478 protein-coding genes, 9 tRNA genes and 2 pseudogenes (2 of these 489 only partly in view) are annotated in these 453428 nt (G+C 68.7%); 298 read left to right on the top strand and 191 right to left on the bottom strand.

Annotated features, from left to right (window positions below; genetic code table 11):
• On the top strand, window positions 1-74 hold the final stretch of the coding sequence (locus LX88_RS02440; protein ID WP_258946230.1) for a helix-turn-helix domain-containing protein. Its footprint begins 775 nt before the window's first position; only the last 74 of its 849 coding nucleotides appear in the window; its start codon lies off the left edge, out of view; its stop codon occupies window positions 72-74.
• Window positions 1-225, top strand: the 3' portion of a protein-coding gene (locus LX88_RS02435) for a DUF397 domain-containing protein (protein WP_307789464.1). 12 nt of this gene lie to the left of the window's left edge; 225 of the gene's 237 nt are visible here — the last part of the coding sequence; its start codon lies beyond the left edge, outside the window; it ends in the stop codon at window positions 223-225. The genes LX88_RS02440 and LX88_RS02435 overlap by 86 nt, the downstream gene beginning before the upstream one ends.
• The gene (locus tag LX88_RS02430; RefSeq protein WP_258946228.1) at window positions 222-761 is read left to right on the top strand and encodes a GrpB family protein; all 540 of its coding nucleotides are present in this window, start codon (window positions 222-224) and stop codon (window positions 759-761) included. The genes LX88_RS02435 and LX88_RS02430 overlap by 4 nt, the downstream gene beginning before the upstream one ends.
• Here the strand turns inward: LX88_RS02430 and LX88_RS02425 are convergent.
• A complete protein-coding gene (locus LX88_RS02425; protein WP_258946227.1) occupies window positions 733-1965 on the bottom strand; it encodes an isochorismate synthase in 1233 nt (410 codons plus the stop codon). The genes LX88_RS02430 and LX88_RS02425 overlap by 29 nt on opposite strands.
• Before the next feature lie 78 nt (window positions 1966-2043).
• Here LX88_RS02425 and LX88_RS02420 point away from each other — a divergent pair, with 78 nt between their 5' ends.
• The 7 genes from LX88_RS02420 to LX88_RS02390 all read left to right on the top strand — a co-directional run bounded on the left by LX88_RS02420 (window position 2044) and on the right by LX88_RS02390 (window position 6844).
• On the top strand, window positions 2044-2475 hold the full coding sequence (locus LX88_RS02420; protein ID WP_258946226.1) for a DUF3592 domain-containing protein: 432 nt from the start codon (window positions 2044-2046) through the stop codon (window positions 2473-2475).
• 9 nt (window positions 2476-2484) lie between these two features.
• Window positions 2485-3423, top strand: a complete 939-nt coding sequence (paaA, locus tag LX88_RS02415) for a 1,2-phenylacetyl-CoA epoxidase subunit PaaA (protein WP_258946225.1) — start codon at window positions 2485-2487, stop codon at window positions 3421-3423.
• A complete protein-coding gene (gene paaB, locus LX88_RS02410; RefSeq protein WP_090065945.1) occupies window positions 3420-3704 on the top strand; it encodes a 1,2-phenylacetyl-CoA epoxidase subunit PaaB in 285 nt (94 codons plus the stop codon). The genes paaA and paaB overlap by 4 nt, the downstream gene beginning before the upstream one ends.
• Window positions 3701-4585 carry a 1,2-phenylacetyl-CoA epoxidase subunit PaaC gene (paaC, locus tag LX88_RS02405; protein ID WP_090065944.1) on the top strand — a complete coding sequence of 295 codons (885 nt, stop codon included), beginning with the start codon at window positions 3701-3703 and terminating at the stop codon, window positions 4583-4585. The genes paaB and paaC overlap by 4 nt, the downstream gene beginning before the upstream one ends.
• The gene (paaD, locus tag LX88_RS02400) at window positions 4582-5073 is read left to right on the top strand and encodes a 1,2-phenylacetyl-CoA epoxidase subunit PaaD (RefSeq protein ID WP_258946224.1); all 492 of its coding nucleotides are present in this window, start codon (window positions 4582-4584) and stop codon (window positions 5071-5073) included. The genes paaC and paaD overlap by 4 nt, the downstream gene beginning before the upstream one ends.
• Window position 5074: 1 nt before the next feature.
• Window positions 5075-6133: a 1,2-phenylacetyl-CoA epoxidase subunit PaaE gene (gene paaE / locus LX88_RS02395; protein ID WP_258946223.1), complete on the top strand. Its 1059-nt coding sequence runs from the start codon at window positions 5075-5077 to the stop codon at window positions 6131-6133.
• Window positions 6134-6223: 90 nt separating this feature from the next.
• Window positions 6224-6844 (top strand): hypothetical protein, encoded by a 621-nt coding sequence (locus LX88_RS02390; RefSeq protein ID WP_258946222.1) that lies wholly within the window; start codon window positions 6224-6226, stop codon window positions 6842-6844.
• Here the strand turns inward: LX88_RS02390 and LX88_RS02385 are convergent.
• Complete coding sequence (locus tag LX88_RS02385) at window positions 6829-7665, bottom strand: inositol monophosphatase family protein (RefSeq protein WP_258946221.1); 837 nt, start codon at window positions 7663-7665, stop codon at window positions 6829-6831. The genes LX88_RS02390 and LX88_RS02385 overlap by 16 nt on opposite strands.
• A gap of 144 nt (window positions 7666-7809) precedes the next feature.
• Here LX88_RS02385 and LX88_RS02380 point away from each other — a divergent pair, with 144 nt between their 5' ends.
• From LX88_RS02380 to LX88_RS02370, 3 genes are read left to right on the top strand one after another with little or no spacing between them, the layout of a single operon-like run.
• A complete protein-coding gene (locus tag LX88_RS02380; RefSeq protein WP_258946220.1) occupies window positions 7810-8883 on the top strand; it encodes a glycosyltransferase family 4 protein in 1074 nt (357 codons plus the stop codon).
• Window positions 8880-9977 (top strand): glycosyltransferase, encoded by a 1098-nt coding sequence (locus LX88_RS02375; protein ID WP_258946219.1) that lies wholly within the window; start codon window positions 8880-8882, stop codon window positions 9975-9977. The genes LX88_RS02380 and LX88_RS02375 overlap by 4 nt, the downstream gene beginning before the upstream one ends.
• 35 nt (window positions 9978-10012) lie before the next feature.
• Entirely contained in the window at window positions 10013-10729 is a 717-nt protein-coding gene (locus tag LX88_RS02370) for a demethylmenaquinone methyltransferase (RefSeq protein ID WP_258946218.1), read from the top strand.
• Between the two features lie 70 nt (window positions 10730-10799).
• Here the strand turns inward: LX88_RS02370 and LX88_RS02365 are convergent, their stop codons facing one another.
• Window positions 10800-11762 (bottom strand): hypothetical protein, encoded by a 963-nt coding sequence (locus tag LX88_RS02365; RefSeq protein WP_258946217.1) that lies wholly within the window; start codon window positions 11760-11762, stop codon window positions 10800-10802.
• 218 nt (window positions 11763-11980) lie between these two features.
• Between LX88_RS02365 and LX88_RS02360 the strand changes: the two genes are divergently transcribed.
• The 16 genes from LX88_RS02360 to LX88_RS02285 all read left to right on the top strand — a co-directional run bounded on the left by LX88_RS02360 (window position 11981) and on the right by LX88_RS02285 (window position 30149).
• Window positions 11981-13246, top strand: a complete 1266-nt coding sequence (locus LX88_RS02360; protein ID WP_258946216.1) for a geranylgeranyl reductase family protein — start codon at window positions 11981-11983, stop codon at window positions 13244-13246.
• 265 nt (window positions 13247-13511) lie between these two features.
• Window positions 13512-13877, top strand: coding sequence for an NADH-quinone oxidoreductase subunit A (locus LX88_RS02355; protein WP_030478224.1), 366 nt, complete (start codon window positions 13512-13514; stop codon window positions 13875-13877).
• Window positions 13878-13884: 7 nt separating this feature from the next.
• On the top strand, window positions 13885-14436 hold the full coding sequence (locus tag LX88_RS02350; protein ID WP_030478225.1) for a NuoB/complex I 20 kDa subunit family protein: 552 nt from the start codon (window positions 13885-13887) through the stop codon (window positions 14434-14436).
• Window positions 14433-15182, top strand: coding sequence for an NADH-quinone oxidoreductase subunit C (locus tag LX88_RS02345; RefSeq protein ID WP_258946215.1), 750 nt, complete (start codon window positions 14433-14435; stop codon window positions 15180-15182). The genes LX88_RS02350 and LX88_RS02345 overlap by 4 nt, the downstream gene beginning before the upstream one ends.
• Window positions 15179-16576 (top strand): NADH-quinone oxidoreductase subunit D, encoded by a 1398-nt coding sequence (locus LX88_RS02340; protein WP_258946214.1) that lies wholly within the window; start codon window positions 15179-15181, stop codon window positions 16574-16576. Before LX88_RS02345 ends, LX88_RS02340 begins: the two co-directional genes overlap by 4 nt.
• Window positions 16573-17289 carry an NADH-quinone oxidoreductase subunit NuoE gene (gene nuoE / locus LX88_RS02335; protein WP_258946213.1) on the top strand — a complete coding sequence of 239 codons (717 nt, stop codon included), beginning with the start codon at window positions 16573-16575 and terminating at the stop codon, window positions 17287-17289. Before LX88_RS02340 ends, nuoE begins: the two co-directional genes overlap by 4 nt.
• An 8-nt stretch (window positions 17290-17297) precedes the next feature.
• Window positions 17298-18578, top strand: coding sequence for an NADH-quinone oxidoreductase subunit NuoF (gene nuoF, locus LX88_RS02330; RefSeq protein WP_258946212.1), 1281 nt, complete (start codon window positions 17298-17300; stop codon window positions 18576-18578).
• A complete protein-coding gene (locus tag LX88_RS02325) occupies window positions 18575-21037 on the top strand; it encodes an NADH-quinone oxidoreductase subunit G (protein WP_258946211.1) in 2463 nt (820 codons plus the stop codon). The genes nuoF and LX88_RS02325 overlap by 4 nt, the downstream gene beginning before the upstream one ends.
• Before the next feature lie 23 nt (window positions 21038-21060).
• Window positions 21061-22356 (top strand): NADH-quinone oxidoreductase subunit NuoH, encoded by a 1296-nt coding sequence (nuoH, locus tag LX88_RS02320; protein ID WP_258947587.1) that lies wholly within the window; start codon window positions 21061-21063, stop codon window positions 22354-22356.
• Window positions 22357-22358: 2 nt separating this feature from the next.
• Window positions 22359-22874 carry an NADH-quinone oxidoreductase subunit NuoI gene (gene nuoI / locus LX88_RS02315; RefSeq protein ID WP_258946210.1) on the top strand — a complete coding sequence of 172 codons (516 nt, stop codon included), beginning with the start codon at window positions 22359-22361 and terminating at the stop codon, window positions 22872-22874.
• Between the two features lie 5 nt (window positions 22875-22879).
• Window positions 22880-23722: an NADH-quinone oxidoreductase subunit J gene (locus LX88_RS02310; RefSeq protein WP_258947586.1), complete on the top strand. Its 843-nt coding sequence runs from the start codon at window positions 22880-22882 to the stop codon at window positions 23720-23722.
• Window positions 23719-24018, top strand: coding sequence for an NADH-quinone oxidoreductase subunit NuoK (nuoK, locus tag LX88_RS02305; protein WP_030473209.1), 300 nt, complete (start codon window positions 23719-23721; stop codon window positions 24016-24018). The genes LX88_RS02310 and nuoK overlap by 4 nt, the downstream gene beginning before the upstream one ends.
• A gap of 10 nt (window positions 24019-24028) precedes the next feature.
• Entirely contained in the window at window positions 24029-25966 is a 1938-nt protein-coding gene (gene nuoL, locus LX88_RS02300) for an NADH-quinone oxidoreductase subunit L (protein WP_258946209.1), read from the top strand.
• Entirely contained in the window at window positions 25963-27549 is a 1587-nt protein-coding gene (locus LX88_RS02295) for an NADH-quinone oxidoreductase subunit M (protein WP_258946208.1), read from the top strand. Before nuoL ends, LX88_RS02295 begins: the two co-directional genes overlap by 4 nt.
• A 1-nt stretch (window position 27550) precedes the next feature.
• Window positions 27551-29128: an NADH-quinone oxidoreductase subunit NuoN gene (gene nuoN / locus LX88_RS02290; RefSeq protein ID WP_258946207.1), complete on the top strand. Its 1578-nt coding sequence runs from the start codon at window positions 27551-27553 to the stop codon at window positions 29126-29128.
• A 55-nt stretch (window positions 29129-29183) separates the two neighbouring features.
• On the top strand, window positions 29184-30149 hold the full coding sequence (locus tag LX88_RS02285) for a polyprenyl synthetase family protein (protein ID WP_258947585.1): 966 nt from the start codon (window positions 29184-29186) through the stop codon (window positions 30147-30149).
• On the opposite strand, the gene rarD is transcribed toward LX88_RS02285, so the two are convergent.
• Complete coding sequence (rarD, locus tag LX88_RS02280) at window positions 30146-31105, bottom strand: EamA family transporter RarD (protein ID WP_258946206.1); 960 nt, start codon at window positions 31103-31105, stop codon at window positions 30146-30148. The two genes, LX88_RS02285 and rarD, sit on opposite strands and share 4 nt — an antisense overlap.
• Before the next feature lie 143 nt (window positions 31106-31248).
• On the opposite strand from rarD, the gene LX88_RS02275 reads away from it, so the two are divergent.
• Window positions 31249-33366 (top strand): sunset domain-containing protein, encoded by a 2118-nt coding sequence (locus tag LX88_RS02275; protein WP_258946205.1) that lies wholly within the window; start codon window positions 31249-31251, stop codon window positions 33364-33366.
• A gap of 66 nt (window positions 33367-33432) precedes the next feature.
• Here the strand turns inward: LX88_RS02275 and LX88_RS02270 are convergent, their stop codons facing one another.
• From LX88_RS02270 to LX88_RS02255, 4 genes are all read right to left on the bottom strand, one after another.
• Entirely contained in the window at window positions 33433-34482 is a 1050-nt protein-coding gene (locus LX88_RS02270; protein ID WP_090065923.1) for a thiamine pyrophosphate-dependent enzyme, read from the bottom strand.
• A 76-nt stretch (window positions 34483-34558) separates the two neighbouring features.
• On the bottom strand, window positions 34559-36397 hold the full coding sequence (locus LX88_RS02265; RefSeq protein WP_258946204.1) for a 2-oxoacid:acceptor oxidoreductase subunit alpha: 1839 nt from the start codon (window positions 36395-36397) through the stop codon (window positions 34559-34561).
• A gap of 211 nt (window positions 36398-36608) precedes the next feature.
• Window positions 36609-37349, bottom strand: a complete 741-nt coding sequence (locus tag LX88_RS02260; RefSeq protein ID WP_258946203.1) for an enoyl-CoA hydratase — start codon at window positions 37347-37349, stop codon at window positions 36609-36611.
• A 172-nt stretch (window positions 37350-37521) separates the two neighbouring features.
• A complete protein-coding gene (locus LX88_RS02255; RefSeq protein WP_177224552.1) occupies window positions 37522-37971 on the bottom strand; it encodes an Lrp/AsnC family transcriptional regulator in 450 nt (149 codons plus the stop codon).
• 138 nt (window positions 37972-38109) lie between these two features.
• On the opposite strand from LX88_RS02255, the gene ddaH reads away from it, so the two are divergent.
• Window positions 38110-38922 (top strand): dimethylargininase, encoded by an 813-nt coding sequence (ddaH, locus tag LX88_RS02250; RefSeq protein ID WP_258947584.1) that lies wholly within the window; start codon window positions 38110-38112, stop codon window positions 38920-38922.
• Between the two features lie 128 nt (window positions 38923-39050).
• Here ddaH and LX88_RS02245 read toward each other — a convergent pair whose 3' ends face one another.
• A complete protein-coding gene (locus LX88_RS02245; protein ID WP_258946202.1) occupies window positions 39051-39824 on the bottom strand; it encodes a class I SAM-dependent methyltransferase in 774 nt (257 codons plus the stop codon).
• 305 nt (window positions 39825-40129) lie between these two features.
• On the opposite strand from LX88_RS02245, the gene LX88_RS02240 reads away from it, so the two are divergent.
• From LX88_RS02240 to merT, 3 genes are read left to right on the top strand one after another with little or no spacing between them, the layout of a single operon-like run.
• Window positions 40130-40489 (top strand): hypothetical protein, encoded by a 360-nt coding sequence (locus tag LX88_RS02240; protein WP_258946201.1) that lies wholly within the window; start codon window positions 40130-40132, stop codon window positions 40487-40489.
• A complete protein-coding gene (locus LX88_RS02235) occupies window positions 40486-40926 on the top strand; it encodes a MerR family transcriptional regulator (RefSeq protein WP_258946200.1) in 441 nt (146 codons plus the stop codon). The genes LX88_RS02240 and LX88_RS02235 overlap by 4 nt, the downstream gene beginning before the upstream one ends.
• Window positions 40923-41204, top strand: a complete 282-nt coding sequence (gene merT / locus LX88_RS02230; RefSeq protein WP_258946199.1) for a mercuric ion transporter MerT — start codon at window positions 40923-40925, stop codon at window positions 41202-41204. Before LX88_RS02235 ends, merT begins: the two co-directional genes overlap by 4 nt.
• 157 nt (window positions 41205-41361) lie before the next feature.
• On the opposite strand, the gene LX88_RS02225 is transcribed toward merT, so the two are convergent.
• Together LX88_RS02225 and LX88_RS02220 are read right to left on the bottom strand one after the other, a co-directional pair.
• Window positions 41362-41739 (bottom strand): MerR family transcriptional regulator, encoded by a 378-nt coding sequence (locus LX88_RS02225; protein ID WP_258946198.1) that lies wholly within the window; start codon window positions 41737-41739, stop codon window positions 41362-41364.
• A gap of 794 nt (window positions 41740-42533) precedes the next feature.
• A complete protein-coding gene (locus LX88_RS02220) occupies window positions 42534-43484 on the bottom strand; it encodes a GNAT family N-acetyltransferase (RefSeq protein WP_258946197.1) in 951 nt (316 codons plus the stop codon).
• A gap of 98 nt (window positions 43485-43582) precedes the next feature.
• Between LX88_RS02220 and LX88_RS02215 the strand changes: the two genes are divergently transcribed.
• The 3 genes and pseudogenes from LX88_RS02215 to LX88_RS02205 all read left to right on the top strand — a co-directional run bounded on the left by LX88_RS02215 (window position 43583) and on the right by LX88_RS02205 (window position 45540).
• Complete coding sequence (locus LX88_RS02215; protein WP_258946196.1) at window positions 43583-43960, top strand: hypothetical protein; 378 nt, start codon at window positions 43583-43585, stop codon at window positions 43958-43960.
• 931 nt (window positions 43961-44891) lie between these two features.
• Window positions 44892-45242: pseudogene (locus tag LX88_RS44525) on the top strand (transglycosylase SLT domain-containing protein); the annotation flags it as partial.
• Between the two features lie 148 nt (window positions 45243-45390).
• Window positions 45391-45540, top strand: a complete 150-nt coding sequence (locus LX88_RS02205) for a hypothetical protein (RefSeq protein ID WP_176929933.1) — start codon at window positions 45391-45393, stop codon at window positions 45538-45540.
• Window positions 45541-45623: 83 nt separating this feature from the next.
• Here the strand turns inward: LX88_RS02205 and LX88_RS02200 are convergent, their stop codons facing one another.
• Window positions 45624-46568 carry a LysR family transcriptional regulator gene (locus LX88_RS02200; protein WP_307789459.1) on the bottom strand — a complete coding sequence of 315 codons (945 nt, stop codon included), beginning with the start codon at window positions 46566-46568 and terminating at the stop codon, window positions 45624-45626.
• A gap of 311 nt (window positions 46569-46879) precedes the next feature.
• On the opposite strand from LX88_RS02200, the gene LX88_RS02195 reads away from it, so the two are divergent.
• Genes LX88_RS02195 through htpX form a run of 4 tightly spaced genes read left to right on the top strand, consistent with a single transcriptional unit; the run spans window position 46880 to window position 49166 of the window.
• Window positions 46880-47290: an NADH-quinone oxidoreductase subunit B gene (locus tag LX88_RS02195; protein WP_177224550.1), complete on the top strand. Its 411-nt coding sequence runs from the start codon at window positions 46880-46882 to the stop codon at window positions 47288-47290.
• The gene (locus LX88_RS02190) at window positions 47287-47829 is read left to right on the top strand and encodes an NADH-quinone oxidoreductase subunit C (protein WP_258946194.1); all 543 of its coding nucleotides are present in this window, start codon (window positions 47287-47289) and stop codon (window positions 47827-47829) included. Before LX88_RS02195 ends, LX88_RS02190 begins: the two co-directional genes overlap by 4 nt.
• A complete protein-coding gene (locus LX88_RS02185) occupies window positions 47826-48278 on the top strand; it encodes a 4Fe-4S binding protein (protein WP_258946193.1) in 453 nt (150 codons plus the stop codon). Before LX88_RS02190 ends, LX88_RS02185 begins: the two co-directional genes overlap by 4 nt.
• A gap of 18 nt (window positions 48279-48296) precedes the next feature.
• Window positions 48297-49166, top strand: coding sequence for a zinc metalloprotease HtpX (htpX, locus tag LX88_RS02180; RefSeq protein ID WP_258946192.1), 870 nt, complete (start codon window positions 48297-48299; stop codon window positions 49164-49166).
• Here the strand turns inward: htpX and rfbA are convergent.
• Together rfbA and LX88_RS02170 are read right to left on the bottom strand one after the other, a co-directional pair.
• Window positions 49163-50035, bottom strand: a complete 873-nt coding sequence (rfbA, locus tag LX88_RS02175; RefSeq protein WP_258946191.1) for a glucose-1-phosphate thymidylyltransferase RfbA — start codon at window positions 50033-50035, stop codon at window positions 49163-49165. The two genes, htpX and rfbA, sit on opposite strands and share 4 nt — an antisense overlap.
• Window positions 50032-50523 (bottom strand): YajQ family cyclic di-GMP-binding protein, encoded by a 492-nt coding sequence (locus LX88_RS02170; RefSeq protein WP_258946190.1) that lies wholly within the window; start codon window positions 50521-50523, stop codon window positions 50032-50034. Before LX88_RS02170 ends, rfbA begins: the two co-directional genes overlap by 4 nt.
• 119 nt (window positions 50524-50642) lie before the next feature.
• Here LX88_RS02170 and LX88_RS02165 point away from each other — a divergent pair.
• The 3 genes from LX88_RS02165 to LX88_RS02155 all read left to right on the top strand — a co-directional run bounded on the left by LX88_RS02165 (window position 50643) and on the right by LX88_RS02155 (window position 52300).
• Window positions 50643-50723: transfer RNA gene (locus tag LX88_RS02165), tRNA-Tyr, on the top strand.
• Between the two features lie 90 nt (window positions 50724-50813).
• On the top strand, window positions 50814-51479 hold the full coding sequence (locus LX88_RS02160) for a protein phosphatase 2C domain-containing protein (RefSeq protein WP_258946189.1): 666 nt from the start codon (window positions 50814-50816) through the stop codon (window positions 51477-51479).
• Window positions 51476-52300, top strand: a complete 825-nt coding sequence (locus LX88_RS02155) for a hypothetical protein (RefSeq protein WP_258946188.1) — start codon at window positions 51476-51478, stop codon at window positions 52298-52300. The genes LX88_RS02160 and LX88_RS02155 overlap by 4 nt, the downstream gene beginning before the upstream one ends.
• Here LX88_RS02155 and LX88_RS02150 read toward each other — a convergent pair.
• Window positions 52290-52643 (bottom strand): winged helix-turn-helix transcriptional regulator, encoded by a 354-nt coding sequence (locus tag LX88_RS02150; protein WP_258946187.1) that lies wholly within the window; start codon window positions 52641-52643, stop codon window positions 52290-52292. The two genes, LX88_RS02155 and LX88_RS02150, sit on opposite strands and share 11 nt — an antisense overlap.
• Before the next feature lie 83 nt (window positions 52644-52726).
• On the opposite strand from LX88_RS02150, the gene LX88_RS02145 reads away from it, so the two are divergent.
• The 3 genes from LX88_RS02145 to LX88_RS02135 all read left to right on the top strand — a co-directional run bounded on the left by LX88_RS02145 (window position 52727) and on the right by LX88_RS02135 (window position 54782).
• Complete coding sequence (locus LX88_RS02145; protein ID WP_258946186.1) at window positions 52727-53545, top strand: NAD(P)-dependent oxidoreductase; 819 nt, start codon at window positions 52727-52729, stop codon at window positions 53543-53545.
• Window positions 53542-54276 (top strand): SDR family NAD(P)-dependent oxidoreductase, encoded by a 735-nt coding sequence (locus LX88_RS02140; protein WP_258946185.1) that lies wholly within the window; start codon window positions 53542-53544, stop codon window positions 54274-54276. Before LX88_RS02145 ends, LX88_RS02140 begins: the two co-directional genes overlap by 4 nt.
• Window positions 54277-54356: 80 nt before the next feature.
• Window positions 54357-54782 (top strand): carboxymuconolactone decarboxylase family protein, encoded by a 426-nt coding sequence (locus tag LX88_RS02135; RefSeq protein WP_258946184.1) that lies wholly within the window; start codon window positions 54357-54359, stop codon window positions 54780-54782.
• A 111-nt stretch (window positions 54783-54893) separates the two neighbouring features.
• On the opposite strand, the gene LX88_RS02130 is transcribed toward LX88_RS02135, so the two are convergent.
• Together LX88_RS02130 and LX88_RS02125 are read right to left on the bottom strand one after the other, a co-directional pair.
• Complete coding sequence (locus LX88_RS02130) at window positions 54894-55103, bottom strand: hypothetical protein (RefSeq protein ID WP_245983140.1); 210 nt, start codon at window positions 55101-55103, stop codon at window positions 54894-54896.
• Between the two features lie 140 nt (window positions 55104-55243).
• Window positions 55244-56062, bottom strand: coding sequence for a GNAT family N-acetyltransferase (locus LX88_RS02125; RefSeq protein WP_258946183.1), 819 nt, complete (start codon window positions 56060-56062; stop codon window positions 55244-55246).
• Between the two features lie 30 nt (window positions 56063-56092).
• Here LX88_RS02125 and LX88_RS02120 point away from each other — a divergent pair, with 30 nt between their 5' ends.
• The 12 genes from LX88_RS02120 (at window position 56093) to rplA (ending at window position 63958) form a co-directional block, all read left to right on the top strand.
• Complete coding sequence (locus LX88_RS02120) at window positions 56093-56845, top strand: PhzF family phenazine biosynthesis protein (protein ID WP_258946182.1); 753 nt, start codon at window positions 56093-56095, stop codon at window positions 56843-56845.
• A 157-nt stretch (window positions 56846-57002) separates the two neighbouring features.
• Complete coding sequence (locus LX88_RS02115; protein ID WP_258946181.1) at window positions 57003-59609, top strand: EAL domain-containing protein; 2607 nt, start codon at window positions 57003-57005, stop codon at window positions 59607-59609.
• A 73-nt stretch (window positions 59610-59682) separates the two neighbouring features.
• Window positions 59683-59758 (top strand) — tRNA-Thr (locus tag LX88_RS02110).
• Window positions 59759-59800: 42 nt separating this feature from the next.
• A tRNA-Met gene (locus LX88_RS02105) sits at window positions 59801-59873 on the top strand.
• A gap of 76 nt (window positions 59874-59949) precedes the next feature.
• Window positions 59950-60114 (top strand): 50S ribosomal protein L33, encoded by a 165-nt coding sequence (gene rpmG, locus LX88_RS02100; protein WP_015105301.1) that lies wholly within the window; start codon window positions 59950-59952, stop codon window positions 60112-60114.
• Between the two features lie 71 nt (window positions 60115-60185).
• On the top strand, window positions 60186-60635 hold the full coding sequence (locus LX88_RS02095; RefSeq protein ID WP_090065898.1) for a MaoC family dehydratase N-terminal domain-containing protein: 450 nt from the start codon (window positions 60186-60188) through the stop codon (window positions 60633-60635).
• A complete protein-coding gene (locus tag LX88_RS02090) occupies window positions 60632-61039 on the top strand; it encodes a MaoC/PaaZ C-terminal domain-containing protein (RefSeq protein WP_258946180.1) in 408 nt (135 codons plus the stop codon). The genes LX88_RS02095 and LX88_RS02090 overlap by 4 nt, the downstream gene beginning before the upstream one ends.
• Before the next feature lie 236 nt (window positions 61040-61275).
• Window positions 61276-61348 (top strand) — tRNA-Trp (locus LX88_RS02085).
• 37 nt (window positions 61349-61385) lie between these two features.
• On the top strand, window positions 61386-61799 hold the full coding sequence (secE, locus tag LX88_RS02080) for a preprotein translocase subunit SecE (RefSeq protein ID WP_114773715.1): 414 nt from the start codon (window positions 61386-61388) through the stop codon (window positions 61797-61799).
• A 40-nt stretch (window positions 61800-61839) separates the two neighbouring features.
• The gene (nusG, locus tag LX88_RS02075) at window positions 61840-62646 is read left to right on the top strand and encodes a transcription termination/antitermination protein NusG (RefSeq protein ID WP_258946179.1); all 807 of its coding nucleotides are present in this window, start codon (window positions 61840-61842) and stop codon (window positions 62644-62646) included.
• Window positions 62647-62733: 87 nt separating this feature from the next.
• The gene (rplK, locus tag LX88_RS02070; protein WP_030478269.1) at window positions 62734-63168 is read left to right on the top strand and encodes a 50S ribosomal protein L11; all 435 of its coding nucleotides are present in this window, start codon (window positions 62734-62736) and stop codon (window positions 63166-63168) included.
• 79 nt (window positions 63169-63247) lie between these two features.
• Complete coding sequence (rplA, locus tag LX88_RS02065) at window positions 63248-63958, top strand: 50S ribosomal protein L1 (RefSeq protein ID WP_090065894.1); 711 nt, start codon at window positions 63248-63250, stop codon at window positions 63956-63958.
• A gap of 62 nt (window positions 63959-64020) precedes the next feature.
• Here rplA and LX88_RS02060 read toward each other — a convergent pair whose 3' ends face one another.
• Complete coding sequence (locus tag LX88_RS02060; protein WP_258946178.1) at window positions 64021-65001, bottom strand: GlxA family transcriptional regulator; 981 nt, start codon at window positions 64999-65001, stop codon at window positions 64021-64023.
• 84 nt (window positions 65002-65085) lie between these two features.
• On the opposite strand from LX88_RS02060, the gene LX88_RS02055 reads away from it, so the two are divergent.
• Window positions 65086-65964, top strand: coding sequence for an NAD(P)-dependent oxidoreductase (locus LX88_RS02055; protein ID WP_258946177.1), 879 nt, complete (start codon window positions 65086-65088; stop codon window positions 65962-65964).
• Here the strand turns inward: LX88_RS02055 and LX88_RS02050 are convergent.
• Both LX88_RS02050 and LX88_RS02045 read right to left on the bottom strand, forming a co-directional pair.
• Entirely contained in the window at window positions 65944-66714 is a 771-nt protein-coding gene (locus tag LX88_RS02050) for a methyltransferase domain-containing protein (protein WP_258946176.1), read from the bottom strand. The genes LX88_RS02055 and LX88_RS02050 overlap by 21 nt on opposite strands.
• A gap of 9 nt (window positions 66715-66723) precedes the next feature.
• A complete protein-coding gene (locus LX88_RS02045) occupies window positions 66724-67464 on the bottom strand; it encodes a hypothetical protein (protein ID WP_258946175.1) in 741 nt (246 codons plus the stop codon).
• A 246-nt stretch (window positions 67465-67710) separates the two neighbouring features.
• Between LX88_RS02045 and rplJ the strand changes: the two genes are divergently transcribed.
• The 15 genes from rplJ to LX88_RS01970 all read left to right on the top strand — a co-directional run bounded on the left by rplJ (window position 67711) and on the right by LX88_RS01970 (window position 88263).
• Window positions 67711-68265, top strand: coding sequence for a 50S ribosomal protein L10 (gene rplJ, locus LX88_RS02040; protein ID WP_258946174.1), 555 nt, complete (start codon window positions 67711-67713; stop codon window positions 68263-68265).
• A gap of 55 nt (window positions 68266-68320) precedes the next feature.
• The gene (gene rplL, locus LX88_RS02035; protein ID WP_258946173.1) at window positions 68321-68704 is read left to right on the top strand and encodes a 50S ribosomal protein L7/L12; all 384 of its coding nucleotides are present in this window, start codon (window positions 68321-68323) and stop codon (window positions 68702-68704) included.
• A gap of 584 nt (window positions 68705-69288) precedes the next feature.
• Complete coding sequence (locus LX88_RS02030) at window positions 69289-70356, top strand: ABC transporter ATP-binding protein (RefSeq protein WP_258947583.1); 1068 nt, start codon at window positions 69289-69291, stop codon at window positions 70354-70356.
• On the top strand, window positions 70353-71138 hold the full coding sequence (locus LX88_RS02025) for an MlaE family ABC transporter permease (RefSeq protein WP_090065887.1): 786 nt from the start codon (window positions 70353-70355) through the stop codon (window positions 71136-71138). Before LX88_RS02030 ends, LX88_RS02025 begins: the two co-directional genes overlap by 4 nt.
• Entirely contained in the window at window positions 71138-71947 is an 810-nt protein-coding gene (locus LX88_RS02020; RefSeq protein ID WP_093606336.1) for an MlaE family ABC transporter permease, read from the top strand. Before LX88_RS02025 ends, LX88_RS02020 begins: the two co-directional genes overlap by 1 nt.
• A complete protein-coding gene (locus LX88_RS02015; protein WP_258946172.1) occupies window positions 71944-73260 on the top strand; it encodes an MCE family protein in 1317 nt (438 codons plus the stop codon). Before LX88_RS02020 ends, LX88_RS02015 begins: the two co-directional genes overlap by 4 nt.
• The gene (locus LX88_RS02010; protein WP_258946171.1) at window positions 73257-74288 is read left to right on the top strand and encodes an MCE family protein; all 1032 of its coding nucleotides are present in this window, start codon (window positions 73257-73259) and stop codon (window positions 74286-74288) included. Before LX88_RS02015 ends, LX88_RS02010 begins: the two co-directional genes overlap by 4 nt.
• Window positions 74285-75286 carry an MCE family protein gene (locus LX88_RS02005; protein WP_258946170.1) on the top strand — a complete coding sequence of 334 codons (1002 nt, stop codon included), beginning with the start codon at window positions 74285-74287 and terminating at the stop codon, window positions 75284-75286. The genes LX88_RS02010 and LX88_RS02005 overlap by 4 nt, the downstream gene beginning before the upstream one ends.
• Entirely contained in the window at window positions 75283-76449 is a 1167-nt protein-coding gene (locus LX88_RS02000; RefSeq protein WP_258946169.1) for an MCE family protein, read from the top strand. The genes LX88_RS02005 and LX88_RS02000 overlap by 4 nt, the downstream gene beginning before the upstream one ends.
• A complete protein-coding gene (locus tag LX88_RS01995) occupies window positions 76446-77603 on the top strand; it encodes an MCE family protein (protein ID WP_258946168.1) in 1158 nt (385 codons plus the stop codon). The genes LX88_RS02000 and LX88_RS01995 overlap by 4 nt, the downstream gene beginning before the upstream one ends.
• Window positions 77600-78829: an MCE family protein gene (locus tag LX88_RS01990; RefSeq protein ID WP_258946167.1), complete on the top strand. Its 1230-nt coding sequence runs from the start codon at window positions 77600-77602 to the stop codon at window positions 78827-78829. The genes LX88_RS01995 and LX88_RS01990 overlap by 4 nt, the downstream gene beginning before the upstream one ends.
• Window positions 78829-79344 carry an Rv1363c family protein gene (locus LX88_RS01985; protein ID WP_258946166.1) on the top strand — a complete coding sequence of 172 codons (516 nt, stop codon included), beginning with the start codon at window positions 78829-78831 and terminating at the stop codon, window positions 79342-79344. Before LX88_RS01990 ends, LX88_RS01985 begins: the two co-directional genes overlap by 1 nt.
• A 30-nt stretch (window positions 79345-79374) precedes the next feature.
• The gene (locus tag LX88_RS01980) at window positions 79375-80208 is read left to right on the top strand and encodes a hypothetical protein (protein ID WP_258946165.1); all 834 of its coding nucleotides are present in this window, start codon (window positions 79375-79377) and stop codon (window positions 80206-80208) included.
• 572 nt (window positions 80209-80780) lie between these two features.
• Window positions 80781-84266: a DNA-directed RNA polymerase subunit beta gene (gene rpoB / locus LX88_RS01975; protein ID WP_090065879.1), complete on the top strand. Its 3486-nt coding sequence runs from the start codon at window positions 80781-80783 to the stop codon at window positions 84264-84266.
• A 100-nt stretch (window positions 84267-84366) separates the two neighbouring features.
• A complete protein-coding gene (locus LX88_RS01970) occupies window positions 84367-88263 on the top strand; it encodes a DNA-directed RNA polymerase subunit beta' (RefSeq protein WP_090065878.1) in 3897 nt (1298 codons plus the stop codon).
• Window positions 88264-88691: 428 nt separating this feature from the next.
• Here LX88_RS01970 and LX88_RS01965 read toward each other — a convergent pair whose 3' ends face one another.
• Both LX88_RS01965 and LX88_RS01960 read right to left on the bottom strand, forming a co-directional pair.
• Window positions 88692-88973, bottom strand: coding sequence for a DUF4287 domain-containing protein (locus LX88_RS01965; protein ID WP_258946164.1), 282 nt, complete (start codon window positions 88971-88973; stop codon window positions 88692-88694).
• 39 nt (window positions 88974-89012) lie between these two features.
• Complete coding sequence (locus LX88_RS01960) at window positions 89013-90113, bottom strand: DUF418 domain-containing protein (protein WP_258946163.1); 1101 nt, start codon at window positions 90111-90113, stop codon at window positions 89013-89015.
• 147 nt (window positions 90114-90260) lie between these two features.
• On the opposite strand from LX88_RS01960, the gene LX88_RS01955 reads away from it, so the two are divergent.
• Window positions 90261-90836 carry a TetR/AcrR family transcriptional regulator gene (locus LX88_RS01955; RefSeq protein ID WP_258946162.1) on the top strand — a complete coding sequence of 192 codons (576 nt, stop codon included), beginning with the start codon at window positions 90261-90263 and terminating at the stop codon, window positions 90834-90836.
• Here LX88_RS01955 and LX88_RS43460 read toward each other — a convergent pair.
• From LX88_RS43460 to LX88_RS01925, 6 genes are all read right to left on the bottom strand, one after another.
• Window positions 90833-91270 carry a hypothetical protein gene (locus LX88_RS43460; RefSeq protein ID WP_090065876.1) on the bottom strand — a complete coding sequence of 146 codons (438 nt, stop codon included), beginning with the start codon at window positions 91268-91270 and terminating at the stop codon, window positions 90833-90835. The genes LX88_RS01955 and LX88_RS43460 overlap by 4 nt on opposite strands.
• A complete protein-coding gene (locus LX88_RS01945) occupies window positions 91267-91713 on the bottom strand; it encodes a hypothetical protein (RefSeq protein ID WP_258946161.1) in 447 nt (148 codons plus the stop codon). The genes LX88_RS43460 and LX88_RS01945 overlap by 4 nt, the downstream gene beginning before the upstream one ends.
• Before the next feature lie 90 nt (window positions 91714-91803).
• Entirely contained in the window at window positions 91804-92118 is a 315-nt protein-coding gene (locus LX88_RS01940) for a TFIIB-type zinc ribbon-containing protein (RefSeq protein WP_258946160.1), read from the bottom strand.
• Window positions 92119-92158: 40 nt separating this feature from the next.
• On the bottom strand, window positions 92159-92983 hold the full coding sequence (locus LX88_RS01935) for a phosphotransferase family protein (RefSeq protein WP_258946159.1): 825 nt from the start codon (window positions 92981-92983) through the stop codon (window positions 92159-92161).
• Window positions 92984-93025: 42 nt separating this feature from the next.
• Window positions 93026-93475 (bottom strand): LppU/SCO3897 family protein, encoded by a 450-nt coding sequence (locus tag LX88_RS01930; protein ID WP_258946158.1) that lies wholly within the window; start codon window positions 93473-93475, stop codon window positions 93026-93028.
• Window positions 93472-93990 (bottom strand): hypothetical protein, encoded by a 519-nt coding sequence (locus LX88_RS01925; RefSeq protein WP_258946157.1) that lies wholly within the window; start codon window positions 93988-93990, stop codon window positions 93472-93474. Before LX88_RS01925 ends, LX88_RS01930 begins: the two co-directional genes overlap by 4 nt.
• Window positions 93991-94292: 302 nt before the next feature.
• Here LX88_RS01925 and rpsL point away from each other — a divergent pair, with 302 nt between their 5' ends.
• From rpsL to truA, 37 genes are all read left to right on the top strand, one after another.
• On the top strand, window positions 94293-94667 hold the full coding sequence (rpsL, locus tag LX88_RS01920; protein ID WP_030473471.1) for a 30S ribosomal protein S12: 375 nt from the start codon (window positions 94293-94295) through the stop codon (window positions 94665-94667).
• Window positions 94667-95137, top strand: coding sequence for a 30S ribosomal protein S7 (gene rpsG, locus LX88_RS01915; RefSeq protein WP_030478293.1), 471 nt, complete (start codon window positions 94667-94669; stop codon window positions 95135-95137). Before rpsL ends, rpsG begins: the two co-directional genes overlap by 1 nt.
• A gap of 77 nt (window positions 95138-95214) precedes the next feature.
• The gene (fusA, locus tag LX88_RS01910; RefSeq protein ID WP_258946156.1) at window positions 95215-97317 is read left to right on the top strand and encodes an elongation factor G; all 2103 of its coding nucleotides are present in this window, start codon (window positions 95215-95217) and stop codon (window positions 97315-97317) included.
• 147 nt (window positions 97318-97464) lie between these two features.
• Window positions 97465-98658 carry an elongation factor Tu gene (gene tuf, locus LX88_RS01905; RefSeq protein WP_030478295.1) on the top strand — a complete coding sequence of 398 codons (1194 nt, stop codon included), beginning with the start codon at window positions 97465-97467 and terminating at the stop codon, window positions 98656-98658.
• Between the two features lie 587 nt (window positions 98659-99245).
• On the top strand, window positions 99246-99551 hold the full coding sequence (gene rpsJ, locus LX88_RS01900) for a 30S ribosomal protein S10 (RefSeq protein ID WP_003938093.1): 306 nt from the start codon (window positions 99246-99248) through the stop codon (window positions 99549-99551).
• Between the two features lie 27 nt (window positions 99552-99578).
• On the top strand, window positions 99579-100229 hold the full coding sequence (rplC, locus tag LX88_RS01895; protein ID WP_030478296.1) for a 50S ribosomal protein L3: 651 nt from the start codon (window positions 99579-99581) through the stop codon (window positions 100227-100229).
• Complete coding sequence (gene rplD / locus LX88_RS01890; RefSeq protein WP_372511156.1) at window positions 100229-100915, top strand: 50S ribosomal protein L4; 687 nt, start codon at window positions 100229-100231, stop codon at window positions 100913-100915. Before rplC ends, rplD begins: the two co-directional genes overlap by 1 nt.
• Complete coding sequence (gene rplW, locus LX88_RS01885; protein WP_090065868.1) at window positions 100912-101211, top strand: 50S ribosomal protein L23; 300 nt, start codon at window positions 100912-100914, stop codon at window positions 101209-101211. Before rplD ends, rplW begins: the two co-directional genes overlap by 4 nt.
• A 19-nt stretch (window positions 101212-101230) precedes the next feature.
• Window positions 101231-102064: a 50S ribosomal protein L2 gene (rplB, locus tag LX88_RS01880; protein ID WP_030478299.1), complete on the top strand. Its 834-nt coding sequence runs from the start codon at window positions 101231-101233 to the stop codon at window positions 102062-102064.
• An 18-nt stretch (window positions 102065-102082) separates the two neighbouring features.
• A complete protein-coding gene (gene rpsS, locus LX88_RS01875) occupies window positions 102083-102364 on the top strand; it encodes a 30S ribosomal protein S19 (RefSeq protein WP_030478300.1) in 282 nt (93 codons plus the stop codon).
• Window positions 102365-102398: 34 nt separating this feature from the next.
• Window positions 102399-102797 (top strand): 50S ribosomal protein L22, encoded by a 399-nt coding sequence (rplV, locus tag LX88_RS01870; protein ID WP_030478301.1) that lies wholly within the window; start codon window positions 102399-102401, stop codon window positions 102795-102797.
• The gene (gene rpsC, locus LX88_RS01865) at window positions 102797-103630 is read left to right on the top strand and encodes a 30S ribosomal protein S3 (protein ID WP_258946155.1); all 834 of its coding nucleotides are present in this window, start codon (window positions 102797-102799) and stop codon (window positions 103628-103630) included. The genes rplV and rpsC overlap by 1 nt, the downstream gene beginning before the upstream one ends.
• 3 nt (window positions 103631-103633) lie before the next feature.
• Window positions 103634-104053: a 50S ribosomal protein L16 gene (rplP, locus tag LX88_RS01860; protein WP_030478303.1), complete on the top strand. Its 420-nt coding sequence runs from the start codon at window positions 103634-103636 to the stop codon at window positions 104051-104053.
• A complete protein-coding gene (gene rpmC, locus LX88_RS01855; RefSeq protein WP_258946154.1) occupies window positions 104053-104295 on the top strand; it encodes a 50S ribosomal protein L29 in 243 nt (80 codons plus the stop codon). Before rplP ends, rpmC begins: the two co-directional genes overlap by 1 nt.
• A complete protein-coding gene (gene rpsQ, locus LX88_RS01850) occupies window positions 104292-104573 on the top strand; it encodes a 30S ribosomal protein S17 (RefSeq protein ID WP_053733143.1) in 282 nt (93 codons plus the stop codon). The genes rpmC and rpsQ overlap by 4 nt, the downstream gene beginning before the upstream one ends.
• An 85-nt stretch (window positions 104574-104658) precedes the next feature.
• A complete protein-coding gene (gene rplN, locus LX88_RS01845) occupies window positions 104659-105027 on the top strand; it encodes a 50S ribosomal protein L14 (protein WP_030478306.1) in 369 nt (122 codons plus the stop codon).
• Between the two features lie 2 nt (window positions 105028-105029).
• On the top strand, window positions 105030-105344 hold the full coding sequence (gene rplX, locus LX88_RS01840) for a 50S ribosomal protein L24 (protein WP_090065866.1): 315 nt from the start codon (window positions 105030-105032) through the stop codon (window positions 105342-105344).
• Window positions 105345-105346: 2 nt separating this feature from the next.
• Window positions 105347-105910: a 50S ribosomal protein L5 gene (rplE, locus tag LX88_RS01835; protein ID WP_090065865.1), complete on the top strand. Its 564-nt coding sequence runs from the start codon at window positions 105347-105349 to the stop codon at window positions 105908-105910.
• A 4-nt stretch (window positions 105911-105914) separates the two neighbouring features.
• Window positions 105915-106100, top strand: coding sequence for a type Z 30S ribosomal protein S14 (locus LX88_RS01830; protein ID WP_030473455.1), 186 nt, complete (start codon window positions 105915-105917; stop codon window positions 106098-106100).
• A gap of 126 nt (window positions 106101-106226) precedes the next feature.
• Entirely contained in the window at window positions 106227-106625 is a 399-nt protein-coding gene (rpsH, locus tag LX88_RS01825) for a 30S ribosomal protein S8 (protein WP_030478309.1), read from the top strand.
• A 12-nt stretch (window positions 106626-106637) separates the two neighbouring features.
• On the top strand, window positions 106638-107177 hold the full coding sequence (gene rplF / locus LX88_RS01820; RefSeq protein WP_045309814.1) for a 50S ribosomal protein L6: 540 nt from the start codon (window positions 106638-106640) through the stop codon (window positions 107175-107177).
• 1 nt (window position 107178) lies between these two features.
• A complete protein-coding gene (rplR, locus tag LX88_RS01815) occupies window positions 107179-107580 on the top strand; it encodes a 50S ribosomal protein L18 (protein WP_030478311.1) in 402 nt (133 codons plus the stop codon).
• A gap of 34 nt (window positions 107581-107614) precedes the next feature.
• Window positions 107615-108223 carry a 30S ribosomal protein S5 gene (gene rpsE, locus LX88_RS01810; protein WP_053733140.1) on the top strand — a complete coding sequence of 203 codons (609 nt, stop codon included), beginning with the start codon at window positions 107615-107617 and terminating at the stop codon, window positions 108221-108223.
• A gap of 2 nt (window positions 108224-108225) precedes the next feature.
• Window positions 108226-108411, top strand: a complete 186-nt coding sequence (gene rpmD / locus LX88_RS01805) for a 50S ribosomal protein L30 (protein WP_030478313.1) — start codon at window positions 108226-108228, stop codon at window positions 108409-108411.
• Window positions 108408-108851: a 50S ribosomal protein L15 gene (rplO, locus tag LX88_RS01800; protein WP_030478314.1), complete on the top strand. Its 444-nt coding sequence runs from the start codon at window positions 108408-108410 to the stop codon at window positions 108849-108851. Before rpmD ends, rplO begins: the two co-directional genes overlap by 4 nt.
• Before the next feature lie 662 nt (window positions 108852-109513).
• Entirely contained in the window at window positions 109514-110824 is a 1311-nt protein-coding gene (gene secY / locus LX88_RS01795; protein ID WP_090074434.1) for a preprotein translocase subunit SecY, read from the top strand.
• Window positions 110825-111373, top strand: coding sequence for an adenylate kinase (locus tag LX88_RS01790; RefSeq protein WP_090074342.1), 549 nt, complete (start codon window positions 110825-110827; stop codon window positions 111371-111373).
• A 59-nt stretch (window positions 111374-111432) separates the two neighbouring features.
• Window positions 111433-112209: a type I methionyl aminopeptidase gene (map, locus tag LX88_RS01785; protein WP_090015408.1), complete on the top strand. Its 777-nt coding sequence runs from the start codon at window positions 111433-111435 to the stop codon at window positions 112207-112209.
• A 213-nt stretch (window positions 112210-112422) separates the two neighbouring features.
• Window positions 112423-113004 (top strand): hypothetical protein, encoded by a 582-nt coding sequence (locus LX88_RS01780; protein WP_258946153.1) that lies wholly within the window; start codon window positions 112423-112425, stop codon window positions 113002-113004.
• Between the two features lie 121 nt (window positions 113005-113125).
• Window positions 113126-113347: a translation initiation factor IF-1 gene (gene infA / locus LX88_RS01775; RefSeq protein ID WP_005166804.1), complete on the top strand. Its 222-nt coding sequence runs from the start codon at window positions 113126-113128 to the stop codon at window positions 113345-113347.
• Between the two features lie 25 nt (window positions 113348-113372).
• Window positions 113373-113486, top strand: a complete 114-nt coding sequence (gene rpmJ / locus LX88_RS01770) for a 50S ribosomal protein L36 (RefSeq protein WP_010148647.1) — start codon at window positions 113373-113375, stop codon at window positions 113484-113486.
• 216 nt (window positions 113487-113702) lie between these two features.
• Entirely contained in the window at window positions 113703-114083 is a 381-nt protein-coding gene (gene rpsM, locus LX88_RS01765) for a 30S ribosomal protein S13 (protein WP_030478319.1), read from the top strand.
• 37 nt (window positions 114084-114120) lie between these two features.
• The gene (gene rpsK / locus LX88_RS01760) at window positions 114121-114528 is read left to right on the top strand and encodes a 30S ribosomal protein S11 (RefSeq protein ID WP_030478320.1); all 408 of its coding nucleotides are present in this window, start codon (window positions 114121-114123) and stop codon (window positions 114526-114528) included.
• Window positions 114529-114551: 23 nt separating this feature from the next.
• Window positions 114552-115157 carry a 30S ribosomal protein S4 gene (gene rpsD, locus LX88_RS01755; protein ID WP_090074346.1) on the top strand — a complete coding sequence of 202 codons (606 nt, stop codon included), beginning with the start codon at window positions 114552-114554 and terminating at the stop codon, window positions 115155-115157.
• 152 nt (window positions 115158-115309) lie between these two features.
• Complete coding sequence (locus LX88_RS01750; protein WP_030478322.1) at window positions 115310-116368, top strand: DNA-directed RNA polymerase subunit alpha; 1059 nt, start codon at window positions 115310-115312, stop codon at window positions 116366-116368.
• A 51-nt stretch (window positions 116369-116419) separates the two neighbouring features.
• On the top strand, window positions 116420-116992 hold the full coding sequence (gene rplQ / locus LX88_RS01745; RefSeq protein WP_030478323.1) for a 50S ribosomal protein L17: 573 nt from the start codon (window positions 116420-116422) through the stop codon (window positions 116990-116992).
• A gap of 56 nt (window positions 116993-117048) precedes the next feature.
• Window positions 117049-117843, top strand: a complete 795-nt coding sequence (gene truA / locus LX88_RS01740) for a tRNA pseudouridine(38-40) synthase TruA (RefSeq protein WP_258946152.1) — start codon at window positions 117049-117051, stop codon at window positions 117841-117843.
• A gap of 708 nt (window positions 117844-118551) precedes the next feature.
• Here truA and LX88_RS01735 read toward each other — a convergent pair.
• The 3 genes from LX88_RS01735 to eccE all read right to left on the bottom strand — a co-directional run bounded on the left by LX88_RS01735 (window position 118552) and on the right by eccE (window position 122300).
• Window positions 118552-120114: a S8 family peptidase gene (locus tag LX88_RS01735; RefSeq protein ID WP_258946151.1), complete on the bottom strand. Its 1563-nt coding sequence runs from the start codon at window positions 120112-120114 to the stop codon at window positions 118552-118554.
• Window positions 120115-120369: 255 nt separating this feature from the next.
• On the bottom strand, window positions 120370-121098 hold the full coding sequence (locus tag LX88_RS01730) for a hypothetical protein (protein ID WP_090074353.1): 729 nt from the start codon (window positions 121096-121098) through the stop codon (window positions 120370-120372).
• Complete coding sequence (eccE, locus tag LX88_RS01725; RefSeq protein WP_245983148.1) at window positions 121095-122300, bottom strand: type VII secretion protein EccE; 1206 nt, start codon at window positions 122298-122300, stop codon at window positions 121095-121097. The genes LX88_RS01730 and eccE overlap by 4 nt, the downstream gene beginning before the upstream one ends.
• A gap of 270 nt (window positions 122301-122570) precedes the next feature.
• Between eccE and eccB the strand changes: the two genes are divergently transcribed.
• The 3 genes from eccB to LX88_RS01710 all read left to right on the top strand — a co-directional run bounded on the left by eccB (window position 122571) and on the right by LX88_RS01710 (window position 125658).
• Window positions 122571-124187, top strand: coding sequence for a type VII secretion protein EccB (eccB, locus tag LX88_RS01720; RefSeq protein ID WP_258946150.1), 1617 nt, complete (start codon window positions 122571-122573; stop codon window positions 124185-124187).
• Window positions 124188-124258: 71 nt separating this feature from the next.
• Window positions 124259-124588, top strand: a complete 330-nt coding sequence (locus tag LX88_RS01715; RefSeq protein ID WP_258946149.1) for a type VII secretion target — start codon at window positions 124259-124261, stop codon at window positions 124586-124588.
• Entirely contained in the window at window positions 124588-125658 is a 1071-nt protein-coding gene (locus LX88_RS01710; protein WP_258946148.1) for a WXG100 family type VII secretion target, read from the top strand. The genes LX88_RS01715 and LX88_RS01710 overlap by 1 nt, the downstream gene beginning before the upstream one ends.
• Before the next feature lie 72 nt (window positions 125659-125730).
• Here the strand turns inward: LX88_RS01710 and mycP are convergent, their stop codons facing one another.
• Both mycP and eccD read right to left on the bottom strand, forming a co-directional pair.
• A complete protein-coding gene (gene mycP / locus LX88_RS01705; protein ID WP_258946147.1) occupies window positions 125731-127143 on the bottom strand; it encodes a type VII secretion-associated serine protease mycosin in 1413 nt (470 codons plus the stop codon).
• Window positions 127140-128543 carry a type VII secretion integral membrane protein EccD gene (gene eccD, locus LX88_RS01700; RefSeq protein WP_258946146.1) on the bottom strand — a complete coding sequence of 468 codons (1404 nt, stop codon included), beginning with the start codon at window positions 128541-128543 and terminating at the stop codon, window positions 127140-127142. Before eccD ends, mycP begins: the two co-directional genes overlap by 4 nt.
• Before the next feature lie 230 nt (window positions 128544-128773).
• On the opposite strand from eccD, the gene eccCa reads away from it, so the two are divergent.
• The 13 genes from eccCa to LX88_RS01635 all read left to right on the top strand — a co-directional run bounded on the left by eccCa (window position 128774) and on the right by LX88_RS01635 (window position 146111).
• A complete protein-coding gene (gene eccCa / locus LX88_RS01695; protein WP_258946145.1) occupies window positions 128774-132799 on the top strand; it encodes a type VII secretion protein EccCa in 4026 nt (1341 codons plus the stop codon).
• A 708-nt stretch (window positions 132800-133507) separates the two neighbouring features.
• A complete protein-coding gene (locus LX88_RS01690) occupies window positions 133508-136171 on the top strand; it encodes an AfsR/SARP family transcriptional regulator (RefSeq protein ID WP_258946144.1) in 2664 nt (887 codons plus the stop codon).
• Window positions 136172-136278: 107 nt separating this feature from the next.
• A complete protein-coding gene (locus LX88_RS01685) occupies window positions 136279-138093 on the top strand; it encodes a type VII secretion-associated protein (RefSeq protein ID WP_258946143.1) in 1815 nt (604 codons plus the stop codon).
• A gap of 22 nt (window positions 138094-138115) precedes the next feature.
• The gene (locus tag LX88_RS01680) at window positions 138116-138502 is read left to right on the top strand and encodes a hypothetical protein (protein ID WP_258946142.1); all 387 of its coding nucleotides are present in this window, start codon (window positions 138116-138118) and stop codon (window positions 138500-138502) included.
• 145 nt (window positions 138503-138647) lie between these two features.
• Window positions 138648-138956, top strand: coding sequence for a WXG100 family type VII secretion target (locus LX88_RS01675; protein ID WP_258946141.1), 309 nt, complete (start codon window positions 138648-138650; stop codon window positions 138954-138956).
• A 71-nt stretch (window positions 138957-139027) separates the two neighbouring features.
• Window positions 139028-139312 (top strand): WXG100 family type VII secretion target, encoded by a 285-nt coding sequence (locus LX88_RS01670; RefSeq protein ID WP_258946140.1) that lies wholly within the window; start codon window positions 139028-139030, stop codon window positions 139310-139312.
• Between the two features lie 255 nt (window positions 139313-139567).
• A complete protein-coding gene (gene rplM, locus LX88_RS01665) occupies window positions 139568-140011 on the top strand; it encodes a 50S ribosomal protein L13 (RefSeq protein ID WP_030478339.1) in 444 nt (147 codons plus the stop codon).
• 26 nt (window positions 140012-140037) lie between these two features.
• Window positions 140038-140646: a 30S ribosomal protein S9 gene (gene rpsI / locus LX88_RS44145; RefSeq protein WP_258946139.1), complete on the top strand. Its 609-nt coding sequence runs from the start codon at window positions 140038-140040 to the stop codon at window positions 140644-140646.
• Window positions 140647-140838: 192 nt separating this feature from the next.
• On the top strand, window positions 140839-142173 hold the full coding sequence (gene glmM / locus LX88_RS01655; RefSeq protein WP_258946138.1) for a phosphoglucosamine mutase: 1335 nt from the start codon (window positions 140839-140841) through the stop codon (window positions 142171-142173).
• Between the two features lie 19 nt (window positions 142174-142192).
• Window positions 142193-142459 carry a hypothetical protein gene (locus tag LX88_RS01650; RefSeq protein ID WP_258946137.1) on the top strand — a complete coding sequence of 89 codons (267 nt, stop codon included), beginning with the start codon at window positions 142193-142195 and terminating at the stop codon, window positions 142457-142459.
• A gap of 173 nt (window positions 142460-142632) precedes the next feature.
• Window positions 142633-142926 carry a hypothetical protein gene (locus LX88_RS01645; protein ID WP_090074386.1) on the top strand — a complete coding sequence of 98 codons (294 nt, stop codon included), beginning with the start codon at window positions 142633-142635 and terminating at the stop codon, window positions 142924-142926.
• A 6-nt stretch (window positions 142927-142932) separates the two neighbouring features.
• Window positions 142933-145677: a hypothetical protein gene (locus LX88_RS01640; RefSeq protein ID WP_258947668.1), complete on the top strand. Its 2745-nt coding sequence runs from the start codon at window positions 142933-142935 to the stop codon at window positions 145675-145677.
• 8 nt (window positions 145678-145685) lie between these two features.
• Window positions 145686-146111: a hypothetical protein gene (locus tag LX88_RS01635; RefSeq protein WP_258946136.1), complete on the top strand. Its 426-nt coding sequence runs from the start codon at window positions 145686-145688 to the stop codon at window positions 146109-146111.
• Window positions 146112-146186: 75 nt separating this feature from the next.
• On the opposite strand, the gene LX88_RS01630 is transcribed toward LX88_RS01635, so the two are convergent.
• On the bottom strand, window positions 146187-147023 hold the full coding sequence (locus LX88_RS01630; protein ID WP_258946135.1) for a dienelactone hydrolase family protein: 837 nt from the start codon (window positions 147021-147023) through the stop codon (window positions 146187-146189).
• Window positions 147024-147157: 134 nt separating this feature from the next.
• Here LX88_RS01630 and glmS point away from each other — a divergent pair, with 134 nt between their 5' ends.
• The 9 genes from glmS to tsaD all read left to right on the top strand — a co-directional run bounded on the left by glmS (window position 147158) and on the right by tsaD (window position 155799).
• Window positions 147158-149017, top strand: coding sequence for a glutamine--fructose-6-phosphate transaminase (isomerizing) (glmS, locus tag LX88_RS01625; protein ID WP_258946134.1), 1860 nt, complete (start codon window positions 147158-147160; stop codon window positions 149015-149017).
• Entirely contained in the window at window positions 149018-150403 is a 1386-nt protein-coding gene (locus LX88_RS01620) for an NAD(P)H-hydrate dehydratase (RefSeq protein WP_258946133.1), read from the top strand.
• Between the two features lie 37 nt (window positions 150404-150440).
• On the top strand, window positions 150441-151526 hold the full coding sequence (gene alr / locus LX88_RS01615) for an alanine racemase (RefSeq protein WP_258946132.1): 1086 nt from the start codon (window positions 150441-150443) through the stop codon (window positions 151524-151526).
• A complete protein-coding gene (locus tag LX88_RS01610) occupies window positions 151523-152620 on the top strand; it encodes an alpha/beta fold hydrolase (protein ID WP_258946131.1) in 1098 nt (365 codons plus the stop codon). The genes alr and LX88_RS01610 overlap by 4 nt, the downstream gene beginning before the upstream one ends.
• On the top strand, window positions 152617-153078 hold the full coding sequence (gene tsaE, locus LX88_RS01605) for a tRNA (adenosine(37)-N6)-threonylcarbamoyltransferase complex ATPase subunit type 1 TsaE (RefSeq protein WP_258946130.1): 462 nt from the start codon (window positions 152617-152619) through the stop codon (window positions 153076-153078). The genes LX88_RS01610 and tsaE overlap by 4 nt, the downstream gene beginning before the upstream one ends.
• A 63-nt stretch (window positions 153079-153141) precedes the next feature.
• A complete protein-coding gene (locus tag LX88_RS01600) occupies window positions 153142-153459 on the top strand; it encodes a hypothetical protein (RefSeq protein ID WP_258946129.1) in 318 nt (105 codons plus the stop codon).
• Window positions 153460-153615: 156 nt separating this feature from the next.
• Window positions 153616-154296: a tRNA (adenosine(37)-N6)-threonylcarbamoyltransferase complex dimerization subunit type 1 TsaB gene (tsaB, locus tag LX88_RS01595; protein ID WP_258946128.1), complete on the top strand. Its 681-nt coding sequence runs from the start codon at window positions 153616-153618 to the stop codon at window positions 154294-154296.
• Complete coding sequence (gene rimI / locus LX88_RS01590) at window positions 154293-154751, top strand: ribosomal protein S18-alanine N-acetyltransferase (RefSeq protein ID WP_258946127.1); 459 nt, start codon at window positions 154293-154295, stop codon at window positions 154749-154751. Before tsaB ends, rimI begins: the two co-directional genes overlap by 4 nt.
• Window positions 154744-155799 (top strand): tRNA (adenosine(37)-N6)-threonylcarbamoyltransferase complex transferase subunit TsaD, encoded by a 1056-nt coding sequence (tsaD, locus tag LX88_RS01585; protein WP_258946126.1) that lies wholly within the window; start codon window positions 154744-154746, stop codon window positions 155797-155799. The genes rimI and tsaD overlap by 8 nt, the downstream gene beginning before the upstream one ends.
• On the opposite strand, the gene LX88_RS01580 is transcribed toward tsaD, so the two are convergent.
• Window positions 155800-157305 (bottom strand): alkaline phosphatase D family protein, encoded by a 1506-nt coding sequence (locus LX88_RS01580; RefSeq protein WP_258946125.1) that lies wholly within the window; start codon window positions 157303-157305, stop codon window positions 155800-155802.
• 175 nt (window positions 157306-157480) lie between these two features.
• Between LX88_RS01580 and groES the strand changes: the two genes are divergently transcribed.
• Window positions 157481-157774 (top strand): co-chaperone GroES, encoded by a 294-nt coding sequence (gene groES / locus LX88_RS01575; protein ID WP_053737364.1) that lies wholly within the window; start codon window positions 157481-157483, stop codon window positions 157772-157774.
• 84 nt (window positions 157775-157858) lie between these two features.
• The gene (gene groL / locus LX88_RS01570) at window positions 157859-159484 is read left to right on the top strand and encodes a chaperonin GroEL (RefSeq protein ID WP_258946124.1); all 1626 of its coding nucleotides are present in this window, start codon (window positions 157859-157861) and stop codon (window positions 159482-159484) included.
• 72 nt (window positions 159485-159556) lie between these two features.
• On the opposite strand, the gene LX88_RS01565 is transcribed toward groL, so the two are convergent.
• A complete protein-coding gene (locus tag LX88_RS01565; RefSeq protein ID WP_258946123.1) occupies window positions 159557-159853 on the bottom strand; it encodes a WhiB family transcriptional regulator in 297 nt (98 codons plus the stop codon).
• A 180-nt stretch (window positions 159854-160033) separates the two neighbouring features.
• Between LX88_RS01565 and LX88_RS44520 the strand changes: the two genes are divergently transcribed.
• The 5 genes from LX88_RS44520 (at window position 160034) to LX88_RS01540 (ending at window position 164676) form a co-directional block, all read left to right on the top strand.
• Complete coding sequence (locus LX88_RS44520; protein WP_258947581.1) at window positions 160034-160972, top strand: MerR family transcriptional regulator; 939 nt, start codon at window positions 160034-160036, stop codon at window positions 160970-160972.
• Window positions 160973-161329: 357 nt separating this feature from the next.
• Entirely contained in the window at window positions 161330-162226 is an 897-nt protein-coding gene (locus LX88_RS01555) for a hypothetical protein (protein ID WP_258946122.1), read from the top strand.
• A gap of 81 nt (window positions 162227-162307) precedes the next feature.
• Window positions 162308-162904 (top strand): response regulator transcription factor, encoded by a 597-nt coding sequence (locus LX88_RS01550; protein ID WP_030471988.1) that lies wholly within the window; start codon window positions 162308-162310, stop codon window positions 162902-162904.
• A 308-nt stretch (window positions 162905-163212) separates the two neighbouring features.
• Window positions 163213-163785: a sigma-70 family RNA polymerase sigma factor gene (locus LX88_RS01545; RefSeq protein ID WP_090067129.1), complete on the top strand. Its 573-nt coding sequence runs from the start codon at window positions 163213-163215 to the stop codon at window positions 163783-163785.
• The gene (locus tag LX88_RS01540; protein WP_258946121.1) at window positions 163786-164676 is read left to right on the top strand and encodes an anti-sigma-D factor RsdA; all 891 of its coding nucleotides are present in this window, start codon (window positions 163786-163788) and stop codon (window positions 164674-164676) included.
• 120 nt (window positions 164677-164796) lie between these two features.
• On the opposite strand, the gene LX88_RS01535 is transcribed toward LX88_RS01540, so the two are convergent.
• Window positions 164797-165180, bottom strand: a complete 384-nt coding sequence (locus tag LX88_RS01535; protein ID WP_258946120.1) for a DUF5319 domain-containing protein — start codon at window positions 165178-165180, stop codon at window positions 164797-164799.
• A gap of 142 nt (window positions 165181-165322) precedes the next feature.
• Here LX88_RS01535 and guaB point away from each other — a divergent pair, with 142 nt between their 5' ends.
• From guaB to LX88_RS01490, 9 genes are all read left to right on the top strand, one after another.
• Window positions 165323-166834, top strand: a complete 1512-nt coding sequence (guaB, locus tag LX88_RS01530) for an IMP dehydrogenase (protein WP_258946119.1) — start codon at window positions 165323-165325, stop codon at window positions 166832-166834.
• 57 nt (window positions 166835-166891) lie between these two features.
• Window positions 166892-168025, top strand: coding sequence for a GuaB3 family IMP dehydrogenase-related protein (locus LX88_RS01525; RefSeq protein WP_258946118.1), 1134 nt, complete (start codon window positions 166892-166894; stop codon window positions 168023-168025).
• Window positions 168026-168123: 98 nt separating this feature from the next.
• A complete protein-coding gene (locus LX88_RS01520; RefSeq protein ID WP_258946117.1) occupies window positions 168124-168348 on the top strand; it encodes a hypothetical protein in 225 nt (74 codons plus the stop codon).
• Between the two features lie 74 nt (window positions 168349-168422).
• Window positions 168423-168734, top strand: a complete 312-nt coding sequence (locus LX88_RS01515; protein ID WP_258947580.1) for a type II toxin-antitoxin system Phd/YefM family antitoxin — start codon at window positions 168423-168425, stop codon at window positions 168732-168734.
• Window positions 168727-169266: a type II toxin-antitoxin system RelE family toxin gene (locus tag LX88_RS01510; protein WP_258946116.1), complete on the top strand. Its 540-nt coding sequence runs from the start codon at window positions 168727-168729 to the stop codon at window positions 169264-169266. Before LX88_RS01515 ends, LX88_RS01510 begins: the two co-directional genes overlap by 8 nt.
• 33 nt (window positions 169267-169299) lie before the next feature.
• Window positions 169300-170976: an FAD-dependent oxidoreductase gene (locus LX88_RS01505; protein WP_258946115.1), complete on the top strand. Its 1677-nt coding sequence runs from the start codon at window positions 169300-169302 to the stop codon at window positions 170974-170976.
• A gap of 12 nt (window positions 170977-170988) precedes the next feature.
• Complete coding sequence (locus tag LX88_RS01500; RefSeq protein WP_258946114.1) at window positions 170989-171960, top strand: MBL fold metallo-hydrolase; 972 nt, start codon at window positions 170989-170991, stop codon at window positions 171958-171960.
• The gene (locus tag LX88_RS01495) at window positions 171957-173210 is read left to right on the top strand and encodes an FAD-dependent monooxygenase (protein ID WP_258946113.1); all 1254 of its coding nucleotides are present in this window, start codon (window positions 171957-171959) and stop codon (window positions 173208-173210) included. Before LX88_RS01500 ends, LX88_RS01495 begins: the two co-directional genes overlap by 4 nt.
• 95 nt (window positions 173211-173305) lie before the next feature.
• A complete protein-coding gene (locus tag LX88_RS01490; RefSeq protein WP_258946112.1) occupies window positions 173306-174625 on the top strand; it encodes an FAD-binding oxidoreductase in 1320 nt (439 codons plus the stop codon).
• On the opposite strand, the gene LX88_RS01485 is transcribed toward LX88_RS01490, so the two are convergent.
• Window positions 174622-176067: an aldehyde dehydrogenase family protein gene (locus LX88_RS01485; protein WP_258946111.1), complete on the bottom strand. Its 1446-nt coding sequence runs from the start codon at window positions 176065-176067 to the stop codon at window positions 174622-174624. The two genes, LX88_RS01490 and LX88_RS01485, sit on opposite strands and share 4 nt — an antisense overlap.
• Window positions 176068-176077: 10 nt before the next feature.
• Window positions 176078-176812 (bottom strand): aminoglycoside phosphotransferase family protein, encoded by a 735-nt coding sequence (locus LX88_RS01480; RefSeq protein WP_258946110.1) that lies wholly within the window; start codon window positions 176810-176812, stop codon window positions 176078-176080.
• A 19-nt stretch (window positions 176813-176831) separates the two neighbouring features.
• On the opposite strand from LX88_RS01480, the gene guaA reads away from it, so the two are divergent.
• Window positions 176832-178391, top strand: coding sequence for a glutamine-hydrolyzing GMP synthase (gene guaA / locus LX88_RS01475; protein ID WP_258946109.1), 1560 nt, complete (start codon window positions 176832-176834; stop codon window positions 178389-178391).
• A gap of 55 nt (window positions 178392-178446) precedes the next feature.
• Here guaA and LX88_RS01470 read toward each other — a convergent pair whose 3' ends face one another.
• The gene (locus LX88_RS01470) at window positions 178447-178638 is read right to left on the bottom strand and encodes a hypothetical protein (RefSeq protein WP_258946108.1); all 192 of its coding nucleotides are present in this window, start codon (window positions 178636-178638) and stop codon (window positions 178447-178449) included.
• Window positions 178631-179815 (bottom strand): PspC domain-containing protein, encoded by a 1185-nt coding sequence (locus LX88_RS01465; RefSeq protein ID WP_258946107.1) that lies wholly within the window; start codon window positions 179813-179815, stop codon window positions 178631-178633. The genes LX88_RS01470 and LX88_RS01465 overlap by 8 nt, the downstream gene beginning before the upstream one ends.
• A 90-nt stretch (window positions 179816-179905) precedes the next feature.
• On the opposite strand from LX88_RS01465, the gene LX88_RS01460 reads away from it, so the two are divergent.
• Genes LX88_RS01460 through LX88_RS01450 form a run of 3 tightly spaced genes read left to right on the top strand, consistent with a single transcriptional unit; the run spans window position 179906 to window position 182351 of the window.
• Window positions 179906-181117, top strand: a complete 1212-nt coding sequence (locus tag LX88_RS01460; RefSeq protein WP_258946106.1) for a PspC domain-containing protein — start codon at window positions 179906-179908, stop codon at window positions 181115-181117.
• The gene (locus LX88_RS01455; protein WP_090067146.1) at window positions 181114-181764 is read left to right on the top strand and encodes a response regulator; all 651 of its coding nucleotides are present in this window, start codon (window positions 181114-181116) and stop codon (window positions 181762-181764) included. The genes LX88_RS01460 and LX88_RS01455 overlap by 4 nt, the downstream gene beginning before the upstream one ends.
• A 5-nt stretch (window positions 181765-181769) precedes the next feature.
• A complete protein-coding gene (locus LX88_RS01450) occupies window positions 181770-182351 on the top strand; it encodes a phosphatase PAP2 family protein (RefSeq protein ID WP_307789443.1) in 582 nt (193 codons plus the stop codon).
• Here LX88_RS01450 and LX88_RS01445 read toward each other — a convergent pair.
• The 3 genes from LX88_RS01445 to LX88_RS01435 form a co-directional block, all read right to left on the bottom strand.
• The gene (locus tag LX88_RS01445) at window positions 182344-183648 is read right to left on the bottom strand and encodes a serine/threonine-protein kinase (protein WP_258946105.1); all 1305 of its coding nucleotides are present in this window, start codon (window positions 183646-183648) and stop codon (window positions 182344-182346) included. The genes LX88_RS01450 and LX88_RS01445 overlap by 8 nt on opposite strands.
• A 677-nt stretch (window positions 183649-184325) precedes the next feature.
• The gene (locus tag LX88_RS01440) at window positions 184326-184745 is read right to left on the bottom strand and encodes an SsgA family sporulation/cell division regulator (RefSeq protein ID WP_258946104.1); all 420 of its coding nucleotides are present in this window, start codon (window positions 184743-184745) and stop codon (window positions 184326-184328) included.
• Window positions 184746-184865: 120 nt separating this feature from the next.
• Window positions 184866-185792 (bottom strand): DMT family transporter, encoded by a 927-nt coding sequence (locus LX88_RS01435; protein ID WP_258946103.1) that lies wholly within the window; start codon window positions 185790-185792, stop codon window positions 184866-184868.
• Between the two features lie 81 nt (window positions 185793-185873).
• On the opposite strand from LX88_RS01435, the gene LX88_RS01430 reads away from it, so the two are divergent.
• Entirely contained in the window at window positions 185874-186776 is a 903-nt protein-coding gene (locus tag LX88_RS01430) for a LysR family transcriptional regulator (protein ID WP_258946102.1), read from the top strand.
• Window positions 186777-186791: 15 nt separating this feature from the next.
• Here LX88_RS01430 and LX88_RS01425 read toward each other — a convergent pair whose 3' ends face one another.
• The 6 genes from LX88_RS01425 to LX88_RS01400 all read right to left on the bottom strand — a co-directional run bounded on the left by LX88_RS01425 (window position 186792) and on the right by LX88_RS01400 (window position 193372).
• Window positions 186792-188429: a serine/threonine-protein kinase gene (locus LX88_RS01425; protein WP_258946101.1), complete on the bottom strand. Its 1638-nt coding sequence runs from the start codon at window positions 188427-188429 to the stop codon at window positions 186792-186794.
• Window positions 188430-188549: 120 nt separating this feature from the next.
• Window positions 188550-189881: a serine/threonine-protein kinase gene (locus LX88_RS01420; RefSeq protein WP_258946100.1), complete on the bottom strand. Its 1332-nt coding sequence runs from the start codon at window positions 189879-189881 to the stop codon at window positions 188550-188552.
• A gap of 147 nt (window positions 189882-190028) precedes the next feature.
• Window positions 190029-190871, bottom strand: coding sequence for a hypothetical protein (locus LX88_RS01415; RefSeq protein WP_258946099.1), 843 nt, complete (start codon window positions 190869-190871; stop codon window positions 190029-190031).
• A gap of 205 nt (window positions 190872-191076) precedes the next feature.
• Window positions 191077-191904, bottom strand: a complete 828-nt coding sequence (locus tag LX88_RS01410; protein ID WP_258946098.1) for a hypothetical protein — start codon at window positions 191902-191904, stop codon at window positions 191077-191079.
• 187 nt (window positions 191905-192091) lie between these two features.
• The gene (locus LX88_RS01405) at window positions 192092-192940 is read right to left on the bottom strand and encodes a hypothetical protein (protein WP_258946097.1); all 849 of its coding nucleotides are present in this window, start codon (window positions 192938-192940) and stop codon (window positions 192092-192094) included.
• Between the two features lie 105 nt (window positions 192941-193045).
• A complete protein-coding gene (locus LX88_RS01400) occupies window positions 193046-193372 on the bottom strand; it encodes a hypothetical protein (protein WP_258946096.1) in 327 nt (108 codons plus the stop codon).
• 71 nt (window positions 193373-193443) lie between these two features.
• On the opposite strand from LX88_RS01400, the gene LX88_RS01395 reads away from it, so the two are divergent.
• On the top strand, window positions 193444-194496 hold the full coding sequence (locus tag LX88_RS01395; RefSeq protein ID WP_258946095.1) for an arginase family protein: 1053 nt from the start codon (window positions 193444-193446) through the stop codon (window positions 194494-194496).
• A gap of 21 nt (window positions 194497-194517) precedes the next feature.
• On the opposite strand, the gene LX88_RS01390 is transcribed toward LX88_RS01395, so the two are convergent.
• Window positions 194518-194778, bottom strand: a complete 261-nt coding sequence (locus LX88_RS01390; protein ID WP_258946094.1) for a chorismate mutase — start codon at window positions 194776-194778, stop codon at window positions 194518-194520.
• A 327-nt stretch (window positions 194779-195105) separates the two neighbouring features.
• Between LX88_RS01390 and LX88_RS01385 the strand changes: the two genes are divergently transcribed.
• The 3 genes from LX88_RS01385 (at window position 195106) to LX88_RS01375 (ending at window position 198907) form a co-directional block, all read left to right on the top strand.
• Entirely contained in the window at window positions 195106-195582 is a 477-nt protein-coding gene (locus LX88_RS01385) for a hypothetical protein (RefSeq protein WP_258946093.1), read from the top strand.
• Between the two features lie 73 nt (window positions 195583-195655).
• The gene (gene pcrA, locus LX88_RS01380) at window positions 195656-197971 is read left to right on the top strand and encodes a DNA helicase PcrA (RefSeq protein WP_258946092.1); all 2316 of its coding nucleotides are present in this window, start codon (window positions 195656-195658) and stop codon (window positions 197969-197971) included.
• Window positions 197972-198718: 747 nt separating this feature from the next.
• Window positions 198719-198907: a hypothetical protein gene (locus LX88_RS01375; protein ID WP_258946091.1), complete on the top strand. Its 189-nt coding sequence runs from the start codon at window positions 198719-198721 to the stop codon at window positions 198905-198907.
• Window positions 198908-199195: 288 nt separating this feature from the next.
• Here the strand turns inward: LX88_RS01375 and LX88_RS01370 are convergent, their stop codons facing one another.
• Together LX88_RS01370 and LX88_RS01365 are read right to left on the bottom strand one after the other, a co-directional pair.
• Window positions 199196-199984 (bottom strand): M23 family metallopeptidase, encoded by a 789-nt coding sequence (locus LX88_RS01370; protein ID WP_258946090.1) that lies wholly within the window; start codon window positions 199982-199984, stop codon window positions 199196-199198.
• 208 nt (window positions 199985-200192) lie between these two features.
• Entirely contained in the window at window positions 200193-201173 is a 981-nt protein-coding gene (locus LX88_RS01365) for an esterase/lipase family protein (RefSeq protein ID WP_258946089.1), read from the bottom strand.
• Between the two features lie 125 nt (window positions 201174-201298).
• On the opposite strand from LX88_RS01365, the gene LX88_RS01360 reads away from it, so the two are divergent.
• The 7 genes from LX88_RS01360 to purH all read left to right on the top strand — a co-directional run bounded on the left by LX88_RS01360 (window position 201299) and on the right by purH (window position 210108).
• Window positions 201299-202978 carry a hypothetical protein gene (locus tag LX88_RS01360; protein ID WP_258946088.1) on the top strand — a complete coding sequence of 560 codons (1680 nt, stop codon included), beginning with the start codon at window positions 201299-201301 and terminating at the stop codon, window positions 202976-202978.
• 208 nt (window positions 202979-203186) lie between these two features.
• Window positions 203187-204353, top strand: coding sequence for an ADP-forming succinate--CoA ligase subunit beta (sucC, locus tag LX88_RS01355; RefSeq protein WP_090067162.1), 1167 nt, complete (start codon window positions 203187-203189; stop codon window positions 204351-204353).
• Window positions 204354-204358: 5 nt separating this feature from the next.
• Window positions 204359-205246 carry a succinate--CoA ligase subunit alpha gene (sucD, locus tag LX88_RS01350; protein ID WP_090005237.1) on the top strand — a complete coding sequence of 296 codons (888 nt, stop codon included), beginning with the start codon at window positions 204359-204361 and terminating at the stop codon, window positions 205244-205246.
• 257 nt (window positions 205247-205503) lie between these two features.
• Entirely contained in the window at window positions 205504-206223 is a 720-nt protein-coding gene (locus LX88_RS01345; RefSeq protein WP_258946087.1) for a DUF5336 domain-containing protein, read from the top strand.
• A 118-nt stretch (window positions 206224-206341) separates the two neighbouring features.
• The gene (locus tag LX88_RS01340) at window positions 206342-207865 is read left to right on the top strand and encodes a cell division protein PerM (protein ID WP_258946086.1); all 1524 of its coding nucleotides are present in this window, start codon (window positions 206342-206344) and stop codon (window positions 207863-207865) included.
• 45 nt (window positions 207866-207910) lie between these two features.
• Window positions 207911-208528, top strand: a complete 618-nt coding sequence (purN, locus tag LX88_RS01335; protein WP_090067166.1) for a phosphoribosylglycinamide formyltransferase — start codon at window positions 207911-207913, stop codon at window positions 208526-208528.
• Window positions 208525-210108, top strand: a complete 1584-nt coding sequence (purH, locus tag LX88_RS01330) for a bifunctional phosphoribosylaminoimidazolecarboxamide formyltransferase/IMP cyclohydrolase (RefSeq protein ID WP_090067167.1) — start codon at window positions 208525-208527, stop codon at window positions 210106-210108. The genes purN and purH overlap by 4 nt, the downstream gene beginning before the upstream one ends.
• A gap of 75 nt (window positions 210109-210183) precedes the next feature.
• Here the strand turns inward: purH and LX88_RS01325 are convergent, their stop codons facing one another.
• Window positions 210184-210915, bottom strand: coding sequence for a hypothetical protein (locus tag LX88_RS01325; protein ID WP_258946085.1), 732 nt, complete (start codon window positions 210913-210915; stop codon window positions 210184-210186).
• Window positions 210916-211139: 224 nt separating this feature from the next.
• Between LX88_RS01325 and imuA' the strand changes: the two genes are divergently transcribed.
• From imuA' to LX88_RS01310, 3 genes are read left to right on the top strand one after another with little or no spacing between them, the layout of a single operon-like run.
• On the top strand, window positions 211140-211934 hold the full coding sequence (gene imuA' / locus LX88_RS01320) for a DnaE2-dependent mutagenesis accessory factor ImuA' (protein WP_258946084.1): 795 nt from the start codon (window positions 211140-211142) through the stop codon (window positions 211932-211934).
• Entirely contained in the window at window positions 211931-213433 is a 1503-nt protein-coding gene (locus tag LX88_RS01315; protein WP_258946083.1) for a DNA polymerase Y family protein, read from the top strand. The genes imuA' and LX88_RS01315 overlap by 4 nt, the downstream gene beginning before the upstream one ends.
• Before the next feature lie 60 nt (window positions 213434-213493).
• On the top strand, window positions 213494-216781 hold the full coding sequence (locus tag LX88_RS01310; RefSeq protein ID WP_258946082.1) for an error-prone DNA polymerase: 3288 nt from the start codon (window positions 213494-213496) through the stop codon (window positions 216779-216781).
• 13 nt (window positions 216782-216794) lie between these two features.
• Here LX88_RS01310 and LX88_RS01305 read toward each other — a convergent pair whose 3' ends face one another.
• The 7 genes from LX88_RS01305 to LX88_RS01275 all read right to left on the bottom strand — a co-directional run bounded on the left by LX88_RS01305 (window position 216795) and on the right by LX88_RS01275 (window position 218843).
• Window positions 216795-217466, bottom strand: a complete 672-nt coding sequence (locus tag LX88_RS01305) for an SUKH-4 family immunity protein (protein ID WP_258946081.1) — start codon at window positions 217464-217466, stop codon at window positions 216795-216797.
• A gap of 15 nt (window positions 217467-217481) precedes the next feature.
• Window positions 217482-217553, bottom strand: a tRNA-Asn gene (locus tag LX88_RS01300).
• Between the two features lie 16 nt (window positions 217554-217569).
• A tRNA-Ser gene (locus LX88_RS01295) sits at window positions 217570-217658 on the bottom strand.
• An 8-nt stretch (window positions 217659-217666) separates the two neighbouring features.
• Window positions 217667-217751 (bottom strand) — tRNA-Ser (locus tag LX88_RS01290).
• An 11-nt stretch (window positions 217752-217762) separates the two neighbouring features.
• Window positions 217763-217834, bottom strand: a tRNA-Phe gene (locus LX88_RS01285).
• Between the two features lie 103 nt (window positions 217835-217937).
• Window positions 217938-218009: transfer RNA gene (locus LX88_RS01280), tRNA-Arg, on the bottom strand.
• Window positions 218010-218279: 270 nt separating this feature from the next.
• On the bottom strand, window positions 218280-218843 hold the full coding sequence (locus LX88_RS01275; protein WP_258946080.1) for a dihydrofolate reductase family protein: 564 nt from the start codon (window positions 218841-218843) through the stop codon (window positions 218280-218282).
• Between the two features lie 77 nt (window positions 218844-218920).
• Here LX88_RS01275 and LX88_RS01270 point away from each other — a divergent pair, with 77 nt between their 5' ends.
• Window positions 218921-219490, top strand: a complete 570-nt coding sequence (locus LX88_RS01270; RefSeq protein WP_258946079.1) for a TetR/AcrR family transcriptional regulator — start codon at window positions 218921-218923, stop codon at window positions 219488-219490.
• On the opposite strand, the gene LX88_RS01265 is transcribed toward LX88_RS01270, so the two are convergent.
• The 3 genes from LX88_RS01265 to LX88_RS01255 are packed head-to-tail and all read right to left on the bottom strand — an operon-like array spanning window position 219480 to window position 221552.
• On the bottom strand, window positions 219480-219773 hold the full coding sequence (locus LX88_RS01265) for a DUF3017 domain-containing protein (RefSeq protein WP_112262406.1): 294 nt from the start codon (window positions 219771-219773) through the stop codon (window positions 219480-219482). The two genes, LX88_RS01270 and LX88_RS01265, sit on opposite strands and share 11 nt — an antisense overlap.
• Before the next feature lie 13 nt (window positions 219774-219786).
• Window positions 219787-220635 (bottom strand): bifunctional methylenetetrahydrofolate dehydrogenase/methenyltetrahydrofolate cyclohydrolase, encoded by an 849-nt coding sequence (locus LX88_RS01260; protein ID WP_090067172.1) that lies wholly within the window; start codon window positions 220633-220635, stop codon window positions 219787-219789.
• Window positions 220632-221552 (bottom strand): DMT family transporter, encoded by a 921-nt coding sequence (locus LX88_RS01255; protein ID WP_258946078.1) that lies wholly within the window; start codon window positions 221550-221552, stop codon window positions 220632-220634. Before LX88_RS01255 ends, LX88_RS01260 begins: the two co-directional genes overlap by 4 nt.
• 138 nt (window positions 221553-221690) lie before the next feature.
• On the opposite strand from LX88_RS01255, the gene LX88_RS01250 reads away from it, so the two are divergent.
• A complete protein-coding gene (locus LX88_RS01250; RefSeq protein ID WP_258946077.1) occupies window positions 221691-224489 on the top strand; it encodes a TNT domain-containing protein in 2799 nt (932 codons plus the stop codon).
• A gap of 84 nt (window positions 224490-224573) precedes the next feature.
• Window positions 224574-224873: a hypothetical protein gene (locus LX88_RS01245; protein WP_258946076.1), complete on the top strand. Its 300-nt coding sequence runs from the start codon at window positions 224574-224576 to the stop codon at window positions 224871-224873.
• Here the strand turns inward: LX88_RS01245 and LX88_RS01240 are convergent.
• Window positions 224859-225470: a pentapeptide repeat-containing protein gene (locus tag LX88_RS01240; RefSeq protein ID WP_258946075.1), complete on the bottom strand. Its 612-nt coding sequence runs from the start codon at window positions 225468-225470 to the stop codon at window positions 224859-224861. The two genes, LX88_RS01245 and LX88_RS01240, sit on opposite strands and share 15 nt — an antisense overlap.
• Window positions 225471-225565: 95 nt before the next feature.
• Here LX88_RS01240 and LX88_RS01235 point away from each other — a divergent pair, with 95 nt between their 5' ends.
• The gene (locus tag LX88_RS01235; protein ID WP_090067175.1) at window positions 225566-226546 is read left to right on the top strand and encodes a malate dehydrogenase; all 981 of its coding nucleotides are present in this window, start codon (window positions 225566-225568) and stop codon (window positions 226544-226546) included.
• A 24-nt stretch (window positions 226547-226570) separates the two neighbouring features.
• Window positions 226571-227386: an inositol monophosphatase family protein gene (locus LX88_RS01230; RefSeq protein ID WP_258946074.1), complete on the top strand. Its 816-nt coding sequence runs from the start codon at window positions 226571-226573 to the stop codon at window positions 227384-227386.
• Here LX88_RS01230 and LX88_RS01225 read toward each other — a convergent pair.
• The 10 genes from LX88_RS01225 to LX88_RS01180 all read right to left on the bottom strand — a co-directional run bounded on the left by LX88_RS01225 (window position 227383) and on the right by LX88_RS01180 (window position 236132).
• Window positions 227383-227574 (bottom strand): DUF1918 domain-containing protein, encoded by a 192-nt coding sequence (locus LX88_RS01225; RefSeq protein WP_090067176.1) that lies wholly within the window; start codon window positions 227572-227574, stop codon window positions 227383-227385. The two genes, LX88_RS01230 and LX88_RS01225, sit on opposite strands and share 4 nt — an antisense overlap.
• Window positions 227575-227671: 97 nt before the next feature.
• Entirely contained in the window at window positions 227672-228019 is a 348-nt protein-coding gene (locus tag LX88_RS01220) for a DUF8711 family protein (protein ID WP_258946073.1), read from the bottom strand.
• 45 nt (window positions 228020-228064) lie between these two features.
• Window positions 228065-229036, bottom strand: coding sequence for an ABC transporter ATP-binding protein (locus LX88_RS01215; protein WP_258946072.1), 972 nt, complete (start codon window positions 229034-229036; stop codon window positions 228065-228067).
• Complete coding sequence (locus LX88_RS01210; protein WP_258946071.1) at window positions 229033-229830, bottom strand: ABC transporter permease; 798 nt, start codon at window positions 229828-229830, stop codon at window positions 229033-229035. The genes LX88_RS01215 and LX88_RS01210 overlap by 4 nt, the downstream gene beginning before the upstream one ends.
• Window positions 229823-230533 (bottom strand): ABC transporter permease, encoded by a 711-nt coding sequence (locus tag LX88_RS01205; protein ID WP_258946070.1) that lies wholly within the window; start codon window positions 230531-230533, stop codon window positions 229823-229825. Before LX88_RS01205 ends, LX88_RS01210 begins: the two co-directional genes overlap by 8 nt.
• 112 nt (window positions 230534-230645) lie before the next feature.
• Entirely contained in the window at window positions 230646-232019 is a 1374-nt protein-coding gene (locus LX88_RS01200) for a serine/threonine-protein kinase (protein ID WP_258946069.1), read from the bottom strand.
• A 38-nt stretch (window positions 232020-232057) separates the two neighbouring features.
• Window positions 232058-232984, bottom strand: a complete 927-nt coding sequence (locus LX88_RS01195; RefSeq protein ID WP_258946068.1) for a hypothetical protein — start codon at window positions 232982-232984, stop codon at window positions 232058-232060.
• Between the two features lie 85 nt (window positions 232985-233069).
• Window positions 233070-233636, bottom strand: a complete 567-nt coding sequence (locus tag LX88_RS01190) for an HhH-GPD-type base excision DNA repair protein (RefSeq protein ID WP_258946067.1) — start codon at window positions 233634-233636, stop codon at window positions 233070-233072.
• Between the two features lie 34 nt (window positions 233637-233670).
• Window positions 233671-234831: a toll/interleukin-1 receptor domain-containing protein gene (locus LX88_RS01185; protein WP_258946066.1), complete on the bottom strand. Its 1161-nt coding sequence runs from the start codon at window positions 234829-234831 to the stop codon at window positions 233671-233673.
• A 185-nt stretch (window positions 234832-235016) separates the two neighbouring features.
• Window positions 235017-236132, bottom strand: coding sequence for a J domain-containing protein (locus LX88_RS01180; RefSeq protein WP_258946065.1), 1116 nt, complete (start codon window positions 236130-236132; stop codon window positions 235017-235019).
• Window positions 236133-236238: 106 nt separating this feature from the next.
• Between LX88_RS01180 and LX88_RS01175 the strand changes: the two are divergent.
• The 3 genes and pseudogenes from LX88_RS01175 to LX88_RS01165 all read left to right on the top strand — a co-directional run bounded on the left by LX88_RS01175 (window position 236239) and on the right by LX88_RS01165 (window position 237099).
• A pseudogene (locus LX88_RS01175) lies at window positions 236239-236315 on the top strand.
• Window positions 236316-236446: 131 nt separating this feature from the next.
• Window positions 236447-236818 carry an MmcQ/YjbR family DNA-binding protein gene (locus LX88_RS01170; RefSeq protein WP_258946064.1) on the top strand — a complete coding sequence of 124 codons (372 nt, stop codon included), beginning with the start codon at window positions 236447-236449 and terminating at the stop codon, window positions 236816-236818.
• 20 nt (window positions 236819-236838) lie between these two features.
• Complete coding sequence (locus LX88_RS01165) at window positions 236839-237099, top strand: metallothionein (protein ID WP_090005260.1); 261 nt, start codon at window positions 236839-236841, stop codon at window positions 237097-237099.
• A gap of 119 nt (window positions 237100-237218) precedes the next feature.
• Here LX88_RS01165 and LX88_RS01160 read toward each other — a convergent pair whose 3' ends face one another.
• Window positions 237219-237863 (bottom strand): TetR/AcrR family transcriptional regulator, encoded by a 645-nt coding sequence (locus LX88_RS01160; protein ID WP_258946063.1) that lies wholly within the window; start codon window positions 237861-237863, stop codon window positions 237219-237221.
• A 60-nt stretch (window positions 237864-237923) separates the two neighbouring features.
• Here LX88_RS01160 and LX88_RS01155 point away from each other — a divergent pair, with 60 nt between their 5' ends.
• Window positions 237924-238259 carry a nitroreductase/quinone reductase family protein gene (locus LX88_RS01155; protein WP_258946062.1) on the top strand — a complete coding sequence of 112 codons (336 nt, stop codon included), beginning with the start codon at window positions 237924-237926 and terminating at the stop codon, window positions 238257-238259.
• A 5-nt stretch (window positions 238260-238264) separates the two neighbouring features.
• Here LX88_RS01155 and LX88_RS01150 read toward each other — a convergent pair whose 3' ends face one another.
• Genes LX88_RS01150 through LX88_RS01140 form a run of 3 tightly spaced genes read right to left on the bottom strand, consistent with a single transcriptional unit; the run spans window position 238265 to window position 240375 of the window.
• Window positions 238265-238840, bottom strand: a complete 576-nt coding sequence (locus tag LX88_RS01150; RefSeq protein WP_258946061.1) for an ABC transporter permease — start codon at window positions 238838-238840, stop codon at window positions 238265-238267.
• 30 nt (window positions 238841-238870) lie between these two features.
• Window positions 238871-239329: a TetR/AcrR family transcriptional regulator gene (locus LX88_RS01145; RefSeq protein WP_258946060.1), complete on the bottom strand. Its 459-nt coding sequence runs from the start codon at window positions 239327-239329 to the stop codon at window positions 238871-238873.
• On the bottom strand, window positions 239326-240375 hold the full coding sequence (locus LX88_RS01140) for a medium chain dehydrogenase/reductase family protein (protein ID WP_258946059.1): 1050 nt from the start codon (window positions 240373-240375) through the stop codon (window positions 239326-239328). Before LX88_RS01140 ends, LX88_RS01145 begins: the two co-directional genes overlap by 4 nt.
• A 105-nt stretch (window positions 240376-240480) precedes the next feature.
• Here LX88_RS01140 and LX88_RS01135 point away from each other — a divergent pair, with 105 nt between their 5' ends.
• Window positions 240481-241107, top strand: a complete 627-nt coding sequence (locus LX88_RS01135) for a TetR/AcrR family transcriptional regulator (RefSeq protein WP_258946058.1) — start codon at window positions 240481-240483, stop codon at window positions 241105-241107.
• Here the strand turns inward: LX88_RS01135 and LX88_RS01130 are convergent, their stop codons facing one another.
• The 4 genes from LX88_RS01130 to LX88_RS01115 form a co-directional block, all read right to left on the bottom strand.
• Entirely contained in the window at window positions 241108-242052 is a 945-nt protein-coding gene (locus tag LX88_RS01130) for a ribose-phosphate diphosphokinase (RefSeq protein WP_258946057.1), read from the bottom strand.
• A gap of 10 nt (window positions 242053-242062) precedes the next feature.
• Window positions 242063-242545 (bottom strand): hypothetical protein, encoded by a 483-nt coding sequence (locus LX88_RS01125; protein WP_258946056.1) that lies wholly within the window; start codon window positions 242543-242545, stop codon window positions 242063-242065.
• Entirely contained in the window at window positions 242542-244050 is a 1509-nt protein-coding gene (locus tag LX88_RS01120) for a PHP domain-containing protein (RefSeq protein WP_258946055.1), read from the bottom strand. The genes LX88_RS01125 and LX88_RS01120 overlap by 4 nt, the downstream gene beginning before the upstream one ends.
• A gap of 89 nt (window positions 244051-244139) precedes the next feature.
• The gene (locus LX88_RS01115; protein WP_258946054.1) at window positions 244140-244946 is read right to left on the bottom strand and encodes a metal-dependent hydrolase; all 807 of its coding nucleotides are present in this window, start codon (window positions 244944-244946) and stop codon (window positions 244140-244142) included.
• A 272-nt stretch (window positions 244947-245218) separates the two neighbouring features.
• On the opposite strand from LX88_RS01115, the gene LX88_RS01110 reads away from it, so the two are divergent.
• From LX88_RS01110 to yhjD, 11 genes are all read left to right on the top strand, one after another.
• On the top strand, window positions 245219-246442 hold the full coding sequence (locus LX88_RS01110; RefSeq protein ID WP_090067195.1) for an NADP-dependent isocitrate dehydrogenase: 1224 nt from the start codon (window positions 245219-245221) through the stop codon (window positions 246440-246442).
• Between the two features lie 199 nt (window positions 246443-246641).
• A complete protein-coding gene (locus LX88_RS01105) occupies window positions 246642-246929 on the top strand; it encodes an SH3 domain-containing protein (protein WP_258946053.1) in 288 nt (95 codons plus the stop codon).
• A 10-nt stretch (window positions 246930-246939) separates the two neighbouring features.
• Window positions 246940-247158, top strand: a complete 219-nt coding sequence (locus LX88_RS01100; protein WP_258946052.1) for a hypothetical protein — start codon at window positions 246940-246942, stop codon at window positions 247156-247158.
• Window positions 247159-247169: 11 nt separating this feature from the next.
• A complete protein-coding gene (locus LX88_RS01095; protein WP_258946051.1) occupies window positions 247170-247964 on the top strand; it encodes an exodeoxyribonuclease III in 795 nt (264 codons plus the stop codon).
• 47 nt (window positions 247965-248011) lie between these two features.
• On the top strand, window positions 248012-248320 hold the full coding sequence (locus tag LX88_RS01090; RefSeq protein ID WP_258946050.1) for a nucleotidyltransferase family protein: 309 nt from the start codon (window positions 248012-248014) through the stop codon (window positions 248318-248320).
• Window positions 248321-248447: 127 nt separating this feature from the next.
• Entirely contained in the window at window positions 248448-248678 is a 231-nt protein-coding gene (locus LX88_RS01085; protein WP_308203432.1) for a HepT-like ribonuclease domain-containing protein, read from the top strand.
• 108 nt (window positions 248679-248786) lie between these two features.
• The gene (locus tag LX88_RS01080) at window positions 248787-250445 is read left to right on the top strand and encodes a TIGR03767 family metallophosphoesterase (protein ID WP_258946048.1); all 1659 of its coding nucleotides are present in this window, start codon (window positions 248787-248789) and stop codon (window positions 250443-250445) included.
• A gap of 61 nt (window positions 250446-250506) precedes the next feature.
• Window positions 250507-253029, top strand: a complete 2523-nt coding sequence (locus LX88_RS01075) for a bifunctional FO biosynthesis protein CofGH (protein ID WP_258946047.1) — start codon at window positions 250507-250509, stop codon at window positions 253027-253029.
• Between the two features lie 123 nt (window positions 253030-253152).
• Window positions 253153-253344 carry a hypothetical protein gene (locus LX88_RS01070; RefSeq protein WP_143086787.1) on the top strand — a complete coding sequence of 64 codons (192 nt, stop codon included), beginning with the start codon at window positions 253153-253155 and terminating at the stop codon, window positions 253342-253344.
• Window positions 253345-253371: 27 nt separating this feature from the next.
• Window positions 253372-254397: a tryptophan--tRNA ligase gene (gene trpS / locus LX88_RS01065; protein WP_258946046.1), complete on the top strand. Its 1026-nt coding sequence runs from the start codon at window positions 253372-253374 to the stop codon at window positions 254395-254397.
• 24 nt (window positions 254398-254421) lie between these two features.
• Complete coding sequence (gene yhjD, locus LX88_RS01060) at window positions 254422-255408, top strand: inner membrane protein YhjD (RefSeq protein WP_258946045.1); 987 nt, start codon at window positions 254422-254424, stop codon at window positions 255406-255408.
• Window positions 255409-255472: 64 nt separating this feature from the next.
• On the opposite strand, the gene LX88_RS01055 is transcribed toward yhjD, so the two are convergent.
• Window positions 255473-256738, bottom strand: a complete 1266-nt coding sequence (locus LX88_RS01055; protein WP_258946044.1) for a D-alanyl-D-alanine carboxypeptidase family protein — start codon at window positions 256736-256738, stop codon at window positions 255473-255475.
• Between the two features lie 61 nt (window positions 256739-256799).
• Between LX88_RS01055 and LX88_RS01050 the strand changes: the two genes are divergently transcribed.
• On the top strand, window positions 256800-257027 hold the full coding sequence (locus LX88_RS01050; RefSeq protein WP_258946043.1) for an SCO4848 family membrane protein: 228 nt from the start codon (window positions 256800-256802) through the stop codon (window positions 257025-257027).
• A gap of 9 nt (window positions 257028-257036) precedes the next feature.
• On the top strand, window positions 257037-257387 hold the full coding sequence (locus LX88_RS01045) for a hypothetical protein (RefSeq protein WP_090067205.1): 351 nt from the start codon (window positions 257037-257039) through the stop codon (window positions 257385-257387).
• A gap of 97 nt (window positions 257388-257484) precedes the next feature.
• Here LX88_RS01045 and LX88_RS44140 read toward each other — a convergent pair whose 3' ends face one another.
• Window positions 257485-258003: a hypothetical protein gene (locus LX88_RS44140; RefSeq protein ID WP_258946042.1), complete on the bottom strand. Its 519-nt coding sequence runs from the start codon at window positions 258001-258003 to the stop codon at window positions 257485-257487.
• Between LX88_RS44140 and LX88_RS44135 the strand changes: the two genes are divergently transcribed.
• The gene (locus LX88_RS44135; RefSeq protein WP_258946041.1) at window positions 257984-258142 is read left to right on the top strand and encodes an LPXTG cell wall anchor domain-containing protein; all 159 of its coding nucleotides are present in this window, start codon (window positions 257984-257986) and stop codon (window positions 258140-258142) included. The genes LX88_RS44140 and LX88_RS44135 overlap by 20 nt on opposite strands.
• Before the next feature lie 1159 nt (window positions 258143-259301).
• On the opposite strand, the gene LX88_RS01030 is transcribed toward LX88_RS44135, so the two are convergent.
• Genes LX88_RS01030 through sdhC form a run of 4 tightly spaced genes read right to left on the bottom strand, consistent with a single transcriptional unit; the run spans window position 259302 to window position 262693 of the window.
• Window positions 259302-260084, bottom strand: a complete 783-nt coding sequence (locus LX88_RS01030) for a succinate dehydrogenase iron-sulfur subunit (RefSeq protein ID WP_030478467.1) — start codon at window positions 260082-260084, stop codon at window positions 259302-259304.
• Window positions 260084-261838 (bottom strand): succinate dehydrogenase flavoprotein subunit, encoded by a 1755-nt coding sequence (gene sdhA / locus LX88_RS01025; RefSeq protein WP_258946040.1) that lies wholly within the window; start codon window positions 261836-261838, stop codon window positions 260084-260086. Before sdhA ends, LX88_RS01030 begins: the two co-directional genes overlap by 1 nt.
• A 22-nt stretch (window positions 261839-261860) precedes the next feature.
• The gene (locus LX88_RS01020) at window positions 261861-262268 is read right to left on the bottom strand and encodes a succinate dehydrogenase hydrophobic membrane anchor subunit (RefSeq protein WP_177224585.1); all 408 of its coding nucleotides are present in this window, start codon (window positions 262266-262268) and stop codon (window positions 261861-261863) included.
• Between the two features lie 2 nt (window positions 262269-262270).
• A complete protein-coding gene (sdhC, locus tag LX88_RS01015; protein ID WP_090067209.1) occupies window positions 262271-262693 on the bottom strand; it encodes a succinate dehydrogenase, cytochrome b556 subunit in 423 nt (140 codons plus the stop codon).
• A 517-nt stretch (window positions 262694-263210) separates the two neighbouring features.
• Here sdhC and LX88_RS01010 point away from each other — a divergent pair.
• From LX88_RS01010 to LX88_RS00985, 6 genes are all read left to right on the top strand, one after another.
• The gene (locus LX88_RS01010; RefSeq protein WP_090067210.1) at window positions 263211-264344 is read left to right on the top strand and encodes a BMP family lipoprotein; all 1134 of its coding nucleotides are present in this window, start codon (window positions 263211-263213) and stop codon (window positions 264342-264344) included.
• Window positions 264345-264425: 81 nt separating this feature from the next.
• A complete protein-coding gene (locus tag LX88_RS01005) occupies window positions 264426-266006 on the top strand; it encodes an ABC transporter ATP-binding protein (RefSeq protein WP_258946039.1) in 1581 nt (526 codons plus the stop codon).
• On the top strand, window positions 266006-267079 hold the full coding sequence (locus tag LX88_RS01000; RefSeq protein WP_258946038.1) for an ABC transporter permease: 1074 nt from the start codon (window positions 266006-266008) through the stop codon (window positions 267077-267079). The genes LX88_RS01005 and LX88_RS01000 overlap by 1 nt, the downstream gene beginning before the upstream one ends.
• On the top strand, window positions 267076-268329 hold the full coding sequence (locus tag LX88_RS00995) for an ABC transporter permease (protein WP_258946037.1): 1254 nt from the start codon (window positions 267076-267078) through the stop codon (window positions 268327-268329). Before LX88_RS01000 ends, LX88_RS00995 begins: the two co-directional genes overlap by 4 nt.
• Window positions 268322-268711, top strand: a complete 390-nt coding sequence (locus LX88_RS00990; RefSeq protein WP_258946036.1) for a cytidine deaminase — start codon at window positions 268322-268324, stop codon at window positions 268709-268711. The genes LX88_RS00995 and LX88_RS00990 overlap by 8 nt, the downstream gene beginning before the upstream one ends.
• The gene (locus LX88_RS00985; protein ID WP_258946035.1) at window positions 268708-269982 is read left to right on the top strand and encodes a thymidine phosphorylase; all 1275 of its coding nucleotides are present in this window, start codon (window positions 268708-268710) and stop codon (window positions 269980-269982) included. Before LX88_RS00990 ends, LX88_RS00985 begins: the two co-directional genes overlap by 4 nt.
• Here LX88_RS00985 and LX88_RS00980 read toward each other — a convergent pair.
• Window positions 269979-271430 carry a serine/threonine-protein kinase gene (locus LX88_RS00980; protein WP_258946034.1) on the bottom strand — a complete coding sequence of 484 codons (1452 nt, stop codon included), beginning with the start codon at window positions 271428-271430 and terminating at the stop codon, window positions 269979-269981. The two genes, LX88_RS00985 and LX88_RS00980, sit on opposite strands and share 4 nt — an antisense overlap.
• Window positions 271431-271622: 192 nt before the next feature.
• Window positions 271623-273068, bottom strand: coding sequence for a hypothetical protein (locus LX88_RS00975; protein ID WP_258946033.1), 1446 nt, complete (start codon window positions 273066-273068; stop codon window positions 271623-271625).
• Between the two features lie 479 nt (window positions 273069-273547).
• On the opposite strand from LX88_RS00975, the gene LX88_RS00970 reads away from it, so the two are divergent.
• Entirely contained in the window at window positions 273548-274642 is a 1095-nt protein-coding gene (locus LX88_RS00970) for an adenosine deaminase (protein ID WP_258946032.1), read from the top strand.
• Here the strand turns inward: LX88_RS00970 and LX88_RS00965 are convergent.
• The 5 genes from LX88_RS00965 to LX88_RS00945 all read right to left on the bottom strand — a co-directional run bounded on the left by LX88_RS00965 (window position 274632) and on the right by LX88_RS00945 (window position 277817).
• Entirely contained in the window at window positions 274632-275243 is a 612-nt protein-coding gene (locus tag LX88_RS00965; RefSeq protein WP_258946031.1) for a dTDP-glucose 4,6-dehydratase, read from the bottom strand. The genes LX88_RS00970 and LX88_RS00965 overlap by 11 nt on opposite strands.
• A 167-nt stretch (window positions 275244-275410) precedes the next feature.
• The gene (locus LX88_RS00960; protein ID WP_258946030.1) at window positions 275411-276625 is read right to left on the bottom strand and encodes a SatS C-terminal domain-containing protein; all 1215 of its coding nucleotides are present in this window, start codon (window positions 276623-276625) and stop codon (window positions 275411-275413) included.
• A gap of 54 nt (window positions 276626-276679) precedes the next feature.
• On the bottom strand, window positions 276680-277117 hold the full coding sequence (locus LX88_RS00955; protein WP_258946029.1) for a YbaB/EbfC family nucleoid-associated protein: 438 nt from the start codon (window positions 277115-277117) through the stop codon (window positions 276680-276682).
• On the bottom strand, window positions 277114-277467 hold the full coding sequence (locus LX88_RS00950) for a YbaB/EbfC family nucleoid-associated protein (RefSeq protein WP_258946028.1): 354 nt from the start codon (window positions 277465-277467) through the stop codon (window positions 277114-277116). Before LX88_RS00950 ends, LX88_RS00955 begins: the two co-directional genes overlap by 4 nt.
• A 5-nt stretch (window positions 277468-277472) precedes the next feature.
• Complete coding sequence (locus LX88_RS00945) at window positions 277473-277817, bottom strand: LmrA/YxaF family transcription factor (RefSeq protein ID WP_372511241.1); 345 nt, start codon at window positions 277815-277817, stop codon at window positions 277473-277475.
• Between LX88_RS00945 and LX88_RS00940 the strand changes: the two genes are divergently transcribed.
• Window positions 277753-278127, top strand: a complete 375-nt coding sequence (locus LX88_RS00940) for a tautomerase family protein (protein WP_258946026.1) — start codon at window positions 277753-277755, stop codon at window positions 278125-278127. The genes LX88_RS00945 and LX88_RS00940 overlap by 65 nt on opposite strands.
• A 7-nt stretch (window positions 278128-278134) precedes the next feature.
• Here the strand turns inward: LX88_RS00940 and LX88_RS00935 are convergent, their stop codons facing one another.
• Entirely contained in the window at window positions 278135-279316 is a 1182-nt protein-coding gene (locus tag LX88_RS00935; RefSeq protein WP_258946025.1) for a C40 family peptidase, read from the bottom strand.
• Window positions 279313-279639 (bottom strand): type VII secretion target, encoded by a 327-nt coding sequence (locus LX88_RS00930; RefSeq protein ID WP_258946024.1) that lies wholly within the window; start codon window positions 279637-279639, stop codon window positions 279313-279315. Before LX88_RS00930 ends, LX88_RS00935 begins: the two co-directional genes overlap by 4 nt.
• A 92-nt stretch (window positions 279640-279731) precedes the next feature.
• On the opposite strand from LX88_RS00930, the gene LX88_RS00925 reads away from it, so the two are divergent.
• On the top strand, window positions 279732-280268 hold the full coding sequence (locus tag LX88_RS00925) for an SMI1/KNR4 family protein (protein ID WP_258946023.1): 537 nt from the start codon (window positions 279732-279734) through the stop codon (window positions 280266-280268).
• A 244-nt stretch (window positions 280269-280512) separates the two neighbouring features.
• Here LX88_RS00925 and LX88_RS00920 read toward each other — a convergent pair whose 3' ends face one another.
• The 3 genes from LX88_RS00920 to LX88_RS00910 all read right to left on the bottom strand — a co-directional run bounded on the left by LX88_RS00920 (window position 280513) and on the right by LX88_RS00910 (window position 283969).
• Window positions 280513-281031 (bottom strand): VanZ family protein, encoded by a 519-nt coding sequence (locus tag LX88_RS00920; RefSeq protein ID WP_258946022.1) that lies wholly within the window; start codon window positions 281029-281031, stop codon window positions 280513-280515.
• A gap of 77 nt (window positions 281032-281108) precedes the next feature.
• Entirely contained in the window at window positions 281109-283286 is a 2178-nt protein-coding gene (locus tag LX88_RS00915) for an FtsX-like permease family protein (RefSeq protein ID WP_258946021.1), read from the bottom strand.
• Entirely contained in the window at window positions 283283-283969 is a 687-nt protein-coding gene (locus tag LX88_RS00910; RefSeq protein ID WP_258946020.1) for an ABC transporter ATP-binding protein, read from the bottom strand. Before LX88_RS00910 ends, LX88_RS00915 begins: the two co-directional genes overlap by 4 nt.
• 109 nt (window positions 283970-284078) lie before the next feature.
• Here LX88_RS00910 and LX88_RS00905 point away from each other — a divergent pair, with 109 nt between their 5' ends.
• From LX88_RS00905 to LX88_RS00895, 3 genes are read left to right on the top strand one after another with little or no spacing between them, the layout of a single operon-like run.
• The gene (locus LX88_RS00905; RefSeq protein WP_258946019.1) at window positions 284079-285209 is read left to right on the top strand and encodes a sensor histidine kinase; all 1131 of its coding nucleotides are present in this window, start codon (window positions 284079-284081) and stop codon (window positions 285207-285209) included.
• Window positions 285206-285832: a response regulator transcription factor gene (locus LX88_RS00900; protein ID WP_090067231.1), complete on the top strand. Its 627-nt coding sequence runs from the start codon at window positions 285206-285208 to the stop codon at window positions 285830-285832. The genes LX88_RS00905 and LX88_RS00900 overlap by 4 nt, the downstream gene beginning before the upstream one ends.
• The gene (locus tag LX88_RS00895) at window positions 285829-286044 is read left to right on the top strand and encodes a helix-hairpin-helix domain-containing protein (RefSeq protein WP_258946018.1); all 216 of its coding nucleotides are present in this window, start codon (window positions 285829-285831) and stop codon (window positions 286042-286044) included. Before LX88_RS00900 ends, LX88_RS00895 begins: the two co-directional genes overlap by 4 nt.
• A gap of 59 nt (window positions 286045-286103) precedes the next feature.
• Here LX88_RS00895 and LX88_RS00890 read toward each other — a convergent pair whose 3' ends face one another.
• From LX88_RS00890 to LX88_RS00845, 10 genes are all read right to left on the bottom strand, one after another.
• Window positions 286104-286967: an aldehyde dehydrogenase family protein gene (locus LX88_RS00890; RefSeq protein ID WP_090067232.1), complete on the bottom strand. Its 864-nt coding sequence runs from the start codon at window positions 286965-286967 to the stop codon at window positions 286104-286106.
• The gene (locus LX88_RS00885; protein WP_258946017.1) at window positions 286960-288387 is read right to left on the bottom strand and encodes an aldehyde dehydrogenase family protein; all 1428 of its coding nucleotides are present in this window, start codon (window positions 288385-288387) and stop codon (window positions 286960-286962) included. The genes LX88_RS00890 and LX88_RS00885 overlap by 8 nt, the downstream gene beginning before the upstream one ends.
• Window positions 288388-288391: 4 nt before the next feature.
• The gene (deoC, locus tag LX88_RS00880) at window positions 288392-289348 is read right to left on the bottom strand and encodes a deoxyribose-phosphate aldolase (RefSeq protein WP_258946016.1); all 957 of its coding nucleotides are present in this window, start codon (window positions 289346-289348) and stop codon (window positions 288392-288394) included.
• A 10-nt stretch (window positions 289349-289358) separates the two neighbouring features.
• Window positions 289359-291521, bottom strand: a complete 2163-nt coding sequence (locus LX88_RS00875; protein ID WP_258946015.1) for a bifunctional polysaccharide deacetylase/glycosyltransferase family 2 protein — start codon at window positions 291519-291521, stop codon at window positions 289359-289361.
• Window positions 291518-291859, bottom strand: a complete 342-nt coding sequence (locus LX88_RS00870; protein WP_258946014.1) for a hypothetical protein — start codon at window positions 291857-291859, stop codon at window positions 291518-291520. The genes LX88_RS00875 and LX88_RS00870 overlap by 4 nt, the downstream gene beginning before the upstream one ends.
• Before the next feature lie 130 nt (window positions 291860-291989).
• Complete coding sequence (locus tag LX88_RS00865) at window positions 291990-292304, bottom strand: hypothetical protein (protein WP_258946013.1); 315 nt, start codon at window positions 292302-292304, stop codon at window positions 291990-291992.
• On the bottom strand, window positions 292304-292948 hold the full coding sequence (locus tag LX88_RS00860; protein ID WP_372511150.1) for a DUF1707 SHOCT-like domain-containing protein: 645 nt from the start codon (window positions 292946-292948) through the stop codon (window positions 292304-292306). Before LX88_RS00860 ends, LX88_RS00865 begins: the two co-directional genes overlap by 1 nt.
• 19 nt (window positions 292949-292967) lie before the next feature.
• Window positions 292968-293165 (bottom strand): hypothetical protein, encoded by a 198-nt coding sequence (locus LX88_RS00855; protein WP_258946012.1) that lies wholly within the window; start codon window positions 293163-293165, stop codon window positions 292968-292970.
• A gap of 126 nt (window positions 293166-293291) precedes the next feature.
• On the bottom strand, window positions 293292-294284 hold the full coding sequence (locus LX88_RS00850) for a Gfo/Idh/MocA family protein (RefSeq protein ID WP_258946011.1): 993 nt from the start codon (window positions 294282-294284) through the stop codon (window positions 293292-293294).
• A 34-nt stretch (window positions 294285-294318) separates the two neighbouring features.
• A complete protein-coding gene (locus tag LX88_RS00845; RefSeq protein WP_258946010.1) occupies window positions 294319-294930 on the bottom strand; it encodes a maleylpyruvate isomerase N-terminal domain-containing protein in 612 nt (203 codons plus the stop codon).
• 33 nt (window positions 294931-294963) lie between these two features.
• Between LX88_RS00845 and upp the strand changes: the two genes are divergently transcribed.
• Window positions 294964-295587: a uracil phosphoribosyltransferase gene (gene upp / locus LX88_RS00840; RefSeq protein ID WP_090067472.1), complete on the top strand. Its 624-nt coding sequence runs from the start codon at window positions 294964-294966 to the stop codon at window positions 295585-295587.
• Window positions 295588-295683: 96 nt separating this feature from the next.
• Window positions 295684-296982, top strand: coding sequence for a glycoside hydrolase family 18 protein (locus tag LX88_RS00835; RefSeq protein ID WP_258946009.1), 1299 nt, complete (start codon window positions 295684-295686; stop codon window positions 296980-296982).
• Window positions 296983-297073: 91 nt separating this feature from the next.
• On the opposite strand, the gene LX88_RS00830 is transcribed toward LX88_RS00835, so the two are convergent.
• Window positions 297074-297673 (bottom strand): TetR/AcrR family transcriptional regulator, encoded by a 600-nt coding sequence (locus LX88_RS00830; protein ID WP_258946008.1) that lies wholly within the window; start codon window positions 297671-297673, stop codon window positions 297074-297076.
• A 55-nt stretch (window positions 297674-297728) separates the two neighbouring features.
• Between LX88_RS00830 and LX88_RS00825 the strand changes: the two genes are divergently transcribed.
• The 4 genes from LX88_RS00825 to LX88_RS00810 are packed head-to-tail and all read left to right on the top strand — an operon-like array spanning window position 297729 to window position 299728.
• Entirely contained in the window at window positions 297729-297935 is a 207-nt protein-coding gene (locus LX88_RS00825; RefSeq protein WP_030478506.1) for a YlcI/YnfO family protein, read from the top strand.
• Window positions 297936-297967: 32 nt separating this feature from the next.
• A complete protein-coding gene (locus LX88_RS00820; protein ID WP_258946007.1) occupies window positions 297968-298354 on the top strand; it encodes a type II toxin-antitoxin system death-on-curing family toxin in 387 nt (128 codons plus the stop codon).
• Between the two features lie 34 nt (window positions 298355-298388).
• On the top strand, window positions 298389-298766 hold the full coding sequence (locus LX88_RS00815; protein WP_258946006.1) for a MerR family transcriptional regulator: 378 nt from the start codon (window positions 298389-298391) through the stop codon (window positions 298764-298766).
• 47 nt (window positions 298767-298813) lie between these two features.
• Window positions 298814-299728 carry an aldo/keto reductase gene (locus LX88_RS00810; RefSeq protein WP_090067473.1) on the top strand — a complete coding sequence of 305 codons (915 nt, stop codon included), beginning with the start codon at window positions 298814-298816 and terminating at the stop codon, window positions 299726-299728.
• 70 nt (window positions 299729-299798) lie between these two features.
• Here LX88_RS00810 and LX88_RS00805 read toward each other — a convergent pair whose 3' ends face one another.
• Both LX88_RS00805 and LX88_RS00800 read right to left on the bottom strand, forming a co-directional pair.
• A complete protein-coding gene (locus LX88_RS00805) occupies window positions 299799-300251 on the bottom strand; it encodes a flavodoxin family protein (protein WP_258946005.1) in 453 nt (150 codons plus the stop codon).
• Window positions 300251-300715: a hypothetical protein gene (locus tag LX88_RS00800; RefSeq protein WP_258946004.1), complete on the bottom strand. Its 465-nt coding sequence runs from the start codon at window positions 300713-300715 to the stop codon at window positions 300251-300253. Before LX88_RS00800 ends, LX88_RS00805 begins: the two co-directional genes overlap by 1 nt.
• Before the next feature lie 20 nt (window positions 300716-300735).
• On the opposite strand from LX88_RS00800, the gene LX88_RS00795 reads away from it, so the two are divergent.
• Both LX88_RS00795 and LX88_RS00790 read left to right on the top strand, forming a co-directional pair.
• On the top strand, window positions 300736-301362 hold the full coding sequence (locus LX88_RS00795) for a class I SAM-dependent methyltransferase (protein ID WP_258946003.1): 627 nt from the start codon (window positions 300736-300738) through the stop codon (window positions 301360-301362).
• 21 nt (window positions 301363-301383) lie between these two features.
• Window positions 301384-301728, top strand: a complete 345-nt coding sequence (locus tag LX88_RS00790) for a hypothetical protein (protein ID WP_245982700.1) — start codon at window positions 301384-301386, stop codon at window positions 301726-301728.
• Here the strand turns inward: LX88_RS00790 and LX88_RS00785 are convergent.
• Genes LX88_RS00785 through LX88_RS00775 form a run of 3 tightly spaced genes read right to left on the bottom strand, consistent with a single transcriptional unit; the run spans window position 301721 to window position 305794 of the window.
• Window positions 301721-303322: a phospho-sugar mutase gene (locus LX88_RS00785; protein WP_258946002.1), complete on the bottom strand. Its 1602-nt coding sequence runs from the start codon at window positions 303320-303322 to the stop codon at window positions 301721-301723. The genes LX88_RS00790 and LX88_RS00785 overlap by 8 nt on opposite strands.
• Complete coding sequence (locus tag LX88_RS00780; RefSeq protein ID WP_258946001.1) at window positions 303319-304110, bottom strand: purine-nucleoside phosphorylase; 792 nt, start codon at window positions 304108-304110, stop codon at window positions 303319-303321. The genes LX88_RS00785 and LX88_RS00780 overlap by 4 nt, the downstream gene beginning before the upstream one ends.
• 46 nt (window positions 304111-304156) lie before the next feature.
• Entirely contained in the window at window positions 304157-305794 is a 1638-nt protein-coding gene (locus LX88_RS00775; RefSeq protein ID WP_258946000.1) for a serine/threonine-protein kinase, read from the bottom strand.
• Between the two features lie 90 nt (window positions 305795-305884).
• Here LX88_RS00775 and LX88_RS00770 point away from each other — a divergent pair, with 90 nt between their 5' ends.
• The 6 genes from LX88_RS00770 to LX88_RS00745 all read left to right on the top strand — a co-directional run bounded on the left by LX88_RS00770 (window position 305885) and on the right by LX88_RS00745 (window position 313799).
• The gene (locus LX88_RS00770) at window positions 305885-307681 is read left to right on the top strand and encodes a methylmalonyl-CoA mutase family protein (protein ID WP_258945999.1); all 1797 of its coding nucleotides are present in this window, start codon (window positions 305885-305887) and stop codon (window positions 307679-307681) included.
• A complete protein-coding gene (gene scpA / locus LX88_RS00765; protein WP_258945998.1) occupies window positions 307678-309813 on the top strand; it encodes a methylmalonyl-CoA mutase in 2136 nt (711 codons plus the stop codon). Before LX88_RS00770 ends, scpA begins: the two co-directional genes overlap by 4 nt.
• Window positions 309806-310798, top strand: a complete 993-nt coding sequence (gene meaB / locus LX88_RS00760; protein WP_258945997.1) for a methylmalonyl Co-A mutase-associated GTPase MeaB — start codon at window positions 309806-309808, stop codon at window positions 310796-310798. The genes scpA and meaB overlap by 8 nt, the downstream gene beginning before the upstream one ends.
• A gap of 56 nt (window positions 310799-310854) precedes the next feature.
• On the top strand, window positions 310855-311148 hold the full coding sequence (locus tag LX88_RS00755) for a hypothetical protein (protein ID WP_258945996.1): 294 nt from the start codon (window positions 310855-310857) through the stop codon (window positions 311146-311148).
• Between the two features lie 204 nt (window positions 311149-311352).
• On the top strand, window positions 311353-312525 hold the full coding sequence (locus LX88_RS00750) for a M20 family metallopeptidase (protein ID WP_258945995.1): 1173 nt from the start codon (window positions 311353-311355) through the stop codon (window positions 312523-312525).
• Complete coding sequence (locus LX88_RS00745) at window positions 312522-313799, top strand: M20 family metallopeptidase (protein WP_090067253.1); 1278 nt, start codon at window positions 312522-312524, stop codon at window positions 313797-313799. The genes LX88_RS00750 and LX88_RS00745 overlap by 4 nt, the downstream gene beginning before the upstream one ends.
• A 91-nt stretch (window positions 313800-313890) precedes the next feature.
• On the opposite strand, the gene LX88_RS00740 is transcribed toward LX88_RS00745, so the two are convergent.
• The gene (locus LX88_RS00740) at window positions 313891-315600 is read right to left on the bottom strand and encodes a glycerol-3-phosphate dehydrogenase/oxidase (protein WP_258947577.1); all 1710 of its coding nucleotides are present in this window, start codon (window positions 315598-315600) and stop codon (window positions 313891-313893) included.
• A 284-nt stretch (window positions 315601-315884) separates the two neighbouring features.
• Between LX88_RS00740 and LX88_RS00735 the strand changes: the two genes are divergently transcribed.
• Together LX88_RS00735 and glpK are read left to right on the top strand one after the other, a co-directional pair.
• Complete coding sequence (locus LX88_RS00735) at window positions 315885-316628, top strand: MIP/aquaporin family protein (protein WP_090067254.1); 744 nt, start codon at window positions 315885-315887, stop codon at window positions 316626-316628.
• Between the two features lie 13 nt (window positions 316629-316641).
• Complete coding sequence (glpK, locus tag LX88_RS00730) at window positions 316642-318150, top strand: glycerol kinase GlpK (protein WP_258945994.1); 1509 nt, start codon at window positions 316642-316644, stop codon at window positions 318148-318150.
• Window positions 318151-318206: 56 nt separating this feature from the next.
• Here glpK and LX88_RS00725 read toward each other — a convergent pair whose 3' ends face one another.
• The 4 genes from LX88_RS00725 to LX88_RS00710 form a co-directional block, all read right to left on the bottom strand.
• Window positions 318207-318743, bottom strand: a complete 537-nt coding sequence (locus LX88_RS00725; protein WP_258945993.1) for a sortase domain-containing protein — start codon at window positions 318741-318743, stop codon at window positions 318207-318209.
• A gap of 70 nt (window positions 318744-318813) precedes the next feature.
• Window positions 318814-319539, bottom strand: a complete 726-nt coding sequence (locus LX88_RS00720; RefSeq protein WP_258945992.1) for a hypothetical protein — start codon at window positions 319537-319539, stop codon at window positions 318814-318816.
• A gap of 14 nt (window positions 319540-319553) precedes the next feature.
• Window positions 319554-320141: a class F sortase gene (locus tag LX88_RS00715; protein WP_258945991.1), complete on the bottom strand. Its 588-nt coding sequence runs from the start codon at window positions 320139-320141 to the stop codon at window positions 319554-319556.
• A gap of 44 nt (window positions 320142-320185) precedes the next feature.
• Window positions 320186-321589 carry an NAD(P)H-quinone dehydrogenase gene (locus LX88_RS00710; protein ID WP_090067476.1) on the bottom strand — a complete coding sequence of 468 codons (1404 nt, stop codon included), beginning with the start codon at window positions 321587-321589 and terminating at the stop codon, window positions 320186-320188.
• 108 nt (window positions 321590-321697) lie between these two features.
• Here LX88_RS00710 and LX88_RS00705 point away from each other — a divergent pair, with 108 nt between their 5' ends.
• Entirely contained in the window at window positions 321698-322147 is a 450-nt protein-coding gene (locus LX88_RS00705; protein WP_030478530.1) for a gamma-glutamylcyclotransferase family protein, read from the top strand.
• A gap of 142 nt (window positions 322148-322289) precedes the next feature.
• On the opposite strand, the gene LX88_RS00700 is transcribed toward LX88_RS00705, so the two are convergent.
• The 8 genes from LX88_RS00700 to LX88_RS00665 all read right to left on the bottom strand — a co-directional run bounded on the left by LX88_RS00700 (window position 322290) and on the right by LX88_RS00665 (window position 328775).
• On the bottom strand, window positions 322290-323096 hold the full coding sequence (locus tag LX88_RS00700) for an ESX secretion-associated protein EspG (RefSeq protein WP_258945990.1): 807 nt from the start codon (window positions 323094-323096) through the stop codon (window positions 322290-322292).
• A complete protein-coding gene (locus tag LX88_RS00695; RefSeq protein WP_258945989.1) occupies window positions 323096-324322 on the bottom strand; it encodes a PPE domain-containing protein in 1227 nt (408 codons plus the stop codon). The genes LX88_RS00700 and LX88_RS00695 overlap by 1 nt, the downstream gene beginning before the upstream one ends.
• 2 nt (window positions 324323-324324) lie before the next feature.
• Window positions 324325-324630 (bottom strand): transcriptional regulator, encoded by a 306-nt coding sequence (locus LX88_RS00690; protein ID WP_245982699.1) that lies wholly within the window; start codon window positions 324628-324630, stop codon window positions 324325-324327.
• A 157-nt stretch (window positions 324631-324787) separates the two neighbouring features.
• Window positions 324788-325372, bottom strand: a complete 585-nt coding sequence (locus tag LX88_RS00685; RefSeq protein ID WP_258945988.1) for a DUF3558 domain-containing protein — start codon at window positions 325370-325372, stop codon at window positions 324788-324790.
• A gap of 6 nt (window positions 325373-325378) precedes the next feature.
• A complete protein-coding gene (locus LX88_RS00680; RefSeq protein WP_258945987.1) occupies window positions 325379-325945 on the bottom strand; it encodes a GNAT family N-acetyltransferase in 567 nt (188 codons plus the stop codon).
• 10 nt (window positions 325946-325955) lie between these two features.
• The gene (locus LX88_RS00675; RefSeq protein WP_258945986.1) at window positions 325956-326621 is read right to left on the bottom strand and encodes an HAD family hydrolase; all 666 of its coding nucleotides are present in this window, start codon (window positions 326619-326621) and stop codon (window positions 325956-325958) included.
• Window positions 326591-326977: a DUF1707 SHOCT-like domain-containing protein gene (locus LX88_RS00670; RefSeq protein WP_258945985.1), complete on the bottom strand. Its 387-nt coding sequence runs from the start codon at window positions 326975-326977 to the stop codon at window positions 326591-326593. The genes LX88_RS00675 and LX88_RS00670 overlap by 31 nt, the downstream gene beginning before the upstream one ends.
• Window positions 326978-327008: 31 nt before the next feature.
• A complete protein-coding gene (locus LX88_RS00665; RefSeq protein ID WP_258945984.1) occupies window positions 327009-328775 on the bottom strand; it encodes an acetyl/propionyl/methylcrotonyl-CoA carboxylase subunit alpha in 1767 nt (588 codons plus the stop codon).
• Window positions 328776-328926: 151 nt separating this feature from the next.
• Here LX88_RS00665 and LX88_RS00660 point away from each other — a divergent pair, with 151 nt between their 5' ends.
• Window positions 328927-329565 (top strand): hypothetical protein, encoded by a 639-nt coding sequence (locus LX88_RS00660; RefSeq protein ID WP_258945983.1) that lies wholly within the window; start codon window positions 328927-328929, stop codon window positions 329563-329565.
• Here LX88_RS00660 and LX88_RS00655 read toward each other — a convergent pair.
• The 3 genes from LX88_RS00655 to LX88_RS00645 all read right to left on the bottom strand — a co-directional run bounded on the left by LX88_RS00655 (window position 329562) and on the right by LX88_RS00645 (window position 333013).
• Window positions 329562-330848, bottom strand: a complete 1287-nt coding sequence (locus LX88_RS00655) for a dicarboxylate/amino acid:cation symporter (RefSeq protein WP_258945982.1) — start codon at window positions 330846-330848, stop codon at window positions 329562-329564. The two genes, LX88_RS00660 and LX88_RS00655, sit on opposite strands and share 4 nt — an antisense overlap.
• 181 nt (window positions 330849-331029) lie before the next feature.
• Entirely contained in the window at window positions 331030-331629 is a 600-nt protein-coding gene (locus tag LX88_RS00650; RefSeq protein ID WP_258945981.1) for a Maf family protein, read from the bottom strand.
• Window positions 331589-333013 carry an MFS transporter gene (locus LX88_RS00645; RefSeq protein WP_258945980.1) on the bottom strand — a complete coding sequence of 475 codons (1425 nt, stop codon included), beginning with the start codon at window positions 333011-333013 and terminating at the stop codon, window positions 331589-331591. The genes LX88_RS00650 and LX88_RS00645 overlap by 41 nt, the downstream gene beginning before the upstream one ends.
• Before the next feature lie 77 nt (window positions 333014-333090).
• Between LX88_RS00645 and LX88_RS00640 the strand changes: the two genes are divergently transcribed.
• Window positions 333091-333477, top strand: a complete 387-nt coding sequence (locus tag LX88_RS00640; RefSeq protein ID WP_258945979.1) for a hypothetical protein — start codon at window positions 333091-333093, stop codon at window positions 333475-333477.
• Window positions 333478-333536: 59 nt separating this feature from the next.
• Here the strand turns inward: LX88_RS00640 and LX88_RS00635 are convergent, their stop codons facing one another.
• Complete coding sequence (locus LX88_RS00635) at window positions 333537-333767, bottom strand: acyl-CoA carboxylase subunit epsilon (RefSeq protein ID WP_258945978.1); 231 nt, start codon at window positions 333765-333767, stop codon at window positions 333537-333539.
• Entirely contained in the window at window positions 333764-335410 is a 1647-nt protein-coding gene (locus tag LX88_RS00630; protein ID WP_258945977.1) for an acyl-CoA carboxylase subunit beta, read from the bottom strand. Before LX88_RS00630 ends, LX88_RS00635 begins: the two co-directional genes overlap by 4 nt.
• Window positions 335411-335527: 117 nt before the next feature.
• Here LX88_RS00630 and LX88_RS00625 point away from each other — a divergent pair, with 117 nt between their 5' ends.
• From LX88_RS00625 to LX88_RS00615, 3 genes are read left to right on the top strand one after another with little or no spacing between them, the layout of a single operon-like run.
• Window positions 335528-336331: a biotin--[acetyl-CoA-carboxylase] ligase gene (locus LX88_RS00625; RefSeq protein ID WP_258945976.1), complete on the top strand. Its 804-nt coding sequence runs from the start codon at window positions 335528-335530 to the stop codon at window positions 336329-336331.
• Window positions 336332-336344: 13 nt separating this feature from the next.
• Entirely contained in the window at window positions 336345-336869 is a 525-nt protein-coding gene (locus tag LX88_RS00620; protein ID WP_258945975.1) for a PH domain-containing protein, read from the top strand.
• Window positions 336856-337785: a hydroxymethylglutaryl-CoA lyase gene (locus tag LX88_RS00615; protein WP_258945974.1), complete on the top strand. Its 930-nt coding sequence runs from the start codon at window positions 336856-336858 to the stop codon at window positions 337783-337785. The genes LX88_RS00620 and LX88_RS00615 overlap by 14 nt, the downstream gene beginning before the upstream one ends.
• Window position 337786: 1 nt before the next feature.
• Here the strand turns inward: LX88_RS00615 and LX88_RS00610 are convergent, their stop codons facing one another.
• A complete protein-coding gene (locus LX88_RS00610) occupies window positions 337787-338224 on the bottom strand; it encodes a MaoC family dehydratase (RefSeq protein ID WP_258945973.1) in 438 nt (145 codons plus the stop codon).
• 97 nt (window positions 338225-338321) lie between these two features.
• Between LX88_RS00610 and LX88_RS00605 the strand changes: the two genes are divergently transcribed.
• The 4 genes from LX88_RS00605 to LX88_RS00590 are packed head-to-tail and all read left to right on the top strand — an operon-like array spanning window position 338322 to window position 341956.
• Entirely contained in the window at window positions 338322-338807 is a 486-nt protein-coding gene (locus tag LX88_RS00605) for a YbaB/EbfC family nucleoid-associated protein (protein ID WP_258945972.1), read from the top strand.
• On the top strand, window positions 338804-339118 hold the full coding sequence (locus LX88_RS00600) for a WXG100 family type VII secretion target (RefSeq protein ID WP_258945971.1): 315 nt from the start codon (window positions 338804-338806) through the stop codon (window positions 339116-339118). The genes LX88_RS00605 and LX88_RS00600 overlap by 4 nt, the downstream gene beginning before the upstream one ends.
• Before the next feature lies 1 nt (window position 339119).
• Window positions 339120-341699, top strand: a complete 2580-nt coding sequence (locus LX88_RS00595) for a TNT domain-containing protein (RefSeq protein WP_258945970.1) — start codon at window positions 339120-339122, stop codon at window positions 341697-341699.
• The gene (locus tag LX88_RS00590) at window positions 341696-341956 is read left to right on the top strand and encodes a hypothetical protein (RefSeq protein WP_258945969.1); all 261 of its coding nucleotides are present in this window, start codon (window positions 341696-341698) and stop codon (window positions 341954-341956) included. The genes LX88_RS00595 and LX88_RS00590 overlap by 4 nt, the downstream gene beginning before the upstream one ends.
• On the opposite strand, the gene hisN is transcribed toward LX88_RS00590, so the two are convergent.
• On the bottom strand, window positions 341937-342716 hold the full coding sequence (gene hisN / locus LX88_RS00585) for a histidinol-phosphatase (RefSeq protein WP_258945968.1): 780 nt from the start codon (window positions 342714-342716) through the stop codon (window positions 341937-341939). The genes LX88_RS00590 and hisN overlap by 20 nt on opposite strands.
• 32 nt (window positions 342717-342748) lie before the next feature.
• Here hisN and LX88_RS00580 point away from each other — a divergent pair, with 32 nt between their 5' ends.
• Together LX88_RS00580 and LX88_RS00575 are read left to right on the top strand one after the other, a co-directional pair.
• Window positions 342749-343423, top strand: coding sequence for a response regulator transcription factor (locus LX88_RS00580; RefSeq protein WP_090067280.1), 675 nt, complete (start codon window positions 342749-342751; stop codon window positions 343421-343423).
• Entirely contained in the window at window positions 343423-344697 is a 1275-nt protein-coding gene (locus LX88_RS00575) for an ATP-binding protein (protein ID WP_258945967.1), read from the top strand. Before LX88_RS00580 ends, LX88_RS00575 begins: the two co-directional genes overlap by 1 nt.
• On the opposite strand, the gene LX88_RS00570 is transcribed toward LX88_RS00575, so the two are convergent.
• The 3 genes from LX88_RS00570 to LX88_RS00560 all read right to left on the bottom strand — a co-directional run bounded on the left by LX88_RS00570 (window position 344694) and on the right by LX88_RS00560 (window position 348105).
• Window positions 344694-345227, bottom strand: coding sequence for a GtrA family protein (locus LX88_RS00570; protein WP_258945966.1), 534 nt, complete (start codon window positions 345225-345227; stop codon window positions 344694-344696). The genes LX88_RS00575 and LX88_RS00570 overlap by 4 nt on opposite strands.
• Window positions 345157-345756 (bottom strand): GtrA family protein, encoded by a 600-nt coding sequence (locus LX88_RS00565; RefSeq protein ID WP_372511240.1) that lies wholly within the window; start codon window positions 345754-345756, stop codon window positions 345157-345159. The genes LX88_RS00570 and LX88_RS00565 overlap by 71 nt, the downstream gene beginning before the upstream one ends.
• 111 nt (window positions 345757-345867) lie before the next feature.
• Window positions 345868-348105 carry a sigma-70 family RNA polymerase sigma factor gene (locus tag LX88_RS00560; protein WP_258945965.1) on the bottom strand — a complete coding sequence of 746 codons (2238 nt, stop codon included), beginning with the start codon at window positions 348103-348105 and terminating at the stop codon, window positions 345868-345870.
• Between the two features lie 141 nt (window positions 348106-348246).
• Here LX88_RS00560 and LX88_RS00555 point away from each other — a divergent pair, with 141 nt between their 5' ends.
• From LX88_RS00555 to LX88_RS00525, 7 genes are all read left to right on the top strand, one after another.
• Window positions 348247-349014: a GGDEF domain-containing protein gene (locus LX88_RS00555; RefSeq protein ID WP_258945964.1), complete on the top strand. Its 768-nt coding sequence runs from the start codon at window positions 348247-348249 to the stop codon at window positions 349012-349014.
• Window positions 349015-349181: 167 nt separating this feature from the next.
• Window positions 349182-349562: a GntR family transcriptional regulator gene (locus LX88_RS00550; RefSeq protein ID WP_090067285.1), complete on the top strand. Its 381-nt coding sequence runs from the start codon at window positions 349182-349184 to the stop codon at window positions 349560-349562.
• The gene (locus tag LX88_RS00545) at window positions 349559-350353 is read left to right on the top strand and encodes an ATP-binding cassette domain-containing protein (protein ID WP_258945963.1); all 795 of its coding nucleotides are present in this window, start codon (window positions 349559-349561) and stop codon (window positions 350351-350353) included. Before LX88_RS00550 ends, LX88_RS00545 begins: the two co-directional genes overlap by 4 nt.
• Window positions 350350-351498, top strand: a complete 1149-nt coding sequence (locus tag LX88_RS00540) for an ABC-2 membrane transporter-related protein (RefSeq protein ID WP_258945962.1) — start codon at window positions 350350-350352, stop codon at window positions 351496-351498. The genes LX88_RS00545 and LX88_RS00540 overlap by 4 nt, the downstream gene beginning before the upstream one ends.
• A gap of 62 nt (window positions 351499-351560) precedes the next feature.
• A complete protein-coding gene (locus LX88_RS00535) occupies window positions 351561-352748 on the top strand; it encodes a 5-(carboxyamino)imidazole ribonucleotide synthase (RefSeq protein WP_258945961.1) in 1188 nt (395 codons plus the stop codon).
• Complete coding sequence (gene purE, locus LX88_RS00530) at window positions 352745-353233, top strand: 5-(carboxyamino)imidazole ribonucleotide mutase (protein WP_256334572.1); 489 nt, start codon at window positions 352745-352747, stop codon at window positions 353231-353233. The genes LX88_RS00535 and purE overlap by 4 nt, the downstream gene beginning before the upstream one ends.
• 79 nt (window positions 353234-353312) lie before the next feature.
• Complete coding sequence (locus tag LX88_RS00525; RefSeq protein WP_090067289.1) at window positions 353313-354476, top strand: acyl-CoA dehydrogenase; 1164 nt, start codon at window positions 353313-353315, stop codon at window positions 354474-354476.
• Between the two features lie 101 nt (window positions 354477-354577).
• On the opposite strand, the gene LX88_RS00520 is transcribed toward LX88_RS00525, so the two are convergent.
• The 4 genes from LX88_RS00520 to LX88_RS00505 form a co-directional block, all read right to left on the bottom strand.
• On the bottom strand, window positions 354578-355069 hold the full coding sequence (locus tag LX88_RS00520) for a macro domain-containing protein (RefSeq protein WP_258945960.1): 492 nt from the start codon (window positions 355067-355069) through the stop codon (window positions 354578-354580).
• A gap of 28 nt (window positions 355070-355097) precedes the next feature.
• Window positions 355098-355454, bottom strand: a complete 357-nt coding sequence (locus LX88_RS00515; protein WP_258945959.1) for a hypothetical protein — start codon at window positions 355452-355454, stop codon at window positions 355098-355100.
• Window positions 355455-355555: 101 nt separating this feature from the next.
• Entirely contained in the window at window positions 355556-356035 is a 480-nt protein-coding gene (locus LX88_RS00510; protein ID WP_258945958.1) for an SRPBCC family protein, read from the bottom strand.
• On the bottom strand, window positions 356032-356358 hold the full coding sequence (locus LX88_RS00505) for an ArsR/SmtB family transcription factor (RefSeq protein ID WP_258945957.1): 327 nt from the start codon (window positions 356356-356358) through the stop codon (window positions 356032-356034). The genes LX88_RS00510 and LX88_RS00505 overlap by 4 nt, the downstream gene beginning before the upstream one ends.
• A gap of 313 nt (window positions 356359-356671) precedes the next feature.
• Here LX88_RS00505 and LX88_RS00500 point away from each other — a divergent pair, with 313 nt between their 5' ends.
• The 3 genes from LX88_RS00500 to LX88_RS00490 all read left to right on the top strand — a co-directional run bounded on the left by LX88_RS00500 (window position 356672) and on the right by LX88_RS00490 (window position 359234).
• A complete protein-coding gene (locus tag LX88_RS00500; RefSeq protein ID WP_258945956.1) occupies window positions 356672-357604 on the top strand; it encodes a trypsin-like serine peptidase in 933 nt (310 codons plus the stop codon).
• An 86-nt stretch (window positions 357605-357690) separates the two neighbouring features.
• Window positions 357691-358452 carry an META domain-containing protein gene (locus LX88_RS00495; protein WP_258945955.1) on the top strand — a complete coding sequence of 254 codons (762 nt, stop codon included), beginning with the start codon at window positions 357691-357693 and terminating at the stop codon, window positions 358450-358452.
• An 8-nt stretch (window positions 358453-358460) separates the two neighbouring features.
• A complete protein-coding gene (locus tag LX88_RS00490) occupies window positions 358461-359234 on the top strand; it encodes an META domain-containing protein (RefSeq protein ID WP_258945954.1) in 774 nt (257 codons plus the stop codon).
• Between the two features lie 46 nt (window positions 359235-359280).
• Here LX88_RS00490 and LX88_RS00485 read toward each other — a convergent pair whose 3' ends face one another.
• Window positions 359281-359541 carry a hypothetical protein gene (locus tag LX88_RS00485; protein WP_258945953.1) on the bottom strand — a complete coding sequence of 87 codons (261 nt, stop codon included), beginning with the start codon at window positions 359539-359541 and terminating at the stop codon, window positions 359281-359283.
• Window positions 359542-359545: 4 nt separating this feature from the next.
• The gene (locus tag LX88_RS00480) at window positions 359546-363739 is read right to left on the bottom strand and encodes a hypothetical protein (protein WP_258945952.1); all 4194 of its coding nucleotides are present in this window, start codon (window positions 363737-363739) and stop codon (window positions 359546-359548) included.
• A 324-nt stretch (window positions 363740-364063) separates the two neighbouring features.
• Here LX88_RS00480 and LX88_RS00475 point away from each other — a divergent pair, with 324 nt between their 5' ends.
• Window positions 364064-364480: a DoxX family protein gene (locus LX88_RS00475; protein WP_258945951.1), complete on the top strand. Its 417-nt coding sequence runs from the start codon at window positions 364064-364066 to the stop codon at window positions 364478-364480.
• On the opposite strand, the gene LX88_RS00470 is transcribed toward LX88_RS00475, so the two are convergent.
• From LX88_RS00470 to LX88_RS00460, 3 genes are all read right to left on the bottom strand, one after another.
• The gene (locus LX88_RS00470; RefSeq protein WP_258945950.1) at window positions 364461-365147 is read right to left on the bottom strand and encodes a TIGR03089 family protein; all 687 of its coding nucleotides are present in this window, start codon (window positions 365145-365147) and stop codon (window positions 364461-364463) included. The genes LX88_RS00475 and LX88_RS00470 overlap by 20 nt on opposite strands.
• A 9-nt stretch (window positions 365148-365156) precedes the next feature.
• Entirely contained in the window at window positions 365157-366347 is a 1191-nt protein-coding gene (locus LX88_RS00465) for an LCP family protein (protein WP_258945949.1), read from the bottom strand.
• 69 nt (window positions 366348-366416) lie between these two features.
• Window positions 366417-367886 carry an LCP family protein gene (locus LX88_RS00460; protein ID WP_258945948.1) on the bottom strand — a complete coding sequence of 490 codons (1470 nt, stop codon included), beginning with the start codon at window positions 367884-367886 and terminating at the stop codon, window positions 366417-366419.
• A gap of 195 nt (window positions 367887-368081) precedes the next feature.
• Between LX88_RS00460 and rfbB the strand changes: the two genes are divergently transcribed.
• Window positions 368082-369068 (top strand): dTDP-glucose 4,6-dehydratase, encoded by a 987-nt coding sequence (rfbB, locus tag LX88_RS00455; protein ID WP_258945947.1) that lies wholly within the window; start codon window positions 368082-368084, stop codon window positions 369066-369068.
• Between the two features lie 4 nt (window positions 369069-369072).
• On the top strand, window positions 369073-369921 hold the full coding sequence (gene rfbD, locus LX88_RS00450; protein ID WP_258945946.1) for a dTDP-4-dehydrorhamnose reductase: 849 nt from the start codon (window positions 369073-369075) through the stop codon (window positions 369919-369921).
• Between the two features lie 237 nt (window positions 369922-370158).
• Here the strand turns inward: rfbD and LX88_RS00445 are convergent, their stop codons facing one another.
• From LX88_RS00445 to LX88_RS00430, 4 genes are all read right to left on the bottom strand, one after another.
• The gene (locus LX88_RS00445) at window positions 370159-371250 is read right to left on the bottom strand and encodes a glycosyltransferase family 4 protein (protein WP_258945945.1); all 1092 of its coding nucleotides are present in this window, start codon (window positions 371248-371250) and stop codon (window positions 370159-370161) included.
• Window positions 371251-373737: a glycosyltransferase gene (locus LX88_RS00440; RefSeq protein ID WP_258945944.1), complete on the bottom strand. Its 2487-nt coding sequence runs from the start codon at window positions 373735-373737 to the stop codon at window positions 371251-371253.
• A 3-nt stretch (window positions 373738-373740) separates the two neighbouring features.
• Window positions 373741-374292 carry a hypothetical protein gene (locus LX88_RS00435; RefSeq protein WP_258945943.1) on the bottom strand — a complete coding sequence of 184 codons (552 nt, stop codon included), beginning with the start codon at window positions 374290-374292 and terminating at the stop codon, window positions 373741-373743.
• Between the two features lie 61 nt (window positions 374293-374353).
• A complete protein-coding gene (locus LX88_RS00430) occupies window positions 374354-375256 on the bottom strand; it encodes a glycosyltransferase family 2 protein (protein WP_258945942.1) in 903 nt (300 codons plus the stop codon).
• Window positions 375257-375276: 20 nt separating this feature from the next.
• On the opposite strand from LX88_RS00430, the gene LX88_RS00425 reads away from it, so the two are divergent.
• The 3 genes from LX88_RS00425 to LX88_RS00415 all read left to right on the top strand — a co-directional run bounded on the left by LX88_RS00425 (window position 375277) and on the right by LX88_RS00415 (window position 378332).
• Window positions 375277-376248 (top strand): glycosyltransferase family 4 protein, encoded by a 972-nt coding sequence (locus LX88_RS00425; protein WP_258945941.1) that lies wholly within the window; start codon window positions 375277-375279, stop codon window positions 376246-376248.
• Window positions 376249-376328: 80 nt separating this feature from the next.
• Complete coding sequence (locus tag LX88_RS00420) at window positions 376329-377456, top strand: glycosyltransferase family 4 protein (RefSeq protein ID WP_258947575.1); 1128 nt, start codon at window positions 376329-376331, stop codon at window positions 377454-377456.
• A 12-nt stretch (window positions 377457-377468) separates the two neighbouring features.
• On the top strand, window positions 377469-378332 hold the full coding sequence (locus LX88_RS00415) for a glycosyltransferase family 2 protein (RefSeq protein ID WP_258945940.1): 864 nt from the start codon (window positions 377469-377471) through the stop codon (window positions 378330-378332).
• Window positions 378333-378776: 444 nt separating this feature from the next.
• Here LX88_RS00415 and LX88_RS00410 read toward each other — a convergent pair whose 3' ends face one another.
• Window positions 378777-379163: a hypothetical protein gene (locus LX88_RS00410; protein WP_258945939.1), complete on the bottom strand. Its 387-nt coding sequence runs from the start codon at window positions 379161-379163 to the stop codon at window positions 378777-378779.
• 101 nt (window positions 379164-379264) lie between these two features.
• Here LX88_RS00410 and manB point away from each other — a divergent pair, with 101 nt between their 5' ends.
• Entirely contained in the window at window positions 379265-380332 is a 1068-nt protein-coding gene (manB, locus tag LX88_RS00405) for a mannose-1-phosphate guanylyltransferase (RefSeq protein WP_258945938.1), read from the top strand.
• Window positions 380325-381206, top strand: a complete 882-nt coding sequence (locus LX88_RS00400) for a DNA-3-methyladenine glycosylase family protein (protein ID WP_090067311.1) — start codon at window positions 380325-380327, stop codon at window positions 381204-381206. Before manB ends, LX88_RS00400 begins: the two co-directional genes overlap by 8 nt.
• An 83-nt stretch (window positions 381207-381289) precedes the next feature.
• Here LX88_RS00400 and LX88_RS00395 read toward each other — a convergent pair whose 3' ends face one another.
• From LX88_RS00395 to LX88_RS00380, 4 genes are read right to left on the bottom strand one after another with little or no spacing between them, the layout of a single operon-like run.
• On the bottom strand, window positions 381290-381817 hold the full coding sequence (locus LX88_RS00395) for an NUDIX hydrolase (protein WP_030476532.1): 528 nt from the start codon (window positions 381815-381817) through the stop codon (window positions 381290-381292).
• Window positions 381814-383136 carry a coenzyme F420-0:L-glutamate ligase gene (locus LX88_RS00390; protein ID WP_258945937.1) on the bottom strand — a complete coding sequence of 441 codons (1323 nt, stop codon included), beginning with the start codon at window positions 383134-383136 and terminating at the stop codon, window positions 381814-381816. Before LX88_RS00390 ends, LX88_RS00395 begins: the two co-directional genes overlap by 4 nt.
• Window positions 383129-384082: a 2-phospho-L-lactate transferase gene (gene cofD, locus LX88_RS00385; protein WP_258945936.1), complete on the bottom strand. Its 954-nt coding sequence runs from the start codon at window positions 384080-384082 to the stop codon at window positions 383129-383131. The genes LX88_RS00390 and cofD overlap by 8 nt, the downstream gene beginning before the upstream one ends.
• Window positions 384083-384115: 33 nt before the next feature.
• The gene (locus LX88_RS00380; protein WP_090067315.1) at window positions 384116-384871 is read right to left on the bottom strand and encodes a site-2 protease family protein; all 756 of its coding nucleotides are present in this window, start codon (window positions 384869-384871) and stop codon (window positions 384116-384118) included.
• A 245-nt stretch (window positions 384872-385116) separates the two neighbouring features.
• Between LX88_RS00380 and LX88_RS00375 the strand changes: the two genes are divergently transcribed.
• On the top strand, window positions 385117-385422 hold the full coding sequence (locus tag LX88_RS00375; RefSeq protein ID WP_051784712.1) for a WhiB family transcriptional regulator: 306 nt from the start codon (window positions 385117-385119) through the stop codon (window positions 385420-385422).
• A gap of 39 nt (window positions 385423-385461) precedes the next feature.
• Window positions 385462-388635 (top strand): glycosyltransferase family 2 protein, encoded by a 3174-nt coding sequence (locus LX88_RS00370; protein WP_258945935.1) that lies wholly within the window; start codon window positions 385462-385464, stop codon window positions 388633-388635.
• A 47-nt stretch (window positions 388636-388682) separates the two neighbouring features.
• Here LX88_RS00370 and LX88_RS00365 read toward each other — a convergent pair whose 3' ends face one another.
• Window positions 388683-389126 (bottom strand): metallopeptidase family protein, encoded by a 444-nt coding sequence (locus LX88_RS00365; protein WP_090067484.1) that lies wholly within the window; start codon window positions 389124-389126, stop codon window positions 388683-388685.
• Window positions 389127-389219: 93 nt separating this feature from the next.
• Here LX88_RS00365 and LX88_RS00360 point away from each other — a divergent pair, with 93 nt between their 5' ends.
• The 8 genes from LX88_RS00360 (at window position 389220) to LX88_RS00325 (ending at window position 396723) form a co-directional block, all read left to right on the top strand.
• Complete coding sequence (locus LX88_RS00360; protein ID WP_189154299.1) at window positions 389220-389579, top strand: DUF3499 domain-containing protein; 360 nt, start codon at window positions 389220-389222, stop codon at window positions 389577-389579.
• 82 nt (window positions 389580-389661) lie between these two features.
• Window positions 389662-391014 (top strand): phosphomannomutase/phosphoglucomutase, encoded by a 1353-nt coding sequence (locus tag LX88_RS00355; RefSeq protein ID WP_258945934.1) that lies wholly within the window; start codon window positions 389662-389664, stop codon window positions 391012-391014.
• 10 nt (window positions 391015-391024) lie between these two features.
• Window positions 391025-391225, top strand: a complete 201-nt coding sequence (locus LX88_RS00350; protein ID WP_030476541.1) for a Trm112 family protein — start codon at window positions 391025-391027, stop codon at window positions 391223-391225.
• A gap of 5 nt (window positions 391226-391230) precedes the next feature.
• Window positions 391231-392295, top strand: coding sequence for a hypothetical protein (locus tag LX88_RS00345; protein ID WP_258945933.1), 1065 nt, complete (start codon window positions 391231-391233; stop codon window positions 392293-392295).
• A 19-nt stretch (window positions 392296-392314) separates the two neighbouring features.
• Complete coding sequence (gene manA, locus LX88_RS00340; RefSeq protein ID WP_258945932.1) at window positions 392315-393529, top strand: mannose-6-phosphate isomerase, class I; 1215 nt, start codon at window positions 392315-392317, stop codon at window positions 393527-393529.
• A 43-nt stretch (window positions 393530-393572) separates the two neighbouring features.
• The gene (locus LX88_RS00335; RefSeq protein WP_258945931.1) at window positions 393573-394496 is read left to right on the top strand and encodes a cation diffusion facilitator family transporter; all 924 of its coding nucleotides are present in this window, start codon (window positions 393573-393575) and stop codon (window positions 394494-394496) included.
• A gap of 210 nt (window positions 394497-394706) precedes the next feature.
• A complete protein-coding gene (locus LX88_RS00330) occupies window positions 394707-396242 on the top strand; it encodes an amino acid permease (RefSeq protein ID WP_258945930.1) in 1536 nt (511 codons plus the stop codon).
• A gap of 25 nt (window positions 396243-396267) precedes the next feature.
• Window positions 396268-396723 carry a MarR family winged helix-turn-helix transcriptional regulator gene (locus LX88_RS00325; protein ID WP_258945929.1) on the top strand — a complete coding sequence of 152 codons (456 nt, stop codon included), beginning with the start codon at window positions 396268-396270 and terminating at the stop codon, window positions 396721-396723.
• On the opposite strand, the gene LX88_RS00320 is transcribed toward LX88_RS00325, so the two are convergent.
• Window positions 396720-397325, bottom strand: a complete 606-nt coding sequence (locus tag LX88_RS00320) for a hypothetical protein (RefSeq protein ID WP_258945928.1) — start codon at window positions 397323-397325, stop codon at window positions 396720-396722. The genes LX88_RS00325 and LX88_RS00320 overlap by 4 nt on opposite strands.
• Before the next feature lie 17 nt (window positions 397326-397342).
• Here LX88_RS00320 and LX88_RS00315 point away from each other — a divergent pair, with 17 nt between their 5' ends.
• Window positions 397343-398578: a glutamate mutase L gene (locus LX88_RS00315; protein WP_258945927.1), complete on the top strand. Its 1236-nt coding sequence runs from the start codon at window positions 397343-397345 to the stop codon at window positions 398576-398578.
• A gap of 64 nt (window positions 398579-398642) precedes the next feature.
• Here the strand turns inward: LX88_RS00315 and LX88_RS00310 are convergent, their stop codons facing one another.
• From LX88_RS00310 to LX88_RS00300, 3 genes are all read right to left on the bottom strand, one after another.
• Entirely contained in the window at window positions 398643-398870 is a 228-nt protein-coding gene (locus LX88_RS00310; RefSeq protein ID WP_258945926.1) for a hypothetical protein, read from the bottom strand.
• 88 nt (window positions 398871-398958) lie between these two features.
• Window positions 398959-399177, bottom strand: coding sequence for a helix-turn-helix domain-containing protein (locus LX88_RS00305; protein WP_030476549.1), 219 nt, complete (start codon window positions 399175-399177; stop codon window positions 398959-398961).
• Entirely contained in the window at window positions 399177-399656 is a 480-nt protein-coding gene (locus LX88_RS00300) for a DUF2975 domain-containing protein (RefSeq protein ID WP_090067324.1), read from the bottom strand. The genes LX88_RS00305 and LX88_RS00300 overlap by 1 nt, the downstream gene beginning before the upstream one ends.
• A 77-nt stretch (window positions 399657-399733) precedes the next feature.
• Here LX88_RS00300 and LX88_RS00295 point away from each other — a divergent pair, with 77 nt between their 5' ends.
• A complete protein-coding gene (locus LX88_RS00295; protein WP_258945925.1) occupies window positions 399734-400312 on the top strand; it encodes a TetR/AcrR family transcriptional regulator in 579 nt (192 codons plus the stop codon).
• On the opposite strand, the gene LX88_RS00290 is transcribed toward LX88_RS00295, so the two are convergent.
• The 3 genes from LX88_RS00290 to LX88_RS00280 are packed head-to-tail and all read right to left on the bottom strand — an operon-like array spanning window position 400305 to window position 403582.
• Complete coding sequence (locus LX88_RS00290) at window positions 400305-400829, bottom strand: GNAT family N-acetyltransferase (protein ID WP_258947574.1); 525 nt, start codon at window positions 400827-400829, stop codon at window positions 400305-400307. The two genes, LX88_RS00295 and LX88_RS00290, sit on opposite strands and share 8 nt — an antisense overlap.
• 2 nt (window positions 400830-400831) lie before the next feature.
• On the bottom strand, window positions 400832-401371 hold the full coding sequence (locus LX88_RS00285) for a hypothetical protein (protein WP_258945924.1): 540 nt from the start codon (window positions 401369-401371) through the stop codon (window positions 400832-400834).
• 9 nt (window positions 401372-401380) lie between these two features.
• Window positions 401381-403582, bottom strand: a complete 2202-nt coding sequence (locus LX88_RS00280; protein ID WP_258945923.1) for a hypothetical protein — start codon at window positions 403580-403582, stop codon at window positions 401381-401383.
• Between the two features lie 302 nt (window positions 403583-403884).
• Here LX88_RS00280 and ahcY point away from each other — a divergent pair, with 302 nt between their 5' ends.
• The 4 genes from ahcY (at window position 403885) to LX88_RS00260 (ending at window position 407109) form a co-directional block, all read left to right on the top strand.
• Window positions 403885-405348 (top strand): adenosylhomocysteinase, encoded by a 1464-nt coding sequence (ahcY, locus tag LX88_RS00275; RefSeq protein ID WP_258945922.1) that lies wholly within the window; start codon window positions 403885-403887, stop codon window positions 405346-405348.
• Between the two features lie 67 nt (window positions 405349-405415).
• Window positions 405416-406024: a DUF1851 domain-containing protein gene (locus tag LX88_RS00270; protein WP_258945921.1), complete on the top strand. Its 609-nt coding sequence runs from the start codon at window positions 405416-405418 to the stop codon at window positions 406022-406024.
• Window positions 406025-406034: 10 nt separating this feature from the next.
• Window positions 406035-406496, top strand: a complete 462-nt coding sequence (locus tag LX88_RS00265) for a hypothetical protein (RefSeq protein WP_258945920.1) — start codon at window positions 406035-406037, stop codon at window positions 406494-406496.
• Window positions 406497-406683: 187 nt separating this feature from the next.
• A complete protein-coding gene (locus LX88_RS00260; protein WP_258945919.1) occupies window positions 406684-407109 on the top strand; it encodes an Imm1 family immunity protein in 426 nt (141 codons plus the stop codon).
• A gap of 195 nt (window positions 407110-407304) precedes the next feature.
• Here LX88_RS00260 and LX88_RS00255 read toward each other — a convergent pair whose 3' ends face one another.
• Genes LX88_RS00255 through LX88_RS44130 form a run of 4 tightly spaced genes read right to left on the bottom strand, consistent with a single transcriptional unit; the run spans window position 407305 to window position 409575 of the window.
• Window positions 407305-407739, bottom strand: coding sequence for an Imm1 family immunity protein (locus tag LX88_RS00255; RefSeq protein ID WP_258945918.1), 435 nt, complete (start codon window positions 407737-407739; stop codon window positions 407305-407307).
• Window positions 407727-408449, bottom strand: coding sequence for a DddA-like double-stranded DNA deaminase toxin (locus tag LX88_RS00250; RefSeq protein ID WP_258945917.1), 723 nt, complete (start codon window positions 408447-408449; stop codon window positions 407727-407729). The genes LX88_RS00255 and LX88_RS00250 overlap by 13 nt, the downstream gene beginning before the upstream one ends.
• Window positions 408450-408461: 12 nt before the next feature.
• Window positions 408462-408644, bottom strand: coding sequence for a DUF397 domain-containing protein (locus LX88_RS00245; RefSeq protein ID WP_258945916.1), 183 nt, complete (start codon window positions 408642-408644; stop codon window positions 408462-408464).
• Entirely contained in the window at window positions 408619-409575 is a 957-nt protein-coding gene (locus tag LX88_RS44130) for a DUF5753 domain-containing protein (RefSeq protein WP_258945915.1), read from the bottom strand. Before LX88_RS44130 ends, LX88_RS00245 begins: the two co-directional genes overlap by 26 nt.
• Here LX88_RS44130 and LX88_RS00235 point away from each other — a divergent pair.
• Window positions 409559-411601 carry a TerD family protein gene (locus tag LX88_RS00235; protein ID WP_258945914.1) on the top strand — a complete coding sequence of 681 codons (2043 nt, stop codon included), beginning with the start codon at window positions 409559-409561 and terminating at the stop codon, window positions 411599-411601. The two genes, LX88_RS44130 and LX88_RS00235, sit on opposite strands and share 17 nt — an antisense overlap.
• A gap of 408 nt (window positions 411602-412009) precedes the next feature.
• On the opposite strand, the gene LX88_RS00230 is transcribed toward LX88_RS00235, so the two are convergent.
• A complete protein-coding gene (locus LX88_RS00230; protein ID WP_090067336.1) occupies window positions 412010-412978 on the bottom strand; it encodes a hypothetical protein in 969 nt (322 codons plus the stop codon).
• Between the two features lie 142 nt (window positions 412979-413120).
• Between LX88_RS00230 and LX88_RS00225 the strand changes: the two genes are divergently transcribed.
• The 5 genes from LX88_RS00225 to LX88_RS00205 all read left to right on the top strand — a co-directional run bounded on the left by LX88_RS00225 (window position 413121) and on the right by LX88_RS00205 (window position 419033).
• Window positions 413121-413765 carry a dTMP kinase gene (locus tag LX88_RS00225; protein ID WP_258945913.1) on the top strand — a complete coding sequence of 215 codons (645 nt, stop codon included), beginning with the start codon at window positions 413121-413123 and terminating at the stop codon, window positions 413763-413765.
• A 76-nt stretch (window positions 413766-413841) separates the two neighbouring features.
• Window positions 413842-414672: an SAM-dependent methyltransferase gene (locus tag LX88_RS00220; protein ID WP_258945912.1), complete on the top strand. Its 831-nt coding sequence runs from the start codon at window positions 413842-413844 to the stop codon at window positions 414670-414672.
• Between the two features lie 185 nt (window positions 414673-414857).
• Entirely contained in the window at window positions 414858-415535 is a 678-nt protein-coding gene (gene mtrA / locus LX88_RS00215; protein WP_030471262.1) for an MtrAB system response regulator MtrA, read from the top strand.
• 10 nt (window positions 415536-415545) lie between these two features.
• Window positions 415546-417300, top strand: coding sequence for an MtrAB system histidine kinase MtrB (gene mtrB, locus LX88_RS00210; protein WP_258945911.1), 1755 nt, complete (start codon window positions 415546-415548; stop codon window positions 417298-417300).
• Complete coding sequence (locus LX88_RS00205; RefSeq protein WP_258945910.1) at window positions 417297-419033, top strand: LpqB family beta-propeller domain-containing protein; 1737 nt, start codon at window positions 417297-417299, stop codon at window positions 419031-419033. The genes mtrB and LX88_RS00205 overlap by 4 nt, the downstream gene beginning before the upstream one ends.
• A gap of 231 nt (window positions 419034-419264) precedes the next feature.
• Here the strand turns inward: LX88_RS00205 and LX88_RS00200 are convergent, their stop codons facing one another.
• On the bottom strand, window positions 419265-419882 hold the full coding sequence (locus tag LX88_RS00200) for a ComF family protein (protein ID WP_258945909.1): 618 nt from the start codon (window positions 419880-419882) through the stop codon (window positions 419265-419267).
• A gap of 970 nt (window positions 419883-420852) precedes the next feature.
• Here LX88_RS00200 and hpf point away from each other — a divergent pair.
• Window positions 420853-421518: a ribosome hibernation-promoting factor, HPF/YfiA family gene (hpf, locus tag LX88_RS00195; protein ID WP_258945908.1), complete on the top strand. Its 666-nt coding sequence runs from the start codon at window positions 420853-420855 to the stop codon at window positions 421516-421518.
• Between the two features lie 364 nt (window positions 421519-421882).
• The gene (secA, locus tag LX88_RS00190) at window positions 421883-424828 is read left to right on the top strand and encodes a preprotein translocase subunit SecA (RefSeq protein WP_258945907.1); all 2946 of its coding nucleotides are present in this window, start codon (window positions 421883-421885) and stop codon (window positions 424826-424828) included.
• Between the two features lie 507 nt (window positions 424829-425335).
• Here the strand turns inward: secA and LX88_RS00185 are convergent.
• On the bottom strand, window positions 425336-425743 hold the full coding sequence (locus LX88_RS00185; RefSeq protein ID WP_258945906.1) for an Rv3235 family protein: 408 nt from the start codon (window positions 425741-425743) through the stop codon (window positions 425336-425338).
• A 69-nt stretch (window positions 425744-425812) separates the two neighbouring features.
• Between LX88_RS00185 and LX88_RS00180 the strand changes: the two genes are divergently transcribed.
• A complete protein-coding gene (locus LX88_RS00180; protein WP_258945905.1) occupies window positions 425813-426223 on the top strand; it encodes an HAD-IA family hydrolase in 411 nt (136 codons plus the stop codon).
• 84 nt (window positions 426224-426307) lie between these two features.
• A complete protein-coding gene (locus tag LX88_RS00175) occupies window positions 426308-426607 on the top strand; it encodes a hypothetical protein (protein ID WP_258945904.1) in 300 nt (99 codons plus the stop codon).
• On the opposite strand, the gene LX88_RS00170 is transcribed toward LX88_RS00175, so the two are convergent.
• A complete protein-coding gene (locus LX88_RS00170; RefSeq protein WP_258945903.1) occupies window positions 426608-427354 on the bottom strand; it encodes a TrmH family RNA methyltransferase in 747 nt (248 codons plus the stop codon).
• Window positions 427355-427459: 105 nt separating this feature from the next.
• On the opposite strand from LX88_RS00170, the gene LX88_RS00165 reads away from it, so the two are divergent.
• The 3 genes from LX88_RS00165 to LX88_RS00155 are packed head-to-tail and all read left to right on the top strand — an operon-like array spanning window position 427460 to window position 430014.
• On the top strand, window positions 427460-428125 hold the full coding sequence (locus LX88_RS00165; RefSeq protein WP_258945902.1) for a phosphotransferase: 666 nt from the start codon (window positions 427460-427462) through the stop codon (window positions 428123-428125).
• Window positions 428126-428134: 9 nt separating this feature from the next.
• A complete protein-coding gene (locus tag LX88_RS00160; protein WP_258945901.1) occupies window positions 428135-429526 on the top strand; it encodes a WS/DGAT/MGAT family O-acyltransferase in 1392 nt (463 codons plus the stop codon).
• A complete protein-coding gene (locus tag LX88_RS00155) occupies window positions 429523-430014 on the top strand; it encodes a DUF6912 family protein (protein ID WP_258945900.1) in 492 nt (163 codons plus the stop codon). Before LX88_RS00160 ends, LX88_RS00155 begins: the two co-directional genes overlap by 4 nt.
• On the opposite strand, the gene LX88_RS00150 is transcribed toward LX88_RS00155, so the two are convergent.
• Both LX88_RS00150 and LX88_RS00145 read right to left on the bottom strand, forming a co-directional pair.
• Window positions 430011-430835: a GNAT family N-acetyltransferase gene (locus LX88_RS00150; protein WP_258945899.1), complete on the bottom strand. Its 825-nt coding sequence runs from the start codon at window positions 430833-430835 to the stop codon at window positions 430011-430013. The two genes, LX88_RS00155 and LX88_RS00150, sit on opposite strands and share 4 nt — an antisense overlap.
• Window positions 430836-430837: 2 nt before the next feature.
• Window positions 430838-431224 (bottom strand): VOC family protein, encoded by a 387-nt coding sequence (locus tag LX88_RS00145; protein WP_170176182.1) that lies wholly within the window; start codon window positions 431222-431224, stop codon window positions 430838-430840.
• A gap of 36 nt (window positions 431225-431260) precedes the next feature.
• Here LX88_RS00145 and pruA point away from each other — a divergent pair, with 36 nt between their 5' ends.
• Window positions 431261-432889 (top strand): L-glutamate gamma-semialdehyde dehydrogenase, encoded by a 1629-nt coding sequence (pruA, locus tag LX88_RS00140; RefSeq protein ID WP_258945898.1) that lies wholly within the window; start codon window positions 431261-431263, stop codon window positions 432887-432889.
• On the opposite strand, the gene LX88_RS00135 is transcribed toward pruA, so the two are convergent.
• From LX88_RS00135 to aroA, 4 genes are read right to left on the bottom strand one after another with little or no spacing between them, the layout of a single operon-like run.
• Window positions 432890-433417 carry a DUF3558 family protein gene (locus LX88_RS00135; protein ID WP_258945897.1) on the bottom strand — a complete coding sequence of 176 codons (528 nt, stop codon included), beginning with the start codon at window positions 433415-433417 and terminating at the stop codon, window positions 432890-432892.
• Window positions 433414-433869 carry a hypothetical protein gene (locus LX88_RS00130; RefSeq protein WP_258945896.1) on the bottom strand — a complete coding sequence of 152 codons (456 nt, stop codon included), beginning with the start codon at window positions 433867-433869 and terminating at the stop codon, window positions 433414-433416. The genes LX88_RS00135 and LX88_RS00130 overlap by 4 nt, the downstream gene beginning before the upstream one ends.
• On the bottom strand, window positions 433866-434870 hold the full coding sequence (gene rsgA / locus LX88_RS00125) for a ribosome small subunit-dependent GTPase A (RefSeq protein ID WP_258945895.1): 1005 nt from the start codon (window positions 434868-434870) through the stop codon (window positions 433866-433868). The genes LX88_RS00130 and rsgA overlap by 4 nt, the downstream gene beginning before the upstream one ends.
• Before the next feature lie 2 nt (window positions 434871-434872).
• Entirely contained in the window at window positions 434873-436141 is a 1269-nt protein-coding gene (gene aroA / locus LX88_RS00120; protein WP_258945894.1) for a 3-phosphoshikimate 1-carboxyvinyltransferase, read from the bottom strand.
• Window positions 436142-436225: 84 nt separating this feature from the next.
• On the opposite strand from aroA, the gene LX88_RS00115 reads away from it, so the two are divergent.
• From LX88_RS00115 to LX88_RS00100, 4 genes are all read left to right on the top strand, one after another.
• A complete protein-coding gene (locus LX88_RS00115; protein WP_258945893.1) occupies window positions 436226-436954 on the top strand; it encodes an SOS response-associated peptidase in 729 nt (242 codons plus the stop codon).
• Window positions 436951-437562, top strand: a complete 612-nt coding sequence (locus LX88_RS00110) for an alpha/beta hydrolase family protein (RefSeq protein ID WP_258945892.1) — start codon at window positions 436951-436953, stop codon at window positions 437560-437562. The genes LX88_RS00115 and LX88_RS00110 overlap by 4 nt, the downstream gene beginning before the upstream one ends.
• A 10-nt stretch (window positions 437563-437572) precedes the next feature.
• Complete coding sequence (locus LX88_RS00105) at window positions 437573-438115, top strand: DinB family protein (RefSeq protein ID WP_258945891.1); 543 nt, start codon at window positions 437573-437575, stop codon at window positions 438113-438115.
• 129 nt (window positions 438116-438244) lie between these two features.
• Window positions 438245-438736, top strand: coding sequence for a hypothetical protein (locus tag LX88_RS00100; protein ID WP_258945890.1), 492 nt, complete (start codon window positions 438245-438247; stop codon window positions 438734-438736).
• Between the two features lie 75 nt (window positions 438737-438811).
• Here the strand turns inward: LX88_RS00100 and ybaK are convergent, their stop codons facing one another.
• On the bottom strand, window positions 438812-439288 hold the full coding sequence (gene ybaK, locus LX88_RS00095; protein ID WP_258945889.1) for a Cys-tRNA(Pro) deacylase: 477 nt from the start codon (window positions 439286-439288) through the stop codon (window positions 438812-438814).
• A 50-nt stretch (window positions 439289-439338) separates the two neighbouring features.
• On the opposite strand from ybaK, the gene LX88_RS00090 reads away from it, so the two are divergent.
• Together LX88_RS00090 and rsrA are read left to right on the top strand one after the other, a co-directional pair.
• A complete protein-coding gene (locus LX88_RS00090; protein WP_245982674.1) occupies window positions 439339-440013 on the top strand; it encodes a sigma-70 family RNA polymerase sigma factor in 675 nt (224 codons plus the stop codon).
• The gene (gene rsrA / locus LX88_RS00085; RefSeq protein WP_090067361.1) at window positions 440010-440270 is read left to right on the top strand and encodes a mycothiol system anti-sigma-R factor; all 261 of its coding nucleotides are present in this window, start codon (window positions 440010-440012) and stop codon (window positions 440268-440270) included. The genes LX88_RS00090 and rsrA overlap by 4 nt, the downstream gene beginning before the upstream one ends.
• A 72-nt stretch (window positions 440271-440342) precedes the next feature.
• Here rsrA and LX88_RS44515 read toward each other — a convergent pair whose 3' ends face one another.
• Complete coding sequence (locus LX88_RS44515) at window positions 440343-440417, bottom strand: 50S ribosomal protein bL37 (RefSeq protein WP_369809028.1); 75 nt, start codon at window positions 440415-440417, stop codon at window positions 440343-440345.
• Window positions 440418-440472: 55 nt separating this feature from the next.
• On the opposite strand from LX88_RS44515, the gene LX88_RS00080 reads away from it, so the two are divergent.
• Window positions 440473-441951: a PAS domain-containing sensor histidine kinase gene (locus LX88_RS00080; protein ID WP_258947573.1), complete on the top strand. Its 1479-nt coding sequence runs from the start codon at window positions 440473-440475 to the stop codon at window positions 441949-441951.
• A gap of 153 nt (window positions 441952-442104) precedes the next feature.
• Here LX88_RS00080 and LX88_RS00075 read toward each other — a convergent pair whose 3' ends face one another.
• Both LX88_RS00075 and LX88_RS00070 read right to left on the bottom strand, forming a co-directional pair.
• Window positions 442105-442359 carry a WhiB family transcriptional regulator gene (locus tag LX88_RS00075; protein WP_015104912.1) on the bottom strand — a complete coding sequence of 85 codons (255 nt, stop codon included), beginning with the start codon at window positions 442357-442359 and terminating at the stop codon, window positions 442105-442107.
• A gap of 248 nt (window positions 442360-442607) precedes the next feature.
• Window positions 442608-443543, bottom strand: a complete 936-nt coding sequence (locus LX88_RS00070) for a diacylglycerol/lipid kinase family protein (RefSeq protein WP_258945888.1) — start codon at window positions 443541-443543, stop codon at window positions 442608-442610.
• Window positions 443544-443794: 251 nt separating this feature from the next.
• On the opposite strand from LX88_RS00070, the gene LX88_RS00065 reads away from it, so the two are divergent.
• The 3 genes from LX88_RS00065 to LX88_RS00055 all read left to right on the top strand — a co-directional run bounded on the left by LX88_RS00065 (window position 443795) and on the right by LX88_RS00055 (window position 445965).
• A complete protein-coding gene (locus LX88_RS00065; RefSeq protein WP_258945887.1) occupies window positions 443795-444214 on the top strand; it encodes a hypothetical protein in 420 nt (139 codons plus the stop codon).
• An 82-nt stretch (window positions 444215-444296) separates the two neighbouring features.
• On the top strand, window positions 444297-445007 hold the full coding sequence (locus tag LX88_RS00060; RefSeq protein ID WP_258945886.1) for a S1 family peptidase: 711 nt from the start codon (window positions 444297-444299) through the stop codon (window positions 445005-445007).
• Window positions 445008-445149: 142 nt separating this feature from the next.
• A complete protein-coding gene (locus LX88_RS00055) occupies window positions 445150-445965 on the top strand; it encodes an SAM-dependent methyltransferase (RefSeq protein WP_258945885.1) in 816 nt (271 codons plus the stop codon).
• Between the two features lie 77 nt (window positions 445966-446042).
• On the opposite strand, the gene LX88_RS00050 is transcribed toward LX88_RS00055, so the two are convergent.
• The 3 genes from LX88_RS00050 to LX88_RS00040 form a co-directional block, all read right to left on the bottom strand.
• Window positions 446043-446468 (bottom strand): DUF5684 domain-containing protein, encoded by a 426-nt coding sequence (locus LX88_RS00050; RefSeq protein WP_258945884.1) that lies wholly within the window; start codon window positions 446466-446468, stop codon window positions 446043-446045.
• Window positions 446469-446592: 124 nt separating this feature from the next.
• Window positions 446593-447066, bottom strand: a complete 474-nt coding sequence (locus tag LX88_RS00045; protein WP_258945883.1) for a GNAT family N-acetyltransferase — start codon at window positions 447064-447066, stop codon at window positions 446593-446595.
• The gene (locus LX88_RS00040) at window positions 447066-447662 is read right to left on the bottom strand and encodes a histidine phosphatase family protein (RefSeq protein WP_090067366.1); all 597 of its coding nucleotides are present in this window, start codon (window positions 447660-447662) and stop codon (window positions 447066-447068) included. Before LX88_RS00040 ends, LX88_RS00045 begins: the two co-directional genes overlap by 1 nt.
• Window positions 447663-447730: 68 nt before the next feature.
• Between LX88_RS00040 and LX88_RS00035 the strand changes: the two genes are divergently transcribed.
• From LX88_RS00035 to LX88_RS00025, 3 genes are all read left to right on the top strand, one after another.
• Complete coding sequence (locus LX88_RS00035; RefSeq protein WP_258945882.1) at window positions 447731-447895, top strand: hypothetical protein; 165 nt, start codon at window positions 447731-447733, stop codon at window positions 447893-447895.
• A gap of 125 nt (window positions 447896-448020) precedes the next feature.
• On the top strand, window positions 448021-448176 hold the full coding sequence (locus tag LX88_RS00030; protein ID WP_258945881.1) for a hypothetical protein: 156 nt from the start codon (window positions 448021-448023) through the stop codon (window positions 448174-448176).
• 121 nt (window positions 448177-448297) lie between these two features.
• Window positions 448298-450958, top strand: coding sequence for an alpha/beta hydrolase family protein (locus LX88_RS00025; RefSeq protein ID WP_258945880.1), 2661 nt, complete (start codon window positions 448298-448300; stop codon window positions 450956-450958).
• Window positions 450959-451138: 180 nt separating this feature from the next.
• Here the strand turns inward: LX88_RS00025 and LX88_RS00020 are convergent, their stop codons facing one another.
• From LX88_RS00020 to LX88_RS00005, 4 genes are all read right to left on the bottom strand, one after another.
• Window positions 451139-451639, bottom strand: a complete 501-nt coding sequence (locus LX88_RS00020) for a GNAT family N-acetyltransferase (protein ID WP_258945879.1) — start codon at window positions 451637-451639, stop codon at window positions 451139-451141.
• A complete protein-coding gene (locus LX88_RS00015) occupies window positions 451636-451905 on the bottom strand; it encodes a type II toxin-antitoxin system TacA family antitoxin (protein ID WP_258945878.1) in 270 nt (89 codons plus the stop codon). The genes LX88_RS00020 and LX88_RS00015 overlap by 4 nt, the downstream gene beginning before the upstream one ends.
• A gap of 336 nt (window positions 451906-452241) precedes the next feature.
• A complete protein-coding gene (locus LX88_RS00010) occupies window positions 452242-452568 on the bottom strand; it encodes a tyrosine-type recombinase/integrase (RefSeq protein ID WP_258945877.1) in 327 nt (108 codons plus the stop codon).
• Window positions 452569-452668: 100 nt separating this feature from the next.
• The gene (locus LX88_RS00005) at window positions 452669-452995 is read right to left on the bottom strand and encodes a hypothetical protein (protein WP_258945876.1); all 327 of its coding nucleotides are present in this window, start codon (window positions 452993-452995) and stop codon (window positions 452669-452671) included.
• Window positions 452996-453428: the final 433 nt, after the last annotated feature.

Here is a 453428-nt window from a genome sequence, read left to right as displayed (position 1 = left end):
CGCGGAGGAAGCTGGCGGAGTACGTCAACCTGCCGCGAGAGGATCTCGATGCCCCAGGACCGCGCTTGGCGTAAGAGCAGCTACAGCAACGGCACGCCGGAAGGTGAGTGTGTCGAGGTCTCACTCGCCCAGGATGCACGAGTTCGTGACTCGAAGAACGAGGCCGGTGAGGTGCTGACCTTCAGCACCTCCGCCTGGCGTGCGTTTCTCGACAAGGTCCAGTGAAAGAGGAAGCGCCGGCCTGGGCGTACGAGCGGGCAGAGGTGCGCCCGCACGATCCCCGATGGGCTGTCCGCGCACAGACCGAGGCAGCCGGGCTGACCGAGTTGCTCGCGCCCTGGCTGGTCGACGGCATCGAACACGTCGGATCGACCGCCGTCCCAGGCCTGGCCGCCAAACCGGTCATCGACCTGATGGCCTCGATGACCGGCCTCGACACCGAAGCGACCGAACTCCTCGTCGCCCACGGCTGGGCCTACGTGCCCCCAGAACTCGACAACCGCCCGTGGCGCCGCTTCTTCGTCAAACCAGACCAGGCAGGTCAACGACGAGAAGCCCACCTGCACCTGATCCAGGCAGGCCACGAACGGTGGACCGACCAGATCCGCTTTCGCGACGCCCTGAGAAAAAACCCCGAACTAGCGCACGAGTACGAAGCCCTGAAACGCCAACTAGCCGACCAAACCGGTCACGACCGTGAGGCGTACACGGAGGGCAAGGCGGAGTTCGTGGCTAAAGCCCTTCAAGGGCCTCACGCATAGGCCGCATCTTGGCGTGCGCTTCCTGCACCTCGATGTCGGGATCCGAGTCGGCGACCAGCCCGCAGCCGGCGAACAGCCGAGCCGTAGACCCGGAGAGCTGCGCACACCGCAGTGCGATCCCGAGCTCACCGTCGCCGTTCCCGTCGATCCACCCGACGGGCCCGGCGTACCGCCCGCGGTCCATCCCCTCCAGCTGGGAGATCAGCCAGGTCGCGTCCAGCCGTGGCGTACCGCCGACGGCGGCGGTCGGGTGCACGGCCTCGCCGAGGTGCAGCAACGAGGTGGAGGACTCGAGGGTTCCGATCACATCGGAAGACAGGTGCGAGACGTTGGGCAGCCGCAGCACGGAAGGCCCCTCGACCGACATGGTCGCGCAGAACGGCCGAAGAGTGTCCGCGAGAGAGCGGACCGCGTAGTCGTGCTCTTCGAGGTTCTTCTCCGACGACATCAGTGCCGCGGCCAGTTCCTCGTCCGAGATGCCGTCGTGCGGCCAGGTCGTGCCGGCCAGCACCCGCGAGTCCACGACGGAGCCGGTCCTGCGCAGCAGCAGTTCGGGGGTCGCGCCTACCAGGCCGTCGACGGCGTAGGCCCAGCACTCCGGGTAGCGCCGCGCGAGGCCCTGCAGCACGAACCGCTGGTCCAGCGGCTTGTCCGTCAGCGCCACGAGGTCGTGTGCCAGCACCACCTTGTCCAGGTCGCCCGCGCGCATCCGCACGACGGCCTCGCGCACGGCTTCGCGGTACTGCGTGACCGGCAGCTGTCCGTTCGCGTAACGCACTGAGGATGGGCGCGAGAGAGGTTCGACGTATGGCGCCGGGTCTGAGGCGCCGATCGTGGTGACCCATTGCTCGCCGTTGCGCCGGCCGACGACGACCTCGGGCACGATCAGCACCGAGTTGCCCGGTGCGTCGGCGAAGGCCATCGAGACGAACGCCACGGGGCCGCTGCCCGGCACGCCCAGTTCGTCGTCCACGTCGAGGTGTGCGCAGAACTCCTGCCACCACTTGTCGGCCTGCTCGAACCGGTCCGGGCCGCTGACCTCCAGACGAGCTGCCTCACCCCAGCCGACCAGGCCGGACCCATCGCGTACCCAGGCCAGGGCGTGCTCCGGGGTCGGCAGCAGTCCGAGCAGGTCACCGGCGGTGTCCCGCTTCGACCGGACGCGGATTCGCTGCCGTTCTCGCGATGTCGGTGCTGAGGTCACGCTTCGACTGTATGGACATCAACCTGAAAGCGCGGCATCCGCCCGGCTCTAGACTTCTCAGTTGTGGTGGAGGACGCAGTGACCAAGACGCCCCGCGGTGTACGCGTCCGCCGTGCGGTCTGCAAAGCATTGTTCGTCGTCGGTGGGGTGATCACGCTCGTGTGCGTGCTTCTGCCCATTGCCTGCTGGCGTGACGACGTGGCCATCGAGCGGTCGATGGGGCAGGCGGTCGCGCAGGTCGACTCCGTGTCCTTCAACCGGACCGTTGTGCGCTACGCCACACCGGACGGGCGCGTGATCATCCCGTCGCAGGGCGTGCTGTACCCGGCGGGGCTCAACGTCGGGGACAACGTGCGGGTCGAGTACGACCAGACGAACCCCGAACTCACGCGCGTCGCCGGCCGGACGGCGGTGCTCAGCCTGCTTCCCGTCGGAACCTTCCTCGTGTCCGTCTGGATCGTCATCGCAGCGGTTGTGACAGTTCTACGCAGATTCGGCACTCGGGTGTAACATCGAGGCATGGCGGATGACCTGGAGCTGCGCTTCGAGCGCACTGTGCAGTCCGAATCGCGCATCGAGCCGCGCGACTGGATGCCCGACGGCTACCGCAAGACCCTGATCAGGCAGATCGCCCAGCACGCGCACTCCGAGATCATCGGGATGCAGCCGGAGGGCAACTGGATCAGCCGCGCGCCCTCGCTGCGGCGCAAGGCGATCCTGCTGGCCAAGGTGCAGGACGAAGCTGGACACGGCCTTTACCTGTACTCGGCGACCGAGACGCTCGGCGCCGACCGCGAGGACCTGACGACCAAGCTCATCGAGGGCCGCCAGAAGTACTCCTCGATCTTCAACTACCCGACGCTCACGTTCGCCGACGTCGGCGTGATCGGCTGGCTGGTCGACGGCGCCGCGATCTGCAACCAGGTGCCGCTGTGCCGCACGTCCTACGGGCCGTACGCGCGCGCCATGATCCGCATCTGCAAGGAAGAGTCGTTCCACCAGCGCCAGGGCTACGAGCTCCTGATGACGATGATGCGCGGCACCCAGCAGCAGCGCGACATGGTCCAGGACTCGGTGAACCGCTGGTGGTGGCCGGCGCTGATGATGTTCGGCCCGCCGGACGCCGAGTCCACGAACACCGAGCAGTCCATGGCGTGGCGGATCAAGCGCGACACCAACGACGAGCTGCGGCAGAAGTTCGTGAACATGAGCATGCCGCAGGCCGAGGCGCTCGGCGTGACGTTCCCGGACCCCGAGCTCGAGTGGAACGCCGACCGCGGCGAGTACGACTTCGGTCAGCCCGACTGGGACGAGTTCTGGCAGGTCGTCAAGGGTGGCGGCGTCTGCAACGAGCAGCGCATCGCCCACCGCCGCAAGGCGCACGAGGACGGTGCGTGGGTCCGTGAAGCCGCGGCCGCGCACGCCGCGAAGCACGCACGTAAGGAAGGTGCCGCGTGAGCACGTCTTGGCCGCTGTGGGAAGTGTTCGTGCGCGGCAAGCGCGGGCTGAACCACGTGCACGTCGGTTCGCTGCACGCGCCGGACGCCGAGATGGCGCTGCGCAACGCCCGTGACGTCTACACGCGTCGCAACGAGGGCGTGTCGATCTGGGTGGTGCCCGCGACGGAGATCACCGCCTCCTCGCCGGACGAGAAGGACCCGTTCTTCGCGCCCGCGGGGGACAAGGTCTACCGGCACCCGACGTTCTACGCGATCCCCGAGGACGTGCCGCACCTATGAGCTTCGACAATGCCTACGAGTCCTTGCTGGGCGGCGAGGACGCGCACTGGGCGTTCGGGACGGGCTTCTCGGAGGCCCTCTCCGGCGTCAACCGCGAGTTCCCCGCGGGCGTCGACCGCGAGGCCCTCGCCGCGTACTGCCTGATGCTCGGCGACGACGCGTTGATCTTCTCGCAGCGCCTCTCGGAGTGGTGCTCGCGCGCTCCGGAGCTGGAAGAGGACATCGCACTCGCCAACATCGCGCTGGACCTGCTCGGCCAGGCCCGCATGCTGCTGACGCGCGCCGGTGAGGTGCTCGGCCGTGACGAGGACGCCCTGGCGTACCTGCGCGACGAACGCGAGTTCCGCAACGTCCACCTGGCCGAGATCGACTGCGGTCCCGGCCCCGGTGGCGACTTCGCGGCGACGATCGCGCGCCTGCTGGTGTTCTCGTCGTGGCGTCTCGCGCTGTTCTCGCGCCTGCGCGGCTCGGCCGACCCGGTCCTCGCCGCGATCGCCGAGAAGGGCCTCAAAGAGCTCGCCTACCACCGCGACCACGCAGCCCAGTGGACCGTTCGCCTCGGTGACGGCACCGACGAGTCGCACCGCCGCATGCAGGCTGGACTTGAGCGCGTGTGGCCGTTCGTGGACGAGCTGTTCGCGACGCACGCGGTCGAGGTCGCGCTGGCCGGTGTCGCGGTCGATCCCGCGTCGCTGCGGTCCGAAGTGGACGGTGTGCTGGAGGCGGTGCTGAGTGCCGCCGGTCTCACGCGTCCCACCGACACCCGTGCCGCCCGTGTGGCGGGCATGGCGGGCCGCGACGGCGTGCACACCGAGGCCATGGGCTACCTGCTCGCCGAGATGCAGCACCTGCACCGCTCGCTGCCGGGAGCGGTCTGGTGACGACGGCACTGGAGGTCGCGTCGGCCGTGCGGGACCCGGAGCTCCCGGTCCTCACGCTCGCCGACCTCGGCGTGCTGCGCGACGTCCGCGAAGAGGACGGTCGCGTCGTCGTCACCATCACCCCGACCTACTCCGGCTGCCCCGCGATCGACGAGATGGGTGCTGACCTGCGCCGATCGTTGGTCGGCGCAGGCTACTCGGACGTCGAGGTGCGCCTGTCGCTGTCCCCGGCCTGGACCACGGACTGGATCAGCGACGAAGGCCGTTCGAAGCTGGCCGCCGCCGGCATCGCGCCGCCGTCCCGCATCGGTCCGGCGGTCGCGGGTCCGGTGCCGCTGAACCTCGTGCCGCCGTCACGCCAGGTCGCGTGCCCGCAGTGCGGTTCGCTCAACACCTCGGAGATTTCTCGGTTCGGCTCGACCGCGTGCAAGGCCCTGCGCCGCTGTCACGCCTGCGCCGAACCGTTCGAGCACGTCAAGGAGATCTGAGTTGTCGTCGCCCAAAATTGGAAAGCGAGGGGCCGCCTTCCACAAGCTGACCGTCGCCCGCGTCGACCGCCTCTGCGACGACGCCGTGGCCGTCACCTTCGACGTGCCCGGTGACCTCTCGGACGAGTTCGCCTTCGCGGCCGGCCAGTACCTGACCCTGCGCCAAGGCGACGAACGCCGTTCGTACTCGATCTGCGCGCCGGCGGGTTCAGCTCCGCGAATCGGCGTGCGCCGCGTCGACGGCGGTCAGTTCTCCACCTGGCTCGTGGACCGCGTGGCCCCCGGTGACGTGCTCGAAGTCCTGCCGCCGCTGGGCAAGTTCACGCCGTCCGGCACGGGCACGCACCACGGCCTGGTCGTCGCGGGCTCCGGCATCACCCCGGCGCTGTCGATCGCCGCCACGGTCCTGGCCACCGGTGCCCGCGTGACGCTGATGTACGGCAACCGCAGCACCAACACGGTGATGTTCGCCGATGAACTGGCCGACCTGAAGGACCGCTACCCGGCCACGTTCCAGCTGATCCACGTCCTGTCCCGCGAACCGCGCGACGTCGAGCTGTTCACCGGCCGCCTGACCGCAGCGAAGCTGACGGCCCTGTTCGGCAGCGTTGTGCCGTTCGACGCCATCGACGAGTGGTGGCTGTGCGGCCCCTACGAGATGGTGCAGGACGCCACGGCCGTGCTGCGGGATCGCGGCGTGCCCACCGACCGCGTGCACCACGAACTCTTCTACGTGGACGAGCCGCCGCCCCCTCCGCGCCGTGCGGAGGCCGTCATCGACGCCGCCGCCTCGGTCACGGTCGTGCTGGACGGCAAGTCGACCACGCTGCCGTTGCCCGCCGGCGAACCGATCCTGGACGCCGCCCAGCGCGTCCGCGCCGACCTGCCGTTCGCCTGCAAGGGCGGGGTGTGCGGCACGTGCCGGGCTCTGGTGACCGAGGGCAGTGTCGAGATGCGGCGCAACTACGCGCTCGACGAGTCCGAGGTGGCGGCCGGGTTCGTGCTGACCTGTCAGGCGCTGCCGACCAGCGAGTGCGTGACGGTGGACTTCGACGCCTGATCGGGGCACGAGGTTCCGGACCTGACAGAACAGCTTCGTCACCTCAGGAAATGCCCGCACCACCTGTCCGGGCATGGCACCATCGAGGACATGGGAGTCGTCGTCCGCTCAGCGCTCTGGGGTGCCACCATCGGCACCCTGCTGATGGGCGCCCTCATCATGGTCATCGAGTTGACGTCGCAGGATGACAAACCCTCCTCGGCGTTCATCACGTTCCTCGCGCTCCTCATGGTCTCTTTCATGATGGGCGCGATTCCCGGCGCGGTCGTCGGTACCGTCGTCGGCCTCGTCCGGCGCTCCGTGCAGCGTCCACAGCAGATGCCGCGGCCGATGCACCCGCCGATGCCGCAGCAGCCCTACGACATGTGGTCCGACCTGGTCGAACGGTGCGCCGCGTCCACGCGCAGGGTCGCGGCGGCGATCCAGACCGTGCCGAACTCACCGGCCAAGGACTGGCTGTGGAAGATCAGCGGGCAGCTGACCAAGGAGCTCGACGACGTGCGCGGCATCGCGCAGCTCGGGCGGGCGCTCGGTTCGGTAGACCGGCAGCACCCGGTCTACCAGCGGTTGCTCAAGGCCTCGCACGACTTCCACCAGTTCGAGAACGAGGTCGGGCGCGTGGCGCTGCAGATGTTCGACCACCCCGGGCTCGACGAGGCGCGCACGCACCTCGAAATGCTCGAAAGGCAGCTCCCTCAGCTCTCGGCCTGAAGCGCCGACTGCCACCATCCCAGGACCTCGTCCGCCGCTTCAGGAGCCGCGACGAGCAGTCCGTCCACGGGTAGTTGGGCGCCCTCGCCGCGTCGGTCGAGCACGACCGCACCCGACTCCACGGCCAATGACACCGCTCCAGCGACATCCCACTCGTGGTAGCCGTGCAGCACAGCGGCTGCGACGTGACCCAACGCCACCTGTGCGACGGCGAGCGCTTTCGAGCCGAGAACGCGCACACCCGTGCCGGCTATCGCTGCCGTGGAGATGAACTCACCCATGCCCGGCCACGGGCCGGAACGGGTCATCTCGGTGCACACGACGAGGGAGTCGCCTTGTCGTTCGGTCAGGCGGACCGGCGTGCCGTTCGCGCGCATGCCACGGCCGCGTGCGGCGGCGTAGATCTGCGAGCGGTACGGGTCGGCGACGACGCCGACGACGGGTCCCCAGCGGTCCACCAGCGCGAGGCTGTAGGCACACCAGGGCATGCCCGCCGTGTAGTTCGCGGTGCCGTCGACGGGGTCGACGACCCAGCGGAACTCCGAGTCGCTCGGGGCGTCCCCGTCGTCGGAGTTCTCGCAGAAGACGGGGATGTCGGGGAACTCGGCGGTGAGCACGCGCCGGGTGTGGCGTTCCAGGGTGCGGTCGGTGTCGGTGACCCAGTCGAACGGCGACTCGCCGGAGTCGGGACGCACGCCGCGGCCGGCGGTGGCCATGATGAGGTCCGAGGCGTCGTTCGCCAGGCGACCGGCCACTTCCAGCGCGATGGACACCAGGCCGGGCTCTACCGGGTGCGCGGGGCGGGACGACAAGACGGTCATGCTGGCCTAGTTTCACCGCGCCGGATGTCCGGCAGCCCAAGCGGAGATGACGAATCGACGATCACCTGGCCACGACGTGAGGTGTTCCGTCCGCGTCAAATCTGAGGTCACGCGGACTTCATGCGGGCACCTCATGGTGTCCCTGTGCGCGTAGCGATCGTGACCGAGAGCTTCCTGCCCCAGGTGAACGGTGTCACCAACTCGGTGCTCCGGGTCCTGGAGCACCTGCGCCGCAACGGACATCAGGCGATGGTCGTTGCGCCGGGCGCGGGTGCCGACGAGCACCACGGCACGCCCGTCGTCAGAGTCTCCGCCGTCGACGTGCCCATGGTGACGAGTCTCCCCATCGGTGTGCCGAGCCCGAGAGTGCTCCACGCCCTCGCCGACTTCCAGCCCGACGTGGTGCACCTCGCGTCGCCGTTCGTGCTCGGCGCGTACGGCCTCAGAGCCGCGCGCAAGCTCGACGTGCCGACCGTCGCCGTCTACCAGACCGACGTGGCCGGTTTCGCGGGCAACTACGGCCTGGGTCTCACGAAACGCGCCGCGTGGCGCTGGACCAGACGCCTGCACTCGCTCGCCGACCGCACGCTCGCCCCGTCGAGCTCGGCGGTGGAGGCGCTGGAACGGCACGGCGTCCCGCGCGTGCACCGGTGGGGCAGGGGCGTGGACATCGACCTCTTCCACCCGCGTCCGCGGCACAACGACGAGCTGACCATCGGTTACGTCGGCCGCCTCGCGCCGGAGAAGCAGGTCAGCCGGCTCAAGGAGCTGCACGACCTGCCGGGCGTGAAGCTGCGGATCGTCGGCGACGGACCAGACCGCGAGCAGCTCGAAAAGGACATGCCGGACGCGGAGTTCCTGGGCTTCCGCACCGGGCAGGAGCTCGCGGAGGCCTACGCGTCGTTGGACGTCTTCATCCACACGGGCCCGCACGAGACGTTCTGCCAGGCCGTGCAGGAGGCGCTGGCAACGGGCCTCCCGGTGCTGGCCCCGAACGCGGGCGGCCCGCGTGACCTGGTCAGGCACGGCCGCACCGGGTACCTCTTCGAACACGACATCGCCCAGTACGTGGACCTGCTGCGAGACCCGGTGCTGCGCAGGCGGTTCGGTCTCGCGGCCCGCAAGTCGGTGCTCACCCGCACCTGGCCCGCCATCTGCGACCAGCTGATGGGCCACTACGCGGCAGTCATCGGACTCACCCACCAGGCGGCCGCTTGAGAATCGTCCAGCTCGCCAACTTCTACGGCCCCAAGTCGGGCGGCCTCCGCACGGCGCTGCACCACCTCGGCACCGGCTACGCGCAGGAGGGCCACGAGGTGGTGCTCGTCGTACCGGGCGACCACCACGCCGACGAGGGACTGCCCGGTGGCGTGCGCCGGATCACCCTGCCCGCGGTGAAGGTCCCGTACACCGGCGGCTACCGGGTGGTGGACCCGTGGCGGGTCAAGTCGTTGGTGGAACACCTCAGGCCCGACCGCCTGGAGGTCTCCGACCGGCTCACCCTGCGCGGCATGGGCGCGTGGGCGACCGAACGAGGCATCCCGAACGTCGTGATCTCCCACGAACGCCTGGACCGCCTGCTCGGGTTCGTGCTGCCCGCGACCCCGGCCGAACGCGGCGCCGACTGGGCGAACCGCCGCATGGCCGCCTCCTACGACACCGTCGTCTGCACGACGGCCTTCGCCCGCGAGGAGTTCGACCGCATCGGTGCCACCAACGTCACGCAGGTACCGCTGGGCGTCGACCTGGCCACCTTCACCCCCACACGCCACTCCGCCTCGTTGCGACAGGACCTGTTGCGAGGTAGCAAAAACCTGCTGATCCACTGTGGACGGCTGTCGCCGGAGAAGCACGTCGAGCGTTCCGTCGACACCCTGGCCGAACTACACGACCAGGGCCACTCCGCACGCCTGGTGATCGCCGGCGACGGCCCGCGCCGCTCGTTCCTGGAGAAGCGCGCGGCGGGCCTGCCGGTGACGTTCCTGGGCTTCGTGAACTCACGCCTGGACGTGGCCTCCCTGCTCGCCTCGGCGGACCTGTCGCTGGCACCGGGCCCGCACGAGACGTTCGGCCTGGTCGCCCTGGAGGCCCTGGCCAGCGGCACCCCGGTCGTCGTCAGCCGCAGCAGCGCCCTGAAGGAGATCGTCCAGCCGTCCTGCGGCGCGGCCGTCTCCGACGACGCGCCCGCCTTCGCCTCAGCTGTTCGGCACCTGCTGGCATCGGGTTCCCGGGAGGCTGCTCGTGCCCGCGCGGAGGAATACCCGTGGCACGCGGCGGTGGACGGCATGCTCAGCGCCCTGAAGGTGCCCTGAAGAAGATCTCAGCGGCGCTGACTTAGTCTCTAGTCATGTCGCGAGCCGGCCTGGACAAGAACCCCCGCGAGGTAGCCGAGATGTTCGACGGCGTGGCCAAGGGCTACGACCGCACGAACTCGGTCATGACGCTGGGCTTCGACCGCCGCTGGCGGGAGTGGAGCAGGCGAGTCCTCGACGCCCGCCCGAACGAGAAGGTCCTCGACCTCGCCGCGGGCACCGCGGTCTCGACCGTCGAGTACGCCGCGTCCGGTGCCTGGTGCGTCGCCGCGGACTTCTCCGTGGGCATGCTCGCCTCAGGCGCCCACCGCCGAGTCCCGAAGGTGGCCGCCGACGCCCTGCGTCTGCCCTTCAAGGACAACTCCTTCGACGCCGTCACGGTGTCCTTCGGCATCCGCAACTTCAACGACACCGTCGTGGCCCTCCGCGAAATGGCGCGCGTCACCAAGCCGGGCGGCCGCATGGTCATCTGCGAGGTCTCGACGCCGGTCTGGAAACCGTTCCGCGTCGTCTACATGCGCTACCTGCTCAAACTGCTGCCGCTCATCGCGAAGTTCGTGTCTTCCAACCCCGCCGCCTACTCCTACCTGTCGGAGTCCATGGCGACCTGGCCGGACCAGCGCACGCTCGGCGAGCTCATCTCGCAGGCGGGCTGGGAGGACGTGGCCTGGTTCAACCTGACCGGCGGCATGGTGGCCCTGCACCGCGCGACCAAGCCGAAGCCGAAGGCCGAAGAGCCAGCCGAGTCGTAGTTGCTCTGCCTCTGCCTCACGCGGGGCCCTCCCGTACCGACATGCAGTACGAAAGCGCCCCGCGTGCCGCTCAAACAGGCCGCCACAGCGTCGCGCTGACGTTCGGACGTGGACGCTGCGCAGCCACGTTGTAGGCGCCACGCAGCTCTGCCAGGACCTTCGCGGGCTCTTTCTTCAGACGCGAGGGAACCGTGTGCACGGTCATCACGCCGTTGGCGAGCAGCGCGGAATGTTGAGCCATCGTGTGCGCGTAGTCCTTCGGGGAAAGGTGAAACTCCATCGAGTCGATCTGCCATGCCAGCCCGACTTCCTCCCACCACGCGTCGACGATGGCCAGCTGGCATCCGGTAGCTGACCTGATCAGGACGTTCCATGTGGGCGCGGGCAGAGCGGTGTGCCTGATCAACGAACGTGACCACGCTTCCGCCGCGGACCGGACGCCGTCGCTGATCTCCTCCAACACACGCCGAGGCAGAGCCGTGCCGCCCAACCGGAGATCCCGCAACTCGGCCGCGACGTCCTCGGCGGAGCAGAGCTGTTTCTGCACGGCGTCCGCGATGAAGGCTCGAACCACGTCGAGACGGGACTCCCGCCGGGCTGCGTCGATGAGTGCGCGGTTGAGGGTGGCCACCGGAAAACCGTTGATCATGCTGCCCGTCCAAGGACGATTCGTGCGTTCGACGAGCATGGAACCCTGGCTGGTGACCCGGCGCCCGTGAGGGACCAGGACATGGATTCGCTGATCGTCCGGAGTACGCCGGACGCCATGGAGCCGCAAGGCCTCCAACCCGGTCAGGAACGTAAGCGGACCTGCTCTCAGCAGAGCACCCCGAACCAGTTGGCTGCGGCTCGGTGATCCGCCGGTGAGCAGGTACACGCCGAGGAACAGACGTGTCCAGCCGCCCCCTGGGCGGCACTTGTGGGCCAGGGTGCTGCCGCTGAAGCCGAGGCCCAGCAGGTCACGACGGGTCGCGACCCCGTCTTCGAACCAGTCGCTCAGCACCGCGTAATCGATGGACCGCTTCTTCACCATCTGACCAATCATCGATACACGGCGGCACAGCTCAAGCGGCATTGATCAACATGTGGACAACTCGCGATCTTGAAAGGCACGCGGGGCGCTTTCGTACTGTCATGCGGTACGAGAGGGCCCCGCGTGTTGAAGCGGCGGGAGCGGCTGGCAGCTGGTCTCAGCAACGTCCGGTTAGAGTCGCCAGCAGAAGCTGTGACCGGTACACGCAGGGAGTCTGGATGAGCAGGCGCGGGATCAACGAGGACGCCGACGTCATCGTGGTGGGTGCTGGACCGGCGGGCTCGACCGCTGCCACCTACCTCGCCAGGGCGGGCCTCGACGTCCTCCTCCTGGAGAAGAGCACCTTCCCCCGGGAGAAGGTCTGCGGCGACGGCCTCACGCCCCGGGGCGTCAAGCAGCTCATCGACCTGGGCATCGACACCCGCGAGAGCAACGGCTGGCTGCACAACAAGGGTCTGCGCGTCGTGGGCGGCGGCGTGACGATGGAGCTGGACTGGCCGGACCTGGCCACGTTCCCGAACTACGGTGTCGTGCGTCCTCGCCTGGACTTCGACGAGATGCTCGCGAACGCCGCGAAGGCGGCCGGTGCGCGCATGCACGAGCACACGACGGTCACGAAGGCCATCGTCGAGAACGGCCGGGTCGTGGGCGTGGAGGCGAAGCAGGGACCGGAAAAGAACCCGGTCACCTACAAGGCCCCCATCGTCGTCGGGTGTGACGGTGTGTCAGCGCGTCTGGCACTGAGCATCGGCCTGCAGAAGGACGACGACAAGCCGATGGGCGTGGCGGTGCGCCGCTACTACAACAGCCCGCGCACCAAGGACGACTACCTCGAGTCGCACCTCGAGCTGTGGGCGCCGGACGGGCAGTTGCTGCCCGGTTACGGCTGGATCTTCGGCATGGGCGACGGCAGCGTGAACGTCGGCCTGGGCATTCTCAGCACGTCGAAGGCCTACGGCACCACCGACTACCGGCAGTTGCTGCGCAGCTGGCTGGACGGCACGCCGGAGGAGTGGGGCTTCCGCGAGGAGAACGCGACGAGCCGGATCGGCGGCGCGGCGCTGCCCATGGGGCTCAACCGCAAGCCGCACTACCGGGCGGGCATGCTGCTCGTCGGCGACGCCGGCGGCATGGTCAACCCGTTCAACGGCGAGGGCATCGGTTACGCCATGGAGTCGGCGAAGATCGCCTCCGAGTCGGTCGTGCAGGCGCTCGCGCGCACCGGCGTCAACCGTGAACGGGCGCTGCACGGCTACCCGGTCCGCATCGAGGAGGCGCTCGGCAGTTACTACCGGCTCGGGAACGTCTTCTCGAAGCTCATCGGTAACCCGGCGATCATGCGGACCGCAACGAAGTACGGAATGCCGCGGAAACGCCTGATGAAACTCGTGCTCAAGCTCCTGGCGGGCCTCTACGACCCCAAGGACGGCGACTCAATGGACCGCCTGATCGTGGCCGCCACGAAGCTCGCTCCCAGCGCGTAAATTACTCCGAATAGGTGACGGCACCGGCTCAATACGAGCCGGTGCCGTTTCGCATGTGTCGGGCAAGTTAAACGCGCAGGTCAGACCCTGTGATCTAGGTCATTTACAGGCGTTCTACACTGGCGAGCGAGCTTGTGAATCACTTCACAACAGTGTGATCAAGCTTGTGAACTGTTTCACAAGCGTTTGTTAGGTTCGCCTAACAAACGTGCTGCAGAACAACACCCTTAGGGTGCGGGCGACCGCGAGGAAAGGACGACGGAGCGTGCTTGACCCTTACCTCCCCCTCGTATTGATGTTCGCGCTCGCCGGGGCGTTCGCACTGTTCTCGGTGACCGCGGCTCCCTACATCGGACCGCGCCGCTACAACAAGGCGAAGCTCGACGCGTACGAGTGCGGCATCGAGCCGAGCCCGCAGCCGGTGGTCGGTGGTGGGCGCATGCCCGTCGCCTACTACCTGACGGCGATGCTGTTCATCTTGTTCGACATCGAAATGGTCTTCCTCTACCCGTTCGCCGTAGCGGCCGACAAGCTCGGCCTGTTCGGGCTGGTGGAGATCGTCCTGTTCGTCGCCACGGTCGGCTTCGCGTACGTCTACGTGTGGCGTCGCGGCGGCCTCGACTGGAACTGAGGAAGTCATGGGTCTCGAGGAGAAGCTCCCGAACGGCATCCTGCTGGTCAGCGTCGAGAAGCTGGTCAACTGGACCCGCAAGTCCTCGCTCTGGCCTGCCACCTTCGGCCTGGCCTGCTGCGCCATCGAGATGATGACGACGGGTGGTCCGCGTTACGACCTGGCCCGCTTCGGCATGGAGGTCTTCCGGGCCTCACCGCGCCAGGCGGACCTGATGATCGTGGCCGGCCGCGTCACCAACAAGATGGCGCCGGTGCTGCGGCAGATCTACGACCAGATGCCCGAGCCGCGCTGGGTGCTGGCCATGGGCGTGTGCGCCAGCACTGGCGGCATGTTCAACAACTACGCGGTGGTGCAGGGCGTCGACCACGTCGTGCCCGTCGACATGTACCTGCCGGGCTGCCCGCCGCGGCCGGAGATGCTGATCGACGCGATCCTCAAGATCCACGCCAAGATCATGGACGAGCCGCTGGGCGCCGTGCGCGCCAAGGCACTCGCCGACTCGGGCTACCGCACCGATCTCATCCCGTCGTCCGAGCGTTTTGCGAGGAAGAAGTGACCGAGCCAGGGGGAGAGCACTCCAGCGTCAACCGCGCTGGAGAGGACCTCGAGAAGACCAACCCGACCGAGGCGAAGGCGAAAGCGCCGATCCTCGCGGGCAAGGAGCGCCAGGGCCTCTTCGGCGTCACCGGCTCCGGTGACACGTCCGGCTTCGGTGGCCTGCGCCTGCCCGCCCACGTGGCTGCTCCGTCGGAGCGCCCGTTCGGTGGCTGGTTCGACGAGGTCGCGGACGAGCTGTTCTCCGCGATCGCGGAGAAGGGCCTGCCCGCCGACACGGTGCAGCAGGTGACGGTCGACCGCGGCGAGATCACCTTCTACCTCAGGCCGGAGACGCTGCTGGAGGTCGCGCGGATCCTGCGCGACACGCCGTCCCTGCGCTTCGAGCTCTGCAGCTCCGTCTCCGGTGTGGACTACGGCGCCGACGTGCCGCAGCGCCTGCACTCGGTCACGCACCTCACGTCGATGACGTACCGCCGCCGCATCCGGCTGGAAGTCGCCGTCGACGTCGAGCACCCGCACGTGCCGAGCCTCGTCGAGGTCTACCCGACGGCGGACTGGCAGGAGCGCGAGGCCTGGGACATGTTCGGGATCATCTACGACGGTCACCCCGGACTGACCCGCATCCTCATGCCGGACGACTGGGACGGACACCCCCAGCGCAAGGACTACCCGCTGGGCGGCATCCCGGTGGAGTACAAGGGCGCGGAGATTCCTCCGCCGGACCAGAGGCGGTCCTACTCATGACCGAGCGGCTTTCCGACGTCACCACCGGCACCGACACCAGTGCGACCGGCAGCGACAGCACGGACGACGTCAACACCCGCACCGAGACTCCCGAGATCGCGGACTCCCGGAAGACCACCGAGGGCACCGTCTACACGGTGACCGGCGGCGACTGGGACGAGGTGCTCGCGGACGCGGTCCACGACGAGCGCATCGTCATGAACCTCGGCCCGCAGCACCCCTCGACCCACGGCGTGCTCCGCCTGATCCTGGAGCTCGAGGGCGAGACGGTCACCCACGCCCGCAGCGTGATCGGCTACCTGCACACCGGTATCGAGAAGAACGTCGAGTACCGGAACTGGGTCCAGGGCGTCACCTTCGTGACGCGCATGGACTACCTGGCGCCTCTGCACAACGAGGCCGCGTACTGCATGGCCGTCGAGAAGCTGCTCGGCGTCACGGTGCCGGACAAGGCGCAGGCGGTCCGCGTGCTGCTGATGGAGCTCAACCGCATCAGCTCGCACCTCGTCGCGCTCGCCACCGGCGGCATGGAGCTCGGCGCCCTCACCGGTATGACCTCCGGCTTCCGCGAGCGTGAGGAGACCCTGCACCTGCTGGAGCACCTCACCGGTCTGCGGATGAACCACGCGTTCATCCGTCCCGGCGGCCTCGCGCAGGACCTGCCGGCCGACGCGGTCGAGAAGATCACCGCGTACGTCAAGGTCATGGAGAAGCGGCTCCCGGACTACGACAAGCTGCTCACCGGCCAGCCGATCTGGCGCAACCGCCTCGCGGGCGTGGGCTACCTGCCCGTCGACGCCTGCCTCGCGCTCGGCATCACCGGCCCGATCCTGCGCTCCGCCGGCCTGGCCTGGGACCTGCGCAAGATCGAGCCGTACTGCGGCTACGAGAACTACCAGTTCGACGTGCCGACCTCGAACGCCGCGGACAGCTTCGCGCGGTACCTGCTGCGCCTGGAAGAGATGCACCAGTCGCTGCGGATCATCAAGCAGGTCGTGAAGAGCCTGCCGACCGGTCCGGTGATGGTCGAGGACGCGAAGATCGCGTGGCCCGCGCAGCTCACGATCGGCAGCGACGGCATGGGCAACTCGCTCGAGCACGTCCGCAAGATCATGGGCCAGTCCATGGAGTCCCTGATCCACCACTTCAAGCTGGTGACCGAGGGCTTCAAGGTTCCGGCGGGCCAGGTGTACGTGCCGATCGAGTCGCCGCGCGGCGAGCTCGGCTACCACATCGTCTCCGACGGCGGCACGAGGCCGATGCGCGTGCACGTCCGCGAACCAAGCTTCGTGAACCTCCAGTCGATGCCCGCGATGTGCGAGGGCGGCATGGTCGCCGACGTGATCGCGTCCGTCGCCTCGATCGACCCCGTGATGGGTGGTTGCGACCGATGACTCAGGCACAGGAAACCGCTTTCGACCAGTCCACTGTGGACAAGGCGCAGGCGATCGTCGCCCGTTACCCGCAGGCCCGCAGCGCGCTGCTGCCGATGCTGCACCTGGTGCAGTCGGTCGAGGGCTACGTCTCCCAGGACGGCATCCGGTTCTGCGCCGGACAGCTCGACCTGAGCGAGGCCGAGGTCAGCGCGGTCGCGACGTTCTACACGATGTACAAGCGCCGCCCGTGCGGTGAGCACCTGGTCAGCGTCTGCACGAACACGCTGTGCGCGGCCCTGGGCGGCGACGAGATCTACTCGACGCTCAAGAGCCACCTCGGCGTGGGCCACGACGAGACCGCGGGTGAGCCGGGCACGCCGGGCTCGATCACGCTGGAGCACGCCGAGTGCCTCGCCGCGTGCGACCTCGGCCCGGTGCTGCAGGTGAACTACGAGTTCTACGACAACCAGACGCCGGACAAGGCCCTGGGACTCGTGAAGGCGTTGCAGTCGGGGGAGAAGCCCGCCCCGACGCGCGGCGCCCCGCTCACCGACTTCAAGCAGGCCGAGCTCCAGCTCGCCGGGTTCTTCGAGGGGCGCGACGCCGACCTCGACGGCCCGTCGGCGGCGCCGGAGACGCTGGCCGGTGCGCAGATCGCCAAGGAACGCGGCTGGGACGCGCCGAACACGCCGTCCAACGCCGAGTTCCCTGCCCTGCCGGAAAAGAAGTAGGGAAGACAATGGTTGACCCGCTGACTCCTGTTCTCACCAAGCGCTGGACCGAGCCCAAGTCCTGGACCATCGAGACCTACGAGCGCACCGGTGGCTACACCGCCCTGCCCAAGGCGCTGAAGGCCCACCCGGACCAGCTCATCCAGCAGTGCAAGGACTCCGGACTGCGCGGCCGCGGCGGCGCGGGGTTCCCCACCGGCATGAAGTGGGGCTTCATCCCGCAGGGCGACGGCAAGCCGCACTACCTCGTCATCAACGCCGACGAGGGTGAGCCCGGCACCTGCAAGGACATCCCGCTGATGATGGCGGACCCGCACTCGCTGATCGAGGGCGTGATCATCACGTCGTTCGCGATCCGCGCGAACTTCGCGGCGATCTACGTCCGCGGCGAGGTCCTGCACTGCATCCGCCGACTCAACGCGGCGGTGCGCGAGGCGTACGCCAAGGGCTACCTGGGCAAGAACATCCTGGGCAGCGGGTTCGACCTCGACGTGGTGATCCACGCCGGCGCCGGCGCGTACATCTGCGGCGAGGAGACCGCGCTGCTCGACTCGCTGGAGGGCCGTCGTGGCCAGCCGCGGCTCAAGCCGCCGTTCCCCGCGACCTCGGGCCTCTACGCGTCGCCCACCGTGGTGAACAACGTCGAGACCATCGCGTCGGTTCCCTTCATCGTCAACGGTGGCGCCGACTGGTTCCGCGAGATGGGTCGCGACCGCTCACCCGGTCCGAAGATCTACTCGCTGTCCGGCCACGTCACGCGGCCCGGCCAGTACGAGGCGCCGATGGGCACCACGCTCCGGCAGCTGCTGGACATGGCCGGGGGCATGAAGGACGGCATCCCGCTCAAGTTCTGGACGCCGGGTGGTTCGTCCACGCCGATGTTCACGGCGGAGCACCTCGACGTGCCGCTGGACTTCGAGGGCGCCGCCGAGGCCGGTTCGATGCTGGGCACCACCGCCCTGCAGATCTTCAACGAGACCGTGTCCGTGCCGTGGGCCGTCATGAAGTGGACGGAGTTCTACAAGCACGAGTCGTGCGGCAAGTGCACGCCGTGCCGCGAGGGCACGTACTGGCTCGTGCAGATCCTGCAGCGGATGGTGGCCGGCAACGGGACGGCGAGCGACATCGACACGTTGCTCGACGTCTGCGACAACATCCTCGGCCGCTCGTTCTGCGCGCTCGGTGACGGTGCCGTCAGCCCGATCACCAGTGGCATCAAGTACTTCAAGGACGAGTTCCTCGCACTGTGCGACCAGAACTCCAAGGTCCTGGCTGGAGCGAACGCATGACCATCGCGCCTGACAAGCCCGCCGCCGAGCTCGTCGTCCCCGAAGGACACGTGAAGCTCGTCATCGACGGCGTCGAGATCGTCGCGCCCAAGGGCGAGCTGCTGATCCGCACGGCCGAGCGCCTCGGCACGGTCATCCCGCGCTTCTGCGACCACCCGCTGCTGGAGCCCGCGGGCGCCTGCCGCCAGTGCCTCGTCGAGGTCGAGATGGGCGGCCGGCCGATGCCGAAGCCGCAGGCCTCCTGCACGATGACGGTCGCGGACGGCATGGTCGTGAAGACCCAGCTGACCTCGCCGGTCGCGGACAAGGCCCAGCAGGGTGTGATGGAGTTGCTGCTCATCAACCACCCACTGGACTGCCCGGTCTGCGACAAGGGCGGTGAGTGCCCGCTGCAGAACCAGGCGATCGCCCACGGCCGCAGCGACTCCCGCTTCCACGAGCACAAGCGGACGTTCCCGAAGCCGATCAACATCTCGACGCAGGTGCTGCTCGACCGCGAACGCTGCGTGCTCTGCCAGCGCTGCACCCGGTTCTCCGCGCAGATCGCCGGCGACCCGTTCATCGAACTGCTCGAGCGCGGCTCGCAGCAGCAGATCGGTGTGGCGCAGGACAGGCCGTTCCAGTCGTACTTCTCGGGCAACACCATCCAGATCTGCCCGGTCGGTGCCCTGACGAGCGCCGCCTACCGCTTCCGCGCCCGGCCGTTCGACCTCGTGTCGACGCCGAGCATCTGCGAGCACTGCTCGTCGGGTTGCGCCGAGCGCACCGACTGGCGGCGCGGCAAGGTGCAGCGCAAGCTCGCCGGCGACGACCCGCAGGTCAACGAGGAGTGGATCTGCGACAAGGGCCGGTTCGCCTTCCGCTACGCCACGACCGGCGACCGCATCAGGCGGCCGCTGGTGCGCGACGCGGCGTCCGGTGAGCTGCGCGAGTCGTCCTGGACCGAGGCGCTGCAGGTCGCGGCGGCCGGTCTCGCGGCGGCGCGTGACGCGAACGGCGTCGGTGTCCTCACCGGTGGCCGGCTGACCGTCGAGGACGCCTACGCGTACTCGAAGTTCGCCCGAATCGCGTTGCACACCAACGACATCGACTTCCGCGCCCGGCCGCACAGCGCCGAGGAGCTGGAGTTCCTGTCCGGCACCACGGTGTTCACGAACCCGGACAACGGCGTCACCTTCCAGGGCATCGAGTCCGCACCGGCCGCGCTGCTGGTCGCGTTCGAGCCCGAGGAGGAGGCGCCGATCGTCTTCCTGCGCCTGCGCAAGGCCGCTCGCAAGGGCACCACGAAGGTCTTCCACCTCGGCCAGTTCACGACCCCGGCCGTGGAGAAGACGTTCGGCACGCTGCTCGCCTGCGTGCCCGGTGCCGAGGCGAACGCCATCAACGCGTTGCCGGAGCACGCTTCCGACGTCGTCGAGCTGCTGTCCAAGCCAGGCGCGGTGATCCTGGTCGGCGAACGTGCCGCCGTGATCCCCGGCGCGTTCACCGCGGTCGCACGCCTGGCCGAGCGCACGGGTGCCAAGGTCGCGTGGATTCCCCGCCGTGCCGGTGAGCGCGGCGCGCTCGCGGTCGGTGCCACGCCGAACCTGCTGCCCGGCGGTCGCCACGTCGCGAACGCCGCTGCGCGCACCGAGGTCGAGCGCACCTGGGGCGTCGAGGAGGGCTCGCTCCCCGCGACGCCCGGCCGCGACACCACGGGCATCCTCGAAGCCGCCGCGAACGGTGAGCTGTCCGGCCTGCTGGTCGGCGGCGTCGACCCGTTCGACCTGCCCGACCCGCGGCTCGCGGAGAAGGCGTTGGCGGGGGCCGGTTTCATCGTGAGCCTGGAGCTGCGTCCGAGCGCGGTCACCGCGCACGCCGACGTCGTGCTCCCGATCGCCCCGGCGGTCGAGAAGGCCGGCAGCTACCTCAACTGGGAGGGCCGCCGCCGCGAGTTCGGCGCGACGCTCGAGAGCCCCGGTTCGATGTCGGACTGCCGCGTGCTCGACACCCTCGCGGTGGAGATGGACGCGGACCTGTTCACGCAGACGCCCGCCGCCTCGGCCTCCGACCTGGCTCGTCTGGGCGAGGGCACGCCGAGCGGTTCCTCGCTCAACGTCGCCGCGCCGCTGCAGATCGCGGCCGGCCCCGGCCAGGCCGTGCTCGCCACGTGGCACCGCCTGATCGGCAACGGCTCCCTGCAGGTGGACGAGCCGCACCTCGCCGGTACGGCACGCCCGGTCGTCGCGAAGGTCGCCGAGGTCACCGCGCAGCAGTTCGGACTGGAGACCGGCGGCTACGTGACGGTCTCCACCGAGCGTGGCGCGATCACGCTCCCGGTCGAGACCGACGACCTGCCCGAGGGCGTCATCTGGCTGCCCACCAACTCGGGTGACGTGACCGTCCGGGCCACTCTCGGCGCGGGCCACGGCTCGATCGTCTCCGTCAGCGGAGGATCTTCCTTTGGGGTGAAGTCATGACCCAGCAGTTCGTCGCAGCGGAGATCGGCGAGACCGCCAAGCTCCTCGCGGACGACCCGTTCTGGCTGATCTTGATCAAGGTCGTCGCGATCTTCGCGTTCCTCGTGGTCATGACTCTGTTCATGATCAACTGGGAGCGCAAGGTCGTGGGGCGGATGCAGCAGCGTCCCGGCCCCAACCGCGTGGGCCCGAACGGCTGGCTGCAGTCGCTCGCGGACGGTCTCAAGCTCGCGTTCAAGGAAGACATCCGCCCGGTCCTCGCGGACAAGTGGGTCTTCTTCCTCGCGCCGGTGATCTCGTGCATCCCCGCGTTCCTCGCGTTCTCGGTGATCCCGCTCGCGGGCGAGGTCAGCCTGTTCGGCGAGCAGACCGCGCTGCAGCTCGTCGACCTCCCGGTCGGTGTGCTGGTGGTGCTCGCCTGCTCCTCGATCGGCGTCTACGGCATCGTGCTGTCCGGCTGGGCCTCCGGCTCGCCCTACCCGCTGCTGAGCTCGCTGCGCGCCGCGGCACAGGTGATCTCCTACGAGATCGCGATGGGCCTGTCGATCGTCGCGGTGATCATGTTCACCGGCTCGATGTCGACCGGTGACATCGTCGGCGCGCAGGCGACCACCGTGCTCGGGTTCGCGCCCGGCTGGTTCGGCCTCCTGCTGTTCCCCAGCTTCGCGATCTACGTCGTGTCGATGGTCGGCGAGACCAACCGCGCCCCGTTCGACCTCCCCGAGGCCGAGTCGGAGCTCGTCGGTGGTTTCCACACGGAGTACAGCTCGCTGAAGTTCGCGCTGTTCTTCCTCGCCGAGTACGTGAACATGGTGACCGTCTCGGCGCTCGCGACCACGCTCTTCCTCGGCGGCTACCACGCCCCGTGGAGCGGCGAGTTCATGAACACCGGCTGGTGGGGCCTGCTCTGGTTCGTCATCAAGACGCTGAGCTTCCTCTTCCTCTTCATCTGGCTGCGCGGCACTCTTCCCCGCCTGCGCTACGACCAGTTCATGAAGCTGGGCTGGAAGGTGCTGGTCCCGACCAGCCTCGTCTGGATCATGGCCGTCGCGGTCATCCGCACCGGCGCGATCCAGCAGCTCTCCACGGCGCAGCGGCTCATCGCGCTGGGCGTGGTCGTCGGCCTCGTGCTGCTGGTCTCGTTCCTGCTGCCGGACAAGAAGGTCCAGGACACCAAGGGCGTTCCGCTCGCGGGTTCCGGCTTCCCCGTGCCGCCGCTCGACCTCGTCGTTCCCAAGGCCGCGCCCAAGCGCAAGGTCAAGGTCGCCAACATCCCCGCGGACAAGGCAGCCGTCACCACCGGTAAGGAGGCTGAGTAGGGATGTTCGAGTCCCTGAAAGGCTTCGGAGTCACCTTCGGCACCATGTTCAAGAAGGTGGTGACGGAGGAGTACCCCGAGGTCAAGAAGGTGACCGCGCCGCGGTTCCACGGCCGTCACCAGCTGAACCGGCACCCGGACGGTCTGGAGAAGTGCGTCGGCTGCGAGCTGTGCGCGTGGGCCTGCCCGGCGGACGCGATCTTCGTCGAGGGCGGCGACAACACCGAAGAGGCACGCTTCTCGCCCGGTGAGCGCTTCGGTGCCGACTACCAGATCAACTACCTGCGCTGCATCGGCTGCGGCCTGTGCATCGAGGCGTGCCCGACCCGTTCGCTCACGATGACGAACGAGTACGAGCTCGCCGACGACAACCGCCAGGACCTGATCTTCACCAAGGAGGACCTGCTCGCCCCGCTGCTCCCCGGCATGGAGCAGCCGCCGCACCCGATGCGGTTGGGCGACAACGAGCAGGACTACTACGTCAACGGGCCTCAGCTGGCGAAGGAGGCTCAGCAGTGAGCCTCCTGACGTTCCTCGCGCAGCAGCAGCCCGAACCGGTGCAGCGCGTGGTCGACACCGTGACCACCGGCGAGGCGATCACGTTCTGGGTGCTCGGCCCGCTCGCGCTGGCCGGTGCGCTCGGCATGCTCTTCGCGCGCAACGCCGTGCACTCCGCGCTGTGGCTCGTCGTGACGATGCTCAGCCTCGGTGTGCTGTACATGGTCCAGCAGGCGCCGTTCCTCGGCTTCGTGCAGATCATCGTCTACACCGGCGCGATCATGATGCTGTTCCTGTTCGTGCTGATGATGGTCGGCCGCGACAGCTCGGACTCCGTCGTCGAAGTCATCCGCGGCCAGCGGCTCGCGGCCGCGTTGCTCGGCATCGGGTTCGCCGTGATCCTGGTCGGTTCGGTCGGCCGCGCGCTGACCGGTGTCGACGCCCGCGGCCTCGCCGAGGCGAACACCACGAACGGCGGCAACGTCGGCAACATCGGCCAGAAGCTCTTCACGGACTACCTGTTCGCGTTCGAGCTCACGTCGGCGCTGCTGATCACCGCCGCCCTCGGCGCGATGATCCTGGCCTTCGTCGGCCGCGACGGGAAGCCCTCCAAGAAGACGCAGAAGGAACTCGTCGAGGAGCGCTTCCAGAGCGGCAAGCGGGTCGGCTCGCTGCCCGGCCCCGGCGTCTTCGCCACCGCCAACTCGGTGGCCACCCCCGCACTGCTGCCCGACGGCAGCGTGGCGGAGGAGTCGCTGTTCGACGTCATCGAGGCGACCGACAAGGCCACGCTCTCGGGCGACGTCGCCGACGTGGCCGGCACCGGGCACCAGCCGGACTCGCACGCGCTCAAGGGAAGTGAGTCGTGACTCCCACGTACTACCTGCTGCTGTCGGCACTGCTGTTCAGCATCGGCGCCGTCGGCGTTCTGGTGCGCCGCAACGCCATCGTGGTCTTCATGTGCGTCGAGCTCATGCTCAACGCGGTCAACCTGAGCCTGGTGACGTTCGCGCGGATCAACGGCTCGCTCGACGGTCAGGTGATGGCGTTCTTCGTGATGGTCGTCGCCGCGGCGGAGGTCGTCGTCGGCCTCGCGATCATCATGTCCATCTTCCGGACGCGTCGCTCGGCCTCGGTCGACGACTCGAACCTGCTGAAGTACTGAGGGGTCACCGGTGACGGAACCTGTTGTCGCCAGCGGGGTCGCGAGCTTCGCCTGGTTGTTGCTCGCGCTGCCCGCGTTCGGTGCGGCGGTGCTGTTGGTCAGTGGCAGGCGCGCCGACAAGTGGGGCCACCTGCTCGGCAGCGCCACGCTGCTGGCGTCGTTCGGCTACGCGCTCGCGCTGTTCTTCTCGACGCTCGGTGTCTCCGACCCCGAGGGGCGGGTGCAGAACCTGCACCTGTGGGACTGGATCGACGTCAACGCGCTGACCGTCGAGTTCGGACTGCGGATCGACCCGCTGTCGCTGACGTTCGTGCTGCTGATCACCGGTGTGGGCTCGCTGATCCACATCTACTCGATCGGGTACATGGCGCACGAGGAAGGCAGGCGGAAGTTCTTCGCCTACCTCAACCTCTTCGTCTCGGCGATGCTCCTGCTGGTGCTGGGCAACGGCTTCGTGACCCTGTACTTCGGCTGGGAGGGCGTCGGTCTCGCCTCGTACCTGCTGATCGGCTGGTACCAGTACAAGCCGGAAGCGGCATCGGCGGCCAAGAAGGCCTTCCTGATGAACCGCGTCGGTGACCTGGGCCTCGCCATCGCGATCTTCCTGATGTTCAACAAGCTCGGGACGACGCAGTACACCGAGGTCTTCAGCCGCGTCAGCGAGTTCTCCTCGGCCGAGGTCCTCGCGATCACGCTGCTGCTGCTCCTGGGCGCCTGCGGCAAGTCCGGTCAGTTCCCGCTCCAGGCCTGGTTGCCGGACGCGATGGCCGGCCCGACACCGGTGTCCGCCCTGATCCACGCGGCGACCATGGTCACCGCGGGCGTGTACCTGATCGCCCGCTCCAACCCGCTCTACAACCTGAGCGAGGACGGCCGCCTGGTCGTCATGATCATCGGTGCCGTCACGCTGCTGATCGGCTGCATCATCGGTTGCGCCTACGACGACTTCAAGAAGGTCCTGGCGTACTCGACGGTCTCGCAGATCGGTTACATGATCCTCGCGGTGGGCCTCGGCCCGATCGGGTACGCGCTGGGCATCATGCACCTGCTGACGCACGGCTTCTTCAAGGCCGGGCTCTTCCTCGGTGCCGGTTCGGTCATGCACGGCATGAACGACGAGGGCAACATCCGCCGGATGGGCGGGCTCTACAAGTTCCTGCCGATCACCTTCGTCACCTGGACGCTCGGCTACCTCGCGCTGATCGGCATCCCGCCGTTCGCGGGCTACTTCTCGAAGGACGCCATCATCGCGGCGGCGTTCACGGGCGAGGGCTGGCGGCCGTACGTCTTCGGCGGGGTGGCGCTGCTCGGTGCCGCGCTGACCGCGTTCTACATGACGCGCCTGCTGATCCTCGTCTTCCTGGGCAAGCCCCGCTGGAAGGAACTGAAGTCCGAGGACGGCCGCGAGTACCACCCGCACGAGTCCCCGCTGACGATGACCGTCCCGATGATCATCCTCGCGGTCGGCTCGATCGGTGGCGGCTGGTTCCTCTCCTCCGGCGGGCGTCTGGCCGGCTGGCTGGAGCCCTCGCTGGGCGAGCTGAAGGAAGAGCACGGCGTCATCTCGCACGGCATGGTCGGGATCCTGACCGTCGTGCTCGCGCTGCTGGGCGCCGGACTCGCGTTCCTGCTCTTCGGCCGCCGCAAGCAGCCGGTCGAGCGGCCGGCGCGGGTGGCCTGGCCGGTGCGCGCGGCCCGTGCGGACCTCTACGGCAACGCACTGAACGAGGCCCTCTTCGCGCGGCCGGGCACCTGGCTCACCCGCGCGCTGGTGTTCCTCGACCTGAAGGGCGTCGACGGTGCCGTCAACGGCACCGCGGCGCTGCTCGGCGGTAGCTCCGGCCGGTTGCGCAGGCTGCAGACCGGGTTCGTCCGCTCCTACGCACTGTCCATGCTGCTGGGCTCGATCTTCGTGCTCGGGGCGCTCCTGGTGGTGAGGTTCTCGTGACCTGGGTTCTGATCGCACTGCTGGTGGTGCCGCTGGTCGGCGCCCTGGTGGTGGCGTTCCTGCGCAAGGACGACAAGAAGGCCAAGCTCGTCGCGCTGGCGTTCTCGCTCGTCGAGCTCGTGCTCGCCGGTCTGCTGTGGTTCGCCTACGACCCGGACGGCGACCGCATCCAGCTCGCCTCGGGCGTGGACTGGATCCCGGCGTTCGGCGTGCGGCTGCAGTTCGGCATCGACGGCATCGCGCTGGTGATGATCGCGGTCATCGCGCTGCTGATCCCGCTGGTGATCGGTGCCGGCTGGACGGAGAAGCTGCCCGCCGGCCGTTCGCAGGGCGGGTACCTCTCGCTGATTCTCATCCAGGAGGCCGTGACGGTCGGGGTGTTCGCCGCCACCGACGTCTTCCTGTTCTACGTGCTCTTCGAAGTCATGCTGATCCCGATGTACTTCCTGATCGGCGGCTACGGCGGCGCGCGCAGGCAGTACGCGGCGGTCAAGTTCTTCCTCTACTCGTTCCTCGGCGGCCTGATCATGCTGGCCTCCGCCATCGGCGCGTACGCGATGGCGTCGGACGAGCTGGGCAAGGGCACGTTCGACTGGGCGACGCTGGTGAAGGTGGTCAGCGACGCCGACTCGACGACGCAGACCTGGCTGTTCCTCGGCTTCTTCCTGGCGTTCGCGATCAAGGCGCCGCTCGTGCCGTTCCACACCTGGCTGCCCGACGCCGCCGCCGAGGCGCCCATCGGCGTCACGGTGATCGTCGTCGGCATCCTGGACAAGGTCGGCACGTTCGGCATGCTGCGCTACCTGCTGCCGATGTTCCCGGAGGCGTCGAAGAACCTGGCGCCGTACGTGCTCGTGCTCGCGGTGGCCGGTGTCCTTTATGGATCGCTGCTCGCCACGGGCCAGCGGGACATGAAGCGGTTCCTGGCCTACGTCTCGATCGCCCACTTCGGCTTCATCGCGCTCGGCATCTTCTCGTTCACGTCGCAGGCAGGCGTGGGCTCGGTGTCGTACATGCTCAACCACTCGATCTCGACCGGCATGCTGATCCTCGTGGTCGGCATGGTGATCGCGCGCGGTGGTTCGTCGCTGATCTCCGACTACGGCGGCATGTCGAAGGTGGCGCCGCTGCTCTCGGGCATGCTGCTGCTGGCGGGTCTGACCACGCTGTCGCTGCCGGGCACGAACTCGTTCGTCTCGGAGTTCCTGGTGCTGATCGGTTCGTTCCCGACGCGGCCGGTGTTCACGATCATCGCGACGGTCGGCATGGTGCTCGCGGCGCTCTACGTGCTGTGGCTCTACCAGCGGATCATGACCGGCCCGCTGCGCGGTGACGCGCTGATCGGTGCGGCCGCCGGACAGCGTTCAGATTCCCCTTCGGGGAGCGTCGGCACCCTGGAGAAGAAGACGGCCATCGGCGACCTCTCGAAGCGCGAGATCGCCGTGCTGGCACCGCTCGTTGTCATCGTGCTGGCGCTCGGGTTCTACCCGCAGCCGGTGCTCGACGTCATCACCCCGACTGTGGGGGCGACGCTGACCGAGGTCGGCGTGACCGACCCGGTCACCGTGCAGGAAGGCAAGTGACGTGAACCTTCTCGTCGCTCAGGCGCAACAGATCGAGGCGCCGGAGATCCATTACGGCGCCATCGCGCCGCTGCTGATCGTGCTCGGTGCAGCGTGCATCAGCGTGCTGCTGGAAGCGTTGCTGCCCAAGCACCAGCGGTGGGCCGTGCAGCTCGTGCTCACGCTCCTGACCCTGGTCGGTGCCGTCGGCTCGCTGATCCTCTACGCGACGTCGGAGCGTCCCGAGCAGGGCGTGGCGACGCTGGCGGGGGCGATCGCGGTCGACTCGCCGTCGCTGTTCCTGTGGGTCACGTTGCTGGTGCTGGGCTTCGGCTCGGTGCTGTTGATCGCCGACCGCTCGGTGGAGCCGGGTGGCGCGTTCGTGGCGCAGGCCGCGATCCGTCCCGGCACCGTGCAGGACCGCGCGCAGGCGACGAAGACCGGCATGCAGACCGAGGTCTTCCCGCTCACGCTGTTCGCGCTCGGCGGCATGATGACGTTCGTCGCGGCGAACGACCTGCTGACGATGTTCATCGCGCTGGAAGTCCTGTCGCTGCCGCTGTACCTGCTGTGCGGCCTGGCTCGCCGCCGTCGCCTGCTCTCGCAGGAAGCGGCCGTGAAGTACTTCCTGCTCGGTGCTTTCGCCTCCGCGTTCTTCCTCTACGGCGTGGCTCTGCTGTACGGCTACGCGGGTTCGGTGAAGCTCTCGGCCATCGCGACCGCCGCCGGCGGAACGGACCGTTCCGACACGCTGCTGTTCGCGGGCTTCGGCCTGCTGGTGGTGGGCCTGCTGTTCAAGGCCGCCGTCGGCCCGTTCCACGCGTGGACCCCGGACGTGTACCAGGGCGCGCCGACTCCGATCACGGCGTTCATGGCCGCGTGCACCAAGGTCGCCGCGTTCGGCGGCATCCTGCGCGTGCTCACGGTGGCGTTCGAGAACACGCAGTGGGAATGGCGTGGCGTGCTCTACGGCGTCGCGGTCGTCTCGATGGTGATCGGCGCGATCCTCGGCCTCACCCAGACCGACGTGAAGCGCATGATCGCGTACTCCTCGGTGGCGCACGCGGGCTTCCTGCTGATCGGCTCGATCGCGCTGACCCCCGAGGGCGACAACCCCGGTGTGAGCGCGACCATGTTCTACCTGCTGGCGTACGGCTTCACCACGATCGCCGCGTTCGGCATCGTGTCGCTGGTCCGCAACTCGGACGGCGAGGCGACGCACCTGTCGCAGTGGGCGGGTCTCGCGAAGCGGTCGCCGATCGTGGCGGCCACCTTCACGTTCCTGTTGCTGGCCCTGGCGGGCATTCCGCTGACGTCCGGCTTCATCGGCAAGTTCGTCGTGTTCAGCGCGGCGATCGAGGCCGGCCTGACGCCGCTCGTGGTGATCGCACTGGTGGCCTCGGCCGTCGCGGCGTTCTTCTACCTGCGGGTGATCGTGCTGATGTACTTCAGCGACCCGGCCCCGGACGGCCCGACCGTGACGGTGCCCGGCGCGTTCACCACGATCGCGATCACGTTGGGCGCGGTGGTGACCTTGGTGCTCGGTCTGTGGCCCACGTTCGTGCTCGATTGGGCGGGTACCGGCTCCTTCCTCAGCTAGGTGTACGTAGTCTGCTGGTGTGACCAGTAGCGAGCATGAGGGACCGGGGTTCGCGTTGGTGGACCCCGTGCTCACCGAGGTAGTCCAGGACGGCCTGGCCGAGGTGGAGCGCATCCTGCACGACGTCGTGCAGAGCGAGTTCCACCCGGTCACGGAAACCTCGCTTCACCTTGTGGAGGCGGGCGGGAAGCGCATCCGCCCGCTCTTCACACTGCTCGCATCGCAGTTCGGCGCCGACTGGGACCGGGAAAAGGTCATCAAGGCGGCCGCTGTGGTCGAGCTCACCCACCTCGCGACGCTCTACCACGACGACGTCATGGACGAGGCGACCATGCGGCGCGGAGCGGTCTCCGCGAACGTCAAGTGGGACAACAGCATCGCGATCCTGACCGGCGACTTCCTCTTCGCCCACGCGTCCCGCCTCACCGCCGACCTGGGCACGGACGCGGCGCGGATCATCGCGGAGACCTTCTCGGTCCTGGTGACCGGTCAGATGCGCGAGACCGTCGGCCCGAAGCCCGGCGAGGACGCGATCTCCCACTACCTCAAGGTGATCGAGGAGAAGACGGGCGTCCTGATCGCCACCGCGGCCAGGTTCGGCGGCATGTTCTCCGACGCGACCGACGAGCAGACGGACGCGCTGCGCCGCTACGCCGAGGTGATCGGGGCGGCGTTCCAGATCTCCGACGACGTCATCGACATCGCGTCGCCGTCCGTCGAGTCGGGCAAGACCCCCGGCACCGACCTGCGCGAGGGCGTGAAGACGCTGCCGATGCTCTACGCGCTGGCGGATCCGTCCGAGACGCGCCTGGCCGAGCTGCTGGCGGCACCGATCTCCGACGACGAGCTGGTGGACGAGGCCCTGCTCCTGCTGCGCAAGTCCTCCGGCATGGACAAGGCCCGCGAGACCCTCGACGACTACGCGGACCGGGCCCGCACGGAACTCGGCAAGCTGCCGGAGTGCGCCGCGCGTGACGCCCTCGAAGAGCTCGCCACGTACGTCGTAGAACGCTCCCGCTAACTGCTTGCTGACCGCACGCGGGGACCTTTCGTACCGTCATGGAGTACGAAAGGTCCCCGCGTGCAGTTCTTCAGCGCGTCGAACGTGAAGATCGCCACGGCCAGCCACACCAGTGCGAACCCGATCCACCTGCTGGCCGGCATCGGTTCGTGCACGACGAACACGCCCCACGCGAACTGCAGCACCGGCGCGAGGTACTGCAGCATGCCCATCGTGATCAGCGGAATCCGCTGCGCGCCCGCCCCGAACAGCACCAGCGGGATCGCCGTGACGATGCCGGTGCTCAGGATCAGCAGGGTGTGGCCGCTGCCTTCGGTGGTGAAGGTGTTCGCGCTGCCGAGGACGAGCAGGTAGACCACCGCGAACGGGACGATCACGACGCTCTCCGCGGTGAGGCTGGTGATGGCGTCCAGCGGCACCTTCTTCTTCAGCAGCCCGTAGACGCCGAACGAGCAGGCCAGGATCAGCGAGATGATCGGCAGCCTGCCGTAGTCGACGGTGAGCACGATCACAGCGACGATGACCACAGTGATCGCTACGGTCTGCGGCAGCCGCACGCGTTCCTTCAGGAAGATCATTCCGAGCGCCACGCTCACCAGTGGCGTGATGAAGTAGCCGAGCGCCGCTTCGACGACGTGGTGGCTGTTGACCGCGTAGATGTAGGTGCCCCAGTTCACCGTGATCAACACGGCCGCTGCGGTAACGATCAGCCAGCCTTTTCCTGATAGTTCGAGGAAAGGCCGCCACCGTCGGAGGATCATGACGACGATGGCGAGCGTGACGAACGACCAGACGATCCGGTGTGCGAGCACCTCGACCGGCTGGGCGGGTACGAGGAGTGGCCAGTACGCCGGGAACAAGCCCCAGAGGACGTAGGCGAGTGCGCCGTACGTGAGCCCTCGCCCCTGGGTGTGAACTTCTGGCGAAGTGATGGCCGAGGTTGTCAGAGGGGGCACAAAATCCCACTCTACGCTGGGCTTTCCACCCGTTATTTGCGCTGAACGGCGTAGTGACGGAGCATCATCAAAGGCACTGTAGTTTGGCCGTGCTCACCCTTCCGAGTGAGTGGGGTCGGTGTGGTCGTAGAAGGGGCTTACCCGTGAACATCTTCGGGCAGGTCTGGCTGTGGAGCCTGCTGTCCTTCGTTGCGGGAGTACTGCTCACCTGGTTGGTGATGGTGCGCCCCGCACGCAAGCAGATTGCCGACCTGGATGATCAACTTCTCGATGCGCGCCGGAGCTCCGCACCGGTAGCGGCGGCTGTTCCCGTCGACGACTTCGTGGTCGACGAGTGGGACGCGCCGCCGCCGCGATCGCTGAGCGACGACGTGCTGACGCCGCCCACGGCGGTGCCGGCACTACCGCCCGCTCCCGCGCCGTACCAGGAGCCGCCCGCGTACTTCGGTGAGCCCGTGCCGGCTCCCGCTCCGCCGCCGCTGCACGTTCCGCCGCTGCCGGTCGTCGAGGAGCCCGAGCAGACGCCTCACGAGCGGGCCCCATACGAGCAGGCGCCGTACGAGCAGGAGTCGTTCGAGCAGGAGTCGCCCGAGACGACCACCTTCGAGGTCCAGCACGAGCCGGAGCCCGAGGAGGAGCCGGCCGCGCAGGTCCGCCAGTACCTCGAGCCCGAAGAGGCGCAGCGCCGCTTCGAGGAGCAGCTGGCCGAGCAGAAGGCACTCGCCGACGCCGAGGACGACCGTCCCCGTTCGTTGTTCGAGCGACTCGAGCCGGGAGAGGTCCCCGCCGAGACCCCGGCCGAGCAGACGACGGTGCTGTCGCAGTCCGGGCTGCAGGCCGCGGACTTCGACGACGAGCCCGAGCTCCCGGCCGAGCAGACGTCGTACGTGCCCACGGTCGTGCCGGTCGCCGAGCCCGGTGCGCCGGCCCGCGTGCCGACCGCGGGGCCGGAGGTCGACGAGCAGGCCGACGACTTCATCTACCAGCCGCGCGAGGCCTGGTCGCAGGACGAGCCGGAGACCTACCTCGACGAGGCCTCCGAGCAGGAGGACGAGCCCGCAGGCACCCGCTCCGAGCAGACGACGTTCATCGCCGTCGAGGAGAGCAGCTGGCCCGACAGCGACCTCACCGGCGAGTACCCCGGCCTGCGCGACGAGATCTCCGGCCAGCTGGACGGGTTCACCGAACCGCGGCCCGAGGTGGAGCCGGAGTCCCCGGCCGAGCAGACCGGGCTGATCGAGCCGATCGTCGAGCCGGTGGACCTGGACGCGCCGAGCGTGCGCAACGGTGTCTTCGAGTCGACGCTGGCCGAGGAGCAGTACGCCGAGCCCGAGCAGGAGTCCGAAGAGGAGCCTGAGCAGGAGCCCGCGCACGAGCAGCACGAGCAGCACGAGCAGCACGAGCCCGAGCGGGTCTTCGAGGAGTTCGTCGCGCCCGAGTACACCGGGTCGTTCTCACAGCCGTTCATGGCACCCGGTTCCCCGCCGCCCGCGCCGTTCTCGGCGTTCGAGCCGCGGGTGGAGTCCGAGGAGCCCCCGGAGCGTTCGGTCCGCGCCGTCGGTGCCGCGTTCTCCCACGGCACCGAGGCCCCCGCCGCACCGGCCGCACCGGTCGCTCCGCCCGCGCCTGCTCCGGTCGCCGAACAGCGGCGTTCGCTGTTCGAGCCGCTGCTGGACGCCGACGAGCCGTTGCCGGCGCTCGGCCAGACCCGCAAGCTCCCGGACAGCAGCAACGACCAGCCGTTCGTGCCGAAGTTCGTGCCGAGCGACGAGCCGCTGCTCGCCGCCCCGCCCGAGCCGGAACCGGAGCCCGTCGACCTGCCGCAGCGCCACACCGAAGCGGGTCTGCCGATCCGTGAGGCCCGGCGCACCACGCCGCAGCGTCAGCAGAGCTTCCCCGCGTTCTCGGCGTTCGAGCAGCCGAAGCAGGAGGCCCCGCCCACGCCGTCGCTCCCGCAGCGCCCGCGTCCGGTCGGCTTCTCGCCGTCCACTGGCGGCCGCCCGAACGGAACGCCCGCGGCCCCGGCACCGGCGCGGTTCCAGCAGCCGGAGGGCTTCAACCCGCGCTCGCCGTTCGGCCCCGGCTCGGTGCTGCCGAAGTCGGACGGCCACGCGCCGGCCGCGGACTTCTCGGTCAAGGCCACGCTCACCGGCCGTCGTTACTACAACGAGGGCTCCGCGAACTTCGTGGAGACGCGCGCGGACGTGTGGTTCCGCACCGAGGCCGACGCGGAGAAGGCCGGGTTCCGCCCGGCTCCGTGAGCTCGCACCCAAGGCGACGAAAAGGCCCCCACCGCGTTCGGTGGGGGCCTTTCTGCGGTTCCGGGTCTAGCCGACCACGGTCCAAGTGTCCTTGCCGTGCAAGAGCTTGCTCAGGTCTGCGGCCTTGCTGGCCTTGGCCTCGTCGACCTGCGCGCGCACTCCGTCGTCGTACGTCGTGCGGTCTGCACGGCGGAACACGCCTGTGACGGTGTGCGTGAGGTCCTGCGTCGACAGCCGCGAGAGCGCGAACGACAGGTTCAGGTCCGACGCGTCGTGCACGACGATGTCGCTCGCGTCCACGTCCGCGGACTTGGCGACCGCCAGCCCGAAGCCCTCGCGCACCACGCAGTACTCGCCCTCACGACCGAACCGGATCGGCTCGCCGTCGACGACGTGGATGATCCGCCGCTGTGCCTCGTCCGCGTCCTTCAGCACGTCGAACGCGCCGTCGTTGAAGATGGGGCAGTTCTGGTAGATCTCCACGAGCGCCGAGCCGCGGTGTTCCGCCGCCTGGCGCAGCACCGAGGTGAGACCGGCCTTGTCCGAGTCGAGCGCCCGGCCCACGAAGGAGGCCTCCGCGCCCAGTGCCAGCGACACCGGGTTGAACGGGTGGTCGACCGAGCCGATCGGCGTCGACTTGGTGACCTTGCCCGGCTCCGAGGTCGGCGAGTACTGGCCCTTGGTGAGGCCGTAGATCCTGTTGTTGAACAGCAGGATCTTGAGGTTCACGTTGCGCCGCAACGTGTGGATCAGGTGGTTGCCGCCGATGGACAGCGCGTCGCCGTCACCGGTCACCACCCACACGCTCAGGTCCGGCCGCGCCACGGCGAGTCCCGTGGCGATGGCCGGCGCACGGCCGTGGATGGAGTGCATGCCGTACGTGTTCATGTAGTACGGGAAGCGGGACGAGCACCCGATGCCCGAGACGAACACGATGTTCTCGCGCTTGAGACCCAGCGACGGCAGGAACGACTGCATGGTGTTGAGCACGATGTAGTCGCCACAGCCGGGGCACCAGCGGACCTCCTGGTCCGACTTGTAGTCCCTGGCCGTCTGCTTCTCGTCAGTCGTGGGAACCCCGGTCAGGCCGGGAAGTCCGATGTCGATGGCAGTCATCGAGCCTCCTCGCTACGCTCGTCGGTGCGCTGACTGCAAGGCAGTACTGTGCCCATTGGTTCGCTCGCAAGCTCACTCACGCCGACACCCCCTTGATCACGTCAGCGAGCACGTCCTGCAGCTCCTCCGCCTTGAAGGGCAGGCCCTGCACCTTGGTGTAGGACACGGCGTCCACCAGGTACTTCGCCCTCAGCAGCAACGCCAGCTGGCCCAGGTTCATTTCCGGCACGATGACCTTCTCGTACGACTTCAGCACGTCACCCAGGTTCTTGGGGAACGGGTTGAGGTGCCGCAGGTGCGCGTGCGCGACCGGGAGGCCGAGCTTGCGGACCCGGCGTGCCGCCGCGCCGATCGGGCCGTAGGACGAGCCCCAGCCGACGACCAGCACCTTCGCGTTGCCGTCCGGGTCCTCGACCACGACGTCCGGCACCTCGATGCCGTCGATCTTGGCCTGGCGCAGGCGAACCATCTTGTCGTGGTTCTCCGGGTCGTACGAGATGTTGCCGGTGATGTCCTGCTTCTCCAGACCGCCGATGCGGTGCTGCAGACCAGGGGTGCCGGGCACGGCCCACGGACGTGCCAGCGTCTCCGGGTCACGGGAGTACGGCTGGAAGTTCTCCGGGTCCGTCGCGAACTCGACCGTCAGGTCGGGCAGCGTCTCGACGTCCGGGATCATCCACGGCTCGGAGCCGTTCGCGATCGCGCCGTCGCTCAGGAACAGCACCGGGGTGCGGTACTTCAGCGCGATCCTGGTCGCGTCGACCACCGCGTCGAAGCAGTCCGAGGGGGACTGCGGCGCCACGATCGGCACCGGCGACTCGCCGTTGCGGCCGAACATCGCCTGCAGCAGGTCGGCCTGCTCGGTCTTCGTCGGCAGACCGGTGGACGGGCCACCGCGCTGCACGTCGATCACGAGCAGCGGCAGTTCGGTCATCACGCCGAGACCGATGGTCTCGGACTTCAGCGCGATACCGGGGCCGGACGTCGACGTCACGCCGATCGCGCCGCCGTAGGACGCGCCGAGGGCGATGCCGATGCCCGCGATCTCGTCCTCGGCCTGCACCGTGGTGATGTCGAAGTTCTTGTGCTTGCTCAGCTCGTGCAGGATGTCCGACGCTGGCGTGATCGGGTACGTGCCGAGCACGATGGGCAGCTTCGAGAGCTGGCCCGCCGCGACGATGCCGTACGCCGTCGCCGTGTTGCCGGTGATCTGGCGATAGGTGCCGACGTTGAGCTTCGCGGGCGCCACCTCGTAGGTGACGGCGAAGGCCTCGGTCGTCTCGCCGTAGTAGAAGCCGGCGCGGAACGCCAGGACGTTGGCCTCGGCGATGTCCGGCTTCTTCGCGAACTTCTCGCGCAGGAACCGTTCCGTGCCCTCGGTCGGCCGGTGGTACATCCACGACAGCAGGCCGAGCGCGAACATGTTCTTCGCGCGTTCGGCGTCCTTCTTGCCGAGGCCGGTCTCCTCGAGGGCACCGATGGTCAGCGTCGCCATGGCGACCTTGTGGACCTGGAACCTCTCGAGAGAGTCGTCCTCGAGCGGGTTCGAGTCGTACCCGACCTTCGTCAGGTTCCGCTTCGAGAACTCGTCGGTGTTGACGATGAGGATGCCGCCGTCCGGCAGGTCGACGACGTTCGCCTTGAGCGCGGCCGGGTTCATCGCGACGAGAACGTCGGGACGGTCACCGGGCGTCAGGATGTCGTAGTCGGCGAAGTGCAGCTGGAACGACGACACACCGGGCAGGGTCCCCTGTGGTGCGCGGATCTCGGCGGGGAAGTTGGGCTGCGTGGCGAGGTCGTTGCCGAACGCCGCCGCTTCCGACGTGAACCGGTCTCCGGTGAGCTGCATACCGTCACCGGAGTCGCCGGCGAAGCGGATCACAACGCGATCCAGCTTGCGGGTCTCAGTGCTCATTCCTACGCCGATACCTCTCTCCAAGGGTGGCCGTGCCCCACCACGAGGGTAGTCGCCAGGACCGCCTGCGAGACGGACCGTGTACCACCAGGCGAGACGAACTGTCCCATCTGCCGCACCGGGTCCTTAACTCAACGGTAAGCACAGCGCCACCAGCGGATACCCGAATGCGGTAGACGTCACCCTCGATACCTGTTACCCAAGGTAACACTTACCGCCCGCTGATCCGAGCCTTCATCGCGGCAAGCCTCGCAGCGAACTCTGGAGTGTCGATCGAAGCGACCTGTGGGATCAGCTCGAGCGCGACCGCTTCCTCGTGGTCGTGCATTGCATCGGTCGCCCGCATCGTCGCCTTGATGGTCCGGACGAGTTCCGCCGGCGCCTCGGCCGAGGCCTTCGCCAGCTCTTTCGCCACTGCCAGCGGGTCTTCGGCCCTGGCGTAGGCGAGTCCGTGCGCGACGGCCTGGTCGGCGTCGAGGATCTGCCCGAACAACGTCATCGCCGTGGCGGTCTGCGGGCTGGTGATCCGCTGCAACATCCACGTCATGCCGCCGCCGGGGTGGATGCCGAGCTGCAGGAACCGCGCGTCGAACCGCGCCTTCGGCCCGGCGATCCGGACGTCCGCGGCCAGCGCGAGGTTGAGCCCCGCTCCGACCGCGGCACCGTTGACCGCGGCGATCGTGGGGATCTTCGCGTTGGCCACGGCGAGAAAGCCCTTGTAGATCCGCCTCAGCCCCTCGTCCTTGGAGTTGCCGAGCTGCGTGAGGTCCGCGCCCGCGCAGAACGCCGGCGGGGCACCCGTGATGACCAGCGCGTTGGCTTCCCGTTCCGCTTCCCCGACCTTGTCCGCGAGCTCCTGCGACAGGTCGACGGTCAGTGCGTTGCGCCGCTCCGGATCGTTGATCGTGATCACGGCGACGGAATCGTGGTGCTCCAGCAGAACCTCAGCCATGCCCGCACCCTAGGGCGTGTCCCGTGAGTCTCGTCCGCGACAGTCGCGGCCGAGGGCCCCGGAGGCGGCACCGCCGCAACGCCCGAATACGCCCGGTATGAGGGCGTCGCGGCGGCACCGCCTCCGGGTCTCTCGACCGTGACTCTCATCGAACGGACTCACGGGACACGCCCTAGGGCGCGATCGGCCGGTCCAGCAGCCGGGACAGCACAACCGTCGACACGGTCCGGTCGATGATCTCGACGGCCCTGAGCCGCTCCAGCGCGGTCTCCAGGTGGTGGATGTCCGCGGCCCGCAGGTGCACGATCGCGTCCGCCGCTCCAGACACCGTGTAAGCCGCACTGACCTCGGCCATCGGCTCCAGCCGGTGCTGGATGTCGTGCGGCGCGACGTTCCCCTTGCAGTGCACCTCGACGAACGCCTCGGTGCCCCACCCCAGCGCCTCCGGGTCCACCACCGCCGTGAACCCCCGCAACACCCCCGTGTCCAGCAGTTTGTCGACCCGCCGCTTCACCGCGGGCGCACTCAGCCCCACCTCCTTGCCGATCTCCGCGTAGCTGGAGCGCGCGTTGGCCATGAGGCACGAAATGATTCGATGGTCGATGCTGTCCACACGCAACATTCTGCCCTAGTTAACGCAATGTCGCGGCGTTGTTCGATGGTCTAACCGCCGTTTACATTTCGATCCATGACCGTATCCATCTCCGGGCCCGGCGAGCCGATCACGCTCGACATCGCCGCACCCCTCGCGCCGACGCGCATGCCGACGACCCGTCGGTACCTGATGTGCCCGCCGACGTACTTCACGGTGGAGTACGCCATCAACCCGTGGATGGATCCCACCCAGCCCACCAGCACAACGCTGGCAGTGGAGCAGTGGACAGCGCTCAAGGAGACCTACGAACGCCTGGGCCACGACGTACAGGTGATCGAGCCGGTACCGGGCCTGCCGGACATGGTCTTCTCAGCGAACAGCGGCACCGTCATCGACGGCCGAGTCCTCGGCTCCCGCTTCAGGGCCGCCCAACGCTCAGCCGAAGCCGACCACTTCCGCCGCTGGTTCCTGTCGTCGGGCTACAAGTCCGTGGTCATGCCCACCGCCGTGAACGAGGCAGAGGGCGACTTCACCTGGACCGGCTCCCTGCTGCTGGCCGGCACGGGCTTCCGCACGGACCCCGGCGCGCACGGCGAGGCACAGGAGGTCCTGGGCGTCCCGGTCGTCTCCCTGCAACTGGTCGACCCGCGCTTCTACCACCTCGACGTGGCGCTGTTCATGCTCGACGACCAGTCCCCGTCCCCTCTGGTCGCCTACTACCCGGAGGCCTTCTCACCCGGCTCCCAGCGCGTCCTGCGCCGCCTCTTCCCGGACGCCGTCATCGCCAACGACGCCGACGCTGTCTGCCTTGGGCTCAACGCGGTGTCCGACGGCAAGCACGTCGTCATGCCGGTCGAGGCCACGCATCTGGCCGAGCAGGTGGCGCGGCGCGGGTTCGAGCCCGTGTTCGTGGACATCTCGGAGCTGCGCAAGTCGGGCGGCGGCCCGAAGTGCTGCACGATGGAACTCCGGGGCTGATCGGTCGCTCTTCGCAGTTCTCGATCTGCGCTGGTCGAAGGCTCAAAATGGGTCCTCACCAGCGCAGACTCATGTTCTGACTCTGTGTGGCTCCGTCACTGTCCGGCCAGGGACTGAGAGTCCGGTGGTCATACCTTGCTCGCGACCACCATGTAGTTCTCGGCCCCAAGATCGAAGGTGCTCAGTTCCGTTCGGAGCCCGACCCGGTGCAACTCGACTTCGAGTTCCTCGTACCGGTAGGGCCAGCAGGACAGCAGTTCCGAGCGGACAAGAACCAACCCGGTCGCATCAACCTGCGCGATCGCAATCTCGATGTGGTGCTCCTCCTCCCAATGCTGCGCGATCTCCCAGCGGTAGACCACGACGGCATCGCGACCGTTCCGGCGGACGAGTCGGTCACTGATCTCCAGCCGGGAACCTCTGGCCCTCACGAGTTCCCAAGTGCGGGATGTGAGCACCAAGCGTCCGCCGGGGCGCAGAAGCCGTGACATCGACTCCAGGGCAGCACCCCTGCCTGTCGCGCCCGCGGCATGGTGAAGCGAGTTGCCAACGCAGAACACCATGTCGAACGTGTTGTCCTGGAAATGGTCGGGCAACTCTTCCCAGTTCGCCCGTACGGCCCGGACGGATGCCCCGAACTCCTCAGACAACTGTGCAGTCCGACGAACCATCGCCTCGCTGGCGTCAGTTGCGACAACCTGCATGCCACGACCGGCGAGGCCAACCGCCAACTGTCCGGTTCCGCACGAACAGTCGAGGATGTGGGCGTTCGGCGGCAGGAGGTTGAGGACGTCGTCGAACGACGCAGCGAACTCGGCCGGAGGCAACTTCGCATCCGAGATGAGCCATTCGTACACCTCGGCAAGCACGTCATAGCCTGTCACAACCACTACCTCCGTCACGCGGCAGACTCACGGCAGGAAGTCAGTCCATCAGCGGAGCAAGCCGGGCACCAATGAATTTCGCAAGGATGGCTCCAACGGTGTTCGTGGTAGCCAAGTCAATCTTGATGGTGAGCCTTTCGCGTGGCAGCGAACCAATACAAGCCAATCGCGCAACTTCTGACCGATCCTGGGCTAAAGACGATCAAGCCGTGGCAGTTTGAGGCTGACTGAATCGTTCGAATGTACTTGAAGAGCCCATATCAGGATTTCCAGTGCTGATCAGGCTTGCATCCTGTACCTGGGTACGGGCTTATCGTCGGAACATGGCCACCACAGAGACCGAGACGGACCGGGCCTGGGCACCGCAGGCCTGCACATTGCCCACCGCCCGGCAGCCGTTGCGGATCGCGGAGTTCGGCGCCCTCTTCGCGACCGCTCTGACCGGCGTTCACAGGGCGGGCGGAACGAGCTTGCGGCTGGAACTTGAGGCCGGCGCTGAAGTGGAGGCGACGGCGCGGGACCTCATCGCGGGGGAGAGCCGGTGCTGTTCGTTCTTCGCCTTCACGTTCAGCCACGCCGAGGACGTGCTCCACCTCGACGTCGAGGTTCCTCCCGCCCACGCCGACGTGCTTGACGGACTCGAAGCCCACGCCCGCAGCCGCATGTCAGGCGCAGACACGTGACAGGTCTGCTGCGCACGGGCCGAGTTGCCGAGGCTGCCGGGGTGAACATCCAGACCCTGCGCTACTACGAGCGCCGCGGCCTGCTGGCCGAACCGGCGCGATCGCTGGGCGGTCACCGGATGTATCCGGCCGAAGCCGTGACGACGCTGCGGGTGATCAAGGCTGCTCAACGACTCGGCTTCACCCTCGAGGAGGTCGCCGACCTGCTCGACGCCGGCCGTCATCGTCATGGAGCCGCGGCCGACTCCGGATTGCAGTCCCGTGCCCGCGCCAAACTCGAAGAGATCGAGGCGCGCATCTCCGACCTGAACACGATCCGCACGGCGCTGCACGGCGCGCTGGACGCCGGCTGCGACGACCTGGTGGCGTGTGCGGCCAGCTCGTGTTGCCCACTGCCGTTCGCCGAACTGGCCGACCCCGATGGAGAGCGTCGATGACCACGCACCACTCAAGCGAACCCGCTACGGCTCCAGCGCGCAGCAGCAAGGCCATCGGCGGATTCGCCGTTGCGGCGTGTGCCGCTTGCTGCGCCTTCCCGCTACTCGTCGCCGCGGGGTTGATCACTGGCGGGGGAGCAGCGCTGCTGACGAACGTCTTCGTCGCGTTGGCCGCGGTGGCGGCCGTCGTCGCGGGTGGTCTGTGGTTCCGCCACCACCGCCGAGCTGCATCCGCGAACGGCGGCAGCGGCTGTGCGGGCGGCAACTGCTCCTGCTGAGCTCCGATGCGCCCAAACGTCGCGCGGTGGAACTCCGGGCGGATCGTCCGCGGGCTTGATCTGCGCTCGGTGAAGGCTGAACCAGCCTTCGCCAGCGCAGACCAGTCGCGTGGGACGCTCCGCCGAGATCTCGCGTCGCGTCCCGATCTCGAACGACTCACACGCTTTGCAGCGGCGGATACGGATCGTCGGATGCTGGTGGGGGCGTGAGCTTGGCGTTGAGCGCCTGAGCTTCCTGCAACTGGTCTTCCAGGGTGACGATGCGGCACGCCGCATCCAGTCCCGTGCCCTGGTCGACCAGTGTGCGCACGCGGGCGGCCAAGCGCAGTTGGTGGCGGCTGTACCGGCGGTGCCCGCCGGCCGAGCGCTGGGGCTCGATGAGATTCGCCTCGTCGAGGCTGCGCAGGAAGTTCGCCGTCGTGCCGAGCAGTTCCGCGGCCCGGCCCATCGTGTAGGCGGGGTAGTGCTCGTCGTCGAACTTCTCGGCGGTGGTCTGCGGTTCGTTGTCCGCGGATTCGTTCTTCTCTGGGGTCATCGCGCCTCCACATCACGAGGGGCCCCGGTGCAGTAGCACCGGGGCCCCAAGGGTTGTTGGGTTTCACTTCCACCTAGCCGACCGTGAGATCGGCATCCTCTGTCCGCATGCCCCGTACTGCGAGCGGGCGCTGCGGGGATCGCGTGTGCGTAACCGAAGACCACCTTCCAATCTGATGGAACCGCGGTACCCGTCCGGCGGAGTTCAGCCGAAGGCGGGCGATCCGATGGTGTGCAACCCTTCCCTTCTCCTCTGAGTACTGACTTTTCTTCTCTCACGTGGCTGTCGGCACCGGACCTCTTGCACATGCCGGAATCACCTCACCGACTGCCCCTGGTCACCTGCCAGAACCCCTTCCACTGATCGGCTCCGGCACATCTGACCGTCTTGCACTTGCGACTTGCACTTTCAACTTCGGAACTGCAACTTCGACTTGCACTTGCGACTTCAACTTCGGAACTGCGACTTGCACTTGCTGATCACGCGGTTGTCGGCTCCGGGTTCTTGCACTGCGTCCGGTCTTGTCCGCCGACTTCCCTTGGTCGCTTGCCTCGAGCCCTAGAACGACGAGCTCTGGCACGCCTGACCGTCTTGCACTTTCTTCACGGGTAGTTCGTCATCTCCCGTGTCATGTTCTCTCTCGTCCAACGAGGAGAAGACTACACACGCCAGGCGGACAATGTCTACTCCCGTCACCATAGATTTGCTCGATCGAGTGACGCAGCTGTGCTGACCTGGTCCGATTCGATCAGTCCGTCCGGCAGTGAGAGGCGTCCCGTGACTGATCCTGACGCTCAGCCCTCCAGTTCCCACCGCACGAAGCGCATCGTCGAGGTGAAGCCGGCCCGCTCGAAGATGCCGAACGCCCCAGTGGCGTTCTCCGAGTCCACGCTCAGCAGCGCGCGGTCATAACCCTGGTCAACAGCGGCCCTAAGCGCGTGGCTGAGCAGAGCGCTCGCAACGCCGCGGTTCCGATAGCCGGGCAACGTGCCGATGACCATGAAGTGCGCGTCACGAACCCCGGTGGCCTCAGTGTCGGCCTCCCAGTTCATCGTCACCAGCAGACCCGCTGCCACCCCGCCGGCTTCGCGCAGCAGGAAGCTGGCCAAGGGCTGGAACGTCTGGTTGGTGATCTTGTTCTTCCAGAGCTCCACCGGCATCGGCGTCGCGCCCCAGTTCGCGCGGTACGCCTCGTTGCGCACGTGCCGGAACTCCTCGTCGGCCGCCTCCGACCACGGCTCGATCCGCGGGTCGTCGGACGGCTCGACGTCGAGGAGCGCGTGCTCCATGCGCTGGAAGTAGCGGACCGGGGTGAATCCGGCGGCGCTGAGCAGTTCGGCCAGGCCGGAGATGTGCTCGGCCTTGTGGACGTTGATCGCGAGCCGCAGCGCCGGGTGGTGCAGTGCGTGCAGGACGCGGGCCGACTCGATGCCCGCCCGCACCAGCCGGGTGCCGATGCCCTGGCGCCGGTACGAAGGGTGGACGCCGCCGTCCAGGGAGACGCGGTGGACCTCTGTGGCGGTCGGCCGGTACTGGATCTTCATGTAGCCGGCCATCACGTCGCCGTCGAAGACCGCGAGGCTGCCGCGTTCCAGATCCGCGTACGGGTCGACCAGCTCGGTGAGGGTGTCCTCCGCCGTGTAGTTCTCGCCGATCTTGTCGACGGCTTCGATGGCGTTGAGGAGGTCGGCTGACGTCTGGGCGTCGTCTCGGGTGAGGGGACGCCACGTGAGGCCTTCGATCATCCGCCGAACGTATTCAGGCACGCGCGGGCTGTCGCTCCGGTTTTCGGCCGCACAACGTGGCATGCCCGAGAACGCCGTGACCGCAGTAACTTCGGCGGGTGCCCGACATCCTCGTGATCGGCTTCGATCCCCACACCATCCCAGGCTTCGACCCCGCCCCGGTCGCCGCCGCCATTGAGCAGGCCAGCAGGGCGTTCGCCGGGCTGGGCCTCGCCGAGGACCTGTTCCTCATCGACTTCGCGGAGCTGGACGGCCGCGCCCAGGCCAAGCTCGTCGAGAAGCTCGGGAACAAGCAGTACGACGCGGTCCTGGTCGGCGGCGGCGTCCGCAAGGGACCCGGCCTGCTGGAGCTCTTCCAGGTCGTCGTCAACGAGGTGCACTGGCGTCAGCCGCACGCCGCGATCGCCTTCAACGACAGTCCCGGCGACAGCCCGGACTGGGTCCTCAAGGCGCTCGAGCAGAAGCGCAAGTGTTAACCCACGACATCGGGTGAACCGGACGGGCGGCCTCTCCGTACCCCTTGTCAGACCCAGAAAACGCTGTCCAGCGATCAAGTCCTCGCAGGTCAGCAGCCCGCACCCCGATATCACCACGAAGCGTGACGGCATCACTCGATCGCGTGGTCGTGGACGTAACCCCTAACGAGAGCCGAACTAGCAGCGAACTCACAGACAGCTCCGTCAGTTCGTCAGGAGGCAACGATGAACTTACGCACGACTCACACGGCTTGTTGACTGTCTGTCAGCAACGGCTAGCCCAGCTCATCGGAAACGTGACGAGAGTCACCCAACGGGCGCTCAAGCTTGCCTGTGCTCGTGACGCGAGGTTACGTTCTCGCCCGCCGATAACGGTTTGGTCACTGGCAGGACACAGGACCCGCAGTACCTGGGGTCCGAAGTCCGGCTCGGAATCCCCCGCCGAGACAGCCCGGTGGCCAAGCTCCCCGACGCAGGAGGCTCTCCCTTGGCCCGGCACAGCAAGGCCGATGGCCGAACCGTGTACACGGTCGTGCCCAGACAAGAAGTCAAGCCCGGCGCTCACCGCGTCGAGGACGACAAGGTTCCGCTTGCCCACCGTGTGAGCGCGATCGTCGTCGCCGCAGGTGTCGCCGCCGGCACCGCGGCCATCGCCAACGCCGCGACCAGCGGTTCCCCGACCGACCTCGCTGCGGGTGCGGCCGAGCTGGGCGCTCTCCCCGACCAGCAGGTCAAGACCATCCAGACGGTTCACGACGTGAACCCCGGCAGCCAGGTCGGCCGTCTGCTGCAGTTCCAGCAGATGTACGCGCAGCAGACGTTCGAGCAGGCCACGAAGGTCGCCGCGGACGCGCACGCCCAGCGCGAGGCAGCTGCCAAGGCCGAGGCCGAGCGTCAGATCGAGATGCGCAAGCCCGCCAAGCAGCGCGAGGTCGAGGGCTGGATCAAGGACGCCATCAAGGTCCTGCAGGCCAACGGCACCAACATCGACAACGGCTCCATGGACGAGATCTACACGATCATCATGAAGGAGTCGAACGGCAACCCCAACGCCGTCAACAACTGGGACTCCAACGCGATGCGCGGCACGCCGTCCAAGGGCCTGATGCAGTGCATCGACCCGACGTTCCGCGCGTACAAGCTGGCCGGCTACGACAACATCCTCGCGCCGGTCGACAACATCATCGCGGGCGTTCGCTACACCTACGCGCGCTACGGCGGCTTCCACAACCACCCGGGTCTGGTCAACATGAACCTGGGTGGCGGCTACCTGGGGTACTAAAGAGGCCGAACTCGTCGTGTCGGGGTGCGGGAAACCTATCGGCGGACGATGCTGTCAAACAGGTTCACCCACAAGCATGGCGGCCCTAGCGGGCACACGCCCGGTAGTGCTCCCATCGAACGCGATCCCCGAACGCAGGGAGTGGCCGATGAACGAGCAACAGGCACGCGACGACGAGCTGGAGAAGATCCGCTCGGAGGCGACGAGTTGGCTGGCCAAGATGGCCAAAGCCCAGCATCGTCCCAGTGTCGAGCAACGCAGGCCTGAGCACGACGCCATGACACCCGCGAAGAAGTAGTCAGGAAAACGACGGAAGCGCCCCGGTCGACGACCGGGGCGCTTCCGTTTTCGCGCGCGAGGGCAGTGGCGGCGCCAGGCGTTTCACAGGGGCGGAGCCTCCCGCTCGAACGCGGCCCACAGCAGCTTCAGCGGGTGGTCCGCCGGGTGCTTCGCCAACGCGTCGGTGCGCGCGAACACACCCACGAGCCGTTCCAGCGAGTCGTCGGCGAGCTGGACCACGCGCAGGCCGCTTCCCTCGCGCAGTTCGTTGTTCGCCGCCACCACCCCGAGGCCGGACGTCACGATCATCGCGCCCTTGACGAGGTTCGAGCGGAGCAGGGAGATGCCGTACTGGATCTCGTCGATCTCCGCGGCGATGTCGAGGCCCTGCCGGTAGTCGGGGCCGAACCAGCCGCGCAGGAACTCCGCGATCAGCCCGGCGCCCGGCACGACCAATGGCACCGACCGCAACGCGGGCACGCGCACGCGGTCTCCTACGACCGTCTCCGGAAGGTTCGTCAGCAGGGCGAGGCCACCCCGCCGCCACTGGATCACCTCGAACTCGGGGCGCTCCCAGCCCTGGCCCGCCCGCGTCACGACGCTGCCGCAGACGACGTCGACCTCCTGCGTCTCCAGCTTCGTCCAGATGTCCTTGGTGCGGATGTGCACGACCTTGAGGTCGACGTCGCGCTCCTGGAACTCGTCCGCCACGTGGTGCCACGCCTTCGCGAGCGTGTCCAGCATGTATCGCGTCGTGCCCACGGTGACGGTCGTGCCGAGCTTGCGGCGGCACTCGTGAATTCCGTCGAGCCACTCCGCGAGCGTCTCCCGCGCCAATTCGACGATCGACTCACCAGTCGGCGTGAACAGCACGTCTCTTCCGCGGCCCTGCTTCACCACTAGAGCTTCGCCGCACAGTTCCAGGAAGTTCCTGTTCAACGTGTCGAGCTGCTTCTGCACGCTCGACTGCTCTCGTCCCAATGCCCTGGCCGCGCGTAGGGCCGAACGGGTCTCATGCACCGTGAGCAGGGTCCTGAGCTGGTCCATCGTGGTATCCAGTAGTGCACCGGGCATGTGCAGCAAACGGTGCAGCGAGGTGCTGGTGGGAAGCACCAACTGGGACGAGCCGGACATCGGGACCCTCTCTTGTGTTCTGCCGATCAGTTGAACTGAACTTGACCGCATTTCGCCGACAAATTATCCGCAGATCCTGTCGGCAAATCCCTGGACACTTATCTCGCGGTGTACAAAACTATCTGCGGCGACCACGCGTGGGAGCCGATTCCGGGGGGAATCATTGGGGGGTGGGGGTCCGCAGGCGTCAGCCGGCGGGCCCCCAAGTATTACGCTCAGCCGTTGTGACGGCTTCCGCTCGCCTGGAATGGGGCACCACCTACCAGGTCACCGTGCTCGAACTCGGACTCGCCTGCTGTGGGGTCGAAGTGATGGCAGCTCTCGACCGCCTGCCCGACCTCGGCGTCACGCCGGTCGACGGCGCGGGTGAGGCGCACGTCCTCGTCGTCTCCGGCACGGTCACGGACGTCATGTTGCCCGCTGTGCTCCGCAGTTACGAGGCCATGCCCGAACCCCGCTACGTGATCTCCGTGGGCGCCTGCAGCAACACCGGCGGCCCGTACTGGGATTCCTACAGCGTCACCAAGGGGATCGACCAGGCCCTGCCGGTCCACGTCGCCGTGCCCGGTTGCCCACCACGGCCCGAAGCGCTACTCGAGGGCCTGAAGGCGCTGCACGGGCTGGTGAACGCATGACGACCCCGAAGACGGCGTTCGGCCAGACCGTCCACCACGTGGAGCCGGCCGACTGGCTCGCCACGGCCACGGCCCACCACGCCGACGGCTACGTCATGTTCGACTGGCTCGGCGTCGAGGACGCGGGCCGGCCGGGTGCCGCGGGTCAGCGCCACGCGGTGTTCCTGCACGTCATCGACCCGCGAACGCGCGAGGGCGTGATGCTGCGGACCGAACTGGGCCCCGAGGAGGCGTTGCCGGGCATCGGCCACCTCTGGAAGGGCGCGCAGTGGCACCAGCGCGAAGCCAGCGAGATGTTCGGGGTGGTGTTCGGCGTCACCGCGGACGGCGAGCCCGAGCACCTGTTGCTGCCCGACAGTTTCCAGGGCCACCCGCTGCGCAAGGACTTCGTGCTCGCCTCCCGCGTCGTGCGCCCGTGGCCCGGCGCGCTGGAGCCCGGCGAGGACAACACGAGCGCCCCGAGCCGCCGCCGCACCGCACCACCTGGAGTGCCGGACCCGTCCTGGGGCCCGCGCCGCGAAGAGGAGCCGCAGTCGTGACGAACCTTCCACCGCGTACAAGGGGCGTCATCGCGCTGCTGGAGGCCAACTGCACGGTCTGCATGATCTGCGCGCGCGAGTGTCCTGACTGGTGCATCCACATCACGTCGCACACCGAGGTCGAAGAGCAGCCCGGCAGCGCCCGCCCGCGCAGCCGCAACGTGCTCGACCGGTTCGCGATCGACTACGGCCAGTGTCTCTACTGCGGCATCTGCGTCGAGGTCTGCCCGTTCGACGCCTTGCACTGGGCGCCGGAGTTCGGTTATCCGGGAACGGGTTCGATCGACGGCGAGGGTGCCGTCGCGGAGCTCGTCCACGAACGGGACGTGCTGTCCACGTGGGTCGAGAAGGTGCCGCCGCCACCGCCGCTGGACCCGGCCGCGGAGGCCGCGCCTGAAACGGCGACAGGAACCGGAAGGCGGCCTGGTTCGTTGAGGGGTAGGACGTAAAACCCGGAGGCGAAAACCGTGCACAAGCACTTCAACGGGTTGAAGACGGCCGTGCTGCTCGGCGGGATGAGCGCGCTGATCGTTCTGGTCAGCAGCCTGTTCGGCCGGACGGCACTGGTCATCGGCCTGGTGTTGGCCTTGGGCGTGAACGCCTACGCGTACTTCAACTCGGACAAGCTCGCCCTGCGCGCGATGCGGGCGGTACCCGTGTCGCAAGTGGAGCAACCAGTGCTCTACGCCATCGTGCGTGAGCTGTCGCAGAAGGCGCGCCAGCCCATGCCCAGGCTCTTCCTGAGCCCGACGATCGCGCCGAACGCGTTCGCGACGGGCCGCAACCCGCGCAACGCCGCCGTGTGCTGCACCACGGGCATCCTCGACCTGCTCGACGAACGCGAGCTGCGTGCCGTGCTCGGCCACGAGCTCGCGCACGTCTACAACCGCGACATCCTGATCAGCTGCGTGGCCGGCGCACTGGCCGGCGTGATCACGATGCTCGCCAACCTGGCCCTGTTCGCCGGGATCTTCGGCGGCGGCGACTCCGACGACGACGGCCCCGGCCCGCTCGGCCTGTTGCTGATCGCACTGCTCGGCCCGATCGCGGCGACCGTCGTGCGCCTGGCCGTGAGCCGCTCGCGCGAGTTCCAGGCAGACCAGGCGGGCTCGGAGCTCACCGGCGACCCGCTGGCGCTGGCCTCGGCGCTGCGCAAGATCGACCTGGGGACGCGGGCGGCGCCGCTCGCACCGGAGCCGGGGGTGGTGTCGCAGAGCCACCTGATGATCGCGAACCCGTTCCGCTCGGGGGAACAGTTCTCGAAGTGGTTCTCGACCCACCCGCCGATCGCCGACCGCATCCGCAGGCTCGAGGAAATGGCGCGCAGGGCTGGTTAGATCCCTGCCTTCGCCACGGCCATGAGGTACTCGCCGTACCCGGACTTGCCGAGCTTCTCGCCGAGCGCGTAGCACTCCTGCGCGGAGATGAAGCCCATGCGCAGCGCGATCTCCTCGGGACACGCGATGCGCACGCCGGTCCGGTGCTCCAGCACCTGCACGAACTGCCCCGCCTCGAGCAGCGAGTCGTGCGTGCCGGTGTCGAGCCACGCGAACCCGCGGCTCAGGTCCACGAGCTGCGCCCGCCCCTCGCGCAGGTAGGCGAGGTTGACGTCGGTGATCTCCAGCTCGCCACGAGGCGACGGCTTGAGCTGCCGCGCGATGTCGACCACACCGTTGTCGTAGAAGTAGAGCCCGGTGATCGCCCGGTTCGACTTCGGCTTCGCGGGCTTCTCCTCGATGGACAACAGCCTGCCCGTCGCGTCGACCTCGCCCACGCCGTACCGCTCGGGGTCCTTCACCTGGTAGCCGAACAGCACACAGCCGTCCAAAGAGGACGCGTGGTGCTGCAGCGTGGTGGAGAAACCCTGGCCGTAGAAGATGTTGTCGCCCAGCACCAGCGCCACGTCGTCGTCACCGACGAAGTCCGCGCCGATGAGGAACGCCTCCGCGAGCCCGTTCGGCGCGGCCTGCTCCGCGTAGGAGAAGGCCATGCCCCACTGGGACCCGTCCCCGAGCAACCGCCGGAACAGCGGTAAGTCGGTCGGCGTGCTGATGATCAGCACCTCGCGGATGCCGGCCAGCATGAGCACCGACAGCGGGTAGTAGATCATCGGCTTGTCGTACACCGGCAGCAACTGCTTGGAGACGGCCTGCGTGATCGGGTGCAGGCGCGACCCACTGCCACCGGCGAGGACGATGCCCTTCACCGGTAGTTGGTGAACTGGAGTGCGATGCCGAAGTCAGCACCCTTCAGCAGTGCGATGACGTCCTGCAGGTGGTCCTTCTTCTTGCCGGACACCCGCAACTGGTCGCCCTGGATCTGCGCCTGAACGCCCTTGGGTGCCTCGTCGCGGATCTTCTTGGCGATCTCCTTGGCCTTCTCGGACGTGATGCCCTGCACGAGATTTCCCGTGACCTTGAACACCTTGCCGGAGATGGCGGGCTCACCCACCTCGAACGCCTTCATCGAGATGTTGCGCTTGACCAGCTTCTCCTGGAAGACGTCGATCGCCGCCTTGCAGCGCTCCTCGGTCTCGGAGGTGAAGGTGATCGCCTCCTCGCCGGCCCAGGCCACTGTGGTGTTGGTCCCGCGGAAGTCGAAGCGGGTACTCAGCTCCTTCGAGGCCTGGTTGAGCGCGTTGTCGACCTCCTGCCGGTCCACCTTGCTCACCACGTCGAACGACGGGTCCGCCACGACTTCACTCCTCAACGATCTCGGGATCACAGCCAGCGTCGATGCTACTGGGGGACCCCGATTTGGGGCCTCCCGAAGGGGTTATGTATTGTTCTGCCCGCACCGTTACGGCGGTGTGGGGCGGGTTGCCCGAGCGGCCAATGGGAGCGGACTGTAAATCCGTCGCGAAAGCTACAGAGGTTCGAATCCTCTACCCGCCACGCAAGACTGATGGGCCTCTGACCGGACAGGTCAGGGGCCCATCGTCGTACCGTCGTAACGGGCCGAGGGGGATCTCAGTGCGTACGCAGATGGCAACGGAAGCCGGCAGGACGACGGCGCCGAGCGAAGACCGGGCGTTGGTCGGCCCGAACCTGCTCGCGGTGCTCGACGGCGTGACGGCGCAGCCCGAGACCGGGTGCGAGCACGGCGTCGGGTGGTTCGCCGACCAGCTCTCCGGCGAGATCCTGCGGTTCGCCCACCTCGAGCCGGGCGTGGCGCTCGCGAAGGCCGTCGAACAGGCCGCTGAGCTGCACTCCGGCACCTGCGACCTCGATCATCCGCACTCGCCCAGCGTGGCGATCGCGATGGTGCAGACGAAGGACGACGTGCTGCGGTACCTGGTGCTCGGGGACGCCACGGTCGTGGTCGACACCAAGGATGAGCTGCTCGTGGTGAGTGACACGGAGACGAAGCGCACGGCCGGTGCGAAGGTCGCTGATGTCGCGCACGCGTTGACGGGGGAGGTGCCGCTGCAGGACGTACGGCGCGTCGCGATCCTGTCCGACGGGGCCGCTCGGGCGGTCGACCTGTTCAATCTCTTCGATTGGCGTCAGGCGCTCGAACTGATGGCGGCGAACGGGCCGGACGACCTCATCCGCAAAATGCGCGCGGTCGAAAAGGAAGACGTCAAGGCCGTTGATTGGCCGCGCACGAAGATTTCCGACGACGCGACTGTCGTGTACTTCGACCGGTGACGGTCGGGCTCTTCGCGCTCGACGCCGTCGTGCGCACCGCGTCGATCGTCCGGATCTCCGAGATCGAGTGGTACGGCGAGATCGTCGTCGACCTCACACAGCCGGACGTGCTCGACAGCCTGCGCGTGGCCATGGCGGTCAGCTCGTTGCCGGGCTACGTATGTGCGTGCAGGGGGCAGGTGCGGTTCGAGTTCTTCGACGCGCAGGGGGAGCGCCTCACGGTTGCCGTGATGCACCACGGGGTCTCGCTCGCCTGGAGGTGGGACAGCGGTCACGGGGAGCTCGAGGACGGCGCGGCACTGTTGCGCTGGCTGGGAGAACACGGCTTGCCCGGTCCGTTGTCGGGCGTTGACGAACGGCCGGAACGGATCGAGTGGATCGCCGCGATGCCTCCTGCGCTGGAGGAGATGGCAGCGGACCTCGTTTGCCACTTCCCGATGCCCGCGGAGTCCAAGCACGTGATCAGGGCGCGCGAACTGATGCGGAGCGTCGACTCCGTGACCGGCGTGCTGCAGTTGCTGGCGTGGTGTGCGGCCGGCATGGGCAACCGGACGAGGACGCCGCCGTACGAGGACGTTCCCGGGTTGATCTTGCAGACCGTGCCGATCGCGGAGATCGTCGCCGCGCTGCAGGATCCGCAGGCCGACGAACGGCACGACGCGGGTGCGGCTCGGATCCTGCTGGCCGGGCGGACCCGCATCAAGCAACGGATGGACGTGGCTCGCCTGCCCGGACCTCTCAGGATCCGTGTGCGGGAGGCGGCCAAGGCCCGCGGTCACGTCCTGCCGGACTGGGCGGAGCGCCTGTTGCTCAATGCCTAGGCGCGGGTTCGACGCCTCGGCGGCGCGCGATCGCCCGCATGTTCTCCTCGCCCCAGTCGCCCAGCGCGTCCAACGCCTCGTTCAGCCTCACTCCCAGCGGCGTCAGCGAGTACTCGACGCGCGGCGGCACCTCGTGGAACACCTCGCGGTGCACGATCTCGTCGGCCTCCATCTCGCGCAGCACCTGGATCAGCATCTTCTCGCTGATGCCGGACACTGACCTGCGCAGTTCGCCGGTGCGCACGGGGCCGTGGTGCAGCGCCCAGAGGATCAGGGCCTTCCAGCGGCCGCCGATCACGTCGATCGCCGCGTCGAGACCGCACGCGTACTGTCGTGGCTTCATGCTGGATCCTTACCAAAAAGTGGGTACCTGACAAAATAGTAGGTACTTGTCGATCTGCCAGTGTCAGAACGAGCATTCACGGCATGGGGATCAAGAAAACCGTGAGCGTGCTCGGCCTCGGCCGGATGGGCAGCGCGCTGGCGAAGGCCCTGGTCGGCCAGGGCTACGAAGTGACCGTGTGGAACCGCACGCCCAAGGAACTGCCGAACACCAGAAGCGTTGCCATGCCGGAAGAGGCGTTCGAGAGCGACGTCGTCGTGACCTGCCTGTCCACGTACGACGTTCAGGAACCGTTGCTCACCAACGACATCAAGACGCTCGTCAACCTCACGTCCGGCACGCCGGACCAGGCCCGTGCCACCGCGCGGTGGGCCAAGGACAACGGCGTCGAGTACGTCGACGGTGTGATCATGGCTGTGCCGCAGCAGGTCGGGACCCCGCAGGCGAAGATCTTCTTCAGCGGCAGCGAGAACCACCACGTGCTGCACGCGTTCGGCGAGCCGGTGTACGTCGGTGAGGACGCTGGGCTCGCCGCGCTCTACGACCTGGCCCTGCTCGGCATCATGTGGACGACCTTCGGCGGCTACCTGCAGGCGGTCGCGTTGCTGGGCACCGAGGGCATCGAGCCGGCCCGGTTCACGCCGATGGTCGCGGACTGGCTGAACGAGCTCGGCCACATGCTGCCCGAGATGGGCGAGCAGACGCAGACCAGGCAGTACGAGACCGACGTGTCCGCGTTGGACATCAACGTATCCGGACTGCGCCTGCTCACCGAGGCCAACCGCGAGCAGGGGCTCGACACCACCATCCCGCAGGCCCTGCACGGCCTGTTCGAACGCGCCCAGCGCAACGGCCACGGCGCGCACAGCATCGCAAGTGTCATCGAGGAGATCCGGAAGTGAAGTACCTGGGGAAGAAGGCCGTCGTCACCGGCGGCACGCACGGCATGGGCCGGGCGACGGTCGACAAGCTGATCGAGGGCGGCGCCGAGGTGCTGCTCACGGGGCGCAGCACCGAGAAGGCCGAGGGCGTCAAGGCGCACGCCGTCGCGTCGGACGCGGCGAACCTCGACGACATCGTCGAGCTCGGAACCGAAGTGCGGGAACGGTTGCAGGAGATCGACCTGCTCTTCATCAACGTCGGCTACTCGACGCTGACCCCGTTCCCCGACGCCACCGAGCGCGACTACGACCGCACGTTCGACATCAACACCAAGGGCGCGTTCTTCACCGCGCAGCAGCTGGCTCCACTCATCAAGGAGGGTGGCGCGATCGTCTTCACGACCAGCGTCGCCACGGAGCAGGGCGCGGAGGGGCTGACCCTCTACGCGGCGGCCAAGGCGGCCGTGCGGTCCTTCGCACGGGGGTTCGCCGCGGAACTCGCCCCGCGCGGGATCAGGGTCAACGTCGTCAGTCCTGGCTTCATCGACACCCCGTCCATGGGCGTCGTCGGTGCGTCGCCTGAGGTGCTGCAGGAGTTCAAGGACGTGGGCGACCGCATCACGCCGCTCAAGCGCCACGGCACGATGGACGAGGTCGCGGCCGCGGTGCTCTTCCTGGGGTTCGACGCCACCTTCACGACCGGTGCCGAACTCGCCGTCGACGGCGGACTGGGCCAGGGGATCAACGTCTAGAGAAAAATCTTCGGCCGGCCTGTCACACCTTCGTCGCCTGCCGTGTCGACCAAGCAGGAAGACGACGAAGGAGAACGAAGATGAGGATCGCCAACCCGATCATGTCCGTGCCCGGCGCGATGAAGGCCCTGCTGGACCTGTCGGCGGCAGCGGGGAGCACGGGGATCGACGGGGACTACGTCGAGTTGATCTGCCTGCGCGTCAGCATCATGAACGGCTGCGGCACGTGCATCGACTACCACACCAAGCTGTTGCGCCAGGCGAACGTGGCGGACGAGAAGGTCTACGCCGTCGCGGGGTGGCGGGACGTGCCGTACTACACCGACGCCGAGAAGGCCGGGTTCGCGCTCGCCGAGCAGATCACGCGCGTGCACGTGAGCGACGACGTGTGGGACGAGGCGGCGAAGCACTACACCGAGGAGCAGCTCGCGGGTCTCGTGATCGCCATCGGCGCGATCAACCTGTGGAACCGCATGAACGTGGCCACGGGGCAGAAGGTGGCCTGAGCAAAGGTGAAGCCGGCGCGCAAGAGCTTCCTCTCTCTTGCGTGCCGGCCTCAGCGCGGAGCCTACCCCATGTCGAACAGATGTTCGATCATTGGGCGATCAACACGCGGATCAGATCGCGGCGAGTGCCGCCCGGCCGTCGTCGGTCAGTTCCGCGCAGACGCGAAGGCCGAAGCTCGTTGGCTGCGTGGGGCGCAGCAGTCCCGCGTGCACGAGGTCGTGCGTCGCCATGCGGTCGCAACAGGGCAGTCCGTCGACGTACAGGTCGGGCTCCGTGCCGCCTGTCACCTCGGCGCGTCCTGCGGCGACAGCCGTCAGCATCGCTCTCGCTCTACCGCTGAGTTCCATCTCGACCCCCCAGGTGTGGCGTCCGAATCGCTTACCCCTTTGTCGAGATAGAGGCCGGATTCGTTCCACAAGTACGGGTTCGTTCGGGTTCTTCGCTTGTGTGAACAGGTAGATCATGTCTCATTAGGCCGTTCGGGTTGCGCCGACACGCCGTGCGAAGAGCGCAGCGCGGGACGGCGCGCCCACAGCGTCCACCGCGGCCGATAACCCTGCGAGTACCAGAACGGCGTCGAGCGCGGGTTCGGCAACGCGTGGTGGAGCAGCGTCGACGCCACTCCGGCCGCGTCCAGAACGCCGTGCGCGTGAGCCGCGAGAGCGCTACCCGCACCTGTACCGCGCACATCGGGCCGCACGCCGAGATGACCGAGGTAGGCGAACGGCCGCGCCGACGCGTACTTCTCCATCCACCCCGCGTCCTGCGGCATGTCGACGTAGATCATGCCGACGGGCGTGTCGTCGCTGATCGCCAGCCAAATCGTCTCGTGGTCGCGGTCGAGCACCTCGGCCAGCGCCGTGCGCAGGTGCTCGGCGGTGTTCGGGCGCTCGGTCACCAGACCGAACTGCGCGTCGTACCGGACCGTGTGCAGGTTCAGTTCGACGGCGACGTCCAGATCGGCATGCGTGGCGGCGCGGATGCCCACTCCGGACGGCCGCGGCGCGGGCGAACGGCCGGCGAGGCGTTCGGCGACCACCGTGAGCGGCGCGAACCCCCGGCTGATCAACGTCCGCGCGCCGCCTGTCTCGTGGCTGGGCAGCTGCACGATCGCCGCGGTCTCCGGGTCGTCCAGGCCGGTGAGGCGGGTGTCCCACTCGTCGAGCAACGCGGGCAGGTCGCAGCCCGGCTGCCAGGTCAGGCCGTGCGTGCGCAGGGGTCCCCAGGTGAGGAGCAGGGAGTCCGGGTCGGTCTCGCGGTAGGAAAAGATCTCGCTCACGTCCCATCTGACCATGGCAGGGTCGGACGTGTGGAGATCTACGTCGTGGATTCGTTCACCAGCACGCCCTTCGCGGGCAACCCCGCGGGAGTCGTGCTCCTCACCGAACCGCGCGACGACGCCTGGATGCAGCGCGTCGCCGCCGAGATGAAGCACGCCGAAACGGCCTTCGTCACGCCGGACAACCACCTCCGCTGGTTCACGCCGGAGGTCGAGGTGGACCTCTGCGGGCACGCCACCCTCGCCGCCGCGCACGTGCTGGGCGGGGAGCAGGCGTTCACCACGCGTAGTGGGGTGCTCACATGCGCAAATGACGATGGGTGGATCCGGATGGACTTCCCGGCGGACCCCCCAGAGTTGACTGACCCGCCAATCGGTCTAGCGGAAGCGCTGCCACATGCGACGATCAAGTCCGTGTCGCGCGGGCGGTTCGACTTCCTGATCGAGTTGGAAAGCGCGGCGGAAGTCCGGTCCTTGCGACCTGACGTCCAAGGACTGGCACAAATCCAGTCACGCGGAGTAATCGTAACGGCCGTCGGAGACGGCGACGCGGACATCGTCAGCCGGTGCTTCTACCCGTCCGTCGGCATCCCGGAGGACCCCGTCACCGGATCGGCCCACTGCACCCTTGCGTCCTATTGGGTGCCGCGGCTTCAACGCGCTGACCTGCTGGCGGAGCAGGCGTCGCCGCGCGGGGGGTTCGTCAGGACGACCCTCGCCCAAGATCGCGTGCTGCTCTCGGGGCAGGCCGTGACGGTGCTCCAGGGGCGCTTGAACGTGTAGCCACGTCTGGGTGAATCAAAGTCACTAGGGGTGCTCGACCTGCCATTTCGTCCCCCGAGCGGGGTACATTGGTGCCCCTGGAGGGGTCCTGATCGCGAAGTGCGGGACCCCTCAGTCACGCCTAGAGGTCCCCCACCCAGGCCGACGAGGAGGCTGGATGTCCGACCGAGCGTCGGCCCCCGTGTCGGACTCGGCCGCCTGGTCGGCCAAGTCGACCAACCGCGCGTTCAGCGCGTTCGCCGTCACCCTTCTGGTGGCCGGCGTCGCCTGCGCGGGCATGGTCGCGGCCTGGCTCCCGGAGAGGGAGACCACCTCCCTCTTCTGGATCGGCCCGCTCCTCGTCGTCGGCTTCCTGCTGGCGGAACAGCTCGCGATCAACGTCGACGTCCGCAGCGGCGTCGCGTGGACGATCTCCTTCACCGAGATCCCGCTGGTCCTGGGCCTGCTCGTGGCCCCGTTCGAGATCGTGCTCGCCGCGCACGTGGTCGCCGGCGTGGGCACGTTGCTCGGCAGGCGGATCCTCGACAGGGCCGTCTACAACGCGGGCCTCATGTTCATGGAGATCTCCGTGGCGTTCGCCGCCGCCGAGGCCGTGAACCGGATGATCGGCGCCGGTGGCCCGTTCTGGGCGGGCGCGTTCATCGGAACGATCACCGTGCCGCTCCTCGCGAGCGTGCTGGGCCTCTGCGCGCTGCGCCTCATGGGCAAGTCGATGCGCGTGGGCAACAGCGTCCGTCTCGTGCTGCAGACGCTGGTCGTCGCGCTGCTGAACACCTCGGCCGGCCTCGTCGGCTACCAGATCGTCGCCACCACGCCGTGGGGCGCCGCCCTGATCATCCTGGTGCTCGCGGGCATCGTGGCCACCTACTTCGCCTACTCCGGGCTGCTGCGCGAACAGCGCGACCTGGAGGCGTTGAGCGAGGTCAGCCTCCGCGTCGCGAGGTCGGGACAACACGGCACCGGCCCGCGCCAGCCCGACGACGACCTCACCTCGGGCGTCGAAGAGGACGAGTGGCAGCTCATCGCGGAACGCATCCGCGAGCAGCTCAACGCCAACAGGGTCGTGCTGCGCCTGCGCACCGATCCGCAGGAAGCCATGATCACCCTCGTCGCCGGCGAACCGCTGCCCGAGGAGATGACCGCGACGGACCCTCGTGCCGTGCGCGAAGACCCGGTGCTTCAGCTGCCGGGCACGCACGTCCGCTACTACCGCGTGGCCGATGCGACCGAGGACGTCACCGAGGCCCTGCTGCGCCGCGACGCGCAGGAAGCCCTGGTCGTCCCGTTGCGCGGCGCGACCCAGCTGCTCGGTGCCGTCGAGGCGCACGACCGGCTGTCGCGCTGGCGCGGTTTCGGCAAGGCGGACATCCAGCTGCTGCGCACGCTGGCCTCGCACCTCGCGACGGCCGTCGACAACCGCCGCCTGCTCGCCCGCCTGCGCCACGACGCCTACCACGACCCGCTGACCGGTCTGCTGAACCGGGCGGGCTTCCGCGAGGCGTGCGGTGAGCCGTTGCACGAGTCCCAAAGGGGAGTGGTGCTGCGCATCGACCTCGACATCCTGTCGACGGTCTCCGACGCGCTGGGCCAGGCCTGGGGCAACCGGATGGTCGTCGCCGCCGGGCGCCGGCTGCGCGACGCTCTCGGAGCGGACGTGCCGCTGGCACGCCTGGAGGGTGGCGCGTTCGCCGCGTACCTCGACGACGAGCGCGCTCAGACCGCCCACGAGACCGCGGAACGGTTGCGGGCGGGGCTTTCCGTGCCGTACCCGGTCGACCGCCTGACCGTCGAGGCCTCCGCGGTCGTGGGGTACGCGTCCAAGGCGGACTCCGAGACCGAGGACCCGGACCCCGACGTGTTGCTGCAGCGGGCCGATGTCGCCGTGCGCGCCACGTCCGAGGGCACACCCGTGAAGGCCTACGCGCCGTCGATGGGCCACCTGTTCCTGCGCCGCTTCCAGCTCGTGACGCAGTTCCGCCAGGCCGTCGAGACCGGGCAGATCTCGGTGCACTACCAGCCGAAGGTCGCCCTGCCCTCACGTCAGGTCGTGGGCGCGGAAGCGTTGGTGCGCTGGACACATCCGGAGTTCGGCCGCGTCGACCCCGACGAGTTCGTGCCGGCTGTGGAGGCCACCGGTCTCGTGGACGTGCTGACGGACTTCGTGATGGACCGCGCTCTGGAACGCGTGCGCCGCTGGCTCGACCGCGGCCTGCGGATGTCCATCGCGGTGAACCTCTCCGTGCGGACGCTCGGAGACGAGGACTTCCCGAACCGCGTCGAGGCCGCCCTGGAGCGCCACGACGTGCCGTCGGGGCTGCTGACCTTCGAGCTCACCGAGTCGGGCGTCATGGCCGATCCCGAGCGCGCTCTGCCGGTGCTGCGGCGCCTGCACGCGATCGGCGTCGTGCTGGCGGTCGACGACTTCGGCACCGGTTACTCGTCGCTGGCGTACCTGCGCCAGCTGCCGGTGGACGAGGTGAAGATCGACAAGTCGTTCGTGCTCGGGATGGGCACGGACCTCGGCGACATGGCCGTGGTCCGGTCGATCGTGGAGCTCGGCCACTCGCTCGGTCTCGTGGTCGTCGCGGAAGGCGTCGAGGACGACGCCGCGCGCGACCAGTTGGTCGGGATGGGCTGCGATGTCGCGCAGGGCTACCTGATCTCCCGGCCGCTGTCCGAAGATCGCTTCGAGGCCTGGCTGCGCGCACGAACGGTGCAGGTCAGGGGTGCTCGCGATGAGACGGTGCTCACCTTGGTCCACTAAGAGGACCCCCGGATTTCGTTCTTGGTTGAGGCGTGTTGTAGAGTTGTCCTCGCTCGGCAAGAACGAAGAGCAAGCCCCTTTAGCTCAGTCGGCAGAGCGTCTCCATGGTAAGGAGAAGGTCTACGGTTCGATTCCGTAAAGGGGCTCCACTACTGGCCGCAGTGCTGAGCGCTGCGGCTGTAGTTGTGTAAAGCGGTGTAGCTCAGTTGGTAGAGCAAGCGGCTCATAATCGCTGTGTCGCCGGTTCAAGTCCGGCCACCGCTACTTCACAAGATCCCCGCCAGGCGGTAAGCCCGCACTGGGTGTTCGGGGCACGTGTGCTCTCAGGAAGGCAAGGACCGTGGCTGCAACCGACGTACGCCCGAAGATCACCCTCGCGTGCGAGGAGTGCAAGCACCGGAACTACATCACCAGGAAGAACCGGCGCAACGACCCGGACCGCCTGGAGATCAAGAAGTTCTGCCCGAACTGCAAGACGCACCGCGCGCACAAGGAAACCCGCTGAGCGCGTAGCAACTCTTCGACGAGGCCCGTCCCACACCGTGGGGCGGGCCTCGTCGCATATAGGCTCCTCCGGTGCCTCTCGACCCCGCTTTCATCGGACGTAGTTATCCGCCGTCGCAGCCGTACGACGTGAGCCGCGAGAAGATCCGCGAGTTCGCTGAGGCGATCGGCGCGACCAGCCCGGCCTACCTCGATGCCGAAGCGGCGAAGGCGTTGGGGCACAGGGACGTCATCGCGCCGCCGACGTTCGCGATCGTCGTGTCGATGAAGACCAACGAGACGGTCATGTTCGACCCGGAGCTGCAGCTCGACTACAGCCGCGTCGTGCACGGCGACCAGAACTTCACCCACCACCGGCCCATCACCGCGGGCGACCAGCTCGTGTGCGTGGCGCACGTCGACGCCATCACGTCCCGCATGGGCAACGACATGGTGACCGTGCGGACGGAGATCACCACGGTGGACGGCGAGCCCGTCACCACCGCCAAGTCGATGCTCGTCGTGAGGGGAGAAGACGCATGACGTACGAGGTTGGCACCGAACTGCCGGCGCTGTCCGTGCGCCTCAAGCGCTCCGACCTGGTGCGCTACGCGGGCGCCTCGCTGGACTTCAACCCCATCCACTGGAACGAGAAGACGGCCGAGGACGTCGGCCTGCCGGACGTGATCGCGCACGGCATGCTGACCATGGCCGTGGCCTCGCGGATCGTCGCGGAGTGGATCGGCGACCCCGGTGCGATCGTCGAGTACGGCTGCCGTTTCGGGCGGCCCGTCGTGGTGCCCAACGACGACGAGGGCGCGCTCGTCGAGGTGACCGCGAAGGTCACCAAGGCCTTCGACGACGGAACTGTGAAGGTCAACATCAACGCGGCTTTTGACGGCAAGTCGGTGTTGACGGGTGCCTTCGCCCGCGTGCGGGTCAGCTGATCTTGTGATCAAGAACACCACCGGGCGATCCGGTCCGGTGGTGTTTGCCGTGTTCACGGGAGATTCGGGCCGGGACGGCATCGCAGTTGCACGACCCTGATTCGTCTTCCCGGCTCGCATATGGGTAGGCTGTGCGACAGGCCGCTCGGCAAGTGCTTGAGCGGTCTGGTTGGAATGGACGGGGCAGGTTCCCGTACACTTCCTGCTTGGCCAGGGGATCCCATTCGGGATCTCAAAGGGGTGTAGCTCAACTGGCAGAGCAGCGGTCTCCAAAACCGCAGGTTGCAGGTTCAAGTCCTGTCGCCCCTGCTGTCGAAGCGCGTCATGGGTGGAGTGGAGGCACGGCATGGTCGAGGGCCGCGAGCAGGACCAGCCGGAGGAGCGCGAAGGCGCTGTCCGGCCGTCCACTGCTGCGGCGCGACGTGAGCGTCGTGCCTCCTCCCGCCCGGCCGCCCGCAAGGACGGCAGCAGCGCTGAGTCGAAGAAGAGCGTCTCCAAGTCCGACGAGTCGGACGAGGACGCGAAGAAGGGTCGCCCGACCAAGACCCGTGAAGGACAGGAGAAGCGTCCCTCGCTGATCGGGCGGGGCTTCCGCTACATCCGCGAGGTCATCGGCGAACTCCGCAAGGTGATCTGGCCGACGCGCAAGCAGCTCGTCACCTACACCGGCGTCGTGCTGGTGTTCGTGGTCTTCATGGTTGCGCTGGTGTGGGCTCTCGACCTCGGCTTCGGCGCGGCTGTTTTCGAGTTGTTCGGCTGAGCCGGACAGCTGCCGCTGCAATCAGGAAGCGAGATCCACAGTGACCTCCGATAACGGCGTCGACGCCCAGGAGAAGACCGACCTCATCGACGACGAGGTGTCCGAGGACATCGCGGCCGACGAGACGGTCGAGTCGGAGGCTGTGGACTCCGAGGACGCAGGCACCGCGGACGAGTCCGAAGAGGACTCCGAGGACGCCGACGTGCTCGCGATCGACGAGACGCCGATCGACGAAGAGCCCGAGGACCCCGCCGAAGAGCTGCGTCAGGCCCTGCGCCGCGCGCCCGGCGACTGGTACGTCGTGCACTCGTACGCCGGTTACGAGAACAAGGTCAAGGCGAACCTCGAGACTCGTATCCACACGCTCGACATGGAGGACTACATCTTCCAGGTCGAGGTGCCGACCGAAGAGGTCACCGAGATCAAGAACGGCCAGCGCAAGCTGGTGCAGCGCAAGGTGCTGCCCGGCTACATCCTGGTCCGCATGGAGCTCACCGACGCGTCCTGGAGCGCCGTCCGCAACACGCCGGGCGTGACCGGGTTCGTCGGAGCCACCTCGAAGCCCTCGCCCCTCACGATCGACGAGGTGCTGAAGTTCCTGCTCCCGCAGCAGGAGCAGAAGCCGGCCGAGGGCAAGAAGACCGCTTCCACCACCGTGTCGAAGCCGACCATCGAGGTCGACTTCGAGGTCGGCGAGTCGGTCACGGTCATGGACGGCCCGTTCGCCACGCTGCCCGCCACGATCAGCGAGGTCAACGCGGACGGCCAGAAGCTGAAGGTCCTGGTGTCGATCTTCGGCCGGGAGACGCCGGTCGAGCTGTCGTTCAGCCAGGTCTCCAAGATCTGAGCGGTTTTCCCTGACCGGAAGACCGATCGGCCACGCTGCGGCTGGCAGAGCCGCGCGCGGACACTGCAATAACAGGAAGTACGGACAATGCCTCCCAAGAAGAAGAAGCTGTCAGCGATCATCAAGCTGCAGATCAAGGCTGGTGCCGCCAACCCGGCGCCTCCCGTTGGTCCCGCGCTGGGTCAGCACGGCGTCAACATCATGGAGTTCTGCAAGGCCTACAACGCCGCGACCGAGTCGCAGCGCGGTCAGGTCGTGCCGGTTGAGATCTCCGTGTACGAAGACCGCTCGTTCGACTTCAAGCTGAAGACTCCTCCGGCCGCGCGACTCATCCTCGCCGCCGCTGGTGTCGACAAGGGCAGCGGCGAGCCGCACCGCGTCAAGGTCGCCAAGGTGACCATGGAGCAGGTGCGCAGCATCGCGCAGGTCAAGATGGTCGACCTGAACGCGAACGACATCGACCAGGCGGCGAAGATCATCGCCGGCACCGCCCGTTCCATGGGCATCACGGTCGAAGGCTGACCACACCCTCTTTCTAGCAAGCGTGGGAGAGCCGAGCGCGGCTCATTCACCACGAACTGATCCACGGTAAGGACAGAGCATGAAGCGCAGCAAGGCCTACAAGGCCTCCGCAGAGCTGGTGGACCGGGAGCGGCTGTACTCGCCGCTGGAGGCCACCAAGCTCGCCAAGGAAACGTCCAAGGTGAAGCTCGACGCCACCGTCGAGGTCGCGATTCGCCTCGGCGTCGACCCTCGCAAGGCCGACCAGATGGTCCGCGGCACCGTGAATCTGCCGCACGGTACGGGCAAGACCGCCCGCGTGATCGTCTTCGCAACCGGTGACAAGGCCGCTGAGGCCGAGGCCGCCGGTGCGGACGCTGTCGGCTCCGAGGACCTGATCGAGCGCATCCAGGGTGGCTGGCTCGACTTCGACGCCGCGATCGCGACCCCCGACCAGATGGCCAAGGTCGGTCGCATCGCCCGCATCCTCGGCCCGCGTGGCCTGATGCCGAACCCGAAGACCGGCACCGTGACCCCCGACGTCACGAAGGCCGTCAACGAGATCAAGGGCGGAAAGATCAACTTCCGCGTTGACAAGCAGGCCAACCTGCACTTCGTCATCGGCAAGGTCTCGTTCGACTCCGAGAAGCTGGTCGAGAACTACGCCGCCGCGCTGGACGAGATCATGCGCGTCAAGCCGTCCGCGGCCAAGGGCCGGTACGTCAAGAAGGTCACCGTCTCCACGACGATGGGCCCTGGCATCCCGGTCGACCCGAACCGCACCCGCAACATGCTGGTGGACGAGGCCTGAGCCTCGCGGTTCGCAGCTAGCTCCTGACAAGGCCCCCGGTTCGCCGGGGGCCTTGTCGCATGTCAGGCCTGGTGCCGCGGGAACGTCTGCCGGTAGTCGCTCGGCGATCTCCCCACCTGCTTCAGGAAGTGGTGGCGGAGGTTGTTCGCCGTGCCGATGCCGCTCAGGGCCGCGATCTTCTCCACGGACAGGTCGGTGGACTCCAGCAACGCCTGCGCCCGCGTGATGCGTTCGTTGAGCAGCCATTGCAGCGGTGTCGTGCCGGTGGTGGCGTGGAGCTTGCGGTAGAAGGTTCGCGGGCTCATCGCGGCCTGGCGTGCCAGGACCTCGATGGTCAGCGGTTCGTCCAGGCGAGCGCGGGCCCAGTCGAGCACCGGCGTCAGGCCCTGTTCGTCGCTGGCGGGGACCGAGAGGTCGACGTACTGGCCCAGGTGGCCGGGCCGGTGGCCGGGGACGATCATGCGGCGGGCGAGCTGGTTGGCGACGTGGGCGCCCAGGTCGCGGCGGACCAGGTGCAGGCAGAGGTCTAGTCCGGCGCTCATGCCGGCGCTGGTCAGCACGTCGCCCTCGTCGATGTAGAGCTGCGAGGCGTCGACCTGGACCTCCGGGTAGCGCTCGGCCAGCAGCGCGGTGTGCATCCAGTGCGCGGTGGCCTTCTTCCCGTCGAGCAGGCCGGCTTCGGCCAGTGCGTACGCGCCGACGCACGCCGACACGATCCGTGCGCCGTTGTCGTGCGCCCTGCGCAGCGCGGAGACCAGCTCGGGTGGCACAGGCGCGTTGTCCTCGAAGACCTCGTCCGGCACCCACGACACGATGACGGTGTCCGCGTTCACGATGTCTTCCAGCCTGTGAGCGCTGTTCAGGGTGAAGCCAGGCGTGGTGTCGCGGCTGCGGTTTCCGGTGCCGCACAACCACAACTCGTACCAGGGGTCGGCGAGGTCGGGCTGCGGCGTGCCGAAGACGGCGGCGGGAATACCCAGCTCGTAGAGGTCCGCGACGCCGAAGTCGCTGGGAACGACCAGGGCGACTGATCCAGCGCTCATGCGATCCAGCCTATGGCAGGAATTTGGCGAAAGGGGTCATTCCGGTCACTGGTCGAGTTGATCACGTGCGGCGAGGGTGGAGGCATGACATCTGAAGCGATCACCGTGCTGGGTCTCGGCAACCTCGGCCGCGCGCTGGCGGAGGCGTTCCTGCGGGAGGGTCACCCCGTCACGGTCTGGAACCGTTCTGCCGCAAAGGCTTCCGAACTCAAGGTGCCCGGTGCCGTCGTGGCAGGGACCGCGGCGGAGGCGGTCGCGGCCAGCGGGCTCGTGGTCGTGGCCGTGCTCGACCACCAAGCGGCACAAGAGGTTCTCAGTGGCGCGGACGTGCGCGGCCGGGCATTGGTCGACATCACCTCCGGCACTCCCGACGAGGCTCGTGAACTCGCTGACTGGGCCGCAGCGAACGGAGCCGAGTACCTGCACGGCGCGGTGTACGCGGTGCCCCAGACGATCGGCACCGACGCGTCGTCCATCATCTACAGCGGCTCCTCGACCGTGCACGAACGTTGGCAGAAGCAGTTGGCGCTGCTGGGAAAGGTCACGTTCCTGGGTGCCGACGCCGGCCGCGCGTCCGGGTACGACGTGGCGATCCTCGCCGGGATGTACGGCCTCATCGGCGGCTTCCTGCACGCGGCGGCACTGGCGCGGGCCAACGCGATCAAGACCACCGAGCTCACGCCGATGTTGTTGTCCTGGCTGACGGACCTCCACCCCGCACTCTCCACGTTCGCCGCGGAGATCGACGGCGAGCGCTACGACAACGCGGAGTCGAGCCTGGCGATGAACCAGACGGGGCTGGGCATGCTCATCCGGGCCACCACGGCGCAGGGCGTTCCGTTCGCGGCGCTCGACTCGTTCAAGGCGCTCGTCGACCAGCAGGTCGACGCCGGGCGCGGGGAGGAGAGCCTCGCCCGCGCCGTCGAGTCGCTGGGCGTTGTGTCACAACGGTTTGCGGGCTGACAGCAGGAAGATCGTCACCGAGGCCTGGAAGCCGCCGGCGCGCAGTTCGGCCAGCCAGCGCTCGCCGTCCGCGCGTTCGATCGCGCCCGCGCGGATCGCCCGTTCCGTGTTGCGGGTGAGGGCGAGCGTGTAGTCCGCCCTGGCGAAGTCGCGCAGCACCGTCGTCGCCGCGCGGACGTCCTCGACCTCGAAGCCCGCTTCCCGCGCGAGGCGGCCGAGCCGGCGGCCGATCGTGGCGTTGCGGACGATGGCCGAGCAGACGAACCGGTTGAACGCCCTGTTCATCTCCAGGTCGCCGTCGACGATCAGGGCGTCCCAGTCGGGTTCGGCGATGCGCAGCAGGCCGCCGGGCTTCAGCACCCGGTGGAGCTCGGCGAGGACGCCGGACGGGTTCTCGACGTGCTGCAACGCGCGGTCCATGCGAGCGCGGTCGGCGGTGCCGTCGTCCACGGGGAGCGCGTGGGCGTCCCCCTGGCGGACGTCCACCTGCGGGTAGTAGTCGAGGAGGCTCCGCGCCGCCGCCACCATCGCCGGATCCACGTCGACGCCGATGACGCGGCCGGACGTCGTGACCGCGTCGGCCATCACCGGCAGGTCCATGCCGGGGCCGCAGCCGACGTCGAGGACCGTGTCGCCGGGCCTCAGGCCGAGGGAGACGAGGAGCTGGTGCTTGTAGTCACGGCCCAGTTCTGCGGCGTCCGCCATGTACTCGACCTTGTCGGGGCTGGGCACCCCCAGTGCGTTTGCCATGCACCCCAATCAACCACAGGTGCTGGGCGACCAGTCGGTGATGACCCAGCCCGCGCCGACCTTCTCCACGACGAACGTGCCCAGGCGCGGGCCGCCCTCGACGGTCAGCGCGCAGGAGTCGATGGTGACCTTGGCGGTCGTAGGGGTCTTGAGCATGTCCGGCGGGAACATCACCTGCTGGTACCTGTCGACGCTCGTGACCTTGGCCTTCAGGTCGGTGACCGCACCAGCGCAATCGCTTGCGCCGTAGGCGTTCGCGAACTTCTGACGGGTGTCGTCGCGCAGGATGAGCGTGCAGGCGCGGGTCGTGTCGGCGAACGACACGTGCTTGTAGAACATGCCGACGGTGCCCTGCAGCCCGGCCGGTGCGGACAGACCCTGTGCCGCGCCGGTCACGCCGCCGCTGTCCTGCGCGATGTCGCCGGGGTCGTCCACGCCGAAGAAGTGGTTGTAGGCCCATACCGCCGAGAAGACGACGAGCAGGAAGAACAGCGCGCGCCAGAAGATGCCACTGCCGAGCACGAGGAGCCACCAGCGCTTGCCGCCGGGTTGCTGCGGAGCCTGCGGCGCCTGGCCCGTCGCCTCCTGGTAGCGCTGGAACTCCTGGAAGCGCTGGAACTCCTGGAACTGCCGCAGCTGCTCCGGGTCCACCGGCGGGGCGGGCGGCTGCGGGGCAGGCTGTTGCGGAGCTGGCGGTTGCGGGGCTGGCGGCTGGCGGGGCGCGAGGTCCTTGCCGGGCTCGTCGGTCACACGTCACATCATGCCGATTTGGAGCGGCAGTACACAGTCGAGTACTGTTTTGGATGGTTCTACCGAAGACCGCAGGTTGTCTCCGCGAGGAGAACGAAGGCCCCGTTGCAACACGGGCGGCCCGCGCAGGGAGGACGAGGCTCAGTTCTACGTGACGCCCCGTGCTGCTTGTGCGCGAGGGCGTTTCTGTTGTTTCGGGACCTTCTCCAGGCCGGCGGTCTAACCCAGCCCAGAGAGGAGGCGATCATGGCGAAGCCCACGAAGGTTACGGCGGTCGCTGAGCTCGCGGATTCGTTCCGCACCAGCTCGGCAGCGGTTGTCACTGAGTACCGTGGCCTCTCCATGGCGCAGCTCACGACGCTGCGTCGCGCTCTCGGCGCGGGCACCAAGTACACCGTCGCGAAGAACACGCTGGTCAAGCTGGCCGCTGCGGACGCCGGCGTGGAGGGCCTCGAGGCTCTTCTGTCCGGTCCGACCGCCATCGCATTCGTCGAGGGCGAGCCCGTCGACGCCGCCAAGGCGATCCGCGACTTCGCGAAGGACAACAAGGCCCTGATCATCAAGGGCGGCTACATGGATGGCCGCCCGCTCTCGGTTGAAGAGGTTGCCGCTATCGCGGACCTCGAAAGCCGTGAGGTGCTGCTCGCGAAGCTCGCGGGCGCGATGAAGGGCAACCTGGCCAAGGCCGCGGGTCTGTTCAACGCCCCGGCTTCCCAGGTCGCTCGCCTGGCTGCTGCCCTGCAGGAGAAGAAGGCTGCCGCGGCTCCCGCCGCCGAAGCCGACGCTCCCGCCGAAAGCTGATCACCCAAAGACACACCCGACGCTTTCGCGCGGGACATAGAAAGGAACGCCGATCATGGCGAAGCTCAGCACCGACGAGCTGCTCGACGCTTTCAAGGAGATGACCCTCCTGGAGCTGTCCGAGTTCGTGAAGCAGTTCGAGACGACCTTCGAGGTCACCGCCGCGGCGCCCGTCGCCGTTGCCGCTGCGGGCCCCGCGGCCGCCGCCGAAGAGGCCGAGGAGCAGACGGACTTCAACGTCGTCCTCGAGTCCGCCGGCGAGAAGAAGATCCAGGTCATCAAGGTCGTCCGCGAGGTCGTCTCTGGTCTGGGCCTGAAGGAGGCCAAGGAGCTCGTCGAGTCGGCTCCGAAGGCGATCCTCGAGGGCGTTGCCAAGGACGTCGCCGAGGCGGCCAAGGAGAAGCTCGAGGCTGCGGGCGCCAAGATCACCGTCAAGTGATCCTTGCCCCCTCGGGGGCTGGCGTTTTGCCTTGTAGTGCTTGAACGGGCGTGCATCCCCCTTGGGGGTGTGCGCCCGTTTTTGTTGTTTCTGATCTTGTCGGACCCTGTGAGTACGTTGAGATGTAGGGGTTCCCGGATCGGGGGGACGCCTGCGTCAGCGTGGTCGCCTTGCGGGCGGCCTTGCGGTTGCGTGCGTTTTCCTGGGGCGCTGCCCCCAGACCCCCGGCAATCTGATCGGGGGGTGGCGCCGTGGGCGGGTTGATGACACGCCTGTTGCGTTGGGCGGCTGCCGGGTGCGTTGTGACGGGACCCCACCGCCCTGACCGCGCGGTAAGGACAGCTCGCCTTCGGCTTCGCGTGTGGGCTGGCTGTGCTGTGTGTTTGGAGTCACATCGGTCTCGAAAGTGCCGGTTGGCAGGCAGTGGTCTAGGCGGTCGTGACCGTTTTGCGAGGTCACCCTGCGTGCTGTTATCTGAACGCAACCGCCGTTAGGCCAACTGGTGAGTAACCTGCCGCGAACGAACTCGTTGCCCAGGTGTGACGCCGATCGCTGCGGTGTCCTGGGCGTGTGCGGAGGTGCGGATGGGCGTCGAGGTGGTCGTCGAGGGTTTGACCAAGTCCTTCGGCAAGCAGACCATCTGGCAGGACGTCACGCTCACGTTGCCGCCGGGTGAGGTCAGCGTGATGCTCGGGCCGTCCGGTACCGGCAAGAGCGTGTTCCTGAAGTCGCTGGTGGGGTTGCTCAAGCCTGAGCAGGGCAAGATCGTCATCAACGGAACGGATCTTGTTCGGTGTTCTGAGCACCGGTTGTACGAGATTCGGAAGATGTTCGGCGTGCTGTTCCAGGACGGTGCGTTGTTCGGGTCCATGAACCTGTACGACAACATCGCCTTTCCGTTGCGGGAGCACACTCGGAAGACCGAGGCCGAGGTTCGGCGGATCGTCCTCGAGAAGATGGAGATGGTCGGTCTCGTCGGGGCTGAGAAGAAGTTGCCCGGTGAGATCTCCGGCGGTATGCGCAAGCGGGCTGGTCTTGCCCGTGCGCTGGTGCTCGACCCCGAGATCATTCTGTGCGACGAACCCGACTCCGGGCTGGACCCGGTGCGCACCGCGTACCTGAGTCAGTTGTTGATCGATCTCAACGCCCAGATCGACGCGACGATCCTGATCGTCACGCACAACATCAACATTGCTCGTACCGTGCCGGACAACCTGGGGATGTTGTTCCGGCGCGAGCTCGTCATGTTCGGGCCGCGCGAGGTGCTGCTGACCAGTGACGAGCCTGTTGTCGAGCAGTTCCTCAACGGGCGGCGGCTCGGGCCCATCGGCATGTCCGAGGAGAAGGACACGGCCACGATGGCGGCCGAGCAGGCTCATGCGGACGCCGGGCATTCGGATGGGTCCACGTCCGAGGACGTCCGGGGGATCATCCCGCAGATCGAGCCGACGCCGGGGTTGCCGTTCCGGGACGCCGTGCGGCGGCGCAAGGACCGGGTCATGACGATCATCCACCAGCTGCCGCACCAGGCTCAGCAAGGAATCATCGAGAGTCTCACCGCTGAGGAGCAGTTGCGGTACGGCGTGCATGCCGGTGCTCCCGCGGTGGCGCCTTTGCCCAGCCCGTGGCCTCGGCAGGGTGGTGTTCTGTGACCACTCAGGCCTCCTTCCCCGGTGCCGGCGCGCTGCGGGAGACCGGGAAGCTGTGCCAGCTCGGGATCGACGTCGTGCGGACCACGTTCCGGCGGCCGTTCCAGCTGCGGGAGTTCATCCAGCAGAGCTGGTTCATCGTCAGCGTGACGGTGCTGCCCACGGCGCTGGTGTCCATCCCGTTCGGCGCGGTCATCGCGTTGCAGCTCGGGTCGCTGACCCGTCAGATCGGCGCGCAGTCGTTCACGGGTGCGGCCAGCGTGCTCGCGATCATCCAGCAGGCCAGTCCGATCGTGACGGCGCTGCTGATCGCCGGAGCCGGTGGCTCGGCCATCTGTGCGGATCTCGGGTCGCGGAAGATCCGCGAGGAGATCGACGCCATGGAAGTGCTCGGTGTGTCGCCGATCCATCGGCTCGTGGTGCCTCGGGTGCTGGCGGCGATGCTCGTGTCCGTGCTGCTCAACGGCATGGTGAGCGTCGTCGGCGTGATGGGCGGCTACTTCTTCAACGTGATCATGCAGGACGGCACGCCCGGCGCCTACCTCGCGAGCTTCTCCGCGCTGGCGCAGCTGCCCGACCTGTGGATCAGCGAGTTGAAGGCGCTGATCTTCGGGTTCATCGCGGGCATCGTCGCCGCCTACCGCGGCCTCAACCCGGCCGGTGGGCCCAAGGGCGTGGGTGACGCGGTGAACCAGGCCGTGGTCATCACGTTCCTGCTGCTGTTCTTCGTCAACTTCGTCCTCACCACGATCTACCTGCAGGTCGTGCCCGCGAAGGGGAGCTGATGGCGAACAAGGTGCTGTCCACCCTGGACGGTTTCGGCGACCAGCTGTCGTTCTACATCAAGGCGCTGGCCTGGACGCCCCGCGCGCTCAAGCGGTACTCCAAGGAGACGATGCGGCTGCTGGCCGAGGTCAGCTTCGGGTCGGGGGCGCTCGCGGTCATCGGCGGCACGATCGGCGTCATGGTCGGGCTGAGCGTGTTCACCGGGACCGTGGTCGGCCTTCAGGGCTTCACGGCGTTGAACCAGATCGGCACGTCGGCCTTCGCCGGGTTCGTGTCGGCCTACTTCAACACCCGTGAGATCGCGCCGCTCGTGGCCGGGCTGGCGTTGTCGGCGACGGTCGGGTCCGGGTTCACGGCGCAGCTGGGTGCCATGCGGATCTCCGAGGAGATCGACGCGCTGGAGGTCATGGGCATCCCCAGCCTGCCGTTCCTGGTCACCACGCGGATCATCGCCGGGTTCGTCGCGATCATCCCGCTGTACGTGATCGGCCTGCTGACGAGTTACCTGGCGGCCAGAACGATCACCGTGGAGTTCTACGGGCAGTCGGCGGGCACATATGACCACTACTTCAACCTGTTCCTACCGCCGATCGACGTGCTCTGGTCGTTCGGCAAGGTGCTGGTCTTCGCGGTCGTGATCATCATGACCCACTGCTACTACGGCTACCGCGCGTCCGGCGGACCTGCCGGCGTCGGGGTCGCGGTCGGACGTGCGGTGCGGACCGCGATCGTCACGACGGCGCTGCTCGACTTCTTCCTGAGCCTCGCGATCTGGGGCGCGACGACGACGGTGAGGATCGCCGGATGAAGAAACGCGTGCTGGGCATCGCCTTTCTTCTCGCGATCGCCATGTTCCTGTCGCTCACGGTGGCGCTCTACAAGGACGCCTTCAGCGACTACGTGAAGGTCACGCTCAAGACCGACCACATCGGCAACCAGCTGATGACCGCGAGCGACGTCAAGGTGCGCGGGCTGATCGTCGGGTCGGTGAAGGCCATCCGCACCAGCGGGGACGGCGCCGAGCTGGAGCTCGCGCTCGAGCCGGACAAGGTCGAGCAGATCCCGGCCAACGTCAGCGCGCGGCTGCTGCCCAAGACGTTGTTCGGCGAGCGGTACGTGAACCTGGTGCTGCCGCAGCAGAAGAGTGCGGCCATCACCCAGGGCGCGGTCATCGAGCAGGACCGGACGAGCAGCGCGATCGAGCTCGAACGCGTGCTCGACAACCTGATGCCGGTGCTGCAGGCGATCCAGCCGGAGAAGCTCGCCACGACGCTCACCGCGTTGTCGCAGGCGCTCGACGGACGGGGCAAGCCGCTCGGCGAGACCCTGGTGTCGCTGGACTCCTATCTCGGTGAGCTCAACCCGCAGCTGCCCGCGCTGAAGGAGAACATCTCCAAGCTCGCGGACGTCGCGAACGTCTACTCCGACGCCGCGCCGGACCTGTTGCAGGCGCTCAACGACATGACCACGACGACCAAGACCGTCGTCGACCAGCGCGAGAACCTGCTCGCGCTCTACGGCTCGCTGACCACGACGTCGCAGGACGTCACCAGCTTCGTCACGGTCAACAAGAACAACATCATCTCGCTCGCCGACACCAGCCGCCCGACGCTGGAGCTGCTCGCCGAGTACGCGCCCGAGTACCCGTGCCTGCTCAAGGGGCTCACGGAGTTCGAGCCGGTCATCAGCAAGGCGTTCGGCGAGGGCACCGACGAGCCGGGCCTGCACATCACGCTGGAGATCACGCAGAACCGCGGCAAGTACAAGCCGAACCTCGACGAGCCCGAGTACCGGGACAAGCGCGGACCCCGCTGCTACGACCTGATCCCGCGGCCGAACCCGTTCCCGCAGTACCCGCCGGAGGGTCCGGTGCAGGACGGGTCGAGCTCGCCGCCGCCCGCGCGCGTCGCGAACGACGGGGTGCTGCCGCCCGCCACCGCGGGCAACGTGACCGTGCCGCAGTCCGCTGACGTGCTGCGGCTCGCCAACTCGCCGGAGGAGGCCAGGTTGATCGCGGCACTCTTCGGACCGCGCGTCGGCGTGGATCCGCAGGACATGCCCGGCTGGTCGAGCCTGCTGCTCGGGCCCCTGGTCCGCGGAACGGAGGTGACCGTCAAGTGAAGGGACTGCTGGCCCCGCTGCTCAAGCTGATCGCCTTCGCGGTGGTCACGATCCTCGCCACGTCGTTGCTCGCGGTCACCATCGCCAACGTGAACCTGGCCAGTGCCACCGAGTACAAGGCCCAGTTCACCGACGTCACCGCGCTGAACGAGGGTGATGACATCCGCATCGCCGGTGTCCGCGTCGGGCAGGTCGACGGGATCAAGGTCGTCGACCGCAAGACCGCCGAGGTGGAGTTCTCCATCGACGGCGACCGCAAGCTGCCGGAGGCGGTGACGGCGACGATCAAGTACCGCAACCTGGTGGGGCAGCGGTACATCGCGCTGGAGTCCGGCACCGGTGACACGTTGGCGGTGCTGGCCGAGGGCGGCACGATCCCGTTGGAACGCACGAAGGCCGCGCTCGACCTGACCGTGCTGTTCAACGGCTTCAAGCCGCTCTTCCAGGCCCTGTCGCCGGACGACGTGAACAAGCTGTCGTTCGAGATCATCCAGGTGCTGCAGGGAGAAGGCAGCACGATCGACAGCCTGCTCCAGCACACGGCCTCGCTGACCAGCACTTTGGCCAGCAAGGACAAGGTGATCGGCGAGGTCGTCGACAACCTCAACACCGCGCTGGAGACCGTGAACTCGCGCGACGAGGACTTCAACAACCTCGTGATCACGTTGCAGACGCTGGTCTCCGGCCTCGCGCAGGACCGCCAGCCGATCGGTGAGGCGATCACCGCGCTCGGCGACCTGACCCAGGCCACCTCCGGCCTGCTGGAGCAGGGCCGCGAGCCGCTCAAGAACGACATCGCGCAGCTCGGCATCGTCTCGAAGACGCTGGGCGACAACGAGGTGCTCGTCGACCGCATGTTGCAGCGCCTGCCCAGCAAGCTGGAGACGATCACGCGGACCGCGACCTACGGTTCGTGGTTCAACTTCTACCTGTGCGAGGCCAGCGGCCAGATCGCCGTGCCGCCGGTCATCAACGACCCGATCCCGATCACGGCGTTGCCGGTGACACAGCAGAGGTGCCGCCGATGAGGACGAGCAACCCGATCAGGACCGGCGCGGTCAGCCTGACGCTGATCGCCCTGCTGCTGCTGGCCGCGTTCTACTCCGACGACCTGCCGATCGTCGGCGGCGGCACGAGCTACGCCGCGGACTTCAGCGAGGCCGCGGGACTGGTGCCGGGCAACGAGGTCCGCGTCGCCGGCGTGAAGGTCGGCAAGGTCACCAAGGTCAGGCTCAACGGCGACCGGGTGCGGGTGACGTTCAAGGTCAAGGACGCCTGGGTGGGCGACCGGTCGACCGCGATGATCCGCATCAAGACGTTGCTGGGGCAGAAGTTCCTGGCGCTGGACCCGCAAGGCACCCAGCCGTTGTCGCCCGGCGACCCGATCCCCAAGGAACGCACGCTCGCGCCGTACGACGTGAACGAGGCGTTCAACGGGCTCGCGACGACCGTCGGCCAGATCGACACCAAGCAGCTCGCGGACAGCTTCACCGTCCTCTCGGACACCTTCAAGAACTCGCCGGAGCACGTCCGGGGCGCGCTGGACGGCCTGTCCGCGTTGTCGAAGACGATCTCCTCGCGCGACGAGCAGCTGGCGAAGCTGCTGGACAACACGCGGCAGCTGACAAAGACGCTGGCCGACCGCAACGCCGAGTTCGAGAAGCTGCTGTCGGACGGCAACCTGCTGCTCGGCGAGCTGCGGAAGCGCCGCGAGGCGATCAGCGCCCTGCTGACCGGCACGCGGAACCTGTCCCGTGAGCTCAGCGGCCTGGTGAACGACAACCAGAGCCAGCTCAAGCCGGCGCTGGAACAGCTCGGCAGGGTCACCACGATCCTGGAGCGCAACCAGGAGAACCTCGACCGCAGCCTTGCGCTGATGGCGCCGTTCTACCGGGTGTTCGCGAACACCCTGGGCAACGGTCGTTGGTTCGACACCTACATCTGCGGTCTGCTGCCGCCCTCGGTGAACCTCGGCGTCGTCGGGTTCAACGAGGAAGGCTGCCTGCCTCCGGGAGTGCAGCGATGACTACAGCAGCTCACAGCAAGGTCGGCCGTTTCATCGCGGTCGCGTGCGTGCTCGCGCTCGTCGTGACGGCCGGGCTCTGGTGGGTCTTCAACGGGATGAACGGACGCAAGGTCACCGCGCACTTCGCGGCGGCCGTCGGCGTCTACCCCGGCGGTGACGTGCGCATCCTCGGCGTGAAGGTCGGCACGATCGACGAGGTCACGCCCGAGGGCAAGACCGTGAAGGTCGTGTTCACCGTCGACCGCGACGTGCGGGTGCCGGAGAACGCGCAGGCCGTCGTGGTCTCGCCGAGCGTGGTCAGCGACCGGTACGTGCAGCTCGCGCCCGCCTACACCGGTGGTCCGACGCTGGGCGAGGACGCCGTGATCCCGCGCGAGCGCACCGCGACGCCGGTCGAGCTGGACGAGCTGTACTCCTCGCTCGACAAGCTCACGACCGCGCTGGGTCCCAACGGCGCGAACGCCGACGGGGCGTTGGCGGACCTGCTGAACTCGGCCGCTCGCAACCTGGAAGGCAACGGCCAGGCGCTCAACGACACGTTGAAGAACCTCGGCCAGGCCACCCGGACGCTGTCGGGGTCCAAGGAGGACCTGTTCGCCACGGTCGACAACCTGCAGAAGTTCACCGCGATGCTGGCCGCGAACGACAGCCAGGTCCGCGACTTCAACAGGCAGCTCGCGGACGTGTCGAAGATGCTGGCCGACGAACGCGGCGACCTCGGCGCGGCGCTGTCGGAGCTCGCGACCGCGCTGGGTCTGGTGCAGGGGTTCATCAAGGACAACCGCGAGGTGCTCAAGTCCAACGTGGACAAGCTCGCCTCGATCACGCAGGTGCTGGTGAACCAGCGGGCCGCGCTGGCGGAGACGCTCGACGTCGCCCCGCTGGCCCTGGGCAACCTGCAGAACTCCTACAACGCGGCGTCCGGGACGCTCGACGTTCGCGCGAACATCAACGAGCTGAACCAGCCGCCGATCGTGCTGATCTGCAAGCTGATCCAGCAGGCGACGCCGAACAACGTGCCGCCGATCCTCGCGCAGACCTGCAAGCAGCTGGAGCCGATCCTGACCGGCGTGGTGCCGTTGAAGCCGCCGGCCGAGATCATCAGCGACCTCAACGCGGGCAAGCTGCCGTTGCCCCTGCCGCTCGCGGGGGTGCCCCGGTGAGGAAGCTGGTCGTAGGGCTGACGGCGCTGTTGCTGGTCTCGGGCTGCGGCTCGGGCGGGTTCGACGGCGTCTACAACATGCCGCTGCCGGGCGGCGCCGACGTCGGTGATCACCCGTACCGGGTCAAGGCGCAGTTCAAGGACGTCCTCGACCTGGTGCCGCAGGCCGGCGTGAAGGTCAACGACGTGCCGGTCGGGCGGGTCGAGAAGATCGACCTGGGCCCGGACGGCTGGACCGCCGAAGTGACGCTGCTGGTCAACGGTGACGTGCAGCTGCCGGCGAACGCCTTCGCGAAGCTGCGCCAGTCCGCGTTGCTGGGCGAGAAGTTCGTCGAGCTCGGCAAGCCTCCCAAGAATGATCGAACACAGGCTGCGGAGGGCAGGCTCGCCGACAACGCCGTGATCCCGTTGGACAGGACCAACCGCAACCCCGAGGTCGAAGAGGTCTTCGGAGCGTTGTCGATGTTGCTCAACGGCGGTGGTGTCGCGCAGCTGCAGAACATCACCAAGGAGCTCAACGCGGCGATGGAGGGCAACGAGAAGGAGATCCGCTCGTTGCTGGGCAACCTCAACACGTTCGTCGGGGAGCTGGACAAGCACAAGTCGGAGATCGTCCGCGCGCTCGACTCGATGAACCGGCTGGCGGGGACCCTGGCGCAGCAGCGCGACAAGATCGCGATCGCGCTGACGGACCTGGAGCCCGGCCTGAAGGTGCTGGCCGAGCAGCGCACGCAGCTCGTGACGTTGCTGCAGTCGCTGGACAAGCTCTCCGACGTCGCCACGGACACGATCAACAGGAGCCGTGACGACATCGTGGCGGACCTGAAGGCCTTGCAGCCGACGCTGACGAAGCTCGTCGAGTCTGGGCAGAACCTGCCGAAGTCGCTGGAGCTGCTGCTGACCTACCCGTTCCCGGACGAGGCTGTCGACGGCATCAAGGGCGACTACACCAACGCGTTCATCGACCTCGACCTGAACCTCGGCACGGTGCTCGACAACCTCGGCAGGTCGCGGCAGTCGCCGATCGACTCGCTGATCCCGTCGCAGGGCACGCCGCTGCCGATGCCGAACATCCCGCTGCCGAACCTCGGGCAGGGCACCGGGTCCGGGCTGGGCGACCTGCTCGGCGGGCTGCTGGGAGGTGGTCGCAAGTGATCCTGCGGTCGACGAAGCTCAAGATCGGCGCGTTCGCGCTGGTCGCGCTGCTGGGCATCTCGTACGTCAGCGCTACCTACATCGGTCTGTTCAAGTCGGCGTCGAAGGTCGTGACGATGCAGCTCGCCGACTCGGGCGGCATCTTCACCAACGCTGAGGTGACCTATCGCGGCGTGACGATCGGGCGGGTCGGGCAGCTGCGGCTGACGTCCGACGGCATCGAGGTCGACCTGGAACTGGACGCCGACGCGCCGCGCGTGCCCTCGGCGACCGAGGCCGTCGTGGCCAACCGGTCGGCCGTGGGGGAGCAGTACGTGGACCTGCGGCCGAAGAGCGACGGCGGGCCGTACCTGGAGGCCGGGTCGGTCATCCCGCGTTCGGCGACCCGCACGCCTCCGCCGGTCGACGGGCTGCTGTCCAACTTGGACGCCTTCGCCTCCTCGGTGCCGACGGACTCCCTGAGGACCGTGGTCGACGAGCTGCACACGGCGTTCAGCGGGACCGGTGGCGACCTGCAGGTGCTGATCGACAACACCGCGGCGTTCACGGCGGCCGCCAAGGAGCACCTGCCGCAGACGACGCAGCTGCTGCAGGACGGGCGGATCGTGCTGGCCACGCAGGCCGCTTCCGGTGGCGCCATCCGGTCGTTCAGCGGGGACCTGCGGTTGCTCGCCGAGCAGCTCAAGGCCTCCGACGGCGACCTGCGGCGGTTGATCGTGGCCGTGCCGCCGGCGTCCGAGCAGGTGTCGGCGCTGCTCAAGGAGAGCGGGCCGAACCTCGGGGTGGTCTTCGCGAACCTGCTGACCACGTCGAACATCCTCGTGACCAGGCGCGACGGTCTGGAGCAGATCGCGGTGACGTACCCCATCGCCGTCGGCGGCGGGTTCTCCGTGGCGCCGGGTGACGGGTCGGCGCACTTCGGGCTGGCCCTGAACGTGTTCGACCCGATGCCGTGCACCGTCGGATACGAGGGCACGACGATTCGTCCCGGTGGCGACACCTCTGCCGCGCCGCTGAACACACAGGCGTACTGCGCTCTCGCGCGCGGGTCGGCGACCTCGGTGCGAGGCTCGCAGAATGCGCCATATGGTGGAACGCCGACCACGCCGGTCGGCAACGCGACGACGCAGCCGGGTCAGGAGCCGGCGGGGCAGACCGCCGCGCCGGAGGTGCCGTTGCTGACGTCGCTGGGCCAGCTGCTGGGCTTGCCGGAGGGGAAGAAGTAGTGCGGATCTTCACGGCCAGAATGATTTTGGGTGCCGCCGCCGTCCTGGCGGTGCTGACGTTCGGCTTCGCCGCGTACTCGGGCGTGGCCTGGTACTCGGCGTCGCACTCGTCCGAGTCGGCGTTCGCCTCGGTGCGCGACGAGGCACTGCGGTCCGGCCAGGTCGGCGTCACGAACTTCCTGACCCTCGACTACAAGAAGGTCGACGAGGACCTGCAGCGCTGGCTCAACTCGTCGACCGGCGACCTGCGCGCGGAGATCGACAAGGACAAGGACTCGCGCAAGAAGCAGCTGGTCGACGCCAAGTCCGTGACGACGTCGAAGGTGCTGGACGCCGCGATCACCGAGCTGGACGACCGCGCCGGCAGCGCGTCGATGATCGCCGTGGTCGAGAGCACCGTGACGCCCGACGGCGGCCAGAAGGTCACCAAGATCAACCGGTACCTGACCAAGCTCACCCGCACCGAGGACGGCTGGAAGCTGAGCCAGCTGGGCCCGCTGCGGTCAAGCGTCTGATCCGGCCAGAGCTGATTGGAACGAGTGCACGTGCCCCCACCCCGCCGCCGCCCCATCCCCACGCCGCCCGCCGGAGGCCGTCCCAAGGTCGCCGGCCTGAACCGGCGCGCGTCCGCCGAGCCCGCGGCGGAGCCTGCCGTGGAGCCCGCCGCCGAGGCCGTGGTCGAGGACGTGACGCCGGAGGCCGTGCTCGAACAGACAGACCTCAAGGCGCCGGACGCGGTCGAGTGGACGCCGCCCCCCGTCAAGGAGCCGGCCGCGCGGACGAAGCCCGCCGCTGAGGAACCCGCCTCCGCCGACGAGGCCGAGCCGGTCACCGGCAGGACCGGCCTGAAGGACGGCTGGGCGCTTCCGGTGGCGTTGCTCCTGGTCGCGGTGCTGCTGGGCGGCCTGGGCACGTTCTTCCTGGTGAAGTCGCGCTCGGTGTCCTACGACGCCGCCCTGGTCGACTCGGCCACCACCTCGGAGGTCAACGGCCAGGTCCGCGAGGCCGTGGAGAAGTCGTTCTCGTACAACTTCGCCGACGTCGAGTCGACCGAGAAGGCCGCCAGGGAACTGCTCACCGGCAAGGCCCTGTGCCAGTACAACGCCGTGTTCGGCCCCGTGAAGGAGGTCGCGCCGCAGCAGAAGCTCGTCGTGACCGTCCGCGTGGTGTCATCAGCCGTGTCGTCGCTCAAGGACGACCACGCCACCGTGCTCGTGTTCGCCGACCAGGTCACCACCCGCACCACCGACAACCAGTCGGGCGGCGGCACCGCCATGCTCCGCGTCAGTGCGGTCGACGACGGTGGCCGGTGGAAGATCGACAACATGGAGATGTTCGGGGCCACGGTGGAGCAGAACCGCCAACTCCAGGGCTGCTGACCGCACGCGGGGACCTTCCGTACCGACATGCGGTACGGAAGGTCCCCGCGTGCCGTTCGCAACGGGGGCAAGGGTGGTCGTTTGGCCCGGCCCGGTGTCGGGTACCTGATCTCCGTCCCCTAAGATCAACTTCGCTGCGAGGACGTCACAGGAGCCCCAGATGCACCGTGGACACGTACTCCGCCAGCCCCGACACGCGTGATCTCGATCACACAAATCTCGTGGCCCTCTGTAAGTCCACTTGAGGCCGTCAACTTCCCACCAAAACGGCCGCACACGTGTTTGTGCAGGTCAAATGAGTGACTGCAAGTAAACAGCGCTCCATCCAGAGGGTGGATCGAGCCGCAACATCTTGACTGCGCGCTCATGCAGGGTCACTCTGTCGGTGAGCAAGAGGAGGGTCCTTCCAGGTGCCTCTCGACAGTCGCCGTGCGTGTGGCTAGACTGCCCCTTTGCGCTGCCCATTTTCCGCTTGCCCTTCGCCGAGAGCGTGGATTAGTCGAGCAGCGCCGCACCCTTGACAGCCGTGCTAGTTCGCTCTAGCCAGCTATTTGTCCCTGGAAGGACGCATCTTGGCGATCTCTCGCGCGACCAAGGCCACTGCTGCGACCAACTCCACGTCGGGGATCCCTGGAGCGCCGAAGCGGGTTTCGTTCGCGAAGATTAACGAGCCGCTTTCGACGCCCAACCTGCTTGACCTGCAGATCCAGTCCTTTGAGTGGCTGACCGGCGACGAGGCGTGGTTCCAGCGCCGCGTCGACGCCGGCGACGAGACCCCGACGGGCGGCCTCGAAGAGGTCCTCAACGAGATCTCGCCGATCGAGGACTTCTCCGGCTCCATGTCACTGTCCTTCTCCGACCCGCGCTTCGACGAGGTCAAGGCCTCGACCGAAGAGTGCAAGGACAAGGACATGACGTACGCGGCACCGTTGTTCGTCACGGCGGAGTTCACCAACCACACCACTGGCGAGATCAAGAGCCAGACGGTGTTCATGGGTGACTTCCCGATGATGACGAACAAGGGCACGTTCATCATCAACGGCACCGAGCGCGTGGTGGTCTCCCAGCTCGTGCGCTCGCCCGGTGTGTACTACGACACCGCGGTCGACAAGACGACCGACAAGGACGTCTTCAGCGTCAAGATCATCCCGTCCCGGGGTGCCTGGCTGGAGTTCGACGTCGACAAGCGCGACACCGTCGGTGTCCGCATCGACCGGAAGCGTCGCCAGCCGGTGACGGTGCTGTTGAAGGCTCTGGGCTGGAGCACGGAGCAGATTCGCGAGCGGTTCGCGTTCAGCGAGACGTTGCTGACCACGCTCGAGAAGGACCACACCGCGGGTACCGACGAGGCGTTGCTCGACATCTACCGCAAGCTGCGTCCGGGCGAGCCGCCGACGAAGGAGTCGGCGCAGGCCCTGCTGGAGAACCTGTTCTTCAAGGACAAGCGCTACGACCTGGCGAAGGTTGGCCGTTACAAGGTCAACAAGAAGCTGGGCCTGGACACCGAGATCAACACCGGTGTCCTCACCGAGGACGACATCGTCACGACGATCGAGTACCTCGTCCGGCTGCACGCCGGTGAGACGATGATGGACGCCGCCGCCGGTGGCGACGTGCCCGTCGAGGTCGACGACATCGACCACTTCGGCAACCGTCGTCTGCGCACCGTGGGCGAGCTGATCCAGAACCAGATCCGCGTCGGCCTGTCCCGCATGGAGCGCGTCGTCCGCGAGCGCATGACCACGCAGGACGTCGAGGCCATCACGCCGCAGACCCTGATCAACATCCGTCCCGTCGTGGCGGCGATCAAGGAGTTCTTCGGCACCTCGCAGCTGTCGCAGTTCATGGACCAGACCAACCCGCTCGCGGGTCTGACCCACAAGCGCCGCCTGTCGGCACTGGGGCCCGGCGGTCTGTCCCGTGAGCGCGCCGGCATGGAGGTCCGCGACGTCCACCCGTCGCACTACGGCCGCATGTGCCCGATCGAGACGCCGGAAGGCCCGAACATCGGCCTGATCGGTTCGCTCTCGAGCTACGCCCGGGTCAACCCGTTCGGTTTCATCGAGACCCCGTACCGCAAGGTCACGGACGGCCGGGTCACCGACCAGATCGACTACCTGACCGCGGACGAGGAAGACCGCTTCGTCAAGGCGCAGGCGAACTCGCCGGTCGACGACGAGGGCAACTTCACCGACGACCGCGTCCTGGTCCGCAAGAAGGGCGGCGAGGTCGAGTTCATCGACCCGACCGACGTCGACTACATGGACGTCTCGCCGCGCCAGATGGTGTCGGCCGCGACCGCCATGATCCCGTTCCTCGAGCACGACGACGCGAACCGCGCCCTGATGGGTGCGAACATGCAGCGTCAGGCCGTCCCGCTGCTCCGCTCCGAGTCGCCGCTCGTCGGCACCGGCATGGAGCTGCGTGCCGCGGTCGACGCCGGTGACGTCGTCGTCGCGAAGAAGACGGGTGTGGTCGAGGAGGTCTCCGCCGACTACATCACCGTCATGGCCGACGACGGTGCGCGCAACACCTACGCGCTGCACAAGTTCCGTCGCTCGAACCAGGGCACCTGCATCAACCAGAAGCCCATCGTGAACGAGGGCGACCGGATCGAGGCGGGTCAGGTCCTGGCCGACGGTCCTTGCACCGAGAACGCCGAGATGGCGCTCGGCAAGAACCTGCTCGTGGCGATCATGCCGTGGGAAGGCCACAACTACGAGGACGCGATCATCCTGTCGCAGCGCCTCGTGCAGGACGACGTTCTCACCTCGATCCACATCGAGGAGCACGAGATCGACGCCCGCGACACGAAGCTCGGCGCCGAGGAGATCACCCGGGACATCCCGAACGTCTCCGAAGAGGTCCTGGCCGACCTGGACGAGCGCGGCATCATCCGCATCGGTGCCGAGGTCCAGCCCGGCGACATCCTCGTCGGCAAGGTCACGCCCAAGGGCGAGACCGAGCTGACGCCCGAGGAGCGCCTGCTCCGCGCGATCTTCGGTGAGAAGGCGCGCGAGGTTCGCGACACGTCGCTGAAGGTGCCGCACGGTGAGTACGGCAAGGTCATCGGCATCCGCGTCTTCTCGCGTGAGGACGACGACGAGCTGCCTCCGGGCGTGAACGAGCTCGTCCGCGTCTACGTGGCCCAGAAGCGCAAGATCCAGGACGGCGACAAGCTCGCCGGCCGCCACGGCAACAAGGGCGTCATCGGCAAGATCCTCCCCGCGGAGGACATGCCGTTCCTCGAGGACGGCACGCCGGTCGACATCATCCTGAACACCCACGGTGTGCCGCGGCGTATGAACATCGGCCAGGTGCTGGAGACCCACCTCGGGTGGATCGCCAAGCAGGGCTGGAGCATCAACGGGGACCCGGACTGGGCGAAGAACCTGTCCGAGGACCTGATGGATGTCGAGCCCGGCACCAAGACCGCGACCCCCGTGTTCGACGGCGCGAAGGAAGAGGAGATCACGGGTCTGCTCGGCTCGACGATCCCGAACCGCGACGGCGAGCGCATGGTCAAGGAGAACGGGAAGGCGCAGCTCTTCGACGGCCGCTCCGGCGAGCCGTACCCGTTCCCCGTGTCGGTCGGCTACATGTACATCCTGAAGCTGCTGCACCTGGTGGACGACAAGATCCACGCGCGTTCGACCGGTCCGTACTCGATGATCACGCAGCAGCCGCTGGGTGGTAAGGCGCAGTTCGGTGGTCAGCGCTTCGGTGAGATGGAGTGCTGGGCGATGCAGGCGTACGGCGCCGCATACACCCTGCAGGAACTCCTCACCATCAAGTCCGACGACGTGCTCGGTCGCGTGAAGGTCTACGAGGCCATCGTCAAGGGCGAGAACATCCCGGAACCCGGTATCCCGGAGTCCTTCAAGGTGCTGCTCAAGGAGCTGCAGTCGCTCTGCCTCAACGTCGAGGTCCTGTCTTCGGACGGTGCCGCGATCGAGATGCGCGACGGCGACGACGAAGACCTGGAGCGCGCGGCCGCGAACCTCGGCATCAACCTGTCGAGGTCCGAGTCGCCCTCCGTGGACGACGTCGTCAACTAGTCACCTCGCCGGCAGGTGTTGGGGATGCCTCCCGCGTCCCCTTCACCCGCCCTCAGACCAGCTCCTTTGCCACCGATCTAAAAAGGGGAAGAGAGTAGACGTGCTCGACGTCAACTTCTTCGATGAGCTCCGCATCGGACTCGCGACGGCGGACGACATCCGCCAGTGGTCCTTCGGCGAGGTCAAGAAGCCCGAGACCATCAACTACCGCACGCTCAAGCCTGAGAAGGACGGCTTGTTCTGCGAGAAGATCTTCGGTCCCACCAGGGACTGGGAGTGCTACTGCGGCAAGTACAAGCGCGTGCGCTTCAAGGGCATCATCTGTGAGCGCTGCGGCGTCGAGGTGACCCGTGCGAAGGTGCGTCGTGAGCGCATGGGCCACATCGAGCTCGCCGCTCCGGTCACGCACATCTGGTACTTCAAGGGCGTCCCCAGCCGGTTGGGCTACTTGCTCGACCTGGCCCCCAAGGACCTCGAGAAGATCATCTACTTCGCCGCCTACGTCATCGTGGGCGTGAACGCCGAGCTGCGCCACAACGACCTGCCGACGCTCGAGAGCGAGATGCAGGTCGAGCGCAAGCGCGTCGAGAACCGTCGTGACGCCGACGTGGAGGCCCGCGCCCAGAAGCTCGAGGCCGACCTGGCCGAGCTCGAGGCCGAGGGTGCCAAGTCCGACGTGCGCCGCAAGGTCAAGGAGGGTGGCGAACGTGAGATGCGCCAGCTCCGCGACCGCGCCCAGCGCGAGCTGGACCGCCTCGACGAGATCTGGTCCACGTTCACCAAGCTGGACAAGGCCCAGCTGATCGCGGACGAGCTGCTCTACCGCGAGCTCTACGACCGCTACGGCGACTACTTCACCGGTGCCATGGGCGCGGAGGCCATCCAGAAGCTCCTGGGTGACTACGACGTCGACGCCGAGTCCGAGATCCTGCGCGAGACCATCCGCAGCGGCAAGGGCCAGAAGAAGCTGCGTGCGCTCAAGCGCCTCAAGGTCGTTGCCGCCTTCCAGGCGACCCGCAACAACCCGCAGGGCATGGTCCTGGACTGCGTCCCGGTCATCCCGCCGGACCTGCGCCCGATGGTGCAGCTCGACGGTGGCCGTTTCGCGACGTCCGACCTGAACGACCTGTACCGCCGCGTCATCAACCGCAACAACCGGTTGAAGCGACTGATCGACCTCGGCGCGCCCGAGATCATCGTCAACAACGAGAAGCGGATGCTGCAGGAGGCCGTCGACGCGCTGTTCGACAACGGCCGCCGCGGCCGCCCGGTCACCGGTCCCGGTAACCGCCCGCTGAAGTCGCTGTCCGACCTGCTCAAGGGCAAGCAGGGCCGGTTCCGCCAGAACCTGCTCGGCAAGCGCGTCGACTACTCCGGCCGTTCGGTCATCGTGGTCGGCCCGCAGCTCAAGCTGCACCAGTGCGGTCTGCCCAAGCAGATGGCCCTGGAGCTCTTCAAGCCGTTCGTGATGAAGCGGCTCGTCGACCTCAACCACGCCCAGAACATCAAGTCCGCCAAGCGGATGGTCGAGCGTGCGCGCCCGGCCGTGTGGGACGTGCTGGAAGAGGTCATCACCGAGCACCCGGTGCTGCTCAACCGCGCACCTACGCTGCACCGCCTCGGCATCCAGGCCTTCGAGCCCCAGCTGGTCGAGGGCAAGGCCATCCAGCTGCACCCGCTGGTCTGTGAAGCGTTCAACGCCGACTTCGACGGTGACCAGATGGCAGTCCACCTGCCGCTGTCCGCCGAGGCGCAGGCCGAGGCCCGCGTCCTGATGCTGTCGTCGAACAACATCCTGTCCCCGGCGTCCGGCAAGCCGCTGGCCATGCCGCGTCTGGACATGGTGACGGGCCTGTACCACCTGACCCGTCACAAGGTCGGCGACATCGGCGAGGGTCACTCGTACTCGTCGCCCGCCGAGGCGCTGATGGCGTTCGACCGCAAGGTCCTGGGCCTGCAGTCGATGGTGAAGATCCGCGTCTCCGACAAGAACCCGCCCAAGGGCCAGGAGCCCGAAGGCTGGGAGCCCGGTCAGCCGTGGCTCGCGGAGACCACGCTGGGTCGCGTGCTGTTCAACGAGATCCTGCCGCAGGACTACGCCTTCATCAACGAGGTCATGCCCAAGAAGCGGCAGGCCATCATCATCAACGACCTCGCCGAGCGGTACCCGATGGTCACCGTCGCCCGGACGCTGGACAAGCTGAAGGACGCCGGTTTCCACTGGGCCACCCGTTCCGGTGTGACCGTCGCGATCTCGGACGTTCTCGTGCCCGCGGCGAAGCAGGACATCCTCGAGGAGCACGAGCGCCTCGCGGACGCCGTCGAGAAGCGCTACCAGCGCGGACAGCTCTCGCACGACGAGCGCAACTCCGAGCTGGTCAAGGTGTGGACCAAGGCCACCGAGCAGGTCCACGAGATCATGGAAGACAACTTCCCCGAGGACAACTCGATCCGCGTCATCGTGCAGTCCGGCGCCGCCGGCAACATGACGCAGGTCCGTTCACTCGCGGGTATGCGTGGTCTCGTCACCAACCCGAAGGGTGAGTACATCCCGCGTCCGATCAAGAACTCGTTCCGCGAGGGCTTGTCGGTGCTGGAGTACTTCATCGCGACGCACGGTGCCCGCAAGGGTCTGGCCGACACCGCACTGCGCACCGCCGACTCGGGTTACCTGACCCGTCGTCTGGTGGACGTCTCGCAGGACGTCATCATCCGCGAGGTCGACTGCGGTACCACCCGTGGCGTGCAGATGACCGTCGGCGAGCAGCTGGGCGACAAGGTCGGCATGCACGAGTTCGCGCAGACCTCGGTCTACGCCCGCACGGTGGCGGACGACATCACCGACGCCCAGGGCAACCTGGTCCTGAACCGCGGCGACGACCTCGGCGACCCGGCACTCGTGTCGCTGGTCGAGGCCGGCATCCTCCGCGTGAAGGTGCGTTCGGTGCTGACCTGCGAGTCCCCGGTCGGTGTGTGCGCGTCCTGCTACGGCCGCTCGATGGCGACCGGCCAGCTGGTCGACGTCGGCGAGGCCGTCGGCATCGTCGCCGCCCAGTCGATCGGTGAGCCCGGCACGCAGCTGACGATGCGTACGTTCCACCAGGGCGGTGTGGCCGGTGACGACATCACGACCGGTCTGCCCCGTGTCCAGGAGCTCTTCGAGGCCCGCGTCCCGAAGGGCAAGGCGCCGATCGCCGATGTGGACGGTCGCGTCCGCATCGAGGACGGCGACCGCTTCTGGAAGATCACGCTGATCCCGGACGACGGCTCCGAGGAGATCGTGTTCGAGAAGCTGTCCAAGCGTCAGCGTCTCGCCAACACGGCCACCGGCCCGCTGCAGGACGGCGACCACGTGTCCGTCGGCCAGCAGCTGCTGGAAGGTACGCCGGACCCGCACGAGGTCCTGCGTGTCATGGGCCCGCGCGAAGCGCAGCTGCACCTCGTGGGCGAAGTCCAGAAGGTGTACCGCGCCCAGGGTGTGGCGATCCACGACAAGCACATCGAGGTCATCGTCCGGCAGATGCTCCGCCGGGTCACGATCATCGACTCCGGCGCGACCGAGTTCCTGCCCGGTTCGCTGGTCGAGCGTGCGGACTTCGAGTCGGGCAACCGCGCCGTCGTCGCCGAGGGTGGCGAGCCGGCCGCTGGTCGTCCGGTGCTGATGGGTATCACGAAGGCCTCGCTGGCGACCGACTCCTGGTTGTCCGCGGCGTCGTTCCAGGAGACCACTCGTGTGCTGACCGACGCTGCCATCAACGGGCGCTCGGACAAGCTCATCGGTCTCAAGGAGAACGTGATCATCGGTAAGTTGATCCCGGCTGGTACCGGTATCAACCGCTACCGCAACATCCAGGTCCAGCCGACCGAGGAGGCTCGCGCTGCTGCTTACGCGATTCCTTCTTACGACGACGGGTACTACACGCCTGACGTCTTCGGTACTGGGACTGGTGCCGCGGTGCCGCTGGATGACTACGACTTCGGGCGGGATTACCGCTAGTTCGTAGCTTGTAGTTCGGAACGGCCCCTGGAGCTTTGGCTCTGGGGGCTGTTTTGTGTTCGCTGGGGTGCGGGTGGCGGCCTTGCGGGTGGTCACCGTGCGGGCGGCCGGCTTGCGTTGCGTGCTTCCTGTGGGGGCTCTGCCCCCAGACCCCCGGCAATCTGATCGGGGGAGGGCGCCCTCAGCGGGTTGATGGCACGCCTGCTGGTTTGGGCGGCTGCCTGTTGTTTTGTTTGGTTGCGTTGGGCCCGCTCGGTAAGGACGGCTCGCCTTCGGCTTCGCCAGCGATATGGCTGTCCAGCCCGTCCCGGCTCCGTCCGCGTCCTGGCGCCGGGGCTTCCGTTTGGCTTGCGGGAGTGTCAGACCTGCTCTGTACGTTGGGTCGCGGGGGACGCTGAGTCCGCGGGGACCCCTGCTTTGGCCTGCCGTCAGCGGTTGGCGATGCCGTCCAGGTGGAGCGTTGTCGAGGCGTCTCGGTGGCTGCCTGTGGTGCCCACGTGCTTCTCGGTGATCTGCGCGCCGTTTTTCAGCACGTGGTAGAGCGCCATGCCGTGGCCTCGGCCCAGGTCGTAGTCGGTCTTCAGCCACTCCAGGACCACGCCTGCCTTCGTGGTGCCGTCGAAGCCGCGTTCTGCGGCTGCCGTCAGCAGTTCGGCCGGGGTTTTGCCGGTCTTCTTCTCCGCGCCGTCGAGGTAGGCCTGGAAGGACATCGTGGTCTCCGTTCGTCGTGATGACCAAAGCCTAGACAACTATTGCTGTACGGACAAGATTTGTTTTCGGCAAGATCGGTAGGTGAGTCTGCGGAGGAGGGTCTCGGCTGGGCCGGGGCGGTTGGCGTGGTGCAGGGCGTTGGCCAGCAGGACGGTGGCCAGCCAGGTGCAGAGCGCGATGCCAGAGGCTGCTGCTGTTCCCAGTTCTGTGCCTTGGCCGCCCGTGTATGGGGCGAAGATCGCTACGAACACCACGGACTGCAGCAGGTAGCAGGTCAGGGAGCGTTGTCCGCAGGCTGCCAGGGCTGTCAGCACTGGGCCTTGGGTGGTGGTGCGGGCTGCGATCACGCCCGTCAGTGCTGCGTAGCCGAGGCCTCCTGCCAGGCCGGTCAGGCCGTGCAGGGTGTAGGCCGGGACGGACAGGGTGGCGGGAACGCCTGTCCAGACCTGGGCGTCCAGCAATGCCAGCGGCAGGCCGCCCAGGGCGGCGGTGCTGATGCCGGCGGCCGCTGTGGCGCGCAGTGTTCGGAGGTGCCGGTTCGGGCTGGTCAGCAGGTGGCGGCGGGCTGCCCAGGTGCCGACCAGGAACGGGACGATCAGTTCGATCAGCAGGAACGGTGTGAGGGTGGACCACTGGGTCAGGCGGTCGGTCAGGGCTGTGATCGGGTCGGTGGCGGAGGTCATGCCTGACGGGCCGCCGAAGGTGGCTATCTGCAGGCCGGTCAGGGTGATCGCGGTGGCGTGGACGAGCAGCCATCCGGTGGCGAGCATGACCAATGAGCGGTCGCGCCAGCGCAGTGTGCTGGTCAGCAGGAGGCCGGCCAAGCCGTAGGCGGCGAGGATGTCGCCGAAGAACAGCAGTAGGGCGTGGCAGGCGCCGAACGCCAGCAGCCAGCGGCTTCGTCTGCGCAACAAGCTGCGAGTTCGGTGCCAGTCGCTGGTTTGTTTGCCGGCGATCTGTGTGAGGCCGTAGCCGAACAGTGCGGCGAACATCGGCATGGCGCGGCCGTCCACGAAGGTGACCTGCAGGCCGGTGACCAGCAGGTCCCAGGGGCTGCCGTCGGTTGCGTAGGCGCGGAAGCCCGTCGGGTGGCCGGACAGGTACATGTGGGCGTGGGCCAGTGCGATCAGCAGGAGCATCGCGCCTCGTGCCAGATCGGGTGCCAGTGCGCGACCCGGCTCGGGTGCGGCGGAGGATGTGGACATTGAGGACCCCAGTTGGATACGGCTGCGTAGCTTATTGGGGCGTTAAGATACGGCACCGTAGCTTGCAAGGGAAGGTGGCGCGTGACGTCGGAGCGGCGGCGCGGGGAAGTGCTGGTTCGCGCCATTCACGAAGCGGCCCTGGCCGAGCTGGTCGAGGTCGGTCTTGGACAGGTCAGCATGGAGGGTGTTGCGCGTCGGGCCGCCACGGCGAAGACCGTGCTCTACCGGCGGTGGGCCTCGACCCACGAGTTGCTGCTCGATGCGTTGGCGCAGGCGCATCCGGTGGAGGTTCCGGCGCCGGGCGCGGACGACCTGCGTGCTGATCTCATCGGCGCACTCACGTTGCTGACGGACTGGATGCGGACTCCGGCGGCGGCTGCCGTGTCGGCGATCCTGGCTGAGCGGGACCGGCATCCGGAGTTGGTGGAAGCCCTGTACCGCCGGGTGTTCGACCCGAGGGGTGCCACGTTCACCACGACGGTGCTGCGGCACTACGCCGACAGCGGGCGGGTGGATCCTCGGCGGTTGACGTTCGTGACCACGCAGATCGGTGAGGCGTTGGTGTTCAAGCTGTCCATCGACCTCGGGCGCGTGCCGGACGCCAGTGAAGTGGCGGCGATCGTGGACGAGGCGATCCTGCCCGCGCTCGGGCTCTAGCGGCGGCGGGCTCGGGCCAGGGCTCGGGCGCGGATGACCAGGTCGTCCACCAGGTGCTCGTCCACCAGGGGTGGGATGCCGGACTCGTCGGTGCAGCAGCGCGGTTTGGTGCGCTTCTCCGAGAGGCGGGGGCGGACGCCTGCCATCTCGTAGAGGGCTTCGTAGAGGTCCAGGCCCGGGTCGTCGTCGTGTGGACCCACCAGGAGTACCCACACGACTTCGGGGGAGGGGAAGGCGACCACTGCCCGGTCGGCGCCTCTGAGGTGCTTCACGCACAGGCGGGGTAGGGGTTCCGGGCCCGTCACGCGGTAGCCCAGGGCCGCGCAGCCCGAGTGGGCGAGTTCGTCCAGGAAGCGTTCGTAGGCGACGCGGGCTCGGCCGCGCAGGCCGTTCGCCTGGGCGTGCGCGGTGGGGGTCTCGACTACCTGGATCAAGCTGAGCGGACCACGCGTCCCTTGCCGCTGCGCATCTCGTCGAGGGACGAGGCGAGGTCGGAGCGGTCCAGCAGTGACTGGTCGCTCAGGCGGCGGTGGACCTCGTCGATGAGACCGCGGGTCTTGCCGGCGCGGCGGAGGTCGGACACCAGGTGGAGGACCTCGTGCAGGCGCACGGTGTCGAGCAGCATGCGCGGTTCCTGGCTGTGGATGGCGAGCACGCCTTCGCGAGCCCAGGCCTTCACGGTCTTCTCGGTGAGGTCGAGCAGTTCGCCTGCCACCACGGGACGGACCGGCGGGGCTTGGCGAAGGGTCTTGGCCACCACGCCGTCGAGGCGGCGACGGCGTTCGTCGCCCTCCGACAGGGATGACGCGACGGCTTCGAGCTCTTCGATCGTGTCGAAGAGGTCTCGGATGTGGGCGGCCTCGGTCGCGACGGACATGGCAACTCCTCCCGTTGACTACCGATTATCCACCTGTTTCTCGGTAGTCGTCAACGGCCCCGAACCAGAGATCCGGGGCCGTCGCGCACATCAGGAGGAGAAGAAGAGACCACCGAGGCCGCGGTGCTTGCGGTGGCCGTAGCCGCCGCCGTAGCCCGCGTGACCGCCGTGGTGGTGGTGGACCTGCTGCGGCGCGGCACCCCAGGCGGGCTGGGCCGGCTGCGGGTAGGCAGCGGGCGGCGGCGCTGCGACGGGCGGAGGGGCCTGCATCTGGGCCTCGAGGCGCGTGATCGACTCGAGCTCGCCGTAGTCGAGGAAGACCCCGCGGCAGCCGTCGCACTGCTCGATGTGAACGCCCATGCGGTCGAACGTGCGCATGTTCGCATGACACTTGGGACACTGCATCGTGGTGAGCCTCCTGCGGTGGGACCGGACAAAAACGATATTAGCCGCGGTCACTGCTCTCGTGCGTCGCGACGATCCGACGACAGGCTTCAACCAGCGGTTCCACTGCCTGCAACCCGGACATGAGTGCCCGAGCCGCCATCTGCACAACGTACGCCTGAGCCGGGATGTTGAGTGCTTCCCATTCAGATGTCGGCAGAGCCACGCCACCCGTTTCACGGTAGGTGTTGAGGAACCGCGCCCACAGGTCGTCGGGCAGCACCCCCGCGGCGAACAAAGCCGCAGGTCGCGCCAAGTCCCAGACCGGATCGCCGACCCCCAGGTCGTCCACGTCGATGAGCCGCCAGGCACCCCGGTGCACCAACTGCCCGAGATGCCAATCGCCGTGGATCAACGCACGGCCATTCATGTCCAACGGCGGCAAGACTTCGTAAGCGCGCAACACCACGTCTGCATGCGGCACGTCCGGCGGCAACGCTTCAATAGCGCGCACAATCCGTTCCGGCGTACCGGCCACGGGCCCTCGCACGGGCAATGCGTGCAGCTTCGCCAGCAGTGCCGCGCTCTCCTCCCACGGCGCGCCGTCGGGATCCGCCTGACTCACCGGCGTCCCGTACGGCCACAGCGTCACCGGCCGGTCGTCCACGAACTGCAACGGCTTCAACGGCGGCAGCATCAACTCGGGATGCGCCGCCGCGATCTCCAGCCGTTGCTCGAGAGCCTCGACGTCGGTGTCCGCGGGCAACGCCTTGGCCACCACGTCGCCGACACGCACCACCACGACCTCGCCGCGGTCACCGCCGAGCACCTCGGGGTCGGCGGAAGAGCCGGTCAGCGAGGCCATCGCCCTGATCAGGTCGTCCACGCGCACAGTGAATCAGGCCTGCACGTGCGCAAGGCCGTGGCCTCAGCGAGCGATGCAGATAGTCCTCACCGGCTGCGGGTACGTCTTGGCGTCGTCAGCGCCGCACAGCGCCCTGTCCGACTTGCCGTCGACGACCTTCGTGACCTTGCGCGTCCCGGTCTCGCACACCACCCGTTCGAAGTACTGGTTGACCGCCTTGAGGCAGTCGCCCTCCTGCACGTTGAGGACGTAGCAGAGCCGCGTCTTGCCGTTCGTCCTCGACCGCCCGGACGACTCGGTCAGGTAGTCGCCGGCCGGGCACATCGTGCGGCGCTCACGCGAAGACACGCGGTACATGGCCTCTTGGGACGAACAGTCCACTTCGGCCATCTCGACGTTAGTGTTGCCGAGGTCGACCGGTTTCGCGCACTCGCCGACGCCGGCCTGCTCGTGCCAGCCGGAGCAGCCGGACAGCACGAGGACCAGAGCAGCGAGCAGAGTGGCGGTTCTCACGGCTTCTTCATGCAGATGGTGCGGGCCGGTTCGGAGAACGTGAGCGAGATCTCCGGGTTCTTGCACTTCGACTTGTCGGACACGTCCTGGTGGTTTTCCTCGACCTTGAGCGCGCCGGGCTGTTCGCAGTCGCCGCGGACGAAGACCGGCTGGCTCGTGTTGCGGAACTGCTTGGACACGAAGCACACCCCAGCGTTCAAGGCCGGCAGGTAGCAGGTCTTCTCGTCGCCCCTGGCCACCGCCGTGTAGTCGCCGGGCGGGCAGGCCGATTCGATCGCGCCGACCTCGAACTCCCTGCCCGTCGATCTCGAGCTCCGCCCGGCGCCACTGCACCTGACCTCCTCGAACGTCAGGTCGGCTGCGGCGTGGTCGACCTGCTTGACGCACTCTCCGACCTGGGGGTTCGGTGCGAGTTCGAGCCAGCCGAAGTAGGCGAGCGGCACGACGAGCACCAGGCCGAAGAAGATGGCGACAGCACGGTAGTACCACTTCTCGAAGCCGCGTTCCTGTGACAACGCCGTTCCCCCTGGAAAGATCTTGACGGAGCACGCCATGTCTAGCGCAGGGCCGGATGCGGTACCCCCGTTTTGACCCAGGTAGACGTGGGCGGGTATCTTTGCTACCTGTGCCCGACCCATGTCGGGCCGCTCCGCGTGCCCGTGAGGCCGCGGTGACCTCCACTCGCAGGGGCAGTTGAACTGTTGCCTGTGGACCTTGGGAGCGGGCGACACGCCCGACCTCGGGTGCAGAGAGGGATCAAGAAACACGAGGGTGGACCGGAAGGCGAACCCTCAAAGACGGAAGAAGCAGCCGGCGAATGCCAACGATCCAGCAGCTGGTCCGCAAGGGCCGCCAGGACAAGGTGGCCAAGCAGAAGACGGCGGCCCTCAAGGGCTCGCCGCAGCGGCGCGGTGTGTGCACCCGCGTTTACACCACCACCCCCAAGAAGCCGAACTCCGCACTGCGCAAGGTCGCTCGCGTCAAGCTGACCAGCGGTATCGAGGTCACGGCCTACATCCCCGGTGAGGGTCACAACCTCCAGGAGCACTCGATGGTGCTCGTGCGCGGCGGTCGTGTGAAGGACCTGCCGGGTGTTCGCTACAAGATCATCCGTGGCTCTCTCGACACGCAGGGTGTCAAGAACCGCAAGCAGGCTCGCAGCCGCTACGGCGCGAAGAAGGAGAAGAGCTAATGCCCCGCAAGGGACCGGCCCCGAAGCGGCCGCTTATCTCTGACCCGGTGTACAGCTCGCCGCTCGTGACCCAGCTCATCAACAAGGTGCTGGTCGACGGTAAGCGCTCCGTGGCCGAGAAGATCGTCTACGAAGCCCTCGAAGGTGCTCGCGAGAAGACCGGTACCGACCCGGTCGTCACGCTGAAGCGCGCCCTGGACAACGTGAAGCCGTCGCTGGAGGTCAAGAGCCGCCGCGTCGGTGGTGCGACCTACCAGGTGCCGATCGAGGTCAAGCCGGGCCGTTCGACCACGCTGGCGCTGCGCTGGCTGATCACCTTCTCCCGGCAGCGCCGTGAGAAGACGATGGTCGAGCGTCTGATGAACGAGCTGCTCGATGCGAGCAACGGCCTCGGTGCGAGCGTCAAGCGCCGTGAGGACACGCACAAGATGGCCGAGTCCAACAAGGCCTTCGCCCACTACCGCTGGTGATCTGACGCCCGGTCTCGGTGAGACCGGGCTCTCCCAGCCCTAGTGAGCGCCACAAGCTCAAGACAGGGGAAAGACCCGTGGCACAGGACGTGCTCACTGATCTTGCCAAGGTCCGCAACATCGGGATCATGGCCCACATCGACGCGGGCAAGACCACGACGACTGAGCGGATCCTCTTCTACACGGGGATCAGCTACAAGATCGGCGAGGTGCACGACGGCGCTGCCGTGATGGACTGGATGGAGCAGGAGCAGGAGCGCGGCATCACGATCACGTCGGCCGCGACGACCTGCTTCTGGAAAGACCACCAGATCAACCTGATCGACACGCCTGGCCACGTCGACTTCACCGTCGAGGTCGAGCGCAACCTGCGCGTCCTCGACGGCGCCGTTGCCGTCTTCGACGGCAAGGAGGGCGTCGAGCCGCAGTCCGAGCAGGTCTGGCGGCAGGCGACCAAGTACGACGTCCCGCGCATCTGCTTCGTCAACAAGATGGACAAGCTCGGCGCGGACTTCTACTTCACGATCAAGACGATCCAGGACCGGCTCGGCGCCAAGCCGCTGCCGCTCCAGATCCCGATCGGCTCCGAGAGCGAGTTCATCGGTGTCGTCGACCTGATCGAGATGCGCGCGCTCACGTGGCGTGGCGAGGTCTCGAAGGGTGAGGACTACGCGATCGAGGAGATCCCCGCGGATCTGCTCGAGAAGGCCCAGGAGTTCCGCGAGCAGCTGCTCGAGGCCGTCGCCGAGACCGACGACGACCTGACCGAGAAGTTCTTCGACCAGGGCGACCTGTCCGTCGAGGAGATCAAGGCCGGCCTCCGCAAGATCGTCGCCGCGGGTTCCGCGTACCCGATCCTGTGTGGCTCCGCGTTCAAGAACAAGGGCGTCCAGCCCATGCTCGACGCGGTCATCGACTACCTGCCGTCGCCGCTCGACCTCCCGCCGGTCGAGGGCACGCTGCAGGACGGCGAGACCGTCGTGAAGCGCAGCCCGTCCACGGACGAGCCGTTCTCCTCGCTGGCCTTCAAGATCGCCGTGCACCCGTTCTTCGGCAAGCTGACCTACATCCGGGTCTACTCGGGCAAGGTCGCTGCGGGCACCCAGGTCATCAACGCGACCAAGGACCGCAAGGAGCGCATCGGGAAGATCTTCCAGATGCACGCCAACAAGGAGAACCCGGTCACCGAGGCCATCGCGGGCCACATCTACGCCGTGATCGGTCTCAAGGACACCACGACCGGTGAGACCTTGTGCGACCCGCAGCACCCGATCGTGCTCGAGTCGATGACCTTCCCCGAGCCCGTCATCCAGGTGGCCATCGAGCCCAAGACGAAGGCGGACCAGGAGAAGCTCGGCACCGCGATCCAGAAGCTGGCCGAGGAGGACCCGACGTTCCGGGTCAACCTCGACCAGGAGACGGGCCAGACCATCATCGCCGGCATGGGCGAGCTCCACCTGGACATCCTGGTGGACCGCATGCGCCGCGAGTTCAAGGTCGAGGCCAACATCGGCAAGCCTCAGGTGGCGTACCGGGAGACCATCCGCCGTGCGGTGGAGAAGTACTCCTACACCCACAAGAAGCAGACCGGTGGCTCCGGCCAGTTCGCGAAGGTGCTCGTCACCGTCGAGCCGCTGGAGAAGAAGGAAGACGGCGCGCTCTACGAGTTCGTCAACGCCGTCACCGGTGGTCGCATCCCGCGTGAGTACATCCCGTCGGTCGACGCGGGTGCACAGGACGCGCTGCAGTACGGCGTGCTGGCGGGCTACCCGCTGGTCGGCGTGAAGGTGACGCTGCTCGACGGCGCCTACCACGAGGTCGACTCCTCGGAAATGGCGTTCAAGATCGCTGGTTCGATGGCCCTCAAGGAAGCCGCCCGTCAGGCGTCTCCCGCGATCCTCGAGCCGCTGATGGCCGTCGAGGTCACGACGCCCGAGGAGTACATGGGCGACGTGATCGGCGACCTGAACTCCCGCCGTGGCCAGATCCAGGCCATGGAGGAGCGCAGCGGTATCCGTGTCGTCAAGGCACTGGTCCCGCTGTCGGAAATGTTCGGGTACGTGGGTGACCTGCGGTCGAAGACCCAGGGTCGCGCCAACTACTCGATGGTGTTCGACTCCTACGCAGAGGTTCCCGCGAACGTCTCGAAGGAGATCATCGCGAAGGCGACCGGGGAATAGTCCCCAACCGGAGCACCGCAGTTCCACCGCGGGCTCTCCGGGGGTGAATCCCTGGGGTCCGCATTTTCCGACCCTGACGTGTAGTCCGGCGGGTGGCCACCAGATACCCGCCGGACCAGCAAAAAAGAAGTCCAGGAGGACAATCCAGTGGCCAAGGCGAAGTTCGAGCGGACGAAGCCGCACGTCAACATCGGCACCATCGGTCACATCGACCATGGCAAGACCACGCTGACCGCGGCGATCTCCAAGGTTCTGCACGACGCGTTCCCCGATGTCAACGCCTCGTTCGCGTTCGACCAGATCGACAAGGCGCCGGAAGAGAAGCAGCGCGGCATCACGATCTCGATCGCGCACATCGAGTACCAGACGGAGAACCGTCACTACGCGCACGTCGACTGCCCCGGGCACGCCGACTACATCAAGAACATGATCACCGGTGCGGCGCAGATGGACGGCGCCATCCTCGTGGTCGCGGCGACCGACGGTCCCATGCCGCAGACGAAGGAGCACGTCCTCCTGGCCCGCCAGGTCGGCGTTCCCTACATCGTTGTCGCCCTGAACAAGGCCGACATGGTGGACGACGAGGAGATCCTGGAGCTCGTCGAGCTCGAGGTCCGCGAGCTGCTCTCCGAGTACGAGTTCCCGGGCGACGACCTGCCGGTCGTGCGCGTTTCGGCGCTGAAGGCGCTGGAGGGCGACGAGACCTGGGGCAAGTCCGTTCTCGAGCTCATGGCCGCCGTTGACTCGGCGATCCCGGAGCCGGAGCGCGACACCGAGAAGCCGTTCCTCATGCCCGTCGAGGACGTCTTCACGATCACCGGCCGCGGCACCGTGGTGACCGGTCGTATCGAGCGCGGCATCATCAACGTGAACTCCGAGATCGAGATCGTCGGAATCAAGGAGACGTCGAAGAAGACGACCGTCACCTCGATCGAGATGTTCAAGAAGTTCCTCGACGAGGGCCGCGCCGGCGACAACGCCGCGCTGCTGCTCCGTGGCATCAAGCGCGAGGAGGTGGAGCGCGGCATGGTCATCGTCAAGCCGGGCACCACGACCCCGCACACCGAGTTCACCGCGCAGGTCTACATCCTGTCGAAGGACGAGGGTGGCCGCCACACGCCGTTCTTCAACAACTACCGTCCCCAGTTCTACTTCCGGACGACGGACGTGACCGGCGTTGTGACGCTGCCCGAGGGCACCGAGATGGTCATGCCGGGTGACACCACCGGTATGGACGTCAAGCTGATCCAGCCGATCGCCATGGACGAGGGCCTCCGCTTCGCGATCCGCGAGGGTGGCCGCACCGTCGGCGCCGGCTCGGTCACCAAGATCCTCAAGTGATCTAGCTCCACCAGTTCGGCGTGAAGCCGGGCCAGCGATCTTCGTTGGCCCGGCTTTCGTCGTCAAGAAAGAAATTGTGCGGCAGCTCACGTCGGGCTGTCGCCGGCGCGCGGGTGAAGAGCCGTCGTCGGGAACCCGTTGCCGGACAATGAAACCGGCGCGGCCGTCGCTCCACATGCGACGGACGGCAGCGGCTCGCAGGCCAAGATCCGCACGTGATCTGGGTCCAAGTCACCCGCCCCGATTTGGAGTGCCCCACGCTCGTGTGGCATTCTTTACGGGTTGCTCGATGAAGGCCGGGTCGCATCCGTGCGTCCCCGAGTCCTTCTAACCGAGCGTCCGCGCCCTGTTAGTGAACGCCTCCTTGCGGAGATGGGCATCAGGGTGCATGGGCTGTGTGGTAGGCCCAATCCCACCGGGGAGACCTTGAGTGGGACCGGTATGCGCACCGGGCGCGACACGCCCGACCGCGTGGACCGGGCACCATGACACTTCAACAGGGGCGGAGCGCGCCAAGAGGCTGTAAAAGGCCTCATCCGAGGCACCGCCCGCAGCGGTTACGAGAAGCAGAGGAACGGCAAGCCATTATGGCGGGACAAAAGATCCGCATCCGGCTCAAGGCCTACGACCACGAAGCGATCGACGCGTCTGCGCGCAAGATCGTGGAGACCGTGACGCGCACCGGCGCTCGGGTCGTCGGGCCTGTGCCGCTGCCCACTGAGAAGAACGTGTACTGCGTCATCCGCTCGCCGCACAAGTACAAGGACTCGCGCGAGCACTTCGAGATGCGCACGCACAAGCGGTTGATCGACATCCTCGACCCGACGCCGAAGACGGTTGACGCGCTCATGCGCATCGACCTGCCGGCCAGCGTCGACGTCAACATCCAGTAAGCGTTGGGCGCGGAGAGTAACGAACCAATGTCTGACAGGCAGATGAAGGGCATCCTGGGCACCAAGCTCGGCATGACTCAGGTCTTCGACGAGAACAACCGGGTTGTCCCGGTGACCGTCGTCAGGGCTGAGCCCAATGTCGTGACCCAGGTTCGCACCGAAGAGAAGGACGGCTACACCGCCGTCCAGCTGGCGGCCGGCGCGATTGACCCGCGCAAGGTCAACAAGCCCGTCGCGGGCCACTTCGCCAAGGCCGGGGTCACGCCCCGTCGCCACCTGGTGGAGCTGCGCACGGCGGACGCCAGCGAGTACACGGTCGGCCAGGAGATCACCGCTGAGGTGTTCGAGGCCGGCGCTGTTGTCGACATCACCGGCACCAGCAAGGGCAAGGGCACCGCAGGTGTCATGAAGCGCCACAACTTCAAGGGCCTCGGCTCCAGCCACGGCACCCAGCGCAAGCACCGCTCGCCGGGTTCCATCGGTGGCTGTGCCACGCCTGGTCGCGTCTTCAAGGGTCTGCGCATGGCTGGCCGCATGGGCCACGAGCGCGTCACGACCCAGAACCTGAAGGTGCACAAGATCGACGTGGAGAACGGGCTGCTGCTCATCAAGGGCGCGGTTCCCGGACCCAAGGGCGGTCTCGTGTTCGTCAAGACTGCTGCGAAGGGCGGTGCCTGATGTCGACTGTTGAGATCCGCACCCCGGACGGCAAGACCGCCGGCTCCGTCGAGCTGCCGGCTTCCGTCTTCGACGCGCAGGCCAACGTCGCGCTGCTCCACCAGGTCGTCGTGGCCCAGCAGGCCGCCGCGCGCCAGGGCACGCACTCGACGAAGACCCGCGGCGAGGTGTCCGGCGGTGGCAAGAAGCCTTACCGCCAGAAGGGCACCGGCCGTGCCCGCCAGGGTTCGACCCGTTCGCCGCAGTTCGTCGGCGGTGGCGTCGTCCACGGCCCGCAGCCGCGCGACTACTCGCAGCGGACGCCCAAGAAGATGAAGGCCGCCGCTCTGCGTGGCGCCCTCTCCGACCGGGCTCGCGCCAACCAGGTCCACGTCGTGTCCGGCCTGGTGGACGGGGACACCCCGTCGACCAAGACCGCGCGCAAGGTCCTGGAGTCGGTCACCCAGGCTCGTCGCGTTCTCGTGGTGCTCAACCGCACCGACGAGGTCGCGTGGGTCAGCGTGCGGAACCTTCAGCACGTGCACGTGATCGCGCCCGACCAGCTCAACACCTACGACGTGCTCGTCAATGACGACGTGGTGTTCACCAAGGACTCGCTCGACGTGTTCCTCGCCAGCAAGGCCCAGCAGGGTTCTGGCTCGGCCGAGGCCACGGCGACCGTCGTGGACGAGGAGGGTTCCAAGTGATCCCCGACCACAGGGACATCTTGCTCGCGCCGGTGATCTCCGAGAAGTCCTACGGGCTGCTCGAAGAGAACAAGTACACCTTCTTGGTGGCGCCGGGTTCGAACAAGACCCAGATCAAGATTGCCGTGGAGAAGGTCTTCGGCGTCAAGGTCGTCAGCGTCAACACCATCAACCGCCAGGGCAAGCGCAAGCGGACCAAGAGCGGTTTCGGCAAGCGCAAGGACACGAAGCGCGCGATCGTCACGCTGTCGGCTGACAGCAAGTCGATCGAGATCTTCGGCGGCCCTGCCGCCTGATGACGAGGACTGCGTAGAGATGGGCATTCGCAAGTACAAGCCGACGACGCCTGGTCGTCGCGGTGCGAGCGTCTCCGACTTCGCCGAGATCACTCGGTCGACTCCGGAGAAGTCGCTGATCCGCCCGCTGCACAAGCTGGGTGGACGCAACGCGTCGGGCAAGATCACCACGCGTCACAAGGGCGGCGGTCACAAGCGGGCTTACCGCCTGATCGACTTCCGTCGCAACGACAAGGACGGCGTGCCGGCCAAGGTCGCTCACATCGAGTACGACCCCAACCGCACCGCGCGCATCGCGCTGCTGCACTACGCAGACGGCGAGAAGCGCTACATCATCGCCCCGGAGAAGCTCAAGCAGGGTGACACGGTTGAGAACGGCCCCAAGGCCGACATCAAGCCGGGTAACAACCTGCCGCTGCGCAACATCCCGGTCGGTTCCGTGATCCACGCGATCGAGCTCCGCCCCGGTGGCGGCGCGAAGATGGCTCGCTCGGCTGGTGCCTCGGTCCAGCTCGTGGCGAAGGACGGTCCGTACGCCCAGCTGCGGTTGCCCTCGGGCGAAATCCGCAACGTGGACGTGCGCTGCCGCGCCACGCTCGGCGAGGTCGGCAACAAGGACCACCAGAACATCAACTGGGGCAAGGCCGGCCGCATGCGGTGGAAGGGCAAGAAGCCCACCGTCCGCGGTGTCGCCATGAACCCCGTTGACCACCCGCATGGTGGTGGTGAGGGTAAGACCTCCGGTGGTCGCCACCCGGTGAACCCGGCTGGTAAGCCCGAGGGTCGTACCCGCCGCCGTAAGCCAAGCGACAAGCTCATCGTCCGGCGTCGTCGCACCGGTAAGAAGCGCTGAGCAGGGAGGGAGTGAAGGATGCCTCGCAGCCTTAAGAAGGGTCCCTTCGTCGACGACCACCTGCTCAAGAAGGTGGACGTTCAGAACGAAGCGGGCAAGAAGACCGTCATCAAGACGTGGTCCCGCCGCTCCACGATCATCCCGGACATGCTGGGTCACACCATCGCGGTGCACGACGGCCGCAAGCACGTCCCGGTGTTCGTGACCGAGGCGATGGTCGGGCACAAGCTGGGCGAGTTCGCCCCGACCCGCACCTTCAAGGGCCACATCAAGGACGACCGGAAGTCTCGTCGCCGCTAGGCGTCGAACTGAGAAGAGCAAGGGAAAAGCAGCGATGAACGCCCGTAAGGACGCTGAGGCGCAGGAGTTTCCGCGCGCCGTGGCTCGGGCTCGCTACGTCCGCGACACCCCCATGAAGGTCCGTCGCGTCGTCGAGCTCATCAAGGGTCGTAACGCAAGCGAGGCCCTGGCCGTGCTCCAGTTCGCGCCCCAGGCCGCTTCTGAGCCGGTCGCGAAGGTGCTCGCCAGCGCCATGGCCAATGCCGAGAACAACATGTCCCTGGACCCCTCGACCCTCTGGGTTGCGGTGGCCTACGTGGACGAGGGTCCGACCCTCAAGCGTTTCCGCCCGCGTGCCCAGGGCCGCGCGTACCGGATCCGCAAGCGGACGAGCCACATCACCATCGAGGTGGAGTCTCGTCCCAAGAAGACCAGCGTGAAGGGAACGCGGTAGTGGGCCAGAAGATCAACCCGCACGGCTTCCGGCTGGGGATCACCACCGACTGGAAGTCCCGCTGGTACGCAGACAAGCAGTACGCCGAGTACGTGGCGGAGGACGTCAAGATCCGCCGCCTGCTCAGCAAGGGCATGGAGCGTGCCGGCATCTCCAAGGTGGAGATCGAACGGACCCGTGACCGGGTGCGCGTCGACATCCACACCGCCCGGCCGGGCATCGTCATCGGCCGTCGTGGTGCCGAGGCGGACCGCATCCGCGGTGAGCTGGAGAAGCTCACCAAGAAGCAGGTCCAGCTGAACATCCTCGAGGTCAAGAGCCCCGAGTCGGACGCGCAGCTCGTGGCACAGGGTGTCGCCGAGCAGCTGTCCAACCGCGTCGCCTTCCGGCGCGCGATGCGCAAGGCCATTCAGTCGGCCATGCGTTCGCCGCAGGTCAAGGGCATTCGCGTGCAGTGCGGCGGTCGCCTCGGCGGCGCCGAGATGTCCCGCTCGGAGCACTACCGCGACGGCCGCGTGCCGCTGCACACGCTCCGCGCCAACATCGACTACGGCTTCTTCGAGGCCCGCACCACGTTCGGCCGTATCGGCGTGAAGGTGTGGATCTACAAGGGCGACATCGTCGGTGGAATCTCGGCCAAGCGCGCGCTCGACGCGGCCCCGGCTCAGGCCGACCGCGGCGCCCCGCGCCGCGACCGTGCTGAGCGTCCGAACCGGGCCCGTCGCTCCGGTGCCAGCGGCACCACCGCGACGAGCACCGAGGCCGGCCGTGCCGCAGCTGGCGCTTCGGCGTCGGCCGAGGCCCCGGCTTCTGCAGAGAAGACGGAGAGCTGAGCCATGCTCATCCCTCGTAGGGTCAAGCACCGCAAGCAGCACCACCCGAAGCGGTCGGGCGCTGCCAAGGGCGGTACGAAGGTCACCTTCGGTGAGTACGGCATCCAGGCTCTCGAGCCTGCCTACGTCACCAACAGGCAGATCGAGTCCGCTCGTATCGCCATCACGCGCCACATCCGTCGTGGCGGCAAGGTCTGGATCAACATCTTCCCGGACCGTCCGCTGACGAAGAAGCCGGCCGAGACCCGCATGGGTTCCGGTAAGGGTTCGCCGGAGTGGTGGGTGGCCAACGTCAAGCCGGGTCGCGTCATGTTCGAGATGGCCTTCCCGAACGAGCAGGTGGCCCGCGAGGCTCTTCGCCGCGCGATCCACAAGCTCCCGATGAAGTGCCGCATCGTTACGCGTGAGGGTGGTGAGTTCTGATGGCAGCGGGTGCTATCGCTTCCGAGCTGCGTGAGCTCACCGAGGAAGAGCTCGTGCTGCGTCTGAAGGAATCGAAGGAAGAGCTGTTCAACCTTCGTTTCCAGATGGCCACGGGCCAGCTCGACAACAACCGGCGTCTGCGCACGGTCCGGCATGACATTGCCCGGATCTACACCGTGATGCGGGAGCGGGAGCTCGGGCTCTCCGTTACGCCGGATTCCACTGGTGAGGGTGCGGCATGACCGAAAGCAACGAAGTCCAGACCGAGAAGCGCAACGACCGCAAGGTCCGTGAGGGCCTCGTCGTGTCCGACAAGATGGACAAGACGATCGTGGTCGCGCTCGAGGACCGCAAGAAGCACCCGCGTTACTCCAAGATCATGCGCTCCACCACCAAGGTGAAGGTGCACGACGAGGAGAACGCGGCGGGCATCGGCGACCGAGTCCTGCTCATGGAGACCCGGCCCCTGTCGGCGACCAAGCGGTGGCGTCTCGTGCAGATCCTCGAGAAGGCCAAGTAGTCCCCAAAAGGGATTAGACACTGTAGACAGACCGAGCCCGTCGGGTCGGAAATCCGGCGGGCCAGGAATGGTCAGGAGCAAGTAAGTGATTCAGCAGGAGTCGCGACTTCGTGTCGCCGACAACACTGGTGCAAAGGAAATCCTTTGCATCCGTGTTCTCGGTGGTTCGGGTCGCCGCTACGCGGGCATCGGCGACATCATCGTCGCGACCGTCAAGGACGCGATCCCCGGTGCCGGTGTGAAGAAGGGTGACGTCGTCAAGGCCGTCATCGTCCGCACCGTCAAGGAGCGCCGTCGTCCGGATGGCTCGTACATCCGCTTCGACGAGAACGCCGCCGTGCTCATCAAAAACGACAACGAGCCCCGCGGTACCCGCATCTTCGGCCCGGTCGGTCGTGAGCTGCGCGACAAGAAGTTCATGAAGATCATCTCGCTGGCTCCGGAGGTGCTCTGACCATGAAGGTGAAAAAGGGCGACACGGTCGTCGTCATCGCCGGCAAGGACAAGGGCGCGAAGGGCAAGGTCATCCAGGCCTACCCGGAGAACGGCAAGGTCCTGGTCGAGGGCGTCAACCGGATCAAGAAGCACACCAAGATCACGCAGACCCAGCGGGGCGCGCAGTCTGGTGGCATCGTGACCCAGGAAGCTCCGATCAACGTCTCCAACGTGATGGTGGTCGACTCGGACGGCAAGCCGACCCGTGTTGGTTACCGGACGAACGACGAGGGCAAGCGGGTCCGCATTTCCCGTCGTAACGGGAAGGACATCTGATCATGACTACCGCAGAGAAGATCATCCCGCGGCTCAAGACGCGCTACCGCGACGAGGTGAAGGCCGAACTGCAGAAGCAGTTCGACTTCTCCAACGTCATGCAGATCCCGGGCGTCGTGAAGGTCGTCGTCAACATGGGTGTCGGCGACGCCGCCCGTGACGGCAAGCTGATCGAGGGTGCCGTCAGGGACCTGTCGATCATCACCGGCCAGCGTCCCGAGGTCCGCCGGGCCCGCAAGTCCATCGCGCAGTTCAAGCTGCGTGAAGGCATGCCGATCGGCGCGCGCGTCACGCTGCGCGGCGACCGCATGTGGGAGTTCCTCGACCGTCTGCTGACGATCGCGCTGCCCCGTATCCGCGACTTCCGCGGCCTCTCGGGCAAGCAGTTCGACGGCAACGGCAACTACACGTTCGGTCTGAACGAGCAGTCGATGTTCCACGAGATCGACCCGGACGCTATCGACCGGCCTCGCGGCATGGACATCACCGTCGTCACCACCGCCACGAACGACGAGGAGGGCCGGGCGCTGCTGAAGCACCTGGGCTTCCCGTTCAAGGAGAACTGACTCGATGGCCAAGAAGGCGTTGATCAACAAGGCCGCGAAGAAGCCGAAGTTCAAGGTCCGGGGTTACACCCGGTGCCAGCGTTGCGGCCGCCCCCACGCGGTGTTCCGCAAGTTCGGCCTCTGCCGGATCTGCCTGCGCGAGATGGCTCACCGCGGTGAGCTGCCTGGCGTGAGCAAGTCCAGCTGGTAATTCCAAAAGCTTCATTACTTCGCTGTAGGCCCGCACACGACCGTCCTGTCCTCTCCCCGCCGGGGGAGAGGGCGGGTCTGGACCCTGAGCCGGTGAACCGCAGCGAGAAAGGTTGACCAGGTCACCATGACGATGACCGATCCCATCGCAGACATGCTCACTCGTCTGCGGAACGCGAACTCGGCTTACCACGACAAGGTCGTGATGCCGCACTCCAAGATCAAGGCGAACATCGCCGAGATCCTCAAGCGCGAGGGCTACATCGCCTCGTACCGCGACGAGGACGGCGAGGTGGCCAAGAACCTGGTCGTCGAGCTGAAGTACGGCCCGAACCGTGAGCGCAGCATCGCCGGCCTCCGCCGCGTGTCCAAGCCCGGTCTGCGTGTGTACGCGAAGTCCACTGGCCTGCCCCGAGTTCTCGGTGGCCTCGGCGTGGCGATCATTTCGACCTCTGGCGGTCTCATGACCGACCGTCAGGCCAACAAGGCAGGCGTGGGCGGAGAAGTCCTCGCCTACGTTTGGTAAGGGGGAGTAGACATGTCGCGCATCGGTAAGCAGCCGATCATTGTCCCCTCCGGGGTCGACGTGAACATCGCCGGTCAGGACGTCAGCATCAAGGGCCCCAAGGGTCTCCTGACGCTCACGCTCGCTGAGCCGATCATCGTCGAGAAGGCCGAAGACGGCACTCTCGAGGTCAAGCGCCCGAACGACGAGCGGCGCAACCGCGCGCTCCACGGCCTGTCGCGCACTCTCGTGCACAACATGGTCGTCGGCGTGACCCAGGGTTACGAAAAGAAGATGGAAATCCACGGCGTCGGTTACCGCGTCGCGCTCAAGGGCTCTGAGCTCGAGTTCGCGCTCGGTTACTCGCACCCCGTCAAGGTGGAGGCCCCCGCGGGCATCACCTTCGCGGTCGAGACCCCGACCCGTTTCTCCGTCTCGGGTATCGACAAGCAGCTGGTCGGTGAGGTTGCCGCCAACATCCGCAAGCTGCGCAAGCCCGACCCGTACAAGGGTAAGGGCGTCCGGTACTCGGGCGAGAAGATCCGTCGCAAGGTCGGAAAGACGGGTAAGTGACATGAGCGAGTCGACTGTTACGAAGCGCAAGCCGGTGGGCAAGGACATCTCCACCAGGCGTCGTGTTGCGAAGGCCCGTCGCCACTTCCGCCTCCGCAAGAAGGTCAACGGCACCGCCGAGCGTCCGCGCCTGGCCGTGCACCGTTCGTCGAAGCACATCACCGTGCAGATCATCGACGACCTGAAGGGCCACACGATCGCGGCTGCTTCCTCCATGGAAGCCGACGTCCGTGCCCTGGACGGCGACAAGAAGGCCCGTGCGGCCAAGGTCGGCCAGCTGGCCGCGGCCCGCGCCAAGGACGCCGGCGTCACGGCGGTCGTGTTCGACCGCGGTGGCAACGCGTACCACGGCAGGATCGCTGCTCTGGCGGATGCCGCTCGCGAGGCGGGGCTGGAGTTCTGACAATGATCATTTCTGGAATTGAGAGGGACGCCTGATGCCAGGACGTACGCGTCGCGAAGGCGGCGGGGGCGAGCGCGGAGAGCGCCGCGACCGTCGTGACGGCGGCCGCGGCGGCGCGGCCCAGGAGAAGACCCCCCACCTCGAGCGCGTGGTTGCGATCAACCGCGTCTCCAAGGTGGTCAAGGGTGGTCGTCGCTTCAGCTTCACCGCGCTCGTCGTGGTGGGTGACGGCGACGGCATGGTCGGCGTCGGTTACGGCAAGGCCAAGGAAGTTCCCGCGGCCATCGCCAAGGGTGTCGAGGAAGCGAAGAAGAACTTCTTCCGCGTGCCTCGCATCGCCGGCACCATCCCCCACCCGATCCAGGGTGAGAAGGCCGCTGGTGTGGTCCTGCTGCGTCCGGCCTCGGCCGGTACCGGTGTCATCGCGGGTGGCGCTGTCCGCGCCGTCCTCGAGTGCGCCGGCGTGCACGACGTGCTGTCGAAGTCGCTCGGCTCCGACAACGCGATCAACATCGTGCACGCGACCGTGGCGGCCCTCAAGGGCCTGCAGCGTCCGGAAGAGGTCGCGGCTCGTCGTGGCCTGCCCCTCGAGGACGTCGCCCCCGCCGGCATGATCCGCGCTCGCGCGGGCCAGGGGGTCTGATCATGGCTCAGCTCAAGATCACCCAGGTGAAGAGCACCATCGGTACCAAGCACAACCACCGCGAGTCGATGCGCACCCTCGGGCTGCGCAAGATCCGCCAGTCGGTCGTGCGTGAGGACACCCCCCAGGTTCTCGGCTTGATCAACGCCGTGCGTCACCTGGTGGTTGTCGAGGAGGTCCAGTCGTGACCATCAAGATTCACGATCTGCGTCCGGCCCCCGGCGCCAAGACCGCCAAGACCCGCGTCGGTCGTGGTGAGGGCTCCAAGGGCAAGACCGCCGGCCGCGGTACGAAGGGCACGGGCGCTCGCAAGAACGTCTCGCCGCGCTTCGAAGGTGGCCAGATGCCGCTGCACATGCGGCTCCCGAAGCTCAAGGGCTTCAAGAACCCGTTCCGCACCGAGTACCAGGTCGTGAACGTCTCCTCGATCGCTGCCTCCTTCCCGGAGGGCGGCTCGGTGGACGTTCCCGCACTGGTGCTGGCCGGGCTGGTCCGCAAGGGCTCGCTCGTCAAGGTGCTGGGTGACGGCGACGTCAGCGTGAAGCTGGACGTCACGGCTGACAAGTTCTCCAAGACCGCTGTGGAGAAGTTGGCGGCTGCTGGTGGGTCTTCCACCGTGGCTTCCTGATTGCCGCTGGTAGATGTCTGAAGGGCCCTGAGGCTTTGCCTCGGGGCCCTTTGGCGTCTCCGGGGGTTGGGACGCGGGTTTGTGCTGTGGGGCGGCGAGTGGGCGGGTGGTCACCTTGCAGGCGGCCTTGCGGTTGCGTCCGTTTTCCTGGGGCTCTGCCCCCAGACCTCCGGCAATCTGATCGGGGGTGGCGCCGTGGGTGGGTTGATGGCACGCCTGTTGCGTTGGGCGGCTGCCTGTTGCGTTGAGGGTGCGTTGTGACGGGACCCCACCGCCCTGACCGCGCGGTAAGGACAGCTCGCCTTCGGCATCGCGTGCGGGGGACGGCTCGCCTTCGGCTTCGCGGTGGTTGGGTCGGGTTCGCTTTGCGGGTATTTCCTGAGGAACTTTTGGGCTGTCGCTGACGTTCGCGGACGGCGTAATCGCTGGTCCTAGCACGGATTTACTGGGGCTGCTACCCCGGATGGCCTAGTGGATCGGTCAGAGATCAACGAGTTGGAACCTGTGATTGGCCACTGGGTACGGGCTGGTCCTGGAGGGCTGTTAGAGTCGCGGGCTGAACCCGGATGTCCTCCGGGTTGCTTGGTCGTGGCTACCTGACTCGGCCTGCCAACTACCGCATGTGCCGGTCCCTGGGGGTCGGCAACGCTCAGGAGGTTCGCGTGCTCGGCGCATTCCGCTCGGCTCTCGCGACGCCGGATCTACGCAAGAAGATCCTGTTCACGCTCGGGATCATCATTGTGTATCGGCTTGGCGCGACCATGCCCGCGCCGGGCGTTTCCTTCAAGAACGTGCGCGCGTGTGCTGAACAGCTTGAAGGTCAGAACATCTACTCGCTGATCAACCTGTTCAGCGGTGGTGCGTTGCTCAACCTGTCCGTGTTCGCGCTGGGCATCATGCCCTACATCACCGCGAGCATCATCATTCAGCTGCTCACCGTGGTCATCCCGCGGTTCGAGCAGTTGAAGAAGGAAGGCCAGGCTGGTCAGGGCAAGCTGACGCAGTACACGCGTTACCTGACGATCGGGCTCGCGATCCTGCAGTCCACCGGTCTCGTCGCCCTCGCGGTGCGCGGGCAGCTGTTCGGTGAGTGCGACCAGGACGTCATCCCGAACAAGGACAGCATCTTCACGCTGATCGTGCTGGTCATCACCATGACCGCCGGTACCTCGGTCATCATGTGGCTGGGTGAGCTGATCACCGAGAAGGGCATCGGCAACGGCATGTCGTTGCTGATCTTCACCGGTATCGCCGCCCGCATCCCGGCCGAGGGCAAGAACATCCTCGACAAGAGCGGCCTCACCTTCGCGCTCGTCGTCGTGGCAGCCCTGATCATCATCGCGAGCGTCATCTACGTCGAGCAGGCTCAGCGTCGCATTCCGGTGCAGTACGCCAAGCGCATGATCGGCCGCCGCATGTACGGCGGTACGTCGACGTACCTGCCCCTCAAGGTGAACCAGGCCGGCGTCATCCCGGTCATCTTCGCCTCTTCGCTGCTGTACCTGCCGGACCTGATCGTGCGCCTCACCCAGGGCACCTCCACCGAGCAGAACTGGTTCTCGACGTTCGTCCAGACCTACCTGGTCAAGCAGTCGAGCTGGGTGCACATCGCCTCGTACTTCCTGCTGATCGTCTTCTTCACGTACTTCTACGTCGGCATCACGTTCAACCCGGACGAGCGTGCTGACGAGATGAAGAAGTTCGGTGGCTTCATCCCCGGCATCCGTCCCGGTCGTCCCACCGCCGAGTACCTCAAGTTCGTCCTGGGCCGCATCACGCTTCCCGGTTCGCTCTACCTCGGCATCGTGGCGATCCTGCCGAACCTGTTCCTGGACCTGACCGGTGACGGCCAGAACCAGAACTTCCCGTTCGGCGGCACCGCGGTTCTGATCATGGTCGGTGTCGGCCTCGACACCGTGAAGCAGATCGAGAGCCAGCTCATGCAGCGCAATTACGAAGGGTTCCTCCGCTAGATGCGACTCGTTCTCGTTGGCCCGCCCGGTGCGGGCAAGGGCACCCAGGCCGAAGTTCTGAGCCGCAAGCTCGGCGTGCCGCACATCTCGACGGGCGACCTCTTCCGGTCACACATCAGCAACCAGACCGAGCTCGGGCTGGAGGTGCAGAGCATCCTCGACGAGGGCGCTCTCGTGCCGGACTCCATCACGAACGAGATGGTGCGCAAGCGCTTGGCCGAGTCCGACGCCGCGGACGGGTTCCTGCTCGACGGGTTCCCCCGCAACGTCGCCCAGGCCGACAAGCTGGGTGAGTTCCTCGCTGTCGGTGGCCACTCGCTCGACGCGGTGCTGGAGTTCCGGGTCGACGAGGACGTCGTGGTGGAGCGGTTGCTCGCACGCGGCCGCACGGACGACAAGGAAGACGTCATCCGGCACCGCCAGCAGGTGTACCGCAACGAGACCGCGCCGCTGCTGAGCTACTACGCGGAGAAGGTCATCTCCATCGACGCGGTAGGCGAGATCGACGAGATCAGCGAACGGGCACTCGCCGCGCTGAACGAGAAGTGACCGGCGGGCTGGTCGACAGGCTCCGTTCCGTCGTCACACGTGCAACAGATCGTGAAGGCATGAGCAAGATCGAGATCAAGACCCGCGGCCAGCTGGAGGCCATGCGCGCCTCCGGCCTGGTCGTGGCACGGGCGTTGCAGAACGTCGTGGACGCGGTGAAGCCCGGGGTCTCCACGTGGGACCTCGACGAGATCGCCGAGCAGACCATCCGCGACGCCGGCGCCGTTCCGTCCTTCAAGGGCTACCACGGCTTCCCGGCGAGCATCTGCGCCTCGGTGAACGAGCAGATCGTCCACGGCATCCCCAGCAAGACGCAGGTGCTGGCCGAGGGCGACCTGATCTCCATCGACTGCGGCGCGATCCTCGACGACTGGCACGGCGACTCGGCCGTGACGGTCGGCGTCGGCGAGCTGTCCCCCGCGGACCACAAGCTGTCCGAGGCGACCAGGCTGTCGATGCTCGCGGGCATCGAGGCCGCGCTGCCCGGCGGCCGGCTGACGGACATCTCGTTCGCCATCGAGTCCTCCGCCATCGAGTCGGGGGAGCGCGACGGCATCGAGTACGGCGTCGTGGCGGACTACGGCGGCCACGGCATCGGCTCCAAGATGCACATGGAGCCGTTCCTGCCGAACTTCGGCAAGCCCGGCAAGGGCCCCAGGCTCAAGGTCGGCATGGCCATCGCGATCGAGCCGATGCTCACGCTCGGCACGGACGACTCCCAGGAGCTGGAGGACGGCTGGACCGTCGTCACGCTCGATGGCACGCGTGCCGCCCACTGGGAGCACAGCGTCGCGATCACCGAGGACGGTCCCTGGGTGCTCACCGCGCCCGAGTAAGGCCAAGTGCCCCAACGTTTTCGGACGTAGCCCCGTTCACCCTCCGGTGAACGGGGCTATTTCGTTTGTCAGGGCCGATACGGTCGAGGTTGACGAACGAGTCCAATGCTTGGGGGCATTGTGGGGGTAACCCGTTTCGTCCTGTCCGCCCTTCTGATTCCACTTGCAGGCTGCGCTGCCACCAAGCCGGCCACCGATTTCACCTACCAGGACGTGCCGGCGGAGCGCATCGCCGCCCGGATCTTCCTGGCCGACGCCATCGCGGCGGCGGAGGGCTGCCGACCGCCGTTCTCCGACGTCATCGTGCGGCGTCCGAACTTCGTCAGTCCGCCCGAACCCGTCGACGGCGGGTGCGGGGGCGGTGTCCGTGCCGCCGCGTCGTGGGAGTACGTCGACGCAGTGAGTCGCATCACGGTGCTGCACGACGTCGTCGTGCGGGAGTGGGACGTCCTGCTCCGGTCCGGGCCGGAGGCCGCCGAGACGCGGGCCGCCGGGGCGACGTTGCTGCACTGCCTCGACCGCGCCGGGTTCACCCAGCGCGGGCCCGGCGACCCGAGCCTGGAGAGCTACGGCGTCAGATCGGGCGACGCCGCGCTCAACAACGCAGCTCAGCGGTGTTCCGACGAGACCGGGTACGGGTCGAGGGCCGCTGCTCAGCGCCTGCGGACGTTGCGGTCGGTGCTCGGCAGGCACGAGTCCGAGATCAACGACATCGCGCGCCTGAAGCCCGTTCTCGAACGGGGTGCGCAGCCGGCCACGGGCTCTGAGCGGACCCGATTTGGGTTGCCGCAGTGAGCTGCGTACACTGGTCAGGTGGCGCATCAGTTGCGCCGGTTCAGTCGTGCCCTCCGAGGTCAGATCGAGCCGGAGTGGCGCGCGTCCAAAGTTAATATCACCGTCACGAAACGCGGAGGACATGGGCAAGAAGGACGGGGCCATTGAGGTCGAGGGCCGCGTAGTCGAGCCGCTCCCCAACGCGATGTTCAGGGTCGAGTTGGAGAACGGTCACAAGGTACTCGCGCACATCAGCGGCAAGATGCGACAGCACTACATCCGCATCCTCCCTGAGGACCGGGTCGTCGTGGAGCTCTCGCCCTACGACCTGTCCCGCGGGCGCATCGTCTACCGCTACAAGTGACCTCCAGTAGCAGGAGATCTCAGGCGTGAAGGTTCAGCCGAGCGTCAAGAAGATCTGCGACAAGTGCAAGGTGATCCGCCGTCACGGCCGGGTCATGGTGATCTGCGAGAACCTGCGCCACAAGCAGCGCCAGGGCTGAGCAGTTCCACTCGCGCTCGTCGGGATCCTTCGATGACGCAGTAACCAGAAACTCCTCGCACCTACCGCACGGGCTCCATGCGTGCGGACACCCCCGGATTCCAGGCCGGGGCCGGGACACCGGCTGTGAGAGCAGCCGGAACGACAGACAGCGAGTCAGTCACCGGAATTGGGCGAGGAGCAGACCTGGAAGTAATCGACAGGAGTTAACCGCCACATGGCACGACTCGCTGGCGTCGACCTCCCCCGCGAAAAGCGGATGGAGATCGCGCTCACCTACATCTTCGGCATCGGTCGTACGCGCTCCAAGGAGCTGCTCACCGCCACGGAGATCTCCCCGGACCTCCGGGTGAAGGATCTGACGGACGACGACCTCGCCAAGCTGCGGGACCACATCGAGACGAACTACAAGGTCGAGGGTGACCTTCGCCGTGAGGTCGCGGCCGACATCCGTCGCAAGATGGAGATCGGTTGCTACGAGGGTCTTCGGCACCGTCGCGGCCTGCCCGTTCGTGGGCAGCGCACGAAGACGAACGCCCGTACCCGCAAGGGTCCGAAGAAGACCGTGGCCGGCAAGAAGAAGGCCGGCAAGAAGTAAGACCTCGCGTCTGCTGCCCTCAACTTAGGAGTTCGTTTTGCCACCCAAGTCCCGTACGGGCGCCGGGGTCAAGAAGATCCGGCGCAAGGAAAAGAAGAACGTCTCGCACGGCCAGGCGCACATCAAGAGCACGTTCAACAACACCATCGTGTCCATCACGGACCCGCTGGGCAACGTGATCAGCTGGGCGTCCGCCGGCCACGTGGGCTTCAAGGGCTCGCGCAAGTCCACGCCGTTCGCGGCGCAGATGGCTGCCGAGAACGCCGCCCGCAAGGCCGCCGAGCACGGCATGCGCAAGGTGGACGTGTTCGTCAAGGGTCCCGGCTCCGGCCGTGAGACCGCGATCCGTTCACTGCAGGCCGCCGGTCTCGAGGTCGGCACCATCCAGGACGTGACCCCGCAGCCCCACAACGGCTGCCGCCCGCCCAAGCGGCGCCGGGTCTGAGGCACGGGGAGGAGTAAGAACTAATGGCTCGTTATACGGGACCCGCGACGCGCATCTCGCGTCGTCTGAAGGTTGACCTCGTTGGTGGGGACCAGGCCTTCGAGCGCCGTCCGTACCCGCCCGGCCAGCACGGTCGTGGCCGGGTCAAGGAGTCCGAGTACCTGCTGCAGCTCCAGGAGAAGCAGAAGGCTCGTTACACCTACGGCGTGCTCGAGAAGCAGTTCGTCCGTTACTACAAGGAAGCGGTTCGTCGCCCCGGCAAGACCGGCGAGAACCTGCTCCAGATCCTCGAGGCCCGCCTCGACAACGTGGTGTACCGCGCGGGCCTCGCCCGCACGCGTCGCCAGGCTCGCCAGCTGGTCAGCCACGGTCACTTCCTGGTCAACGGCCACAAGGTGAACATCCCGAGCTACCAGGTGTCGAAGTTCGACATCATCGACGTGAAGCCGAAGTCCATGCCGACGCTGCCTTTCGAGGCTGCTCGCGCGTCCTTCGGTGACCGCCCGATTCCCGCTTGGCTGCAGGTCGTGTCCTCGAACCTGCGCATCCTCGTGCACCAGCTGCCCGAGCGCGCGCAGATCGACACGCCTGTCACCGAGCAGCTCATCGTCGAGCTCTACTCGAAGTGATCCTCTCCGAGCCACCGTCTCTCGTGGACGGTGGCTCGGGTCGGGTCCCGCATCGGCGCGAAGGGTGTGCCGAGTGCGTTTGCCGGTCCTCGTGGCTGGCTGTTGTTGACGGCGTCAAATAGCGGGCGTCGTTGTCGGAAAGGTAGAACCCAGTGCTGATTTCCCAGCGCCCCTCGCTCGCCGAGGAAGCGGTCTCCGAGACCCGTTCACGGTTCGTCATCGAACCGCTGGAGCCGGGCTTCGGTTACACGCTCGGCAACTCGATCCGCCGCACGCTGCTCTCGTCGATCCCCGGTGCTGCTGTCACGAGCATCCGCATCGACGGCGTGCTGCACGAGTTCACCACGGTTCCCGGGGTGAAGGAGGACGTCACCGACGTCATCCTGAACCTGAAGGAGCTCGTCGTCTCGTCCGAGGAGGACGAGCCGGTGACCATGTACCTGCGCAAGCAGGGCCCCGGTGTGGTGACCGCGGGCGACATCGTGCCTCCGGCCGGTGTCACCGTGCACAACCCCGACCTGCACATCGCCACCCTGAACGGCAAGGGCAAGCTGGAGATCGAGCTCGTCGTCGAGCGCGGTCGCGGCTACGTCCCGGCTGTCCAGAACAAGCAGGCGGGCGCCGAGATCGGCCGCATCCCCGTCGACTCGATCTACTCGCCGGTTCTCAAGGTGACGTACAAGGTCGAGGCCACTCGTGTCGAGCAGCGTACGGACTTCGACAAGCTGATCCTCGACGTGGAGAGCAAGCCCTCGATCACCCCGAGGGACGCTGTTGCCTCCGCGGGCAAGACCCTGGTTGAGCTGTTCGGCCTCGCTCGCGAGCTGAACATCGACGCCGAGGGCATCGAGATCGGCCCGTCGCCGGCCGAGGCTGACACCATCGCCGCGTTCGCGATGCCTATCGAGGATCTGGACCTCACGGTCCGTTCCTACAACTGCTTGAAGCGGGAAGGCATCCACACCGTCGGCGAGCTCGTGTCGCGCAGCGAAGCGGACCTGCTGGACATCCGCAACTTCGGTGCGAAGTCGATCGACGAGGTCAAGATGAAGCTCGTCGGTCTCGGCCTCGCGCTGAAGGACTCGCCTCCTGGGTTCGACCCGTCCGCGGCTGCTGCCGACTACCACCCCGGTGACACGGGCTGGGGCGCCGGTACCGGCCTGGACCCGCACGACGACGGTCAGGACTACGCGGAGACCGAGCAGCTCTGACGCTCTGATTCAGAGCTAGAGGATCTCTTTTAGTAACTACAGGAGCAAGCGATGCCCACCCCTACCAAGGGCCCCCGGCTCGGTGGGTCTCCGGCGCACGAGCGGCTGCTGCTCGCCAACCTGGCGACGGCGTTGTTCCAGCACGGCCGGATCAAGACCACTGAGACGAAGGCGAAGCGGCTGCGTCCGTACGCCGAGAAGATCATTTCCAAGGCCAAGGCCGGCGACCTGCACAACCGTCGCGAGATCATGAAGCTGATCCGCGACAAGGACGTCGTGCACAAGCTGATCGCCGAGATCGGTCCGTTCTTCAGCGACCGTTCCGGTGGCTACACCCGCATCACCAAGACGCTGGCGCGCAAGGGCGACAACGCCCCCATGGCCATCATCGAGCTGGTGCAGCAGAAGCTCGTCTCCACCGAGGCCGAGGCTGCGCGCAAGACCAAGTTCGCCAAGGACGAGAAGCCGGCCGCCGAGGTCGTCGACCAGGACGCTGACGCGCCCGAGTCCGCGACGAAGGACGCCGCCGACGAGCCCGCCGAGGGCGCTGTCGAGGTTGACGGCGAGCCGTCGGCCGAGGACGTCAAGGCAGAAGAGGCCAAGGACAAGAAGGACGAGTCCTGAGCAGTTCTCCTGCTGACGAGCCCGTCGTTCCCCATGGGGACGGCGGGCTCGTTCGTGTGCGGTTCGACCTGGGATACGACGGCACCGAGTTCTCCGGGTGGGCGCGGCAGCCTTCCCGGCGAACCGTCTGCGGCGTTCTCGAGGACACGCTGTCGATGGTGCTGCGGGAGGACGTCTCGCTGACCGTGGCCGGGCGCACCGATGCCGGCGTGCACGCCTCCGGGCAGGTCGCTCACGCTGACCTGCCTTCCGTCGTTGACGTTGCCGGGCTGCCCAAGCGGCTGGCGCGGGCGTTGCCTTCGGACGTCCGGGTTTTTTCTGCCCGGGTGGTGCCTGCTGCCTTTGACGCCCGGTTCTCCGCGATGCGGCGGCACTACGAGTACCGCGTTACCGACGCTGCCTTTGGGGCGCATCCGTTGCGGCGGTTGGACACCCTGGCCTGGCCTCGTCCGCTGGACGTTTCCGCGATGAATGAGGCTGCGCGGCTTTTGTTGGGAGAGCACGACTTTTGTGCGTTCTGCAAGCGGCGTGAGGGGGCTACCACCATCCGGGAGCTGCAGCGGCTTGAGCTGGTGCGGTCTTCGGATGATGGGGTGGTCACGGCGTTTGTGTCTGCTGATGCGTTCTGCCACTCGATGGTTCGGTCGCTCATTGGGGCGTTGCTGGCTGTTGGGGAGGGGCGGAAGGGTGTCGAGTGGCCTTCGTCCTTGTTGTCGCTTAGTGGGCGGGCTAGCGGGGTTACCGTGGCTCCTGCTCATGGGTTGTGCTTGGTTCGGGTGGATTTTCCTGGGGATGGGGAGCTTGCCGCTCGGGCTGAGGCGACTCGGCGGGTTCGTACGTTGGAGCGTTGAGCTCCTTGCGCTGTCTTCCTGGGGCTCCGCCCCAGACCCCGCCAATCTGATCCAAAGCCGGGGGTCTACGCCGTGCGCGGGTTGATGGCACGCCTGTTGCGTTGGGCGGAGTCGCGTTGCGTAGAGGGGCGCGTTGGTGGGTGGCTTCGTCACGAGCCAAGGGCAAGTGCTGTGGCACGACTCGTGACGAAGCAACCCCACCCAGACCGTTCGGTAAGGACGGCTCGCCTTCGGCTTCGCGGGAGTGCCAGACCTCGTCGCTAGTGGTGTGACCCGGAAGGTTGGCGAGGTAATCCACGCCCAGCAGGGCGCCACGATGCACCCGTCTGACCGCGCATTCCCCCGGCAACCTTCCAGGCCGCACCACTAGTGCCCTACGCCGGAAGTCCGCCGCTGAAGTCCCTGCCGTTCGTGCCGCACGCGGGGCGCTTTCGTGCGCTCCACGCGCACGAAAGCGCCCCGCGTGCGGTTGATGACGGCGTGGCCGAGGCCCCGCGACGTTGATGAGGGGAGCTTTTCCAAACCTGAGGTTGATGAAAGCTCCCCTCATCAACCTTCATACTTTGATGACGAATTTCCGGCGCAGGACACTAGATTGGGTCGCGGGGGCTCTGAGATCGAGGGGGGCCTCTGCGTCAGCCTGCTTTTCCTCCGGGAAGGGAGGAGCCCCCGGCGGGGGGACCGGGGGCTCCTTGGTGGTGCGGCTGGCTAGATGTCGAGCGTCCACGAGTCGATGTGGCCCGTGTCCTGGCGGTAGAGGTCGCGGACTCGCAGCTGCCAGGTGCCGTTGGCGTCTTCTGCGGAGACGTTCACGGCGTAGGTGGCGTTGAGGTCGTCAGCGCTGTCTGAGCCGTTGCTGACCTTCAGGACCTTCACCGTGCCCGAGGGGGCGATCAGGGCCACTTCCAGGTCGCCTCGGTAGGTGTGCTTGATGGCGACCTTCACGGAGCCGGTGGTGCTGGCCTTGCCGTTGCAGTCGGCGACCGTGATCGCGGACTTCACCTCGCTGGCGTCCGGGATTGCGGTGTCGGTGTCGTTGGTCGCCGCGGGGCACTGGCCCGGCGGGTTGCCGGGGGCCGTGCCGGTGATCTGGAGGAGCTTGTTCGGGGAGCCGGTGCCGGGGCTCGTGACCACGTCGGAGCTGGCATTGTCCACCAAGGCGTCGCGGACCTGCTGCGGGGTTGCCGTCGGGGACGAGCCCAGGTAGACCGCTGCCGCGCCTACGACGTGCGGGGTGGCCATCGAGGTGCCGCTGATGGTGTTGGTGGCCTCGTCGTTCGTGAGCCAGGCGCTCGTGATGTCGCGGCCCGGGGCGAAGATGTCGAGGCAGCTGCCGAGGTTCGAGAACGAGCTGCGGGCGTCGGTGCGGTCCGTGGAGCCGACGGTGATGGCTTCCGGGGTGCGGGCCGGGGACGTGTTGCAGGCGTTGCCGCCGTTGTCGTTGCCCGCTGCCAGGCCGTAGGTGACGCCTGCTGCGATGGAGCGCGCCACGGCGTCGTCGACGGTCTGGTTGGCTCCGCCGCCGAGGGACATGTTGGCCACCGCCGGCTTGCGGGCCGGGTTGGCCTGGACGTCCGCGGTGACCCAGTCGATGCCTGCGATGACGCCTGCGAAGGTGCCGCTGCCGGAGCAGTTGAGGACTCGGACGCCTACCAGCTTCACGTCCTTGGCGACGCCGTACTTCGTGCCGCCGACGGTGCCCGCGACGTGGGTTCCGTGGCCGTTGCAGTCCGAGGAGTCCGCGTCGTTGTCGACGGTGTCGGTGCCGGACACCGCCCGGCCGCCGAAGTCGGTGTGGGTGTTCCGGATGCCGGTGTCGATGATGTACGCGGTGACGCCGGCGCCCTTGTTCGGGTAGGTGTAGCTGTTGTCCAGCGGGAGCGTGCGCTGGTCGATGCGGTCGAGGCCCCACGACGGGGTCGGGGTCTGCGTGTCGGAGATGCGGACCTCGCCGTCCTGTTCGACGTAGGCGACGGCCGGATCTGCTGCCAGGCGCTTGGCCTGGGTTTCGGACATCTGCGCCGAGAAACCGCGCAAAGCGGACTTGTACGAGTGCTTCACCTTCGCGCCGTACTTAGCACTGAGGTTGTCCACACTTGCTGTGCTCATGTCCTTCAGCACGACGATGTAGTTGTCCTTGACCGCGTTGGACGCACCGAGGTTGCGAATCTCCCCCTCGGGCGCAGCGGTGGCGGAGACGGACGACAGGACGAGCGCAGTGCCCGCCACCAGTCCGATTCCAGCCGCTCGTCTGGCCCACGATTCTCCCATAGCAGCAAGCTCCCTCGTCGCAGGGTTGTGCAGGTGAGAGTTTTCTTAGTGGCGCGGACTGATTTCGCACAAGAAGGTCCACGAAATTGCCTTCGAATGCCGAATCAACAGATTTGATCAGCCCTGTGAATTAGTTGGTTCCGCTGATCTCTTTACAAAACAATTGCGCCCCGAACGGTTGTCCGTTCGGGGCGCAAGTTTCGCCTATTTCGCCGAGCGTCTCAATCGGCTTGGAGCAGCCGATCGAGTGCTCTCTCAATCGCCCCTGCGGACGGCTCCGAGGATCTGCTGTTCGGCCGGGGTCGTGTAGAGGCGCAGGTGCGCCCACATGTCCTGGCCCATCGCGATGACCTGATCGTCCTTGAGCTGGGTGAGCTGCCCGAACATCTGCGGGCGCAGGCGCCACATCTGCCCGGCGAGCTGCGCCTGACCCATCGGGAGGCGCTGCAGGAGCACGAGGTCCGCGTTGTTCGCCGTGGACGACGCCTGCGGGTGCAGGTACGGCAGCACGTACATCGTGGTCTGCCACGGCGCGCGCGGCGGGAACAGCTCCTGCGGGACGTGGCCGCCGTCGTGGATCACGAGCAGCGGCATGTCCTCGGTCGGGCGCGGGAGGTCCGCCGGGGACAGCCGGCGCAACTGCACCAGCTGAGACGGACGGCCGTCCGGGCCCTGGCCCGCGGCACGCACGACCGGCTGCCACGCCTGCGGGCGGCCCGTCGCGATGATGATCCACGCTCCGGTCGCCATGGCGCGCAACGCGATCTGGCGGGCCAGGTACAGGCCACCGACGACGACCATGCGGGTCGGCGTCGGGCGCAGCACGGACACGCTGAGCGGCTCGCCCTTCGTGCCCTGGCCGAGCATCATGCCGCCGCGGTCGCCGCTGGGGCTGACCAGGTCGAGCATGTTCGGCGACACCAGGAACTCCGGTGCCACCGCGCCGCGGCCGCGGGTGTCGAGCAGACGGGACGACGAGCTCATGCCACACCTCCCAGCGGCAGCGTCGCGGCGAGGCCCGCGAGCTGCATGCCCCGCAACGGGGTCAGCGTGATGTCGAGCTTGTCGCCCAGCTTGGACAGCTGGTCCTCGGCGCGGTCCAGCTCGCTCGGCGTGCGGGCGCTCACGCGCACCAGGCCGCGCAGCGAGACCTGACCGTCCTCACGGGACGGCGAGATGGACATCGCGAGCGTCGACGAGAGAGCGCGCACACCGGTCAGCGAGTTCAGGTTGCCCTTGAGGCCCTTGGACGGCCAGCCGGTGATCGCGTAGCTCGCGTGACCGACGCCACCCGCGGTGACGCCCTTCCACTTCTCGCGCAGCGACACGGGATTCGTGTTGCCGACGGCCGCGGTGAGCTCGGCCGACGAGATCGCCGCGCGCAGCAGCTCGTCCGAGTCGAGCGGGCGGATCGTGACGCCTGCGGACTCCAGGGCGTTGCGGACGCGGGACAACGCTCCGATCAGCGCCCGGTGTGCGCCGACGACGCCGCCGCCGCGCTCCCGGATCGCCTCGCCGCAGCGGCGCGGGTCCAGCCGGACCGTGATCCACGTGGTGCGCCGGGCCGCCGCGGGCAGCGGGCCGAGCACCTCCATGTACGAGCTGACGGCCGGCGAGTTCGGCGGGAGTGCCGCGCTGCCGGGGTAGCAGTGCCAGATCACGGTGATCGCGTCGAGCACGACGCCGCGGTCCTCCAGGCACGGTGTGAGCGCTCCCAGGGGCAGCGACGGGGCCGAGCCGACCGCGGAGATCAGCGGCGGCGTCGGGTCGACGAGCAGCACCGCGGTCCACACGCCGTCGTGCCACGACAGCGCGAGCGGGCGGCGTTCGTGGTCGACGCCCTTCGCGATCACCAGGTCCGGGATCGCGAGGCGCAGCAACGCGACGCGCGGGTCCTCCGGGCCGAGCACCTGCATCTCGTCGTCACCGGGCTTGGACTCCTGCGACTCCGCGCGCTTCGCGGTGCGGCTGTGCGACCGGAAGTTGTAGCGCATGCGGACGCCGATCCACTGCGTGAGCCAGCGGCCACGCGAGCGGGTGAAGGCCAGGATCAGTGCGACGAGGAGCACACCGCCGGCGATCGAGACGGAGACGACGTTGAGTGCCTCGCCCTGTTTCACGCCCATGATGGTCAGCACGAGGAGGGCGATGGCGAGACCGACCTCGATCGTGACTACGTTCGACACGGGCAACGAGCCGAGGCTCACGCCTGCGGCTCTGCGACGGACACGCCCGACCGGACGCGGAGGCGCAGGTGCCTGCTGGCCAGGACCCCCAGGTCCCTGCGGCCGAGCCATCCCTGGGTTGGGCCGGGGCGGATGTGGAGTGGTCACGGACATCCGTTGTGGTCTCTTTCCCCTCGATGGTCGGTGGGCTTGGCGAACCGGCCCACGGAGCAACCTGCGTCCGGCTATCCTGCCGAACCGTACCGCGACTGGGAGAGCAGCGAGCCGAGAATGGCATCAACACCCACGACCAAGGCACAGGTCCAGGCCTACCAATTCGTCCTGAAGCGGATGCAGTCAGCTCTTGTCCGCAGAGACGCGGTGATGCTGCATGACCCTATGAGCATCCACTCGCGTGCTACAGCGGTGGGTGTGGTGCTGGGCGTCCTCGGTCTGATCGTGTTCCTCGTGATCGGGCTCTTCAGCCCGGCGCCGAGGCTCGACGACCAGACGCAGATCGCCATCAGCAAGGAGACCGGCCAGGTCTACGTCGTCGACAGCTCGCCGCGGCGGCTGATCCCGATGACGAACCTGGCGTCGGCCCGGCTGCTCTGGCTCTCGCGCAACAGCCCCGACGCGCAGCAGGGCCAGGGCGGTGGCGACGCACCGGCCGGCACGGCCGGCGCACCGGCGGAAGCGGCCGGCGGCACCCCCAAGCTCGTGGCCGAGAAGGCGTTGGCGAACCTGCCGCGAGGCAGGCTCACCGGTCTGCCTGACGCGCCGGACGTGCTGCCGAAGCCGGACCTCCGCATCGACGCGCAGTGGTCGGTCTGCGACACCCTCCAGCTGGACAAGTTCCGCGAGGACCAGGCGGCGGAGAACCAGATCAAGACCTCCGTGATCGCGGGCGTGAGCGGCGGCAACCCGGAGCTGGGCGGCGAGGCCGTGCTGGTCCAGCAGCGCACGGGCGCGAAGAAGGCGTACCTGATCTACAAGACGCCCCAGTCCCTGCGGGACATCTCGTCGTCGACGGTCCGCGCCGAGGTGGACCTGAAGAACGACAAGGCGCTCAACGCCCTCAAGCTGAAGAACAAGAAGCCCCGAGCGATCAGCACGGCGTTGCTGAACGCGATCCCCGAGGTCGCTCCGCTGGCCGCACCGGTCATGCCGAACCAGGGCAAGCAGGCGACGTACGTCACCGAGACCAAGGTCAACATCGGTGAGGTCGTCCAGGTCGAGCGGCAGAACGGCTTCGAGTCCATGGTCGCGCTGGAGGACGGCTTCCAGACCGTCGACGAGACCGTCGGCGACCTGCTGCGCTGGGCCTACTCGAACAACCGGCAGGCCATCAAGCTCTCGCCGAGCGCGATCGCGGACCACCGCGACCCGAAGAGCCCGCTCAAGCTCGACTCGTACCCGGACAAGATCCCGACGACGCTCGAGGCGAACGCCAACAACGTCGTCGTGTGCCTCGGCTGGAAGGCCGAGAACTTCACCGCGGACAACAGGGCCGAGCACACCTCGGTGACGATCGGTTCCGTGCTGCCGGGCCCGAAGGACATGACCCCGGCCGAGCTCGGTTCGCCGGGTGCGGGTGGCGAGATCATCGACCAGTTCCTGATGCTGCCGGGCAAGGCCGCCGTCGTGCGGGCGAGCCAGGGCAAGAACGACTTCGGGACCGGTCCGGTGCAGATCGTCACGGGTCGCGGTGTCCGCTACGGCGTCCCGGACGCGGCCACGGCGGCGGCTCTGGGACTCGACGGGACGTTCCCGCCGGCACCGAACCAGATCCTGAGCCTGCTGCCGATGGGGCCGCAGCTCAACAAGAACGACGCGAACCGCAGCTACGACTCGATCCCGGCGCCCAAGGGGACGATCAAGGATCCGCAGGCGGTTCAGCAGAAGTAGCGGAACCGCTCCGGGTGCACCACCGTCGAATGCGGACGAAGTGCACCCGGAGTGTCGTTAGGGGACTAGTCGTGGCCGGTCGTATCAGCGTCGACGCCGAGTGGTTGGAGAAGTACGCCGACCGCATCGACGGGACGACGGATGACCTGAGGCGGGTGCGGGACGCCATGAAGGTGTCCCCGTTGCGCCCCCAGTCGTTCGGCGAGATCGGCAGAACGGCCGGCACGGCCCAGGGCTACGCGCGTGCGGCCGAACTGCTCAACTCGCAGCTCGCCCGCGCCTGTGACGCGCTCGAGTCGGCCTCCAAGGGCTTGCACGCCGTCGCGAAGCAGTACGGGCACACCGACGAGGAGAGCTTGCAGGCCATCAAGAAGGCCGACCGGCGGTACGGGGAGCTGTGATGGCCAAGGACGGCAAGCAGATCGCGGCCGAGGTCGGTCCCGAGCTCGACTACCTCTCGCAGGTCAGCCGCAAGCTCGGGGTCGTGGACCTCGTGCACGACTTCTTCGACCCGCTGGTGGGCGACTGGAACGACCTGCGCGAGGAAGCCGAACGCTGGCGCAAGGCCGCGAAGGTGACCGAGGCGGTCAACACCCACGTCTCGGCGCCGCTGGGCGGGGTCGACGCGCGGTGGGAGGGCAAGGACGCCGACGCGTTCCTCGACCACATGCGCAAGGTGGGGCTCGCGGGCGGCGACATGTCCGACGCGATGAACGCCATGGCGGACGCGCTGGAGGAGACCGCGGACGGCGTTCGCGTCATCGTGCAGGACATGGCCCACGTGCTGGCCGACGCCGCCGACCCGGTGTCCGGCACGGCCACGCTGCCGACGGACGGCGACCAGCGCGCGATCAGGCACATCGAGGAGCTCAAGGATCCCGTCCGCGAACTGCACGAGTCCGCGCGGCAGGTGCTGGAGGCGTTCCTGAAGCTGTGCGACGGGGTGTCCGGTGAGGACGGCGGTTTCGGTGCCGTGCACATGGAGCACAAGTACCCCGAGCAGAACTGGACCTACACGGCGCCCGCCAAGCCCGAGACCAAGGTGCCCGAACCGGCCCATGCCGCGGCCACGGCCGCCGCGGGCACGGGTGCCGCGCCGGGCGGCTCGTCCGGTGGCGGTGGCGGCGGGGTGGGTGGCGGAGTCGGCGGTGGGGTCGGCTCGGTCGGCGCGCCTGCCGCGGCCCAGCAGCAGATGCAGTTCGGAGGCGCCACAGGCGTCGCTGAGCAGGTTCCACTGGCGGACAAGGGTGGCGGGGCCGCTCAGGCCGCCGCGGCCGCCGGTGGCCGTTCTGGGGCCCCGGCCGGCGGCATGATGGGCGGCGGCATGGCGCCGATGATGGGTGGCATGGGCGGCGGCCAGCAGGGCGGCGACAAGGAGCACAAGCCGAAGCAACGGCTCACCGGCTCGATCGACGACCTGCTCGGCAAACCCAAGAAGGCCGCGCCGAAGACCATCGGTGACGACGACTGAGACTCTTCCCGTACAACGGAAATGGCCCCGCCGGTGAAATCCGGCGGGGCCATTTCCGTTGTCCTCGGAAAGCTAGACGGGCTGTCTGCGCTTGCGGTTGAGCGAGTTGCGGACGACCAGCGTCAGCATCAGCAGCGCGCCACCGACACCGATGCCGCTCAGGGCGACGATGATCGGCGGCCAGTCGAGCCCCTGCGGCGGGGTGACGCTGGTGTTCATCTCCTTCGGGTCCGAGGCCTTGAACCCGGCTGCCTCCGCGGGCAGCACCGCCGTCAGCGCGGCGACCGGGTTGACCATGCCGAAGCCGACCTTGTTGTCCTTGCCGGACACGTTGCCGGGGTGCAGGGCGGTGACCTTGAGGCGCTCCATCACCTGGCGCGCCTTGAGGTTCGGGAACCGCTCGCGCACCAGCGCCGTGATGCCCGCGACGTACGGGGACGCGAAGCTGGTGCCCTTGATGTCCTGCACGCCCTGCGCGGTGACGTTCGCGTTCGTCAGGCCGGTGCCCTTGGGGTCGACGGAGATGATCTCCTCGCCCGGCGCGGCGATGCTGACCCACGGACCCCAGACGCTGAACGACGAGACCTCGCCCGAGCGCGCGATCGACCCGACCGACAGCACGTCGTCGGCGAACCACGCCGGCGACGAGACCGAGTTGACGTTGGAGGAGTCCAGGTTGTTGTTCTGCGCGCCGCAGCCGACGCCCTGGTCGCTGAGGTTGCCGGCCGCCGTCACGATCACGACGTCCTTGACGTCCACCGCGTACCTGATGGCGGCCTGCAGGTTCCGGTCGTCCGCGCTGAACCCCTTGGGAGAGCTGCAGTTCGTCAGCGAGATGTTGACGACCTTGGCGCCCCTGTCCGCCGCGCGGACGATGGCCTGCGCCAGCGTGCCGACCTTTCCGGCGGAGGAGCGCTTCTCCGGGTTGGCCGCGTTGCCCTTGAACTCGAAGCGGTCGCTGGTCTGGCGGATCGCCAGGATCGTCGCTTCCGGTGCGGCGCCGATGAAGTCGCCCTCGGTCTTGGCCGCGGCGGCGACGCCGGCTACCTCGGTGCCGTGGCCGTCGCAGTCGTCGAGACCGTTCTGGTTGGAGACGTAGTCACCGCCACCCTCGACCCTGCCGCCGAAGCGCGGGTTGCGCGGGTCGACACCGGTGTCGATGATCGCGATCTTGACGCCCTTGCCCGTGGCGAACCTGTGCGCCTGGTCCAGGTTCAGGTAGACCTGGCCCCAGGGCATGTACTCGATCAGTTCGCTCTTGGTGTCGGACTCCACACACCCCTTGGAGGTGCGCTCGTACGGCACGTCCGCCTTGCCCTCGTCCCTGGGCGGCGGCGTGCCCGCGGGCAGGTCCGGCGGCACCGAGTTCGGGCGTGCGGTCGCGGGCGTGGAGGACGGCTGAGCGGAGGCCTGTGGCAGCGTCCCCGTCAGCAGCAGCATTCCGGCGGTCGCGGCCGCCGCGGTGCGCCTGATGCCGGTCCTCATAGCGTGATCAGACCTCGGAACACCTGGTACATGTCCATGACCGCGAGCGCCAGCGGCAGCACGGAGGCGATCAGGATCGCCTCGATGATGTCGACGGTGCGGCGCAACGGCGGCGAGAACTTCTGGCCGGGGAAGATCACACCGAGCACCAGTGCGAGCACGCCCAGCAGCAGCAGCGCGCCGAAGACGAACGCGATGCGGTTGAAGGAGGACGACGAGATCAGCCAGCCGATCAGGATGCCCGCGCTGGCGAACATGCCGGTCGACAGCAGGGCGACGGCCTGCGCGCCGTTGGCGTACGCACGGCCGCGCATCATCAGCACGATCGCGACGACCACGCCGTAGATCGGGCCCCAGACCGTGTCGGCGCCCGCGGCGACGATGGCGGCGAGTGCCGCGACCACACCGGTGCCGATGATCATGCCCGTCAGGTACTCGTGCGCGACGGCCGTGCGACGCTCGATGACCGCGTACTCCGGGAAGCCGCTGTCCTCCTTGAGGTCCTCGGCGTTCGTCGGCACGACGGGCGGCGGGATCTTGGCCAGCTGCAGCGTGAGCCTCGGCAGCATCGACAGCGCGGCGAGCGCCACGGCACCGGTCGCGGCGGCCACACCGGACAGCGGGTGCTCGACGAACGTCGCGACGAGGAACGCCAGCGCCACGAGGGTGCCGCCGGTCGCCGCGGCGATGAACACCGTGATGCCCTGGCCGATGAGCAGGATGCCGCCCCACGCGAAGATCATCATCAGCGCGGACGCGAGCAACATCTTCGGGTTGAAACCAACGCCGGGCACGGCGTGGTAGCCCGCGACGAACGCCAGCGGCAGCGAACCGCACGCGGCGATCAGCACACCGGTCGACGCCGCGCTGTACGCCCGCGAGATGGTCGCGCCGGCCGCCAGCATGGCGATCGCGCCGACACCACCGGCGATCGCGGCCGCGAGACCGCTGCCGGAACCGCCCTGCGTGATCGGGCCGGACAGGAACAACGCCACCGCGGACCCGATCAGCGCGAGCGCGCCGGCGAGGTGGCCGAACCGCTGCGCGGTCTCCTTGGTCCACGGCCGGAAGGAGTCCGGATCGGACTCCGCGATCGCGTCGACGACGTCGTCGTACAACGGCGGCGGCGGATTCTCGTTGCGGCGCCGCAACTGCAGCAGCTCGCCGTCGACGACGCCGAGCGAAGCCAGCGTGCGCGCCGGGTCGAGCGGGTTGTCGCCGAGCTTGGCGAGGCACCAGCCACCGTGCCGCACACCGCCGTCCGGAGTGGCCTCTCTCGCCATGTCCAGCAACATGGGCAGGAGATCGGCCACCGCCACGTCGGCAGGCAGCGCGACGTCGATACGCGTTCGAGGTGCCACCACCGTGACACGGCTGAACACCGTCGTACCGGTCGCCACCAGGGCCCCCTAAGTCAGATCAACGCTTGCAAACGATGTGCCCGACCCTATTGGTCCACCTGGACGGTTGGCGGGCGGCCCTAGTATGGCCGCACCGACGCCTCTTGCACGTGTGGTTCGCAGAACACGTTCGACTGGGTTTTTTTCCGACCCACCTTCGTGACGCGCGCGGATGCGCAATAGTGTCGGTTGCTACTGGTGGCGTAACGAGTCGAAGAGGTGCCTGTCAGTTGAGCACGCTGCAGTTCAAGCGAACGGCACGCCTTGCTGCTCCCCGGCCTCCGGGCGGTGAGGTCCACCTCGAACCGCCACCCGAGGTCCCCCGGATCATCCCCGGCAACATCATGATGAAGGCGATGCCCGTCGTCATGATCGTGGCGTCGATGGGCATGATGGGCATGATGCTCGTGTTCATGCCGCGGCAGCCCGCGGCGATGATCATGCCGGGCATGATGATGATCTCGACCATCGGCATGATGGCGAGCGGCATGGGCTCGGGCAAGGGCCAGAAGAAAGCCGAGATGAACGAGGACCGCAAGGACTACCTGCGGTACCTCGGCCAGATGCGCGACCGCGCCCGCGAGGCCGCCGACGAGCAGCGCGCCGAGCGCGAGTGGGTGCACCCCGACCCGCAGATGCTGTGGTCCCTCGCCACCACCAGGCGCATGTGGGAACGCCGTCAGAACGACCCGGACTTCTGCCACCTGCGCGCGGGACGGGGCTCGCAGCGCCTCGCGACCCGCCTGGTGCCGCCGCAGACCGGTCCCGTCGAGGAGCTCGAGCCGATCGCGACGCTGGCGCTGCGCCGTTTCGTGCGCGCCCACTCGCTCGTGCCCGACCTCCCGATCTCCATCGCACTGCGCGGTTTCGCCGCGGTCGGCCTGCTCGGTGAGATCGAGGACCGCCGCGACCTCGCGCGCGCCCTCATCGCCCAGCTCGTCACGTTCCACGCCCCGGACGACCTGCTGATCGCGGTCGTCAGCGCGGGCCGCACGAAGCAGTTGTGGGAGTGGGTGAAGTGGCTGCCGCACGCGCAGCACCCCACCGACATCGACGGCATCGGCCAGCGCCGCATGATGGCGAACTCGCTCGCCGAGGTCGAGGCGATGCTGGACGAGAACCTGCGCGACCGGCAGCGGTTCACCCGCAACGCCCCGCCACCGCCCGACCAGCCGCACATCGTGATCGTCATCGACGACGGCGACATCAGCCGCGAAGAGATGATCATCCTCGAGGAGGGTCTGGTCGGCGTCACGCTGCTGGACCTGAGCGAGTGCCTGGGCAACCTGACGGCGCGACGCGGTCTGCGGCTCGTCGTCGAGAACAACCAGCTGGGTGCCCGGTCCGCGAGCGGTGTCGAGTGGTTCGGCGCACCGGACCGCCTGTCCGTCGTGGAGTCCGAGGCGCTGGCCCGCAGGCTCTCGCCGTACCGCATGGGCGCCGCCGGTGAAGCCGGTGGCGACAGCGGCGAGGACCCGTTGGCGATGAGCAACAACCCGCCGATCCTCGAGTTCATGGGCATTCCCGGCGACCCGATCACGTTCGACGTGCAGCAGGCGTGGCGGCCGCGGCCCAAGCGCGACCGCTACCGCATCCCGTTCGGCATCGGCGAGCACGGCCAGGCGGTCGAGCTCGACATCAAGGAAGCCGCCGAGGACGGCATGGGCCCGCACGGCCTGTGCATCGGTGCGACCGGTTCCGGCAAGTCGGAGTTCCTCCGCACGCTGGTGCTCGGTCTGCTGGCCTCGCACTCGTCGACGGCGCTCAACATGATCCTCGTCGACTTCAAGGGTGGTGCGACGTTCCTCGGTCTGGACAAGGCACCGCACGTCGCAGCCACGATCACCAACCTCGCCGGCGACCTCAGCCTGGTCGACCGCATGAAGGACGCCATCGAGGGCGAGGTGTCGCGTCGTCAGGAGGTCCTGGCGAAGGGCAACTACAAGAACGTCTGGGACTACGAGAAGGCCCGTGAGAACGGTGCCCAGCTCGACCCGCTGCCCGCGCTGTTCATCTGCATCGACGAGTTCTCCGAGATGCTGACGGCGAAGCCGGACTTCATCGACATCTTCCTCCAGATCGGTCGTGTCGGCCGGTCGCTGCAGATGCACATGCTCCTCGCGTCGCAGCGGCTCGAGGAAGGCAAGCTGCGAGGTCTGGACACGTTCCTCTCGTACCGGATCGGCCTCAAGACGTTCAACGCGGCGGAGTCCCGTGCGGCGATCGGTGTGCCGGACGCCTACGAGCTGCCGCCGATCCCGGGCTCGGGTTACCTGAGCGTGCAGGGCACGCCGCTCACCAGGTTCAAGGCGCTCTACGTCTCGGGCACCTACCGGCCGGCGGGCATGCAGTCCGCCGGTGAGTCGGTGGCCGTGCGCAGTGACAAGCGCCCGCGCTTCTTCGTGCCGGACTTCATCGAGATCCCGAAGGAGCCGGAGCGCCCGCTCGAGCCGGTGAAGGTCGCGGAGCCGGTCAAGGAGGACGCGAACGAGCCGACCCAGCTCGAGCTCATCGTCGACCGCCTCGTCGGTCAGGGCCCGCCCGCGCACGAGGTGTGGCTGCCGCCGCTCAACGAGCCGCCGACGATGGACACGATGCTGCCGCCGCTCGACGTGACGCCGGACCGCGGTCTCACGTCGCCGGGCTACCCGGCCAACAGCACGCTGCAGATCCCGGTCGGCATCGTCGACAAGCCGTTCGAGCAGCGCCGCGACCTGCTGTGGGCGGACTTCTCCGGTGCGGCGGGCCACGGCGCGGTCGTCGGTGGCCCGCAGTCCGGCAAGTCGATGATGCTCAGGACGATCATCGCGTCGATGGCGCTCACCCACACGCCCGAGGAGGTGCAGTTCTACTGCATCGACCTCGGTGGTGGTTCGCTCGCCGCGATGGAGGACCTGCCGCACGTCGGTGGCTTCGCCGGTCGTCTCGACGTCGACAAGGTCCGCCGCATGGTGGCCGAGCTCCAGACGCTGATCGCCGAGCGCGAGCTCCGCTGGCGCGACGCACGCATCGAGCTGGCCGAGTTCCGCAACCGCAAGCGTCGCGGTGAGATCAAGGACGACGCGTTCGGTGACGCGTTCCTGATCATCGACGGCTGGATGAACTTCCGCCAGGAGTTCGAGATGGTCGAGCCGCAGATCCAGGCGCTCGCCGCCCAGGGTCTGTCCTACGGCGTGCACGTGATCCTCGGCGCGAGCCGGTGGGCGGAGATCCGGCCCGCGATGAAGGACCTCCTCGGCACGCGCTTCGAGCTGCGGCTCGGTGACCCGAGCGAGTCCGAGGTCGACCGCAAGGTGGCGGTCAACGTGCCGCCGGGCCGTCCTGGCCGCGGTATCACCATGGACGGCGCCACCGGACGCCGGCTGCACTACCTGGTCGGCCTGCCGCGCATCGACACCTTGCAGGACGCGAACAGCGTCACGGCGGGTGTCGCGGACCTCGCGAACAAGCTCACGGCGGCCTGGCAGGGCCCGCGCGCCCCGCAGGTCCGGATGCTGCCCGACCTGCTCGACCACGGGCAGTTCATGGCCCACGTCCAGCAGACCTTCCCCAACCGCGGGCACCTCGTCCCGGTCGGTGTCAACGAGGACGAGCTCGCGCCGGTCTACCTGGACTTCGACGCGGACCCGCACTTCATGGCGCTGGCGGACGGCGAGTCGGGCAAGACGAACATCCTGCGCACGATCGTCCGCGGCATCATGCAGAGCTACACCTCGTCCGAGGCGTTGATCCTGCTCGCGGACTACCGCCGCACGATGCTCGGCTTCATCGACACCGACCACCTGCTCACCTACGCGGTGTCGGGCCCGCAGTTCACCCAGAACGTGCAGGAGGTCCGCGGTTCGCTCGCGGGCCGCATGCCCGGCCCGGACGTCACGCAGGAGCAGCTCAAGAACCGTTCCTGGTGGAAGGGCCCGGAGGTCTTCGTCATCGTCGACGACTACGACCTGGTCGCTCCGCAGGGTGCTCAGAACCCCATGCAGCCGCTGGCCGAGTTCATCCCGCAGGCCAAGGACGTCGGTCTGCACATCGTCGTCGTCCGCCGCATGGGTGGTGCGTCCCGCGCGATGTACGACCCGGTCATGGGCAAGCTGAAGGAGATCTCGGCGCCGATCTTCGTCGGTTCCGGTTCGAAGGAGGAGGGCAACATCGTCGGCAACCTCAAGCCGTCGCAGCAGCCTCCCGGCCGGGGCACCCTGGTGACCCGCAAGCACGGTCAGCAGCGCATGCAGTTCGCCTGGATCTCGCCGGACTAGGACTCGTCACAACGGTCTTCGTGGGTGGTCTCGCCGCAACGGCGGGGCCACCCACGAGTCGTTTCGGGGGAACGCCGCGCGAACGGCAAAGGCCCGCGGCCGAAGCCGCGGGCCTTTCCGGTAGCAGGGGTACTACCTGCCCACACGCCGCCGGATCGGGAACGCCGGTGCGGTCAAGAGGGAGGCGACCACACCGGCGTTCCGGATCCCGTTCTTCCGAGTCATCCCCCAGGCTGACTCCTCCGAACCGGCTGCAGAGAACTGTGCCGCACACCGCTCACGCGCCGCTCACGTCTGGATGACATGTCTTCCCCCGGCAATGAGAAAGGCCCGCAGCCGAAGCCGCGGGCCTTCGCCGGACAGCAGGGGACCGTCCGGTTCCCCCCATGACCGGAGTTCCACCCTGACCACACCACTGGGAGGGGCTGTCAGGGGAGATCGGCGATCGTGACGCCCCCAGGACTTCAACGTCGCTCTCGTCGCTCCGGCTGAGGGCCACTTTGCCCGGTCGCGCTCACACTTCGGTCACACGTCGTCTGACTGGCCGCGGACCGAGCTCGCAGCACTCCCGGAACTGATGAGCGGTGCTGGTGGCCCCCCAGGAACTTCGCCACCAGCACCGCTGAGGAGAACTCTGCCCGAGGCCGCTCACACTTCGCTCACACAGTGATCACGGCGCCTACACTGCCTGTGATCTGGGGGTGTTGCGTGCGCGCTGAGTACCGTGTGCTGGGGCCGCTGGAGGTGCTGCTCGACGGTGAACCGGTAGCAGTCCCCTCCGGGCAATGTCACCTGTTGCTGGCCGCGTTGTTGTTGCGCCCTAACCAGTTGGTGCTGGTGGACGAGCTGGTCGACCGGCTGTGGGACGGCGCCCCGCCGAACGCCGACCGTGCGCACAAGACGCTGCACATGGTCGTGCGGCGGTTGCGGGTCGCGCTGGGCGAGGCCGACTGCGTGCAGACCCGGACCGGTGGCTACGTCGCCGTGGTCGAACCGGACCAGCTGGACCTGCTGCGGTTCCGCGCCCTCGCGGGTTCGGGTGACTTCGGTGCGGCCGCGGCGTTGTGGCGTGGGGCGGTTCTCGGCAACGTCGCGTCGGACGTCCTGCACCGCGAGGACGTGCCGCGGCTGGTCGACGAGCGGCTCACGGTGCTGGAGCGGCGCATCGACGCCGATCTGGACAGCGGGCTCTCCGGTGAGCTGGTGGCGGAACTGAGGTCGCTGGTCGCCGATCACCCGTTGCGGGAGCCGTTCTGGTCGCACCTGATGCTCGCGCTGTACCGGTCGGGCAACCAGGCCGAGGCGCTGAACGCGTACCAGGACCTGCGGAACAGGCTCGCGGAGGAACTGGGCGTCGATCCGTGTCCCGCGCTGCAGGAGCTGCACCAGCAGATCCTGCGAGCCGAGGTGGCACCCGGCAAGCGCGTGCAGGTGCCACGTCAGCTCCCGCACGGTGTGCGGAACTTCGTGGGCCGTGAGGACGAACTCGGGGAACTCGGCACGGCGACAGGCGTCACCGTGGTGCACGGCGTCGGTGGCGTCGGCAAGACCGCGCTGGTGCTGCACTGGGCTCGCGACGTTCGTGATGACTACCCGGACGGCGACCTCTACGTGAACCTGCGCGGGTTCGATCCCGAGGTTCAGCCGGTCGATCCCGCTGTCGTGGCGGAGACGTTGCTGGCCGGGCTCGGCGTGGACGAGGTCCCGGCCGGCGCGGACGCCCGGTTCGCGTTGCTGCGCACCACCTTGGTCGACCGGAGGCTGTTGCTCCTGCTCGACAACGCCGCGTCGGCGCGCCAGGTCCTCCCCCTCCTGCCCGCGGCGACCGGGGTGCGGGTGTTGATCACCAGCCGCAACCAGCTCCGCGCGCTCGTCTCACAGCACGACGCGACCGCGATCGGCCTGCGGGAGCTGGACTTCGACGCGGCGCGGTCGTTGCTCGCGGTCGTGCTCGGTGAACGGCGGCTCGATGCCGAACCGGAGGCCGCTCACGAGATCGTCGAACGCTGTGCCGGACTGCCGCTGGCGCTGCGCGTGTTCGCCGAACGGGTGGCGCGCTTCCCGGACGTGCCGCTGCGGGAGTTCGTGGCCGAGCTGCGCAACGAGCGGCTCGACGCGTTCAGCGACTTCTACGACGTGGACGTCCGTGCGGTGTTCTCGTGGTCGTACCGGGCGTTGGATGACGAGTCGGCGCGGATGTTCCGGCTGTTGCCGGTGCACCCCGGCCAGGACTTCGACGTGAGCGCTGCCGCCGCGCTGGCCGGGGTGTCGGTGGCGCAGGCCAGGCGGCTGCTGGAGAGGCTGGTCGCCGACGCCCTCGTGCAGACGCGTTCACCTGGGCGTTACAGCCTGCACGACCTGCTGCGCGCCTATGCGGCCGAGCTGTGCGGTGACGACGAAGCAGCCGCGCTGAGGGTCGCCGAGTGGTACGTCCACACCCTTGAGAACGCCGCTCTGGTGGAGAACCCGATCGCGTTGGTGAGGGCCGGTGAGGTCACGTCGGGCGTGGTGCCGCGGGGGTTCTCCTCGCGGTCCGACGCGCTGGCGTGGGTGCGGGAGGACTGGGACAACCTCCGTGCGGTGCTGCACGCGGCCGTGGCACGCGGGTGGAACCGGCTCGCGCTGCTGATCCCGACGCACTTGGAGAGGTTCCTGGTCTACAACCGGTCGCGCTGGTCGGAAGGGATCGAGATGCTGGAGGCGGTCCAGACCTTCGGGACTGCCCGCGAGCAAGGGTTCCTGCTGCTCAAGCTGGCTGCTCACTACTCGGACCTCGAACGCCTGGACGACTCGCTGGTCTGCTTCGAGGAGGGACTGCGGTTCGTCCGCGAGTCGGGGGAACGGACCGCGGAGGCGGCTGGTCTGATCAACATGGCCGCGCTCCAGCGCAAGCTCGGTCAGATGGAGGAGGCCCTCGGCACCTCGTCCATGGCGGCCGAGATCGGTGTCGAGCTCGGGAACGGGTACATGGAGAGCGCTGCGCTCTCCAACATCGGCTTCCTGCTGAACGCGCTCGGCCGCCACGAGGAGGCTCTCGTCGTGGCCGAACGCGCCATCGTCGTCGTGACCGAGTTGGACGACGAGCACGAGTACGTGCTCGCGCGGATGCAGGTGGTGCGGGGCAGGGCACTCGCCGGGCTTGGACGGCATGCCGAAGTCGTGGCCGTGCTCGGCCCCGCAGCCAAGGCCCTGGCCGAGTTCGCCGACTCCGACAGCGAATCTGTGGCTCTGCAGGACCTGGGTAGCGCCCTGATCGAGCTCGACCGGCGTGCGGAAGCCGCCGTGGCGTGGCGACGTGCAGTGGATCTCTTGCGTGAACTGGACGAGGACCAGGCTGAGGCACTCGCGGCCAGGCTGGCCGAGTTGGAGTAGTCGGAACGCCCCGGTGCTCGACCTGGTCTGGAATGACCGACTTCGCCATCCGTGTCGTCCACGTCAGTCGCATCGGGTAAGCATGTGCGCGGAAGAGGGGAAGGTGCATGAGCCTGCACGTCGCGGTCGACTTCGGCACGTCGAGCACCTGTGTGGCGATCTCCGCGAACGGGCGGGAGCCGCAGGTCGTCGTGTTCGACGGCCAGCCGCTCGTGCCGTCCGCCGTGTTCGCGGCCGCCGACGGCACGTTGTTCGTCGGCCAGGAGGCCGAACGCCAGGCGGCGGTCGATCCCTCGCGCTACGAGCCGCACCCGAAGCGCCGTGTCGACGAGGGGGAGTTGTTGCTCGGCACCACCGTGCTGCCCGTTGTGGACGTTGTGCGGGCGGTGCTGGCACGAGCTGTGGGAGAAGCACGGCGCGTTGGTGGCGGAGCGCCTGTCGACCTTCTCGTCCTCACCCACCCCGCGGACTGGGGTTCCGTCCGCACCCGCGTCCTGCTGCAGGCGGCCCGCGGGCTCGGCCGCGAGGTGGTGCTGGTGCCCGAACCCGTCGCCGCCGCCGTCTTCCACTCCGCGAGCCACTCCATTCCGGACGGTGCCGCTCTCGCCGTGCTCGACCTCGGTGGCGGCACGGTCGACGCGAGCGTGGTGGCGCGGGCGGGCAAGAGCTTCCGGGTGCTGTCCGCGAAGGGCGACCCGAGCTTCGGCGGCGCGGACATCGACCAGGCGTTGCTCGACCACGTCGGCGGGCTGGTCGGGGCCAAGGACCCCGAGGCGTGGCGGCAGCTCGTCGAGGGCCGCGAGATGGCAGACCGGCGCAAGCGGCGGGTGCTGCGGCAGGACGTGCGCGGCGCCAAGGAGACGTTGTCCCGGCACGCCTACACCGACGTGCCGATGCCGCCGCCGTTCCCCGACGCGCACCTGACGCGCTCGGACCTGGAGCAGCTGATCGCCGCGCCGATCAGCCGGGCGGCCGCGCTGGCCGGTGCGGCGGTCCGCGACGCCGGTCTCGCGCCCCATCAGCTGGCCGGGGTGTTCCTGGTCGGCGGGTCCAGCCGGATCCCGCTGGTCGCGAGGATGGTCCACGAGCAGATCCGCGTGGTGCCGACGAGCATCGACCAGCCGGAGACGGTGGTGGCCAGGGGCGCGCTGAGGGCGGTCAGCCTCGACCCGGAACGGACCGGCGGTGTGGCCAAGGCGCCTCAGCCGAAGGGCCCGCCGGGTGAGGTGACTCACAACCTGCGGGTCGGCGACGAGGCCACCCGGAAGATCACCCGCCGGATCACGCCACCGCCGTCCGGGCAGTTCCCCGTCTCGTTCCCCACGGCCTCGCCACCGCCGCCGCGGAAGAAGAGCAAGGCGCCTCTGTTCATCGCCATCGGTGTCGTGGTCGTGCTCGCGGCGGCCGGCGTCGGCGGCTACTACTGGTTCAAGCCCAGGGGGACGCAGGAACAGCCTGCTCCGCAGGGCGACCGGATCGCCGTCTACGACTACAGCTTCGCCCGGCCGGACGGGTGGGAGCAGACGGGCGGCGCCGCACCCGTTCGTCAGGTGCTTTTGCAACCGGTCGACCGCAAGAATTCCGATGGCAAACAACCGGAAGCGCGCATTGCTGTGCAGGAGCAAATACTCGAGTACGACAGTGACGCGGATCGTCCTCGCGCGCTGAGTGAGTTGAAGAACACCTTTGAACAACGCAAGGAGAAAGGCGATGAGGTCGCCGGCTTCTCCGAAGAGACCACATTTGCGGGCAAGTCTGTTGTTCACTATCGCGAAGTGGTCGGGGCGACCGGTGTCGACTGGTACATCCAGTTCGCTGGCAAGCACCAGGTGAGCGTCGGGTGCCAGGCGGTGGAAGCCGCAAAAGGCCAGGTCAACGCCGCCTGCGAGCAGATCCTCCGCTCGCTCGTCATCAAGTCGTAGCCGCACTGCCAGGGAGTCGCCGATGTCCGCCACCGAAGTCCTCGCCCGGTTCCGCGCCGAGGTCGGAGCAGCGGTCACCCGCGCCCGCCGCGCGTCGGGTGAGATCGGTGAACGCAACGCCAAGCTGCGGGAACGCACGCGTGACCTGGCGGCATCGGCTCGTGAACGCAAGGTCGAGCCTGGTGGTCAAGCCACCCCTGCCGACGTCCGGGAGGCTGCCAAGGGGTTCCGCACCGACCGCGGGCTGGCCGTCGAACAGGTGCCGGACGCCGCCGAACTGACCGCGCCCGTTCCAGTTGAGACGGAACAGGTGACTCTGGGTTCCGCGGCCGTCGCCGGTCCGAGCGGCCAGCTTCCCCGTGTGGGTGACGATGACGAGGACTTTTCGCAGTCGCGAATCCTCTATTGAACCTTCTCGCGCCTGTGGCCCGTTTACTAGAGCAACTACTTGGAACCATCTCGGGACAGGACGGAACCGACGTGGCAGGGTGCTCGTCGGAAGAGGCGTACGAAACAGGCGTTACGACCTATCCGCCAAACTAAGGGGATCTGCAATGTCGGGTTTTCTCGCAACTCCGGACGAGATCGCGACTCTGGCCAAGGACGTCAACAACGCCAAGGCTGAGTTCGACGGCATCCTCCGCTCGGTTGGCTCGACGTGCGAGTCGCTGCGGAGCTCCTGGGACGGTCCTGCGGCCGTGGCGTTCAGCCAGCTGATGCTGCGTTACCAGGAGAGCCAGACCAAGCTGCAGCAGGCGCTCGAGGTCATCGGCGAAGGCCTCGCCGGCACCGCGCAGGACATGGACGTGCGTGAAGAGGAGCAGGGCTCGGGGCTGGGCAGCATCGCCAACCGCCTCGGCTGATCTTCCGGTTCTCGCTGGGCAAGCACCTCTTCATCCACAGACTTCTTCAGTACTTAAGGGGATAAAACGAAATGGCGATCAAGGTCACTTTCGCTGAGCTGCAGAACGCTTCGTCGCAGATCTCCAGCGCGGAGCGCAAGATCACCGGTGAGCTGGAGGCCCTGGAGGGTCGCGTCAAGAACGTGCTCGCCGGCTACGACGGTGAGAGCTCCGCGGCCTACAACGAGGCCCAGCGCATGTGGGACACCGCCGCCGCCGACCTGGCGCAGGTGCTCTCCTCCATCGGTGTCGCCGTCCAGCAGGCCGCCGAGGCCTACCAGCAGGGTGAGCAGAAGAACGCCGCCCGCTGGAGCTGAGCCCACTGGCTAGTCGCAACACCTCGTGAGCCCCGGAACCACGTGGTCCGGGGCTCACGTACGTTCAGGGGAAGGCGCTTAAGAGGGGCCGTTTTGGTCCCGGCGCCTCCCATCCGGTATCTTCTGTCGTTGTTGTGCGGTAGCTGGCGCCCATGTGTGCCGCGCCTGTTCCGGAACCACCGCTTGGTTCGTCCAAGATCGGTCTGGGGCAACCGCCGCAGTGACCCCAGACGCAAGTGACGACGAGGTAGATCCGTGCGCACGTACAGCCCGAAGCCCGGTGAGGTGACCCGCACCTGGCATGTGATCGACGCCCAGGACGTGGTGCTCGGCCGGCTCGCCACCCAGGCCGCGACGCTGCTGCGCGGCAAGCACAAGCCGACTTATGCGCCTCACGTTGACACTGGTGACTTCGTTGTCATCATCAACGCTGACAAGGTCGCCCTGACCGGCGCGAAGCGCGACCAGGCGTTCCAGTACCGCCACTCCGGCTTCCCCGGTGGTCTGCGCAAGCAGTCCTTCGGCGAGGTCCTGGACACGCGTCCGGACCGCCTGGTGGAGAAGGCGATCAAGGGCATGCTGCCCAAGAACCGCCTTGGCCGTCAGATCGCGAACAAGCTCAAGGTCTACGCAGGCGCGAGCCACCCGCACGAGGCGCAGCAGCCGCAGGCCTTCGAGATCAAGAAGATCGCCCAGTGAGCGACGAGAACACCGAGGAAGTTCCTGTGACCACCCCTGAGAACGAGACCCCTGAGGTCGAGACCCCCGAGGTCGAGGCCGAGGTTGTCGAGGCCGAGGTCGTCGACGCTCCTGAGGCCGATGAGGCTCCCGAGGCTGTTGAGGCCGACGCCGACGCCGACGCCCCCGTGGCTGACGCTGACGACGCCGACGAGGCCGAGGTCGAAGAGACCTCCGCGCCGGTGGTCGCACTCTCGCTGAACGGCGCCGCGCACCTCGCGCAGACCGTCGGCCGCCGCAAGGAGGCCGTCGTCCGCGTCCGCCTCGTGCCCGGCACCGGCAAGTTCACGCTGAACGGCAAGACCCTCGAGGCCTACTTCCCGAACAAGGTGCACCAGCAGCTCATCAGGGAGCCGCTCGTCACCACGGAGAAGCCCGAGACCTTCGACGTGATCGGCAACCTGCACGGCGGCGGCATCACCGGCCAGGCCGGTGCGCTGCGTCTCGCCATCGCGCGTGCGCTGATCGCCATCGACGCCGAGGACCGTCCGGTCCTCAAGAAGGCCGGCTTCCTCACCCGTGACCCGCGGGTCAAGGAGCGCAAGAAGTACGGTCTGAAGAAGGCCCGCAAGGCGCCTCAGTACTCCAAGCGTTGATGCCCCACCGCGGGGCGAGCCGTGTCTGCGTTCGTCAGATCACTGCTCTTCCGCGGTGAGTGCGGGGACACCCGCACTCCGAGCGTCATCCAGCTATACCTGCGGGAGCAGCAGTTCACCACGAACTGCTGCTCCCGCAGTGTTTTCCGGGTCCTTTTCCCGCCGCCTCGCAGTGTCCAATTCGGAGGATTCATGGCCCGCCTGTTCGGCACCGACGGTGTGCGCGGTCTCGCGAACGCCGATCTCACCCCTGAGCTCGCGATGTCCGTCGCCGCCGCGGCGGCGCGCGTGCTCGCCGAGCACGACCGCACCCACCGTCCGGTCGCCGTCGTCGGCCGCGACCCCAGGGCGAGCAGTGAGATGCTCGATGCCGCCGTCACGGCGGGGCTCACCTCGGCCGGTGCGGACGTGCTGCGCGTCGGCGCTCTGCCCACCCCCGCCGTCGCGCACCTGGTCGCCGCGCTCGGCGCCGACATCGGCGTGATGATCTCGGCGTCGCACAACGCGATGCCGGACAACGGGATCAAGCTCTTCGCCGCCGGTGGCCACAAGCTCCCCGACTCGGTCGAGGACGAGATCGAGCAGCACATGGGCTCCGGTTTCGACCGTCCCACCGGGGCCGCGATCGGCCGGGTGCGTGACGTTCCCGACGCCGAGATCCAGTACGTCGAGCACCTGCTCAAGGTCACACCGCACCGCCTCGACGGCCTCAAGGTCGTGGTGGACTGCGCGAACGGTGCCGCGTCGGTGGCCGCACCGGACGCGTACCGCCGCGCCGGAGCCGAGGTCATCGCGATCAACGCGAACCCGGACGGCCTCAACATCAACGACGGGTGTGGTTCCACTCACATCGACGTCGTGGCCGCCGCGGTCCGCGAGCACGGTGCCGACCTCGGCATCGCGCACGACGGCGACGCCGACCGCTGCCTCGCCGTCGACGCCGTGGGCAACCCGGTCGACGGCGACCAGATCCTCGCGGTCCTCGCGATCGCCATGCGCGACGCGGGCGAGCTGTTCGAGGACACGCTCGTCGCGACCGTGATGAGCAACCTGGGCCTGCACATCGCCATGCGGGAGTCGTCGATCCGCCTGCGCACCACCGCCGTCGGCGACCGCTACGTGCTGCAGGACCTCAAGGCCGGCGGGTTCTCGCTCGGTGGCGAGCAGTCGGGCCACGTCGTGCTGCCCGCGCACGCCACCACCGGCGACGGCCTGCTCACCGCGCTGCGCCTGATGGCCCGCATGGCCGAGACCGGCAAGTCGCTCGCCGACCTCGCGTCGGTGATGCGCCGCCTGCCGCAGGTCCTGATCAACGTGAAGGTCACCGACAAGGCGGCCGTCGCCAAGGCCACGTCGGTCAGCGAGGCCGTCGCCGCCGTCGAGGCCGAGCTCGGCGACACCGGCCGCGTGCTGCTGCGCCCGTCCGGCACCGAGCAGCTCGTGCGGGTGATGGTCGAGGCCACGAGCCACGAACAGGCCCAGACTGCCGCGCAGCGCCTGGCCGGTGTGGTTTCCTCGGTGCACTGAGGACCGTAGGGGGCTGGGGATGACCATGTTGATGTTGCTCGTACTCCTGGTGCTGCTGGGAGGTGTGACGGCGGTCGTCATCGCCGTTGTCGCGGCTTCGAAGCGCAAACCGGTCGCCCAGCCCCCGTTCCCACCCGGTCACGGGTATCCGCAGCAGCACCCGTACCCCCAGCAGCAGGGCTTTCCGCAGCAGGTTCAGCAGCCGTACCCGCCTCAGGGGTACCCGCAGCCGCAGCAGCCCCACTCGCAGCAGGGTCCGCCCCCGCCCCCGCCGAACGGCTGGTGACCGGCGCCTCCCACTGATCAGTGGTGATCATCAGCGCCTTGCGCCGAATGGCTGTTTACTAAGGCAACCGACATCGTGGAGCTCCGGTCACCGTGTGATCCGAGCTGGCACTGTATGGCGGAACCCGATGAGACCGAATTGCGTCAGATCGGGGACAAAGGGGAGGCGAGCGGATGTCCGGGTTCGGCGTGCAGTCCGGCGATTTGACCAAGACGGCGGGGACGTACGAGGCAGAGGGATCAGCCCTGATCCAGATGAAGGCCGCGGCCGTGCCGGGTGTGGGAGCCGGGCAGGTCGGCCGCAAGTTCCAGGGCGTCGCCGCCGAGTACAAGGCCTGCTTCGACCTCTTCGGCCAGGACTTGGAGAAGTTCGGCCAGGAGGCGACCGGCATCGCCACCCGCCTGAAGGACGTCGCCAAGACGTACGAGTCGAACGAGGCGCAGACCTCGAGCCAGTTCAAGGGGTAACGAGTCGTGGCGGATCAGACCGAGATCAAGAAGCTCCTCGACGACCCGAACGTCACTCCGGAGACCAAGAAGCAGCTCGTGCGCGCCCTCGCCGGCGCCGGCGCTCCCCAGGAAGAGGTCGAGCGCTACGGCAAGGCGAACGGTGTCGACGTCCCGGACGACCCGAGCACGGGCGACCACGTGGTGGGTGTGCTGCTCGCGGCGCCGACGTTCGGCCTGCTCGAAAGCAACAACATGCGCAAGGAGGCCGTGCACTCGGCCTTCACCATGGATGGCAAGGACGCGGACGAGCTCGTCAAGAAGGCGGGCGAGGAACGCGAGCTCGGCGCCACCCAGAAGGTGCTGAACGAGCAGGGTGACGTGCCGAACAGCAACGTCCTGCTCGACGCCGGCGCCCCCGGACTGCGGTTCTTCGAGAAGTTCGTCCCGATCTACCCGAAGGCCGCGCAGGCGTGCGGTCACGGTGGTGCCGCGCCGGACCTCCAGGGTGAGATCTACCGCAAGTACGACGAGGTCCGCGACATCGACTTCGCGAAGTTCCGCGAAGACGCGCACAAGCTCACCGAGAACGTCAAGAAGGCGGACGCGCACGACAACGCGCTGGGCGCCGCCTGGAACGGGCTCGGTTCCTGGGAGGGTGCCGCCTCGAAGGCCGCGGGCGAGTACAGGGCCAAGTTCGCCGGCGCCTCGAAGACGTTCGTGCAGCAGGCGGGCACGGCTCCCGGCGCGATCACCGCCGGCGTGACGAACATGCAGAAGCACGTCAAGGACTTCGCGCAGCAGATCCACGACCAGTACTCGGAGAAGTGCGGCGGTCTGACGGTCGAGGAGGCCGAGACCGCGATCCGCCAGGCCAACGGCGACATCTTCGAGAACGACGCGGGCATCCTCGACGGACTCTCCGGCCTGCCCGGCTGGGTCGTCGGCGGTGTCGTGGGCGCTCTCACCGGCGGCATCCTGTCGGGCGTCCTCGCGGGTCTCGGCTGGGACTCCTGGGTCAAGGGCCGGCGGGAATCCATCATCAACGAGGCCAAGCAGAAGCTGAAGGCGCTCTGCGAGGAGTTCGACGGCAAGAAGAAGGCGTTCGACGGCTACTGCCAGGCCGTGCAGGCGGGTGTCGACGCCGACTACAAGGCCATGTTCACGGCCCTGAAGAACGCGTTCAAGGACACGTTCGGCCCGATCGGCGACGCCCCGGCGTTCTCCGACCAGGGCGGCGGCCGCCAGAAGGTCAACGACGGCGGCGGCGGTGGCGGCGGCAGCCCGAGTGGCGGTGGCAGCCCGAGCGGTGGCGGCAGCCCGAGCGGTGGCGGTGGCGGCGGCACGCCGGAGATCCCGAAGCCGGAGAACCCGCTCGACAAGGACGGCGACGGCAAGCCCGACGTCCCCGGTGACACCGACGGTGACGGCAAGCCCGACGACCTCGACGGCGACGGCAAGCCCGACGAGCCCAAGCCCGAGGAGAAGCTCGAGACCGTCACGGTCACGGCCGGCGACAACACGATCAAGGTCACGGAGCCCGACTCGAACGGGCACGTGAAGATGACGATCGACACGCCGAAGGGCGAGCCGAAGACCTACGACCTCGACTTCAGCAAGAACCCCGAGGCCGCCAAGGCCCTGATGGGGCAGAACGGCACGCAGGCCATCACCGCCATGGCCAACCAGCTCACCGCCTCGAACCCGACGGCGGGCGGGCAGACTCCCGCCGCCGGTGGCGCCCCCGCACCCGGTGGCACCCCGGCGCCCGGCGGCGGAGCGGCTCCGGCCGCGGGTCCGCTCGGTTCGGAGTCGAACCCGATCCCGGTCGAGGTCGGTGCGGACGGCAAGATCCACATCGAGCAGGACGGCGTCAACTTCACCGCCGAGGTCAACGCCGACACCGGCGAGATCAACCTGACCGCGGACGACGGCGACGGCACCCCGGACAAGATCGGCGTGAGCTTCGGCGAGGACGAGAACCCCGCCGCGCAGACCCCCGGTTCCGAGTCCGGTCCCGGCGGTGGCGGCTCCGACGGCGCCAGGCTGGAGGACGGCCTGCGCACCCCGGAGAGCGACTTCCCGGAGCCCGTCACGACGCTGCCGGCCGAGGCTGTCACGACGTTGCCCGCCGAAGCTGTCACGACGTTGCCCGCCGAGGCCGGGTTCCAGCCGATGCCGGCGCCCGCCGGTGAGCAGGTCTGGAGTGCGCCGGGAGAGGCCGCGCCGAACGTGGCAGAGCGCTTCCAGGACTCGGCGGCCCGCAGCTACATCGAGGACAACGGCATCATGCCGAGCCTCGGCGAGCCCAGGGTCTCCGCGGAGAACCCGCAGTTCGCCCAGGCCTCGGACAGCACGACGACGTCCGGCGTCTCGTTCACGGGTGGCGGCAGCGAGTCCGTGCTCGGCAGCTCGAACGCCGACAGCGCGTGGAGCAGCCCGAACGCGGGTGACAGCAACGGCGGCTCGTTCACCACGAACCCCTCCGAAGCGGCTCAGCCGGGCGCGGCGAACCTGCCGTCCATGCAGGACGGCAGTGGCCAGGCGCCGAGCGGTGCCGCCTCCGGCGGCATGATGGGTGGCGGCGGCATGATGGGCGGTGGCATGCCCGGCGGAGGGGCAGGCGGCCAGCAGGGCGGCGACTCCGAGCGCGGGGCCAGCCAGTGGCGCACCACGGGCACGTTGTTCGACGACGACAACAGCAACCCGCTGAGCGCCATGCAGACCACGCTGGGTGAAGACCGAGGAGAGGCCGCCAACCCATGGCGATGATCGGGGAAGTGGATCCGCGCGTCCAGGCGTTGTTCGACGAGAACATCGCCAAGACCCGCCGTGCCACCGCCGAGGTCTCGGCGGAGCTCAAGGCGAGCCAGGACAAGGTGGCCGCCGACATCGCGGCTCGCGAGGAAAAGCACAAGCAGGACGTCGCGGCCGCTCAGAAGAGCGCCCAGAACCTCGTCGAGCAGGGCGAACGGCAGCAGTCGCGCAAGCCGCAGTGGGACCGTCCCGAACGCGGCGCCGGTGAACTGGCGTTCGGCCCGGAGGACGACGACGGCTACGCGCCGCCGCCGCAGGCGCCCACTCCGCCGCCGCTTCCGCCCGTGGTTCCGGCCCCGGTCGTGCCACCGCCTCCGCCGGCCCGTCCGCGGCGCGCGGCGCCGGTGGACGACGATGACGACCTGAGCGGCCAGACCTGGTTGAGCTGACAGTTCGCCAGTCTCAGGTGAACGCACGCGGGGACCTTTCGTACTCACATGCAGTACGAAAGGTCCCCGCGTGCGTTAAACAGCGTGTTGGCGGGGCAGGGCTTCCCGCTGGAACACGAGGTTCGCGTTCTTCAGGTCGCTGTCGAGCAGGTCGTCGTAGGCCCGGTCGCCGGTCAGCACGCGCAGCATGAACGCCGTCACGAACGCGCGGCCGAGCTTCTGCGCCCCGCGCTCGGCGCTGCCGTCCAGCATGAGCTCGCTCCAGTGCCGGCCCTCGGTGAAGCCGAGGTGCGAGGCCTTGGGCAGCAGCCGCAGTTGCACGGGGCCGCCCCACGCGGACGCGATCGCCTCAGCGTGGCCGACGGGTGGTGCGATGCGGTCCTCGCCCGCCGCGAGGTGCAGGCCGGGCGCGCGGACCTCGCGGGCCGCGTCCAGTGCCGAGGGACGCGTCTCCGTTGCGGCCAAAGTCACAACGGCCCGGACCCTGTCCGCCGTGGACGCTGCCAGCACGGCCGCGCCGCCGCCCATCGAGTGTCCGGCCAGTGCGAGCCGGGCCGGGTCGACGCTGATCTCGCCGGTGCCGAGCCGCACTCCGGTGCAGATGTCCAAAGTGGTCAGCAGGTTCGCCGCCAGCACCCGTGACGACAGCAGCGGGCCGCGCTCCACGGCCGGTGCCGCGGCGACCACGCCCCAGGAGGCCAGGTGCCGCAAAAGGCCGTGGTAGCGCCGTACGGGCTGCATCCAGCCGTGTCCGAACGCGAGGGCGGGCAGACCGAGGCCGGACTCGGGCGTGAAGATCACGCCCGGCAGGCCGACGAGCGCGAGGTCGCCGCGCAGCACGGGGTGCGGGCCGGGCCTGCTGAGCTGCTCGAGGGCCTGTTTCGCGGTCAGCGTGATCACGCGGCGAGCCATGTGGTGAACCGTAGTCGATCCTGTCGTCCGCACCACACCTGAGATTGGTCTACACCACACGTGGGTTTGACCAGCGCAAACAGAGCGCTCTCACTCATTAGGGTTAGCGGCGTGGTCTAGCTAGTCTGTTTCCCGTGTGCGGAATCGTGGGATACGTGGGTCACCAGTCGGCGCTCGACGTCGTGCTGGACGGGCTGAGGCGCCTCGAATACCGGGGTTACGACTCAGCGGGCGTCGCGGTCGTGACAGGCGACGACCTCGCCGTCGAACGCAAGGCCGGACGGCTGCAGAACCTGGAGACGAGGCTCGACGAGGTGGGTCGCGAGAACTTCGCGGGCACCGTCGGCATGGGCCACACCCGGTGGGCGACGCACGGTGCGCCGATCGACAAGAACTCGCACCCGCACCGCGACACGACCAACCGTGTCGCCGTGGTGCACAACGGCATCATCGAGAACTTCCTCGCGCTGCGCGCCGAACTCGAGGGCCTCGGCGTCGAGATGGCGTCCGACACGGACACCGAGACGGTCGCGCACCTCGTGGCGTTCGCCTACGCCGAGGGCGACACGAAGGGCGACCTGCCCGCCAGCGTGCGCAAGATCGCCCGCCGGCTCGAGGGCGCTTTCACGCTCGTGATCACGCACGCCGACGAGCCCGACCAGGTCGTCGCCGCGCGCCGCAACTCGCCGCTGGTCGTCGGCGTGGGCGAGAACGAGTACTTCGTCGCGAGCGACGTGGCCGCGTTCATCGCGCACACCAAGGAAGCCGTCGAGCTGGGCCAGGACCAGATGGTCGTGCTGAGCCGCTCCGGCTACGAGGTCACCGACTTCGACGGCGAGGTCGCCGAGGCCAAGCCGTTCACGGTCAACTGGGACCTCAGCGCCGCCGAGAAGGGCGGCCACGAGTACTTCATGCTCAAGGAGATCGAGGAGCAGCCGGAGGCGCTGGCGAACACGCTGCGCGGCCACTTCGCGAACGGCCGGATCGTCCTCGACGAGCAGCGCCTCTCCGACCAGGACCTGCGCGACGTCGACAAGGTCTTCGTCATCGCCTGCGGCAGCGCGTACCACTCCGGCCTCGTCGCGAAGTACGCGATCGAGCACTGGACCCGCCTGCCCGTCGAGGTCGAGCTGGCCTCCGAGTTCCGCTACCGCGACCCGGTGCTCGACCGCGACACGCTCGTCGTCGCCGTCTCGCAGTCCGGCGAGACCGCGGACACGCTGGAGGCAGTGCGTCACGCACGCGCGCAGAAGGCCCGCGTCCTGGCCGTCTGCAACACCAACGGCGCGCAGATCCCACGCGAGTCCGACGCCGTGCTCTACACGCACGCCGGGCCGGAGATCGGTGTCGCGTCGACGAAGGCGTTCCTCGCCCAGATCGCCGCGAACTACCTGGTGGGCCTGGCCCTGGCACAGGCGCGCGGCACCAAGTACCCGGACGAGGTCGCCCGCGAGTTCCACGAGCTGGAGGCCATGCCCGAGGCCGTGCGGCGCGTGCTCGGCACGGCCGAGCAGGTCCGTGCACTGGGCCGTGAGCTCGCCGACTCGAAGGCGGTGCTGTTCCTCGGCCGTCACGTCGGCTACCCGGTGGCCCTGGAAGGCGCGCTCAAGCTCAAGGAGCTCGCCTACATGCACGCCGAGGGCTTCGCGGCCGGCGAGCTCAAGCACGGTCCGATCGCGCTGATCGAGGAGAACCTCCCGGTCGTCGTGGTCATGCCGTCACCGAAGGGCCGTGCCGTCCTGCACTCGAAGCTGGTGTCGAACATCAGCGAGATCCAGGCCCGCGGCGCCCGCACGATCGTGATCGCGGAGGAGGGCGACGAGACCGTGCGCCCGTTCGCCGACCACCTGATCGAGATCCCGGCCGTCCCGACGCTGCTGCAGCCGCTCATCTCGACGGTGCCGCTGCAGATCCTCGCGGCCGAGATCGCGTCCGCCCGCGGCTACGACGTGGACAAGCCTCGCAACCTGGCGAAGTCCGTTACCGTCGAGTGAGTGAGAGGCGTCTGGCACACCGAACGCGTCAAGTCCGCTGAAGAGGAGCTCATGGCGGTCGTCCCGCCGGGCTCACTGATGCGCAAGGCCGCGTTCGGTGTGGCCACCCACGCCCTCAGGCTCCTGCAGGGCCGCCGCCGGGTGACGTTGCTCGTGGGTGCGGGCAACAACGGCGGCGACGCCCTGTGGGCCGGCTACTTCCTGCGCCGACGCGGGGCCGCGGTGTCCGCCGTGCTCCTGTCTCCGGAGAAGGCCCACGCCGAAGGCCTCGCCGCGTTCCGTCGAGCGGGCGGCCGGATCGTCGCCGACGTCGGCACCCCTGATCTCGTGATCGACGGCATCGTCGGCCTGTCCGCGCGCGGCCCGTTGCGCCCGGCCGCCGCCGCTCTGGTCGAGAGCGTCGAGGTCCCGGTCCTCGCGGTGGACCTGCCGTCCGGCATCGACCCGGACACCGGCGAGATCTCCGGCCCGCACGTGAAGGCGCACACCACCGTCACGTTCGGCTGCCTGAAGCCGGTGCACGCGCTGGCGGACTGCGGTGACGTGCACCTGGTCGACATCGGCCTGCGGCCGGTCGACCCCGACTTCGTGCTGCTCGACCGCGCGGACGTCGCCTGGCCGGTGCCGGGCCCGTCCGACGACAAGTACACCCAGGGCGTCACGGGAGTGGCGGCCGGCAGCACCACCTATCCCGGTGCCGCGGTGCTGTCGACCGGCGCCGCCGTGCTCGCGACCTCGGGCATGGTCCGCTACGCCGGTCCGGCCGCCGACGCCATCCGCGCCCGCTGGCCCGAGGCGATCTGCACCGGCTCGATCACCGACGCCGGCCGCGTCCAGGCCTGGGTCGCCGGCCCCGGCATGGGCACCGGCAGCTCGTCCGCGGACGTCCTGCGGTCGGTGCTCGACGCCGGTGTGCCGGTGATCGCCGACGCGGACGCCATCACGCTGCTCGCCTCGGCCCCGTCGCTCTGGGACGCCCGCGACCCCGACGCCGCCCTCGTGCTGACCCCGCACGACCGCGAGTTCGAACGCCTGGCCGGCCCGGTCGGCGCGGATCGCGTCGCGGCGGCCAGGAAGGCCGCGCAGCGGTTCAACGCCGTGGTGCTGCTCAAGGGCCATCGGACCGTCGTGGCGGCGCCGGACGGACGGGCGCTGGTCAACTCGGCGACGTCGTCCTGGCCGGCGACGGCAGGGTCGGGCGACGTCCTGTCCGGCATCATCGGCGCCCTGCTGGCCGCAGGCCTGGACCCGTTCCTGGCAGCGGGTTACGCGGCGTACGCGCACGTGCTGGCGGCCGAACTGGGAGCGGACGGGGCGCCGTTGCCCGCCTCAGGTCTGATGGAAGCGATCCCGGCGGCGATCCGCGCGCTGCGAGTTGCGCCATAGTCCCTGTTCCCGGCTGTCATGGCACGATGAACAGGTTATGGCCCGTTCAGAAGTTGTCGTCGACCTAGGCGCGCTGCGGCACAACGTCGCCCTGCTCGCCGGTCTCGCCCCTGCCTCCGAGACGATGGCCGTCGTCAAGGCGGACGGCTACGGCCATGGAGCGGTGCAGGTCGCCCGCGCCGCCCTCGAAGCCGGTGCCACCTGGCTCGGTTCGTGCTCGACGCAGGAAGCCCTCGCGTTGCGTTCGGCGGGCATCCAGGCCCCGGTCCTGGCCTGGCTCGACACCCCGGACGAGGACCTGGCGGCCGGTCTCGCGGCCGACGTGGACATGTCCGTGTCGTCGCTGTCCGGCCTGCGCCGGATCGAGCAGGCAGCGCTGGAGGCCGACGCACGGCCGCGGCTCCACCTCAAGATCGACACCGGGCTGAGCCGCAACGGCTGCCAGCCCCACGACTGGCCCGAGCTCGTCGAGGCCGCGAAGCAGCACGAGGTCGTCGCCATCTGGTCGCACCTCGCGTCCGCGGACGAGATCGGCGACCCGTCCATCGACCTGCAGGCCAAGCGGTTCGACGACGCCTACGAGGTCGCGAAGGCCGCCGGTCTCGACCCGAAACGGCACATCGCCAACTCGGCGGCCCTGCTGACCAGGCCCGACCTGCACTTCGACATCGTCAGGCCCGGCATCGCCGTATACGGGCTGAACCCCGTGCCGACCGATCACGACCTGAGGCCGGCCATGAGCTACCGGTCGCACGTGGCGCTCACGAAACGTATCCCCGCAGGTGAGTCGGTCTCCTACGGGATGACATGGACAGCGCGGACGGACACGACGCTGGCACTGGTGCCGGCCGGGTATGCGGACGGTGTCCCGAGGGCGCTCTCCGGCCGGATGGAGGTGCTCCTGGACGGGAGGCGCCGCCCGGTGGCCGGCCGTGTCTGCATGGACCAGATCGTCGTGGACTGCGGGGACGACGAGATCGCGGAGGGTGCCGAGGTCGTCCTGTTCGGCGACGGGAGCCGCGGGGAGCCGACGGCGACGGAGTGGGCGGAGCTGACCGGGACGATCGACTACGAGATCGTCTGCGGGATGTACCGGCCGCGGGTGCGGAGGATCTACACGTGAAGCCGGTGTGGAAGGTCGTCGGGTGGGTCGGTGGTGCGGTCGGCGCCGTCGTCGCCGGTGCGGCCGTGGCGCAGACCGCGAAGGTCTCGCACCAGCGCAAGAACGCGACGGACAGCCTCGCCGACGAGCCGTTAGGCCAGCTGAGGCCCGATCGCGAGTCGACGGTGGCAGCCGAGGACGGCGTGCCGATCTCCGTCGAGGAGGTCGACCCGGCGGACGGCGGCGAGCCGGACATCACCGTCGTGCTGGTGCACGGGTTCGCGCTGGACCGCCGCTGCTTCCACTTCCAGCGCCGCGACCTCGCCGAGCTGATCGATCCCCGCGTCCACCAGGTGCTCTACGACCAGCGCGGCCACGGCCGCTCCGGGAAGTCCTCCGCCGAGAACAGCACGATCGACCAGCTCGCGCTCGACCTCGACTCGGTGATCCGCGCGGTCGTGCCGGAAGGTCCGCTGGTGCTCGTCGGCCACTCCATGGGCGGCATGACGATCATGGCGCTGGCCGAGAAGCACCCCGAGCTCTTCGAGGACCGGGTGCGCGGCATCGCGTTGATCGGCACCGCGGCCGGCGCCGTGGGCGGCGCGGGGCTGCCGAAGTCCGTGCTGTCGCGGTACAACCCGGTGACGCTCGGCGTGGGCAGGCTCGCGGGCATCCAGCCGGGTTTCGTCGAGTGGGTCCGCAAGGGCACGAAAACCCTGACGTGGAGTGGCATCCGCGCACTGGCGTTCGGCGACCGCAAGGTCGCACCGTCCCTTGTGGACCTCATGGAGCAGATGATCAACGGGACGACGGTGAAGGTCCTCACCGAGTTCCTGGAGACCCTCGGCACGCACGACCGCTACAAGGCGCTGGCCGGCCTGAGGCACTGCGAGGTGCTGATCCTGAGCGGTGACGCGGACAAACTCACGCCGTTCTCGCACGCCGAGCGGATGGCCGAGGAGATGCCGCACGCCACCCTGGTGCGGGCCCCCGGTGCCGGGCACATGGTGATGATGGAGCAGGCTGATCTCGTCAACGACCACCTGGTCGCGCTCGTCGAACGCTGCGCGGCCGATCGCGGAGAGAGTCGGAAGAAGTGGTGGCGCCGAGCGTGAAGACCGTCGAACTGCCCCTGGTGGAGGACACCGAGGAGTTCGGCCGCAAGCTGGGTGAAGTGGTGCGGGCGGGCGACCTGCTGCTGCTCGCCGGGCCGTTGGGAGCGGGGAAGACGGCGCTGGTGCGCGGCCTCGCGCGCGGCCTCGGCGTGCAGGGCCGGGTGTCCTCGCCGACGTTCGTCGTGGCCCGCGTGCACGAGCCCGCCGAGAACGGCAGGGGAGTGCGGCTGGTGCACGTCGACGCGTACCGGCTCGGGGGCCACCTGGACGAGCTGGACGACCTCGACCTGGACACGGACCTCGTCGACGCCGTGGTCGCCGTCGAGTGGGGTGAGGGCGTCGCGGAACGCCTGAACGAAGATCATCTGCTGATCCGCCTCGAACGCGGGATCGACGACGTTCGCACAGCTCAGCTGATCCCGCAGGGCGACTGGAGCTCGCGTCCCCTGCCGGTGTGACGTTGTTCGGCTCTTGGGGTGACGTCCGTTGAGGACGCGACGCCGCCGGCCGATGCACGCTGCATGATCAAGAAGACGCTCTTCGCGACCGCCGTCTTCGGCGGTGCCGTGCTGGCCGCCGCGATCCCGGCGTCCGCTGGTCAGCACGACGAACCCGGCGACCACCTGTGCGCCGCGCCGTGGCAGTGGAACGGGCCGCTCTCGCTGCTGCACGAGAGTCACGCCCCTGGCTACGTCGCGTGCACCCGCGTCGGGGGCGGTTCGCGCGTCAGCGTGCTCGACGCCTGCGACACGCCCTGGAGCTGGAACGGCCCGCTGGAGATCTTCACGGTCGACCGCCCACCGTCCTACGCCGCCTGCGACGGCGACCCGGCTGGCTGACAGCCCCGCGGCGTCGTGGGGGATGGCCGAACGAGCCCATCGGCCATCCCCCACGACGGTCCTCTCCGGACAGCTCCCGTCCGGGCCGCCCGCGACCGCCATCCCGGCCAGAGGCCACGGGATGACCGACACGACCTCGTACTACCCTGGACAACCGTGCTAGTGCTCGCCGTCGACACGGCCACCCCCGCAGTCACCGCCGGTGTGGTCGAACTCGTGCCCGACTCCCTGCCGCGCCTGCTCGCGAAGCGGGTGACGCTCAACGCCAAGGCGCACGGCGAGCTGCTCACCCCGCACATCAGCGACGCGCTCGCCGAAGCCGGCAAGACCTTCGCCGACCTCGACGCGATCGTCGTCGGTGCAGGTCCCGGGCCGTTCACCGGCCTGCGGGTCGGCCTCGCCACCGCCGCCGCGCTCGGCCAGGCGCTCAACCGGCCGGTCTACCCGGTCGCCACCCCGGACGCCCTCGCCAAGGACGCCGCCAGCGGCCACCCGCTGCTCGTCGCGACCGACGCGCGGCGCAAGGAGGTCTACTGGGCCGCCTACGACGCCGCCGGTCGCCGCACGGACGGCCCGCACGTCGAGCGCCCGCAGGACCTGGCCGAGAAGCTGCCGAAGATGGGCGTCCACCAGGCCACGGGTGAGGGTGCCGAGATCTACGCCGACGTCCTCGGCTTGGAGCTGCTCCAAGCGAAGCACCCGAGCCCGGAGGGCCTGGTCGCCGCCGCGGCCGCCGAGGTGCTCGCCCAGGCCCGCCCGGCCGCGCTCACCCCGCTCTACCTGCGCCGTCCCGACGCCGTCGAGCCCACCGGGCGCAAGAGGGTGACCAGGGCATGACCACCGGCACCGTCACGCTCGCGCCGCTGCGGCACGCCGACGTGCCCAGGTGCCACGAGATCGAGCTGGCGCTGTTCCCCGGCGACGACCCGTGGAGCGAGAACGCGTTCCGCAGCGAGCTCGACAACGGCAACTACTACATCGGCGCGTACTCCGACGACGAGCTGATCGGGTACGCCGGGCTCGGCGCCGGAGAGCACGAGGCCAGCGTGCACACGATCGCCGTCGTCGGGCACTGGCAGGGCAGGGGCGTCGGCAAGATGCTGTTGAGGGACCTGCTGGCCCGCGTCGACGAGATCGGCGTGCCGGTCTACCTCGAGGTCCGCACGGACAACGAGCCCGCGATCACGATGTACAAGGCGCACGGCTTCGAACAACTCGGCCTGCGCCGCCGCTACTACCAGCCGTCGGGTGCCGACGCGTACACGATGGGAAGGCCTGCTCAAAGTGTCTGATCGCTTGATTCTGGGCATCGAGAGCTCGTGCGACGAGACGGGCTTCGGCATCGTCCGCCTCGGTCCGGACGGCTCGCTCGAACTGCTCGCCGACGAGGTCGCGTCCAGCGTCGAGGAGCACGCCCGCTTCGGCGGCGTCGTGCCAGAGGTCGCCTCGCGCGCCCACCTCGAAGCGCTGGTCCCGACCATGCGCCGCGCGCTCGACACCGCGAAGGTAGAGCTCTCCCAGATCCACTCCATCGCCGTCACCGCCGGACCGGGCCTGGCCGGCGCGCTGCTGGTCGGCGTGTCCGCCGCGAAGGCGTACGCGGCCGCGCTCGGCAAGCCGCTCTACGGCGTGAACCACCTCGCGGGTCACGTCGCCGCGGACACGCTGCAGCACGGCCCGTTGCCGCAGCGCTGCCTCGCGCTGCTGGTATCCGGCGGCCACTCGCAGCTGCTGCTGATCGAGGGCGGCCTGGCGAACTCGATCACCGAGATCGGGTCCACCGTCGACGACGCGGCCGGTGAGGCGTACGACAAGGTCGCGCGGCTGCTCGACCTGCCGTACCCCGGCGGTCCGCCCATCGACAAGCTCGCCAAGCAGGGCAACGGCTGCGCGATCGCGTTCCCGCGCGGCCTCACCGGCCCGCGCGACGCGAAGTACGACTTCTCGTTCTCCGGCCTGAAGACCTCGGTCGCCCGCTGGGTCGAGCGCGCCGAGCGCGCCGGCGAGGAGATCCCGCTGGCCGACGTCGCCGCGTCGTTCCAGGAGGCCGTCGCGGACGTGCTGACCGCCAAGGCGATCCGCGCCGCGAAGGACCTGGACGTCGGCACGCTGGTCATCTCCGGTGGCGTCGCGGCGAACTCCCGCCTGAGCGGGCTCGCCGCCGAGCGTTGCGCCGAGGCCGGCATCGAGCTGCGCGTGCCGCGGCCTCGGCTGTGCACCGACAACGGCGCGATGATCGCCGCGCTCGGCGCCCACCTCGTCGCGGCGGGTGCCAAGCCGTCCCGGATGGACATCTCGACCACACCGGGCCTGCCGGTCAGCACCGTCCAGATCGTCTGATCAGGTGCTGTGGAGGCCCGGCACCCGGTCCTCCACGGCGAACGACGCCTTGGTGCGCACGGGCGATCCGGGCCTCGTCACGTAGTCGAGACCGCGGAAGTCCGTGCGCAGCTCATCGGGCGTGAACCTGGTGAGCGTGTAACCGCGGCGGTTGTTGAAGTACTTCACGTGCGGGTTCTCGCGCAGCCACAGCGGTGTCTCGGCGTACTCCTCCGAGCCGTCGCCACCGGCCGTGATCGAGGTGGTGACGAGTTCGGTCGCGAGCGTCTTCGACGACGGGTCGTTCCAGCGCTCCTTGACCTCCGCACCCCACGCCGCGTGCACGTCCCCGGTCAGCACGATCGGGTTCCGGACGTCCGCGAACCTCGCCACGACCCGGTCCCGGTCAGCGACGTAACCGTCCCACGCGTCCAGAAGGAACTTGTCGACCTCGCCGGGGATGTAGTCGTACTGCGAGAAGAACACCTGCTGCCCGAGCACGTCCCAGCGCGCCCGCGAGCCGCGGAAGCCGTCGAACAGCCAGTCCTCCTGCGCGGCGCCGAGCATGGTGCGCTCGGGCTCCAGCCGTTCGGGACAGAGCTGCAGCCCGTCCCCGCAGGCCTGGTCGGTCCGGTACTGGCGGGTGTCGAGCAGGTGGAACGTCGCGAGCGCACCCCACCCGATCCGCCGGTACAGCCTCGGTGACCTGCGCAGGGGCATGTTCTCGTAGTAGGCCTGGATGGCCGCGGCCCTGCGCGCGGGGAAGTCCGGCTGGGGCTTGTCCGGCAGCATCCCCGCCCAGTTGTTGTCGATCTCGTGGTCGTCCCAGATCACCGACCAAGGCGCCACGGCGTGTGCCTGCTGCAGGTCGCGATCGGTCTTGTACTGCGCCTGCCGCCGCCGATAGCCCGCGAGCGTCGTCGTGGTCGGGCCCTCGACCTGCCGGACGTTGCCGCTCGGGGCGACGTGGATGCCGCTCTCGTACTCGTAGGTGTAGTCGCCGAGGTGCAGCACCAGGTCGGGCTCGTCCTCCGCGAGCCTGCGATAGGCCGTGAAGTAGCCGTGCTCGTACTGCGCGCACGACGCGAAGGCCATCGTCAGCGGTACCTGCAACGAGCCGGGAGAGGGTGCCGTGCGCGTGCGGCCCGTCCGCGAGAGGTGGTTGAGGGCCTTGAAGCGGTAGAAGTACTCGCGGCCGGGCTCCAGCCCGACGAGCTCCACGTGGACGCTGTGCGCCTCTTCCGGTCGAGCCGTGGTGGAGCCGCGCTGCACGATTCGGGTGAATCGTTCGTCCGCGGCGACCTGCCACGCCACCTCGATCGGGCGGGCCGGCATGCCTCCCAGACCGTCTTCCGCGAGCGGTTCGACGGCCAGCCGCGTCCACAGGACCACCCCGTCGGGTGCCGGGTCGCCCGAGGCCACACCGAGTGTGAAAGGGTCGCTCGGCCGGGCGGATGCGGTGACCGAGAACGCTGTGACTCCGGCCACGCCTGCGAGCAGCAGCGTTCGGCGCGTCAACGAGGACATGCCCTGAATACGGCTCCCGGATGGTGATCGGTTCGGGGGTCTCGTTGAAGGCTTGGCACTCTCATGGGTAGAGTGCCAATTGCACGGCACCAGCACCGCCCCGACCCCCGCGACGGCGGGGTGGCAGGAGCCGTTAAACAAACGAACCTGCCAACGACCCGTGGAGGTCATCCCGGTGAGCGTGAACATCAAGCCGCTTGAGGACAAGATCGTCGTTCAGGCCTCCGAGGCTGAGACGACGACCGCCTCCGGCCTCGTGATCCCGGACACCGCGAAGGAGAAGCCCCAGGAGGGCAAGGTCCTCGCGGTGGGCCCCGGCCGCATCGACGACAAGGGCAACCGCGTCCCGGTGGACGTCGCTGTCGGCGACGTCGTCATCTACTCGAAGTACGGCGGCACCGAGGTCAAGTACAACGGCGAGGAGTACTTGATCCTCTCCGCTCGCGACGTGCTGGCCGTCGTCAACTAAGACGCTCGGCTGTCATGCCTGACGCCCCGGCGCCCCATCCGGGGCTTCCGGGGCGTTTCGCTACCCAGAGAGGCTTTGAGTTAAATGCCCAAGCAGATCAGCTTCGACGAGGACGCTCGTCGGGCACTCGAGCGCGGCGTCAACAAGCTCGCGGACACGGTCAAGGTCACCCTTGGGCCGCGCGGGCGCCACGTCGTCCTCGACAAGAAGTTCGGTGGCCCGACGGTCACCAACGACGGTGTCACCATCGCTCGCGAGATCGAGCTGGACGACCCGTTCGAGAACCTCGGCGCCCAGCTCGCCAAGTCGGTCGCCACCAAGACCAACGACGTCGCGGGTGACGGCACCACCACCGCCACCGTGCTGGCGCAGGCGCTGGTCAAGGAAGGCCTGCGCAACATCGCCGCGGGTGCGAACCCGACCGCGCTCGGCCGTGGCATCCAGGCCGCCTCCGACGCCGTCGTGGACGCGCTCAAGGCCAAGGCCACCCCGGTCAAGGGCCGCGAGAACATCGCGCAGGTCGGCACCGTCTCCTCGCGTGACGAGTCCATCGGCGCCCTGCTCGGCGAGGCCATCGAGCGCGTCGGCGAAGACGGTGTCATCACCGTCGAGGAGTCGTCCACGCTCGCGACCGAGCTGGTCATCACCGAAGGCGTGCAGTTCGACAAGGGCTACGTGTCGACGCACTTCTCGACCGACCTCGAGGCACAGGAGGCCGTCTACGAAGACGTCCGCATCCTGCTGCACCGCGAGAAGATCTCGGCCCTGGCCGACGTCCTCCCGATCCTCGAGAAGGTCGCGGAGTCCGGCAAGCCGCTCCTGATCGTCGCCGAGGACGTCGAGGGCGAGGCCCTGTCGACGCTGGTGGTCAACGCCGTCCGCAAGACCCTGAAGGTCGTCGCCGTGAAGGCGCCGTTCTTCGGTGACCGCCGCAAGGCGTTCCTGGACGACCTCGCGGTCGTCACCGGTGGCGAGGTCATCTCCACGGAGATCGGCCTCAAGCTGTCCGAGACCACGCTCGAGCAGCTGGGCTCCGCCCGCCGCGTCGTCGTGACCAAGGACGACACCACGATCGTGGACGGCGGCGGCACCAAGGCCGACATCGCCGGCCGCGCGGAGCAGCTGCGCCGCGAGATCGAGAACACGGACTCCGACTGGGACCGCGAGAAGCTCCAGGAGCGCCTCGCGAAGCTCTCCGGCGGCATCGCCGTGATCAAGGTCGGCGCCGCCACCGAGACCGAGCTCAAGGAGCGCAAGCACCGCATCGAGGACGCGGTCGCCGCTACCAAGGCCGCGGTCGAGGAGGGCATCGTCCCCGGCGGTGGCTCCGCTCTCGTGCACGGCGCGAAGGTGCTCGAAGGCGGCCTCGGCCTGTCCGGCGACGAGGCCACGGGTGTCGCGCTCGTCGCGAAGGCCCTGTCCGCGCCGCTGTTCTGGATCGCCGCGAACGCCGGCCTCGAAGGCGCCGTCGTGGTGAACAAGGTCCGCGAGGGCGAGTGGGGCTTCGGCATCAACGCGGCCTCGCTGGAGTTCGGTGACCTGCTCGAGCAGGGCATCATCGACCCGGTCAAGGTCACGCGTTCCGCCGTGGCGAACGCCGCGTCCATCGCGCGCATGGTGCTCACGACCGAGAGCGCCATCGTCGAGAAGAAGGCGGACGAGCCCGCTTCCGCCGGTGGCCACGGCCACGGGCACGGGCACGGCCACTGAGCAAGCCGAGTTCTTCGGACTCGAACAAAGCCGGGTCGGCACCATTCGTTGGTGCCGACCCGGCTTTTCTGTTCAGACTATTGCCAGTTGTCGTTTTCGTGCCTTGATGATGTGGTCGCGCTCCGATTCCGAGAGCCCGCCCCAGATCCCATACGGTTCCTGCACCGCCAGCGCGTGTTGGCGGCACAGCTCCAGCACCGGGCAGGCGAGGCAGACAGCTTTCGCGCGAGCTTCCCGGCGAGATCTCGCCGGGCCCCGTTCACCATCGGGGTGGAAGAAGAACGCGCTGTCCATGCCCCGGCACGAACCGCGCATCTGCCAGTCCCACAGATCTGCGTTGGGACCGGGGAGCCTTCGGGTGTCCGCCATCGAGACCGCCTCCGTGACGACTGCTCCATTCGGCTTAACGATGATCCACCGTAGAACCGCGTCAAAACTTGTTCAAGAGGCTGAAGACCCTTATCAACTGATGGGTGACGGCACGCGTGTTCGATCACTCACCGCCCGGAGTTGCCGCCCGGATGAGGTGAACGGAACATGGCTCTCGTGATGACACCGCCGGATCAAACCTCTGCCGGGAGTCACACGAGTGAGCCCCTTCTCTCAGTGGCCGCGGTGGCCAGGCGACTCGGCGTGGCTCCTGCCACCCTCCGCACCTGGGACCGCCGCTATGGGCTGGGCCCGACCGGCCACACCACGGGCCGGCACCGCAAGTACGGGCCACCCGACGTGGCCCGTCTCGAATTGATGCAACGCGCTCTTCTGCGTGGCGCGTCGTCCGCCGAAGCAGCCCGTTTCGCGCTCGACTCGAAATCGTCGATGACACACGGAGTGGTTCCCGTCGCACCATCGGGTGGACGTGGGCTGAAAATGCCCGGAGCGTCTCGATTGGCGCGTGGACTGGGCCGCGCCGCGGTCGCGATGGACTCCATCGCGGTCCAGGGGATGCTGGCCGACTCGCTGGCCTCCGACGGCGTGATCGCCACCTGGAACGAGGTGGTGCGCCCCGTGCTGACGGCCGTCGCCGCGCGCTGGCAGCTCTCCGGGACCGGCGTCGAGGTCGAGCACCTGCTGAACGAGTGCGTGCTCGCGGCGTTCGTGCGCGCCACACCACTCGTCACGCTCGCGCGCAACCACCGGCCCGTGCTCCTGGCGTGCATGCCGGAGGAGAGGCACAACCTCCCTCTCTACCCACTGGCCGCGGAACTGGCACAGCGCGGCGTCGTCGTCCGGCAGTTGGGGGCGGCGCTGCCGATGGACGCCCTGGCCGCCGCCGTACGCCGTACCGCCCCCTCCGCGGTGGTGCTTTGGGCGCAGTTGCCGCGCTACGCCGATCCGGGGGTGATCTCCGCGCTGCCGCGGACCCGGCAGCAGGTGCGGGTGTTCGTGGGAGGGCCGGGGTGGACGCGGGGTGTGGTGACGGCGCCGGCGGAGCGGGTGGCGGACCTGGCCGCCGCTGTCGACGCGGTCGAGGCCGCCGTCACCTGACGCTTCGGCCGGGTGACGAGACGAACCGTCTCGTCACGTCTCGGGACCTTGCCCGCGCTGGCGTCACGGCTCGCGGACTCCGCACTCCCTCCACGGACTCCGCACCCACCCACTGCCGAGACGAACCGTCTCGTCTCGTCTCGTGCACCCTCATGGAACTTCGAAGTATCCGCGTCCCGCCCGCCACCGCCCCGCCCACCACCGAGCCGCCCACCACCGAGCCGCCTACCACCGAGCCGCCTACCACCGCCCCGCCCACCACCGAGCCGCCCACCACCGAGCCGCCTACCACCGAGCCGCCTACCACCGAGCCGCCCACCACCGAGCCGCCCACCGCCTGGCGGCACACTCCTCACCGTGACCGAAGACGAGCTGCGCCGAGCCGCGTTCGGCGACTCACCCGACCTCGACGTGTGGCCCGCTCTCGCGGCGCCAAGCCCCAGGACCAGGTGGCTCGCCGCGGTCGTACTGGGTGGCCAGGGCCACTACGCGGCCGCCGCCACCGTGCTGGACGAGCTCCGACACGACCCCGACCAGGTGATCGCGTCCCTGTCCCTCTCGACTCGCGCGTCGCACCACCGTCAGCTAGGGGCCCACCACCTCGCCCGCGCCCTCGACGGCGCAGCCCTCGCGCGCGTCCAGCCGGCAGGCGGGAACGACCCCGACGGGATCGACGCCGCGGGCGCCCGGACGGACGCTCTACTCGGCCTCGCCGCCGATTCGCTCGGTGCTCAACGCCTGAACGAGGCCCGCAGGTTGCTCGCACGAGTTGAGACGCGGTCGTGGCGGAGTGAGGTCCGCAAGGGCTGGGTAGCCGCTGAGATCGAGCTGGCGGACGGTCGCGCGCACGCCGCCGTCGCACCCGCGGAGGCGGCGTACGGCGTAGCGACGAGCAGAAAGGCCCTACGGCACGAGCTCAAGTCGGCACTCGTTCTGGGCGCTTCATTGGTCGTGTGGGGGACCCCCGACGGCCTGAATCGCGGGGTTGAACTGGTTGAGTGTGAGCTAAATCACAGCGTTGCGAAGGGACTTCATCCGTTGATCTGGCCGAGCGCTCTTCTTCTGGTGGGTCGTGCCACCACTGTGGGCGCAGTCGCCATCGACCAGGCGACGGAGGCTCTGAGCTGCGTGTTACGCAGAGCTGATCCCGTCAGCCGACAGGTGGCCCTTGATTCCCCGTGGGTGCCGACCGGGCTGCTCCGTTCCGGGGAACCCCCGAACGCAGACCCTCGGACGAACTTCTTGACGGATTAAGCACCGGATCGTGTCAAGGTTGGGCCGCCAGCGTCCGATAGGGGAGATGGAACGTCACTCGGCTGCAGGAAAGGAGTCCCCGTGACCACGGTCCTTATTTGCGACGACCGGCGCAGTGTGCGTGAGGGTCTCACCCGCGTGATGTCGGCTGTCCCAGGGGTCAGCCGCATCGACTGCGTAGCGCACGGTGACGAGTTGTTGGCTCGCTTTTCAAGGCAGCCGGTCGACGTCGTCCTGGTGGGAACCCAGCGCGCCGTCCCGACCGGGGTTGAAGCAACCCGTCGGCTCGTCTCCGCGAACCCGCAGGCAAACGTCATCGTCTTCGGCGCACCCGACGACGCCGGGAGCATCGCCGCGGCGATCGCCGGCGGTGCCCGTGGCTACCTGAGGTGGGACGCGTCGCGTCCTGAGCTTGTGGCAGCCCTCGCGCACACGCTCGCCAGCACCTCGGTGCCGGCGCCTCGTCAGCCCTCCGACCCCGGCGTGCAGCTCACGGAGCGTGAGCTCCAGGTGCTGCGGGGCATGAGCCAGGGCAAGAGCAACGGCCAGATCGGCCGCGAGCTCTACCTGTCGGAGGACACGGTGAAGACGCACGCTCGTCGTCTCTTCCGCAAGCTCGGTGTTCGTGACCGCGCTCAGGCGGTCGCGCACGGCTTCCGGCGAGGCCTCGTCCAGTAGTAGCTCTTGCCGCACCGGCCCCGCGTCCTCATATGCCGCATGTGGGGAAGCGGGGCCGGTGGCGTGAGACGGCTCACCCGTGCAAGTGGTGGTCCCTCAGGTCGCGCGTTTAGCCCAGCCCGGTGACAATGTCGCCGGGCTGTAATCCGTTCGGGCGTGTCCACTGTTCACTCGGGGTGTCCATACCCCACCTATGAACAGAACGCTTGAAGACCGGTACGGTGAAGCTGCTGCAACGGGTCGCTGTGAGTGACTCGTGCTGTTTCATGTCGGTACGCCAACAAGTAACACCAGGGCTGTTGTCTGCGATGACCAACTTGGGGGACGGACTGGACGCCGAAGTGGGCGCGGCCGTCGACGGCGACCGCCAGGCGATCGAACGCCTGCTGGCCTCCATTCGTCCTCTTGTGGTGCGGTACTGCCGCGCCAGAGTTGGTAGGCAGGAGCGAAGCTTCGCTTCGGCGGACGATGTGGCCCAGGAGGTGTGTCTCGCGGTGCTCACGGCATTGCCCAGCTACCGCGATCAGGGTCGGCCCTTCCTCGCGTTCGTGTACGGGATCGCGGCGCACAAGGTGGCCGACGCACATCGGTCTGCCGCCAGGAACCGGTCCGAGCCCGTTCCCGAAGTCCCCGACTCGCCGGAGACCGAAGCAGGTCCTGAGCAGCGGGCGATGCAGGGAGAGCTCTCCGGCCGGATGGCTGTGTTGCTGCGTGTCCTGCCGGAGAAGCAGCGGGAGATCCTGTTGTTGAGGGTGGTGGTCGGGCTCTCCGCCGAGGAAACAGCCGAGGCGGTCGGTTCGACGCCGGGTGCGGTCCGGGTGGCGCAACACCGTGCGCTGGCTCGGCTCCGCAAATCGCTGGCAGCGGAGGAGGTGGTCTGAGTGGCCGACGAACACGGAAAGGACGACGAGGAAGTGCGCGGACAGGACGATAGAGCCCCGCACGAACCCGTCGCAGATGATCTTTCGGCTGTACAGGCCGATGACAGGTTGCTGGACGCACTGGGGTCGGCGACCCCTGGCGTGGCCGGCTCCCTGGGAGACGACGACCTGAACGCGTTGCTGCTCGCATGGCGCAACGAGGTGGAGACGGAGCCGTTCGGCGAGCTCGTCGACACCGACACCGCCATCGCCACGATCCAGGCTGCCCGCCCGCAGCCGGTGAGCAGGCACCGCTTCCTGATCCCGCTGGCGAGTGCCGCGGCGGTCCTGGCCATCGCCTTCACCGGCGTGAGCCTCGTCGCCCGCGACGCCCAGCCCGGCGACGCTCTCTGGGGTCTCACGCGAGTCCTCTACTCCGAGCACGCGAAGTCGATCGAAGCCGCGGCCATCATCAGCGGCGACCTCGACGCGGCACGGCTGGCGTTGCGCGAGGGCAAGGTCAACGAGGCGCGCGAGAAGCTGAACAAGATCGGCGAGAGCCTCGAGTCGGTCTCCACGGCCGATGGCAAGCAGCAGCTCGAGGAGAAGCACAAGGAGCTCGAAAAGGAGCTCGACACCAACACCTCGACCGCGCCGCCCACCTCGACGCTCCCGCCGGTGACGCAGCCGAGCCAGTCGTCGCAGCCGTCGGCCACGCCGTCGACGCCGACGACCGAGCCGTCGACCACCCAGCCGTCCACGCCTCCGTCGTCGGAGACGCCAGCGCCGCCGACGTCGAACGGCGAGGAGAACCCGCCTCCGCCTCCGCCGCCTCCTGGCGAGGACCCGGGGTCGACCGGTACGAACGGCGAGTCCACCGGGCAGTCGGTCGAGAGCACCGGCTCCAACTGAGACGCAGTGTGAACGGCCCCTGATCTTTCGAGGTCAGGGGCCGTTCACATGCTCATGCGTTCACACGTCAGGTGGAATGTGACCGGCGGGTGCGTCCGACCTCACAACCGTGCCGCCAGGTCAGCGGGCCGACTCGGAGGCCGTCACTCCGTCCGCGTACCCGCGGCAGTACTCCCAGCTCACGTAGGCGCCGGGATTCGGGTCGAAGGCGGGCTCGTGCGGCCTCATGCGGCCGTCGGCCAGCAGCTGCTCCAGTGAGGCTCGCAACAGTGCCCAGTCGTGGTAGTGCGGTTCCTGGCACTCACCGCAGTCCACGACGATGCCCCGGACGCCTCTGTGTTCCAGCAGCGCTTGGTAGACGGCGAGGTCGGCCAGGTCGCTGACCAGCTCTGTTCGCTCGTCTTCGTCCATCGGGGCATGGTCGTGGTCGGGCTCGCCCAGAGAGAGCGCGGGGTCTTCTGGGTCGCCTTCGAAGGGGTCTGGTGGCAACGCGTCGTGCGGCACGACCCCGCACGGTACCCGCCGTACCCCCACGGGCGTCCAGATACCATGGGTCGCACCGCCTCCGCCTGCGGAAACTGGACACGCAGGACCCCAAAAGGGCAGGCAGAGCGCAGACCGCACGACGGAAGGCATGTCACCCGCTATGACCAGCGAGCTCAACGCTGATGGAGTCCCGAGCAAGTTCGCCATGCTGGGACTGACCTTCGACGACGTGCTCCTGCTGCCTGCCGAGTCGGACGTCGTCCCGAGTGGCGTCGACACGAGCACCAGGATCTCGCGCAACATCACCCTGAAGATTCCGCTGGCCAGCGCCGCGATGGACACGGTCACCGAGGGCCGGATGGCCATCTCGATGGCACGTCAGGGCGGCATCGGTGTGCTGCACCGCAACCTGAGCATCGAGGACCAGGCCCGTCAGGCCGAGACCGTCAAGCGGTCCGAGGCCGGCATGGTCACCGATCCGGTCACGTGCTCGCCCGAGGCCACGCTGGCCGAGGTGGACGCGTTGTGCGCCCGCTACCGCATCTCCGGCGTGCCGGTGACCGACGAGAACAACAAGCTCGTCGGCATCATCACGAACCGCGACATGCGGTTCGAGCTCGACCACTCCAAGCGCGTGATCGAGGTCATGACCAAGGGCCCGCTGGTCACGGCCCAGGTCGGCGTGTCCGCGGAGGCCGCGCTCGGCCTGCTGCGCCGCCACAAGGTCGAGAAGCTGCCGATCGTCGACGGTGACGGCAAGCTCAAGGGCCTGATCACGGTCAAGGACTTCGTCAAGACCGAGCAGTACCCGATGGCCACCAAGGACCCGGACGGCCGCCTGCTGTGCGCCGCTGCCGTCGGTGTGGGCGAGGACTCGTTCGTGCGCGCGATGACGCTCGCCGAGGCAGGCGTCGACGTGCTCATGGTCGACACGGCGCACGGGCACTCGCGTGGCGTGCTGGAGATGGTCGCCCGCATCAAGAAGGAGCTCGGCGACTCGGCGGACGTCGTCGGCGGCAACGTCGCGACGCGCGCCGGTGCCCAGGCCCTGGTCGACGCGGGTGCGGACGGCGTGAAGGTCGGTGTCGGTCCCGGCTCGATCTGCACCACGCGCGTCGTCGCCGGTGTCGGTGTGCCGCAGATCTCCGCGATCTACGAGGCCTCGCTGGCCTGCAACCCGGCCGGCGTGCCGGTGATCGGTGACGGTGGCATCCAGTACTCCGGCGACATCGCCAAGGCCATCGCGGCCGGCGCGTCCGCCGTGATGCTCGGCTCGCTGCTCGCGGGCACCCAGGAGGCGCCCGGCGACCTGATCCTGGTCAACGGCAAGCAGTTCAAGACCTACCGCGGCATGGGCTCGCTCGCCGCCATGCAGTCCCGCGGCGAGAACAAGTCGTTCTCGAAGGACCGCTACTTCCAGGACGACGTCCTCAACGAGGACAAGCTCGTCCCCGAGGGCATCGAGGGCCGCACGCCGTTCCGCGGCCCGCTGTCGCAGGTCGTGCACCAGCTCAACGGTGGTCTGCGCGCGGCCATGGGTTACACGGGCTCCCACACGATCGCCGAACTGCAGCAGCAGCAGCTCGTGCGCATCACCGCGGCGGGCCTGAAGGAAAGCCACCCGCACGACATCACGATGACCGTCGAAGCCCCGAACTACACCACCCGTTAGAGTCCCGCGGGCGGTTTCGCCGGTCCGCTGTTCAAGAGCTTTGGAGAGGAACAACTGGTGCGCGATCTGGTCGAGATCGGCATGGGCCGGACCGCGAGGCGGGCCTACGAGCTGGACGACATCGAGATCATCCCGTCGCGTCGGACGAGGTCGTCGAAGGACGTCTCCACGACGTGGCAGATCGATGCCTACCGCTTCGACATCCCGCTGATCACCCACCCGACCGACGCCATCGTGTCGCCGGGCACGGCGGTCGCGGTCGGCGAGCTCGGTGGCCTCGGTGTGCTGAACGCAGAGGGCCTCTGGGCCCGCCACAGCGACGTGGACGAGGCGTTGTTCCGCCTGGTCCAGGCGACCGAGGACAGCGAGGACCCGGCCGCCGCGGTGAAGGTGCTGCAGGAGCTGCACGCCGCCCCGCTGCGAATGGACCTGATCGCCTCGGCGGTCAAGCAGGTCCGCGACTCGGGTGTCACGGTCGCGGTCCGCGTCAGCCCGCAGCGTGCCGCGGAGCTCACGCCGGACCTGCTGGCCGCGGGTGTCGAGATCCTGGTCGTGCAGGGCACGATCATCTCGGCCGAGCACGTGAGCCGCGGTGGTGAGCCGCTGAACCTGAAGTCGTTCATCGCGGACCTCGACATCCCGGTGATCGCCGGCGGTGTCGGCGACTACCGCACCGCCATGCACCTCATGCGCACCGGCGCGGCGGGCGTGATCGTCGGCTACGGCTACGCCCCCGGCGTCACGACCACCGACTCGGTGCTGGGCATCGGCGTGCCGATGGCCACCGCGATCGCCGACGCCGCGGCCGCGCGCCGCGACTACCTCGACGAGACCGGCGGCCGCTACGTGCACGTCATCGCCGACGGCGGCGTCACGACCTCGGGCGACGTGGCGAAGTCCATCGCCTGCGGTGCCGACGCCGTGATGCTCGGCGAGCCGCTGGCCGCCGCGACCGAGGCACCGGGCCAGGGCCTGTACTGGACGGCGGCGTCCGCGCACCCGTCCGTGCCGCGCAGCCTCGTCGCCGACGCGGTGGACCAGGAGCTCGACCTGCGCAAGCTGCTGTTCGGCCCGTCCGCCGACCCGCGCGGCGTGACGAACCTGTTCGGCGCCCTGAAGAGGGCGATGGCCAAGACCGGCTACTCCGACCTCAAGGAGTTCCAGAAGGTCGGCCTGACGATCCGGGGCTGAGCCTGATCGACGTCGAGGGGCGCGTTCCTGCGGGGACGCGCCCCTCTGCTTTGCCGGGATCTTGCAACCGAACGACTACTCCGCGCGTCCTTGTGAGCGTGGATTTGGATGCCTTGTTCGGCGACGGCAAGAACAGTGATGTGGACACGATCGCCCCGGACGCCGAGGTCCAAGAGTTCGAGATCGAGGAAGCGCCCGAGGAGGACGAGGGCGTCGGAGGCATCGGCTGGAAGATGCTGACCCTGTTCGTCTGCGGCGGGCTGGTGATCACCGGCCTGGCCGTGGCGTTCATGGTCTGGGTCATCGAGGGCCTGATCCTCTGAGTCGACGGGTGCGCCTGCCCGCGCACCCTCGACCTTCTATCCAGTTTTTCTGTGTAGTTCTGCGCGTGACCGCAATGCACGAGGCTCGCGAACTGACAGTCACGGAGGCTGCCAAACGTGGCGTCGCCGGCCTGGTCGCCGATGCCGAGCAGGGTGGTCCCGTGGTCGTCACGCGGCACAGCCGGCCGGTGGCCGCTGTCGTCCCGATGAGTCGCCTGGTTGAGATCGACGAAGCGGCGGCGGATCTGAGGGATCTGGCGCTCGTGCTCGCCCGCTCGGCTGCCGACTCCGGTCGGCGCACGTCCTTCGACGACGTACTGGCGGCGTTCGGGCACACCCGTGAGTCGCTGGCAGCGGTGGAGGACGACGACTCGCTCGATGGCTGAAGTTCTGTTCACCGACGCGGCCATCGATGACCTGCGTCGCCTGGGGCCGGACGTTGTGCCCAGGATCCTCAAGAGAATCCAGATCCTGCTCGACGACCCGGAGACCGGGCACCCGCTCGGCGGCGAGTTGACCGGATTTCGCAAGTTGGTGGTGGGGCGTAACCACTGGCGGATCGTCTACCGAGTCACCACCGGTGGCGCCGTCGAGGTCTGTGAAGTCTGGTGTGTGGGCGTTCGCTCGGATGCCGAGGTCTACGCCGAGGCGTCGGCGAGAGTCGCGTCGATCGCCGACGAGGGCTCCACGCTGCTCAAGCTGGCCGACGTCATCCGCAGACTCGGACGCCTCGCGGGCCACGTGGTCGTGGAGGAAGCCCCGTCGCGGGAGCCGGTCCCCGACTGGCTGGCCCAGCGTCTCGTGCACACCGCCGGAATCCCTCCGGTGCAGGTAGCCGCCTTGAGTCTGGAGCAGGCGGTCGACCTCTGGACCGATTTCATGACCGCATCCGGCCCGTCTGAACCGATAGGGGACTAGGCGTTACCGGAAGTAACGCCTACTCTCCGATCCATGGGTGAACTCGCCGGTAACTTCGATGTCGTCATCGTCGGCTCCGGGTTCGGTGGCAGCGTGGCCGCGCTCCGCCTGACCGAGAAGGGCTACCGCGTCGCCGTCCTGGAGGCGGGGCGCCGGTTCGCCGACGACGAGTTCGCCAAGACCAGCTGGAACCTCCGCAAGTACCTGTGGGCGCCGCAGCTCAGGTGCTTCGGCATCCAGCGCATCCACACGCTGCGCAACGTCATGGTGCTCGCCGGCGCGGGTGTCGGCGGTGGCAGCCTCGTGTACGCGAACACGCTGTACCGGCCGCTCAAGCCGTTCTACGAGGACCGGCAGTGGGCGCACATCACCGACTGGCAGGACGAGCTGGACCCGTTCTACGACCAGGCGAGCCGGATGCTGGGTGTCGTCACGAACCCCACGACGACCCCGAGCGACGTCGTCATGCAGAAGGTCGCGAAGGACATGGGCGTCGAGGACAGCTACCACGCGACGCCCGTCGGGGTGTTCTTCGGCGAGCCGGGGAAGAAGGCGGCCGACCCCTACTTCGGGGGTGCCGGGCCGGAGCGCACCGGCTGCACCGAGTGCGGCAGCTGCATGTCGGGCTGCCGGGTCGGGGCCAAGAACACGCTGGTCAAGAACTACCTCTACCTCGCGGAGAAGCTCGGCGCCCAGGTCTTCCCGCTGACCACGGTCACGCAGCTCAAGGAAGCCGGCGGCACCTGGACCGTCGGCACGAAGACGACCGGCGGGAAGGCGACCAGGACGTTCACGGCGGACCAGGTCGTGATCGCCGCCGGCACGTGGGGCACCCAGCAGCTCCTGCACCAGGCGAAGGCGAGCACCCTGCCGAAGATCTCTCCCAAGCTCGGCGAGCTCACCCGCACCAACTCCGAGTCGATCATCGGCGCCGCCCGCTACACGGTCGACCCGGACATCGACTACACGCAGGGCGTCGCGATCACGAGCTCCATCCACCCCGACGAGATCACGCACATCGAGCCCGTCCGGTACGGCAAGGGCAGCAACGCCATGGGCATGCTGCAGACCCTCGCCACGGACGGCGCGCTGAGCACGCCGCGGTGGCTGCAGTTCATCAAGCAGGCGTTCCGGCACCCGCTGCGGCTGCTCCGGCTGCTGAGCGTGCACCGGTGGAGCGAGCGGACCGTGATCCTGCTGGTCATGCAGAGTCTCGACAACTCCATCACCACGTTCCTCAAGCGCGGCAAGCTCACCAGCAAGCAGGGCCACGGTGAGCCGAACCCGGCGTTCATCCCGGCCGGTCACGAGGCGAACCTGCTGGCCGCCAAGCACATCGACGGCATGGCCGGCGGCACGTGGGGCGAGCTGTTCAACATCCCGCTGACCGCGCACTTCATCGGCGGCTGCGCGATCGCGAGCGGCGAGGAGCAGGGCGTGATCGACCCGTACCACCGGGTCTTCAACTACCCCGGACTGTCCGTTGTGGACGGTTCGGCGATCAGTGCGAACCTCGGCGTCAACCCGAGTCTGACGATCACCGCGCAGGCCGAGCGGGCGTTCTCGCTGTGGCCGAACAAGGGCGAGCAGGACCAGCGGCCCGCGCAGGACCAGCCCTACCGCAGGATCAACCCGACGAAGCCGAAGAACCCGGCGGTTCCCGATCAAGCTCCAGCCGCTTTGCGGTTGCCGATCGTGAAGGCGTCCTGACACGGTGGAGGCATGGCCACCAAGCCTCCGAAGAAGCCGTTCGCGTCCAGCGCCGACCTCGCCCCCAAGGACGAGGTCTTCGTCGAACTCGCCGAGGGCGTCTACACCCTGACCGCCGAAGGTGACCCCAACGTCGCGGCCATCGAGGCCGAGGACTTCCTGATCTGCTTCGAGGCGCGCGCCACTCCGGCGGCCGCCAGGAGGTGGCTCGCACAGCTCCGCAAGCACACCAGGAAGCCCGTCCGGTACCTCGTGCTCAGCCACTACCACGCCGTGCGCACGCTCGGGGCCAGCGCGTTCGAGGCCCAGGAGATCGTCGCGCACGAGATGACGCGCGTGCTGATCGCCGAACGCGGGCAGCAGGACTGGGCGAGCGAGTTCGGTCGCATGCCGCGGCTCTTCGAACAGCCGGAGGAGATCCCCGGCCTGACGTGGCCGACGCTGACGTTCTCCGACCGCATGACGATCCCGCTCGGCGGCGAGCGCGGCGACCTGGTGCTGCAGTTCCTCGGGCGCGGGCACACGGCCGGCGACATCGTGGCATGGCTGCCGCAGCAACGCATCCTGTTCGCGGGTGACCTGGTCGAGTCGCAGGCCGCGCTCTACACCGGTGACGCGTTCCACGACGAGTGGGCGACGTCCACTTTGGACGAGATCGAGGACCTGGGCGCCGAGGTCCTCGTCGGCGGGCGCGGCAAGGTCGCGCGCGACCGCATCGAGGTCGAGGCCGCGATCAACCAGAGCAGGCACTTCCTCGACGAACTGCGCCGCACGGTCGGCGGCGTCCACGCCGAGGGCGGCACGCTCAAGCAGGCCTTCGAACTGGCACACGCGACGCTCGTGGCCCGCTACGGGCGCTGGCCGATCTTCGAGCACTGCCTGCCGTTCGACGTGAAGCGCTACTGGGACGAGTGCGACGGCAAGGACTGGCCGGAGATCTGGACCGCCGAACGCGACCGAGCCGTCTGGGACGCCCTGCAATGACGGTCCTGGTGGTCGGTGCCGGACCGGTGGGGCTGGCGTCGGCGCTGTTCCTCGCGAGAGCCGGTGTACCGAGCGTCGTCCTGGAGAAGGAGCCGAGGCGCGCGCGGACGGGCAGCCGTTCGATCTGCGTCCAGCGGGACGTCCTGGAGGTCCTCGAACGGATCGGCGTCGGGCAGGCCGTCGCCGACGCGGGCGTCACCTGGTACACCGGCCGCACCTACCACCGCGACCGCGAGGTGCTCACCCTGACCTTCCCTCAGGCCAAGGGTTTCCCGCCGTTCGTGAACACGCCGCAGACCGTCGTCGAACAGCTGCTGGAGGAACGGGTCCGCGCCGAACCGCTGGTCGAGCTCCGCTACGGGCACGCCCTCGAAGCCCTCACCCAGGACGAGGAGGGAGTGTCCACACAGGATGGAATCAGGGCCACCCACTGCATCGCGGCGGACGGCGTGCACTCCACGGTGCGACAGCTCCTGAACATCCCGTTCGAGGGCTTCTCGTTCGACGACAGGTTCATCATCGCCGACGTCCGCGTCGACCTGGACTTCGAGACACCCGAACGTCGCTTCTACTTCGACCCGCCGTGGAATCCCGGACGTCAGGTCCTCCTGCACCCGCAACCGGACGGTGTCTGGAGGATCGACTGGCAGGTCGCCGAGGACGTCGAGCTCACCGACGCCCACGTCCGCGTGATCGTCGGTGCCAAGCCGTACGAGGTCGTCTGGCAGTCCACCTACCGCTTCCACCAGCGCCGAGCCGCGAAACTCCGCGACGACAGGGTTCTGCTGGCCGGCGACGCGGCGCACGTCATGAGCCCGTTCGGCGCCCGCGGCCTGAACTCCGGCATCTGCGACGCCGACAACGCGGCCTGGAAGATCGCTGCCGACCGGAGAGGTGAGGCCGGCCCGCACCTGCTCGACTCCTACGACGCCGAACGCGGCGCCGCCGCGGACGAGAACCTCCGCATCACCGGCGACACCATGCGGTTCCTCGTACCGCGCACTCCCGGGGAACGGGCACACCGGCAGCAGGCGCTCGAATCCGGCGAGGGCATCGACTCGGGCAGGCTCTTCACCCCGTTCTCCTACGAGAACTCCCCGCTGACGACCGACGGCGGCGAGCTGATCCCGGACTCCCGCACGGCGGGGCCGGGCTTCACCGCGGAGGACGGACGGCTGATCAGGCCGGACGGGCACGTCGCCGCACACCGTTGCGACGAACAGGTGAAACAACGCGCGCTCGGCTGGTAGGGCAACCCACGATGCGAACCGGACGTGTCCACGTCATGCGGGTGAACAGGCGAACTTTCTTGCAGGGGACCGCACTCGGCGTCGCGAGCTTGGGGATGGGCACCGCGACCGCCGCAGCCGCCGGTACCGACTGGGCGAGGCTGCGCAGGAGGCTGGGCGACCGGCTCGTGCTGCCAGGGGATCCGGGGTACGACGCGCTCCGCGTGCCGTGGAACACGATCTACGCGCACCGCAGGCCGGCCGCGATCGCGAGGTGCGTCCGGCCCGAGGACGTGCAGGCGTGCCTGGAGTTCGCGTCGCACGAACGCATCCCGGTCGCCGCACGCAGCGGAAAGCACAGCTACGCCGCCTACTCGCTGCCCGAGAACGGCCTGGTCGTCGACCTCGCCGCGATGTCGGCGGTGACCGTCGCCGGCACTCGCGCACGGGTCGGCGCGGGCGCGCAACTGCTGCCCGTCTACGAGGCGGTCGGCGCCGCCGGCCAGGCCCTGCCCGCGGGTACGTGCCGTTCGGTCGGCATCGGCGGGCTCGCGCTCGGCGGCGGCATCAGCGTGCTCGGCCGCAAGTACGGCCTCACCAGCGACCGCCTGCTCAGCGCCAGGATCGTCACGCCGGACGGGTGCCTGCGCACCGCCTCCGCGCACGAGGAACCCGACCTGTACTGGGCGTTGCGCGGCGGTGGTGGCGGCAACTTCGGCATCGTCACGGAGTTCACCTTCCGCACCGCTCCCGCGCCCGGCCTGACCGTGTTCAAGCTCGTCTACCCGGCGGGGGCGGCGGCGGACGCGCTGGACGCGTGGCAGGAGTGGATGGTTCAGGCGCCCGACGAACTCTGGTCGAACTGCACGGTCGACGCGGACCCGGCGGCTGCCACGAACATCGGCGGTGCGTACGTCGGCCCGAAGAAGGACCTGGAGCCGTTGCTGGACAGGATGCCGGCCGCGACGCGCACGGTCCAGGAGATGAGCTACCTGGAGACGATGCGCTACTACGCGGGCAATCCCGGGCCTGGCTTCCGGTTCGCGGCGTCGTCGCGCATGCTCCGCGACCACGTACCCGGCGAGCGGGTCACGGGCCTGATGCACGGGCAGAGCGACGGCGCGATCCTGTTCGACTCGTTCGGCGGCGCGCTCGGCAGGGTCGCGCCGGACGCCACGGCGTTCCCGCACCGCGATGCGAGGGCCAGCGCCCAGATCTTCATGGACGCCGAGAACCGGACGGAGGCGGAGGCCCGCCAGGTGCTCGCAACCGTGCGCGACGGGCTCGGCGCGGGCAACACCGGGTACGTGAACTACATCGACCCGGAGATGCCCGACTGGCCGACCGCCTACTACGGCCGCAACCTCGCGCGACTCAGGAAAGTCGCGCGACGTTACGACCCGGACCGCGTGCTGGCGTTCCCGCAGGGGCTCTAGAGCTGGATCCCGGTCAGCACGGTCACCCGTTCCTCGGTGAAGTCCTCCATCGCCGACCGGACGCCCTCGCGCCCGGTGCCCGACCCCTTCACGCCGCCGTACGGCATCTGGTCGGCGCGGTAGGACGGCACGTCACCGATGATCACGCCACCGACCTCGAGCTCGGCCGCGGCCTCGAACGCCACCTGCACGTCACGGGTGAACACCCCGGCCTGCAGGCCGTACCTGCTGTCGTTGGCCTGCGCGAACGCGTCCTCGACGCCGTCCGCGACGGACACCACGAGCACCGGCCCGAAGATCTCCTCGGTCCACACCTTGGCGGTCTTCGGCACGTCCGCGAGCACCGTCGGCTCGACCGTCGCCCCGGTCCGCTTGCCGCCCAGCAGCACCTTCGCGCCGACGTCGGTGGCCATGTTGACCCATTCCTCGACGCGCCGGGCGTTGTCCTCGTCGATCAACGGCCCGACCTCGACCTCGGGGTCGTGCGGGTCGCCGGTCTTCAGCGCGGCAACGGCTTCCACGAGCTTGGGCACGAACTCCCCGGCCTTCGACCGGTCCACGATCACGCGCTGCACGGCGATGCACGACTGCCCGGCCTGGTAGTTGCCGAACGTCGCGATGCGCTGCGCCGCGTGGTCCAGATCAGTCCAGTCAGGACAGATGATGGCGGCCGCGTTGGAACCCAGCTCCATCACGACGTGCTTGCGCGGCACGGCTTCCATCAACGACCAGCCGACCTTCGTCGACCCGGTGAACGAGATGACCGGCAGCCGCTCGTCCTTCACCAGGGCGTCCATGTCCTTGCCTCGCACGGGAAGGATCGAGAACGCGCCTTCGGGCAGATCGGTCTCGGCCAGGACCTCGCCCAGCAGCAACGAGCTCAGCGGCGTCGCCGAGGCGGGCTTCACGATCACCGGCGCACCCACCGCGAGCGCCGGCGCGACCTTGTGCGCCACCAGGTTCAGCGGGAAGTTGAACGGCGCCACGGCCAGCACGGGCCCGCGCGGCACGTGCCGGACGATCGCCATCCGGCCCACGCCACCGGCGTCGGTGTCGAGCCGCTGCAACCCACCGGTGAACCGGCGCGCCTCCTCCGCGGCGAAGCGGAACGTGTTGACCGCGCGCTGCACCTCGACCTCGGCCCACTTCAGCGGTTTGCCGTTCTCGGCGGTGATCGTCTCGGCGATCTCCTCAGCGCGTTCGGCCAGCGTCCGCGACACCTGCAGCAGCGCCTCCGCCCGCACGTGCGCCGGTGTTCGCCGGAACTCCTTCGCGACGGACGCCGCCGCCGCGACCGCGCGTTCCACCTGATCTCTGCCCGGCACGGCCACCGAGGCGACCGCGGTGCCGTCGAACGGGTGGAAGACCTCTAGCGCCTGCTCGCCCTGCTCGGGGCGGCCGGCGACCCAGCACGGCCTGGGTTGCGGCGTGAACGCGTCCATGAGAACCACGTTAAGCCCTATTGGCCTGCACGTACTCGATGAGCTTCAAGTAGTGGTCGTCATGCCGTTCGGCCCGTTGGAGCACGAATGCCGGATGCTTCCGAATCGTCTGGATCATGTCGTCCAGCCGGATCAGCACGTGCTCGGCCACGTACTCGATTCCGTACGTCTCGCAGAACAGCAGGGTGCGCCGTTCGCGGTCGTCCGGCAGGGCCAGCACGAACTGGATGATCGCCCAGCTGACGTCCCACCAGCGCGGGCCTGGGTGCGCGCCGTCCCAGTCGAACACGCCAGTGGGGCGCCCGTCCGCGAACACGATGTTGTACGGCGCGAAATCACCGTGCAGCACCACTTCCACCGGCTCCCTGGCCGCGAACTGCCACCCGTCCAGGCCGATCCCGAGACGAGACGTCTCGTCTCGTTTCAGCTCGGCGAGACGAGACGTCTCGTCTCGGCAATCTGCCACGAGACGAGACGTCTCGTCGTGCAGCCGCCGCAGCAACCGGGCCGACTCGATCAACGTCGTGTCGCCCGAAGGGGGCACGTGGCCAACGTCACCGGGCAGGTAGCTGAGCAGTTCGTGCTCGGCGTCGAGCCCGAGGGGAACCGGCGCGATCCCCAGAGGCGCCAAGCGTCGCAGCAACTCGTGCACCCGAGGAGCCCACGGCCCGGCCGGCCGTCGCACCGCGTCACCCACCCTGAACACCTGGTTCAGCCCGCCACCGGTCAGCAGTTCACCGTCCACGCATGAGATCCTTGGCGGCGTGTCCGACACCAGCAACCGCCCTGTTCTCGTCGTCGACTTCGGCGCCCAGTACGCGCAGCTGATCGCCCGCCGCGTCCGCGAGGCCCAGGTCTACTCCGAGGTCGTTCCGCACACCGCGACCGTCAGCGAGATCCTCGACAAGAACCCGCTGGCCATCGTTCTGTCCGGTGGCCCGTCGAGCGTCTACGCGGAGAACGCGCCGCAGGTCGACCCGAAGCTGTTCGAGACCGGGGTCCCGGTCTTCGGCATCTGTTACGGCTTCCAGGCGATGGCGCGCGCACTTGGCGGCGCAGTTGAACAGACCGGCACCCGCGAGTACGGCCGCACCGACCTGAGCGTGCCGGCCGAGGGCGGGTCGCTGCACCAGGAACTCCCCGCGAGCCACCCGGTCTGGATGAGCCACGGCGACGCCGTCACCAAGGCGCCCGAGGGCTTCGCCGTCACCGCGACCAGCGAGGGCGCGCCCGTCGCCGCGTTCGAGGACACCGAGCGCCGCTTCGCCGGTGTGCAGTACCACCCGGAGGTGCACCACTCTCCGCACGGCCAGGAGGTGCTGCGCCGGTTCCTGCACGAGATCGCGGGCATCCGCCCGCAGTGGACCACGTCGTCCATCGTGGACGAGCAGGTCACGCGGATCCGCGAGCAGATCGGTGACGGCAAGGCGATCTGCGGCCTGTCCGGCGGCGTCGACTCCGCCGTCGCGGCCGCCCTGGTCCAGCGCGCCATCGGCGACCGCCTCACGTGCGTCTTCGTCGACCACGGCCTGCTGCGCTCCGGCGAGCGCGCCCAGGTCGAGCGCGACTACGTGGCCGCCACGGGCATCCGCCTGGTGACGGTCGACGCGCGCGAGCGGTTCCTCAACGCCCTGGCCGGCGTCACGGACCCGGAGGAGAAGCGCAAGATCATCGGCCGCGAGTTCATCCGCGTGTTCGAGCAGGCCGAGCGCGACCTCAAGGCCGAGGGCGACTACAAGTTCCTGGTCCAGGGCACGCTCTACCCGGACGTCGTCGAGTCCGGCGGCGGCGCGGGCACCGCGAACATCAAGTCGCACCACAACGTCGGCGGCCTGCCGGACGACCTGCAGTTCGAACTGGTCGAGCCGCTGCGCGCGCTGTTCAAGGACGAGGTCCGCCGCGTCGGCACCGAGCTCGGCCTGCCCGAGACGATCGTGCAGCGCCAGCCGTTCCCAGGCCCCGGCCTCGGCATCCGCATCATCGGCGAGGTCACCCAGGACCGCCTCGACACGCTGCGCCAGGCCGACGCCATCGCACGCGAGGAACTCACCCTGGCCGGTCTCGACCGGCAGATCTGGCAGTGCCCGGTCGTGCTGCTCGCCGACGTCCGCAGCGTCGGCGTCCAGGGCGACGGCCGCACCTACGGCCACCCGATCGTGCTGCGCCCGGTGTCGTCCGAGGACGCGATGACCGCGGACTGGACGCGCCTGCCGTACGAGGTGCTGGAGCGGATCTCGACCCGGATCACCAACGAGGTGGCGGAGGTCAACCGCGTGGTGCTGGACGTGACGTCCAAGCCGCCGGGCACCATCGAGTGGGAGTGACGTGAAGAAAGGCCCCGGGAGACCGGGGCCTTTCTCGTAAGTCAGCGCTCTTGCGTCAGTGGCTCTTGCGCCGCAGCGAGTTCGTCAGCAGCACCAGGCCGACCACGATGGCCGTCCCCCCGAGCGCCCACCGGAAGTCGAACTGGAACGACCCGTTGCTCAGCACGTAGGCCGCCACCAGCCCGCCGCCGATCCCGAAGACCAGCGTCACGGGGTCGATCCGCCTGCGCATTCCCTGCTCAGCCACGGAGCACCTTCACCTCTCCGACGCTCGCCTGCACGTCGAGCTCGATCTTCAGGCCGCCCTCGCCGTTCTCGCCGAGGTCCTTGCCGCTGACGTCCACGCTGCTGCCCTCCGCCCGCTTGCCGAGGCAGTCGAGGTCGCCGATGGACGAGGCCTCGCACCGGTACGTCACGTCCGCGTTCCTCGGCACGTGCACCTCCACCTCGCCGAGCTCCACCTCGATCGCGGTGCGCACCTCGCCGGCGTCCGGGAGTTGCCGCAGGTCGAGCGTGACGCTGCCGACGCTGGTCTCGTACCGGTCGCGGACGTCGCCGACGGACTTGGGCGTCTCGTTGAAGCTGCTCAGCTTGCTGGGGCTGCCGTCGAAGTCGACGGCGGTCAGGCCGAAGCCGACCACGGACAGCGGGACGAGCAGCCAGACCAGGCTGCGGCCGCCGCCGGTGAACGAACCGATCAGCAGGCCCGCCGCCAGCACCGCGATCAGCAGGCCGATGGTGTGCGCCACGGTGAACCACGGCACCCAGGCACCCGCGATCACGGAGCCGGCGACCACCAGCGTCGCCACGCCCAGCGTCATCAGCCCGATGCGCGGCTTGCGCGGCCGGTGCGTCGGCGGCTGGGGCGTCGGGACGGGGGTGGGTTCGGGCAGGTCCCAGGCGAACGGTGCGGCGCCCAGCGGGTCCCAGGCCGGCGCTCCCGGTGCCGGTGGCACCGGTGCGGGCTCGGTCAGCGTGGCGGCCGGCTGCAGGTGCCCGCGGTTCTTCTGCAGCAGGTAGACGCACGCGATCGTCGCGGCCAGCGTCACGAAGACCTCGAACCCGCTGTTGCTCCCGAAGGTGAACGCCAGCGCGGGGAACATCAGGATGCCCAGCAGCACCGTCTGGCCGTGCGACATCGAGCTGGAGCCCTTGTTGACCAGCGACTCCAGGGGTGAGACCGAGTCCCCCTCCTCGGGCAGCAGCAACCAACCGGCGAGGTACACCGGCACGCCGACGCCGCCCGCCAAGGCGAGCGCGACGAACGCGATCCGGACGATCACCGGGTCGATCTGGTAGCGCAGGGCGATACCGGTGGCCACACCACCGGCTTTGCGACCTGCACGGGGCCGCACCGGACGGTGGGCCCAGAACTCTCTGAGCGTGTCCGCCACGCCCTGCATTGCCTTCTCAGTCCCGCTCACGACGACAACAGTGCGCTGTCACGCCTGGAACCACATCAGGGACCAGCCCTGATTCGCGGAACCGGGGTCATCCCTGATGAACAAGCAGCCATGACGTGTGACGATCAGCCGGTGAGTGCACGCATTGAGCCGATGCGCCGTCGACGCACCGGCCGGGTGGTCGCGGGCGTCGCGAGCGGACTGGCCGACCATCTCGGCGCACCCGTCTTCTGGGTGCGCGCGATCTTCGCCGTGCTCGGCGCGTTCAGCGGGGCCGGGATCATCGCCTACGCGTTGCTCTGGATGTTCGTCCCGCAGTCGGCGGTGGCGGAACCGGAGACCGACAAGGACCGCAAGGAGTGGCAGCAGGCCGTGGGCCTCGCCGCCCTCGGCGTCGGCGTCGCGGTGTTCACCGGCCTGCTCGGGGGAGCGTGGAGCGGGTGGATCACCGGGCCGATCGCCGTGGCGCTGATCGGTGCCGCGGTCGTGTGGCGTGAGGCGGACGAGGCCCAGCGACGCCGCTGGAGGGACGGGGCCTTCTCGCAGGGGAAGACGGGCATCGTGCGGACGGTCGCGGGAAGCGCGCTGGTCGTGGCGGGGGTCGCCGCGTTCCTCGTGGTGAACGACTCCGTCCAGAACCTCTCGACCGTCGTGCTCTCCGTGCTGGCGACGCTGATCGGTGTCGCGGTGCTGACCGTGCCGCTGTGGGTGCGCCTGGTGCGTGATCTCGACTCGGAACGCCGTGCGCGCATCCGCACCGAGGAACGCGCCGAGATCGCCGCCCACCTGCACGACTCGGTGCTGCAGACGCTGGCGCTGATCCAGAAGCAGTCCGAGTCGCCGCGTGAGGTCAAGCGCCTGGCCCGCAGCCAGGAACGCGAGCTGCGCAGCTGGCTCTACGGCCGTGAGCTGGGCGAACTGCCGCACTCCATCAGTGTCGCGATCGCTCAGGCGTGCGCGGAGGTGGAGGACGACTTCGCCATCGCCGTCTCCCAGGTCGTGGTCGGCGACTGCGAGCTGGAGGACGGGATGTTCGCTCTCGTCCAGGCGTCGAAGGAGGCGATGGTCAACGCGGCCAAGCACGCGGGGGTGGCCGAGGTCAGCGTCTACGCCGAGGTGGAGCCGGAGAAGGTCACGGTGTTCGTGCGCGACCGCGGCAAGGGATTCGACCCCGACGCGGTTCCGGAGGACCGCCATGGCCTCGCGGGCAGCATCCGGGGGAGAATGACCAGGCACGGCGGGGAGGTGCGACTGCGCACGGCTCCGGGAGAGGGGACCGAGGTGCAGCTCGAGATGCCGAGGAAGCTGGAGGCCAGGACATGAGCGTCAGGGTGTTCCTGGTGGACGACCACGCGTTGTTCCGCGCGGGGGTCAAGGCGGAGCTCGACACGATCACCGACGAGGTGGACGTGGTCGGCGAGGCGGGCAGCGTCGGCGAGGCGGTGGCGGGCATCGCTCACCACAAGCCGGACGTCGTGCTGCTGGACGTGCACATGCCCGACGGTGGCGGCGCCGAGGTGCTGCGGCAGATCAGGACCAAGATCCCCGAGGTCACGTTCCTCGCCCTGTCGGTCTCCGACGCGGCCGAGGACGTCATCAACGTCATCCGCGCCGGCGCGCGCGGGTACGTGACGAAGACGATCTCCAGCCAGGAGCTGGTCAGGGCCGTCGTGCGGGTCTCGGAGGGCGACGCGGTGTTCTCGCCGCGCCTGGCCGGGTTCGTGCTGGACGCGTTCGCCGACCGGCCGGGTGCCGCGCCGATCAGCGACCCCGAGCTCGACCTGCTGACGCCGCGCGAACGTGACGTCCTGCGGCTCCTCGCGCGTGGCTACGCCTACAAGGAGATCGCGTCGGAGCTGTTCATCAGCGTGAAGACGGTGGAGACGCACGTGTCGAGCGTCCTGCGGAAGACGCAGCTGTCCAACCGGTACGAGCTCTCCCGCTGGGCCACCGATCGCAGATTGGTCTGACGGATTTGATCAAGAAGGTCGCCCGCGGTGCCACCGAGGTGCTGGCGCCGTGGGTCTGGGTGATCTTGCTGCCGTTCGGCGTCGCGGCGGCCACGGAAAGCTTGTGGAAGACGCTGCTGTGGGGGTTCGTGGTCGCGTTGACGGCGTCCGTCATCCCGATGGCCGTCATCGTGCGCGGCGCACGCAAAGGCCAGTGGGAAGGCCACCACGTCACGAACCGCGAGGGCAGGCTCGTCCCGCTGGTCACGGCGGGAGCGTCGCTGGCGGCCGGCACGGTGATCATGTTGCTGGGCGACGCGCCGCGGAACATGCTCGCGCTGGCGGGCAGCATGTTCGCCTCGCTGATCGTCAGCATGGCGATCACGTTCGGGGCGAAGTGGAAGATCTCGCTGCACGCCGCCGTGGCCTGGGCCGCCGTCGTGACGCTGGCGGTCGTCTACGGCCCGTGGTGGCTGCTTCTGGCGCTGCCCGCGGCGTTCGTGGCGTGGTCGCGCGTCGAGCTCGGCGACCACACGACGGCACAGGTGACGGCCGGGTCCGTGATGGGCGTGGTCGTCGGCGGCGGGAGCTTCTGGCTGCTCAGCTGATCTGCGTGGTGCTGGTGATCCGCATCTCGTTGTTGACGGCGGCGACCTCGGCCTCGTAGACGCCGTTCTTCTGCTCGCCCTGGTCGGTCTGCAGTGCCAGGTCGAAGGTCACCACCCAGTTCGGGCCGTGCGATCGGACGGGCACGCTGGACAGGGTGCACCTGACGGAGGAGTAGCCCTTCCACCGCGCCACGTACTTCTCCTGCGGCTCGGTCGCCCGTTCGTAGAGGTTGCGCCACGCCACGTCGGGGTGAGCGGGGAGCTGGCCGTAGTGGTCCAGCACGAACCCGGCCGCCTCGTTCGCGGTGAAGTAGCGGGGTTGTTGCTGCCGTTGCGGCTGGAAGTCCGACTGGTGGACCGGGGTGGTGCCCCCGCCCTGGGTGCCGTTCCAGTACGCGGCGGCCGCGCCACCACCGATCGCCAGCACCGCGATGACGGCCAGGATCACCAGGATCCGCCTGTTCGGCGCCCTGCGCCCGCTCTTCTGCGGCTGCTTCGGGATCTCCAGCGGCTGCGACGGCTGCGGCTCGGCGGCCAGCAGATCCGCGGCCTCCTGCGCCGTGGGCCGGTCCTTCGGGTCCTGGGAGAGCAGCCGCATGAGTGACGGGGTGAGCTCACCGGCGTTCTTGGGATCGCGGAGCTGCCCGCTGGCGGCGCGGTAGATGAGGCCGAAGCTGTTGTCGCTCGGCCCGAACACCGACTCGCCCTCGATGGCCGTGTAGATCATGGCGCCGAGGGAGAACACGTCGGACGCCTCGTCGGGCTGCTCGCCGCGCGCCACCTCGGGTGCGAGGAAGGCGGGGGTGCCCGAGATCATGCCGGTGTCGGTCATCGTGCCGTCGCCGGTCGCCTTGGAGATGCCGAAGTCGGTGAGCTTGACCGTGTCGTCGTGGCCGATCAGGACGTTGCCGGGCTTGACGTCGCGGTGGACCAGTCCGGCGGCGTGAGCGGCGGCCAGCGCCGAGGCGACCTTGGCGCCGATGCTCGCGGCCTGGGCCGGCTCGAGCGGCCCGCGCTCGGCGATCAGCGCCGAGAGGCTGAGCGACGGCAGGTACTCCATGACGATCCACGGCTCTTCGTCGTCGCTGCCCACGACGTCGAACACCGCGATCGCGTGCTGGTGGTGCAGCCGGGCGGCGTTGCGCGCCTCCCGCATCGCCCGCTGGTGATCACCGGTGATGAGCTCCTTGACCGCCACCTCGCGGGCCAGCACCTCGTCCCGTGCCCGCCAGACCACCCCCATCGCACCGCTGCCGATGCGCTCGAGCAGCGTGTAGCGGCCCCCGATGGTTGTCACACCCTGAGACTAATCAATCGCGCAGACGTGCATCCGGCGTTCCCCCGTAGCCAGGTGGTGCAAATCGCGCCGGGCTGCTTCTGCAGCCGCTGGCGGCACGTTAGTTCCGTGGGGCCGATTTGTGCCGCGCGAGGACATGCAGGCGTTTGTCGTCGAAACGCTCGAAGCCGCGAACTCCCTGGGCGCTCCGGCGCCCGTGTCGCGGCTGAACGGTCAATGGCGGCGCACCGCCGAGGTTCACGCTGATCCGCGACTGGTCGCGATCCTCACCAGAATGACGGCGAGGACTTCGGTGACGTTCTCGCTCCGGGAGCCTTCACCGCGTGAGCACGGACCCAGGACCCGCTGTGCGGACCACTCGTCACGAGCAGCTCAAGGGCAGCCTTTCGTGCGGGGCGCAGGCGGTGTCATGCCGCGCCGGTATATCGAAGTCACCGGTGGGGACCGTGTCTGGTACCTGCTCGACGTGGAGGAGCACCTGGTGTGGATCGACTACGCCGGTGCGCATCCCAAGGCGACCGGACAGCCCGTCGTGATCTCGCCGCCGCTGCCCACGACGTCGCATCACCGCTGGTCCCGGTTGGTCTCCGGTGACGAGCTGGTCGGCCACGCTGCCCCGCGTCGCCGGCACCTCGTCCCGCGCCCGTACGACCACCCCGGACCATCACCCAGGGGGACTAGTCGATCGTCGAGACGAGCTTCTGCAGCTCGCGGTCGAAGTCGATCCACAGGTCCTCCTCGCCCGGCTGGACGACGTCGTAGGAGCTGTCCAGGAACTCCGCCACGTCCTCGGCGACGGCGCTGAGGATGGCGAACCCGGTCGGCGCGTTCAGCTCGACCAGGACGCGCTCCGGGTCGTCGGAGGCGGGACGGACCAGGATGTCGCCCTCACCGGACGGCGTCAGCAGGCCGTCGGCCAGCAGGTCGCGGGCGAACATCCACTCGACGCGGCCGGAGCCCGTGAAGAAGACGACGGCGACCGCGTAGGGGTCTTCCGGGTCGTAGACGAGCTCGGCCTCGACCGGCGCGGGGGGCGCGCCGGGTGCCAGTAGCTGAAAAGTCGTCCGGGTGGTGACCTTCAGGTTGTCGTTGTTCATGTCGATGTCCTTTCCGGGCTGGTTTCCGTGTCCGCTCACAAGAGGAGACGGCCGAGCAGCCTGATAAGGACGCGATTCGTCTCGGAACCATCCTAACGGGGGAGACGTGCGTCTCACCCCTCAGCGTTTGACCAGGTCGCGTGTCTCGTTTGGTGAGACGGTCTGACCTGCCGGGACGGGCCTCCTCCGGGTCAGCGCGATGCCCACCAGCACCACCAGCATGCCGATCACGATCCTCGCGTTGAGTTGCTCCCCGAGGAAGATCGCTCCAAGGAGTACCGACACCACCGGCAGAAGGTAACCGACGGTAGTCGCCGTCGTGGCGCCCTCATCGGCGATGACGCGGTAGTTGAGGATGAATGCCACGCCGGTGCCGAAGACGCCGAGGATCATGACGGCGACGATGCCGACCCAGTGCAGGTGCAGCGGCTCCAGGCCGCCGAACGGCGTCGCCAGCAGCAGCATCCCCATCGCGGTGGTCAGCTGCATGGCGGCGAGCTGCGTCGAGGTCGCGCCCGTGTTGACCAGGTAGCGGCCGGCGTAGGAGTAGCCGATGGCGTAGCTCGCGGCGCCGATGAGGCACAGCACCGCACCCCAGCTCGCGATGCTGTTGGCCGACTGCCACGGCGCGAAGATCACCAGCACGCCCGCGAAGCCGAGCGCGAGGCCGAGCAGGCGGACGAAGTTGCTGATCTTCTCCGAGCCGAGCGCGAGGCCGATGGCCAGCGCGAACAGCGGCGTCGTGGAGTTGAGCACTCCGGAGACACCCGAGTCGACGGTCTGGCCGCCGAACGCGAACAGCGTGAACGGGACGGCGCTGCCGAACAGGGCCACGAAGAGCATGTGCCCCCAGATCTTCCGGTCCCGCGGCAGGCTCATCTTCGCCAGCGCCAGCACGACGAACAGCACGACCGCCCCGAAGAACGTCCGCACGAGCGAGATCTGCAGGGGCGCGAGACTGCCGAGCGCGAGCTTCATCCACAGGAAGCTGGATCCCCACAGCAGGGCGAGCACGCCCATCCTGATCAACGTTCCGCGTTGGTTCACGCATCAACCATGCGCCTGCCAACACGTGAAAACAATTTAATAGTTGTGGGCAACCTTTAAGCACCGCTGTAAGGTCGGGCCATGCTGGACGTGCGACGAATGCAGGTGCTCAGGGCCGTCGTGAGCACGGGTTCCATCACCGCGGCGGCGACGAACCTCGGCTACACCCCGTCCGCCATCTCACAGCAGGTCGCCGGCCTGGAGAAGCAGGCGGGCATGCCGTTGCTGGAACGCGTCGGCAGGGGCATCCGGCCGACCGCGGCGGGTCGCCTGCTCACCGAGCACGCCGGCCGCCTCGCCGAACAGCTGGCCGAGGCCGAGAGCGCACTCACGGCGTTGCGCAACGGCTGCGCCGGCGTCCTGCGCGTCCGCTACTTCGCCACGGCCGGAGCGGCGCTCGTGCCACCCGCGGTGGCGGCGTTCCGGGCCGAGCGGTCGGGAGTGGAGCTCGACCTGAAGCTCACCGAGCCGGCCGACCCCTTCGTGGAGCTGGCGGCAGGCCGTGCGGACGTGGCGATCACCGTCCTCGAACCCGACGCGCCCGCCCCGGAGGGCATGGTCGCGCGGCACCTGCTCGCCGACCCGTTGTACGCCGTGCTCCCGCGAGGCCACGCCCTGGCCCGCAAACGCGTGATCGACCTCGGTGACCTGGCCGACGAGCCGTGGATCGACGCGGAGTGCGGCTCCAGCGGTCTGTGCGCGAACTTCGTGCAGAACGCCTGCGCGGGTGCCGGTTTCTCGCCGAAGGTGGCCGTGGAGAGCGACGACTACGCGACCGCGCAGGGATTCGTGGCGGCCGGGCTGGGTGTCACGATCATTCCCAGGCTCGGACTGGGATACGCACATCCCGGCGTTGTCGTGCGCAAGGTGCGCAATCCCGAACCCGTCCGGCACATTTACGTCGTGTACCGCGAGGACGCCGCGTCGAACCCCGCCGTGCTGACTCTCGCCGAAGCCCTGGAGAAGGCCGCAAGGGCCTCCTGACCAGGGCTGTCGCGATCAGTAGGAGCCGAGCGACTTGTCGCTGTGCAGGAGGAAGTTCGGGCTCTTCCACTCGAAGGAGATGCCCCGGCGTTCGGAGGTCGTCCCGCCGTTCTTCTTCGTGTACTCGACGTCGACTTCCCAGTAGAAGCCTTCTTTTTCGGTGGCATTGACGATCTTGGCGTCCTTGATGCCCGACCAGAAGGTCTGGAAACCGCTGTAGCCGCCGGAGAAGCTGCCCTGGAAGTTGCCGTTGCCGAGCTTCCAGGCTTCTTCCGGGGACTTGGGCGCGGTGTCGAAGTACTCCTGGAGGAACGCCTTCATGTCGTCGGGCTGGGGGGAGCTGGTCCACTGACCGGCTTTGCCCGCCGACTTCGGCGGCGTCGACTGCTTGGTCGGGTTGTTGCCCTGAGTCTGCTGCGTCGAGGTGTTCGCGCCCGCGTTGTTGTTGGTGCCGTTGTCGCCACCGTTGGAGATCATGCTCGCGAACATGATGCCGATCACCGCCGCCGCCACGATGGCGAGCGCCGTGTAGATCGTCGACTTCTTGCTCTTCGACGACGACGAGGCAGCTGCCGCCCTCGGACGCTGCGAGTACTGCGGCGCCGCGGCCGGGCGGTGGTTCGACGGGGGCTGCTGCGCGGACACCGTGCGCGCCGGCGGCGTGTGCATGTCCACCCGCGTCGCGTTGGGCGACGGCGGGGCCTGCTGGTGCCCGTGCGGCGGCGTGAGGGCCCGCGTGGCGGCCTGCTGCTGCGGTTGCTGCACCGGCGCACCGCGCCACGACGGCGGGTGGGTCGGCGCGACCACGGCAGGGGTGAAGGCAGGAGCGGCCTGGCCGTTCGCGACGGCGGCGAGCGCGTCGCGGGCCTCGGCCATGGTCGGGCGGTCTTCCGGCTCCGCGCGCAGCAGGCGCATCAGCAGCGCGGTCAGCGGGCCGGCGTTGCGCGGCGGGTTGACCTTGCCGGACGCGACCTTGTGCAGCAGCGCGATGGTGTTCTCGCTCAGACCGAACGGCGGTTCGCCCTCGATCGCGGCGTAGAGCGTCGAGCCCAGGGAGAACACGTCGGACGGCGAGCCCGGGTCGTAGCCCTTGGCCACCTCGGGTGCGAGGTAGGCGGGGGTGCCCGCGAGCATGCCCGTCGCGGTGACCGTGACGTCACCTGTCGCGCGGGAGATGCCGAAGTCGGTGATCTTCACGGTGCCGTCGTCGCCGAGCAGGATGTTGCCGGGCTTGATGTCGCGGTGCACGATGCCCGCGTTGTGCGCGGCGGCCAGCGCGGACGCGACCTGCATGCCGATCGACGCCACGTCCCGCGGAGGGAGCGTGCCGCGTTCGGAGAGCACCGCGGACAGGCTCTTCGACGGCAGGTACTCCATGATCAGCCACGGCTGGCTGTCGTCCTCGGCCACGTCGTAGACGGCGACCGCGTGGGGGTGTTGCAGGCGCGCGGCGATACGGCCCTCGCGCATGGCACGTCTCTTGGCCTCGTCCGTGTCAGCTTCGGCTAGTCCGGGCTGCAGGAGGAGTTGCTTGACCGCGACTGTGCGGTGCAGGCGTTCGTCATGTGCCGTCCAGACGACGCCCATGGCGCCGCTGCCGATCCGCTGGCTCAATCGGTAGCGACCAGCGACCAATCGGCCATCGTCGGTCACAGTTGCTCCCCGCTGTGCGGTCACTTGCTCTCTGTTCAACGGCTGATCACACCTTCGGGTTCAGATCACCCCATCAGGTGTGCGTACCCACCTTACGAGATTTCTACGGTGTAACGACGCTTAGCCCGCAGGAGGCGGCGGCGGCACTGTCGTGGTTGTCACGACGGGAACCGAGGACGACGGCTTCGGAGCAGTCGTCGTGGTGGTCGTCGTAGTCGTAGTGGTCGTCGTCGTGGTCGTGGTGGTGGTCGTCGTAGTGCTAGACGTCGTTTGCTGTGTTGTCGTTGCCTCAGGCGTGGTTGTGGTCACCTCGGGCAACGAACTCGTCGGTTCCACCGTCTGCGACGAGCTCGACGGCGGCGCTGACGGGGTCTGCTGCTGCTTGTTGAACACCCCGAGCGCCACCATCAAACCGCCGATGACCAGCAGCAACGCCAGCACGACGGCGGCGATCACCAGAGGCTTGTTGTTCTCCTGGTTCCTGACAGGAGCCATCGGCGGAGCGGTCCGCGGTGGCGCGGTCCGAGCCACCGGCCGGACCACTCGGGTCCGGTCGGGCTCCACGATCGTCGTCGGGTCGGGCCCCTCAGTCACCGCCAGGCCGCTGAACGACGGTGAACGGCCGTGCGCGACCGCGTTGAGCACCTCGCGCGCCTGCGTCATGGTGGGCCGGTCGTCCGGCTCGAAATTCAGGAGGTACAGCAGCGTGTCGGACAGCGGGTGGTCGACGGTCGGCGGGTTGATCCGCCCGGCCGCGTCGGCGTGCAGCACACCGAGAGTGTTGTCGCTCACTCCGTAGGGCGGCTCGCCCTCCATCGCGGCGAACAGCGTCGAACCGAGCGAGTAGACGTCCGAGGCCGGCGTCGGGTCCTGGCCCCGCGCGATCTCCGGCGCGAGGTACGCGGGCGTGCCGGCGATCAGGCCGGTCTTGGTGACCGTGATGTCGTCGGACGCGCGCGAGATGCCGAAGTCGGTGATCTTGACGACGCCGTTGTCGGCGATCAGCACGTTGCCCGGCTTCACGTCGCGGTGCACGATCCCCGCGGCGTGGGCCGCGGCCAGCGCCGCCGCGCACTGGGCGCCGATGCTGGCGACCTCGACCGGGTCCATCGGCCCGCCCTCGGCGAGCGCGTCGGCCAGGCTGTAGGACGGCAGGTACTCCATGACCAGGCACGGGACGCCGTCTTCCTCGACGACGTCGTACACGGCGATGGCGTTCGGGTGGTGCAGCTTGGCGGCGATCCGGCCCTCGCGCATGGCGCGCTGGATGGCCTCGTCCTGCTCGGTCTCGTCGAGACCGGGCGCGAGCAGCAGCTGCTTGATCGCGACCTCACGGCCGAGGCGTTCGTCGTGGGCGCGCCAGACGATGCCCATCGCGCCGGAGCCGATGCGGTCGAGGAAGCGGTAGCGGTCGGCGATCAAACGGCCGTCCGAGGTGCCGGACGTCGTCACAAGCCCACCTCAGGGGTGCTCGAAGGCGTGACTGCGGCTGTGGCAGCAGATCCCACGCTCGTGCTCCTCGTGCGGTAGTCAGCGGTCGTCCGGAATTGCCCGCACAGGGTACCTGTCGAGGCCCGCCGCTGAGCTACCTGTCGTACATCAGTTCGCAGGGGCGAAGAAGTCGAAACCGCCGACGGTGTCGCCCACGGTGTTCAGCACCGGGTCGAGGATGCCGAGGTCCACGCTCACGTCGACGGGGTTGGACGGCGGCGGCAGCGGGTTCTCCGAGCTGGGCGGAGGCGTGCTGTTGCTCGGCGGGGTGGCCGTGGACGAGCTCGGCGGCGGAGGAGGCGTCTCGCTCGACGGCGGGGTGCTCGGCGTGCTGGTCGACGTCGACGGCGTGGTCGAGGTCTCGGAGGTGGGCTGCTGCGTCGGCTGCTGGGTCGGCGTCTGGGCCTGCTGCGTCGGACGCTGCTGCTGGGTCTGGACGTACGGGGCGACGCGCGTGGTCGGGTTCGCCGACGTCGGGTCGGCCTGCTGCGTCTCGGTGGCGTCGGCCTGCTGGGTCTTGTTCGACGGCAGCTTCACCACGCCTTCGGTGCCGGCGCTCGCGCCACGGGCCTGGGCGCGCTCGTCGAACCGCACCTCGGCGAGCGGGCGCTCGTCCGGCGAGGACAGCCACGAGGAGGCGGCGAACGCCACGGAACCGCAGATGATGACGCCACCGCTGGCGGCGGCGGCCAGCTTGCCGACGGTGAACCCGCCTCGCTGGGTGTCGTCGGAGCGGCCCTCGCGGCGCAGCAGTTCGGTGATGTGCAGCTCCTTCATGGGCTGCTTCTTCTTGCTGCCGGGTGCCTTGACCGACTTGAACTTGATCGTCGGCTCGAACGCCTCGGGGGTGATGTCGTCGGTGATCACCGGGATCTCCACGGTTTCCGCCTCGCGGCGGGCGATCAGCTCGGCGACGGACAGCTGGCCGGTCGACTCGGCCGTTCCGTTCAACCGCCGACGATGGTCCTCAATCGACACCGCTCGTTCACCCTTCCAAGTTCGCGTACGCGCACTGGCGGGATCATGGATACCGAATCGTGACCCAAGATGTAACCCCTATGGGGGAATTTTCACGGCCCAAACCCTGGTTTCGCGACGAGCGGTCACCGTTCGACTGCGAACGGCGAGCCAGTTGGGTGCGGCCTAACTGCCCGGCCTAACTGCGCTGCGCCGAAAGGACCTCGGTGGCGACGATCCGCGGCTGGGTCGTGCTGGTCAGCCAGAAGAGCTGCTCGACGCGCAGCCAGCCGCCGTCCATCTCCTGCATGGAGACGACCGCGAGCACCGATCCGTCCGGCCGCACCGACGTCTGATCGACGCTCACCGTCTTGATCTTCCCCCAGGACCGGGCGAACTCCGCGGGGTTCGCGCCGACCAGCTCCGGAGAGAGCAGCTTGGCCGCCGAGGCAGGCTTGGTCGCGAGCAGCTCGTAGAACTTCTTCACCACGTCGACCTGCGGCAGCGGGCCCACCGAGACCTCCGGCGTGGACGGCTCGGTGGTCCCGGCGGCGGTCTGCAGCAGCAGTGCGGACGGCTGCGGCATGGGCATCACGGCGGTGGAGGTGGTCTGCAGCGGCGGGCGCTCGTGCGGCAGCTGGGCCGACAGGACGTCGGGACGCAGCGCGCTCGACCCCGACAGCGCGACGGGCCGTTCGGACATCGGGACGCCGACGTTCGCCGGGCGCTTGCCCGCGAGGATCGCCGCACCCGCGATGGACGAGACGAGCACGGCCACTCCGGTCAGCAGTCCGGCGACCCTGGCGACGTGGCTTGACTTCGTGCGCCGGCGGCGGTTCGGGACGACCGGGATCACGGTCGTCGCCGCTGTCATGTTCTCGGTGGGACCGAGCAGGGAGGTGACGAGAGCGTCGGTGGCTGCTTCCTCGCTCGACAGGATGCGCATCGGCGCCGGTGCCGGCTGCTGCTTGATCAGCTCGGCCACGCTGATCGAGCCGGCGCGGTTGTGCCGCCGTCCTGTCGTCACCGCGGGACGCTGCACTGCTCTGGTCCTCCGTACTGTCCGTGTTCAGCTGAAGACGTACCGTGGCCTCACGTGGTGACGCCAGTTTCTTGGTGGACTTCACTCGTCCGTGGCGGCCAGTGGTGATCAGGATTCACTCGATGGTGCTACCTACTACGTTCGGTAGCTCCGGGCATGACCTTGAGGCGCTTCAGTCGCCGAACTTCAACCGTTCACCGTTGATCAACGGCAGGTCGCCGGCCGTGAAGGTGAGCTCGCGCTTCTCGGTGCTGACCGAGCCGTCCTTCTTCGTCACCTGCAGCAGGCTCACGGTGAGGCCCTTGCTCGGGTCGACCAGGATCTCCTTGACCTCGATCAGCGAGATGTCGGCCACCCTGCCCTCGAGCAACGCGCCGGCGTTCGAGCGCACGGTGTCGGTGGTCATGGCGAGCGCCGTGTCGGCGTTCGTCGCCATCGCCTTGTAGAAGCTCTCGGTCTGCTCGGCGATCTTCCCGCCGTCGACGACCGGGGCCTGGGAGACCGGCACGGTCGTGATGACCGGCGGGGCCGTCCCGGACGGCTTGGGGTTCGTGGCGGACGCCTGGCCGCTCGTGCGCGGCACGCTGCTCGCCCCCGTGCCCGGCGCGGGAGCGACCTTGCCGGTGGGTGCCGCGGACAGCGTGGAGCGGCCGGTGGCCGAGGGGCTCGTGCCGCCCGTGGGCAGCGCGGCGATCGTCGGCACGTCCGACGGGTAGCCGGGCAGCCCGACCGTCTCGACCTCGCCGCCACCGCCGACCAGCTTGGCCGCGGCGAAGCTCAGGCCGACCAGCACGAGCACCGACGAGACGACGGCGAACCAGGCCGCGCGCTTCCAGGTGCGCGGCGGCGTGACCGAGGCGGGCACCAGTCCGATGTTGAACTTGCGCAGGCCGTCCGTGTCCTGCAGCGGGTCGATCTGGTGGCGGCGGGGCAGCGGGATGCGGTCGCCCCCGGCGACGGGCCTCGCGTTCAGCGGCTGCGGCCCGTCGTCGAGACGATGTTTGCCCGGCAGTTCGTCCATCCCCGACACCCCTCTGCGACGCAATCAGGGTAGGGCTGTCCGGCGGTGCCGAAGCAACCAAATGGGGGTGTTCAGGACGAGTGACACTCTTTTGTGTGAATTCGCTCAGCGCGGCGGAAGTTGAGCTTGACCGCTGTTGAGCTGCTTGCGCGTGTTCTGCACGCCGTTGAGCGCGGCCAGGCCGCTGCCGCCCGCGATGAGCGAGCCGATGACGTCGGCGCTCAGCGAGTCGCCGTTGGTGATCAGCAAGCCGATCACCGCGCCCGCGGTCGTGATGATCGCGGTCTTCCAGCGGCTGCGGACGAACTGCGAGACAGGTGCTCCGGAGAGGCCCTTCTTGTTCGCGGCCGAACCGAGCAAGCCCAGGTAAGCGTCGTGCGCCAAGGCGGCGAGCAGGCCGGCGATGGCGATCAGTGCGGCGATGAGGCCCATGCCTCCAGTGTGCCCCGAGAATTTTTCGGTGGACCATCCGTGATCGCCCTGATATCCGATTCGGTGTGGACATGTTCTGGCACGACGACTGCCTCGAGCACGACGCCGGTGAGGGCCTGTGGGAGCTGCCGGGCTCCTGGCCGTGGCTCGACGTGCCCGAACCGCACCCGGAGACGGCGGCGCGGCTGCGTACGTTCCGGCACGCGCTGACGCACGGTCCCGTGGCGCCGCACTTGAAGTGGCACGAGGGCCGGCATGCATCCGTCGATGAGCTCCTGCGCGTGCACACAGCGGGGTACTTGGACTCGTTGCGCGTATCGGAGCGTGTGGCGCTGGAGGTGAACACGGTCGTAGGCCCGGAGACGTGGCGTGCGGCGTCCGCGGCGGCAGGGACCGCGTTGGCGGCATTGGAGTCCGGTGCACCGCTGGCGTACGCGCTGGTGCGGCCGCCGGGGCACCACGCGCAGCCGGACATGGCGGACGGCTACTGCTTCGTGAACAACGCGGCCCTGGTGGCGGAAACCGCGCGACGGCAAGGAATGCGCGTCGCGGTCCTGGACTGGGACGTGCACCACGGCAACGGCACGCAGGAGGTGTTCTACGACCGGCCGGACGTGCTGACCATCTCGGTGCACATGCGGCACGGCGCGTGGGGCACCAACCACCCGCAGACGGGCGCGCCATCAGAAGTGGGTGCCAACGGCAGGAACGTCAACATCGAGCTGTCACTCGGTGCGGGCGACACGACATACATGCGCGCGCTCGACGAGATCGCTTTCCCGCTGCTGCGCGAGTTCGAGCCGGACCTGCTGGTGTGCGCGTCCGGGTTCGACGGATCGGCGTTCGACCCCAACGGGCGCCACAACCTCACGGCGGACGGGTACCGCGAGATCGGGCGGCGGGTGGCGTCGTTCGGACCGCGGGTCGTGCTCACCCAGGAGGGCGGCTACCTGCGCGGCTACTCGGCGCTGTGCCTGCACGCGCTGGTCGAGGGACTGCTGCGGCTGCCGGAACCGTTGCTCGAGGACCCGCTGGCGTACGTGCCGGACGACAGCCGGCTCGCGGACGCGGACCTCGAACGGGTCAGGGCCGCCCTGAAGCCTTTTTGGCCCGGCGTGCTCTGACGCCGGGCCCCGTCCGACCTGCTACCTGCCGAGCGGGCCGCGGCCCATCTTGAGCAGGATCATCGCGAGGTCCTTGCCCTCCGGGCCGAGCGGCCGGTAGCGGTTGAGCACGTCGATCTCGCGGTTGTGCACGATCTTCGTGCCGCCGGCCGCCATCCGGGCCGCGCCGATGATCTTGGAAATTTCGACGCGTCGTTGCACCATGCGGAGGATCTCCGCGTCGAGGTGGTCGATCTCCTCGCGCAGCTCGTTGATGTCGGGTTCGGTGGTGGTGTCCATCATCAGTGACCTCTCGAGAACTTCGAGTCCTGGCCCGGAAGCAGCGAAGCCCCGGGGTCCGAGGACTCCGGGGCTTCGTGGTGGCTTTTCAGCGCTAAGCGACCACGGGAGCCGGAGTCCGGGTCCCGTAGAAAAACTCGAAGAACGTCGCGCGCATGGATTCAGTGTTGCACAGAACCTCCCTGGCCCGCCAAGTCCGCGCGGCGAGCGGGCTCACCAGGTGGGATCGCAAGTTCCTGCTTCTGCTCTAGCCACGCGGCCGCGACTCGGACATAGAGTCGGGCCGTACCTGTTTCAAGACCTGGGGGTCATGTGAAGTACGTACTCGGGATGACGGCTGCCCTGGCGCTGTCCCTCACGATCGTTCCGGCCGCGTCCGCGGAACCTGGCTTCGCCACCGTCGGGCTCACGAAGGTATCGGGCTGGTCCGGTCCCGCGGGCGGCACCTGGGTCACCAGGGGCGGGATCACCGCCCGGCAGAAGTTCGACCTCGACATCACCAACGTCGTGGGCCACGACGAACAGGGCCTGTCCGTCTTCATCTCGTTCCCGACCGACCGGCTCGAGGTCACGGGCCACGAGGGCGACGGCTGGACCTGCTGGGACGTCGACGGAGGTCCCGGCGCCGAAGGCGTCCAGTGCACGCAGGATCACCTGATCGTGCACGAGGAGGCGTGGCCGACGCTCACGGTCGAGACCAAGGCCGCCACGATCTGGACGCAGGACAGCATCGACGTGTACGCCGAGGCAGGCGGCCATGAAGCGGTGCACGCCGGGCAGAACTTCATGATCGACACCAGCACCTGATAGTTCCTGTTCGTCGAACACATGGTCGGGCGGTACCGGATTCGTCGGTGCCGCCCGGTACCGTGGATGGACGATGAGCGCCTTGTTCGACTTGCCTTCAAGTCCCCCCGTTTCCCGCGCGGGCCACCTGCTCGACGACCTGAACCCCGCGCAGCGCCGTGCCGTCGAGCACGCCGGTTCACCGCTGCTCGTGGTGGCGGGCGCCGGCTCCGGCAAGACGCGCGTCCTCACCCGCCGCATCGCGTACCTGCTCGCGGCGCGCGACGTGCACCCCGGCGAGATCATGGCCATCACGTTCACGAACAAGGCCGCCGCCGAGATGAAGGAGCGCGTCGCCGACATCGTGGGCGCCCGCGCCCGCTCGATGTGGGTGTCGACGTTCCACTCGATGTGCGTGCGCGTGATGCGCAGGGACGCGAAGGTCCTGGGCATGTCGTCGAACTTCTCGATCTACGACAGCGACGACTCGCGCCGCCTCATCACGCTCGTCGCCAGAGACCTGGACCTGGACCCGAAGAAGTACGCGGCCCGCACCCTCGCCGTGCACATCTCGAACCTCAAGAACGAGCTCGTCGACCCGGAGACCGCAGCCGCCCAGGCCACGAACGACCTGGAACGCCGAGTGGCCGAGGTCTACACCGTCTACCAGCGCCGCCTGGGCGAGTCGAACTCGCTCGACTTCGACGACCTCATCATGAGGACCGTCGAACTCCTGCAGCGCTTCCCGGACGTGGCAGAGCACTACCGCCGCCGCTTCCGCCACGTCCTGGTCGACGAGTACCAGGACACGAACCACGCGCAGTACACCCTCGTGCGCGAACTGGTCGGCAAGGCGGGCGGCGAGATCCCCCCGGCCGAACTCTGCGTGGTGGGCGACGCGGACCAGTCAATCTACGCCTTCCGCGGCGCCACGATCCGCAACATCGTGGAGTTCGAGCGCGACTACCCGGACGCCACCACGATCCTGCTGGAGCAGAACTACCGCTCCACCCAGAACATCCTGACGGCCGCGAACGCGGTGATCTCCCGCAACCCGAACCGCCGCGACAAGTCGCTCTGGTCCGACCTCGGCGAGGGCGAGAAGATCGTCGGCTACGTCGCGGACAACGAACACGACGAAGCGGCGTTCGTGGCCAACGAGATCGACCGCCTGGTCGACGGCGGCGAGGTCAACAACTCCGAGATCGCCGTCTTCTACCGCACCAACAACCAGTCGCGGGTCTTCGAGGAGATCTTCATCCGCCTGGGCCTCCCGTACCGGGTGGTGGGCGGCGTCCGCTTCTACGAGCGCAGGGAAGTCCGCGACGCCCTCGCCTACCTGCGCACCCTGGCCAACCCGGACGACACGGTCTCACTGCGCCGAATCCTGAACGTCCCGAAACGAGGCATCGGCGACCGGGCGGAAGCCTGCGTCTCGGCCTACGCGGAACGCGAGCGAATCAGCTTCGCCGCGGCCCTCCGCGAAGCGGTGAACGACCGGGTCCCACTGCTGAACGCGCGCTCCCGCAACGCAATCGCGGGCTTCGTCGAAATGATGGACCAGCTCGGCGAGATGGTCGCCCGCGAGGACGACGTGGCCGACATCCTCGAGTCGGTCCTCGACAAGACCGGCTACCGCACCGAACTGGAAGCCAGCGAAGACCCGCAGGACCACACGAGGATCGAAAACCTCAACGAACTGGTCACCGTGGCCAGGGAGTTCACCGAACTGGAACTCCCAGAGGGCGCGGACCCGGTCCCGTCCCTACCGGCGTTCCTGGAACGGGTCTCCCTGGTGGCAGACGCGGACTCGATTCCGGACGCGGACTCGGACGGCGTGGTCACCCTCATGACCATCCACACGGCGAAGGGCCTCGAATACCCGGTCGTCTTCAGCACGGGCTGGGAAGACGGCGTCTTCCCGCACATGCGAGCCCTCGGCGACCCAGCCGAACTGGCAGAAGAACGCCGCCTCGCCTACGTGGGCATCACCAGGGCCCAACGCCGCCTCTACCTCTCCAGGGCCCTCGTGAGGTCAGCCTGGGGCCAGCCCTCGGCAAACCCGGCCTCCCGCTTCCTGGGCGAAATCCCAGAAGACCTGCTGGACTGGCGCCGAGTAGAACCTTCCCGCTCAGGCCCGGCAGCAGCGACAACCTGGGGCCGCTCAGCCTCGAGCGGCGGCATAGCCTCCCGAGGCCTGTCCCGCCCAGCGCCAGGCAAAACGGGCTGGAAGGACGCCCCAGCCCTGAAGCTGGACGTGGGCGACCGAGTAACCCACGACAAGTACGGCCTGGGCCGAGTAGTAGCAGTGGACGGCGCGGGCCTGCGAGCCACAGCAACGATCGACTTCGGCGGCGCAGGCACAGTCCGCCTGATGCTCATCGGCAGCGTCCCAATGACAAAGCTCTAACGCACAGCCACACATCCCGCTCGCGATGCCGAAGGCGAGCCGTCCTTACCGTGCGGTCCGGGTGGGGTGGCTTCGTCACGAGTCGTGCCACACCCCTCCTGGCATGTGGCCCGCTCTTGGCTCGGCTCGTGACGAAGCCAGCCCACCAACGCGCCCTCAAAGCAACGCGCCTCCGCCCAACGCAACAGGCGTGCCATCTACCCGCGCACGGCGTGGACCCCGGCTTTGGATCAGATTGGCGGGGTCTGGGGCGGAGTTCTAGGAACCAGACTTACGGAACGCCCAAGTCCCACCAAACCCGCCCAAAAATTTCTCCAGAAGAATCTCAAAAACAGCGCAACGGCAAGCCAGGACGTACGTCTATGTGGGTGTCGCAAGCAGCACAGCCAGGGAACGTTCGGGGCGGTCCAAGGCACAACGAGCAGCCTGCAGACACAGGGGAGCGAAGGGACGGCGGGGGCCTAACTTCGCGGCGAAGTGCGGCCGGACCGAACGGGAGAGCGGTCCGGCCGCACTGTCTTCTCAGGACTCAGAGCCGGGCACAGCCCCAACACAGTCCAGACACAGTCCCAAGGCGCACCGGCAAACCGGGGAGATCGACCCGGCGAACCCGAAGATCAACGCAGGTCAGCCCCACAACGTCCAAAAATTGTCAGACCCCCGGAGCATCATCGACCGCATGAGGCCACAACCCCAGCGGGAGAGCTCGAATTGGATCACGTACTGGCTGGCGCCCTGCACGAACGTGTGTTCGCAATCCTCAAGCAGCTGGAATCCCCGGAGACGCTCAGGCTGGTCGAAGCCTGGCGCACGCTGCTGCACCACCACGCACCGACGGAGAGCGGGGCCTGCAAGGCCTGCGGCCCACGCTGGCGCAAACACATGTGCTCGGTCTGGCGCACAGCGGCGGCCTACTTCGCCCGCCCGAACCTGTAGGGCTGTAACGCCCAGAGCCACAACTCCGAAAGCCGTGACACGCCCTCAAGGAGCGGTCCATCCGGCAAGGGGCGCGAGTACAGCGGCACGACTACGGCGCGACTGGAGCGACGCTAGAGGCTCCTGGGCCACACGAGCCTCCTGAGCCGTTCCGAACACCCTGACCCACACCACGAGGTGGGCCAGCCGCGAACAAGCGTCAGAAAGCTGCTGAGCCGTAGTTCCAGAAGTCTCGAACCAGGAGATCCGAAGACCCCGTAGTTCCAGCCGCCGAAAGACCCGGGTGGATCAGACCGTCACGCCGCGAGCGTTCAGCCAGGTCAGCGGGTTGACCTTCTGGCCGTCCGGGTTCCAGACCTCGAAGTGCAGGTGAGGTCCGGTGGAGAAGCCGCGGTTGCCCATGCGGGCGATCTGCTGCCCGGCCTTGACCTGCTGGCCTTCGCGGACGCCGATCGTGTCCATGTGGCCGTAGACGGTGATGGTGCCGTCGGAGTGCTGCACGCGGACCCAGAGGCCGAAGCCGGACGCGGGGCCCGCTTCGATGATCACGCCGTCAGCGGCGGAGACGATCGGGGTGCCGATGGGGCCGGCGATGTCGATGCCGAGGTGCATGGTGCCCCAGCGGCCGCCGTAGCCGGAGGTGAACTCGCCGGCGGCGGGGCGGACGAACTTCGGGCGCTTCTTCTCGGCCTCGACGACCTCGCGCTCGGTGCTGAGCTGCTGGCTGCGCAGGAGCTTGGCGGCCTCGGCGGAACCCTCCGTCGTGGTCTTGGAGACCGCGAGGATCTGCGGTGCGGAGGCGGTGTCGCCGCCCATGCCGTCGAAGGTGGCGGCGCCGTCGGCGTGGTTCGCGAGCTGGACGTCCTTGCTGTCGTCCGCTGCGGCCTGGCCGATCTGGCCTGCGCCTGCCGCTGCGAACGCGCCTACTGCGACGGCGGCGACGACGATGCGTCCGCGAAGCGCCGAGGGTGGCGGGGGGAGCCGGTGAGAGCTGACCGGGCGCGTGGTGGCGCGGTCGACTGCCTCTTCAAGCGCAGCACTGCGTTCATGGCCGCCGGGGGAGCGGTGGTGACTCAAAGCTTGCCCTTCCGCCTTCGGGGAGCCTGATCGGGTGGACGGCCGGGCGGGGGATCCCGGTGAGTCAGAATTCGGGGTTCTGACTCGGTGTCCTTCTGTGATCAGACCGTGACAACGGACCGGGGGACGATAACGGCGGGAAGCCTCGGAGGGCAAACCCCAGTTCGTTATGTCCCCCCAATGGGCGGCAACCTGCGGGTTTTATCTGTCAACTGTGACCATCGGTGATCTGAGACGGCCGACACGCCTCACCGCCAGCGGCGATGGGGTGAGTTGACAAGTCATCCGATCGGGTGATGGCCGTCACAACTACGTGAAGGGTCCTCGTGTCAACCGGCAAAGAAAGGTGACCTGAATCACGTATCTGGTGCTCTTCTACGACCAACGAAGGGTGCTCCAGCCGGGCGTTGCGCTGCGGAACGATGACTTGGTCCATCTCGGACCAGACGACGACGAAGCGTGTGCGGCACGGCCGGCAGGGCTCGGCGAGTTCGGTGAGCAGTTCGGAGCCGGGCCGCAACTGCCGGGTCAGAGGCGTCGGCAGTAAGTAGGCGGCAAGGGTGCCGTTGTGCGGCGTACCCAGAGTGACGAGTGAACGAACGCGTGAGTCGCCATGCAGCCGTTGCACGTAATACCTGGCGATGAGCCCGCCCAGCGAATGGCCGACCACATGCACCTGATCGGAGCCGGTCTGCTCGCAGATGCGCTCGATGTGCGCTCCGAGCAGGGCGGCGGAACGGCGGACGTCTCCGGTCAACGCCGTCAGCACGCTGTAGTTGATCGCGTGAACTACCCCGAAGCCCCGCCTTCGCAGCGCCCCCGACAGCACCGCGAAGGCGGAACGGTTGTCCCCGATGCCATGCACCAACACGATCGGGGTGCCCGCCGCGTCCATGGCCGAAACCACCAGCCCGCGCTGGCGGGGCGGCAGCCCGTCGGTGCGGTAGTGCCGGTACTGGCCGTCCGGCCGCAGCTGTTCGGTGATCGCGCCCCACGGGTAGAGCACCGCGTGGGCCGTCAGCCAGGCCGCTTCCATCGCGACCCCGCGCATGCCGCCGGGTGTGGCCATCGCCCGCAGCGCGACCTTCACTTCCTCCGCGACGTCCCGGGCGGTGTGGACGCCCCAGCCGGCGCGGTCGAGAGCCGCGTCAGTCAGACGCGTGATCCACGACCGGCCGCTCTCGCTCATGTGAGCGACGGTAAGTGATGAAGTCACGCGCTAGGAGTACCCGCCGACTGTTTTCCACATGCGAACGAATTTCGTCTTAGTAGGGGACACGTGACCACACACAGGTCTTGCTAGGTTCGCCCGCGATGACTCGCACCGAGCTCGAGAACCAGACCCCCGCGGCCGCCAGGCTGCGCACGTCGTGGGCCCTCGCCGCGGCAGGCTCCCTCCTCCTCGCCCTCGGGCCGCTGCTCGGCGTGGTCGACGGGGCCGAACCCGCCTTCACGTCGTGGCCGCTGCTCGCACTGCTGGCGCTGTTGCCGCCGGCCGTGGCGGGCGTGCTGCTGATGCGCGGCCGTCCGTTCGTGGCGGCGGGGCTGCTCTCGGCGGCCGGCGTCTTCGCGGTCGGCCGGCTGCTGAGCGACTTCCAGATCGTGCTCGACGCGATGGACGTGGCGCGGCCCGAGCTGTTCCGGCCGGACACGCTGGTCGCCGTGACGCCCTCGACCGGCGTGTGGCTGCTGATCGCCGGGCACGTGCTGGTGATCGCCGGCGGCGCGCTCTCGGCGGGTCGCGCCGGCATGCCCGCCGACGAGTCGGAGCCCCCGACGCTGGTCGCCTTCCCCGTGCTCATCGCCGCGATCGCCGCGATCGGCCTGCTGGGCAAGCCGTTCACCTCGATCGACCCGTTCCAGCTGGACCGCGGGCCGTGGGAACTGCCGGTGCTCGGGCTGATCGGCGGACTGCTGGTCGCGGTGGCCGCGCCGCTCGCGACCGCGCTCGCGGCCAGTTCGCCCGACCCGGACACCCGCCAGGGCGGAACCATCGGTGTCTCGTTGTCCCTCCTCGCCGTCGTGGTGCCCCCTCTGGCCGTGGGCACCGTCGCGTCGGGCCTGAGCATCAGCGCGGGATCGGTCACCGCGTTCACCGCCGCTCTTCTCCTGCCCGCCGTGCCTCTCCTGGGCCGGACGGTGCGACTGCTGCGCGGCAAGCGCGACGAGACGCACGACCCCGAGCTGCCTTCCACCCGCCGCCTGCACGTGACCGCCGGTGTCTTCGCCGTCCTCGCCGCGGTCGCGATGCTGGTCGGCGCGCTCCTGCCGCAGCTCGTCCTCACCGCCGGCGGTGAGGCACCCGGCCTGGCGTCCGTGAACCTGCTGTGGGTGGCCGGACTCGCGTTCGGCGTCCTCGGACTCCTCTTGTTCGTGCCGGCCGCGGCCGCGGTGGTGCGCCCGGCACTGCTGGGCGGTTACCTCGCCATGCAGCTCGCCGCCGCGGGCATGACCGAGGTGGTGGTGGCGGCGAGCCAGGTGGGCGTCGCGCAACCGGGCGCCGGTTTCTGGCTGATGGTCGTCGAGGCCCCGCTCGGCCTGCTGGCACTCGCCTGCACGGGCCTCGCGGGTGCGATCGATCGGGAGAACGCGGGTGAGGTCGAGAAGGAGCAGGTGCCGGTGGCCGAACTCGGCGCGGTGCTGCTCGCGGGACTGTTCGCGGTCGGCGCCTTCGTGATGCCGACCATGCGCGGCGACAAGTACGTCTCGCCCACCCTGGTCCCGGACAGCGACCCCGCGGTCTCCTGGGCGCTGCTGATCTCCCTCACGCTGCTGATCATGACCCTCGTGCTGGTGTTCAGGTCGAGGCCCGCTCGCGGTGCCGCCACGCTCGCCGGTGCGGCGCTGCTGCTCGGCGTCCGCGCACTGGAGCTGCCGCTGACCGGCGACCGCGTCGAGGGCGCGGTGGCCGCACCCGGCACCTGGCTCGCGCTGGCGTCCGTTGCGGCACTGCTGGTCGCGGCCGGCTTGATGGGAGCTCGTTCGGCCCGCTGAAATGTGTCCTTGAACTCGCGTTTTCCTGCGGCGCGCGCGTGTGCGTGATCGACCTCACCGCAGTTGAGACCGACCTCACCGGTGGTGACGTGCGAGCGGTAGCCGCAGGTCGATAGTGTCTGGGCCCAGCCGCGTCAAGTGGGTTCGCTTGGCCCCTTGAGGACCACCCAGGCGCGGTGTTCCGACACCGACGTCGCAGGAGACCCGAGTGGACCTGTACGAGTACCAGGCGAAGGACCTCTTCGCCGCCCACGGCGTCCCGGTACTGCCGGGCGATGTGGCTACCAACCCCGAAGACGCCAAGGCCATCGCCGCGAAGTTCGGCCAGGCCGTTGTCGTCAAGGCCCAGGTCAAGACCGGCGGCCGCGGCAAGGCCGGTGGTGTGAAGCTCGCTTCCACCCCCGAGGAGACCGAGGAGAAGGCCAAGGCCATCCTCGGCCTCGACATCAAGGGGCACATCGTTCACCGCGTTCTGGTGACGCCCGCCTCCGACATCGCGGAGGAGTACTACTTCTCCTTCCTGCTCGACCGCGCCAACCGCACCTTCCTCGCCATGGCGAGCGTCGAGGGCGGCATGGACATCGAGGAGGTCGCCGCGACCAAGCCCGAGGCCCTCGCGAAGATCGCCATCGACGCCATCAAGGGCGTCGACGTGGCCAAGGCCACGGAGATCGCCGACGCGGCGAACTTCCCGGCCGAGGTCAAGGACCAGGTCGTCGACACGATCGTCAAGCTGTGGGAGACCTTCGTCTCGGAGGACGCCACGCTCGTCGAGGTCAACCCGCTGGTCCGCGACCCGCAGGGCAAGATCGTCGCGCTCGACGGCAAGGTCACGCTCGACGAGAACGCCGACTTCCGCCACCCGGCCCACGCCGAGCTGGTCGACAAGGCGGCTGAGAACCCCCTCGAGGCGAAGGCCAAGGAGAAGGGCCTCAACTACGTCAAGCTCGACGGCGAGGTGGGCATCATCGGCAACGGTGCCGGTCTCGTGATGTCGACGCTGGACGTCGTCGCGTACGCCGGTGAGCAGTACGGCGTGAAGCCCGCGAACTTCCTCGACATCGGTGGCGGCGCGTCCGCCGAGGTCATGGCCAACGGCCTGGACGTCATCCTCGGCGACGAGGCCGTCCGCTCGGTCTTCGTGAACGTCTTCGGTGGCATCACCGCTTGCGACGCCGTCGCCAACGGCATCGTGAAGGCGCTGGAGATCCTCGGCGACTCGGCCACCAAGCCGCTCGTCGTCCGCCTCGACGGCAACAACGTGGAGGAGGGCCGCGCGATTCTCGCCGAGGCCAACCACCCGCTGGTGACCGTTGTCGACACGATGGACAACGCGGCCGCCAAGGCCGCCGAGCTCGCGGCTGCGGGGGTCTGAGTCAGATGGCTATCTTCCTCAACGAGAACAGCAAGGTCATCGTCCAGGGCATGACCGGTGCCGAAGGCACCAAGCACACCAAGCGCATGCTCGCGTCCGGCACGAACATCGTCGGTGGCGTGAACCCGCGCAAGGCGGGCGAGAAGGTCGACTTCGACGGCACCGTCCTCCCGGTCTTCGGCACCGTCAAGGAGGCCATGGAGGCCACCGGTGCGAACGTGACCGTGATCTTCGTCCCGCCGGCCTTCTCGAAGGCCGCCGTGGTCGAGGCGATCGACGCCGAGATCGAGCTGGCCGTCGTCATCACCGAGGGCATCCCGGTGCACGACACCGCCTACTTCTGGGCGCACGCCGTCGCGACGGGCCACAAGACCCGCATCATCGGCCCGAACTGCCCCGGCATCATCAGCCCCGGCAAGTCGAACGCCGGCATCATCCCCGCGAACATCGCGGGCAGCGGCAAGATCGGTCTGGTGTCGAAGTCCGGCACGCTGACCTACCAGATGATGCACGAGCTGCGGGACTTCGGTTTCTCCACCGCGATCGGCATCGGCGGCGACCCGATCATCGGCACCACGCACATCGACGCCCTGGAGGCCTTCGAGGCCGACGAGGAGACCGTCGCGATCGTGATGATCGGTGAGATCGGTGGCGACGCCGAGGAGCGTGCGGCCGCGTACATCAAGGAGAACGTGACCAAGCCGGTCGTCGGCTACGTCGCGGGCTTCACCGCCCCCGAGGGCAAGACCATGGGCCACGCCGGCGCCATCGTCTCGGGCTCGGCGGGCACCGCGCAGGCGAAGAAGGAGGCCCTCGAGGCCGCCGGCGTCAAGGTCGGCAAGACGCCGTCCGAGACGGCTGACCTGATGCGCGAGATCATGCAGGGTCTCTGACCCTCGGCTCGGTGGCCGAAACCGGCGAAGCCCGTTTCGGTCACCGAACGAACTCTTGCTTCTAGGAGTGTCACAGCACGCGGGGACCTTTCGTACCGACATTGAGTACGAAAGGTCCCCGCGTGCGTTCGTGGGCAGAGTAGTTTTGGAGGCTGGACGTAGCTCGGATGGCGGAACCGGCATGCGCCGGTCACCGTCTGAGCAACGCATCAGTTAGCGTCTCGCGACGCACCCTGGTTTGAGGAGGAGACCTCGACATGTCCGTGCCTTACGGCGCACCCCAACAGCAGCCGCCGGGTCCGGCACAGCACCAGGCTCCGCCGCCGGCCCACGGGGCCCCCGGCGCCAACAACATCAACCTGGCCCTGATCCTCCCGCTGGCCGCGGCGGGTCTCGGCCTCGTGGCGTACCTCGTCGCGTTCGCGGACGACGTCAGCGGCAACGTGACGTACCTGCTCGCCGCGGGCCTGCTCGCCGGCCTCTCGGTGCTCCCCAGCACCCCGAAGGGCTTCGTGCCGGTCGCCGCGGTCCTGGCGGCCGTGCAGACGCTGCTGCAGTTGCAGGGCATCATCAAGTCGCCGTCCGTGCAGGGCCTCGACATCGTGCTGCTCATCGTCGCGCTGCTCGAGACGGCCGCGGTCGTGCTCGCGTTCCTGCTCGCCGAGGGCATCGTCAAGTTCGAGCCGAAGCCGGCGAACCCGTACGCGGGCCAGCCCCAGGGGCAGCCGGGTGGCTGGAACCCGCAGTCCGGCGCGTTCCCGCAGCAGGGTCAGCACCCGCAGCACGGTGCACCCCAGCAGCAGCAGGCCCCGCAGCAACAGCCGCAGTTCGGTCAGCAGCAGCAGCAGTTCGGCCAGCAGCCGCAGCAGCCCGCGCAGCCGGGGCAGCCGCCGCAGCAGACGAGCTTCATGCCGCAGCCGGGCCAGTTCGGCTCGCCGGGCACGCCGCCCGGCGGCTTCGGCGGACCGCAGCAGTAAGGTCCGCACACCGTTCGACCTCAGGGGTGGTGCCGGTTCTCCGGTGCCACCCCTGTCGTATGACCCGGCGTGCCTGCCCTGAATGGCCCAGCCGGCCTGACACAGTGGAGAAGTGCCCGTGCTGCAACGCGATGTGACCCGCGAGGTCAACACCGTGCGCCCACCGGAATTCTCGCGGTCCGAACGCATGCGCGTGCTCGTCGCGGCCGCGGTCGGATCGGTGGTCGTCGGATACGCCGCGGTCGCCGCTGTCCTCGCGCTGGTCTCCGCGACGGCCACGTACGCCGACTTCTCCACGTCAGGAGTGCTCAGCGCCGCCGCGCCCGCCTGGCTGGCGGCGCACCACGTGCCGTTGCGCTTCGACTCGGGCCAGCTCGGCGTGCTGCCGTTGCTGCCCACCGCGTTGCTGATGCTGCTGGTCGGCCGCACCGCGGCGGGCACCGCGGACCGCCTCGGCCTCTACGAACCGCTGCAGGCCCGCGGTGTCGTGCTCAGCATCGCCGGATCACACGCGCTCGTCGGCGGCACGATCGCGCTGGTGATGGGCGACGGGGTCGTGCGTGCCACACCGGCCGTGGCGTTCTTCGGCTGCGCGGCGGTGTCCGGTCTTGCGGCCACCCTCGGTGTCGCCCGCCGCTGTGGCCTGTACGAGGTGGTGTTCGACAAGCTCGACCCGGTGGCGCTGCACGGGCTGCGCGCCGGTTTCATGGCGTTGTTCGCGCTGGTCAGCGTCGGTTCGCTAGCGGTTGCGGCCGGTCTCGCGGCTTCGTGGCCGCGCACCAGCGAGCTCTTCGCGGGGGCCGGTCCGTCGTTCGGCGTCGGCCTCGGCGTGTTCCTGCTGTGCCTCGCCTACCTGCCGAACGCGATCATCGCGGGCTTCTCGTACGTCGCGGGTGCCGGGTTCTCGATGGGCGGGGTCGAGGTCTCGCCGCTGCGGTTCGTCGGTGGTCAGGTGCCGCCGGTGCCGCTGCTGGCGGCCATGCCGGAGAACGAGTTCGTGTGGAGCCCCGGCGTGCTGGCGGGCGGCGCGGTGCTCGGCGTGCTGGTCGGCTGGACCTGCCGCAAGGTGTCCGAACGGCCGAGCTCACGGCTGCGCGCGGTGCTGGTGGCCGCGATCACGGCGGGGGTGGGCAGTCTTGTGCTCGCCGCGACGGCCGGCGGACGGCTGGCCGGCGGCGCGTTCGACCCCGTGACGGTGCCGGCGGGCCTGCTCGCGCTGCTCGTGGCGCTGTGGGTGCTGGTGCCGGGTGCGCTGGTGGCGTGGCTCGCCGGCAGCCGCAAGAAGGCCGTGGCGGTGGACGCCGCCGCCGAGTTCGTCGAGCCGGACTACGACGAGGAGACCGCCGACCCGGACGTCGTGTTCGAGGACACGGAGCTCACCGACCAGTTCGAGCAGCTCGAGGTCGTGGACGGCGACGAGTTCGAGGTCGACGAGGACCTCGAGGACGACGACCACTACGACGAGGACGAGTACGCGGAAGAAGAGCCCGAGGACGTCGAAGACGTTGAGGGCGAAGAGGAAGACGACGCCGAACCGGAAGCGGAAGAGGACCTCGGCGAAGAAGAGGACCTTGATGCGGAGTTCGACGAAATGCTCGGCATGGAGGCCGAGGAGGACCTGGACGGCAAGCCGGGACGGTGACGTCATAGGCTGCTCCTGAGCTGCTGCAACGACCAGGAGTAGACGCTGAGCACCGAACTTCGGCTTCCCACACCGGCGCGCGTCGTCGTACTCGTCTCCGGTTCCGGAACCCTCATGCAGGCGTTGCTGGACGCCGACCTCCCGATCGAGGTGGTCGCCGTCGGCGCCGACCGCGAGAACATCGAGGGCCTCAAGCGCGCCGAGCGCGCGGGGGTGCCCTGCTTCGCAGTGAAGCTGCGCGACCACGCCGACCGCACGGCCTGGGACGCGGCGCTGACCGAGGCGGTCGCGTCGTACGAGCCCGACCTGGTCGTGTCCGCCGGCTTCATGAAGATCATCGGCGAGCAGTTCCTCGCCCGCTTCGGCGGCCGGATGATCAACACCCACCCCGCGCTGCTGCCGGCCTTCCCCGGCGCGCACGGCGTGCGGGACGCACTGGCCTACGGCGTGCACGTCACCGGTTCGACGGTGCACCTGGTCGACGCGGGCGTCGACACGGGCCCGATCCTCGCGCAGGAGGCCGTGGTCGTCGAACCCGGCGACACCGAGGACACCCTGCACGAACGCATCAAGGTCGTCGAACGCCGGCTGCTCGTCGAGACAGTCGGCCGACTCGCCCGTGAGGGCTGCACCGTGAACGGACGAAAGGTGAGCATTCCGTGACGACTCCTGGGAGCACTCCCGCCGAGAGGCGACCGGTCCGCCGGGCCCTGATCGGGGTCTCCGACAAGGCCGGCCTGCTGGAGCTGGCCACCGGCCTGCACGCGGCCGGAGTCGAGATCGTGTCCACCGGCGGCACCGCGAAGGTGCTGGCGGACGCGGGCGTCCCCGTGACGCCGGTCGAGCAGGTCACCGGGTTCCCCGAGTGCCTCGACGGCCGCGTGAAGACGCTGCACCCGCGCGTGCACGCCGGTCTGCTGGCCGACCTGCGCAAGGACTCGCACGTCCAGCAGCTGCGCGAGATGGACATCGCGCCGTTCGACCTGCTGGTCGTGAACCTGTACCCGTTCACGCAGACCGTCGCCTCGGGTGCCTCCCCCGACGACTGCGTCGAGCAGATCGACATCGGCGGCCCCGCGATGGTCCGCGCCTCGGCGAAGAACCACGCGAACGTGGCGGTCGTCGTCGACCCGGCCCGTTACGACTGGGTGCTGGAGAACGTCCGCGAGGGCGGCTTCACCCTGGCCGACCGCCAGCGCCTGGCCGCCGACGCGTTCCGCCACACCGCGTCCTACGACGTGGCCGTGGCTTCGTGGATGGGCAACGCCCTGGCGCCGGACGACGAGGGCAGCGGCTTCCCCGGCTGGGTCGGCGCGACCTGGAACCGGTCGAACGTGCTGCGCTACGGCGAGAACCCGCACCAGAGCGCCGCGATCTACACGCAGGGCGACGGCCGCACCGGCCTGGCGTCGGCGAAGCAGTTGCACGGCAAGGAGATGTCGTACAACAACTACCTCGACGGCGACGCCGCCTGGCGTGCCGCGTGGGACCACGAGCTGCCGTGCGTCGCGATCATCAAGCACGCCAACCCGTGCGGCATCGCGGTGTCCGAGCTGAGCATCGCGGACGCGCACCGCAAGGCGCACGAGTGCGACCCGCTCAGCGCGTTCGGCGGTGTCATCGCGTCGAACCGCGAGGTCACCGTGGAGATGGCCGAGTTCGTCTCGGAGATCTTCACCGAGGTCGTCATCGCCCCGTCCTATGAGGACGGTGCGGTCGAGGTGCTGCAGCGCAAGAAGAACGTGCGCATCCTCGTGGCCGAGCCCCCCGCCCGCGGTGGCGCCGAGATGCGCCCGGTGTCCGGCGGCCTGCTGCTGCAGCAGCGCGACGCCGTCGACGCCTCCGGCGACTCGCCCGAGAACTGGACGCTCGCGTGCGGCAAGCCCGCGGACGAGAAGACGCTGGCGGACCTCGAGTTCGCGTGGCGTGCGATCCGCGCGGTGAAGTCGAACGCGATCCTGCTGGCGAACGACGGTGCCACCGTCGGTGTCGGCATGGGCCAGGTCAACCGGGTCGACTCGTCGCACCTCGCGGTGAAGCGCGCCGGTGAGCGGGCCCAGGGCGCGGTCGGTGCCTCCGACGCGTTCTTCCCGTTCCCGGACGGCCTCGAGGTGCTGCTGGAGGCCGGCGTCCGCGCGGTCGTGCAGCCCGGCGGTTCGGTGCGCGACCCCGAGGTCATCGCGAAGGCCGAGCAGGCGGGCGTCACGCTCTACCTGACGGGCACGCGCCACTTCGCTCACTGACCGTAACCGCACGCGGGGACCTTTCGTACTCTCATGCAGTACGAAAGGTCCCCGCGTGCGGTGAAACTGGAGCGGTCAGAACTTCGCGACCATCTCCTCGGCGATGCCCCTCGCGGCGGCTTCGAGCTCCGCGACGTCGGGCCTGGTGTTGCTGAAGAGCCCCGCGTCCCAGCCCAGGTGGTCTACCTCGACGATCGCGTCGTCCTTGCGGACGATGATCGAGATCTCGGTGAACGCGGAGTCGGTCTCCACCAGCACGACCGCGGCCTTGTCGCCGAGCCCTTCGAGGGGCTTCATCTGAGGTGTGCCCTCCTTGTTCAGCATGTGCTGCGCCACGATCCGGTCGAAGTCGGCTTCCGCCTGCTCCTGCTCGCCGGAGACGTGGACGTCGGTGCTGCGGTGGCCCTTGCCGTCGACGCCCTTGGTCTGGTTCCACGAGCAGCTCGTGCGCGTGCCGTCCGGCAGTTCCGTCTCGCGTGAGCCCAGGCCGTTCGGGTTCGTCGTGCGCGCCTTGGCGAGCGCGGCCTCGGAGACGTTGCCGCACACCGGGGGCAGCTTGTCGGCACGCCTGCTGGTGCCGCTGTCCTTGTTGATGTTGAGGTACAGCACGAGCCCGGTGATGAGGCCGGCGAGCACCAGCACGCCGGCGAGGATGCCGAGGACCAGTGGCGCCTTGCTCTTCTTGGGTGGCTGCGGCGGACCCCAGCCCGGTGGTGGTTGCTGCCAGCCCTGTTGTGGAGGTGGCTGCTGCCAGCCCTGGTGCCGTGGCGGTTGCTGCTGCCAGCCGTGCGGAGGTGGTTGAGTCACGATTTCCCCAGTTCGCGGTACGTCGTCGGCCACCGTAGAGGACCTTCTGGACCCGTGTGGCCGTGTCCACCAAAAGGGTGACGCCGTGGGATTGACACAAGGGTGCGTCCACGCGCTACGATCATCTCGTTCGTTCGAACAAGCGTTCGAATAAGCAAGTCGCCGAACTTCCCTCGGCGGCCGTGCACAGGGGTGCGCACGGTCCGTGATGGGAGGTGGGTGGAGTGTCCAGGTCGGCAACGGCGTCGTTGGCCGCGCTCGGGGTGAACCCGGCCAGCGAGTTGACCAGCACCACCACCGACCACAGCACGGGGCGGGTCCTGCCGGTTCGCGGGGAACTGGCGGGCCTGCTCCCGTGGGGCGGCTTGCGGCGGGGCAGCACGGTGTCGGTGGGCGGATCGACATCGTTGCTGCTCGCCCTTCTCGCGGGTGCGACCGCCGACGGCTGCTGGGCCGCCGTGGTCGGCCTGCCCCAGATCGGGGTGCTGGCCGCGGCCGAACTGGGCGTGGCGGTGCAGCGCCTGGCGTTGATCCCACGTCCGGGCTCCGACCCGGGCCCGGTCATCGCGGCCCTGCTCGACGGCATGGACCTGGTGGCCGTCGCCTGTCCACTACCTCCCTCGCTGGCCCGCCGCCTCACGGCCCGCGCCCGCCAGCGCCGCGCCGTGCTCATCGCCTTCGGCGCCTGGCCCTCGGCCGACGTGGCGCTGACCGCGGAGTCCGTGAGCTGGAACGCCCTGGACGACGGCGCGGAAACGTTGCGGCGCCAGCAGATCACCGTGCGCAGCGGCGGCAGGGGCTCGGCCGGGAAGGCCAAGCACGCGCTGCTGACGTTCGGTGCGGAAGAGATCGAGCTCCCGCTGGTGGCCGGTGGACCGGCCCGTTCCGACGAGCCGGCTGATGCCGGTCCGGACCGGGCCGACGAACTGGCCGCCAAGCGGGCGGACAGTGCCGCCGTCAGGCGGACGGAGGCGGTCGAGCGCCTGGTCAGGCTGGCGCGGAAGGGCCCGCCGGCATGAAGGACACGCGTCTGCTCGCGGTCTGGTGCCCCGACTGGCCCGTCATCGCCGCCTGCGCCGCCACCGGCACCGCACCGCACGTGCCGGTGGCGGTGGTCGACGGCAACGAGATCGTGTCCACCTCGGCCGTGGCGCGCAAAGAGGGGATCCGGCGGGCCATGCGCAGGCGCGCGGCCGAGGCGATGTGCCCGGAGCTGATCACCTTCGAGCACGACCCGCAGCGCGACGCCCGGTTCTTCGAGCCGGTGGCGGAGGCCGTCGAGGAACTCGCGCCCGGCATCGAGGTCGTGCAGCCGGGGCTGGTCGCGGTGCCGGCACAGGGCCCGGTCGGCTACTTCGGGACCGCGGAACAGGCGGCCGAGCGGATCGTCGACCACGTCGCGAGCCGTACCGGGACGGAAGCCCAGGTCGGTGTGGCCGACAGCCTCTTCGCGGCCACGAAAGCGGCGCACCGCAACGTGATCGTGCCGCCGGAGCGGACCGCGGAGTTCCTCCGGCCGTTGGGCGTGCACGAGCTCGACGCCCCGGAGCTGGTCGACCTGCTCAGGAGGCTCGGGCTGAAGACGCTCGGCGCGTTCGCGGAGGTGCCGGAGAACGCGGTGGCGTCCCGGTTCGGCGGGCCGGCGACGAGGCAGCACCGGCTGGCGCGCGGGTTGCCGGAACGCCCGCTCGACAAGCGCAGGCCCGCACCGGAGCTGGCGGTCACCGAGACCTTCGACGAACCGGTCGAGCGGATCGACGCGGCCGCGTTCGCCGCGAAGGTCCTCTCGGAACGGCTGCACGAGAACCTCGCGGTCCGCGGTCTCGCGTGCACGCGGCTCGGCATCCACGCCCGCACCGAGAACGACGAGGAGCTGGGCCGGGTGTGGCGGGCCGCGGAACCGTTGACACCGAGGGGGATCGCGGACCGGGTGCGCTGGCAGCTCGACGGCTGGCTCACCCGTGAACGCCTCACCTCCGGCATCCGCACGCTCACCCTCGAACCGGTCGAGGTCGTCAACGGCACCGCGCTCCAGCTCGGGTTGTGGGGCCACGACGACGAACGCGCGGTGCGGGCGCTGCTGCACGTCCAGGGGCTGCTCGGCCCGGACGGCGTGCTCACCGGCGTGATCGACGGCGGCAGGGGACCGGGGGAGCAGGTCAAGCTCGTGCCGTGGGGTGACGAGCGGATCCCGTCGGCGAACCCGGACCACCCGTGGCCCGGCCGGCTGACCAGGGCGCCCGCGACGCTCGCCGACGACCCCGCGGAGCTCAGGGACTCCGAAGGTGCCGAGGTCGGTGTGACCGGCAGGCTCGAGCTCACCGCGAGGCCGAAGGCCCTGACCGTCAGGGGGAGAACGCGCGAGATCACCGCGTGGGCCGGGCCGTGGCCGGTCGACGAGCGGTGGTGGGCGCCGGACCCGCACCGGGCCGCGCGCATCCAGGTGCAGACGGACGACCAGGCGTTCCTGCTGATCCGCAGGGACCAGAGGTGGTTTCTGGAAGGGGTGTACGACTGATGCACGACGAGTACTGGGACCTGCTGGAGATCCTGATCCCGTTGCCGCGCAAGGAAGCCGATGGGCTGGAATAACCCACCGGTCCGCTGGCGGGAGCTGGAGCGGGCGCTGTCCGGCAAGCCCTACGAGCAGAAGCCCGACGGCGGTGACGGTCCGGGATGGGGAAGACACCGCGACCGGTACACCGCCCCACCGGGTTTCGCGCTGCACGCGGACGAGATGGCGGTCACCCGCAAGCGCGTCCCGTACGCGGAGCTGCACTGCCACTCCAACTTCAGCTGGCTCGACGGCGCGAGCCACCCCGAGGAACTGGTCGAGGAGGCGCAGCGGCTCAAGCTCGACGCCATCGCGATCACCGACCACGACGGCATGTACGGCGTCGTGCGGTTCGCCGAGGCGGCCAAGGAACTCGGCATGCACACGGTGTTCGGTGCCGAGCTGAGCATCGGGCTGAGCAGGCCCGCCAACGGCGAACCGGATCCCGAGGGCGACCACCTGCTTCTGCTGGCACGCCAGCAGCCCGGCTATCACGCGCTGTGCCGCACGCTCACCACCGGGCACCTCGACGGTAACGCCGAGAAGGGTAAACCGGTCTACGACGTCGACCAGATCGTCGCCGACACCAAGGGCGACGTCGTGGTGCTCACGGGCTGCCGCAAGGGAACCGTGCGCCGGGCGCTGGTGCGAGAGGGCCCGGAGGCGGCGTTCGAGGAGATCGTCAGGCTCACCGACCTGTTCGGCAAGGGACGCGTCTACGTCGAGCTCACCGACCACGGCCTGCCCGAGGACAGCCGGCGCAACGACATCCTCAACGCGATGGCGCAGCAGTTGCAACTCCCTGTCGTGGCAACGAATGCGGTGCACTACGCGACCCCGAGCCGTGGCAGGCTCGCCGCCGCGATGGCGGCCGTGCGCGCACGAAGCAGCCTCGACGACATGGCGGGCTGGCTGCCGCCGTCGCCCGCCGCGTTCCTGCGCAGCGGCGAGGAGATGTTCCACCGGTTCCGCCGCTTCCCCGGTGCCGTGCACAACGCCGCGTTGCTCGGCATGCAGCTGGCGTTCGACCTGCGGCTGGTCGCGCCGAAGCTGCCGCCGTTCGACGTGCCGCGCGGCCACACCGAGATCACCTGGCTGCGCCGGCTCACCTACGAGGGCGCGCGGCGGCGGTACCCCGACGGCGACGAGAAGGCGTTCCGGCAGATCGAGCACGAGCTGAAGGTCATCGAGCAGCTCGGCTTCCCCGGCTACTTCCTCGTCGTGCACGACATCGTGGACTTCTGCAAGCGCAACGACATCCTCTGCCAGGGCAGGGGCAGCGCGGCGAACTCCGCGGTGTGCTTCGCGCTCGGCATCACGAACGTCGACGCGGTCCGCTTCGACCTGCTCTTCGAACGGTTCCTCGCCCCCGCCCGCGACGGCCCGCCCGACATCGACGTCGACATCGAGTCCGACCGGCGCGAGGAGGTCATCCAGCACGTCTACTCCAAGTACGGCCGCAGGCACGCGGCGCAGGTCGCGAACGTCATCACCTACCGCGCCCGTTCCGCGGTGCGCGACATGGCCCGCGCGCTCGGCCACTCGCCGGGCCAGCAGGACGCGTGGAGCAAGCAGATAGACAGGTGGGGGCCGCTCGGCACCACCACCGACGACTGCGACATCCCGCGCGACGTGCTGGAACTGTCCGCACAGCTGGAGAACTTCCCGCGCCACCTCGGCATCCACTCCGGCGGCATGGTGATCTGCGACCGCGCCGTCAGCGAGGTGTGCCCGGTGGAGAAGGCGCGCATGGACAAGCGCACGGTCCTGCAGTGGGACAAGGACGACTGCGCGTCCATCGGCCTGGTGAAGTTCGACCTGCTCGGCCTCGGCATGCTCTCCGCGCTGCACTACGCCATCGACCTCGTCCGCGACCACGAGGGCGTCGACGTCGACATGGGTCAGCTCAACCTCAACGACCAGCGCGTCTACGAGATGTTGCAGAAGGCCGACTCGGTCGGTGTCTTCCAGGTGGAGAGCCGCGCGCAGATGGCGACGTTGCCGCGCCTGAAGCCGCGCGAGTTCTACGACCTGGTCGTCGAGGTCGCGCTGATCAGGCCGGGCCCGATCCAGGGCGGCTCGGTGCACCCGTACATCCGGCGCCGCAACAAGCAGGAGGAGTGGGACTACGACCACCCGTTGCTGGAGAACGCGCTGAAGAAGACCTACGGCGTGCCGTTGTTCCAGGAACAGCTCATGCAGATCGCGGTCGACGTGGCCGGCTTCACCGCCGCCGAGGCCGACGAACTGCGCCGCGCGATGGGCGCCAAGCGTTCGACCGCCCGAATGGAACGCCTGCGCGACCGCTTCTACGAGGGCTGCGCCGCCCAGGACATCACCGAGGAGCTGGCCGGCCGCATCTACGCGAAGCTGCTGGCGTTCGCCAACTTCGGCTTCCCCGAGTCGCACGCCCTGTCGTTCGCGCACCTGGTGTTCGTGAGCGCGTGGTTCAAGCTCTACTACCCGGCGGCGTTCTGCGCGGCCCTGCTCAGGGCCCAGCCGATGGGTTTCTACTCACCGCAGTCGCTGGTGATCGACGCCCGCCGCCACGGCGTGACGGTGCACGGCCCGTGCGTGAACCGCTCGCTTCCCTGGGCGGGCCTGGAACCGTTCGAGGGCAAGAACGCCGTCCGCATCGGCCTGTCCGCCGTACGCGGCATCGGCGACGCGGACGCCGGACGAATCGTTGCCGCACAACCGTTCCGGGACATGGAGGACTTCGGCACCCGAGTGCAGCTCACCGCGGCCCAGGTGGAAGCCCTCGCCACGGCGGGCGCCTTCTCCTGCTTCGGCCTGGAACGCCGCGAGGCGCTCTGGGCGGCGGGCGCGGTGGCCGCGATCCGGTCAGACCGCCTGCCCGGCACCGTGGTCGGCGTCGACGCACCCGCGTTGCCGGGCATGGACGACGTCGAACTGGCGGTGGCGGACGTCTGGGCCACGGGCCTGTCCCCGGACAGCTTCCCCACCCAGTTCGTCAGGTCCACTTTGGACTCGATGGGCGCACTGCCGGTGGACGCGCTCAGCTCCGTCGAACCCGGCACGCGAGTGCTGATCGGCGGCGCGGTGACACATCGGCAACGGCCGGCGACGGCGGGCGGCGTCACGTTCCTCAACATCGAGGACGAGACGGGGATGGTGAACGTCGTGTGCTCGCCGGGGCTGTGGGCCCGGTACCGGCGGGTGGCGCGCAGCAGCGGGGCGATGCTGGTGCGGGGGACCGTCGAGTCGGCCGACGGCGTGATCAGCCTGCTGGCGGACCGGTTGCAGCACCTGGACCTGCGCATCCCGTCGAAGTCACGGGACTTCCGCTGAGTTCCCCTGGAGATCAGTGGCCTGGATCGGTGATGGTCTCGTACCAGAGCGAGCCGGGGAAGACGGCTCGGAGCTGGTCGTCGATCCGCTCCACCTGTTGCAGGACGATCCACTCGCACTCCCGGAGGCCGGCCCAGAACGCTTCCACTTCCTCGTGTGGTGCGTCAAAGGCAGGCTCTTCCAGCGTTCTCATGACCTGCACCGCCGCGCGCCACCGCCAGCAGACCTGGACCAGTTGGGCCACCGACGAATTGATGAAGTTCACCGAGGGGTGGTGCAGGTGAGGGCGGTACGGTCGCAGGTCGCGATGGATGTCCTCGACAGTCATCGGTCTCTTCCTGATCGCCAGAACTCTGCCGTCGCCTGCCACCGCGCCCATCCGCGGGGTGCCCTCCCGCGATCCCCATCCGCCCAGCAGGTAGAGCCGGTCCTCGGGCGTGATCAGGAGGCTTTCGAACGGGCCCGCGACGTTGGGCACGAGCACCGGTTCGGTCTCGGCTTGGAAGTCGGGTGTCTCGACCCCGTCGTTCGGCAGCCCCCACCGCGACAGGGCGTCGAGATCGCGTTCCGGCAGCCGCCACTCGCGCAGCACCTGCTCGGAAGGGCACGTCCGCGCGCTGACGTCGACGATCGAGTCCAGTGGTGCCGTCAGCACCTCGACGAGCCGCTCTGCCCCCGGAGACATGGGGGTGGAGCGTAGTTCCCCTGCCAGGATTCGAACCTGGTCCTCCCGCGTAACAGTCGGGCGTGCCGCCGCCAGCACTTCAGAGGACACGAACTGGGTGGAGCGGAGGATGCAGGACTCGAACCTGCGCAGCGCTCGCGCGCTGACCACTGTTTTCGAGACAGCTGCCTTACCGGGCTCGGCCAATCCTCCTCAGGACGCGGAGGGCGCGCGGATCGAACGCGCGCCAGACATCGCTGGACCTCGGATCAGCAATCCGGTGCCTTACCACTCGGCCAGCCCTCCTTCGTCCTGCGTGGCTCCCCAGGGAGTCGAACCCTGACCACCGGGTCTTCACCCCGGTGCTCTGCCAGTTGAGCTAAAGAGCCTTGCGCGTCCCGGAGGACGCCTTTCCGTCGGATGCCCGCGAGTCGAACGCGGTGTGTCCTCATCCCAAATGAGGTGGGTTGCCGTCTCCCTCGCACCCGTGAGCACCCCTGCCAGGAGTCGAACCTGAATCTCGGCGTTCGTAGCGCCGCACTCTCTCCATTGAGCTACAAGGGCAAGAATTAAAAATGCACGACAAACAAAGAGAGCCGCCCTTGTCGGTTTCCCGATGGGCGGCTCCCTGAGTGGCCTTGGTACCTCATGCCACTACAAGGAGCTCACCTGCGAAAACGGTCGCGAGGAGCTGGGACGTCGTGATGAGCGCACGCACGCGACGAGGCTGCTAAAGCTCTCGCCTCGCATCTCCTGGCTGCTCATGACGATCCCCTTCGGCTTGGTGTGTGGCACAAGTATTACGGCGGGCGCTGCCCGCCGTCAATCATTTTCTTAAACGCGGTCGTAACTCATGAACGAAACTCCGCTCTCGAACAGTCGCGCATCGGTGCGCTGGAACTTCGTGATGTCGGCTTTCCCGTCGAACAGCGGGATGCCGCGCCCGAACGCCACGGGGTGGATCTTGAGCAGCAACCGGTCGACCTCGGGCAGCAGTTCGGCGGCCAGCTTGCCGCCGCCGCACAGCCAGATGTCGAGGCCGTCCTCGGCCTTCATCGACCGGACGCGGCCGACGACGTCCTCGCGGATCACCTCGACGTCGTCCGGGGTGCCGGTCACCCGGGTGGACACGACGAACTGGCGCAGGTGTGCGTAGGGCGAGGCCAGACCACCGGGGACCTGGTAGGTGTTGCGGCCCATCAGGACGGTGTCGAAGTGCTGGTTCGGCGCGTCCGCCAGGCCGAACGGCTCGCGGAGCTGGGTCGGCAGCGTCTCCGGGTAGTGCGCGTTGATGCCGGCCATGTGGTCGCCTTCGAAGAGGAACCCGTCGAAGGTCCCGTCCTCGGCCGCGATGAACCCGTCGAGCGTGACGGCGACGTAGTAAACGAGCTTTCGCAAAGCAAGACCCCCTGGTGGATGTCGTTCAACCACGACAACTGTAGTACTATGTTTGTAGTGGTTGTCAAGGAGGCGGCGTGGTCCGGAACGAGGCAAGGCGCACGGCACTGCTGGACGCGGCGATCGACGTCCTGGCACAGGAGGGCGCGCGGGGGCTGACCTACCGCGCGATCGACGCGAAGGCCGGGGTGCCGGCGGGTACGGCGTCGAACTACTTCGCGAACCGCGACGAGCTGATGCCGGCGGTGATGACGCGGGTGCACGAGAGGCTCATGCCGTCCGGCGAGTCCGTCGCGGAGTCGCTCGCGTTGCCGCGCGACAGGTCGCTGACGGTGAAGTTCATGCACGACATCATCAAGCGGGCGGACGCGGACAAGGCCTGCTACCTCGCGATGATGGAGCTGCGGCTCGAGGCCACGAGGAGGCCGGAGATCCGGGAGGCGCTCACGAGGACGATCGCCGGCAACATCGAGGACAACGTCGCGTTCAACGAGGAGTCGAAGCTGCCGGGCGACCGGATGACCGTCGTCTCGCTGTACTTCGCGATGACGGGGCTGATCTACGAACGGCTGACGCTGCCGGACGTGGTGGCCACCATGGACCTCGACGAGCTCGTCGAGGTCATGGTGAACCGCGCTATCGGCTGAGCGGGCCGCCGGTGATCGTCAGTGCGACGGCGATCACCACGATGCCCAGCGTCGAGTAGAGGAACGCGTCCATGCCGCGGCCGCGGATCTTGATCAGACCCGCCTGCTCGTCGGTCACGAGGATCCGCAGCACGGCCGCGACCAGCAACGACACTCCGAGCAGCACCGCGCCCTGCCGCCAGTGGTACTGGAAGATCCGCACCAGCCCGAGCACACCGACTCCCAGCACCAGCGCGAACGGCAGGTGCTTCCCGGGGCCCGAGCGCCAGCGCTGTTCCGGCATGAGCGCCTCGGCGTCAGACCGCTGCATTGGCGCGCTCGGCTGCTTCGACGGTGTTGGTCAGCAGCATCGCGACGGTCATCGGGCCCGCGCCACCGGGGATCGGGGCGAGCCAGCCGGCGACCTCGCGGACCTCGGGGGCCACGTCGCCGACGAGGCCGGCCTCGGTGCGGGTGATGCCGACGTCGACCACGGCCGCGCCCGGCTTGACCATGTCCGCGGTGATCAGGCCCGGGCTGCCGGCGCCGGCGATCACGATGTCCGCCCGGCGCACCTCCGCCGCGAGGTCCTTGGTGCCGGTGTGGCACAGCGTCACGGTGGCGTTCTCGGAACGGCGGGTCAGCAGCAGGCCGATCGGGCGGCCCACGGTGACGCCGCGGCCGATCACGGTGACGTTCGCGCCTGCGATCGGCACCTCGTAGCGGCGCAGCAGTTCCACGATGCCGCGCGGCGTGGCGGGCAGCGCCGCCTCCTCGCCGAGCACCAGCTTGCCGAGGTTGACCGGGTGCAGGCCGTCGCCGTCCTTGGCCGGGTCGATGCGCTCCAGGATCGCGTTCGCGTTGAGGTGCTTGGGCAGCGGCAGCTGAACGATGTACGCGGTGACCTCGGGGTTCGCGTTCAGCTCGTCGATGACGGCTTCCAGCTCCTGCTGCGTGATCGACTCGGGCAGGTCGCGCCGGATCGACTTGATGCCGACCTTCTCGCACGCCCTGTGCTTGCCCTTGACGTACGAGTGCGAGCCGGGGTCGTCGCCGACCAGCACGGTGGCCAGGCCCACGGAGCCGGGCAGCGCGGCGACCCGCGCCTTCAGGTCCTCGAACAGCGCGTTCCGGGTTTCGTTGCCGTTGAGCAGCGTCGCAGTCACGTCCTCATCTTCCCATTGGGCAGGGCCGCGACGCCCACCGACACCAGCGTCAGCACCACGCCGATCACCGTCGGCAACGCGAGGTGCCCGCTCACCGCGTCGAGCAGCACGGCCCCGATGAGCTGACCGCACACGCCGCACAGCCCGACCATCAGCACGCCGATGAACCGCACCGACGTGATCGCGCCACCCACGCCGACGATGCCCAGCAACCCGCCGAGGTACAGCCACCAGGCAGAGGGGAACGCGCCGGGTACTCCGCTCCACGTCACGGCATTGACCAGCGACAACGCGACCGTGCCGACGGTGAAGTTCACCAGGATCGTCGCCATCGAGTTGGCCGCGGCCTCGCGCACCAGCCCGTTCACCGCCTGCTGCCAGCCCATCAGCAGGCCCGCGATCAGCGGCAGCACCGCGAGCCACAACGCGCCGGGCGACGTGAACTGGTGCGACACGGCGACGGTGACCGCGATAACACCGACGGCCGCTCCGACGACACGTGTTCTTGTAATCGGCTTCGACTCACCGGGACCGACCCCGAGGTTGTCCATGACCATGCTGCTCACGACCTGCCCGATCACGACCGCGACCGTGAACACCGCCACACCGATGGTCGCGACCGCCAGTCCCTGGGAGCCCACGAGCACCGCGCCGCTGATGCCGCCGATGCATTCCCACCAGCGGATGCGGCGCCGGCGCAGCGCCTCCCGCAGTCGCAGCAGGCCGTCCCTCCCGGACTGTCGCGTCAGGACGACCGCGAGCAGCACGAACCACCCTCCGGCGAAGGAGATCAACGCCGCCAGCAGGCCGTTGCCCAGCGACTGGGCGAGCGATCCGTTGACGCGCGCCTGGACCGCGATCGCCACTCCGCCCGCCGCCGCCAGCAGACCGCCGGTCACCTGCGCGGACCGCGTCACAAGGCCTCCAGATAGGTCAAAGGTGTTCTTGATCAGCTTTAACCTTGCACGTCCACCGCGTTATGGTCGGGCCTCCACCGTTCGGCGCAGTGGCGGGGGACGTGTGCGATCCGGCGAGTTGCGGGGGAAGATGTTGGCGTGTCCGAGCCGAAGCCGTTGAACCCTACCGAGCAGGACGCTCTGGTTAAGCAGATCGGCCTGACTCTGATGCGGGCCGCACCAGAGGACTGGCGCAGTGTGACCGCGCAGTACCGCGCCACGGGCCGGTACTTCGAACTGGAGGCCGAACTCAAGCTGCAGGACGGCTCCAAGCGCGGGTGGCAGGTGCCCCAGGAGGTGGCCTCGCTGTTCGCGCGGCTGCGAGCCGGCATGCACCGCGAGGGCCGGGGCAGCTGGACCAACGCCAGGTACCAGCTCGACCACCCCTCCAGCTACAACCTCGACTTCGACCGCGCGGAGCCGAGCTGGCAGACCCCGCCGCCCCAGCAGGCGTACACCGACGAGATGCGGTTCTTCCCGCGTGTCGAGGAGAACATCCCGGACTGGTTGCGCCGCAGGATGAACCCGCCGACACCGGTGTTCCGCACGGCACGGGTGTTCGACGGCGCCGGACCGAACGGTCGTCCGTCGGTCAACCGCCCGCCGGTGCCGGAGCCCGAGGTCGCGCCGCTGCTCGCGTACCTGTCGAACGCGCCGGTCGCCGTGGCCGGTCGCGGCTTCGACAACGACGTGCTGCACCCGGACGCGCCGCCGGTCGTGCCGTCCGGGTTCCAGACGGACGGTGTGTGGATCTGGCCCGCCGGGGTCTCCTACTACCTGCGCAAGTACGGCGTCCCGCCCGAGCCGGAGCTGGTCGAACGGGCGCGCGCCGCCGGGTTCGGCCTGCCAGAGGTCAGCGAGGAGTCGAGGCTCGGCGCCGCCGCGAACCTGGGCGCTCCCGCCGCGCCTCCCGGCACCGTCGTGCCGACGCCGGTCGAACCCGAACCGGAGCCGGAGCCCGCACCCGAGGTGGACGCGACGCAGTTCGTCGCGGCCCCGAAGTTCGAGCCTGCGAAGTTCGAGCCTGCGAAGTTCGAGCCTGCGAAGTTCGACGCCCCGAAGTCGGAGGCCCCGAAGTTCGAGGGCGACGACGAGCCGGAGGAGTACGACTTCGAGCCGATGTACCCCGAGCCGGTCGCGGCCGAGGTGACGACCGAGCAGCCGCAGGTCGCACCGGAGCCCGTGGCCGACCTGGGCGAGACGCTCGCGGTGGCCGTCCCGCCGCTGGCCGGTGACGGCCCTCCCTACCGGGTCGTCTTCGACTCGGACGGCGTGCCGGACACGATCGACGAGAGGACCCTGCGCGACACGTACGGCGCGGGCATGGACCTCTTCGCCCCGCACCCGAGCGAGCTCGCGGAAGAGCCGGAGCCCGTGCGGCAGCCGGCACCGGAGATCGTCCGGCAGCCGGTGCGCGAGCCCGTCCGGGACGTCGATCCGGAGCCTGTCGACGAGTTCGTCGCCGAGGAACCGAACGAAACGGCCGCCCTGGACGAACACGAGGACGTGGACGTCGCCGAGGCCCCCGAGATCCCCACCGCAGGGCCGGACGAGCCCGTGCTCCTCACGCACCAGCGCGACGCGGAGCTCACGGACCACCTGGACGCCGAGACCGAGGAACGTCCGCGCGACGTCATGCAGGACACGATGGCGTGGAGCCCGGTCCTCGACGAGCCGCTGGAGAGCGCGTCCGAGGTCACCGAGGAGCACCCGGTCGTCGCCGTGGCCGACGACGAGCCGGACCTCGCCGAAGACGAGATCGAGTTGACGACGTCGTTCGAGGCGGCGGTCGACCCGGAGTTCGACGACCGCTTCGACGTGCGGCTCGACTCGCACTTCGAGCCTGAGCCGGTCGCAGTCGCGGAGCCCGAGGTCCTGCCCCTGGCACCCGTGCCCAAGCCGACGCGCTCGGAGGAGACCACCCAGTTCGACGCGGCGCTGTTCAAGGACCCCGAGCCGGAACCGGAGCCCGAGCCCGAACCGGAGCCGGAACCGGAACCGGTCAGGCCGCCGCGGCAGGTCACGCCGGAGGAGGACCGCGAACTGGCGGGCACCCGCCGCGCGCTGGACGACCTCAAGGTGCCGCACGGCGTGTTCCGGATCGGTGGCGAGCCCGCCGACCGCACGTGGTCGCTGCGCCTCGACGGTGACAGCTGGGAGGTCAGCTGGTTCGACCACGGCCCCAAGAACCCGGTGCGGTTCGAGAAGGTCGAGGACGCGTCGGCGTACCTGGTGGGCAGGCTGGTGCTGGGCAACTTCCGCACGATCCCCCCGCGGGCACCCCAGCCACCCCAGCCGCCGCAGCGGCCGATGACCAACGGCTTCCGCGAGGAGCCGCGCCGTCCCGTCCCGCCGCAGCGCCCGCCGCTGCCCCCGCAGCAACCGCAGCCGGCCCCGGCGCAGGTGCAGCAGGTCCCGTCCGCGCCGATGCCGGCACCGGCCGCAGCCCCGACGCAGGTGCAGCCGGTCCCGCCGCCACCCGCACCACAGCAGGCCCCGGCCCCCTCGCCGGTCGCCGCCGCCGTGGCGCAGGAGGAACCGTCGAAGCGGAAGTTCCCGATCTCACCGCTCGCGGGCGAGCCGCCGCTGACGTTGTTCCGCCACAAGCAGATGTTCGAACTGCCGGCGGGCACCGAGATCGACCGCTACGGCGACCAGAGCGGCAACCTCGTCTACGTGGCGGGCACACCGTTCCCGGAACGCAGCCTCGTGCCGTCGTGGATCAACCGCCCGTACCGCGTGTACCGGTTGCGCCGCCCGCTCGAGGTGCTGACCGGCGTGGCCGTGCCGTGGTTCGAGCAGCCGGGCGGCGGCACCGCCTACCTGCTGCCGAAGGCCGTCGAGGAGATGGTCGCGGAGGGCGTTCTGGTGGAGATCACGGGATCAGCCGACAACTGACCGCTTGGTGCTGAGGTGGCCGGGATCCGTGCGATCCCGGCCACAGCCATGTGAGCGGCGCTTGGTCTGGAGACGATGATGCAGATGCCGTCCGACGACGAGATCCTCGACGCGTTCGGGGTGATCCCCGAAACCGAGGACGAGCCGTGGATCAAGGTCGTCCGGGTCGAGGACGTGCTGCTCTCGTTCGACGAGCTCGCCGCTTCCGTGCGGGTGCGGTGGTTTCAGGACGGCGAACCCGTGGTCGACCTCTACCGCGAGGGCGCGAGCCGGGTGCTCGTGCGCTCGGGCCGAGGCGAGTCGCACGCCGTTGTGGAGTTCGCGGACGGGGAACTCGCTGTGCGCATCCATCCGTCCGTGCGCATCACTTCACGACACAACTAGTCCGTAGGCGGCCGCGAAAGCGATCGCCTGCTCGACGTCGATCAGGGCTCCGGCGAGCTTGGCTTGCCGGAGCCCGTTCGCGTCCAGCTTCGCCCCGCGCAGGTCGGCGCCCTCCAGCTTGGCGTCGAGCAGCCGGGCGCCCATCAGGTCCGCCTGGCTCAGGTCGGTGTTGCGCAGGTCGGTCTCGCTGAGGTTCGTCTCGCGGAACCGCTGACCGCCCAGCTTCAGGTCGTGCAGCGGCGCCCTCACGAACGACGCGAGCGTGAAGTCGACCTCGGTGAAGGTGATCGGCCGCAGCACGCAGTCGACGAAGTTCGAACCCATGAGGCTGCACGAGGAGAAGCTCGACCGGGTCAGGACCGTGCGGTCGAAGGTGCACTGCCGGAACGCCGTCGCGGTGTGCTTCGACTCGCCGAGATCCGTTCGGGTGAAGTCACACCGGGTGAAGGTGCACCCCGCCGTGACGAGCTCGCGGAGGTCGGCCTCGGTGAAGTCGCAGTCGGTGAAAGACCGCTTCTCCCAGTGTTGTCCGTGCAGGTTCGCGTCGGCGTAGTCGGCGTTGATCTCGGGCGCGACCTCTTCCGGCAGGTTGTCCACTCTCACACTCTGCCACCGGCCACGTGTTGGTAACGTGCGGGACGCCGGGCGACCTGCCCGACGTCAACGAGGACGATCGTCATTCGGGAAGGCTCATGACCCGCACGCCCGTGAACGTCACTGTCACCGGTGCAGCCGGCCAGATCGGCTACGCACTGCTCTTCCGCATCGCTTCCGGCCACCTGCTCGGCCCGGACACCCCGGTCAACCTGCGGCTGCTGGAGATCACCCCCGCGCTGAAGGCCGCCGAGGGCACCGCGATGGAGCTGGACGACTGCGCCTTCCCGCTGCTCAAGGGAATCACGATCACCGACGACGCGAAGACCGCGTTCGACGGCGTGAACGTGGCCCTGCTCGTCGGCGCCCGCCCCCGCACCAAGGGCATGGAGCGCGGCGACCTCCTCGAGGCCAACGGTGGCATCTTCAAGCCGCAGGGCGAGGCGATCAACGCCGGTGCCGCTGACGACGTGAAGGTCCTCGTGGTCGGCAACCCGGCCAACACCAACGCCCTCATCGCCCAGCAGCACGCGCCGGACGTCCCGCGCGAGCGCTTCACCGCGATGACGCGCCTGGACCACAACCGCGCGCTGTCGCAGCTCGCCAAGAAGCTGGGCGTCGCGGTCACCGACATCCAGAACATGACGATCTGGGGCAACCACTCGGCCACCCAGTACCCGGACCTGTTCCACGCCAAGGTGGGCGACAAGACCGCCGCCGAGGCCGTGAACGACCAGGCGTGGCTGGAGAACGACTTCATCCCGACCGTCGCCAAGCGCGGCGCGGCGATCATCGAGGCCCGTGGCGCGTCTTCGGCCGCCTCGGCCGCGAACGCCGCCATCGACCACGTCTACGACTGGGTCAACGGCACCGAGTGGACCTCGATGGCCATCCCGTCGGACGGCTCGTACGGCGTGCCCGAGGGCATCATCTCGTCGTTCCCGGTCCGCACCTCGGGCGGTTCCTACGAGATCATCCAGGGCCTGGAGATCGACGAGTTCTCGCGCGGCCGCATCGACGCCTCGGTCGCCGAGCTGGTCGAGGAGCGCGACGCGGTCAAGGGCCTCGGCCTGATCTGAGTCTTTCGTGGCAGTGTGGGGAACGTGCTGATCCCATGGGACGTTCCCCAGCCACAGCTCTCCGATGACGTGCACCCTGCGCTCGCTGATGCCGCCCGTGCGGCGTCGGCGGCGTACGGGCGTGCCCGATCTCTGCACACGCGCCTCGAGCTCCGCGAAGAAGTGGCGGACGGCGCCGACGGAACACCGACGATGCGCGTCGACCGCATCGTCGAGGACGCGATCCTGGAGTCGATCCACCGCAGTCGCGTGAACCTGCTCTCCGAGGAAGCCGGGTTCGTCGACAACGGCTCCTCGACCACCCTCGTCATCGACCCGGTCGACGGGTCCGCGAACGCCGCGTTCGGCGTTCCCCTCTCCTGCTTCGCCGGTGCGCTCGTCGAAGACGGCACGGCCAAAGAAGCTCTGACGACGTGGTTCGACACGGGCCGTGCGTGGCATGCGCGCGCAGGAGTGCCGACGTCGTTCCGCACCACCGGACGCACGACGTTGAAGGGCGCGTCGGTGTGCCTGATGCGCCCCAAGACGGGCACTCAGGACGCGTGGCTGCGCATCGCGAACAGCGCCGACCGCATCCGTGTGCTGTGCACGACCTGCCTGGAGACCATGCTCGTCGCGGAAGGAACGGTCGACGCCTTCATCGATCCGGGAAGCGACACGCACCGGATCATGGACCTCGCGACGGCGCTGGTCACCGTGCCCGCCGCAGGCGGCGTGCTGGTCGACCTGCACGGGCGGCCGTTCCACTTCGAACCCGACCTCACCCACCGGTGGTCAGGCGTGGCGGCAGCGACTCCTCAGCTCGCCGAGGAGTTGATCGCGACGGTTCTCAACGGTTAGACGGTGCCCCGGGGCTCGACGACGCAGTCGGGGCCGGGGAACACCAGGCCCTCGTGGCCGTCGTTGAAGCGGACGAGGTACGGCGGATGGCCGTCGCTCCCGCGCACTTCGAGGATCTCGCCGAGGCGCTCCTCCAGGCCGATGGAACGGCTGTGGACGTGGAGCCTGTCACCCACTGTTGCTTGCATGGTGCTGCAACACCTCCGGTGTGCGGCGTGAGGCTTGGCACGATGAACGCGTCAAAGCCTAAGCCGCCACCGGAGGTGCGCAACAGGGCTCAAGTGCTCATCCGCCGCAGGCCGAGGAGACCTTCGCGGCGAGATCGGCCTTCTGCTGCACCCAGTCCGCCGCGGAGTTGACGTTCTGCATGCCGTTGGCGGCCTCTTCGAGAGCCTTCTTCACCTGCTCGTCCGGCGCGGAGCTCGCGAGGGTCTCGAGCTCCTTCGCCTTGGCCTGGGTCTCCTCCAGCGCCTTCTGCGGGTCGCTCATGTCCGGCGAGAAGCCCACGAGCGAGATCGCGTCGGCGCACAGCTTCACCTTGTCCGCGGTGTTGCTGACGCCCTGGATCGCGTCGCATGCCGTCAAGCTGCCCAGCGCGATGACAGCCGCGGCAAGCGGTCCAATTAGGCGCATTCGCTCTCCTTGTGCCCGAAGTGTCCGGTTCGATTACTGATGACTCTACCGACGTACGTCTTGATCGAGTTGCCGTTGGTACAGCTTCCGGATCACGTCGTCGATTTCCGGCTCCACGACGGCGAGGTCGTGGACCTCCACCTGCCGCACCACCTGGGTGATCAACTGCGCCGCCGTCGTCTCCGCTCTCCTGAACGTGAGGTGGTGCCGCAGCCCGTTGGCCTCGCTGCGCACCGCCGTCACTCCAGGGACGTCCGGTGCCGGACCCGGTTCCCTGAGGTCGATGACGAGCTCGCGGTCGGGGGTGACCTCGGCGCGCAGCTCCTCCAGCGGACCGTCGGCGAGCACCCGGCCGTGGTCGATCACCATCAGCCGCGGGCAGAGGCGTTCGATGTCGTCCAGGTCGTGCGTGGTGAGCAGGAGCGTCGTGCCGCGGCGGGTGTTGATGTCCGCGAGGAACTCCCTGAGGCGTTCCTTGGACTCCAGGTCCAGGCCGATCGTCGGCTCGTCCAGCACCAGGAGCTCCGGGGCGTGCAGCAGCGCGGCGGTGATCTCGCCGCGCATCCGTTGCCCCAGCGAGAGCTGCCGCACGGGCGTGCTCAGGAACTCCCGCAGGCCAAGGAGTTCGACGCATTCCTCGAGCCGCTTGCGGTAGTCCTCCGCCGACACGCGGTAGATGGACTTCAGCAGGTCGAAGCTGTCCTGGAGCGGCAGGTCCCACCAGAGCTGGCTGCGCTGGCCGAACACGACACCGATGCGCTTCGCGAGATCGCGCCGCTGCTTCGACGGGTCGACGCCGCCCACCGTGATGTGGCCGCTGGTCGGCACCAGGATCCCGGTCAGCATCTTGATCGTCGTGGACTTGCCGGCGCCGTTCGGCCCGACGTAGCCGACCGCCTCACCCGCGGCGACGTCGAACGTGACGCCGTCGACCGCCGTGACGGTCTTGTAGTTGCGGCGCAGGCCTTTGGACGTGGCTACCTTGAACTCCCTGCGGAGCTCCCTGACCTCGATCATGATCCCGTTCCCCGGTAGTGCCTGACCGCGAACCGCCACGCGAACCCGGCGACGGCCGCCGCCAGCGCCGCGACGAGCGGTGATGCCCAGCCGACCCAGCCCGGCAGGCCGAGCGGGTCCTGCTTCCCGAGCAGCGCGAGGCTCGGGTAGTACGCCACGAACGCCCCCGGCACGATGAACGCCATCACCCAGCGCAGCGGGGCGGAGTAGACGTTGACCGGGTACGACGTGAAGGTGTTGCTGCCGTAGGTGAAGGCGTTGGCGAACTCGCGGCCCTCCACGATCCAGAAGCACACCGAGCACGTCACGACCCAGATCGCGCCGAAGATGACCGCGCCGGCCAGCGGTGTGACGATGGTCAGCGCGACCTTCGCGGGCGTCCAGGCCACGCCGACGTGCGTCAGCGCGTAGACCATCACGGCGATCGCACCGACGATGCGCCCGACCCTGCGCAGGCGGACGTCCGACACCATGATCTGCGGCAGCGTGCCGAGCGGCCGCATCAGCAGCACGTCGAAGGTGCCGGTGCGGATGTACGTCGGCAGGTTGTCGAGCTGTCCGGCGAAGAGGTCGGCGATGCCGAACGCGATGCCCGCGAACGCGTACATCAGCAGCACCTCGTCCCGGGTGAACCCGCCGAGCGCGCTGACGTGACCGAACAGCACGAGGATGACGACCAGTTCGATCCACTGGGCCAGCACCTGCGTGACGAGGTCGAGCGCGAACGACGCGCGGTAGGACATCTGGCTTCGCAGTCGCGCGCCGATGAGCCTCGGGTAGATGACGTCAGCCACCCTGCACCACCACCCTGCGCACCGCGCGTTGCAGGACCAGGTGACCGGCCACGAGCAACGCCACGGCCCAGAACACCTGGTAGAGCAAGGTTCGTACCGGATCGCCGTGCCCGAGGAACACGTCGATCGGTGCCTGCATCAACGCGGGGAACGGGGTCATCCACAGCGCGTCCCGTGCCCACTCGGGGAAGAACGCGATCGGCACGGTGAGCCCGCACAGCAGGCCGGACGCGACGTTCCAGAACCCGAACAGCCCCCGGTTGTCGAGCAGCCAGAACGCGCTGAGGTCGATGAGGAACCGGCACGCGAAGCAGATGACCAGCGCGATGACCGCGCTGACCAGGAACAGCGGCCACTGCATCAGGCTGGCCGGCAACTGGAAGGGGAACAGCAGCATGCCGAACACCACCGGCGGCGCGAGCCTGCTCAGGAACGCGTAACCGCCGCGGCCGAGGTCCTGCGCGAGCAGTGCGCTCTGCAGGTGCCACGGCCGGTACAGGTCGACGACGACGTCACCGGATCGCACGCGCTCGGCGAGCTCGTTGGTCCCCCACAACAGGATGAACCCGAGCAGCCCCTGCCCGATCCAGACGTACGTGTTGGTGGCAGCGATGCCGTACTCCGCGATCTCACCGTTCGCCGCCTTGAGAGCGGCGACGAGAACGGCGGCCCGCAGCAGGCCGAAGACCACGTTCGCGGTCATCCCGGCCAGCATCGCTTGTCGGTAGGTCGAGTACCTTCGGAATCCAGCAATGATCAAATCGGCGTGAACACGCACGTCGGTCAACGTTAGTGACCGTCGCAAGTGGATTTGTTCAACTGCCGAACGCGCTGGTGACGACCTCGCCGGCCGCCGGCTGCGAGCCCAGGCAGAGGAAGTAGTTGCGGCTGCCGTCCTTGAAGCCCACGGCCGTCATCTCCCAGCCCGAGGTGTCGACGGTAGGCCGCGAGTTCGCCTTCATCACCGCGGGCGTGCAGACGTCCTTCAGCTCGGGCGAGGCCATCAGTTCGTCGGAGTCGACCGCCGGGATCTCCCCGGAGAGCCAGCCGCCGGAGAACGCCTCCCAGTAGTGCAGGTCCGCACAGCTGCCGACCTTCCGGGCGACCGCGGGCATGCCGCCGATGTTCGTGATGCCGCGGAAGCAGGTCGACTTGTCGACGCAGAACCCGGCGTCGCACTTCTTGAGGTACGGCGGGATGTCCTCGGCACCGCCCGGCTGGGTCGTCGACGGTCCGGCGCCCTGGGCGGTCGTCTGCTCCTTGTCGAAGGGGTTCCACACGACCAGGCCCACCACGACCGCGACGACGACCGCTACCGCGCCGGCGACCAGCGGCCACGCCTTGCGCTTGGGCGGGGGAGGGACCGGCACGGTCGGCATCCGCATCGGGTCGATCAGCTCGTCCCGCAGCTGCGTGGCGCTGGGCGTGCGCAGGTTCGCGTCCGGGTGCAGAGCCCTCGCCAGCGCCTCGTGCAACGCGGGCGGCACCCCCGGCACCGCGGGCACGGGCCGGCGCAGGATCTCGCCGAGCTGGTCGAAACTGGTGATCGGCCACGGCACCGGACGCGGCGGCTTGCCGGCGAGCAACGTGTAGAGCGTCGCCGCGAGCGAGTAGACGTCGGCCTGCGGCGTCGGCTCGGCCATCGCGAACGCCTCGGGCGGCGCGTAGCTGGGGCTCAGGGCGTCCCTGGTGACCGTGCTGCCGCCCTGCGCGTCGAGCAGCGCCGCGAGCCCGAAGTCGGCGAGCTTCGGCGTGCCGTACCGGTCGAGGAGGATGTTGCCAGGCTTGATGTCCCGGTGCAGCACGCCTTCCTGATGCGCCGCGGCGAGTGCGTCGGCGAGCTTGATGCCGAGGTCGCGCACCTGCTCGGGGTGCAACGGACCCTGCTGGTCGAGCCGGTCGGCGAGCGACCCGCCCGTGCACAGCTCCATGACGATGTACGGCGTGCCGCGGCCGGTGATGTTCGCGTCGTGCACCCCGACGACGTGCGGATGACCCGACAGCTTGGCCGCCGCCTGCGCCTCGCGGAGGAACCGCCTCCGGTCCCGTTCGTCGACCAGGACCCGGTTGTCGATCTTCACGGCGACGTCGCGACCGAGTTGTGCCTGGTGGGCGGTGTAGACGGTGGCGAACCCGCCCGCGCCCAACGGTCTCAGGTCGGTCAGGCCGGGAATGTGGGGTGCGGTCACGCGCGGCAGCTTAGTTCCGCACCCCGACATTCCTGGTGCTAGGCCGTGCAGTTCAGCACGCCACTCCTGAGCGCGTGACTGCTCGTGTTGTCGTCGTCCGCCCAGAGAACGGCCTTCTTGCCGTTGGTGCAGTTCGGCGAGATCGCGAACCCTTCGAGGTTCACGTTCGGCAGCGTCGAGGGCCGGTTGTAGGTCGCTGTGACCTTGAACTTGCCACTGCTGATGGCGAGCGTCGTCGTCCGCCCGCTGCAGTGGTTGTCGCAGAGGCTCCACAGCTTGCCGCCGTCGAACTCCAGGTCCATCACCTGGCTCTGCCCGCTCGCGAACCTGCTCAGCAACTTGGCGCTGGACCCCTGCAAGGCGTACACGAACACCTCACCGGTGGCCTCCAGCCCGACGAAGAACAACCCGCTGCCGTGACCGGGGTAGTCGGCGGGGTCGTAGGTCTTGCCGCTGTCGTCCTTGAAGCCGTTCTGCACTAGGAACGAGTCCGGCACCCACGAGATGGCCTCGGGCCCGTCGTTGGGGCCGACCTCGGGCATGCCGCCGAGCTCCCACTCGGCCACCGCGTTGCTCCCGGCGCCGTACTCGAGGATCTTCGGCGCGCTCACGTCACCGTCGTCGTTGTCGCGCTCGACAGCCACGAAGAGCCCGTCCGGCGTGCTCACGACCCCTTCGGCATCGGGATCACCCTGCCCGTCCGCGAACTTGAGCGACCGCTTCTGGTCGACCTTCCAAGTGCTCCCGCTCGGCACCAGCCGGTACAGCGTCGAGGGCCCGTTCTTGACCGCCCACACGACACCGGAACTCTCGAACGACACCCCGCTCAGGTTCTTGCCGAAGACGTTCGTCCCGTCCGCGTACTTCGTGGCGGAGTCACCCGGCCACGACGTCGCCGCCCCCGCCGGAAGACCGGTCAACCCGAGCACGAGGACCGTGAACACGCCGATCACCTTGATGCGCAACGCAAACGCCCCTTCTCCCACGAGGCGGCACACCTCGTGCGGACTGGCGGCGTACGTACAGTGCACCAGACGATCAACAGCCGTGCTACTTCTTGGCGGCGGCCTTCGCGGCCTTCTTGAAGTCGCGGACCTCCAGCAACGAAGCCTGATCACGCACGTCAGCGACGCTACGGCGGCTTCCTTCGTCCCCGTAGTGACCGGCCGCCGCACGCCACCCCTCGGGCGTGACGCCGAACTGTTTGCCCAGAAGTGCAAGGAAGATCTTGGCCTTCTGCTCCCCGAACCCGGGCAACGCCTTGAGTCGCTTCAACACCGCGGCCCCGTCCCCGTCGGCCCAGATCCGCGTGACGTCACCGTCGTAGGTTTCGACGACGAACTGCGACAACGCCTGCACCCGCTTGGCCATCGAACCGGGGAAGCGGTGCACGGCGGGCGGCGTGGCCATGACGGTGGCGAAGGCCTCGGGGTCGGCCTCGGCGATGCGGCGCACGTCCAGACCGCCCATGCGGTCGGCGAGGACCTTGGGGCCGGAGAACGCCTTCTCCATCGGGATCTGCTGGTCCAGCATCATTCCTGTGAGCAGGGCGAACATGTCCGACGCGAGGAGTGCGTCCGCGTCGGGGTTCTGTGCGAGGCACACCGTGCGGGTCATGGCGGCAATCCTGACACGCGTCCTGACTGATGGCTCAGTCGTGTGGCGAGGGTTCTTCCATGAGTGTCGCTACATCAGGATGGTCGTGCTTGATCGCATCGATCTTCTTCAGCCACATCCGCATCACATCGCGACCGTCCGCGATCAGCGTGAGCGCCTTGCGAAGGTTTCGCAGCGGTCGACGAAGACTGCGCGAGTTTTTCTCCGCCGGTTCGACGTTCTGAACCATCACCTCCAGTAGGCCGAGTCCTTCCTCGCTGTTGTCTGCCAGGTACTTCATCGATTGCAGGAAAGTTGCTACTTCGCTGGCGGTGACATCATTTGAACTAAGTTCTTCCGGTATCTTTTCAAGAAGTGCGCTGACTCCGCGGTCGACGTCTTGAAGAAACTTGCTGAACTGTCCGCCGAGGATCTCGAGGTCGCTGGTGGGGGGTTCGATTTCCTCTGCTAGCTCTTGAAATATCGCAATGCGTGCGGTCATTCCGCGGCCCTGCTTGTTGCCCTCCTCGATCTTTGCTGTCGCCTTGTTCATCGATTCGGTGATCAGCGTGATGTCTTCCCCGATGGCGGTGAGGTTAGCGGCCCACTGAGGCAGTGCTTCTTCGGCCATCGCCACTAGGTCGACGAAGCCAGGTGCGTCGTCGTCGTCATCGGTGTCTGTTCCATTCGGAACTGCGGTTGAGGCCGCCGTCTCCGCTGCGCTGTTGGCGTCGGCAAGTCTTGCTGCGAGGTTTGCAACTGTTCTTCTGTAATCGGGTGAGTCGACGGCGGCGAACCGGAGATCAGTCCAGTCTTCCCACTGAAATGATCTCGCCATGCTGATGTAAGGGTCCGCTGGTTCGTCTTCTCGAAAGGCTGCGATGTCCACGTAAAGGATTGGCAGTACGAGGTCCTTGACGCCTAGGTCCGTTGCTCGCCTCGCGAAGAAGTCAAGCTCTCTTCGGCACTCTTTGCTTTGAAAGTATCGAGGGGTGAGAATCGCGATGAAGAATGCGACGGAGGAGAGAGTCGCATCGATTTTCGGCCTCCATTCGTCTCCCCATTCGAGGTTGTCGCGATCGAGGAAGAGATCGATGGAGTCGCCAGTGATCATCTCATATTGCGCGACGACGTCTCTTGCGAGCTGTGTAATTCGCCCGCTTTCGGCTGTGTCGTCGGCATGAGCGTACGACCAGAATCCACCGATGGGTGCCATGTGGACGTTCCTTTCGAGGAGATGCCCCTGACGTCGGTGTCAAGCTCGCCGTTGTTGCGGCATGAGAGGAAGGATCACCCGAACGGGTTAGTTCGGCAGAGATCAAGAGATGATTGAGCTGAGCGAACGATCATGGCCGACACAGCAAGGAGACGTGCCGAGGTTTCGGCTGCACTAAGCAGGGGTCAGGCGCCGGCGACGCGGACTTCCGAGACGACCTGGCGCACGAGGATGCGCAACGCCTCGCGGTCGACCGTGGCCGGGTCGTCGGCCAGCCAGTCACCGATCTCGTTGACGAACTGCTCGGGGGTCATCGGCGGTACCTCGAAGTCGAGGTCGTCGTCGCACGTGACCTCGCCGGCGCGGCTCGGGTAGACGAGCAGGGCGCCGCGCACCTCGAGCCACGGCAGGAGCTTGGCGAAGCGTTCGACGCCCTCGATCAGCTGGGTGCCGCCGCCGCGGAACGGGTGGCCGTTGCGCCAGAGTTCGCCGTCCTCGTCGCAGTAGTAGTGGCCGGGGAGCCACGACTTCGACTCGATGAGGACCAGGCGGCGGCCGCAGAGCAGGGCGTGGTCGATGTCGGTGAAGACCGAACCCGGCCAGGCGAGGCCGTGGAAGATGCGCACGCCCGGTAGCTGGGTCATGTACTCCGTGAGCAGTCCGGCGGTCAGCCGTTCGCGTCTGTTTTCACCCGGACGGCCGAAGATGGTGTTCCCGTCGTACTCACCGGCGAACGCCCGTTCGGCCCTCGCGACGGTCATGTAGCGGCGCACCAACCGGAACGCCCCGTAACCGGCGCCCGCCACGAGCGGCAGCCAGACGGCGAGCAGCAGTGGCGACAACGTCATCGTCAACGGGATGAGCAGGACGAACCAGCCGCCGATCGCGGCCGCCGCCGGGGCGTGGCCGAGGCCGGTGGCGGGGACGTAGCGGACGCGCGCGCCGAGGTCGATGCGGTGCCACCACTCGGTCGAACCGAGGTCGACGCGGGGGCGCGGCGCCCTGTAGTTCGGGTCGTCGCCGAAGTCGCGCAGCCTGCCCGTGTGGCCTGTTCTGCGAGGTCGTGGCCTTGTCTGCGGCCTCACCACGGAGGGTGTCCGGGGGGCCGGGCGGTCGTAGTCGGCGCGCCGGACCGGGTCCTTCAGTGTCTCGTAGGCCTCCTGGAGCAGGCGGAAGCCGCCAGACGTCCCACCCGCGTCGGGGTGCATGACCTTGGCGAGAGAGCGGTAGGCCGACTTGATCTCCGAGGCGCTGGCGCCCCGGTCGACACCGAGCAACTCGTAGTAGTCGATCCCTGGCACGACACCGTCCAGTTCGGGGTTGGTCCGTGAACCTTATTGGGTCCAACACTTTCGCAGGGCATACGGCCCGGACTTCCCCGGCTAGTGTGGGAGACGCGGTGGCGATGGGGCCTGTAGCGCAGTGGTCGACGCGCCCTCCTGAACGGAGGAGGGAGAACGCCGGTTCGAATCCGGCCGGTCCCGCTCTCAGGGGATCTCCGTTCGCGGAGAAGGCGAACTGCGCCGTTCGCACGACAAACCCCGAGTCCTATGTGGACGATTGGTCGAACTCCAGGGTGCTGGCACGACGGCGTGAGGTGGCGCAGGATGTCCTGGTGGATGCGCTCGAACACCTGCGCCGGCTCTGCCTCGCGCTGCCAGAGGTGACGGAACGCCTGAGCCACGGCGAACCCACTTGGTTCATCCGCGGCAAGAAGACCTTCGTGACGTCGGCCGACCACCACCACGACGACCGCACGGCGTTCTGGTGCGCGGCGGGCCCTGGGGTACAGGAAACGCTCGTCGCGCAGGACCCCGAGAAGTACTTCCGCCCGCCCTACGTCGGCCATCGCGGCTGGCTCGGCGTGTACCTGGACGTCCCGCTCGACTGGGGCGTCGTCGCCGATCTCGTCGAGGACGCCTATCGGGTGACTGCCCCGAAGACGCTGGTCGCGCAACTCGGCGCTTCGAGTTGCCGACCTGACTGACCTGTCGCAATGTTCCGCGCATGGCGACTTGTGACGTCTGTGGCAACGAGTACTGGATGGCCTTCGAGGTGCGCACCGTCGGCGGCGGTGTGCACACGTTCGACAGCTTCGAGTGCGCGATCCAACGGCTCGCGCCGCGCTGCGAGCACTGCGACTGCCGCGTGATCGGGCACGGCGTGGAGGTGGAGGGCAAGTTCTTCTGCTGCGCCCACTGCGCGCGCAAGGGCTCGGCCGACCTGGGCGCGATGATCCGCGACACCGTCGGCGCGCATCCCGGTTAGGCGGTGTCTGACAATTTCGTTCGGTGAGAGGCGCGGGCGAGCGATCCGCGGACGGTGTCGCCGCGACGGCCTCATACCGGGCGTCGCGGCGGCGCCGTCCGCGGATCCCTCGGCCGCCACTATCGCCCGACGGAATTGTCAGGCACCGCCTGACCCAGGACGAGGTCCAGGCTGAGTGGCACGGGCGGCGGCAGGGCGTCCGTGCCCGCCCGGAACGACTCCAGCAGGTACGCGACCAGGCGCTGGGACGCCGCCACCGCGACCTCCGCCGGCAGGCTCGACAGCCCGCCGTTGGCCACGAGCACCAGCGTCAGGTCGTGCGGCGAGAAGTCGGCCCGCAGGTGCCCGCTGTCCTTCGCCCGCTGCACGAGTGCGACGAAGCCGAGCCACGTCCGGTCTCGGACTTCGGAGTGCAGGTCGGGGAACGAGGCCATGAACGCGGCGGTGAAGCCCCGGTCGCACGCCTGCAGCAGGCAGACCTTCTCGATCACCATGCGCAGTCCGAGCCACGGGTCCGGGTCCTGCAGCGCGTCGTCCATGACGCCCTGGCAGACGGCGAACTGCTCGGAGAAGGCCTCCACGACCAGCGACTCCTTGGTCGGGAAGCGCCGGTACAGGGTGGCGACGCCGACGCCGGCCCTGCGTGCGATCGCGGCCATCGGCACCTCGAGCCCGCGCTCGGCGAACAGGTCGCGGGCTACGGCGAGCACTCGCGCCCGGTTCTCCCGCGCGTCGGCGCGCATCTGAGACGGTTCAGCGGCCACTTCTTCTCACTTCGCCTCAAGCGGACGGGGGTCTCCACTTAGCAGGCTACGTTGGATCTCATGAGGGTTCAGGGACCGATGGTGCGCAGGGTCAACAAGTGGATCGTCGGACTGCGCGACGCCCCGCTCGTGGGGAAGCTCGTGCGCGAGGGGCTCACGGTGGTGACGTACACGGGCAGGCGGTCCGGTCGCACGATCAGCACTCCCGTTGGCTACCGGCGCAAAGGCGATGTCGTCGAGATCCGCGTGATGATGCCCGACGCGAAGGTGTGGTGGCGCAACTTCGACGGCGAGGGCGGTCCGTTGACGCTCGAGCTCGACGGCACGGAGAAGACCGGACACGCTACTTCGCACCGTGACGACAAGGGCCGCGTCACGGTGCGAGTGCAGCTGTAGAAGCCTTACGCGGCAAGGCGTCGGCGCTCCAGGAACGCCGCCACCAGGTAGGCGCCGCCACCCAGCACGGCCAGCGTGCCGAAGAAACCGGCTCCGGGGACGAACAGCGTCGCGGCGGCGACGAGCATGAGCCAGGTGCCCAGGTTGTAGTGCAGGGCGTTGCCGCGGATCGCGCCCTCGGCGATGTAGATCAGGCCGACGACGATGGTCGAGCCGGCGGGCCACAGCACGGTCTGCAGTTCCGGCTTGTCGAACACCGTGCTCAGGCCGGTGACCGCTAACGCCAGCGCGGTGAAACCGGTGATCCAGGCCGTGCCGACCAGCTTCTCGGCTCGTCGGCGCGCTTCCGAGGCTGCTTTCTGGGCACGCAGCGACGCGGTCATGGCGAGGACCGTGCCGGCGACGAGACCGGTGGCGAGCAGTGCGATCGGCAGCCACGCCGGCATCAGGACCGCGCCGGACCTGGAGAGCAGCGCGGCGCCGTGACCGAAGACGTAGCCGAACGCGAAACCCAGGTAGGCGGCGCGGTTGTCGACCTCGGTGGACGCGACGGTGGTGGCGCGCAGAGCGGTGGCGTTCATGGTGGGGGACTCCCGTGAAGTCGGACGAGTTCAGATGAGTGAAGTGATCAGACGTGGTGCGATGACGACGAACTGGGGCGAGCGGCGGATCGAGGCGCGCTGGTCGGCGAGGCCGTGCAGGCCCAGCCAGAACGTCATGGCGCGATCGGGGTCCGGGAGGACCCGCGTGAACAGCCGCAATGCCTGTGAGGAGAGGTCGGCCGCACCGAACATCACGCGGTAGCGGCGGGGGTGCAGAACGGCGAAATCCAGGTACGCGATGCCGGCCGCGTAGGCGTCGGGCGCGTCGAGGACGGCGACCTCGAGTGCGCGGAAGGTCTCGTGGCACACGGCCAGCAAGATCGACGGCACGTCGGGGAACTGCTGGTAGATCGACGAGGTGGGCACGTCCGCCTCGCGGGACACTGCCCGCAGCGTCACGGCGTGCTCCCGGTCGACCAGGGCGGTCGCCGCCGCCACGATCAGCTGGCGGCAACCCGGCCTGCTCACGGCTCCGGGACGATGACGACCTTGCCCAGCACGGTGCGCGACTCGGCCAGTGCCAGCGCGGCGCCTGCCTCCGGCAACGGGATGCGCGCGGCGATCTGCGGCTTCAGCACACCGGCCTTGACCAGCTCCAGCACCTGCGTGAGGTCCTCGGCCAGGCGGGCGCGGAACGAGGCGGGACGGAAGCGCTTGCCCGCCCAGAAGTTGTAGAAGCCCGCGCGCTTGCCGTTGGGCAGTGCGTTCCACACCATCAGCTGCCCGAAGAGCTTGAGCACCGGCAACATCCCGCTGCCCGGCTCGTCCTTGGTCGCGGCCGAACCGTAGTTGACCAGCGCGCCGCCGCGGTGCAGCAGTCGCCACGACTCGTCCAGCGCGGGACCGCCGACGTGGTCGAACACGGCGTCCACACCTTCGGGCGCCAGCTCGCGGATGCGGGCGTACATGTTCGGGTCGCGGTAGTCGACGGGGATCGCGCCGAGTTCGCGCACCGCGTCGTGGTGGCGGGGGGAGGCCGTGCCGATGACCTTGATGCCGGCGTGGCGGGCGAGCTGCACCAGCGTCGAGCCGACACCGCCGTTCGCACCAAGCACGACGATCGTGTCGCCGCGCTTGACCTTCGCCGTGCGGTACATCATCTGCCACGCCGTGACGCCGTTGACCACGACGGTCTCGGCTGCGGCCGCGTCCACGCCGTCGGGCACGGGCACCAGGTCGGCGGCCTCGACGATCAGGTGGCTGGCCCACCCGCCGACCTTGGTGACCACGGCGAACCGGTGTCCTCGCAGGTCGCGGTCGACGCCGGGGCCGGTCCCGACCACGGTGCCGACGACGTCGTAACCGGGCACGAACGGGAACGCGGGCTGGTCGTAGTACTTGCCCAGGCGCATCTGCTGCTCGGCGAACGAGACGCCCGTGGCGTCCATCCGCAGGACGACCTGGCCCTGGCTCGGCGCGGGCAGGTCGCGGACCTGGACGTGCAGGCCGTCGGGCTCGACCACACCGGGCAGGACGATCTCGGTGGCGCGGGTGGTGGTGGTCGTGGCGTTCATCGTGGCTCCTCGGTCTCGGCTGTGCTTACGTCCATAAGCTAACGGCCGTAAGTCTGACAACGCAAGCCCTAACGACCATAAACTTTCAGGTGTATGGTTACGGCCGTGACGAACACGGAACCGCGCAGGCGCAATCGCAGGGGCGAAGGCGGGAAACTGCGGGACGAGATCATCGCGGCGGCCCTCGCGCTGCTGGACGAGGGCGGCGACGAACGCGCGGTCACGCTGCGCTCGGTCGCCCGCAGGGCGGGGATCGCGGCACCGTCGATCTACCCGCACTTCGCGGACCAGCCGTCGATCATGCTGGCCGTGGTGCAGCAGGAGATGGACGCGCTCGCGACCGTCCTGCGCGAGGCCGTCGACAACGCGGGTCCGGACGCACGCGCACGGCTCTTCGCGCTGTGCAACGCCTACCTGGACTTCGCGAAGCTGCACCCGCAGCGCTACCGGATCATGTTCGGCGGCCTGTGGACGCCGTCGGTCGAGGACACCTCGATCACCGACGCCGACCTCGACTCACTCGGCGCGGGGGCGTTCACGCTGCTCGCCGACGTGCTCGGCGCGTGCGTCGAAGAGGGGATCGCCCACGGCAGCGACGACCTGTTCGGCGACGCGGTGGCGTTGTGGCTGGGGCTGCACGGCCTCGCGCACCAGCGGGCCGTGGTGCGCAAGATGCCCGGACCCGCCGACGTCGGTGACCGGCTGATCAGGGCACTCGCGCACCTGAAGTGACTACGGGGCCTCGAAGAGGGTCGACACCGACTCGCCGACGTTGATCCGCCGCATCGCCTCGGCCATCGCCGGCGCGATCGACAGCACCTTCAGCTTCGGCACGGCCTTCTCCGCCGGGATCGGCACGGTGTTGGTCGCGACGACCTCCAGCACGTCGTCGAACGCCTGCAGCCGGTCCAGCGCGCCGGCCGAGAACAGCCCGTGCGTGCAGGCGACCCGGATCGACCCGGCGCCGCGCTCCCGCAGCTTGTCCAGCAACTCGATCACCGTCGAGCCCTTGGCGATCTCGTCGTCCAGCACGATCACGTCCCGGCCCGCGACCTCGCCGATCACGGTCTGGATCTGCACCTTGTCGTCGGCGAAGCGCTGCTTGGCGCCGGCCGCGACCGGCAGGCCCAGGATCCGGGCGAAGTGCGCGGCTTCCTTGGCGTTCCCGAGGTCCGGCGACACCACGACGGTGTTCGAGAGGTCGTACTGGGAGAAGTGCGCGGCGAGTTCGCGCAGGGCGTGCAGGTGGTCGACGGGCACCGAGAAGAAGCCGTGCACCTGCGGCGAGTGCAACGTCATCGCCAGCACCCTGGAGGCGCCGGCGGCGACCATCAGATCGGCGACCAGGCGGCCGCCGATCGAGATCCGGGGTGCGTCCTTCTTGTCCGAACGCGCGTACGCGTAGTGCGGCAGGACGACGGTCGTGCGCGCGGCCGAAGCGCCACGGGCGGCGTCGAGCATCAGCAGGAGTTCAACGAGATGTTCCTGCACCGGTGGCACCAGTGGCTGGATCAGGAACACGTCCCGCTCACGGCAGTTCGCCTGCAGCTGCACTTCCAGGCAGTCGTTGGCGAACCGCGTCAGACGGCTGGGGGAGAGCTCGACACCGAGGTGACCGCAGATCTCGGCGGCGAGGGAGGGATGGGCAGAACCACTGAAGACAGCGATGTCACGCACATCCGCAAAACTAGTCGACGACCAGCACCAACTTGCCGTCGCGGAAGAACGGCGTCAGGTTCCCGCGCGTGTCGACCGTGTGTGTCCCGCGCGGGAAAACGGCCTCTATGGCCGTGAACGCGATGATGTCCGACACCCCGTGACGGCCGCGCAACGACCGTTGGCCCTGGTATCGCAGAGCGCGCCCCTCGCGGCGGTACTGGTGGGCCTCGGCAGCAGTGGAGGCGCCTGCTCGAAGCGCCTCCGGGCCTACCAGACGTCCTGAGGACGCACCGCGTACAGCGACGCCGAAACCCTGCGCGACCAGTGAGTTCACCACTGCGTCGGACGGGGGGACCGGCAGGAGGAAGGACATCGCGTAGTGGGCGTCGACCTCGTGCACCGCGACCGTTCGGGCCGTGGTCAGCACTGTGTCGTGCAGCTCCAGCGCGATCTTCTCCGCTTCCCAGCGGTTTTCATAGCCGGCGTCGATGCCGACGAAGGTGCTGGTCACCTGACCTCCACGAAGATCGGGTTGGTGTAGCACCACAGGTCCTCCCACGGGTTCGCGGCTCCGGGTGTGTCCGCCTCGGGTTCGAACGCGCCGCGGTTGCCGTCGGTTCCGCGCAACCGGAGGTAGAAAGGCTCCCGGACGTTGCGGAACGTGTGCGTGAAGACCGCATAGTGCCAGCGCGGCTCGTAGGATCGCTCGACCTTCACATGTGGCGTGGCCAACGTTTCAGATGATGATCGTCCGGTTACCGCACCTTTGATGAGGTCCAAACGGCGCAACCTGGGGATGAATCCGGCGCTGTTCGGCCGGGTCGCCAGACGTGCCTTGACCAGCACGCTCACGTCCGAGCCGCGCCGGACGCGCAGCCGGCCGCCCATGGTGCGCGTTCCGCCGGATGCCCAAACGTCGAATCGAAGATCATCGACGAGGCCGCCGTGCGAGACCCACGCCCGGCCTGCCCGCAGACCTTCCATCACGGCGCCGCGCGTGCGGCGGGTCGCACCGACGACGGTCCGGGAGAACTCACCGGGGAAGAAGTCGACGTAGGGCGGCGAGACCTGCGGCGGACCGGAGTCGACGGGGTCGAGGTGCTTGCCCGTGAGGTCGAACTGGCCGCCCGGCTCCGGCACGCGAACGATCGTGTCGCGCGAGTTGAAGTGCGAGTCGGAGTTCGACGTGATCCACCAGCCCAGGCCCTCGGCGAGCAGCGAGTCCCAGACACCGCCGACCTTCGCCGTCATCCAGTCGAAGCCGCCGTAGGTCCGGTAGGCCTCGGGCGGGTAGGGCGCGTACGAGTTCGAGCCGGGGCTGTTCGAGTACCCGCCGCGGTGCCCGCCCGGACCGCGCAGCGGGTCGCCGTCCCCCTGCGCTCCGGGCGCGGCCTCCATGCCGACAACGATGTCGGGGGCCAGGTCACGCATGGCGCGCAACTCGTGGGGCGCCACCCGGCCGTTGCGCATCGGGTGGTTCACGAACACCAGCGCGGACTTCATCGTGCCGTTGCGGATCTTGGTCTGCAGGAACCGGATCGCGTCGAGCGCCTTCTTCTCGTTGGCCGGACTGGACGCCTCGGCGCCGTTCAGCCGCCAGTCGAACTGCCGCTCGAAGTCGCGCAGCACCCCGGCCTCGTCGTGGCAGTCCTCGAAGAACAACGTCGCGTGCTCGGCGCCGGGGACGTTCCACTCCATCCCGTGCCACAGCAGCAGTTGCGGGAACTTCCGCCGTGCGCGCAGGAGATCGGCCGCCGTCGCCTCCACCGAGTGCGCCTCGTGCGACGCGTGGCCGTGGTCGGTGATCACGAGCCAGTCCGTGCCGTGCCGCAACGCACCGCGGATCTGCTGCTCGACGGTGTACATGCCGTCGTACGAGTACTGCGTGTGCGCGTGGTGATCGCCGGAAAGCCACTGGTAGCGGGTGGTCGCCGAGGCGGTGCCGGTGCCCAGCGCTCCCGCCACACCCAGCACGCCCGCCCCCTGCAGGAAGCGTCTGCGGGCTACTTCGGACATGGCTGAACCTCCACGCGACGGGTCGGGGTCCGTGGAGGCTAGGCCGATCGGATGAGGCGCAGGTGGACGCCGGATTACCGGCGGTGGAACTAGACCGGAAGGAGGTCCACCCAGTCCAGGAACGGCAGTGCGCCCGTTCCCTGCAACGCGGCGAGCCCCAGCCAGATCGACAGGACCGTCACGATCGGCCCGACGACGGCCATCTCCACCACGCCGCCGGTCTTCATCCGCATGATCTTCGGCGGCGCCACCGGGTACCACGTCTTGCCGAAGATCGGGATCGGCCACAGGATCGGGCAGCCCTGCTCGGTGATCGCGTCACCGACGTAGTGCGCGAAGCACCCGATGCCGACCGCGATCCCGCACGCCGCGGCGGACGCGTCCGACTGCGAGGTCCACGCGATCATCGCCCAGGTGATCCCCGCCGACACCACGGTGATCAGCAGAGCGTCCTGCTTGGGGCACCAGTCGTTCATGATGCCGCGCACCGCGAGACCGGCGAACACGAACATGAGCACCGGCAGTGCCCACTTCTGGCTGTTCTGGACGACCGCGGCCGTGAAGACGGCGGAGAACAGGGCGAAGACGAGCGTGTGGGTGAGACCGCGATGTCCGCCGTCCCGCTTGGAGTCGCGCTTCAGGCGCGTCGTCCGGTAGACGAAGCCGCTCAACGCGTTGATGCCCGCGGACAGCCCGCTGCTCAGTGCTCCGAACGTGCGCGAGATGGTCGAACCGGGGTGGTCGAGGTCGGGCAGGAGTGCCGCGCCAGTGGCGAGAACCGCGCCAACGGCCCAGCTCTGCGGCGAGAGCTGGCCGATCGGGTGACTTGACGCGAGTGCGGTGACAGCGCTCCAGGCGAGCAGTCCACTCATCGCATGTGTTGGCCCAGTTGACACTTACGCCCCTTCTGGTGATCACCCGTCCGTGCTGACAGTAGTCGTGGCTTGAACGCCGCCGGAGCGGAACTCGTTCAACGGCGAAGAAGATCGACTCCTGCCTGGTGGGGCCCTCTCTCGTGGTGACCAGTGCGCGAGAGGACTACGGTTCACACCAACGGCGCAGTGCTTGGCGCCAGTTGAATCGATGTAACCAGGGTCGCAGGCACAGGGCGGCGTTTTACCAGTACGCTTGTCCTGCTTGCATCGTCGCGAGAGGAGCGCCCAGGATTATGGGCAAGATCAAGGTTCAGGGCACCGTCGTCGAGCTTGACGGCGACGAGATGACCCGGATCATCTGGCAGTTCATCAAGGACAAGCTGATCCACCCGTACCTGGACGTCACTCTGGAGTACTACGACCTGGGCATCGAGCACCGGGACGCCACCGACGACCAGGTCACGATCGACGCCGCCAACGCCATCAAGAAGCACGGCGTCGGCGTCAAGTGCGCCACGATCACGCCGGACGAGGCGCGCGTCGAGGAGTTCGGCCTCAAGAAGATGTGGGTCTCGCCCAACGGCACGATCCGCAACATCCTCGGCGGTGTCGTCTTCCGCGAGCCGATCATCATCTCCAACGTCCCGCGGCTGGTCCCGGGCTGGACGAAGCCGATCATCATCGGCCGTCACGCCCACGGCGACCAGTACAAGGCCACCAACTTCAAGGTGCCCGGCGCCGGCAAGCTCACGATCACGTTCCAGCCGGAGGACGGCTCGGACCCGATCGAGCACGTCGTCACCGAGTTCCCGGCGGAGGGCGGTGTGGCGATGGGCATGTACAACTACAACAAGTCCATCGAGGACTTCGCCCGCGCCTCGTTCTCCTACGGCCTGCAGCGGGGCTACCCCGTCTACATGTCGACGAAGAACACGATCTTGAAGGCCTACGACGGCGCCTTCAAGGACATCTTCGAGCGCGTGTTCAACGAGGAGTTCAAGGCTGAGTTCGACGCCAAGGGCCTCACCTACGAGCACCGCCTCATCGACGACATGGTCGCAGCGGCCATGAAGTGGGAGGGCGGCTACGTCTGGGCGTGCAAGAACTACGACGGTGACGTCCAGTCCGACACGGTCGCGCAGGGCTTCGGCTCGCTCGGCCTCATGACGTCGGTCCTGATGACGCCGGACGGCAAGACGGTCGAGGCCGAGGCTGCGCACGGCACCGTGACGCGTCACTTCCGCCAGCACCAGGCCGGCAAGCCGACCTCCACGAACCCCATCGCGTCGATCTACGCGTGGACCCGTGGCCTCATGCACCGCGGCAAGCTGGACGGCACCCCCGAGGTGATCCGCTTCGCCGAGGCGCTCGAGGAGGTCGTGATCGAGACCGTCGAGTCCGGTCAGATGACCAAGGACCTGGCCCTGCTGATCAGCAAGGACCAGGCGTGGCTGACCACCGAGGACTTCCTCGCCGCGCTCGACGAGAACCTCAAGAAGAAGATGGCGTCGTTCTGATCGCCTGATTCGAGCACGTGAGAAGGCCACCCCGGTCACACCGGGGTGGCCTTCTGCGTTGCCCGTCACCCGGTCGGTTCCTCTTGCGGGTGGTTGCCGCGCAGAGCCGTCCACACAGGTCTCGCAGCCGATATATCTGCTGTTCCAAGGGCTTTGTGCGGGTGGAGGCAGTGCGATGTTCGGTGTACCGGTTCGGGGAATGATCGTCATCGGGGTGCTCGGGGTCGCCGGCGTGATGTACGCCGTCAACGGCGGCAAACCGATCGACAGCGACAAGGGGACCGGGATCTGCAAGATCACGGTGACCGCCGACATCCTCAACGTCCGCTCGGGACCCGGCGACATGCAGCCGATCGTCTCGACCATGCCGCGCGACGCGGTGACCAGCGCCCAGTCCCGCGTCGAGAACGGCTACCGGATGCTGAGCGACCGCCGCTGGGTGAGCCAGTCGTTCGTCGCCCTGACCAGCGATTCGACCTGCAAGTAAACTCGCGTGCATGCTGCGGAACATGTTTCGTTGGGGCAGAGGCAAGAGCGTCACGCAGTGCTCCTGCGAGCCGGAGTGGCAGGGCCTCTACACCGAGGTCTACGGCGAACGTCAGCTGGCACTGCCCCGTGACGAGATGGCCACCCTCGTCGGCTACCTCGACCTGACGGCGCACTGCGCCCGCTGCGACGCCGAGTACCCGAAGCCCTGGGGCCTGGCCTCCCAGTAGGCTCCTCCGTCGTGCTCACGGTCTCCACGGTCAACGTCAACGGTCTGCGCGCCGCCGCGAAGAAGGGCTACCTCGAGTGGCTGGCTTCCACCTCCGCGGACGTGGTGTGCCTGCAGGAAGTCCGCGCCGAGCCGTCCGAACTGGCGCCGGACGTCCACTCACCTCTGGGCTGGCACGGCGTGTACGCACCTTCCTCGTTGAAGGGCCGTGCGGGCGTGGGTGTGTTGTCTCGTCTGGAGCCTTCATCGATCCGTGTGGGCTTCGGCACCGCCGAGTTCGAGACGAGCGGCCGCTACGTGGAGATCGAACTGCCCGGCGTCGTCGTCGCGTCCCTGTACCTGCCGTCCGGCGACGTCGGCACGGCGAAGCAGGACGAGAAGGACCGCTTCATGGCGGCCTTCCTGCCGTACCTGGTGTCGCTGCGGGAGAAGGCGGCTGTCTCGGGCCGTGAGGTGCTCGTGTGCGGCGACTGGAACATCGCGCACCAGCAGGCGGACCTGAAGAACTGGAAGACGAACCAGAAGGAGTCCGGCTTCCTGCCGTACGAGCGGGAGTGGATGACTTCCGTGTTCGCGTCGGGCTACAACGACGTGATGCGCGCGCTGCACCCTGATGTGGCCGGGCCGTACTCGTGGTGGTCGTATCGGGGGAAGGCCTTCGACAACGACTCCGGGTGGCGGATCGACTACCAGGTCGCCACGGACGGGCTGGCGGCTCGGGCCACTTCGGCCGTGGTGGAGCGGGCGGCGACGTACGCGGAGCGCTGGTCGGACCACGCGCCCGTCACCGTCGTTTACTCCGACTGACCCGAAGCCCGAGATCAGGCACAATCGTGTCTGAGGAGGTGACGAGGGTGCACGAGGTCGTGGCAGCCAGGCTGACGGAGATCGAAGAACTGTGCCGAACGCTGGGTGTTCGACGTCTCGACGTGTTCGGATCGGCGGTCAGTGGTTCGTTCGACGTGAGAACCAGCGATGTGGACCTTCTCGTCGACTTCGACGCAGGCGACGATTTCGATCACTTCGGTACCTACTTCGCCTTGAAGGAAGGACTGGAGCGGATCCTCGGCAGGCCTGTCGACCTGGTGGTCGACAGCAGTATCCGCAACCCCTACTTCCGCGAGCAGGTCATGGAAAGCAAGGAAACCCTGTATGCGGCGTGACCCCCGCGCGTACCTGTGGGATGCCCTTCGCGCTGCGGAGTTGCTGGCCGAGTTCAGCAGGGGCAAGTCGTACACGGACTACCTTGCTGACGCGATGTTGCGATCCGCTGTCGAGCGGTAGTTCGAGATCATCGGTGAGGCGCTGAACAACCTGTCGAAGGTCTCTCCCGAGCTTGCTGCCGCGGTACCCGACCTGCCTCGCATCGTGGCCTTCCGCAACATCCTGATCCACGGCTACGCGAGTGTGGACGACGCGCTCGTGTGGCAGGTGCTCACCGACAAGCTTCCACAGCTCGAGGAGCGGCTGCACCAGTTGCTCGCGGGGCTCGATCAGGGCCCGTCGCACTACTCCGACTGACCCAGCCCGAACAGCCTTTATCGCTCTTGTCACCCACCTGACGGCTCGATTCAACCCGCCCGTCCCCTGAACATGAACACGATTCACCATCGATGAGTCGGGGGCGGCATGACAGGGTTCAACCGGCGGTCTTTCCTCCTGGCGATGGGCGTGGGCGCCGCAGGCGTGCCACTCCTGGACCGCCAAGCGTTTGCGTCGACCGCGGGCACCACGCTCGACACCACGGCCACACCGATCGGCACCAGCGGTTACCGCAGGCTCGCGGCAGGCCCGGGCTGGCCGACGGTCGTGCGCGGCGACCTGGTCCTGGCCAAACCCGACCGGGAGGCCAGGCGCACAGCCCTCGCCAGCTTCGTGCAGTTCAGCGACATGCACATCTGCGACGCGCAGAGCCCGCTCCGGTTCGAGTACCTGCACCCGATCATGGGTTCCAGTGCGCACCGGCCGCAGGAGGCGCTGACGACGCAGGGCTCGACGAGCCTCGTGCGGCGGGTCAACGCCGTCAAGAACGGTCCGCTGACCGGCAGGCCCTTCGACTTCCTCATGACGACCGGGGACAACACCGACAACCACGAGAACATCGAGCTCGACTGGTACCTCACGGTCCTCAACGGCGGTCGCATCACGCCGAACACCGGCGACGCCAGGTACGAGGGCGTGCAGAACGCGGGCATCAGCACGTTCTGGCAGCCGGACCTCAGCGGTGCCGACGACTACAAGGCAAAGGGATTCCCCCAACTGCAGGGTCTGCTCGACGCGGCGGTGCGCGAGTTCACGAGCCCTGGCCTGGACATCCCCTGGTACTCCACGATCGGCAACCACGACGACAGCGTGGTCGGCGCGCTGCCGGACGGGCTGCTCGACAGCTGGTACACCGGCCGCAAGAAGATCGTCGGATTCGGTGACCCCGTGCAGAACGCGAAGGTCGCGCAGGCGTTCAACGACCCCAAGGCCATCCCGGAAGCGATGGCCATCCTCGCGAGCGGCGGCGTCGTCCGGACCGTGACGCCGGACAGTCGGAGGAGGTTGTTCAGCACCGGTGAGTTCGTGCGCAAGCATCTGCCGACGGGCGGACACGGGTACACGGACGCCAACGCGGACGGCGTGGACGTCTTCTACTCGTTTCGGATGGCGCCCGGTGTCACCGGCATCAGCATGGACACCACGAACCTCGCCGGGTTCTCCACGGGCTCCATCGGGCTGCACCAGCTCAACTGGATCGAGAAGACCCTCAGGCGCAACAGTTCGCTCTACTACGACTGGCTCGGCCTGCCGCAACGGCAGAACGTCACCGACGAGCTGTTCGTGCTCTTCAGCCACCACACGAGCACGACGATGGGCAACGTGCTGCCGGACAAGCGCCGGCCGCTCGACCCGCGTGTGAACGGCGACGCGCTCGTGAACCTCCTGCACCGCTTTCCGAACGTGCTGGCGTGGGTCAACGGCCACACGCACCGCAACGTGATCACCCCGCACCGGCACGCCACGGCGAGCAGGAGCTTCTGGGAGATCAACACCGCCGCGCACGTCGACTACCCGCAGCACGCCCGCGTGATCGAGGTGGCGGACAACGGTGACGGCACGTTGTCGCTGTTCACGACGTTGCTCGAAGCGGATGCGCCCTACCAGGTCGACTATGACGACCGCAGTGACACGGCCCTCGCCAGCCTGTGCCGGGAGATCACCTACAACGACATCCACTCGCGGACGGACCCTCTAGGCACGCCGCTCGACCGGAACGCGGAACTGCTCGTCGCGGTGCGCTGAGTGGGATGTCCCACAGCCAGTCGCACCTGATCAGGAATTTCGGCGGCCTAAGGTCGTTGACGTGGCAGTGGACATCTCGCTAATCCCACCGCAGCCTCGTCCGAGTGCGGCGGCCATGCGGCGTGCGTTGCGCAGGGCCGCTGACGGTGCCGTGCTCGACGCGACGGAAGCCGCCGTGTTGCTGCACGCGCGCGAGGACAACCTGGACTCGTTGCTGACGGCGGCGGGCAAGGTGCGGGACGCGCACCTGCTCGCCGAGGGACGTGCCGGGATCGTCACGTACAGCCGGTCGGTGTTCATCCCGCTGACGAGGCTGTGCCGGGACCGGTGCCACTACTGCACGTTCGCGACCGTGCCGCACAAGCTGCCCGCCGCGTTCCTCGAACGCGACGAGGTGCTGGCGATCGCCCGCGCCGGCGCCGCGCAGGGGTGCAAGGAAGCCCTCTTCACGCTCGGCGACCGGCCGGAGGACCGCTGGCCCGCCGCGAAGGAGTGGCTGGACGCGCGCGGCTACGAGTCCACTTTGGACTACGTGCGGGCCAGTGCCATCGCGGTGCTGGAGGAGACCGGCCTGCTGCCGCACCTCAACCCCGGCGTGCTGAGCTGGGAGGAGCTGACGCGGCTGCGCCCCGTCGCGTCCAGCATGGGCATGATGCTCGAGACCACGGCCGAACGGCTGTGGAGCGAGAAGGGCGGCCCGCACTACGGCAGCCCCGACAAGGAACCCGCCGTCCGGCTGCGCGTCCTCACCGACGCCGGCCGCGTGAACGTCCCGTTCACCACCGGGATCCTGATCGGCATCGGCGAGACCGTCGCCGAGCGCGCCGAGTCGTTGCTCGCGATGCGCCAGGTCGCGAAGCAGTACGGGCACATCCAGGAAGTCATCATCCAGAACTTCCGCGCCAAGCCGGACACGGCGATGCGAGGCATGCCCGACGCCGACCTGACCGAGCTCGCGGCGACGATCGCCGTTGCGCGCCTTGTGATGCCGTCGACCGTGAGCGTGCAGGCGCCGCCGAACCTCGTCGGCGGCGAGTTCGGCCTCATGCTGCGCGCGGGTGTCGACGACTGGGGCGGCGTCTCGCCGGTCACGCCCGACCACGTGAACCCCGAGAAGCCGTGGCCGCAGGTCGACCAGCTCGCGGAGATCACCCGCGAGGCCGGTTTCTCCTTGCAGGAACGGCTGAACGTCTACCCGCGCTACGTCCGCGCGGCGGCGGGGCAGTGGATCGACACCCGGCTCACCGCGCACGTTTCCGCGCTGGCGCTGGAAAACGGCCTCGCGAACCCGGACGCCCCCGTGGCCGGCCGCGAGTGGCAGGAGCCGGACGGCGGGCTCGACACGTTCGGCCGCGCGGACCTCAACACCGCGATCGACACGGAGGGCCGCACGAGCGACCGCCGCGGCGACTTCGACGAGGTCTACGGCGACTGGGACGAGCTGAAGGTTCCTGTTGTCCCGCAACGGCTTCCCGACGACGTCCAACGTGGACTGAAGATCGCCGCGAACGACCCGGCGGCGTTGCTCGGCGACACCGAGGCCGCGATGGCGCTGCTGACGGCGGACGGCGACGCGCTGGAGGAGATGACCCGCCTCGCCGACGAGCTGCGGCGCGAGGTGGTCGGCGACGACGTCACGTACGTGGTCAACCGGAACATCAACTTCTCCAACGTCTGCTACGTCGGCTGCCGCTTCTGCGCCTTCGCCCAGCGTGAACGCGACGCGGACGCTTTCAGGTTGAGCGCCGAAGAGGTCGCCGACCGCGCGCAGGAGGCGTGGGACGACGGCGCCACCGAGGTCTGCATGCAGGGTGGCATCGACCCCAAGCTGCCGGTGACGTACTACGCCGACGTCGTGCGCGCGATCAAGAAGCGGCTGCCCGGGATGCACGTCCACGCGTTCAGCCCGATGGAGATCGTCTCCGCCGCGGCCAAGGCGGGCGTGAGCATCCGTGAGTGGCTCACGGAGCTGAAGGAAGCCGGCCTCGACACGATCCCCGGCACGGCGGCCGAGATCCTCGACGACGACGTGCGCTGGGTGCTGACCAAGGGCAAGCTGCCGACCGCGACCTGGCTCGACGTCGTCGGCACCGCCCATGAGCTCGGCATTCGTTCGTCGAGCACGATGATGTACGGCCACGTGGACCACCCCGGTCACTGGCTCACGCACTTCCGGGTGCTGGCCGACCTGCAGGACCGGACCGGCGGGCTGACCGAGTTCGTCGCGCTGCCGTTCGTGCACCGCAACGCCCCGATCTACCTGGCGGGAGTCGCCCGTCCCGGTCCGTCCCGCCGCGACAACCGCGCCGTGCACGCGTTCGCACGGCTGGCGCTGCACGGACGCGTCGACAACATCCAGTGCTCCTGGGTGAAGCTCGGCGACGAGGGCACCGCGGAGATCCTCAACGGCGGCGCGAACGACATCGGCGGCACGTTGATGGAGGAGACCATCAGCCGCATGGCGGGATCCGAGCACGGATCGGCGCGCACTGTGAGTGAGCTTCAGACCCTGGCTTCACTAGCAGGGCGTAACGCGCGTCAGCGGACTACGACATATGGGCGAGTGCGATCCGATCATCCATGACCGATAGTCTGATTCGGCGCATAGACGCTACCGGCCATCGGTAGCTTGGCGGCCAATCAGTCAGCGAGGTTCACCCGTTCCGGGGTGAACCTGTGCCTTGGGGAGGCTCGGCAAGTGCACGGCATGAGTCTGGTTCTGAGCGCGGCGGTCGAAGGCAGCATGACCGGTACCGCAGCTGGTCCCGTGGGTCTGATCGCGGTCACCGCGGGTGTGGGCGGTCTGCTGTACGGCCTGGTGAAGCGGCGCAAGCCGGCTCCCGTCGTGGCGGCCAACCAGCGCATCGACCTGGTCCAGCAGGACACCGCGCACCACTGATCCACCTGGTCTGAGAAGATTTCGTCCGTGTCCACGGAGAACGCGCCTGCAGAGCCCGTAAAGCGCCCCCGCGTCCTGTCCGGCATCCAGCCGACGGCCGGGTCGTTCCACCTCGGCAACTACCTGGGTGCGGTGCGGCAGTGGGTGGCCCTGCAGGAGGCGCACGACGCGTTCTACTGCGTCGTCGACCTGCACGCGATCACCGTGGAGCAGAACCCGAAGGAACTGCGCCAGAACACGCGCGTCTCGGCCGCCCAGCTGCTCGCGCTGGGCATCGACCCGGACCGGGCGACCCTGTTCGTGCAGTCGCACGTCCCGGAGCACGCCCAGCTCGGCTGGGTCATGCAGTGCCTGACCGGCTTCGGCGAGGCGTCGCGGATGACGCAGTTCAAGGACAAGTCCGCACGCCAGGAGCAGTCCGTCGGCGTGGGCCTGTTCACGTACCCGATCCTGCAGGCCGCGGACATCCTGCTGTACCAGGCGCACTACGTGCCGGTCGGCGAGGACCAGCGCCAGCACCTGGAGCTGACGCGCGACCTCGCGACGCGCTTCAACTCGCGCCACGGCAAGACGTTCCGGCTGCCAGAGGCGTACATCGTCAAGGACACGGCCAAGATCTTCGACCTGCAGGACCCGACGGCGAAGATGAGCAAGTCGGTGCCCGGTGGCGTCGTCGAGCTGCTGGAAGACCCGAAGCGCTCGGCCAAGAAGATCCGTTCCGCCGTCACCGACACGGGCCGTGAGATCGTCTTCGACGTCGAGAACAAGCCGGGTGTCTCGAACCTGCTGACGATCTACTCGGCCCTGACCGGCCGCACGGTCGAGTCGCTGGTCGCCGACTACGACGGCAAGGGCTACGGCGACCTGAAGAAGGACCTCGGCGAGGTCTTCACCGAGTGGGTCACGCCGGTGCAGGAACGCGTCCGCATGTACCTCGACGACGTGGCGTCGCTGGACAAGATCCTGGCCCGCGGCGCCGAGCGCGCCCGTGAGGTCGCCTCCGTCACGTTGCGCCGTACGTACGACAAGATCGGCTTTGTTCTGCCTGAGTAGTGCACTTGCACTAGCGTTTTGCGTGTGGACAAGTGGCGGCGGAAGTACGCGTGGTTCGACCACATCATGCGAGCGTATGAGCGCTTCACCGAGAGGTACGGCACGCACTACGCCGCCGCGGTGACGTATTTCAGCGTGCTGTCGCTGGTGCCGATCCTGATGATCGGGTTCGCGATCGCCGGTTTCGTGCTGCAGTCGCAGCCGGACCTGCTGGCCTCGCTGCGAGCGAACATCGCCGAGGCCGTACCGGACCCGCAGCTGCGTGAACAGGTCAACGAGTCCGTGAACAGCGCCCTGGACTCCAAGGGCATCGTCGGCATCATCGGCCTGCTCGGCGCCGCCTACTCCGGTCTCGGCTGGATGAGCAACCTCCGCGACGCCCTGACCGCGCAGTGGGGTCACGCGAAGGAGAACCTGCCGTTCCTCGGCACGCTGTGGCGCGACCTGCTGTCGTTGCTCGGCCTGGGGCTCGCGATCGTGCTGTCGTTCGGCATCACGGCGGTGGGGACCGGGTTCGCCGAGCTGGTCCTGAGGTGGATGGGGCTCGAGAACGCCGGCTGGGCGCACGTCCTGCTGCGGATCGGCACGATCGTCCTGTCGCTGCTCGCGAACTGGCTCGTGTTCCTGTGGGTGCTCTCGCGGTTGCCGCGCAAGCCCGTCGGGTGGCGCAGCGCGATCAAAGGCGCGTTCGCCGGAGCGGTCGGGTTCGAGGTGCTGAAGCAGACGGCGACGATCTTCCTGTCGTTCACGACCAAGTCTCCGACCTCGGCCGCGTTCGGGTCCGTCATCGGTGTGCTGGTGTTCGCGAACCTGGTAGCGCAGTTCATCCTGTTCATCACGGCCTGGACGGCCACCGCCAGGGAGAACCTCGAGCCCGAGGTCGTGAAGGCCCCGCCGCCCGCGGTGATCTCTCCGGTGGTGGAGATGCGGTCCGGCCCCTCGCCATCGCTGATGCTGGGTGCCGGTGCGGTTGTCGGCGCGGTGCTCGGTCTCCGGTGGCGCCGCAAGTAGCGTTCAGCGTTCAGAACGTGAACGGCCCCAGCGCGGGTGCGCTGGGGCCGTCGTCTTCGGTGCCTCAGAAGCCCTGTGCCGCCTGCGCGGCCTGCCGGCGGGCCCTGGCCGCCTTGGCGCGCTTGCTGCGGATGAAGAGCACGAGACCGGCCAGCAGGCCGAGGCCCGCCACGGCCGTGATCGGGAGGCCGACGGTGCCGAACGCGGTGGGCGTGGGGCGGCCCGTGCGCGAGTCGACGGCGGCTGCGTCGTCCTGGGTGTCGGTGCTCTGCGTGGGAACGACGTTCTGCTTCGGCTGCGGGGCGCCGTCGACGAGCTTGCCCACGCCGCCGGGGCCCATGGCGAAGCCGTAGTCGAGCATCTTCGCGGCCTGGGCGTCGATGCGCGTGGGGGTCTGCTGACCGCGCAGCAGCACGACGACGAGACGGCGGCCGTTGCGTTCCGCGGCGCCCACGTAGGTGTGCTGCGAGTCGTCGGTGAAGCCGGTCTTGCCGCCGAGCGCGCCCTGGTAGTTCTGGAGCAGGCGGTTGTCGTTCTGCAGCATGATCGTGCCGCCGTTGCGGCCGGGGAACTGCGACTGCTGCAGCTTGATGGCCTGCGCGAACTCGTCGTACTTCATCGCGCCGCGGAAGATCAGGCCGACGTCGTAGGCCGAGGTGCTGGTGCCGGGCGCGTCGAGGCCGGACGGGGTCACGGCGCGGGTGTCGAGGGCGCCGAGCTCCTTGGCCATCGCGTTCATCTTGCGCAGGGCGTTCGGCACGCCGCCGAGCTGACGGGCCAGCGTGTGCGCCACGTCGTTGCCCGAGGTGAGCAGCAGGCCGTGCAGCAGCTGGCGGACCGTGTACTGGCCGCCGTCCTTCAGCCCGACGCAGGTGCATTCCTGCTGGGTGTCTTCAGCGCTGGCGGTGACGACGAGGTCGCCCCGCAGTTCCTTGGCGACGACCATCGCGAGCAGCACCTTCATGATGCTGGCGGGGCGCTGGCGGCCGTGCGGGTCGTACGCGGCGATGACAGCACCGCTGTCGATGTCCGCGAGCAGCCACGAAGCCGCGGTGATGCCGCTGGGAGGTTGCGCCGAGTTCGGCGGCAGGATCAGGCCGCACTCGCCCAGCCGATCACCGCCGATGGGCTTCTCCGGCACCTCGAGCGCGGCAGGGGCCTTCTGGCCCGGCGCCGGCTGCTCGGAAGTGTCCACCGGTGGCGGCGGGGTCTCGCGGTTCGCGCACTGTGCCGAGCCGGCGGCCTGTTGTGCGGTGCCGGTCGGTGCGGCGAACGCGGCTGTGGCCGTTGCTAGGACCAGGGCGACGATGAGCCGTTTTGGGAAGGGCACACGTTCAGGCTATCCACCCCCGTTTAGCCGCGTGCACGCACCACGTCTGATACTGGTGAACGTGAAGCTCTCGCGCCCGATGTCACTCTTCCTGGTGGCTTTCGGAGTGTGGTCGTGGGTGATCTGGCCCACGTTCCTGAAGAACATCTGGAAGGACCCACGTTCGTTTAGCGACGGACCTACCGCCTTCTTCACTGTGCACCTGGTGCTCGTGATCGCCTCGCTCGTGTTCGGCACCGTCATCGGCGTGCTGGGCCTGCGGGGATTCCTGGCCACTCGACGTCGATAGGGAAAAGCTGTGGAGTTCGTACGCCTGCTGCTGGTGTTCCTGCACCTGCTCGGCATGGGCATGCTGGTCGCGATGATCATGTTGCAGGCCAGGGCCGGCAAGGACGCGCCGGTCAACAAGGGATGGCTGCACGGCGCGGCCTTGCAGCTGCTCACCGGCGTCGCGCTGGTCGGCATCGACCCGCTCGTCGACGCCGTGAAGTACGACCACGTCAAGATCGGCGTCAAGCTGCTGGTCGTCGTGGCCATCGCCGTCGTCGTGGCGATCAACGTCAACAAGCCCAAGGCCCCGTCCTGGCTGCTGCCGACGGCCGCCTCGCTCGTCGTGCTGAACATCGGTGTCGCGGTCTTCTGGACCTGATCGGGGGATGTCGCCCGCACTGGCGGGTGACGTAGGGGTGCTTTTCGCACCAGGTGTTGTACCTGCGCGCAACCATCCCTGGCATGTCACGTATCGCCTATATCGGTGTGCTCACCGCCGGGGCAGTGTTGACGGTCGTCTCACTGCACGGTGCCGCCCCGGAGGCCTCGGCCTCCGGGGATGGCCAGGTGTGCGCCGCTGCGTGGTGCCCGAAGGAACGTCCGGATTGGCGCGCGCCGTCGCCGAGAGGTGAAGAGCCTCCGACGTCGACCACGACGACCCCGACTACGACGACCACCACCCCGTGCACGACCACCTCGACCACCACGACGACGCCGCCGGTGACCACCACCACGACGGAGTCCACGACCACGACGACGACCCCGCCGACGTCGACCTCGACCACGACGTCGACCACGGACTCGACGACGTCGTCCACGACGACGCCATCGACCTCCACCTCGACCACGGACTCGACGACGTCGTCCACGACGACGCCGCCGACCTCCACGACGACGTCCGGTACCACCACGACGCCGCCGGTGACGACGACCACCACGTCGAAGATCACCACTCCGCCCGTGACGACGCCCCCGGTGACCACCACCTCGGTCACGCCCGTGGTCCACCAGGACAACCGCCTGGCCAACACCGGCGCCTCGACCACGTGGATGCTGCTGCTCGGCGTCCTGCTCCTGGTCGGCGGCACGGCTCTGATGCTGCTCGACCGCGCCAGGCGACTCACCCGGCGCTGACCCCCGAAAACTGTCGGTGCTCTTCGTCACACTGATGGCGTGCGAATCAAACACCTGCGCGAACGCAGCGATCTCGGCGTCATCAGTGCCGGCACCCTGAAGTCACTGAGTGTCACCAATCCGTGGCGGAGGTGCGCCTCGGGCGGGCCGTGGCAGCGCATGTACCCAGGAGTGGTGCTGCTGCACAACGGCCCGCCCACCCCGGACCAACAGCTGACCGCGGCCCTTCTGCGCGCAGGCCCAGGAACCGTGGTCACCGGCGCAGAAGCCTGCCGCCGCCACGGCCTGCCCGCCCGCGAAATCCACCTGCTGGTGCCAGGCACGGCACGAGGCAGCGGCACGCTGATCCTGGAACGAGCCGCGCCCGTCCCCGCCGCAACCGACGTGGGCGGCTTCCCAGTGGTGTCCGCGGCCAGAGCCGTGGTGGACGCCTGCCGCTTCATGCGCTCCCAGGACGAGGCCACCGCCCTCATCGCCGCCGCCATCCAACGAGGCCGCTGCACACCGGCAGACCTCCAAGCAGAGGCCCGCACGAACCGCTTCGGCACAAAGCTCGTCCGAACCGTCCTCAAAGACCTGGGCCGCGCGGAATCGGTGGCGGAACGGGACGCTCGCCGTCTGTCCCGCAAAATCCGCCTGACCACACCGCACTGGAACGCCACGATCGCGGGCACTGATGGGCTGATCATCGGCAGGCCCGACGCCTGGTACGACGACGTCGGCCTGGCCTGGGAGATCGACTCTCGCGCGTTCCACTACGGCCCGCGCGGTGGCCCGCGAACTCAATGCAGCACACAAGGCAGCCGCCGCCAGACCACGCCCACCGGTGCACGTCGTGGAGGTGACCTGAGAGCGCACCCGCGCGCAGTTTCAGTCACGACCCGCGCAACCCCTCCGCAGGCGACCTCCGCACGGCGGGTGACCCCTCCGCTGGAACGGGAACCAGCCACCACAAACGGACCCGCGCAGTGCCAACCGGCTCCCGCCAACGCACTGCCTGCGCCCACCCTCGCAAGGCGAGCTCTCGCACGGGAACGCGACCAACCCCGCTGGAACAGGAGCAGGCGAACGCAAGCCGACCCGCCCGCGAGGAATCCCCCCGCCAGACAACAAAAGCGCCGCGCCCCCAACGGGAACGCGGCGCCTAGAAACCCAAAACTCAGACGCGCTTGAACAGCAGCGCGCGCTTCACTTCCTGGATCGCCTTGGTCACCTGAATGCCACGGGGGCAAGCATCGGTGCAGTTGAACGTCGTCCGGCAGCGCCAAACGCCGTCGATGTCGTTGAGGATGTCCAACCGCTCCTCAGCACCCTCGTCCCGGGAGTCGAAGATGAACCGGTGTGCGTTCACGATCGCCGCCGGGCCGAAGTACGAGCCCTCGGTCCAGTAGACCGGGCAGGAGGTGGTGCAGCAGGCGCACAGGATGCACTTCGTCGTGTCGTCGAACCGTTCGCGGTCGGCGGCGGACTGGATGCGCTCGCGCGTCGGCTCGTTGCCGTAGGTCACGAGGTACGGCTTGACCGCGCGGAACGCCTCGAAGAAGGGTTCCATGTCGACGAGCAGGTCCTTGTGCACCGGCAGGCCCTTGATGGGCTCGATGGTGATCGTGGTGTGCTTGTCGCCCTTTTCGAGAAGGTCCTTCAGCAGCACCTTGCACGCCAGGCGGTTCACGCCGTTGATGCGCATGGCGTCCGAGCCGCAGATGCCGTGGGCGCAGGAACGCCGGAAGGTCAGCGTGCCATCGACGTACCACTTGATGTGGTGCAGCAGGTTCAGCACGCGGTCCGACGGGAGCGCCGGGATGTCGAACGAGTCCCAGCGCGGCTCGTCGTCGATCTCCGGGTTGAACCGGCGGATCTTGACGGTGACCGTGACAGCGCCGTCCGGAACGGGCGGCTGGGAGCCGCGCGAGCCTGCAGTGGTTTCAGCGGTGGCGGTCATCAGTACTTGCGCTCCATCGGCTTGTACCGGGTAAAGGTCACGGGCTTGTAGTCCATGCGGATGTCGGCCGAGAGACCGTCGCCCTGCTTGTAGAACATGCTGTGGCGCATGAAGTTCGTGTCGTCGCGGTTCGGGTAGTCCTCGCGGGCATGGCCGCCGCGGGACTCCTTGCGCGCGAGCGCGCCGTGCACGAGGACCTCGGCCAGCTCGAGCAGGAAGCCGAGCTCGACGGCCTCGAGCAGGTCCGTGTTGAAGCGCTTGCCCTTGTCCTGGACGGAGATGTGGGCGTAACGCTCCTTGAGGGCCTGCACGTCGTGCAGCGCCGTCTTCAGCGTGTCCTCGGTGCGGTACACGGACGCGTTGGCGTCCATGGTGGCCTGCAGCTCGGTGCGGATGTCCGCCACGCGCTCCTGGCCGTGCTCCGACAACGCCAGCGCGACCTGGGCCTCGACGGACGCGGCCGGGTTCTCCGGCAGGTCGACGTGGGACTCACGCGACAGCGCGTACTCCGCGGCGGCGATGCCCGCGCGGCGGCCGAAGACGTTGATGTCCAGCAGCGAGTTCGTGCCGAGGCGGTTCGCGCCGTGCACGGACACGCAGGCGCACTCACCCGCGGCGTAGAGGCCGGGAACGACGTTGTCGTTGTCCCGCAGCACTTCGCCGTGGATGTTCGTCGGGATGCCACCCATCGCGTAGTGCGCGGTCGGGTACACCGGGACGGGCTCGACGACCGGGTCGACCGCGAGGTACGTGCGGGCGAACTCGGTGATGTCCGGCAGCTTCGTCTCCAGGACCTCGGCACCGAGGTGCGTGCAGTCCAGGAGGACGTAGTCCTTGTTCGGGCCGGCGCCACGGCCTTCCAGCACCTCGAGGGCCATCGAACGGGCCACGATGTCGCGCGGCGCCAGGTCCTTGATGGTCGGGGCGTAGCGCTCCATGAACCGCTCGCCCGAGGCGTTGCGCAGGATCGCGCCCTCACCTCGCGCGCCCTCGGTCAGCAGGATGCCGAGACCGGCGAGGCCGGTCGGGTGGAACTGGTAGAACTCCATGTCCTCCAGGGGCAGGCCCTTGCGGAAGACGATGCCCATGCCGTCGCCGGTCAGCGTGTGGGCGTTCGACGTGGTCTTGAAGACCTTGCCGAAACCACCCGTCGCGAACACGACGGACTTGGCCTGGAAGACGTGGATCTCGCCGGTCGCGAGCTCGTAGGCGACGGCACCGGTGCAGACCGGGCCGTTCTCCGTCTCGGTCAGGCAGATGTCGAGCACGTAGAACTCGTTGAAGAACTCGATGCCGTGCTTGACGCAGTTCTGGTAGAGCGTCTGCAGGATCATGTGGCCGGTGCGGTCCGCGGCGTAGCAGGCGCGGCGCACGGCGGCTTCACCGTGGTTGCGCGTGTGGCCGCCGAACCGGCGCTGGTCGATCTTGCCCTCGGGCGTGCGGTTGAACGGCAGGCCCATCTTCTCGAGGTCGAGAACGGCGTCGATCGCCTCCTTCGCCATGATCTCGGCGGCGTCCTGGTCGACCAGGTAGTCGCCGCCCTTGATCGTGTCGAAGGTGTGCCACTCCCAGTTGTCCTCCTCGACGTTGGCGAGGGCGGCGCACATGCCGCCCTGGGCCGCGCCGGTGTGCGAACGCGTGGGGTAGAGCTTGGTGAGCACCGCGGTGCGGGCGCGCTGGCCGGACTCGATCGCCGCGCGCATTCCGGCACCACCAGCGCCGATGATGACTACGTCGTACTTGTGGAACTGCATTGTGGTGGGCTCCCCGCGCGGGTCAGTTCGAGATGTTCGGGTCGAAGGTGAAGATCACGAACGTGCCGAGGGCGATGATCAGCACCATCGAGACGTAGAGCAGCATCTTCAACCAGAACCGGGTGGCGTCCTTGCGGGCGTAGTCGTTGATGATCGTCCGGACGCCGTTGCCGCCGTGGATCTGCGCGAGCCAGAGCATCGCGAGGTCCCAGAACTGCCAGAACGGCGATGCCCACCGGCCGGCCACGAAGCCGAAGTTGATGCGGTGGATGCCGCCGTCGAGGATGTTCATGATGAACAGGTGACCCAGCACCAGGATCACGAGCAGCAGCCCGGACAGGCGCATGAACAGCCAGCTGTAGAGCTCACCGTTGCCGCGGCGGGCCGCGGGGCGACGCGGCGAGCGGGGCTTGTCGAGTGCGAGCGACATGGTCAGTGGCCCCCAACCAGCTCGGAGATCGTGCGCACCAGCATGAAGTAGGCGCCGGGGATCATCACGGCGATCCACACGCCGAGCACGACCCACAGCATCGGGCGCTGGTACTTGGCGCCCTTCTCCCAGAAGTCCACGAGCATGACCCGGATGCCGTTGAGCGCGTGGTAGAGAACCGCGCCGACCAGACCGACCTCGAAGAGGTTGACGATCGGGTTCTTGTAGGTCTCGATCACCGCGTCGTACGCGTTCGGGGACACCCGCACGAGGGCGGTGTCGAGCACGTGGGTGAAGAGGAAGAAGAACGTGAGAACACCGGTGATCCGGTGGGCGACCCAGGACCACATGCCCAGATCACCGCGGTAGAGCGTCCCACCCCCTCGGGTGGTGCCCGACCGCTCGGGTGCGCCTGCGCTGGTCATGCGCCGCGGCCTCCAACGTCAGTGGTGGTGTGGTCGGCGAACATTTCTCTCTTCCCGACCATGACCGGAAAATCCTAGTCCCGCACGTTGGACCGATCCCAGCAGGCGCACCCGCTCTGTGATCGATGAGACACGCTGTCGATCGCCCAAGCGGTCTTTATCGATCCCGAAATGCGGTCCACGCCACATTCGAAGCCACGCGGGGCGCTTTCGTACTGCATGTCGGTACGGGAGGGCCCCGCGTGCCGGAAGGGACCGCGGGCGGACTCGGCGAGCGCAACTGCTCCAACCGGACGAAGATCGGTGTGGGGAAGTGGCAGAAGGGGACGTTTTGCCACGCCTTGAACACGAGTGATCACCACTCGTACGGCCAAAGCGTCGAATGCGTAACCGATAGGGGTCTTTGTAGGTGCTGACGGCAACGGGGTTGGTTACTAAGAGGTACGGTGCCGCCTCTAGGACCCAACAACGTCGTTGGGGAGGAACCTCAGGGAGGAGACGAGCCGTGCGTCGTCGTATGCGTGGTGTCGCGGTCGCCGCGATCGCGTTGACCAGCGTGATGACTATGGCCGCCTGCGCGAAGGACTCGGGTGGCGGGAGCAACAACGCGGGTACCGGTACAGGTGCCGCCTGCGAGTTCGCCGAGGCCCCGAGCGCGCCTGCTACCTCGAACACCAGCGCCGCCAACGGTGACAAGGTGGACGCGAGTGCGCTGAAGATCGGTCTGGCCTACGACATCGGTGGCCGTGGCGACGCGTCGTTCAACGACTCCGCCGCCGCCGGTCTGGACAAGGCCATCTCGGACATGGGCGTGAAGAAGGAGAACACGCGCGAGCTCTCCGCCGCCCCGAACGAGGACGAGTCCGCCAAGCAGACCCGTCTGCGCCAGCTGGCGTCCGAGGGCTTCAGCCCGATCATCGGTGTCGGCTTCGCCTACGCCGAGTCGATGAAGCTCGTCGCCGCGGAGTTCCCGAACGTCAAGTTCGGCCTGGTCGACGGGTCCGTCGAGGGCGCTGCCAACGTCACGCCGCTGCTGTTCGCCGAGCAGGAGGGTTCCTTCCTGGCCGGCGTCATCGCCGCGTACCAGAGCAAGAAGTGCCACGTGGGCTTCGTCGGCGGCGTCGAGATCCCGCTGATCCAGAAGTTCGAGGCCGGCTACGCCCAGGGTGCCAAGGCCGCCGCGCCGAAGATCCAGGTCGAGAAGAAGTACATCACGCCGGCCGGTGACTTCACGGGCTTCCAGGACGCCCCGAAGGGCCAGGAAGCCGCCAAGGGCCAGATCGACAAGGGCGCCGACGTGATCTACCAGGCCGCCGGTGCCTCCGGTAAGGGCATCTTCTCGGCTGCCAAGCAGGGTGGCGTGCTGGCCATCGGCGTCGACTCCGACCAGTACAACCAGGCGACCGTCGCCGACACCAAGGACGTCATCGTGTCGTCCATGCTCAAGCGCGTCGACGTCGCGGTCTACGACTTCGTCAAGGCCGTCGCCAAGAACGACATCGCCTCGCTGCCGAAGGTCTTCGACCTGAAGGTGAACGGTGTCGGCTACTCCACGTCGGGTGGCAAGATCGACGCGAAGCTGCAGGGAATCCTCGAGGGCTACAAGGCCCAGATCATCGAGGGCAAGATCAAGGTCGCGGACAAGCCGTAGTCCGAAAGCCGCACGCACACCGGGCCCTGTGAGGATTTCGCCCTCACAGGGCCTGGTGCGTGGTAGGAGGAGCACTCGACGATGAGCAGTTCCACGTCCGTTGGGACGGGCGAACACCCCGCGGTGGTGCTCACAGGCATCACCAAGCGATTCCCAGGTGTGGTCGCCAACAGCGACGTCCACCTGACCGTCCGCCGTGGCGAGGTCCACGCCCTGTGCGGTGAGAACGGCGCGGGCAAGTCCACCCTGATGAAGATCCTCTACGGCATGCAGCCGCCGGACGAGGGCACCATCGAGGTGAACGGCGAGCAGGTGCGGTTCCGCACCCCGTCCGACGCCATCAAGGCCGGCATCGGCATGGTGCACCAGCACTTCATGCTGGCCGACAACCTCACCGTCCAGGAGAACGTCGTCCTGGGTGCCGAGGCTCTGCACGGCATCGGTCAGAAGGCCCGCAGGCGCATCATCGAGCTCTCCGGCAAGACCGGGCTCAACGTCGACCCCGGCGTCCTGGTCGAGCAGCTCGGCGTCGCGGACCGCCAGCGCGTCGAGATCCTCAAGGTGCTCTACCGCGGTGCCAAGGTGATCATCCTGGACGAGCCGACCGCCGTGCTCGTGCCGCAGGAGGTCAACGAGCTCTTCGACACCGTCCGCGGCATGCAGGAGCAGGGCTACACGTTCCTGTTCATCTCGCACAAGCTCGACGAGGTCCGCGCGATCGCGGACTCCGTCACGGTGATCCGCCGCGGCACGACCGTGGGCAGCGCGGACCCGAAGACCGTCAGCTCCAGGCAGCTCGCCGAGATGATGGTCGGCAGCGAGCTCCCCAGCCCCGAGACCCGCGAGTCCACCGTCACCGACACGGTCGTGCTGGACGTCAAGGGCCTCAGGCTGATGACGCCCGACGGCTCACGGCCGATCCTCGACGACATCGACATGGTGGTCCGCTCCGGCGAGGTCGTCGGCATCGCCGGTGTCGAGGGCAACGGCCAGACCGAGCTCGTCGAGACGATCATGGGCATGCGCAAGGCCGGCAGCGGCACGATCACGTTGCAGGACCAGGACCTCACCAAGCTCGGGACGCTGGCCCGGCGCGAGGCGGGCATCGGGTACGTGCCCGAGGACCGCCACCGCCACGGCCTGCTGCTCACGCAACCCCTCTGGTACAACCGGATCCTCGGCTACCAGACCCGCAGGCCGACCGCCAAGGGCATCTGGCTCGACACCGACGGCGCGAAGAAGGACACCGAGCGGATCGTCGCGGACTTCGACGTCCGCACGCCCGGCATCGACGTGCCCGCAGCCGCGCTGTCCGGTGGCAACCAGCAGAAGCTCGTCGTCGGCCGCGAACTGTCCGGCGACCCGGTGCTGCTGATCGCGTCGCACCCGACCCGCGGTGTGGACGTCGGCGCGCAGGCGTTGATCTGGGACGAGATCAAGCGCGCCCGCGCCGCCGGTCTCGCCGTGCTGCTGATCTCCGCCGACCTGGACGAGCTCATCGGCCTGTCGGACACGATCAAGGTCATGCTGCGCGGACGCCTGGTGGCCGACGCCGACCCGAGCACCGTCACGCCCGAGGACCTCGGCAGTGCGATGACGGGCGCGGGCAGCACGAGCGCAGCGGTCCAGGAGACCGCTGTCGTCGAGGAAGGCGAGAACTGATGGGACACCTGCGCGGCAAACTCCTGCCGCCCGCGTTGGCGATCGTCTTCTCACTGCTGTTGTGCGGAGTCGCGCTCATCATCTCCGGCGCGAACCCGCTCAGCGCGTTCGGTGCGATGGTGTCGCAGGTCGGCAAGGGCACGACGCTCGTCGACATCCTCAACTCGACGGGCATCTACTACATCGCGGCGCTCGCGGTGGCGATCGGGTTCCAGATGAACCTGTTCAACATCGGTGTCGAGGGCCAGTACCGCGTCGCGGCCGTCGTGGCGGCCGTGGTCGGCGGCTCGATCGCGCTGCCCACCGGCATCCACACGATGGTGATCATCATCGCGGCCGCGCTCGCCGGTGCCGCCTGGGCCTCGATCCCCGCGATCCTCAAGGTGACGCGAGGCGTCAACGAGGTCATCTCGACGATCATGATGAACGGCCTGGCGATCGGCCTGTCCGCCTACCTGATCCGCCGCGACGTCTTCGGTGAGCTGCGGGGCAACAACATCCGCACCCCGGAGATCCCGGAGAGCGGCTGGATGCCCGGCATCTCGTTCGGCGGCTCCGGCACCATGTTCGGCTTCATCTTCGTGGCCATCGCCCTCGGCATCGGCTACTGGATCATGATGAACAAGACGCGCTTCGGCTTCGAGCTGCGCGCGTCCGGCGAGTCGTCCACGGCCGCGTCGGCCGGTGGCGTCAACGCCAAGAAGATGATCCTGGTCTCGATGCTGCTCTCGGGCGCCATCGCGGGCCTGATCTCGCTGCCGGAACTGCTCGGCCGCGACCACACGTTCAGCCTGAACTTCACCGCCGGCATCGGCTTCTCGGGCATCGCGATCGCGCTGCTCGGCCGCAACCACCCCGGCGGCATCGCGTTCGGCGCTCTGCTCTGGGCGTTCCTCGACAAGTCGGGCCTCGCGCTCGACAACGTCGGTGTGCCCAGGGAGATCGTCACCATCATGCAGGGCTCGATCGTCCTGTCGGTCGTCGTCGCCTACGAGGTGGTGCGCCGCTTCGAGCTCGCCTCGGAGCAGCGTCGCGTCGGCCGTGAGCTCGGAACTGTCGGAGGTGCGGCGTGATCTCGACGTTGGAGGAGAAGCCGCACATCCCGGCGGCGCCTCGCAAGCGCAAGGTGCCCGGCTGGGCCGTGGCGATGCTCGGTGTGGCGGGTGCGATCGCGTTGCTCTCGATCACCTCGTACCAGACGAACTTCCCGCAGCTGACGTCGTCGGGCACGACCCAGACGGCGGTCCGGCTCGCGCTGCCGATCCTGCTCGCCGGTCTCGGCGGCCTGTGGGCGGAACGCGCCGGCGTGGTCAACATCGGCCTCGAAGGCATGATGATCATGGGCACCTGGGGCGCGGCGTGGGCCGGCTACCAGTGGGGCCCGTGGGCCGCTCTCGTCGCGGCCGTCGTGTTCGGTTCGCTGGGTGGCCTGCTGCACGCGATCGCCACCGTCACGTTCGGCGTGAACCACATCGTCTCCGGTGTGGCGATCAACCTGCTCGGTGCCGGCCTGACGAAGTACCTGTCGACGCTGATCTTCCTGCCGCTGTCGAACAACCCGCGGCAGTCGCCGCCGGTCCAGTCGTTCGACACGTTCTCGGCGGCGGGCCTCGGTGACTGGCTCGGCGAGCTCGAAGCCGACCAGCGCCTGTTCATCTCGGACGTCGCGGGCATCCTGCGCGGCCTCGTCACCGGTGTCTCGCCGCTGACGATGATCGCGATCCTGCTGCTGCCGCTGTCGTACTGGCTGCTCTGGCGCACCCGCTTCGGCCTGCGCCTGCGCTCGGTCGGCGAGAACCCGCACGCGGCGGACTCGCTGGGCGTGAAGGTGTACTTCCACAAGTACGTCGCCGTGATCGTCTCCGGTGGTCTGGCCGGTCTGGGCGGCGCCGCGCTGGTGCTCAACCCCGGCCAGCTGTCCTACCTGGAGGGCCAGACCGGCGGCCGCGGTTACATCGGCCTCGCCGCGATGATCTTCGGCAACTGGCGGCCCGGTGGCCTGCTGGGTGGTGCGGCGCTGTTCGGCTACGCCGACGGCCTGCAGCTGCGCTCGGGTGGCGAGACGGTGCTGGCGCTGGTCTACGGCGTCGTGCTGCTGCTCGGCGTGATCGTGGTGTGGCAGCTCTTCCGCCGCAAGTGGTTCTCCGCGGCCGCGGCCATCGCGGTCGCCGTGCTGATGTACCTGCTGTACATCAGCCTCGACGAGATCCCCAGCGAGTTCGTGTCCTACGCGCCGCACATGGTGACGCTGGCCGTGCTCGCCGTGGCATCGCAACGGTTGCGAATGCCGGCCGCCGACGGTCTGGTGTACCGCCGTGGCTGACGTCGACTGGGACCTGCTGCGGGCACGGGCGGTGGAGGCGGCGTCGTTCGCCCACTGCCCGTACTCGGGGCTGCAGGTCGGTTCCGCGGCGTTGTGCGACGACGGCCGCATCGTGACGGGTTGCAACGTCGAGAACGCCTCGTACGGCGTGGGTCTCTGCGCCGAGTGCGCGATGGCCGGTCAGCTGCAGCTCACGGGCGGCGGCCGGTTCGTCGCGGTGGCCTGTCGTTCCGGTGCCGGCGAGCTGCTGATGCCGTGCGGCCGGTGCCGTCAGGTGCTCTACGAGCTCGGCGGCCGTGACTGCCTGGTCGACACGCCGTCCGGGATCCTGCCGATGTCGTCGGTGCTGCCGGACGCGTTCGGACCGGAGGACCTGCCATGAGCTTCTCGGCGGTGGACGTCATCCGCGCCAAGCGCGACGGCGCGGTGCTGTCGGACGCGCAGATCGACTGGGTCATCGACGCGTACACGCGCGGTGCCGTCGCGGACGAGCAGATGTCCGCGCTGGCGATGGCGATCTTCTTCAACGGCATGACGGCGGCGGAGACCGCGCGCTGGACGCAGGCGATGATCTCGTCCGGCGAGCGGCTGTCGTTGCACGTCGACCGGCCGACCGTGGACAAGCACTCGACGGGCGGTGTCGGCGACAAGATCACGCTGCCGCTGGCACCTCTCGTCGCCGCCTGCGGTGCTGCCGTGCCGCAGCTGTCCGGTCGCGGTCTCGGCCACACCGGCGGCACCCTGGACAAGCTGGAGTCGATCCCGGGGTGGCGGGCCGCACTGTCCACTTCGGAGATCCTTTCGCAGCTGTCCTCGGTGGGTGCCGTCGTTTGTGCTGCCACCGAAGGACTTGCTCCGGCCGACCGCAAGCTCTACGCGTTGCGGGACGTCACCGGAACCGTCGAGGCGATTCCGCTGATCGCGTCCTCGATCATGTCGAAGAAGATCGCCGAGGGCGCCGAGTCGCTGGTCCTCGACGTGAAGGTCGGCTCCGGCGCGTTCATGAAGGACCTGGCCAACGCGCGTGCCCTGGCCGAGGCCCTGGTGGCCATCGGCGTCGAGCACGGCGTGCGGATCTCGGCCCTGCTGACCGACATGTCCGTGCCGCTGGGACGCGCGGTCGGTAACGCGGTCGAGGTCGCCGAGTCCGTCGACGTGCTGCGCGGCGGCGGACCAGCCGACGTCGTCGAACTGACGGTGGCTTTGGCATCCGAGATGCTGTCGCTGGCGGGGATTTCCGCCGATCCGGCGAAGGTGCTGGCGTCCGGTGAGGCGTACGAGGTGTGGGCGCGGATGATCCGGGCCCAGGGCGGCGATCCCGATGCCGCCCTGCCCGTCGCGTCGCACAAGCACGTGGTCGAGGCGCCCGCCTCCGGCGTTCTGTCCACTTTGGACGCTTATGGCGTCGGGGTGGCGGCGTGGCGGCTCGGCGCCGGTCGTGCCCGCAAGGAGGATCCGGTGCAGTTCGGTGCCGGTGTGCTCTGCCTGGCCAAGCCGGGGGACCCCGTCGAGGCCGGGCAGCCGTTGCTGGAGCTGTACACCGACACCCCGGACGCGGTCGACGGAGCCCTGCAGGCGCTGGAAGGCGCCTACGAGGTTCGTGACTCCGCGCCGGAGCGTTCGCCGCTGGTGATCGACACCATTCGCGGCTAGCCGACGAGCGAGCCCGCCAGGGGCGACCTGTCCTGCTTCCACAGCACGCACAGGACCTCCTGGCGGCCCGGCGCGGTGGCGTCGTCGTAGGCCTCCCACTCCTTCTGGGTGGGGACGAGCCCGGTGAAGCCGATGGGCTCCTTGATGTTCGGCTCGATGGCCTTGAACTGCTCGGTGCAGTAGTTCTTGGTGAAGTCGGCGAGCCACTGCGTGCCGGGGTAGGCGATGTCCTTCGGCTTGTCCCACAACGGGGTAGCGGCCGAGAAGAGCTGGATGCCGTGCGGCCCGTTGCACGGCACGTCCGTCCGCACCGGCGACCCCTGCGTGAGGAAGTCCTTGGCGCATTGCGTGCCGGAGAGGTTCCACTCGGGCACGTCACCGCCGCGCCCGAAGGTGGCGATGCGCCGTGACGGCAGCGGCGCGCCCACCGGCAACGACGCCGCCTCGGTCCACTCCGTGGAGTTCTCCGAGGGCTGGTTGGTGCCGGTGTTCTGGCCCGCGTTGGACTGCTCGGGCTTGAAGGCCTGGTAACCGGCGAACGCGGCACCCGCGAGCACCGCGACACCCACGGCCACGGCGGCGACCTTGACGGCCGTGCTCTTGCCCTTCTTGTTCTGCGGCAACGGAACCGGAGGGCCACCCTGCACGATCGCCGTCAACATGTGACGCGCCTGAGGCGCCGTCAGCCGACGAGCCAGGTCCACCGTCAGGAAGCCGCGGATCACGTCGGCCAGCGCGGGCGAGGCCCGCCGCAGCACCGGCGGCTCGTTCATGACCGCGTGCAACGTAGACGCGGTGGACGTCCGCTCGAACGGGCTGACACCTTCGACCGCGTGCGCCATCGTGACGCCGAGCGCCCACAGGTCCGACGCCGGCGACGCCTCCCAGCCGCTGAGCCGGTCCGGCGACATGTACGCGGGCGAGCCGACGATGCCGCCGTTGTGCGTGAGCCGCGGGTCGTCCATCGCCTGCGCGATGCCGAAGTCCGTGAGCTTCACGCCCCCGTCCGGACGCACCATGATGTTGCTGGGCTTGACGTCCCGGTGCACGATGCCGGCCTGGTGCGCGGCCTCCAGCGCACCGAGCACCTGCAACGCGACGCCCGCCATCCAGGTCGAGTCCCGCGGCCCGTGCTTCTGCACGATGCTGGCGAGGTCGAGCGCGTCGACCAGCTCCATCGCGAGGTAGGTGCGGTCGTTCTCGCGGACGATGTCGTAGACCGTGACCACGGCGGGGTGGTTCAGCCGGCCGGCGGTCCGCGCCTCGCGGAGCATGCGCTCCTCCAGCACGGTGCGCTCCGCGGCTGCCATGCCCTGCGGCGGGTGCAGCTCCTTGAGCGCGACCGCACGGCCGAGCACCTGGTCCTGGGCACGCCACACGACACCCATCGCACCTCGGCCGAGCTCGACGAGCAGTGCGTAGCGGTTGGCGACGAGTCGCTGTTGCACGGACTTCCCTTCCGGACGCCCCTGGCAGCCCTTTTGGTCACCCCCCAGATGGCGGCGAGCATAACCACGGCCTGTGTGAGCGCTCTCTTCATGGTCACGTGTGTCGCCTCGCGCAGGTTCACCTCAAAACGCGGAACGGCCCCGGAGCAGCAGCTCCGGGGCCGTTCGTCAGGGCAGGTGGTTCAGGGGCGATCAGGCGCCTTCGGCCGCCAGGTCGTCGTCGTCCATGTCCTTGCCGCCGTTCGCCGGCTTGGGGCCGCCGTTCTTGCGGGTGCGGCGCTGCGGGCGCGGCAGGGCGGTGGGCGGCGGGGGAGGCGTGGGCGAGCCGCCGCCGAGGATGAGCTCGGCGAAGGTGGCCATGGCCTCGTCCAGCTGGCCCCCGATGCGCAGTTCCGACTCCTGGTTCGACTTGCGGACCAGGGACTGCAGCGCGTCGGCGTCCGGGCGGGCGCCGACGGTCTCGGCGACCTTGGACAGGCCCGCGTCGACGGAGCCGCCGAGCTCGGAGATGCGGGTGGCGAAGCCGTCCTCGACCTTGTCGAGGCGGTCCGTCATGGTGTCGAGCTTCGAGGTGACCTGCTCCAGGCGGCCGGCGAGGGCCTCCAGGCGGTCCGCCGAGTCGACCTGGTCGCGGGACTGCTCGATCGCCGCGTACAGGGCGGTGCGGGCCTCGTCGAGCTTGCCGCCCACGACCTCGCGGGTGTCGGCGACGGCCGTCGCGAGCTCGGTGCGGGTCTCGGCGAGCGAGCCGGCGAGCGAGTCGCGCGTCTCGGCCAGGGAACCGGCGAGGGAGTCGCGGGTCTCCGCCACGACGCCGGCCAGTTCGCCGCGGGTCTCCGCCACGGCGCCGGACAGCTCGGTACGGGTCTCGGCCAGCGACGCGGCCAGCTTGTCGTGGTTGCCGGTGACGGTGGACGTGAGCTTGTCGCGGCTGTCTGCGATCGCTCCGGCCAGCTCCCCGCGGCTTTCGGCGATGGCGGTGACCAGCTCGGTGCGGGCGGCGACGAGGGCGTCGCGCTGCTCGTCGGCGCGGCCGTGCACGCTCGAGAACGACTCGGCGAGGATCTTCTGCAGGGCCTCGCGGGTGCCGTCGAGGTGCTCGTGCACGCCTTCGTCGACCTCGTCGAGACGGCCGCGCAGCGCGGCTTCGAGGGCCTCGATGCGCTCGCGCAGCGGGTTGGTGACGGCGGCCGGGATCGCGTCGACCTTGCCGTCCTGCTTGTCCAGGTGGCCGTCGAGGTCGTCGATGCGCTTGTGGATGCTGGAGAGCTTGTCCTCCAGGCCGTCCATGCGGCCGGCGACGCCTTCGAAGCGGCCGGCGACGCCGTCGAGGCGGCCGTCCAGCTGGGCGAAGGGCTTGGCGAGCTTGTCCACCAGGGCGTCGACCGCGCGACCGATGTCGGCGACGGCGTTGTCCTGGGCCTCCAGCTTGGCGAGGGCCTCGTCCAGGCGCTCAGCGAGAACGCTGACCTCGGTGCGGTCCGGCAGCTCCGACAGGCGCTTGCGAACCGAACCCAGCGACTCCAGAGGCGACATCCGGGCGTGGATCTCGTCCAGCGCGTCGAAGATCTGCTGCTGCTCGCTCTCACGGATCTCCGCGGCGCGCGTGAGCATGTTGCGCATCCGATCGAAGGACATCGTGGAGTTGTTGTTCTCTGTCACGGCTGAGTGCCTTCGTCCAGGGGAGGGGGAGACCACGGGAGCCTATCCGCGTCACGGGACGTCGCTGTACCACCCCCGCCAGAAAAAGGCCGGGTACGGACGGGCAACTAACCCGATCAGGTTACCTGACTACTCTGAACGCCAAGTGATCGGTCGAAAGCGGGCAGTAGCCACCGATGATGTTCCTACCTTGGGGTGACTCAAGCCTCGCGTTGGTTGCAGAAAGTTGCTGATCACGGATCTGCAACGACGTTGACCCAGCAAATGATCATATCGAGGGCAAGATCATTTCGGCGACGTGGAAGCGGCGTGTCGTCATGTTGCACTCGGTGGTGAGGACCGGCGGTGGGGCGCGGGCCGCATCCCGCCCACTCGAGGTGAAGCCCCGATCGCCATGAGCGGGGTGCGCGGGCGAGCACCGGTTCGTGCCGCGGCGCCTGGAGTAACGTGTAGCGATGAGTACGCCGCTTACCTTGGAGACCATCCGCAGCGCGCCGAAGGTGCTGCTGCACGACCACCTCGACGGTGGCCTCCGCCCGCAGACGGTGATCGAACTCGCCGATGCCTCCGGCTACCAGGGCCTGCCCACCACAGACGCGGGAGTCCTCGGCGGCTGGTTCCGCGACAACGCCAACTCCGGCTCCCTCGTGCGCTACCTCGAAGGTTTCGCCCACACGTGCGGTGTCATGCAGGACGAGGCGTCTCTCGTCCGCGTCGCCGCCGAGGCCGTGGAGGACCTGGCCGCGGACGGCGTCGTGTACGCCGAGATCCGCTACGCCCCGGAGCTGAACACCGACAAGGGCCTCTCGCTGGAGCAGGTCGTCGAGGCCGTCCAGGAGGGCTTCCGCGTCGGCGAGCAGCGCGTCGCCGCGACCGGCCGCAAGATCCGCGTCGGCACCCTGCTGTGCGCCATGCGCCAGAACGAGGGCTGGCTGCGCATCGCCGAGCTCGCCGTCCGCTACCGCGACCTGGGCGTCGTCGGCTTCGACATCGCGGGCCCCGAGGCCGGGTTCCCTCCCACCAGGGGCATCGACACGTTCGAGTACCTGCGCCGGCAGAACGCGCACTTCACCATCCACGCCGGTGAGGCGTTCGGCCTGCCGTCCATCTGGGAGGCGCTGCAGCACTGCGGCGCCGAACGGCTCGGCCACGGCGTGCGGATCGTCGACGACATCAAGGTCTCCGACAACGACGCCGCCGGCGCCGAGTTGGGACGGCTGGCCGCCTACGTCCGCGACCGCCGCATCCCGCTCGAGATGTGCCCGACCTCGAACCTGCAGACCGGTGCCGCGCCGACGCTCGCCGAGCACCCGATCGGCCTGCTCGCGAAGCTGCGGTTCCGCGTCACCGTCAACACCGACAACCGCCTGATGAGCGACTGCTCGCTCTCCAGCGAGTTCGCCGCGCTGGCCGAGACGTTCGGCTACGGCTGGGCGGACCTGCAGTGGTTCACGATCAACGCCATGAAGTCGGCGTTCATCGGGTTCGACGAGCGGCTGGCGATCATCAACCAGCTGGTCAAGCCGGGTTACGCCTCGCTCACCGGGTGAGCTGTCGCGGGGCCCAGGCGCTCTCGTCGATCGTGCTGAGCCCCAGCAGCGGCTCCCACCACGCGCGGTTGGCCGCGTACCAGCGGATGGTGTCCCGGACGCCGGCCTCGAAGCCGATCTCCGGGCGCCATCCGAGCTCGCGGCCGATCCGCGAGGAGTCCAGCAGGTAGCGGCGGTCGTGGCCGGGCCGGTCGGCGACGACGGACTTCCGCGACGCCGGCAGCCTGAGCTCGTCCAGCACGAGATCGGCGATCTGGTCGACGCTCGCCTCGACGCCGGTGCCCACGTGGTAGGTCCGGCCGACGACGCCGTCCCGCAGCACGGCGTCGATCGCGCGGCAGTGGTCCAGCACGTGGATCGACTCCCTGCGGTTGTCGCTCGACGCGTAGACGGGCAGTTGCTCGCCGTTCAACGCGCGCGTCGTGAACAGCGGCAGGACGTTCTCGGGGAACTGGTTCGGGCCGTAGTCGTTGGCGCAGTTGGTGATCGTCACCGGCAGGTCGAACGTCTCGAAGTACGAGCGCACGGCGTGGTCCGCGCCGGCCTTCGACGCGTTGTAGGGAGCGCTTGAACCTGCCGCGCCGGTGCGGCCGGGGATCAATCTCGTTCAAGGACGTCGACGTCTTCTTCGACGCGGACTGCGCGACAGGGCTGCCCAGCTCAGCGCTGGGGCAACTACCCGTTCGGCGCGGTGAGCTACCGAGTCCGTTAGGCGGCAACAAAAAAGAGGGCCACCCGAGCGGGTGGCCCTCTTTCGCGTCAACGGACTCAGTTGGTGTTGAGCCGGTCCTCGAACGTGGCCTGCAGCGTGCGGAACGACGCCACCTCGGCGTCGTACGGCGCCGACGGCGCGAGGCGCGTCGGGTCCGGCGACACGACGAACGACACGAGCCAGCCCAGCGACTCGGACGAGGCGAGCGCGTCCTTCACGGACTCGTCGTCGGCCCACTCGGCCGCGTCCTCGAACAGTTCGACGGCGAGGTCGAGCTGCTGCGGGTCGAGGGCGTCGGGGCCCTCTTCCATGTCCTCGGCGATGCCGGTCAGCACGTAGACGTTGTCGTCGTCCACCTCGACGTCGAGCTCGCCCGCGGTGGCCTTGACCTTGATGTCGTTCCAGGTCTCGACCTCGGCCAGGTCGTGCTCGTCGTTCTCGGCGACGAAGCGGCTCAGGGCGCGCGGCGAGCTGAAGACCTCGATCTTGCCGCGGCGGCCCAGGAACACCGGGTCGTCGCCGAGGTAGCAGCGCAGCGTGTAGAACTCGCCGGCCGACGTGATGATCTTGATCGGGTCGACGCCGACCTCGGCCCAGAAACCGGTGGGCTCGGCCTTGTCCTCGTCCTCGGACTCGCCGGGGGCGTCGACGGCGGCGGCGGCCGTCGCGGCCTCCAGCGCGGCGAGCTCCTCCTGGGCGACCGCGAGCTCCTTCTCGGGGACCTCCGGCGTGTTCACCACGCTGTCGATCGCGTCGAGGACCTCGTCCCACTTCTCGGAGACGACCTCGGACAGCTCGCCCCACAGCTTGCCGCCGTCACGGCCGCTGAACGGCAGCGTGCCCTGCGGCAGCAGCGAGAAGCCCTCGGCGCTGTCGAGCACCTCGTGGACCTTCTCCAGGTCGCAGACCTCCGCGAGGGCGCGCACGATCGCGATGACGTCGGCGAGCTCACCGATCGTCCAGGTGTCCGGGTCCTCCGCGACGAGCTCGGGGACGCCGACGAGGTCGAACTGGTGGTTGTCGTCCGGCGAGAGGTCCGCGACGCCCAGCGACGGCACGACCGGCCACGCGGGGTGGTCCGTCAGGTCGTGCTCCTCGGCGGTGCGCACGAACGCGGCGAGGTGCGCGGCGTCGGGGAAGACGAACAGGTCCTCCTCGTCGCCGAGGAACGCCTCCCACTCCTCGCCCTTCTCGCGCCAGCGGGGTGCCCACAGGGTGACGACGTCACCCTGCGTCAGCCCCAGCTCGATGGGGACGATGTCCTGCGCCATCCTGACCTCCCGGTCACGCCTGCCTGATGCCGTCGACGAGCCTAACGGTGCTGATCACCGGAGCCACGAGGGGTTCTCGAAGAACGCGTCTTCGTCCGGGTCCTCGACGCGCGGTGCCCTCTGCCTGCGCTCCGGTGGTGCCTGCTCAGCAGGGGCTTTGGGTGGCACGACGGGGTTCCAGGTCGACCGGAAGGGTGAGTCGCCGGCGATGGACTCGACGTCGATCGCCATTCCGTCACCCAGTGCCAGTGCCATCTTGTTGAAGCTGGTCTGCACGGCCGCGTTCGTCGCGAGCTGGACGGTCTCGGTGACGACCTGGCCGACCGCCTGCGCGCCCTGGCCCAGCAGCGCCGGGTGCAGGTGCAGAGCCTTGATCTCGCCCTTCGGCGTCGCCGTGACCATGCACAGCCCGTTCGGGTGCTCGGTGGTGGCGGTGAGGACGCCGAGCTCGCGCTGGAGCTGCTCGGTGGCCCGCATGCGGTCCTCGTTCACCGCTGCCACCCGAAGTCGTCGTCGTCCTGACCGCGTTCGACGCCCAGCGCGGTGAGTTCGCGCGGGTCGACCACTCGGTCCAGCGTCTGGTGCAGGCGGGTGTTCGCGTTGCGCTGGGCCTTGTCGGCGATGCGCATGATCTCGGCGGCGAGCCCCTGCGGGCCCATCCGCAACGCCGCCGGGCTCACCGTGATCTGCCGGGGTGGACCGCCGGGCGTGGCGACGACCGCCACCGCGTTGTCGGGAGAGGACGCCCGTCCTGTGATGGGACCACTGCGCGTGACGTGCTCCGACACGGCCTGCTCGACATCGCGCACCTTCCGCGCGGCGCGCTGGACGTCGTCGTCCACTCCGATCACCCCCTGTTGTGGACAGTGTGCCGCATTTCAGGATCTTCGGTGGCGGCTTGTAGCAAGGCCGTGAGTTCGGCGGCGACGTCGTCGAGGGGGTCGATGGAGCGCTGGGCGCGGCACATCGCGACGGCGCCCTCCGCCGCCGAAACGCAGAGGTGGGCGAGGCTGCGCGCACGGCCCGAGGCCACGCCGTGCTCTTCGAGCGAGGCCGCGAGCTGACCGGACCACGTCCTGAACGCGTCCGCCGCGGCCATGAGCGCCTGCGGGCTGGCGTTCTCCTCGATGGACACCGCGAGCACGGGACAACCGGCCTGGAAACCGGACTCGGTGACGACCTGCCGCCACAGTGCGAAGAACTTCCGCTCGGTCGCCTGGACCTACCTGCACGAACTGCCCGCGGGCGCGCAGACGACGGCCGAGGACGACGCGCCGCGGTTCCGGGTGGACGTCCGGGTGCCGGTGGGTGCGCTGTCCGACCGGCGCAAGGCCGGCCTCGTCTGGGAGGCGACGGCGCTGGTGCTCGCCGCCGCCGGACTGGGTGAGGCCGACGCCATGCGGGTGTGGGTGCTGATCCACGAGCAGCCCGAGGGCACCTGGGGTGCCGGCGGGCAGATCGTGAAGTTCGCCGAACTCAAGGCCCTGGCGGCTCAGGGCTAGCCGAGCATCACCCGGTGGGGCGGTAGAAGCCGTAGAACGACATGCCGCTGTTCGTCGTGCGGATCGGCTGCACCTGCACCGGGTCACCGGCCTCGACCATCTGGCCGTTGCCGATCACCATCGCCACGTGCCCGTCCCACACCACCAGGTCACCGGGCAGCAGCTGGTCCGCCGGCACCGAGGCGCCCATCGCCTGCGACGAGGCCGGACGCGGGATGTCGAACCCGGCGCCGCCGTACGCCCACTGCGTGAGGCCGGAGCAGTCGGTGCCCTGGGGCGGGTTCGCGCCGCCCCACACGTACGGGGTGCCCAGGGCGGACAACGCGTTGCGCACGGCCTTGGCCGCGGTCTCGTTCGGCGCCTCTGCGCTGCTGCCGTCCGGCAGGTTCACGCCGACGCCCTCACCGGGCTGCGGCGGGATCGCTACGGGCAGGCGCGGGCCGGAACCGCCACCACCTCCACCACCGCCTGATCCTCCGCCGCCACCGCCGCCCGAACCACCGCCACCGCCACCGCTGCCACCGCCAGAACCGTTGCCGGAGTTCGAGCTGGGAGCGGATTCCTGCTTCTTGGTGTCGGAGGCGCCGGCCGTCGAGGTCGTGCTCTCGTCGCCGCCGAGCGGGTCGCCGAGCTTCGCCAGCGCGCCGGCGTCCGGCTTCTGCAGGGCGTTGAGCTGCCCGACGAGCTGCGTGAGCTGGTCGCGCACCTTCTGCAGTTCGGCGGTGGTCTTGCCCTGGTAAGCGGAGGCCATCCCGGCGAGGTCGGCGACGGCCGCCAGCACCACGCCCGGCCCGGCCACGAGCGACAGGGCCAGCGCGGCGGCGAGCTTCGGGGTCGCCTTGGACGTGAACTCGTCGATGAGGCCCTGGATCGCGGTGCGCCCGCCGGTCACCGCCGTCACGCCGGTCGAGGCCGCGGTCTTGATCGCGGAAGCGTTCGAGGACAACAGGTTCGTGGCCGAGGCGAAGGTGGAGACACGGGCGGTGAAGGCGTTCGCCCTGTCGCCGGACCACGTGTTCAGCACCGCGGTCGAGGCCGAGGCGTGCCGCGTGCCGAAGTCCGTCATCGCGGTCTGGGCGCGGCCGAAGGCGTCACCCGCACGAGTCGCGCCGCCGGTGTCACCGTCGAGCTTCGCGAGGTCTTCCTTCATGGGCGCGATGAACTGGCTCAGCAGCCCCTCGACGCTCATGCCCGCGCCGCCTTGTTGAGCGCCGCCTTGTTCGCGTCTTCCTGCGCGACGTAGGCATCGCGTGCCTTCGAGACCGCCGTGCCGAGGCCCGCGAGTCCGGTCGACGCTGCCTTCAGCGCGTCGAGCTGTGCCTGCGCGGCCGCCTGGAACGCGGCGTTGAGCCCGACCTCGTTGCCCAGCTTGCCGAAGCAGTCGCCCGGCAGGCTGGTGGTGCCGTTCAACGTGCCCGTGCCGACCGTGCCGACCTCGCTCGCCAGACCGCTCACGGCCGACGCGTATCCGGTCAAGGCGTCGAAGTCGACCTTGAGGCCTTGTTCCGCCATCTGAAAGCTCTTCCCCCAGTAGTGAACCGTTCGCCTTGATCCTGCCCCGATGGGCGGTACCTCGCCCGTCGTTCCGCCAAGATCATGGATCGGTGGGTGTGATCGAGCACTGGAACCGGATCCTGGCATGGCTGGCGGAGCACGCTCCGGCCACCCGCGCCGTGTTGCGTCCGAGGTATGACGCGCTACCGGATCTTCGGGTTCCGATCGATCTACAGCTGTGGTGGAGCGTCTACGGCGGCACCGAGGAAGGCCTCTTCGCCGAGATCCTGCCGCCCTTCTACACGCCGCTGGGCGCGGACGGCGCGTTCGTGCTCAGGGAGACCCACGTGAGCAAGCCCGTGGACGCCTCCGAGGCGGGCGCCCCGACCAGTGGGTTCCACCCCGAGTGGCTCCCCATCGCGTTCGACGGCACCGGCGACGTGCTCGCGGTGGACCTGCGCCCCGGCGTGCTGCGCGGCTGCGTGGTCGAGTGGGACCAGGAGCGCAACGAGATGGTCAAGCCGGAGTGGACGTCGATCCTGGAGATGTTCGACCAGGTGGCGACGGCCCTGGAGACGCGCGGCGCGGTCGGGCACTGCCTGCCGGAGGTCAACACGGCGGGCGAGCTGGGCTGGCGGACGACCTAGGTGTGATGTCCCAGGAGGCTGGCCAGCCGGCGGCCAGGGCCCGGCGGCGCGCGTCACCTCACGCCGCCGGGTGAACATGGGGTCAGACGTAGTTCGTCATCCCTAGAGCCTGGCCTTCGGCGCTACCGCTCGCTTGCACCGCGACGCCCACGTCGAGCACAGCGGTGATGATGGCGATCGTTCGTCCGGCACGCATGCGGCTCAGCATCCACACGGCCCTTGCAGGTTTTCTGGAATCCGCAGGTCAGCGTGCGCTGGCGAGCTCCCGCTGCGGTACGACGGTCTTCACGCGGGCGTAGACCTTCACGGCGGTCAGCGCGCCGAGCCAGCCGAGCGCGGTGCCGGTGGTGTTGGTGATCAGGTCGTCGACGTCGAAGATCCGGTTCGCCCACAACAGCTGCGAGCCCTCGATCAGCAGCGAGACGCCGTAGCCGATCAGCGCGGCCTGGCCGATCGTGCGCCTGCCCCAGAACATCAGCATCGCGCCGAGCGGCACGAACAGCAGCACGTTCAGCGTCATCTGGTCGAACGCGATCTGCCCGTCGCGGAACGTGTCGGCGATCCACTGGAACGGGACCAGCTGCACGGACTGGCGCGGCGCGACGGTCTGCATCGGCAGGAACGTCGCCGCGAACAGCATGCTCGCGTAGACGGTGACGGTGGTGCTGCGGAAAGTCAGCTGACGGAACAACAGCTGCGGGAGCAGGAAGACGACGGACAGGAAAACGCCCCATTGGATGCTCGCGAGCTGTGCATTGGTCATGAATCAAAGGTATGAAAATGGCCCTCATCGCACATCGCGCTGAGGGCCAGTTCCACTCTCGTACTTCCGGCCGAGTGCTACTCCGCCGCGTAATCCCTCGGGCTGATGCCGCGTAGTACCGGACCGCACGCCAGCGCCGCTACCAGCGCGACCACGATGCCGACGCCCACCGGGGCGATGACCCACGGCGTGATCGGCATTTCTCCGTGACCCACCAGTCCACGCGCCAAGGTGAGCAATCCGAGGCCCACGACAATTCCCGCACCGCATGCCGCGATTGTGACGGCGAACACCGGAAGCATCACTTCTCGGCGCAATGCGTGAGCCAGGACGCGAATTGGTGTGCCGGCCGCGATCAACGCACCGAAAGTGCGCCTGCGGTCGATCACCGACCCGGCCGCGGACACCGCAGCGCCGATGCCGCCGAGCACCGCCGCGATGGAGAGCCCGATGATCGTGGCCCGCTGCAGGTCCGCCATCAGCGTGTCGCCGAAGAGGCCCCGCTGCTCGCCGTCCACCAGCCGCACGCCCGGCAGCGTGCCGATCAGCGCGGTGTGCACGGCGTCGCGGTTCTCCGGCGTCGTAGGCACCCCGACCATCGACACCTCGCCCGTGAGCGACGGCAGCAGGCCGCGGTCGATGACCGCGCTCACCCGGCCGTTGCCCTCGAACGGCCGCGTCTCGTAGTTTGTCGGCAGCTGCGCGGTCATCGTGTCCTCGCTGCCGCTCGACTCGAACTCGTTGCCCTGCAACGGTCCTGGCGCGTAGACGGCGGGTCCCGTCTGGCAGCGGAGGCCGGACAGCACCTTCGCGACGTCGGCGCAGTCACCGACGACGACGTACGTGCCGCGGTCGCCACTCCTGATCGAGCCGTCGAGCATCGTGACGATCGGCCCTGAGAGCGCCAGGCGCAACGGCGTGACGTCGTGCGTCACCTGCTCGGCCACGATCGCGTTCTCCAGCCACGTCGAGTCGCGGTACGGGACCTGGCTCTCCAGCCCCGGCAGCATCGTGAGCGCCATCGAGCCGGTGAACACGGCGATCACCACGCCCGCCGAGCCGCGGAACGCCGCCACCGGATCGCCGGCGAGCCTGCGTCCGGCCAGCAACGTCGACGGCCTGCGCCACCGCCCGACGAAGAACCTGCCGACCCACGCGGTCAGCACGGGTCCCGCCAGCACGAGCGCGAGCGCCACCGCGCCCAGGCCGAGGAGCACGACGGTGAACTGGCCGTCGCCGCCGGCCTGCTGCGCGTACATGACGCCGAGGAAGAACACACCCAGCGCGCCGGCGATCGTCAGCAGCCGCCACGACCTGACCCCGCGCTTCGCCTCCGCCGCGAGCGGCTGGTTCACCACGCGCCGCAGCCCGGTGATCGCGGCCCCGATGACGAGCAGCGGCGCGAGCACGGCCACCGCCGCCACGACCGCGGGTTCCGGCACGAAGTCACCGGGGTACCAGGTGCCGCCCTCCCACGGGACCTTCGCGGTGAGGTGGCTGAACGGCTGTGCCAGCACCACGCCCAGCACGCTGCCGACGACCGCACCGATCGCGGTCTCGACGGCGGTCATCACCACGACCTGCCGAGGGCTGGCGCCGGCGAGCCTGAGCGCGGCGAGGCGCCGTTCCCGTTTCGCCGCGGTCAGCCTGGCGGCCGAGGCGACCAGCACCAGGCACGGCACGACCAGCACCACGAGCCCGACGCGCGTGAGCAGGTAGAGCATGCCGTGGTAGTCGTCGCGGTACGAGCCGGCGCCACCGCGCAGATCGGCCGCGGGCCAGCCGTTCCCGACCTTCTCGTGGCCGACGATCGCGACCAGCTCGCCGGGGAACTTGAGCGCTTCCGGCCCCAGTTCGGCGATCTGCCTGCCGGGGAAGCGGTTGCCGAGCTTCTCCGGCGAGGTGGCGCGCACGAGGTCCGCGAGCGCGGGCGACAGCAGCACCTCGCCCGCTTCCGGGAACCTGGCGATGCCCGCCGCGACCGGCACGGCGCCCTGTTCGGTACGGGCGACGTCGAACCGTTCGATCAGCTTGCCGTCGTAGGAGTCCTGGTTCGTGGCAACGGAAATGGCGCCTTCGTCGTTCTGGCTGATGCCGTCGCGCCACGCCGTGCGGTCGGCGCGCGCCTGCAGGCCGTTCGGTGCGGCGAGGAGCCACAGCACCAGCGACACCGCGATCATCACGCCGAGCGCGACGAGCACGGTCGCGACCTGGCTGCGGCGGTCCCTGCGCAGCACCGCGAGAGCGATCCTCACGCGGACACCCCCGTGGTGGTCCTCTGGGCGATGCGCCCGTCCTGGATCTCGACGACGCGCAGCGCCCGGTCCGCGATCGCCTTGTCGTGCGTGACGATGACGACGGCCGCGCCGGTCTCCTCCGCGGCCTGCAGGAGCGCGGTCATCATCTCCTGGCCGGTGCGCGTGTCGAGGGCGCCGGTCGGCTCGTCCGCGAAGATCACCCGAGGCTTGTGGGCGAGGGCCCGTGCGATCGCGACGCGCTGCGCCTGCCCGCCCGAGAGCTGGCTCGGCAGCCGCTTCTCCAAGCCCTGCAAGCCGAGCCGCGAGAGCCACAGCCTGGCCGCACCGAGCGACTCCTCCCGCGACCCGCCGGCGAGCAGCATCGGCAGTGCCGCGTTCTCCTCGGCGGTCAGTTCGGCCACCAGCATCCCCGACTGGAAGACGAACCCGAACGCCGTGCGCCGCAACGCGCTGCGGCCCGTCTCGTTCAGTTCGCCGATCGCCCGACCGTCGAGGAACACCTCGCCGCCGTCGGCGCGCAGGATGCCGGACAGCACGTGCAACAGCGTCGTCTTGCCGGACCCGGACGGACCGACGACCGCCAGCACGTCCCCGGCCTTGATGTCGATGTCCACCCCGGCGAGCGCGTGCACGTCGCCGTAGGTCTTGACCAGGCCCCGAGCGGCCAGAACCGAATTCATGCTTCTCAAGGTGCCGTGCGGCGAGCTGTAAAACCTCAGCCTTGACGACACACCGGATCAGCCGGATGACCGAGGCCGTAGAGGTCTGGTGGTCCTACCGTTGTCTTCCGTGGACAGTCACCGGGGCCAATGGCCGATCGCCGCCGTTCTCGCCTTGCTGATGGTGGGCGAGCTTCTGATCATGGGCGAGCCCGGCAGGGCCGGGGCGCTGGTGTGGCTGCTGACGGTGCCGGTGTGCATCGCGGCCGTGACCTCGTTCAAGTCGAGGGCCTTCACCATCCCGGTGGCGGTCGTGTCGATCTTCGTCTCGTCGTTCGTCATCGCGTACTTCCAGGTGAACGTGCCGACGATCCTCAGCCCCCTGACCATCGCCGAGACCGCCGCGTGCCTGGTCATCACCGCTGTCGTCGTCCGGGAGGAACCCCGCCGCGCCGCCACGTGGTCGGTCGGCTCGCTGGTCGCCGTGAGCCTCTTCGCCGCCATCGTCCGGGACAACTGGCTCTCGGGCAGCAACTACAACGAGATGCTCGGCTCGCTCGTCCTGGGCTTCACGGCCGTCGGCACCGGCCTGTACTTCCGCGCCCGCGACACGGAGAGCGGCCGCCTCATCGCCGCCGCCGTCACCGACGCGCAGAAGGAAGAACGCATCGCCCTCGCCCGCGAGCTCCACGACGTCGTCGCCCACCACGTGACGGGCATGCTCGTGCAGGCCCAGGCCGCGCTGGAGGTCTCCGACGACGACCCGCACGCCGCCCACCGGCTGCTGCCCGGCATCGTCCGTTCGGGCACCGAGGCACTGGGGGCGATGCGCCGCCTCGTCGGCACGCTGCGCCAGGGCGAGAACGAGGCGGCCACCACCGACCTCGCCGCCGACGTCATCGCGGCCGTCGAACGCACCCGCGAGCTCGGTTTCGAGACCCGCCTGCGCATCGACCTGCCCGACGTCGTGCCCCCCGAGCTCGGCCGCTCGGTGTTGCGCCTGGTCCAGGAGTCGCTCACCAACGTGCACAAACACGCCGTCTCGCCCACCATGATCGACGTGGAGATCTCGCGGACGTCCGGCGGGGCGTTGCGCGTGATCGTGGCCGACGACGGTCAGCTGCACGAGCTGAACCAGGGTGGCTACGGTCTCGTAGGCATGCGTGAGAGGGTCGACCTGCTCGGCGGCCTGTTCTCGGCGGGCCCGCGTGAGAACGGCTGGCAGGTGCTCGCCGAGCTACCCCTGGAAGGGAACAAGTGATCTCGGTCCTCATCGCCGACGACCAGGAGATGGTTCGCGTCGGGTTTCGGATGATCCTGGAGAAGCAGCCGGACATCACCGTCGTCGCGGACGTTCCCGACGGGATCGCGGCCGTCACCGCCGCCCGCGAGCACAACCCCGACGTGGCGCTGCTGGACATCCGCATGCCGGGGCTGGACGGGCTCGAGGTGACCAAGAAGCTGTCGCCGACCACGAAGGTCGTCGTGGTGACGACGTTCGACCTGGACGAGTACGTCCACACGGCACTGGAGAACGGGGCGTCCGGGTTCCTGACCAAGGACGCCGGTCCGGCGCTGCTGGTGGAGGCCGTTCGCGCCGCCGCCGCCGGGAACGCGCTGATCTCGCCTCAGGTCACCGTGCGGATGCTGGAGCACTTCGCCCGGCCTGCCCAGCGGCCTGATCTGTCGTTGCTCACGGCTCGCGAGCAGGACGTGGTGCGGGAGGTGGCACGAGGGCTCAGCAACCAGGAGATCGCGTCCGCGCTGTTCCTGTCGCTGTCCACGGTGAAGACGCATCTGGCTTCCGTGCAGACCAAGCTGAACGTGCGCAACCGCGTGGGAATCGCTTCGTGGGCGTGGCGGGCCGGGCTGGTGAACTCGTGAGCGAGCAGCCGGGATCCGAGTTCCCGCGCGCCATCGGCAAGGTCGCCAACCGCGAGCTGGTCGCGAACGGCTACACGACGTACGACTCGCTGACGAAGGTGCCGGCGAAGGCGCTGCTGCAGATCCACGGCGTCGGGCCGAAGGCCGTCAGGATCCTGGGGGAGGAGCTGGCGGCGCAGGGCAAGGCCTACGCCGCCGACACCGCTTGTTGATGAGGGGAGCTTTCATAAACCTGAGGTTCATGAAAGCTCCCCTCATCAACTTCACGGCACTAGACACCCATCGGGTGCCAGACCGTCTTCGTCTCCAGGAACGCGCGCAGGCGGGACATGTCCGGCGTGACCGCGAAGTCCTCGCTGGGCTTGTTGCGCAGCACGCGCTTCACGGTGCCCGCCGCCGCCCGCTCCAGGTCCGCGCGGATCGACTCCGGCGCACCGGTCAGGTCCAGCGCGTTCACGTCGCCGTGCGAGGCCAGCCACGGCGCGATCTCCGCGGTGCGGCCGGTGATGATGTTGACCACGCCACCGGGCACGTCACTCGTGGCCAGCACCTCGGACAGCGTGATGGCGGGGAGCGGGCGGTCCTGCGAGGTGATGACCACGCAGGTGTTGCCCGACGCGATCACCGGTGCGATCACCGAGATCAGGCCCAGCAACGACGACTGCTGCGGGGCCAGCACGGCGACCACGCCCGTCGGTTCCGGGGTGGAGAACGAGAAGTACGGGCCCGCCACCGGGTTCGAGGAACCCAGCACGGCCGCGATCTTGTCGGTCCAGCCCGCGTACCAGACCCAGCGGTCGATGGCGGTGTCCACGAGGGACTGCGCCTTCTTCGCCGCGACGCCCTCCGAGGTGGCGACCTCCGCGATGAACTGCTCGCGGCGGCCTTCGAGGACCTCGGCCACGCGGTACAGGACCTGGCCCCGGTTGTAGGCCGTGGTGCCGGACCAGCCCGCGAAGGCCTTGCGGGCGGCGGAGACCGCGTCCCGCGCGTCCTTGCGGGAGCCGTGGGCGGCGTTCGCGAGGAACGTGCCCTTCGCGTCCGTCACCGGGTAGCTGCGACCCGACTCGGAGCGCGGGAACTTGCCGCCGATGTAGAGCTTGTAGGTCTTCGCGACCGTGATGCGATCAGACATCGAGGTAGGCCTCCAGACCGGTGCGGCCGCCCTCACGGCCGAAGCCCGACTCCTGGTAACCGCCGAACGGGGCGGTCGGGTCGAAGCGGTTGAACGTGTTGGACCAGACGACGCCGGCGCGCATGCGTTGTGCCATCCAGAGAATGCGCGAGCCCTTCTCGGTCCAGACACCGGCGGACAGGCCGTACGGCGTGTTGTTCGCCTTGGCCACGGCCTCTTCCGGCGTGCGGAAGGTCAGGACGGACAGGACCGGGCCGAAGATCTCCTCGCGGGCGATGCGCATCGCCTGCGACACCCCGGAGAAGACGGTCGGGGCGAAGAAGAAACCCTTGTCCGGCAACGGGCACTCCGACGTCCAGCGGGTCGCGCCCTCGGCCTCGCCCGACTCGGTCAGCTCCTTGATCTTGGTGAGCTGCTCGCGCGAGTTGATCGCGCCGACGTCGGTGTTCTTGTCCAGCGGGTCGCCGACCCTGAGCGTGCTGACGCGCGCGTGCAGCTTCTCGACCAGCTCGTCGGCGATGGACTCCTGCACGAGGAGGCGGGACCCGGCGCAGCAGACGTGGCCCTGGTTGAAGAAGATGCCGTTGACGATGCCCTCGACGGCCTGGTCGAGCGGGGCGTCGTCGAACACGATGTTCGCGGCCTTGCCGCCCAGTTCCAGCGTGAGCTTCTTCGACGTGCCCGCGAGCTGCCCCTGGATGACCTTGCCGACGTCGGTCGAGCCGGTGAAGGCGACCTTGTCGACGTCTTCATGGCCCACGAGCGCGGCACCGACGTCACCGGCACCGGGGATGATGTTGACGACACCCGGCGGCAGGTCGCACTGCTGGATGATGTCCGCGAGCACCAGCGCCGTGAGCGGCGTGGTCTCGGCGGGCTTGAGCACGACGGTGTTGCCGCACGCCAGCGCCGGCGCGATCTTCCACGCCGCCATCAGCAGCGGGAAGTTCCACGGGATCACCTGGCCCGCGACGCCCAGCGGCTTCGGGTCCGGCCCGTAGCCCGCGTAGCCGAGCTTGTCCGCCCAGCCCGCGTGGTAGAAGAAGTGCGAGGCCGCCGTCGGGATGTCGACGTCGCGCGACTCCTTGATCGGCTTGCCGTTGTCGAGCGACTCCAGCACCGCGAGCTCACGGCCGCGTTCCTGGATCTGCCGCGCGATCCGGTAGATGTACTTGGCCCGCTCGGACCCGGGCATCTTCGACCACACGCGGTCGTAGGCCCTGCGCGCGGCCTTGACCGCGGTGTCCACATCGGACTCGCTCGCCGTCGAGACCTCCGCGAGCACCTCCTCGGTGGCGGGGTTGATGGTCTTGAGCGGCTCGCCGGAGCCCTCGACGAACTTGCCGTCGACGAACATCCGGTAGTTCGGCTTGAGGTTCGCGATGTCCCGCGACTCGGGCGCGGGGGCGTATTCCCACATGTCTTCAGTCCACCGTCACGTAGTCCGGGCCGCTGTAGTGGCCGTCCAACTGGGTCCGACGCTGCATGAGCAGGTCGTTGAGCAACGTCGACGCGCCGAACCGGAACAGGTTCGGGTCGAGCCACTCCGGACCGGCCACCTCGTGCACGGCCACCAGGTACTTGATCGCGTCCTTGGTCGTGCGGATGCCACCGGCGGGCTTGACCCCGCGCAGTTCACCGGTCTGTTCCTTCCAGTCCCGCACGGCCTGCAGCATCACGTGCGTCACCGGCAGCGTCGCGGCGGGCTGCACCTTGCCGGTCGACGTCTTGATGAAGTCGCCACCGGCCAGCAGCGCGAGCCACGACGCGCGGCGCACGTTGTCGTACGTCACGAGCTCGCCGGTCTCGAGGATGACCTTGAGGTGCGCGTCGCCGCAGGCTTCCTTGATCTTGACGATCTCCTCGAACACCTGCCCGTACCGGCCGCTGAGGAACGCGCCGCGGTCGATCACCATGTCGACCTCGGCCGCGCCCTGCTCGACGGCGAACCGCGTGTCGGCCAGCTTGATGTCCATCGTGCTGCGGCCACTGGGGAACGCGGTCGCGACGCTGGCGACGTTGATGCCCGTGCCCACCAGGTCGTCGGCAGCCGTCTTCACCATGTCCGGGTACACGCAGACAGCGGCGACCTTCGGCACGTCGGGCCGGTCGGGGTCGGGCCTGCGGGCCTTCGCGGCGAGCGAGCGCACCTTGCCGTGCGTGTCCGCGCCTTCGAGCGTGGTGAGGTCGACCATGCTGATCGCCAGGTCGATGGCGTGCAGCTTGGAGGCCTTCTTGATGCTCCGCGTGCCGAGGCCCGCGGCTCGTTGCTCGACGCCGACCTGGTCGACGCCGGGGAGCCCGTGCAGGAAACGCCGCAGCGACGATTCGTCGCGCACGGCGTCAGCCAGGGCCGACGGCAGTGTCGTTGGAGCAGCCATGTCCTGGAGTCTAAGCGGAATGGGACGCCCGTCCTAAGTGAGGCGATTTCCGCAGGTCAACACGGTTGAGCGGCACAGTTCGCTCGTCGATTTCCGGTGCGTCCTGGGCGGCGCTGCCCGTGCGCTTGAGCTTCTGCCACGGCAGCACCGCACCGGCCAGCGCGGTGATCACCGACTGGATCACGACCAGGTACATGAGCTGCCGGTAGACGATCGGCTGGAGCGCGACGGCCCACAGCGGCCGCAGCCGTTCGCCGTCGAGCCGGAACGCGATCACCGCGGGGATCAGCTGCAGCACCAGGAACCCGAGCCACGCGAGCGCGCCGGCCACCGGATCGGTCCACAGGCTCAGCACCGCGAACACGTCGATCGCGGGCGCGAGCATCGGCAGCGCCACCTGGTAGAGGAAGAGGTAGGGCAGCGCGCGGCGGCCGAGTTTGCCGCCGAGGCCGCGTTCGAAGATCGCGCCGCGGTGCTTCCACATCGCCTGCAACGTGCCGTAGCACCAGCGATAACGCTGCCGCCACAGCTGCCCGAGGCTGGCCGGTGCCTCCGTCCACGCCCGTGCGGACTCTTCGTAGACCGCCGACCACCCGGCCCGTTCCAGCGCCATCGTCAGGTCGGTGTCCTCGGCCAGCGTGTCCTCCGGGACGCCGCCGACCTCGCGCAACGCCTCCACCCGGAAGCCGCCGACCGCGCCCGGCACCGTCGGCATGCACTGCATGACGTCGTACATCCGCCGGTCGAGGTTGAAGCCGATCACGTACTCGATGTGCTGCCAGCGCCCGAGCAGGCCGGACCTGTTGCCCACCTTGGCGTTGCCCGAGACCGCACCCACCTCGTGGTCGGCGAAGGGCTGTACGAGGTTCGCGACGGTCTCCGGTTCCAGCACCGTGTCGCCGTCGACCATCACGACGAGCTCGGTGCGGGTGTGCCGCAGACCGGTGTTGAGCGCCGCCGCCTTGCCGGCGTTGCGCTGGCGCACCAGCGAGACGTTGGGCAGCCGCAGGCTCTCGACCACCTCGGACGTGCGGTCGGTCGAGCCGTCGTCGATCACGATCACGTGCACGGGCCAGGTGCTGGACAGGATCGTGCGGACGGTCGCCTCGACGCCGGCCTCCTCGTTGTACGCGGGGACCAGAACGGTCACCATCTGCGGCCGCAACCGCGGCGCGTGCTTGCCGGGCTTTCGCCGCGCGTGGATCGCGGTCGTCACCAGCAGCACCGCCGCGCGGGCGAGCGCCAGCACGCTGGAGATCACGACGAGCCACGTCAGCAGTTCCGTGACGAACCGCGAGAACCGCACGGCGAGGGACACGGCGGTGCCCTCGGCGCGTTCGGTCGCCGTCGCCGGACGGGTGGCCTGCGGCACGCCGAACGCGTCACGGGCGGTCTGGAACGCGAACCCGCGCTCCTTCAGGCTCGGGATCAGCTTCTCCAGCGCCGCAACGGTTTGCGACCGGTCCCCACCGCCGTCGTGCATCAGCACCACGGCGCCCTTGTCGTCCTTCGGCGTGGAGTTCGCGGCGATGGCGTCCGCGCCGGGTGTGCGCCAGTCCTCGCTGTCGAGGTCGGAGAGCAGCACGAGGTTGCCGGCCGCCGTGATCCGCTCGATGCCGGCCAGGTCCTCGTCGTCGACCGCGTCCGGCCGGTTCGAGTACGGCGGCCGCACGAGCCGGCTGAACTCGCCGGTGCCGCTCGCCACGACGAGCCCGGTCTGCCCCAGTTCGACGCGGGCGCGGGTGTCGCCGACCTTGCCCAGGTCGACGTGGGTGAAGGTGTGCAGCCCCACCTCGTGACCCTCGGCGTGGACGCGTTCCAGCACGTCCTGGTGCTGCGCGGCGTTCGCGCCCGTCACGAAGAAGGTGGCCTTGACCTCGTTGCGCCGCAGCACGTCGAGGACCTTCGGCGTCCACTCGGGGTCGGGGCCGTCGTCGAACGTCAGCACCACCGTGCGGTCCGGCGTCGTGCGCGAGCTGAGCCCGGAGCCCGTGTCCCCGACCAGCGGACCGCCCTGGTGCACGGTCTCCGGCACCGTCCCGGAGGGTCCCGCCGTCGGCTGGGCGCCCTGACCGACGCGGCCGACCACGAACGTGTCCAGCAACAACGCGCCGAGCAGCACCACCATGCCCAACGCCAGCAGCACCCAGTGGGCGCGCGGCTGAGGCCTCACGGCTTGCCCTGACCGGGCTCGCTCGGCCGGTTCGACGCACCAGGCGGATCGGTCCGCTTGTTGGCGTTCTCGACCGTGGTGGTCGTCGTGGTGGTGGTGCTTGCCACGGGACGTGCCGTGGTGGTGACCGGTGGCGTGGTGGTGGTTTCGTTGCGTGGCAACGATGTTGCATCGGGTGACGAAGCGGGGGTGTCCGTCGTGGTGATGACGGCGGGCTCCGCGGCCTCGGGGATGGGCAGCAGGGTCGTCGGGTTCACCGGGCCACCGGCGAGCGCGATGACGAGAAGTACCAGGTAGGCCAGCACGCCGACGGCGACTGCGCCCATGGCGATGCGCATCACCTTGCGGCGGCGGCCACTCGGATCAACGAACACGGGTCTGTCAGAGGGAGTCGTCATGACCTTCGCGGGGGAGAGGCGAGCGGACGCCGGAGGTTAACCGGCTACGCCGCCCAGCGGAAGTCGTTCTTCAGAGCAGCAGTTCAGGCCGGTCGATGATGACGATCTCCCCGGCCCTGCCGCGTTCCTCGTAGAACTCCGCGACCTCGTTCAGGTCGTCGATCGGTTCGTGCAGCCAGGACCAGTCGCCCGGCAGCTTCGCCAACTCGTCACGCACGATCTTGAGCACGTGGTCGAGGCGGTTGACGTCGCGCCGGTGCCGGAAGTCGGCCTGTTCGCTGGAGATGATCACGGTCCAGCGGTGGGTGGCCCGTTCGCCGTCCATCTTGAGCCAGATGCGCGCACCGGCCATCTCCGCCAGTTCGACGAACTCCGCCAGCAACATCAGTCGAGCAGTTCCCGCAGGATGCTGGACTTCTTCCTCTTCGGGCCCTTCACCTCGACGCCACCCATGATCGCGAGCCCCGTGATCCGCACGGTAGGCGCGCCGGGGATGTGGCGGCGGCTCGGCACCCGTTCCTCGAACGCGCCCATGAACCCGAACCCGTCGACCTTGACGTTGATGTCGTCGGGCACCCGGATCTCCACGCCGCCCCAGAACGCGAAGCAGCTGATCGTCACCTCCGCCTCGGCGAAGTTGGCGTGCGTCAGGTCGATCTCGATGCCGCCCATGATCGCGACGGCGTTGTGCATCCGGGGGACGACCCAGCCGCCCTTGCGGTTGACGCCCGACCAGAAGGCCACCGACACCGCGCTGCCCGGCTCGCCGCCGATGCGGTCGCTCACGGCCGGGTGGTACTGCGGGAGGGCGGGGGTCTGCGGCAGGCCGCTCAGCACCAGGTCCGCGGTGATGGGGATGAGCTCGCCGTACGTCTTCGCGGCGTAGACGGCCCCGAGCCGCTCGTCCAGCTCGTGGATGTCGAGGCGGCCTTCGGCGGTCGCCTTGTGCAGCACCTGCGCGATCCGTTCCCGGTCCGCGTCCGAGGCACGCATATGGCTCTGGTCAGCGGGTACCAGCTCGTCGCTCACCCGATCGAGTCTAAAGCTCTCACTTGCGGTTCGGTGCGAACTTCACAGTGATCGCGAAGGCCACCACCAGGAGTGCGGCGAGCGCCGTCGCGAGGGCCGGGTTGAAGCTCCACATCAGTGGCAGCACACCGATCAACACGGCGAGTGATCCCGAAACACCCAGGATGACCAGCGGGGATTCACACCACTGCTGGACGGGTCGCTGTTCGATCGTCACCGTTCGTACCTCCGCGTCTCAACTGGCTATAGAGACTTTTCGGAGTCACCCGGCTGGATCTGTACTCCCGGATCGGGTTGTGCAGCCCCCTGATCAGGTGGTCATCGGAACCGGTTCGTGACCTCGTCAGGGAGTCGGCCGGCGCAGCGGCAGCCCGGCCGCCCGGTAGATCGAGTCGATCACCGTCATGTTCTTCACCGCGTCGTCCGCGGTCGTCGGGAACGGCTTGCCGTGCAGCACGGCGCCGGTGAACGCGTCGAGCTGGTAGGCGTAGGTCGGGCGCTTGCCGAACGTCTCCGTCGACTTCTTGTCCTTGAGCCTCAACGACAAGCGGTGCGCCAGGTGCGGGCCGAGCGGGTTGAAGACGCTCAACGTGCCGTTCTCGCCGATCGCCTTCATCGACAGCTTGAGCGCCGTCGACGACCACAGCGAGGCGTGCACGGAACCCGTGTGGCCGGAGGGGAAGCGCAGCGAGGCACGCATCGCGCGGTCGATGGAAGGCCCGCGCAGCAACGCTTTCGCCGACCGCACCTCGGGTTCTTCGCCGCCCAGCAGGCGTGCCATGTGCACGGCGTAGCAGCCGGCGTCCATCATCGCGCCGCCCGCGAGCGAGTAGTCGTAACGGATGTCGGAGAACATCGGCAGCGGGAAGCAGACCGAGGCCTCGACGTGCCGCAACGGGCCGAGCACGCCGGACCGCGCGATCTCGGCGACGCGGATCGCCAGCGGGTGGTAGCGGTAGTGGAACGCCTCCATCACCACCAGGCCGGACGCGCCGGCGGCCTCGGCCACGGTCGCGGCTTCGTCGGCGTTCGCGGTGAACGGCTTCTCGCACAGCACGTGCTTGCCCGCCTCCAGCGCGGCCAGCGTCCACTTGCCGTGCAGGCCGTTGGGCAGCGGGTTGTAGACGGCGTCGACCGCCGGATCGGCCAGGAGGTCTTCGTACGAGTCGTGCACGCGTGCGATGCCGTGCTTGTCGGCGAACGCCTTGGCCTTGGCGGCCGAGCGCGCGGCGACCGCCACGACCTCGGCGACCGTCGAGGAGCGGGCCGGGCGGACGACGGCGGACGGCGCGATCCTGGCCGCGCCCAGCACTCCGATGCGCACGTGGTCTGTCACGCGGCCGACCCTACACCTCTTCAGTTAACAGTGTTTACTCCACCAGGTCGGTCTTTCGTGCCGGGAAGAACGGGATCTTGTCGATCGGCGACGGGTCCGACCAGTTCCACGACTCCATCTGGCGGCGCGAGCGACGGCCGAAGAACGCGCGCCACAGCTCGTAGCCGTCGACCTCCAGCGTGATCGGGCCGTTGCCGAGGTCGCCGAACCCGGTCTTCACGGTCACGTCGGTCAGCCTGCGCGGCGTCATCCACACCAGCGTCGGCTGCCACACGGCGTCCGGCAGGCGTTCGCGGCCGAGCGCCGCGCGCAGGTCGGCCTCGTGCGTGATGGCGTCCACCGCCAGCTGGAACGGGATGCGCGGCATCTCGCCGATCTTGTCGCCGAAGACGTTCCACTGCTCCAGCAGCTCTTCCACCGGGACGTTCTCGCGCTCGGCGACGTGCCGCGCCGTCCACTCGTCCGACGGCGCTCCCTCCATGCGGCCGCTGACCAGATCCGACGCCGCGCCGGACAGGTGTGCGACCACCTGGTGCACGGTCCACTCAGGACAGGCGGGGACGGTTCGCCCCAGCTCCTCGGCGCTCAGGCCCATCGTCAGGCCGACGACGCGCTGCCGTGCCTCGCGGTAGATCTCTTCGAACACCCCTAGCTCCTCCCAGCGGTTACGGTGTCGAGCATGGACGTCCTGGTCGTCGATCATCCACTCGCCAAGGCGAGACTCACAACGATGCGTGACGCGCGCACGGACAATGCCGCATTCCGTGCCGCGCTGCAGGAACTGACCGTGATGCTGGTCTACGAAGCGACGCGCGAGGCGCCGCTGAAGGAAGACCGCACGCACACCCCGGTAGCTCGTACCACCGGCTACAAGCTCGCAAACCCGCCGCTGCTCGTTCCCGTGCTGCGGGCCGGGCTGGGCATGGCGGACCAGGCGCACAAGCTGATCCCGGACGCCCAGATGGGGTTCGTGGGCTTGGCGCGCGACGAGGAGACGTTGCAGCCGACGCCGTACATGGAGTCGTTGCCGGAGAACCTCGCCGGACGCCCGGTGTTCGTGCTCGACCCGATGCTCGCCACCGGCGGTTCGATGGAGTACACGATCCGCCTGCTGACCCAGCGCGGCGCGACCGACGTGACGGCGATCTGCGTGCTCGCGGCGCCCGAGGGGATCAACCACCTCGAGGACTCGAAGCTCCCGTGCCGTCTCGTCACGGCCTCGGTCGACGAGCGGTTGAACGACTCCGGTTTCATCGTGCCCGGGCTGGGCGATGCCGGTGACCGTCTGTACGGGGCGGTTTAGGACATACCTCCGATCGGACGTAGCAGTGGTCTAGACCTCAGGCCTATCGTGCTGTGGACCACACATGCCGCTGCCGCGATCCGAACAAGGAGACTCATGTCCAGACGGAGATGGGGTGTCGCCGCTCTTGCGGTCGGCGCCCTGTCAGCGTCGCTGGCTTCTGCGCCTGCGAACGCCGATGTCGCGACCAATGGGCACCACGGCTACTCGAAGACCCGCACCGTCGGGTACTTCATCCAGTGGGGCGTGTACGACCGGAACTTCCGGGTCAAGAACCTCGTGGACAGCGGGGCCGCCGCGCGGCTCACGCACCTGAACTACGCCTTCGGTTTCCTCGACGAGGCGGGCAAGTGCGTCAGCGCCGACCCGTGGGCCGACTGGCAGATGCCGCACACCGCGGAGCAGTCCGTGAGCGGCAAGGCGGACGAGGCCGGCCAGGTCCTGGCGGGCAACCTGAACCAGCTCAAGCAGCTCAAGGCCCGCTACCCCAAGCTGAGGATCAACATCTCGCTGGGCGGCTGGACGGGGTCGCGCTACTTCTCGAACGCCGCGCTGACGGCCGAGTCGCGTGCCGCGCACGTCAAGTCGTGCACCGACATGTGGATCAAGGGCAACCTGCCAGGCCTGCCGGAAGGTGCCGCGAAGGGCGTCTTCGACGGCATCGACCTCGACTGGGAGTGGCCCGGCAGCAACGGCAACATGGCTCCGCCCAACGTCGTGCGCCCCGAGGACAAGCAGAACTTCACCAAGCTGCTCGCCGAGTACCGCAGGCAGATGGGCTGGAACCGCGACCTGACCGCGTTCCTGCCGGCCGACCCCAAGCAGGTCGACGCGGGGTTCGAGGTCTCGAAGGTGTTCTGCTACCTCACTTTCGGCACCCTGCAGGGCTACGACTACCACGGTGCCTGGGACGCCCCGGCGAACCAGCAGTCCGCGCTGCGGGTGCCCAAGGATGACCCGTCGGAGTTCGAGTTCAGCACCGAGGTGACGGTCGACGCGTGGCTTTCGCGCGGTGCCCCGCGGTCCAAGGCCGTGCTCGGCGTGCCGTTCTACGGCCGCGGCTGGGACGGCGTCGCCCCCGGCACGCGCAACGGCCTGTTCGGCACCGGTGTGCCGGCGCCCGCCAAGTACGAGGCCGGTTACGAGGACTTCCACCGCATCAAGGCGAAGCTCTCCGAGCCCGGCAACACCTACAAGATCTACCGCGACGAGAAGGCCGGCTTCGCGTGGATCTACGACGGCAAGACCTGGTGGACCTACGACGACGCGACCGAGATGAAGCGGAAGGCTCGCTACATCAACGACCGCAGGCTCGGCGGCGCGATGATCTGGTCGCTCGACGGCGACACCGCCAACGGCGAACTGATCAAGGCGCTCGACGGAGCACTCAAGTAGGGCCGCACCACCGAGACGGACTGTCCTAACCGGACAGTTCAGCGGGTCCGGGGAGGTTTCGCGGCGGCCGCCTCCCCGGATTCCGTGGTGTTCAAAGAGATTTCCCGGTTTCCGTGCGCCAGCCCCTGCCGTGTGCGCGCAACGCCAGTTCGTAGGTGGCGGCCGCGTCGACGCCGGGCGGCAGGTTCCCGTTGAGCTCCAGGCTCACCAGGCCGTGCGCGATGCCCCACATGGACATCGCGATCTGCTCCGGGTCCTGCGCGAGGTAGACCCCCTGCTCCACCGCGCGCCGCACCGCGTTGATCACCGGCGCGAACGTCCTGCCCGCCGCGCGGCTCATCTCCGACGTGTGCTCGACGACCTTCGAGTAGAGCACCGAGTAGAACTGAGGGTCCTGCAGCGCGCTGCGCCGGTACGCGAGCCCGATCTGCAGCAGGTCTTCCGCGGGGTCGTCCGTGACCGGGACCGCCGCGAGGCTCGTCCCGAACTGCGTGAAGGCCTCCTCGTAGAGCGCCTCGAGCAGTGCTGGTTTTCCGCCGAAGAGGGAATAGACCGCCGTCGTCGAGGTGTTGACGTCGGTGGCGATCTTGCGCAGGCTCACCGCGGCGGGGCCCTCGGTGCTGAGCAACTCGCCCGCCCGTTCGAGCAGCCGCCGTCGCAGAGCGTCGTCGTGGGTCTTGGGCCTGGGCATCACGCAATCCTAACGGCCGCTGGCCTGAGTGGTATCAGGTTGATACCGTCGCTCCATGGCGATGACCTTGCGGTTGACCGAGGAGGAGAACCTGCGGCTCGCCGAACTGGCGCAGTCCGAGGGGCGCTCCAAGCAGGAGGTCGTGCGGCTGGCGATCGCGGACCGTTACCAGCGCATGCAGCAGGAGGAGAAGCTCGGCGAGGTGCTCGGGCGAGTCCTGCCCAAGTACCGAGGTCTTTTGGATAGGCTCGGATCTTCCTGAAACCGTCAGACCTCTGTGATCAACTGGATGCCGTGATCTCCTACCTCGACGCCGGGGACCTCTTAGTGCTGGCCACGGCCGTGACCGGTGGCGATCTCCTCGTCAGGGACATCGGCCTGCTGGACACGGCGGCCTACCGTCCCCGTGCGACCGTGCTCGGCGTGGAGGCTTACGACACGCTGTGGCTGAAGTCCTCCGCCCTGCTCGACTCGATCGTCCGCACCCGCCCTCTCGTCGAGGGCAACTGGCGGCTCGCCTGGGTCGCCGCCGTCACGATGTGCGACATCAACGGCTACTGGATCGACGCCGCCGAGGACGATGCGCTCGACCTGGTCCGCTCCCTCGGCCGCGACAAGATCGACCTGCGGGAGATGGCCGATCACCTCGAAACGTGGGGCATCTCGAAGGATTCCGCTTGACCTAGAGTGCACTCCAGGTCTTAGCGTCGAGTCCGTGAGTTACTCGATAGCCCAAGCCGCGCAGCGCAGTGGGTTGTCCATCGACACCTTGCGCTACTACGAACGAATCGGGCTCGTCGACCCGCCCACACGGGACTCGGGCGGGCGTCGCAGCTACTCGGAGGAAGACCTCGGCTGGCTGGCCTTCGTGACGCGCCTGCGCACGACCGGCATGCCGATCCGCATGATGCGCGAGTTCGCGCAGCTCAGGCACCACGGCGACCTGACGGCAGGCCGTCGCAAGCAGATCCTCGTCGAGCATCGCAGCGACGTCCGCGCCCGCATCGCGGAGCTGCAGACGTGCCTGGAGGTGCTCGACTACAAGATCGACCACTACGCGGTGGTCGAGCGTGACTTGGAGGCGACGGCGTGAGCCGTTCATTGGGATCGTTGCAGGTCGGGCCGCAGGGCCTCGGCTGCATGGGGATGTCGGAGTTCTACGGCGCCGGCGACGAGGCGGAGTCGGTCGCGGTGATCCACCGGGCCCTGGAGCTCGGCGTCACGCTGCTCGACACGGCCGACATGTACGGGCCGCACCTGAACGAGGAGCTGGTGGGCCGCGCGATCGCGGGCCGCCGTTCCGACGTCGTGCTGGCCACGAAGTTCGGCATCGTGCGTGAAGGCGAACGTCGTGGCGTGCGTGGCGACCGCGAGTACGTGCGGTCCTCGGTCGAGGGTTCTCTGAAGAGGCTCGGCACCGACGTGATCGACCTGTACTACCTGCACCGGGTGCCGGCGGACACGCCCATCGAGGAGACCGTCGGCGCGATGGCCGAGCTGGTCACCGAGGGCAAGGTGCGGTTCCTCGGCCTGTCCGAGGCGGGCGCTCAGACGCTGCGGCGCGCCCACGCCGTGCATCCGATCACCGCTCTGCAGAGCGAGTGGTCGCTGTGGTCGCGCGACATCGAGGCCGAGATCGTGCCCACCGCCCGTGAGCTGGGCATCGGCCTCGTGCCGTACTCCCCGCTGGGCCGTGGCGTGCTGACCGGCCGCTTCGCGTCGTCCGCGGACTTCGGCGAGGGCGACTTCCGGTCCGTGAACCCGCGCTTCTCCGGCGCGAACCTCGACGCGAACCTGAAGATGGTCGCCGAGCTCCGCGCCCTGGCCGAGGCACGCGGCGTGACCGCCGGTCAGCTCGCGCTGGCCTGGGTCCAGCACCGCGGCGCGGACGTCGTGCCGATCCCCGGGACCAAGCGGATCAAGTACCTGGAGGAGAACGTCGCGGCGGCTGCCCTGGAACTGTCGGAAGCCGATCTGGCCGCCATCGAGGCCGCTGTGCCGGCGTCCGCCGTGGCCGGGGACCGGTATCCCGACATGAGCTCGATCGGCCGTTAGAACATACGTTCGAATGCATCCCCAGGGTTGTCCACAGGTTGGGGACAACAGGCTGTGGACAACCCCGGGTTCATGTGGACAACTGGGCCGCGACCGTGGCCCCGAGCTCCCAGCACGCCTCCAGGTCCGCCTTCGACGGCTCGCCGGTGACGACCACGTGCTGTGCCGCCTTCTCCCAGCCCAACCCGGTCGTGGCGGTCTCCACGCTGCGCACCGCGCCGGTCGTGTCGTTGTTGCCGTGCACATAAAGCCCGAACGGCCTGCCGCGCGTGGAGTCGAGACACGGGTAGTAGACGGTGTCGAAGAAGTGCTTCAGCGCACCGCTCATGTAACCGAGGTTCGCGGGCGTGCCCAGCAGGTAGCCGTCGGCCTCCAGGACATCCACAGCGGTTGTGGACAACGCGGCTCGGCGGACCACCTCGACGCCCTCGATCTCGGGGGTGGAGGCGCCGTCGACCACGGCCTCGAACATCGCCTGGAGGGCGGGCGACGGCGTGTGGTGGACGAGCAGCAGGCGTGCCATCACCAGTCCATCTCGTAGTTCTGCTTGTTCGGCGAAGTGATCTCAACGCCGAGTGCGACCAGGTCCTCGGTGGTCACGGTCCACACCGACGAGTCCACCATGCCGAGCACCTCCTCGACGATGCCGAGGTGCGCCTTGGCGGACATCTGGTTCAGCGCGTGTATCTCGTCCACCTTGTCGAGGACGCCGCCGCCCTCCAACCGGCGGAAGAGCAGGCCGCCCTCGCCGAAATCCATCGGTCCGGTGATGGCCGCGTTCGACCGGACCGTGTTGTTCAGCAACATCTTCATCGCCGGGTCGGCCTTCAAGTCGATGCCGAACGCCTTGAGCAGGCCGTCGCGCAACTGGATCTGGTGCTGCTTCATGTCCTTGCTGAAGCCACCGCGGAACATGTCGAGGCCGCGCCTGCTGTCCGGGTGTGCGTCGAGCACGGCCTGCGCGAGATCACGCCGCGTGTAGTCCATGGGCGGCAACATAGATGACCATGACCCGCGCCTCCTACGACATTGTCGCCGCGAACTACGCCCAGCTCATCCCGGACGCGCACGACGGCCGCCCGCTCGACGCCGGGTTCATGCGCGCGTTCGCCGAGCTCACCGGGGGCCCGGTGGGCGACATCGGCTGCGGTACCGGCCGCATCACGCAACACCTGCACGAACTGGGCCTCGACGCGTTCGGCATCGACCTGTCCGACGGCATGCTCGAACAGGCAAGGAAGCTGTACCCGCACCTCACGTTCACCCAGGGCGACATGACGAGGCTGGACCTCGCGGACGACAGCCTCGGCGGCGCCGTCGTCTGGTACTCCACGGTCCACATGCCGGCGAGCGAGGTGCCGTGGCGGGAGTTGCACCGGGTCGTCGCACCCGGCGGGTACCTGCTGCACGCCTTCAAACTGGGTGACCGGAAGGGGCACCTCACCCACGCGTACGGCCACGACGTCGACCTCCCCGTCCACTGGCACGACATCGACGAGACCGTGACGAACGCGACCGAGGCCGGGTTCAACGAAGTGGCACGGCTGCAACGTCAGAAGGGTGTGGACGAAGGCGGTCCGCAGGGGTTCCTGTTGCTGAACAAACGGAACCCCGCAGCCGGAAGCGCGTCTTGAAGGGTGTACACAGGAGGGACCATGAAGACCACCGCCCTAATGCACACCAGTCCTCGTCAGCGCCGCATCACCTGGGGTTTCGGCCTCGCGGTCGGCATCGGGATGATCGGGTTCGGGCCTCTGTTCGCGTCGTTGTGGCCGGGGTTCGACCACAGCCCGTGGGACATCAACACGATGTTGCTCGGACTCGGCGTGGGGCTCTGCACGATCTCGTACATCTTCGGGCGCATCGCCGTCGCGGCGGTCACCGAGGGGCGCCGCAACGCGGTCGCCCCGCCGACCAGAAGGGCCTACTTCGTGGCCGGCGGGGGTTTCGTCCTCGCCGCGCTCGCCTTGACGGTCGCGTTGATGACGTCAGCTAGCTGACGAGTCCCGTCACCCGTTCCCGCAGTGCGGCCAACCGGGCCCGGCCTGCCGCACGGGCGGACTCCAGTCCGTCCGTGACCGGCTCGACGACCTCCAGGTACGCCTTGAGCTTCGGCTCGGTGCCGGACGGGCGGACGATCACGCGCACACCGTCCGCCGTCCAGCGCAGCACGTCCGCGCCGGGCAGCAGGTCCTCGGACGCGAAGTCCACCGGAGGGTCGGCGCGCAGCCGCGCCATCGTCGCGCCGATCAGGCTCAGATCGGTGTACCGCAGGGAGACCTGGTCGGTCAGGTGCAGGCCGTGGTCCGCCGCGAGCTGGTCCAGCGCGTCCAGCAACGTGCGGCCGGACGCCTTCAGGGCGGCGGCCAGGTCAGCGGCGACGACGGCGGCCGAGATGCCGTCCTTGTCGGCGACGTGCGTGGGGTCGACGCAGTTGCCCAGCGCTTCCTCGTAGGCGAACACCAGGCCCTCACCCGCGCGCGCCAGCCACTTGAAGCCCGTCAGCGTCTCCGCGTACCGGGCGCCGTGCGAGGCTGCGATCGACTTCAGCAGCGACGACGACACGATCGTCGTCGCCACCAACGGATCCGTGGAGTCGGTGGTCGACAGCACGAGCGAGCCGAGCAGCACGCCCGTCTCGTCGCCGCGCAACATCCGCCACGTCCCGCCGTCGTCGACGCCCAGCGCACACCGGTCCGCGTCCGGGTCCAGCGCGATGGCCAGGTCCGCGTTCACCGACGCCGCAAGGGCGAGCAGCTCGTCGGACGCGCCCGGCTCCTCCGGGTTCGGGAACACCACGGTCGGGAAGTCCGGGTCCGGTACCGCCTGCGACCGCACCACGTGCACGTCGGTGAAACCCGCGCGCCGCAACGCTTCCACGGCGAACGCGCCACCCACGCCGTGCATCGGCGTCAGCGCGATCTTCAGCGAACGGGAGTTCCCGCGCGGCAACGACGAGACCCGCTCCAGGTACGCGTCGACGTCGGCGTCCGAGACCGTGGTGTACGTGGCGTTCCGCGGCACGGAGACCGCGGCCGGCACCGCCTCGATCGCCTTCTCGATCTCGCCGTCCGAGGGCGGCACGATCTGCGAACCACCGGTCAGGTACAGCTTGTACCCGTTGTCCGCGGGCGGGTTGTGCGACGCGGTGATCTGGATCCCCGCCACCGCGCCATGTGCGCGCACCAGGTATGCCAGCACCGGCGTGGGCAGCGGACCCGGCAGCACCCGCACGTCGAAGCCGGCCGCCGCCATCACCTCGGCGGCGGCGGTGGCGAACTCCTCCGAGCCGTGCCGCGCGTCCCGTCCGACGAACACCAGGCCCGGTGCGCCGAGCCACGACGCCAGACCGGCCGTCGTGCGGACGACCGTGGCCACGTTCATGCCGTTCGTGCCCGCCCGCACCGGCCCGCGCAGTCCGGCGGTGCCGAACGTCAGCGGGCCGGCCATGCGGTCCTGGAGGTCCTCCACCGCGGCCGGGTCGCCGCCCATCGCCCGCGCCAGCACGCCCTGCAACTCGGCGCGGGTCGCGTCGGACGGGTCGTCGGCGATCCACCGGAACGTCGCGTCACGCAGTGCCGGCGTCAGGCTCATGCCCGGTCCACCAGCTCACGCAGCAGCGTGCCCATGCGCTGAGCGGCGGCGGCGCCGGCCTCCAGCACCTCCTGGTGGTTCAGCGGCTCACCGGTGATGCCCGCCGCGAGGTTCGTGACCAGCGACAGGCCGAACACCTCGACGCCCTCGGCGCGCGCGGCGATCGCCTCGTGCACGGTCGACATGCCGACCAGGTCCGCGCCCATCGTGCGCAGCATCCGGATCTCGGCGGGCGTCTCGAAGTGCGGGCCGGGAAGCCCCGCGTACACGCCCTCCTCCAGCGACGGGTCGATCTCCTGCGCGACCTTGCGCAGCCGCGGTGAGTACAGGTCCGTGAGGTCGACGAACCGCGCGCCGACCAGCGGCGACACCGCCGTCAGGTTCAGGTGGTCGGAGATCAGCACCGGCTGCCCGACGGCCATGCCCTGCCGCAGGCCACCGGCCGCGTTGGTCAGCACGACCGAGGACACGCCCGCGGCGGCGACGGCGCGCACGGCGTGCACGACCTTCTGGACGCCCTTGCCCTCGTAGCCGTGGGTGCGGCCGAGCACGACCAGGACCTTCTTGCCGCCGACGTCGACGGAACGGATGGTGCCGCCGTGGCCGAGCGCGGTCGGCGCCTCGAAGCCCGTCAGCTCGCCCACTCCGATCTCGGTGACCGGCTCGCCGATCACGTCGGCGGCGGGTCGCCAGCCGGAGCCGAGCACGATGGCGATGTCGTGCTTCGTGTTGCCGGTGCGGCTCTGGATCTCTTCCGCGGCCTTGCCGGCCAGCTCTTCTGGAGTCACCGCGAGAGCTTAAGCCGTGTCCAGGAGGTCTGTCCGGGGAGACGGCTCACACCGGGGCGAACGTCGAGGCGATCGCGTCGAACAGCCGCACGCGCGCCTCGTCCTCCTGCTCGGTCGGCACCACGACCTCGACCACCCACAGGTCGTTGCCGTACGGCAGCACGCGCGAGAAGTGCGACCTCCGCAGCGCGTTGGGCTCGTCCCCCTCGACCGTCCGGTAGATGAACTGGACGCTGGCCTCGCTGTGCGGTCCGGCCAGGTCCGGCGTCGGCACCATCTCGCCGCCGAAGAACCTGCCGGGCCAGCGCCCCTGCACCCCGGCGACGTACATCTTGATGTCGCGCTTCGGGTAGTACTCGGGGAACCGCTGCACCGTCACCTCGTACGCGCCGCTCCCGGACACGAAGTGCACCATCGCCGAGGCCGGCAGCCGCTGGTCGGCGGACCGCTGCTCGGCGTAGGCCGACCAGCTCTGCTCGACGTGCAGCGTGAACTTGCCGCCCTGGTCACCGTTCGCCAGCACGGCCGACGCGGTGCGGGGCTGCAGCGTCGCCGACGTGGGCAGGGTCGGCAGGGTGGGCAGCGTCTGCTCGGTCGGCGGCAGCAGCGAGGCACCCGCGACGAACCTGATCAGCGCGAAGCCCCCGCCGGACCCCGCCACGAACAGCAGCACGGCCACGACCAGCACCAACGCCGAGGTCAACCGGCCTCGTCGCGGCGGGGGACCGAGCGGCTTGGTGACGAGGAACGGCAGCGGGCCGGGGTCGTCGGCCAGCGGCGCATCCGGTTCGATCTTGGGCTTGGGCCGCACGACGATCGGCGGCTGCACCGCGGCGCGGACCTCGAACGCGTCCGTGCCGGGCTCCGGCAGCAGCTGGTAGACCTGCTTGCGGACGTCGACGAGCGACAGGCGCTCGGCCGGCTCCTTGCGCATCAACCCGCTGATCACCGGCGCGAGCCGACCGGCACCGGCCGGTACCGGCACGTCGCCGTTGATCACCGCGTTGATCGTCTGCATGACGTTCTTGCCCACGTACGGCGGCTCGCCGGCCATCGCCGCCCACATCGTCGCGCCCAGCGACCACCTGTCCGCGGCCGCCGACACGTCACCACCCTGCGCCACCTCGGGCGCGATGTAGGCGGGGGTGCCGAGCGTGATGCCGCGCGCGGTCATCGTGGCCTCGGCGACGTTGCGGGCGATGCCGAAGTCGGTGAGCTTGACCCGCCCGTCGTCGGCGATGAGCACGTTGCCGGGCTTCACGTCCCGATGCGTGATGCCGGCCCGGTGCGCCGACTCCAGCGCCGCCGCGATCGCGTCCAGCACCGCCGCGCCCTGCTTCTCGGTGAGGCAGCCCTGCTCCTGCAGCACCTCGCCGAGACTGCGCGACGGCACCAGCTCCATCACCACGTACGGGTCGCCGTCGTGCTGGACGACGTCGTAGAGCGTCACGAGGTTCGGGTGGGACAGCGCGGCGACGGCACGTGCCTCGCGCATGGTCCGTTCGCGCAGTTGCGCGGCCTCCACGTCGGGCATGCCCGGGGTGTGCAGGATGCCCTTCACGGCGACCTGCCTGCCCAGCACCTCGTCGCGGGCGGCCCACACCGTGCCCATGGAGCCTTGACCGAGCACGTGCAGCAACTGATACCGCTCCGCGATCAGGCGCTTCAGGTCAGCCTTTTCCACGTCTCGATTGTTCCTGACACACTGACTGCATCGTTAACGGCGGTGAACCTCACATAGCCGTGCACGTACCGGTCGGTAAAACTGCAACGCATGATGGAGTTGGCCTTGCCCGCCGAATTCCGCCCGAACGAGTTCCCCGCCGCGTCGAGGGAGCAATGGCGTGAGCTGGTCGACGCCGTCCTCTCCAAGACCGGCGCGAGCTTCGACTCGCTGGTCACGAAGACGTACGACGGCATCGAGCTCCAGCCGCTCTACACCCTCGACGACGCCCTGGAGCCGTACGCGCTCGCCCCGGTGAAGCAGGGCTGGGACATCCGCCAGCGCCACGCCGTCCCGGACCCGGTCGCGCTCATGAACGACCTGGAGGGCGGCGTCACCTCGCTGTGGCTCGCCGTGCCGGCCTCGTCGCTGGAGCGCCTGCTGGACGGCGTCTACCTCGACCTCGCGCCGATCGTGCTCGACGGTTCCGTCGAGGCCGCACGCGCGATGCTGCGGATCTACGACCAGGCGCCGTTGCTGGCCGCCGACGTGCGCGGCAACCTGGCCCTGACACCTTCGGGTGAAGCTCTCGACGTCATCAAGCAGGCGCGCGCGCAGTTCCCGGGCCTGCGGACCGTCGTGGTGGACGCGCTGCCGTTCCACGACGCCGGTGGCTCCGACTCCGAGGAACTGGGCGCCTCCCTCGCCCTGGCGGTCTCGTACCTGCGAGCGCTGACCGGTGCCGGTCTGCCGGACGCGGAGGCGTTCGAGCAGCTGGAGTTCCGGTACGCCGCGACGGCTGACCAGTTCATGACGATCGCCAAGCTGCGAGCCGCTCGCCGGCTGTGGGCGCGGGTCGCCGAGGTGTCCGGCGTCGAGACCGTGCAGGTCCAGCACGCCGTGACGTCGTCCGCGATGATGACCCGCCGCGACCCGTGGGTGAACATGCTGCGCACGACGGTGGCATGCCTGTCCGCCGGTCTCGGCGGGGCCGACTCGGTGACCGTGCAGCCGTTCGACGCGGCCATCGGCCTGCCGGACGAGTTCGCCCGGCGCGTCGCGCGCAACACGCAGAACCTGCTGCTGGAGGAGTCGCACCTCGGCGAGGTGATCGACCCGGCCTCCGGGTCCTGGTACGTCGAGAAGCTGACGGACGCCCTCGCCGTCGAGGCCTGGGCCTGGTTCCAGGAGATCGAACGGGCCGGCGGGATCGGCTCGGCTGGGTCGCTGGTGGCCTCACGGATCGCCGCCACGTGGGCGGCCCGGTCGGCCCGGCTCGCGGATCGCAGCGACCCGATCACGGGGGTGAGCGAGTTTCCGAACCTCGGCGAGAAGCCGGTCGTCCGCGATCCCGCTCCCGACGTCGACGCTGCCTCCGGAATCGATTCCGACTCGCAGGCCCCCAGGGGGGACGCGCCCCCCATCCCAATCTTCTCAACCAGGTCCGACAATTTCGGACTGCCGCGGGTCCGTTATGCACAGGCCTTCGAAGAGTTGCGCGACCTCGCCGACGCCCAGCCCGAACGCCCCCAGGTCTTCCTGGCCACCCTCGGCCCGGTCGCCGCGCACACCGCCAGGGCCACCTTCGCCGCGAACCTCTTCAACGCCGGTGGCTTCGCCACCCCCAGCGCGGGCCCCACCAGGACCGCGGAGGAAGTGGCGCAGAAGTTCAAGGAGTCCGGCGCGAAGGCCGCCGTCCTGTGCGGTAGCGAGGCCAGCTACGCCGAGAGCGCGGTCGCCACCGTCGAGGCGCTGCGTCAGGCCGGTGCCGAGCGGGTGCTCCTGGCGGGCAAGAAGAGCGACGCGGACGTGGACGGCTTCGTCTTCACGGGCTGCCCGGCGCTGGAAATCCTGAACAGCACCTACGCATTCCTTGCCGTAGAAGAAGTTAAGGGAGTGGAGCGATGATCCCCAACTTCGCGGACATCGACCTCGGTCCTCTCCCGCAGGCGAAGTACGAGACCGACCTGCCGTCGTGGGAGACGCCGGAGGGCATCGCGGTCAAGCCGGTCTACGGTCCGTCCGATGTGGACGGTCTCGACTTCCTGCGGACGTACCCCGGTGTGGCGCCGTTCCTCAGGGGCCCGTACCCGACGATGTACGTCAACCAGCCGTGGACCGTGCGCCAGTACGCGGGTTTCTCGACGGCCGAGGAGTCGAACGCCTTCTACCGCCGCAACCTCGCGGCCGGTCAGAAGGGCCTGTCGGTGGCGTTCGACCTCGCCACCCACCGCGGCTACGACTCGGACCACCCGCGCGTCGCCGGTGACGTCGGCATGGCCGGGGTGGCGATCGACTCGATCTACGACATGCGGACGCTGTTCGACGGGATCCCGCTGGACAAGATGTCCGTCTCGATGACGATGAACGGCGCGGTGCTGCCGATCCTCGCGCTGTTCGTGGTGGCGGCGGAGGAGCAGGGGGTGAAGCCGGAGCAGCTCATGGGGACGATCCAGAACGACATCCTCAAGGAGTTCATGGTCCGCAACACCTACATCTACCCGCCCGCGGCGTCGATGCGGATCATCTCCGACATCTTCAGCTACACCTCCCAGCACATGCCGAAGTACAACTCCATCTCGATCTCCGGCTACCACATGCAGGAGGCCGGTGCGACGGCCGACCTGGAGCTGGCGTACACGCTCGCGGACGGCGTCGAGTACATCCGCGCCGGCCGGGCGGCCGGTCTGGACGTCGACAAGTTCGCGCCGCGCCTGAGCTTCTTCTGGGCGATCGGCATGAACTACTTCATGGAGATCGCCAAGATGCGGGCCGCGCGCCTGCTCTGGGCGAAGCTGGTCAACGACTTCGAGCCGAAGAGCCAGAAGTCGCTCAGCCTGCGCACGCACTGCCAGACGTCCGGGTGGAGCCTCACCGCGCAGGACGTGTTCAACAACGTCGCGCGCACGTGCGTCGAGGCGATGGCGGCGACGCAGGGGCACACGCAGTCGTTGCACACCAACGCGCTCGACGAAGCTCTCGCCCTCCCCACCGACTTCTCCGCGCGCATCGCCCGCAACACCCAGCTGCTGCTGCAGCAGGAATCCGGCACGACGCGCGTGATCGACCCGTGGGGCGGCAGCGCCTACGTCGAACGCCTCACGGCGGAACTCGCCGCGAAGGCCTGGGAGCACATCTCCGAGGTCGAGAAGGCGGGCGGCATGGCCCGCGCGATCGACGAGGGCATCCCGAAGCTGCGCATCGAGGAGGCCGCCGCCCGCACGCAGGCGCGCATCGACTCCGGGCGTCAGCCCGTCATCGGCGTCAACAAGTACCTGGTGGACACCGACGAGCAGATCGAGGTCCTCAAGGTCGACAACGCGGGTGTCCGCGTCCAGCAGCTCGAAAAGCTGCGCAGGCTCAGGGAAGAGCGCGACCAGTCCGCGGTGGACAGTGCGCTGGAGGCCCTGACGAAGGCGGCGAGCGGCGAGGGCAACCTGCTGGAGCTGGCGATCGAGGCCGCCCGCGCCAAGGCCACCGTCGGCGAGATCTCCGAGTCGCTGGGCAAGGTGTGGGGCAGGCACAGCGCGCAGATCCGCACCATTTCCGGCGTGTACCGGCAGGAGGTCGGCTCAGTGTCCAACGTGGACGCCTGCCGCGAGGTCGTCGAGGCGTTCGCGGAGGAAGAAGGCCGCCGCCCTCGCATCCTGGTCGCCAAGATGGGCCAGGACGGGCACGACCGCGGCCAGAAGGTCATCGCCACGGCGTTCGCGGACCTCGGCTTCGACGTCGACGTCGGCCCGCTGTTCCAGACGCCGGACGAGGTCGCCCGCCAGGCCGTCGAGGCCGACGTGCACATCGTCGGCGTGTCCTCGCTCGCCGCCGGCCACCTCACGCTGGTGCCGGCGTTGCGCGAGGAGCTCGCGAACCTCGGCCGCGAGGACATCATGATCGTCGTCGGCGGTGTCATCCCGCCGCAGGACTTCGACGAGCTGTACGCGGCGGGCGCGGCGGCGATCTTCCCGCCCGGCACCGTGATCGCGGACGCGGCCAAGGACCTGCTGGTGAAGCTCTCGGACCAGCTGGGAAACCATGGCTAGGGCGGTCGACGTCGCCGAGTACACCAGGGGCGTCCTCGACGGCAACCGCGGTGTGCTCGCGAAGGCGATCACGCTGGTCGAGTCGACGCGCGCGGAGCACCGGGCCAAGGCTCAGGAGCTCCTGGTCGAGCTGCTGCCGAAGTCGGGTGACGCGATCCGGGTCGGCATCACGGGCGTGCCCGGCGTGGGCAAGTCGACGTTCATCGACGCCCTCGGCACCGTGCTGACCGAGCAGGGGCACCGGGTCGCCGTGCTCGCCGTCGACCCGTCCTCGACGCGCACCGGCGGCAGCATCCTGGGCGACAAGACGCGGATGCAGCGGCTGTCGGTGAACGAGAAGGCGTTCATCCGGCCCTCGCCGACGTCGGGAACGCTCGGCGGCGTCGCACAGGCCACCCGCGAGACGATCGTGCTGGTCGAGGCCGCGGGCTTCGACGTGGTGCTGGTCGAGACGGTCGGCGTCGGGCAGTCCGAGGTGGCCGTCGCGAACATGACGGACTGCTCACTGTTCCTGACCCTCGCGCGCACCGGCGACCAGTTGCAGGGCATCAAGAAGGGCATCCTGGAGCTCGCGGACGTCATCGCGGTCAACAAGGCCGACGGCGAGCACGAGCTGGACGCCCGCAAGGCCGCGCGCGAACTGGCCGGGGCGTTGAAGCTCCTGCGCCCGCCGGACGCGCTGTGGCACCCGCCCGTGCTCACCTGCTCGGGTCTCACCGGTACCGGTCTCGACGAACTGTGGTCCCGAGTGCTGGAACACCGCAGGACCCTGGCCGACGCCGGGGAACTGGAGGAACGGCGCCGGCGTCAGCAGGTCGACTGGACCTGGATGATGGTCCGCGACGAACTGTGGCGGCAGGTGCGCGAAAGCACCGCCGTGCGTTCTCTGACCTCTTCTCTCGAAGAGAAGGTCCGGCTGGGAGAGCTCACCGCCACCCTTGCGGCCGAACAGATTTTGAAGGCGTTCCAATCGGACTCACGGTGAGCGCTTAGCTAGTTTGGGTGACCTTCGATCGTGGTATTCGAGGTAGAGTTCAGGCCATGTCGAGGTTGCTGCTGGCCTGCGTGTTCTCGCTGTTGAGCGTTCTCGGGATCGCCGGAGTGGCGTCCGCGCAAGAGGCGGCGAACGCGCCTGTGCCGGCTGCGCAGCAGACGACCGCGAACCCGGCTCCCGACGTGAACGCGCCGCAGGAGCCGTCGCCTGAAGCTCGTGAGGAGACCAAGCGCAAGCTGTGGATCGGCGGCATCGCCGTTCTGCTGTTCGTGCTGGTCTACTACCGCAACAAGAAGCGGTGGGCGAAGTGGCGCAAGGAGCGGGCTGCCAAGAAGGGATAGCCGGGGGCCGTTCGGCGTGAGACGGGTCGTCCCACCTAGTGGGACGTAATAGTCAAAGTTAAGCGTGTCTCTCGACCATTTGCGTCATCGTTGATCGGTCAGACCGAAACTCGCTCGCCGCTTGGCGCAGCGCTGCGACCGGCCGTCCGGTTGATCATCATCAGCGCGCCGTGTCCAACAGGTGGTGATGCAGGATGGTGGCAAATGAGTACCGACTTGAAGATCAGCACACGCTCGGCCATCGAGCGGTACTCGGACGCGCTGCTGGACCTGTCGCACTCGATCCACGCCGAGCCCGAGCTGGCCTTCGAGGAGCACCGCAGCGTCGAGAAGATCACGTCCTTGCTGGTCAAGGAGGGTTTTGAGGTCGACCACGCCGTGGCGGACCTCGACACCGCGTTCGTCGCGACGTTCGGCGACGGCGAGCTCGTCCTGGGGCTTTGCGCCGAATACGACGCTCTGCCCGAGGTCGGGCACGCGTGTGGGCACAACGTCATCGCGGCGGCGTCCGTCGGCACCGCACTCGCACTGCGTGACATCGCAGATCAGCTGGGTGTCACCGTGAAGGTGATCGGGACCCCGGCGGAAGAGGTCGGTGGCGGCAAGGTGCTCATGCTGGAACGGGGCGTGTTCGACGACGTCTCGCTCTCGATGATGGTGCACCCGGCGCCGTACGAGTCGTGCGCCGCCAAATCGCTCGCCATCACCGATCTCGAGGTGCACTACAAGGGCAAGCCGTCCCACGCGGCCGCCGCCCCTCACCTGGGCGTCAACGCCGCGGACGCGGTGACGGTCGCGCAGATGTCGATCAGTCTGCTGCGGCAGCACTTCGAGCCCGGCCAGATGGTGAGCGGCATCGTCACCAACGGCGGTACCGTGCCGAACGTAATACCCGCCCGCGCATCGGCGATGTTCGACGTGAGGGCGGAAAATCTGGAATCGTTGCAGCGCCTGGAGAACCGGATCCGGGACTGCTTCTCCGCCGGTGCGCTCGCGACCGGTTGCACCCATGAGGTCGTGCAGGTCTCACCGATCTACGCCGAGTTGACTCCCGACCCGTGGCTCGCGGACGCCTACCGGCGTGCGGCCACCGAGCTGGGCAGACGACCGCTCTCGCCAGAACAGGAACAGCGGGAGAAGATCGGGAGCACCGACATGGGCAACGTCACCAGAGTGTTGCCCGCCATCCACCCGACCATCGCCATCGACTGCGGAGACGCGGTGAACCACCAACTTGAGTTCGCGACCGCCTGTGCCTCGGCGTCGGCCGACCGTGCGCTCCTCGACGGAGCACTTGCCATGGCCTGGACGACGATCGCGACAGCCACCGATTCCCAGCAGCGCGCACGGCTGCTGGCCCGCGGAGGTGCGGCATGACGGTTCTGGACTCCCGGCCCTCGGGCTCCTCAACTGTGAAGACGTCCCCTGAGATGCTCGTCGACCCCACCGGGGTGAGCATGTCTCCTGTGGATGATCTCGGAGAAGGCCGCGGCCCCGCGTGGCTCGACGACTGGTTGAAGGCGAACGCCGCCGACGTAGTCGCCTGGCGACGCCACATCCACGCGCACCCCGAGCTCTCCCGGCGCGAGTACAACACCACCGAACTCGTGGCGAAGCTGCTGCGCGAGGTCGGCCTCAAGCCGCGCATCCTCCCCGGCGGCACGGGCCTGATCTGCGACATCGGCCACGGCTCCCGCTGCGTGGCTCTCCGCGCGGACATGGACGCCCTGCCGCTGCACGAGAACACCGGCCTGCCCTTCGGGTCCACTGTGGACGGTGTGTCGCACGCGTGCGGTCACGACGCCCACACGACGGTCCTGCTCGGCACGGCGCTGGCCCTCGCCTCGGCGACGGAGCTGCCGGGCCGCATCCGCCTGGTGTTCCAGCCGGCGGAGGAGGTCATGCCGGGCGGTGCGCTCGACGTGCTCGCCGCCGGCGGGCTCGACGGCGTGGAGCGGATCTTCGGCCTGCACTGCGACCCTCGTCTGCAGGTCGGCCGCATCGGCACGCGCATCGGCGCCATCACGTCGGCCTCCGACCTGCTGGAAGTGCGCCTGTCCTCGCCGGGCGGCCACACCTCGCGCCCGCACCTCACCGCGGACCTGGTGCACGCCCTCGGCACGCTCATCACCGGTCTGCCGACGATGCTGTCGCGCCGCGTCGACCCCCGCTCCGGCACCGTCCTGGTGTGGGGCGCGGTGCACGCGGGCGAGGCGCCGAACGCGGTCCCGCAGGACGGTCTGGTGCGCGGCACGCTGCGCACCGGCGACCGGGACATCTGGGCCGAACTGGAGCCACTGGTCAAGGACCTCGTGACGGGCCTGCTGGCCCCGACCGGCGTCGGCTTCGACCTGCACCACCGCCGCGGCGTGCCGCCGGTGGTCAACGACCGCGAGTCCACCCAGATCCTGCGCGCCGGCATCGAGGCCGCCCTGGGTGACGACGCGCTCGCGGGCACCGAGCAGTCGTCCGGTGGTGAGGACTTCGGCTGGTACCTGGAACACGTGCCTGGTTCGTTCGCGCGCCTCGGCGTGTGGAACGGCCAGGAGAAGCAGCGCGATCTGCACCAGCCGACGTTCGACCTGGACGAGCGCGCGCTCCTCGTCGGGGTCCGCGTCATGGTGCACACCGCGTTGGCTGCTCTCGCCTAGAGCGGAACCCTCTCGGTTTGAGCTGTGCTGTGGCGCGTGCGGAACGATTCGCACGCGCCACAGTGCTGTCCGGGGCCGGGGCTGTCCGGGGTCAGCTCACGGGTTCGGTCAACTGCGGACGTGCCTCCGGCGCGGCGGCCCTGACCGCGTCCGCCGCCTGGTCGTCCTTCTGGGTCTGGGACGTGCGTTCGGCCTCGACGCGGGCGTTGTAGACCTCGACCTCGCGCTTGATCGCGTCCTCGTCCCACCCGAGGATCGGCGCGACCAGCCTGGCCACCGCCTCCGACGAGTCGACGCCGCGGTGGGCGTACTCGATGGAGATGCGGGTGCGCCGCGTGAGGACGTCCTCCAGGTGCATCGCGCCCTCGTGCGAGACCGCGTACACCGCCTCGACCTGCAGGTAGTCGGGGGAGGCCGGGATCGGCTTGAGCAACTCGGGGTTGTCCGCCGCCAGCGACAGCACCTCGTGCACCAGCGAGCCGTAGCGGTCGAGCAGGTGACGGACGCGGTACGGGTGCAGACCGTGCTTGGCCGCGAGCTGGTCCGCCTGGTTGACCAGCGCGTGGTAGCCGTCGGCGCCGACCAGCGGCACCTTGTCGGTGATGGACGGCTGGATCCGGCCGGGCACGTCCACCTGCGCCGCGTCGACGGCGTCCGCGCCCATCACCCGGTACGTCGTGTACTTGCCGCCCGCGATCGCGACCAGGCCCGGCGAGACCCGTGCCACCGCGTGTTCGCGGGAGAGCTTCGACGTCGAGTCGGACTCGCCCGCCAGCAACGGCCGCAGGCCCGCGTAGACGCCCTCGATGTCGTCGTGCGTCAGCGGGGTCGCGAGCACCGAGTTGACGTGTTCGAGGATGTAGTCGATGTCGTGCTTGGTGGCCGCGGGGTGCGCCAGGTCGAGGTTCCAGTCCGTGTCCGTGGTGCCGACGATCCAGTGGTTGCGCCACGGGATGACGAACAGCACGGACTTCTCGGTGCGCAGGATCATGCCGGCCTCGGCGACGATCCGGTCGCGCGGAACGACGATGTGCACGCCCTTCGACGCCCGCACCCGGAACCGGCCACGCGAACCCGAGAGCCGCTGCAGCTCGTCCGTCCACACACCGGTCGCGTTGATCACGGCGTGCGCCCGCACGTCGACCTCGCGCCCGTCCTCGACGTCGCGCACCCGCACGCCGGACACTCGGTCCGCCTCGCGCAGGAACCCGACGACCTGGGTCGACGTGCGCACCACGGCGCCGTAGTGGGCGGCGGTGCGGCCGACCATCATCGTGTGCCGGGCGTCGTCCGCCTGGGCGTCGTAGTAGCGGATGCCGCCGATCAACGCGTCGCGCTTCAACGCGGGGACCAGCCGGAGCGCGCCCGCCCGGGAGAGGTGCTTCTGCCCCGGCACGGACCGGGCGCCGCCCATCGTGTCGTACAGGAACAGGCCGGCCGCCGAGTACGGGCGTTCCCAGATCCGGTTGCTCAGCGGGTAGAGGAACGCGACGGGCTTCACCAGGTGCGGCGCGATGCGCGTCAGCATCAGCTCGCGTTCGCGCAGTGCCTCGCGCACCAGGCCGAACTCGAGCTGTTCCAGGTAGCGCAGGCCGCCGTGGAAGAGCTTGGAGGACCGGCTCGACGTGCCGGACGCCAGGTCACGGGCCTCGACGAGCGCGACCCGCAGGCCGCGGGTGGCAGCGTCGAGCGCCGCGCCGACGCCGACGACACCACCGCCGATCACGACGATGTCGAACGTCTCGGCTCCCAGCCGCTGCCAGGCTTCCTCGCGTTCGGCAGGCCCGAGCCGGCCGGTGATCGGCGGCTCGGCATGGGTTCGTGGTGGTGCAGCTGCGTTCTTGCGCGTGGCCACGACAGACGCCTCCCTGCTACGACTGCGCTTCACGCTACCTTCAGCGACCGCCTCCCGCCCACGGGCGCGCGGGCCAGAACCGTATGGCCTGGAAATGGCCCGATTACAGGTACTTGGCGTGGACAACTGATCAGGTCGGTAATAGCGTCCGAGCACGTTGAAGGCGGGCGGCGCGGCCCTGACCTCGGGTTTGCGCGTCCTGCCTGGCCGCAAACGAGTGGAGGCCGACGATGAGCGCAGGCTCGATCTTCGTCTGGGAGATGCTGGGGACAGCGGTCCTCATCCTCCTGGGCACCGGTGTCGTCGCGAACCAGGTGCTCAAGAACACGCTCGGCAACAGCACGGGTTTCCTGTTCGTCAACGTCGGCTGGGCCTTCGCGGTCTTCGCCGGCGCCAGCATCGCCAACCCCAGCGGGGCGCACCTCAACCCCGCGGTGACGCTCGGCCTCGCCGTCGCGGACAAGACGCCGTGGGGCGACGTTCCCGTCTACTTCCTCGGTCAGATGGTCGGCGCGATCATCGGTGCGATGCTCTGCTGGGCCACGTACAAGCTGCAGTTCGACACGCACGACGAACCGCAGAACACGCTCGGCATCTTCTCCACCGGCCCGACCGTGCCGAGCGCGCCGTGGAACCTCGTCTCCGAGATCATCGGCACGTTCGTGCTGGTCCTCTGGATCCTGTTGTCGCCGGGCGCGAAGGAGTCCGTCGACGGGGTCCCGCAGTTCGGCAACTCGGCGCTCGGGTACGCGGGTGTCGCGTTCGTCGTGCTGGTGATCGGCACGTCGCTCGGTGGCCCGACGGGCTACGCCATCAACCCGGCGCGCGACCTCGGTCCGCGCATCGCCTACGCGTTCATGATGCCCATCCGCAACAAGGGCAACGCCAACTGGAGCTACTCGTGGGTCCCCGTCGTGGGCCCGCTCGTGGGTGGCGCGCTCGCCGCGTTGCTCTTCCTGGTTCTCCCGGTCTGAAAGGACTTCTCGCATGACGCAGTACGTGGCCGCGATCGACCAGGGCACGACGTCGACCCGGTGCATGATCTTCGACCACTCCGGACGGGTGGTGGCGGTCGACCAGAAGGAGCACGAGCAGATCTTCCCGAAGGCCGGGTGGGTCGAGCACGACCCGAAGGAGGTCTGGCAGAACACCCGCCAGGTCGCCGCCGGCGCGCTCGCCAAGGCCGATCTGTCCACTTCGGACATCGCCGCGGTCGGCATCACCAACCAGCGCGAGACCGCGCTGGTGTGGGACAGGAACACCGGCGAACCCGTCTACAACGCCATCGTGTGGCAGGACACCCGCACCGACAAGATCGTGCAGGAGCTGGGTGCGCTGGGCGGCGGGCAGGAGCGCTACCGCCAGAAGGTCGGCCTGCCGCTGGCGACCTACTTCTCCGGACCCAAGGTCCGCTGGATCCTCGACAACGTCGAGGGCGCGCGGGACCGGGCCGAGGCCGGTGACCTGCTGTTCGGCAACATGGACACGTGGGTGCTGTGGAACATGACGGGCGGCACCAACGGCGGCGTGCACGTCACCGACCCGACGAACGCCTCGCGCACCATGCTGATGGACCTCGACACGTTGCAGTGGGACTCCTCGATCGCCGAGGACATGGGCATCCCGATGTCGATGCTGCCGGAGATCAGGTCGTCGTCCGAGGTCTACGGCCAGGTGCGCGAACGCGGTGCGCTGGCCGGCGTGCCGATCGCCGGCATCCTCGGCGACCAGCAGGCGGCGACGTTCGGCCAGGCCTGCCTCTCGCCCGGTGAAGCCAAGAACACCTACGGCACCGGCAACTTCATGCTGCTCAACACCGGCACCGAGAAGGTGATGAGCGAGAACGGGTTGCTCACCACCGTCTGCTACAAGATCGGCGAGGCCGCTCCCGTCTACGCCCTGGAAGGCTCGATCGCCGTCACCGGTTCGCTGGTGCAGTGGTTGCGGGACAACCTGGGCATGATCGGCTCCGCGGCCGAGATCGAGGAACACGCCCGTTCGGTGGAGGACAACGGCGGCGCGTACTTCGTGCCCGCCTTCTCCGGCCTGTTCGCACCGTACTGGCGTTCCGACGCCCGCGGCGCGATCGTGGGACTCACGAGGTTCGTCAACAAGGGCCACCTCGCGCGGGCCGTGCTGGAGGCGACCGCCTTCCAGACCCGCGAGGTGCTCGACGCGATGAACGCCGACTCGGGCGTCGACCTGACCGCGTTGAAGGTCGACGGCGGCATGGTCGTGAACGAACTGCTGATGCAGTTCCAGGCGGACATCCTCGGCGTGCCGGTGATCCGGCCGGTCGTGGCCGAGACGACCGCGCTGGGTGCCGCCTACGCGGCCGGTCTCGCCGTTGGGTTCTGGAAGAGCGAGGACGAGATCCGCGAGAACTGGGCGCAGGACAAGCAGTGGGAGCCGCAGATGGACGAGTCCCGCCGCACGTCGGAGTACGCGAACTGGAAGAAGGCCGTCACGAAGACCTTCGACTGGGTGGAGGACTGACGTTGATGAGGGGAGCTTTCATAAACCTGACGTTTATGAAAGCTCCCCTCATCAACTTAGGCTGGGGCTGCGTGCACGATTACGTTGTCTCGGGTGCCGCAGGTGATCAGGCGTAAGCCTTGTTCGTCCTTGTCGCGTGCTACGGCCTCCGCGAAGAAGTCGTCGCGGATGATCCGTTCCGTGCGCGTCACGGTGAACCTGGCGATCGAACCGTCCTTCTTGGACACTTCGAGCAGGTCGCCCTCGGTCAGGTCGTTCAGGCGGTAGAAGACGCCTCTGGCCTTGTTGCTCTCGATCCGGCCGACGATGATCCACTGCTGCGGTTGTGTCTGGTACCACCCTGCCTGCATGCCCTCGTTGGCCGGCGGCATCTGGACGGCGCCCTGCTGGTCGAGGCCGAGCGCGACCAGGGACGACCGCACGCCGATCCGCTCGACCCGCAGTTCCATCGGGTCGGAGTTGCCGAGCGGTGACACCACCGGCGGCGGAGCGCTGTCACTCGTCGCCGCCGATGGCTTCGGTGCCGGCCCCTGCGAACAGGCGGTGGTGGCCAGCGCCACGCACAGCACCGCGATCAAGACACGAGTCCCCACGAACCCATTGACGCACATCTCGTGGGTTAGTTGCGCGTCCGATTGAGACAGGTCCCAACCGTGATCATCATTACGGCGCGGTGCCGCCGCCACCCGTCTCCGGCGCTCCCTTCGGCTTGACGACCGGCTTCGGCTTCGGCTTCGGCTTGGGCGCCTGCGGATTGGGCGTCGTGGTGGCCGGGGGTGGAGTGGTCGTGGTCGGCGGCGTACCGAGGATCCGGAACGTCTTCACGCTGCGTTCCGGGCGGTTCTCGCACTGGTACACGACCTCGTACGTGCCGGGAGTGGTGATCGCCTTGGTGTCACCGCTGAAGCGGCCGAAGTTGCCGCCGCGGGTGAACCTCAGCGGCTCCGCGAAACCGGGTGACTCGAGCGGTCCCGACGCCCTGCAACCGGTGCCCATGTCGCCGCCCGCGGTGATCGTGCCGCCCGGCTCGACCTCGGCCGGGAGCAGGTACCAGTGGATCACCAGTGGGAGCACGGTGAACTGGGCGGTGAGCGTCTTGCCGTCGCACTGGACGGACGCCGTGTAGGTGCCTTCCTTGGTGGTGACCTGCCCGAAGCCGTGCCCCTTGGCGGGGTCGGACGAGCTCGGGCTGAGCGTGATCGGAGCAACGAGTCCGGGCGACGTGACGTCGGAGTACGTCTTGCACGGCCCGGCGAGCGCGGAGACGGTCCTGCCGTTCGCCACGGTCCCGTCCATCACCAGCGCCGGTTCCTCCTGCTGTGCCGTCGCGAGTGGTGTGAACGCCACGGTCGCCGACAACGCGATCGCGGTGGTCAGGGCTTTTCTCATGGTTGTTCCCTCCCTCAGATCAGCGTCGCGTAGACGATGATGTTGTCCCGGTAGCTGCGGGTGGCCTGGTCGTAGCCGCCCCCGCAGGTGATCAGCCGCAGCTCGGGTTCTCCGGTGTCGCCGTAGACGGCCTCGGTGGGGAAGCTGCTCTTGGCGATCTGCTCGGTCGTGCGCACGCGGAACCGCGCCGTGCTCCCGTCCTTTCTGGACACCTCGACCTCGTCGCCCGCGGCGACTTCCCTGAGGCGGAAGAAGATTCCCGGCTGCTCGTTGCCGTCGACGTGACCGAGGATGACGGCGGGCCCGACCTCACCCGGTGTGCGGGCGAGCCGGTACCAGCCGGCCTGCATCGGCTGCTCGACCGGCGGCACCTCGACCGTCTCGTCCGGGTTGAGCCCCAGCGGGACGAGCGAGGACTTCGCGCCGATCTTCGGGATGCGCACCTCCACCGGTTCCGACGGAGGCAGCCCTCTGTCCACGGCGGACGGTGAGGTGGAGGGCTGCTGGGTCGGTGCCGGCGCGGTGGGCAGCGTCGCGTCGGACGCCTTGGCGCAGCCGGTCAGCAGCGCCAGCGCTACGAGAATCCCCCAGAACGAACGCATGCCCCGGACACGTCGGTGTCCGGGGCGGCGTTGCCGTGCGTTACTTAATCGAGATCGTCGTGCCGCATGAGCTGGCGGCCGGCCTCGGTGATGGAGCCCGAGAGCGACGGGTAGACCGAGAACGTCGTGGCGAGGTGCTCGACGGTGAGCTGGTTCTGCAGGGCCAGCGCGATCGGCAGGATGAGCTCGCTCGCGTTCGGCGCCACGACGACGCCGCCGATGACCACGCCGGTGGCCGGGCGGCAGAACAGCTTCACGAAGCCGCGGCGCAGACCCTCCATCTTGGCGCGGGGGTTCGTGGCGAGCGGCAGCATGATCGTGCGCGCGGGCACCTCACCCGAGTCGATCGCCTGCTGGCTGATGCCGACGCTCGCGATCTCGGGGTTGGTGAAGACGTTCGCGGCGACGGTCTTGAGCTTGATCGGGCTGACGCCCTCGCCCAGCGCGTGCCACATCGCGATGCGCCCCTGCATGGCGGCGACGGACGCGAGCAGCAACACGCCGGTGCAGTCGCCGGCCGCGTAGACGCCGCTGACGTTGGTCCGGCTGACCCGGTCGACCGGGATGTACCCGCCACGCCCGAGCTCGATACCGATCTTGTCGAGGCCGATGTCGTTCGTGTTCGGCACCGAACCGACGGTCATCAGGGCGTGCGACGCCTCGATCGTGCGACCGTCTTCCAGGTGGATCAGGACGCCGTCACCGACGTTCTCGACCTTGTCCGCGCGGGCGTGCTTGACGACGGCCGTGCCGCGCTCGGCGAACACGTCCTCGAGCACCGCGGCCGCGTCGGCGTCCTCGTGGGGCAGCACCCGGTCCCGGCTGGAGACCATCGTCACCTTCACGCCCATCTCGGTGTAGGCGCTGGCGAACTCGACACCGGTGACACCGGAACCGATCACCGCGAGGTGCTCGGGCAGCTCGGGCAGGTCGTAGATCTGCCGCCAGGTGAGGACCCGCTTGCCGTCGGGCTCGGCACCCTGCAACACGCGCGGGGTCGCACCGGTTGCGATCAGCACCACATCGGCGTTGAGGACTTCCTCCTCGCCGCTCGCGGAGGTCGCCACGACCTGGTGCTGGGCGAGCCCGCGGGAGTCGTCGACGAACTTCGCGCGCCCGTTGATCAGCCGCACGCCCTCGCGCTGAAGACGCGCCCGGACGTCCGCGGACTGGGCCAGTGCCAGCCCCTTCACCCGACCGTGTACGACCGGCAGATCAACGGCGGCCTGCTCGTTGTGGGTCTGAATGCCCAGCTCACCGGCGTTGCGGAAGGCACTGCGAGCCCCCGCGGAGGCGATGAACGTCTTGGACGGCACGCAGTCGTACAACACGCACGCGCCACCTGCCCCGTCGTTCTCGACGACGGTCACGTCGGCGCCGTGCTGCGCAGCGACCAGGGCTGCCTCGTAACCTGCGGGTCCGCCGCCCATGATGACGATGCGGGTCACGATCAGTCCCTTCTGCGTGCTTGTCGGCCGGCACAACCGTACGCGTTGACCGAATCGACCGTGTCGTCAGTACCGAAAGCTGATCGCCGTGTCGCTACGCTGTCGGACGTGCCGCTCTATGCCGCGTACGGGTCGAACATGGATCCGAACCAGATGATGGAGCGAGCCCCGTACTCCCCGCTCGCGGGGACCGGCTGGCTCGTTGGTTGGCGCATGACGTTCGGTGGCGAGGACCTCGGCTGGGAGGGTGCCCTCGCGACGATCGTCGAGGAGCCAGACCACCAGACGTTCTGCGTGCTTTACGACGTGTCCCCGCGCGATGAGTCGCGGCTGGACCGGTGGGAGGGCGCGCTCGGGCTCTACAAGAAGATCCGGCTGCGGGTGCAGACCCTGGAGGGGTCTGTCGTGGCCTGGCTCTACGTGCTGGACGCCTATGAGGGCGGGTTGCCGTCCGCCCGGTACATCGGGGTGGTCGCGGACGCCGCTGAGGCTGCTGGAGCGCCCGATGACTACGTGAACGACCTGCGGACCCGGCCCTGTCAGGGGATCGGGCCCTGAGCTGACCGGTGAAGGTCGTCAGGCGGGCGCCTGCCGTCCGCGACGTCGCGCTTGACGCACGCGGGGCGCCTTCGTACTGCATGAGAGTACGAAAGCGCCCCGCGTGCGTTCTGTCGTGGAAGTGTGCGGCCACACCGGCCTGTCAGGCGCCGGTGGCCTCCGCCAGCAGCTCCACCAGGTGGTGGTGCATGCGGCGGTAGTCGACCGGCGTGATGGTCGACCACGGTGGCTGGCCCTCCGCCGCCCGGCGCATCTGCAGGTAGCGGCCCTTCGGGGTGTCGTAGAACGCGACCACGCGGTCCGGGCGGACGCGTTTGCCCCACTTGTCGCGGGCCGCTGCGCCGAACTGGCCTCGGTTCGAGGCGTCCCGGATCATCTCGGCCAGGGTGTGGGCGTCGTCGGCGCGCAGAGTGCCGCGCAGGGCCTCTTCGAGCTCTTCCGGGGTGTTCGCCGTGGTCGCTGCCGCGTCCAGGTCCGCGGACGGCAGGGTGATGGAGTGGCCCTCGCCCGCCGGGGCGGTGGGGAGGGCCGTCAGGGCCTCGCGGGGGAGGCCGTCGGCCTCTGCCGGGCGCAGGACCAGTTGGGTGCCGTCGAGGACCGCCAGTACGCCTGCCTGGCCCTTGCCCGCGGCGAGGACGCGGAGGCTGCGTTCGTGCAGCCACATGCGGGCGTCGATCTCCTGTTGCGGGCGGTTCAGGACGTGCAGCAGGTCTTCGAGGGTCGGGTCGAGGGAACGGGGGCCGCCGAGGCCGCGGGCTCCCAGCTGGAGCCAGACCTGGTCCTCGATGGCCCTGCGTTCCTCGGTGGTCTTGCCCGGTGACGGGACCTTCAGGACGAGCGGCATCGTCTCCAGGCCCAGGTGGTCCCAGAGAACGTCGAACTCCAGCGTGGAGATGACCACCGGGTCGCGCGTGTCGCTCGTCCCGGCGTCCAAGCCGAACAGAGTCATCAGTCGGTCGTGCTCTCCCCGATGACGGGCAACGCGTAGCTGCCCACGCCGTAGATGTCGTCGCGCTCGCGGAGGTAGTCGGCGGCCTTGTGCTCCAAGTCCTCCTCGTCCTCTCCCTTGCGCGCGCCGCCCATGCCGCCGAACGGGTCGAACGATGGCGGCATCGGCACGGCCCTGCGGTGGACCTGGTCGTTGTTCGAAGCGCCGACCGTGCCCATCGAACCCATCGCGGAACCCGCCGCGCCCGAGACGCCGGCGGCGTGGCCCTGGTTCATGACCGTGCCCATGGCGGCGGCACTGGAGGTGGCGGTCGCGCCGTCCTCCATCTGCTTCGTCTCGGAACCGGTGGACGAACCCGAACGGCTGGACGTGCGCTGGCCCGGCACGCCGACGCCCGCGGCGCCCGTGCCGCCAGGACCGTTGGTGCCGGTCATGCCGTTGGCGCCGTTGGTGCCCGCCGACGAGAGCGAGGTGTTCGAGCCCTTCACCGGAACCGCGCCGGTACCGGTGCCCGACGTGCGGGTCGTGGAACCCGGCGCGGGCGTGCCGCCACGAGGCGGCGGGGCGGTGGAGCCGCGCGTGCCGGACGAGGTGCGGCCACGCGTCGCGCTGCCGCCCGTTCCGTGCGGGCCGCCGCCCCAGACCGCGGCCGTGCCGATCTGGGCGCCACCGCCGTGCGTGAGGCCGGTGCCGCTGATCTGCAGCTGCGGCGGCTGGGTGAACTGGCCGAGCGTCGCGGTGTTCGCCGTCGTGGACGACGCGTAGGTCGACATGACCTCACGGGCACGGCGCTCGGCGGCGTCCTGTGCCGCCTCCTGCTTCTCGTGGTCGGTCTGGCCGCCGAAGAGGTGCGTGAGGCCGGTGACGAGGGCACCCGGCTGCTCGGCGGTCACTTTGACCGGCGCCGGCATGTCCGCGCGGGCCTTCGAGACGTAACCGGCCTGCAGTTCGGCCGAGTAGCGCATGACGTCCGCGCCGGTGCTCGCGCCGTCGGCCCAGGCGGCGATCGGGTTCAGGCCGGCCTGCGCCATGTCGGCGGCCTTGCCCTGCCACTTCGCGCCCGACTGCGAGATGCCCCTGTGCAGTTCGTCGTTGATCTCGGACAGCGCGGCGGAGACGCCCTGCCAGCGCTCCATCGACGCGAACGACGCGGAGGCGCCGGGGCCCGAGTGGATGCGTTCGTACAGCTCTTTGTGGCTGAAGCCCTGCCAGCGGTGATCGGCCATCGTCAGCACCCGCTCTTGTTCATCATGCCGGTGTTGTCGCCCTCGACCACGTTGTACTGGCGCTCGATCTGGTTGAGGTTGTCCATCGCGGTCTTGAGCTGGCGCTGGTAGTTCAGCAGTGCCTGCAGCGCCGAGTCACCGTCCGCGATCGAACGGTCGTTGAACTTCTCGGCGGCCTCGGCACTGACCGGGTCACCCGCCCACGGGCGCACGCGGAACTCGGTGATCGCCATCTCGATCTGCTTGTCCAGCTTGATCAAGGCGGCCGAGAACGTGCTGCGCAACGCGGGAATCGCTTCCGGCTCCACGTTCAACTCGTGCTGGCCGGGTGGCGAGGTGTCTGCCCCGCTACGTCCCCCTGGCGGCATCGTGAAACCTCCGGCGGTTGTGCTTACAAGCGCTTGGACACTCTAACCACTGAAGGTAACGCTGTGGAGTGCGATCAGTGACATCCGCCCGTGTGGGTCAGCGCTTCTGGAGCAAACTGGCCATCGCGGCCTCTGCCACCCGCTGGGCGCCGAGGCAAAGATGATCTTGTTGTACCGCAGTGGAATTGCCGCCGTCGCGGAACATGACGTCGAGGAACTGACCGTCGGCGACGTCCACCTCGACGGTGCAGGCGTTGCTCACGTCGGGTGTGCGGACAGTGATCGCGGTGTATCCCTCGATCGCGCTCACGGTGTAGTCGACCTGGGCGTTCTCCGAGAGCCACACGTCGGCGCCGGAGACCAGCACCAGTGCGATCCTCGCCACGTTCCCGCTCGTCGTGCTGCGGATCGTGCACGCCCGCGCCCCGCCGAAGCTCGGCTCGACGTACGCGCTGGGCGGGTTGTCGAGGCTCAGCGACGTGCGCTGGTCAGCGGTGAGCACCGCGCACGGGTCGACCGCGTCGAGCGGCAACGCGCGCGGCCGTTGCGGGAAGTCGAGCACGGAAGGTGTCGTCGTGGGGGACGGAGGCGGGGGCGGCGGGGTGGTCAGCGCACTCTGCTGGGGCGGCGCCGTGCACCCGGCCAGCGCCAGCGCGACGATGAGGAGCCCGGTGGTCCGCATGGCCGGTCACCGTAGCTGCTCTGGGAAGGGGTCCGACGCCAGTCGTGACCACAGCAACTGGTCTTCGCGCTGGTCACCGACGATCGCCTCCTCGCGAAGACGACCCTCGAGGGTGAATCCGCACTTCTCCGCGACTCGCTGTGACGCCGTGTTCGAGACCGCGTGCCGGTAGGTGACCCGGTGCATCTCCATCGCGCCGTAGACCCAGCCCAGCACCGAGTTCAGCGCGGCCGGCAGCACGCCCTTGCCGCGGTGCCGCGGCTGGCTCCAGCACATCACCTCGGCCGAGAGGAGGTGGCGGTCGACGTTGTGGATGACGATCCCGGCCATCACCTCGGCGGTGACGGCCTCGCACACCGCCCACGACCAGCGGTAGTCCTTCTCCCAGCCGTCGTTGAGCAGCAGGACGAGCGTTTCGGCGGACGGGGCGTCGTCCCCGGTCAGGCGGGGCATGTACCGCTTGGTCTCCGCGTCCGCGAAGGCCTCGGCCAGCACCGGCACGTCGTCGATGCGGTCGTCGCTGCGAAAGGCGCGCAGGTAGTACTCACCCGCGTTGATCTCAACTGGCTCCACGGCGAGGAGGCTAGCTCTCGCCCGTGAAACCGTCGTGTTGCTCGGCCAGGTCGTCGAGCGCGGCGCGGTGAGCGGACGCCGGCAGGCCGTCCGGAGCGGTGGTCAGCTCGACCACCCAGTCCACGGCCTCGGCGTCGTCCTCGCCCGCCAGCATGTCCCTGTGCACGGCGCACGGACCCCAGCCGCTCTCCAGCAGCGACGCCGCCAGTTCCTCGGCCTCGTCGCGGTCCGGCAGGATCAGCAGCACGGTCGGCGGGATCAGTCCGCGCACCGCCAGTGCCGTCCGCAGGGCGGCCGTGTCCGGCACGTGCACGCTGTCGAGCCCCGCAGCTGTCGCGGTCGCGGTGTCGGCGCCGAAGAAGACGGCTGTCGAGTGGCCGAGCTCGTCCAGCACCCTGCGGTACGACGCGGGATCCGGCTTCGCGGGACCGGGCAGGATCGCGTCGAACTCGGCGTCGAGGTCTGCTTCCTGCCCGTCGGCGGCGTTCGACAGCAACGCGACGAAGCACCGCAGTCGTGCCGTGCGGACCAATGCCAATGCCTCGGGAATCACCTCACCAGAGGTGGCCGCGAGTTCACGACCGGACTCCGGTGACGTCGGCGCGGCCGACCACAGCACCCCGAAGTCCAGCAGCAGCAACGGTTTCAGCGCCGGCGTCCGTTCCAGTGGCCCCACAACAGCGCCACGGCGGGCACCAGCAGGAAGATCAGCGGGTTTCTCACCAGCGCGAAGAACAGGATCACCACGGCGATGCCCACCACGGGCACGACCGCGCTCTCCCAGCGGCGCGCGGGCGCCTTGGAGGGCTCGTTGAACATGGGCACCGGCGCGACGAACTGCGGCCGCGGATCCGGCAGGTCGTAGAACAACGCCATCAGCTCGCCGCGCGTCTTCGCGGTGGTGATCTTCGCGGACCGGTCGCCGTACTCGTCGATGTCGATGCGGCCCGCGCTCATGTGCTCACCGAGCACCTGCAACGCCTGCTGACGCTCGGTGTCACCGATGCGGATGTCCCTGCTCGGGTCGCTCACGAACTCAATCGTAGGTGAGCGACCCGGCCGGTCAGTCCTTCAGCTCGCAGATCACGGTGCCCTGGGTGATCGGGTCGCCGGGCGCGGCCGCCAGACCCGTCACCGTGCCGGCCTTGTGCGCCGTCACCGGGTTCTCCATCTTCATGGCCTCCAGCACCACGATCAGGTCGCCCGCCTCGACGGTCTGCCCGTCCTCGACGGCCACCTTCACGATCGTGCCCTGCATCGGCGCCGCCACCGCGTCACCCGACACGGCCGCGCCGCTGCCACCCGCGCGCTTGGCCTTCGGCTTCTTCGCCGCGGCGGCGGCAGGGCGTGAACCGACGGCGAGATCACCCGGCAGCGACACCTCGAGGCGACGTCCACCGACCTCGACGACGACGGTCTGCCGCGGCGTTTCCTCGTCGGCAGCCTCGGCAGCACCCGCGAACGGTGCGATCTGGTTGTCGAACTCCGTCTCGATCCACCGCGTGTGGACGGTGAAGCCCTCGGGCTTCTCGGCGGTGAACGCCGCGTCGCGCACGATCACGCGGTGGAACGGCAGCACCGTCGCCATGCCCTCGACGACCATCTCGTCCAGTGCGCGCCGAGCGCGGGCCAGGGCGTCCTCGCGGGTCTCGCCGGTGACGATCAGCTTGGCCAGCAACGAGTCGAACTGCCCGCCGATCACCGAACCCGACTCGACACCGGCGTCGACGCGGACACCGGGACCGGACGGCGCGACGAACGTCGTGACGGTGCCGGGCGCGGGCAGGAAGCCGCGGCCGGCGTCCTCGCCGTTGATGCGGAACTCGATCGAGTGCGCGCGCGGCGCCGGGTCCTCGGTGTACCGCAGCTTCTCGCCGCCGGCGATGCGGAACTGCTCGCGCACCAGGTCGAGGCCCGTCGTCTCCTCCGACACGGGGTGTTCGACCTGCAGGCGCGTGTTGACCTCCAGGAACGAGATCGACCCGTCCATCCCGACGAGGTACTCGACGGTGCCGGCGCCGTGGTAGCCCGCTTCGAGGCAGATCGCCTTGGCCGACGAGTGGATCGTGGCGCGCTGGTCGTCGGTCAGGAACGGCGCGGGCGCCTCCTCGACGAGCTTCTGGTGGCGGCGCTGCAGCGAGCAGTCGCGGGTGCCGACGACGATCACGTTGCCGTGGGTGTCGGCGAGGACCTGCGCCTCGACGTGGCGCGGCTTGTCCAGGTAGCGCTCGACGAAGCACTCGCCGCGGCCGAACGCCGTGACGGCCTCGCGGACCGCGGAGTCGAACAGCTCGGGGATCTCCTCGAGGGTGCGCGCGACCTTCAGGCCGCGGCCGCCACCGCCGAACGCGGCCTTGATCGCGACCGGCAGCCCGTGCTCGGAGGCGAACGCGATGATCTCGTCCGGCCCGTTGACCGGGTCCTTGGTGCCGGGCACCAGCGGCGCACCCGCGCGCATCGCGATGTGCCGCGCCGTCACCTTGTCGCCGAGGTCGCGGATGGCCTGCGGGGTCGGGCCGATCCAGACCAGCCCGGCGTCGATCACGGCCTGCGCGAACTCGGCGTTCTCGGACAGGAAGCCGTAGCCGGGGTGCACGGAGTCGGCGCCGGACTGGGCGGCGGCCGCCAGCACCTTCTCGAACGACAGGTAGCTCTCACCGGGGGTGTTGCCGCCCAGCGCGAACGCCTCGTCGGCGAGTCGCACGAACGGTGCGTCGCGGTCGGGATCGGCGTAGACGGCGACGCTCGTCAGACCGGCGTCACGGCAGGCGCGGATGACCCGGACGGCGATCTCACCGCGGTTCGCGATGAGGACCTTGCGCAGCGACACGGCGTCGTACCTCCTGCTGGACCGGCAATTACGGCTCTGGCTGGTGCCGCAGTCTACGGAAATCGGTGAACTCCGAGAGGGAGAGACGGCTCACTTCACATCCATCGTGAGCGCATCGAGCACAATCTGCGATGTGTGTGGAACCAGGTCCGTGCAGGTGGTTGCCGTCGTCGCCGCCTTGGTGTTCGCAGCGGGGCTGGTGTTCGCCTATCTCCAGCGACCGGACGGCACCGATTCAGGTCAGTCCGGCATCGATCCCGGAATGCGCTGCGGTACCACCGTCTGCCAGGTCGTCATCGGCAAATCGGTCGGCGGGGACCTCGTCGAGCTGCTTTCCGGGACGGGCGGCGGGCGGATCAGGGTGACCGGCGAGTCGGGCCCGTTCGTCTTCGAGATGACCATCGCCGAGTCCGGCGCGACGGTGAACGCCGAGTCACTGCTGTGCTCGGAGGCGCCCATCAGCGTGTGTCTCGTGCGCGGCGCGCAGAACGGCAAGGTGCTCGGCGAGGTGCTGATCCGCAAGGACGGCACTTGGTCGCGCGCGCAGGCCGCCTACCTGTCGAGCGCCGGGTACCTCGGGCTGCACGACGTCAACGAGGACTCCACGGCGGACGTCGTCTCGGCCCAACGCGGCTGCGACGGCCAGTGCAACAACTCGTTCGTGCAGGTGTTCTCGGCGCTGGGACCGATCATCGGCTGTACGACACCGGCGCCGGCGCGGGAGCAGCTCGCTGGCTGGCCCGCACCGGCGCCGAAGTTGTCGCAGTTGCGCCCCTGCGCTAATTCCTAGGCGTTGACGAGGTCCTTCTCGGCCGGAGCGGCGGGCTCCTCGATCAGGTTCTCGCTGCGCGCCACCAGCACCGGCACGGTGATCTGGCCGGCCACGTTGGTCGCGGTGCGCATCATGTCGAGGATCGGGTCGATCGCGTAGACCACGGCCACACCGGTCGCGATCACGGCCGGCGGCAGGCCGACGACGCTCAGGGTCAGCGTGAGCATCGTGTACCAGCCGGTCGTCCCGGCCGTGGCCAGCGCGCCGAACACGGCGACGAGCACGATGCCGACGTACTGCCACACCGAGAGCTGGATGCCGAACAGGTTCGCGATGAAGATCGTCGCGACGGCCGGGTAGACCGCGGCGCAGCCGTCCATCTTGGTCGTGGTGCCCAGCGGCACGGCGAAGTTCGCGTACTCGGTCGGCACGCCGAGGTCAGTGGCCGCCTTGCGGGACAACGGAAGCGTGGCGCCCGAGGAGCGCGACACGAACGCGAACTGCAGTGCCGTGCCCGCCTTGCGGAAGAACTCGACCGGCGAGGTCTTGCCGACGAACTTCAGCAGGACCGGGTAGACGACGAACAGCACGAGCGCGGTACCGAGGTACACGGCGAGGATCAGCGAGAACAGCGGCTTCACGAACGAGTTGCCGTACGACGCCACGGCGTTGCCGATGAGACCGAAGATGCCGATCGGGGCCAGCAGGATGATCCAGCCGACGACCTTCTGGATGATCTCGAAGAACGAGCGCACCAGGTTCGTGAACGGCGCGGCCTTGTCACCGAGCGCGTAGGCGGCGAAGCCGACCAGCACCGCGATGAACACGACCTGCAGGACGTCGCCCTCGGTGAACGCGCTGAAGATGTTGGTGGGCACCAGGTTGTCGAGCAGCGACTGCCACGAGCCGGACGCGCGCTTGGCGAGCTTGTCGACGGCGCCCGCGGCGGGTTCGATCTGCAGGCCCGCACCGGGCTTGAGGATCGTGGCGACCGCGATGCCGATCAGCACCGCGACGAACGACGTGATGGCGAACCACAGGAACGTCTTGCCGCCGAGGCGTGCGGCGGTGCGGCCGCCGCCGAGGTTCCGCAGCGACGCGATGCCGACGACGATCGCGGTGAACACCAGCGGGATCACGGTCAGCTGCAGCAGCGCCGTGAAGGTGGAACCGATCTTGGCGAGGACGGGCGCGAGCCACGTGCCCTTGCCGAGCCAGCCGGCGAGCGCGCCGAGGACGAGCGCGCCTAGAACTGTGAATCCGAAGACCTTGGGCTTGCGGTACGTCTGGACGAACGACACGAGAACATCTCCTGGGCAGGGATGAGCGAAAGAGGGCGTCGGGAGCGGTTAGCTCCGACAGCCCGTGCTCGTCCTGCGTGCCAGGTCGATGTGCCTGCGACGCGTCAAGTACTCGTTCACCGCTGCCCTCAACGCCGGCGTTGAGGGCAGTCTTCCCCGATCGAGTGAACTGTGACCAGCGCTACCAGAGTGTGGACACGGAAACACCCACCTGGCCGAGGAGCCGCCGGGTGAGGGCCAGGCTGATGCCGATCACGGACGTGTGGTCGCCGTCGATGCCGTCGATGAACCAGCCGCCGAGCCCGTCGATTGTGAAGCCACCGGCGACGTGCAACGGCTCTCCCGTAGCGATGTACGCCTCCAGCTCCTCCTCCGACGGCGTGCCGAACCGCACGGTGGTCGACTCGGCGGCCGAGGCGCGGCCGGTCACGACGCCTCCGGAGACGCGCAGCACCGTGTGCCCGGTGATCAGCACGCCGCTCTTGCCCGCCACCCGGTGCCACCGCTCACGTGCGACCTCGGGCGTGCCGGGCTTGCCCACGAGCTCGCCCTCGAACAGCAGCATCGAGTCGCAGCCGACGACCACGCACTCGTCGTCGTGCTCGATCGCCTCGGCCTTGGCCGCGGACAGCGCGACGACGGTCTCCTCCGGCGTCGGATTCTCGAGCGACTCGACCAGCGCGTCCTCGTCGACACCGGAGACCCGGACCACGGGTTCGATGCCCGCGGACCGCAGGACGCTAAGACGGGCGGGTGACTGGGAGGCCAGGATCAGACGCACGCGCCGAGTCTGTCACGGCCGGCGCGGCGACCCGGTGGAAGGCGAACGCGGCCGCGATGCCGGCCGCCAGCACGCCCAGCAGCAGGTAGAACGTCGCCCGCACGGCCGAGGTGAAGTCGCCCGTGGCCGCCAGCACGACCTGCAGCACGGCCGCCGTCACGGCGCTGCCCAGCACGTTCCCGAACTGCCGCGAGGTGTTGTAGATGCCGGACCCGGCACCGAGCAGGGACCTGTCGAGCGTGCGCGTGGAGATGTTCGTCAGCGGCGAGAACACGAGCCCCATGCCGATGCCCAGGGCGACCATCGACGGCAACAGCACCCACTGTGCTCCATCATTCTGGGACGCCGTCCCCAGCAGGAACGTCATCGCCACGATGCCCAGCGCCATCAGGGCGAACCCGGTGATCGGCAGGTACTTGGCGTCGGCCCGGTTCGACAGCCGTCCCGCGAAGATCGCCACGACGCCGGACATCAGCGACGCCGGTGCCGTGACCAGGCCCGTCATCAGCGGAGACAGCTTCGGCACGGTCTGCAGGAACAGCGCCAGTGGCACGAACACCCCGGTCACCGCGATGCCGATGGAGATGTTCGCGACGTTGCCGAGCGAGAAGTTGCGGTTGCGGAAGATCCGCAGCGGCATCAGCGGCTCGGAGTTGCGCGCCGACGCCTGCCACAGCACGAACAGGGCGAGGAACAGCACCCCGGCGGCGATGATCTCGGCGATCGTGATGAACCCGGCGACCCGGCCCCACTGGTAGTGCTCGCCGTTCTGGATCCCGAACACCAGCAGGCCGAGCCCCAGGCAGCACAGCACGACGCCGAGCACGTCGAACTTCGGCGCGCGGTCCGGCCGCAGGTCGGGCACCCACAGGAACAGCAGCACCACCGCGAGCACACCGATCGGGAGGTTCACGAAGAAGATCCACTCCCAGCCCAGGTGCGTGACCAGCACCCCGCCGAGCAACGGCCCGGAGACCGTCGCCAGCCCGGCCACAGACCCCCACATGCCGAGCGCCGCACCCCGCTTGACCGGCGGGAACAGGTGCGTGATGAACGCCATCGTCTGCGGGGTCATGGCCGCGGCCCCGAGACCCTGGAACACCCTCGCGGCGATCAGCGCGTCCGCGGTCGTGGAGAGACCGCAGGCCAGCGACGCCCCGATGAACAGCACGAGCCCGATGCCGTAGAGCCGCTTGGGCCCGTACCGGTCACCCAGCCGCCCGGTCAGCAGCAACGGCACCGCGAACGCGAGCAGGTAGGCGCTGACGACCCAGATGACGTCGTTCAGGGACGCGTTCAGGTCGGTGATCATCGACGGCAGTGCGACGTTGACGATGGTCGTGTCCAGCAGCGTCATGAAGAAGCCGATGCACAGCGCGTACACGGTCCGCCAGTTCGCACGGTCCGTTTGAGTAGTACTGCTGATGCGCGATCACCTCTTCAGTCGGCACTCTCGGAAGAGTGAAGCGCTGGGTGCTTGTCCTCACCGAACGCGGCTCCGATCGCGAAGGCAAGCGCAGACGGATCGCGGCACTGCTCGTCGTGCTCGGCGGCCTGATCGGATCATTCGGCGTTGGAAGCGTGCTCGCGAGTGACCCGATCGGCTATGGAGTGCCCATTTGGCCGTTCGCCGACACCGCCGATCGGGCGGAGAACGCACTCCTGACGCAGATCGTGCCCGCCGTGCGTTCCAACCTGCCGCTCGACCACGCCGGCGTGCAGGTGCTGCGGCGGACCAACGCCTACGGCAGCGCGTTCTGGACGCTGAAGCTGCAGGTCGACGGCGAGACCCGCTGTCGCGAGGTCGCCGTCGGCCTGAACGTCACGAGCCGCCGCGTCCCCTGCTGACTTGCCGCACGCGGGGCCCTTTCGTACAGCATGTCAGTACGAAAGGGCCCCGCGTGCGGTCAACCTGGCGGGAATCCGGACGCGCGCCAGGCACCCGGCCCGTGCTGCAGCGGCCGGCGGACCCGGCGGGCCGGGTTCGCCCACTCCGAACGCCGCTTCGGCGCGTCCTCGGCGGGCGCGGCCGAGGCCAGCCCGGCGATGACGGCGGTCAGGGCGGCCAGCTGGTAGTCGTCGGGCGTGCCCTTGACGACCTCGAGCAGCGGCTTCTCGTTCTCCTCCGGCGCGGTCACAGCGGAATGTTCCCGTGCTTCTTGGGCGGCAGCGTCTCCCGCTTGTCCCGCAGCATCGACAACGCCCGTGCCACGTAACCGCGGGTGTACGCCGGCGGGATCACCGAGTCGACGTAACCGCGCTCAGCGGCGACGTACGGGTTGCACAGCGTGTCCTCGTACTCCTGCTGCAGCTGCGCGCGCAGGGCGTCGACGTCCTCGCCGTTCTGGGCAGCGGCGGCCAGCGTCTTGCGGTGCACGATGTTCGCCGCACCCGACGCGCCCATGACGGCGATCTGCGCCGTGGGCCACGCGAGGTTGATGTCGGCGCCCAGGTGCTTGGACCCCATGACGTCGTACGCGCCGCCGTACGCCTTGCGCGTGATGACGGTGACCAGCGGAACGGTGGCCTCGGCGTAGGCGTAGATCAGCTTGGCGCCGCGCCGGATGATGCCGTTCCACTCCTGGTCGGTGCCGGGCAGGAAGCCGGGCACGTCGACGAACGTCAGCACCGGGATGTTGAACGCGTCGCAGGTGCGCACGAACCGCGCGGCCTTCTCGGAGGCGTTGATGTCGAGGCAGCCGGCGAACTGGGTCGGCTGGTTCGCGACGACACCGACGGAGTGGCCGTCCACGCGGCCGAAGCCGACGAGGATGTTCGGCGCGAACAGCGACTGCACCTCCAGGAAGTCGCCGTCGTCGAGCACGCGGTTGATGACCTCGTGCATGTCGTACGGCTGGTTCGCGGAGTCCGGGATCAGCGTGTCGAGCTCGCGGTCGGAGTCCGTGATCGCGTCGGAGATCGACCCCTCCGCCAGCGTGCTCTCGAACGTGGGCGAGTCGGAGAGGTTGTTGGACGGCAGGTAGCTCAGGAGCTCCTTGACGTACGCGATCGCGTCTTCCTCGTCGTTGCCGAGGTAGTGCGCGTTGCCCGACTTGGTGTTGTGCGTGCGACCGCCGCCGAGCTCCTCCATCGTCACGTCCTCGCCGGTGACGGTCTTGATGACGTCGGGGCCGGTGATGAACATGTGCGAGGTCTGGTCGACCATCACGACGAAGTCGGTCAGCGCGGGGGAGTAGACGTGCCCGCCCGCGTTCGAGCCCATGATCAGCGAGATCTGCGGGATCACGCCGGAGGCCTTGACGTTGCGGGAGAAGATCTCGCCGTAGAGGCCCAGCGAGACGACGCCCTCCTGGATGCGCGCGCCGCCGCCCTCGTTGATGCCGACGATCGGCCGGCCGGTCTTGATCGCCAGGTCCATGATCTTGACGATCTTCTCGCCGTAGACCTCGCCGAGCGAGCCGCCGAAGACGGTGACGTCCTGGGAGAACACGCACACCGGGCGGCCGTCGACGGTGCCGTAGCCCGTCACGACGCCGTCGCCGTACGGGCGGTTGCGCTCCTGGCCGAAGTTCGTGGAACGGTGCCGGGCGAGCTCGTCCAGTTCGACGAACGACCCCGGGTCGAGCAGGAGGTCGATGCGCTCGCGGGCTGTCTTCTTGCCCTTCGCGTGCTGCTTTTCGACCGCGCGTTCGGAGCCGGCGTGAACCGCCTCGTCGTTGCGCCGGTAGAGGTCAACGAGCTTGCCCGCGGTGGTGTGGACGTCCGGGGCGCCTGAAGCGCCGGTGGGGACGTGCCCGATCGGCTCGGTCGCACTGCTCATGGGCTCGCAGCCTAACGAGACCATTGCTGAACTGCCCCGTGCAGTTGTCCAGGTCACGGCAACCTGTCGGTGATCTCCGATCGCACGTACTCTCTTCCGTTCCCATAACCTGGCCCGATGACCTCCGCACTCGACGCCGAAGAGCTGCGCTCACGGCTCGTCGCACCCAACGGCCCGTACGCCGCTCTCGACGTCGTCGAGACCACGGCGTCCACCAACGCGGACCTGGCCGCCTCCGGCGCCGCGGACCGCACCGTGCTGATCGCGCTGGAGCAGAGCGCGGGCCAGGGCCGGCGCGGCCGCAGCTGGTCGTCGCCCGCGGGTGGCCTCTACCTCAGCGTGCTGTTCCGCCCGGCCGGTGTGCCCGCCGAGCGGCTGCCGTGGCTGAACCTGATCGCCGGGCTCGCCTTGGTGCGCGTCGCCCAGTCGACCGGTGTCGAGGCGACGCTGAAGTGGCCGAACGACCTGCTGCTCGGTTCCGGGCCGGGCAAGGGCGCGGGGATCCTGTCCGAGATCACCGCCGACGGCGCGGTCGTGGTCGGCATGGGCCTGAACGTGGCGAAGCTGCCCTCCGGCGTCCAGCCCGCACCGGGTGGGCTCGCGCCGACGTCGCTGGAGGACCTGGGCGCCGCCGAGCTCGACCGCGGCGAGCTCGCGTTCCGGCTCCTGGTCGAGCTGGCCGGGCTGGAAGGCGTGTGGCGCAAGAACGGCGGCGACGCGGTCGAGTCCGGAGTGCTCGAGGAGTACGAGGAGCACTCGTCGACCGTGGGCCAGAACGTGCGGGTCGAACTCCCCGGTGGTGTCGAGCTCCTCGGGGTGGCGCAGCGCATCGAGGCCGACGGCACGCTGGTCGTGCGCGGCGCCGACGGGGTGGAGCACGGCGTGTCCGCTGGTGACGTGGTGCATTTGCGCCAGGCGTAGTTAGGGTTGCGCCATGGCCTATCCCGACGACCTGCTGAGCTCCGGCGAGCACGTCGTGATCCACAGGCACCCCCACTGGAAGATGCTGATCTTCCCGGTGTTCTGGCTGCTGGTGGTGGTCGCGCTCGGCACCTACCTCGCCGGTCTCTTCGGAGACCAGTCGTGGGCCACCGTCGTGTGGATCGTGCTGGCCGTGGTCGGCGCCGTGCTGATCTTGTGGCTGACGGTGACGCCGGTGGTGCGCTGGCGGACGACGCACTTCATCATCACGTCGGACCGGGTGATGTACCGCGAGGGAGTGTTCAAGCGCACAGGCCTCGACATCCCTTTGGCTCGTGTGAACAGCGTCCGCTTCGAGCACAGTTTCTCCGACCGCCTGCTCGGCTGCGGCACCCTGATCATCGAGTCGGCCTCGGACGAGCCGCTCGAGTTCGACGACATCCCGTCCGTGGAGAAGGTGCACACGATGTTGTACCGAGAGGTCAACGACAACCCCGACGACGACTTCTACCCGGGGGCCGTCGATGGGCGCGCGTGAGGCAGGGCTGCCGGACGTCGTCGGCTCCGGATCGCTGCCCTCGCGGGTGACGATCTGGGAGGTCGGCGCCCGCGACGGCCTGCAGAACGAGTCGGTCGTCGTGCCGGTGGCGGTGAAGCTTGAGTTCCTGGACCGGCTGGCTGCCGCCGGACTGTCCGTTTTGGAGGCGACGTCCTTCGTGCACCCCAAGTGGGTGCCGCAGCTGGCCGACGCCGCCGAGTTGCTGGCGGGACTGGATCAGCGGCCTGGGGTCCTCTACCCCGTGCTGGTGCCCAACGAGCGTGGGCTGGACCGTGCCCTGGAGGCCGGGGTCACGCACATCGCGATCTTCGCCTCGGCCACGGAGACGTTCGCTTCGCGCAACCTGAACCGCACGCTGGACTCGCAGTTCGAGATGTTCGAGCCGACTGTTTCCCGTGCGCTGGCAGAAGGTCTGGACGTGCGCGGGTACGTGTCGATGTGTTTCGGCGACCCCTGGGAGGGGCCGGTCGCGCGGTCCCAGGTCGTGGCTGTCGGGGAGCGGTTGCTGGAGATGGGGTGCTCGCAGCTGTCGCTGGGCGACACCATCGGGGTTGCCACTCCTGGTCAGGTCGAGTCGTTGCTGGAGGGGTTCCGCGATGTTTCTCGGCTTGCTGTGCACTTTCATGACACCTATGGGCAGGCGTTGTCCAACACGTTGGCCGCTTTGCGGTGTGGGGTGACGACTGTGGACTCCTCGGCCGGTGGGCTGGGTGGGTGCCCTTATGCCGAGTCGGCCACCGGCAACCTCGCCACCGAGGACCTGGTGTGGATGCTCGACGGGTTGGGCATCGAGACCGGAGTCGACCTCGACAAGCTGGTCGAGACCTCGGTGTGGATGGCCGAGCAGCTGGGCCGCCCGAGTCCGTCGCGTGTGGTGCGCGCGCTGACGAAGTAGTTCAGCCGCGCGCGGTGAACATGCCTGTGGCGATGAACCGGTAGACCAGCTCATCGCCCCGCTTCGCCCTGCCCTCGAACTCCACCAGGCCCAGGTCCGGCCGCTTCTTCGAGCGGCGTGCGGTGAGCACCTCGGCCTCGAAGGTGAGCGTGTCGCCGGGGTGGACCGGGGCCAGCCAGGAGAGTTCGCGACCGCCCGGCGAGCCCTGTGAGGTGGAGTCGGCCAGGACCTCGTCCACCCAGCGGCGCATCCAGAGGGACGCGGTGTACCAGCCGGAGGCGGACAAACCGCCGAAAATCGAGTTCTTGCCCGCTTCCTCGTCCAGGTGGAACGGTTGCGGGTCGAACTTCTTCGCGAAGTCCAGCATGTCGTCCCGGTCGACGATGACCTCGCCGAGCGGGATGATGCGGCCTGCGGGCAGATCCTCGAAGGCGATCATCTCGTTGATCCTACGTAACTGAAACCGCTGGGAACCGATCTAGGGGCGACGGCGTCCTAGAGCCCGAGCCCAGGGCTATGCGTGTGAGGGGGACTCGGTGGACGACCACCGTGCGCAGGTCGAGGAGTTGCTCGCTGACTACCGGCGTAGCCGCGAGCAGCTTGCTTCGGTTCAGCGCGAGCTGGCCGCCGTGTCCGGGCGGGCCTCCAGTCCTGACGGGACGGTCCAGGCGACCGTCGGAACTGGCGGCAAGCTCGTGGGACTGGAGCTTTCCGAGTCGGCCTATCGCAGGCATCGGCCGGAGCAGCTGGCCGAGTTGATCGTGCGGACCGTGGCCGAGGCCGCGGCCAGTGCTGCCGAGGACACGTATCAGACGTTGAGTGCTGTGTTGCCCTCCTCTGCCGATCCTGCCGCGCTCGTTGCCGGGACGGCTGATCTCAAGCCCTCCGAGTACACGGTGGACGACACCGAGACCGTGGACCTGGGGCACCAGTCCGTTCGCGGGCGCAGGGACGACGACGAGGACAACGAGCAACGGGAGAGCTGGCTCGACTCCGAGCTCATCGACAGGAGGGTCCGATGACCGGGTACTCGGCCGACCTCGAGCGGCTCGACGCCGGGGCGCGCGAGCTCAAGGGGTTCGCGGGGCAGGCAGGCGAGATCGCGGGGGCGCTCGACCGGGCGCTCGCCGCGTTCGGGGTCTGCTGGGGTGATGACGCCGTCGGGCGGAGTTTCGCCGCCTCGCACGACAAGCCGTCCGGGGACGCCACCGGGGCGTTGTCCGGGCTTGCGACGACGTTGGGGGACGTGAGCGACAAGCTCGCCGCGACGGCCTCCACGTACCGGCACGTCGAGGAGCAGAACGCCTCCGGGATGAGAAGGTTGGACGGCTGACATGGGCATCGAGCTTCCCGCCGAACTCGCCGCCGTCGCGGCCAAGGCCGGTGTCTCGTGGCCCAAGGCCGACGAGGACGCCATGCGTTCCAGCGCCACCGCGTGGCGCGACGCCGGCGACAAGATCAAGAGCCTCGGCACCACGTCCGACGGTGCCGCGAACCGTGCGCTGGGCGGCATGACCGGTGGCACCGGCGACGCGGCCCGTGGTCGCTGGGCCAAGGTCGTGGGTCCCGACGGCGACTTCCACCGCGCCGCCCACGGCTGCCACGCCGCCGCCGACCGCCTCGACCACGCCGCCAAGCAGGTCGGTGCCGCCAAGGTCGAGATCGTCCGCGAGCTGGTGGCGCTGGCCAAGAACAACGACGCCGCGACGGCATCGGCCAGTGCCGGCAACCCCACCGCGCTGCTCGGCCTCGACACGCTGACGAAGGGTGCCGCGGCCAACGTCGCGAACCTCCAGAACACGCTGACCTCGGCGATCCGCCTGGACAGCGGCATCGACATGAGCCAGGGCACGCATCCCGTCAACACCGCACCCGGCGCCCACGGGCCCGGCGCTGGCCTGCTGTCGCCCGTCACGAACCTCGTCGGCGGCGTGGTCGCACCGGTGGCCGGTGTGGTCGCCCCCATCGTCGAGCCCGTCGCCGCCGTGGTCGCTCCTGTGACCGAAGCGGTGGCCCCGGTCGTCGGCGCCGTGACCGCTCCAGTCGCGCCCGTCGTCGGTGCCGTGACGGCTCCGGTCGCACCAGTCGTCGGTGCCGTGACCGACGTCGCCGCGCCGGTCCTCGACGCCGCCGCTCCCGTGACCGCACCCGCTGCCGCGGTCGTGCAGCCGGTGCTGGACGCGGTTCCCGGTGGCCGTGACGCCGCCGGTCCGGTGTTCGACGGCCGGGGTGACGGCGACGGTCAGGGCCATGGCGACGGTCAGGGCCGTGGTGAAGGCCGTGGCGAGGGCAAGGGCCCGATCCCCGGCATCGTGACCGGCGCAGGACACGCGGTCGGCCACGTCGTCGCGCCCGTCGCGCAGCCGGTGGCCGACGCGATCCCGAGCGTCGCGGGCACCCTCGGTCCCATCACCGAAGGCACGACCCAGGCGTCCGCCGCCGTGCTCGACCCGACCCTGGTCCGAGGTGGCGAACTGCCCGGCCAGGCCCCCTCCGCACCTCAGGCGGCGGCTCCCGCGACCCCGGCCGCCGCACCTGCCGCCCCGGCGATGGGCGCGGCTCCGGCCGGTGGCCCGGTGGGCGGCTCGATCGGTGGTGCCGTGGGCGGTGCTGCCGGTGGTGTTCCGGTGGCGGCGTCCCAGGTCGGTGCCGTCGTGGGTCAGCAGAGTGCCGCGCAGGCACCCGGCCAGCACGGCCAGGCGGGTCAGGCCGCTCAGCAGGGTCAGCAGGCCGCCAAGCCCGCGGCGGACGCGAAGCCCACCGAACTCAAGTCCGGCGAGGCGAAGTCCGGCGAGCTCAAGCCGGGCGAGACCAAGGCGGGTGCGCAGGCGGCCGCGGCCAAGACCGGTTTCCCCGGCGCGGCACCGGCTCAGGCGCTGGGCAACCAGCCCGCCCAGTTCGGCGGCCAGGCCGGAACCCAGCCGAGCCAGGGGTACGGGCCGGGCCAGACCCAGTCCGGCACGCAGGTCTCCTCCCAGAACTCGCCCGCGTCGGTCGCGGCCAAGGACGCGGCCGCCAAGGACCTGGCGAAGGACGCCGCGGACGCTCTGCTGGACGGCGACGTCGCGACCGTGGAGGAACGCGGCGAACGCCAGGTCGGCGACACCATCGCCAGCCCGGCCGCGCCCGGCGCCGACGTCGACCTCGGAGCCCGGACCGCCACCTCGGGTCCGCTGGCGGCAGTGGAGCCCGGCGGTTCGCACGCGCTGAGCGACCGTCTCGAGAACCGGAACGACCTGGCGCTGGCGAATCCCGCCATCGCCGGCGAGATCGCCCGCCACACCTACACGGCGGCTGCGGCCGGCAGCTGGTTCATGGCCGTCTTCCTGAGCGCCGGACGGGCTCCGACCCTCGCCCCCAAGCCGGCCCGTCAGCTCCCGCCGCCCCCGCAGGAGGAGGAGCAGGCCGTCCCGAGGTTCGCCCCGGACGACCACCCTCAGCCGATCGACACGTCCTCCGCCCAGCCGGCGCAGTCCAGCGCCGGTCTCGGCAAGGATCACCCGATCGTGCAAGAACTCCTGGCCGGTCACGACCCGCTCGCGGGCATGCACGAACGCGACTGGGAAAGCCTGTTCCAGCACGAGGACGGCACCCCGCGCTGGCCCGCGGAACGCGAGGGCGGCTACGAGGACAGCCGGCCCGAGGTCCTCCAGGCAGGTGCGGAACTCGACAGGTTCGGCACGCCGGAGGGTCGCGTCCTGAGCACGGCGGGCACCCCGTTCGCACAGCGGTCCCTGCCGCCCCAGGCGGCGGGCGAGGGCTACCGCAGGTACCGCGTCACCAGGGACCTGCCCGTCCACCGCACGATCAGCGCGCCCTGGTTCGGCCAGCCCGGCGGTGGCAGCCGGTACCGCACCACCCACCCCGTCGCGGACCTCGTCGCGCTCGGCTACCTCACGGAGATCACCGCATGAACGTCGAGTCGCTGCCCGAGTGGTTGACCAGGATCGGTGTGCCGGACGACGTCGTCAGCCTCGGCGAGGAGGCGGACCAGCGCTGGTGCCTGCTGACCGACGAGGACGGCAAGGGGCACGAGGTGTTCTGGCAGGAGCAGGGCAACCGCTACGACTGGGCCCGGTTCGACGACGAGAGCGTGGCGTGCCACTACCTCTTCGGCCGGCTGGCCTGGGCCCAGGTCGCGCGCGGAAGTCTCACCGTTCCAACAGCTTGAGCGCCGCCTCGTGCAGGTGGCCGTTCGACGTCAGCACGCTGCCGCCGTCGTAGCGCTCCTCGCCGTCCAGCGAGGTGAAACGGCCACCCGCCTCGGTCACCAGCACCTGGAACGGGGCGATGTCCCACGGGTTCGCCACGCACTCGGGCGCCAGGTCGATGGCGCCCTCGGCGACCAGGCAGTGCTGGTAGAAGTCGCCGAACGCGCGGCTCTCCCACGTCGCGTCCACGAGGCGCAGGTACGCCTCGCGTGAGTGGTACTCCACCCACGACTTGATGTCCGTCGTCGACACGTAGGCGTCTTCGAGGGAGCGCACGCCGGACACGGAGATCGCGCGCTCACCGGAGGCGTCCGACGCGAACGCGCCACCGCCCGCGGCCGCCCACCAGCGGCGGCCCATGGCGGGCGCGGACACGACGCCCACGACCGGCACGCCGTCCTCGACCAGGGCGATCAGCGTCGCCCAGACGGGTACACCCCGCAGGAAGTTCTTGGTGCCGTCGATCGGGTCGAGCACCCAGACGCGGGCCGCGTCCAGCGTGCCGCCGCGTTCCTCGCCCATGACGACGTCGTCCGGGCGCTCGGAGGCGAGCACGGCACGGACCGCATCCTCCACGGCGACGTCGGCGTCGGTGACGGGTGTGCGGTCCGGCTTGCGCTCCACGGCGAGGTCGTGCGCGCGGAACCGGGTCGCGGTGATCGCGTCGGCGGAGTCGGCGAGCCGGAGGGCGAGTTCGAGATCAGCATCGTGGCGTGACACGCGGCGATCGTTCCACGAATACGCTGAGCCCCGTGAGCGTGGTGTTGCTGGCCGAGGACGACCCGGCCATCGCGGAACCTCTCTCCCGCGCTTTGACGCGGGAGGGTTATTCGGTGCAGGTCGTCAGTGACGGGCCCAGTGCCTTCGACGCCGCCATCGCCGGGGGCATCGACCTCCTGGTGCTGGACCTCGGCCTGCCGGGAATGGACGGACTGGAGGTGTGCCGGCGGCTGCGCCAGAGCGGCAGGGGAGTGCCCGTGCTGATGCTCACGGCCCGGGCCGACGAGGTCGACTTCGTGGTCGGGCTCGACGCGGGCGCGGACGACTACGTCGCCAAGCCGTTCCGCCTGGCCGAGCTCATGGCCCGCATCCGGGCGCTGCTGCGCCGCCGCGCGCCGGGAACGCTGGAGGTCAACGGCGTGCGCGTGGACCTGGCCGCCCGTCGCGTCACCGTCGACGGCGGCGAGATCCAGCTGGCGAACAAGGAGTTCGAGCTGCTCAAGGTGCTGATCCAGCGCGCTGGCCAGGTCGTGAGCCGCGACGAGATCCTGTCCGAGGTCTGGAACGACCCGGACCTCAAGGGCAGCAAGACGCTCGACATGCACATGTCGTGGCTGCGCAGGAAGCTCAGCGACGGCACCCCGAACTCCGCCGAGAAGCGCATCGCGACCGTGCGGGGCCGCGGCTTCCGCTTCAACGCCGACTAGTGCGCCGCCGGATCCTGCGGGCGATCCTGCTCGCCGTCGCCGTCACCGGGATCGTGCTGGGCCTCCCGCTCGGCTACACCGCGCTGCAACTGGTGGAGGACACGGCCCGCGGCGACCTCACCGAACGAGCCCAGCAGATCGCGACGTCGTTCGACGACCAGCTCGCCAAGCAGCAGAGCCTCGACATCGAGGCCGTCCGGATCGCCATCCCGACCGACGGCCGCCTCACCGTCGTGTCGGCGGGCACCACCAAGTCCACGGGTCCCTCGCCGGGCGACGACCCGCTGACCGTCGAACTGCCGATCGCGCAGCAGGGCACCGTCCGCCTGGAGATCCCCTCCGGCCCGATGCACACCTCGCAGGCCCAGGTGGCGGGCCTGGTGCTGCTCCTGCTGGCACTCTCCGTCGGCACCGGCACCGTCGTCGCCCTGGTGACGGCGCAAACGCTTGCCCGACCGCTGGTCCACGTCGCCGCGCGTGCGTCCCGGCTGGGCGCGGGCGACTTCCGCGCCGACGAGCAGCGCTACAACGTCCAGGAGCTCGACGCGGTCTCCGACGCGCTCGACACCTCCGCCACCGCCCTGGCCCGCCTGGTCCAGCGCGAACGCGAACTGGTCGGCGATGTCTCCCACCAGCTCCGCAGCCGCCTCACGGCTCTGCAACTGCGCTTGGAAGCCCTCGCCGAGCACCCGGAACCCGAGACGGCAGCCGAGGCCCGCGCGGCCCTGGAACAGGCCGAACGCCTCGCCGCCGTGCTGGACGAACTCCTCGCCGCCGCCCGCGCGGCCCGAGCCGTCGGCGCCGAGCCGCTGGAACTGCGGCCCGCGCTGAACCTGATCGCCGACGAGTGGCGCGAGCAGGTCAAGGGCCAGGGCAGGGCGCTGCGCGTGCGCGTCCCGGACGGCCTGCTGGCCCGCGCCACGCCCGCCCGTCTCCGCGAGGCCATCGGGGTGCTGCTGGACAACGCACTGCGCCACGGCGAGGGATCGGTCGTGGTCTCCGCACGCAGCGAAGACGGCACCGTCGTCGTAGAGGTCAGCGACGGTGGAGCGGGCGTGCCGGACGAACTCGCGGCGCACATCTTCGAGCGCGGCGTCTCCGGCGGCGGCTCGACCGGGGTGGGCCTGGCGCTCGCACGGGCGCTGGTCGACGCGGACGGCGGCCGGCTGGAGCTGTCCACGGCACGGCCGGCGACGTTCGCAGTGTTCCTGCCGGTGCCGAAGGCGCAGGACGTGGTGGGGATCTCCTGGAAGAAGCCGAATACACCTCGTTAGGAGTGGCCGAGTTCCTTCTCTTCGTCGATCGAACGGGCGTTGCGGAAGTTCTCCTCGGGGAAGACCCAGTTCTTGTAGCCGTACCAGCGGAACGCCATCGCGATGAGCGTGCCGATGATCTGTGCGCTCAGGAAGTCCGAGATCTCCTCGGTGAGCCGTGACACGTGCGGCTCCTGCAGGTGGAACGCGTAGCGCGCGATGTACAGCGGCGCCGAGTTCAGCACGATGCCGATGCCGTTGACCAGGAAGAACAGCAACGCCTCGTGGTGACGCTCGCGGCCGCCGCGGGTGCGGAACGACCATTCCCTGTTCAGGATGTACGACACGATCGTGGCGACCAGAGTGGCGATGATCTTCGCCGTCACCGGGTTGTTCGGCAGGATCACGATTTTGATCCCGAAGAACAGGACCGTGTCGATCACGAAGCAGGTGCCCCCGACCAGGGCGAACTTGACTAGTTCACGATGCTTCAGCGCGATCGACCGGATCGGTTCCGGAAACCGGGAGACCACTGTTTCGGCTAGAGACACGGGATGAGTCTACGGAGATCGGGTGAACGCGCCGGTCCGGCCGAGCCCCCGCGTCGGGGAAGACCCAGCGGCGCATGGCCCAGAACTTGAAGCCGGTCGCGAGCAGCATGCCGAGGATCGAGCCGGAGACGAAGTCCGCGATCTCCTCGGTCATGACCGAGACGAACGGGGCCTGCAGGCCGAACAGGTGCCGCGACAGCCACAGCGGGGCGATGTTGATCCCCACACCGATGCCGCTCACCAAGAAGAACAGGGCGGCCTCGTGGTGGCGTTCGCGGCCGCCACGGGTGTGGAACGACCACTCGCGCGACAGCACGTACGAGGCGATGATCGCCACCAGCACGCCGATGACCTTCGCCGTGACGACCTTGTCGGTCAGCACGGTGAGCTTGAGCGCGTACCAGACACCGTTGTCGATGATGAAGGTCGTGCCGCCTACCAGCGCGAACCGGAGCAGTTCGCGGTGCTTGTGCATCAGGAACTGGACCGGTTCCGGCAGCCGGCTCATGGCGCGGCGAACGACTGGCAGCACCGCGCCAGCTTACGGATCTAGATCACGACGCTGCTTCCGGGTGGACCGAACCGCAACACAGAGGTGCATGACCTGCACGTTCCGTGACGATCAAAGATCAACTTCTGATCAACTTCGCGGTGGTTCGCAGGAAGGCTGCCCCAGCAGGCCGCCGATCAGCCCCGGAAGCAGGCCGTGCGGCGGTTCGCACGGCTCTTCCGTCCTCGGCGGTGGCGTGGTCGTCGGCGGCGTCGACGGGGGCAGGGACGGCGGCAGGGTCGTCGACGGCGGGACTTCGGGCGTCGTGGGCTCGGTCGGCTTGGTGGGCTCGGTCGGAACCGTCGGCTCAGTCGGCTTCGTGGGCTCGGTCGGTCGCGTCGGCGTCGTGGGCTTCGTGGTCGTGGTCGTCGGCGGCACCGTCGTGGTGGACGTCGGCGGGTTCGGCGGTTCCTCGCCCGGCGGGTGCTCCGGCCAGCCCTTCATCGGCACGGTCACGGACTTCGTCGCGTTGCCCAGCGCGGCCGTCACGGTGACGTCCCCGCCGTGGCGTCCGAACGCCCAGAAGGACATCCGGAACCTGGCGCCCTTGTCCAGGTCGGCGACGCAGCGGATCGACCTCTTGTCCACCTGCGTGCACTGCCGGTACGGCGCGAAGATCACCAGGTCCTTGGTCGACGAGATGTCCAGCTTCACCGTGCCGGCGCGCGGGCCCTTGTTGCGCACCACGACGTCCGCACGCGGGTTGTGCCACCACACCTGGCTCCACGTCTTCACGAAGAGGTCGATGTCGTCGTTCACCGGCGGCACGTTGACCTCGACGCTGATGTCGACGGAGACCGACGTGCCCGCGCTGATGACACCGGTGATCGTGCCGGGCACGGCGGAGTCGGTGGCCCGCAGCAGGAAGTGGAACGTCGCCTGCCCGCCCGGCGCGATGCCCTGCGGCGTCACGCATGTGATCGTGCCGGTGCCGGCGGGGCAGTTCACGGTCTGGTCGGCCGCGCCGTCCGGCTGCAGCAGGCGCGCGGCGCCGAAGCCCGAAGGCCCGCCGGTCGACACGACGCCCGGCGGCAGGTTCAGCACCATGCTCGCGGGCGGCGCCGGGGTTCCGCCCGTGTTCCGGACGGTGATCGGGAAGTCCTTGGGCTCCTCGCCCGGCGTCAGCGAGTACCCGCTCGGGGTGGTCGGCGTGAGCGACGGCGGCGCGGGTGCGGGCGGTTCCGGAGCGGGTGGTTCCGGAGCGGGCGGCTCGGGCGGTGCCGGCGGCGCGGGCGGGGTCACCGAGGGCGGCGGTTCCGTCGTGGTCGTCGGCGCCGGCGGTTCCGTCGTGGGGGTGGGAGCGGGCGGAACCGGGGGCACCGGCCTCGGCGACTGAACTTGGGTCTGCGCGGGCGGGGGCTGGACGGCCTGCACCACGGGCGCCTGCTGCTCGCCGCTGGCGGCCGCCAGCGCGATCACCACGGCCGCGGCCACGGCGGCCGCGGAACCACCGACCGTGACGAGCTGGCGGGGGATCGCGGCACCGACGGCGCCCGCGCCACCCGCGGCCGCTCCGGCACCGACGACAGCCGTCGTGGTGCCGGCGGCCACCAGGTACGTCGTGGCACCGATGCCCAGCACCAGCGGGGCGACGAAGATCCGCAGCGAGCCGTTGACGTCCGCGAGTTCGGCGGCCAGCGCCCGGCACCGGCCGCACTCGTCGAGGTGCGCCTCGACCTGGGTCGCCTCGCGCTTGGACAGGCCCGCGCGGGTCCAGGCGCCGAGCCGGTCGACGGTCGCCCTGCAGCGCTCCGCCTCCGTGTCGGCCAGGTGCATCTGCAGGTACTGCTGCTTGAGGCCCTCACGGGCGCGGTAGGCGAGCGCGGACACGCCGTTGGCCGTCAGCCCGAGCAACGGGGCGACCTCGGCGGGCGACTGGCCCTCGATCTCGGTGTGCCAGAGCACCATCTGCCAGCGCTCGGGCAGGGCGGCGAACGCGCGGGCGGCGAGCGACCGCTCCAGCCCGGCCACCGCGGTGTCGCTGAACTGCACGGCGGGCGCGACGTCGGTCATGTCCTCGGTGAGGTCGACCTTCTTGTCGCGGCGCGTCTTGTCGTACGCGGTGTGCCGCAGGGCCGTCAGCAGGTACGCGCGGAACGCGGAGTCGGGGCCGCGGCCGCCGCGGAGCGTGTCCAGGACCTTCGCGAACGCCTCGGAGACGAGGTCGTCGGCTTCCGCCTGGGAGCGCGCCAGCTGGCGGGCGAGGTTGTAGGCCGCCGAGACGTGGCGTTCGTACAACTGGCCGTAGGCGTCGATGGTCCCGCCGCGAACGGACTCGATGAGTTCCGCGTCGCTTGGTCCCTGGACGTCTGCAGGAACGATCGCCACAGTTTTTGTTTCCCTCCCACGCGCGCCCAGTGTGACTTACGGCGCCTGGCGCAGTCATCTCAATCCCCCGCGCGGGTTGCGTCACGAATGGGCGACGGCTGCGTCTCCCACCTGGAATCGGGCGAACTGAAGGGAGACCGGGTGGGTGTCGCACAAGCGGAACGCCTGCTGAAGTCGAGGTGGCGGACCGCCACCATGGCCGCCGGCTGGGCGTTCCCCGCAGACTGGCCGATCGCCGAGGTCGACGACGTGTGCGCGGCGATGCTGGACGACGCCGACCCCGGCGACGCGCTGGTCCGGCTGGGCCGCGCACGCGCCGAGGCCGGGGCTGGCCTGAGCGAGACGCTGATGGACCTGGCCGCGCTGCACGCCGTGCTGACCGAAACGTCGCATGTCGTGTCGCCGGACGTCGACGCGCTCCCTTCGCAGATGGTGCGCATGACAGCGCTGGGATGGGCCGACGTGGTGACGAAGCAGGCCGGCGAGTGCGCGGCCGAAGACCCTCTGACCGGGCTGGCGACTCCCGCCTACCTGCGGACGCGGCTGGGCGAGGTGTACCGGGAGACGCCGGTCGCGTCCCTCGACTACGCCCTCGTCCTGCTGCGGCTCGACGTGCACCGTGCGTCGGGCTGGTCCCGTGTAGTCGCGATGACACTCGCGTCCGACGCGTTGCGCACCGTTTTCGACGGTGGCGAGACGCTGGCGTCCCTCGGCCCGTGCGTGGCCGCGGTGCTGGTTCGCCGTGACGGGCTTCTCGCCCGAAGAGTCTCGAACCTCAGGGTCCTGGCGGCCGACCGGCTCGCCGACGACCCCCACGTCCGGCCGGTCGGCCCCGCCAAGGTCTGGGTCGAGCAGTTGCCGGACACGCACGCCGAGGCGCGTGTGCTCCTCACCTCGCTCGGGCGCTGAACCCCCTGTCCCGCGCCCGGCGGCCCTCCCCCGTGTCCCCACCGCTCCCCACCGCACGCGGGGTCCCCGCGTGCGGTCTGAGCGCACGAAAGCTCCCCGCGTGCGGTTCCAAGCACGCGGAAAGTGTTCTATTGTGCTAGTTCACTAGAACAATCTGGGGAGCGTGCGTGGTCGAGTTCCACGTTGACCGCGGCAGCGGGTTTCCCGCGTACCTGCAGCTGGGGCAGCAGGTCAGGGAGGCTCTGAGGCTCGGCTGGTTGCAGCCGGGTGATCGGCTGCCGACGGTCCGCGACGTCGTCGCCTCGAGCGGCGTGAACGCGAACACCGTGCTCAAGGCCTACCGCGAGCTGGAGCTCGCCGGCCTCGTCGAAGCCCGTCAGGGCTCCGGCACCTTCGTCAAGGCCTCCTTGGGGTCCGCCGCCCCCGAGGACCTGGACCCGTTGCGCGTGAAGCTCGCCGCATGGGTCGCGGAGGCACGCTCCGCCGGGTTCGAGGACGAGGACATCAACGCGCTGATGCGCGAGGTGCTGAGTGGGGGAGCGCAATGAGCGTGGTTGCGGCCGATGTGTCGAAGTGGGCGTTGCGAAACGTCTCCTTCGAGCTGCCGCCGGGCAGCGTGACGGCCATGGTCGGGGCCAACGGCTCCGGCAAGTCGACGCTGCTGAACGTGCTGGCCGGGCACCTGCCGCCGGACTGGGGTCACTCGTCGATCGCGGGCCGGGTGGCGTACGTGCCGCAGAACAAGCCGATGTACAAGTCGTTCAAGGTCGCGGACGTGCTGCAGTTCGGCCGCCGCATGAACGACGTCTGGGACGAGGAACGCGCCGACGGGTGGCTCACCCGGTTCAAGGTGCCGCGCAGGCTCCAGATCGGTGACCTGTCCGGCGGTCAGCGCACGCACGTGACGCTCGCGCTGGCGCTGGGCTCCCGCCCGGACGTCCTGCTGCTCGACGAGCCCCTGGCCGAACTGGACCCGCTGGCGCGTCAGAAGGTCATGCGGGAGTTGCTGACCGAGGTCAACGACAAAGGCATGACGCTGATCTTCTCCACGCACGTCGTGGCGGAGATCGGAGGCGTCGCCGACCGGTTGCTGCTGCTCTCGAACGGCCGCCTGCTGGTGAACGGCGACACGGACGAGCTGCTGGAGGAGCACGTCCTCTACACCGGTCCGCACGCCTCGAAATCACCCGTGGAGGGACCCGTGGTGCTCGCGAAGCACGGCAGATCGCAATCGTCGTACCTGGTGCGTTCCGGCGGTGCGCGGATCGACGAGCCGTGGACCGCGCGGTACGTGACGCTGGAGGAACTGGTCGTGGCGCACCTGGAGCGTGCGGCGTGAAACTGGGCTCGATCATCTGGCTGACGTGGCGTCAGCACCGCTGGTCCATCCTCGGCGTCACCGCCGTCGCCCTGCTCGCCGTGTACGGCCTCGTATCGACGGAGTTCGAGGGCGGATCGCCCACGATGCCGATCGTCGGCTTCTACGCCCTCATGGTGCAGCTCGGGTTCGGCGGCGTGATCGGCATGTTCTGGGGCGCGCCGCTCATCGCCCGTGAGCTGGAGGAACGCACCTACTTCGTGGCCTGGGGCCAGGACGTCACGCCCGTGGAGTGGTTGCGCGGCAAGCTGCTCGTGCTCGGCGTCCTGGCCGTCCTGCTGGGTGCGCTCGTCGGAACCGGCGACGGTTACGTCGGCACGCGCAGGTCGTGGTCCTCGTTCGAGGCCAACCTGCTCGTGCAGGCCGGTTACGCCGTCCTCGGGCTGGCGGTCGGCGTGCTCGTCGGCCTGCTGACCAGGCATGTGATGACGGCGATCGCAGGCACCCTGGTGTTCTTCACGCTCGCGCGCGTCCTCGTGTCCGTGGTCGGGCGCGACTACTACTTGCCGCCGGCACGCGTGATCGTGCGTTGGGAGGAAACCCCTGTGGTGCCGGAGCGCGGACTCGAGCTCGGCAACGGCTTCATCGGCCCCGACCTCGAACCGGTGCCCGTGCTGGACAGGTGCTTGGAGGCGATCAACACGAACACCTGCATGCGCAACGCGAGGGCCGCCATCGGCACGTACGTCGAATACCAGCCGGTCGAGCGGGTCACGACGTTCCAGGTCATCGAGTTCTTCCTGTGCGTGCTGCTGGCCTCAGGGTTGTTCCTGCTCGTGTTCCGGTTGATGCGGCACGGCGGCGCGTGGAAGCCCTCCCGCTCGCACCGCCGCATCGGGGAGCCGTCGGTGGTCGCCGTTTCCGGGCCGGCCGTGGTCCTGGTCGGAGCGGCGACCGAGTCCGCCCCCGCGCCCGCGTTCGATGCAGGGGCCGAGGTTGAACCGCCCGAGCCCGAGCCCGCGCCGGAGCCCGAGCCCGAGTCGGAGCCGGAGCCTGATCCCGAACCCGAGCCGGTGCCTGCCGAGGCCCCGGAGCCGAAGTCCGCTTCGGGTGAGCAGAGCGCGGGGAGCAGGCCGGATTCCCCCGCCCCCAAGGCCGAGGGGTAGTGCGGGCGCGAGCTGGGCGTGGTGGTGAGTGTCGCTGTAGCCGCAGGTAGAATGCCTGAACCGTGGACTCTCGTACCCGTCTCCCCGTCGTCGGAATGATCGGCGGCGGGCAGCTCGCCCGCATGACGCACCAGGCCGCGATCCCGCTCGGGCAGTCGCTGCGCGTGCTCGCAGTCTCCGAGAACGACCCCGCCGCGCTCGTCGCGCGGGACGTGGTGCTCGGCACGCACACCGACCTCGAAGCGCTGCGCTCGTTCGCCAAGGGCTGCGAGGTGGTCACCTTCGACCACGAGCACGTGCCGCAGGACCACCTGCGCGCGCTGGTCGCCGAAGGCGTGAAGGTGCATCCCGGTCCGGACGCGCTGCAGTTCGCGCAGGACAAGCTGAAGATGCGCGTGCGGCTGGCCGAGCTGGGCCTGCCGGTGCCGCCGTTCGCCGAGGTGCACGAGGTTCGTGACGTGCTCCGCTTCGGCGCGGAGCACGGCTGGCCGTGCGTGTTGAAGGCGATCCGCGGCGGCTACGACGGGCGTGGCGTGTGGATGCTGAACACCCCGCAGAGCGCCGAGCGGGTCGTCCCCGAGCTGCTGGACTCCGGCACGCCGTTGATGGTCGAGCAGTGCGTGCCGATGCGCCGTGAGCTGGCGGCCGTCGTGGCGCGCTCGCCGTTCGGGCAGGGCGCGGCGTGGCCGGTCGTCGAGACCGTGCAGTCCGACGGCATCTGCGTCGAGGTCCTCGCGCCGGCTCCCGCTCTGGACGGTGCCGACGCCCAGGAGCTGGCGCTGAAGGTCGCCGAGGCGCTGGGCGTCGTGGGCGTGCTGGCCGTCGAGCTGTTCGAGACCGCGGACGGCGTGGTCGTGAACGAGCTCGCGATGCGCCCGCACAACTCCGGCCACTGGTCGATCGAGGGCGCCCGCACGTCGCAGTTCGAGCAGCACCTGCGCGCCGTCCTCGACTACCCGCTCGGCCGCACCGACCTGATGGCGCCGGCCGTCGTGATGGCGAACGTCCTCGGCGCGACCGGGACGCCCGCGATGGGCCCCGACGAGCGCGTGCACCACCTGTTCGCCCGGTACCCGGACGCGCACGTGCACCTGTACGGCAAGGAGGAACGGCCGGGCCGCAAGATCGGGCACGTGACGTTCCTCGGCAACGACATGACCGAGGTCCGCCGGCGCGCGCGGCTCGCCGCCGACTGGCTGTCCACGGGCATTTGGTCAGACGGATACGACATTCACGGGAGTGCGGAGTGACTCAGGTTGGCGTGATCATGGGCAGCGACTCGGACTGGCCGGTGATGAAGGCGGCCACCGAAGCGCTCGCCGAGTTCGACGTGCCGTTCGAGGTGAGCGTCGTCTCCGCGCACCGCACCCCGCAGCGCATGCTCGACTACGCGACGTCGGCCGCGTCCCGCGGCCTGCGAGTGATCATCGCGGGTGCGGGCGGCGCCGCCCACCTGCCCGGCATGGTCGCCTCGGCCACCGTGCTCCCGGTGATCGGCGTCCCGGTGCCGTTGAAGTACCTCGACGGCATGGACTCGCTGCTCTCGATCGTGCAGATGCCCGCGGGCGTTCCGGTCGCCACCGTCTCAGTCGGTGGTGCGCGCAACGCGGGCCTGCTGGCCGTCCGGATGCTGGCTTCCTCGGACGCCGGGTTGCAGGAGCGCATGGCCCGCTTCCAGGCAGAACTCGAGCAGCTCGTACTAGACAAGGACGCGGCGCTGCAGAAGTCCCTCTGAGTGCTCAACAGCACAGCGGCGTCCGACGTGAACGGGCGCTAACATCGTGCACGAGTACTCGCTACCGGGAGGTAACAAGGTGAACCCGAGCTTCGGCACCTATCAGCTCGCCGAGGAGCACGAGGCGCTGCGGGAGGCCGTCCGCTCGCTCGCCGAGAAGGAGATCAAGCCGTACGCGGCCGAGGTCGACGAGAACGAGCGCTTCCCGGTAGAGGCGCACAACGCCCTGGTCAAGGCGGGCTTCGCGGCCGTCCACGTGCCCGAGGACTACGACGGCCAGGGCGCGGACTCCGTGGCCACCTGCATCGTCATCGAGGAAGTGGCCCGCGTCTGCGCGTCGTCCTCGCTGATCCCGGCCGTGAACAAGCTCGGCACCATGCCGATCCTGCTCTCGGCCTCCGACGAGCTCAAGCAGCTCGTCATGCCGTCCATCGCCTCGGGCGAGGCCATGGCGTCGTACGCGCTGTCCGAACGCGAGGCGGGCTCCGACACCGCGTCCATGCGCACCAGGGCCCAGCTCGACGGTGACCACTGGGTGCTCAACGGCACCAAGTGCTGGATCACCAACGCGGGCGAGTCCACCTGGTACACCGTCATGGCCGTGACGGACCCGAACGCCCCGAAGAAGTCGCAGGGCATCTCAGCCTTCGTCGTGCACAAGGACGACGAGGGCTTCTCGGTCGGCCCGAAGGAGCGCAAGCTCGGCATCAAGGGCTCGCCGACCCGCGAGATCTACTTCGAGAACTGCACCATCCCGGCCAACCGCATCATCGGCGAACCGGGCACCGGCCTGAAGACGGCCCTCCGGACCCTGGACCACACCCGCCCGACCATCGGCGCCCAGGCAGTGGGCATCGCACAGGGCGCACTGGAAGCAGCGGTCGCGTACGTCAAGGACCGCAAGCAGTTCGGAAAGTCCATTTCGGACTTCCAGGGCGTCCAGTTCATGCTCGCCGACATGGCGATGAAGATCGAGGCAGCCCGCCACATGGTCTACGTGGCAGCCGCCAAGGCAGAACGCGGCGAGCCGAACATCGGCTTCATCACCGCCGCCGCCAAGTGCTTCGCCTCCGACGTGGCCATGGAGGTCACCACGGACGCGGTGCAGCTCTTCGGCGGCGCCGGCTACACGCGCGACTTCCCGGTCGAGCGGATGATGCGCGACGCGAAGATCACGCAGATCTACGAGGGCACGAACCAGGTGCAGCGCGTGGTCATGTCCCGCGCCGTGCTCAACGGCTGAGGTTTCGACGGTCGGTCTGGAGGCGCGAGCCTCCAGACCGACCACCGCTCGGCGATGAACTAGCCGAGTCGGTCGGCGAGTTCATCGCAGCCAGCACAGCGTCACAACCCCAGTCGCGCGGCATTTCCCGGGCCGTACAACACGACCGTCGCGTCCAGCGGCCCGAGCTTCGCCGCGATCAACGGCTCCACGTCGGCCCACGACAGCCCACCCAGCCCGGCCCCGAGCGGCGGCACCGCCACCGACCGCAGGCCGAGCGCCTCGATCACCCGGGCCAGGTCGTCCAGCCCGGAAGCCACGTCGGACAGCTTGGACCGTGACCGGAAGTGCCCCTTGGTCGGAAAGCTGATGAAGCACCGATCCAGAGACGCCACGTGCACGCGTCCCAACCTCACCTCTCCGGCAGCACAGGCAGCCGCGTAGGCCGCGAAGTAGCCGGGGAAGCGCTGCTTGAACTGCAGCGCCAACCCCTTCCCCATCACGCCCACGCAGTTCACCGCGTTCACCAGCGCGTCGACATCGGCGTCCAACAGGTCGCCGGAACCCTGCACGATCACGAGCAATCCCCCCGGTGGCGTCCGGAAACGCATCATGCAGGACACCACCGACAAGATCGCCCGATCAGGCAGCCACGCAGGTGCCGATCGCCTCCCCGACGGCCCCCTTGGCACCCAGCACGCAGGGCGAGGTGGGGGTGATCGACTTGTCGGCGAGCTGCTGCGAGAACGCGACGGCCACGCTCATCAGCCGAGTCGGACTGCCGCTGTCCCGGGCGGCCTGCACCGCCGCGGAACGGGCCTCCTCGGTCGTGCACGACAGGTCCGTGCCGAACTCGTCGGCGCGCGGCAGCCACAGGGCTTTCGTGCCGGGCGCGCACGGCACGATCTCCCAGCGGGTGTCCGGGGCCGCGTGAGCGAGGGGTGCTGACAGCACGGCGAAGCCGAGCATGAGGGCCAGAGCCACGAAGAAACGTCCCATGCACCCGAAGGTAACCACGAAGCCGGGACTCGACCGGGCGAAACGTTGCCACAAAAGGTGGTTACGCAGTGGAAGCAACCACTGTGGACTGTCCTGGAAGGTCAGAGCGTGGCCAGGACCTCGCCCAGGCGCTCGTAGGAACGGCCCGCGCCGTCCGACATGCCCGACGCCAGCACCGCGTCACGCGCTTCCTGTGACACCAGGCGCATCGTGGTGGTCATCGTCGTGCGGCCGTCCTCCTCGACGAACGACACCGTCGACACGGCCGGTGGGTTGTCCGCGAAGATCTCCGTGTTCACGAGTCGCGAGTGCGGCGTCACCTCGGTGTATTCGCCGTGCATCTCGAACGCGCCGGAGCCGTCCGGCTGCGCCCAGCCGTAGCGCCACTTGCCGCCCACGCGCAGGTCGACGTCGCAGATCGGCATCTCCCAGCCGTCCGGGCCGAGCAGCCAGCGGCGCAGCAGTGCGGGCGTCGTGAAAGCCTTCCACACCAGCGAAGCGGGCGCGTCGAACGTGCGCGACATCGCGATCTCGGTGTCGGACGGGAGGGTGACGGTCGTGCCGGACTTCACCGTGGTCATTTCTCGTTCTCCTTCATCTCGGTCAAGAGTGCGTCCAGGCGTGCGTAGCTCGCATCCCAGAAGCGGCGGTAGTTCTCTGCCCACACAGCAACCTCCCGAAGAGGTGTCGCATCGAGCTGGCAGGGCCGCCACTGGGCCTCCCTGCCGCGGGTGATCAGGCCTGCCTTCTCCAGCACGCGCAGGTGTTTGGAGATCGCCGGGCCGCTGATGTCGAACGGCTCGGAGAGCTCCTTCACCGTTGCCGGGCCCTCGGTGAGCCGCGCGAGGATCGCCCGGCGGGTCGGGTCCGCCAGTGCGGCGAAGGTGGAGCTCAGCTGGTCCATCACGTACCTAACCGCTTGGTTATCTAACCTCTGGGTTAAGTAGACCCACGACGGCGGGCTCTGTCAACCCTCAAGTTCAAGATCAACAACTTGGATAGCGCTTTCCGATGCGGCGCATTCATGTCGGAAATGACCCGTACGGACCCCTTTCTAAAGGGCGTGGAATGCGAACAAGGCCGAGTGGAGCAATTTCTGGGAAGCGCTGGACAGCAGGTCAGAGGCGTCGCTACGTTCGAAAAGCCGCAAGTCCACCTCTTTTGGTGAGGTATTTCGAATGAGAGCGAAAAGAACTGTAACTTTAGTGTTTGGATTTGTGCTGGCTGCTTCCGTTTTCGTGCCGACCGCGCAGGCGGCACCGAACGGCAGCGCTGCCAGCCAGGCCAGAACCTCCGACAACAAGATCCAGACGGCCGCCGCGGCCGAGCAGTACTGGACCTCGGAGCGCATGGCCAAGGCGATCCCGGCTCAGGCTCCTGCCACCGTCCAGGCCTCTTCCCCACGCCAGCCCTCGGGTCGTGCGGGCAGCATCGAGGGCGTCGCACCCTCGGTGAAGGTCAAGGCGGAGCGCGCGCAGGGCATCGGGACGATGTTGAACGAGGCGTCGACGGTCGGAAAGGTGTTCTTCACCAACCCGGTCAACGGCCTGAACTACGTCTGCTCCGGCGCGACCGTGAGCAGCACCAAGAGGAAGCTGGTCCAGACGGCCGGGCACTGCGTGCACGGCGGCGCCGGCGGCCAGTGGATGTCCAACTGGGTGTTCGTCCCCCGCTACCGCGACGGTGCGCGCCCGTTCGGCACGTGGAGCGCGTACACGCTCACCACTCGCACCGCCTGGATCAACTCCAGCAGCAGCGACGAGGACATGGGCATCGTCGTCATGAACACCCTCGGCGGCAGCTCGATCGCCAACGTCGTGGGTGGCAACGGGTTGCGCTGGAACTGGGGCTACTCGGTGGCCGTCACGATCCTCGGCTACCCCGCGGGTGCGCCGTTCAGCGGTGAGCTGCAGTACTTCTGCCAGGGCACGACCTGGAACGGCCACGGCCAGCAGGTGCGGGCCTGGTGCAACATGACCGGCGGATCGTCCGGCGGTCCGTGGCTGCAGGAGTACAACGACCAGAACGGGCTGGGCTACATCAACAGCGTGGTCAGCCACCGGCACGCCGACGCCAGCCAGATGGACGGGCCGTACTTCGACAACGACGTCAAGAGCCTCTACGACTTCGCCGAGTCGCTGTCCCCGTGACCTCGAACTCTCCGTCGGCCGGACGCGGAAGATCCCGCGTCCGGCCTTCGGGCAACCCCAACGCCACGACGTTCCGTCCTACGCGCATGAGCAACCGAATCGCGCTCGTCGTCCTGCTCCTCGCCGTCACCGCGGCCTGTGGCAGCCCCTCCGCGGGCCAGGGCGCCGACCTGCGGGGCAAGGTGTACGTCTCGTCCTCCGTGACCGAACAGGGGCAGCCGCGTGCCATGGTCGAGGGCACGAGGGTGGAACTGAGATTCACCGACGACGGCAGGCTCCTCGCCCGAGCCGGCTGCAACCAGATGCAGGGCCCGGTGGAGCTCGACGGCGGCAAGCTCTCCGTCACCGACCTCGGCATGACCGCGATGGGCTGCCCCAAACCCGAGCTGCACCAGCAGGACGACTGGCTGTCGAAGCTGCTCGGAGCCACACCGTCCTGGAAGCTGGACGGCACGAACCTCGTGGTCTCCGGTTCGAACGCGGAGATCGTCCTCGCGCCGGAACAGCCCGCGACCCTGGAGGGCACCTGGACCGTCAACGGCCTCGCCACGCGGGACGCGGTCTCGTCCGTCCCGGCCGGGGTGAAGGTCACGATCACCTTCAAGGGCGGCAACATGATGGTGGACACCGGCTGCAACATGAACGGCGGCGAGAAGCCCTACCAGCTGGACGGCCAGACGATCAAGGCCAAGCTGGGGCCCACCACCCTGAAGGGGTGCGGTCCGGTGGACGAGGTGGAGAACGCCGTCCGCGCGACGTTCGAGAACGGAGAGGCGACCCACGAGATCGACCGCGCCACGCTGAGCCTGACCAACGCGTCCGGCGCGGGCCTGAAACTCGGGAAGTAGTGCCGCACATGGGTTCCCGGCTTCTCATCGCCGTGGCACTGCTCGTCACCGCGTGCGGAACCGCTGGAGGAGGAGGAAACGGCGTGCAGGGCAAGGTGTTCACGTCCACGTCCGTCACCGAACAGGGCAAGCCGCGCGCTCTGGTCGAAGGCACGAAGCTGGAACTGAGGTTCACCGCCGACGGCAGGCTGCTCGCCCGAGCCGGCTGCAACCAGATGCAGGGCCCGGTGAACCTCGACGACGGCAAGCTCACGGTCACCGACCTCAGCACCACCGACATGGCCTGTCCGGGCGAGGGCCTGCACGAGCAGGACGAGTGGTTGGCCAAGCTGCTCAACGGCAAGCCGTCCTGGAGGCTCGACGGCCCGAACCTCGTGCTCACCGGGGCGAACGCCGAGATCGTGCTCGCGCCGGAACCTCAGGCACCGCTGGAAGGCGTCACCTGGACCGTCGAGGGCATCGTCACCAAGGACGCCGTGTCGTCGGTGCCGGACGGTGTGACGGGCACGGTCTCCTTCAAGAACGGCCACATCTACGTGCAGGGCGGCTGCAACAGCGGCTCCACGGACTTCACCGGCGCCGAGAAGTACGAAGTGGACGGTCAGCGGATCACGTTCGGCGGCAGCCTCGCCATGACCTTGATGATGTGCTCGGAAGACAAGATGAAGGTGGAGGGCGCCATCCTCGACACCCTCGGACTGGGGGAGGTCACCTTCGAGATCGACGGCGACACCCTGACCCTGATGAACGCGAACGGCGTCGGCCTGAAGCTCCGGAAATGACGGAACCGGGCCGGGCGGAGTGCCCGGCCCGGTTCACGGGGTTGGATCAGCCGCCGTCGCGCTCGCGAACCTCTGCGGTTCGACGCGCTTGTGTGGCTTCGAAGCGAGTGGCGTCTTCTTCGCTGATCTCCACGACCTCGCGGTTGTCCCTGCCTGTCCTGATGCGGTCCATCAGATCGGTGCGGGACCATTGGAGGCTCGTCTTGAAGCTTTCCGCGAACTCACCACCCACGCGCACCACGGCGAACGGGTTGTCCAGGGTGTCGTAGATGCCGAGCAACGCGTAGTACCTGTATTTCCTCGCCATGGGGTCAGTTTCCTCCCGTCTCCAACTTGAACTGCGGGATGTTCATGTACGCCGGCAGAACCTTCACGTCGGCGAAGAGCAGGGCTGACTGCGCCCTTGCGAAGTCTGCCTCCAGCGCGGTCAGACCGGGGACGCGGAGCAGCTGGTACCAAGGGTGTTCGATGCTCTTCGCGAGCAGGCTGCTCTCCGTGTGGAACTGCATCTCGAAGAGGTGCCCGGTCTCCCTGTCCCGCCAGGTGGAGTTGATGCCCTTGTATGCGTTGACTTCGGCGTACTTCTTCCAGAAGTTCTTGACCTCGACCTTGTCATAGAGCACTTCCATCTTCTCGATGGCAGCCTTGACACCGTCGACGTAGGACGCGTCGTCCAGCACGATCGTGTACCGGACGCTGTCGTTGATCTCCTTGAGAATCGTGTTGATGTCGGGCGTTTCTTCGATCTCGCCGACGACCTTGCGCTTCAGCGAGTCAGCACTCTTGAGGGCTTGGTCCTCGCCGTACAGCCGACCGGTCCGCACCTCGGTGGCGAGGACCTTCATCTTGGGGGTGAGCCTCGACCCGACTCCCTCCGCGACCTTGAGGAAGTCGTTCACGGCCTTGTTGGGACCGGCTTCCAGCCTGAGCGGCTGGCCGAACTCCTCCGCGGTCCAGACACCCGTGACCGGGTCGTCTACGCCCTTCACGTTCTTTGCCGAGGTCGGCGGTTCGATCTTCTCGATCTTCTCGAACTTGAACTTCGCGCCCTCGATCTTGGCGAGGCCGTTCTCGAGGGTGATCTGCAGCTCGGCCGCTTCCGGGTCCTTCTCGATACGTGCGACCGAACCGTCCAGCCTGGACGGATCGCCCTCGGGCACGAGCTCGACGTCACGCAGCTTGTAGAGCCTGCCGTCGAGGTGGACGAACCCGCCGGTCAGCTTGGCCACGCCGTTGTTGACGGCGACCTGCAGTCGGTTGACCTGGGCGAAGTCACCGGGAAGCCGGTTCGGGACGTTGTCCGAGACCTTGATCAGGAACGTGCCGAACTCGCCGACGTCCTTGGCGATGATGGCGGTCGCCCGGCTGATCGTGTTCCGGACTACGTTGAGCGCGCCGGACAACGCGTTGCCGCCCAGCGGGCTGGTGACGACGTTCGCCAGCACGTCGAACATCGACAGGCCGAACGCCTTGCCGGGGTTGTCGTGCCAGACGTCGAGGTGCACCAGCTTGTACGGGTTCTGGGCGACGTCCTTGAGGCCGGCGATGATCTGCGCGCAGGCCGCGACCGACGACTGACCGCCGACGTTCAGGCAGTTCCCGAGCGTGACGATGCCCTGCCAGGTGTTCTTCGCGCCCTCGACGAAGCCGTCGACGGCGTTCTTCGCGAACTCCCCGATCTTCCTGGTGGCGTCCTCGAAGTCGCGGCACGCCTGCTGGTCGCCGCCCTGGCAGTTGATGCCCTTCGCGATGTAGTCGCCGGTGCCGGTGATGCCGTCGAGCCAGAGTTCGGCGTACCGCACCTGCATCTCGACGCAGCCCGGTGCGAGCGGCGAGATCCCGCACTGCAGCAGCTTCCCGAAGCCGTCGGTGAACTGCTGGTTGAGCTCGTTCTGCTTGCGTTGGGCGTCCGCCGTGATCTTCTTCTGCGCTTCCTCCGCGCGTTTCTTGAAGTCGGTGAACTGGTCGAGCGCCGTGCCGACCTCGTCGCTGAACTTGTGGATCGACGCCGTGGCGTTGATCGCCCACTGGTGGATCTGCTCGGCGGCGGCCGCGGCCTGACCCGCCGTCTGCGCGGCACTCGTCGCGACGGCTGCCGCGCTCGCCGCACCGACGGCGTCCGAGCGCGCTGACGACGAGTGCTGCGCCGCCGTGTTGGCGGCGGCGTGTGCGCCCGCCGCGAACTGCGTGGCCGCGTTCGCCGCGACGGTGGCGGCGACCGCGTCCTCGGCGGCCTGCTGTGCCGACCTGGCGGCACGGGCGGCGGCCTCGTAGGCGGGCTTGACCTCGGCGACCGCGCGGTCCGCCGCGAGGGTGGCGTCCTGCGCCGCCTTCTGGGCCTCGGCCGCCTTCTCCTGCGCGGCGCGGGACTGCTCCTCGCCGATCAGCAGTGCCTTGGCGGCCAGTGCCAACGCCTTGCGGGCGTCGGCGTTGATCCCCGCGTACGGCCTCGCGACGAGGTCGGTCATCCGGGCGGGGTCGATGATCAACGAGGCAGATGCGGCCGCTGCCGCTGCCGCCCGGTCGGCGATCGCGGACTGCCAGACAGCCGAGTTGGCCTCGGAGATGGCGGCTTCCGCCTCGCACTGCGTCTGCTCGGCGGCGGCCAACGTGGCGACGGCGACGTTGGCCGCCTCCATGGCCAGGCGGTTCGCGTCGTCCGCGGCACGGCGGGCGGTCACGGCCTCCTGCTCGGCACGGTGGGCGGCCGCGCGGGCGTCCTGGGCCGCCTTCGCCGCCTTCTGCGCCTCGGCGGCCGCAGCCGCGGCAGCCGACTGGGCACGGCTCGCCCACGCGGCGGAGGCGTTGGCCTCGGAACGGGCCCTGCCTGCCGCCTCCGCGATGTCCTTCGTCGCCTCGTCGGCGTTCTTGCCCGCCGCGATGGCCTCTTCGCGTGCCTTCCTGAGGCCTGCCTCTGCCTGCTCGGCGAAGGTCATCTGGCCCTGGCAGACCGAGGTCGCCGTCTTGAGCTCACGGCCGGTGCGCTGGACGGCCTCGATCGTCTCCTGCTCGCGCACGCCCGCCTTGACCGCGTCGTTGCGCGCGGCGACGGCGGCCTGCGACCTGCCGACCGCGTTCGCCGACGCGGACTGCGCGGCGAGGCGCTGGTTGCGCGCGTTGACGGCGTGCTGGCGCGCCTTGGTGGAAGCGGCCTCCGCGACCCGCTTCTGCTCCGCGGCCTTGTCCCGCGCGGTGGTCGCGATGCCGAGTTGCACGCGGGCCGCCGTGGCGAGCGCGGCGGCCTGTTCGGCTCCGCGTTCGGCTTCCTGCCGGTACTTCTTCGCGTTCTCGGCGTGCTCCTGCGCGCCGGCGTTCGCGTCCAGCGCACGACTGTCGGCCAGCGTGGCCTCGGCCGCGTGCTGCGAGGTCTCGGCGGCCCTGGCCGCGGCCTCCACGGCGGCACCGATGGCGATGGTGACCTTGGCCCAGTCCGCGCCGTTGGTCATGCCGGTCTCGATCAGTTGCACGCCCGCGCTCTGCGCACGGGCGGTCGTCCCGGCGGACTCGAGAGCGATCCGTGCCGCCCTGTTCGACCAGTCGGTCGCCTCGGCGCGCAACGCGTCGATCTCGGCAGCGCGGCCCCGCTGACCGTGTACCCGGCCGGGCTTGTCATCGCGGTGGATCTCGTCGGCCTTGTGCGCGGCCCTGGCGGCCAGGTTCAGCGCCAGCGTCACGTCGTCGAGGTTCTTGACCGCGTCGATGTTGGCGCGCAGGATCTCCGCCCGCGCGTTCGCCGCCTTCTCGGCGCGCCGTGCGACCGCCTCCAGGTCGGTGATCGCCTTGTTGCGGTCGATCAGCGCCTGCTCGATGACGGCCTGGAAGTCGTGGTCGCGCTGGTTCGCGACGTGGTACCCGGTGAGGTAGAACTCGCGGATCAGCGCGTAGTCACCGCGCAGCAGCAGCGGCGTGCCCTCGATCTTGACCTGCGGGCCGCCCATCTCGACCATCATCTTGACGCGGGCGATGATGCGGTCCTGCTCGGCCTTGTCGTCCTCGGCCTGCTGCTTGTCCCGCTTGAGCGCGATCTCGTAGCCGTACGCCACGAAGTCGCGGATCGCCCGGTCGCCGGCGTTCAGCGCCGCTTCCGCGCCCGCCTTGACGTTCGGACCGCCCGTGCGCGCCCATTCGACGACCTTGGCGCGGTTCTGCGCGGCTTCGACGCGCTTGCGCTCGTCGGCCTTGGCCCTCGCCTCGGCCTCGCCGTGGTCGAGGAACCAGAGCAGTCTCTCCTTGGTTCCCACGGCAAGTGCCGCCGCGGCGGCCTCGCGGACCTCGACGTCCTCCGCGTGCTCGGCGATGTCCTGCACGAGTTGCTTGTAGAACTCGTGCTCCTCGTCGACCGGATCAGCCGGTGGCGGGTCCTGGCTCTGCTGCGTGAGCACGGGTGCGGGTGCGGCGACGGCGGGTGCGACACCCCCGACCAGTGCCAGCAGGACCGCGAGGATCACGGCCGTGCTCGCTCTGCGTCGCCACCAGGCAGCGCTGAACTCTCTTGCGTCTTCCACTCGTCACTTCCCCCAGGCAGGTGCGGATCACGGGCACGCTGAGGGAATGGCTGCCGCCCGCGGACGTGCGGGCACGCGCGGTCGACGCCTCATGAATCCCCCCAGGAATCACGATGTGGCACGCGTTGTTTAACACGCATCACACCTGGCCTGTTCAACTGCGTCAGCCGTGCCGAACCAGGACTTCGTGTCCCCCCGACCTGCGAACCTAAGGACTCGCTGTCGGCTTCCTGTCGGAACCATGAGGGTCGTTCAAACCTGCACTAGTTTTGGTTCGAGGCTGAACGACCTACAGCCGAACGACAGGATCGGGGAGCAAACATCATGGTCAAGGACGTCGCCGCACTCATCGGGCGCATCGCCGTCGGCATCGTGTTCGTCGCGCACGGCTGGCAGAAGTTCACCGAGTACGGCATGGCCGGCACCGCCGGGTCGTTCGACAAGATGGGCGTACCACTGCCGTCGGTGTCCGCGTGGTTCGCCGCGTCCGTCGAGCTCGCCGGTGGGCTCGCGCTGATCGCCGGGCTGGCACTGCCGATCGCGGGCGTCCTGCTCGCCGTCAACATGCTCGGCGCGTGGCTGCTCGTCCACCTGCCGAACGGCCTGCTCGGCGAGGGTGGTGCGGAACTGGTGATCGTGCTCGGTGCCGCCGCTCTCGCGCTCGGCTTCAACGGTGGTGCCTACGCGCTGGACCGCGTGCTGTTCAAGAACAACAAGGTGCTCAACCCAGCTGCCGTGTGACCTTCTCGCTGTCCCGGCGCGCGGCCAGCAGGCCCGCGTCGGGATTGCTCACCTGCACGAGTGAGCCGCCGGCCGCGAGCACGGCCAGAAAGCCTTCCAGCACAGCGGAAGGCGAGTCCCACTCCAGAGTGGACAGCACACGCGGCTCGGTGCCGAGCGCGGCGCCCAGTTCGCGGGCCTGAGCGACCACCTCGTCCACAGTGGACTCGTCGAGTGCGGGCGTGGAACCCGCGACCGGTTCCCACGGCATGAAGTCGTCGCCGTGCACGCGCACGTCGTCGGCGTAGTCGACCGGAGCGCCGGAGCCCAGCCCCATGGGGTGCAACGAGGCCACGGCCACGACGTCCGCGTCCGCCGTGCCGCCGGGCGGCACCACGGCCACCTTCGCGCCGGAGAAGCCCGCGCCGACCACGCGGGCGCCGCACCACCAGGCGCCGAGCAGCAGGCCCACGGTCTGCCAGTGCGCGGGCAGCAGCACCGCCACCGGGTCACCGGGCTCGACGTCGTGCTCGTCACGCAGCCAGTTCGCCGTCTTCGCAGCCCAGTTCTTCACCGTCGCGCGCGAGAGCTCGATCCGCGTGCCGGCCGCGTCGTCGTAGTGCGTGATCAGCGGACGACCCGGATCGGCCTTCAGCAACGGCGTGAAGAGGATCTCGGTCACGCTCACGAGGCACTCCTAGTCGACGCAGGGCACATCTTGCCGGGCTGCCGCGACAGCGGGCGCGCCGTCCAGCGAGAGCAGCTTTTCAGGGCCGAACCGCGACGGGGTACTCGGGGTCGTCGACGAGGGAGCGGGCTTCGCGGTCTCGCCGATCAGCTGGGCCACCCACGCCTTCACCGCCTCGCGGTCGACCGTCACGATGCTCTGCCCGCGCTCGTTGCGGCCGTCGATGCTCGTCACCGGGATCGTGGCGAACTCCACGTTGCCCGTCGCGAGGCCCTGCGCCTGCGTCGCCAGTGTCGCGATGTCGAGCTTCTGGTCCACGACGACGGACTTCGACACGGCGTCGAGCAGGCCGCTCATCTTGCCCGGATCGGTGAACGTGCCCGCCGACAGCAGCTGCTTCATCGCCTGTGACATGAACACCTGCTGCCGTGCGATGCGACCGAGGTCACCACCGGGCATGTTCCGCTGCCGCACGAACGACAGGGCGTCGCCGCCCGAGATCGTCTGCGGGCCCGCGCGGAAGTTCGCGCCGGAGTTCGGGTCCGACGTGCCCGCCTTCAGGCACACCTGCACGCCGCCGATCACCTCGGTCAGCAGGTAGAAGCCGTAGAGGTTGATCTCCGCGTAGTGGTCGACGCGCATTCCCGTCAGGTCCTGCACGGCCTGGACCAGCGCCTTGCGCCCGGCCTCGTCCGACTGGCGCTCGCGCTCCTGCTGGTCGCTCACGCCCTCGGCCTGCAGCCGTTCGGCCGTGAGGTGCTTGACCGCGCCGTACGCGGAATTGATCTTGTCCTCGCGGTAGCCGGCGATCGGGACGTACGTGTCGCGCGGGATCGAGATCGCGCTGGCCTTGCCGCCGTTGCGGGGGACGCGCATCACGATGATCGTGTCGGTGTTCACCGTGTCCGTGCCCTCGGTGCGCAGCTTGCGCAGCACGTCCGCGGGAAGTGGCCGGCCCTGCGCGTCCGTCCGGCTGTCGCTGCCCACCAGCAGGATGTCGATCGCGCCGTCCTCGACCGGTGGCGAGTTCGGGATGTCCTCCAGCACCTGGAGGATCTGCGTGGTGTTGGTGTTCTCCTTCACCAGCCGCAGCGCTGTCCAGAAGTAGCCGGAGACCGCCAACGTTGTCACGGCCACCAGCGCGACCACCGTACGGCCTATGACCCGTGCGGTCTTCTTCGCGCGTGCGGCAGTGCTCAACGTCTGACCCTCCGTGGACTGTGTGTGCGTGCTCAGCGTAACTATCGGAAGAGCGTTACGCCGGGCGTTTCAGTTGACGCAGACCAGTCCGCCCGCCGTGATCGGCGGGGTGCTGCTCGAACTCGCGGCCGTCGACGTGCCGGGAACGCCCTGCGGTTCGACGTCCGAGTCGTCCGGCGCCTGGTAGTCGCCGCCGACGAAGACCTGAATCTGTCCCTTTCGGACGGACGCGTCCTCCTCGACGCCCACGCCGGCGCCGAGTTCCGCGGCGACCTTGCGCGCGGAGCCCTCCTCGCCGACCGCGTGCCGCACGACCGTGGTGTCGCTGTTCTGCGTGGCCGACGCGACCGGGCCGCGCTGGAAACCCTTGGCGGTCAACGTGTTCATCACCTGCGTCGCGAGACCCTGCACCCCCGCCGCGTTGTAGACGGCCACGGTGATCGCGGAGTTCGGCGGCGCGGGCAGGCTCGTGCTCGTCGTCGGCGGGGTGCTCGACGTGCCCTTGTCCGAGGCCAGGCCGGTGAGGAACTTGCGGACCTCGACCGGGTTCACCGGCAGCACGTTGCCGTCGCTGTACGTGTCCGTCGGCTCGCCCACCGGAATGGTCTTGAACTCGAACTTGCCGCCCACGAGGCCCTGCATCTGCTCGGCGAACGTGGTGATGTCCCAGCCGGAGCTCAGGATCACGGACTTCTGCACGGCCTCGACGAGTCCGTTGAGCTTGCTCGTGTCCGTCAGGGTGCCGGTAGAGAGGACCTTCTTCGCGAGGGCCCCGATGAACACCTGCTGGCGCACGATCCGGTCGAGGTCGCCGCCGGGGAGGTTCTTGCGCTGCCGCACGAACGACAACGCGGCCGCGCCCTCGATCGTCTGCTGGCCCGCCTGGAAGTTCGCGCCGGAGTCGCTGTCGGAGGTGGGCTCCCTCACACACACCTCGACGCCGCCGATGGCCTTGGTGACCTCGTAGAAGCTGGCGAGGTTGACCTCGGCGTACCGGTCGATGCGCACCGCGCCGCCGGACATCCCCTCGATCGTCTTGATCAGCGTCTTGCGGCCGGCGGCCATCGACTCGGTGCGGATGCGTGCCTCGTCCGTCACGCCCTGTGAGCGCAGCTCCTGGTCGACCGTGTTGCGCTGGCGGGCGAACGCCGAGTTGAGCTTGTGCTTGCCGAACCCGTCCGCCATCTCGACGTAGGAGTCGCGCGGGAACGAGATCGCGACCGCGCGCGTGCCGTCGACCGGGATGTGCACGAGGATCATCGTGTCGGTGTTCTGCTCGCCGTCGGGGATGCCGCCGTTGAGCAGGGCCAGCACTTCCTGCGACAGCGGGTTGCCCTGCGCGTCCGTGCGGCTGTCCATGCCGACCAGCAGGATGTCGACCGCACCGTCGAGCGGCTTGGGGCCCTGCTGGGCGAGCTCGTCCGAGATGACCTCGGTCTTCACGATCCCGTCGTTGGTCGTGCGGAGCTTGTTCCAGCCGTACGACGTGATGAGGAGCACAGCCGCCGAGACGAGGGCCACGAAGATCTTCCCCGTCACCAGGAAAGCGCGAAGGGCCGCAGACGGCCGGTTTCCGACCACTCTGACGGGCAGACTCCTGCCTTCCACAGCCGTTTCCTCCCCCACCACACTGAGTTTAGTCGTTTATAAGTCACACGACGTGACGTTGCTGTGGGTTGCAGCGATCAGGTAGGTGACAGACTGCTGTCGGGGTACACCACGGGAGGAAATGGCATGCGCGTACTGGTGACAGGTGGGGCCGGTTTCATCGGCTCGCACTACGTGCGGGAGTTGGTGAGCGGGTCCTACCCGGCGTTCGCCGGTGCCGAAGTCGTGGTGCTCGACAAGCTCACGTACGCGGGCAGCGAGACCAACCTCGCGCCGGTGGCGGGCAAGTTCGAGTTCGTCCAGGGCGACATCTGCGACGCCGCCGTGGTCGCCGAGCAGATGCGCGGCATCGACGTGGTCGTGCACTTCGCGGCTGAATCGCACGTGGACCGGTCCATCACGGGCTCGGCGGACTTCGTGCTCACGAACGTCCTGGGCACGCAGACGCTGCTCCAGGGGGCTCTGAACGCGGGCGTGGGCAAGTTCGTGCACGTCTCGACGGACGAGGTCTACGGCTCGATCGAGGACGGCTCCTGGACCGAGACGCACATCCTCGAGCCGAACTCGCCGTACTCGGCTTCCAAGGCCTCTTCGGACCTGCTCGCCCGTGCGTTCCACCGCACTCACGGATTGCCCGTGAGCATCACACGGTGTTCGAACAATTACGGGCCGTACCAGTTCCCCGAGAAGGTGATTCCGCTCTTCGTCACCAACTTGATCGACGGCCGGAACGTGCCTCTCTACGGTGACGGCCTGAACGTGCGTGACTGGCTGCACGTGGCCGACCACTGCCGCGGCATCCAGCTCGTCGCCGAGGGCGGCCGGCCGGGTGAGATCTACAACATCGGCGGCGGTACCGAGCTCACCAACCGCGAGCTGACCGAGAAGCTGCTGGAGGCGACGGGCCGCGACTGGTCCGCCGTCGAGCCCGTGCAGGACCGCAAGGGCCACGACCGCCGCTACTCGGTCGACATCTCCAAGATCGCGTCCGAACTGGGCTACGCCCCGCAGGTCGACTTCACCGTCGGTCTCGCCGACACGGTCGAGTGGTACCGCGAGAACCGCGCCTGGTGGGAGCCGCTCAAGGAGCGCGCCGCGCTGGTGGAGGGCTGACCCGGTGATCCTCGTTCCCGGAGGCCGTGGCCAGCTCGGCCACGACCTCGCCGCCCTGTCCGCCGACGTCCGCGCGGTGTCCTCCGCCGAGCTGGACGTGACCGCGGTGACGGCCGCCGACCTGGCGGGCGCCTCCGCGGTGGTCAACTGTGCCGCCTACACCGCGGTCGACGCCGCCGAGACCGACGAGGAACGCGCGTACGCGGTTAACGCCGTCGGTCCCGGCCTGCTGGCGCAGGCGTGCGCTTCCCTTGGCATCCCGATGATCCAGGTCTCGACGGACTACGTGTTCTCCGGCGACGGCGAGCGGCCGTACGAGACGACGGACCCCGTCGGCCCGAAATCCGCCTACGGCCGCACGAAGCTCGAAGGCGAGCAGCGCGTCCTGGAAGCGGGCGGTTACGTCGTGCGCACCTCGTGGCTGTACGGCGTGCACGGCTCGAACTTCGTGAAGACCATGGCGGCGCTGGAGTCCTCGCGGCCGGCTCTGTCCGTTGTGGACGACCAGGCCGGTGCGCCGACGTGGTCGCACGACCTCGCCGCCGGACTCCTCGAGCTGGTCTCGGTGCGGCCCGAGACCCGTCTGCTGCACGCGACCGGTGTCGGCCAGACCACGTGGTTCCGGTTCGCGCAGGCCATCTTCGAGGAGCTCGGCGCCGACCCGGCGCGGGTGCGGCCGTGCACCACGGCGGACTTCCCGCGCCCGGCCCCGCGACCCGCCTACTCGGTGCTGTCGGGTGCGGCGTGGGCAGCGGCGGGACTACGCCCTTTGCCGCACTGGCGCAGCGCCCTTTCGGCGGCGTTCCGGGCAGGGGTGGTAGCTCCCCGTACCGGTGCTGCGCCATTGGAGTGACCGGTCTGGCTTGGTAGTACCAAGTGCGGGACCCTTTTCGGCATGTTCGATTCCGGGCGCAAACCTCAGCGTCCCGCGACAGAGGATTCCGATCGGCAGCGCTTCCTGAAGTGCGTTGCTGTTGTCACGGGTTCGCGACAGGTGTCGATGAGTCAGCTCGACAAGCGTTCACCGAGGCCGCACTCTCGGTGAAGTAGTTGGGGCGTCAGGGTTTCCTGACGCCCTCCAGCACGCACGTCAGGCCCGGCTGCGCCGGTACGCCTCGACCGTCTTCTCCGCGCACCGGCGCCAGGTGAACCCGGACGCGTACGCACGCCGTTCGGACTGCGCCTCGGGGGTGGTCGGCGCCGCGACGGCCTGGGCCAGGCCGTCGGCCAGGGCCTCGACGTCCCCGACCGGCACGTGCAACGCGTGCCCGCCCGCGACCTCGCGCAGCGCGGGCACGTCCGAGCACACCACAGGAACGTTGCAGGCGAGTGCTTCCAGCACCGGCAGCCCGAAACCCTCGTCCCGCGACGGCAGCACCAGGGCCGTCGCCCCGGCCACCACCGACCGCAGGTGCACGTCCGGCAGGTATCCGGTCCGCAGCACCCGGCCGTCCACGCCGGCCCGGCCCGGTCCGACGATGACGAGCGGCGGCAGCGACGGATCGGACGCGTGCGCCTTGACCAGGTACTCGAGGCCCTTGCGCGGCCCGTCCGCACCCACGAACAGCAGGTACTCCGAACCCAGTCCCAGCCGGCCGCGCAACGTCGGTGACGGCGGCCGCGAGGCGAACCAGGCGGGGTCGACGCCCAGTGGCGTCACCATGACCTTCTCCAGCGGCACCGAGAACCGGTCCGCGACGACCGAGGCGACGGCCGCGGTCGGCGTGCAGATCACGTCCGCGCGCTGCGCCGACAGCCGGACGAGCTCCGGCAACCGGCGATCGGACGCGGGCAGGTCGCCGGGGGAGTCCAGGAACGCCAGGTCGTGGATCGTGACGACCTTGCCGGCCCGGAGCGTCGGCGGCAGCACGAAGTTCGTGGCGTGCATGACGTCGGTGAACCCGGTCAGCACCTCGACCGGCGGGAACGGGGCGCGCAGCCACAGCTGGCGCAACGCCCGTGCCGAGACGGGCAGGCCGCGTGCCGTCACGTCGTGCGGCAGCACCGTCCGCAACGCGCGCCAGCCGCGCAGCGTGAACGCCACCGCCCGCACGTCGACGTCGTCCGCCATCGACGCCAGTTCTTCGGCCAGCGCCGCTGTGTAGCGGCCGATTCCGGTGCGGTTTCCGAGCAGGGGGGTGCCGTCGAGCAGCACCCTGAGGGGTTTCGGGGATCTCGCCATTTACCTGCCACCACGCGCGATTTTCCGCAGACGCCCCGTCGCCCGCTTGGCCAACTCGGTCGGGCCACCCGCGTCCAGGTACTCGCGCACCAGGAGCAGGTCCCGCTTCACCTTGTCCGCCTTGCTCAGCCCCGGTGTGCGCACCATGGGGGCCGAGCCGGGCAGACGGTCCGCGGCGGGCCTGGGGTTGCGGCAGAACTCGGCCAGTGGCGCGAGCGCTGTCTCCCAGGTGAACCGTTCGCGTACGACGGCGATGCGCTCACGGCACGAGGCCGCGAACTCCTCGTCGTAGAGCACCTTCTCCAGCGCGTCGGCCAGTGCCTCCGGGTCCTCCGGTGGCACGACGACGCCCAATCCCTCCCGCAGCACCAGGTCCGCGAACGAGTCGCCGGACGTGGTGACGATCGGCAGTCCCGCCCACAGGTAGTCGAGCACCCGCGTGCGGAACGCGAACGTGGTCTCCACGTGTTCGTAGTGCGTGGTGACACCGCAGTTCGCGTCGAGCAGCCAGTTCTGCCGCTCGGTGTAGGGCACCCACCCGTCGTTGAAGAACACGGTCTCGCCGGTCAGCCCCAACTGTGCGGACAACGCCCGCGTCTGGCCGGCGATGTCCATGTCCGGGACCTCGGGGTTCGGGTGCTTCATGCCCAGGAAGTACAGCTTCGCGGACGGCTGCCGCCTGCGCAGGTGGTCCATCGCCTCGATCAGCGACAGCGGGTCGAACCAGCTGTAGACGCCACCGGCCCAGATCACGACCTTGTCCGCGTCCGTGACGCCCGGCACGACGCCCTTGATCGCCGGGCCGGTGCGCTGCGGCGGCTTGCCCGACAGTCCGAAGGGGACGATGCCGAGCAGCGACTGCGTCGTGGGGTCGTTGTCGTACAACGTCGGGGTGAGCCTGCCCAGCGCCGCCAGGTGGCCCAGCCAGAAGTGCCGCTGCCGTTCCGACGCGCACAGGAAGAAGTCGCCGCGTTCGAGCTGCGTGTTCAGCACCTTCGTGACGGCCGCCAGGTCGAGCGCGCGCTTGTCGTCCGGGTTGTCCTTGCCCTGTTCCAGCATCTCCAGGTGCATCGGGTCGTACATGTCGCAGACCACGATCTTGGTCGACGACTGCTTCTTCAACTCTCCGACCATCTCCAGCGCGTGGCCCTGCAGCACGACGACGTCCGCCCAGGCGACGTGCGGCGGCAGTTCCTTCGGCCGGGCGCGTTCGATGCCGAACGGGGCGTCGGGCGGCGCGCACAGCGGGTTCGTCGTGACCAGCCGCACCTGGTGCTCGCCGGACAGCACGTCGGCCATGTGCCAGGCCCGGATCGCGGGCCCCGCCATCCGGTCGGAGATGGCGTCGCCGGTGATCACCAGCACCTTGCGCGGCTTGCCGAACACCTCGTCGAGGCCCAGGACGTCGACGAGGACGTCGTGCGCGGCGAGGTAGCGCGGCAGGGGATAGGCGGGTTCCAACGCCTTGCGCATCAACGGAACGAGGTCGGTGTCCGACATCCGGCGGGCGGCCTGCTCGATCTTGCGCGACTCGGCCAGCGACGGCATCAGCTCGACGAACTGGTCGATCGCGAGGAACCCGGCGAGCGCCTGGCGCGACACCCCGACGGGCTCGCGGTCGGATGCGGGGTCGGCCGGGCGGCGGGTGATCTCCAGCTGCGTGGCGTCGATCTCACCGCGCGCCGTAGCCCGGCGCACGCACAGCGCGAGCGCCGCCGGCAGCACCTTGGCCAGCGTCTCGTCCGAGAAGTTCTTGTACAGCGCCATGAGCGCGTTGCGCTCCAGCAGGTACAGCTCGCGGCTCTCGTGGATCGAGCTCATCGACGCGTGGTGGCGGTGGAACGTGAGCGACGCCGGTTCGTAGCGGACCCGCCAGCCGCGCAGGTTGAGCCGCCAGCCGAGGTCGACGTCCTCGTAGAACATGAAGAACCGGTCGTCGAACCCGCCGAGCTCGCGGTAGACCTCGGCCCGCACGAACATCGCCGAGCCGGTGCCGAACAGCACGTCCTTGGGGCCGTCGTGGCTGCCGTCGTCGGCCTGACCGGCATGCCGCTTGTAACCCATGCCGAACCAGGTCAGCCCGCCGTCGACGAAGTCGATCTTCTCGCCGTCCCAGTCGAGGACCTTGCTCGCGACCGAGGCGACCGCCGGTTCGGTGTGGAAGACCCTGATCGCGGCCTTGACCCAGTTCCGGTCCGCGCGCGCGTCGTTGTTGAGGAACGCGAGCACCCCGCCCGTGGCGTGCTCGACGCCGAGGTTGCAGCCGCCCGCGAAGCCGAGGTTCTCCGGCGAGGTGACGATCTTGACGCCGGGCAGTGCGGCCTGCAGCCGTGCGGTGTCGTGCGCCTCGTTGTCGACGACGATCACCTGGAGCAGCTCGGCCGGGTAGTCGACGTCGGCCAGTCCGCGCACGCAGGTGATGGTGTCGTCCGCACCGCGGTAGTTGACGACGACGACGGACACGACGGGCAGAGAGGCACGATCCACGCGCTAAGCCTGCCTCATCACTCTGCGCGCCCGCAGTGTGGTCGCACAGATCAGGAGCAAGACGACAGCAAGAGGCACGCCGAAGACCCACTCCCCGGACCAGTCGTTGCGGTCGGCGAGCAGCGGCCGCATCAGCGGGTGCCGCAGGACGGTGGCCGGACCGGGCTGCATCCTCTTGTCCTGCTCGCCCCGCACGACGATCCGCAGCTCGGCGCCGTCCGGGCAGGTGACGTGGTGCGCGAAGACCGGGTTGTCCGGCCCCGGCACGTCCTCGACGGCGGTGATCACGCATGTCTGGGGCGTGGCGAGCACGTCCATCAACGCGCGGTGACCGTCGCCCACGAGCACCGCCGTGCCGGGGATCACGACCATGAACGCGGGCAGCACGAGCCACGCCGGCCCGAGCTTGCCGACGCCCCACGCGAACGCCAGCGACAGCAGGCAGCACGGCACCAGCACCGCGAGCTCGTACTGCTCGGGCACGACTGCGCCCAGCAGGACCGCGGTGGCGACGGCGGCGAGCCCGATCACGATGAGTGGTACTGGCCGGCTCACGGCTGCTTCCTGAGGTGAGTCATCGCTCCGGGGACGCTTGTGACCGGTGGCAGGTTGCACTTCAGCGGCCGGCCCAGTCCTGCCAGACGCTCCCGCGGGAGACCTCGGTCCTGATCTTGAGCCGTTGCCAGAGGGTGGCGGGGAGCCTGAGCAGCACCTCCGCCAGCACGCGGGTGCGCAGTCCGAACCGGAAGTTGGCCGCGTCCGGGACGTTCTTCCGGAACGGCAACAGCGCCGTGATCACCGCGAACCGGGCGAGCTGGGGGAACGCCACCTTCGCGGGGGCGCACCGCAGCAGCATCAGCAGCCGGTTGCGTTCGTTCCAGCGGTGGAAGAGCACCGATCCGGGACGCGTGCTGGCGCCGTGCCGGTGCCGGACCCGCGCCGGTCCGACCGAGATCACCCGGTGGCCGGCCAGCCGCAACCGCCAGGCCGTGTCGGTGTCCTCGTAGTAGCAGAAGAAGCTCGCCGGAACGCCGCCCACGGCCTTGAGCTCGGCGGTCCTGAGCAGTGCCGCGCCGCCGCAGAACCCGAACACCTCGCGGCCGGCGAGCACGACGTCCCTGCCGTGGCCGTCCGCCGTCAGCGCGACGCCGACGGACTGCGTCGAGCCGTCCATGAGCAGGATCGACGAGGTGGCGGCGGCCGCGCCGGGATCACCGTCGAGAGCGCTCTCCAGTTCGGTGAGCCACGACGGGTCCGGTGCCGCGTCGTCGTTGAGCCACGCGACGTACGGGGTCTCGACCATGTCGAGCACGGCGGCGAGCCCGCCCGCGTAACCGCGGTTGCGGGGCAGCCTCACGACCTCGTGTCCGCTGATCAGCTCGGCCGTGCCGTCGTCGGACGCGTTGTCGACAACGATCGTCCTATGTGGACTCTTCTGGGCCTTGAGGGCGTCCAGGCACGCCGTGATGTGGTCACGGCCGCGCCACGTCACGACCACCACGGTGCTGACTGCCGACACGGCGTGAGACGGTACGCGACGTGCCCGAGCTAGTAGTGCTGACCGAGCAGCTGAACGCCCCTGTCCCCGGCGGGACCGGCCGCTACACGGCGGAGTTGCTCGCGGCGTTGGGGGAGAACGCCCCTCGCGGCTGGACCGTGACGACTGCGGCGACGGCCCGCGCCGACCGCGTGATCAGGGTGCCGCGGCGGGTGCTGGTGGCGTTGTGGGAACGGGGCCTGCCGCCGAAGCTCGGCCCGCACGTGCACGCCCCGACGCCGCTCGCGCCGCTGCCGGGCGCCGTCGTGACCGTGCACGACGTGGTGCCGTGGACGCACCCGGAGACGCTGACTCCGCGCGGGGTCGCGTGGCACCGCAAAGTGATCGTGCGTGCTGCTCGCGAGGCCCGCGCTCTGGTGGTGCCGACGCAGGCTGTTGCGTCTCAACTGGCGGAGTGCGTGCGTGTGGACGTGCCGGTGCACGTGGTGCCCAACGGCGTCACGCGGTTGGTCGGCTCACCGGCCGATGACCTGCCCTCGTCGTACGTGCTCGCCGTTGGCACCGTGGAGCCGCGCAAGGGCTTCGGACTGCTTGTGCGGGCGACCGAACGGCTTCGGGTGCCTCTGGTCGTGGTCGGTCCACAGGGCTGGGGCGACGTCGACCTGCGCGCGCCGCACGTGACGTTGCTCGGCAGGGTGTCCGACGCACGGCTCGCCTCGGTGCTGGCCGGTGCCACCGTGCTCGCCGCGCCCAGCCTGGCGGAGGGTTTCGGGCTGCCGGTGCTGGAGGCGATGGCCGCCGGTGTGCCCGTCGTGCTCTCCGACGACCCGGCTCTGGTGGAGGTCGCGGGCGGCGCCGGAACCGTCGTGCGGCGTGGCGACCTGGCCTCGTTGACGGAAGGACTGCGCGCCGTCTTGGCGGATCCTCGTCACACGGTCGAGGCCGGCATCACCCGCGCGAGTGAGTTCACCTGGGCAAAGACCGCACAGGGAGTGTGGGAATCACACGTCTGACGATCGGATTGGTGCATTCCCGTTAAACGCATTCGCAAATGACATTACGCTAGCTGATCGTGCCGACCGCCGAACCCAGCGTGCTGATCGACGCCACCGCGATTCCAGCAGACCGTGGTGGCGTCGGCCGTTACGTGGATTCGCTCGTCGCCGCTCTGGACGCGGACGGGACCAAGCTCTCGGTCGTCTGCCAGCCGCGCGACGAGGAGCTGTTCAGCAAGATCGCGCCGAACGCCCGCGTGGTCCGTGCCGCTGACGCCGTCGCCACCAGGACGGCCCGCCTGGCCTGGGAACAGACGACACTGCCGCGCCTGATCCGCACCCTCGGCGTGGACGTGGTGCACTCACCGCACTACACGCTCCCGCTGGCCGGCAAGACCGCCTCGGTCGTGACGCTGCACGACGCCACCTTCTTCACCGACCCGGTGCTGCACTCGTCGGTGAAGGCCCGCTTCTTCCGCGCCTGGACCCGAGCCTCGTTGCGGCGCGCGGACCTGTGCGTGGTGCCGTCACAGGCGACCGCCGACGAACTGGTGCGCGTGGCCGGCGCCGACCGCCGAGTCCTGCACATCGCCCAGCACGGCGTGGACACCGAACGCTTCCACCCGCCGTCACCGGACGAGGTCCTGGCGGTGCGCCGCAGCCTGTCACTCGGCGACGCGCCGTACGTCGCGTTCCTGGGCGCGCTGGAACCGCGCAAGAACGTCCCGGCGCTGATCCGCGGCTTCGCCCAGGCGATGGTGGGCCGCGCCGAACCGCCCGCGCTGGTGCTGGCGGGCCAGCCCGGCTGGGACAGCCAGGTGGAGCGCGCCCTCGACTCCGTCCCGCACCGCATCCGCGTGATCCGCGCCGGCTACCTGCCGTTCGAACAACTGGCGGGCTTCCTGGGCGGCGCGCAACTGGTGGCGTACCCGTCTCTGGGCGAGGGCTTCGGCCTGCCCGTGCTGGAGGCCATGGCCTGTGGCGCCTGCGTGCTCACCACCCGGCGCCTGTCGCTGCCCGAGGTGGGCGGCGAGGCCGTCGCGTACTGCGGCGTCGGCGCCGGCGACATAGCCGCCGCGATCGCCGACCTCCTGGACGACCCGGCCCGCCGCGCGTCGCTGGCGGCGTCAGGCCAGCAGCGGGCCAAGGAATTCTCGTGGGCCGTCAGCGCAGATCGCCACCGCCTGGCCTACGAACGCGCGATGCTGGTGCGCCACCGACGCTGAGGCGTCGCTAGGGTGACGCGCGTGAAATACGGCGACGGACTTGGTGTCGTGACGGTCACGTACTCGCCGGGCGAGACGCTGGCTCCCTTTGTGGACACCCTTGCGAAGGCCACCACCCGTCCGGCGCAGGTGATCCTCGCCGACAACGGGTCCACCGACGGGGTGCCGGAGTCCGTTGCGGCTTCGCACTCCCACGTCACTTTTCTGCCCACCGGCGGAAACCTCGGGTACGGCGGTGGTGCCAACCGCGGCGTTGCTGCTTTGGGGCCCGATGTCGGGTGGGTGCTGATTTCCAACCCCGACATCGAGTTCTCGCCTGGCAGTGTGGACGCGTTGATCGATGCCGCTGCTCGGTGGCCTCGGGGTGGGATGTTCGGGCCGTTGATCCGGGAACCTTCTGGGGAGGTCTACCCGTCTGCTCGGCTGCTGCCCTCGCTTGGTCGTGGGGTTGGGCATGCGTTGTTCGGTGCTGTTTGGAAGTCGAATCCCTGGACTCGGGCCTATCGGCAGGAGAAGGCTCCCGTCGAGCGTTCTGCCGGGTGGTTGTCCGGGTCCTGTTTTTTGATGCGGCGTGAGGCTTTCGACTCCGTCGGCGGGTTCGATGAGCGGTACTTCATGTACTTCGAGGACGTTGACCTCGGGGAGCGTGTTGGGGCTGCTGGGTGGTTGAACGTTTATGTGCCTGATGCCGAGGTCACGCACATCGGGGGGCACTCGACTGCTCGGTCTTCGGATCGGATGTTGAGGGAGCATCATCGGAGTGCTTATCGGTACATGGCTGATCGGCATGCTGGGGTGGTTTGGGCGCCGTTCCGGGTTGTGTTGAAGGCTGGGCTGGCGGCTCGGGTGAAGATTCTCACTCGTAAGTCCGGGTGATTCCTGGGGCTCCGCCCCAAACCCCGCCAATCTGATCCAAAGCCGGGGTCTACGCCGTGCGCGGGTTGATGGCACGCCTGTTGCTTTGGGCGGAGTCGCGTTGCGTAGATGGTTGCGTTGGTGGGGTAAGGACAGCTCGCCTTCGGCTTCGCGGGTGGGACGCGTGTCCGTTGCCGTGCGCTCGGGCTGCTTGCCTGCCGTTTCGCGGGCGGGATGCGTGCCCACCACCGCGCACTCGGATGGCTTGCCTGCGGCTTCGCGTGCGATCAGGCGGTCTCTTCAGCCCCGCACTCGCGGCAGTCATCAGCCCGCGGTGTTCTCTCGGCTCGCGGCGGCCTCTTCGTACGCGCGGCAGTGTCAGACCTGCTCGCTAAGTTGGGTCGCGGGGGACCCGAACCCGAAGGGGACCCCTGCGCGAGCCTGCCCGGCGGTCGCCGGGCGCGCCTACATGTCGCCGCTCAGCCGTTGCGTCAGCGAGTTGCGGGTCTGCTGGTGGTTCGAGACCGTCGGGATCAGGCCCGGCCGGACGACCTGCGTGATTTCCGCGTCATCTGCGGAGGGCTGTTGCTGCGGCATCGGCTGCGTCGGCATGGGCTGCTGCGGTGCGTGGTGCGGTGGGCGCTGCTGCTGCTGGTGGCCCATCTGGGCGGGCGCGAGGATCATGGTCGAGTCCGGGTCTCGGCGTGGGTCCACGGCGTTGACCAGCGCGCGAGGGATCTGTTGCGTGTCCGAGGAGTCCATCGGGGACGTCATGTTGTCCGGCGTCACGATGTTCCGCCCGCGTGCACGGGCGCGGGCGAGCATGGCGTCGGCCCGGTCGCGGGGGTCCATGTCGGATTTAGCTCCTTGCCGGGACCAGATCCCATATGACGATCTGCTTCGTGTCAGAGTATTCCGTCGAACGGCTCGCTGTAACGCGGAGGAGGAAAAAGGTGCACGGCGTCGAAGCTGTGGTGCTGGTCGGGGGCAAGGGCACTCGTCTTCGCCCGCTGACCCTGTCCGCTCCCAAGCCCATGCTGCCTACCGCGGGGGTGCCATTTTTGACGCACCTGCTGTCGCGGATCAAGGAGGCCGGCATCACGCACGTGGTGCTGGGTACGAGTTACAAGGCCGAGGTGTTCGAGGAGTACTTCGGGGACGGGTCGAGGCTCGGGCTGGAGCTCGAGTACGTGGTGGAAGAGGTGCCGCTGGACACGGCGGGGGCGATTCGCAACGTGGCGGACAAGCTGCGTGAGCCCGACGTGATGGTGTTCAACGGTGACATCCTGTCGGGCGTCGACCTGAACGGGATCGTGGACACCCACCGCGAGCACGAGGCGGATGTCACGCTGCACCTGGTGAAGGTGCAGGACCCCAGGGCGTTCGGGTGCGTGCCGACGGACGACGAGGGGCGCGTGCAGGCGTTCCTGGAGAAGACGGAGAACCCGCCGACGGACCAGATCAACGCTGGTTGTTACGTGTTCCGGCGTGAGGTGATCGACGCGATTCCCGCCGGGCGGCCGGTGTCGGTGGAGCGCGAGACGTTCCCCGGGCTGCTGGAGGCCGGGAAGCGGTTGCAGGGGCACGTGGACGCCACGTACTGGCTGGACCTCGGCAAGCCCGAGGCGTTCGTGCAGGGGTCCGCGGACCTCGTGCGCGGCGTTGCGCCGTCGGCGGCAGTTGCACAGCCGGGCGACTACCTGGTGCTTGAAGGCTCTGCGGTGCACGAGGGTGCGACGCTCAAGGGCGGCAGCACGGTCGGTGCGAACTGCACGGTTGCGGACGGGGCTGTGCTCGATGGCGCGATCCTCTTCGACGGTGCCGTTGTCGGCGAGGGTGCCTTGGTCGAACGTTCGATCGTGGGTGCTGGTGCGCTCGTGCAGGCCGGTGCGGTCCTCAAGGACGCAGTGGTCGGCGACTCCGCGGTGATCGGTGCGCGGTGTGAGCTGATCGGGGGAGCGCGGGTCTGGCCGGGCGTCGTGTTGCCCGAGGCCGGCGTGCGCTTCTCGACGGATGCCTAGCAGAGCTTGGACTCCACCGTTCCCACTCGATCTGGGCGCGGTGCTCGGCGGGCTGCGCCGCGGACCGGGCGATCCGTCCTTCAGCGCGGAGGGCGGCGTCTGGTTCGCGGCGAACACGCCGTGCGGGCCCGGCACGTTGCACATCACCAGGGTGAGCGGTGAGGTGCTGGCGGAAGCGTGGGGCGAGGGCGGGCCGTGGCTGCTCGACGGCCTGCCCGCGCTGCTCGGCGCGGACGACACGGTGGACGAGTTCGTCGCCCACCACCCGGTCATCGCCGAGTCGCGCAGGCAACGGCCCGGCCTGCGGCTCGGTGCCACCGGACGTGTCTGGGACCTGCTGTTCGCCTCGATCCTGGAGCAGAAGGTCACCGGCGTGGAGGCCTTCCGCACGTGGCGTGAGCTGGGCCGCAGGTTCGGTGAGAGCGCTCCCGGACCGAAGCCGCTGAAGGTTCCGCCGACACCGCAACGGTTGCTGGGCCTGCAGGACTGGGAGTGGCACCAGTGCGGCCTCGACGGCGCCCGGCGCCGCACGTTGATCAACGTCGCGCAGGTGGCGCACCGGCTGGAGAAGGCCGCCGAGATGCGCAGCCGCGAACTCCTCGAGAAGGTGCCCGGCGTCGGCGTCTGGACGTCGGCCGAGGTGGCGCAACGGGCCTGGGGCGACCCGGACGCCGTGAGCGTCGGCGACTACCACGTCGCCAAGAACGTCACGTGGGCCTTGACCGGCACACCGGGCGACGACGACGGCATGATGGAGTTGCTGGAGCCCTACAAGCCGCAACGCCACCGCGCCGTCATGTACCTGACGGCGGCGGGGCTGCGGAGGCCGCGGCGAGCACCGAGGTTCTCGCCGCGCGACTACCGCCGGTTCTAGGGGTTCCGTTGGCGAGGGGCGCGCCAGGCGCCATCACCGCCCTGCTCAAGCGCTACCGGGCGCTCCGGCGCTGAGACCGGCGGTCAACGCAGGCGCGCGAGAGCGCTCTCGATCAGCGGGTGCAGGTCGTCCACGTTGTCCGGCAACGAGTCCAGCGGCCACCACTGCAGGTCGACGGACTCGGCGGACCGCACCGGCTGTGCGCCGACGGGTGCGCGCACCAGGAACCGCACGTCGAAGTGCCGCGTCGGCTTGCCGAGCGAGCACGTGATCGGGTGCACGTCGAGGTGGATCGGCGTCGGCTCGATCCGCAGCCCGCGCATGCCGGACTCCTCGGTGGCCTCGCGCAGGGCCGCCGCGGCCAGGGACACGTCCTCCGGCTCGCAGTGGCCGCCCAGTTGCAGCCACCGGCCCACGCGCGGGTGCAACGTCAGCAACGCGTGCTCCGCGGTGGCGTCCAGGACCAACGCTGAGGCCGTGAGGTGCCCGGGTTCGCAAGATCGCCGGCAGGCGTCCTCGCGGGCCGCCAGGAAGCCGAGGTAGGCCTCGCGCAGGGCGTCCTGTCCCGAGAACCGGCTCAGCGTCGAGACGGCGTCGGCGTGCAGAGTCATAGTTCGATCAGGCCTTCCAGCGGTTCGCGCGGCGTCAGCGGCTCGGTCGGGTGCCCGACCGCGACGGCGCCCAGCGGTTCCCAGTCGGCGGGAACGCCCAGCACCGAACGCACCACGTCCGCGCAGAAGATCGTCGACGACACCCAGCACGAGCCGAGCCCCTCGGCGGCCAGTGCCACCAGCAGGCCCTGCACGGCGGCGCCACCGGCGACGGTGAACATCGTCTTCTCGGCGTCCGCGCGGCGGACGTCGGGGTAGGAGTGCGCGCCGTCGCGCACGAGGAACGGCACGACGATCTCCGGTGCCTCCACCAGCAGGTCGCCCCGGCGGACCCGGCGTGCGATCTGGTCGGGAGTGAACCCGTCGGCGAGCAGGTCGCTCTCCCACTGCTCGCGCATGGCCATCAAAAGTTCCGAGCGCTTCTCCCGCACCAGCACGAACCGCAGCGGCTTCGTGTGGTGCGGCGCGGGCGCGGTCAGTGCCGCGCCGACGGCCCGCCGCACGACGGCGAGATCGACGGGCTCGTCCGAGTAGAACCGCACGGACCTGCGCATCAGCACGGCCTGCGCACGGCCGGCGGCCAGCGCCTCCTCAGTGCCGAGACTGAAGAGGTCCTCCTCGACCGGCCGGTTCAGGTCGCGGGCCGTGGAACCGTCGTCCACCACGTCGAACCCGCGCAGCACCGCCACCGGCACCGCGCCGAGCTTGCCCTTCACCAGGTCGGCGGCCGCGGCGATCTCGTCGGCGATCGCGACCATCGTCACCGCGAGCTGGTTGCCGTGCTCGTCCACCGAACCCGCGTAGTCGTGCAGCACGCGGATGCCGGACGCGCCGATCGCGGCGTCGATCTGGCCCATCCGCCACGCGCGGCCCATCGTGTCGGTGATCACCACGGCGACCTCGACGCCCAGCGACTTCCTCAGCGCGGAACGGAGGGTCGCCGCGGAGCCGTCCGGGTCCACGGGGAGCAGCGCGATCTCGTCGCCCGCCACGTTCGAGGCGTCGACGCCGGACGCGGCCTGCACGATGCCGAGCTTGTTCTCGGTGATCAGGGTGCGCATCTTGCGGGCGAGCACCCGCACGGACTCAGCGTCGACGTGTTCGCGCCGGATCCGGTCCCGCTCCTCGGGATCCGCCGGCACGCGGACGAGCCGTCCCTCTACTTTGGACAGGACCTTGGACGTGACGACCAGCACGTCGCCGTCGCGCAGCCAGGGCGCGGCGTTCGCGATCGCGCCGGCCAGGTCGTCGCCGGGGCGAAATTCCGGCAGGCCGGTGACCGGCAGCAGCTCCAGCGCCGCCGCGGCGTGATCAGTCAACGTCGACTCCGGCCAGGTCCAGCGCGACGCGGGCCATCTGCGCCGTGGCGTCCACATCGGACATCAGCAGCGGAACGGCGCGGACCGCGACCCCCGGCACGTCCGCGCGGTCGCCGGTGTGCACCAGCCACGCGTCGAGGATGCCGTCTTCAGAGCACTTGCGGGAGCCGTAGAGCCGACCGACGGCCTCGGCGGAGGTCTCCACGCCGATCGCGTCCAGGCAGGCGTCCGCCATGCCCCGCAACGGTTTTCCGCCGACGATCGGGGACAGGCCCACGACCGCGGCGTCGGTCTTGCGCAACGCGTCGCGCACACCGGGCACGTTGAGGATCGTGCCGACGCTCACGACGGGGTTGGACGGGGCCAGGACCACCGCATCGGCCTCGGCGATCGCGTCCAGCACACCGGGCCCGGCGGTGGCGGTCTCGGCGCCGACGAACGCGAACGACTGGGCGGGCAGACCGGCCCGGTGCTTGACCCACCACTCCTGGAAGTGGATGGCCTTCGTCTCCCCGTCGATCTCGACGACGACGTGCGTCTCGACCCGGTCGTCCGTCATCGGCAGGAGCTTCACGCCCGGCTTCCACCGGTCGCACAGCGCCTCCGTCACGGCGGACAGCGGATAGCCGGCGCGCAGCATGCGGGTGCGAACGAGGTGCGTCGCGATGTCCCGGTCGCCCAGGCCGAACCACGAGGGCTCGGCACCGTACGCCGCGAGCTCCTCCTTGACGGTCCACGACTCGTCCTCACGGCCCCAGCCACGTTCGACGTCGATGCCACCGCCCAGCGTGTACATGCAGGTGTCGAGGTCGGGCGTGATGCGCAGCCCGTGCATCCACACGTCGTCGCCGGTGTTCACCACCGCCGTGACATCTGCTCCGAGAGCTTTGAGTCCCTGCAGGAACTTGGCGCCGCCGACCCCGCCGACGAGTGCTACGACCTTCACGCCCGCCCATGCTTCCACAGCGCGGTGAGCGGCCTACAGGGAGCGCCAGAACGAGAACGTCGCGGAGCCGAGGTACGCCGCGAACGAGTCGCCGCCGACGAGCTGGAACAGCCAGGTCGAGACCTCGAAGAACAGCCGGCTGACCTCGGAGAAGCCGATCAGGACGGCGAACAGGACCAGCGGCGCCCACGGCCGGGCCTTCGCGCCGAACCGCTGCGCCTCGTACGGCAGGAACGGTTCCAAGGCACCCCAGCCGTCCAGACCGGGAATCGGGAGGATGTTCAGCACGAACGCGAACACCTGCAACAAAGCAAGGTACGAAATCGCGGCGGCGAGCGCGGCGGGCGGCGAGAAGATCGTGACGACCAGCGCGAGCAGGACACCGATCACGAGGTTCGAGATCGGCCCCGCGAGTGAGACCAACGACTCGATCTTCTTCGACCGGAGCGCGTGGTGGTTGATCCACACGGCGCCACCCGGAAGGGGGATTCCGCCCATGACCAGCAGCACGAGCGGCAGCACGATGCTGAGCACGGGGTCGGTGTAACGGCGGATGTCGAGGGTCAGATAACCCTTGTCACGTACCGAAAAATCGCCGCCCTTGTACGCGACGGCGGCGTGCCCGAACTCGTGCAGGCACAGCGTCACCGCCCACCCGGCGAGTACGAAGAGGATGGTGCCCGAGATGATGGCGACGTCACCTTCGAACAAGGTGAGCACAGCTCCGGCGACGGTTGCCGCGAGCAGGCCGAGGAACAGTGGGCTGGGGCGAACCGCTGATCGCTTCACCCCTCCAGTGTGGCGTGTCGACCGGCGTGGTGGGCCGTTCGGGGACGCCTTGCGACACCTGAATCACTGTCTGTGCAGTCAGTCAAGGTTTTTGCGGCCATCTGCGGGAATATCCCCCGACGTGTGGACTCCGCTTGACCGCCCGCTGTGACGCAGGTGTAATCACATCGGTGTCATTCGTCGTTGTGGGAACGGCGTCTGGCGTCCGCCAACCGGGGAGAGCGGAAGGCGAGGAGGCGGACGAAATGCAGGAATTCGAAGAGCTCGAAGAAGATCACGTCACGCAGCCGGTCGTGCAGGGCGAGCTGTCGTACCTGTTCGACCCTGCCGACGAGCAGGACTGGCAGGAGCGCGCGCTCTGCGCCCAGACGGATCCCGAGGCGTTCTTCCCCGAAAAGGGTGGTTCGACACGGGAGGCCAAGCGCATCTGCCTGGGCTGCGAGGTTCGTTCGGAGTGCCTGGAGTACGCACTCCAGCACGACGAACGCTTCGGCATCTGGGGCGGTCTCTCGGAGAGAGAACGCCGCAAGCTGAAGAAGCGAGCCGTCTAGTCGGTCAGAAGCGTGATCTTTCTGCCTTAACTTGAGGACGTGACAAGTCCTCACCCGAGGCTCCGGACAGCGCCGGTGCTGTGCGTCCTGGTCTGCCACGACGGAGACCAGTGGCTCAGCACGGCGCTGTCTGCCTTGCGGCGCCAGCGAATTCGTCCACGGCACGTGATCGCGGTCGACACCGGGTCGACGGACCGGACGGCAAAAGTCCTGGCAGAGGCGGGAGATCTGCTGGACGGAGTGCTGACCGCGCCACGCGGCACGGGCTACGGCACCGCCTTGCGCATCGCGGTCGACCACGCCGTCGAACGGTGGGGCGACCCTGGCAAGTGGCTGTGGCTGCTGCACGACGACAGTGCGCCCGAACCGGACTGCCTGGCGGCTCTGCTGACCGCGGCCGAGGTGTCGCCGTCGGCCGCTGTGCTCGGTCCCTTGTGCCTCGATTGGGTGGATTCCCGTCTGGTCGTCGAGGCAGGTCTGTCGACGGATTCTTCAGGACATCGACAGACTGGTCTGTCGTCCGCGGAACATTCCGCATCGTTTCAGCAGAGCACCGAGGTTCTCGCCGTTTCATCCGCCGGATCGTTGATCAAACGTGAGGTGTGGCACTCGCTCGGCGGTTACGACGAAGCGATGCCGCTGCTGCGCGACGATCTCGACTTCGGCTGGCGCGCTAATCGCGCAGGTCATTTGGTCCTATGCGTACCCGTCGCACGCATGCGACATGCACGCGCCGCGACTAAAGGCGCACGCCGTTTGGACGCGGCGATGGCACGGCCGGGTCCGTCATTTCGTGGCGTCGACCGCGCGCACGGCATGCGTACATTTTTGGTCAATTGTTCAAGTTCCTCGTTCCTCGTCGGAGTGCCGCGGCTGCTGTTCCTGTCGCTGCTGCGCGCCCTGGGCTTCCTGTTGCTACGGCGTTTCGCGGACGCACACGCCGAAGTCGGCGCGGCCCGTTACCTCCTGACGCGCGGCCGTTTGCTGCAGGGACGGCGCGCCCGTCGCGGCTCCGCCGTCGTGCGCGGCCTCTTCACCAGCAGACTCACCCGGCTGCGCAACGCGGTGCGCGCCGGCGCCGCCTTCCTGATCCGCCGCCGGGTCGAGGCCGACGCCGCACTGGGTCGTTTGCCCGCAACCGATTCCGGTTCGGCGTGGCTCGAACCGTCCGAAGTGGACTCCCGGCTCGTCGGCCCGGCCGCTCTGCCGGCCGGCGCGTCGCGCGGTCGTCCGCGTGTCGCCGGTCTGCGCCGCCCGCCCGTCGTCGTTCCCGTCGACGCCGCACTGCCCGGCGCTCTCCGCCCTTCGCCACGACCCCGTCCGTCGCCCGGCCCGCGTGCCGACTCCGGCATGGTCTTCGTCGAGGTCGACCAGTCCAGGGTGCTGCGCTCCCTGCTGCTGGCGCCGCCGGTCCTGTTGCTGCTGTCGCTCTCGGCCGTCGCGGTGATCGCGAACTGGTCCCGGCTCGGGCTCGACCTCGCCGGTGGCCGGCTGCTCCCGGTCGGCTCTGCGGGATCGGTCTGGTCGACCTACCTGTCCTCCTGGCACCCGGTCTTCGGCGGCACCACCGCACCCGCCCCCGCGGCGTTGGCCGTCCTGGGTCTCATCCCCGGCGGACCGTCGTTCGCCGCCGCCATGATGTTGCTCGGCGACATCCCCCTCGCCGCGTTGTCCGCCTACATCGCGTCACGCGGCTTGCGCGTACGCCGTTCCGTGCGCGCGGTGGTGGCTGCCTTCTACGGCCTGCTGCCGGTCGCCACGACCGCCGTCGTTGAAGGTCGCCTGGACGTCGTCGTCGTGCACATCGTCACGCCCGTGGTCTTCGCCGGCGTGTACGCGGTCTTGCGCGCGTCGTCCACGCACGCCTGGCTGCCGATGGCCTCCGGCACCGCCATCGGTGTCGCGGTCCTCGGGGCCTTCTCGCCGCTGACGCACGTGGTTGTGATCGTCGGCGCCCTCGGCGGCTTCATCGCGGTGACGGGTGGTGCGCGCCGGATCGCGGCTCTGTTCGTGATCGTGCTTCTGCCCATGGGCCTGCTTCTGCCGTGGCCCGCCGTATTGCTGCAACACCCGGCGATGGTGCTCAACGGCCTAGGTGCCGCGTTCGAGTCGCCACCGCCAAATTTGATCGTGTGCTCGGTCTTCGTGGCCGCCGCGTTCGCCGCCGCCGTCCTGCGCCCGAACGCCTCGATGCTGCCGGGGCTCACCGTGATCGTGCTGGCCGTCGGGGCTCTTGCGGCGGTGACCGCGGTCGGGGCCTGGCCCGGGGCGCCGCTGGTGATCCTGGCCTGGGGACTTGTGTGCGTGGTGCTGGCCGGGTGTCAGCGCGGGGTGGCGCCAGGTGTGGCCGGGCAGGCTCGGGTCCGGCGGGCCGTGTACGTCGTCGGGGTGGTGACGCTGGTCAGCCTTGGGGTGGCCGGATTCCTGGACCTGCGGACCGGGCCGTTGAAGGCTGACGGTGGGCTCGCCCTGAACGCCTCTTTGACCGCCGAGCTGGAGCGGAGCGGGCGTTCGGTGTTGATCCTCGGGTCGCCCGCCCGTCAGGTCGCCGGACGGATGCCCGCGTTCGGGGACGACGACCTCGTGCCCACGGTGTCGTCGCCGGCTCGGTTGCGGCGGTGGAACTCGTCGTTGCTCGACGGGGCCGCGCCTGCGGTGAAGGTGGCGCTGGGGCAGGCCGCGTCCTCCGGGGTCACCTTCGTGGTGGTGCCGTCCGAGGAGGCATCCGCTCGGATTCGGTCGGCTGCCGGGGAACTGGTGTCCGAGGCGCCGCGTGCTTTGGACGGACGGCCTGTGTTGCGGATGCGGCTGGTCGCGGACACCGGGGTGTTGCTGGCGCCTGATCTCGCCCGTCGTGCTCGGACCGGTGGTGAGCCGCCGTCCGAGCTCGGTGCGGACGGGATCGCGCCGGTGAACGTGTCGCTGCCCGACGTGGCTGTGCGGGTTTCGCCTGGCGGGGAGGGGCGGGTGCTGGTGCTGGCCGCTGAGGACGAACCTGGGTGGCAGATTTCCGTGGACGGGGCTCAGGTGCCTGTTGTCCGGGCCTGGGGGCATCTGGTCGGGGTGCCGTTGCCGTCCGGTGGGGCTGAGGTCCGGGTTTCCGTGTCCAGCACGTTGCGGGACTTTTTGTTGTTGGGGCAGGCTGCGGCGGCGTTGTTCACCTTGCTGACCGCGGTGCCCACCCGGCGGCGGGGCGTGCCGGACGCGCGCTGAGGACGGCTCGCCTTCGGCTCGCGGGGATTGCGGGTGTGAGAGGGGTCTCAGCCCTCGTCCACCACGTCCGGGTCCAGGCCCAGGTAGTTCGCGATCTGCTCCACCAGCACGTCGTGCACCAGGTCGGACAGGTCGGCGCCGTCCTTCGCGCGGGCTTCCAGCGGGCGGCGGTACAGAACGATCCGCGCGCGGTTGTCCGAGCCTGCGGGGAGCAGGCGGGCCAGGGGGACGTTGCCGTCCTCCACCACGCCGTCCTCGCCCTCCACCTGGACGTCCGGCACGTCGTCGACGGCCACGTCCAGCTGGGTGAGTTCGGTGCGCCAGCGCGTTTCGATGGGCTCCAGCGCCTCGATGACCAGGGCGTCGAAGCGTTCTGCGCGGGAACGGGCCGCCGGCAGCGTGGCCGGGTAGAGAGGGCCGCGCAGGCCTCGCCCGTGCCGGTCGCGGTTGCGTCGGCGCGGCGAACCCTGCCGCTGAGAACCCCGTGCCATCACCACAACCGAGCAGCCTAGTTGCTACCCCTGACGACTAAACACAGCGTGCCTCACACACAGCCTCCCGTGGACGCGCTATCGTCCCCGATCGTGCGGAGCGTGAGACGGTGCTCGCGAACCGGGTGTGCTAACCCGGCTGTCGCCACGCTCACCTACGCCTATGCGGACTCCACCGCGGTCGTCGGGCCGCTTGCCACGTACTCCGAACCGCACAGTTACGACCTGTGCGAGGAGCACGCCTTGCGGCTCACTGCGCCGCGGGGGTGGGAGGTCGTGAGGCACCAGGGTGAGTTCGCGGCGCCCGAGCCGACTGTGGACGACCTGACGGCCCTGGCAGAGGCCGTGCGGGAGGCTGGGCGGGCTGATGTGAGCCCGAAGCTGCCCGATGTGCCTGCGGGCTCTCATCGGCGTGGGCACCTGCGGGTATTGCCCGATCCGCACGAGGACTGACTGACCACACGCACCACTAATCTTCTCGCCGGTAGGCTGCCCAGGCAGTGGCCGTCAAGAGCGAGATTCGGGAGTGTGCGGCGTGCGTGACCTGTCCGGCATCGTCAAGGCGTACGACATCCGCGGGGTGGTCGGCGAACAGCTGGACGCCGGCTTGGTCCGGGACTTCGGCGCCGCCTTCGCGCGCCTGGTCGGTGGACCGACCATCGTGATCGGTCACGACATGCGTGACTCCTCGCCGGGGCTGTCCCGTGCGTTCGCCGAGGGCGCTCAGGCGCAGGGCGTCAACGTGATCAGCATCGGCCTGGCCAGCACGGACATGCTCTACTTCGCGTCCGGCAAGCTCGACCTGCCCGGCGCCATGTTCACCGCGAGCCACAACCCGGCGCAGTACAACGGGATCAAGATGTGCCGCGCGGGTGCATCGCCGGTCGGCCAGGACACCGGTCTCGCGCAGATCCGCCAGGACGCCGAGAACCAGGTCCCGGACGCCGAGGGCGTCGAGCCCGGCACGTTCGAGGAGCGCGACATGCTCGTCGACTACGCGGCGTACCTCAACGCGCTGGTCGACCTGAAGAACATCCGCCCGCTCAAGATCGTCGTGGACGCGGGCAACGGCATGGGCGGCTACACGGTGCCGCAGGTCTTCGAGGGCCTGCCCATCGAGGTCATCCCCATGTACTTCGAGCTGGACGGCAGCTTCCCGAACCACGAGGCGAACCCGCTCGACCCCAAGAACATCGTCGACCTGCAGGCCCGCACCAAGGCCGAGGGTGCCGACGCCGGTGTCGCGTTCGACGGCGACGCGGACCGCTGCTTCGTCGTGGACGAGAACGGCGACCCGGTCAGCCCGTCCGCGATCACCGCGCTGGTGGCCGTGCGCGAGCTCGCCAAGGACCCCGGCGGCACCGTCATCCACAACCTGATCACCTCGCACGCGGTGCCGGAGATCGTCACCGAGCACGGTGGCAAGCCCGTGCGCACGCGCGTCGGCCACTCGTTCATCAAGGAGGAGATGGCCAGGACCGGCGCCATCTTCGGTGGCGAGCACTCCGCGCACTACTACTTCCGCGACTTCTGGAAGGCCGACACCGGCATGCTGGCCGCGCTGCACGTGCTGGCCGCGCTCGGTGAGCAGGACGGCCCGCTGTCGGCGCTCACCTCGATCTACAACCGCTACGCCGCCTCCGGTGAGATCAACTCGACGGTCGGCGACCAGGCAGGTCGGATCGCCGCCATCAAGGACGCGTACGGCTCCAAGGACGGCGTCACGATCGACGAGCTGGACGGTCTCACCGTGCAGCTGGCGGACGGGTCGTGGTTCAACCTGCGTGCCTCGAACACCGAGCCGCTGCTGCGCCTGAACGTCGAAGCCGCCACCCCCGAGGCCGTCGCCGCGCTCAGCGACGAGGTCCTCGCGATCGTGCGGGCCTGAGGAGAACACCGTGGCCGTCAAGATCGAAGAGCAGTTGCTGGAAATCCTCGCCTGCCCGTGCCCCGAGCACGCGCCGTTGCAGGTCGGTACGCCGTCGGACCCGGAGGCGGACTTCCTCACGTGCACCGCGTGCGGTCGTTCGTTCCCGGTCCGCGACGGCATTCCGGTGCTGCTGCTGGACGAGGCGGTCGAGCCGCCGCCGGCTGGGTGACGTAGGTGCTCGACGACACGCTGCTCGACGACCAGCGCCGCCTCGCCGACGCGGACACGGGCGGCTGGCTGCGCGCCGCCGCACGTGCGGGGGCACAGGTCCGTTCCACCGCAGAGGCCGCGGCCGAGGCGGGAGTGGAGCGGATCTTCGCCGAACGCCCGCGCGCGGTCGTGCTCATCACCCGGCCCGGCCACTCGGTCGCCGTCGCCCACGTCGTCATGGCGTTGCTCGGCCCCGGCTGTCCGGTGCCGGTGGTGATGTCCGACGAGGTGCCGCCGTGGGTGGGCGCCCTCGACGTGGTGCTCGCGCACACCGAGGACCCCGGTGACCGGGTGCTCGCGGAGTCGATCGACAGGGCCGTCCGCAGGGGCGCCCGCACACTGCTGACGGCGCCGGACTCCGGTCCGATCGCCGCGGCCGCCGCCGGCCGGGCCGTGCTGCTGCCGCCCCGCATCGACGTGCCGCCGGGCTTCAGCTTCCCGCGCGCGTTCGCCGCGTGGCTGCTGGTGCTGCACTCGCTCGGCCTGCTCAAGGCCGACGTTCAACTGATCGCGGACGAGCTCGACCGGGAGGCCGAGCGCGACCACCCGGCGCACGAGTCGTTCGTGAACCCGGCGAAGTCGCTCGCGTTGCGCGTCGCCGACCGCACGCCGCTGCTGTGGGGCCTCGACGAGGTCGCCACGTCGGTCGGCGTGCACGGCGCCGGCGTGCTGGGGGCGTTCGCCGGCGTGGCCTGCGACGTCTCCGGGTATTCGCAGGCGCTGACCCGCCCGGTGCTGCACCGCCGCGCGGTGCAGGGGACCTCGGGTGCGGACCTCTTCGCCGACCCGGACGACGAGCCGGGCAGCGGACTCGTGCGCGTGCTGTTGCTGGCCGTGCGGCAGGGCCCGATGGCCGACGCCGTGCGGCAAGTCGCCGAGGACGCCCTGCCGGGGGCCGACGTGCTGGAGCCGGCCGTCGAGGTGGCGGGAGGCGACGCGGTCTGCGCCGCGCTGCTCGCGCTCCGCTTCGAACTGGCCGCGCTGTACCTCGGGCTCGCCGCCGGGACTCTCGGCGGCAACCCGTACTGATTTGGGAGCTGACTCAGAAGTGGACCTGCTGCACAACGCGGTAAGGCCGTATGCGTGGGGTTCACGCACGGCCATCGCCGAGCTGCTCGGGAAGGAGGTGCCCGCACCCCATCCCGAGGCCGAACTGTGGATGGGCGCCCACCCCGGCGACCCGTCCCGCGTTCGCGACGCGGACGGCACCGAGCGCTCCCTGCTCGACCTGCTGACGGCGGACCCCGACGGCCAGCTCGGCCCGCGCGTCGCCGAGAGGTGGGGCAGCAGGCTCCCGTTCCTTCTCAAGGTGCTCGCCGCCGACGAGGCGCTGAGCCTGCAGGCACACCCGTCGGCCGTGCAGGCGGCGGAGGGTTTCGCCGCCGAGGAACGCCGTGGCGTTCCGCTCGACGCCGCGGTCCGCAACTACAAGGACCCGGCCGCCAAGCCGGAACTGATCTGCGCCCTGACCGAGTTCCACGCCCTGGCCGGGTTCCGCGAGCCGTCGCGGACGGTCTCGTTGCTGCGCTCGCTGGACGCGCCCGCGCTCTCGCCGTACACCGAGATGCTGGTCGCGCAGCCGGACTCGTCGGGCCTGCGCGCGCTGTTCACGATGCTGATCACGCTGCCGCAGACGTCGCTGTCGTCGCTGCTCCCGCAGGTGCTGGACGCGTGCGTGCTGCACGTGAAGGAGCACGGCGAGTTCGACCTGGAGTGCCGCACGATCCTGGAGCTGGGCGAGTCCTACCCCGGCGACTCGGGCGTGCTCGCGGCCCTGCTGCTGAACCGGATCGTGCTGCAGCCGGGCGAGGCCATCCACCTGCCCGCCGGCAACCTGCACGCGTACCTGCGGGGCACCGGCATCGAGATCCTGGCGAACTCGGACAACGTCCTGCGCTGCGGCCTCACGCCGAAGCACGTCGACGTGCCCGAGCTGCTGCGAGTGCTCGACTTCACGTGCGGCGACATGGAAGTGCTGCTGGGCGAGGAGGTCCAGCCCGGCGTCCGCGTGTACCGCACGCCCGCTCCGGAGTTCGAACTGTCCAGGTTGGACCTGGCCGCCGAGACCCGGATCAACCACGAGGGCCCGCAAATCATGATTTGCACCGACGGCGCCGTGGTACTCACCAACGCCCGTGGCGAGGAGTTGAGGCTGGCGCGAGGTGAGTCCGTGTGGCTCCCAGCGTCGGACCCGGCGGTGCTCGTGCGACCGGATGGTGTTGAATCCGCTGAACTTTTCCGCGCCACGGCCGGAACAGACTAAGGTTCACGACCGGACAAACCGGACTTGTTGCGAGGAGACAGGCGTGTCAGCAGGGGGCGGAACCAAGGCCATCGTCGCGGCCTTGGTCGCGAATGCCGGAATCGCGGTGGCCAAGTTCATCGGATTCCTGATCACCGGCTCGTCGTCGATGCTCGCCGAGTCGGTGCACTCGGTGGCCGACACGTCGAACCAGGGCCTGTTGCTGCTCGGCCAGAAGACGGCCCAGCGCAAGGCGACCAGGCTCCACCCGTTCGGCTTCGGCCGCGACCGCTACTTCTGGTCGTTCGTGGTGGCACTGATGCTGTTCACCCTCGGCTCGGTGTTCGCGCTGTACGAGGGCATCCACAAGCTGCAGCACCCCGAGGAGCTCTCCAGCCCACTGGTCGCGGTCGGCATCCTCGTGGTGGCGATCGGCCTGGAGTCGTACAGCTTCTACACCGCGATCGTCGAGTCGAAGAAGATCAAGGGCGACGCCACCTGGTGGCAGTTCATCCGCAACTCCCGCACGCCGGAACTCCCCGTCGTGCTGCTGGAGGACGCGGGCGCCCTGATCGGCCTGGTGCTGGCACTGATCGGCGTCAGCCTCGCGACGATCACCGGCAACCCGGTCTTCGACGCACTCGGCACCGTCGCCATCGGTGTGCTGCTGGGCATCATCGCGGTGATCCTGATCATCGAGATGAAGTCGCTGCTCATCGGTGAGGGCGCGTCCGACAAGGACCTCGACGTGATCATCGACGAGCTGGCCGCAGGCAAGGTGCAGCGCGTCATCCACATCAAGACGCAGTACATCGGCCCGGACGAGATGCTCGTGGCGGCGAAGATCGCGCTCGAGCCCCGGCTGCCGCTGGACGAGGTCGCTCAGGCGATCAACGACGCGGAGCAGCGGGTGCGGGCCAAGGTGCCGCATGCTCGGTTGATCTACTTGGAGCCGGATCTGGACCGGTCCACGGTCGCCAGCTCCTGATTCTCTTCGCACGCGGGGACCTTTCGTACTGCATGTCGGTACGAAAGGTCCCCGCGTGCGTTCAGCAGAGACTTGTGGGTGATGTCTGGGGGCGGGTTCGTCGTGTCTGGACAGAACGCCGGACAACCTGCGGACAAGAGCTATGGCCATCTCACCTGGTGGTTACCTCTAGGGTGGGCCAATTCAGGTTCCATCAAGGAGGTATGCACCGTGCCGGGGAACGGGTTGTGGCGCACGAAGTCGATCGAGCAGTCGATCGCGGACACGGACGAGCCGGGCACCAAGCTCCGCAAGGATCTGACGGCGTGGGACCTCACGGTCTTCGGTGTCGCGGTGGTCATCGGTGCCGGCATCTTCACGCTCACCGCGAGCACTGCCGGCAACATCGCGGGGCCGTCGGTCTCGCTGTCGTTCGTGCTGGCGGCGATCGCCTGTGCGCTGGCCGCGTTGTGCTACGCCGAGTTCGCCTCGACGGTGCCGGTCGCGGGTAGCGCTTACACCTTCTCCTACGCCACGTTCGGCGAGTTCGCCGCGTGGATCATCGGGTGGGACCTGGTGCTGGAGTTCGCGGTCGGGTCGGCCGCGGTCGCCAAGGGGTGGTCCGCCTACCTGCAGACGACGTTGGGGCTCATGGGTCTCGACGTGAAGACCGAGGTGGGTGACGGCATCAAGTTCGACTGGGGCGCGGTGCTCCTGGTCGCGGTGCTCACCACGCTCCTCGTTGTCGGCACGAAGCTGAGTTCGCGGGTCAGTGCGGTCATCACGGCCATCAAGGTCGCGGTGGTGCTGCTCGTGATCGTGCTCGGCATCACCTACATCAAGGCCGAGAACTACTCGCCGTTCATCCCGCCGGCAGCCGAAGGTGGTCCTGCCGCGCACACCGGGATCGAGCAGTCGCTGTTCTCGCTGATCACCGGCTACTCGGGCAGCACCTACGGCGTGCTCGGCATGCTGGCGGCGGCGAGCATCGTGTTCTTCGCGTTCATCGGGTTCGACGTCGTGGCGACCACGGCGGAGGAGACGAAGAACCCGCAGAAGGCCGTGCCTCGCGGCATTCTCGGTTCTCTCGCCATCGTCACGGTGCTGTACGTCGCCGTCACGCTGGTGATCACCGGCATGGTGCCGTACACGGAGCTCGCGACGCAGCCGGACGGCACGCGGGCAACGCTCGCCAAGGCGTTCTCGGACAACGGGGTCGACTGGGCGGCGACGGTGATCTCGGTCGGTGCGCTCGCCGGTCTGACCACCGTCGTCATGGTGCTGATGCTCGGCCAGAGCCGCGTGCTGTTCGCGATGTCGCGGGACGGGCTGCTGCCGCGCAAGCTCGCCAAGACCGGTAGCCACGGCACGCCGACGCGCATCACGATCATCATCGGTGTGCTCGTCTCGGTCGCCGCCGGCTTCTTCCCGGCGGGCAAGCTCGAAGAGATGGTGAACGTCGGCACGTTGTTCGCGTTCATCCTCGTCTCCGCGGGTGTGCTGGTGCTGCGCAAGACGAGGCCCGACCTGTCGCGCGGCTTCCGCGTGCCGCTCGTGCCGTTCGTGCCGATCCTCGCGATCCTCGCCTGCCTGTGGCTGATGCTGAACCTGACCGCGCTCACGTGGATCCGGTTCCTCATCTGGATGGCGCTCGGTGTGGTCGTCTACTTCGTCTACAGCCGGCGCAACTCCGTGCTCGGCAAGACCGGCCAGGGCAAGGTCGAGCCGGAACCGGTGGTCAAGCAAGGCGAAGAACCCGGCATCTAGCTCATCACCAACTAATCTGCGCACCATGGGAAACGCGCGGTGGCTCTCCGAGGAGGAGGGAAGCGCCTGGCACCACTTCGTCCAGGCGTACCACCTCCTCGAGAGGCAGATCGAACAGCAGTTGCAGCGCGACGCGGGCCTTTCGCACGCGCAGTACAACGTGCTGGTCGTGCTGTCCGAACAGCCGGGCAACCGCATGCGCATGACCGAACTGGCGCGCAGGGTCGTGGTGTCGAAGAGTTCGCTGACCTACCAGATCGGCAAGCTGGAGAAGACGGGACTCGTGCGGCGCGAACCGCACGAGTCCGACGAGCGCGGCATCCTTGCCGTGCTCACCGACGAAGGCAAGGCCCTGCTGCAGGCCGCCGCACCCGGTCACGTCACCACGGTCCGCGAGTACCTGATCGACCTCTTCACACCGGAGCAGCTCGCCCAGCTCGGGTCGTTCATGCAGACCGTGCACGAGAAGGCGGACGACTAGAGCGTCAGCAGGCCCTGTTCGTCCAGCCACTGCGCCACGTCGTCCGGGCCCTGCCGCGTCACGTCCAGCTCCAGCACCGGCAGGATCGACTTCGCCGCGAGCTCGCGGAGTTGGCGCTGCTCCTCGACGAACGGCTCCAGCGAGACGTACTGCTTCGGGTTCGCGCTGATCTTCAGCCGTTCTTCCCGTGCCGCCTCGAAGGTGTCCTCGGGCCGGGTGCACAGCACGATCGCGAAGTTGAGCGGCTTCAGCCTCTCCTCCAGCCAGCCGAAGTCGAACTCCCGTCCCTGTCGCGCCTGGAACGCCAACGTGGACAGGTGGAACCGGTCGATGATCCACGAGTAGTACCGCTGCAGCTCGAACATCCGCACCCACGTCTCGTAGGTCTCGATCGCGTGCGCGGTCTCGTCCGGCGCGAAGTCGATCAGCCCACGGCCCCACGGCTCGTTGCTGAAACCGCTCCACTCACCCGAGATCAACGGCGAGTGGTACCGGTACCTGCGGTGACCGACCAGACGAGGGTGTTCGTTCAACGCGAACGCCAGGTCCGTCTTGCCGGTCAGTCGCGTGCCTTCGAGGATCACCTTGGGTGTGAGCTTCATGGTGGCAAGCTAACCCGGTGATCCTCTGTCTCGACGTCGGTTCCACCTGGACCAAGGCCGCTCTCATCACCCCCGAGGGCGAACTGGTCAGGACCGGGCAGCACCCGACCACGCCGCCGGAAGTGCTGCGGGGCATCGACGCGCTGCGCGATGAGGTCGGCGACGGCGAGATCCTCGCGTGCTCGTCGGCGGGCGGTGGTCTCCGGCTTGCCGTCGTCGGCCAGGAACGGGTGGTGAGCGCCGAGGCCGGTTACCGGGTCGCGCTCAGCGCGGGCGCCAAGATCGTGCACGTCGGCGCGGGCCCGGTCGACGTGAGGGCGTTGCGCGCGTCGGCTCCTGACCTGATCTTGCTGGTCGGCGGCACGGACGGTGGTGACCAGTCGGTCCTGCTGCACAACGCCGCGAAGCTCGCCCGCGTGGCCGTGCCGATCGTGCTGGCGGGCAACGTCGAGGCGCAGCCGGAAGCGTTGGAACTGCTGGCGAAGCGCACGGTGGTGGCCTGTCCGAACGTACTGCCGGACGTCGGTCAGCTGGCCCCGGAACCCGCGCGCAAGGCGATTCGCGAGGCGTTCCTGCAGCACGTCATCGGCGGCAAGGGGCTTTCGAGGGGACCGAGGTTCCGCCAGCTCGTGCGGGCCGTGACGCCGGATGCCGTGCTGGCGGGCGTATCCCGGCTCGCGGCACAGGACCGCGAAGGTGCCGTGCTGGTGGTGGACGTCGGCGGCGCGACGACGGACGTGTACTCGGCGGTGTCCACAGCGGACAGTGAAGGTCTGGAGAGGACGGTCGCGCTCCCGCCGGACCGCCGCACCGTCGAGGGTGACCTGGGCATGCGCTGGTCCGCGCCGGGCGTGGTCAAGGAAGCCCTGACCGAACGCCTGACGACCGAGGACCTGGCCGCGGAAGCCCAGAAACGGGCCGAGAACGTCGGCTGGCTGCCGGACGACCCGGCCGTCGACGTGAAGCTGGCGTCGTTCGCGGCGATCCTGGCCGTGCGCAGGCATCTCAGGCAGGTCGACGGGCAGCTCGGACCGCACGGCGCGGGCCTGCTGGTGTTGTCGGGCGGGGTTTTCCGGCACACGCCCGACATCGGGCCGATCGTCGAGGTGTTGCGGGCGGACCCGGTGCTGCGGCCGGTGCTCAAGACCGCCGAGATCACCGTGGACCGCGACTACGTGCTGGCGCCGGTGGGCCTGCTCGCCGAGTCGGGGCGGCTGGAGGCCGCCGACCGACTGGCGAAACGGCTGGGCTGAGCGTTGTCCCGCAAGGTGGTGCGCTGAACCGGGGCCGTCCAGGTCGCCGCCGTGCTCGAGCCGGTCACTCCGCCGCTTCGGCTGCTGCCTGCTCGAACCCCTGGTGGCAGTGTTCGACCTGGTCGGTCACGTGGTCCATGAACCAGCGCATGATCTCGTAGGGAATGGACTGAACGGTGCGGACGTGGACGATGGGGTCCAGGCTCGGGTCCTCGTCGGGCACCACCGTCGGCACGGCGTAGAAGAACTGGACGGCGTAGTGGCGGCCTGCGTGAACGCGCGGCTCTGGCATGCCCGCAGGCTGCCACAGCTGCAGGCGCGAGTCTCACGATCATCCGTTCAGCACCTGGTGTTGGAACCCCGCACCTGCGGGACAACCTTCAGGCCGACTCCTCGTCGTCCACGAACTCGAGCAGATCGCCCGGCTGGCACTCCAGGACCCGGCACATGGCTTCGAGGGTGCTGAACCGCACGGCTTTCGCGCGCCCGTTCTTCAGCACGGCGACGTTGGCGGGCGTCAGCCCGACCTTCTCCGCGAACTCGCCGACGCTCATCTTGCGCTTGGCCAGCTCGACGTCGATGCGCACGACGATGGCCATCAGATCACCGATTCCATGTCAGCCCGCAGTTCCGTGGCGCGCTTGAGCAGCGCCCGCATCACCACGAGCACGAGGCCGACCACCGAGACCGCCGACGTGAACAGGAAGAACAGCACGATCACCCCCGGATCGTCGGCGTTGACGCCGATCCAGATGAACACCCCCACGAGCACGGCCCACGCCGCGGCGATCGCCCACACCATCACGTTGACCCACTTGATCGCGCCTTCGGTGAAGATCAGATCCTTGCGCACCAGCGTGAGCAGCTTCCAGGTGGCCACGATCACCACCTGCACGCACACGATCCAGAAGATCGACACGATCGTCGAGGGCCACCTCAGGTGGGCCTCGTCCGGGTTCTGCTGAGCCATGTGCGCGTACTGGCCGGGGATCGAGAACGTCTCCAGCATCACGAGGATCCCGAACAACGCCACCAGGAACACCCGGAGGGCCGTCACCGCCCAACGTTCAGAAATCATGCATCGAGTATCGTTAGTGATCTATCGAAAGTCAATCGGTAGTGATCGTGTCACGGCAGGTCTCTACAGTGATCGCCGTGGGACTGCGCGAGCGCAAGAAGACCGAGACCCGAGCGGCGCTGTCCGCCGCCGCACTGCGGCTCGCCCTGGAGAAGGGCGTGGACGACGTGCGCGTCGACGAGATCGCCGAGGCGGCGAACGTCTCGCCCCGCACCTACAACAACTACTTCGCGAGCCGCGAGCACGCCATCGTCGCCGGCATCACGGCCACCCGCGCGCTCCAGGTGGCGGAAGCGTTGCGGGCCAGGCCGTCCGACGAGCCCCTGGCCGACTCGATCGTCGCCGCGTTCGCCGCGCAGTACCGCGAACCACCGACCGAGGCCCTCGCCCTGATCACCTCGACACCGGCGTTGCGCGAGGCCTACCTCGACTCGGTGGCGGAGCTGGAACCGCCGATCGCCGACGTGATCGCCGCGAGGCTCGGCAAGTCCGGCCAGGGCGCCGAGGTGCTGGCGGCCGCGGTGTCCGCGGCCGCCCGCCTCGCCGTGCGGAGGTGGGTCGACCTGCGTCCGTCCGGACTGGTCGTGGTCTCGGCGGGCTCGATCGAGGACCACCTGCGCGAGGCGATCGGCCACCTCGCGCCCGCCCTCAGGTGAGCTCGTCCTTCAGCACGCACATGAGCAGCGCGTCGTGCCACTCGCCGTCGCGGAAGAACGACTGCCGGAACCGCCCGTCGACCTGGAAACCGACCTTCTCGTAGGACTTGATCGCGCGCTCGTTCGCCTCCACGACGCCGAGCTCGATCGAGTGCAGCCGCATGGTGTCGAACCCGTACCGACAGGCCGTGCGCAGCGCATCGGTGCCGTAGCCGCCGCCCCAGTGGTCCTTCTCGCCGATGTAGATGTCGACCTCGGCCCGCGCGTTGACCGGATCCGCGTCCCGCAGCACGACGACACCGATGAGCTTGCCGCCCTCCAGCGTCTCGATGCAGAAGGTGACCTTCTCGTACGAGTTCTCCTGACGGTCGGCGAAGCGTTTGCGCGCCGACGCCAGCGACGAGTGGTAGTAGCTCTGCAGCCACCGCATCACTTCTTCGTCGTTGTGCCAGCGGTGGAACGCGTCGGCGTCCTCCGGCTCGACGGGCCGCAGCCGGACGAGATCCCCAGTCAGCATGATCATTTGCTCCAACGCACTCGAACGACACCATCGTCATCGGGCAACACCGCTTCAGCGAGCGGCTCCGCTTCGTGCAAGGACCGCACCGCCGCACCACGCGCCAGGGTCAGTTCGACGGCGAGCGCCGGGCGGTCCTCGGCGTGGACCACGTCGCGGGTGATCAAGCCGTTCTGGTCCTCCCAGACGACCTCGTCCTCCAACCGGCACCACGCGCCGTTGTCCCGCAGCATGGCCCGCACGAGCGCCACAGCGGTGGAGATCGGGACCCGCGCCCCGTCGTGGTAGCCGGTCAGGTCGGGCGGGAACAGTCCGGCGAGCCCGTCCCCCTCGACGGCCGGCTCGAGTCCGCCGCGACCGCCGGCACCGGGCTCGCGGATCATCACCGAGGTCACGCCGGTCTCCGCGGCGAACGTCTCGACGGCCGTGAGGTAGGCCGCTTCCAACGGCCCGTGGTCACTGATGATGTCCAAGGGACCGAAGTACCCGTCGGCGAAATGAGCCGGGTCGTACTTCGTCACCTTGAACACGTGCATGTACACCCGCGCAGACTAGGAGCCGCCCAGCACGTCCCGCGACCGCATTTCCGGCTTGCGCGCGAACGGCAGCGAAGGCGATTCCGGCGCGTCCACCTGCAACAGCCCCGCCGCGATCGCCACCGCGCGGTCCCACTCCGGGTCCGACGTGTAGTCGGAGTGCGCCGACACCCCGGACCGCCACCGCCGTCCGGGGAACGGCCCGCGCTGCGGATCCGGCAGCCAGTGGTCGCCACCCAGCACCAACGCCCCGGTGGGCCCGCGCAACGCAGGCGCCAGCGCGCCCTCCGAACCGTCGTCGCGGTAGCCGACGCCGAGCAACATGCCGTCGAACACCTGCCGCCGCCACGTGGTCACGGCGCCGCCCAGCGGATCGGTGCCCCGGCACAGCGCGCGCCAGCGTCCGTCCAGCCCGCCGGCCAGCCGGGCCAGCGACGCGTGCGGCACCACGGCCGGGAACGCCCGCGGGTACGCCCACTGCAGCTGCGAACCGGCCGTCAGCAGCCCGATCCGTTCGCGGTCGTGGGCAGGCAGTTCCTCCAGCAGGCGGGCGGCGGCGACGGCGACCAGCAGGGAGCCCTGCGAGTGTCCACAGAGGACGACACGGGTGCCGGGGTCGCGCAGGTGGTCCTGCACGCGGGCCACGAGTTCCGGCACGACCTTCAGCGCGTAGCAGGGCGGCACGATCGGGTGCGCTTCACGCGGCCAGAACTGCGCGATGTCCGCGATGATCCCGAGCCGCCGCCCGGACTCCGGCTGCCGCGCCGCCAGGTACACCGCACGCAGCAACGACACGGCCAGCAGGCCGAGCACGAACACGCCGAACGCGGAGAACGGATACGTCCACGACGCCAGCTCCACGTTGCGCAACCGCTGCAAGGAGGCGAGCACGGCGCCGACCGTCAGCACGGACGCGATGATCAGGATCATGTGATGGCCGTGGTTGCGTTCCCAGCGCGCCCACCACCACGCCCGCGTCGCCATGCGCAGGTCGCGCATCCGGCCGGAGTGCAGCAGCGAAGCCTCACGCGCCCACACCTTGCCCTTGCGGAACGCCCGCCACCGCACGGCACCGGTGAACGAGGCCACCGCGAGAAAGCTCAGCAGCGCCAACGCGCCCGCCACGCCCCACAGCAGAGTGATGTAGCTGTACCCGTCCGGCAGGTCCAGGTCCTCGCCCAGCGCCTTGCGCACCGGCAACGCCACTCCGGCGCCGAAGCCGCCGCCGAGCAGTCCCGCGATCGCCAGCACCGGCGCCGCGAACCAGCCGCCGGCCCACGGCCGCAGTTCGCGCGGCAACGTGCGCCACGTCTTGCGGGCCAGCAGTGCCGCGGGCACCAGCATCAGTCCGAACAGCACCAGCACGAACGCCATCAGCAACGCCACGACCTGCACGGTCACGTCCGCGCCGGGCACCCGCAACGGCAGTTGCTCCTGCAGCCCCAGGGTCGTCAGCACCAGCAGCAGGGAGAACACCAGCAACAGCCGCCGCGGTTTGCGGCTCAGCGCCGCGCGCAGCCACCGTCCGCCGCGATGAGGCGCACCGCCCGTCGGGTCGTCCAACAACAACACGCCGAGCACGGACACGCCGATGAGCACCAGCGAGACAGTCCACGCCACCGTGATCGCGACGCCCATGCCGCCGGCGGCCGTGAGCTGCTGCAACGGCCCGCCCAGCGCGATCAGCGCCGTCACCGCGAGCGCGGCCACGATGTGCAGGGACCGCAACGCCGGCGTGTCCGGGTCGGTCGCCACGTGCGCGCCGGGCAGTCCGGACGGGGGCTGCTTGTCCTGCTCCTCGGCGTCGGCGATCTCCTTGCGCTCGATCCGCCATTCGACGTGCGACACGCGCCGCATCACCGCGATCACCACCAGGATCGGCAGCAACCCCAGGAACGTCCGGAACCACGGAAAAGCGCGCACGTCACCCGGAACGCTGGTCAGACACGCGGTGGCGGGCCGCAGGCACTGGGCGGCGAGCAGGTCGAGGCTGACCACCGAGATCTGCGCGACCAGCAACGCCGTGAGCAGCAGCGCGAACACCCGCAACAACGACCGCAGGCCGATGCCGAGCAGGTGAGCGGGCAGGTTCTGCTCGGGGACCGGAGGCAGCATCCAGTGCGCGACGTTCGCGATGCTGAACGGGAAGAGCAGCGCCCAGGTGGCCTTGGCCACACCGCCGGACGTCATCCCGCCCCACAGGTACCCCTCGATCACGCGGGGGATGGGACGGCCCTCCGTCTGCAAGACTGGTCCAGGCGCGGGCCTGCGGAGTCTGTCGGCCGGACGCACGATGCGGCCGAGCCCGTCTCCCGCAACGTCCACGGCCGCAACGGCGTCGACGAGCGTCTGCGGCGTCGTTCCTTGGACGCCATGTACACGCAACTCGACGACACGTGTGTCCGGGCCAGTCAGCAACACCCGAGACCTCCCTCACCCAACGTGGGGGACATAGTGGTGCATCAGCGGGCGGTATGGTCGGACGACACCCTCGCTGAAGTGCCCTGGAGGACTTCGTAATGACCGCGGAACGGTTGCAGACCCGCAACGGCATCGACTTCGCAGTGGCCGACCTGTCACTCCACGAGTTCGGTCGCAAGGAGATCCGGCTGGCTGAGCACGAGATGCCCGGCCTCATGGCGTTCCGTCGCGAGTACTCCGGGGTGTACCCGCTCAAGGGCGCCCGCATCTCCGGCTCGCTGCACATGACGATCCAGACGGCCGTCCTCATCGAGACCCTGGTCGACCTGGGCGCCGAGGTGCGCTGGGCCTCCTGCAACATCTTCTCGACGCAGGACCACGCGGCGGCTGCCGTCGTCGTGGGCCCCCACGGCACCGAGGAGGAGCCGAAGGGCGTGGCGTGTTTCGCCTGGAAGGGCGAGACGCTGGAGGAGTACTGGTGGACCGCTGAGCAGATGCTGACCTGGCCGGACGGCGGCGGCCCGAACATGATCCTGGATGACGGCGGCGACGCCACCATGCTCGTCCACAAGGGCAAGCAGTACGAGACCCAGGGTGTCGTGCCCTCGCCGGAGGCCGACGACTCCGACGAGTGGAAGGTCTTCCTCGCCCTGCTGAAGAAGTCGGTCGAGGCGGACAACGGCAAGTGGACCAAGATCGCCGAGGGCGTCCGCGGCGTCACCGAGGAGACCACGACGGGCGTCATGCGCCTGTACCAGCTGGCCGCCGCCGGTGAGCTGCTGTTCCCCGCGATCAACGTCAACGACGCCGTCACCAAGTCGAAGTTCGACAACCGCTACGGCATCCGCCACTCGCTGATCGACGGCATCAACCGCGGCACCGACGTCCTGATCGGCGGCAAGGTCGCCGTCGTCTGCGGCTACGGCGACGTCGGCAAGGGCTCGGCCGAGTCACTGCGCGGCCAGGGCGCCCGCGTGATCGTCACCGAGATCGACCCGATCTGCGCACTGCAGGCCGCGATGGACGGCTACCAGGTCGCGAAGCTCGAGTCGGTCCTGCCGATCGCGGACATCATCATCACGACGACCGGCAACAAGGACGTCGTCACCGTCGAGCACATGTCGCAGATGAAGCACCAGGCGATCCTGGGCAACGTCGGCCACTTCGACAACGAGCTCGACATGGCCGGCCTGCAGCGCTACCCGGGCATCCGCAAGAACAACATCAAGCCGCAGGTCGACGAGTGGATCTTCCCGTCGGGCCGCACGATCATCGTGCTGTCCGAGGGCCGCCTGATGAACCTGGGCAACGCGACCGGCCACCCGTCGTTCGTCATGTCGAACTCCTTCTCGAACCAGGTGATCGCTCAGGTCGAGCTGTTCACCAAGTTCAAGGAGTACGACAACGAGGTCTACCGCCTGCCCAAGGTGCTGGACGAGAAGGTCGCGCGCATTCACCTCGAGGCGCTCGGCGGCGAGCTGACCAAGCTCACCAAGGACCAGGCCGAGTACATCGACGTCGACGTCGAGGGCCCGTTCAAGGCGGAGCACTACCGCTACTGATTTCTGCTCCGACGAGCCCTCGCCTGCACCAGGCGAGGGCTCGTCGCTGTCGCTGGGGGGATTTGAAGTGTTCGAACGTTTTTCCGGCGCCTACCCGCTGGACGCCGGTGAGCCGTCGCCTCCCGCGAACATCGCACCGCTGCGCCGTGTCCCGGGCCTGGCCGAGCTGGTCACGACGGCCGCCGGGCTGTCGTTCGGCGACGGCATCCTCCGCGTCCTCACCGACGACGAGGCCCGCCGCGCTCAGGGCCTGGCGAACGCGATGTGGCCGGAGTGGGCACCGCGCATCCGCCCGTTCGCCCAGGACTGGCTGGGCCGCCTGTACGCGCTCGACCTGCACCGCAACGCACTGCTGCTCCTGCTCGACCCCGCTGCCGGCGACGTCTACGAGCTCGACTGCGTCATCCCGGACCTGCTCGACGAGTACATGGTCGACGACCCCGGCACCTTCCTCGCCCAGCACCTCTTCGGCGCCTGGCGCGCACTGCACCCGGAACGCACTCCGGCCGGAGCATGCGTCGGGTTCAGGACACCACTGTTCCTGGGCGGTGTGGAGGCGGTGGAGAATCTCGAGGTCGTCGACGAGGAGGTCTACTGGTCGGTCCACGGGCAGCTGTGGGCGAAGGTCAAGGACCTCCCGGCGGGCACGTCGGTCAGCGGCGTCGAGATCAGCTAAGGATTGGTCAGTGGGTTTCTTCGGCACTTACGCCTACGAGCACGGCTCCTGGAAGACGCTGTCCGAGGGCGAACTGCCGCCGCTCGCGGAGCCGTTCCTGTGGATCGACATCCACGACAGCGACATCACCTCGGTCGTCTACGCCCCGGCCGGCACCGGATCGGGTGTCGCCTACCTGGGCCTGACGCCGCGCACCTACTTCGAGAACCCCAGCGCGTCCGACCCGACCGACGTCTTGCGGGAGGCCGCGGGGCTGGCCGAGTGGTGGGGGCTGCTCAACTCCGGCGGCGACGTTCCGGCCAAGCAGGCCGAGCTGCTCGCGTTCCTCGCCGAGGACGAGGACCCGAACGCGTTCGAGTGGGCCGAGTCCGAGGACGTCGCCGAGATCGACGACGGCGAGGTGTTCGTCGAGGTCAAGACGCGGCGGTTCCTCGCTGCGCTGGACCTGCCGGTGCCCGACGGACTCAGCTGACGTCTTGCCCGCCCAACGCCAGCAAGGTGTACTTGCCCTGGCGGGGGAGGGCGCTCGGCGACACTCGGAGACGTGATCGCAGCGCTGCGCGCAAGCTTGGAACGCCTGCCTTTCACGGAACTGGCGGATGCTCTCGACGCCGCTGAGGAGGCGGCAAGCAAACCTACCGGGGAAAGGAAGCCCAGACATGAGCTATGTCTTGGAGGCTTCGTACAAGCACGGCGCGGGAGTGACTCTGTTGCGCACCGACGACGACGTTGACGGCTTTCTCACTGAGCTGCTGGACGCAGGGCAGGACTACCGGTCGGCGACGGTTTACGCCGTCGACGAGTGCGCCGACGAGGACCCGACGCACGAGTTGGTGGTTGGCGTCGACCAGGCCAGTGCGCTCGGCGCTGTTCGCTACGCCGATGATGATGGCGAGTGGTTCAGCAGAGGAGAACAGGTCAAGCCGGATGGCGTCCGCTACCTGTACTACGGGACGGCGCACGAGTTCCCGGCTGACTCGGAGGTGCCGCTCGACGTGGTGCGGCAAGCCCTGCAGGAGCTGCTGGCGAACCAGGGAATGCGGCCCGAGGGCTTGTCGTGGCAGGCGGCTACCGAGCTTCGATGAATCCTGCCAGGCTTCGCCGCAACCCTCGTCCGGCCTGGATCTGTGGTGGTGGTTGCTCAACTCCGTCGGTGACGTCGCAGACCAAGCAGGCCGAGCTGCTCGCCTACCTGGCCGAGGACGAGGACCCCGATGCCTTCGAGTGGGACGAGACTCGGCGGTTCCTCGCTGCGTTGGACCTGCCGGTGCCCGACGGGCTCAGCCGACGCTCGCCAGGTGCGGGAAGTCCGCAGGAATCAACCCGCCGTGATCGAGGTAGGCAGCCAGCACTGATCGGACTGTGTCCAGCGGAACCTCGTAGCTCGCGGGAACCAGCGTCTCGTGGCCTTGAAAGTCGTAAACCAGGTCTCCGGTCGCGTCCAGATCGCCTTGTGTCGCCCGCAGGTCATCCACTCCGCTGATGCGGACATAGCCTTGGTCGCTGCCGATGCCCGCATAGACGGTGGGGAAGCCGTAGGGATCTTCGGCGATGGACACCTCGACCAGCGACGGGCAGGGCTGGGCGGCGGAGCGCTCGCTCACCCGGTCGATGAACGCCGCCAGCTCCTCGTGCGTGGTCACGAGGATGGAGGGATCACCGGCGCCGAAGTCGTTGTCCGGCTTCTGGTCGTACCAGATCTCTAGCGTTGCCACGGTGGGCGCTTCCCTCCTGTGAACGTCTTCCGGTAGTTCGGCCCGTACACGGTCAGCGTGTATCCCTCAGGCAGAAGTACCGGCAGCAGGTTGTCACAACCCCACTTCATGCGGCACGGCGTGTAGTTGATGACCACGCTCGCATGCCTGATGTTTTCTCGCCTCATTCGCACCGCGAGCTTGGTCTCCACGTGCGTGATAGTGATCGGTGGGCCCTTTTCCGGGAACTGCGTGTCCTTTAAGACGTGCCAGACCTCCGCGGACTCAGCGTCTTCGCCGCTCACGACGGAGCGAGCCTCCTCGCTGCCGGGCGTGAACCATCGCCCGTGCGTCTTCTGTCCGCTACCCGCCTGCACGGGAGGTGGCAGCTGGCGACGCAGGGCCTCGACCTGCTCAGCGATGCTTTGAGAGGGTTGCCGCAGGCAGGCTTCCTCTGCGAGACCGTGACGGCGCAAATAGGAGCGGATTTCGTCGGCGATGGTCGCGAGCGTGGACACCTGACCCTCCGGCTCGGTGATTCCCTCGATCACGCGGGTGAACCACGAGCAGGCCTGTTCCACGTCGGTTTGGTTGCTGCCAGAACTGGCGGCGCGGAGAAGCTCTCGCGCGTGTTCGGCGAGTTCGGACGCTTGGTGGTGGGCAGTTATCGACTGGTCGATCGTGCCCAGCACGCGCCGCAGCGCGTCGGCCACATCGCCCAGTGACGCCACACCAGGTCTCCTCTATCGATGGAACGCCCCTACGAACGTCTGCCATGTCTCAGCGCTGAACTCCAGCTCGGGGCCTGCGGTGTTCTTGGAGTCACGTACGCGCACAGCCTGGGCGAACGCCACCTCGACGCAGTCGTCGTCGATGGCGTCGCCGCCGCTGTAGCTGCTCTTACGCCAGGTGCAGTCTCCGGCCACTGAGGTCCTCCCGCGATCGACTGGCGAGGTCCGCCACCATCGACCGCGATTGTTCCTCATCCAGCGCGACTGCATCCAGGCGCGCGAAGATCGACTTGCAGCGCTTGACCCCGACTTCGTCCTGCACGAACACCTTTGCGAGGTCTGAATGCGTGTAGGCGACGCTGCTGCGCTTCTCGTACTCCCACAGCACGTAGTGAGCGAGGAGAACGCCCGCCGGACCACTCGCCGCAGGCACGATCCGGATCGTGTGCGTGTGGAAGAGGAGCCTCATGAGCTGGTCTTCCATGATCTCGTCGCTGCCGACCTTGAGTCGCAGAGCGTTCTCATGGATGTAGAAGACGCATGTTGGCCTGTTGTGCCGCTGCAGAATGGTCTGCCGCTCCATGCGGAAACGCACAGCGGCTTCGATCATGTCCGGAGTCAGAACTCCGCGGGCCACGTACAGCGCCGTCGCGTAGTCCTCGGTCTGCAACAAGCCCGGCATGTAGGTCAGGTCGTAGCCGGTGATCTTCTCCGCCAGTGACTCCGCCATGGCCATCGTTCGCAGGTTGTCCGTGACCTGGACGAAGTAGGGGTTGAACGCGGATCGGTACCGCTCCAGGAAGTCCGTGATGAAGGCTTGGCTGCGCCCGCACCGCCCCAGGTACTGGATGATGTCGATCTCGGTGGCGCGCACCTTGCCGTGCTCGATGTTGGAGACCTTGCCGGGGTCCCACCCGAGCATCCGCGCGATCCGCCTGCCGCGGAAGGTCGTGAAGCGCTCGCGCACCTGTCGCAACTCATCGCCCAGGTCACGGCTGTAAGGGGTGGACGGATCGCCGTTCATGAAATTCGACGTTAGGCGATGGAGAACGAACAACATCGTGCCCGAACGGGTGGAATTGCGTTGACGTGCGGGTTTTACTGACCGGGTGCGGACGACCATCATCAAGAAGACCCTGCGCGTGCCCACTTCGGACGATGCGCCGGGTGACGGTGCCGCCGTCGCGAGGCAACTGGACGCCGCGCTGATCAGGTCGGGCTTCAAGGCCTCGCGGGAGCTGCTCGAACACGTCGGCGGCCTGGCGCACGCGGAGGACTACGCCGCGGAGGTCGTGCGCGCGCTCAAGGAGCTGATCGGTGCGCGTGGGCAGCACAACCCGTACTTCAAGGAGTTTCCGCACAACGTGCCGGACACCCTCGCGTTCTGGCGGGAGTGCCTGCGGGACGCGCTGGAGAAGGGCGTCGCGCCGACGAACAACCTCCTCGCCCTGCCCAAGTACGGGCGGGTCCAGCACTCCTACGAGGAGATGCTGCGGGCGCACGACGAGCTGATCCCGTCGTTGAAGGACCGCATCACGCTCGTGCATCTCGGTGACACGCTCGAAGAAGAGGCTCAGCGCCTCTTCGAAGAGCTCGCCACCAGTCCGATTCCGTTGGCGGAGAACGACAGGGCGCTGCTCGGTGAGCTGGCCGTGCTCTGCCCCGACGGCGAGCTGGACGTGCCCGTCCGGGAGAACCGCGCGATCCTCAACGCCGCCCGGCTGGTGGCGCAGCGGCCTCTGCAGGACATCGACACCGTCACCGACGTGCTGCGGCTCGCGGCCGAGGCGTCCGGGGGAGACGTCACGCTTCAGGAGCCGACGCGGTTCCGGTCGTTCCGCCGGCCTGAGCGCAGGGCGTTGCTCGGTGCGTTGAACGAGGTGGCGGAGAGCAAGCTCGGTGACGTCGGCCAGTACCGCGAGGCGTGGAAGCGCCTCGGCGAGCGGTTGCACCCGCACGAGTACCCGTTCGAACGGGCGCAGGACGTGTTCGCGGTGGCGCGCAGGGAGAAGGTCGCGCGGTCGTTCGCCGGGCAGGTCGAGCTGGCGTTCGCGGAGAACGACACCGCGCGTGCGGTCGGCATCCTCGCCAAGGCGCCCGGAATGTTGCTGAGGCAAGTCGACAGGTTGCTCCGGCACGGCGCCGAGAACCTCGCCGTGCACGTCGAGGCGGCGGTGCCGGAGGTGTCCAGCCGCGTGCTCGTCTCCGTGCTGGAGCACCTGTCGAACCGCACGACGCCGGACGCCGCCCGCATCTTCGCGACCCGTTCGCGCAGGGTGTGGATCGCCGACGACGACCGCGAGCCGCTCGACCCGAAGGCGGTCGCGGAGATCGTCGAGGTGGTCGAGAACGAGCTGGTCGGCAGGCTGCCGGAGTACTCCGAGCTGGTCGTCGACGACGAGGTGCTCGACGTCGTGGTGCCCACCACCGGTACCGAGGAGGGCTTCGGCGTGCTGCCGCGCGGCTCGAAGCTCTGGCTCGAAGGCGACGTGCTGCGGTTCTTCGTGCACTGGCGGCAGCACGCGAAGCGAACCGACTACGACCTGTCCGCGGTGCTGCTCGACGAGAGGTTCGAGTACCAGGGACAGGTGTCGTGGACGCAGCTGAAGCAGGACGGCGCCTTCTACTCGGGTGACGTCACGGACGCCTGGAACGGTGCGACGGAGTTCATCGACGTGCACCGGATCAAGACGAACGCCAAGTACGTGGTGCCACAGGTGAACATCTTCTCGGGAGAGGGGTTCGACGACGTCGCCGAGTCGATGTTCGGGTTCATGACCCGCGACCTCGAGCAGATGGGCAAGCCGTTCGAGCCGAGCACGGTTCGGGCGCGCTCCGCCATGCGTGGCAAGGGAAAGGTCGCGCTGCCGGTGATGTTCGAACGGGAGGGTGACGCGTGGTACGGCACGTGGCTGCACCTCTACCTGCGCGGCACGTCGTGGGGCAACCGGGTCGAGGAGAACCGTGACGTCGTCAAGCTGATCGCCGCGGCGGCGCTGCGGCGCAAGTACTTCACCGTGGCGAGGCTCCGGGACCTGTTCGCGCGCAAGTCGTCCACAGAGGACGCTCCGGCGATCCGCATCGGTCTGGCGCAGGACGAGACCGGAACCGTCACCACGGTGTCAGAACTCGGGAAACTGCTGTCGGACTGACCCGCACCACTGCTAACGTGGCTGACGCGAGGCCATGAGGGAGCTTCCTTCTAACTCCGGAACCGGAATGCTCTTCGGAGCGCCGGTCTTTAGCTCCCTCGCTTTCCTCGCCCTCACTCAGGGGACGTGCGTCCGCGGACCGCGTCGCGCGGGGTGTCCTCTGGGGACACCCCAGGCCCCAGGTCTGAGCACCAAGCCCGAAGTCCTTTCCCTCCGAACAGCCCGCCCCCAGTCCCAGCACCACACAAAGCGGCACTTCGCGCACTCTCTCTGGCGCACGCGGGGCCCCCGCGTGCGCTTCAAGCGCACGAAAGCGCCCCGCGTGCACCTTCAAACTTGAGCCGGAGGCACTCAAGTTGGGGGGCGTGGGCGTGAGCCACCGTTCGGACAGAACTTCCGGCCAGGTGCTTAGCTCCACTCGACGGCGATGCCCGCGATCCCCGGCCCGACGTCGCCGAAGTACGCGCTGACGACGCCGCCGAGCCCGCACACCAGCTCGTCGACGTCGACCGGCGTCGCGTCGGCCGAGGCCAGGAACTGCTTCATGCAGCGCGCGGGCATCGCCCTCCGGTGGAACGAGAGCTGCACGAGGTACGAGCCGCAGGTGTCGCGGAACGTCCGGTGGTGGCCGGGCGTCGCGTTGCCGGTGTCGTCGACGATCGTGAAGCTGAAGACGTGCTCCTCGCCCGCCGCGAGCCGCCGGTCGAACAGCATCTCCACGGCGAGGTTGCGGGAAGCGCTTTCCCGGCGCAGCCGCCCCTGCCGGCAGCCTTCGCCGGATCTGACCATCGCGTTCTCGATCAACGAGCCGTCGTCGCCGTGGTGCATCGCCAGGTACCTGTCCGGTCCCTGGCGCACCGCGCGCACGACCAGTCGTGTGGTGATGGAGCGCTGCTCGCGGTGCATGCCTATCTGGACGGTGTCGTGCACGGAGAGCACTTCGAGGTCGGCGTTGCCGCGGGCGGCCTCCGGTACGGAGTCGAACGTTGCGAGCAACGGCGCGTGATCCGGCCAGGTCGCTACCGGGCGTGGCGCGTAGGTGTTCGCGGTGCGCGGGCCGATGAGGTCCAACAAGGACGACGGCGGTAGGCGCAGCACGGTCTCCAGCGCGCGCACTGTGCTGATGGCGCGTGGCACCTCGGGATGGCGCAAGCCGCGTTGCCAGTACGAGAGCGTCGACTGGCCAACTTGGACACCCAGCTGTTCGAGATGTGCGCGCAGCCGTGCGAGCGAGAGGCCCCGGTGGGCGATCGACTCGCGCAATGCGCGGTGGAACGGCCCGTAGCGCAGCGTCTCGGCGAGAGGGGTCGGTAGACCCCCGGTCGGGTGCCCGATCGGTTCTTCGACCGACCCGGCGTGCCCGGAATCCGCGGTCACCGCGGCACCTACCCTTCACACGCGCCGTGTGACTGTTCACCGTAGTCACTCGTTCTGGTGATCGAAAGATCGGATTTCGCCCGTGTGGGGGACGCGCTGCGGCCGTGTGAGTGGCCGGAACCGGTCCCGTTAGGGTTCTGGCGTGGGAAAGCTCGTGGTGATCGAAGGTCTGGACGGCGCCGGCAAGCGCACTCTCGCCAACGGACTGACCGAGGCGTTGGCCTCTCAGGGCAGGACCGTGGCCGCTCACGCGTTCCCGCGCTACGGCGTCAGCGTGCACGCTGACCTGGTCCGCGACGGCCTCTACGGCCGGCTCGGCGACCTGAGCGACTCGGTCTACGGGATGGCCGTCCTCTACGCGCTCGACCGGCGCGGTGCGGCCGACGAGATCCGCAAGGACCTGGAGGAGCACGACGTCGTCCTGCTCGACCGGTACGTGGCGTCGAGTGCCGCGTACAGCGCCGCGCGGCTGCACCAGGACGAGCATGGCGAGTTCGTGCGATGGGTGCACGAGCTGGAGATCGAACGCTTCGGGCTGCCCGTCCCCGATCTTCACCTGCTGCTGCGCGTGCCCGTGGAGGTCGCGGCCGAGCGGGCGGCGAAGCGGGAGCAGGCCGACGAGTCGCGCGCCCGCGACATTTACGAATCCGATGGCTCGCTGCAGGCCAGATGCGGCGTGGTTTACGACGGATTGGCGAACATCGGCTGGCTCGCTCCGTGGCAAGTGGTCGACGGGCGGTCAAACGTGAACTTTCATTCGCTTCTGGAACCGCTCTTCACTCCTTGAGTGGTCGCTCACGTGCGTACCGATTGACACGATCGAGTGTCCGGTTTGTCACTGTGAGTGAATAGGAGAGCACAATTTGAAGCGTGTACTGCAGCGAACCCCGGTCGGTGTCGCCCGGACGGCGGTGCTGATCGCTGCCGCCCGCGCCAACGAGCAAGGGCATCTCAGCCCTCTCTTCGACGACCCGCTGGCCGCGGGGCTCGTGGAGGCCGCCGGCTCCGCGAGCGACCTGAACGGCGTCCGGACCCTCGCAGGTGATCACTTCGTCCTGCGCACCCGGTACTTCGACGACGAACTCCTGGGCACGCCGCAGCCCCAGGTCGTGATCATGGCGGCGGGCCTCGACACAAGAGCGTTCAGGCTTCAATGGCCGCCGGGCACGACACTTTACGAACTCGACCTGCCCGAGCTGATCGAGTTCAAGGAAGACGCCCTGCGTGACCAGCTAGCGCAACCCGCCTGTGAACGCGTCGCCGTCCCGTGCGATCTGCGGGACGACTGGGCGACAGCGCTGATACGAGCTGGTTTCGACCCGAAGAGGCCCACGGCGTGGTTGCTGGAGGGCCTCTTCATGTTCCTGCCGCCGGACGCGGGGGAGCAGGTCCTGTACTGGGTGAGCGCGCTGTCCGCCCGCGGCAGCACGCTGGCGCTCGAACACGTCAACCGCGCCTTCCGCGAGTTGCCGCAGATGAAACCCGTGCACCAGCGGTTCGACGCGCTGGACGCACGCTGGCGGTCCGACGTGGAGGACCCCGTCGAGTGGCTCGACCGCTACGGCTGGCAGGCGACGGTGACGCACCAGGTCGACCTGGCCGCGCGGCACGACCGCGCCGTTCCGGCGATCACCGACCCCCGGAAGGTGGGTGACGCGCGCATCTGGCTGGCTTCGGCCGTTCGCACGGCGTGAGAGCACCCGGTAACGAAAGGTGATCCTCGGGCGGATACTCACGCGACGAACAGGTCAAACGGGGCGAGGTGGGGTACGTGGAACGACAGTTCCGGCCGGTTACCGAACGAGCGCACATCGCCACCAGCAGCAACGGAACGTGGGCGGTGCGCGAACGCGCGACCGGGAGTGCGACGATGTTGAGTATGAAGGCACGCGTGCTCGTCGTCGATGACGACCCCGCCCTGGCGGAGATGCTGACGATCGTGTTGCGCGGGGAGGGCTTCGACACCGCGGTGGTCGCCGACGGTGCCCGTGCCCTGCCCGCGCTGCGCGAGCTCAAGCCCGACCTCGTGCTGCTCGACCTGATGCTGCCGGGGATGAACGGCATCGACGTCTGCAAGGCGATCAGGTCCGAGTCGGGCGTGCCGATCGTGATGCTCACGGCGAAGAGCGACACGGTCGACGTGGTGCTGGGCCTCGAGTCCGGCGCGGACGACTACGTCGTCAAGCCGTTCAAGCCCAAGGAGCTCGTGGCTCGCATCCGGGCGCGCCTGCGGCGCACCGAGGCCGAGCCGTCCGAGGTGCTGCAGATCGGCGACCTGACGATCGACGTCCCCGGCCACGAGGTGCTGCGCGAGGGCAGGCCGATCCAGCTCACGCCGCTGGAGTTCGACCTCCTCGTCGCACTGGCCCGCAAGCCGCGCCAGGTGTTCACCCGCGAGGTGCTGCTCGAGCAGGTGTGGGGTTACCGCCACGCCGCCGACACGCGCCTGGTGAACGTCCACGTGCAGCGGCTGCGTTCCAAGGTCGAACGGGACCCGGAACACCCCGAGGTGGTGTTGACTGTCCGCGGTGTCGGGTACAAGGCCGGCCCTCCGTGACAGGTGGCGTATGAAGTTCGTTCGGCCGGCCATCGCGAAGGCGCAGTTCCTCGTCGAGGAAGCGCGTAAGCGGTGGTCCGCGTTTGGTGACCTTTGGCGTCGTTCGCTGCAGTTGCGCGTCGTCGTGTCCACGCTCGCGCTCTCGTCTGCCGTGGTGTTCGTGCTGGGCATGGTGCTGCAGATGCAGATCACCAACCAGCTGCTGAACACCAAGGACGAGGCCGCGGTGCGCCAGGCGGTGGCCTCGCGCAGCCTGATCCAGTCCGACCTGGTCGGCCTGAACCCGGGCCCGGACAGCGTGCAGACGCGGTTCACCAGCGCGATCAACAAGCTCGCTGTCGGTGGCGCCGGTACCGACGCCACGACGGCGGGTGCGGGCGCGTTCGAACCGGTCCTGGCCGACGGACTCGGTTCCGCCGGCGCGGGCCGCGTGCCGTCCGTCGGCAAGCTCGACGACGTGCCGCGCGGGCTGCGCGAGATGGTCGAGGACGGCGGCTCCGGCACCCAGATCCACACCGTGCAGCGCGACGGCGTGCAGACCACGTTGTTCGTCGTGGGCCTGCCGATCAGCACGTCCGCGCGCTCGATGCAGCTGTACCTGATCTTCCCGCTGACCGCCGAGCAGCGCACCGCCGAGGTCGTGCAGTCCACTTTGGCGGTCGGCGGCATCGTGTTGCTGGTCCTGCTCGCGTTGATCGCGAACCTGGTGACGCGCCAGGTGGTGCGGCCGGTGCGGCAGGCGGCCGAGGTCGCGGAGCGGTTCGCGGACGGCACCCTGCACGAACGCATGCACGTCGTCGGAGAGGACGACGTGGCGCGCCTGGCCGAGTCGTTCAACGAGATGGCCGAGTCGATCCAGGCGCAGTTCAAGCAGCTGGAGGAGTTCGGCCAGCTGCAGCGCCGGTTCACCTCCGACGTCTCGCACGAGCTGCGCACCCCGTTGACGACGGTGCGCATGGCCGCGGACGTCCTGCACGCCTCCCGCGAACAGTTCCCCGCCGGCCTCGCCCGGTCCACCGAGCTGCTGGTCGACGAGCTCGACAGGTTCGAGTCGCTGCTGGGCGACCTGCTGGAGATCTCCCGCCTGGACGCCGGCGTCGAGGAGCTGACCGCCGACCAGGTCGACATGCGCGTGCTGGCGCGCCGCGCGCACGACTCGGTGCGGGCGATCTCCACGAGCGCCAACTCGCCGGTGGTGCTGGACCTGCCGGATGACGAACTCGTCGCCGAGCTGGATTCCCGCCGCGTGGAACGGATTCTGCGCAACCTGCTCGCGAACGCCATCGACCACAGCGAGGGCCAGCCGGTCGAACTCACCATGCGCGGCAACGACGACGCCGTCGCGATCACCGTGCGGGACCACGGCGTCGGCCTGCGCCAGGGCGAGGCCGAACTGGTGTTCAGCCGCTTCTGGCGCGCCGACCCGTCGCGCAACCGCCGCACCGGCGGCACCGGCCTGGGCCTGTCGATCTCGCTGGAGGACGCCCGCCTGCACGGCGGCTGGCTGGAGGCGTGGGGCGAACCCGGCCACGGTGCCTCGTTCCGCTTGACGTTGCCCCGCAGGCACGGCGAGGAGCTGCGCGAGAGCCCGCTCCCGCTGGCGCCCTCGATCGAGCACGAGACCGTCGCCGTGCACGAGGAGCCCGTCGCCGAGGAGGAGCCCGGCGAGATCGAGCTGCGGCCAGAGGAGATCACCTGGCAGCCCGCGGAGCCCGTGGACGGGCCGCACGTGTCGTCGGACGAGGTTTCGGAGGAAGTGCGGTGAAGCGGCTGGCGTTGCTGGTGCTCGTGCTCGTGACCCTGGCCGGGTGCGCCGCGATCCCGACGAACACCCAGCCCAAACCGATCGGGTCGAAGGACAACAAGGCGTCCAACACCCCCACCGCGCCGGAACCGCGCCAGAACATCGACCCGTTCACGCTCGTGCGCGACTTCATCGAGGCGACGTCGAACCCGGACAACAACTACGCGTCCGCCCGTGCGTTCATGACGGAGGACGCCAGCCGGAAGTGGGACACCAAGAACCCCACGATCATCGAGACCGGCTTCTCCACCGTGCCGACCTCGCAGGCGCCGCAGGACAAGACGCAGACCGTTCTCCTGCAAGGCAAGTACCTCGGCAGGCTCGGCAGCGACAACGCGTTCGTCCCGCAGCTCGGCGACTTCCAGAAGCCGGTGAAGGTCGAGCGCAACAGCGAGAACCAGTGGCGGATCTCCGAACCGCCCGCCGGCATCTACATGCCGCAGGGCATCTTCAACACCACGTACCGCCGCATCACGCTGTACTTCTACAACCCCGAGTTCACCGTGCTGGTCCCGGACCCGCGCTACGTCGTGATCCCACCGGCGACGAGCATCCCGACCCGCGTCATCGAACTGCTGATCGCGGGCCCCGGCGACGCGGTGCGTGACACCCTCGTGAGCGCGCTCGGCCCGGACACCGACAAGTTCTCGGACACGAAGGAAGCCGACGACGGCGCACTCGAGGTGAACCTCACCAACGTCGGCAAGGACCTCACCCCCGAGAAGCGCAAGCAGATCGTCGCGCAGGTCGTGAAGTCGTACTCGGGCGTCACCTCCTCGCGCGTGCGCGTCCTGGTGGACGGCCAGCAGATCCTCCCGGACCAGCGCGACTACCGGCCGTCCGACGTGTCGGCGACCGCGGGCGAGGCGTTGCTGGCCCTGAACGCGAACCTCCAGGGCATGATCGTGGCGGACGGCTCGGTCCGTTCGCTGACCGACGGCGCCCCGATCAAGGGCCCCGCGGGCACGGGCGCGTACAGCGTCACCTCCGCCGCGCAGTCCCTGGACGGCTCACGCCTGGCCGTGGTCTCCCGCGCGGGCGGCAGGATGCGCCTGCGAGTGGGCGAGCTCGAACAGGAACTGTCCGAAGTGGACCTGGTCGCGACCACCCTGTCGAGACCGACGTGGCAGCTCTCGAGCGGCCCGAAGGAACCCGGCACCGAAGTCTGGACGGCGGTCGACGGCACCTCGGTGACCAGGGTGACCCGCTCGGACAACGGCAGCTGGACCGCCAAGGGCGTCAACATCACCGAGATCCTGCCGTTCGGCTCGATCAGCGAACTGCGCCTCTCCCGCGACGGCACGCGAGCCGCCCTGGTGATCGCCGGCAAGCTCTACGTCGCCTCGGTGGTGCGCGACAACCAGGACGTGGCCCTCCGCTCACCGCGCCAGCTGCAGCCGTCGATACTGGGCTCGGCCGTGCAGTCCATCGACTGGCTCTCGCAGGACGTGCTGGTGGTCTCCTCCTCGCTGCCCTCGTGGCCGGTCACCAAGGTCTACACCGACGGCTACAAGATGGACCGCTACAGCCAGTCGAACCTCAACGTGCCCGTGGGTTCGGTGGCGGCGGCGCCCGCGCGTCAGGTGCAGGTGGTGGACCCTTCCGGGCTGTGGTCGGCTTCGGACATCACGGACGTGTGGCGGTCGAGCGGGATCCGGGTGCCGGCGGGGGCGCTGGTGTTCTACCCGGGCTGATCCGGCTCGGGGTTGCTGGGCGGCTGACGTTGCTCGGGTCGCTTGGTTGACACGGCCGGGCTGACGGCGCGACGCGGGTGGCCGGACTGACGAGGTTCGCGGCAGTCGTGCTCGGCTGACGCCGCTCGGGCTGGCTGTGCTGACGTGGCTGGGCTGACGGCGCCGTGGGCTGGTCGGTGGTGCCGACGTGGTGAGTCGCCACGAGCTCTCGCCCCCTCACCGCGCAGGCCGTCACTGCCCAGGCCGGTGCGGTCGCGCCGACGTCAGCACCAGCACTGCGTTCGTCCGCACCCCGGCCTGCCGCAGAGCGCGCACACAGGCCGACGCCGTGGCCCCGGTGGTGACCACGTCGTCCAGCAGCACGGTGGTGCCCGGAGGCGCCGGACCACAGACCTGCACCCGCCCCTCCAGGTTCCTCCTCCGCGCTCCGGCGCCCAGCCCCACCGAGTCGGCCACTCCGGCGGCGAGGCGCAGCACGGGGGCGACGGCGGCGATCTCCGCCTCCCTCGCGATGCGCAGCATGTGGTCGCCGCCGCGATCCCGCGCGGCACTGCGGCGCGACGGCGCGGGGACGAGCGTCCACGGTGGAGGCCCGATCGCGACGAGCGCTGCTGCGACGAGGGCGCCGAACCACGCTGCGAGGGGCCGTGCGCCTCGTTCCTTGAAGGCGAGCACCAGTTCCCTTGCGGCGCCGTGATAGGCGGCCAGCGTCCACACTGGCGGGCCAACACCGGGCACCTGGAGTCGTGTGGGCGGGCCGAACGAGGCGAAGCACTTGGCGCAGCACTGGGAGCCGGCGCGGCCGCAGCCGGAGCAGGTGGCCGGCACGAGGAGGTCGAAAGCTGTCATGGGACCAGGATGGCGGCGAGGTCTGACAGAAAATTCGGGTGAGGGGCCCGGCGGGGCCTTTCGGCACCGCCCACAAGGGTGAAGTTCCGATGGCGTTGTCGATCTCCGAGGCGGTTCGGCGCGACGAGAATCCCCTGCTCGGCGGGAGTTCTGTGACGATCTTGCGGGATCGGGTAACTCGTTTCGACCCGTTTGTCCCAACGTCTGTTGACGCGGTGTTTCAGAACTGAGGCGTCCGCGCGCGAGCCCGTCGATCAACGACCTCGGACCACGGTGATCACGTCCCCGAGTCGGCCTCAGGCGTGCCCGCCACACCCCCCCCGATTGGTTAACGATTATTCACGTATGGAGCTGACCAGCGGTTATTACTGGGGCAATAGCTGTACGTCCGTCCCAACAGTGATCGACTGCCTTGTCGGCATTGGGCGAAATCGACCGTTCAGCCGGGCGTGACTGGGCTGTGATCGGGCATCCGCAGCGCTCGGATCGGTGCGAAGAAGTGCGGCGAGGGCCGCCGAGTGGTTCGGAATCGATCTCTTCCGGGTTTCGGGAACATGACGCGGGGGTCGCCCGTTGGCTGGGTATGAGGTCGACACTGGAGCCGTTCGACGCAGCGGAGCTGCTGTCGAGTGCCGGTGCGGCTGTGCGCCGTTCGGGTGAGCGAGGCCCCGGGAGGTTTGGTTCGGAGCACGCTCGGGAAACGACTGGCAACGCGCTGTCGTCGCGCTGCGTAGTCATCAAAAAATCTCATCGTTCCCCCGGCAAGGGGGCTTACGCGACGGTGAATCCCAAGCTAACGTGCACCGCTATCAGCGTTCCCGGCCCGCGGGGAGGAGGCGAACAGCCCATGACCCTGGCGCCGTGAGAGCTGAGGGAGACGACCCTCTGCGACACATCCGCGATCGAAGATCGCCACGGCGCTTTTAAAGCAGTCCAGCCATAGCTCGCAACAAAGCGAGGGAGGTCGTGTATGGACATCGTCGTTAAGGGCCGCAACGTCGAGGTGCCCGATCACTACAGGGTTCACGTCGCCGAAAAGCTGGCCCGGCTTGAGCGCTACGACCGCAAGGTCATCCGCTTCGACGTGGAGCTTTTCCACGAGCCGAACCGCCGCCAGTCGAAGAACTGCCAGCGGGTCGAAATCACCGGCAAGGGACGTGGACCAGTAGTCCGTTCCGAAGCCTGCGCGGGTGACTTCTACGCCGCGCTGGATGCTGCGGTCGCGAAGCTCGAGAACCGCCTGCGTCGGTCTCACGACCGCAGGCGCGTCCACCACGGGGCCCGCGCCCCGATCTCGGTGGCCGAAGCGACAAGCGGACTGGCTGACCGGTCCGCAGGCGAAAGCATGACGTCGCGCCGCGCCAAGACCGCGGTGCTCGACGCACCCGAGGCCGACTACGAGGGCATGGCGGAAGTGCCCGCGCAGCGTTGGGACGACGGCCTCGAAGACAAGTTGCCCGGACGCGTCGTACGCGAGAAGGAGCACGCCGCCAAACCGATGACCGTCGACCAGGCCCTCTACGAGATGGAACTGGTCGGACACGACTTCTACCTGTTCGCCGACACCGAGTGCGGACGCCCCAGTGTCGTCTATCGCCGGAAGGGATTCGACTACGGCGTGATCAGGCTGGCCTGACCCCGCTCGACCCTCGTTCCTTCGACCGCCGCCGCCCCGCACCCCTCGCGTGCGGGGCGGCGGCGCGCGTCTACCGCCGGTCGGCGCCATTTTGCGCCGCGACGTTCACCGTCAAGGTGAATCAGGCCGGGCCAGGAACCTTTGCGCGGCTCCCGTTCGTTCTCCTCACCAGTAGCCGAGGTGGGGGCACCGGCGGCAGGTGGCCTGGGAAAGATCGCTCAAACCGCACCTGACCTGCACAGACCAGGTCGGGTGACCCAATCCGCCTGTGTCCGTGCACACATCTTGGCGACTTGCCTACGATGGGCAGGGGAAAGGCGTCCGACGTGGGCGCGCCGCGATACAGGTGATGAGGTCTATCCAGATGGTGCTGTCCCGACTGCTCCGCTCCGGCGAGGGCAAGATGCTCAAGCGCCTCCGCAACATCGCACAGCACATCAACCACCTGGAAGACGAGGTGGTGGACCTCTCCGACGCAGAGCTTCGCGGCAAGACCGAGGAGTTCAGGAAGCGCCACGCCGAGGGCGAGTCGCTGGACGAGCTGCTGCCGGAGGCGTTCGCCGTGGCCCGCGAGGCCGCGAAGCGCACCCTCGGCCAGCGCCCCTACGACGTCCAGATGATGGGTGGCGCGGCGCTGCACCTCGGTCAGATCTCCGAGATGCGCACGGGTGAGGGCAAGACGCTGACCTCGGTCATGCCCGTCTACCTCAACGCCATCGCCGGCAAGGGCGTCCACGTCATCACCACGAACGACTACCTGGCCAAGCGTGACGCGGACTGGATGGGCCGCGTTCACCGCTTCCTGGGCATGACCGTCGGCGCGATCCTCTCCGAGATGACTCCGGAGCAGCGGCGTGCGTCGTACAACTCGGACATCACCTACGGCACGAACAACGAGTTCGGCTTCGACTACCTGCGCGACAACATGGCGTGGAGCCTGGACGAGTGCGTGCAGCGCGGGCACTACTTCGCGATCGTCGACGAGGTCGACTCGATCCTCATCGACGAGGCCCGCACGCCGCTGATCATCTCCGGCCCGGCCGAGCAGTCGGCCCGCTGGTACACGGAGTTCGCGCGGCTCGTCCCGCGCATGCGCGGCATCGACGTCACCCAGCTCTCCCAGAAGGACCGCATCGAGGTCATCGAGGAGAAGTCGAAGTCGTTCCACTACCAGTACGACGAGAAGAAGCGCACGGTCGCCGTCACCGAGCTCGGTGTGGAGTTCATCGAGGACCAGCTCGGCATCGACAACCTGTACGAGGCGGCGAACACGCCGTTGGTGGGCTACCTGAACAACGCCCTCAAGGCGAAGGAGCTCTACAACCGCGACAAGGACTACATCCTCCGCAACGGTGAAGTCATGATCGTCGACGAGTTCACGGGTCGTGTGCTCTCCGGTCGCCGTTACAACGAGGGCATGCACCAGGCCATCGAGGCCAAGGAAGGCGTGGAGATCAAGGCGGAGAACCAGACCCTCGCCACGATCACGCTGCAGAACTACTTCCGCCTCTACGAGAAGCTCGGCGGCATGACCGGTACCGCCGAGACCGAGGCGGCCGAGTTCCACCAGACCTACAAGCTGGGTGTCGTCCCGATCCCGACGAACCGCCCGCCGCAGCGCAAGGACCAGCCCGACCTCGTCTACAAGAGCGAGGAGGCGAAGTTCGACGCCGTCGCCGACGACATCGCCGAGAAGCACGAGAAGGGCCAGCCGGTCCTGATCGGCACGACGAGCGTCGAGCGTTCCGAGTACCTCTCGAAGCTGTTGGTGCGCAGGGGAATCCCGCACGAGGTGCTGAACGCGAAGCACCACGACCGCGAGGCGCTGATCATCGCGAAGGCGGGCCGCAAGGGCGCCGTCACCGTCGCGACGAACATGGCCGGCCGCGGTACCGACATCGTGCTGGGCGGCAACCCGGACATCATCGCCGACCACGAGCTGCGTGACCGCGGCCTCGACCCGGTGACCACGCCGGAGGAGTACGAGGCCGAGTGGGCCAAGGTCGTCGAGGAACTGACGACCCAGGGCAAGGCGGAGGCCGACGAGGTCCGCGAGGCCGGCGGTCTCTACGTGCTCGGCACCGAGCGCCACGAGTCGCGCCGCATCGACAACCAGCTCCGCGGCCGCACCGGCCGTCAGGGCGACCCCGGTGAGTCGCGCTTCTACCTGTCCCTGCAGGACGAACTGATGCGCCGCTTCAACGCGTCCATGGTCGAGATGGTCATGACGCGCCTGAACGTGCCGGACGACGTGCCGATCGAGCACAAGATGGTCACCCGCGCCATCCGCAGCGCGCAGACGCAGGTCGAGCAGCAGAACTTCGAGATCCGCAAGAACGTCCTCAAGTACGACGAGGTCATGAACCGCCAGCGCACGGTGATCTATGCCGAGCGCCACCGCGTCCTCGCCGGCGAAGACCTCCGCGACCAGGTCGAGCACATGATCGAGAGCGTCGTCGAGGAGTACGTCAACGGCGCCACGGCCGACGGCTACGCCGAGGACTGGGACTTCGAGAAGCTCTGGACCGCCCTCAAGACCCTCTACCCGATCTCGCTGGACCCGAAGGAGATCCTCGAGTCCGACGAGGACGTCACGCGCGAGTACCTGCGCGACCTCCTCGTCAAGGACGCGATGGACGCCTACCACGCCCGCGAGGCCGAGATCGAGGGCCGCGTCGGCGAAGGTGCCATGCGCGAACTGGAGCGCCGCGTCCTGCTGTCCGTCCTGGACCGCAAGTGGCGTGAGCACCTGTACGAGATGGACTACTTGAAGGAGGGCATCGGCCTGCGCGCGATGGCGCAGCGCGACCCCCTCATCGAGTACCAGCGCGAGGGCTTCGAGATGTTCAACGCGATGCTCGACGCGTTGCGCGAGGAGACCGTCGGCTTCCTGTTCAACCTCCAGGTCGAAGCGGCGGAGCCGGAGCCGGCCCAGCCCGAGGTCCCCGTGGCCCTGGGCGCGGCTCCGCAGGCCCTCCCGCAGGTGTCGGGCAACGGCGGAGGCGGCGGCGCACGCGCCCGGGCCCGCGCCGCGGCAGCCGCCCAGCAGCAGGCCCAGCGCGAGCCCGCCGCCCCCGCGGGCCCGGCCATGGCCCAGCTGGCCAGCGGCAACGCCATCCCGCCGGCCCTGCGAGGCAAGGGCCTCGGCGGCCCCGGCCAGCAGAACCTGAGCTACAGCGGCCCCGCCGAGGACGGCGGAGTCGACGAGCACGGCGAGCCGGACGGAGCGGCCGGCCAGGGCGGCGGCACCCGCAAGGAGCGCCGCGAGGCGGCCCGCCAGGCGGCGAAGAACAACCGCAAGAAGGGCTGACGCCCTCACCGCACCACCACTGCGTGGGCCGCGTTCCTCCGGGAACGCGGCCCACGCGGCGTTTCGGGGGTCGGTGGAACCCGCGAGGCGGGACGCGGTGCGTCGGGCAGGTGGGCTGGAGGCGACAGGTCTGCGAGGTCGAGTCGAGCGAGGCGGGGTGCGCTGCTCGACGCGCCTGGCAGGTCGGCGGGCGGTGCAGGACGTGGCTGGTCGGTGGCTGAGACAGGATGTGGCTGCTCGGCGGGACGTGGCAGGTCGGGAGGCCGAGCCAGTGCGTGGCAGAGCGGCAGGGTGAGGCAGGTTGCGTGCTCCGCGAAGCCGAGCGACCCCGCGACTGCGGCAGTCGCCATCGGCGCCGCGCCACCGCAGCCGCTGTCGCGCCACCGCCCGTGCATGGGCCGCGTTCTCCCGGAAGCGTGGCCCACGCAGCAGCGTTGAGGACCCTGGCAGGGCAGGACGCGCCAGGGTGCGGCACGTCGGCAAGGCGCGGTGCGGCCGGCGCGGGCCTCACTCCAGCACCGTGAACGACGTGACCCACCACCTCCCGCCGGAGTGCTCGGCCCGACAGGCCGCCGCCACCACCCGCCCCTCCCTCCGCAGGGTCACCGACATCTCCGCCACGAGCCGAGACGGGTGGCAGACCCGAGGCGCCCGCAGCATCCGAGTGGTCCGGGCACGAACCGCCCCGACCAGCCGGGCCGCCAGCACCGGCACGGCGATCTCCCGCAGCAACCGGGCAGGCCGCCGCCCGTCCAGCACCTCCAGCACGACCGAGAGCAGCCGTGCGGCGTCCAGGACGGGTGGCGGTGGCTCCGGGGCCGGCACCCACACCGGGCGCGGCCGGGGCAGGGGGATTCGGGCGGGGCCTCCGACCGGAGGCTCGTACGCGGGCAGGCGGCGGACAACTGGGGGCATGGTTGACCAGGCGAGCCAGCGGCCGGATCAGGACACCGAACACCCGAAAGTGGGGTTACGGTCCCCACCATGCTCAAAGCCCTGGTGCTCGACTACGGCGGCGTCCTGACCGACCCCGGCGAGGACAACCCCGCCGAGCCGCCGCTCCTCACCGCCCTGCGCAAGGCCAGGCAGCACGGGATCAAGACCGCTCTGCTGTCCAATGCGGACGGTTGGTGGCAGCCGCCCGTGGTGCTGACCGCGGTGCTGGACGCCGCGGTCATCTCCGGCGAGGTCGGGCTCGCCAAGCCGGACACCGAGATCTACCTGCTCACGGCCGGCAGGCTGAACGTGAAGCCGGAGGAGTGCGTCTTCGTGGACGACCTCGCGGTCAACGTTCGCGGGGCTGCGGAGGCGGGCATGGTCGGTGTCCACCATCGGTCGACACGGTCCACCCTCGAGGAGCTGGAAATACTGCTAGCGATCGCACTCCGCGATTGAGGGTTCACCCCGGAGCGTCATTGCCCCTTTTTCGGCCAGGTACTAGCGTCGAATTAGTCGGTAGTCGATTGAATAGGGGAGAAAATGCGAAGAATTGTCGCTTGTGTTGCGGTCGCCATTGCAGCCACGGCAATTGCATCACCCGCGCAGGCGCAGGAACGCGGCTGCTTCGAGGACTATCTGAGGGACGGGCGCACCGTCGAGGTCTACTGCGACGAGGGCCGGCCAGGGCGGTTCCGGGCCGTCGCGCACTGCACGAACGGGCTCGGCGTCTGGGACCAGTACGGCACGGTCGGCCGGGTCAGGGGCGAGCCCTCGGTGGCGGAGTGCGAGTCGCTGCTGGGGTACCCGCGGGTCGACGGGTACCACGTCGACTGGATCTGATCACTGGGCCCGGCGCACCAGCTCGAAGCAGAGCACGGCCGCCGCTGATGCGACATTGAGGGATTCCACGCCCGCCGCCATCGGAATCGACAACCACGACGTGATGTGTGGACGCACGTCGTCGGTGATTCCGGACGTTTCGCTGCCGAGCACGAAAGCCGCGCGTGCCGGGAAAGTAGCGGAATAAATCGTGTCGGGCGCGTGGGAATCGAGCGCGTGGAGCGAATAGCCGGACGCGCGCAACAAAGCCGAGGCCTCCGCCGAGGTGCCGCAGCGCAGCACGGGCGCGCGGAAAGCCACTCCGGCGGAGGCCTTCACCACGAGCGGGTCGATCGAGGCGACGCCCCGGCGCGGCACGACGATGCCGTCGATGCCCGCGGCGGTCGCGGTGCGCAGGATCATGCCCACGTTCGCGGGGGTCGTGATGCCGTCCAGCACGAGCACGGACCCCAGCGAGCCCTCTTCCAGGGCCAGCGCGAGCGGCTTCATGCGCGGCGCGACCACGTCGGCGAGCACGCCCTGGTCCTGCTTGCCGTTGCCTGCCAGCACCTTCACGCGCTGCGCGGTCGCCCGCTGCACGGCGACGCCACGCGAACGGGCCGCGTCGATGATCTCGTGCGCGGCCGCGCCTCGGGCCGTGTCGGCGAGCACCACCTTGTCGACCGTGAGCGTCGGGTCGTCCAGCGCTTCCAGCACTGGCTTGCGGCCGTAGACGGTGACGAAGCGGTCCTTGGGCGAGATCTCCACGGGAAGAGGGTGACAGAGGCGGGCACAGCGGGCTCAAACGGGTGAAGAGCTCCACTAGAGCCGTTCGGCCCTTGTGCTTTGGATCATATCGATGATGATCGTCACATGACGGCAGGTATGCGCAGCGTCGCGGAACGTCAACATCTCGCGAGCGGTCAGGACTCGGATGTGTTCATCCGGTCCGACGGGCTGCTCGTCAAACGCACGCGCACCGGCCGTGACCTGCGGCGCGAGGCCGAGATGATGTCGTACCTGAGCGGCTACGGCATCCCCGTCCCGCGCGTGCACGAGGCCACGGAAGACGAACTGGTCATGCAGTACGTGCCCGGCCCGCGGATGTCCGAGGAGATCGGCCGCAAGCCGTGGCTCGCGGGCAGCCTCGGCGAGGAGCTCGCGGACCTGCACCACCGCCTCGACGTCATCCCGGCGCCCGGCTTCCTCACCGGCGACGGCGACCTGCTGCACCTCGACCTGCACCCCGGCAACGTCGTGCTCGGCCCGGAAGGGCCCGTGGTCCTGGACTGGGCGAGCGCCACCAAGGGCGACCGCAGGCTCGACGTCGCACTGAGCTGGGTGTCGCTGGCCGTCGCCCACCTCGCGCCGGTCATGAAGCTCACGCGCTGGCGGTTCCTCCGGTCGTTCATGGCCAACGTGGACCCGGAGGCGAGGAACGCGATTCCGGAGGCCGCGCGCATCCGGCTGGAGCGGCACGACCGTGATCCGCGCGAGCGCGCGGCACTTCAGAAGCTGATGGACCGCGAACGCCACTAGGCTGGGTGCATGCCGGACCGCCTGTCAGCGCTGGACGCCTCGTTCCTGTACCTGGAGGACGCCAAGACGCCGATGCACGTCGGCGGGGTGGCGGTGTTCCGGCGGCCCAAGGCGGGCTTCGACTACGACAAGCTCGTCGACCTCATCGAGCAACGCCTCAGCCTCGTGCCGCGCTACCGGCAGAAGGTCGTGCACGTCCCCGGACGCATCGCACGCCCCGTGTGGGTCGACGACCCCGACTTCGACGTCACCTACCACGTTCGCCGCAGCGCCCTGCCCAAACCGGGCAACGAGACGCAGCTGCACGACCTGATCGCGCGCCTGATGTCGCGCCCGCTCGACCACTCCCGCCCGCTGTGGGAGATCTACCTGGTCGAAGGCCTGGAGAAGAACCAGACAGCGGTCATCACCAAGACCCACCAGGCCATGATCGACGGCATCGCGTCGCTGGAGATCGGCCAGGTCATGCTGGACGTCTCGCCGACGCCGCGCACGAACGTCGAGAACCTCTGGATGCCGCAGCCCGAGCCCGGTGCGCTGCAGCTCGTGGCCGACGCGGTCACCGACATCGTGCACAGTCCCGGCGAGCTCGTGGAGAACGTCCGCAGCGCCGCGCTCGACACCGTCAACACGGTCGAGAAGGTCTTCAACGCGTTCAGCGTGCTCGCCTCGGCCGTCCGCACCGCCGCGACGCCCGCGCCCGGTTCCCCGCTGAACGTCCGCATCACCTCGCCGCAGCGCCGGTTCGCCGTCGCGCGCGCCCAGCTCGACGACCTGCGCGCCATCCGCAAGCAGCACGGCGGCACGGTCAACGACGTGGTGCTCGCGGCCCTGAGCGGCGCCCTGCGCAACTGGCTGCTCAGCCGCGGCGAGAACGTCACCGGCAGTACCACGATCCGCGCGATGGCCCCGCTGAGCGTCCGCGAGGCCGACCCGGACTCGGGCAACAACGTGAGCGCCTACCTGGTCGACCTCCCGGTCGGCGAGCCGAACCCGGTCGTCCGCCTGCACCACGTGAGCCACGCGATGCGCGCGCACCAGGAGTCCGGCCAGTCCGTCGCCGCCGACGCGCTGGTGAAGGTCTCCGGCTTCGCCCCGCCGACGTTGCACGCGCTCGGCGCACGGGCCGCGAGCTCGTTCAGCCGCCGGCTGTTCAACGTCATCGTCACCAACGTTCCCGGCCCGCAGGTGCCGCTGTACGCGGCGGGGGCCAGAATGACCGAGATCTTCCCGGTCGTCCCGCTCGCCAAGAACCAGGCGCTGGCCATCGGGGTGACGTCGTACGACGGCGGTGTGTACTTCGGTTTGAACGGCGACCGCGACGCCATGTCCGATGTGGACGTTCTCGCGACCATGGTCGAGGAGTCGGTGGAGGAATTGATGGGGACGGCGAGCGCATGAGGGTCTACATCCCGGCCACGGTGCCGATGCTGCGCGCGTTCGTCGACAGCGGCGAACTGGCTCCGGTCACCGGCACGGCGTTCGCGCTGACGCCGGCGTTGCGCGAGTCCTACGCGGCGGGCGACACGGAGGAGCTGGAGTACGCGGCGATGCTGGATGCCGCCCGTGCTTCGCTGCGGCTGCTGGCGGCGGACGAGAAGGCAGAGCCGCGGCGCGCGGTGCTCGCGGTGGACATGGACGACGTGACGTTGCGCCCGGACCTCGACTTCTCGGTCGTGAAGGTCGGCGGTTCGTTCACCCTGAAGGACGTCGCCGCCGTGCACCTCGACACGGCCGAGGCCGAAGAGGACGTGCGCGCGGCCGCGGACGTCATCGACGCGGCGGACCTGGGCGACCCGGACGCCGAGTTCGCGCTGGGCAGCGCCGAGGACCACGAACTGGCCTGGTACGCCGCCCAGGAGCTCCCGTTCGTCCTGGAACTCCTCTAACGACGCTGGTCGTGCACCTCGGGCAGCTGGTCGAACCCGGCTGCCCGGTAGGTGGCGACGGCGCCGACGTTCGAGCTCGGCGTGCAGACGAGCGCGCTCGACGAGCCGAGCTCACGCAGCGCTGACGCCGCGGCGAGGGTGATCGCCGTGCCGAAACCCCTGCCCCGGTGGTCGTGGTGCACGCCCATGGGTTCGATCAACCCCGGCCTGCCCGGCCCGGCCGACCACACCGTCACCGCCGCCACCGCGTCACCTCGGTCGAAAGCGACCAGGCTGCGGGCGTCGGCGTACGGCGAGCCGATGGCCATCGCGTGCCAGCGCTCCTCGGTGAACGTCGACTTCTCGAACGACGCCCGGATCACGGCGGCGTGCACATCGGCCTGGTCATGGCCGATGACCTCGACCCGCACGCCGGGATCCGGTACCGGGACACCGAGATCGCGGCGCAGCGGCGTCCACGGCACGTCGGACCGCCAGCCGCGCTCGAACATCAGCTCCTGGAAGCGCGTGCCCCACGGGGACTCGACGTACACCGTCCCGGCGGGGAGGACGCCGCGTCCGGGAGTGCTGACGTCGTCGGCCAGCCGCCGTGCGAGCTCCTCGTCGGCGCGGGCGTCCGGCGCGATCGTGAACCGCAGCAGGTCGGCGCCGTCCAGCAGCCCGACGGCGACGATCCGCCCGTCGCCACGCCAGATCCGGATCGCCTCATCGGTCGCCTTGGCGCCGAAACGCCGGTACCAGCCCAGATCTCCTGGATGGAGCTGGAACGGCAGGTCGTCGCGCTGCCACTCCCGCAGCGCCTGCACCGCTTCGTCGAGCACGGTCACATTCCCTCTGCCGGTTCCCACAGCTCGATGCGGTTGCCCTCGGGGTCGACGCACCACCCGAACATCCCGAACTCCGAGTCCTCGGTGTCGGGCAGCACCTCGACGCCGCGCGCCTTCAGCTTGGCCATCAACGACACCAGGTCGTCCACGCGCAGGTTCAGCATGGTGCGCTGGTGGGGCTCGCCGATGTACTCCGTGTCCTGCGCGAACAACGCCATCGTCGTCGTGCCGGGGAACTCGTTCGTCGCCGTGTCGAGCCAGTGGAAGGTGACGGTGCCCTTCTCGCTCATCGGAACGCCCAGGTTGTCGCGATACCAGGCGGCCAAGCGCGCAGGATCCCTTGAACGCAGGAAAACCCCGCCGATGCCAGTCACCCGCGCCACCCGACGGACCCTACTACCGCGTGCCACGATGGGGGAATGGACGCAGTCACGTCTGCACCCGAACCGGTCAACGAGCCCGTGCGCACCTATGCACCCGGTAGCGCCGAACGGGTCAGCCTGCAGGCACGCATCGCGGAGCTCGAAGGCACCACGCACGAGCTGACGATGACCATCAGCGGTGAGCAGCGGATGGGCGGTGGCGACCGCATCGACGTGGTCCAGCCGCACGACCACAGGCACGTCCTCGGCGTGACGGCGCAGGCCACGAACTCCGACGTCGCCGATGCCATGCGCGCCGCCCAGCACGCCGCACCGGGCTGGCAGGAGCTGCCGTTCGACGAGCGGGCCGCGGTGCTGCTGCGGGCGGCCGACCTGCTCGCGGGGCCGTGGCGCGACACCCTCAACGCCGCCACGATCCTCGGCCAGTCGAAGTCCGTGCAGCAGGCCGAGATCGACGCGGCGTGCGAGCTCATCGACTTCCTGCGCTTCAACGTCCACTTCGGCCGCCGCATCCTCGAGGAACAGCCGGTCTCGTCGCCGGGCGTGTGGAACCGGATGGACCACCGGCCGCTCGACGGGTTCGTCGTGGCGATCACGCCGTTCAACTTCACCGCCATCGCGGGCAACCTGCCGCTGGCGCCCGCGCTGATGGGCAACGCGGTGCTGTGGAAGCCGTCGCCGACGCAGCAGCTGGCCGCGCACTTCACCATGCGGCTGCTCGAGGAAGCGGGCCTGCCACCAGGCGTGATCAACCTCGTGACCGGCGACGGCCAGGCGCTGAGCCAGGTCGCGCTGCGGGACAGGTTCTTCGCCGGCCTGCACTTCACCGGCTCCACCCGCACGTTCAAGGCGCTGTGGCAGACCATGGCGGGCAACCTCGACAACTACCGCGCCTACCCGCGCGTCGTCGGCGAGACCGGCGGCAAGGACTTCGTGCTGGCACACGCCTCCGCCGATCCCCAGGCGCTCGTCACCGGGCTGGTGCGCGGTGCTTTCGAGTACCAGGGCCAGAAGTGCTCAGCGGCCTCGCGGTCCTACATCCCTCGGTCGTTGTGGGAGGGCGGCGTGCGCGAACAGCTGCTCGACGTGACGAAGTCGTTGTCCTACGGCGATGTCACGGACCTGTCGGTGTTCGGCGGCGCGGTGATCGACCACCGCGCGTTCGCCAAGCACGAGGAGGCGTTGCTGATGGCCTCCGCGTCCACTTCGGTCGAGGTGCTGGCAGGCGGCTCGTGCGACGACTCGGTGGGCTACTTCGTCGACCCGACCGTGCTGCTCGGCACCGACCCGCGCCACGACATCTTCACGAGCGAGTACTTCGGCCCGATCCTGGCCGTGCACGTCTACGAGGACGCGGACTACCCGAAGATCATGGAGACCATCGACACCTCGACGCCGTACGCGCTGACCGGCGCCGTCTTCGCGCGCGACCGTGCCGCCATCGAACAGGCACACCGCGCGCTGCGGTTCGCCGCGGGCAACTTCTACGTCAACGACAAACCGACCGGTGCCGTCGTCGGGCAGCAGCCGTTCGGCGGGTCGCGCGGTTCCGGCACCAACGACAAGGCGGGCTCGATCTACAACCTGCAGCGGTGGACGAGCCCGCGCGCCATCAAGGAGACCCTGGTGCCGCAGACCGATCACCGCTACCCGCACATGGGGTGATCAGGCCGCGACGAGCCGCTTGAACGCCGTCTTCGCCTTGCCCAGCGCGATCTGCGAGACCTGGGCCGAGTTGGCGTTCGGCAGGCTCACGATGACCTTGAACGACTCGGTGGCGTTGACCGCGACGAGGTAGGTGCACTCCATGACGCCGGGCCCGGTGTTGAACGACACCGCGGCCGAGTGGCCCTGGATGAGCATTTCCGGCGCCTTCTCCGGCTTCTCGTACGCGTCCGCGAACGCCACCAGGACGAGCATGTCCGACTCGGCGCCCGTGCCTTCCTGCCACGCGCAGGACCTCGGCAGTTCGGGGTGCGGGCCCGGTGGGCCGGCCAGCGGGGTCTGGAAATCCGCCGCGGTCAGCATCAGACACGGATCGGCGGGGAGTTTGCTCGGCGTGTCGATCCGCGGCGACGTCGTGACGACCGTCGTCTCGGTGGTCGTGGTCGTCGTGGTGGTGGAGGGCGCGGTCGCGACGGGAGTGGACGCGCAGCCCGCCAGCAGGAGCAGCAACGGCAGCAGACGCTTCACTTCGGGAGCCTTTCCAGCGCTTTCGCCGCCAGTCCCTGCGTGACCTGCCCGACCAGGTTGAGGTCGTGGTTGCGCTGCAGGACCTTCAGCCCGATGACCTGCCCGTCCTTCACCTCGAGGACGGCATCGCACGTCACCTCGCTCGAGGAGTCGACGCACTTGCGTGTCAGCGGCCGGTCGCCGACCACGCCGCCGTAGCCGCCGTCGGACAGCAGCTTCTGCGACTCGTCGGCGTACTTCGCGCTCAGCAGCGTGAGCCGCACGGTCAGCGAGTCGAACGGGAAGTCGCAGGACCGGTCGGTCCTGGTGGGAGACCCGTTCATCTGCCCCGCGTCGCCGGAGGCGAGCAGCGTGCAGGGGTCGACCTCCGTGAACGCCGGTGCCTTGGGCTCCTGCGGGGCCGAGCACGCGGCGAGAGCGACCAGCAGGGGCAACGTCCAGCGCATGCTCATGATCCGTCCGTGTAGTCGTCCATGCCGGCACGGGACGCGAGCAGCCGCCGCAACGACGTCAACCGCCCCGGCGCGTCCGGCACGAGCTCGTCCAGCATGCAGCCGGGGTCCTCGGGTGAGCCCAGGTGGCCGCAGCCGGGCGGACACTCCTCGGCGGCCTCGGCGAAGTCCGGGAAGGCCTTCACGATGTCGTCCGGCGTGATGTGGGCGAGGCCGAACGAGCGGATGCCCGGCGTGTCCACGACCCAGCCGCCCTCGGGCAGCCACAGGGCGACGGCCTGGGTGGAGGTGTGCCGGCCCTTGCCCACTCCGGACACCACGCCCACCGCGCGGTTCGCGTCCGGCACGAGCTTGTTGACCAAAGTGGACTTGCCGACACCCGAGTGGCCGATGAGGCACGACACCGTGTTCGTCAGCCGGGCGCGCAGTTCGGCGGGCTCCTCGTCGGACCGCGTCACCACCACCGGCACGTCGAGCTCGGTGTACAGCGCCAGCAGCGAGTCCGGCGATGCCAGGTCCGACTTCGTCAGGCACAGCACCGGTTCCAGGCCGCCGGCGTACGCGGCGACCAGGCAGCGGTCGATGAAACCCGTGCGCGGCGGGGGATCCGCCAGCGCGACGACCATGATGAGCTGGGACGCGTTCGCGACGACGACCCGTTCGAACGGATCGGTGTCGTCCGCGGTCCTGCGCAGCACCGAGGTCCGCTGCTCGACGCGCACGATGCGGGCCAGCGTGTCCCGCTCACCCGTCGTGTCGCCGACGATGCCGACCTGGTCGCCGACCACCACGGGCGTGCGGCCCAGTTCGCGTGCGCGCATCGCCGTGACGACGGCGCCGGACTCCATCGCGCACGTCCAGCGGCCACGGTCGACACCGATGACCATCGCGGTCTCGGCGTCGGAGTGTTCCGGCCGTTTCTTGGTGCGTGGGCGCGTCCCCTTGCCGGGGCGCACGCGCACGTCGGACTCGTCGAGTTTGCGCCAGTCCTGCTTGCTCACTTCTACGCGCCCCCGGTGAGCATGGCGTCCCACATGCCAGGGAAGTCGGGGATCGTCTTGGTGGTGCTGCCGATGTCGTCCACCGACATGCCCGGCACCACCAGCCCGATGATCGCGCCCGCGGTCGCCATCCGGTGGTCCGCGTAGGCCTTCCACACACCGCCGTGCAGGGGAGCGGGGTCGATGACCAGGCCGTCCTCGGTCTCGGACGCGTTGCCGCCGACCGCGTTGATCTCGTTGACGAGCGCGGCGATCCGGTCCGTCTCGTGGCCGCGGATGTGCGCCACGCCCCGGATGGTCGTGCGGCCCTCGGCCAGCGCCGCGAGCGCGGCGACGGTCGGGGTGAGCTCGCTCTCGTCACGCAGGTCGATGTCCACACCGGACAGCTTCGCCGGGCCCCGCACGGTCAGGCCGCGCTCCGACACCTCGACCGCACAGCCCATGCGCTCGAGGATGCCGCGCACCGCGTCGCCGGGCTGGGTCGTGGCGGCGGGCCAGTGGGGAATCGTCACCTCGCCACCGGTCACCGCGGCCGCCGCGAGGAACACCGTCGCGTTCGACAGGTCCGGCTCCACGTGCCACGTGCGCGCCTTGATCACACCGGGCTCCACGCGCCACACATCCGGCACGCTGGTGTCCACCTCGACGCCGACCGCCCGCAGCGTCTGGACCGTCATGTCGATGTGCGGCAGCGAGGGCACGGGCTTGCCGTCGTGCCGGATCGTGACGCCCTTGTCGAACCGGGCGGCGGACAGCAGCAGCCCGGACACGAACTGCGACGAGCCCGACGCGTCGATCGTCACCTCACCACCGGGCACCGATCCCGTGCCGTGCAACGTGAACGGCAGCGCGTCCCCGTCGATCTCGACGCCCAGCGACCGCAACGCACCCAGCACGGTGCTCATCGGCCGCGTCCGCGCGTGCGGGTCGCCGTCGAACCGGATCTCGCCCTCGGCCAGCGCGGCGGCGGGCGGCAGGAAGCGCATGACCGTGCCCGCGAGACCGCAGTCGACCTCCGCCGGCCCGCGCAGCAGACCGGGCAGCACGTCCCAGTCGCCGTCCTCGCGATCGGTGATGCCGGCGCCCAGCGACGAGAGCGCGGCCGTCATCAGCACCGTGTCACGGCTGCGCAGCGGCGCGTGGACCGTGGACGGCCCGTCGGCCAGTGCCGCGAGGACCAGAACGCGGTTCGTGATCGACTTCGAGCCGGGCACCGGCACCGTCGAGTGGACTGGGCCGGACGCGCTGGGGGCTGACCAGTGCTGAGTCATGCACGAATGATCCCGCATCGGCCTTGGCAAGCTCGCACAGGTGTTCCGGTCGTGGGACAATTGGGACTTCGGAGGTGATCGGTTTTGTGTGGTAGGTACGCCTCCACCAAGGACCCGGCGCTGCTGGCGGCCGAGTTCGACGCGGTGGACGGGACCGGCGACGAGGCACCGGGGGCGGACTACAACATCGCCCCCACCAAGCGCGTCATGGCCGTGGTCGAGCGCCGGCCCGAGGACGAGGAGCTGGAACGCGCCATCCGCGTCATGCGCTGGGGTCTCGTCCCGCACTGGGCCAAGGACCTCTCCGGCGCGGCCAAGATGATCAACGCTCGCGCCGAGACCGTGCTGACCAAGCCCGCGTACAAGCAGTCGGCGATCAAGCGGCGCTGCATCATCCCCGCCGCCGGTTGGTACGAGTGGCAGCCGGGCGAGGGGCGCAAGCAGCCGTACTTCATCTCGCTCGGGGACGACACGTCGCTGGCCATGGCGGGCCTGTGGTCCGTGTGGTGGAAGGACGACGTGCCGACCGTCACGTGCGCCGTGCTCACCACGGAAGCCATCGGCGCGATGACCGAGGTGCACCACCGCATGCCGTTGCTGCTGCCTCCTGACCGCTGGTCGGCGTGGCTCGACCCGGCGTCGCTCGACCCGAGCGAGCTGCTGGCCCCCGACCCGTCGATCGTCGAGGCGCTCGAGCTCCGTCCGGTGTCGACCGAGGTGAACAGCGTGAAGAACAACAAGCCGTCCCTGTTGGACCGCATCTCGCTCACCGAAGACGAGAAGCCCTCACCCGCGTTGTTCGAGCCGTCATGACCACGCTGTTGGTGGACACGCCGCACGGCCCCGCGCGGGCCTCACTGCACTGTGCCCACGAACCGCGTGCAGCACTGCTCCTGGGTCACGGCGCCGGTGGCGGCGTCGAGGCCCCGGACCTCGTCGCCGCGTGCCGCGCCGCCAACTCGGTCGGCGTGCACGTGGCGCTGGTCGAACAGCCCTACCGCGTCGCGGGCCGGCGTGCCCCGGCGCCGGCCGGCCAGCTCGACACGGCGTGGATGGCGGTCGTCGAGGACCTGGGTGAACGCTGGTTCGACGGCCTGCCCCTGGTGTTCGGGGGCCGGTCGTCGGGCGCGCGCGTGGCCTGCCGGACCTCGGTCGAGGGGCAGGCCGTGGCGGTGCTGTGCCTGGCGTTTCCCGTGCACCCGCCGGGCAAGCCGGAGAAGTCGCGGATGGCCGAACTCGACGGCGTCGAGGTCGCCACGCTGGTCGTGCAGGGGGAGAACGACCCGTTCGGTCAGCCCGGCGGCGGCCACCACCGCGAGGTCGTGCTGCTCAAGGGCGACCACTCGCTGAAGGCGTCCGTCGGCGACGTCGGCCGGTCCGTAGGTGAGTGGCTGGACCGCGTGCTGCGGCCGCTGGACTAACGTTCGGCGCATGACGGTCTTCGATGAACAGGGCAGGCCAGAACCGCCGATGGGCGGCGACGAGCTCGCCACACTCAAGGGCTTCCTCGAGTTCCACCGCGCCACCCTCATGTGGAAGATCGAGGGTCTCACCGCGGAGCAGCTCAACGCGACCGCCGCGAAGTCCGCGATGACCCTGGGCGGGATGGTCAAGCACCTCGCCTACGTGGAGCAGCAGTGGTTCCGCGTCGTCCTGCACGACCGCGAGCCGCTGGAACCGTGGGCGAGCGTCGACTGGAAGACCGACAACGACTGGGACTGGTGCTCGGCCGCCGACGACACGCCGGAGCAGTTGCGCGCGTTGTGGCTGCGCGCTGTCGACGGCGCCAGGAAGGACCTCATCGAGGCGCTCAGGCGTGGCGACCTGAGCCAACCGGCGAAGCGAGCGCCGTGGCGTGACGGGCGCACGCCCAGCCTGCGGTGGATCCTCAACCACATGATCGAGGAGTACGCCCGCCACAACGGTCACGCCGACCTGATCCGGGAAGCGATCGACGGCCAGACGGGGGAATAGCGCGCTGGCCGAACGGACACACCATCGGCCGGAAGTACGACAATTCTTCGCCGCGGCAACCGAATGCGCATTGATGGCGTTACCCAGGTCGTAAGGGGAACACCAATCGAGACGTATTCGGGGAGACACGTGAACTCGTTCCGCAACACCGCACTGGCGCTGGCCGGTGCCGCCCTCCTGTCCGCCGCGGGGCCGACGACGGCGCAGGCCGCCGACGTCGCACCGTGGTGCACCGGGGACGACCTGGTGATCAGCGCGCACGACATGCGCCCGAACGGGACCACGAACAAGGGGCACGTGGTCAGGTTCACCGCCGTCGAGGGCGTCACCTGCACCATCGGCGGCAGCGTGAGCAACCTGCGGTTCCTCGACGCCGAAGGCGCGGACATGAACGTTCCGCTGACCGGTGGCCAGGGCGAATACAGCGAGGCGACCGTCCACGGGTTCTACTCCGCGGTCCTCTACGTGGGGTCGCGGATCAGCGGCCCGCACGTGACCCCCGCGTCCATCCAGTTCGACCTGCCCGGCAAGGGCAGCCTCGGTGACCGGGTCACCGTCGCGTGGCCGTCGTGGATCGGCGCGCCCGTGCAGGCCGGCAACATCGGGTGGCCGGTCAGCTAGTGGCGTGGCTCAGAACGTTGCCGCGAGGCGCCCTGCTGAGCGTGAATTACCCAGTCAAGGTTCTGAGCCACGCCACTAGGCACTGATCCGCGCGACCACCGCAGTGGTGAGTCGCACCAGTTCGGCCGGCGCGATCTCGACTTCGAGACCGCGCCGGCCGGCACTGCAGAACACCGTCTCGAATTGCAGGGCCGATTCGTCGAGCACGACCGGCAGCCGCTTCTTCTGGCCGAGTGGAGAAATACCTCCGGCCACATAACCCGTGGCGCGCTCGGCGTCGGCGACGACGGCCATCTTGGCCTTCTTGCCCTTCAACGCCGCCGCGAGGCCCTTCAGGTCGAGTTGCACCGTCACCGGTACGACGCCGACCGCGAGCTTGCCGTCCACCTCGGCCACGAGCGTCTTGAAGACGCGTCCCGGCACCAGCCCGAGCGCCTCGGCCGCCTCCAGCCCGTAGGACTCGTGGCGGGGGTCGTGCTCGTACGAGTGCAAGGTGTGCGCCACCCGCTGCTTGTCCAGCAGCGCTGTGGCGGGGGTCCCACGTCCGGCCATGCGGAATTACTACCAGCACCTCGGTTGTTACTCAGAACGTGGCAACGAACATGCTTGAGCGGTCACGCGTAAAGTCAGTCCCGACCCAGAACCTGTGGGAAGGGAGCGCGGTGCCCGCCACCGGCACGACAGAGACGACGGCGGAGCGCGCTGCACGTTTCGAGCGCGACGCGATGCCCATGCTCGACCAGCTGTACTCGGCTGCCCTGCGCATGACGCGCAATCCGGCGGACGCCGAGGACCTGGTGCAGGAGACGTTCCTCAAGGCCTACTCGGCGTTCGCGTCCTTTTCGGAGGGCACGAACCTCAAGGCCTGGTTGTACCGGATCCTGACGAACACCTACATCAACGGCTACCGCAAGAAGCAGCGCCAGCCGATCCAGCAGCCGACCGACGAGATCACGGACTGGCAGCTGGCGCGAGCGGAGAGCCACACCTCGTCCGGGCTGCGCAGCGCCGAGGTCGAGGCACTCGACAACCTGCCCGACAGCGACGTCAAGGAAGCATTGCAGCGGTTGCCGGAGGAGTTCCGGATCGCGGTCTACCTCGCCGATGTCGAAGGCTTCGCGTACAAGGAGATCGCAGACATCATGGGCACCCCGATCGGCACGGTGATGTCCCGGTTGCACCGGGGCCGGCGCCAGCTCCGCGACATGCTGGCGGACGTCGCCCGCGACCGCGGTTTCCTCCGTAGCGGCAACGGCAGCAACGGAGACGCGTCATGAACTGCGGCGAACCCCACGACACCGACTGCTCAGAGGTGCTGTCCGAGGTCTGGCTGTTCCTGGACCAGGAATGCGACAAGACCCGGCGCGCGGCGCTGCAGACGCACCTCGACGAGTGCCATCCGTGCTTGGAACAGTTCGGGCTCGAGGAGCACCTCAAGGCGCTGCTGGCCCGCAAGTGTGGCGGAGACTACGCGCCCGCCGATCTGAAGGCGCGCATCCGAGCCACGATCGTGGAGATTCGCACCGAGGACTGAAAGCCTCAGCAAGACCCGAGCAAGACGAAAGGCCCTGGTCACCGTGGTGGTGTCCAGGGCCTTTCGCAGCACTCAGGCGTTGGGGCGCTTGCCTCGGTTGGCGCCGCCCTTTTTGCGGTCGCGGCGCTTGCGAGCACGCTTCGACATGGGAGTCTCCTAGGATCAAGAACTGCTTCATCCACCAGTTTCTCATGGAGGAGTTCTGAGCACGCTCACGGACCTGCTGGCCGAGCACACCAAGCTCTCCGGCGCCGCCGTCGACCACCTCCAGCTGGTGGTCGCGGAGTGGCAACTCCTCTCCGACCTCTCGTTCGCGGACTTCGTCATGTGGGTTCCGCTCGAAGAGGGCAAGTTCCTCTGCGTCGCCCAGGCGCGTCCCACGACGGCGCCCACGGCCCACCCCGAGGACGTCGTCGGCAGCGAGGTCGACACGGAGGACCACCCGCAGCTGCGCCGGGCCATGGACGAGTCGCGGATCTGCCGCGAGGAGGACCCGCGCTGGCACCTGGGCGTGCCGGTGCGGCGCGAGACCATCCCGGTGCGGCTGGGCACGCAGGTCATCGCCGTGCTGAGCCGCAGCACCAACCTGGCGGTGCCGCGCGTGCCGTCGCCGTTGGAGATCTCCTACCTCGGCAGTGCGGCCGACCTGTGCCAGATGATCGCGGACGGCACGTTCCCCGCGCCCGAACCCTCGCCGGACGTGCACACCAGTCCGCGCGTCGGCGACGGCCTGATCAGGCTCGACCCGTCCGGCGCGGTGGTGTTCGCCTCGCCGAACGCGCTGTCGGCCTACCACCGCATGGGGCACGCGTCGGACCTCGTGGGTGTGCACCTGGCGCCGTTGACGCGCAGTCTCATCGGCGACCCGTTCGACGCCACCGAGGTAGCTCAGCGCATCAGGCAGGCGCTGGACGGCCAGCCGTCGATGCGCATGGAGGCCGAGTCACGCCGTGGTGCCGCGGTGCTGTTCCGTTCTTTGCCCCTTAGGCCACGCGGGCAGGCCGCAGGCGCCATCGTGCTGTGCCGCGACGTCACCGAAGTGCGCCGCCGCGACCGCGCGTTGATGTCCAAGGACGCGACGATCCGCGAGATCCACCACCGGGTGAAGAACAACCTGCAGACCGTCGCAGCTCTGCTGAGGCTGCAAAGCCGCAGGTTGAGCAACCCGGAGGCGAAGGAGGCACTGGCCGAGTCGGTTCGGCGTGTGACCTCCATCGCACTGGTTCACGAGACGCTGTCGATGAGCGTCGACGAGCGCGTCGACCTCGACGACGTGGTCGACAAGGTCATCCCGATGATGAGCGACGTGGCGGTCACCGAGACCCAGGTCAGCGTGCGCCGCGAGGGTGGGTTCGGCATCGTGCCGGCCGAGATCGCCACCCCGCTGGTGATGGTGCTGACCGAGCTCGTGCAGAACGCGTTCGAGCACGCCTACGCCCCTGGCCAGCGCGGGGAGGTCGTCGTGCATTCCGAGCGGTCCGCCAAATGGCTCGACGTGACGATCACCGACGACGGCAAGGGCCTTCCGCAGGGTTTCTCGCTGGAACGCACCGACCGGCTGGGCTTGCAGATCGTTCGGACCCTTGTTGATTCCGAATTGAGAGGCTCTTTGAGCTTGCGGCGAAGGCCCCGAGGCGGTACTGAGGCGGTCCTGCGCGTGCCGCTCAGAGGGCGGCGCTAAACTAACGCCGTGCACACGTGACGGCCAGCCTCAGCGGTCTCACGTGGTCATGCGGGAGGGTGTGCAAACAAAGAAGCCCGACACCTGGCACGGTGTCGGGCTTCTCCTATAAGGATCAAACGCTGTTTAGCTGGTTCGCGGCTAACTGCCTGGTCAGGCGTTGCTGCGGGCCCGCGTGCGGGCGTTGCGGCGCTTGAGGGCGCGGCGCTCGTCTTCGCTCATCCCGCCCCACACGCCGGCGTCCTGGCCGCTCTCGAGTGCCCACGCGAGGCAGTCGGAGACGACGGGGCAGCGGCGGCAGACGGTCTTCGCCTCGGCGATCTGAAGCAGCGCGGGACCACTGTTCCCAACGGGGAAGAACAGCTCGGGGTCCTCGTCGCGGCAGATCGCGCGGTGGCGCCAGTCCATTGGAACTACTCCTCAGCGAGTGGGCGCGCACAAAGGCACGCCGGTTGTCAGCGGTCGTTTTTGGGGTGCTTGTGAATGCTTTCACGAACGGCTGGGATGTCAAGGGGTAACCACTGACCCGGTGAGTGAACTCACCCAAAAGATCGACAGCGTTCACCTGGGGTTTCACGCTCTGCTGTCACTCGACTGCAGTACATCCCGGCTGGGTACCGAGACGGTCACGAACTGATCACGGACTGTAAAGGTCCTTACAGGGCAACAGTCAACGCGTCCGGGACCGCCCGGAACTCCACCGCCGTGGTCGTTCCGAGGAAATCTCCGTCGACCTGCAGGTTCGCCGGCTCCTCGCACTTCACTCTGACATAACCCACGTCATCACGCCGAACGAGATTCCCGCCCTTCGGATTACCCGTCGCGAGGACCTGGGCGATGTAGCGCCCGACGGTGGGTACCCGCAAAGTCCTCAACGCACTCAAACCCAGGCCGCCGTCGAACGACGTGCTGGGGTTGAGCTGGATCGCCTTGTCGCCGAAGTACGTCCACGGGTCGGTGTTCGACACGAACACCATGCCGACGTCGTCGAACGGCGCCTCGTCCGGAATCTCGACGGTGAAGTGCTGCGGCTTGCGCACGAGCTGCGCGTACGCCCCGAGGGCGACGCTCAAGTACAGGGCGGGACTCGCGTTGCGGCCCTTGGCGCGCTTGTGTTCCACGCCGGCGACGACGTCGGCGTCGAGGCCCATGCCCGCGTTGAAGGTGAACCAGCGGCCGTTCTCGATGACGTCCGCGAAGACCTGACCGAGGCCGATGCGCCGCCTGGTGCTGTGCTCGATCGCCTGCAGCAGTACGTGGGTGGCCTCGACGGGGTCACGCGGAATGCCGAGCGCGCCCGCGAAGACGTTGGCCGAACCGCCGGGCACGACGCCCAGCATCGGCTTCTCGGGCCGGGGGCCGCCGCGCAGGATGCCGTTGACCACCTCGTTGACCGTGCCGTCGCCGCCGTGGGCGATGACCAGGTCGAACCCGTCCGCCGCCGCCTGGTGGGCGGCGTCCGCCGCGTGGCCGCGGTAGGAGGTCTCGATGACCTCCAGCTTCACGTCGCTCGCGAGTGCGTGCGCCAACACGTCACGACCCGCCGGCGTCGTTGTAGTCGCCTGCGGGTTCACCACGAGAAGAGCGCGCACTACTTGAGAGTAAGACAGTGCGTGACCGTCCGCGGCTCGCATGTCCTCCCTCAGGGTGGCTACAGCCTCACGAAAGTGGCGAATATCTCCCTTCCGTCAGCACCGCGTTCACCTCGCAGCCGAGTGCACCCCGGACGACCGCCGGCTCGCTGAAGGCCCCTTGATCTTCCCGCGCGAGACGCGCTGGGAGAGCCCTCCAACCGGGTGGCCTACGATCCGTGACCAGTACAGAACGTGATGAAAGGTCTCCCGTGACCACTCAGCTCCAGGCGCCGCCGCGCGCGGTGCGCATCGCGTCCGCGCTCACCTTCGTGCAGGCCCTGGGCGGCATCGCGCTGGCCGTCGCGCTCGTCATCCGGGTGATCGGGGGATCGACGCCCGCCGGCCCGATCCTCGGCGCCGCCGGTGTGCTCGTGCTCTGGTTCGGCGGAGCGCTCCTCGCGACGGTCCTGTTGTTCCGCGGCCACCACGGCGCTCGCTCGCCCGTGATCGTCACGCAGCTGCTGCTGCTCGGCTGCGCCTGGTACGCCTACGGGCCTTCGGAGCAGCCGCTGCTCGGCTCGCTGGGCGGCATCTACTGCGTCGTCGTTCTCGTCTTCCTGTTCACCAATGACGGCCGCAAGTGGGCGATGGGCTTCGACGACGTATCGGAAGACGACAAAGCCGACTAACGGAGGGTGGTCACAGTCACACGGCCGGGTGAAGCTGTGAGTGGTTGCTTAACCACTCCCTGCACTCAGAAGGTGACCAACCATGCGTTTGACCATTGCGATCGCGGGCGCCGTCCTGGCGGCTCTCTCCCTCGCTCCTGCCACTGCCACGGCCGCTCCGGAGAACCCGGACATGCAGCCGATGATCATTGGCGGAAGCTACGCCCAGAACTTCCCCTACGCGGCGCGCTTGTTCGCCAACGGGCGGGAGAACTGCTCCGCCACGAAGATCGCTCCCAACTGGATCCTGACGGCTGAGCACTGCGTGGCGAGCAGCGCCACCTACACGTTCCGCGCGGGCAGCCTGGACCAGACCTCCGGTGGCCAGATGGTCACCGCCAGCCAGATCATCAAGCACCCGTCGGCCGACCTGGCGCTGGCCAGGGTCTCGCCGGCGATGTCCGGCCCGTTCGCCCCGCTCGTCGCGAACGTCACGGCCGGCCAGACCGTGCAGCTCTACGGCTGGGGTGCCACGTGCACCAACCAGCCGGAGATCAACTGCCAGTCGCGCTACCTGAAGGTCGCGAACACGCGCGTCACGACCACCAACGGCCGTGACTACCGCGGTGGCGTCGCCATCTCGGTGACCAGGGTCGACGGCATCGCGGCCGGCGGTGACTCCGGTGGCCCGATGTTCGCCAACGGCCGCCAGGTCGGCGTCGCCTCGACGTCGGACCGCTCGACGCGTTCCAACTACACCAGCGTCAACCACGGCCCCTACCGCAGCTGGATCACCCAGTACGCGGGAGTCTGACGCACCCTGCTCGACCAGCGGTAACCCTGCGATGGCCCCCGGCTCCGGCCGGGGGTCATCACCCTACGTGACCACTAATGGTGGATGGACACGAACGGAGTAGCCAGTTACCGTGCCTCCAGCGTTCGCGCCGCTCGGGAGCATGGTGAGGTGCCCAGTGCAGGACGGCCCGCAGCGGGTGACGACAAAAGGCGATTCCGAACGCCCGAACGTGGCTCGGCTGTTCGACTACTACCTCGGTGGAGCGCACAACTTCGCGGTCGACCGCGTGCTGGCCGAGCAGATCATCCAGAAGTTCCCCGTCGCCGAGATGGCGCGCACGATCAGGTCCTTCTCGCGCCGCGTGGTGCGCCTGTGCGTCGAGGAGTACGGCATCCGCCAGTTCCTCGACCTGGGCAGCGGCATCCCGACCGCCGGCAACGTCCACGAGGTCGCGCAGTCGCTCGACCCGTCGTGCAACGTCGTCTACGTCGACAGCGACCCGGTGACCGTGGCCCACGCCCGCACGATGCTGCGCGACAACCTCAACGCCGCCATCGTGCAGTCCGACATCTGCGACGTCGGCGCCGTGCTGCGGCACCCGGAGACCCGCCGTCTCATCGACTTCACCCAGCCGGCCGCCGTGCTGATGGTAGGCGTCCTGCCGTACGTCGCCGACGAGCCCGCGGGCGTCATCGCGCGCTACCGGGCCGCGTTGTCCGAGAGCAGCGTCCTCGCTCTGACACACCTCACGAAGGACGTGGAACCGGAACTCGTCGGCCGGCTGGTCGGCCTCGGGGACGACATGGGGTCGACGCTCGTGCCCCGGTCCAAGCAGGACGTGGAGGAGTTCCTCTGCGGCCTGAAACTGCTGGAGCCCGGGCTGGTGCTCGCCGCCCACTGGAGGTCGGACGGCGAACTCCCCGGTACGTCCGCCGCCGCCGACGCGTCGACGTACGGCGCCGTCGGAATGGTCTGACCGTTCCCGGACATGACGAAGGCCGGGCCCGAAGTACAGGGTGACTTCGTGGCCCGGCCTGGCCGTGGTCAGGCGTGTCAGCCCCGGTACGCGCCCTGGGCGCCGACGAGAGCCGCCGGGCCGCGGTACTGCGCGTTGCCGAAACCGAGGATCGCGTAGCCGACGATGCTGAACAGCCAGAGGCCCACGATGCCGAAGACGGCGTCCTTGCCGAACGACTTCGCGATGTCGATCGACAGGATCGCGAGCACCACGACGTTCACGCCGGGGATCAGCAGCAGGACGGTCCACCAGCCGGGACGGCCGCCGATCTGCGTCATCACGTAGAGGTTGTAGATCGGCACGATGGCAGCCCAGCCCGGCTGGCCGGCCTTCACGAACGTCTTCCACATGACGACGATCGCGATGACGATGATGATCAGGCCGATGATGCCGAAGACGGCGAGCGTCCCGAGCAGTGCGGCGGTGTCCGCCTCGGTGAGAGTCGGCTGTGACGGGTCCACGGACTTTCCTTCTTTCCACGCTTGCTTGTGCCGGGGGATCGGCTGCGGGGACGCTGCCAGGGACGTGGACCCGTCCTGTGTGGAATTCCCTTTTCGTGAGCCTTTTGAGACCTTCCGTCAACCTTCAGCGTGCAGAGCCGAGCCTGACCAGGGCTTCGTCCGCGACGCGCATCGTCGTCCACTCGTCCATCGGCACCGCGCCCAGCGACTTGTAGAAGCCGATGCTGGGCTCGTTCCAGTTGAGCACCCACCACTGCAGGCGGGTGTAGCCCTTCGCGACGCACTCCTGGGCAAGCGCTTCCAGGAGCTGCTTGCCCAGACCGTTGCCGCGCTGGTCCGGCGTGACGTAGAGGTCTTCGAGGTAGATGCCGTGCACGCCGTCCCACGTCGAGAAGTTCAGGAACCACAACGCGATCCCGACGACCTGACCGTCCACTTCGGCCACGTGGCCGAACAGCGCGGCGCTCTCGTCGAACAGCGCGGTGTGCAACTGTTCCGCGGTGAGGTGGCACTGCTCGGGCGCCTTCTCGTACAGCGCCAGTTCGTGGACCAGGCCCACGACCGCGTCGACGTCACGCGGTTCGACCCGCCGGATCATCACACCTCCCACGCGGGCACGTTGAGCCTGCGCACCTGCGGGTCGCCCCGCTCGTCGCCCAGCTGGCAGATGCCGGCGGGATCCAGTCCGAAGTGGACGCCCTGGTCGGGCGCGAGGCCCAGCCACGCCGCGATCAGCACTCGGCTGAAGTGCCCGTGGCCGACCAGCACGACGTCGCCGCCGGGCAGGATCTTGCGGACCTCGCCGAGCACCTTGCGCGCCCGGTCCTGCACCTCGGCGTGGGTCTCGCCGTTCGGCATCGGGTGCGACCACACCGTCCAGCCGGCCACGCGCTCGCGGATCTGCGGCGTGGTGATGCCCTCGTAGTCGCCGTAGTCCCACTCGGCCAGGTCCTCGGTCGTCGCGCTGACCTCCAGGCCGGCCAGCGCGGCCGTCCTGGTGGCGCGCTTGCGGGGACTCGTCAGCACGAGTGCGGGTGCTTGGTCGGTGCCTCTGAGCCGTGCGAGCGTGGCGCCCGCGCGGCGTGCTTGCTGCTCGCCCTCGGGCGTCAGCTCGATGTCAGTGCGTCCCGTGTGCCTGCCGCTTTCGGACCACTCGGTCTGGCCGTGACGCAGCAGGTAGAGGTGGGTGCTCACCTGTTCGATCCTAGGCAGTGACGGGGAGCACGTTTGGAGGAGTCCTGCTTCGAGGTACCCAGCGCGCCATGACCGCCGAGCACCCCCACCACGGCGCCCCCGACGAGGTCGACGCCCAGGAGATCCGCGAGGCCTTCGGGGTTCGTGTCGCACGCATCCGCACGGAGCTGACCTCGACCTGGAACAAGCTGAGCCAGAACGAGCGCGACACGGGCCCCAGAGGGCGAGCCTGATTCGCGCGAAAATCCCTGGGCACCGGACGCCGGTGGCATTTCGGCTGTGCTCGAAATGCGGGCGCACTGCCGGGACCGCCTGCTTTCCTGGGAAGTCCTGATCGCAGTTCTGAGGGGGAATGACGATGGGGTACGTGCTGGATTGGCAGGGGCTCGCGGAACCGCACCGGATCGGGTCCGAGGAGCGCGGCGCGGCGATGGGGAGCGTCGTGTCCGTGCTGGAGTCGACCTGGACCACCATCTTCCGGGCGGAAGAGGTTGAAACCCAGGCCTTGGGCTGAACGGCGTAGTACTCCCGGCTGGTTGTCGTTTTGATTGGCGGATTCCGCCGGAATCGCGTGCCGGGTGCTGTGCGACGTCGCTAGAACGGAGTGGATCGTCCTTTTTGAGGGGGACCCGCTCATGCGTCGCACAATCGCGTTCTTGATACCCGTTCTGCTGGCCGCGGTACTACCGGCGTTGCCCGCGTCGGCTGCGCCGGAACCACCTTCCTCGCCTGGCTGGACCGTCTCCGGAGACGTGATCCGGTGGACCACCTCCACGCCCGTGCCGTTGCTCGACGCGGGCGTGGAGTTCTGGGAGGGCGACCGGTTCCTGGGACGTGCCCAGGAGTCGGCGAACCTGCGGTCCTTCACGCTGAAGGCCGCGCTGACCGACCCCGCCGCGCTCCAGGTGCGGTCGGCGGGCAAGCGCCTGGACGTCGTGCAGCCGCCGACGGCCGGCCTGTCCGTGCCCGAACTGCCGGCGTTGCAGCCACCGGCGGACGTGGATCCCGGCACACCGGGCCCGTACGCCACCAGCACCGGCGAGTACGCGCTCGACTCGATCAGGCTGCCCGAGTACGCGGCGCCGATCGAGATGGAGGCCGTCGTCGTCGCGCCCAAGGGTGCGCCGGGCAAGCGGCCGTTGGTGCTCTTCCTGCACGGCAGGCACTTCACCTGCTACAGCGGGTCCGATCCGAACAACATCCAGATGAGCTGGCCGTGCCCCGCCGGTTCGACGGCCGTGCCGAGCCACAAGGGATACCTGAAGGCGCAGCGGTTGCTGGCTTCGCAGGGTTATCTGACGGTGTCGATCTCCGCCAACGGTGTCAACGCCCAGGACTCGTTCGCCGCCGACGCGGGCGCACAGGGCCGTTCGTCGCTGGTGCGCCACCACCTGGCGAAGTGGGCGGACTGGGCGTCCGGCAGGGGCACCGTGCCCGCGGCCGTGAAGGCCGCACCGGCCGCCGACATGGCGAAGGTGCTGCTGGTGGGCCATTCGCGTGGCGGTGAGGGCGTCAACCGCGCCGCCACCGACAGCCTCACCCCGCCACCCGGCGACACCGGGTTCAGCGGCCCGGTGCGCTGGAACATCCGCGGCGACGTGCTGATCGGCCCCACGATCTTCGGCCACAACCCGGCACCGGACGTCCCCTCGGTGACGTTCCTGCCCGGCTGCGACGGCGACGTCTCCGACCTGCAGGGCCAGGTCTTCGTGGACCAGACACGCGGCCTGAGCCGTGGCGACGCGTTGCACAGCGCCCTCTACATGGTCGGCGCGAACCACAACTACTTCAACAGCGAATGGACGCCCGGCCAGGCGGAGGCGCCGGCGATCGACGACTTCTGGCCGGGCCAGCAGCCGGACCCGCTGTGCACCCCGGGTGCCCCGACGCGCCTGACCGCCGACCAGCAGCAGACGATGAGCGCCACCTACCTCGCGGCGTCCGCGCGCCTGTTCCTCGGCCGCGACGAGTCCGTGCTGCCGCTGCTCGACGGCTCCGGCGTCCGCGCGCCGTCCGCCGACCCGGCCCGCGTCCTCTCGCACGCCATCGGAGGCGACCGCAAGTCGTTCGTCGTGCCGGACGGCGCCACCCAGGCGTCCGGCAGCGCGCGGATCTGCCAGCAGACGTCCCGCGACGCCGCTCTTGCCTGCAGCGCCACGCGCTCGCCGCACTTCGTCGGGTTCCGCGGCGCGGTGGCACAGCCCGAACGCCTGTCGGTCGCGCTGAAGTGGTCGGTCGCGGGCCAGGCCGGGGTGGTCACACCTTCCGCACCGGTGTCGCTGAACGGCTCACGCGACCTGGCACTCCGCCTGGCCGTTCCGCCGAACGCCGCGGCCACCCGCTTCGACGTCTCCGTGATCGACCACAGTGGACGTAAGCACTCGCTCGGGTCCGTCTCGGTGACCGGTCTGCCCGGATCGGATCGCACCAGTTCGTTGTGGGCGCAGGAAGTTCGCGTTCCACTGCCCTCGGGTGTCGGGCGCGTGGCTTCGCTGGAACTGGTTCCCTCGTCTCCGGCCGGCGAGGCTTGGCTGATCGATGCCTACGGGTGGGACCCGGGACTTGTCCCGGTGGTTCCCACGCGTCTGGCCCGTGTCGACGCCGTCGTCACGCTCGTCGACGAGGGCGACTCCGGCGCGCAGACCCGCAACATCGTCGTCACGGCCGGTGGTAACGGGACTCGCGTGATCAGGCTCTTCTACACCGAGGCCGGCGGTCAGCCCGCGACGAAGCTCGTGACGCTCAAGCCGGGTGAGCAACGGGCCGAGGTGCCGGTTGGCTATGCCGGCAACACGAGGTGGAGCTTCGACGTCTGGCATCCCGTGTCCGTGCAGGCGATCTCCAACGCGGTCGTCGGTTCCGCTACTGGTGGTCTGCTGGTGCTCAACGACGATCCTGCGCCTGAGGTGACTGTCGCTCCTGTCGCGGACAGCGTGGTGGAGGGTGGTGCGCTGAAGTGGAGGCTGAGCCTGTCTTCGCCGGTCGACTCGGCGGTTGCGTTTGGTGGGGTGCCTGTGGTGCCTGCCTCTGGGGCTGAACTGTCCACTACGGACGTTGATGCCGAGTGGCTCCTGCGGAACTCGGGTGAGGAGGCGTTGCCTTCCCGGCCGTTGTCCGCTACTCAGCTTGGGATTCATGCCGTTGTCCGTGCTGGTGAGACATCGGTTGAGTTCGAGGTGCCTACCGTTGTCGATGCCGCGGTCGAGGGGGAGGAGCAGGTTCGGCTGCGGTTTGAGGGGATCTCGGTCACCGGGACGGACTTCGAGGTGATCGGCAAGGTTCGGGAGGCGGCGTAATCGCGACTGCCCGGAACGACGAACGGCGCCGCTTCCCTTCCAGGGGAACGGCGCCGTTCAGCAAGACCAGGAAGGGCTCAGTCCCTGCTCGGTCTCCCAGAAAGTCTTGTCGATTGTCCGGGAACATGCCTTGAACTGCACTTGCGGGTCCTGACCAGGGAGGTGAGTGTCTGAGTTAGTTCACGGACCGAGCGCATGACGCACCGCCGCGATTTTGATCACGAGTCTGCGCGGATTGTCCTTCACAGGCTGAAAATCGTACCGCTGGTAGAACTTCGCTGCCGTGTCATCGATCGCATCAACCACGATCAAACGACCGGACGCGACATTAGCCGCCTCGACCATCCTGCTCAGAGCGTCATGCAGCAGTTCTCCGCCTAGCCCCTGGCCATGCAGGCTTTGATCAAGAGCAAGCTCGGCCAACAGGTATCCAGGTATGACGGCGAGGCCGGATGCAAGCTTGCTGGACACCTCGTCTCGCTTAACCACATGGGGAGTGATCGCGTAGTAAGCCACCACGTGATCACTGTCGGCGTCAGTCCAGACGTAGGTTCGAGCCGTTCCCCGGTTGGCCGCGCTCATGGCGTGACCCTTCAGCCACTCGTTCAGTACGGGCACGCCGCAGTCGAACTCGTGAAGATCGTGATGTGCGTCCAGGGATGCGGAGGTCCACGCGGTCACTTGCGTACATACCTCCGGTCACGCTGACTGAGCCGTGCCAAGGCGGGTGCGGAGTCGACTGTGTCAAGTGCCGCCATTAGTGCGTCAAACTGCTCGGCCGGCATGAAGGTGACATCCTCGCGTGCCAGGATGTCATCCGCTGCTGTAGCGGCTGCTTGTACGACGAACGAACTCACTGACTCGCTGGTCAACTTGGCTGCTCGCTCGATGCGGGCCTTGACCTCTGGGTCCAGCCTGAAGTCGAGGCGTGCTTCCTTGATCGACATCTCGCCACCTCTCCTTGCCCACCCGTCGATCCATCGCTATCCACTGTACGGTGTTTGTACGGAACTCGCGAGGGTCTTCGGCCGCGGGCGGAAACACGACCGTTCGCCATGGTGACCACGATCGATCTGGTTTCGACGAGGCAAGAGGGTCTGCAGAAGCTACGGAATCCCGTGTTCGCCGGTCTAAGGGCCGTTGAACGGCCCAGGAGAAGAAAACGACGCTGACCGACGAAGAAGGTTTCGCTGGTCAGCGTCGTTTACAAGACTCTGAGCTCAGCCCTGCTTGGTTTCCCAGAAAATCTTGTCGATTTGTCCGGGAACATGATCTGAGCTGCGCTAACGGCTCTCGGCGGGGACTTGGGCCGTCTCCGGGCCGTCACTGTGGAGCTGGGCCAGGAAACCATCGATCACGCCCTTGGTCCGCGGGATGTTCTCGGGGATGAGGTGCGTGTACGTCGCAAGGGTGAACGCGGGGTCCGCGTGCCCGAGCAGTTCCGACACGGTTTTGATCGACTCGCCGCCGTCGAGCAGGACCGAGGCGTACAGGTGGCGCAGGTTGTGCATGCCGTTCTCGTACCGGCCTGCGGGCACCTCCGCCCCGACGAGTGCGGGCTTCCAGTAGTTCCGGTCGAAGTCGTTCGCCCGGATCGGTAGGCCCCTCACCGAGCCATGATCAGCTCCACGGTCACCGGCCGCCTGGCGTTCCATGTGACAGGGTGATCCGAACTGGGCTCTAGATCCGTGTGTCGGCAGGCATGTGGGTTCAACCGTTCGGCGAGAGGCCAGACTTGCCCCTGTCGTCTTCAATCGCCTCACGCGGTGCTTGCTTACGGCTCGTCGCGGAGGCTTTGTCTGATCGGTTTTGACGTGTCACACGGGTCTGGGGAGCAGCTGTCGGAAATACGGCTCTCGCGATCTCCGCGATGTTCTCCGAGTCAGCCTTCTCCGCGAGGACACAAGTCTTCTTGTAGTCGTACCTGTGTTTGGCGATCGCGGCCGCAGCACTAGCGATCGCGCCAACGACGCTGATGATGACGATCTCGACGACCACCGAGGTGCCTTCCGCCTCTGGCTGGTCGGATGGGCGCATGCCTCAGCTCGACCAGCAAATCCGCTGGTTGAACTAAGACCGGCCCCGGTAGTCTGTTGAGGACACCCTGCAAGAGAGGCTGAACTTAGGTATTGCTGCCGGCGACTTGGCTAAACGGCCCGGCTATCCAAGCCCGCTGCGAGGGGCTCCGTGTAGGCCCGTGAGAAGGGCCGTCCTTCATGATCCATTTGAAGGAGCAGCGCCTACCGGGGCACTGCTACCCATACTGTCGGCCTTTGAGCGGGCCAACGTCAACAGTCTACCAGCGGCCAGATCCGTCGTCACGGAGTTGGGCCAGGAACCCGTCGATCACGCCCTTGGTCCGAGGGATGTTCTCTGGGATGAGGTGCGTGTACGTCGCAAGGGTGAACGCGGGGTCCGCGTGCCCGAGCAGTTCCGACACGGTTTTGATCGACTCGCCGCCGTCGAGCAG

The organism is Lentzea californiensis (assembly GCF_024648825.1).
GTDB lineage: Bacteria > Actinomycetota > Actinomycetes > Mycobacteriales > Pseudonocardiaceae > Lentzea > Lentzea californiensis.
This window is presented reverse-complemented; position numbering and strand designations above follow the sequence as displayed.

Coding starts and splice junctions, on each gene's coding strand:
- paaA (WP_258946225.1), top strand. CDS start 2,485: ATGGCGGATGACCTGGAGCTGCGCTTCGAGCGCACTGTGCAGTCCGAA.
- paaC (WP_090065944.1), top strand. CDS start 3,701: ATGAGCTTCGACAATGCCTACGAGTCCTTGCTGGGCGGCGAGGACGCG.
- LX88_RS02390 (WP_258946222.1), top strand. CDS start 6,224: ATGGGAGTCGTCGTCCGCTCAGCGCTCTGGGGTGCCACCATCGGCACC.
- LX88_RS02385 (WP_258946221.1), bottom strand. CDS start 7,665: ATGACCGTCTTGTCGTCCCGCCCCGCGCACCCGGTAGAGCCCGGCCTG.
- LX88_RS02370 (WP_258946218.1), top strand. CDS start 10,013: ATGTCGCGAGCCGGCCTGGACAAGAACCCCCGCGAGGTAGCCGAGATG.
- LX88_RS02365 (WP_258946217.1), bottom strand. CDS start 11,762: ATGGTGAAGAAGCGGTCCATCGATTACGCGGTGCTGAGCGACTGGTTC.
- LX88_RS02360 (WP_258946216.1), top strand. CDS start 11,981: ATGAGCAGGCGCGGGATCAACGAGGACGCCGACGTCATCGTGGTGGGT.
- LX88_RS02350 (WP_030478225.1), top strand. CDS start 13,885: ATGGGTCTCGAGGAGAAGCTCCCGAACGGCATCCTGCTGGTCAGCGTC.
- LX88_RS02340 (WP_258946214.1), top strand. CDS start 15,179: ATGACCGAGCGGCTTTCCGACGTCACCACCGGCACCGACACCAGTGCG.
- nuoE (WP_258946213.1), top strand. CDS start 16,573: ATGACTCAGGCACAGGAAACCGCTTTCGACCAGTCCACTGTGGACAAG.
- nuoF (WP_258946212.1), top strand. CDS start 17,298: ATGGTTGACCCGCTGACTCCTGTTCTCACCAAGCGCTGGACCGAGCCC.
- LX88_RS02325 (WP_258946211.1), top strand. CDS start 18,575: ATGACCATCGCGCCTGACAAGCCCGCCGCCGAGCTCGTCGTCCCCGAA.
- nuoI (WP_258946210.1), top strand. CDS start 22,359: ATGTTCGAGTCCCTGAAAGGCTTCGGAGTCACCTTCGGCACCATGTTC.
- LX88_RS02270 (WP_090065923.1), bottom strand. CDS start 34,482: ATGACTGCCATCGACATCGGACTTCCCGGCCTGACCGGGGTTCCCACG.
- LX88_RS02265 (WP_258946204.1), bottom strand. CDS start 36,397: ATGAGCACTGAGACCCGCAAGCTGGATCGCGTTGTGATCCGCTTCGCC.
- LX88_RS02260 (WP_258946203.1), bottom strand. CDS start 37,349: ATGGCTGAGGTTCTGCTGGAGCACCACGATTCCGTCGCCGTGATCACG.
- LX88_RS02255 (WP_177224552.1), bottom strand. CDS start 37,971: ATGTTGCGTGTGGACAGCATCGACCATCGAATCATTTCGTGCCTCATG.
- ddaH (WP_258947584.1), top strand. CDS start 38,110: ATGCCGACGACCCGTCGGTACCTGATGTGCCCGCCGACGTACTTCACG.
- LX88_RS02240 (WP_258946201.1), top strand. CDS start 40,130: ATGGCCACCACAGAGACCGAGACGGACCGGGCCTGGGCACCGCAGGCC.
- merT (WP_258946199.1), top strand. CDS start 40,923: ATGACCACGCACCACTCAAGCGAACCCGCTACGGCTCCAGCGCGCAGC.
- LX88_RS02225 (WP_258946198.1), bottom strand. CDS start 41,739: ATGACCCCAGAGAAGAACGAATCCGCGGACAACGAACCGCAGACCACC.
- LX88_RS02220 (WP_258946197.1), bottom strand. CDS start 43,484: ATGATCGAAGGCCTCACGTGGCGTCCCCTCACCCGAGACGACGCCCAG.
- LX88_RS02205 (WP_176929933.1), top strand. CDS start 45,391: ATGAACGAGCAACAGGCACGCGACGACGAGCTGGAGAAGATCCGCTCG.
- LX88_RS02200 (WP_307789459.1), bottom strand. CDS start 46,568: ATGGACCAGCTCAGGACCCTGCTCACGGTGCATGAGACCCGTTCGGCC.
- LX88_RS02190 (WP_258946194.1), top strand. CDS start 47,287: ATGACGACCCCGAAGACGGCGTTCGGCCAGACCGTCCACCACGTGGAG.
- LX88_RS02160 (WP_258946189.1), top strand. CDS start 50,814: ATGGCAACGGAAGCCGGCAGGACGACGGCGCCGAGCGAAGACCGGGCG.
- LX88_RS02150 (WP_258946187.1), bottom strand. CDS start 52,643: ATGAAGCCACGACAGTACGCGTGCGGTCTCGACGCGGCGATCGACGTG.
- LX88_RS02145 (WP_258946186.1), top strand. CDS start 52,727: ATGGGGATCAAGAAAACCGTGAGCGTGCTCGGCCTCGGCCGGATGGGC.
- LX88_RS02135 (WP_258946184.1), top strand. CDS start 54,357: ATGAGGATCGCCAACCCGATCATGTCCGTGCCCGGCGCGATGAAGGCC.
- LX88_RS02130 (WP_245983140.1), bottom strand. CDS start 55,103: ATGCTGACGGCTGTCGCCGCAGGACGCGCCGAGGTGACAGGCGGCACG.
- LX88_RS02115 (WP_258946181.1), top strand. CDS start 57,003: ATGTCCGACCGAGCGTCGGCCCCCGTGTCGGACTCGGCCGCCTGGTCG.
- LX88_RS02090 (WP_258946180.1), top strand. CDS start 60,632: ATGACGTACGAGGTTGGCACCGAACTGCCGGCGCTGTCCGTGCGCCTC.
- secE (WP_114773715.1), top strand. CDS start 61,386: ATGGTCGAGGGCCGCGAGCAGGACCAGCCGGAGGAGCGCGAAGGCGCT.
- rplK (WP_030478269.1), top strand. CDS start 62,734: ATGCCTCCCAAGAAGAAGAAGCTGTCAGCGATCATCAAGCTGCAGATC.
- rplA (WP_090065894.1), top strand. CDS start 63,248: ATGAAGCGCAGCAAGGCCTACAAGGCCTCCGCAGAGCTGGTGGACCGG.
- LX88_RS02060 (WP_258946178.1), bottom strand. CDS start 65,001: ATGAGCGCTGGATCAGTCGCCCTGGTCGTTCCCAGCGACTTCGGCGTC.
- LX88_RS02055 (WP_258946177.1), top strand. CDS start 65,086: ATGACATCTGAAGCGATCACCGTGCTGGGTCTCGGCAACCTCGGCCGC.
- LX88_RS02050 (WP_258946176.1), bottom strand. CDS start 66,714: ATGGCAAACGCACTGGGGGTGCCCAGCCCCGACAAGGTCGAGTACATG.
- rplJ (WP_258946174.1), top strand. CDS start 67,711: ATGGCGAAGCCCACGAAGGTTACGGCGGTCGCTGAGCTCGCGGATTCG.
- rplL (WP_258946173.1), top strand. CDS start 68,321: ATGGCGAAGCTCAGCACCGACGAGCTGCTCGACGCTTTCAAGGAGATG.
- LX88_RS02030 (WP_258947583.1), top strand. CDS start 69,289: ATGGGCGTCGAGGTGGTCGTCGAGGGTTTGACCAAGTCCTTCGGCAAG.
- LX88_RS02020 (WP_093606336.1), top strand. CDS start 71,138: ATGGCGAACAAGGTGCTGTCCACCCTGGACGGTTTCGGCGACCAGCTG.
- LX88_RS02015 (WP_258946172.1), top strand. CDS start 71,944: ATGAAGAAACGCGTGCTGGGCATCGCCTTTCTTCTCGCGATCGCCATG.
- LX88_RS02005 (WP_258946170.1), top strand. CDS start 74,285: ATGAGGACGAGCAACCCGATCAGGACCGGCGCGGTCAGCCTGACGCTG.
- LX88_RS02000 (WP_258946169.1), top strand. CDS start 75,283: ATGACTACAGCAGCTCACAGCAAGGTCGGCCGTTTCATCGCGGTCGCG.
- LX88_RS01965 (WP_258946164.1), bottom strand. CDS start 88,973: ATGTCCTTCCAGGCCTACCTCGACGGCGCGGAGAAGAAGACCGGCAAA.
- LX88_RS01960 (WP_258946163.1), bottom strand. CDS start 90,113: ATGCTCCTGCTGATCGCACTGGCCCACGCCCACATGTACCTGTCCGGC.
- LX88_RS01945 (WP_258946161.1), bottom strand. CDS start 91,713: ATGTCCGTCGCGACCGAGGCCGCCCACATCCGAGACCTCTTCGACACG.
- LX88_RS01940 (WP_258946160.1), bottom strand. CDS start 92,118: ATGCAGTGTCCCAAGTGTCATGCGAACATGCGCACGTTCGACCGCATG.
- rpsL (WP_030473471.1), top strand. CDS start 94,293: ATGCCAACGATCCAGCAGCTGGTCCGCAAGGGCCGCCAGGACAAGGTG.
- rpsG (WP_030478293.1), top strand. CDS start 94,667: ATGCCCCGCAAGGGACCGGCCCCGAAGCGGCCGCTTATCTCTGACCCG.
- rpsJ (WP_003938093.1), top strand. CDS start 99,246: ATGGCGGGACAAAAGATCCGCATCCGGCTCAAGGCCTACGACCACGAA.
- rplC (WP_030478296.1), top strand. CDS start 99,579: ATGTCTGACAGGCAGATGAAGGGCATCCTGGGCACCAAGCTCGGCATG.
- rplD (WP_372511156.1), top strand. CDS start 100,229: ATGTCGACTGTTGAGATCCGCACCCCGGACGGCAAGACCGCCGGCTCC.
- rplB (WP_030478299.1), top strand. CDS start 101,231: ATGGGCATTCGCAAGTACAAGCCGACGACGCCTGGTCGTCGCGGTGCG.
- rpsS (WP_030478300.1), top strand. CDS start 102,083: ATGCCTCGCAGCCTTAAGAAGGGTCCCTTCGTCGACGACCACCTGCTC.
- rplV (WP_030478301.1), top strand. CDS start 102,399: ATGAACGCCCGTAAGGACGCTGAGGCGCAGGAGTTTCCGCGCGCCGTG.
- rplP (WP_030478303.1), top strand. CDS start 103,634: ATGCTCATCCCTCGTAGGGTCAAGCACCGCAAGCAGCACCACCCGAAG.
- rpmC (WP_258946154.1), top strand. CDS start 104,053: ATGGCAGCGGGTGCTATCGCTTCCGAGCTGCGTGAGCTCACCGAGGAA.
- rpsQ (WP_053733143.1), top strand. CDS start 104,292: ATGACCGAAAGCAACGAAGTCCAGACCGAGAAGCGCAACGACCGCAAG.
- rplX (WP_090065866.1), top strand. CDS start 105,030: ATGAAGGTGAAAAAGGGCGACACGGTCGTCGTCATCGCCGGCAAGGAC.
- rplE (WP_090065865.1), top strand. CDS start 105,347: ATGACTACCGCAGAGAAGATCATCCCGCGGCTCAAGACGCGCTACCGC.
- LX88_RS01830 (WP_030473455.1), top strand. CDS start 105,915: ATGGCCAAGAAGGCGTTGATCAACAAGGCCGCGAAGAAGCCGAAGTTC.
- rpsH (WP_030478309.1), top strand. CDS start 106,227: ATGACGATGACCGATCCCATCGCAGACATGCTCACTCGTCTGCGGAAC.
- rplF (WP_045309814.1), top strand. CDS start 106,638: ATGTCGCGCATCGGTAAGCAGCCGATCATTGTCCCCTCCGGGGTCGAC.
- rplR (WP_030478311.1), top strand. CDS start 107,179: ATGAGCGAGTCGACTGTTACGAAGCGCAAGCCGGTGGGCAAGGACATC.
- rpsE (WP_053733140.1), top strand. CDS start 107,615: ATGCCAGGACGTACGCGTCGCGAAGGCGGCGGGGGCGAGCGCGGAGAG.
- rpmD (WP_030478313.1), top strand. CDS start 108,226: ATGGCTCAGCTCAAGATCACCCAGGTGAAGAGCACCATCGGTACCAAG.
- LX88_RS01790 (WP_090074342.1), top strand. CDS start 110,825: ATGCGACTCGTTCTCGTTGGCCCGCCCGGTGCGGGCAAGGGCACCCAG.
- map (WP_090015408.1), top strand. CDS start 111,433: ATGAGCAAGATCGAGATCAAGACCCGCGGCCAGCTGGAGGCCATGCGC.
- infA (WP_005166804.1), top strand. CDS start 113,126: ATGGGCAAGAAGGACGGGGCCATTGAGGTCGAGGGCCGCGTAGTCGAG.
- rpsM (WP_030478319.1), top strand. CDS start 113,703: ATGGCACGACTCGCTGGCGTCGACCTCCCCCGCGAAAAGCGGATGGAG.
- rpsD (WP_090074346.1), top strand. CDS start 114,552: ATGGCTCGTTATACGGGACCCGCGACGCGCATCTCGCGTCGTCTGAAG.
- rplQ (WP_030478323.1), top strand. CDS start 116,420: ATGCCCACCCCTACCAAGGGCCCCCGGCTCGGTGGGTCTCCGGCGCAC.
- LX88_RS01735 (WP_258946151.1), bottom strand. CDS start 120,114: ATGGGAGAATCGTGGGCCAGACGAGCGGCTGGAATCGGACTGGTGGCG.
- LX88_RS01730 (WP_090074353.1), bottom strand. CDS start 121,098: ATGAGCTCGTCGTCCCGTCTGCTCGACACCCGCGGCCGCGGCGCGGTG.
- eccB (WP_258946150.1), top strand. CDS start 122,571: ATGGCATCAACACCCACGACCAAGGCACAGGTCCAGGCCTACCAATTC.
- LX88_RS01710 (WP_258946148.1), top strand. CDS start 124,588: ATGGCCAAGGACGGCAAGCAGATCGCGGCCGAGGTCGGTCCCGAGCTC.
- mycP (WP_258946147.1), bottom strand. CDS start 127,143: ATGAGGACCGGCATCAGGCGCACCGCGGCGGCCGCGACCGCCGGAATG.
- LX88_RS01685 (WP_258946143.1), top strand. CDS start 136,279: ATGAGCCTGCACGTCGCGGTCGACTTCGGCACGTCGAGCACCTGTGTG.
- LX88_RS01680 (WP_258946142.1), top strand. CDS start 138,116: ATGTCCGCCACCGAAGTCCTCGCCCGGTTCCGCGCCGAGGTCGGAGCA.
- LX88_RS01675 (WP_258946141.1), top strand. CDS start 138,648: ATGTCGGGTTTTCTCGCAACTCCGGACGAGATCGCGACTCTGGCCAAG.
- LX88_RS01670 (WP_258946140.1), top strand. CDS start 139,028: ATGGCGATCAAGGTCACTTTCGCTGAGCTGCAGAACGCTTCGTCGCAG.
- glmM (WP_258946138.1), top strand. CDS start 140,839: ATGGCCCGCCTGTTCGGCACCGACGGTGTGCGCGGTCTCGCGAACGCC.
- LX88_RS01650 (WP_258946137.1), top strand. CDS start 142,193: ATGACCATGTTGATGTTGCTCGTACTCCTGGTGCTGCTGGGAGGTGTG.
- LX88_RS01645 (WP_090074386.1), top strand. CDS start 142,633: ATGTCCGGGTTCGGCGTGCAGTCCGGCGATTTGACCAAGACGGCGGGG.
- LX88_RS01630 (WP_258946135.1), bottom strand. CDS start 147,023: ATGGCTCGCCGCGTGATCACGCTGACCGCGAAACAGGCCCTCGAGCAG.
- alr (WP_258946132.1), top strand. CDS start 150,441: ATGGCCCGTTCAGAAGTTGTCGTCGACCTAGGCGCGCTGCGGCACAAC.
- LX88_RS01600 (WP_258946129.1), top strand. CDS start 153,142: ATGATCAAGAAGACGCTCTTCGCGACCGCCGTCTTCGGCGGTGCCGTG.
- rimI (WP_258946127.1), top strand. CDS start 154,293: ATGACCACCGGCACCGTCACGCTCGCGCCGCTGCGGCACGCCGACGTG.
- LX88_RS01580 (WP_258946125.1), bottom strand. CDS start 157,305: ATGTCCTCGTTGACGCGCCGAACGCTGCTGCTCGCAGGCGTGGCCGGA.
- groL (WP_258946124.1), top strand. CDS start 157,859: ATGCCCAAGCAGATCAGCTTCGACGAGGACGCTCGTCGGGCACTCGAG.
- LX88_RS01565 (WP_258946123.1), bottom strand. CDS start 159,853: ATGGCGGACACCCGAAGGCTCCCCGGTCCCAACGCAGATCTGTGGGAC.
- LX88_RS44520 (WP_258947581.1), top strand. CDS start 160,034: ATGACACCGCCGGATCAAACCTCTGCCGGGAGTCACACGAGTGAGCCC.
- LX88_RS01545 (WP_090067129.1), top strand. CDS start 163,213: ATGACCAACTTGGGGGACGGACTGGACGCCGAAGTGGGCGCGGCCGTC.
- guaB (WP_258946119.1), top strand. CDS start 165,323: ATGACCAGCGAGCTCAACGCTGATGGAGTCCCGAGCAAGTTCGCCATG.
- LX88_RS01515 (WP_258947580.1), top strand. CDS start 168,423: ATGCACGAGGCTCGCGAACTGACAGTCACGGAGGCTGCCAAACGTGGC.
- LX88_RS01510 (WP_258946116.1), top strand. CDS start 168,727: ATGGCTGAAGTTCTGTTCACCGACGCGGCCATCGATGACCTGCGTCGC.
- LX88_RS01505 (WP_258946115.1), top strand. CDS start 169,300: ATGGGTGAACTCGCCGGTAACTTCGATGTCGTCATCGTCGGCTCCGGG.
- LX88_RS01500 (WP_258946114.1), top strand. CDS start 170,989: ATGGCCACCAAGCCTCCGAAGAAGCCGTTCGCGTCCAGCGCCGACCTC.
- LX88_RS01495 (WP_258946113.1), top strand. CDS start 171,957: ATGACGGTCCTGGTGGTCGGTGCCGGACCGGTGGGGCTGGCGTCGGCG.
- LX88_RS01490 (WP_258946112.1), top strand. CDS start 173,306: ATGGGCACCGCGACCGCCGCAGCCGCCGGTACCGACTGGGCGAGGCTG.
- LX88_RS01485 (WP_258946111.1), bottom strand. CDS start 176,067: ATGGACGCGTTCACGCCGCAACCCAGGCCGTGCTGGGTCGCCGGCCGC.
- LX88_RS01460 (WP_258946106.1), top strand. CDS start 179,906: ATGACGTGTGACGATCAGCCGGTGAGTGCACGCATTGAGCCGATGCGC.
- LX88_RS01455 (WP_090067146.1), top strand. CDS start 181,114: ATGAGCGTCAGGGTGTTCCTGGTGGACGACCACGCGTTGTTCCGCGCG.
- LX88_RS01440 (WP_258946104.1), bottom strand. CDS start 184,745: ATGAACAACGACAACCTGAAGGTCACCACCCGGACGACTTTTCAGCTA.
- LX88_RS01430 (WP_258946102.1), top strand. CDS start 185,874: ATGCTGGACGTGCGACGAATGCAGGTGCTCAGGGCCGTCGTGAGCACG.
- LX88_RS01405 (WP_258946097.1), bottom strand. CDS start 192,940: ATGGACGAACTGCCGGGCAAACATCGTCTCGACGACGGGCCGCAGCCG.
- LX88_RS01400 (WP_258946096.1), bottom strand. CDS start 193,372: ATGGGCCTCATCGCCGCACTGATCGCCATCGCCGGCCTGCTCGCCGCC.
- LX88_RS01395 (WP_258946095.1), top strand. CDS start 193,444: ATGTTCTGGCACGACGACTGCCTCGAGCACGACGCCGGTGAGGGCCTG.
- LX88_RS01390 (WP_258946094.1), bottom strand. CDS start 194,778: ATGATGGACACCACCACCGAACCCGACATCAACGAGCTGCGCGAGGAG.
- LX88_RS01385 (WP_258946093.1), top strand. CDS start 195,106: ATGACGGCTGCCCTGGCGCTGTCCCTCACGATCGTTCCGGCCGCGTCC.
- pcrA (WP_258946092.1), top strand. CDS start 195,656: ATGAGCGCCTTGTTCGACTTGCCTTCAAGTCCCCCCGTTTCCCGCGCG.
- LX88_RS01365 (WP_258946089.1), bottom strand. CDS start 201,173: ATGAGCGAGAGCGGCCGGTCGTGGATCACGCGTCTGACTGACGCGGCT.
- LX88_RS01360 (WP_258946088.1), top strand. CDS start 201,299: ATGACTCGCACCGAGCTCGAGAACCAGACCCCCGCGGCCGCCAGGCTG.
- sucD (WP_090005237.1), top strand. CDS start 204,359: ATGGCTATCTTCCTCAACGAGAACAGCAAGGTCATCGTCCAGGGCATG.
- LX88_RS01345 (WP_258946087.1), top strand. CDS start 205,504: ATGTCCGTGCCTTACGGCGCACCCCAACAGCAGCCGCCGGGTCCGGCA.
- LX88_RS01315 (WP_258946083.1), top strand. CDS start 211,931: ATGAAGGACACGCGTCTGCTCGCGGTCTGGTGCCCCGACTGGCCCGTC.
- LX88_RS01310 (WP_258946082.1), top strand. CDS start 213,494: ATGGGCTGGAATAACCCACCGGTCCGCTGGCGGGAGCTGGAGCGGGCG.
- LX88_RS01305 (WP_258946081.1), bottom strand. CDS start 217,466: ATGTCTCCGGGGGCAGAGCGGCTCGTCGAGGTGCTGACGGCACCACTG.
- LX88_RS01265 (WP_112262406.1), bottom strand. CDS start 219,773: ATGCCGGAACAGCGCTGGCGCTCGGGCCCCGGGAAGCACCTGCCGTTC.
- LX88_RS01245 (WP_258946076.1), top strand. CDS start 224,574: ATGCCGTCCGACGACGAGATCCTCGACGCGTTCGGGGTGATCCCCGAA.
- LX88_RS01235 (WP_090067175.1), top strand. CDS start 225,566: ATGACCCGCACGCCCGTGAACGTCACTGTCACCGGTGCAGCCGGCCAG.
- LX88_RS01225 (WP_090067176.1), bottom strand. CDS start 227,574: ATGCAAGCAACAGTGGGTGACAGGCTCCACGTCCACAGCCGTTCCATC.
- LX88_RS01220 (WP_258946073.1), bottom strand. CDS start 228,019: ATGCGCCTAATTGGACCGCTTGCCGCGGCTGTCATCGCGCTGGGCAGC.
- LX88_RS01215 (WP_258946072.1), bottom strand. CDS start 229,036: ATGATCGAGGTCAGGGAGCTCCGCAGGGAGTTCAAGGTAGCCACGTCC.
- LX88_RS01205 (WP_258946070.1), bottom strand. CDS start 230,533: ATGACCGCGAACGTGGTCTTCGGCCTGCTGCGGGCCGCCGTTCTCGTC.
- LX88_RS01190 (WP_258946067.1), bottom strand. CDS start 233,636: ATGACCCGCACGGTGTGCCTCGCACAGAACCCCGACGCGGACGCACTC.
- LX88_RS01185 (WP_258946066.1), bottom strand. CDS start 234,831: ATGGCACCCATCGGTGGATTCTGGTCGTACGCTCATGCCGACGACACA.
- LX88_RS01165 (WP_090005260.1), top strand. CDS start 236,839: ATGGCGACTTGTGACGTCTGTGGCAACGAGTACTGGATGGCCTTCGAG.
- LX88_RS01155 (WP_258946062.1), top strand. CDS start 237,924: ATGAGGGTTCAGGGACCGATGGTGCGCAGGGTCAACAAGTGGATCGTC.
- LX88_RS01150 (WP_258946061.1), bottom strand. CDS start 238,840: ATGAACGCCACCGCTCTGCGCGCCACCACCGTCGCGTCCACCGAGGTC.
- LX88_RS01140 (WP_258946059.1), bottom strand. CDS start 240,375: ATGAACGCCACGACCACCACCACCCGCGCCACCGAGATCGTCCTGCCC.
- LX88_RS01120 (WP_258946055.1), bottom strand. CDS start 244,050: ATGTCCGAAGTAGCCCGCAGACGCTTCCTGCAGGGGGCGGGCGTGCTG.
- LX88_RS01110 (WP_090067195.1), top strand. CDS start 245,219: ATGGGCAAGATCAAGGTTCAGGGCACCGTCGTCGAGCTTGACGGCGAC.
- LX88_RS01105 (WP_258946053.1), top strand. CDS start 246,642: ATGATCGTCATCGGGGTGCTCGGGGTCGCCGGCGTGATGTACGCCGTC.
- LX88_RS01100 (WP_258946052.1), top strand. CDS start 246,940: ATGCTGCGGAACATGTTTCGTTGGGGCAGAGGCAAGAGCGTCACGCAG.
- LX88_RS01080 (WP_258946048.1), top strand. CDS start 248,787: ATGACAGGGTTCAACCGGCGGTCTTTCCTCCTGGCGATGGGCGTGGGC.
- LX88_RS01070 (WP_143086787.1), top strand. CDS start 253,153: ATGAGTCTGGTTCTGAGCGCGGCGGTCGAAGGCAGCATGACCGGTACC.
- LX88_RS01030 (WP_030478467.1), bottom strand. CDS start 260,084: ATGACCGCCACCGCTGAAACCACTGCAGGCTCGCGCGGCTCCCAGCCG.
- sdhA (WP_258946040.1), bottom strand. CDS start 261,838: ATGCAGTTCCACAAGTACGACGTAGTCATCATCGGCGCTGGTGGTGCC.
- LX88_RS01020 (WP_177224585.1), bottom strand. CDS start 262,268: ATGTCGCTCGCACTCGACAAGCCCCGCTCGCCGCGTCGCCCCGCGGCC.
- sdhC (WP_090067209.1), bottom strand. CDS start 262,693: ATGACCAGCGCAGGCGCACCCGAGCGGTCGGGCACCACCCGAGGGGGT.
- LX88_RS01010 (WP_090067210.1), top strand. CDS start 263,211: ATGCGTGGTGTCGCGGTCGCCGCGATCGCGTTGACCAGCGTGATGACT.
- LX88_RS01005 (WP_258946039.1), top strand. CDS start 264,426: ATGAGCAGTTCCACGTCCGTTGGGACGGGCGAACACCCCGCGGTGGTG.
- LX88_RS01000 (WP_258946038.1), top strand. CDS start 266,006: ATGGGACACCTGCGCGGCAAACTCCTGCCGCCCGCGTTGGCGATCGTC.
- LX88_RS00985 (WP_258946035.1), top strand. CDS start 268,708: ATGAGCTTCTCGGCGGTGGACGTCATCCGCGCCAAGCGCGACGGCGCG.
- LX88_RS00975 (WP_258946033.1), bottom strand. CDS start 273,068: ATGTCCTTCGATCGGATGCGCAACATGCTCACGCGCGCCGCGGAGATC.
- LX88_RS00970 (WP_258946032.1), top strand. CDS start 273,548: ATGAGTACGCCGCTTACCTTGGAGACCATCCGCAGCGCGCCGAAGGTG.
- LX88_RS00960 (WP_258946030.1), bottom strand. CDS start 276,625: ATGGCGCAGGACATCGTCCCCATCGAGCTGGGGCTGACGCAGGGTGAC.
- LX88_RS00940 (WP_258946026.1), top strand. CDS start 277,753: ATGGACACCGCGAGCACGGGACAACCGGCCTGGAAACCGGACTCGGTG.
- LX88_RS00935 (WP_258946025.1), bottom strand. CDS start 279,316: ATGAGCGTCGAGGGGCTGCTGAGCCAGTTCATCGCGCCCATGAAGGAA.
- LX88_RS00930 (WP_258946024.1), bottom strand. CDS start 279,639: ATGGCGGAACAAGGCCTCAAGGTCGACTTCGACGCCTTGACCGGATAC.
- LX88_RS00920 (WP_258946022.1), bottom strand. CDS start 281,031: ATGACCAATGCACAGCTCGCGAGCATCCAATGGGGCGTTTTCCTGTCC.
- LX88_RS00910 (WP_258946020.1), bottom strand. CDS start 283,969: ATGAATTCGGTTCTGGCCGCTCGGGGCCTGGTCAAGACCTACGGCGAC.
- LX88_RS00890 (WP_090067232.1), bottom strand. CDS start 286,967: ATGTCTGATCGCATCACGGTCGCGAAGACCTACAAGCTCTACATCGGC.
- LX88_RS00885 (WP_258946017.1), bottom strand. CDS start 288,387: ATGTGGGAATACGCCCCCGCGCCCGAGTCGCGGGACATCGCGAACCTC.
- deoC (WP_258946016.1), bottom strand. CDS start 289,348: ATGGCTGCTCCAACGACACTGCCGTCGGCCCTGGCTGACGCCGTGCGC.
- LX88_RS00870 (WP_258946014.1), bottom strand. CDS start 291,859: ATGCGCATCGCCATGGGCGCAGTCGCCGTCGGCGTGCTGGCCTACCTG.
- LX88_RS00865 (WP_258946013.1), bottom strand. CDS start 292,304: ATGTTGCTGGCGGAGTTCGTCGAACTGGCGGAGATGGCCGGTGCGCGC.
- upp (WP_090067472.1), top strand. CDS start 294,964: ATGGACGTCCTGGTCGTCGATCATCCACTCGCCAAGGCGAGACTCACA.
- LX88_RS00835 (WP_258946009.1), top strand. CDS start 295,684: ATGTCCAGACGGAGATGGGGTGTCGCCGCTCTTGCGGTCGGCGCCCTG.
- LX88_RS00830 (WP_258946008.1), bottom strand. CDS start 297,673: ATGCCCAGGCCCAAGACCCACGACGACGCTCTGCGACGGCGGCTGCTC.
- LX88_RS00825 (WP_030478506.1), top strand. CDS start 297,729: ATGGCGATGACCTTGCGGTTGACCGAGGAGGAGAACCTGCGGCTCGCC.
- LX88_RS00810 (WP_090067473.1), top strand. CDS start 298,814: ATGGGGATGTCGGAGTTCTACGGCGCCGGCGACGAGGCGGAGTCGGTC.
- LX88_RS00805 (WP_258946005.1), bottom strand. CDS start 300,251: ATGGCACGCCTGCTGCTCGTCCACCACACGCCGTCGCCCGCCCTCCAG.
- LX88_RS00800 (WP_258946004.1), bottom strand. CDS start 300,715: ATGGACTACACGCGGCGTGATCTCGCGCAGGCCGTGCTCGACGCACAC.
- LX88_RS00795 (WP_258946003.1), top strand. CDS start 300,736: ATGACCCGCGCCTCCTACGACATTGTCGCCGCGAACTACGCCCAGCTC.
- LX88_RS00790 (WP_245982700.1), top strand. CDS start 301,384: ATGAAGACCACCGCCCTAATGCACACCAGTCCTCGTCAGCGCCGCATC.
- LX88_RS00785 (WP_258946002.1), bottom strand. CDS start 303,322: ATGAGCCTGACGCCGGCACTGCGTGACGCGACGTTCCGGTGGATCGCC.
- LX88_RS00770 (WP_258945999.1), top strand. CDS start 305,885: ATGATGGAGTTGGCCTTGCCCGCCGAATTCCGCCCGAACGAGTTCCCC.
- scpA (WP_258945998.1), top strand. CDS start 307,678: ATGATCCCCAACTTCGCGGACATCGACCTCGGTCCTCTCCCGCAGGCG.
- meaB (WP_258945997.1), top strand. CDS start 309,806: ATGGCTAGGGCGGTCGACGTCGCCGAGTACACCAGGGGCGTCCTCGAC.
- LX88_RS00755 (WP_258945996.1), top strand. CDS start 310,855: ATGTCGAGGTTGCTGCTGGCCTGCGTGTTCTCGCTGTTGAGCGTTCTC.
- LX88_RS00750 (WP_258945995.1), top strand. CDS start 311,353: ATGAGTACCGACTTGAAGATCAGCACACGCTCGGCCATCGAGCGGTAC.
- LX88_RS00745 (WP_090067253.1), top strand. CDS start 312,522: ATGACGGTTCTGGACTCCCGGCCCTCGGGCTCCTCAACTGTGAAGACG.
- LX88_RS00735 (WP_090067254.1), top strand. CDS start 315,885: ATGAGCGCAGGCTCGATCTTCGTCTGGGAGATGCTGGGGACAGCGGTC.
- glpK (WP_258945994.1), top strand. CDS start 316,642: ATGACGCAGTACGTGGCCGCGATCGACCAGGGCACGACGTCGACCCGG.
- LX88_RS00720 (WP_258945992.1), bottom strand. CDS start 319,539: ATGAGAAAAGCCCTGACCACCGCGATCGCGTTGTCGGCGACCGTGGCG.
- LX88_RS00715 (WP_258945991.1), bottom strand. CDS start 320,141: ATGCGTTCGTTCTGGGGGATTCTCGTAGCGCTGGCGCTGCTGACCGGC.
- LX88_RS00700 (WP_258945990.1), bottom strand. CDS start 323,096: ATGACTCTGTTCGGCTTGGACGCCGGGACGAGCGACACGCGCGACCCG.
- LX88_RS00695 (WP_258945989.1), bottom strand. CDS start 324,322: ATGGCCGATCACCGCTGGCAGGGCTTCAGCCACAAAGAGCTGTACGAA.
- LX88_RS00685 (WP_258945988.1), bottom strand. CDS start 325,372: ATGCGGACCACCGGGCTCCTCATCGTCGCGCTGGCGCTGGCCGGGTGC.
- LX88_RS00630 (WP_258945977.1), bottom strand. CDS start 335,410: ATGAGCAGTGCGACCGAGCCGATCGGGCACGTCCCCACCGGCGCTTCA.
- LX88_RS00625 (WP_258945976.1), top strand. CDS start 335,528: ATGACCTCCGCACTCGACGCCGAAGAGCTGCGCTCACGGCTCGTCGCA.
- LX88_RS00620 (WP_258945975.1), top strand. CDS start 336,345: ATGGCCTATCCCGACGACCTGCTGAGCTCCGGCGAGCACGTCGTGATC.
- LX88_RS00615 (WP_258945974.1), top strand. CDS start 336,856: ATGGGCGCGCGTGAGGCAGGGCTGCCGGACGTCGTCGGCTCCGGATCG.
- LX88_RS00610 (WP_258945973.1), bottom strand. CDS start 338,224: ATGATCGCCTTCGAGGATCTGCCCGCAGGCCGCATCATCCCGCTCGGC.
- LX88_RS00600 (WP_258945971.1), top strand. CDS start 338,804: ATGACCGGGTACTCGGCCGACCTCGAGCGGCTCGACGCCGGGGCGCGC.
- LX88_RS00595 (WP_258945970.1), top strand. CDS start 339,120: ATGGGCATCGAGCTTCCCGCCGAACTCGCCGCCGTCGCGGCCAAGGCC.
- LX88_RS00590 (WP_258945969.1), top strand. CDS start 341,696: ATGAACGTCGAGTCGCTGCCCGAGTGGTTGACCAGGATCGGTGTGCCG.
- LX88_RS00545 (WP_258945963.1), top strand. CDS start 349,559: ATGAGCGTGGTTGCGGCCGATGTGTCGAAGTGGGCGTTGCGAAACGTC.
- LX88_RS00520 (WP_258945960.1), bottom strand. CDS start 355,069: ATGATGCGTTTCCGGACGCCACCGGGGGGATTGCTCGTGATCGTGCAG.
- LX88_RS00515 (WP_258945959.1), bottom strand. CDS start 355,454: ATGGGACGTTTCTTCGTGGCTCTGGCCCTCATGCTCGGCTTCGCCGTG.
- LX88_RS00510 (WP_258945958.1), bottom strand. CDS start 356,035: ATGACCACGGTGAAGTCCGGCACGACCGTCACCCTCCCGTCCGACACC.
- LX88_RS00505 (WP_258945957.1), bottom strand. CDS start 356,358: ATGGACCAGCTGAGCTCCACCTTCGCCGCACTGGCGGACCCGACCCGC.
- LX88_RS00495 (WP_258945955.1), top strand. CDS start 357,691: ATGAGCAACCGAATCGCGCTCGTCGTCCTGCTCCTCGCCGTCACCGCG.
- LX88_RS00490 (WP_258945954.1), top strand. CDS start 358,461: ATGGGTTCCCGGCTTCTCATCGCCGTGGCACTGCTCGTCACCGCGTGC.
- LX88_RS00485 (WP_258945953.1), bottom strand. CDS start 359,541: ATGGCGAGGAAATACAGGTACTACGCGTTGCTCGGCATCTACGACACC.
- LX88_RS00475 (WP_258945951.1), top strand. CDS start 364,064: ATGGTCAAGGACGTCGCCGCACTCATCGGGCGCATCGCCGTCGGCATC.
- rfbB (WP_258945947.1), top strand. CDS start 368,082: ATGCGCGTACTGGTGACAGGTGGGGCCGGTTTCATCGGCTCGCACTAC.
- LX88_RS00445 (WP_258945945.1), bottom strand. CDS start 371,250: ATGGCGAGATCCCCGAAACCCCTCAGGGTGCTGCTCGACGGCACCCCC.
- LX88_RS00410 (WP_258945939.1), bottom strand. CDS start 379,163: ATGGACCCCCGCGACCGGGCCGACGCCATGCTCGCCCGCGCCCGTGCA.
- LX88_RS00400 (WP_090067311.1), top strand. CDS start 380,325: ATGCCTAGCAGAGCTTGGACTCCACCGTTCCCACTCGATCTGGGCGCG.
- LX88_RS00395 (WP_030476532.1), bottom strand. CDS start 381,817: ATGACTCTGCACGCCGACGCCGTCTCGACGCTGAGCCGGTTCTCGGGA.
- LX88_RS00375 (WP_051784712.1), top strand. CDS start 385,117: ATGCAGGAATTCGAAGAGCTCGAAGAAGATCACGTCACGCAGCCGGTC.
- LX88_RS00365 (WP_090067484.1), bottom strand. CDS start 389,126: ATGGCACGGGGTTCTCAGCGGCAGGGTTCGCCGCGCCGACGCAACCGC.
- LX88_RS00325 (WP_258945929.1), top strand. CDS start 396,268: ATGGGAAACGCGCGGTGGCTCTCCGAGGAGGAGGGAAGCGCCTGGCAC.
- LX88_RS00320 (WP_258945928.1), bottom strand. CDS start 397,325: ATGAAGCTCACACCCAAGGTGATCCTCGAAGGCACGCGACTGACCGGC.
- LX88_RS00310 (WP_258945926.1), bottom strand. CDS start 398,870: ATGCCAGAGCCGCGCGTTCACGCAGGCCGCCACTACGCCGTCCAGTTC.
- LX88_RS00305 (WP_030476549.1), bottom strand. CDS start 399,177: ATGGCCATCGTCGTGCGCATCGACGTCGAGCTGGCCAAGCGCAAGATG.
- LX88_RS00300 (WP_090067324.1), bottom strand. CDS start 399,656: ATGATTTCTGAACGTTGGGCGGTGACGGCCCTCCGGGTGTTCCTGGTG.
- LX88_RS00290 (WP_258947574.1), bottom strand. CDS start 400,829: ATGCTGACTGGGGATCTCGTCCGGCTGCGGCCCGTCGAGCCGGAGGAC.
- ahcY (WP_258945922.1), top strand. CDS start 403,885: ATGACCGCGGAACGGTTGCAGACCCGCAACGGCATCGACTTCGCAGTG.
- LX88_RS00260 (WP_258945919.1), top strand. CDS start 406,684: ATGAGCTATGTCTTGGAGGCTTCGTACAAGCACGGCGCGGGAGTGACT.
- LX88_RS44130 (WP_258945915.1), bottom strand. CDS start 409,575: ATGATGGTCGTCCGCACCCGGTCAGTAAAACCCGCACGTCAACGCAAT.
- mtrA (WP_030471262.1), top strand. CDS start 414,858: ATGAAGGCACGCGTGCTCGTCGTCGATGACGACCCCGCCCTGGCGGAG.
- mtrB (WP_258945911.1), top strand. CDS start 415,546: ATGAAGTTCGTTCGGCCGGCCATCGCGAAGGCGCAGTTCCTCGTCGAG.
- LX88_RS00200 (WP_258945909.1), bottom strand. CDS start 419,882: ATGACAGCTTTCGACCTCCTCGTGCCGGCCACCTGCTCCGGCTGCGGC.
- hpf (WP_258945908.1), top strand. CDS start 420,853: ATGGACATCGTCGTTAAGGGCCGCAACGTCGAGGTGCCCGATCACTAC.
- secA (WP_258945907.1), top strand. CDS start 421,883: ATGGTGCTGTCCCGACTGCTCCGCTCCGGCGAGGGCAAGATGCTCAAG.
- LX88_RS00185 (WP_258945906.1), bottom strand. CDS start 425,743: ATGCCCCCAGTTGTCCGCCGCCTGCCCGCGTACGAGCCTCCGGTCGGA.
- LX88_RS00180 (WP_258945905.1), top strand. CDS start 425,813: ATGCTCAAAGCCCTGGTGCTCGACTACGGCGGCGTCCTGACCGACCCC.
- LX88_RS00175 (WP_258945904.1), top strand. CDS start 426,308: ATGCGAAGAATTGTCGCTTGTGTTGCGGTCGCCATTGCAGCCACGGCA.
- LX88_RS00165 (WP_258945902.1), top strand. CDS start 427,460: ATGACGGCAGGTATGCGCAGCGTCGCGGAACGTCAACATCTCGCGAGC.
- LX88_RS00160 (WP_258945901.1), top strand. CDS start 428,135: ATGCCGGACCGCCTGTCAGCGCTGGACGCCTCGTTCCTGTACCTGGAG.
- LX88_RS00155 (WP_258945900.1), top strand. CDS start 429,523: ATGAGGGTCTACATCCCGGCCACGGTGCCGATGCTGCGCGCGTTCGTC.
- pruA (WP_258945898.1), top strand. CDS start 431,261: ATGGACGCAGTCACGTCTGCACCCGAACCGGTCAACGAGCCCGTGCGC.
- LX88_RS00130 (WP_258945896.1), bottom strand. CDS start 433,869: ATGAGCATGCGCTGGACGTTGCCCCTGCTGGTCGCTCTCGCCGCGTGC.
- aroA (WP_258945894.1), bottom strand. CDS start 436,141: ATGACTCAGCACTGGTCAGCCCCCAGCGCGTCCGGCCCAGTCCACTCG.
- LX88_RS00110 (WP_258945892.1), top strand. CDS start 436,951: ATGACCACGCTGTTGGTGGACACGCCGCACGGCCCCGCGCGGGCCTCA.
- LX88_RS00105 (WP_258945891.1), top strand. CDS start 437,573: ATGACGGTCTTCGATGAACAGGGCAGGCCAGAACCGCCGATGGGCGGC.
- ybaK (WP_258945889.1), bottom strand. CDS start 439,288: ATGGCCGGACGTGGGACCCCCGCCACAGCGCTGCTGGACAAGCAGCGG.
- LX88_RS00090 (WP_245982674.1), top strand. CDS start 439,339: ATGCTTGAGCGGTCACGCGTAAAGTCAGTCCCGACCCAGAACCTGTGG.
- rsrA (WP_090067361.1), top strand. CDS start 440,010: ATGAACTGCGGCGAACCCCACGACACCGACTGCTCAGAGGTGCTGTCC.
- LX88_RS00075 (WP_015104912.1), bottom strand. CDS start 442,359: ATGGACTGGCGCCACCGCGCGATCTGCCGCGACGAGGACCCCGAGCTG.
- LX88_RS00060 (WP_258945886.1), top strand. CDS start 444,297: ATGCGTTTGACCATTGCGATCGCGGGCGCCGTCCTGGCGGCTCTCTCC.
- LX88_RS00055 (WP_258945885.1), top strand. CDS start 445,150: ATGGTGAGGTGCCCAGTGCAGGACGGCCCGCAGCGGGTGACGACAAAA.
- LX88_RS00045 (WP_258945883.1), bottom strand. CDS start 447,066: ATGATCCGGCGGGTCGAACCGCGTGACGTCGACGCGGTCGTGGGCCTG.
- LX88_RS00035 (WP_258945882.1), top strand. CDS start 447,731: ATGACCGCCGAGCACCCCCACCACGGCGCCCCCGACGAGGTCGACGCC.
- LX88_RS00030 (WP_258945881.1), top strand. CDS start 448,021: ATGGGGTACGTGCTGGATTGGCAGGGGCTCGCGGAACCGCACCGGATC.
- LX88_RS00025 (WP_258945880.1), top strand. CDS start 448,298: ATGCGTCGCACAATCGCGTTCTTGATACCCGTTCTGCTGGCCGCGGTA.
- LX88_RS00015 (WP_258945878.1), bottom strand. CDS start 451,905: ATGTCGATCAAGGAAGCACGCCTCGACTTCAGGCTGGACCCAGAGGTC.
- LX88_RS00005 (WP_258945876.1), bottom strand. CDS start 452,995: ATGCGCCCATCCGACCAGCCAGAGGCGGAAGGCACCTCGGTGGTCGTC.